The following is a 454,673-nucleotide window of genomic DNA, read 5'->3' as shown; positions in this document are numbered from 1 at the left end:
CGCTGTCCGGCGAGCGCCGTGGACACCGCCGCGTCGACCTTGCCGGACGCGACGTCCTCGGCGGCTCCCGCGTTGGAGGCCGCGGTCACGACCTCGGCGTCGGGCAGGTGGTCCTCGATCCAGCGACGCACCTGCGCCGCGGCCACCGGATAGGCACCGATCGTGCGGACCTGATCGCGGGTGATCCCTTCGCGGGTGACCACCGTGAACGCGATGTCGAGTTCGACCTCGGACACGATCTGCAGGCGCGGCCCGAGAGCGAGGGCGTCCATCGTGGGCGGCACCGAACCCTCGACGGAACTCTCGATGGGGACGACGGCACCGTCGACCTTCCCGTCGCGCAGGAGTTGCAGGGCAGCGGGCGGGCCGGCGGCCGAGACGCGCTCGACGTCGGCGGACTCGTCGCCGAGCACGTCGAGCGCACCGAGGCTCTCGAAGCGGTCGAGGGCCATCTCGGTGAACGTTCCCGAGGGTCCGAAATAGGCGATACGTGGCACGTGTACGAGGTTACGCATCGGTCGTGACGGGAAGGCGGACTCTGCGTGAACCGCACCCGAGCGGTGGCCCGTGTCAGCCGGTGGTGAGGTCGAGCGCCTCGAGCTCCCGGACGACGGCGTCTGTGTCGTCGACCTCGACGACCAGCAGGATCTCCCGCACCGCCGCGGCGGCCTCCGGTACGAGTCGCCGGAGCCGGGCCACGTCGGGAGTCCCGAGGGCTTCGCGGACGTCGAAACCGCTCAGCGCCGCGACGGTGGCGGAGAGTAGGGCGACGACGTCGTCGGTGCCGGTCGCGCGGGCGGCGTAACCGGTGTCGGCGTGAGCGAGGACGGAGAGGAAGTCGGCGACGGCGTCGCCCCCGCGACCTGCGGTCAGGCCGGGGATGTGACCGGCCTCGGTGAGCGCGCGGGCGGCGTCGGCGAGCGCGGCGTCGGGCACGTGCGGGTAGACGACCAGCGGTGCCGGCGCGGTGATCGCGAGAACGTCCTCGAGGTCCTCGACCGTGCAGTCGACCTGATACCGGACCGGACGCCACCCGGCGGGCGAGGGGAGTTCGGCCGAGGCGTCGAGCTCGACGACAAGTTCGCGGGTGGGTGATCCGGTGACGGCAGCGGCCGGGACGATCGGCGGGGCGAGCGTGCGGCCGGTCGCGGCGAGGGCGTCGGTGAGGCTGTCGTGCCGGTGTGTGAGCAGCGCGTCGAGCAGTCCGCGGGGCTCGTCGCGGGACGGCGGCATTCCGAGGGGAAGTGGGATCGGCACCGATCCAGGCTACCGACGGACCACTTGCGACCGCGATCACAATGACTTAGGTTTGCCTCACCTACATCGAGAAGGAGGGTTGGCATGCAGACCACCACATCCGTCATCCCCGCGCCGACCACGGCCGAACGCGTACGCACCGCCCTCATCCGCGCCGACACGACGCAGCTCGCGATCGACGGCTGCGATCCACTCCCCACCTCGGTTCATCATCTCCTCGACGACGGGCAGGTCGCGGTGGTCGTCGCCGAGGACAGCCTCCCCGTCGCACTCGCCTGGCAGTCCGGCAGCGCAGGCATCCCCGCCATGCTCGAGCTCACCGACCACTCCCCGATCGCCCTGCGCAATCCGGTCCGGTCGCTCATCTGGCTCAGCGGCACCCTGCGTCCCGTGGAGCATCCGCGCCGGGTCGCCGCCGAGATCGCGGAGATCCTGCCGCATCCCGAACTCCTCGACGTCGGACACCGCTCCGAACTGCTGTGTCTGACGCTCGACTCCGTCGTCGCCGCCGACACCACCGGGGCCGAGGCCGTCGACGTCGCCGACGTCCTCGACGCCGCTCCCGACCCGTTCGCCGCACTCGAGACCGGGTGGCTCCAGCACCTCGAAGAGGACCACGCCGACATCGTGCGGCAGATCGCGCGACGCATCCCGCCCGCGCACCGCGGCGGACGAATCCGCCCCCTGGGCCTCGACCGCTACGGACTGCGGCTACGCGTCGAGTCCGAAGGCGACGACCACGACGTGCGGATCCCCTTCCACGAACCGGTCGACGATCCCGCCGCCCTGAGCCGCGCGCTGCGCCTGCTCGTCGGCTGCCCCTTCCGCAACGGACTGCCGCCGCGCACCTGAGCGGTACGCGGCGGCAGGGATCATCCGAACGATCAGACCTTCTGCAGGTCGATACCCTTCGTTTCCTTCATGATCAGCGCAGCGATGCCGGTCGCGACGCACAGCACCATGATGTAGACCCCGAAGACCCAGCCGATGTCCCAGCCGGTGAGCAGCTGATTCAGGTAGGGCGCGGTGCCACCGAAGACCGCCACCGAGAAGGAGTAGGCAAAGCCGATGGCCTGGGTACGCAGGCGGGTCGGGAAGCTCTCCGACAGGGTGCACGACAGGATCGCACCAGGGATCGACACGATGAGCAGGGCGAGAGTGGTCGACACGAGCAGCGTCCACCCGGCCGACGTGATCATCGACGTCAGCGGGATCTGCAGCGCGAACATGAGGACCGCGAAGCCGCCGAGCATCGGGCGCCGGCCGATCCGGTCGGAGAGCAGACCCCAGAAGGGCAGCGAGACCAGCGCGATGACCTGGGCGATGACGAGCATCCAGTAGGCGGTGTCGGCGTCCATGCCCTTCTGCGTGATCGCGTACGTCGAGACGTACGAGGTCCACGTGTAGTGCGCCGCCGTGACACCCGAGGTCATGCCGATCATCAGCAGGATCGCACGCACGACCACCTTGCGCGGGATGCGCGGTTCGTCGACCCGGGTCTCCTGCTGGTCGAAGACCTCGCTCTCCTCCATGCTGCGTCGCAGATAGAGGGCGAACAGCGCCAGGAAGAAGCCGAGGAGGAACGGCACGCGCCATCCCCACTCGCCCACGGCGCTCTCGGAGAGCGTCGAGGTGACCGCTCCGCCGATCGTGTACGCCAACACGGAACCACCGAAGATCGCGACGAAGGCGACGCTGCCCCACATGCCGCGGCGATGCGGCGGCGCGATCTCGCTGACGTACGAGTAGGCGGTCGCCGACTCGCCACCGTGCGCGAAGCCCTGCACCACGCGGGCGAGCAGCAGGAGCACCGACGCCCACACGCCGATCGACGAGTAGGTGGGCATGAGCCCGATGACGAGGCTGCCACCGGCCATCATGAGCATGGTCGTGACGAGCACGAACTTGCGGCCGCGCTTGTCGGCGATGCGGCCGAACACGATGCCACCGAGCGGTCGCATCAGGAATCCGACGGCGAAGACCGCGAGTGTGGACAGCAATGCCGAGACCGGATTGTCGCTGTTGAACATCGCTGCGGCGATGAACGGAGCGAACACAGCGTAGGCGCTCCACTCGTACCACTCGAGGATGTTGCCCACGGAGCTGGCGAGAAGAGACTTCTTCTTCGATGCGAGAGTCACCGAAGTTGTTGCAACAGAATTCTTCTCAGGCGTTTCGATGTTCATGTCCCTACTTCCGGGTCGCAGATTCCCCTCGGCCCCAAGGCCCCTATCCGCACCCGAGCGATCGATCGGTCGGGCGATGTGAAGTGTGATGGGTCACATGGACCGCTGTCAAATTGGACACATCACCGCGAACCGGTGGGGCGCCTCTCCGCGGCGAAAGGACCGGCCACGCAGGGTCCGGCACAATCGCTCCGGTGACGACCCTTCGCGACTGGCTGCGGCCCGCATCCCGCAACCCCGAGCCGCCCCTCGACCCCACCGAGCGCCGCGCGCTGTGGATCGAGATCACCATCGTCCTGCTCGTCACCTTCGGCCTGAGCGGGATCTCGTCGATCCTGTCGCTGGCCGAGGCGGCGCTGGCACCAGAACCGCTGTCGGATCAGACCGTCGCCCTCAACACGCCACGCTCGTCGCAGGGGTTCATCGATCTCGCCCGCCAACTCCTCGGCATCGTGCGCCTGCTCGCCTGGGGTGCCCTCGGCCTGTACCTGCTCTGGCGCAGCGGTGTCGGACCGCGACTCGCGGGCCTCGCCCGACCCGGTCTGCGCCGGGACCTGCTGCCCGGCCTGGGGCTGGCCGCCCTGATCGGACTCCCCGGACTGGTGCTGTACCTGGTGGCGCGGGCCGCCGGCCTGAACCTGACGGTCGCGCCGAGCCTGCTCGAGGACTACTGGTGGCGACTGCCCACCGAGGTGCTGTGGGCGATCGCCAACTCCGGGGCGGAGGAGATCCTGGTCGTCGCCTATCTCCTCACCCGCCTGCGGCAGCTCGGCTGGTCGGAGAATTCGTCGTTGCTCGCCTCCGCCCTGCTGCGCGGCAGCTACCACCTCTACCAGGGCGTCGGCGGCGGGTTCGGCAACGTCGTCATGGGCCTGGTCTTCGGGCGCTACTGGCAGCGCACCGGCCGGTTGTGGCCGCTCGTGATCGCCCACGCGCTCATCGACACCATCGCCTTCGTGGGCTACCAAGCACTGAGAGGCCACGTCTCCTGGCTGCCCTGAACGTAGAGTTGTCCGGGTGAACGGCGACCCTCGCGACCCTCGGAACCGGCCGCGGCCTCCGCAGGGACTTCCCCCGCAGGGCCCTCCTGCCCGGCGGGCAGTACCGCCGAACCCGCAGCGCGAGGTGCCACCGCAGCGACGGGGCGCTCCTCCGTCACAGCGACGGGGCGCTCCTCCGTCACAGCGACGGGGCGCTCCTCCGTCACAGCGTCGCGGCGGCCCCCCGCCGTCCCCCGAGGGCACCCAGGTGCTCCGGCGCGACGGACGACCGCAGTCACCGCAGGCGTGGTCGCAGGCACCCGCCCCGAACTACCGGCCCGCTCCGCGGCAGGACCGGCAGCAACCGCCCCCGCAGCAACGACGCGACTGGGCACCGACGCAGCGACCCGAACGGATCGCCGACCCCGCCCCGAACCGTCGCCCGCCCCGCGGGAACACACCACCGCCCGCACCCCCGCGACGCCCTGCGGCACCGCCTTCACGACCGGGCCCGCCCTCACGACCGGCACCACGCCGCCCGCTCGGTGCCCGGCGCATCCTGCGGCGACTCGCGATCGTCCTGGTGGTGCTCGTCGTCGCGATGGGCGCGAGCATGGTCTACCTCGACGGCACACTCGCGCGCGTCGATGCGCTCGCCGATTACGACGGCCGGGTCGGCGACACCCCCGGCACGAACTGGCTGCTCGTCGGCTCCGACAGCCGCGTGGGCCTCACCCCCGAGCAGGAACAGGAACTCGCGACCGGCGGGGAGGTCGGCGCCGACCGCACCGACACGGTGCTGCTCGTCCACATCCCGCCCGGTGGGGGCGCCACGACGATGGTCTCGCTGCCCCGCGATTCCTACGTGAGCGTCCCGGGCTTCGGCCAGGACAAGCTCAACGCGTCGTTCGCGTTGGGCGGACCGCAACTGCTCGTGCAGACGGTCGAGGGCGCCACGGGCGTGCACATCGACCACTACGCCGAGATCGGCTTCGGCGGGTTCGCGTCGATCGTCGACGCGGTCGGCGGGGTCGACATCTGCGTGCCCTATCCGATCGACGACCCCCTCGCCGGACTCAGGCTCGAACCGGGATGCCAGGAGCTCAACGGAGCGCAGGCCCTGGGCTTCGTGCGCACCCGCGCCACCCCGCTCGCCGACCTGGACCGGATGAACAACCAGCGCCTGTTCCTGTCGGCGCTGCTGAGCAAGGCCACCAGTCCCGGCACCTTCCTGAACCCCTTCCGGGCATGGTCGCTGATGTCGGGTGCGGCCGGGTCGCTGCGGGTCGACGACGGCGACCACCTGTGGAACCTCGCACGACTCGCGTGGGCGATGCGCGGCGAGACGGTCACCACGACGGTTCCGGTGGGCGGATTCGACGACGTCTACGGCATCGGCAACGTCTTGCTGTGGGATCGTGAGCGCGCCGTGCCGTTCTTCGGAGCCATCTCGGAGGGCGACCCGATCCCGCCGGAACTGCTCGCTCCGGTCCCCTGACGGACGCCGCGAATCGTCGTCGATCTTGGGGAAGGCTGTCCGAATTTTCCGTAGGGTAGCCGATGCTGCGTTGCCCAAGGGTAGCCAAGGCTTGGATGAAAAGCGTGTTGACCTGCACTAACGTCGTGATCATGACGACGATGGGCGACATGACCAAGACCAAGTTCCACACGCTGCTGCACGACCAGATCCGCCACGAGTTCACGGCGTCGCATCAGTACATCGCCATCGCGGTCTTCTACGACAACACCGATCTCCCGCAGCTGGCGAAGCACTTCTACGCGCAGGCCGTCGAGGAGCGCAACCACGCCATGATGATCGTCCAGTACTTCCTGGACCGCGACATGGCCGTCGACCTCACCGGCGTCGACGCGGTGCAGTCGATGTTCGAGGATGCCCGCGAGCCGATCGCGCTGGCCCTCGCCCAGGAGAAGAAGGTCACCGACCAGATCGTCGAGCTCGCCCGCACCGCGCGCGACGAGGGCGACTATCTCGGCGAGCAGTTCATGCAGTGGTTCCTGCAGGAACAGGTCGAGGAGGTTGCGACGATGACGACCCTGTTGACCGTGGCCGACCGTGCCGGTTCCAACCTCTTCAACCTCGAGGACTTCGTGGCCCGCGAGCTCAACTCGAAGGTGCGCGAGCCGCGCGGCAATGCCCCGCTCGCCGCCGGCGGCGCCATCTGATCGTTCCTCCATCCGGGGACAGCCCACCCGGAACGACGAAGGCCACCTCCCGCAGGAGGTGGCCTTCGTGCTGTCGTGAGCGGGTCAGCGCAGGGTGACCTGGCGGCTGCGCAGGCCGTCGCGCGACCGGCGCTCGGCGGCGGTGAGCGGTTCGTCCACGGCGAGGGCCTCGTCGAGGCGCTGCCCGAACTCGATGGTCGGGGTGACCCATTCGTCGGGGTGCTTCTCGCGGTCGAGGTCGAAGACCGGCACCAGCAGACCGTGGGTGCGGAACGAACCAGCGAACCGCGATCCCTCACCGAGGTGCAGACCGCCCGCCGCGTGCACGCGCGACAGCGCCGCCATCAGCGCGTCCTCGTCCTCGGGGCGCACCCAGCGCAGGTGCGCCTTCTCGCCCGGATCGACCCACCACGCGCCGCGGAGACCGTCGCCTTCGAGACGCGCGGACGGCAGCACGGCTTCGTTCGCGTGCTTGACGGTGTGCGCGATCTCGGCGCTCGGTTCGACACCGGCCGGGATCCACCAGTCGAAGTCGTTGTGGACGGTGATCGCCGGCACGGCTGCCGAGTCGATCAGCTCGGCCAACGGCGGGGTGTCGTCGTCGACGCTCGCGACCTGCAGCGACGAGCCCGGCTCGGCCGTGTGCGCCCAGTGCAGGGCCGCGGCCAGTTCACCCGCCGGGTCCGGGCCGAAGCCGGCGGCGAGCTGCAGGCCGACGTACGCGACCGGCTCACCGTTCTCCTCGCGGACCAGGGCCGCTACCCCGCCGGGGAGGATGGTCGCACCCACGACGCGACGGCCGTCCTCGGCTGCGGGCAGCTCCGCGAGGGCCGACGGCACGAACTCGCGCAGTGCCACGAGATCGCATTCGAAGGCGAGTCCTTCGAAGGGCCGGGACGTCGCGGCGGCCGCTGTTTCCCGCTCGAGTCGGCGCTGCTCGAGCTTCGCGGCGCGGTTGCTGCCGGGCTTGGGTCCGCTGTTTCTCTTGCTCTTCTTGGCCACGGCGTCAAACTACACGGCGACCCGTGTCGCGATGTCGAGGTCGCGGGACCGGGTGGGGGTGCTCACCGATCGAAGGCGGCGTCGAGCTGCAGCTTGGTGCGCCCGGGATGGTTGGTGGCGACCCACTCGACGCCCAGCTCGCGGCACAGTTCGACGTCGGCGGGGTCGTCGACGGTCCAGCAGTAGGTGGCCCGGCCCGACAGCGCAGCCCGGTCGACGAGATCGCGGTGCTCGCGCAGCGTCGCGATCGACGGACCGACAGCGGTCGCGCCGACGGTGGTCGCGGCACTGCCGCGCAGGTAGCGCGAGGTCTCCCCCAGCAACACGGTGGGTAGCAGCGGCGCGGCCCGGCGGATGCGCCAGACGGCCCCCGCCGCGAACGACATCACCACCACCCGGGAGAAATCGGCCGATGCCGGGGTCGCGAGACCGAAGCGGGCCAGTTCGGCGAGCAGTTTGCTCTCCACGAGACCGCCGTAGCGGACGGGATGCTTGGTCTCGACGAAGACCTTCACCGGGACACTCGTGAAGTCCATGACGAGTTCGAGCAGTTGCCGCAGCGTGAGCAGGTCGGCGGGCTCGCCGGGGCGTCCGTAGTCGTACTGCGCGAGCTCGTCGAGGGTCATCTCGCTGACGACACCGGTGCCGTTCGAGGTGCGGTCGATCGTGCGGTCGTGCACGCACACGAGGTGACCGTCGCGGGTGAGCCGCACGTCGCATTCGACGCCGTCGGCACCTTCCTTCAACGCGAGCTCGTAGGCGCCGATCGTGTGTTCCGGGAGGGCGGCGGACGCACCGCGATGCGCGACGACCCGGGGATGCGCGCTGCGGGTCACGGCGCCACCGCCTCAACGCGCTCCTCGTCGTCCGCTCGTTCTCCGGCCGATTCCGGAGCGTCGTCCTGTTCTTCGCGGGCCTGTTCCTGCTCGCGCACGGCGGCGGGGACGATGGGCGCGATCGGCGACGAGGCCGGACCTGCCGCGTGGGTGAAGCGGCGACGGCGCAGCGGCCGTCCCCACAGGTCGGCGTCGTCGAACAGGCGCAGGACGTGCAGGGTCGACAGCGCGACGACCGTCCCGAGCGCCGCGAGGACGGCGGTGAGCAGGACGCCGTCGGCGCGGGCCTGCAGGGTGTCGCGCTGACGCCACGCGAGCAGCGCCACCATGAGCACACCGTTGACCACCCACAGCACCCACCAGGTGCGGATCGCGCGGAGCAACCGCGGGTCGCGGTCGGCGATCTCGGTGAGGAAGACACCGGGCATCGCGAGGTTGAGGCCCGGAACGACCAGCCCCGCGAGGATGGACAGCGGCGACCGCGACTCGGCGAGACCACGCTCGGCGTAGATGCGCCGGCGCAGGTCGATCAACCGCAATCCGGATGCGACCGCCGCGGCCAGCGCCACGACCGGCCCGACCACCTGGGTCGCCCACACCGCGGCATCCGACAACGCGAGCACGAGCGGGTCGACGAGACGGGTGCGGTTGTACAGCAACACTCCGTACCGGACGGCCTCGGCGACCGCCGCGAGACCGAAGACGACGGCGGTACCGACGAGCAGCGTCGGCGCGAGGTCGGCGGCGGTCTCGGCGCGATCGGGTTCGACGTCCTCGTCCGGGAGCGGATCGAGCAGTCCCCAGCGGGGCATCTCACGATAGGACGGGGTCTCGGGAGCCGGACACCCGTGCGCAGGCGACGTCGGTTCGGTCGTCGGAGCACCACCCGCGGGTCGCGCGACCCAGCGGAAGTTACGGCGCGACGGAGGAACCGTCCCGTCGGGGGCGACGGGTGAGAGCAGCACACCGCGGCAGGCCGGGCACCACTGCCGCGGCTGATATGTCACCGGCCAGCGATTCTCACAGCGCACACAGATCTGATAGGCCGACATCAATAGATCTTTGCCGGTTCGTCGCGCTCGGAGACGAGCGGGAGTCCGTGCTTCTGCCACGCCACCATGCCGCCCGCGACCTGGAAGGTCTCGTACCCGATGCGGGCCAGGTACTCGACCGCTCCGAGGGAGCGGCCGCCCTGCCTGCAGATCACGTAGATCTCGGCGTCGGGGTCGAGTTCCTCGATGTGGGCGGGCACGTCGGCGAGCGGAATGTGCAGCGCGCCGGGGGCGTGTCCGAGTTCCCATTCGTCGTCCTCGCGGACGTCGAGGAGGACGACCTCGTCGCCGAGTTCGGGTACCAGGTCGACCGACACGGTGGGCACGTCGGAAAAGCTCACGTCTCAATAGTGGCACGCGGCGTGAACGGATGTGGGTGTGGTCGTACCGATACTGTTCCGCAGGTGGGGCAGGTAGGTCTTCCACAACACTCCCCATCAACCCCATCCGCTGGAGTTATCCACAGTTTCCACAGGTTCATCAACAGGCCTATCCACGCATGGGGAATCACACTCGAGACATCTCACAGTGGACAAGCACCCGCCGATGGCCCGCGCCGGGTCCGTCGCTGAAATGATCGGGTCATGGAATTACGCATCTTCACCGAACCCCAGCAGGGCGCCACCTACGACGACCTCCTCGCCGTCGCACAGACCGCGGAACGACTCGGCTACGGCGCGTTCTTCCGCTCCGACCACTACCTGGCCATGAACGCCGAGGGCCTGCCCGGACCGACGGACGCATGGATCACGCTGGCCGGTCTCGCCCGCGACACGTCGACGATCCGCCTCGGCACGCTCGTCACCTCGGCGACCTTCCGGTACCCCGGCCCGCTCGCAATCTCCGTCGCGCAGGTCGACGCCATGAGCGGCGGACGCGTCGACTTCGGATTCGGAGCCGGCTGGTTCGAGGAGGAGCATCTCGCCTACGGCATCCCCTTCCCCACGCTGAAGGAGCGGTTCGACCGCTTCGAGGAGTCCCTCGCGGTCATCACCGGCCTGTGGGACACCCCCGAGGGCGAGACGTTCTCGTACGAGGGCGAGCACGTGCGGATCGAGAACTCCCCGGCGCTGCCGAAGCCGTACCAGCGTCCCCACCCACCGATCGTCATGGGCGGCGCAGGCAAGAAGCGCACGCCGGCACTGGCGGCGCGCTACGCCGACGAGTTCAACGTGCCGTTCAAGTCGCTGGACGAGACGAAGGTCCTGTTCGAGCGGGTGCGCTCGGCCTGCCGGGATGCCGGACGCGACCCCGAGGAACTGACCTACTCGAACGCACTCGTGCTGTGCTGCGGCCGGGACGAGGACGAGATCGCGCGTCGCGCGGCACGGATCGGCCGTGAGGTCGACGAACTGCGGGAGAACGGACTCGCGGGCACGCCGCAGGAGTTGATCGAAAAGATCCGCACCTTCGCCGAGGCCGGGACGCAGCGCATCTACCTGCAGGTCCTCGATCTCGCCGATCTCGAGCACCTCGAACTGGTGGCGAACGAGGTCATGCCCGCCGTCGCGGATCTCTGACGCGCAGGCGGTGCCTGCAGTCCTAGCCGGGTCAGTGGCTGCTGGTGGAGCCGAGGAACGCTTCGATGTCCCGGCTCCACTCGCGGCTGCGCCGCACCTCGAGACGCCAGTGCGCGAGGGCGAACAGCCCGGCCGCGGCGGCGGCGGAGAACGTCCACAACCACACCCCGGACAGCACGGCGGTGAACTTCGCGGCGGAGGTGGTCAGCGGGGGCTGCGTGTATTCGCCGGTGCTCCCCTCGACCCAGACCTGCACCTCGCTGCCCGCGGTCGCGAGACTGTCCACCTGGACGAGCGCGTGACGCGTCTCGTCGCCCCAACCCCAGGTCGCGGGGGCCGAGGAGATCTTCACGGTCTCGCCCCATCCGGAGGAGTCGCTCAGGGCATCGGCGTCGAGGACGGCCGTGACGCTGACACGTTCGGCATTCTGCTTCTCGGAGAGTTCGAGCTGGGAGCTCCACATGGTGGCGGACACCCACACCGCGACGGGGATCAGGATCGCCATCACGGCGATCATGACGGTGAAGCAGCGCGCCTCGAGCTTGTCGGTGCGACGCACGAGCGGATCCCGCCTGCGCAGACTTCGCCGTGTACGCCGCAGATACCCCGCTCTGGTCGTCATGTCGGCAAGCCGTCCCTTTCCCCCTCTGGAATGATCCCTTCTTCCAGAATGCGTCCGCCTTCGGGGAAGTTCAAGGAACGCCAACGCATCTCACACTCGCACTGCGAGCGGAGATGTGGTGCGCGACACCGTCGCACCCTGAGGCCCGACGCTCTCTCAGGCGCCGAGGCCCACCGGGCAACTCACGCCGGTGGCGTGGACGGGGCAGTAGCCGTTGGGATTCTTCGCGAGGTACTGCTGGTGGTAGTCCTCCGCGTAGTAGAACTGCGTGAGCGGGGCGATCTCCGTGGTGATCTGCCCGTATCCGGCGTCGGCCAGTCGCTTGCCGAACGCTTCGGCCGTGGCCTCGGCGACCTCGATCTGCGTCTCGTCGTGGGTGTAGATCGCCGAGCGGTACTGGGTGCCGTGGTCGTTGCCCTGCCGCATGCCCTGGGTGGGGTCGTGGTTCTCCCAGAACTGCTGCAGGATGTGTTCATAGCCGATCACCTTCGGGTCGAAGACGACGAGCACCACCTCGGTGTGCCCGGTCCGGCCGGAACACACCTCCTCGTAGGTGGGGTTGGGGGTGTAGCCGCCGGAATAGCCGACCGCGGTCGAGTAGACGCCGTCGAGCTGCCAGAACTCCTTCTCGGCGCCCCAGAAGCAACCCATGCCGACGACTGCGGCCTGCAGGCCCTCGGGGAAGGGGGGAACGATGCGGTTGCCGTTGACGTAGTGGGTCTCGGGGACGGGCAGCGGTTCGGCGCGACCGGGGAGCGCGTCCTCGCGCGTCACCATCTGCGACTTCGAACCTGCACGGGCGAGGATCTCGTCGAACCAGGACATGACCCGATGCTACGCGCGGGTCGGAGCGACAGTCCGTTCGTCGGAAGCGACCTGCTTCGGCGCGAGCCAGCGGCTCTTGATCCAACGCGCAGCCGGAACCTCGACGCTGCGGTACAGCACCTCGGCGACGAGACCGCAGCCGATCAGCAGCAGCACGATCGCCGCGGTCGTGCCGACGATGCCCACGGTGTTCTCGTAGATCCGGTACATCACGAGGGTGTGGGTCAGGTAGATGCAGTAGCTGCGGGTCGCGACCCAGGAGACGACGGTCGAGCGCGCGAGGCGCCCGTCGTACCGCGCGACCAGCACGATCGCCGCGAAGACCACCGTCACCGTCCACAGATAGCGGCTGCCCGACCAGTAGACGTTGATGTCCGTGGCCATCACGATCACCGCGATCTGCGCGAACATCGCCGCCAGCAGGGCGCGCAGCGAGATCAGGCCGGCCCAGCCGAAGTACACGATCTGCCCCAGGAACAAGGTCGGCAGCGTCGACGCGATCTTCGACAGGAACGGCACCGTGTACGGCTCGGGCACGTACAGGTTGTAGAGGAGCACCAGCATGCACAGCACGGCGCCGAGCATCGGCACCGCCACCGGCGCCGTCCGCAGCAGCGACCGTCCCGCCACGCACCACAGGTAGAACGAGATCTGTGCGGCGAGCGTCCACACCACGCCGAGCACGATCACCTGTGGTTTCAGGAAGAACGCAGCCAGGAAGAAGGACAGGAACGCCTCGGAGACCGACACCGTGGTGTGGCCGCTGAAGGTGCCGTTGATGCCGAGCCACACGAGCACGACCGCGGCGAGGATCGCCACCCAGAAGGCCGGCAGGAGCCGCGCGGCCCGGGCGATGAGGAACTTCCGGCGGTCCTGCCGGATCGCGGACCGGGTGACGAGCATGCCCGTGAGCATCATGAACGCCGTCACCCCGACGGACGACAGGTGCTGGTTGAGGCCGGCGCCCTTGACGAGTACCTCGTAGGTGAGGTCGATGCCCCACCAGCCCGTCCCGAGGTCGTCGATCAGGTAGAAGGCGATGTGGGAGTAGAGCACGGCCGCGACCGCGACGAACCGGACGACATCGACGCCCGGCAGATCCACACGCGGTGCATCGGCCCCGCGTGTCGGTTCGTTCAGGAAGGGCCGAAACACGCGCCAATGTTAAGGTCCCGTTCACGCAGCCGTTGCCGATGGTCCCGATATCCGACTGTTTGCGCTGGTGAGAGCTATTTTCCGGACGCGTGGGCCGTTCCGGGTGCTCTCCGACACAGTCGCGGTCCGATCGTGTCCGCATTACGGGGAATGTTGCGGACGGTGTAGTTATGGACTTGGGTGGAAACCCGAGAAGGTACGGAATAACTGCACGGGCCGGACGGCCCGGTGAAGAAGGGACCCTTCGTGGCTGAATACACACTTCCGGACTTGCCCTACGACTACGCAGCGCTCGAGCCGCACATCTCGGCGAAGATCATGGAGCTGCACCATTCGAAGCACCACGCCACCTACGTCGCCGGTGCGAACACCGCTCTCGAGAAGCTGGCCGAGGCCCGCGAGAACGGCACCATGGCGGCCCAGGCGACCAAGCTCGAGAAGGACCTCGCCTTCCACCTGGGTGGTCACACCAACCACTCCGTCTTCTGGAACAACCTCTCCCCCGAGGGTGGCGACAAGCCCGAGGGTGAGCTCGCTGCTGCGATCGACGACGCCTTCGGTTCGTTCGACAAGTTCCGCGATCACTTCTCCGCGAACGCGAACTCCATCCAGGGCTCCGGCTGGTCGATCCTCGCGTGGGATTCGATCGGACAGCGTCTGATCATCGTCCAGCTGTACGACCAGCAGGGCAACATCCCGATCGGCCTGACCCCGCTGCTCATGCTCGACATGTGGGAGCACGCCTTCTACCTGCAGTACCAGAACGTCAAGGCCGACTACGTCAAGGCCTTCTGGAACATCGTCAACTGGGCGGACGTGCAGGCTCGCTTCGAGCGCGCTCGCACCGCCACCTCGGGCCTGATCGTCTAGTACGGATCGGGCATACAGGTCGCGAGACCGACAGCGAGGGCGCCGGGACACCGGCGCCCTTCGTCGTCTCCGGGCCTGGTCTTTCCTATCCGCTACAGGAATCGCTATCCGCCGCAGCAATTGCCGAGGCGGATAGCAAGAGGTGTAGCGGCAGTGCTGGCACTCGACACCTCTTGTGTGCCAACGAAGAAAACGGGCATTCTCCCCTTACCGACCGAGAGGGAGGAGTGGGATGAACGCCGAGGAACACAGCCGCATCGAGCTGTCCGCATTCCAGTCCGCCGGGTCGCTTCGAGGTTTCGTCGTCTCGGGCAGATGGCCCGCGACCACCCGCGAATGGGCCCAGGTGCTGGCGATGACGGTGCGGATCGCGTCGCTGCCGGGACTGCTGCCCACCTCGACGGTGTTCGGGGTCAAAGAAGAACTGCCCGACGACCCCGAGCCCGGAACCGTGGGCCTCGTGGTCGCCGAAGGTCCGGTGCTCGGCGAGCGTGCCGTGCAGCCCGGACGGTTCGCCGAGCATCAGCCGCCGGCACTGATCATGCTGCATCCGCCGTCGGAGACGACGCCGTCACTGCCGGAGAACGCCGGCGCCGCCTCGGGCTGCGTGCTGCTCCCCGGGATCCCACATCTCGGGCTCGAGCATCGCGCCGCATGGGTCGAGGCCGAACCGGACGGCACGGTGACGGCACTGGTCAGCAAGGTGGGAGTGGATCCAGGCAACGACCCCGACACCGCGATTCTGGCCATGCTGCTCGCTTCGTGAGGGCGCCCTGAAAACGAGAGTTCGGTTCTCCGAAAGTTAGCATTGCCTTTACAGAATTCGGTTCGCCGGGCTAACGTTGTCGTCGGCGAAGGGGAGTAGCCCCCAATCGCAGGGTCGACATACTGGCGGCGCCCGACAACGGCACTGCCCGGCCCCGCGGACCGGATCATCCTCCGGTGGGCGAGACCTTCGGCCGCTGGTCGCACCGTGCGTCCGGCGTCCGGAGGAAGCCCCGTTTCCTCCATACGAAAGGAGGAAACGCATATGTGGTCCGCGCTCGTCCTGTCCTTCGCAGTCGTCTTCGTCGCCGAACTCGGCGACAAATCCCAGCTCATGGCGATGACCTTCGCCCTGCGGTATCGCTGGTGGGTCGTCCTGTCGGGGATCCTGTTCGCGACCACCGCGGTGCACCTCGTGTCAGTGGCTGTCGGGCACTATCTGGGTGTCGCGATCCCCGCGACCGCCATCTCCATCGTCGGCGGCATCGCCTTCCTGATCTTCGGCGCGTGGACGCTGCGCGGCGACTCCCTCGACGACGACGAGCAATCCAAGGCCGGACGCGTCGCGCGCTCCGCCTTCCTCGCCGTGACCTCGGCGTTCTTCCTCGCCGAACTCGGCGACAAGACGATGCTCGCGACCATCACGCTCGCGACCGACAACAACTGGGCCGGGGTGTGGATCGGGTCCACCGTCGGCATGGTCGCCGCCGACGCGCTGGCCATCGTCATCGGTGCCGTGTTCGGCCGGCATCTTCCTGACAACGCCATTCGCTACGGTGCTTCCGCCCTGTTCTTCGGCTTCGGCGCGTGGATGCTCGGCGACGGCCTGTTCCCGGCGACCGGCGTCGTCGGACCGATCGCCGGCGCGGTGGCCGTGCTGCTGTCCGTCGCCGCGATGGTGGTCGTCCGCCGGCGCGCCCGCCGTGTCACGGAGGACGAGGCCCCGGCGCTCATGCGTCCCTGATCACCGTTCCGAACAGTGTCTTTCCACTCTGCACAGGAGTATGCTTGCCGATAGGCAAATAAATTCGGAGGTGGTTCCATGTCTGAACTCACGGACAGCACCCCTCGATCCGAAACTCCTCCGTTCGACGCGGAAGACGTCCATCGTCTGCGTATCGCGATCGGACGGATCTCCCGCCGCATGGGCATGTTCGCCTCGGAGGAAGGGCTGACGCGTTCGCAGTCGACCCTCCTCACGACCGTCGCCCGCCACGAGACGATCGGAGTCCGCGACCTCGCGGAGATCGAAGGGCTCAACCCCACCATGTGTTCGCGCATGGTGGGCAAACTCGAAGACGCCGGGTTGCTCACCCGGTCCCCCGACACCGACGACAAGCGTGTCGTCCGCGTCCACATCACTCCCGCCGGTGCCGCACTCTCGGCGGAACTGCGCGACCGCCGCACCGCCCTGTTCACCCGTCACCTCACCGAACTGAGCGACCGGCACCTCGAAGCTCTGCACGACGCACTGCCCGCCCTCGAGGCACTCTCGCAGCGCGTCGCCGATTCACCGCGCCCCTCCGCCGAGAGGGGTCGCCCGTGACAATGCTCGCCGACATCAGAGGACAGACCTTCGCCGCCCTGCGCGGCCCCAACTTCCGCCTCTACATCAGCGGTCAGGCCGTCTCGCTCATCGGCACGTGGATGCAGACGGTCGCGCAGTCGTGGCTCGTCCTGCAGCTCACCGGCTCCGCGACCGCCATCGGCATCGTGCTCGCACTGCAGACCGTGCCGATGCTGCTGCTCGGCCCCTACGGCGGCGTGGTCGCCGACCGCTCCGACAAACGCCGGCTCATGATCGGGTTGCAGACCCTCATGGGTGTGCAGGCCCTGATCCTGGGGCTGCTCGTCGTCACCGACACGATCGCCCTGTGGCACGTCTACGTCCTGGCGGTCGCGCTCGGCCTCAACCAGTGCTTCGAGAACCCCGCCCGACAGTCGTTCATGCTCGAACTGGTCGGTCCGGAGGATCTGCGGAACGCCGTGAGCCTGCAGTCGGTCCTCGCCTCGTGCTCCCGCATGATCGGCCCGGCCGTCGCCGGCCTGGTCATCGCCGCGGGCGGACTCGGCGTGTGCTTCCTGCTCAACGCCGCGAGCTTCGTTGCCGTCGTCACCTCCTTGCTGCGACTCGACGTCTCCCGGCTCCAGCGCTCCCCCGCCGCCGCCCGCGCGAAGGGACAGCTGCGTGAGGGTCTCGCCTACGTCCGCAGCACGCCCGACCTGGCCGTCCCGCTGTCGATGATGGCGCTCGTCGGATGTCTGGCCTTCGAGTTCCAGGTGGTTCTGCCGGTCCTGGCCGACCACACCTTCGCTGCCGGTGCCGGGGCCTACGGCTTCCTCACCGCCGCGATGGGCGCCGGATCGGTGGTGGGGGGCCTCGCCGTCGCCACCTGGGGTCGCACCGGAACCCGGCCGCTGATCCTCACCTCCCTCGCGTTCGGCATCGCCATGGCGGTCGCCGCCGCGGCCCCGAACCTGACCACGCTCATCGTGCTCATGGTGATCGTGGGCGCACTGAGCGTGACGTTCACGTCCACCACCAACAGTTCGCTGCAACTCGCCTCCGCGCCGACGATGCGCGGACGGGTGATGGCCCTGTGGTCGGTCGCCTTCCTCGGCTCCACGGCCATCGGCGGTCCCATCGCCGGATGGGTCTGCGAGCAGTGGGGTGGCCGGGCCGGATTGCTGCTCGGTGCCGTCGCGTGTCTCGTCGCCGCGGCGATGGGAGTCGTCGCACTGCGCCGCCGGACCGCGACCCCCGCGGAACCCGCGGCCGTGACCGGTTAGGGTTCGTGACGAACGACACTCACACGCCGTAGGGCTCTGTGAGAGAACCCGACGGAGTCGGACTCGGTGCCAACGAGCCCGAACCCGTCGGGTTCACGCAGCCCTCGGCTCGGGACAGGAGATACGAACAGTGGAGATTCAGGGATCCGCCGCACTGGTGACCGGCGCCGCGTCCGGTCTCGGCGCCGCAACCGCACGCCGTCTCGCCGACGCCGGAGCCACCGTCTTCGGCCTCGACCTGCAGCAGTCCATCGACCGCGTCGGCGATGCCGCACCCGCGGGTGTCACGCTCCTCGCCACCGACGTGACCAGCGGCGACGAGGTGCAGGCCGCCGTCGACCGCATCGTCGAGTCGGGTGTTCCGCTGCGCATCGTCGTCAACTGCGCCGGTGTCGGCTGGGCCGGCCGCATCCTGTCGAAGAACGGCCCGCACGACCTCGAGCTGTTCCGCACGGTCATCACCGTCAACCTGCTCGGCACCTTCAACGTCATGCGCCTCGCGGCCGACGCGATCTCCAAGACCGAGACGGTCGACGAGTCGGGTCAGCGCGGCGTCGTCATCAACACCGCCTCGGTGGCGGCGTTCGAGGGCCAGATCGGTCAGATCGCGTACTCCGCGTCGAAGGGTGGCGTGCACGGCATGACCGTCCCCGCCGCACGCGACCTCGCGCAGTTCGGCATCCGCGTCAACACCATCGCCCCCGGCATCGTCGACACCCCGATGCTCGCCGGTGTCACCGAGGAGTACCGCAAGGGCCTCGAGGCCGGTGTGCCGTTCCCGTCGCGGCTCGCCCAGCCCGCCGAGTACGCGCAGCTCGCGCAGATGATCGTCGAGCACGACTACCTCAACGGTGAGACCATCCGCATGGACGGCGCGCTGCGCATGGCGCCGCGGTAACCCCTCCTCCGGTAACCCCGCCTCTTCCGTGCGCGTTTCCGGCAGTTCCGGCTGCCGGGAACGCGCACATGCGTTAGACCGGACCCATGCGGATCGTTCTCGCCGTGGTGCTCGTCGTCGCGCTCGTCGGCGTCGCCGGGTGGGCGCTGCAACGACGCCTGATCTACCTGCCCGACAGCTCCACTCCCCCGTCCGCCGCGACCGTCCTGCCCGGTGCGGAGGACGTCGTGCTCACCACCTCCGACGGTCTCGCGCTCGACGCCTGGTTCGTGCCCGGTCGCGCTCCCGACGGCCCCGGAGCCGGCTTCACGGTTCTCCTCGCTCCCGGTAACGGCGGCAACCGACTCGGCCGCGTCGACACCGCCGCCGACCTCGCCGCGGCGGGTTTCTCGACGCTCCTGTTCGACTACCGCGGGTACGGCGGCAATCCCGGCGCCCCCACCGAGGAGGGTCTCGCCGCCGACGCCCGCGCGGCCCTCGAGCATCTCCGTTCACGCGACGACGTCGACCCCGCCCGGGTGCTGTACTTCGGGGAGAGCCTCGGCTGCGCCGTGGTCACCGCGCTCGCCGTCGACGAACCTCCCGCCGGGATGCTGCTGCGCTCGCCGTTCACCGATCTCGCCGCCGTGGCCCGGCACCACTATCCCTTCGTGCCCGCCGCACTGCTGAAGGACGAGTTCCCCGTCGCCGAACTCGTCGCCCGCATCGACGTGCCGATCACGGTCGTCTACGGCACCGCCGACAGCATCGTCCCGCCCGCCCAGAGCACGGCGGTTGCCGATGCCGCCCGGCAGTTGCACGAGCGGGTCGAGCTCGACGGTCTCGAACACAACGATCCGCCGATGTTCGGCGCGCCCGTGGTGGACGCCCTGATCCGGCTCAGAGCAGGCCTGTGAGCCTGGCGGAGCCGTCGACGAGGAATCTCACCAGATCGGGATCGGGCTGCACCTTCGCGGCCGACCCGTGCAGGTACAGGCCGCCGACGACGAAGGACGACGAGTCGCGGATCGGGACGGCCAGCGCCGCCCTGCCCAGCCGGGTCTCCTGGCACTCCTTCGCGTAACCGGACGAGATGATGTCGCGCAGCTCCCGCGCCAGCGACTCGCGCTCGCACATCGTGAACTCGGTGAGCCGGCGAAACTCGGCATCCGGACCCACTCCCGGCACGTGTGCCAGCATCAGCTTGCCGATGGCATTGGCGTGCAACGACTTCGACAGCGTAGCGATGGCGACGATCTCGTGGTCCGGATCCTGGTCGACGAAGCGGAGCCGGCTCCCGGCGAAGGACGCGACGTGCAATCCGAAACGCGTGCACCCCCGCAGGTCCTCCATCACGTCGTGGAGCGACTCGGACGGGGTGGATTCCGCTGCGGCCTGGGCGAGTTCGGCGGTGCGACGACCGAGCGCGAAACCCGACAGGTCGGGGACACGCACGAGATAGCCGTCCGCGACGAGCAGGTTCAGCATCCGGTAGGCGGTGGCGGGAGGCACTCCGGCGAACGCGGCGATCTCCTTGGCGGTGGTGCCGGGACCGAGCTGTGCGACGGCCTCGAGCATCCCCAGCGCCTTCTGCACGGCGTGGGGTTGTCGTCCTCCGAAAGTAGTCTCGGAGGACCGGATCGGCACGTGGGCGGTCACATCCGCTCCTCCTGTATGCCCCCCGTGACGATCCGCGGCCGCCCGTGCTCGTCGAGGACCAGTGTCCCCGCACCCGGCAGCAGATCCGAGGTCTCGACGGTGTCGAATGCTCCGATCGTCGCGAGGCTCTGCGGGCGGAGCCGGCGCAGCACCGCGCGCCAGACGGGTCCCGACACCAGGAGCGCGACGAGCGCCACCGGCACGACGAGCAGCGAGTGCGTGACCCCGTCGACGGCCGTGGCCACCAGCAGACCACCACCGAGCAACGCGACGAACACCGCCGCGACCCGCGTCCACGTGGTGTCCTCACCGATGCGGTGCAGGAACCGCAGGGATGCCACCGCGACCAGCGTGTACGCCGCGACCAGCGCGACCTCGACGACACCGTCGAAGACGGACGAATCCGCTTCCGCCACCAGGGTGTACAGGACGGCACCCGCGACACTCACCGCGACGAACGTCGTCACCGCGAGGTAGGGGGTGCGCAGGGTGCCGTGTACGCGGGCCAGAGCGGACGGCAGCACCCGTTCGACACCCATCGAGTACAGGAGCCTCGAGCCTGCCTGTGCGCAGCCGAGTGTCGACGCGAACCACGAGCACGCCATGCCCGTCTTCACGGCGAGCACGACCGCCCACGATGCACCGGAGTCGACACCGTCGAAATACGCTCCGATGATGAGCGATCCACGCCCGGTCAGCGAGGCGACGGCCGTGAAGACGAACAGCGCCCCGACGACGAGAGGGGTGATCAGCACCGTCCGGCTGACCGTGACGAGCGGCCGACGGGCCTCGGGCCCGAAGAACGCCGCGCTCTCGAATCCTGCCATGGACAGGACGGTCATGAGCGCCAGGAAGGGCAGCAGGCTCAGCGGTGAGACCGGCAGTTCGCTTGTCGTCGTTCCGCCCGCCGGCGCGACCAGCATCGTCGCGACGATCAGTACCAGCGAACACGTTTCGACGAGCAGGATCGCGCGGGTCGCGAACCGCACGCCGCGGATCGCGATCAGGGCGACGACCCCACCGAGCACCGCCGCCGTCACCAGCCACGGTCCCGTCCCCGGAAGATTCAGTCCCACAAGCTCACCGAGATCCAATACTGTGCGTGCTCCCTGGGCCAGCACGGAGATCGAGATGCCGAGATATCCGACGATGAGCGCCGTGCCCGTCACGAGCGCCGCGCGCGTACCGAGTCCCTGGAAGACGAAACTGTAGAGCGAACCCGCCGCGGCCAGGCGTCGCGTGAACTGCGTGATGCACCATGCGACCAGCACGACGACGCCGGTCGTCGCGGCGATGGTGAGCACACCCCCGAGTCCCGGAGCGCTCACGGTCATCCACAGGGCGATGAACACCATTCCGGTTGCGGGAGCGATCGTCGACAGCGACTGCCCGATCAGATCGAGCTGGGACAACTGCCGGCGGCCGAGCGCATGCAGGGGTGAGCGCACGTGATCCCCGGTGGGTTCCGCGTCCTGCGCGCGGTCGATCGCCGCCCGGAGTGCTGACGTCACGGCCGTGGTCCTTTCACTGGATTCGTCCGGACGCTAACCCCGTTCTGTTACAGCCGCATTACCTGCGCGAACACGACGTGCCGTCCAAGTGGGAATCCGCTCGCAGAGGCGATGCGAGGTGCATCACGCCACCGCCTTCCGCGCGGACTCGGGCGAACGCAAAACCCCACGTCGCCGAGCCCCGACGTCCCTGAATTCGAAGGCTCGTGTTCTCGTTCAGGGTGTCCCCGTTCGTTTCTCCGGCGTCGCACGCCCGACTCGAGACCACAGCAGGATGTGTCCATCCCCACCTGCGAGGGATCCGCCGGGACCTCGACGAGGTCCCGAAGCGAAACGGAAGGAGTGGTCGCACACATGCTGTGGGTGCTGATCGCATCGATCGTCGGAGGCACGCTGTTGCTCGCCGGCATCCCCAAGACCCGGGACCGCCAGGGTCTGCTGCGCACGGTGCGCGGGTACAAGCTGCTGCCTGCGCCGCTCGAGGACGCGGTGTCGTTCGCGCTGCCGTGGGCCGAGATCGTCCTCGGTGCCGCGCTCATCACCGGCATCGCCGGACGATGGGCGGCCGCAGGCGCCGCACTGCTGTTCCTGTGCTTCTTCGGCGGCCTGACGATCAACCTTCTCCGAGGCCGTCGTGACCTCGACTGCGGCTGTTTCGCATTCGGTTCCCACGACATCCCGCGGATCGGGTGGTTCCACGCGGTGCGGGCCGGTGCGTTCGTGCTCGTCTCCGCAGCCCTGGCCCTCGTTCCCGCCGGCGCACCGTCGCTCGCCGAGCACCTCCTCGCCGTCGCGCTCGCCGCACTGGTGCTGGTCGTGGTCGTCACCGCGGTGCAGTTGCGGTCGATCGTGCATCCGGGCCGACGCCCGGTCGACGACCACCTGACGAAGGCCTCGATCGAACTTCGTGCCGCCTCGCCCCTCTCGCGGTACTGACACATCCGAACGGAGAAATCTGTGAACACCTTCCTGCTGATCGCGGTCATCGTGCTGGCCGTCGCCGTCGCGGCACTGTTCCTCATGCTGCTCGCCCTCGCCCGCGAGATCGGGCGCGTGCAGGTGCGTCTCGGCCCCCTCGGCGCCCGGATGATGGACACCGGCCCGAAGATCGATCAGGTCGCTCCGAGCTTCCGCGGCCTGCAGGACCACCTCGGCCGCGAGGTCGGCGTCGGTGGCCACCGCGACAAGGCGCAGCTGCTGCTGTTCACCGCGCCGTCGTGCTCGACCTGCAAGAGCCTGCTGCCCGGCGTCAAGGCGATGGCGAAGGCGGAGAAGGACCTCGAGGTCGTCATCATCTCCGACGGCACGCCCGAGGAGCACCAGAGTTTCCTTGCCGGTTCGGGTATCGGTGCCGAGCTCAGCTACGTCGACGCCCGCGATGTGGGCATCGCCTACCAGGTGGGCACCACTCCGTACGGCGTGATCCTCGACGAGCACGGCAAGATCCAGGCCAAGGGCCTGTGCAACCACATGGCGCAGGTCGAATCCCTCCTCAACGCACTCGAATCCGGCACGCCCTCGCTGCAGCACCTGCACGAGGCAGCCAAGACTCGCGCCGCAGCCGGTCTGTGATCTGCGAGCGCCGACCGCCCCGTCGGTACGGGCGGAATCTCATCCCCTTCTCGAGATCGGAGTACGTCGTTGGACCTCAGACCCTCATCCGGGGAACCGGAGATGCACGAGAATCGATATCCGGTGGACGAAGCCACCGTCAAGGAACAAGCCGAATGGATGGCCGGCCGCGGCGGATCCTTCATCGGCCGCACCGGCCGCAGGATGTCCGAGCGGGTCTCCCGCCGTTCGGTGATCAGCAAGATCGGCCGGTGGACCATGGGTGTTTCCGGTGTGGCACTGATCAGTTCGCTGCCAGTCACCCGCACTGCGCTGGCGCAGGAGCCGCCGGCTCCGACCCCCGCCGAACCCGAACCGCTCGTTCCGGTCTACGACGGCAAGGACCCCGCCGAGTGCGAGTACTGGCGCTGGTGCAACATGGACGGCACCTCGTGCGCGGCCTGTAACGGCGGCGGTGTCACCACCTGTGCGCCGGGAAGCCGTCCCGGAGCGGAGTTCTGGGTTGGATGCTGCACGCATCCCGACACCGGTAAGACCTACCTGATCGCCTACTACGACTGCTGTGGTGCACCGTCGTGCTCGAACGCCTTCTGCGGTGAGCCCGACATGCAGGCCATCATGTACAACCCGGTCTCGGGCAGCTTCGACCAGGAGATCATCTGGTGCGTGTCCGACGAATCCCAGTCGTACACCTGCACGATGGCACCGATCATCGGTGAGGACTGCCAGACCCGTCCCGCCGCACGACCGAAGGTGGGCGCCGGATCATGAAGCGCACCCAACGGGCGGTCGCCGCGACCGTCCCGCTCGCTCTCGCACTGTCCCTCGCGGCGTGCTCGAGCGACGACGACTCCTCCTCCGCGGCGGGCGAGGTCACCTACCCGACCGTCCCCTACACCACTCCCGGTGAGGGCATCTCCCTCGGTCACGACGATCAGGAGATCGGCGACACCATCCCGGAACCCGTGCATGTCTCGGAGATCCAGCCCGCGAGCGAGAACGACCTGCTTGCGGTCCTCCGGACTCCGGGCGGGCTCGAGATCGGTGTGAACGTCCTCGACCCGGTCACCGGTGTCGCGGGCAGTCGCATCGTCGTGGGTCCCGGCATCTGGGATCCGGTCATCCACGGGTTCGTCGGCGAGAGTTCCTCGGACCCAGCGGTTCTCGCCGCCGAAGTGTGGCGGCCGCGCGGTTCGCGCGGCCAGGCCGACTTCACCGTCACCACCTACTCGGGCGACCTGCTCGAGCCGGACGAGATCGAACTGCCCGACTACGCCCGCGCGCACTCGCGTCCCGGGTCCAGTGCCGTCACCTCGGACGGGAAGTACTTCGTGACGTGGGACGACGGCCTGTACGGCGTCCGCGTCGTCGATCTCGAGGCCGGCAAGGAGAGCGGCGCGCTGCAGATCATCGGGTGCGGTCCGTTCACCTGGCTCGTCGACCACAAGCTCTACAGCGTGTGCGAGGACACCCGTGAGCTGATCCAGATCTCCATCGACGATGCCGGTGTCCCCACCGAGACGGCGCGCACGAAGGTGCTGCCCGACGACTTCGTCAGCAACCGCAAGGTGACCTGGGCCGCGGACGCGAAGAAGGCACTGCTCGTCGGCGCGACCGGCGACGTCTTCGTCTTCGACTTCTCGAACGGTCTGCCGGAGGATCCCGTCGCTCCCATCGGGAACGCCGGACAGGACGGCGGCCGCTTCGCGGAGAACGCCATCAACAACACCGGCGACCGGATCGCGATCGAGTACACCGACAGCGAGATCCATCCGCACTCCGCGCGCGGTGGCGACATCGTCACGATCGAGCTGTTCGACGCGACCGGCCTCGCTCCGATCCGCACCCTCGATCTCGCGGCACTGGGGATGACGGACATCGCGTCCATGGCCTTCTCCGTGGACGGATCGATCCTGTATGTGGTCGGTTCGGGCCCCGAGGTCGACGGCGAGTCGGCCCAGCGCATCGTCGGTGTCTCGGCGAGCGACGGCACCGAGGTCAGTGCCGCCGACGTCACCGGCACCGTCGACGACATCCGTTCGCTCCTGACCCCGCAGGTGATCCGATGACACGACCCGGTTCCGGGCTCGTGCTCGCTCGCCGACGCTTCCTCCGCCTGGGCACCCTCGGTGTCGGGGCGGTGGGGCTCGGCGCGCTCGGGTTCGGTGCCACCGCCTGCAGCTCCGGTACGTCCGGACAGCAGGCGGTGGCCACCGAGCTCGACTACATCCGTCCCACCGATCCCGAGGTGGCCGCGGCCGAGGCGGCCCGCGCCACCTCGGGGGCGACGGCAGCCTTCGCGCTCGCTGCGGGGGTGGGCGCCGTGGACCTCGGTGGGCGGATCGTGAACACGTGGTCCTACGGCGGGGCCGCCGTCGCACCCGAGCTGCGGTTGTCGAAGGGCGACCGGGTGCGGGTGTCGGTGGACAACGGGCTTCCGCAGGAGACCACGCTGCACTGGCACGGCATCCGGATCCGCAACGACATGGACGGTGCGGCTCCGGTCACGCAGGAACCGATCGGCGCCGACGGTGGCCGGTTCGAATACGACTTCGTCGCACCCGATCCGGGCACCTACTGGTACCACTCGCACAGCGGACTGCAGGCCGACCGTGGTCTGTTCGGGGCTATGATCATCGAGGACCCGAACGACGCCACCGGCGCGGACGCCGACGCGGTGCTCGTGCTCGACGACTGGGTCGACGGTCTGGGCACCACCCCCGACGCGGTCCTGGCCGCGCTCAACCCGCAGGTCGCCGGGCACGGTCATGCCGGGCACGGCTCGGGGCCGGCCGAGTACACGGACGCCGATGCCTCGGTGGCGCAACAGATCACGTCGGCGGGCCACGGGGACTCCGTCCCGCTCGGCGGCATGACCCAGCACATCGCGTACCCGCTGCACCTGATCAACGGGCGTCCGCCGAACGATCCCGCCGTGGTGGAAGCCGCTGCGGGGCAACGGTTGCGTCTACGGGTCGTCAACGCGGCCGCGGAGACGCCCTACCGTTTCGCCGTGGCCGGTCACGAACTGACCGTCGTCGCCGTGGACGGCTTCGACGTGCAGCCGACGACCGCCGACACCGTGATCCTCGGCATGGCGCAGCGGGTGGACGTGCTCGTCACGGTGCGTTCCGGTGCGTGGCCGATCGTGGCGAAGGTCGAGGGGCGCGACGGCTACGCGTCGACCGTGCTGCGGTCCCACGACGCGGTGCCGATGTCGAACCCCGATGTGGGAGGAGACATTCCGGAGCTGAACGGGCGACTCGTAGCCGAGAGCGAACTGCGGCCCGCCGAATCGGTGCTGCTCGAGAATCGGGACGTCGACCGCGACTACCGCGTCGAGCTGATCCAGGCCGGCGACCGCTACGTGTGGGGCATGGCCGGCCCCGACGCCGGCCGACTGGTGATGAAGGAGGGTGAACGGATCCGGATCACGATGGTCAACTCGTCGCCGATGTGGCATCCCATGCACACCCACGGCCACACCTTCGCCGTACCGGGTTACGGCGGTCTGCGACGCGACACCGTCAACGTGCTTCCGGGGACCGAACTCGCCATCGAGTTCGACGCGGACAATCCGGGCGAGTGGATGTTCCACTGTCACAACGCCTATCACTTCGAGGCAGGAATGACCGCGAATCTGCGGTACATCCGGTGAGGACGAGATATGAAGAAGTTTCTTTCCGCGGTCGCGGGCACGACACTCGCGATGGGACTGCTGACCGGATGCGGCAGTGCGGACGCCGACGAACCCGCGGTCGTCATCGAGGTCTCCAACATGTCGTACAGCCCCGCATCGGTCACCATCGAGAAGGGCCAGACCGTGCAGTGGCACTTCGACGACTCGGGACTGCCGCACGATGTGGCGGGCGACGGACCGCTCGAAGGTGACCTGAAGAGCGAACTGCTCACCGAGGGCACCTACGAGTACACCTTCGACGAGGCCGGCACGTTCACCTACCACTGCACGCCGCACCCCGCGATGGTCGGCACGATCATCGTCGAATGATGCGGATCCGGTGGGGGGTGGCCGCGTTCGCGATGCTGGCCGCGACCTGGTGTGCCGGCTCCCCCACCGGGCCGGACGCGGAGATCGTCGTGCGCGACGTGCACTTCGCGCCGGTGGACGTGACCGTACCGGTGGGCGGCACCGTCCGGTGGACGTTCGACGACGGCGGGGTCCTGCACCACGTCGGATCGGAGGGCGAGTTCGACAGCGGCATCATCCCCGAGGGGAGCTTCGAGCACACCTTCACGACGCCGGGCGTCTACGAGTACCACTGCTCGGTCCACCGGTACATGACCGGAACCGTCACCGTGACCGGGTGACGGACAACGCCGTCCGCCGTCCGGTCGTATCCGTAAGCACCACAGCAAAGGAGCATCCCGATGACAGAAACACTCGTGCGTGAGCCTCTGGCTCACCCGCCCCTCGGAGTCGACGTACCGGAGATACGCCCGACGCTCGAGAGCGCCGTCGCGAAGAAGACCCGCGGCGGCCTGATCGCCGGTGCCGCGGTGGTCGGCGCCGCCGCCGGTCTCGTCGCGGCCGCCTCGACCCCGACGGCCATGACCGCCGCGGTGATCGCCACCGGCACGGTGACCGCACTGGCCGCCAACTGGTCGACCTGCGGCATGTCGGTGGCCGGCGTGGTCGCCGCACCGAAGCAGCCGGGACGCCGTGGGTCGTCGACCCCGATCCGCCGGCTCGGCTGGCACACCCTCGGATCGCTCGCGACGGGCATCCCCACCGGCGCGCTCTTCGGTGCGCTCGGCGCGCTCGTGACCGGCTCGGTGCCGTGGGCGTGGATGCTCGCGGCCTGGGGGGTGATCGCGCTCGGTTACGGCCTGCACGAGCTGGGCATGATCACCCTGCCGACGCCCATGCGGCGTCAGCAGCTCCCCCGCCACCTGCGGCGCACGATGGCGCCGTGGAAGGTGTCGCTGCTGTTCGGTGCGCTCATCGGCCCCGGCTTCATGATCTTCATCCGGTCCAGCGCGTACTACCTGCTGGTCCTCGGCGTGATCGCCTCGGGTTCGCCGGTGCTCGGCGCCGCGATGTTCGCAACCGTCAGCCTCGGCCGCTGCATGCCGAGCGTACTGGCCATCCTGCACACCCACCGCGGTGGTTCGATGCCCGGCTTCCTGTCGGCGATGTGCGTCGTCGACCGTCGTGTCCAGACCCTCACCGGCGGTGTCCTCATCGCCCTGGCGGCCTTCGCTCTTGCCGCACTGGTCTGATCTCCCGTGCGTGGTTCCGGTGGCCGAGGCCGCCGGAACCACGCACGTGGCATGCTCTGCGCTACAGGTCCTCGACGAACGGGATGTCGAGCACCGCACGATCACTCATCCACTCGCGCAGGACCTTCGTGGCGATCACGTCGTCCTCGTTGTACTCGAGCAACCGCACACGCTGCGCCGGATCGGGCTCGCCCGCCATGCCCACGGCCTCGCGGTACCAGCTCATCGACGCCTCACCCCCGGCCTCGGCGTCGCGCCAGTGATGCCCCGCGATCGGTGCGATCTTCTTCAGCCCCTTGCCGTTCGGACACACGAACTGGTCGGTGACGGCCTGGAAGATGTCGACCCACTCGTCCGAACCGATGAACGCCTTGACCTCCGCGAGCTCCGGCACACCCGGGAAGCCGTGGAACCGCCGCGCCGACGACAGCAACCACTTGTCCTCCGCCGACCGCGAATAGCAGTAGGCCGCAAAAGTCTTCCCGCGACGTTCGGCCGCGCGCCGCTGGTCCGACAGCCAGCGCCAGAACTCGGCGAACGAGCGTGCCTCGTCGTCGGTCGGCACGGGCTCCCACGTCGCGAACGGGATGTACTCGGAGGACGATCTCGAATTGAGCAGCGTGCCCCACAGATAGGCGCCGTGCTCGTGGTAGCTCTCCATGTCGATGTCGACCTCGACGTCGGCGCGGTGGACGTGCACGTGCCGGTAGCGACGCACGAGCGGCGCACCGGCGATCCACGCCCGCGCCGTGACGATCGCGTCCTCGAACGAACCCTGCGGCCACGCTTCCGGTTCCCCGCCCTCCCACCGGGCGAGGCCGTCGATGGTGTGCACCTCGAGCTCGCGCAGCACGGCGGCACGTTGCCCCGGCGCGACGAGCGACACATCCCGGGTGACGGTGAGTTCGGCGCGGCAGCGGTCCCACCACGGGCAGGTCTTGCACTCGCCGATCTGCGACGGCGCCGTCGGAGTGAGACCCCGCGCGATCTCGAGTCGGTCCGCCAGGCGGGCGTCGTAGTCGTCGAGGATCTGGTCGAGATCGTGCACGAGGATGCAGTCGCCGCCGTAGCCGATCGCGCCGGCGACCTTCGCGGGGCTCGCAAGTCCGTGACGTTCGAGCATCCGGTACAGGTGCGCGAGGCGCATCTGGTCGCGCACCTGACTGCGCACCTTGCGGGTCTCGTCGACAGCGGGTGCCCACGCGAACAGATCGGTGGTGAGCGCGCCGTGTCCGGGATCGGTGACCTTGTGGTTGACGACGATCACCGGGATGTAGCCGCCGTGTTCGGCGTCGCGCAGCAGGATCTCCGAGCGGCCGCGGCGTCCGGTGTCGGGTTCGCTCGGCAGCACCGCACCCCAGATGCGGTCGGCGCCCGCGCGGCACGCGTCGAGTGTGCGCTCGGCGCGCTGCGACATCGGTCCTTCGGGGGCGACGAGCACCCACCCGTCCGGGTCGGCGTCGAACAGCGTCTGGCGGATCGCCTCGCGATGCGCAGCCGCCGCCTCCTGGCGTTGCCGCGCACCCGGATTCTCGGGTGCACCTGCGAGTTCGTCGGGGAAGGTGGCGTCGAGATAGACCCGGTGGCGGCACCTCGTCAGCGCAGCGGCCTCGAGGGAGACGGCTGTGCGCTGTGACACTCCGCGTCGGGGCCGCGGTAGTTCTCCGGTTGCGTCCACGACATTCCAGGGTATTCCCTGCACAGGCGACGGCTCGCAGCAGCACCGTCACGTTAGGCTGACGCGGGGCGCCGGAGCGTCGTGTCGTACCGAATGGAGGGTGCTGTTCGATGGGGTTGTTCACACGGAAGCGTCGCGCGACTCGCAGGGCGGAAGCGAAGGCGCTGAGGACCAAGGCGAAGATCGAGGCCAGACTGGTCGCGAAGAATCGGCTCGAGAACGACCGGCGGGCAGCGAAGGCCAAGGCGAAGATCGACAAGAAACTCGCGAAGTCGCAGGTCAAGCTCGACCAGGAACTCGCGAGGTCGCAAGCCAAGGTCGAGAAGGAACAGATCGCGACCCTCAAAGCACAGAAGAAGGCCGCCGAGAACCAGGGGCTCACCGCGGCGAAGGTGCGCCGTTATCTCGGCGTCGCGCGTCTGCTCGCGCCGGTGCTCGTCCCGATCGTCTACCAGGCCGTGACGGCGCTGCGCGGTCAGCTCGACTCGCGTCGCGCGCAGCAGCTCGGGGTGCCGATCGAGGAACTGGGTTCGTTCACCGGTCACGGTGCCCGGCTCAGTGCCCGCATCGCGGGTGCGGAGCAGTCGCTCGCGAAGGTCGAGCAGCGCAACCCCAAGGACGCGGAGACGCAGAAGTTCGCCACCGCGACCCGCGAACGTCTCACCGATCTGACTGCCGCCGTGCAGACGGCCGAGCAGATGCCGGCCGCGCGCCGGAAGTCGGCACACGCGGCGATCTCGTCGGAACTCGACGGCATCGAAGCGGATCTGCTCGCGCGCCTCGGCGTGCGCTGACGCGGCCTGCACATCAGGAACGAGCACGACCGACAGTGACCAGGTATCCGACCGTTCTCGGCACCACCGCGGGCATCGCCACCGCGGTGCTGGCGGTGGCCGCCCACGGCGCCGCCGGCGGTGGTGTGCCGACGGGACCGGTCGCGGTACTGCTGGTCGCGGTCGCGGCGATCGTCGGGATCCTCGGCGCGCACCAGCCGTCGCTGTCCCCGCTCGTGCTCCTCGCCGGTGGGCAGGCGGCCACGCACGTCGCGCTCACCGTGCTGGTGCCCGGTCACGAACATCTGTCGGTGTCCATGCTGGGCGCCCACATGCTCGCCGTCGCCGTGTGCGCGGTGCTGCTCACCGCCGCGGCCCACGTGTACGCGGCGTGCGGCACCGCGCTGCGGGCCGTGCTGCTGCGCGGCCCCCGGGTCGCCGCGCCCGCCGTGCTCGCCCCGACCTCGTCGACCGACCGGCTCGTGTGGGGACGTGCACCCCCGGCCATCTCGCGGAGAGGACCACCGCTCGCCACGGCTGCGCTGTGACGATCGATCCTCCAACCACGAGAAAGACCCATACATGTTCGAGTTCTCCCGTCGCGCCCTCGTGGGCGCGACAGCAACCGCTGCGCTGATGGTCGCGGGCGCCGGCATCGCTTCGGCCCACGTCACCGTCGTCGCACCCGGAGCCGAGCAGGGCGGTTACACCGTCCTGACCTTCCGGGTCCCCACCGAGTCCGAGACCGCCGGCACGACCGCCCTCACCGTCGAGCTTCCGGGGCTGCGCTCGGCGCGCACCGAGCCGCTGCCCGGCTGGACGGCGACCGTCGAGAAGGATCCCGAGTCGCAGCTCGCGACCTCCGTGACGTGGACCGCCGAACCGGACGTGCAGGTCGGGCCGGGACAGTTCCAGCAGTTCGTCCTGTCCGTCGGGCCGCTGCCCGAGGAGGACGAGATCGCCTTCCCCGCGATCCAGACCTACAGCGACGGCGAGGTCGTGGCGTGGGACGAGATCACGACCGGCGACGAGGAACCCGAACGTCCTGCCCCCAGCCTGACCCTCGCGGCGAGCAGCGGCGACGGGCACGGCGGCAGTGGTGACGCGCACGCCACCGAGACCGAGCAGACCGCCGGCGCGTCGGAGGACACCACCGACAGCACCGCGCGGTGGCTCGGCGGTATCGGCCTGGTGCTCGGTGCGCTCGGCGCCGCACTCGGCCTCGGCGCCGTGATCCGGGGGCGGCGGGCATGAAGCGCATCCTCGTTCTCCTCACCGCGTTGATCGCGGCGCTGACCCTGTCCGTCGGTTCCGCAGCCGCCCACTCGGTGGTGCTGTCGAGCTCGCCCGAGGACGGCGAGCAGATCGCCGAGGCACCCGATCGGGTGACCGTGACGTTCAACGAGAACCTGCAGGAGCAGTTCGCGGCTCTGACCGTCGTCGGGCCGGACGGCAACCTGTGGTCGAAGAGCGACCCGATCATCGAGGGTGCGAACGCATCCGTCGAACTAGACGGTCTCGGCCCCGTGGGCGAGTACACGATCGCCTACCGGGTGACCTCCGCCGACGGACATCCCGTCAGCGGAACCCGCACCTTCACGCTCACCCAGGAGGGAACCGGCACGCCCGGTGAAGCGGCGTCCGGTGACACCGCGACCGGCGAGACCGGCGCGGAGTCGGGCGAGAGCGACAGCAGCGGACCTGCCGTGTGGTGGTTCGTCGTCGCAGGTGTCGTCGTGGTCGCCGCAGGTCTCGCCTTCGCGCTGCGCAAGCCGAAGGCCTGACCCGCATGATCCCGGAACGCCGGCAGTGGCTCGTCGTGGCCGCTGCCGGCGTTGCCTTCGGAACCGTCGCGGGCATCGCCGTGGCCGGTTCCCTCGCCCTGCCCGCCCCCTCGAGTTCGGTGCGGGCGATCGGGCTGTGTGTCGGCTCGACCGTGCTCGGACTCGCGGTCCTGGCCGTGATGGTGCAGCGGCAACGCCGTCCCGCGGTTTCCTCCGACACGCTGTGGCGGACGATCGCCACGCTCGGCGGTGTCTGGCTCGTGCTCGCGAGCATCGACCTCGCCTGGGCCGCGTCCACCGCGGCCGATGTTCCCGCCGCGGACCTGGACGTGGGGCGGTTCGGGCAGTTCGTCGGCACCACCACGGGACGCGTGGATGCGGCGGCATGGGTGTGCATCGCCGCGATCGTCGTCGTCGCCGCTGTGGCGTACCGCCGGTCGGCGGCGTGGTCCACCCTGCCGGTGCTCGTCGCCGCGGCGCTCGCGTTGATCGCCCGGCCAGTCACCGGCCACATGGCGCAGCAACCGCTGGGGTCGCTGTTCAACGCCGTGCATGTGCTCGCGGCCGCGGTGTGGTTCGGGGTGCTCGTGGCGCTGGCCGTCACCGTGCGGGGCCGCGGAGCGTGGGCGGAACTGCTGCCGCGCTACTCGCAGCTGGCCCTGCGGTGCGTGGTGGCGTTGGTGATCACGGGCGTGGTCGACGCGGCGGTACGGCTCGGCTCGGTCTCCGCGCTGCTGGGCACCGGCTACGGACGCGTCGTGCTCGCAAAGGCAATCGTGCTGTGCGCCCTGCTGGGGCTCGCGTGGAACTGGCGGCGCAACTGGCTCCCCGCTGCCGCGTCCCACCGTCTCCCGGAGGAGGAGTCGCTGCGCAACGCCGTCCTCGAGGTGTGCGCGATGTCGGTGGCGCTCGGGCTCGCGGCCGGATTGGCGACCACCGGCTGAGCCGTCACAACGTGGCCGCTCGTTCCAGGTCCTGCACGAACGAGCGGAACATGTCGTCGCGCTGCGATTTCGCCCGCAACACCGCCGACGGGTGCACGGTGACGACCACCGCCGGATCGCACGACCCGCACAGCTCCTCGGGCAGGTGCAGGACCTCCCCGCGGTGCTGTGTGAGCTTGAAGTCCTTACCGAGCAGCGACTGCGCGGCCGTGGCTCCGAGGCACACCACCACGTCGGGGCGGACGGCGTCGAGTTCGGCCTCGAGCCACGGCCGGCACGCCGCGACCTGCCCACCCGACGGTTTCTTGTGGATGCGTCTGCGGCCGTTGGCGGACCGGTCGAAGCGGAAATGCTTGACGGCGTTGGTCACGTACACCGTCCCGCGATCGATGCCCGCGCGTTCGAGGGCCTTGTCGAACAGGTGCCCCGCGGGCCCGACGAACGGTTCTCCCGCGAGGTCCTCCTCGTTGCCCGGTTGTTCGCCGACGAAGAGCATGCGTGCGTCGCGCACCCCTGCCCCGAAGACCGTCCGCTCGGCGGCCTTGTAGAGATCGCATCCCCGGCATCCCGCGGACGCGGCGGCGAGTTCGGCGAGGTCGCGGCTGTCGGGTACGTACTCCTGTGCGCCGGGATAGGTCACCATGGCTGTCGCATACCCGGCTTCACCGCGGTTGCACCAGTCGCTCGATCCAGGCGCGGCTGTCGGCGGGGTCGATGACGTCGTCGAGTTCGAAGCTCGTCGCCGCCTGCAGGGCCTTGCCCTGCTGGTAGGCGAGGGCGACGAGCCGGCCGAACAACTCCTCGCGCTCGCGGGGTGTCTCCGCGGCGTCGAGTTCCTTGCGGAATCCGAGACGCACGGCCCCTTCGAGTCCCATTCCGCCGATCTCCCCCGTCGGCCACGCGACGGTGAATTCGGGTGCGTGGAAAGATCCGCCGGCCATCGCCATCGCGCCGAGGCCGTAGCCCTTGCGGAGGATGATCATGCCGAACGGGACCGTCAGGCGTGCGCCGGCGACGAAGAAGCGCCCGAAGCGGCGCACGGTGGCGTCCTTCTCCGATTCCGGTCCGACCATGAATCCCGGTGTGTCGCACAGACTCACCACGGGCAGCCGGTGCGATTCGCACAGTTCCAGGAAGTCCGTGGCCTTGTCGGCGGCCTCGGCATCGATCGCCCCACCGAGGTGGGCGCTGCTGTTGGCGAGCACGCCGTAGGAGGCGCCTTCGACGCGCATCAGAGCGGTGACGATGCCGACGCCGTAGTCCGGGCGCAGTTCGAGCACCGATCCGAGGTCGGCGATCGCGTCGATCGCCGACCGCACGTCGTAGGCGCGGAGACGGTTCTCCGGCACCACATGTCGCGCGAGACGCGGGTCGGGTGCCTGCCGGTCCTCGTGCGGCGCGGTGAAGTACGCGAGATATCGCCGGGCGACGTCCACGGCGTGCGCCTCGTCGCGCGCCGCGACGTGCACGACGCCGTTGCGGCGTTGCACGTCGATCGGCCCGATGTCCTCGGGGCGGTGCACGCCGAGTCCTCCGCCCTCGATCATCGCGGGGCCGCCCATGCCGATGTTGGCGTCGGGGGTCGCGATGAGCACGTCGCACACCCCGGCGAGCGCGGCGTTGCCCGCGAAGCAGCGGCCGGAGACGACCGCGACGGTGGGCACGCGTCCGCGCAGCGACGCCATCGAGCGGAAGGTGGGCAGGTCGAGGCCCGCACCGGAACCGGCGTCGACGTCCCCGGGTCGACCGCCACCACCCTCGGCGAACAGCACGAGCGGCACCCGCCGCCGGGCGGCGAGTTCGAGCAGCCGATCGGTCTTGCGGTGGTTGTTGCGGCCCTGGGTACCTGCGAGGACGGTGTAGTCGTAGGACATCACGACCACCTCGGCCCCGCCGATCCGTGCGGTGCCGCCGACAAGTCCGTCCGCCGGGGTGTTCGCGATCAGGTCCTCCTCGCTGCGGCGGCCGCGCTGGGCGGCGAGGACGAGCGGTCCGTATTCGACGAAGCTACCGTCATCGACGAGGTCGGCGATGTTCTCGCGCGCCGTGCGCCGGCCCCGCCCGTGCCGCTTCGCCACGATCTCGGGCCGCGCCGCATCGGTGGTGACCTCGTGCCTGCGGCGGATCTCGTCGAGGTCGGCACGGTCGGCGTCGAGGTCGGCCGCGGCGATGTCGTCCGTCGCGGTGTCCGTGTCGAGCACGCGGACCACCGCGAGCACGGTGCCCGGCTCGACGGTGCGTCCCGGCTCGACGAGCACACGTTCGACCACGGCACTGCCCGGTGCCCGGATCTCGTGCTGCATCTTCATCGCATCGAGCACGGCGAGCGGCGCACCGGCCGGAACGGTGTCGCCCGCGCGAGCGATCTCCACGACCGTGCCGACCATCTCGGCGTGCACCGCCTGTTCGTCGGCGCGCAGATCCGTGTACTCCACCGGTGCGGTCGGGGCGGTGTCGACGAAATCCGCGAGCCGCTCCCCCAGCCACGTGGTGCGGACATTGCCGGACCGGAACTCCTTGTCGTCCAGTATCTTCTGCAGGAGGTCGCGGTTGGTGCCGACACCGTCGACGATGAACTCGCCGAGTGCCGTCGACGCCTTGCGCAGCACGGCCGCGCGATCGCCGGAACGCACGTACGCGACGACCTTGGCGAGCAGCGAGTCGTAACGTCCGGTCACCTCGAGGCCGGGCCGGCCGTGGGTGTCGACGCGGATGCCCGGTCCGGTGGGTGGCGTGAACGCGGTGAGCGTCCCGGCTGTGGGCAGGGCGATCCCGTCGGGGCGCGGCGTCTCGGCGTTGACGCGCACCTGCACCGCGATGCCCTGCGCCGCCGCAGGACGTCCGCCGATCTTCTTGCCGTCGAAAGTGATGCCTTTCGGGAGACCGAGTTCGTCGAATCCCGTCCCGCGAGCGACCGCGAGCTGGGTCGCCACGAGGTCGACGCCGGTCACCTCCTCGGTGACGGTGTGCTCCACCTGGATCCGGGGGTTGACCTCGAGGAACACGAAACCGTCCTTGTGGACGAGGAATTCGACGGTGGACAGCCCGTGGCACCCGACCTGCCCGATCAGCCGGACCGCCGCGCCGTGCAGCGCCTCCCGCAGGGCGTCGGGCAGGTCGGGCGCGGGTGCGATCTCCACGAGCTTCTGGTGCCGGCGCTGCACGCTGCAGTCGCGGTCGCCCAACGCCACCGCGCGGGTACCCGACCCCGACTCGGCGGCCACGACCTGCACCTCGACGTGGCGGGCACGCTCGACGAGCACCTCGGCGTACAGCCGGTCGTCGTCGAAGGCGGCGTGTGCTTCGGCGGCGGCGAGCCGGAGCGCCTCATCGAGATCGGCGGCATCGCGGACCACGCGCATGCCGCGACCGCCACCACCCGACAGTGCCTTGACGACGATCCCGCCCGGACGGTCGCGCAGGAAGGCCCGCACGGACTCCGGATCCGTCGTCTCGACGGCAGCGGTCACCGGGATGCCGAGTTCCTCCGCCACCGAGCGGGCGGCCCGCTTGTCGCCGAGGACGCGCAGTGCTTCCGGGGACGGCCCGACGAAGGTGAGTCCGGCGTCCGCGCAGGCCTGCGCGAAGGCGGCGTTCTCGCTGAGGAATCCGTAACCGGGATGCACGAGCGTACATCCGGTCGCTCGGGCGACCCCGATGATCGCTCCGGGGTCGAGATAGGCCGAGGGACCGGACTCCGGTAGGGCCTCGGCTCGCGTGGCGGCGCGGACGTGCGGAGCGTCGGCGTCGTCCGCGGCGTGGACGGCGACGGTGTCGAGTCCGAGGTCCCCGGCCGTGCGGACGACACGCAACGCGATCTCACCCCGGTTGGCTACGAGCAACATCGACGATCCTTCCCTCGGCAGCGGTTGTATCAACTCCTACTCCGGTCGGCACCCGCACCGCAGACCGCCGTCTCACGCAACGACCACGGGACGGTAGCGCAGGGCGCGACCGAGACCGAGCGCCATCAGCACGGACGTGATCGACGCCGTCGCCATGATCGCGGCGAGCACGACCACCTGGAACCGTCCGGCCTCCACCGGCGACAACCCGCCGAAGATCGCGCCGACGAACGCCCCGGGCAGCGTCACCAGACCGGTCGTCTTCGTCTGGTCGGTCGACGGAATCATCGCCGCGTGCACGGCGAACCGGGCGGGTGAGAGCGTCGCCTGCCGCATCGTCGCGCCGAGTGCGAGCCAGCCCTCCACCTCGGGCCAATGGTCGTCGACGGTTTCGTGGAAGCGGCGACCGGCGAGGGCCGCGACCGTCATCGTGTTGCCGATGATGATGCCGCCGAGCGCGAGCGCGTAACGCGGGGTGGCCTCCACCGCGCCGGTCGCGAAGACGACACCCGCCGAGACGAGCACGCCGGTCAGCATCGCGGCGGCCGTCACCCCGCGCACGACGGCCTCGCTCCCGATCCGCCGGCAGGCCGTCCACCACGCGACGGTGAACATCACGACGAGCACCACCGCGACCCACCGGGCGTCGGTGATGACGCCGGAGAGCACGACGCTGATGAGCGCGAGTTGCACCGCGCCGCGGGCGATGGCACCGACGGGCGCGAATCGGTGCGGTACCCGGAACGCCCACAGCACCGCCGACGAGATCACGGCGAGGGCGAGGATGCCGATGATCGTGGGGATCAGGACGGTCGGGTCGATCACAGGGTCGACGTTAACGTCCCGGTCGCCGGGTGAGGCCCTATCGTCGCTCGGGCGCGGCGTGCGGCAGATCCGCGGTGGACGCCACGGGCCAGTGCAGCGGATCGGGGCCGAGCGTGCGGAGCTGCTCCACCTGCTCGCGGCACCACACCGACACCTCACGGCGTCCCTCGACGACGTCCTCGGAGAACTCCGTCCAGTCGGCCCATTCGGTGTCGTGCACCTCCGACGGTTCGGGGGTGGGCGCCGGCCCGTCGTAGAGCACGCGGAAGACCGGGCAGATCTCGTTCTCGACGATGCCGTTGTCCATCACCGCCCGGTAGCGGAAGGACGGCAGGACGACCTCGATGTCGTGCACGTCGAGCCCGAGTTCCTGACGCAGCCGGCGGCGCACGGCCTCGATGAGCGGCTCGTCGGGCGCCGGATGACCGCAGCAGCTGTTCGTCAGGACACCGGGGAAGGTCGACTTGTCCAGGGCCCGCCGGGTGAGCAGAACGTTGCCGTGGTGGTCGAAGACGTACGACGAGAAGGCGAGGTGCAGCGGGGTGTCGGTGGTGTGCACCGTGGCCTTCGGCTCGATCCCGACCGCGCGGCCTGCGTCGTCGAGCAGCACGACCTGTTCCATGTGATGTCCTGTTCTGTATTCGGGTCCGAATGCCGGCTCGGCCGGTCGGGCCTCACCGGCCGAGCGGCGCGGTGGGCATCCCCAGTCTCGACCGTGAACGCAGCGTGGTCCAACCGGCCGAGGCCAGCCGCGGTGCCGCCACCGACAACCGCCGGCGCCGCGACACGCGTGCGCGCTGGTGGAGTACCCGGTATCCGCTCTCCTCCACCGCCCGCAGGATGTCGCCGTAGAGGACGAAGGCGGTCCGCATCGCGGGACGCACCTTCGGGTCGAGCAGGTCGATGCCCGGTTCGGCCACACGGTAGATCGAGCGGGTGTGCGCGATCAGGTGCGCGAGGGCGCGTTCGAACCGCACGTCGCGCTGTCCGGTCCGGCGGCAGTGCCACAGCAGGTCCTCGTCCACGTCGAAGGCGGCGAGGATGTCGGCGGGCAGGTAGATGCGGTCGCGGTCGAGGTCCTCACCCATGTCGCGGATGAAGTTGGTGAGCTGGAAGGCCTCACCGAGTGCGGCGGCGGGAGCCTCGGCCTGTTCGCGTTCGCCCTCGATCCCGAGGATGGGCAGCATCTGCAGCCCGATGACGGCGGCCGAGCCGTACATGTACTCCGACAGTTCGTCCATCGTGCGGTACCGCGACCGGAACAGTTCGGTGCCGGGGATGTCCATCCGCATCGACCGCAGGAAGGCGTAGTAGTACTCGTGCGGGATGTCGTACCGCTGCGTGGTGTCGACGAGGGCCCGCAGCACGAGACCGAATTCGTCGTAGGTCGGCGGCCTGCCCCCGAGCGCGTCGGACAGACGGCGTTCGAGCGCGTCGAGAACCGGTGCCGCGTCGACCGGTTTCACGTCGACGATGTCGTCGACCATCCGCGCGAAACCGTAGAGGGCGTGCACCCCGGCCCGTTTGGACGCCGGGAAGATGCGGGTCGCGAGGAAGTAGGTCTTGCCATGGCGCCGGTTGAGCTCACGGCACAGTTGATACGCCTCGTGCAGATCGGGATCGATCCCGTCGAGTTCACCCATGGGCAACCGCACCTGCTTCCATCGGAATCGACATCGTCGTGGGCCCGGCAGTCGCGCCACCGGAGATACGTTCTGCGGCAAGACGTCCGGAGATGATCACGGTCGGGACGCCGACACCCGGCGTGGTACCCGACCCGGCGAGGACGACATTGTCGACGCCGTGCACGAGGTTCGGGCGGCGGAAGGGCCCGGTCTGCCGGAACAGGTGCGCCGCCGAGAAGGGGCTGCCGTCGAGCATGCCCTTGTCGGCCCAGGTCCGCGGGGTGTCGATGTGGTCGACTCGCATCGAACTCGCGAGTCCCCGATAGCCGCGCTGCTCGAGGACCTGCTGGATCTCCCGCATGTACGGCCTGCCGAGTCGGCCCCAATCGAGGGGTGCGGCAGCGAGATTCGGGCACGGAGCCAGCACCGAGACCGGTTCGCACTCGATACCGCCGCGCACGACCCGCAGGGACGGATCGGTCACGGCAGGTCGCGTGATGAGCAGGGACGGATCGGCCATCAACCGGCCGCGGCCGCGCGGGGCGGTGATCCGCGCGAAGGTCTCCGCCCACTCCTCACCGAAATCGATGGTGTGGTGGGACTCCGGCCAGGCCTGTGTCACCTCGGTGGGCACCGTGCCGTGGAAGACGACGGCCGAGGGCGACGCGACGGTGACGCTGCGGGCGCGGCGGCGCGGCGGGACCCCGGCGCGCAGCAGCAGGTCGTCGACCACGGGCAGGTCCACGGTGAGGACGACGGCGTCGGCGGCGAACTCCCGGCCGTCCGCGGAACGCACGCTCTTCGCGCGGCCGCCGTCGACGCGGAGTTCCGACACCTCGACCCCGGTGTGCACGGTGCCGCCGTTGCGGACGAGCGCATCGACCATCGCGGCGGCGATGGTGGACATGCCGCCCTTCGGAAAGTAGACGCCGAGCGAGGTGTCCATGTGGGCGATGGCGCCGTAGACCGCCAGGGCCGTCGACGGTGCGGTGCCCGCGTACAGGGCCTGGAAGGTGAAGATTCGCCGGAGCCGGTCGTCCCGGATGAACGACCCGACGCGCGATCCGAGCCGGCCGAAGCCGCCGAGCCGGACGAGGTTGGCGGTGTCGCGCAGCGCCGCGGGTGTCGACACGAGGTCGAGCGGCGAATCGAAGTTGGAGTCGATGTAGCGGTCGAACTCGGCGTCGAAGATCGACGCGAGCCAGCGGCGCAGCCGCCGATATCCGCCGGCCTCCTCGGAACCGCACACGCGCGCGATCTCGGCGGTCATCTCGTCCGGATCGGAGTACACGTTCAGGGCGGTGCCGTCCGCGAAGCGCGCGTGGTAGCCGGGTGCGAGCGGGGTGAGGTCGAGCGCCGGGATGGTCGAGTCGAAGGATTCCCCGACGGCCGCGAGCGCGTCGGCGATGAGGTTCGGCATCGTCAGCACACTGGCGCCGTTGTCGATGTCGTAGAGATGCCGCCCGTCCTCGAACACCGGGTACGTTCCCACGCGACCACCGACCGTGTTCTCGCGTTCGAGGACGGTGACGCGCCTGCCGGCACCGGTGAGGTGGAGCGCCGCGGACAGTCCCGCGAGGCCCGCACCCACCACGACGACGGACTCGACGGAGCCGCCGACCGACCTCACGCCTTGCCTACCTGCGCGCGCGGGGTCGTCTGCTCGGTGCGCGTGCGCGCTTCCATGAACAGCTGGAGGAAACCTGCGGACGGGTGCGGGTGCCGATTCTCGTTCTGCCGGGCTTCGTAGTTGGGCATGATCGGTCTTCCTCTGGTCGTCGCCTGAGCGGCGTGGGCGTGCGTAGTGGTTCGTGTCGGTCGGTTCGGGTGACGGCCCTCACGCCGTCTCTCCCCGTATTCGGAGCCCGTCGTCGAGCGGATGGGTCGGGTCTGCGGATTCGTCCCGGCCCTGGACGGGCGCGATACGGTCGAGGTATGGCTGCCCGCAAGACCGCTGTGCTCCGACGGCCGTCGGAGACCGACGACTACCTCTACGAACCCGTCGATCGCAGGATCAGAGGTGAGTGGTTCGGCCGGACGGTGGTCGACAGCACCCGGGCCGTGCTGGTGTGGGCACCCGGCAAGCCCGTTCCGTTCTATGCCTTCCCCCGCGAGGACGTCCGGCTCGACCTGATCGCGGCCTCCCTGTCACCGAGCCGCTCCCGGCAGGATGTCTGGCAGTGGTACGACATCGTCGTCCGCGACCATCGGGCCTATTCACCGGTCTGCCAGCTCGACGTCGACGGTCTCGACGACCGTCTCGTCTTCCAGTGGTTCCGGTGGGGCGAGACCGGGCCGGGCGACGACGTCGACGAGGGTGAACGGTGGTTCGAGGAGGAGACCGAAGTGTTCACCCATCCACGCGATCCCTATCACCGCGTCGACGCCCTGCGCAGCTCCCGGCACGTGCGGGTGACCATCGGCGACGTCGTGGTCGCCGAGACCCGCAACCCCGTACTCGTGTTCGAGACCGGCCTCCCGACCCGCTACTACCTCCCTCCCGAGGACGTCGACTTCTCGGTGCTCGAGGAATCCGAGTGGCGGACGAGCTGCCCCTACAAGGGCGTCGCCCGATACTGGTCGTTCTCCGGCACACCGCCTGCCGAGAACGTCGCATGGTCGTATCCCGAGCCGTTCCCCGGCATGGAGCCCATCGAGGGATACGTGTGCTTCTACGACGACGCCGCGGAGATCACGGTCGAGGAGTGAGTGCGTCGGCTGCGGGACGCAGCGCTGCCCCGATCCCCGAGCCGCGGGCCTGGCGCGCACTGGCGGCCCTGTGCGTGGGTCTGTTCATCACCCTGCTCGACCAATCGCTCGTCGCGGTGTCGCTGCCGCGTATCCGCGAGGATCTGGACGCGAGCATCAACCAGGTGGTGTGGGTGTCGGCGGCCTATCTGCTGACCTTCGCGGTGCCGCTGCTGGTCACCGGTCGTCTCGGCGACCGTTTCGGTCAGCGCAACGTCTACCTGGTGGGCATGGCGATCTTCACGGCCGCGGCCTTCGCGTGCTCGATGGCTCCGACGATCGAGTGGCTGATCGCGCTGCGTGCGGTGCAGGGGCTCGGCGGGTCGCTGATCAACCCGCAACCGCTGAGCATCATCCACCGGATCTTCGCGCACGACCGGCGCGGTGCGGCCACCGGTGTGTGGAGCGCGGTGGCCAGCTCGGCGGGTCTGTTCGGGCCCGTCCTCGGTGGGGTGCTCGTCGGTACCGGTGGGTGGCGGTGGGTCTTCTTCGTCTACATCCCGCTGGGCCTGATCTCTCTGGTGATGGTCGCGCGGTACGTGCCGAAACTGCCGACCGGGGCGCGTCGCATCGACGTGCTGAGCGCCGTCGTCTCGCTGGTCGCGGTCACCGGCGTGATCTTCTCCCTGCAGCAGGGTCCCGATGTCGGCTGGACCGTGTGGGTGTGGGTCGTCCTCGGTATCGGGATCGTGGCGTTCGGGGTGTTCGTGCGTCTGCAGCGGACCGCGGTGGCCCGCGGCACCGAGGCGCTGGCCCCGCTCGGGTTGTTCACCCGCCGCAACTTCACCCTCGGGGTGACCGCCGTGGCGACGCTGGGTTTCACGGTCTACGCCGTGAACCTGCCGATCATGCTCTACCTGCAGGTGGGTCAGGGACTGTCCGCGCAGGTCGCAGGTCTGATGCTGGTACCGATGGGCGTGATCTCGGTGATCATGGCGCCCTTGATCGGGCGGGTCACCGATCGGGTCGCGCCGGGCCGGATCTCCCGGATCGGTTTCTCCGCGATGATCGCGGCGATGCTGTCGTTCGGTGTGGCGATGCATCTCGAGGCCACCGTCGGCTGGCTCCTGATCCCGATCGTGCTGCTCGGTTTCGCGAACTCGTTGTGCTGGGCCCCGAACTCGACGATCGCATTGCGCGACCTGCCCGGTGACCTCGTAGGCGCCGGATCGGGTGTGTACAACACCGCCCGGCAGGTCGGTGCGGTACTCGGTGCGGCCGCCCTCGGCGCGGTGATGCAGATGGGTGAGGGGACGCTCGGGTTCGGTGCCGCGATGGGCAATGCGGTGTTGCTCCCGGTGGTCTTCCTCCTGGTGGGACTGGTGGCGGTCTCCCGTTTCCGAGAGAGTTCCACCGTCACCAGCGCAACGGGTGCGTGAGCAACCGTCATCGGCGCAGCAGGTGCGTGACCAGGCGTCCGCCTTCCTCCAGGGACATGTGGGGAAGATAGGCACGACCGACCGCGATCCCGATGGTCGGCAGCGCCGCCGGGTCCGGGAACACCATGTACAGCGGGCGGTAACGGGGCTGGAACTTCGCCTTGAACGCCAGCAGCGAGCGGAATCCGTATACCGGTTCGAGCGTGCGGCCGAGCAGATCGAGCAGGGCGTCGAGGGCTCCTCGGTCGAGTCCGGACCCACCGTCCATACTCGCGAGGGGCGCCCCCGACAAGCTCAGGAATTCGAGGCCCTCGTCGGCGGCGGACCGTGCCGCGGACGCGATGAGGAATTCCATGGCCGGCCGGAAGCCGTCCGAACGTCGCCGCATGAAGTCCAGCGTCAGCCCGACCACCTTCCCGTCCCGGTGGACCGGCATCCACGACGTGATCGCATGGACGTGGTCGTTCGCGTCGACCGCGAGCAGCAACCGGACTTCGGGATCGCGCAGTTCGGCGACTCCTCCGAGCGTGAACCCCATCTCGGGCAGTCCCTTGTCGGCCACCCATTCCTCGGAGATGTCGACGATCTGCTCGGTCACCGACAGCGGCGCGGCGGCGAAGGTCGTCCATCGCGCTTCGATCCCGTCCTTGGCAGCACGGTTGAGGGCGGTGCGGACGTCCTGGAACTTCTTGCCCTTGAAGGCGAGGTCCGCGAGATCGACGACGGTCTCCTCACCCACCTGCAAACAGGTCCAACCGTGGTCCCGGGCGATCGTCGCCGTCTCCTCGCCCACCGAGTACAGGCACGGTGTCCATCCGTTGCCGAGGCAGTACGCCGCGAACTCGTCGATCGTCTCGGTCATCGAGGCGCGCTCACCGATCGGATCCGTCGCCGTCAGGGCGACACCCGAGTGGACCCGATACGCCACGGCGTGCCTGCCGTCGTTGCCGAACCAGTACCGATTCCCCGCCCAGGTGGTCATCCACGACATCGATCCGCCGCCCGGGTCGTGCAGGAGTTCTCGCACCCGCTGTTCGTCGCCGAGGTCGACCCCGGCAGGGGGCACGAGGAAGCTGCGCCACAGGAGCACGCAGAAGGCGACCCAGACGATCACGCCGATCCACTCGAACAACAGGGTGGCGGCGGTGTCGAGGGGCATCACGGGAGGCTCGAAGAGCTGGAGATAGACCGGTGGAAGGAGCCGGCGCGGCGCGTCGCGGAGCAAGGTGCCGATGCCGGGATCACGATCGAACCCGTCCGCCACCAGCGTGCCCACCACCACGCACGTCACGAGCGCGATGCCTGCGGCGGCTGCGGTTCCGGCCCATACCCGGCGATAGGTTCCCTGCGGTGCACGGACATCGAACAGGGTGCGGGTCAGCAGTAACAGGGCGAGCACGGAGACCAGCGCGAGGAGTGGCGCGAGTTCCATGGATACGGAGCTGTGCCGGTGGATTCCGTACAACAGGGAGCGGGTCTCGTCCTGTTCGGTCACGCGGACGATCGTGCTCGCGGCGGCCACGACGATCAGCACGATGTGTCCTCCGACCGAAAGGAACCATGCTGCCCGCCGCCCTCGACGCAGCCCTTCGGCACCGATCAGCAGCAGTACCGACGGCATGAGATTCGCGACGAGCGGACCTGCACCGGAGAGCCGAAGGGCCTGTTGCCCTTTCCGGCACTCGTCGTGCAGCGCGGGATCGGCACACACCTCGACGAGTTCTCGCGGGGTGTAGGGAACCTGCTCGAACAGCTCGCGTAGCGCGGACAGCGGTCCGATCGAGTGTGGGGAGAGCGCCGCGAAGATCGGGCCGAGCACGCTCGCTGCGACCACGAGCGCGACGAGCGTGCGGCGCTCCCGGATGGTGCCGCCGAGCACAGGACGGCGCACACCGCGTCCGAACAGGAGCGGGCCGGCGAGCAACCCGGCCAGCGCGACGGTCACCCTGTTCACGTCCTGCAGGTGTCCGGCGAACAAGGCTGTGGTCACCAGGAAAACCAGCAGGAGTGTCCGGATGCGGCGACGCCACAGGGTGCCCATCGCGGTGGTGGAGGCGAGCAGGACGCCGAGCACCCACGCCAGCGGGTCCTCGGTGAGGTGGGTGTGCAGCTCCCTGCCCCACAGGTTCGGCACCAGGGAGGCGACCTGAGCAACGAGCAATGCGAGTGCCGCGCCCAGGCCCTGTGAGACGAGCGCGGCGAGCGTGAACCTGCGACTGCCGATGCGACGTTCGACCGGCACCGCGACGGCGAGGATCGCAATGCTTCCGAGCACATACTCACCGGGACCGGAGGCGAACAACCCTGAAGTCCACAGTGTCCACAGGTGGCCGTCGGTGATATTCGGGATCCCGAGCGACATCTCGGATGCCGTTGCGTGCGACGGCCCGTTCCTCACAGAACCGGTGACGACCGCCAGGAACCAGGTCAGCACGAGCAGTCCGCACGAGACGGGCGCCCGGAGCACCACCGTCCCGGTGCGGGACATCAGCACCCCCGCCCCTGTGCGGCGCATCAGTTGCCGAGCCCGAGCCGTTGTGCGAGCCATGGCAACTCCTTCTCGAGCCCTGCGGACCACAGGGCGAAGCTGTGTGTGCCCGGCAGTTCGGTGAGGTGGACGTCCATCCCCGCGCTCCGAGCCAACGAAGCGAGTTGTTCCACCCCGGCACGGTATTCGGAATCGTCGAGTCCCACCACGAAAGCACCGGCGGAATCGGGATACCGATTGCGTGCGAGCAGGTCGGCAGGATTGTTGCGCGCGAATGCTTCCGCATCACCACCGAACACGTCCCGGATCGTCGACGCCCGGTCACCGATGGTCGGCTCGGCCTGTCCCGACATGTCCAGAAAGGTCGGGTAGACATCTGGCCGGGTGGTCGCGAGTTGCAGTGCGCACGTTCCGCCGTACGAGAGTCCGCCCACGGCCCGTGCCCGTGGGTCGTCGTCGACCTGCAGGTCGTCCCGTACCCACGCCGGAACGTCGACGGCCAGATAGGTCGCCACGTTGCCGAGATGCGAGTCGGCGCACAACGGGTTGTCGAACTGACCTCCGGTGCCGTCCGCGAGCACGACGACCGGCGCCAGGCCGTGATGCTGCGCGGCATAGGCGTCCATGGTGGACGGGAGATGTCCGCCCACGAGCCAGTCCTCCGGACTGCCGGGCTGTCCGGCGAGCAGTACCAGCACCGGCAGTTCCGGTCGTGGATCCGAGAAGTAGGCCGGCGGGAGGTAGACGCGGGCTTCCCGCGCCCGGAATCCGGAGACTGTTCCGGGAATCGTCACAGAGGTGACCGCACCGGTCGCAGGCAGATCGTCCGACGCCGACCAGTCCTCCACCGGCACGGTCTGCGATGCCCGGAGGGAGGGGTCGTCGAAGGGGACGGTCCGGTAGTCGCTGATTCCGAGAACAGTCCGAACGGTGGGATAGGCGTCGTAGACCGCGTCGATCCGGCCCGCGGCGGAGATCACGACGAGTACCGCAGACACCACGAGTGCCGTCGCGACGAGTGGTCGGGCCCGGTCGCGACGTCGCACGAACCATCGTCCGATCAGTAGGGAGACGGCGAGCAGTGCCGTTGCCGCCCACCCGTACACCGCCCACGGCAGACGATCCGGGAACGGTTTCCACACCTTCTCGATCAGGAGCGCGGCTACCACCGTCGAGCCGAGGGCGGCGGTTACTGCGAGGGGTACTCCGTGTGCGAACCACACCCGGTAGCGGCGGAGGAGCAACACGATCAGACCGATGACCGTGAGGATCGCGAACACCGCCGTCGCCGTGGGGGTGGTGAGCGGTATTCCCAGCACTCCGTTCACCATCCTGGTCGAGGACATGGCGATCAGTATGCGCGGCCTTACACCCACCTGTCCGACATCACCGTCGAGACCATCGCAGAACAAGCGGAGGTTTCTCCACGCACGCGCTGATCGCCGCTACGGCGGCCGGTGCGGTGCTGTTCGTCGCGGTGGAACGACGCGTCGCCGAACCCGCGATCGGCTGGTGCTCCTGTCGACCCTCGGCGCGGACACCCCGATCTGGGTGCTGGGCTGCTGGTTCGCCGTGCTCGGCATCGGATTCGGCACGTCCATGCAGCTTCTCGTGCTGATCGTGCAGAATTCCGGTTCTCGAGGCGTACAACGACGCGCTCGTGCCGATCTACCTGTACATTGCGCCGCTCGTGGTGGTCGCCGGGGTCCTGCTGTGCCTCGTCGTCGAGAAACCCCTCGCGACCACCATCGCATGGAAGAGCGATCCGGCTCCTAGCGACCCGGCAGCCACTGCATCGACTTGACGAAGGGGGCGAGCACCTTCGCCCACACCCGCCGCGGAAGTCCGCGCGGGCCGTCGAGATTGAGCAGGCGCGTCGTCGCGATCGTCTGCGCCTCGGTGTACTTGTACAGGCCCTCCGCGCCGTGGCGGCGTCCCATGCCGGAGATGCCCATACCGCCCATCGGTGCGTCGGTGCTGCCCCATGCCGGGGCGTATCCCTCGTCGACGTTCACCGTGCCGGCACGCACCCGCGCGGCGATGGCCTCGCCCTGCGCCTTCGTCGCGCCCCACACCGATGCGTTGAGCCCGTACTCGGTGTCGTTGGCCTCGCGGATCGCTTCTTCGACATTCTCCACCGGATAGATCGACACCACCGGGCCGAACGTCTCGTTCCGGTAGCACTCGGCGTCCTCGGGCACGTCGGTGAGCACGGTGGGTTCGAAGAACAGCGGTCCGAGGTCGGGCCGCGTCTTCCCGCCGGCGACGACGGTCGCGCCCTTGGCGACGGCGTCCTCGATGTGCCGGGTCACCGTCTTGACCTGGCTCTCGCTGATGAGGCAGCCCATCTCGGTACCGAAGTCGTAGTCGGGACCGAGCGACATCTCGCGCACCCGTGCCCCGAACATCCGGATGAACTCGGGGGCGATCGACTTCTCGACGTAGATCCGCTCGATCGAGATGCACAGCTGCCCGGAGTTCGAGAAGCATGCCCGCACGGCGGCGTCGGTGACCTCGCGCAGGTTCACCCCGGAGGTGACGATCATGGGGTTCTTGCCGCCGAGTTCGGCGGAGAACCCGATCAGGCGCCGGCCGGCCTGCTCGGCGAGCAGACGTCCCGTCTCCGACGAACCCGTGAACATCAGGTAGTCGGCGCTCTCGACGATCGCGGTGCCCACCACGGTGCCGGGACCGGTGACCACGGCGAAGACGTCGCGGGGGACCCCGGCCTCGTAGAGGAGTTCGACGACGGCGAGCGCGCAGTAGGGCGTCTGGCTGTCGGGCTTGAGCACCACGCTGTTGCCGGCGAGCAGGGCGGGGATCGCGTCGGAGACGGCCAGCGTCATCGGGTAGTTCCACGGCGCGATCACGCCGACGACGCCCTTGGGATGGTGCAGGACGGTGGTCTTCGTCAGGACCGGCAGCATGCCCGTGGCCTTGCGGGGGCGCAGGAGCTTCGGTGCGACGCGCGCGTAGAACCGCGCGGTCATCGAGATGTCGAGCACCTCTTCCTGCGCGGAGACACGGGACTTGCCGGTCTCGGCCTGCGCCATGTCCATGAGCTGCTCGCGTCGGGACAGCACGAGCTCGCGGTAGCGGTGCATGATCGCGGCGCGCTTCTCGACGGGCAGCTTCGCCCACGCGACCTGCGCGATGCGGGCCCGGTCGATCGCGGCCTTCGCGTCATCGGCCGTGCCGACCGGCACGGTGGCCAGCTCCCGGCCGGTGAACGCCTCGACGACGGGGCGGGTGGTCCGCTCGGCGGCGTCGGGGATCGCGATGAGGTCGGCAAGACGCTGGAAGGTCGCAGCGCTCGGAGCTGGCATGTTGCACCCCTACCGGTGAGTAGTACTTGCAGTTTCACTAAACCTACTCGGGTGCGTGTGTGCTGTCACACAGGCGTGGCATCGAGGCCCGTCTCCCGATCGTCGCGTCGCTCGGGACCTGCTTCGACGATCCCCTGAGCGACCTCCGCGAGAGGGACGTTGCTGTCCTGCGAGAGCCGGCGCAACAGTTCGAAGGCCGCAACGGCATCGATACCGAAACGCTCCATGATCATGCCCTTGGCCTGCCCGATGATGTCGCGGGTCGCCAGGGCGGACGCGAACTGTCCCCGACTGCGCGCCGCGCTCATCGCCATCGCGGCATGAGCGGCCAGGACCTCGGCGGTCGCCTCCGCCGGAGGACCGAACGCCTCGGCTTTCGCAGAGAACATGTTCAGCGCTCCCATGCTCTCCTGATCGAGATACAGCTGGAACGACAAGGTACTGAGCACACCCGCGTCCACCGCGGCCTTCGCGAAACGCGGCCAGCGGGTCTCCGTCCGCAGGTCTTCGGAGCGCACCACGAGATATTTGAAGCTCGCATCGAGGCACGGACCTTCCCCGAACTGTTCCTGGACGTCGTCGAGATGCTCGGCGAGTTCCGACGTCGCGGCGAGAGAGCGGAAATGCTTCCCTCCGGTCACGATGAGGACGTCGGCGCAGTCGGCCCCCTCCACCAGTTCGACCGCGGCCGCGGTCACGCCGCGCAGGGTCTCGTCGAGATCGGCCGGATGGTAGAAGCCGCGAGCGAGCTGGGCCATACGCCGCCCGAGATCGCCCGCTTCCGACGCACGTGTCATGGGTTCATCCCTTCTCCACCGAGTTCGTAACCCCGCGGATCCGCCGACCGTATTGCCCGATTCAGCGAGCTCTACACCGCCGTCCTCCTCATCGGAACACGACTTCTTCCATTTCTACCCCGATAGTCTGGACTGATGGATCCGCCGGTGACCCGGTATCTACCCCGCGATGGTCACAATCCGGCCTACGGGGTGGCCGGAACCGGCCCCACCGACGTCGTGTGGTTCTTCGAGGTCCAGATGCATCTGGACCTGTTGTGGACCGATCCGTACATGCACTCGCTCTTCGAACGCCTCGCCACCTGTTCGCGCGCCGTCTGTTTCCAGCGCCGCGGTTTCGGGCTCTCCGATCCCGTCGACCACGTGCCCACGATCGAACAGCAGGCCGAGGACGTCCCCGCCGTCATGGACGCCGAGCAGATCCGGCACGCCACCCTCATCGAGGATCGGCCCGATCGCCCAGGAAGCCGGCGTGGGAACCCTGGTGCTCTCGCACATGGTCCCGGGCAATCGGCCCGATTCCACCTGGGAAGGATGCGGCGCCGGATTCGACGGGCGCCTCGTCATCGGCCACGACCTCGACGTGATCGGCGTCGGAGCCCCGGCCTGACCCCGTGCGCCGGAGCCCCGGCCTGACCCCGTGCGTCGGAGACGCAGCGTGAGCCCGTTCTATTCGCCCGTGTAGAACGCACTCGTCCGCTCGGCGGCTGCGCGTGCCTGTTCGGGGTCCTCGCCCGCGGCGATGTCGGCCTCGCACCAGCCTTCGCTGCTGTCGCGGACGAACTGCAGACCTTCCTCGGACATCGACCAGGTCTCGAATTCCTTCGGATCCACCGTTTCTCCCGATTCGATGTGCAGTCCGAGTCCGAGAAGCGCCTGGTCCCAGCCGATACCGACTGCGCCCGGACCGTACTGCTCCCAGTGCTCGTCGGGGTGGGCGATGTGCGTCAGTTCCAGGCGCGCCCGGTCTCCCGGTTCGGGCAGGACCGACACCTCGATCCAGCTCATGCGACCAGCGAATTCCCAGGTGGCCGTGAACGTCCGGGGCGGTTCGCAGGTGAGGACCTCACCGCCGGCGTTGCCCTGGAGCTGGTACCGGCCACCGACCTCGAGGTCGCCCTCGACGGGCAGGAACCAGCGGGGGATGCGCTGCGGGTCGGTGCACGCCTCCCACAGGTCCTCGGCGCTCGTGCGGTAGCTGCGCGAGATCGTGACGACCTTGGCCTCGTGGCCTTCGACGGTGCGACGACCGACCGTGCGGCGACTCGTCTCGTTGCTCGTGATCACGTTCTTCATGAGGATTTCCTTCTCTCGTCGGAAGCAGGGAGCGCGGGCGGGACGGCGTCGCGGCTCCGCCGCTCACGCTTGCCGCGCGCGATCTCGGTCTCCAGGGCGTCCAGCGCCGCGAATACCGGCGTATGCAGACCCGCGAGCCAGTCCTCGAGTTCGACGAGGACCTCGGGATCGAGTTCGTAGTAGCGGCGGGTGCCGTCCTTGCGGACGGCGGCGAACCGCTGGTCGCGCAGGATCTTGAGATGTTGCGAGACCGCCGGCTGGGAGATCGAGAACTCCCGGCCGATCGCCGCGACGATTTCACCGGCCACCTGCGGACCGCCCGCGAGCAGTTCGAGAATGCGGCGGCGAACCGGATCTGCGAGGACCTCGAACCCGTGCATGGACCAACTATATAAGTTCCTACTTATATTCACCAGAAGGACGGTTCCGCTACCTAGACTGCGACATATGACGACAACGACGCGCGTCTCCGAGGAAAAGGTCGACCGAGCGGTCATCGACGAACGGGCCCCCTCGGTCGCCCGCCTGTTGCTCGATCGAGTGGCCGCCACACCCGACGCCGAGGCCTTCCGCTACCCCGACGGGAAGGACGGCTGGACGTCGGTCACCTGGGAACAGACCGGGGATCGGGTACGACTGCTCGCGGCCGGCTTGATCTCCCTGGGTATCGAGGCCGAGGACCGCGTGGCCCTCGCGTCGTCCACCCGCTACGAATGGGTGCTCGGCGACCTCGCCGTCATGTGCGCGGGCGCCGCGACCACCACCGTCTACCCCACCACCCACGCCGACGACGTCGCGTTCATCGTCGCCGACTCCGGCAGCCGGATCGTCATCGCCGAGGACGCCGGGCAGGTCGAGAAGCTCGTGAGCCACCGCAGCGATCTGCCCGAGGTGGCGAAGGTCGTGGTCGTCGAGGGCACCGGCGACGGTGATTGGGTCATCAATTTCGACGAGCTCGCCGACCTGGGCCGCGGCCTGCTCGCCGAGGATTCCGGAGCGGTGCTCAACCGCATCCACAGCATCAGGGCCGAGCACCTGGCCACCCTCATCTACACCTCGGGTACCACCGGCAAACCGAAGGGCGTGCGCCTGCCGCACTCGGCGTGGACCTACGAGGCCGCCGCCATCGACGCGCTGCACATGCTCAGCTCCGACGACCTGCAGTATCTGTGGCTGCCGCTGTCGCACGTCTTCGGCAAGGTGCTGCTCACCCTCCCTCTGCAGATCGGCTTCCCCACCGCGGTGGACGGACGTGTCGACAAGATCGTCGAGAACCTCGCGGTGGTCCGCCCGACCTTCATGGGTGCGGCCCCGCGCATCTTCGAGAAGGCCCACGCGCGCGTCGAGGGAATGATGGAGGAGGAAGGCGGCGCCAAGAAGAAGATCTTCGACTGGGCCGTAGGCGTGGGCCGGAAGGTGTCGAAGGCGAAGCAGGCCGGCAGGTCGCCCGGACTGCTGGACAAACTGCAGCACGGCCTCGCCGACAAGCTGGTCTTCTCCACCATCCGCGAACGCTTCGGCGGTCACCTGCGGTTCTTCATCTCCGGTTCGGCGGCGCTCAACCCCGAGGTCGGCGAATGGTTCGACGCCGTCGGCATCCCCGTCCTCGAGGGTTACGGACTCACCGAGACCTCTGCCGCGACGTTCGTCAACCGTCCCTACGCCAACCGCATCGGCACGGTCGGCTGGCCCGTCCCGGGCACGGAGGTCCGCATCGCGGAGGACGGCGAGGTGCTCGTCCGCGGCCCCGGTGTGATGACCGGCTACCACAACCGGCCCGACGCGACCGCCGAGTCGCTCTCCGACGACGGATGGTTCCACACCGGCGACATCGGCAGCCTCGACGACGAGGGCTACCTGCGCATCACCGACCGCAAGAAGGACATGTTCAAGACGTCGCAGGGCAAGTACGTCGCCCCGTCGTCGCTGGCAGCGACCTTCAAAGGCATGTGCCCGTACGCGTCGGAGATCGTCGTCTACGGCGAGGGCAAGCCCTACTGCGTGGCGCTGGTGGCGCTCGATCCGGAATCCGTCGGCGAGTGGGCGAACAAGAACGGTGTGAGCGGATCGTTCGAGGACATCGCACGGCACGACAAGACCCACGATCTGATCTCCGGATACATCGACGAGCTGAACCTGCAGCTCAACCGGTGGGAGCAGATCAAGAAGTTCACGATCATCGAGCGTGAACTGTCGGTCGAATCGGGTGATCTGACGCCGAGCATGAAGCTGCGCAGGAAGGTCGTCGTCGACAACTTCGCCGACAGGCTGGCAGGCCTCTACGAAGGGTGACGGCCTATCCTGGGTCTCATGATGAGTAGTGCACGACCGAATTTCCTGCAGCGGATCGGCTACATGTTCGGTCGCGCGCTACCGCCCGAGATGCGGGAGTGGGTACGCGACGACGTCCTGGGCCCCGGCGGAACACGCCGCTACCTGCTGCGATGGAACCTGCCGATCATCCCGCTGCTCCTGCTGTTCCTGCTGATCCCGGGGCCGGTGTGGATCCCGATCGCGATGATGCTGTTGCTGCTGCTGCCATGGGTCTACTTCTCGGTGGCGTTGATGCCCATCTGGCAGCGGCACCGCCTCCAGCAGCACGGTCTCGATCCGGAACTGCTCAGCGCGAAGGCACGCGCCCGCGCCGCCCGCGAACGAGAGGACTACGAACGCCGTTTCGGTCGCGCGTCCTGACCGGACCTCCCACGGTGCGGGGCAGCGTGTCCGCTTATCCTCGCACCATGAGTGACACCCCTGCCTTCACAGCCACAGCAGACCTCGCCGACGAGATCGGCCCGGACATCCGCAGCTGCGACACGCAGTTCATCCAGTTCGGCGGCCGCACCGAGTTCGTCGGCCCCATCACCACCATCCGCTGCTTCCAGGACAACCTGCTCGTCAAGCAGACCCTCTCCGAGCCGGGCAACGGCGGCGTGCTCGTCGTCGACGGCGGTGGCAGCATCCACACCGCGCTCGTCGGTGACATCATCGCCGGTCGCGGTGTCGACAACGGCTGGGCCGGGGTCATCGTCAACGGCGCGGTCCGCGACTCCGCCATCCTGCGCACACTCGACATCGGCATCAAGGCCCTCGGCACCAACCCGCGCAAGAGCACCCAGACCGGCTCCGGCGAGAAGAACGTGCCCGTCGAGATCGGCGGCGTGACGTTCAACCCGGGCGAGATCGTCTACAGCGACTCCGACGGCGTCGTCGTCCGCGTCGAGAACTGATCAGCCGAGCGCGCGGGTCGACCCGCTATTCGTGCGCGACCCGCGCGCTCGCCCCGGCGATCTCCACCACGTCGCCCACCTTCAGCTGACGGCCGCGACGCACCTCCACCTCACCGTTGACCGACACCAGGCCGTCGGCGATCACTTCCTTGGCCTCCGCACCCGACTCGATGAGGCTTGCGAGCTTGAGGAACTGACCGAGCCGGATCGACTCGTCACGGATCGGTACATCGAATGCGTCGGACATGGCACCCATTGTCCCCGACACTGGATCCATGGCCCGCCCCAGCATCATCTGGTTCCGTCGTGATCTCCGACTGAACGATCTGCCCACCCTGCTCTCGGCCACCGAGGCCGCCGACGACGTCCTCGCCCTGTTCGTCCTCGACGACGCACTGCTCCGCCCGTCCGGTGCCCGCCGGCGCGACTTCCTCATGGGATGCCTGCAAGCCCTCGACCGGGATCTCGACGGGCGCCTGCTCGTCGTCCAGGGAGACCCGATGATGCTGGTGCCGCAAGTCGCCGCCGAGTTCGATGCGGCCGCGGTCCACATCAGTTCCGACCACGGTCCCTACGGCACGCGACGCGACCGAGCGGTCGCCGAAGCGCTCGGCGACGTCCCGCTGGTGGCCACCGGCTCGCCGTATGCCGTCACGCCGGGCCGCATAACGAAACCCGACGGCACTGCATACAAGGTGTTCTCGGCCTTCCGCCGCGCCTGGAACGACCACGGATGGCACACACCCGCGGCAACCGGACCGGACACCGCCGACTGGGTCGACCCGAGCGGCTGCTCCACACGCGTGCCGATTCCCGAAGCCGGCGACGAACCCACACCTCCCCTCGGAGAGGCGGCCGCACTGGAGCGATGGCGCGAATTCCTCGACGACGGTCTCGAGCGGTACGCCACCGACCGTGACCGGCCGGCCTACGACGGCACGAGCGGCCTGTCGCCCTATCTGAAGTTCGGCTGCATCCATCCGCGGACCCTGCTGCACGACATGAGGAACCGGTCGGACGAGGGGGCCGTCACCTTCCGCAGCGAACTGGCGTGGCGCGACTTCTACGCCGACGTCCTGTTCCAGCGGCCCGAGACCGCCCGGACCAACTACAACAGCGACTTCGACGCCATCACCTACGATTCCGGACCCGACGCCGACGCCCTGTTCGCCGCGTGGTGCGAGGGCCGCACGGGATTCCCGATCGTGGACGCCGGGATGCGGCAGCTCCTCGCAGAGGGCGTCATGCACAACCGGGTGCGGATGATCGTCGCGTCGTTCCTGACGAAGGACCTGCACCTGCCGTGGTGGCGTGGGGCGCGACATTTCATGAAGCATCTGGTGGACGGCGATCTGGCCTCCAACCAACACAATTGGCAGTGGACGGCGGGCAGCGGCACCGACGCCGCTCCCTACTTCCGGGTGTTCAATCCGACCCGGCAGGGCGAGAAGTTCGATCCGACGGGTGAATACGTACGCAGATGGGTACCCGAACTGCGGAGCATCGACGGCGCTCGTGTGCACAGCCTGCCCGACGGCCCTCCGGACGGATACCCGGAACCGGTCGTCGATCACGCACACGAACGCCGCGTCGCTCTGGACAGATACGAGCGGATTCGCTCACCCCGATGAAGAAGACGGCGAAACGACCCATCCGGTCGTGGCGGTGCTCCGAACAACTTCTGGACGGACAACCTGTTCGCCGTACACCCAACGAAAGGACATCGCAGTGCGCGCTCTCGTCGAGGCAGCTTTCATGGCCATCCACAACCCGCTCGTCGATGCATACACCTTTCTGATCAGCGTCCTTCCTGCTTGAGTGGATACGGTGCAGGAGTCCGCCCCGGCGCCGTCACCACCGGGCGCCCCGGCGCCGTCACCACCGGGCGCCCCGGCGCCGTCACCACCGGGTGAGCATCACTGCAAACAGGAGGCAGGGCATGGGCATCGAATTCTCGAGCGTCGTCGACGCACCGCGTGACGAGGTGTTCGACTGGCACTCCCGGCCCGGCGCCATCCTCCGCCTGATCCCGCCCTGGCAGCCGATGAACGTCGTCGCCGAGGCCGACTCCCTCGAATCCGGTACGGCCGTCCTCGGTCTCCCCGGCGGTCTGCGCTGGATCTCCCGGCACAGACCCGAGGATTACGACCCGCCAGCACGTTTCGTGGACGAACTCTCCCACGACGGCCTGTTGTCGCGCCCCGCCACCGTCATCGGCTCGTGGCGCCACGAACACCGCTTCGACGTCGTCGACGAATTCCGCACCCGCGTCACCGATCGCGTCGACACGCCGGTACCGGGCTGTTTCCTCACCCAGACCTTCCGTTACCGGCACCGCCAGCTCGCCGACGATCTCGCGAGCCACCGCTGGTCGCACGCGCAGGGTATCCGACCCGGGACGGTCGCGGTGACCGGATCGAGCGGACTCGTGGGTACTGCCCTGACGGCCTTCCTGTCCACGGGTGGCTACCAGGTAGTCCGCCTGGTGCGCCGGAAACCGCAGCGCACCGACGAACGATGCTGGGACCCTCAGGATCCGGCGCCCGACCTACTCGAAGGCGTCGACGCCGTCGTCCACCTCGCGGGCGCGTCGATCGCGGGACGGTTCACCGACTCCCACAAGGCCGCGATCCGCGACAGCCGCATCGAACCGACACGCCGACTCGCCGAACTCGCCGCGACCACACCCAACGGTCCCGCGACCTTCGTCTCCGCGTCCGCGATCGGCCTCTACGGTTACGACCGAGGAGACACACCGCTCGACGAGAACGCATCACGTGGAACGGGTTTCCTCGCCGACGTCGTCTCCGATTGGGAGGCCGCGGCACATCCCGCGGAGAAGAAGGGCATGCGGGTCGTGCACGTGCGCACCGGCATCGTCCAGACACCCCGCGGCGGAACGCTCCAGTTGATGCGGCCGCTGTTCGCGAGCGGTCTCGGTGGCCGGATCGGCGACGGCCGGCAGTGGTTCTCCTGGATCGACATCGACGACCTCCTCGAGGTCTACCACCGTGCCCTCACCGACCCCGGCCTGACCGGACCGGTGAACGCCGTTGCACCGCAGCCGGTGCGCAACGAGGAGTACACCCGGGTACTGGCGTCGGTGCTGCACCGTCCCGCACTGCTGCCCGTCCCCGGTTTCGGACCCCGGTTGCTGCTCGGCGACGAGGGTGCACGCGAGGTCGCACAGGCCGATCAGTTCGTCGTCCCGAAGGCGCTGATCGACGCCGGGCACCGGTTCCGGCGTCCCGATCTCGAAGCGTCGCTGCGCCACCAACTCGGCCACATCCTGGAGGAACCGTGAGCGGAAAGCGTGTCCTGGTCACCGGAGCGACCGGCTACATCGGTGGCCGGCTCGCTCCGCGCCTGCTCGAGGCGGGTTACCGGGTACGGGTGCTCGCGCGCAGCCCCGACAAATTGCGCGACGTGCCGTGGGCCGACGACGTCGAGATCGTCCGTGGCGACCTCGACGACGCCGAATCGCTGCGCACGGCATGCCGCGACATCGACGTCGTGTACTACCTGGTGCATTCGATGGGTGGTCGCGACGAGTTCGTCGACGCGGAGAAGCGAGCGGCGCAGAACGTCGCCGATGCGGCACGCGACCACGGCGTCTCCCGCATCGTGTACCTCGGTGGGCTGCACCCGGAGTCGGGTGATCTCTCACCGCACCTGTATTCACGGGCCCAGGTCGGACGTATCCTGACGGATTCCGGTGTTCCGACGCTCGTGCTGCAGGCCGGCGTCGTGATCGGTTCGGGTTCGGCGTCGTTCGAGATGATCCGGCATCTGAGCAACCGGCTCCCCGTCATGACGACCCCACGCTGGGTGAACAACCGGATCCAGCCCATCGCGGTGCGCGACGTCCTGCACTATCTGCTCGCTGCCGCAGATGCACCCCTCCCCCGCAGTGGCACCTACGACATCGGTGGGCCCGACGTCCTGCGGTACGGCGAGATGATGCAGCAGTACTCGGAGGTCGCCGGTCTGACGAAACGCCGGATCCTCGTCCTGCCCGTCCTCACACCGAAGCTCGCCGGTTTGTGGATCGGTCTGGTCACGCCGATTCCTCCGCCTCTCGGTCGCGCGCTCCTCGAATCGCTGTCGACCGACGCGGTAATGCGCAACCATGACGTCGACTCGATCATCCCCCCACCGGAATCCGGCCTCACCGGCTACCGCGACGCGGTCCGGCTCGCCCTCGGCCGTATCGAACGGGGAGAGGTCGAGACGACGTGGACGAACGCATCACCGGTCGGTGCACCCGCCGATCCGCTTCCGTCCGACCCGGACTGGGCCGGCGAGGTCGTCTTCACCGACGAGCGGTCACTCGAGTCGGATTCGTCCCAGGAGAAGGTGTTCGCCGTCGTCGAGAGCATCGGCGGCGAGAACGGTTGGTATTCCTTCCCGTTGGCGTGGACCATCCGCGGCTGGCTCGACCGGTTCGTCGGCGGCGTCGGACTCCACCGCGGTCGCCGCGACCCGAAAACCCTGCATACCGGTGACGCCCTGGACTTCTGGCGCGTCGAACGGATCGAACGCCCGACGCTGCTGCGCCTGCGCGCGGAGATGCGGGCACCCGGCGGAGCGTGGCTCGAGTGGCGGGTCGAACCGCTGGAGTCGGGCCGGTCGCGCGTGCACCAGCGGGCGATCTTCTTCCCGCGCGGAGTCGCCGGTCGTCTCTACTGGTACGCGCTGGTTCCCTTCCACGGCATCATCTTCCGCGGCATGCTCGAGAACATCGCGGGCACCGCCGGCCGCTAGAGCGATCCGCTACGTTGTTCGCCATCCGCTGCAGCAATTGCCGTAGCGGATGGCGAATTCGCGAGCGGATGTTCTCGGGGCGACGGATCTGGGTGGTGTGCGGATCTTCCTCGGGATCCGCACACCACCACGATCGACCGAGAGTTACACGGCGCAGAGCGGTTTGATGTCCTGCAGTCCCTCGGTGGTGGGCGAGGTGAGCATCAGGCACGAGTTGTACCCGCTCGCCTCGACGACGTTCCGGATCTCGCGCCACGCGTCGTCGCTGACGACGGGCGAACGCGACAGCACGAATCCGGAGATGCGCGTCGGGTCACCGACGACTGCCCACGAGTAATCGTCCGCGAGGTACGTGACGATGTAGTTGCTCGGTCCGTCGAGCGAATCCTGGAAGGGTACCCCCGGAAAAGACACATGCAGTGCGGCAGTGTCGTTCACGCGGGCGTTCCCGATGATCCCGCGACGATCACCGGTGAACGTGGTGCACGAGTTCTCCACGCGCACGTTGCGTTCGTCGAGCAGCGTGTAGAACGCCGTCGTGTCGCGAGCGCAGTCGATGTTGTAGGGAGCCGGATTGGCGGCGAGCTGATACCACTGCCCCACATACCGGTTCACGTCGAGCTCGGGAACCGGAGTGAGCGGCGCTGCGGCGGCGGGCGTGGCGAACAGGAGCGCGCCTGCGGCGGCGATGAACGCCGCCGCAAGCCCCCGAACGCCGTGTCGGGATCTACGCATGCCTTCTACCTTTCCGTCGTCCGGTATCGGTTACTGCTGGGGCATGAGAACGCCGTCGATCAGGTACACGGTGGCGTTCTCGGTCTCGATGCCACCGCAGATCACGTTGGCGTCGTTGACGGTCCACATCTCACCCTCGCCGGCGACCTCGACGGTGCCGCCCTGGACGGTGGTCTGCGTGCCGGCGATATCGGCCGGGGTCAGCTCACCGGGAACCACGTGGTAGGTGAGGATGTCGGTCAGTAGAGCCGAATCCGTCTGCAGCGTCTGGACGGTCTCCGGCGGCAGGGCGGCGAACGCGTCGTCGACCGGCGCGAAGACGGTGAACTCGCCATCGTTGAGCGTCTCGACCAGGTTGACGTCGGGGTTGAGCTGGCCGGACAGGGCCTGCGTGAGAGTGGTCAGGATCGGCACGTTTCCGGCGGCCTCGGCGACAGGCTGGTTCGCGAGTTCCTCGACGGACGACGGGCCGGTAGGGTTCGCGGCGACATAATCGGCGCAGCCCGGTCCGACGGGGCCGGCAGCGGGGGCTGCGGTACCGGTTGCAGCCGTAGTGGTTTCCTGCATTGTCTCCTGGGTGGTCTCCATCGTGGTGGTGTCGGTGGTGTCCGTGCCCGAATCATCCGAACACGCCGCGACACCCAGCAGGGACATCGCACCGATTCCGACGACGGCCAGGCTCTTGCGCGCAGTGATGTTCATGACTGTGGTTCCCTTCGTAGGCCGTGGCCGGAAACGGCCACGTCGATCAGGTGTGTCACCGGTCATTCGAACCTCGGGTCGGTCCGGATGGGTCGGATCGAGAGATTTTTTCTCGGATCGGTATCCGGTGTTCGACCCATCCGTATTGCGGTCGGCTCCGAATGCACGTCATGGACGACGTCGAGGATCTCCGACCGGCTCACGTATTCGTGTTGCCCGGTGGGCGTCCGGTCGGCACCACAGCCGATTTCCTCACGTGCACACTGTCGGGGAAACCGACCCCGTGCCCCGGAGACGATCATGCATCCTGACCTTCCCCGCGCAGTCGCGATGATCGGCGACGACGTCGAGTTCCCGGGTGGCCGGGAGGCGGTCGTGCCGGCGATCTACCGGACCTTCGTCCGCCACGCGCAGGGCTCGGCCGAGCGTCCCTCGCTCGAGTACCGCGGCTTCAGCTGGGTCATGGATGTCGACGAGTCGATGCCTTCGTCCTGGTGGTTGCGCACGCTGATGCGGTTCGAGCCGTGGGACCACTTCGTCGCGAGTGATTCGGACACCTTCCGCGGGCGGGTCAAGGATCAGCTCGTGGCCGACGGGGTGCGGGTTCCGGTCGGGCGCATCACTGCGCTGCTGAACATCCGGCGCCTCGGTCTCGGATCGGATCCGCTGAACCTGTTCTGGTGCCACGATCCGAGCGGTTCCCTGGCCTGCGTGGTCGCGGAGATCCATTCGCGCCGGAACGGACGGCACTGTTACACGCTGCGCTCGGACGAGATCGACATCATCACCCGGGCCGGCGACACGTTCGCGGTCTCGGTCGCCCTGCGGCGACCCGGCGTCCCGGTGTTCACCGCGACCGTCAGCGGCGAACGGCTGCCGGCCGATCTCACGACTGTTCTACGTGCTCGGATGTGGATGGGGTGACGCTCGTGGTCGACACGGTTGCCTTGAGTGGAGGGAATGTCCAGGCTAGGCTTTCCCTCGATGAGCGGACTGAGCCGATGACCGGCGTCGGAGGCCATACCGATACCCTCGGCGAACTGCTCGGGCGGGTGGCCCGGCAAGACCCTACGGCGTTCGCCGAACTGTACGACGCGACGCGTTCCCGAGTCTTCGGCATGGTGCTGCGGGTCCTGCGGGATCCCGGTTACAGCGAGGAGACCACCCAGGAGGTCTACCTCCAGGTATGGAGGTCGGCCGACAAGTACGACCCGCGTCAGGGTTCCGCTCTGTCGTGGATCATCACGCTCGCCCATCGGCGTGCCGTCGACCGGGTCCGCAGCGAACAGTCCGGAGCCGACCGCGAGTCGCAGTACGGTTCGACGAACGTCGACGCGGCCTTCGACTCGGTGAGCGAGGAGGTAGCGCAGCGCGACGATCGCCGCCGGGTGAACGAGTGCCTGGGTTCGCTCACCGAACTGCAGCGACGCTCGGTTGAGCTCGCCTACTACAGAGGCTTTACGTATACCGAAGTGGCAGAAGAACTTTCGTCCCCGTTGCCGACGGTCAAGTCGCGCATCCGGGACGGCCTGAAACGACTGAAGAATTGTCTGGGGGTGACTGTGGATGGCTGACGAGGCGAACGATTCCTCGCGCGATCTGCTCGACATGGCACCCGTCTTCGCATTGGATGCCGTCACGCCCGACGAACGTCGAGAGCTTGCCGAGCGACTCGCGGAAGCAGACCCGGAGGTGGCCGAACGGTTCGGCGTCGAGGTCCGCGAGGTCCGCGAGACCCTCGCAGCGATGTCGGCCGGTACCGCGACCGAGCCGCCGCCCGAACTCCGGGTGCGACTGCTCGATCTGGTCCACGCCGAACTCACCGCGAAGACGCCCGCCGAGAAGACGCACACGGAACGACCCGGTGACCCGGAGGCGACCGAGGCACCTCGGGCGGAGGACGATCACCCTCCCCCGCCCGTCTCCCTCGACGAGCGCCGCCAGGCCCGACGGCGGAACTTCCTGCTCGCCGCGGCAGCGGCCGTGATCGTCGCGATCGGCGGCGTCGTGGTGGCCGGTCAATGGCAGAACACGTCCGAGCCGGGCACGAGCGAGCGGGTCTTCGCCGCCGAGGACGTACGGACCTCGTCGGGCGAGCTCGACGGTGGCGGCACCGCGACCGTGGTGTTCTCCAAGGAGGAGGACGCCGGCGTGCTGGTGATGAACAACGTCGCCCCGCCGGCCGAGGGCAGCGTCTACCAGATGTGGCTGGTCGGGCCCGAGGGAATGGAGCCCGCAGGCACGATGACCCCCGACGACGTCGCGCCGTCGACGACCGCGGTGCTCGAGGACATCTCGGGTGCCACCGCGCTCGCCTTCAGCGTGGAACCGACGGGCGGGTCGACCCAGCCGACCGCGATCTTCGCTCAGCTGCCGCTCGACTGACATGTTCGCGGCAGCGAGCACGTCATCGGCGGGTGCCGATGACGACGGTCGCGTCGGCCTCCTCGAAACCCCGCGTGTCGGCGTCGAGTCCGGCCCGGGTCATGAGGTCGCGCACGACGGGTGCCTGCGACGCGGCCGACTCGACGAGCAGCGACCCACCGTCGGTGAGCCACCGACCCGCGTCGGCGACGAGCCGACGGTGGACGTCCAGTCCGTCGGGTCCGCCGTCCAGTGCATGTCGCGGCTCGCTGCAGCGCGCCTCCCGCGGCATCGACGCGATCGCCCCCGACGGCACGTAGGGCGCGTTGGCGACGAGCACGTCGACGCGACCGCGCAGCGTGCCCGGCAGGGCGTCGAACAGATCGCCGACGAACACCCGGTGGGGCGGCAGGTTCAGGCGGGCACACGCGGTGGCGACGGGATCGATGTCGGCCGCGTAGACCTCGCAGGCCTCGACGGCGGTGGCGAGCGTGGCACCGACGGCACCGCACCCGCAGCACATGTCGACGATCACGGCGCCGGGCCGCGCGAGTTCGATCGCGCAGTCCACCAGGTACTCGGTGCGGCGACGGGAGACGAACACCCCCTCTCGCACCGCGATGCGCCTGCCGTGGAAGAAGACCTGTCCCAGTACGTGTTCGAGGGGTTCTCCGCCGGCCCGCCGCGCGATGAGCCGCTCCAGATCCGAGGGTGTGGGAGCGGCTTCGACGAGCAGCTGCGCCTCCTCCTCGGCAAACACGCACCCGGCCGCTCGCAGTGCGGAGACAACGTCGGCGTGGGTCCGGTGGGCGGAGACCATGCGGAACCCTACCGCGCGCTCATCCGGCGAATCTCTCCGTTTCCCGGGGCGGGGGGCCAGCTCACACCCCGTGAAGGGGTGGAATCTCCCGATCATGGGTATTCCGCGGGCTGTCACGAGGAGCGCTGTGGGAACGAACGATCTCGAGCAGGAGCCTGCGCAGGGTCGCCGGGTCCGAGACCGCGACCGGAGAGTCGCCACCGGTCGCGTCGTCGCGCTCGAGTTCGATCACACGCCGGTAGGCGTCCACGCCCCCGGGTGGGTCGACAAATCCGTTCACGCCAGGAGGAATCTTGAGCACTGCTACCGCGCCCCCACGGAGAACCGGCCGATGGCGGTGGCTGCTACCCGCCCTGTTGCTCATCGCGTGGCTCGTGGCCGCCGGTGGCGGCGGCCCGTTCGCAGGCAAGCTCAGCGAGGTCGCCTCCAACGACGCGATCACCTTCCTCCCGGCATCGGCCGAATCCACCCGCGCGGACGAGCTGTACGCGCAGTTCGACGAGAGCGAGTTCATCCCCGCGATCGTCGTCGCCGAACGCGACGGTGGGATCACCGACGAGGACCTCGCCTTCCTCGCCACCGAATCGGCCGGACCGCCGCCGATCCCGTCCGAGGACGGCGCAGCGGCGCAGATGATCGTGCCGCTCGACGCCTCCGGGGAGGTCCAGGAGGCCGTCGAGGAACTCCGGACGGCCCTCGAAGGCGCACCGGACGGCCTGACCGTCTACGTCACCGGCCCCGCCGGGCAGGCCGCCGACCTGTCGTCGGCCTTCGGCGGCATCGACGGACTGCTCCTGCTCGTCGCGGGCGGTGTCGTCCTCGTCATCCTCGTGGTGGTCTACCGCAGCCCGATCCTGCCGTTCGTCGTCATCATCTCGGCGCTGTTCGCACTCGCCCTCGCGAGCCTGCTGATCTATGTGCTCGCCGACGCCGGAGCGATCGCGCTCAACGGCCAGAGCCAGGGCATCATGTTCATCCTCGTGTTCGGCGCCGCCACCGACTACGCGCTGCTGCTGGTCTCCCGGTACCGCGAGGAACTGCGACTGCAGCAGGACAAGTACGCCGCGATGCGCAGCGCGCTCCGCGGCTCGATCGAGCCGATCGCGGCGTCGGCCGGCACCGTCATCCTCGGTGTGCTGTGCCTACTGCTGTCGGACCTGAACTCCAACCGCGGTCTCGGCCCGGTGGCCGCCATCGGCATCGCGACGTCGTTCCTCGCGTCGCTCACCTTCCTGCCCGCAGTGCTCGTGCTGCTCGGCCGCGTCGCGTTCTGGCCCACCCGCCCGGTCTACGACCCGAACGCCGACGCCGACGACATGCAGAAGTCCCACAAGGTGTGGGGCCGGGTGGCCGACTTCGTCGGGTCGAAGCCGCGTCCCATCTGGATCGTGTGCAGCCTCGTGCTCGTCGCCTTCGCCCTGCTGGCACCGCAGTTCAAGGCGAGCGGTGTCGCGTCCTCGGATCTGTTCCTCCTGCAAACCGATTCGAAGTCCGGCCAGGAGGTGCTCGGTGAGCACTTCGACGCCGGCACCGGTTCGCCCAGCATCGTCGTCGCCCGCGAAGGCGCGCTCGAGGGTGTCGTCGGCGCCACCGAGGGCGTCGAGGGCGTGACGACCGTCCAGCCCGTCCCCGGCCCCGACGGCGCGCCGCGCGTGGTCGACGGACTGGTCGCGGTGCAGGCGACGCTCTCGGATCCCGCCGACTCCCTCGCCGCCGAGGAGACCGTCGAACGCATCCGCGAGGCGGTGCACGCAGTGCCCGGGGCCGAGGCACTCGTCGGCGGACCCACGGCCGTCGACCTCGACACGAAGGACACCGCGACCCGCGACCGCACCGTCATCATCCCGGTTGTGACGCTCGTGGTGCTGCTGGTGCTCATCGCGTTGCTGCGGGCGGTCGTCGCACCGATCCTGCTGATGCTCACCGTGATCGTCTCGTTCGCGGCGACCCTCGGTATCTCGTCGCTCGTGTTCAACCACCTGTTCGGTTTCCCGGGCGCCGACCCGGTGGTGCCTCTGTTCGGGTTCGTCTTCCTCGTGGCGCTGGGTATCGACTACAACATCTTCCTCATGACCCGCGTCCGCGAGGAGACGAAGAAGGTCGGTACCCGTGCGGGCACCCTGCGGGCGCTGACCGTCACCGGTGGTGTCATCACGTCCGCCGGCGTGGTGCTCGCGGCCACGTTCTCGGCGCTGGCGGTGATCCCACTGCTGTTCCTGGCTCAGCTGGCGTTCATCGTCGCCTTCGGTGTCCTGCTCGACGCGCTGCTCGTGCGGTCGCTGGTGGTGCCGGCCCTGACGATCGACATCGGCAAGAAGATCTGGTGGCCGAGCAAGCTGGCGCGGGCCGAACCGTCCGAGCCGGACGCCACCGAGGACGTCGCGACCGCGGGAGCGCCGCGCTCATGAGCGCGCTGAGCGCGCAGTGCTACTGACAGGCGCATGAGCGGATGAGAGCGGCCGCGGGACCGGGCATGTGATCCGGTCCCGCGGCCGTTCGTCCCACGGCTGCCGCGTTTGCCCGTTACCGTTCTATTCCATGTCTGCGGATTCCGCCGCTCCTGTCGAGCGCCCGCGTCCGGTGGAGGACGCCCGACCGCCCTCCCGGCCGTCGCTGACCGACCGTGTCGGTGGACGTCTGTCCGCCGTACCGCACATCTTCGGCCTGATCCTGGGCATCTACGCGGTCGTGGTCGCATTGTGGTCGATCTCCCCGACCCTGCGTTACTGGATCCACGCCCCGCGCGAATATCTCGACGAGTACTACTTCGACGCCCCCGACACGAGCCTGTCGTTCGCGCTCGTCCTCGGCCTGCTCGCCGGTGCGATCGCCGGCCGAAAACGCATCGCGTGGTGGATCCTGACGATCTACCTCGGCGGATTCTCCATCACCAATCTCGTGATGAGCATCGTCGAGCGCGACCCGAACCACCTCGTCGCGTTGGTCGTCCACCTGCTGATCGTCGCGCTCCTGCTGCTGTCCTATCCCGAGTTCTACACGCGCGTGCGGCGCGGAAACGCCTGGGCCGCACTCGGTGTGCTCGTGGGTGGTCTGGTCGTCGCGACGCTCATCGGCTGGGGCCTGGTGGAACTGTTCCCCGGCACCCTGCCCGCTACCGACCGGTTCCTGTGGGCGCTCAACCGCGTCACCGCGCTGACGTTCATCGACAACGACCAGTTCGGTGGCCGCCCGAACGGGCTGGTCAACACGATCCTCGGCCTCCTCGGCGCCCTCGCCGTGCTCGCGGCGGTCGTGGTGCTGTTCCGTTCACAGCGAGCGAGCAACGCGCTCACCGGCAGTGACGAATCGGCCATCCGCGGTCTGCTCGCCCAGAGCGACGATTCGCTCGGCTACTTCGCGACCCGCCGCGACAAGGCCGTGGTGTTCGCCCCCAGCGGCAAGGCCGCGGTGACCTACCGCGTCGAACTCGGCGTGTGCCTCGCGAGCGGTGATCCGATCGGCAACCCCGAAGCATGGCCGCACGCCATCGACGAATGGCTCGACCTCGCCCGCGCCTATGGGTGGACACCCGCGGTGATGGGGGCGAGCGAGGACGGTGCGACGGCCTACCACCGTGCGGGTCTGAACGCGCTGCAGCTCGGCGACGAGGCCGTCCTGCTCACCCGCGACTTCAGTCTCGCCGGACGCGACATGCGACCGGTGCGGCAGGCCGTCAACCGCGCCCGCAAACACGGTGTGACCGCGCGGATCATGCGTCACCGCGAACTGTCACCCATCGAGCTGTCGGCGGCGATCCAGCGCGCCGAGGCCTGGCGCGACACCGAAAACGAGCGCGGTTTCTCGATGGCCCTCGGCCGGCTCGGCGACCCGCTCGACGGCGACTGCCTGCTCGTCGAAGCGGTCGCGGACGGCAAGGTCGTCGCGATGCTCTCGCTCGTGCCCTGGGGATCGGACGGCGTGTCACTCGACCTCATGCGCCGCGACCCGCAGGCCCCCAACGGCGTCGTCGAACTCATGGTCTCCGAGCTCGCCTCACGCGGTGCCGAATTCGACGTCGACCGGATCTCGTTGAACTTCGCGGTATTCCGGTCGGTCTTCGAGGAGGGCGCGCGGATCGGTGCCGGCCCGATCCTGCGGTTGTGGCGGTCGATCCTGCTGTTCTTCTCACGGTGGTGGCAGCTCGAGGCGTTGTACCGGTCCAACGTCAAGTACCACCCCGAATGGGTGCCCCGCTTCCTGTGTTTCCGCGACAACCGGCTCATCCCGCGCGTCGCGCTCGCGTCGGCGATCGCCGAGGGCTTCCTCACCCTCCCCACCTTCGGTCGCCGGAACACCCAGCAGCACACGGGAACACACTCGGCGTTCCCCGAGGACCAGGTGGCCGCGGCAGAACTGCACGACGACGGCAGCGCACCCGACGTCGAGCTTGCCGACGGCACGCCCGCCGTCTCGCACGGACGTCGCCGCCCCGAACAGGTCCAGGTGCGGATGAACACCCTGCAGCGGATCGTCGAGCACGGTGTCGATCCCTATCCGGTCGCGCATCCCCCGACCCACACGGCCGCCGAGGCCCGGGCCGCGAAGTCCGGCACCCCGGTGACCGTGGCGGGACGCCTGCTGCGCATCCGCAACTTCGGCGGTGTGCTGTTCGCGGTGCTGCGCGACTGGTCGGGCGACATCCAGATCCTCATCGACCGGCAACGGGTGGCCGGACAACGCTTCCTGTTCGACCTCGGTGACCTCGTCGAGGTGTCGGGCGAGGTGGGACGCAGCCGCACCGGCGAGATCTCGGTGCTCGCCGACTCGTGGCGCATCGACGGCAAGTGCCTGCATCCGCTGCCCGACAAGTACCACGGCCTCGTCGACCCGGAAGCCCGCGTGCGGCAACGCTATCTGCATCTCGCGATCGACCGCGGGGCACGCGACCACCTCGCGGCACGCAGCGCGGTGGTGCGGTCGCTACGCGACGAACTGCAGGCGCGCGGCTATCTCGAGGTGGAGACCCCCATCCTGCAGTCGGTGCACGGCGGCGCGAACGCCGCACCGTTCATCACGCACATCAACGCCTACGACGCCGATCTGTACCTGCGGATCGCCCCCGAGCTGTATCTGAAGCGGTTGTGCGTCGCGGGCATGGCGAAGGTCTTCGAGATCGGCCGGGTGTTCCGCAACGAGGGTGCGGATTTCAAGCACAACCCGGAGTTCACGATCCTCGAGGCATACGAGGCGCACAGCGACTACGAGAAGATGCGGGTGGTCGCACGCGAGTTGATCCAGGCAGCGGCCCGCGCGGCACACGGACGCGAGATCATCCTGCGGCCCGGACCCGACGGTATCCCGGTCGAGATCGACATCTCCGGCGAGTGGCCCGTCAAGACCTTCCACGACGCGATCTCCGAGGCGCTCGGGACGTTCGTCGACGCGCAGACCCCCGTCGACGTCCTGCGACGCCTGTGCGACGAGCACGAGATCCCTTACAACCCGGCCTGGGACGCCGGCGCCACCGCGCAGGAGATGTACGAGCACCTCGTCGAATCGAAGACGGAGTTCCCCACCTTCTACACCGACTTCCCGACCTCGGTGTCGCCGTTGACCCGGCCGCACCCCCGCAAGCCGGGTGTCGCGGCGAAGTGGGACCTGGTGGCCTGGGGTGTCGAGCTGGGGACCGCCTACAGCGAGCTCACCGATCCGCTCGACCAGCGTGCTCGCCTCACGGAGCAGTCGCTGCTCGCCGCGGGCGGTGACGAGGAGGCGATGGAACTCGACGAGGAGTTCCTCGAAGCACTCGAATACGCGATGCCTCCCACCGGCGGCCTCGGTATGGGTGTCGACCGGATCGTGATGCTCGTACTCGGAGGGAGCATCCGCGAGTCGCTGGCGTTCCCGTTCACGAAGCCGCGGCGCTCCTGACGGGTGGTTTCACGTGAAACCGCTCCACCTGGCATCGTGAGGTCGTGCAGCTACTCCTGATCCGTCACGCCGAGCCGAACAACGCCCGCGCCGAGACCGGGGGCGCCGACCCGCCGCTCACGGAGGCCGGTCGTCTCCAGGCGTCGCGGTTGCCGGACGCGCTGTCCCCCTACAACATCACCCGCCTGTTCTCGAGCCCGCAGTTGCGGGCCCTGCAGACGGCCGATCCGGTCGCGGAACGACGCGGGCTCGACGTGGAGAAGATGGAGGACATCGCCGAGTACGACTACGGCCACGACCACTACTTCACGATCGACGCCGCGAAGGACGTCGCACCGGCCGCCTACAAGCGCATCCTGGCAGGTCACCTGCCCGATTTCGTGGACGGGGACGCCTTCCGCACGCGGGTGCTGCGAGGGATCGACCACGTGGTGGACACGTGCGACCACGCCGAGACCGTGGCGCTGTTCGCCCACGGTGGGGTCGTGAACATCGTGCTGCAGCACCTGCTCGAGCTGCCCCGGCCGCTGATGTTCCCCATCGAGTACGCGTCGGTGACGCGCATCCTCGTCTCACGCAGCGGCGCGCGCCGCGTCGCGTCGATCAACGAGACCGGGCACGTACGCGACACCCTGCGCGTCTGAGCGCCCCGGGAGCCGGCCGCGGGTGAGCCCCCAGCGCCCACCCGCGAGTCGTGGGTTCAGCGCCGTGCGCTCGCGAGGAGGTCGCGGGCGGCGGTGCTGCCGTCGAGCAACCGCGACGTGCGGCGCACGATCTTCCAGCTGCCGTCGATCCGGGCGAGTTCGAAACGATTGGCGCTCACCCGCCACACCCGGAACGAATCCGAATCGGCGTTGCGGCGCAGCAGCAGGGAGTGGCAGGTCGCGACGGCGGTGTCGCCGTCGACCCGGATGTGCACCGGGTCGAGCAGATGACCGCAGCCCTCCTCGATGTAGTCCTGGTGCGGTCGGGTGCGCACCATCTCCATAATGGCGTCGCGACCCTCCATCAGGCGGATGTCGACGTCGTAGACGGCGTCCTCGGCCCACAGTTCCCCCACCGCCTCGGCGTCACCGGCGTCGACGGCCGGGCCGTAGGCCGTGAGGACCTCGTGGATCGCAGCCTTGTCCTCGAGGAGCTGTACGCGTTCGAGGAGGGAGGCCAGCAGGGCGGAGTCGGTCATCTCGATCCTTCCGGGCGGGGGCGTCGCCACCCGTTCTACCGGGGTCCGGAGTCCTGCCTCCCGGGTCGTCCCGGTGACCGGAAGCAATCGACTGTGCAGCCCCTGACCAGGGCATGACACGGACGCCGACGTGATCTTCCCGTGCAGGATTGATACGGTCACCGCCGGAGGTGCACCGGATGGATGCGGACAGGATCGACGAACTCGTACAGGGCGGGATACGGACACAGGACGAGCTCGAGGCCGTCCTGGGCATTCCGCACCCGGCGATCGTCGACAAGGCGCGACCACACCTGACGCCGCTCATCAGGCATTTCCTGTCGCTGGCGCGGTTCTTCACGATCGCCACCGCCGACGCCGTCGGCAACTGCGACTGCTCGCCGCGCGGCGACATCGAGTCGGCGGTGCTCGTCCTCGACGACCACACGATCGCGCTGCCCGACCGGCCCGGCAATCGCCGCGCCGACTCGTACCGGAACATCCTCGAGAACCCTCACGTCGGGCTGCTGTTCTTCGTCCCCGGCGACGAGGAGGTGCTGCGGATCAACGGCCGCGCCACGCTGTCGACCGACCCCGACCTGCTCGGGAAGCTGTCGCTGCAGAACAAGCCGGCGCAGCTCGCTGTGATCGTGCAGATCGACGAGGTCTTCCTGCACTGCGCGCGGGCGTTGCTCCGCGCCAAGCTGTGGGATCCGTCGACCTATCCCGACCGCGCGGCGGTCCCCTCGATGCGCGACATGCACGCCGAACTCCACTCGATCGAGATCCCGGCCGACGCCGAGCCGGGCAAACGCGAGCTCTACCGCGAGTTCCTGTACTGACCGGACCACACGCGGCGAGTGCGTCACGATGGTGGGGTGACCTCTCGGATCGCCCAGATACGCCGCTGGCGCGCCGGCGCTGCACTGCGCAGCCGCCTGCGCGACCTGACCGGCGCCCTCGTCGTCGTCACCGGTGGTGGTAGCGGGATCGGCCGGGCCTCGGCGATCGCCTTCGCCGCCGAAGGTGCCATCGTCGTCGTGGCAGACAAGGATCTCGACAGCGCCCGCGAGACGGTGGCGCTCGTGAACGTCCCGGCTCCCGGTGCCGGAGGTTCCGAGGCCGTCTTCGGCGGCGCCGCTCACGCCTACGAACTCGACGTCTCCGACGAACAGCAGGTCCAAAAGTTCGCGCAGACCGTTCGCGAACGGCACGGCGTCGCCGACGTGCTCGTCAACAACGCGGGCATCGGTGTCATCGGTGCCTTCGCCGACACTCCGCAGAGCGTCTTCGAGAACGTGATGGACGTGAACTTCTGGGGAGTGGTCTACGGCTGCCGCGCCTTCACGGAGCAGATGATCGAGGCCGGCACGGGCGGGCAGATCGTCAACGTCTCGTCGGCCGCGGCGTACATGCCGCAACGCAACCTCGCCGCCTACACGACGAGCAAGGCCGGGGTGTTCATGCTGTCGGAGTGCCTGCGCGCCGAACTGCTCGAACACGGGATCGGCGTGACCGTCGTGTGTCCCGACCTGGTGGACACCAACCTCACCCGGGCGACGGAGTACGTCGCGCCGAACAAGGAACTACGAGCAGCACGACGCACCCGCACCCTCGCGATGTACCGGCGCCTGCACATCGCGCCGGAGAAGGTGGCCAAGGCGATCGTCGGGGCTGTCCGTCACAACAAGCCTGTGGTGACGGTCGCCCCGGGCGCGAAGGTCCGCAAGTGGCTGATGCGCTTCGCGCCCCGTGTCATGCGTGTGGGCGCACGATTCGACATCGATTGATGGTCAGGTCTTCGAGGCGATCCAGTCGTGCAGCCACCGCGTGGCCGTCGTTCCGCGACCGTCGACCACGTAGTTCGAGTAGTCCTGGTGGATCTGCGACTCGTAGAAGGTTCGGATCTTCTGCTCGCGCAGCTCGTTCGCCTCGGGCGTGAGCTGTAGCTGCAGCATCGGGATGCCCCCGGCGGTCATGATGTCGTTGTAGAGCGCCGTCGCCTCGTCGCGGTAGTTCTCGAGCTGCTCGAACGGGCTGCCCGCCGAGATCGCGAGGAAGCCGGCCAGTCGCGTGACGAAGTCCTCCGGCGGCGTCGAGCAGTAGAGGTCGCCCACCGCGCAGATGGTGCGCACGTTGGGCGTTACGAATCCGAAGCCTCCCGCGCGGGCACCTCCCGCACCGGTGCCGGCGACGGGCGGACCGACGAACGGGTCGAGTTCGGAGCGGCGCGGATCGGACAGCAGACCCACCGCGACGAGGCGGTGCGGACCGATCACTCCCAGCCCGGTGCCGATCTCGGCGGCGAGATCGCCTGCGGCATCGGCACCCTGGCTGTAGCCGACGAGGGCGAAGTTCGTGAGGGGGCACCGCTCGGCAGTGGCCGCGATGATGCCGCGTGCGTTGTCGACGGCGCGATTGCGGGAGGCCGCGTACACGTCGCCCTCCCACGGAAAGGCCGTGGCGGGATACGCGACGTAGTCGACGCGGGCACCCGCGGGAAGATTGGACGTGACCTGGGCGAGCATGCCGTTCCCGCGGCCGGGGTCGGGGGTGTTCGCGGTCTCCCATGTTCCAGGCACAGCGACCACGTTCAGGGTCGGACATCCGGGCGGATCGGCTTGCGCCGCAGGCATTGCAGCGAATACTGCTGCACATGCCGCCACTGCGGCCACCGTTGCCGCCCACACTCTTCTCATAGCCATGTCCCCGCCCCGCTACTGTCCTGGTGCCGCGTCCCTCCCCGGCAGTATCGAGTAGAAGGATGACATATTCGTGAACCGGATGTGATGTATCCGAGTCCGGAACGTTGTCGGGAAACGACGGGGCCGGCGGATCAGCCGCGGACGACGGTCACCTGTCCCCCACCGATGTTCGTCACGAAGACGTTGCCCGTCCCGTAGTCGACCGCCGTTCCCGGAACCGGCCGCTCGACGACGCTCCCTTCGGCGGTCGAGGCGGGTTCCGCGACGACGATGTCGGGCCCGAAAAGGTTTGTCACATAGATGTTTCCGCTGAACGGATCGGTGACCACCGCGCCCGGCGGAGGCGGTGGCGGGGCCGGGAGCTCCGCCGGCGCGACGGCACGGTCGACGACCGTGACACCGCCTGTACCGACATTCGTGACGAAGACGCCGTCGGTTCCCGCGTCGAGGATCAGCTCCGGCATCCCGGGGAGCGGAGCCTGTGCAGGCCCCGCAACGGGCTCGGGCGTGACCTCCGTCCGGTGCACCGTGACCGCGCCGGTACCGACATTGGTGACGGCGACGTTGCCGAGCCCGCCGTCGACCCGCATCTCCACGAGCGCGGTGGACACCTCGGTGCGTCCCGGGACACGCCCCTCGGGATGCGTGACGGTCACGGCGCCGGGACCCACGTTGGTGATGCATGCGTTGCCGACGCCGCCCTGGAGTCCGAGCAGGCGGGGACCGTCGAATCCGAAAACCGGTGGGACGGGCTCGGCGCCGTCGATCGTCACGAGCCCGCCACCGTTGCGGATGCACGCGTCCGCAGGGTCCGCGGTCGCGGTGGGAGCCGCCGCGACGGCAGCCACGACGGCACCCGCACCCATCACGACCGTTGCCAGTGCCCGTCTCGTAGCCGTCATGCGCAGAACCATAACGGGTGCGACGCCCGGCGACACGGAAATATCACAAGCGCAGCGCGTCCGGTGGTCCCTGTCGAGCGGATTTCTGTGGATCCACCCCCGGAAAGCAGGGGCAGCTCCACCGAAACCCGAGGAACGATGACCAAGCAGTGCGCCATTGGCCGGACCGTTTCGGCGATCACGCCGTCGCCGCCTTCCGCATCGCCGTCGGTTTCCTGTTCCTCTGCCACGGCACCACGAGCCTGTGGGCGTGGCCGGCGGAACCCTACGGCGGAACCACCGCACAACTCGGCGCATGGCCCGGCTGGTGGGGTGCGATCATCCAGGTCGTGTGCGGCACCGCCCTGATCGTCGGTCTCGGTACCCGGCTCGCGGCCTTCCTCGGCTCCGGATCGATGGCGTACGCCTACTTCTGGGGTCACCAGGCCGACGGCGCACTGCCCATCCAGAACGACGGTGAATCCGCCGCGCTGTTCTGCTGGGCGATGTTCGTCCTGATCTTCCTCGGCTCCGGATCGTGGGCCGTGGATCGCCTCCTCGCGCGGCGGCGCGAGGAGGCCACACCCGAACCGGCGCCGGCCACCGCAACCGACACCGATCCCGCGTCGCTCGTCGACGCCTGACCCCACCCACGAACGCCGCCCCCCGAACGCCACTGGGCCGCACACCTTCCGGTGTGCGGCCCAGTGGTCGTACCTCGTTCAGCGCTGCGGCATCGTGGTGGTCGCGATCGGCGCCGGCAACGCCGTCTCACCCTCGAGGAAGCGGTCCACCGCAGCGGCGCACGCGCGACCCTCGGCGATCGCCCAGACGATGAGCGACTGTCCGCGACCCATGTCGCCGGCGACGAAGACACCGTCGACGTTGGTGGACCACTCCGACGAACGGGCGACGTTGCCACGCTGGTCGAAGTCGACCCCGAGATCGGTGAGCAGACCCGGCTTCTCGGCACCGGTGAAGCCCATCGCGAGCAGCACCAGATCGGCCTCGAGTTCGAAGTCGCTGCCTTCGACCTTCTCGAAGCGACCGTCGACCATCTGCACCTCGTGCGCCTTCAGCGCGGTGACCTTGCCGTCCTTGCCGATGAATTCCTCGGTGTTGACGGAGAAGACGCGCTCGCCGCCCTCCTCGTGCGCCGACGAGACGCGGTACATGAGGGGGTAGGTCGGCCACGGGGTGGACTCGGCGCGCTGCTCCGGCGGCCGCGGCATGATCTCGAACTGGTGGACGCTCTCCGCACCCTGACGGTGCGAGGTGCCCAGGCAGTCGGCGCCGGTGTCGCCACCGCCGATGATGACGACCTTCTTACCCTCGGCCGTGATGGTCGGGGCCGGCAGATCGCCGAGCTGCACGCGGTTGGCGATCGGCAGGAACTCCATCGCCTGGTGGATGCCGTCGAGCTCGCGTCCGGGGATCTGCAGGTCGCGGGCGACGGTCGCGCCGCCGGCGAGCACCACGGCGTCGAACTGCTCGCGCAGCTCATCGGCGGTGATGTCGACACCCACGTTCACGCCCGGCTTGAAGACGGTGCCCTCGGCCTCCATCTGCGCGAGACGGCGGTCGATGAAGCGCTTCTCCATCTTGAACTCGGGGATGCCGTAACGGAGAAGACCACCGATGCGGTCGGCCCGCTCGAACACCGTCACCGAGTGACCGGCACGCGTGAGCTGCTGTGCCGCAGCGAGACCGGCAGGCCCGGAGCCGACTACCGCGACCTTGTGGCCGGTGAGCTTCGACGGCGGAACCGGCTTGACGCGGCCGTCGTCGAAGGCCTTCTCGACCAGCTCGACCTCGACCTGCTTGATGGTCACCGGGTCCTGGTTGATGCCGAGCACGCACGACGCCTCGCAGGGCGCCGGGCAGAGCCGGCCGGTGAACTCGGGGAAGTTGTTCGTGGCGTGGAGGCGCTCGATCCCGTCCTCCCACTTACCCTTGTAGGCGAGGTCGTTCCACTCGGGGATGAGATTCCCGAGCGGGCAACCGTTGTGGCAAAAGGGGATACCGCAGTCCATGCAACGGCTTGCCTGGGTCCGGAGGGTGTCGAGCGGGAACGGCTCGTAGACCTCCTTCCAGTCGAGGAGTCGCAGCGGGACAGGCCGGCGGACCGGCGTCTCGCGGGAACCGTGCTTGAGGAAACCGGTGGGATCAGCCACGAGCAGCCTCCATGATCGCCTCGTCCACGTTCGCACCACGGATGGTGGCGTCCTTGATAGCCATGAGTACCTTCTTGTAATCGCGAGGCATGACCTTCGCGAAGTGGCTGACCTGTTGTGACCAGTCGGCCAGGATGCGGGCTGCGACCTCGGAGCCCGTTTCGTCACGATGCCGTTCGACGGCGCCCTTGAGCCACGCGAAGTCCTCGCCCTCGAGATCCTCGAGGTCGACCAGCTCGGTGTTCAGGTTGTTCTCGAAGTCCTTGTCCGGGTTGTACACGAACGCGACGCCACCGGACATGCCCGCACCGAAGTTGCGGCCGGTCTTGCCGAGGATGACGACCTTGCCACCCGTCATGTACTCGCAGCCGTGGTCGCCGACGCCTTCGACGACGGCCGTGGCTCCGGAGTTGCGGACCGCGAAGCGCTCACCCGCGATGCCACGGATGAGGACCTCACCCGAGGTGGCACCGAACAGGATGACGTTGCCGGCGATGATGTTGTCCTCGGGCACGAAACCCTCGGCCGCATTGTGCGGCGGGCGCACGATGATGCGACCACCCGACAGGCCCTTGCCGACGAAGTCGTTCGCGTCGCCGTTGAGCCGCATCGTGATGCCGCGCGGGACGAACGCACCGAAGCTGTTGCCGGCCGAACCTGCGAAGGTGATGTCGATCGTGTTGTCCGGCAACCCTTCCGCACCGTACTTCTTGGTGAGCTCGTGGCCAAGCATCGTGCCGACGGTGCGGTTGACGTTGGTGATCGGAGTGTCGAACGAGACCGACGTACCCGACTCGAGAGCGGGCTGCGCTTTCGCGATCAGCTCGTTGTCGAGTGCCTTGTCGAGAGCGTGGTACTGCTCCTTGGTGCAGTGCATGTCCTGCTCCCCGAAGATCGGGGAGGTGACCTTCTCGAGCAGCGGCGACAGGTCGAGCTTCGACGCGCGGTAGTGCTCGACGGCCTTGCGGGTGTCGAGGACGTCCACCTGGCCGATGGCCTCGTCGAGACTGCGGAAACCGAGTTCGGCGAGGTACTCGCGCACCTCTTCGGCGATGTACAGCATGAAGTTCTCGACGAACTCCGGCTTACCGGTGAACCGCTTGCGCAGCACCGGGTTCTGCGTCGCGACACCCACGGGGCAGGTATCGAGGTGGCACACACGCATCATGATGCAGCCCGAGACCACGAGCGGCGCGGTCGCGAAACCGTACTCCTCGGCGCCGAGGAGAGCGGCGACCACGACGTCGCGGCCGGTCTTCATCTGGCCGTCGACCTGCACGACGATGCGGTCGCGCAGACCGTTGAGCATCAGCGTCTGCTGGGTCTCGGCGAGACCGATCTCCCAGGGAGCACCCGCGTGCTTGAGGGAGGTCAGCGGCGACGCGCCGGTACCACCGTCGTGACCCGAGATGAGCACGACGTCGGCGTGTGCCTTCGACACACCCGCGGCGACCGTGCCGACACCGAGCTCGGAGACCAGCTTCACGTGGATGCGGGCCTTCGGGTTGGCGTTCTTCAGGTCGTGGATCAGCTGCGCGAGATCCTCGATCGAGTAGATGTCGTGGTGCGGCGGCGGCGAGATCAGGCCCACGCCGGGCGTCGAGCCACGGACCTCGGCGACCCACGGGTACACCTTGTGCGGCGGCAGCTGGCCGCCCTCACCGGGCTTCGCGCCCTGCGCCATCTTGATCTGGATGTCGGTGCAGTTGCTCAGGTAGTGCGCGGTCACACCGAAGCGACCCGAGGCGACCTGCTTGATCGCCGAGCGCCGCCAGTCGCCGTTCTCGTCCGGGGTGAAACGGCTCGGATGCTCGCCGCCCTCACCGGAGTTCGAGCGGCCACCGAGACGGTTCATCGCGATCGCGAGGGTCTCGTGCGCCTCGGCCGAGATGGAGCCGTAGCTCATCGCACCGGTCGAGAATCGCTTGACGATCTCGCTCGCCGGCTCGACCTCGTCGAGCGGCACCGGCGGGCGCACGCCCTTCTTGAACTCGAACAGACCGCGCAGCGACGCGAGTCGCTCCGACTGGTCGTCGACGAGCTTCGTGTACTCCTTGAAGATCGAGTACTGGCCGGTGCGGGTCGCGTGCTGGAGCTTGAACACCGTGTCCGGGTTGAACAGGTGGTACTCGCCCTCACGACGCCACTGGTACTCGCCACCCACCTCGAGCTCGCGGTGCGCGCGCTCGGACTGGCGGTCGAGGAAGGCCGTGCGGTGACGGGCCGCGACGTCCGCGGCGATCTCGTCGAGACCGACACCGCCGAGCTGCGACTGCAGACCGGTGAAGTACTCGTCGACGAGTTCCTGCGACAGGCCGATGACCTGGAACAGCTGCGCACCGGTGTAGGAGGCGAGCGTGGAGATGCCCATCTTGGACATCACCTTGAGCACGCCCTTCGAGGCCGCCTTGATGTAGTTGGCGATGGCCTTGTCGAGGGTCATGCCCTCGGGCAGGTCGCCGTTCTGCAACAGCTCGTCGATGCTCTCGAACGCCATGTACGGGTTGACCACGGCCGCACCGAAACCGCACAGGGCGGCGATGTGGTGGACCTCGCGGGCGTCGCCGGCCTCGACGAGCAGACCGACCTTGGTGCGGGTCTTCTCGCGGACGAGGTGGTGGTGCACCGCGGAGGTGAGCAGCAGCGACGGGATCGGCGCCAGCTTCTCGTCGGACTCGCGGTCGGACAGCACGATCAGGCGTGCGCCCTTCTCGATGGCCTGCGAGACCTGCTCGCGGATCGAGGCGAGGGCGCGACGCAGACCCTCACCGCCCTCCGCGACCGGGTACAGGCCGCGGATGATGACGCTGTTGAAGCCGGGGAACTGCTTCTCGTCGTTGACGTGGATGAGCTTCTGCAGGTCGTCGTTGTCGATGACCGGCGCACCGATGAGAATCTGCCGGCACGACGCCTCGGTCGGGTTCAGCAGGTCGCCCTCGGGGCCGAGCATGCCGCCCATGCTGGTGACGATCTCCTCACGGATCGCGTCGAGCGGCGGGTTGGTGACCTGGGCGAACAGCTGCGAGAAGAAGTCGAACAGCTGACGCGGACGCGACGACAGCACGGCGATCGGCGTGTCGGTGCCCATCGAGCCGAGCGCCTCGGCTCCGGAGGCCGCCATCGGCTTGACGAGGAGGTCGACCTCTTCGCGGGTGTAGCCGAATACCTGCTGCCGCAGCACGACACGCTCGTGCGACATGTAGGTGTACTTGCTCTCGGGCAGATCCTCGAGACGGGTGACGCCGCCTGCGACCCACTCCTCGTAGGGATGCTCGGCGGCGAGCTCGCGCTTGATCTCCTCGTCCTCGACGATGCGGCCCTTGGCCGTGTCGACGAGGAACATGCGGCCCGGCTGCAGGCGACGCTTGCTGACGATCTTCTCGGTGGGGATGTCGAGCACACCCACCTCGGAGGCCATGACGACGAGGCCGTCGTCGGTGACCCAGGCACGTGAGGGGCGCAGGCCGTTGCGGTCGAGCACGGCGCCGATGACGGTGCCGTCGGTGAAGCACACCGAGGCCGGTCCGTCCCACGGCTCCATGAGGGCCGCGTGGTACTCGTAGAACGCGCGACGGGCCGGATCCATCGAGTCGTGGCGCTCCCACGCCTCAGGGATCATCATGAGCACGGCGTGCGGCAGGCTGCGACCACCGAGGTGCAGCAGTTCGAGCACCTCGTCGAAACGCGCGGTGTCGGACGCACCCGGCGTGCAGACCGGGAAGATCTTCTCGAGCTTGTCGCGACCGCCGAAGACCTCGGTGTCGATGAGTGCCTCACGGGCGCGCATCCAGTTGGCATTGCCCGTGACGGTGTTGATCTCGCCGTTGTGCGCCACGCGGCGGAAGGGATGCGCGAGCGGCCACGACGGGAACGTGTTGGTGGAGAACCGCGAGTGCACGAGACCGAGGGCCGAGTCGACGCGCTCGTCCTGCAGGTCGCGGTAGAAACCCTTCATCTGGGGCGTGGTGAGCATGCCCTTGTAGACGAAGGTCGACGCCGACAGGCTCGGGAAGTAGACGGTCTCGCTGCCGGGACCGTCCTCGCCCGCGCCGTGGTGGCCGAGCTCGTGCTCGGTGCGCTTGCGCACGACGTACGCGCGGCGCTCGAGCTCGAGGCCGGTGAGCGCGCGGGCGCCGGAGGCGATGAAGATCTGCCGGAAGGTGGGCATGGCGTCCTTGGCCATGGAACCCAGCTCGGACTCGTCGATCGGCACCTCGCGCCAGCCGAGGACCTCGAGGCCCTCTTCGGCGACGATGCGGTCGACCTCGGCGGCCGCGGCGTCGGCCTTGGCGGTGTCCTTGGGCAGGAACGCGATACCGGTCGCGTATGCGCCTTCGGCGGGAAGATCGAAGTCGACGACCTCACGGAAGTAGGCGTCGGGGACCTGGATCAGGATGCCGGCGCCGTCGCCGGTGTTCTGTTCCGCTCCCGCTGCACCGCGGTGTTCGAGATTCACCAGGGCGGTGATCGCCTTCTCCACGATGTCGCGACTGCGACGACCGTGCATGTCGACGACGAACGCGACGCCACAGGAGTCGTGCTCGTTCGCCGGGTGGTAGAGCCCTCGAGGCCCGGGGAGATGAGTCATACCTAGCCTTCGTTGATGCGATAGCACCGACGACCAGCAGCGCTGATGGCCATCTACTGCCGTAGACGGGTATCGGCCGGGTGCCCGATACCTTCGACATCGCCAGTATCCGCTCATCCGCGACGGTGCGGGTGCCTTTTCGGCAGCGCGAGCGTGGACCCGGCGACCGGTGGGACGTCGTGGTCCCACCGTCTTCGAAACGAACGATATGCCAGGTGGCGGGGGGTAATGCAAGCAAGCCTGCCCTATTCTTCCGCCCACCTGCGGAAACGCAGCCGTAACGCACCGGAATCGCGGGCGTCACCCTGCCGTGGAAAGCAGCATTCGCACCATTCGGGACACGCCGTCGCGCGGGTCCGGCCCGTCGTCCTGCGAGGTGCAGCGATGCAGGATCAGTCCGTCCAGATAGTCGATGAGAACCCGCGCGGCGGTGGCGGAATCGTCGACGCCGAGGCCCGCGAGCACGGTCCCGATCCATCCGCGCAGTTCGCTGCGGCGGGTTTCGACCCCGGCACGCAGTTCGGGCGTCGCCATCGCCTCGACGAACATCGCGAAGCGTGCGCGGGTCCGCACGAGGTCGTCCCCCGTCACGAACATCACATATCCGTGCGCCAGGTCTTCGAGCTCACGTGCGTCCCCCGGCAACGCGGCGCCGATCGCCTCGAGCTGGACCCGGTCCCGCTTGAGGAGCCTGTCGAGCACCCCTTCGACGAGAGCCTGGCGGGTGCGGAAGTAGTTCGACGTGGAGCCGGCCGGCACACCGGCGATGGCATCCACGCGGCGGTGGGTGAGGGCGCGCAATCCTTCGGTCCCCACGAGTTCGATTGCGGCGTCGAGGACGGTGGCGCGTTTGTCGGTCACGAGAGACATTCTACGAGGATCACTACAGAGGTAGTGACTGTCCACTACATACGTAGTACCGTCATGACATGACCGTGAAGCCAGGCAGTGCGGCGATCCTCGGCGGCGGAATCGGAGGGCTCACCGCCGCGAACACCCTCCTCCGCCACGGATGGCACATCGACGTGTTCGAACGATCTCCGGAGCCTCCGCGCACCGGCACCGCGCTCGGGATGTGGCCTCCTGCCCTGGCCGCACTCGAAGTTGCCGGCGTCGGCGGACGGGTGGAACAACTCGGCGTGCCACAGCGCTCCGCGACGCTCAGACGCTGGGACGGTGTGGTGCTCGCCCACGTCGGGGACCTTCGCCGGGCACCGGTCATGGTTTCCCGGCCCGCCCTCCTCGACATCCTGCTGTCCGGCCTCCCCGACCACATCGTGAAGTTCGACGCCCCCGCGCCACCGCTCACGGCCCTCGCCGGATACGACGTGATGATCGGCGCGGACGGAATCGGCAGTGCGGTACGTGACGAGGTGTTCGGTCCGGCCTACCGGCCCGTGCACACCGGGTACGGAGCGTGGCGCGGCTGGGTCGGCGGCTCCACCACGAACCATGGAGAAACCTGGGGTCCCGGCGCGCTCTTCGGAATCACCGACCGCGACGGCGACCTCACCAACTGGTTCGCCGCCGTCCGCACCACCGAAGGCACCGGCGGCACCCTCGACGACCTGTACGGCCGCTTCCACGACTGGCACCCCGGCGTACGCGACATCCTCGGCCGCCTCGACCCCGACGACGTCATGTACCACGACCTGTACGAATCCCCCCGCCTCCCGTCGTACGTCCGCGGCAACACCGCACTGATCGGCGACGCGGCGCATGCGATGGCACCGAATCTCGGCCGCGGCGCATGCGAAGCAATCGTCGACGCCACGACACTCGCGACGCTGTTGTCCGAGCATCCGGTACCGATCGCTCTGCAGCGCTATGACCGTGCCCGTCGACGCCGCACCCAGCTCCTCGTGCCCACGTCACGGGCGGTCGCCAGGATCGCGACCGCGTCCCGGCTGACATCTCTCCGCGACTCCTCCATCACAGCATTCGGCCGCATCGCCTGAAACGTTCCGAAAATCACCCGGTCGAGGGAACCGATCGTCACGCTGCTGCGTCCAACCCTGATGGAACGTCTGCCGGACAGGAGTTGGTGAGCTGATGTCAACGCTGAAGGTCGACCCGGACTCGTTGAAGAGCCTGGCCCATGCCCTGGAGGGAGAAGCCGAGACCATCTACGCGTTGGAACCGTCCGCGGCGCTCGAGTCGGTAGCGGGCGCGATGCCATCCTCAGCGGTCGGTGGTGTCGCCGGACGCGCGGGAGCACCACTCGACACCGCCTACCGCGCTATGGCCAACTGCCTGCGACGCATGGCCGAGGCCACCGAAGCGGCCGCGCGGAACTACGAGGTGGCCGAGGAGGAATTCGGCCGCCAACTCGCGGCCGTCGGATCCGACTTCGAAGGAACGGCCCCGTAGATGTTGTCTCCTTCCGCGATCCGCTCGCTCGATCCGGCTGCGCTCACCACGGCTGCCGACGCGGTTGAGTCCGCAAACAACACATTCCGGGAGTCGACCCACCGCGTCGACCGGAATGTGGACTCCACATTCGGTGGATGGGACGGTGAAGGCGGGGCGGCCGCCGCGGCACGTGCGTGGAGTGATCGGGTGGCCGGCCAAGGCATCAGCCGCGCTGTCGACGAGCAGGTCGACGCCCTCCGCGACGCCGCAAACACGCTCATTCCCGCCCGCGCCACCGTCGTCGGAATCGTCGACAACGCGGTTGCAGCCGGCTTCACCGTCCACGACGACGCGCGGGTCGAGGCACCCCGAACCCACACGGGCGACGCGCAGACCGACCTCGTCGTGCAAGCGGGTCTCGACGACACCGCCATGAACTTCGAGGTCCAACTGAAATCGGCGGTGCGCACATTCGACGAACTGGATCGAGACGCCGCCGTCCGACTCGAGCAGGTCAGCATCCGGCTCTCCACGTTCGGCGGGGAATTCCGTTCCCAGAACACACATTCCATCGATGCTCCGGACGGTGCTGCCGACGCTGCGCTCCTAGCATCCGGGGCTGCACGCGATACCGATCTCGAACGCATCGGACGCACCCTGTCGCTACCGTCGGGTGCGAGCATCGAGTACCTCGACGCCTTCTACAACAGCCTCGACGAGGACGAACTGGCGAACCTGCACGAGACGTACAAGACATGGGAAGCCGAAGGCAACCCCGACGCGGCGCGCTGGGCCGACGGTCTCGGCAACGGTCTGCTCATCCTTTCGAATCCCGAATACGGCGGGTCGTGGGAGTCGGTGCCGCAGGACATCCGAGACACCATTCGATACGGCTACGAACCCGACCCGAACGCCGAGCACCCCGGTGAACCACTGGACCGGCTGGATCGACTCGGCGCGATACTCGGCGAGGCCAACCCTCAGTATCGACCCGGAACCGAGATGGGCATCGAGATGAGCCGGGTCGCCGGATATATGGCGGGCATCCCCACCTACGCCGATCCCCACATCATTCCCACCCCCGACCCTTCCTATTACGACCACACGGCAAGCACATTCCTCGACCTCGCCACCCGGAACACCGACACGTCGTATCACCTGCTCACCGGCACCGACGTCGACGGCAGCCCTGCGGACTTCAGTAGGGACGAGGTGCTCGTTCCGCTGCTCACCCGCGAATGGGCCGACGACGGAGCAGCTCTGGCCGGCCTGACGGAGTGGATCGCTGCCGACGCGTTGTCCGCCGACCCGGGTGACCCCGCAGCAGTAATCCGAGCCGAACGTGCGGGCGAGGCAGCATTCGGTTTGGCCGAGGTGTTGTCTGCGCCGGAGTCTGAGTGGAACTCCGACAACAACTTCAACCGTTTCCTCCATATGCCGGGTGCCTCCCGGGAAGAAACCGACCTGACCATAGGTGACGTCAATCCTGTTGCTGTCCGTTCCTTCGCGACCGCCCTGTCACCGTTCGTCGGCGACATGGTCGGTTCCGTCGACGACGCCACCGCCACCAGCGGCTTCGGTGAACTCGGCCCGGTCCCGGCGACGCGCGTATTCACCCTCATGAACACCGACCCTGCGGCAGGTGCCCTTCTCAACGGTGCAGCAATCGCGCAGGCCACCGATTTCGACCGCCGGTTCGCTCTCGAACAACTCGACGGTGTGAACAAGTACAGCTACGGAACGTATTCGGGCCGGTTGCAAAGCCTCGTCGAGGTCGGTTTGAGCAGCACCTACGAGAACGAGAAGCTGGTCGAGCAGGCGGCGATCGACAACCGGAACCAGTCCAGAGCAGACGCGTATGCCGTGGCCCAAACCCTCGTCACCGGTGCGGTGACGGCGTTGCCGGGTGGCGTGGTCACGGGTCCGCTCGTGTACTCGACAGGGGTTTTGTTGCAATCCGAAATCGTCGATGCTGAAGGGCAATACGTGGGGCATCCGTCGGGGGTCGAGGGGTTCGATTCCGAAATGTATCTGACGGAGACGGGCGCCGAAAATACTCGGAGATACAACATGCTCAATGCGTTGGTCGACGCCGGAAGAGTGGATCCAGCGGACATGCCCTTCAGCCAGGCAGAGGGTCACACTATCCCTGAACGCACCAAAGCCGATGAACACGTCCTGACGAATCAAGCTGCCAGCATCATTTCGGAAAACGGGATCGATTACGGGTCCCAGGACATGTATCTCGGATCTGCCTCGAACGGAGCGGGCGACCTCCGAAATATCGTCTATGCAGACCAGAGGGACGGCACCGACGGATTTCGCGATGTGCTCGTAAACGATGTTGTTCCGGCCGGAGGAGAAAGGTGGAACTACGGCGCATGACAACAACGTGCCCGCGGGGGAACCGGAAACTCGTTACCACTCTAGTCGTTTTCATGCTTGTCGCATGCACGTCGGAAACCGAGCCGGCACCGCAGCAATCCCCTTCCCTTCCCGTAGACGCGAGCGAATACCAAGCGCCGGAGCAGGTTCGCAACGCGACCTACGTCTGGTCGGCGGAGCCCGGAATTGATCTGCTGGATAACCGTGGAAAATTGATCCGGGCATCGCACGAATCGATGATGATCGCATTCTACGGAGGTATCGAAACAACCTACCCAGGATTCAGCAATGCGATCGATCCCAGGTATGCGCGCAGGATAAATACCATCGCTACGCGCGCGCTAGTGGGCACGATCCGAGCGCACCTTCTTCAGGTGCATCAGACAGAAAAGGGTTTCAACGCGACCGTCTGCATTCAGCCCTCACACTATGCAGTGCGAAGAGACGACGGCCAGTATCACACTGTGCATGGCTCGGCCATCGAAGAGAGAGTCGAGTTCAACCACCCCACCGCTGAGGATCGCGACCTCGCCCGGGTCCGACCCAACGTCCCACCGAGCACCACTCCCCGCCCGCCATCTCCTCCCATCGCCGACGCGACTCACCAATGGTCCGCGCCGACGGAGGACGTCTTCGCGGGCACCGAGTGGTTGATCAGTTTCGGCGCAGATCTCGGCGATGCCAAGAAACGTTGCGAAGAGTGGGGACGCAGCATCGAGCCGGGGGTGCCCGATGACGGGGCCGAGTTTCTCGTCTCCCCCACCCCACCCGAAACCCTGCCCGCCTACCCGGGCTGGTGAGCACATGAACCGAATTATTTGCGCTGCAATAGCATTCCTTGTCGGATCATCCCTACTTGCAAGCTGCACACCCGATCGAGCGCCGGCACCGGTTGCGCCCCAGACCATCATCACCGCCGAGTACGAACCACCCGGACAGGTCCGAAGTTCCACCTTCGTGTGGTCCGCAGAACCGGGAATCGACCTTGCGGATCAACGCAGCATCCTCACCCGAGCCGCGTACGAATCCATGATCATCGCCCACTACGGCGGACTCGATACCACCTATCCCGGGTTCGCCGGAGCACTCGTCCCTTCCTACGCACGCAAAGTCCCAACTGCGCTGGAAACATCCCTCGTCGGAACATTTCAGGCGCACATCCTCCAGGTGCTCGATACGGCGGCTGGGTTCAAAGCAACCGTGTGCACCCAATGGTCGAAGGTGGGCATCAGGGTCCGAGACGGCGACTATCGCATCAACCAATTTTCCGGGCAGGAGGAATTTGTCGAGTTCACCCGTGACACCGAGGAACATCGGCTCGAAGGGCAACTCCACAGGCACGACCCGGAACCACCGACACCAAGCGATCAGTACCTGACTTCTCTCCCCACCACCGAGCACCAATGGTCCGCTCCTACGGAAGATCTGTTCACCGATACCGGACTCAGAATCGACTTCGGGGGCGACTTGGGCGAAACGATGTATCGATGCGAAGCATGGGGTCGCAGCATCGAACCCAGCTTGCCGCCCTACAGAAGTTCCGAAACCATCATCTCCCCCACCCCACCCGAAACCCTCCCCGCCTACCCGGGCTGGTGAGAAAGGAACCGTGTTGACGTATCCAGAAGAACTCTCCATCGCCGTCAGGCGTGTGCAGGACACGATCGAACGGATAGTAGGCAACGGATCGGTCCACGACATCCGTATCAGCGTCACCCCGACCGGCCGCATCGTCGCCCTCGAGATCCCGCCCGAGGCGTACAACTGGTCGCCGGACGTGCTCGCGACTCGCATTACCGCCGCCCACGACCTCGCATCCGCGGACGCCGACGAGCAGGCCCGCTACGCGCGCGTCGAGTTGGCCGACGACCCGCGTATCCGGCGCATCGTCTCTGGGATCGGGCAGCGCTGACCTCGAGGTGAACGGCCCGTAAACAACAACTGGCCGCAGCGATAAGAATCAGCTGCGGCCAGAGGTAACGAAAGAATAACTTGGGGCACCCGAAACCGTAAGCCCGTCTCAGGTGAGGTCTGTCACAAAGTGTCTCGTTGCCACACCCGGTGGGTACCGAGCAGATCGAGCACCTGCGTAACCGCCGTCTGGGGATCGTCCGCGACGACGACACCCGGTGCCGCCAGACCCTCGAGTGCCGCAGCTCCCGGACCCCACGCCGCCAAGGTTTTCTGGTGGCGGAACGTCTCGTCCACGAGGATCTGCACCCTCTTATCTGCGGGTGCAGCGGCCAGAATGACCGCGTCGAACTCGATCGAGCGGGCCGTGAGGAAGGTGCGCGAGATCGGCACGACTCCCCCGAGCATCCCGCCGTGCGGGGCGACGACCAGCGGGACGCAGTCGGCCGCGTCCACGGCCTGCACGGCCGCGAGCACCTGATCGACGTCGGTGGTGTCGTCGGCGACGATGCCGATCAACCGGCCCTGCACGGGCCACGTCTTGCCAACCTGCGCCAGCGCGGGGCTCTGCGGGAGATCGGAGACCTCGACGGTCGGCTTCGGAGCGGGCAGACCGAGACCGGCCGCCACCTTCTCGCACAACCCGGTGTCGATGTTCGCCAGGATCTGCAGCTGCCGCTCCTTGATGGACTGCTCGTAGCACTTGCCCAGCTCGAAGGTGTAGGCGTAGGCCACGTGGTCCTGCTCTATCTCCGACAGGCTCAGGTAGAACTGGCGGACCTGCGTGTAGTGGTCGTCGAACGACCGGGAGACCTCACGCTCCTTCTTCGCCGCCGGTACCTCCACCGGCAGGTCGACGAAGGCACCCTCGGTGACACCGGCCATGAACGGGCATCCCGCGTCGAGCGAGTTCGGCTTGTACGGAGCGACACCGGTGTGGACGGCGTGCTGATGGAAGCCGTCGCGGAACATGTCGTTGACGGGTGCGTGCGGACGGTTGATCGGGATCTGCCCGAAGTTCGGTCCGCCGAGTCGCGTCAGCTGGGTGTCGAGGTACGAGAACAGGCGGCCCTGCAGCAGCGGATCGTCGGTGACGTCGATGCCGGGGACGAGATGGCCCGGGTGGAAGGCGACCTGCTCGGTCTCGGCGAAGAAATTGGTGGGGTTGGCATTGAGGACCATCGTGCCGATGATCTGCACGGGCGCGAGTTCCTCGGGGACGATCTTGGTGGGATCGAGCAGGTCGATGCCTTCGAAGACCTGCTCCGGGGTGTCCGGGAAGACCTGTACGCCGAGATCCCATTCGGGGTAGGCACCGGCCTCGATCGCGTCGGCGAGGTCGCGGCGGTGGAAGTCGGGATCGAAGCCGTTGATGAGCTGGGCTTCCTCCCACACCAGCGAATGCACGCCGAGCCGCGGCTTCCAGTGGAACTTCACCAGCGCGGTATCACCCTCGGCGTTGACCACACGGAAGGTGTGGACGCCGAAGCCCTCCATCATGCGGTAGGAGCGCGGGATGCCGCGGTCGGACATGTTCCACATCGTGTGCGCCGTGGCCTCGGTGTGGAGCGAGACGAAATCCCAGAACGTGTCGTGAGCGCTCTGTGCCTGCGGGATCTCGCGATCCGGGTGCGGTTTGGCCGCGTGGACGACGTCCGGGAACTTGATGGCGTCCTGGATGAAGAACACCGGGATGTTGTTGCCGACGAGGTCGAAAGTGCCTTCCTCGGTGTAGAACTTCGTCGCGAAGCCACGAGTGTCGCGCACCGTGTCGGCCGAGCCACGGGAACCGAGCACCGTCGAGAACCGCACGAACACCGGTGTCTCCACGTCCTTCTGGAGGAACTGGGCACGCGTGATCGAGCTTGCGGCACCCGTCGCGCGGAAGACGCCGTGGGCACCGGCGCCACGGGCGTGCACCACGCGCTCCGGGATGCGTTCGTGGTCGAAGTGGGTGATCTTCTCGCGGAAGTGATGATCCTGCAACAGGATCGGCCCGCGCCGACCGGCCTTGAGCGAGTGGTCGGTATCCGTCAGCCGCGCCCCCTGAGCCGTCGTCAGGTACTCGCCCTGCTGGGCACGGCCGCGCGGCAGATCCGCGGGAGTGCCGGTGGCCGTCCTGACCTCGGGCTCCGCCTGATCGGGCTTGGGCTCGGGCGGAGTCGTGGGCGTCGTGGGTTCCTCCACGGGTGGCACGGTGGACGAGGGAACACCGGGGATCTTCGGGGTGTCGGCGGGCATGGGAACTCCGATTCGTGTTCTGTCGTCGGGGCTGGACACGTCTTTTCCACGGCTACCCGGAAGGACGGCAGCCAAACGCGGCGGCGGGGCCGTCGGGTCAGAAGTCCTCGTCGATGCAGGCGAGCCGGTCGCCGGCCTGTCCGGCCTCACCCGGTGCGGTCTTGGTGTGCTGTGCGTGGAGCACCACCGAGTTGGCTTCGCCGTCGCGGAACTCCCAGTCGACGGTCGTGGACGCCTCGGCGTTGCCCTGCGCGTCGGTGGTGATGTCGAGCCAGATCTCGTTCTGCGGATTGGCGTAGGCGGGATCGGTGGACGGGGAGTCGGGGTTCGCCGCCGGGTCGACCCGGTTCTGGTAGTGCGGCCCCGAATCGGACGGGTTCGGCCCGCACGGCCGGGTGTGGACGTGCGCCCCGAAGTCCCGATCGGGTTGCAGACCCATCACCCTGAGGGTGACGGTGGTCCGGCCGTTCTCCTCTTCGGATTCGACGTCGAAGGTCGCGCCGACCGGCACGGCCGCTTCGTCGTAGGTGAAGGCATTGTCGTCGTCGCCTCCCTCGTTCGGGAGCCCGAAGGCGTCGCCACTCATCCCGGGCAGCGGCGTGGGCATGGAATCGGTGGTGGTGGTCGTGAGCGAAGTGGGTGGGGTCTCGACGGTGGTCTCGGTGTCGGTGGACGAGTCGTCGCTGCTGCACCCGGCAGCCACGAGCGTGGCGACGGAGAAGCCCGCGACGAGACATGCGTGACGTGTGTTCATGACTTCGACGTACCCCGAGGAGGCCGTCGGCGAACCTGGCCGCAGGGGACGTGCCCGCGCGGGGGGCGCGCAGGTCCTGCCCGGTGCTACGACCCGGCCTCGCCGTCCTCGGCCTTCTGTGCCTCGACGATCGCGGCGAGATCCTCCGCGACCTTCTTCTCCACGGCGCTCTTGTTCACGCCGGCCGCCGAGAGCACGCCGTCGCCGTTCTCGAGTTCGAGGAGCGCGAGGAGGATGTGCTCGGTGCCGATGTAGTTGTGCCCGAGTCGCAGGGCTTCGCGGAAGGTCAGCTCGAGGGCCTTGCGGGCACCCGCGTCGTACGGGATGAGTTCGGGGACGTCGCTCGACGGTTCGGGGAGCGTCGCCACGGCGGCCGAGCGCAGCGCCGCGAAGTCGACATCCTGGGCCGCGAGTGCACGGGCGGCGAGCGACTCGGTGTCGACGAGCAGACCGAGGATCAGATGGACGGGCGTGATCTCGGGGCTTCCCGTGGCACGCGCTTCGTTCATCGACGCCATCACGGTGTTCTGCGCGCGCGGGGTGAATCGCGAGAACCCCTGCTCGGGGTCGAGGTCGTTGTCGCTCTTCGAGACGAACCGTTTCTGGGCTGCCTGCTTGGACACGCCCATGCTCTGCCCGATCTCGGACCACGATTTGCCGGACCGTCGGGCCTGGTCGACGAAGTGGCCGATCAGGTGATCGGCGACCTCACCGAGGTGGTCGGCCGCGATGACGGCATCGGAGAGTTGTTCGAGCGGATCGTCGTGGACCTTTTTGATCGCATCGATGAGGTCGTCGAGCCGGATGGGATGGGACGGCCGAATGGGTTCCATGCGTCAACTCTAAGTTGACGCATGGTTTGCGTCAACCTTGGGTTGACGATCAGGTTTGCGCGGTCGTCGTAGCGGAGAGCGAGACCTCGATGCGCGTGCCCTCGCCTCCCACCGCGAGCACGTCACCGAAGCCCTCCACCAGCGACTCGACGAGGACGGGCAGGTCGGGGACCGCGGCGGAGTCTGCGTTGATTCCGATGCAGCAGTGGCTCGTGTGCGACATCAGCGTGATGTTGACGGCCGAGCCGACGGTGGGAGCGAACGGGTAGTACCTCAGCACCTCCGCCCCGGCCATGTACAGCGGGATCGGGGAACCCGGGACGTTCGACGCGAGAAAGTCGATGTGCTCGAGGATCCCACCCAGCACACCGGCCGGGAGCACGTTGAGCACACCCGCGATGGCGGACGAGAGCGGCACGGCCGGTTCGTCCCGCCACGACCGGACGATCCGGTCCACCCGGTGCATCGACGCGACCGGATCGGCGACATCGAGGGGAAGAGCGAACCGCGCCAGGGTGATCCGGTTTCCTCCGATCGCGTCACTCTCGCGCCGGAGACTGATCGGCAGCGTCGCCCTCAGTTCGGCGACCTGCGCGCCGTGCCGGGAATGGTAGTGCTTCAGCCCCAACAGGATTCCGGCCAGGAAAGCGTCGTTGAGCGAGGAGTTCGCTGCCCGTCCGGCCTGCCGCAGAGCGTCGAGCGGCAGATCGAGGGCTGCGACCTCCCGGACGGTGCTGCGGCCGATCATCACCGGGGAGAGCGTCGTGAACACCGGTTGCACGAACCGGGCCGTCGAGCGGGCCGTGTCCACCACGCTGCGCAGCGCCGCGACCGGATTCGTCACCGACCTCAGACCGGAACGCACGAGCCACGGCACACCCCTCTCCACCATCTCGCCGGCCGTCGAGAGGTACCAACCCACGGAATCGGCGAGGGCCGACGCGGGAGCCGAGGTCGGCGGATCCTCGGGCAGTGGCCCGCGGTCGGTACCGTCGCGCTCGAAGTCGACCATCTCGTTCGCGATCTGAATGCCGCCGATGCCGTCGGTGAGCGAGTGGTGCACCTTGAGAACGATCGCGGCGCGACCGTCGGCGAGGCCGTCGACGATCGTCGCCTCCCAGAGGGGACGGTCCTTGTCGAAGGCCGACATCGCCGCGGCGCGCACGAGCGGGAGCACGGCGTCCAGTCCCCCGGGATGCGGGAGCGCGATGCGCCGCAGATGCCAGGACAGGTCGAAGTCGGGGTCGTCCACCCATCGCGGTGGGGTCCGCCCGAACGGGGATTCGACGAGCTTGCGGCGGAAGCTCGGCACCGCACGTGTTCCGCGCTCCATCATCCGGACGAAGCGCTCCTGGTCGGGTGACCGGTCGAGCAGAGCCACCGCGACGATCGTGGACCGCAGGACGGGGTCCTTCTCCATCCGCCACGACATCAGATCCGGCTGCGACATGTGCCGACCGTCCGCACCCATGCGCACCACCTCCCGCCTCCGGTTCTCCTCGCACGGTAACCGCCGCGATGTGCGGATACCGGCGATATCGGCCCGCGAACAGCACCGATGGGCCGGATCGAGGACCTTTCGCTCATGCTGACGCAAACCCTGGTCCCCCGCCGACGGATCGCACAGGATCGGTGACGACTTCGACGCCGTCGAAGTTCGCTCCCCATCGCCAGTACCGTGAGGAAGTCCATGCCCCGTCTACGTCGTGCCGGATCGGCGGCCGTCATCGCGCTCCTTCTGACCGCGGTCGCGGCATGTAGCTCCGGTTCCTCAGGCGATGGCCTCGCTTCCGACAGCGCGCTGCCCACGGAGATCCCGGCGGGCACCAAGCTCGTCATCGCCGACCAGGGTGAGCGACAGCTGTCCCTCCTCACCGGTTCCGGACAACTCGACGCCCTGCCGTTCGAGTACGAGTTCGCGACCTTCCAGGGCGCGCCCGCGATCCTCGAGGCCTTCCGCGCCGACGCGGTCGACGTCGCGTGGGCCGGCGAGATCATGACCGTCCAGTCGCTGGTCGCCGGTGACGACGTGCAGGTCGTCGCGGCCATGCAGACGAACAACAGCCTCAACATGGGCATCGCCCCGAACGCTTCGGACATCACGACGCTCGCGGACCTGAAGGGCAAGCGCATCGGCTACGCCGAGGGCACCTCGCAGCAGGCCTTCGTGCTCCGCGGTCTCGACAAGGCAGGCCTGTCGGTCGACGACGTCGAGCTCGTGTCGATGTCGCTGCCGGATTTCCCGGATGCACTGCGCTCCAACCAGATCGACGCCGCCCCGATGAGCGAGCCGGTCTTCTCCCGGTACATGCAGACCCCGGGTGCGACGTCGCTGCCGCGCCCCGAGATCGAGGACCTCAGCGAAGGCATCTCGTACCTCTACTCGAGCAAGAAGGCCCTGTCCGACCCGGCGACCGCCGCAGCGGTCCGCGCCTACGTCACCGCGTACATCACGTCCGTCGACTGGGCCGACAACAACCGCGACGCGTACATCGACACCTACTTCGTGAAGAGCCAGGGCCTGACGGCCGAGGCCGGCGAGCGCATCCTCGACACCTCCGGGATCACCACCTTCCCGCACCTCGACGAGGAGCTCATCGCGACCCAGCAGCACACCATCGACGTCATCGATGCCGCCGGTGAACTGCCCAAGCCCGTCGACGCCGCCGACGCCTTCGATCTGCGCTTCGACGAGGTCGTCACCGAAGCGGTCGCCGAGACCGGCGCCTCCCACACCCGCAGCTGACCTTCCGAGGGGAATCCGACATGACGAACCGCCAGCTCAACCTCAACGCCTTCATCTACCCGACCGGCCACCACGAGGCCTCGTGGCGCCATTCCGGCAGCGTGCCCGAGCGTCTCTACGACGTCACCTACTTCCAGGAACTCGCCCGCCTCGCGGAGAGCGCGAAACTCGACGCGGTGTTCTTCGCCGACGGTCCGGCTCTGCGCACCGAGGTGAAATACCGTCCGGACTACGGCCTCGAACCGATCACCACGCTCGCCGCGATGGCCACGGTCACCACGCATCTCGGGCTGATCGCCACGGCGTCGACCACCTACTACGAGCCCTACAACCTCGCCCGGTTGTTCTCCTCGCTCGATCACATCTCCGGTGGCCGCGCCGCCTGGAACATCGTCACCACCGCGACCGACGCAGCGGCAGCGAACTTCGGGTACACCGAACACCCCGACGTGCACGAACGATACGCCCGGGCACGCGAATTCGTCGACGCCGCGATCAAGCTGTGGGATTCGTGGGAGGACGACGCACTCGTCCTCGACAAGACCGCCGGCGTCTACGCCGACCCGGACAAGATCCACCGCATCGACGTCGAGGGTGACTACGTCAAGGTGCGCGGCCCGTTCGGTTCGGCCCGCTCGCCGCAAGGGCGCCCGGTGCTCGTGCAGGCCGGATCCTCCAACGACGGCCGCGATTTCGCGTCGACCTACGCCGAGGCGATCTTCACCGCGCACCAGCGCATCGAGGACGCCCAGGCCTTCTACACCGACATCAAGACCCGCGCAGCAGCATTCGGACGCAACCCCGATCACGTGAAGATCCTTCCCGGCCTGAGCCCGTTCATCGGCGCAACCGAGGCCGAAGCGAAGGAACTGCATCGCGAGTTCAACGAACTCACCATCGTCGAATACGGTCTCGGGCAGCTCCAGAAGATGGGCCGCATCGACGTGTCCCGGCTCGAGTTGGACGAGAAGGTGCCGGTCGAATTGTTCGCCGGCGCAGGCGACATCACCGACAACAACAACAGCCGCCGCCTGGTCTTCGCGAAGATCGTCGAGCGCGAACAGCCGACCCTGCGTCAGCTGCTGCACAAGCTCGCCGGCGCACGCGGCCACAACGTCGTCGCGGGCACGCCGGTGCAGATCGCCGACATCATCGAGGAGTGGTTCACCAACGGCGCCGCCGACGGCTTCAACATCATGCCGCCGCAGTACCCGCAGGGCCTCGAGGCGTTCGCTTCCCAGGTGGTGCCGATCCTGCAGGAGCGCAGCCTGTTCCGGACCGAGTACACCGGCACCACCCTGCGCGACCACTACGGCTTGCCGCGTCCGGAGAGCCAGTACGCACACGAACTCGCCCTGTCCGGTGCCACCGGTGATTTCGCACCGGGCGGCGCCACCGGCGACTTCGCACTGTCCGGCGTCTGATCGAACCGACGAAAGGACTGGAGCCATGAGCGTCTCCGTCGAACCCCGGCGTTTCGGCAGTGGCCTGGCCGGTGACGCCGACACCGACCAGAAGCCCGACTCCGGCGCGACGGCCGACCTGTCGCCGCGCACGACCCGCAGCCGCCTCGCTCCCGGCAAGCCGATCAAGTTCGGCCTGGCGATCGGCCCGGCGCTGCTGCTGGTGGCATGGATCGTCACCTCGGCCACCGGGGTACTCGATCCGAAGACCCTCTCGGCGCCGTGGACGGTCGTCACCACCGCATGGGAACTGATCGGCGACGGGCGACTGCAGTCGAACCTGTGGACCTCCGTCCAGCGCGCCCTGATCGGCGGGGTCATCGGCGTCGTCCTCGGACTGGTGCTCGCACTGGCCGCCGGCCTGTCGCGCATCGGTGAGGCGCTGATCGACGGACCGGTGCAGATCAAGCGCTCCATCCCCACCCTGGCGTTGATGCCGCTGGCGATCCTGTGGTTCGGCATCGGCGAGGAGATGAAGATCCTGCTCATCGCCCTGTCGGTCTTCGTCCCCGTCTACATCAACACCTACTCGGCGCTGCGCGGCATCGACGCCCGCTACGTCGAACTGGCCGAGACGCTGGATCTGTCCCGCGCCCAGTTCGTCCGGCGCATCGCCCTGCCGGGGGCGCTGCCCGGTTTCTTCACCGGCCTGCGCCTGGCGGTGACCATCTCGTGGCTGGCCCTGGTGGTCGTCGAGCAGGTCAACGCTTCGAGCGGTATCGGCTACCTGATGTACCAGGCCCGCAATTACGGCATGACCGAGATCATCATCGTCGGACTGGTGGTCTACGCGATCCTCGGATTCGGCAGCGACCTGCTGGTCCGTGCGGCAGAGAGGAAGGCGCTGGCATGGCGCAGGACGATCGGCAACTGACCGTACGCACCCGGGGACTGAGCCGCGGCTTCGACGGACGCGCGGTGCTGAACAACATCGACCTCGAGATCGCCCCCGGCGAGTTCGTGGCACTGCTCGGCCGCAGCGGCTCGGGCAAGAGCACCCTGTTGCGTGCCCTGGCCGAACTCGACCACGGCGTGCCCGGTTCTGGCACCCTCGAGGTGCCGCAGAAGCGGGCGGTGGTCTTCCAGGACTCGCGACTGCTGCCCTGGGCGCGGGTGCTCGACAACGTGATCCTCGGCCTCGACGGCGACGACGCCGCCGAGCGCGGCCGCACGGCCCTGGCGGAGGTCGGGCTCGCCGGACGCGAGAAGGCCTGGCCCACCGAGCTGTCCGGGGGTGAACAGCAGCGGGTGTCGCTGGCGCGGTCGCTCGTGCGCGAACCCGAACTGTTGCTCGCCGACGAACCGTTCGGTGCCCTCGACGCACTGACGAAGATCAGGATGCACGGACTGCTGCAGGAACTGTGCGCCAAGCACCGGCCCGCGGTCCTGCTCGTCACCCACGACGTGGACGAGGCCATCGCTCTCGCCGACCGCGTGCTCGTGCTCGACCACGGCTCGTTCGCCGTCGAACTGACCATCGACCTGCCGCATCCGCGAGCCGATCACGTCGTCGAGATCGCGGAGTACCGCCGCACCCTGCTCGAGGCACTGGGGGTCGAGGTCGCCGTCTGAGCGATCCACGCTGTCTCCGATGGAGCGCCCCCCCGCTCCGTCTCCGTCCGAGCGATCCGCTCCGGAGCGATCGATGAGAGAGAATCGAATCGTCGCTCCGGAGTCGCCGACGGGAGATGCATCGTGTGTGGACGCTATGCCAGCACCAGTACCCGTGGGGATCTGCTCGCGGCCTACGACGCCGTCGAGGCAGTGGGTGAGGAACTGCCCCCGTCGTACAACATCGCCCCCACCCAGCGCGTGAACGTCGTGCTCGAGCGGGCGCCACGCGAGGACCCGGATGCCGAGCCGATCCGCATCGTGTCCTCGCAGATCAAGTGGGGGCTCGTGCCGTTCTGGGCGAAGGACCCGAAGATCGGGTCGCGGATGATCAACGCCCGGTCCGAGACCATCACCCAGAAGCCGGCCTTCAAGGCGGCCGCGGCGAAGCGGCGGTGCGTGCTGCCGGCCGACGGATACTACGAGTGGATGAAGGGTGAGGACGGGAAGAAGATCCCGTTCTTCCTGCACGCGGACGGGCCGATCTCGATGGCCGGGCTCTACGAGCTGTGGCCGGACCCGGAGCTGCCGGAGGACCATCCCGACCGCTGGTTGTGGACGTGCACCGTGCTGACCCGTCCGGCGACCGACGCCGCCGGGCACATCCACGAACGGTCGCCGGTGATCCTGCCCGACACCTTCGTCGATCCGTGGCTCGATCCCGACCTGAAGAACCGCAACGACGTCGACGCCCTGCTGAATTCGATTCCCGAACCGACCCTCGAACCGTACGAGGTGAGCACAGCGGTCAATTCGCCGCGGAACAACAACCCCGACCTGCTTCGTCCTGTCGATTCGTGATATTTCGGCCGTATGGCGTTCCCCACGTCGGACCGGAACGAATATCGGAATTGACTAAAGTTGCCGGGTGCGACAATCACGGCTGACTCCGACCGGTTCGACGACGCCTCCGTTCCTCACCGGATCTCGCGGTACCGCCGTCGCGGTGATCGCGTCGCTCGTCTCCGCGGGTGTGCTCATCGCGATCCTCGTCAGAAGCGAACTCATCGACTTCCTGGTCTACCGGATGGGCGCGCGGGTCCTGCTCGACGGCGCCGACATCTACGGACAGATGCCTCCGGTGACCGATGACTTCGCGTTGCCGTTCACCTACCCGCCGCTGTCGGCGATGCTCTTCGCTCCCCTGGCGCTGATCCCCGTGACGTTCGGCAAGATCGTCTTCACCCTCGTCTCGGTCGCCGCGCTCGTCGTCACCCTACGGGTCGTGCTGGACCGGCTCCGTCCGGACTTCGAGGCGCGGACGGCGTGGATCGTCACCGCGGTCGCGGTCGCCGGAGCACTGTTGCTCGAACCCGTGCGTGAGACGATCTCGTTCGGGCAGATCAACCTCGTCCTGATGGCGCTCGTCGCCCTCGACGTCCTGGTGAAGACCCCGAAGTGGCCGCGCGGAATGCTGATCGGACTGGCCGCCGCCGTCAAGCTCACGCCCATCGCGTTCCTGCTGCTGTTCCTGCTGCGGCGCGACCGGCGGACCAGTGCCATCATCATCGCGTCGACCTTCGGGTTCACCGCCCTCGCATTCGCCGTGATGCCCGCGACCTCCGCGAAGTACTGGCTGGACACCCTGCCCGACACCGGCCGGATCGGCGCGGCGTACTTCGCCACCAACCAGTCCTTCAAGGCCGTGATCTCCCGCTTCGGGCCGCCCGAACTCATGGCTTCCGTGCTGTGGCTGCTGGCCGTCGCGGTGATGCTGCTGGTCGCGGTGGTGGCCATCCGCCGTGCCCTCGAGCAGGGCGATCTCGTGCTCGCCCTGTTCGCGAACGCGACGGCCGTGCTGCTGGCGTCGCCGGTGTCGTGGTCGCACCACTGGGTGTGGGTCGCGCCGGCACTGCTGGCCCTCGCACTAGCGGCGTGGCGCGCAACCGATGCGCAGAGGCTCACCGCGATCGCCGTCGGCGTCGCGCTCGTTTTCCTGATCGGCCCGCACCACCTGTTCCCCACGGGAGGCGATCTCGAACTCGGCTGGGCCGCATGGCAGCACCTGCTCGGCACGCTCTACGTCACGGCCGGATTCGGATTCCTGCTCTGGCTCGCCTTCGGTCGGCGGACCGATCCGGACTCCGCCTCACCGAAACAACTGCCGAACGCGGAGACCGCGAGTTGATCGTGTAGACGGTGCGCCGGTTGACGGGCATCCGGGTTGTTGTTCGCGAAAGGCCGACGAGAACCCGGAAAGAACGTAATAGTGAGAGGATGTCGCCCCCGCACAGGACGGTCGACAACTCGATTACGAGAAAGCCCATCAACTGCATCCGAGGGGAGAACACCGTGACCGATGTTTCGTCGCAGGGCCCGGCCCGGAGAGACGACCGACGTGTGTTGACGAACCGCCAGGGCCATCCCGTATACGACAACCAGAATCAGAGGACGGTGGGCCCACGCGGACCCGCGACGCTGGAGAACTATCAGTTCCTCGAAAAGATCAGCCATTTCGATCGAGAACGCATTCCGGAAAGAGTGGTGCACGCGCGCGGTTTCGTCGCCTACGGATATTTCGAAGCCACCGGGAAATGGGGCGATGAACCCATCACGAACTACACGCGCGCGAAACTCTTCGCCGAGCCGGGGAAGCGGACCGACGTCGCCATCCGGCTCTCCACGGTCATCGGTGGACGCGACTCGTCGGAAACCGCCCGCGATCCGCGAGGTTTCGCGGTCAAGTTCTACACCGAGGACGGTAACTGGGATCTTGTCGGAAACAACCTCGCGGTCTTCTTCATTCGCGACGCGATCAAGTTCCCCGACGTCATCCATTCGCTGAAGCCCGACCCCGTCACTTTCCGGCAGGAACCCGCACGCATCTTCGACTTCATGTCGCAGACCCCCGAAGCAATGCACATGCTGGTGAATCTGTTCAGTCCCCGGGGCATTCCGGCCAACTACCGGACTCAGCAGGGCTTCGGGGTCAACACCTACAAGTGGGTCAACGCCGAGGGCGTGACACACCTCGTGAAATACCATTGGATTCCGAAGATCGGTGTCAAGAGCCTGACCGAGGACGACGCGGCGGCCATTCAGGCGCACGATCTCGGGCATGCCAGCAAGGACATGTACGAGGCCATCGAGCGCGGTGACCATCCCGAATGGGAACTGCGCGTACAGATGATGAGCGACGACGACCATCCGGAGTTGAACTTCGACCCCCTGGACGACACGAAGGTCTGGCCGGAGAACGAATTCCCCGCCATGCCGGTCGGCAGGATGGTGATCGACCGCAACGTCGAGAACCACTTCCTCGAGAACGAACAGATCTCCTTCGGCACCGGCGTCCTCGTCGACGGACTCGACTTTTCCGACGACAAGATGCTCGTAGGACGCACGTTCTCCTATTCCGACACGCAGCGTTACCGGGTGGGTCCCAATTACCTGCAACTTCCGGTCAACTCGGCGAAGAACGCCCACGTGGCCACCAATCAGCAGGGCGGACCGATGGCATACGGCGTCGACGATGTCGGCGACAACCCGCACGTGAACTACGAACCGTCCATCACCGGCGGTCTGCGCGAGGCCGAGTTCCCGACCCACGACGATCAGGGGCCGGAGATCCGGGGTCGTCTCACGCGCAAACGTATTCCGCGTACCAACGACTACGAGCAGGCCGGTCAGCGCTACCAGCTCATGGAGCAGTGGGAGAAGGACGACCTGGTGAAGAACCTCGTCGACGGTATCGGGCAGGCCGTCCGCGACGTGCAGGAGCGGATGGTGTGGCACTTCTTCATGTGCGACGACGAGCTCGGACAACGCGTCGGCGACGGACTCGGTATCAGTGCCGACGACGTACGGGATCTACCTCCGTTGCAGAGCCAGACCCTCGACGAGGACGAACTGCAACGCGCAGCGAATCTCGGCAAGAACGGTCCCCGTGATGTGACCGGATTACAGATGACGCATTGCGTGCCCAACGAGCGCGAGGTCCACGCGTCCTCGTAGCGTCCGTCCGTCTCGGCCCGGTGGGCAGTCACTTGTCGAAGTGGCTGCCCACCGGTCGTTCTCCGGAACCGTTCTCAGGCGGTGACGTCGACGACCACCCGGCCGCGCACCTTGCCCGCGAGGATCTCCTCGGCTAGTCGCGGGACGTCCGAGAGCGGTTCGACCCGCGACAGCGAATCCAGGGTGCTCGCAGGCAGATCGCGGGCGAGACGATCCCATGCCGACCGGCGCAGCGGAGCCGGCGCCATCACCGAGTCGACGCCCAGCAAGGCGACGCCGCGCAGGATGTGCGGCATCACCGTGGCATCGGGCATCGACGGCGACTCCGTGAGACCGCACGCGGCGACGGCACCGCCGTAGCGGATCTGCGACAGCACGTTCACGAGCGTCGAACCGCCCACCGCGTCCACCGCGGCATCCCAGCGTTCCTTGCCCAGGGGCCGGCCCTTGCCCTGCAGTTCGGCGCGGTCGACGAACGACGACGCACCGAGTTCGCTCAGGAAGTCGTGGGTCTCGGGACGGCCGGTCGCGGCGACGACCGTGTGTCCCGCGGCAGCGGCGAGGGCGACGGCGATCGACCCGACGCCACCGGCCGCGCCGGTGACGAGCAGTTCAGCGTCCGATGCGATCCCGTACCGCTCGAGCGCGTCGAGGCACAGGGCGGACGTGTAGCCGGCGGTGCCGATGGCCATGGCGTCGCGGGTGGAGAAGGCGTCGGGGATGCGCACGAGCCATTCGGGCTTCACACGCTGGCGCCGGGTGTACCCGCCCGACTGGGTCTCGGACAGACCCCAGCCGTTGACGACGACGCGGTCGCCCGGCTTCCAGTCGGGATTGCTGCTCTCGAGGACTGTCCCGGCGAGATCGGCTCCGGCGACCAGCGGGGTGCGTCGCGCCATCTTCTGCGGTCCCGCGATCACGAGACCATCCTTGTAGTTCAGCGAGGAGTACTCGACCTCGACGAGGACGTCGTGGTCGGGAAGGTCGGTGTCGGTCAGTTCGCGGAACTGTGCCACCTGGCCGTCGTCGGTGTCGTCGACGACCAGGGCACGGAAGGAGGACTGCTGTGTCATGGATCCGATCCTGACAGGCCGTCCTCCTCGCTGCAGCCGAAAGCGGTCAGGCCGCGTGTGCGCGGAACCGTCGCAGTCGCAGGCTGTTGGAGACCACGAAGACCGACGAGAACGCCATCGCGGCACCGGCGAGCATCGGGTTCAGCAGGCCCGCGGCCGCCAGCGGCAGTGCCGCGACGTTGTATGCGAACGCCCAGAACAGGTTGCCCTTGATCGTCGTCAGCGTCCGGCGCGACAACCGGATGGCGTCGACCGCGACCATGAGGTCGCCGCGGACCAACGTCAGGTCGCTCGCCTCGATCGCGACGTCGGTGCCCGTGCCCATCGCCAGGCCCAGGTCGGCGCGGGCGAGCGCCGCGGCGTCGTTGACACCGTCGCCGACCATCGCGACCACCGCGCCTTCGCGCTGGAGTCGCTCGACCACGTCGACCTTGTCGGTGGGCAGCACGTCGGCGATCACGTCGGCCTCGTCGATGCCGACCTCGGCCGCCACGGTGTGCGCGACGGCGGCGTTGTCGCCGGTGAGCAGGATCGGACGCAGGCCGAGTTCCCGCAGTTCGGCGACGGCCTTCGCGGAGGTCGGCTTGACTGCGTCCGCCACGACGACGATGCCGCGGGCCTTTCCGTTCCAGCCGACGGCGATGGCCGTGCCACCGGACTTCTGGGCCTGCTCGAACGCCTGCTGCAGCTTCTCGGAGAGGTGCTGCGACCAGTCGGCCAGCAGCTTCGGGCGTCCCACCAGCACCGCGCGGCTGGTGTCACCGTCGACGAGCACTCCCTGGACACCGAGACCCTCGACGTTCGTGAAGTCCTCGACCTGGGGCAGGCCGCCGAACCTGTCCGCAGCAGCATCGCTGACGGCACGTGCGATCGGGTGTTCCGACGCCGACTCGAGTGCCCCGGCGTACCGCAGCACCTCGTCGGCGTTCTCACCGTCGTCGGCGACGACCTCGCGCAGGGTCATCCGGCCGGTGGTGACCGTGCCGGTCTTGTCGAGGACCACGGTGTCGACCGAGCGGGTCGATTCGAGGACCTCGGGGCCCTTGATGAGGATGCCGAGCTGAGCGCCGCGACCGGTACCGACCATCAGCGCGGTCGGGGTGGCCAGGCCGAGGGCGCAGGGGCAGGCGATGATCAGCACGGCGACCGCCGCGGTGAAGGCCGCCGCGGGCCCGTTGCCGGTGCCGAGCCAGAAACCGAGGGTGCCGGCCGCGATCAGCAGGACGATCGGCACGAAGATGCCGGAGATCCGGTCGGCCAGACGCTGCACCTGGGCCTTGCCGTTCTGGGCGTCCTCCACCAGCTTCGCCATCTGCGCGAGCTGGGTGTCGGAGCCCACGCGGGTCGCGCGCACCACAAGTCGTCCACCGACGTCGACCGTTCCGCCGACGACACTGTCGCCCACACCGACCTCGACGGGAACCGATTCACCGGTCAGCATCGACGCGTCGACCGCCGACGTGCCCCGTTCGATCACACCGTCGGTGGCGATCTTCTCGCCCGGGCGCACGACGAACAGATCTCCGACTGCCAACTGCTCCAACGGAATTCGGGTCTCGGTGGTCCCGTCCGGTCCGAGGACCGCGACGTCCTTGGCTCCGAGTTCGAGCAGGGCACGCAGGGCGGCGCCGGCACGTCGCTTCGACCGTTGCTCGAAGTAGCGCCCGGCGAGGATGAACGTCGTGACACCGGCCGCGGCCTCGAGATAGATGTTGCCGCTGCCGTCGCCCCGCGCGATGGTGAATTCGAACGGGTGGACCATCCCCGGTTCACCCGCCGTTCCCCAGAACAGGGCGTAGACCGACCACCCTAGGGCGGCAAGGGTTCCCAGCGACACGAGCGTGTCCATGGTGGACGTGCCGTGGCGCAGGTTGATCCACGCCGCCCGGTGGAAGGGCCAGGCACCCCACACCACGACCGGCGCGGCGAGGGTGAGCGAAAGCCACTGCCAGTTGGTGAACTGCAGGGCCGGGATCATCGCCATCGCGATCACCGGCACCGTCAGGATCGCCGAAACGACGAGCCTGTGACGAAGCGGCGCAACGGGATCGGATTCGGGCACGTCACCGGTCCGGCCGGTCGCCTGCGCGGACGGCGGCGGCAGTGCGGCGCCGTAGCCGGCCTGTTCGACGACCGTGACGAGATCCTCGGGTGTCACGTCGTCGGGGTAGCTGACCTTCGCCTTCTCCGTGGCGTAGTTGACGGTCGCGGTGACGCCGTCGAGCTTGTTGAGCTTGCGCTCGATGCGATTGGCGCAGGATGCGCAGGTCATGCCGGTGATGGCGAGCTCGATCGATTCGGCGGCGACCGGCTGACTCTGCGTGGTCATGTGCGTCTCCTCGGAAGAATGGGCCGTCAGCGGCCGGAATGGCTGTGGTCACCGTGTGCGCCGGGCCCCGGCTGCACCTCGCCGGTGCCTCCGGCGGTGAGGGTGAAGGCCGCGGTGCGAACCACTCCGTCGTGCTGGAAGTCGAGATAGAGGTGATAGGTGCCGGCACTCGGGACGGAGGTGTGGAAGACGACCTCGGGACCGGGTCGTGTGGTGCCGTCGCCGGGTGTCCCGTCCGGGTGGACGTGCAGATAGGCGAGGTCGCCGCCGCGCAGTGCCACCAGGTGTCCGTAGGCACCGAGATAGGGCTGCAGGTCGGTGAGCGGCCGTCCGTCCTTGCTCACCGTGAGGGTGAGCATCGCGTCGCTGCCCGACGACAGGTCGCCGTCGAGGGTGACCTCGTAGTCGTCGACGGTTGCGGTGCGGTTGTCGGCCTGCGGTGCGGCAGGAACGAATTCGCCTGCCACCGCGAGGTCGGTGCCCAACGTGAGCGGCTCTTCCCCGGTGGGTGTGAAGTCGGTGAAGACCCGCCACGTGCCGGGCGTGAGGTCGACGTCGACGGACCAGATGCCGGTGTTCTCGTCGAGCACGGGATGGACGTGCTGGAAGCCGGTGAAGTCGCGGCGCACGGCGATCAGGTGCAGCTCTTTGTCGTGGGTGACGTCGAAGTCGGTCACCGGCGCGCCGCCGGGACCGTTGATCGCGAATGTCAGGTTCCTGTCCTCGCCCGACTCGAGGTTCGCCTCGGCGAGTGCGAGGGCATAACCGTTCCGGTACGTCATCAGTCCTCCCGGGATTTCTTCCACAGCAGGTGTTTCCGCGGCGTCGCCGGTGGCGGTGCCATTACCGTGACCGGCGTCGTGGGCGCTCGCGGCAGGATCCTCGGTCTGCTCCTCCACCGGGCCGACGGTCGCGCCGACGAGCAACGCGATACCGAAGACCGCGGCTACGGCGGTGACGAAGCCGGTGAGCTTGGCCGGGGTGTTCATGCGAGGCTGTAGCCGGCCTCCTCGACGGCGGCCGCGACGGCGGCATCGTCGAGGGACTCGGCGCTCGTGACGGTGACGGCACCGGTGGCCAGATCGACCTCGACGTTCTCGACGCCCGGGATCTCCTGGACCTCTTCGGTGACCGACGCGACGCAGTGCTGGCAGGTCATGCCGGTGACGGTGTAGGTGCTGGTCTGGCTCATGGGAACTCCTCGGATACGGGTCGTGAACGGGTCTGGACGATCAGGAACGGACGAGTCGCGCGATGGCGTCGCTGGCTTCCTTCAACTTGAGATCGGCCTCGTCGCCGCCGGCGCGCACGGCACCGGCCACGCAGTGCGCCATGTGCTCGTCGAGCAGACCGAGCGCGACGGCCTCGAGAGCCTTCTTCATCGCCGCGATCTGCGTGAGGATGTCGATGCAGTACTTCTCTTCCTCGACCATCCGCTGCAAGCCGCGGGCCTGCCCCTCGATGCGACGCAGTCGCTTGAGGTAGTCGGCCTTGGTGTTGTTGGCGATGTAGCTGTGCTGATGCGCGTCGTCGTGTGCGACGGCCTCGGTGTGCACGGTTTCGCTCGAGGTATTCGGCATCGGAGTCGTCCTTGTCGGTGCGCTCGGTGGTCGTCCTGACGAATACCATACCCCCCTAGGGTATGTACGACAAGGAGCGACCACCGAGAGACATCACCCCTGGTCGACGGCCGGGGCGATCACCAGACTCGCGAGCCGACCGGCCGCATCGAGACGGAAGCAGTAATCCAGGTCGACGACACCCCCGGGGAAGTTCCCTTCGATTCGGCACCGCACCGACACCCGATCCGAGGCGGCGTCGCCGTCGGCGGAGATCGGGGTTGTGGTGTACGAGAACTCACCCGCGACCCGGTCGAGCCACTCCCTGATCTCGGCCCTGCCACGATGGTCGGTGCCGTCGTCCGTCACGTGCACATCCTCCGCAAAGAGCGGAGTCGCCGCGGTGCGATCCTCGCCTGAAGCAAGAGCCAGGTAGGCGCGCACGGCATCCGGACACCGGTCGACCACGGAATTCGCCATTGCAGTTCCTCTCGATAGTCCTCGAAGTCACTTCTATTTTAGAAGTAACGGTGACTGCTAGAATAGCAGCGACGTCGAGGAGGTGGCATGGCCGGCAGAATTCGTCTCGAGGACCGCGAGTGTCCGCTGTCGACGACATTGGGCCTGGTCGGTGAGTGGTGGACGGTGCTGATACTCCACGACTGCTTCGACGGTTATTCGCGCTTCGACGAGTTCCAGGACAACACCGGGATCTCGTCGAGCATGCTCACGAGCAGATTGAAAGCGCTTGTCGAGGCAGGAATCCTGGAGCGGAAGCCGTATCAGGAACGACCCGTTCGTTACGAATACGTACTCACCGCGCTCGGCCGATCGCTACGGCCCGTGCTGATCGCGCTGGCGGCCTGGCGGAATGCGCAACTGGCCGCGCAGGAGCGGTCCATGATCCTGGTCGACTCACACACCGGCCGCGAAGTCGAGCCGGTGGTCGTCGATGCCGCCACCGGCGAGCGCGTCGACGATCCGCGATACATCTATACCGCCGGCCCGGCGGCGGGACCCGAGATGCGCAAACGCTATGCCCACAGAACCGGCACCGCGTCCGGACGCGCAGACGCAGACGCAGACGCTGGTCACGAGCCCACGGTGTCGTAACGACATTTCGTGCGGATGAGTCGTCGTTTCGGGGCGGGAGCGACATCCACGGCGCCCGGGTCACGCGCCGCACAACGAGCTCCCCGTGAAGCTCAGGGCACGTGCATCATCTTCCCTGCGAGGGTGAACAGACGGCGGGAGAGCCGGATGACGGGAATGCCCAGCGGAATCAGCAGGATCGTCACGCACAACACCGCGCCCAGGAGCATCACCACCGCGGCGACGATCCCCAGGACGGTGCCGAGCAGGGCGGTGAGAAGTCCGAGCACGACATCCAGTAGGCCACTCAGAGCACGCATGACGACCTCCTACCCCCATCCCCCATTATGCGCCGGTCGCAGGCGTTCACTTCCTCCAGAACAGGTGATGCACCACCCCGCTCGCGCTGGGCGCGACCTCGAGGTGGAAACGGTCCCGTAGTTCGTCCGGGGAGTCCCAGAGCTTCAGACCGGTGCCGTACCGCACCGGCGCCACCACGACGTGCATGGTGTCGACCAGATCGGCCTCGAGGAACTCACGGATGGTGGAGACGCCACCTCCGAGTCGGACGTCCTTGCCCTCCGCGGCGGCGCGAGCCTGTTCGAGCACCGCGGCCGGTTCACCGTTCACGAAATGGAAGGTGGTGTCGGAGAGCGTGAAGGACGGACGTTCGTGGTGGGTCAGAACGAACACGGGGGTATGGAACGGCGGCTCGTCACCCCACCAACCCTGCCATTCGTGGTCCTGCCACGAACCCCGCTAAGGACCGAACTTGTTGCGTCCCATGATCTCCGCACCGATATTGCAGGAGAAGTCCCGGATGAAGTAGTCGTCGAGCCCCCGGCTCCCGCCGGGTTCGGTGCGCAGGTGCCAACTCGCCGTGGCGCCGGCCCACTCGAACATCGGACCCGGATCCAGGCCGAAGGGACTCTCGAAGCTCTGGTCCTCTCTCGCGCCGATGCCGTCGCTCGACACCGAAAAGTTCTGTACTCGCAACAACTGGCTCACTCTCTTCTCCTCACATCCCGATCGATCGGTACGAAGAGGAAGACCCCGTGAACTACGCGAAGTCATCGGACGCTGCCCGGATCACGGAGACGGAACCGGCGCCGTTCCCACCCGGGCGAGGAGCGCGAGAGCGACTGCACCGACGGTGGTGACGACCAGGGCCACCGGGGCCAGACGGTCGACACCGGAACCGACGACCACGCCCCCGAGAGCGGCACCGGCGGCCACTCCGAGATTGAAGGTCGCAACCACAACCCCACCGGCGGTCGTGCGGAATCGCGCGGATGCGAGTCGGAGGACCCGGACCTGCATCGCAGGCGGGAACACCCCGGAGACGAGTCCCCATAACACGATCGCGATCACGAACAACACCGGCACCGTCGGCGCGACGGTCACGATGACGAAGGCCGTGAGCAGGGCGAGGACCGTGGCGGGGACGGTTGCTCTCGGCCAACGGTCCGACAACCATCCGGAGGCCGTGACACCGACAGCGCCGGCCGCTCCGAACACCGCCAGGAGAATCGCCAGAGATCCGGATCCGAACCGGGCCGCGTCGGTGACGATCATCGAGATGTAGGTGAACACCACGAAATGTCCCAGGAGCACGAGTGTTCCTGCCAGAGCCGTGCCCGTCGACGCGATCGCACTGCGGTTCCATCCGGAGCCCGAGGCGCGCTCGTCCACCCCGGAACTTCCGCCTCCGGTGGTCCTCCCGGGGTCGGTGAGGATCAGTGCGAGGGCGATCGCGGTGACCGCCAGAATCGCCGACGCCCCTCCGAAGACACCGCGCCAGCCCACGACGTCGACCAGTGCCGCCCCGATCGGAAGACCCACCAGTCCCGCGACCGCCGGACCTGCGAGCACGATCGCCAAGGCCCTCCCGATTCGGTCGGGTGCCACGATCTCGGAGACGTACACGACGATCACTGCCCAGAACACGCCGTGTGCGGCCGCGGAGACGATCCGGCCGGCGAGGGCGATCTCGAAGGTCGGAGCGAGCGACGTCGCCAGCACCGCGGCAGCCACCACCGCGAGCGCGGCCGGGAGCAGCCGAGTGCGGCGGACGTTCCGCGCGACCCGGACGAGCGGCATGCTCGTCACGGCGATCGTGAGCGCCCACGCGGTGACCAGGCCTCCCACCACGGCAGGTTCCACGCCCAGGCCGCCTCCGATCTGCGGTAGGAGGCCGGACGGGAGCATCTCCACGGTCACCGTCGCGAAGGTCGAGAAGGACAGGGCGATCAGCGCGGCCCGGGGAAGTGTGTGATCGGTCGAAGAAGCGTTCGACATCGTCGTCGCCGTGGGAATTCCCGTCGGTTCACGTGCGTCGGTATCGGTCATGGCACCATGCTGAACGTTGACATCAGTGTCAAGGTCAAGCCCGAAACGGGGAGAGTCATGCGAATGAACGCGGGGTCTTCCCAGGTTCGACGACAGCCGTCCGGCCCGCTGACACCGCGCGTGCCTGCTGGTATTTTCGTGTCCAGTGATCAGCACCGTGTATCCGTGAGACAGATGTCCCGCGCCATCCGCGAACCGCGCCTGCAGGCGGCGGTGATTCCGTGTGCCCTGAGAGGGAACCCGCGCCAGGGTTCCCCGATCCCGTCATGCATCGGAATCGACTCTCGGAGTTCACATGCTCACCCCATCACTTCACTCGTCCCCATCACCGACCGTTCACCGATCCGATCTTCGGGGCGACTGCAGCCGCTGCTTCGCACTGTGTTGCACGGCTTTCGGATTCACGAGATCTTCGGACTTCGCCGAGGACAAGCCTGCCGGGTCGCCGTGCCGGCATCTCGATGCGCCCTTCTCGTGCACCATCCATGAGACGCTGTCATCCCGCGGCTTCCGCGGTTGCACGGTCTTCGACTGTTTCGGTGCGGGACAGGTGGTCTCCCAGCAGCTGTTCGCCGGCGTGAGTTGGCGGGACCGACCCGAGACCCGCGACCGGATGTTCTCGGCATTCGCCGTTGTGAAAGAACTGCACGAGATGATGTGGCACCTGCTCGAAGCCCAGCAACGTACCTACGATCCGGATATCGCCGACGACGCGCGGGAGCTCGTCGAATCCCTTGCCTCCCTAACCCGAAGGAGCGTGGACGAACTCGAGTCCCTCGAGATCGGCGGGATACGCGCATCCGTTCGACCGGTCCTGCTGGAGGTCAGTGCGGAGGTGCGCGCTTCGTACTTCGCGGACGACGAGGGGATGGATCCCGATCTCGTCCCGGGCGCCGACCTCGCGGGCACCGATCTGCGTGGCCACCGGTTGTGCGGCGCCGACCTGCGGAACGCACTGCTCATCGGCGCCGACCTCCGAGGATGCGACCTCGCGGGAGCGGACCTGCTCGGCGCGGATCTCCGCGGCGCGCGGGTGGAGGACGCCGATCTGTCCCTCGCGCTGTATCTCACCGGCCCGCAACTCGCCGCCGCGCACGGCAATCGACGGACGGGAGTACCCACGGGCGTGCCGGTACCGCGGAGTTGGTCGAGCGAGTAGCCGATCGGGAAGGGCGCGGCCACCCCGCGCCCTTCCTTTCGCTCAGGGAAACCCGATGCGGCGGCACACCAGCATGTGGTGGGCGCCCTTCTGGAATCGGTAGTCGACCTCCACGACCTCACCGTCGATACCGTGTTCCCGGAGGTCGTCGAGCAGTTCGTCCAGGTAGGGCCAGAGGACCGAGGTTCCGGACTCCACGAGCGGGAAGATGCGCAGTTCGTCCTGGGCGACACGCATCAGTTCCCGGATCGCGTCGAGGTGGAAGGTGCGGTCGAGCCGGCCGGGCAGTCCAGGCACGGTGATGGTTCCTCTCGGATCGAGGCCGGCAACGACAGCGGGATCGGGATCGGGCAAACGAAAACGAGGTCACGATCTCCGAAGAGTTCGTGACCTCGTCCGTCGCAGTTCGTGAAACTGCACACTGTGGGCGAAGGGGGACTTGAACCCCCACGTCCCGAAGGACACTGGCACCTGAAGCCAGCGCGTCTGCCATTCCGCCACTCGCCCGAGCAACGCCGAAAACAGTAACACACACCGGAGCCAAACAACTATTCGCCTGGTCAGAGGGCTGCGAGCGCCGTCGGCCCGATCGCCGAGCACATCCGTCGGAGACGTGCCGAATACCGCAGGGTCGAATCCGAGAAAAAGTGGATACCATGCAGTGACGAGATCTGCATTGCGACACGCTGAGTACGGAAAGGGGGTCGCCATGGGTATCGCCCAGCGCTTCGAGCGCAAACTCCAGGCCGCGATCGGCGACGCTTTCGCCCGCGTGTTCGGCGGCGGCGTCGTGCCCCAGGAAGTCGAGGCGGCGCTGCAGCAGGAGGCAACGGACGGCGTCCAACAGCTCGATCGGGGCCACATGCTCGCCCCCAATCACTACGTCATCACGATCAGCGAAACCGATCACGACGCCCTCGCAGCGGATCGGGACTTGACTGTGAAGGCATTCTCCCGTCACCTTGAGGACTTCATCCGAGAACAGGGATGGCAGACATACGGTGAGATCCAAGTCGTCTTCGAGTCGTCGTCGGCACTGCACACCGGGCAGTTCCGGACTCGCGGCTCGGTAGATCCCGATGCGGGGCGCTCAGCGACGCGTGCTCCGTCACCGCGGAACCCACAGAACCGCCCACCCGTGACCTCTGAACCAGGAGCTGGCCCAATGACGCAGAACCCCGGCTACGACCCCAGCCGTGACCCCGCCGAGGCGGAACCGCAGTACGCACGGAACGGTCACGCGCACGTCGGCCAGGAGCAGCGCTACAACCAGGGCTACGGCAACGCCGGCTACGACCAGGCTCAGGGCGGCTACGACCAGCAGGGTGGTTACGACCAGCAGGCGTACGGCCAGGCCTACAGTGAGCAGGACTACCAGCAGGGCGGCTACGACCAGGGCGGTTACGACCAGCAGGCCTACGGTGCCCAGGGCGCCCAGCCGCAGGCGTACAGCCAGGACTACGGCCACGACTACCCGCAGCAGGGTGGCTACGACCAGCAGGCGTACGGCCAGCAGGGTTACGCCCAGCCCGGCTACGACCAGGGCTACCAGGACCAGGGCTACCAGCAGGGTGGCTACGACCAGCAGGCCTACGGTCAGCAGAGCTACGCACAGCCGGGCTACGACCAGCAGTACGGCGCGCAGCAGGGCGGTTACGACCAGGGCTACGCCGCCGCGGCCCCCGGCTACGACCAGGGTTACCAGCAGGCCGGCTACCAGTCCCCCGCCGCCGGCCGGGTGCTGACCGCGACGCTCCAGCTCGAGGACGGCAGCGGCCGCTACTACCAGCTCCGCGAGGGCAGCAACATCATCGGCCGCGGCCAGGACGCACAGTTCCGCTTGCCCGACACCGGCGTCTCGCGTCGCCACATCGACATCCGCTGGGACGGCCAGGTCGCGATGCTCTCCGATCTCGGGTCGACGAACGGCACGACGGTCAACGGCGCCTCGGTGCAGGACTGGCAGCTCGCCGATGGTGACGTGATTCGCGCCGGGCACTCCGAAATCCTCGTGCGCATCCTCTGATCAGCCGGTATCGAAAGACCTACCGGACCCGTTCATACCGTCCGACGCGTGTGACAGCGCGTCGGACGCTGCATGGAGTCGTCCGGTGTCCGTATTGTGAGTGACCGCACGACCTGGAATACGACCGGTCGACTACCCCGAAGGAGGATGCACCGTGCAGGGGCTGATTCTGCAGCTGACCCGAGCGGGATTCCTCCTCCTGCTGTGGTTGTTCGTATGGGCGGTGTTGCGCACGCTCCGGTCCGACATCTACGCCGGTGCCGCGCGACCGCTCCCGCGTTACTCGCCCAAGCAGTCGGTGCTGCCGACGCTGAGCCGTAACAAGACCGCCAAGTACCTGGTGGTCACGCAGGGCGCGCTGGCCGGCACGAGGATCACGCTCGGCACCCAGCCGGTTCTCATCGGCCGTGCCGACGACTCCACACTCGTGCTGACCGACGACTACGCATCCACGCGCCACGCACGCCTGTCGCCACGAGGTTCCGACTGGTACGTCGAAGACCTGGGGTCGACGAACGGCACGTATCTCGACCGCGCGAAGGTCACCACCGCTGTCCGTGTCCCGCTCGGAACCCCGGTCCGGGTGGGCAAGACCGTGATCGAGCTCCGCCCGTGACCCTCGTACTCCGATATGCCGCCCGCAGCGATCGCGGCCTCGTGCGCTCCAACAACGAGGACTCCGTCTACGCCGGTGCCCGCCTGCTCGCCCTCGCCGACGGCATGGGCGGCCACGCGGCCGGTGAGGTCGCCTCACAGCTGATGATCGCGGCGCTCGCCCACCTCGACGACGACGAGCCGGGCGGCGACCTCCTCGGCAAGCTCGCCGCGGCCGTCCGCGAAGGCAACGCCTCCATCGCCGACCAGGTCGAGGAAGAACCCGAACTCGACGGCATGGGCACGACGCTCACGGCCATCCTCTTCGCAGGCAGCAAACTCGGACTCGCCCACATCGGCGATTCCCGCGCCTATCTGCTGCGCGACGACCAGCTCACCCAGATCACCCGCGACGACACCTTCGTGCAGTCGCTCGTGGACGAGGGCCGCATCACCCCCGAGCAGGCGCACACGCACCCGCAGCGCTCGTTGATCATGCGCGCGCTGACGGGCAGCGAGGTCGAACCGACCCTCACCGTGCGCGAGGCCCGCGCCGGCGACCGCTATCTGGTGTGCTCCGACGGCCTGTCCGACGTCGTCAGCGACGAGACGATCGCCGACACCATGCGGCAGGGCACGCACGACGAGTGCGCCGACCGGCTCATCGAGCTGGCGCTGCGCAGCGGCGGCCCCGACAACGTCACCGTGGTCGTCGCCGACGTGATCGATCTCGACTACGGCCAGTCGCATCCCATCGTCGCCGGAGCGGCATCCGCGGACGACGACGAGGACACTCCCCCGCCGAACACCGCAGCGGGTCGCGCCGCCGCGATGCGGCCACCGCGCGCCACCCCGAAGCGGGTCATCAACAAGGCCCCGGAGCCGGCGCCGAAGAAGAAGCGCAGCCGCCTGTGGTGGCCGGTCGCCGCCGTCGTGATCATCGCGGTGCTGGTCGGTGGTCTGTTCGTCGGCCGCCAGCTGATCCGCAACAACTACTACGTCAGCGCCGACGACGGTCGCGTGACCGTGCTGCGCGGCATCCCCGGCGACGTCTTCGGCTACTCGCTGCAGGAGGCCGCGCGCGTCGGGTGCATCACCGACGAGGGCGACCTCACGCTCGTCGACCCCGCCAGCGCGTCGTGCCGGGTGATGCTCGTCGACGATCTGTGGCCTGCCGCCCGCGAACAGGTCCGTGCCGGTCTTCCGTCGGGGTCGCTCGACGACACCCGCGAGCAGATGCAGCGGCTCGCCGAACTGGACCTGCTGCCGGTGTGCACCCCGGAGGAACCCGAGCCCACTCCCGCACCGGCCCCCGGGCCGGGCGAGCCGGCGCCGGCTCCCGGACCGAACGGCACCCCGCCCACCGAGACACCCACGGTGCAGCCGCCGGCGTCCGGTGAGCCGCAGCCGGGCCAACCGGCACCGGCCTCCCAGCCCGGCGAACTGCTTCCCGGCGAGCCGACTCCCGGCGAACCCGCTCCGAACACGGAGCCGGCTCCCGAGCCCGCGCCCCAGATCCCCGGTCAGAACTGCAGGGTGGGCGCCTGATGTCGGTGTCCCATGGTGTGGGGGACTTCCCGAGCCCTCCGGGAGGTTTCGCCCCGGCGCCCGTCCAGTCGACCCGGCGCAACACCGAACTGGCCCTGATCGTCGCGGCCATCGGTGTCACGACGGTGTCGCTCATGCTCGTCGAGGTCTCGATGGAGCAGGCGCTGACCCTCGACCTGCTCAAGTACGGGGTGACTTTCGCTGCGCTGTTCCTCGCCGCGCACCTCGCGGTCCGGCGCTTCGCGAAGTACGCCGATCCCCTGCTGTTGCCGATCGTCGCGCTGCTCAACGGTCTCGGACTCGTGCTCATCCACCGGCTCGACCTGTCCGATCAGGAGAACGCCCGTTACATGGGCCTGCCGCCGCCGTCGCCCGATGCGACGCAGCAGGTGCTGTGGACGGCGCTCGGCATCGCGCTGTTCATCGTCGTGCTCGTGTTCCTGCACGACTACCGTCTGCTCGCGCGGTTCAGCTACACGCTCGGTCTCATCGGCCTGATCGCACTCGCGATCCCGGCCCTGCTGCCGAGCAGGTTCTCCGAGGTCAACGGCGCCAAGATCTGGATCCGGCTGCCCGGTTTCAGCATCCAGCCCGGCGAGTTCGCGAAGATCCTGCTGATCATCTTCTTCGCATCGGTCCTCGTGGCGAAGCGCGACCTGTTCACCACCGCAGGCAAGCACTTCCTGGGAATGGACTTCCCCCGCGCCCGCGATCTCGGCCCGATCCTGGCGGCCTGGATCATCTCGATCGGTGTGATGGTCTTCGAGAAGGACCTCGGCACGTCGCTGCTGCTGTTCACCACCGTGCTGGTGATGCTCTACATCGCGACCGAACGTGTCGGCTGGCTGATCATCGGATTCTCGTTGCTCGCCGTCGGCTTCTACGCGGCGTACCAGATGTTCGGTCACGTGCGGGTGCGCGTGGAGACCTGGCTCGATCCGCTCGCCGACTACAACAACACCGGCTACCAGATCTCCCAGTCGCTGTTCGGTCTCGCGACCGGCGGGGTCGCCGGCACCGGTCTGGGCAGCGGGCGGCCGGGGCAGGTGCCGTTCGCGAAGACCGACTTCATCGTCGCCGCGATCGGTGAGGAACTCGGCCTGATCGGCCTGGCCGCCATCCTGCTGTTGTTCCTGATCCTCGTCGTCCGCGGCATGCGCACGGCGCTGGCGGTGCGCGACAGCTTCGGCAAGCTGCTCGCCGCCGGCCTGTCGTTCACCCTCGCCGTCCAGCTGTTCGTGGTGGTCGGCGGTGTCACGAAGTTGATCCCCCTGACCGGCCTGACCACACCGTTCGTGTCCTACGGTGGTTCGTCGCTGCTCGCAAACTATCTGCTCCTGGCTCTGTTGATGAAGATCTCGCACGCTGCCCGCCAACCCGCGATCCCCCGTAAGAAGGCGCCCACGCCGATCGCCGAGGCCAAGACGGAAATGATGGGGCGCGAATGAACGGTCCGCTCCGCAAGGTCGCGATGGCCGTGATGTTCATGGTCGTCGCGCTGCTCGCAAACGCCACCTACGTGCAGGTCATCAAGGCCGACGATCTCCGTACCGATCCGCGCAACTCGCGTGTGCTGATCGACGAGTACTCCCGTCAGCGCGGACAGATCGTCGCGGCCGGTCAGGCTCTCGCGGTGTCGGTGCCCACCGACAGCCGCTACAAGTACCTGCGCGAATACCCGGCGCCGCCGACCCAGCCGATGAGCCCGCTGGCCTACGCGTCGGTGACCGGCTTCTACTCGATGCAATACGGCAGCACCGGACTCGAACGGTCCGAGGACTCGCTGCTCAACGGTTCCGACAACCTGCTGTTCGGACGTCGACTGTTCGACCTGGTGTCGGGCCGCAACCCACGCGGCGGAAACGTCGTGTCCACGATCGATCCGGTCGTTCAGCAGGTGGCCTACGACGAGCTGACCTCGAAGGGTTACACGGGCTCGGTGGTCGCGATCGAACCGAGCACCGGCAGGATCCTCGGGATGGTGAGCACGCCGAGTTACGACCCCAACCGGTTGTCGGGACACCACGGCGCCGCGACCTCGCAGGCCTGGGACGAGCTCAACGCCGATCCCGAGAAGCCGATGCTCAACCGCGCGATCTCCCAGACCTACCCTCCGGGCTCGACCTTCAAGGTCGTCGTGACGGCGGCCGCGCTCGAGAACGGCGTCACCCCCGACACGCAGTTCACCGCAGCGCCGCAGATCACCCTGCCCGACACCGCGACGACCCTCGAGAACTACGGCGGGGCCGCGTGCGGCGACGCATCGACGGTGACGCTGCGGGAGGCGTTCGCGCGGTCGTGCAACACGGCCTTCGTCGAGATGGGCATCGACGACGGACGCGAGGCCCTGGTCTCGCAGGCGGAGAAGCTCGGCATCGGCGAGACCCTCGACGTCCCGCTGCCCGTCGCGGCGAGCACCGTCGGCCCCATCCCGGACGGCGCGGCACTCGGCCAGTCGAGCATCGGCCAGCGGGATGTGGCCCTCACTCCGTTGCAGAACGCGTCGATCGCCGCGACCATCGCCAACGGCGGGGTGCGCATGAAGCCGTATCTCGTCGACCGTCGGCAGGGGCCCGACCTGACGGTGCTCGAGGAGACCAAGCCCGAATCGCTGGGCCAGGCGATCTCGCCGGAGGTCTCGGCGACCCTCACCGACCTGATGATCGGTGCCGAGAACAACGCCGGCGGTGGCGGTGCCATCCAGGGTGTGCAGATCGCGTCGAAGACGGGCACCGCGGAACACGGCAACGATCCGCGGAACACCCCGCCGCACACCTGGTACATCGCATTCGCACCTGCACAACAACCCCGCATCGCCGTCGCGGTGATCGTGGAGGACGGCGGCGACCGAGCACTCGCCGCGACCGGCGGTTCGGTGGCCGCCCCGATCGGACGGGCCGTCATCTCGGCCGGATTACAGGGAGGCTGACATGGCTCTGAGCAGCGGCGCCATGATCGCCGACCGTTACCGTCTCCAGCGACTCATCGCGACCGGCGGAATGGGTCAGGTGTGGGAAGGACTCGACACCCGACTCGACCGGCGGGTCGCGGTGAAGGTCCTCAAGGCCGAGTTGTCCGGCGACGAGGACTTCCTCGCCCGGTTCCGTTTCGAGGCCCGCACCACCGCCCAGCTCAACCATCCCGGCATCGCCGGGGTGTTCGACTACGGCGAGACCACCGACGCCGAGGGCCAGTCCATCGCCTATCTCGTGATGGAACTCGTACACGGCGAACCGCTCAACGCCGTCCTGTCGCGGCTCGGACGCCTGTCGCTGCCGCACGCGCTCGACATGCTCGAGCAGACCGGACGCGCCCTGCAGGCGGCCCACAACGCCGGCGTGGTGCACCGCGACGTCAAGCCCGGCAACATCCTCATCACCCCGACGGGCCAGGTGAAGATCACCGACTTCGGTATCGCGAAGGCAGTCGACGCCTCCCCGGTCACCCGCACCGGCATGGTGATGGGCACCGCACAGTACATCGCTCCCGAGCAGGCACTGGGTCAGGAGGCGACGTCCGCGAGCGATGTGTACTCGCTGGCCGTCGTCGGCTACGAGGTGCTGTCGGGACGCCGTCCGTTCCTCGGCGACAGCGTCGTGACCGTCGCGATGAAGCATGTCCAGGAGACCCCGGCGCCGCTGCCGACGGATCTTCCGCCCGAGGTGCGCGAACTCATCGAGATCGCGATGTCGAAGGACCCGGCCTACCGCTATTCGAACGGTGGCGAATTCGCCAACGCCGTCGCTGCGGTGCGGTCCGGACGGCCCGTGCCCCCGCCCGGCAACGTGCCGCCGGTGACCAGCGCCAACCGCGTGCTTCCGCCCGGCGTGCCCGGGACGACGGCCCACACTTCTTCGACCCGTGCCCTGCACCCGACGCAGTACGACCAGACGGCCTATTCGTCGGTTCCCCGCTCGGCTCAGCCGCCGACCGCCGGCCGTCCGCCGGTGGCAGGTCCGCCGACTACGGGAGTGCCCGCCGACGATGACGGACGACGGTCCCCGAGTCCCACAGCGCTGGCCTGGGCCGCAGGTGCGGCAGTGGTGCTCGCCCTCGTGACGCTGGGAATCGTACTGTTGGGTGGCGACGACGAGGAGACCCCGCGCGCTCCGTCTCCGACGACGCAACTCACCACGACCCGCGCGACCACCACGACGACCCGTCCGCCGCTGACCACCACGACGACGTTCGTGCCGCTGCCGCCGCCCGTCGAGACGGAGACCTTCACGCCTCCTCCGACCACGACGACGACGCAGCCGCCGACGACCACGGTGGAGCCGACGACCGAGCCGACCACGACGCAACCGCCCACCACCACGACCGCCCCGACCACGACGACGACCACCACCACAGCGGAGGACACGGGTGGCGGCGACGGCGGCACGGGCGGCGCGGAGGGTAACGGCGACGACGAGACCGACCCCGAGGCCGCCGGTGGAGGGGACGACAATTCATCCGAAACCAGCAACGGTACGAACAACCAAGGAACGTCATGACCACACCCCGCAAGCTCTCCTCCCGCTACGAGCTGGGTGAGATCCTCGGCTTCGGCGGTATGTCCGAGGTGCACCTCGCGCGGGATCTGCGGCTCGGCCGGGATGTGGCCATCAAGGTGTTGCGCGCCGACCTCGCACGCGACCCCACGTTCTACCTGCGCTTTCGGCGCGAAGCGCAGAATGCCGCTGCGCTGAACCATCCGGCGATCGTCGCCGTCTACGACACCGGTGAGGCCGAGACCGAGGCCGGGCCGCTCCCGTACATCGTCATGGAGTACGTCGAGGGCGACACGCTGCGCGACATCGTGCGCGCCGACGGGCCGATGACCCCCAAGCGGGCGATGGAGATCATCGCCGACGTGTGCGCGGCCCTGGACTTCAGCCACCGCAACATGATCGTGCACCGCGACGTGAAGCCGGCCAACGTCATGATCAACAAGGCCGGCGCGGTGAAGGTCATGGACTTCGGCATCGCCCGGGCCATCTCCGACGCCGCGAGCCCGATGACGCAGACCGCCGCGGTGATCGGCACCGCACAGTACCTCTCCCCGGAGCAGGCGCGCGGTGAACAGGTCGACGCCCGGTCCGACGTGTACTCGGTGGGCTGCGTCCTGTTCGAGATCCTTACCGGCGAGCCCCCCTTCAAAGGCGACTCGCCCGTCGCGGTGGCCTACCAGCACGTGCGGGAGGATCCGCCGCTGCCGTCATCGGTGAATTCGTCGGTGCCGCCCGAGCTCGACTCGGTGATCCTCAAGGCGATGGCGAAGAACCCCGCGAACCGCTACCAGTCGGCTGCGGAGATGCGCAGCGACCTGATCCGCGTGCTGAGCGGGCAGCGTCCGAGTGCGCCGATGGTGATGACCGACGAGGACCGCACGACGCTGATCGACTCCGTCGACAACAACACGGGGCGGCACGGCCGCGTCGCGGCCGCCGGTGCCGCCGGGGCACCCGCCGAGGATTCCGGCGGCGGCTCAGTTCTCAAAAAGGTGCTGCTCGGCATCGCTGCGCTCGCCGTGGTCGGTATCGTCGGCGTCTTCCTGTGGTCGCTCGGACCCGGTTCGACGGCCGCCCAGGTCACGGTGCCCGACGTCCGCAACGTCTCCGCCGAGCTCGCCGAGAGCCAGCTGCAGAACGCCGGCTTCCGGGTCTCGATCCAGCAGAAGAGCGATCCGGTCGTCGCGAACGGCAACGTCATCAACACCCGTCCCGTGCCCGGGAGCCAGGCAGAGGAGGGTTCGACCGTCACCCTCGAGGTCTCGACAGGACCGGAACAGGTGCAGATCCCGCGGCTCGAAGGCATGACGCAGGAACGCGCAGCCCAGGAGCTGTCCGCCGCCGGTCTCCGGCTCGACCCGAACGTCGGACGTGCTCCGTCGAATGCCGACGACGAGGACCTCGTCGTCGACCAGAGCCCCGGTGCGGGAGCCAGCGTCGACCGCGACAGCCCCATCACCATCACTTTGGGATCCGGCCCCGAACTGGTGCGCGTCCCCAACGTCGTGGGCCAGACCGTCGAGGTGGCGAGCGACAACATCGAGGGTGCCGGTTTCGAGGTCGTCGTCGAGAACATCGACTCCAGCGAGACCGAGGGCACCGTCGTCTCGACGAGTCCGGCCGGTGGCGCCTCCACCGAACAGGGGTCGACGGTGACGGTGCGGGTGTCCAACGGCGACCGCATCGAGATGCCCGTCGTCACCAACCGGTCGGTGTCGGATGCACTCGCCGCTCTGCGCGGCGCCGGCTGGACGGGCAACGCCTCTCAGCTCCAGCAGACGCGTGAGGCCACACTCGATGTCGATCTCGTCGGCACCGTGATCACGCAGGCCCAGCCGCCGGGTTCGGAGATCTCGAAAAACCAGCCCCTCACCGTGGGCGTCGGTGTGCTCGGCATCCGCTGAACGAGCTTTCGACGAAAGGCGCCGATCCTCGAAGGACCGGCGCCTTTCTCGTCGGAAATGGGGTGCATCAGGCGGCTCCGCCGTCGAGCGCGCGTGCCATCTGCGCCTCGAGGCGCGCGACGAGCGTCTCGTCCGGTGCCTCGCCGCAGGCCGCGAGCCAGTTCGCGAGCATGCGGTGACCGCCCTGGGTGAGCACCGATTCGGGGTGGAACTGCACACCGTGGATCGGCAGCTCGGCGTGACGCAGGGCCATGACGATGCCGGTCTCCGTGTGGCCGGTGGGCTCGAGTTCGGCGGGCATCGTCTCGGGCAGCACGGTCAGCGAGTGGTAGCGGGTCGCGGTGAACGGATCGGGCAGGCCCGCGAGCACACCGGCACCGTTGTGACGAACCAGGCTGGTCTTGCCGTGCAGCAGCTCGGGGGCGCGATCGACGGTCGCGCCGAACGCGACACCGATGGACTGGTGGCCGAGGCACACACCGAGCAGCGGAGTGCTGCTGTCGGCACATGCCTTGACCAGATCGATGCTCGCCCCGGCGCGTTCGGGTGTGCCCGGCCCTGGGCTGAGGAGGATGCCGTCGTACTCCTTCGCGACCCGCGCGAGAGCACCCGGTGCGGTGAGCCGCTCGTCATCGTTGCGCCACACGTCGGCCGTCGTTCCGAGCTGCCCCAGATACTGGACCAGGTTGAAGACGAAGCTGTCGTAGTTGTCGACGACGAGAATGCGCATGAGACGAGGGTACTCAGTGGCCGGTAGAGGGCGACCCGCCCGGTGGCCGGTAGAGGGCGACCCGCCCGGTGGCCCGATTCGGACAGTGCTCCCGGGCACCGCTCAGCGCGCGGACGAACTACCGGTGTAGGCGGGGACCGACAGATCCTCCGACGCCTGCTGCGTGTAGCCGAGTTGATAGCGGGCCGCGTACTGCTTGTAGATGCGGATACCGGGCTCGGCGTCGAGCGCGGCCTGCAGCCGTGCCGGGTCGCCGAGCGCTGTGACGACATAGGGCGGTGAGTAGGTGCGTCCGTGCAGCAGCAGCGTGTTGCCGATGCAGCGTGGCGCCGACGTCGCGACGATCCGCTGATCCTGCATGGCCACGGCCTCGGCACCGCCGGCCCACATCGCGTTGAGCACGCTCTGCACGTCCTGCTGGTGCACGACGAGATCGTCGGGTGAGGCACCGGACGGATAGCGCCCGTTGGCGTCGCGGGGTGCGTCGGTGAGAGTGACGGTCACGCCCGGACCGCGGCGGGCCACGAGTCCGGCCGGGTCCTCGATCGCGGACAGGTCGTCGAGCACCGCGGCGACGTCCTCGTCGTTCACCGCGGCACGGTCCTGGAGTTCGTCGATGCGGGTAGTGAGATCGTCTCGGGTGGCGGCCAGTTCGTCGGCCTTCTCCTGTGCGGCCCGGACCAGATCGGACAGTCGCGGGGAGTCGCCGGCGCGCAGTTCGTCGCCTTCGGACACTCCGCGGGTGGTACCCACGAGCAGACCGGCCACGAGGCAGACGACGAGGGTCGCGACACCCCACACGGGCGCGCGCAGTCGTCGTTCCGACACGTCGTACCTCCGATCCTGGCCTTACGTTAGCGTGATCTCAACAGGTAGTTGACCGACCACTCCATCCGTGTACGACGGGTGGAGACGTGAGAACGAGGACACCATGCCCAAGTCGAAGGTTCGCAAGAAGGACGTCTCCGCGACCCGGACGGTGAGCCGCACACCGGTGAAGGTCAAGGGCACGCCGTCGAGCACGTTGTACGTGACGGTGATGCTCGCCCTGATGGTCATCGGGTTGCTGTGGCTGATCGTCTACTACCTCGCGGCCGAGCAGATCACGTGGATGAACGATCTCGGTGCCTGGAACTTCCTGATCGGTTTCGGGTTCATGGTGGTCGGTCTGATCATGACGATGAACTGGCGCTGACCTCCACCCCGCTCGGGTTACACCGATGTTATTCATCCCCACCTGGGGATAACACTGTGCACAACCCGGTGAGAGGTCCCCGGGGAACGGATCGGAAGAGGACGCAGATGCCCGACGAGACACCGCTGCGGTGGGCGACGCCGCCCGCCGCGATAGCGGCGTTGTCGGCCGCCGGTATCGCCTTGGCCCTGACCGCCGCGGTTGCGGTTCCCGACGCGGCCGGTCGCGTACTGGTGGGTTTCGCGGCGGTGCTCGTCCTCGTGATGGTCGCGCTCGCGCTGCGGCAGCGTCCGCGTCTCGAAGTGCTCCCCGGAGGAACGGGGATCGCGACGATGCGGTTGACGGGTCGTCGCGAGTTCCCGCGCGCGGCCCTGCACCGCGTGCGGATCGTCGAGTACCCGCGCTTCGGGCGGCGCGTGCCGATGCTCGAGATCGACACGATCGACCCCGCGACCGGCACGGAGAACCTGATGATCTTCGGCCGGTGGGATCTGGGCACCGACCCGCGGAACGTGCACGCCGCGCTGGCGATGCGCGATCTCGCGCCCGATCAGACACCCAGTTGATCGCGTAGCCGCACGACGGCGAGCACGATCGCGACCAGCGTCACCGCGACGACCGCGACCAGCGCGATCCATCCGGTGCGCACGATGCGGTCCCGGTCGGTGCCGGCACCGAGATACTGCGGGGCGTAGAGCAGGGCCGCTGTCGCGGCGGCACCGGCGACGAGACCGCCCAGGTGACCCCACAGGGAGATGCCCGGGACGGTGATGCTGATGATCACGTTGAGGCCGACGATGGCCAGCACGGGTGCCGGGCTGCGACGCAGGCGCAGCAGGATGACGGCCTGCGCGCCGAGCAGACCGAAGACCGCTCCCGACGCTCCGGCGGTGACCGCTCCGGTCTCCATGAACATCACTGCGGCGGACCCGCCGAGGATCGACACGAGGTAGACCGAGAGGTACCGGGCGCGTCCGAGCACGAGTTCGGTGTCGCGTCCGATCACCCACAGGGCGAACATGTTGACGGCCAGATGGAGCAGGCCGAAGTGCAGGAATCCGCTGCCGAGGATCCGGATGTACTCGCCGTGCGCGGCGATGATGGGCGGCCACAACGCCCAGTCGAGGAACAGCGCCGAGCCCTGCTCGTTGGTCATCACGCTGCCCGACTGCGCGGCGGTGATGCCGAAGACGAGCACATTCAGCGCGATGAGCACGTACGTCACGATCGGCGAGGGCCGGTCGGAACGGACGGGTGCGCCGGCGATGGTGCGGGCCTGCGGTGTCGACCGTTCGGCCGCGGCGACGCAGTCGACGCAGTGCTGACCGACCGAGGCGGGACGCAGGCACTCGGGGCACGCGGGCCGGCCGCATCGGGAGCAAGCGAGAAGGGTCGGGCGGTCGGGATGGCGAACGCACCGCGGCTGGGGTTGCGGGCCACCACCCTCGGCCGCGGAGCCCCAGCCGGGGTTCGTCATGGGAACTCTCTCAGGAGATGGTGATGCTGTTGATCACGACGTCGTCGACCGGGCGATCGGCGCGGTCGGTGGCGGTGGTCGCGATCGCGTCGACGACCTTCTTCGACTCGGCGTCGACGACCTCACCGAAGATGGTGTGGCGACGGTTGAGGTGCGGGGTCGGGCCGACGGTGATGAAGAACTGCGAGCCGTTGGTGCCCGGGCCGGCGTTCGCCATCGCGAGCAGGTAGCCGCGGTCGAACTGCAGCTCGGGGTGGAACTCGTCGGCGAACTGGTAGCCCGGGCCGCCGCGGCCGGTGCCGGTGGGGTCGCCACCCTGGATCATGAAGCCGTCGATGACGCGGTGGAAGACCGCGCCGTCGTAGAACGGACCGCTGGTCTCGCCCTTGGCGTTCTGGGTCTTGTACTCCTTGGTGCCCTGGGCCAGGCCGACGAAGTTCTCGACGGTCTTCGGCGCGTGGTTGCCGAAAAGCGCAATCGCGATGTCGCCGCGGTTCGTGTGGAGCGTGGCCGTTGCTGTCTGATGCGGTGAAGTCACCCCACCATGGTGCCATTGCCCGCTTCCCGGGCAGGACAGGCGGCGCGGGACACGCTCTCCGGTCACGACCACAGGTCCGGGCGGTATGGAAGAGTGGACGCATGAGCAAGCTGATTCATGCCGAGACCGACGACGTGTGGCTTCCGGCATTCGTGCGACGCCACGACGAATCCGGCAATCTCGCGGGTGCTCTCCGCGTGGCCGGCGAGGGCGCGGTAGCTCTCGCGCAGGGCTCGAGTGCGGCCGGACTGTTCGCAGCACGCAAGGGTCTGGACGTCGCGGGCGAACTGCTCTCGGTGGCCCGGCGGGCCGCGGCCGAGCGGTGTGCCGCGAAGTCGTCCTCTCGTCCGGAGCGCACGGGCAGGCGGTTCGGTCTCGTCGTCGCCGGCGCGGTTGCCGTCGTGGCCGCAGGCGGGGTCGTGTTCTACCGGCGACGACGGCCGGATCACCCTCCGATCGCTCCGGAACCGCCGCGCGTGCGGCCCGCGGAGTCCGCGGCGACGACGACCGACGAGGCCGCCTCGACGCCGGTCTCCCCCGAGTCCACCGACACCTCGGAGGCCTGATCGCCGTCCGCGGTGCCGAATTCTCGTTCCGCCGATCGGATCTCGCGGTCGACGATGAGGCACGCCGCGAAGTAGAGCGCGCCGAGGAAAGTGAGCAGGACGGGGACGAAGGCCAGGAATTCCATGGCCACCTCCGTTCCGATCCGCGATGGGGATCGGCGAGTGACGGGCGGGGCACGTCGTCGGTGACGATTCGAGCGTAGGCGCGTCCGGGAGTACCCGCACGTCCCCGACGACTTCCGCGGTAGTGATCTAGTTCACATCCGACTGCTTCATGATCGACTCGCCCGAACCTGTGATAAGAGACACATCCGGGTGCATACTCACCAGTAGGCACGCGACCCGGAGGCAGTCATGGCAGAGAGCGCCGATGTCCGAATCCCACAGGTCACCGAGCGGCAGGCTCGTGAAGTAGCGGAGCAGGCGCGCGAATCCGAGTGGAACAAGCCGTCCTTCGCGAAGGAACTGTTCCTCGGACGGCTCACCCTCGACCTCGTCCACCCCTTCCCGCGACCGACACCCGACGAGGACTCCCGTACCGAGGAGTTCCTCGCACGCCTGCGCGCCGCGTGCAGTTCGATGGACGGCGGCCGCATCGAACGCGACGCGCGGATACCCGACGAATACGTCCGCGAGCTGGCCGAACTCGGCTGCTTCGGCATGAAGATCCCGCAGGAGTACGGCGGCCTCGGGCTGTCGCAGGTCGCCTACAACCGGGCCCTGACGGTCGTCGCCTGCGTGCATCCCAGCATCGGCGCGCTGCTGTCGGCCCATCAGTCGATCGGTGTGCCGGAACCGCTCAAGCTCGCCGGCACCCCTGAGCAGAAGCAGCGCTTCCTGCCGCGATGCGCGCGCGGCGCCATCTCGGCTTTCCTGCTCACCGAACCCGACGTCGGGTCCGACCCCGCCCGACTCGCGTCCACCGCCATCCCGGTCGAGGACGGCAGCGCCTACGAACTCGAGGGCGTCAAGCTGTGGACGACCAACGGGGTGGTCGCCGAACTGCTCGTCGTCATGGCCCGCGTACCGAAGAGCGAGGGCCATCGCGGCGGGATCTCCGCCTTCGTCGTGGAAGCGGATTCACCCGGCATCACCGTCGAACGCCGCAACTCCTTCATGGGCCTGCGCGGCATCGAGAACGGCGTGACCCGGCTGCACAAGGTGCGGGTTCCGAAGGAGAACCTCATCGGACGTGAGGGCGACGGGCTGAAGATCGCGTTGACGACGCTCAACGCCGGTCGCCTCGCCATCCCCGCGATGTGCTCGGGTGCCGGCAAGTGGGCGCTGAAGATCGCCCGCGAATGGTCGTCGGAGCGGGTGCAGTGGGGCAAGCCGGTCGGTGAGCACGAGGCCGTCGCCGCGAAGATCTCGTTCATCGCCGCGACCACCTACGCACTCGAGTCCGTCGTCGAACTGTCGGGCCAGATGAACGACGAACAGCGCAACGACATCCGCATCGAGGCGGCACTGGCGAAGTTGTGGGCGAGCGAGATGGGATGCCTCATCGCCGACGAACTCGTGCAGATCCGCGGCGGACGCGGCTACGAGACCGCCGAGTCGCTGGCGGCGCGCGGCGAACGGGCCGTTCCCGCAGAGCAACTCGTCCGCGACCTGCGGATCAACCGCATCTTCGAGGGGTCGAGCGAGATCATGCGTCTCCTCGTCGCCCGCGAGGCGGTCGACGCCCACCTGCGCGCAGCCGGCGAACTCGCCGACCCCGATTCGACGGGCAAGGAGAAGGCGCAGGCCGCGGTACGGGCGAGCGGGTTCTACGCCCGATGGCTCCCGAAACTCGTCACCGGCAAGGGACAGCTACCGCGGACCTACAACGAATTCGGTTTTCTGGCAACACATCTGAGGTACATCGAACGCAGCTCGCGCAAGCTCGCCCGCTCGACCTTCTACGGGATGGCCCGCTGGCAGGCCGGACTCGAGAAGCGGGAGAACTTCCTCGGACGGATCGTCGACATCGGAGCCGAGCTGTTCGCCGCGACCGCCGTGTGCGTGCGCGCCGAACGGCAACGCGTCGACGGGCACCCGGGAGCCGACGCGGCCTTCGAACTGGCCGACGCGTTCTGCAAGCAGTCGCGGCTGCGCGTGGAGAAGTTGTTCGACGCCCTGTGGACGAACACCGACGCCGAGGATCGTCGCACCGCGGCCGGCGTTCTCGAGGGCAGATACGAGTGGCTCGAGCGCGGTGTGCTCGATCCGAGCGAGGGCACCGGTCCGTGGATCTCCCGCTGGGAACCGGGCCCGTCGACCGAGACGAACGTCGCGCGCCGGATCATCGACACCCGTCACTCGGTGTAGACCCTGCACACGAATCCGGCCCGCACCCCCGGAAGGGAGTGCGGGCCGGATCGATTGCGGATTCGAAGGAGCGTCAGAAGGCTCCACAGTTCGACGGTGCGGGCTCACCGCGCAGTCGCGCTTCGATGTACGCGACGGAGTCGGGCAGTCCGCCGATCATGGGCACCGCATGGTTGATGATGAAGCCGGGCAGGATCGGCGGCGTCGTGTTGGGCAGGAACTGCACCGTCGCGCCCTGATCGCACCAGTCCAGCGCCAGCTGACGGCCCTGACCGTAGGGGACCGTGTCGTCCTGCGTGCCGTGCTGGAGGAGGACGGGCACGGCAGGCGTGCGGTTGCCGATGCGCTGCTCCGCGAGGATCTTCTGGACCTGGGGCAGGCGGTCGAGCACGACATCGAGGGGCTCACCCGTGCGGGTGTAGTCGCCGGTGCGCTGGAATGCGAAATTCGCCACCGTCTCCGGGACGCACTGGTTCGCCACGGCCGCGAGCATCTCGCGGCCGCGATCACTGATCTCGGCGTCGATCTCGTCGCGGATCTCCGGGTAGGCGTCGGCGAGGCCGTTGATCGTGTACCCGATGGCACCGGTGAGCAGCGTGCCGTCGATCTGCTTCAACGTGGCCACGAGGTCGGCGGGCGGAGCACCCACGTAGGCGCCGACGAGGTTCAGTTCGGGGGCGTACTCGGGTGCGAGTTCGGCCGCAGCGCCCGACGCGCCGCCGCCCTGCGAGTAACCGAAGAGGCCGACCGGGCTGTTCTCGGTCACCGACGCGTTCTCGAGCTTCAGCGCCGCGCGCACCGAGTCGAGCACCGCGTGGGCTTCGGCGGCGCGGTTCACGTAGGTGTGGTGCCCCGGCGTACCGAGACCGTCGTAGTCGGTGACGACCACGGCGATGCCGCGCAGCAGCAGCGCGTTGATCGACAGCACCTCGTACTCGGTGAAGAAGTCGAGGGGCGGATTATAGTTGACGAGCGCGCCGAGATTGCGGGACGGCGCGCACTGGTCACCCTGACCGTGGGTACCGACGGCCAGCGCGACGAGCGGCCGGTCGCCGGGACCGTTCCACGGCGTCGACGGCTCGATGTAGGTGCCGCTCACCGCGTCGGGTGCGCCCTTGGCGTCGTTGCTGCGGTACAGCAGCTTGGTGCCCTGACCCGGGAAGATGCCGTCGGCGACCGGTGCGCGCAATGCCAGATCGGACGGTGCCGTGCGCAGGACGTCGCCGGGAGCACCCGTCGGCAGCGGGTCGGGCGGGAGATAGAAGTCCGTCTCGGCTCCCGCTGTCGCCGCGGTTCCGAGAATTCCGCCAGCAAGGACGGTCGTCGTCACCGCCGCGGCCATCCACTTCCGAGCGCGCCCCACCATGTTGTTCCTCCACCTGGATCCACCGGAACCGTGTGTCCCTCGTCACGGCGGTACGGACTGTAACACGTACTTACCGGAAAGTAAGGTCGGCACTTCCCTCCCTGTCTGCCACAATCGTTCTTCGCGCCCGAAGCGGTGCATTTGTCCGGCGCACCCGGAGCGAGTCGGGTCCTCGGCAGCACGACGGACGAGCAGCCTCTCGAGGAAGGGAAGACATGGCAATCGGTGTCGGCCTCCGGATCGGGCGAGTCGTGTCCACGGCGGTCATCGCATCCAACGAACCCGGCACTCCCGACCCTGTCGTCCTCGCCCGCGACTCCGTCCTGCACGTCGACCACGACGGCAACACGTCGCTCGGCAGCGTGGCGCACGGGGACGAAGCACGCACGATCGCGGGCTTCCTCACGCGGGTCGGCGACGCCTCGGGCATCACCGCGAGCGACGGTCGCATGTACCGCGCCGAGGACGCGATGGCCACCGCCATCCACTGCCTGTTGCGGGAGTGCCACCCGTTGCCGACCTTCGGCGGCATGGACCGGGACAGCGATCCCGGCTACGCCGCCACCTACCCGTCGCACTGGGATCCGGACACCATCGCGACCTTACGTGCCGCCCTGGACTACGCGGATCTGCGGCACGTGGATCTCGTGTCCGACGCGCAGGCGGCCGCCGCCTGGTACGCCTCCGAGATCTCCGAGACCCCTGGCCAACTCGTGGGGGTCTTCCATCTCGACGACGGCGGCTCGACCGTCACCCTCGTACGCTCGGGCGTGCCCGCCGGCAAGGCCTACCGCACCCCCGCTCAGGGCGCTCCGTCCCCGGCGGCCCAACTCGCCACGGCCCTCGGATCGTTCGGCTGGATACCGGACAATCTCGAGGCCGTCGTCGTCATGGGCGACGGTCTCGTCGCACGAGATCGCACCCACATCCAGGAGATCGCGAACAGCCTCGCCACGAAGCTCACGGTGCGCAGCCTCGTCGGGCCGGGCCCGGAACAGACGGCGGCGCTCGGCGCCGCGATCCTCGCGGCCGGATTCACGCCGGCACGCGAGACCAACAAGACCCGGATCGGACTTCCGCCTTCCTACGACGAAACCGACGTGCTCACCGGCGGTTTCGCTCGGCTGCGCGAACTCGAGGAGAGACGTCTCGGGGCCGAGAGCACCGCCGAGGACCGCGGAGCCGCGAGGAAGGAGGCCGCACCCGTTCCGGTGCTCACCACGGGCACCGCAGACGAGAACACCGGCAACACGAGAACGGTCGTCATCGGGGTGGTCGCCGTTCTCGTGCTGATCGCGATCCTCGCCGGCATGCTGCTCTGATCGATCTCCTGCCTCCGATCGACCCTGCTCAGTCCGCCGGGGTGCGGTCGGGGGCCGGAACCGCAGCGAGCGCGGCGGCGTCCTCGTCCCCGAAACGGTCCTCGAGCACGGCGGGAGCGAAATCGAGATCGATCTCCTCCAGCGGGCGTCCGCGCGCGGATTCTATTGCGCCGAGCCGTCTCTGTGCCCGGTCGGCCGCATAGGAGATGAACTCGTCGTTGTCGAGACCGTAGGGCTGTTCGTCGAACTGCTCGTTCTGCCACTGGATCATTCCGGTCGCGAGGGGAAGCAACTCCTCCATCCGCTGCAACACGACGTTCCAGTTCGAGTCGTCCGCTGCCACATGCCGTCGGCAGGTGAACGTTCCCCAGGCCATGTGCCGGCGCTCGTCGGAGCCGATCCGCCGGATGATCTCCTGCATGCCCGGCAGGATCCCGTACTTGGTGCACACCTTCTGCCACGCGTAGTAGCCCGTCAGCGCGAGACTGCCCTCGATGACGTGGTTGTAGGTGACACTCGCGCGGACCTGATTGGCCGGGGACGGATCTCGATCGAGCACGCGCAGACTGTGCGGCAGTTCCTCGTAGAACAGCCGCCGGTAGTAGGGATTCTCGGCAACGAACGGGTGCAGGTCGGATGTCAGTCCCACGGTGTCCATCCAGCGACGGAACACCTGCACGTGCTTGGCCTCCTCGTAGCAGAACTGGGTCAGGTACATCTCGTCACCCAACCGGCCCTCCGCTTCCATGGCGCGGAGGAACGGAAGGATGTCCTGCGTGACGGCCTCCTCGCCGGCGACGAACAACGCGACCAGATAGGTCGAACTGCGGCGTTGTTCCGAGTTGAGCGACGCCCAGTCCTCGGCGTCGTGGGAGAAGTCGATGTCCATCGGATCCCAGTGCGCTGCGTTGCCCTTCGCGAAGAGCCGGAGCGGGAAGGCGTCCCAGTTCAGGCCGCCTTCCCGCAGCGACGCGAAACCCTGACGTATCTGTGTAATCTCGGTCACACCCTCGAGGCTAGACCTCGATTCCACATACGTCGCGGTCTTGTCTCAGTCACCCAGCAAGGTGTCGCCGGGATACCCCTTCGGACCGAATCCCGGAGGGACGAGAAAGACCGCCGACCCGATCGGCGTGATCCACGGATTCAGCGCGTCGTGCTCGGCGAGGCGCTGCTGCACCGGGACGAACTGACGGTCCACGTCCACCTGGTAGGTGGCGAACAGCAATCCGGCGCCGTCCTGGTCGTCGTAGTTGTAACCCCGTCGCAGGAACTGCTCGTCGCCGGTGCGGGGACGTGCCCGCGCGACGTGCGATTCCGGCGGGATCACCGGGATACCGAACCGGTCGGTGGCCTCGAAGTCGGCGTCGTCGTGTTCCTCCGAACCCGTCAGCGGAGCACCGTTCGACAGTCGCCGGCCGACGGCGAGTTCCCGAGCGGGACGGTCCAGCTCGTCCCAGGTGTCGAGTTCCATGCGGATCCGGCGTAACACGAGCGAGGTGCCACCGGCCATCCACGGCGGGTCACCCGGATTCCACACCTGCCGGTCGAAGTCCGGGCTGTGCGGGGCAGGATTGACGGTGCCGTCTACCTGCCCCATGAGGTTGCGCATGGTCGTCCCGTCGGGTCGCGTGCCGGCCGCACGCCGGAACCCTCGCTGGATCCAGCGGACCGTCGCCACCGATCGCACACTCCTGGTGAGTGTGCGGACCGCGTGCGAGACGGTCACCGGGTCGTCGGCGCAGACCTGCAACAGCAGGTCGCCGCCGGACCATCGTTCCTCGAGCCGGTCGATCGGGAAGGCCGGCAGCGGCTTCAGCCACGCGGGTCGCCGGTCGGTCAGACCCGCGGCGTCGAAGACCGCGGGACCGTAGCCGACGGTGACCGTCAGCCGGGCCGGGTCGACGGCGAGTTCGGGTTCGGTGTCGCCCAGCGCCGGCGTCCCGGTGGTGAGCCGCCGGGCGTCCTCGGCCCACACCCGCATGATCCCGACGAGCCCGTCACGATCGACACCCTCGGCGAGGTCCAGTGCCACGAACGACGCGAACGACTGCGCGAGGGTGTCGATACCGGCCTGATGGGTGCCGTGGATCTCCACGGTCCGCGCGCCGATCGGTTCGGGGATGCGGGACGCGACCGCCGTCCCACCTCCGACCGCGCCGAGTCCTGCTGCACCCAGCGCGGCGACACCGCCCCCGAGCAGGGTGCGTCGAGTGAACCTAGCCATCGTGGGCTGCCCCGTCGTGGGACGGCACGTACTCCTCCTGTGCCCCGGCGAAGTCGCGGACCTGGGCCGTGAACTCCTCGGTCGATCCGTCCGCGAACTCGAGTGTGAAGGTCACCGTGCTCCCGGGTCGCAGAGGCTCCACGAGGTCCATGAGCATGAGGTGGTCGCCGCCGGGCGCGAGGCTGTGCACGGTGTCCGCGGGGATGACGAGCCCGTCCCCCATCTCCTGCATCACCATCGAGGCGCCGCCGGACGACACCATCTCGTGCAGTTCCGTGGTGGCGGATGCAGGACTGGACGCGCCGACGATGTGCACGTCACTGCTGCCGGTGTTCTCGATCTCGGCGAAGGCACCGGTCATCCCGGTGTCGGATGCCTTGACCCAGGCTTCGGACACGACGACGGCCTCGGCCGAGTCGGTGGTGCCGGTGTCGGAACCGCAGGCGGCGGCGAGCAGGGCCGTTGCGGCGATCGCAGTGCCGAACATGGTCTTCTTCATGATTCTCCGTAAGTGTCGGTGCCTCTGCGGGCACACGGAACGAGCGGTCGCCGGCGGCGGCGACCGAGAAGGTTGACCTAGCGGAGAACAACGGGAGGTGCGCGGCTGCCGGTTCCGCCGACGAGTAGTACGCCGGGACCGATATCGGGGCGGTGGATCGTCGGGACAGGTTCGGCGACGGCCACGGGCAGCGTGCGGTACGTCTCGGGAACGATCCGGCGCAGCGCTGCGAGTGCTGCTTCGCAGCCCTTCTCGGCACCCCGTACCAATACTGCGGCGAGGAGGACGGCAACCGCGTGGGCGGACATCATTCCGGATCCCGGTGTGTGCAGGTGACCGTCGTGGAGTCCCAGCACGAGGTGGCCGGCGACCTGCCCGAGGACGAGGACGAGCGGCACCGGAAGCCTGGTTTCGCCGGTGAGGACTCCGACAGCGAAGGCAAGCCCGAGGAGGAACACCAGGGCGTCCTGGTGGGGAATCGCTCCGCCGGCGAAGGCGTGCGCGGCGATGCTCAGTGCGGCCGAGATTCCGCTCACGAAGACCGCGCGCATGCGCATCACGGTGTTCACCTCGGCCATGAAGTCAGAATACTTCCCTCACCTGCGATTACTACCCCATGTAGTAACCATCACCGAGTATAACGACAGCGCGTCGGTAAGATACCGACGTGCCGTCGAGAAGATTGGGCACATATCCGGTCCAGCCCACGAAGGACTCCACATGTTTCTTGCCATGCGCGAACTATGGTTCGCGCGCACCCGCTTCCTGTTGATGGGCGCCGTCGTCGCGCTCATCTCGATCCTCATGGTGATCCTGTCCGGTCTGTCGTCCGGTCTCGTCGTCGACGGCGTCTCCGCACTGCAGCGCACACCGGTGCAGGCATTCGCCTTCGCCGAAGGAACCAAGGCCGACTCCGCATTCTCCCGATCCGTGGTCACGGAAGACCAGGCCGACACCTGGCGTGCCCGCCCGGACGTCGCTCGCGCCGAACTGTTCGGCAACACCATCGTCAACGCGAAAACCGAGAGCGGGGTCCCCGTGGACCTAACACTCTTCGGCATCCGGCCGGACTCGTTCCTCGAACCCTCGGTCTCCGAGGGGGCACCGCTCGGTGGTGACACCGATGTCGTCCTCAGCGACAGCGCCCGCGCCACCGGCGTCGAACTCGGCGACACGATCGTCGTCGATCGTCTCGGTACCCGGTTGGACGTCGTCGGGTTCACCTCCGACAAGCGCACCTTCGGTCACGTCGACGTCGCCTACCTTCCCCTGAGCACCTGGCAGGAGATCCACGCCGGTGTCCGGCTCGGTGAGCAGGTCCCTCCGAGCGCGTACACCGAAGCCAGTGTGGTCGCGATCGAGGGTGTGGACGGAGCACTGCCCGATCTCACCGCGGGTGATGCAGCAGCCGGTACGACAGCGAAGATCCTGGAGGAATCGTTCGATTCCTCCCCCGGCTACAGCGCCGAGATGATGACGATGTCGATGATCACCGCCTTCCTCTACGCGATCTCAGCCCTCGTCGTAGGAGCGTTCTTCACGATCTGGACCGTGCAGCGCAGCCGTGAGATCGCCGTCCTCCGCGCGATGGGCGCTTCCACCGGATTCCTCCTGCGTGACGCCCTCCTGCAGGCCGTGATCGTGCTCGTCGGCTCCGTGGTCGTCGGCGTGCTCGTCGGTCTCGGACTCGGGTCGGGCCTCGAGGGCAGCGGCATGCCGTTCGTCCTCGAATCCGGCCCCGTCGCTCGAGGTGCCGTTCTGCTCGTCGTCCTCGGCCTGCTCGGCGCCGCCCTCGCCGTGGTCCGCATCGTCCGTGTCGATCCGCTCGCTGCCCTGGGAGAGAACAGATGACCGTCACCACCTCCACCGGCCTCGCACTGTCCGACGTCTGCCTGTCCTTCGGCGACGGCGACAGCACGGTCCACGCCCTCGATCACGTCGACCTCGGCGTCGAGCCGGGTGAGCTGGTCGCCGTCGTCGGGCCGTCCGGTACCGGCAAATCGAGTCTGCTGGCGGTCGCCGGTGGCCTCAGCCGACCCACTTCCGGCACCGTGAGTGTCGACGGTATCGAGGTGACCGCACTCGACCCGCGGGCGACCGCGAAGCTGCGCCGAGAGCGGGTCGGCTTCGTATTCCAGTCCGGCAATCTCCTCCCCGCCCTGACCGCGCGCGATCAACTGCTCCTCGTCGAGAAGATCGCCGGACGCCCCGGACGGAACCCTGACGAGCTGCTCGCCTCGGTAGGTATGGAGCACCGCGCCCATCGGCGACCCGGGCAGCTCTCGGGCGGTGAGCGTCAACGTGTCGGCATCGCGCGGGCCCTGATGGCCGAACCGTCGTTGTTGCTCGTCGACGAACCCACCGCCGCCCTCGATCGAAAACGCAGCCACGAGGTCGTCGAACTGCTGGCACGGGAAACCCACACCAGTGGAGTGGCTACGATCATGGTCACCCACGACCACGAAATCCTGCGGCACTGCGACCGCGTGCTCGAGATGGTCGACGGAAGACTTCGACCACACGACTGAACGGTCGACAGCCGAACGAGGAGGGCCGGCGGTGCCGAAAATTTCCGCAGCGACGGTCGCGGAGCACCGCGCAGCGCAGCGCCGTGCCCTCCTCGACGCAGCGCTCGAACTCCTCGCCGAGAAACCGGAACAGGCACCCTCGCTCGGCGACGTGGCGCGTCGTGCGGGTCTGGCCCGGTCGAGCGTCTACAACTACTTCGATTCGCGCGACGACCTGCTGCACGCGGTCGTCGTCGACATGTTCCCGCGCTGGAACACGCGCGTGGTCGAGGCGATGGAGAAGGTGTCCGATCCGACGGAGCGGGTGCTGACGTACATCGACGTCAATCTGCAGCTGGTCGCCGAGGGAGAGCACGCGATCGTCGGTGCTCTCGCCGCTTTCACCCCTCAGGCGTTCAGTGACGAGAGCATGCACGCCATGCATCAGGACCTCGTCCTCCCCCTCGTCGAGTCGCTGCGGGCCCTCGGAGTCGCGGATCCCGAACTCGATGCCGAGCTCGTCACCGCGCTCGTGCACAAGGGAACGGAATTGATCGAATCCGGACGCAAGCTCGACGAGGTGCGCTCCTCGATCCGCAGGGTTCTCACCACCGCGCTCTCCTGATGTTTCACGTGAAACGGACCGTCGATTCGGGACCGTTCACGATCACCTCGGGGTGACAAGCTCCCGGAGCGGGTCACCACCGTCGACGAACAGGCGCGCATCCGGCCGTGTCGCCGCCGCGATCCGCTCCAGAGCGACCCTGCCGGCTTCGGGTGCCGACCGTCGAGTGCACCGACCCTGATCCAGCACACGTAGGTGCGGCTCCAGCGGCAGCACGGCGACGATCTCGGCGAGTCGCGGAGAGAGGCGGGGCGTCACCCTTCGAGTGTGGAATGTGGGCAGACGGGCCGAAGCAGCAACAGAGAAAGGGCGCTTCCGAAAGATCGGAAGCGCCTTTTACCTGCATTCATGTGATTGTGGAGCCTAGGAGATTCGAACTCCTGACATCTGCCTTGCAAAGGCAGCGCTCTACCAACTGAGCTAAGGCCCCGTCCGCCGCGTCAGCGACTGGGAACCGCGTGCCATTCGTCTTCGCTCCGAAGCATGCGAGCGATTCCGAGAACGATCAGAATCCCGGTTCCCACGAGTGCGAGAACCCTCATTCCGATCACCCTTTCGGCACGGGAGTGGGCCTAGGAGGACTTGAACCTCCGACCTCTTCGTTATCAGCGAAGCGCTCTAACCGCCTGAGCTATAGGCCCTCGAACCGAGATGGAACACTACCCCACCGGGGTCGCCGGAAACAAATCGCCTCGGCGGGGCAGCGTTCCGGCAGGTCAATCCGGGTCGGCGAGGGTGGCCTGAACGCCGCCTACGAGATCGGTGCAGAGGTTGTAGATGAACGCACCGAGGGTCGCGAGAGCCGTCAGCAACACGGTGTTGGCGATGCCGATGATCGTCGCGTAGCCGAACACCTGGCCGGCCGAGACGAGCGCACCGCTACCGGCGTCGGAGACGATGTCGGTGAACGCACTGTTGAGGCGTTCCCATACCCCCATGCCGGCCAGCACGCCGTAGAGTAGGCCGACCGCGATCATCCACACGAAGAACAACGACACCGAGATCACCGACGAGATCTTCAGCATCGACCAGGGGTCGATACGGCGGATCTGCACGGTGGCCCGCAGCGGTCCGGCGGCGGGGATCGCCGTGGGCACCGCGGTGGTGGCGGGGGCGCTCACCTGCGGGGTCTCCCCCGTGCTCGGCGAACCGGTCGACGGATGCTTCACTGCGGACAGATCCGGCAGGTCCTTGGCGAGATCCTTGCGTTCGATGTGCCGTGTCGGGCCGTCGATTACCGCGGACTTCGCCTTCGCTGCAGCAGCCCGGTCGCGCGTCCCGCGCGCGGCGTCTCCGCCCGCGGCCGGGCCAGCTCCTCCGGCGGCATTGGGAGCCGCTGTGCCGGTCACGACGGGACGCGTCGACGGCTCCGGGCTTCCGGCCGCAGAGCCCTTGGCCGAGGCCCCAGCGGGGCGCTGAGGCGCTCCACCCTGCTTGGACAGACCCTGACCCACACCCGGAACGTTCGTCTGCGGAGCGTTCTGCGGGGAGCCCGACTGCGCCGACGCCGCTCCCCGCTGCCAGGGAGGGGTCGGGCCGCCGGAGCGGGGCATCTGGGCGGTGCGTTGCTGACCTGTGGCCGGCTGATCGGCCGCAGCCGATCCGTTCTTACCGTCCGCTGAGGCACCACCGGACTTCTGGGAGCCGCCCTGAGCAGGCGTGTCCTGCGCCGCCTTCGCCGTCGGCTCGGCGGCCTTCCGGCCTGCTGCCGGCTGCTGGTCGGCCGGACCCTGCACGGGTGCCGGGTCCGCTGCTCCCGCTGCGGGAGCGGACGAAACCTCCGCCGGTGCCCCAGGAGCCTGCGAAGGCTGGGCCGGTGACGACTGCGACGGCCGGTTCTCCGGCGCCGGTTTCTGCTCCGAGGCCGGGCTCTGCTGCGTGCCCTTGTTCTCGGGCTTCACCTCGTTCTCTGTACGGTCCTCCGGCTTCCGACCGGTTTGCCCGCGATCGGCCCCGTTCGGTCCCTGGGGAGTGCTCACTTACGACTCCTTAGCTCCGGCTGCGTCGGCTTCGTCCGGCTCGTCGGCGTTGCGCGCGATCGCGAGCAATGTATCGCCCTCGGCCAGGTTCATGAGCCGCACGCCCTTGGTCTGACGGCCTGCCTTGCGCACCTGCTTCGCCGCAGTGCGGATGACACCGCCGCTCGAGGTGATGGCGTACAACTCGTCGTCGTCCTCGACGATGCGCGCCCCGACCAGGTTGCCACGCTTGCGGTCGTACTGGATGGTCAGAACACCCTTACCGCCGCGACCTTGGACCGGGTAGTCCTCCATCGGGGTGCGCTTGGCGTAACCACCCGAGGTCGCGACCAGCAGGTACGTGCCCTCCTTGACGACGTTGAGCGAGAGCAGCTTGTCCTCGCCGTTGAACCGCATGCCCTGCACACCGGAGGTCGCGCGTCCCATCGGACGCAGCGCCTCGTCGGTGGCCGAGAAACGGATCGACTGGCCCTGCTGCGAGACGAGCAGCAGATCGTCCTCGGCGGAGCACAACACCGCGCCGACGAGCTCGTCGTCGCCGCGCAGGTTGATCGCGACGATGCCGCCCGAACGGTTGGAGTCGAAGTCCGACAGGCGCGACTTCTTGACCAGGCCGTTGCGGGTCGCGAGCACCAGGTACGGCGCATCCTCGTAGGTTTTGAGGCGGATGACGCCCTGGATGCGCTCGTCGGGCTGGAAGGCCAGGAGGTTCGCGACGTGCTGACCACGCGCCGTGCGATTCGCCTCGGGCAGCTCGTACGCCTTCGCGCGGTAGACGCGGCCCTTCGTCGTGAAGAACAGCAGCCAGTCGTGCGTGGACGTCACGAAGAAGTGCTTGACGATGTCGTCCTGCTTGAGCTCGGCACCCTTGACGCCCTTGCCGCCGCGCTTCTGCGAGCGGTACAGGTCGGTGCGCGTGCGCTTGGCGTAACCGGTCTCGGTGATGGTGACGACGACGTCCTCACGTGCGATGAGGTCCTCGTCGTTGACATCGCCGTCGGCCGCGACAAGCCGCGTGCGGCGCTCGTCGCCGTACTTGTCGACGATCTCCTTCAGCTCGTCGCGGACGATGGCGCGCTGCCGCTCCGGACGGGCCAGGATGTCCTTGTAGTCCTCGATCTCGCGCTCGATCTCGGCGAGGTCGTCGACGATCTTCTGACGCTCGAGAGCAGCCAGGCGACGCAGCTGCATCGCCAGGATGGCGTCGGCCTGGATCTCGTCGACCGTGAGCAGATCGATCAGGCCGGCGCGCGCGATGTCGACGGTCTGCGACGCGCGGATAAGCGCGATGACCTCGTCGAGCGCGTCGAGGGCCTTGACCAGGCCGCGCAAAATGTGGGCGCGTTCCTCGGCCTTGCGCAGCAGGTACCGCGTACGCCGGACGATGACCTCGATCTGGTGGTTGACGTACAACCGGATCATCTGGTCGAGGCGCAGCGTGCGCGGCACCCCGTCGACGATCGACAGCATGTTGCAGCCGAAACTCGTCTGCAGCTGCGTGTGCTTGTAGAGGTTGTTGAGAACCACCTTGGCCACCGCGTCGCGGCGGACAGTGACGACGATGCGCATGCCCACGCGGTCGGACGACTCGTCGTGGATGTCGGAGATGCCCGCGATCTTGCCGTCGCGGACCTGTTCGGCGATCGACGTGATGAGGTTGTCCGGGTTGACCATGTACGGCAGCTCGGTGATGACGATGCTGGTGCGGCCCTTGGAGTCCTCTTCGATCTCCACGACGCCGCGCATCTTCACCGATCCGCGACCGGTCGTGTAGGCATCGTGGATGCCCTGCGTGCCCGTGATCAGGCCGGCGGTCGGGAAGTCCGGTCCCTTGATCCGCTCCATGACCGCGGCGAGGGTGGTCTCCTCGTCGGCCTCGAAGTTGTCGAGCGCCCAGTAGATGGCCTCCGCAACCTCCCCGAGATTGTGCGGCGGGATGTTGGTGGCCATACCGACCGCGATACCGCCCGAACCGTTGATCAACAGGTTGGGGATACGGCTGGGGAGAACCGTCGGTTCCTGCGTGCGGCCGTCGTAGTTCGGCTGGAAATCGACCGTCTCGTGGTCGATCTCCCGCAGCATCTCCATCGCGAGCGGCGTGAGCCGGCACTCGGTGTACCGCATGGCGGCGGCGCCGTCGTTGCCGCGGGAACCGAAGTTGCCCTGGCCGTCGACGAGCGGATAGCGCATCGACCATGGCTGCGCCAGACGCACGAGCGTGTCGTAGATCGACGCGTCGCCGTGCGGGTGGTAGTTGCCCATGGTCTCGGCGACCGCGCGCGCCGACTTCACGTACCCGCGGTCGGGGCGGAAGCCGTTGTCGAACATCGCATAGAGCACGCGACGGTGCACCGGTTTGAGACCGTCACGCACGTCGGGCAGAGCACGGCCCACGATCACGCTCATCGCATAATCGATGTAACTGCTCTGCATCTCCTGCTGGATGTCGACGGGCTCGATGCGGTCGTGCCCCGGCCCCTCCGGAGGCAACGTGGTGTCGGTCATGAGCTCCTTCTTCTACTCGGCTCGCACGCCCGGCTCCGGCCTTCGGCCCGACGGACGTCTCGCAACCACACGAGTCTATAGGTGCAGGTCAGCCGATGCCGAGAAGGACAGGCACTTCACAGCCCGAGATCTGTCCGGAACCGAGTTCTCACATGTGGGATCCGGTGACCGGGTCGCGGTCCACCTGCCGTTCCGCCTCCGACGCCCACTGCCCGAGCCGGGCGTCGCGCACGGCGTCCTCCGGGTCGGAGGCGAGCAGCAGCGCGGTGATCGGCACGGCCAGGACGATGATGCCGAGGACGAACGCAGGGAACAGCAGCGACATCACGGTCATGCCTTCGGGCGCGGGCAGGCTCGGATCGAGGGTGACCCGCACGCCGGCCATGCCGGTGTAGTGCAGCGCCACGACCGCGCATCCCATGACGAAGGCCGCGACGACGCGGATCTCGAGACGACGCGTGCGGCGGGCCAGTGCGAGCGCGGCCGTGGAGGCGACGACACCGATGATCACCGAGGCGATCACGTACCCCGTCTCGTGTTCGATCGCGCCCCGGATGCGGATGGCGTACATGCCGCTGTAGTGCATCATGCTGACGGCGGCGCCCATGAGCAGACCGCCGATGAGCAACCGCACCGATTCGGGAATGCGGTGCTTGCTGACGTCGTGCACGTCGGCGATCCGCAGACCCACGAGGGTCGCGACGACGGCGAGCACGACAGAGAAGACCGTCGGTGCCAGTTCGTATCGGATGGTCGTACCCGGCACGGAGAAGCCCATCATGCCGATGAAATGCATGAGCCAGATGCCCACGCCGCCGATGGACAACGACGCCATGAGGAGCCACCAGTTACCGCTGCGCCGCGGCTCTTCGAGCGACCGCCGGACACAGGACAATCCGACGAAGGAACCCATCACAGCGGTGGCGTAGGAGAGGAGGAAAACCCACATCCCCATGGAGAAGTGGTGTACGTCGTGCGACACGTGAGGTCCTCACAGCGGCGCGCTGTCACCACCGCGCTCGGAGGGCACGCGCCACGACCTACCCGATGCGGGATGCACCCCGACTTTCCAGCAGCGTAAGCGAGCTTATCGCGCTGTGGGTGTTCACATCACATCACCGTTTCACATGTCGCCCGTAAGGACGGGAGACCGTCTCGGGGCCGTCCCCACCGAGCCAGATCGCCATCTCCCGCTCCTGCTCGAGGTCCTGTGTGCTCGCCGATGCCATCAGAGCTACGACCGGCACCGCGAGCAGCGCGACACCGATGATGAATCCAGGGAACAGCAGGGTCATGATGGTCATCCCCTCCGGATTCGGAGCGGACGGATCGACGGCCACCGCGATCCCGGCCATGCCCGTGTAGTGCAGTGCCACCACGGCGCATCCCATGACGGCGGCGGCCGGGATCCGCACAGCCGGCCGTTCCGCAACCCGCGACAGCCACAACGCGACGATCGACGCGACGACACCGATCGCGACGGACGCCGCGACGTACGACCGTCCCTGCTCGAGTTCGCCCTGGATCCGCACCGCGGCCATGCCGCTGTAGTGCATGCCGGCGACCGCGAAGCCCATGATCACGCCGCCGACGAGAAGCCGGACATCCGACGGCAACCCACGGATCCACTGCACGTCGGTGTCGAGGATCCGCAATCCGACCAGCGTGGCCGTCACGGCGAGCGCGACCGACAGCAGCGTCAGTCCGAGGTCGTAACGGATCGCGGAACCGGGTACGTCGAAGCCCATCATCCCGATGAAGTGCATCAACCAGATTCCGACGCCCCCGATGGACAGGGCTGCCATGAGTGTCCATCGGGTCCGGGCGACCGACGTCCATGCGTTCGCAGCCTTGCGCGCGCAGGACAGACCGGCATAGCACCCCACTGCGGACGTGATGTAGGCGAGTGCGAAAAGCCAACCGCCCATGGAAAAATGGTGAACCTCGTGCGACATGTTGCCCCCCAGGAAGCGGCACGCACGGCACATCGATCCGTGTCGTGCCGAGTAGACCGACAGCGACCCCCGACGCTGCACAGAAGACTACTCCACTTCCGGGATTTCAACCAGATATGTTGACTTACAACATGTTCGGACGATATTCAGAGGGTCCGACCGTCGACGGGATCTACCGGGCCGTCGGCCGCCCACCGCTCGGATTCCTCTTCCAGTTCCGCCGCAAGACGATCCGGGGCCTGGAGCACCAGGACGATCGGAACGGCCAGCAGCAACAGGCCTACGACGAAGAGCGGGAAGAGAATGGAGAAGACCTCGATCCCACCGGAAACCACCACGGCGGGGTCGATCTCCACACGGACCGACGCGGCGGCGAGGAAGTGCACCGCGATCACGGCGACGCCGGCCAACGCGCTGCTCAGCAGGCGCTTGGGCCACGTGTCCGCCGTCTTCACCTGGGCCAGGAAGCCCACGGCCGTCGCGATCGCCAGCCCCACCGCTGCGGCGACCCAGAGCGGATCGAAGGTCAGCGATCCCTGGATCCGCACCGCTGCGAGGACCGAGAACGGCGCGCCCGCAAGGCCGGCGCCCAGCACGAGAGCACCCGTGACCGTCCGGGCGAGGGTGGCGGGAGCGTTGTCCGGGATCGCGACGAGCAGCGCCACGTACACCGACACCAGCGCGACGAGCATCGAGAACACGATGGTGACGGTGTCGAACCGCACCACACTGTCCTCGACGTTGAAGCCCGCCATCGGAAGGAACATAGCGAGCCAGACACCGACGCCACCGCTCACCAGGGCAGCGAGAATCATCCAGTACGAACGCAATCGGTCGCTGGAGGTGGTACGGACCCGTCGAGCACCGGTGACCCCGATGAACACCCCGATCGCCGAGGTCAGATAGGCAAGGACCGTGACCCACGAGCCCATCGTGAAGAGTTCGAGGCCCTCCCCCATTACTGGGTCACCGGCTGGTGCAGCTTCCGCAGAGCGTATTCGGTGACGGTGACCAGGGCCTGCTTCGCCGACTCACGTGCTCGCGCATCGATCGACACGATCGGCACATCCGCCGAGATCGCCATCGCCTGACGGATGTCCTCGAGCGGGTACCGGGGAGCATCGTCGAATTCGTTGATGGCGACGATGAACGGGAGATTGCGCGCCTCGAAGAAGTCGACGGCGGCGAAGCTCTCATCCAGGCGACGCGTATCGATCAGCACAATCGCCCCGATGGCGCCGCGGATCAGGTCGTCCCACATGAACCAGAAGCGGTGCTGTCCGGGCGTGCCGAACAGGTAGAGGACGAGGTCGTCGGCCAGACTGATACGACCGAAGTCCATGGCGACCGTGGTGGTCGCCTTCTGCGGTGTCGCAGAGAGGTTGTCGACGCCGTCGCTGGCGTTCGTCACGAGCGCCTCGGTACGAAGCGGCACGATTTCCGACACCGTCCCGACCAGAGTCGTCTTACCGACGCCGAAGCCTCCGGCGATCACGATCTTGGTCGAGGTCACGCGCTTCGTGGCGTTAGAGTTCGCGAAGTCCACTGAGGACCCTTTCAATCAGCTCACGACGCTCCGCGTCGCTCGAATCGTCTTTCAGCGTGGCCAGGATCTGTACGTGTCCGGCTTCGACGAGATCGGCGACGAGCACGCGTGCCACGCCGATCGGCACCCCCACGCGCGCGGCGATCTCCGCGACGGAGGGTGATTCCTTGCACAGCTCCAGGATCGTGGCATTGATGTTGTCCAGATCCCGGGACCGATCGTCGGTTCCCGGAATGGCCTGGATGAGCGCCTCCAACGCCAGTTCAACCGCAGGACTCGTACGTCCCGAAGTCAGGGAGTAGGGCCGGACCAGACTGGGCTGATCCGGCACGAACTCCGGCTTCCGCGATTCCATGGCCACCTCGACGTCAGGACCCTAGACCGACCCGCGGGGTGGCTTCGACCGAAGCACCCACTCGATCGACCAAGAGCGCCATCTCGTAACCGACCTGTCCGATGTCGCACTCGGAGGCGGTCAGAGCCGCCAGGTGCGAGCCGTCGCCGACGCTCATCAGCAGCAAGTAGCCGTGCTGCATCTCCACGACGGACTGCAGCACACCCCCACCGTCGAACAGCTGCGACACACCGTTGGACAGGCTGGCCAGGCCCGAGGTCACCGCAGCGAGCTGCTCGGCACGATCCACCGGGAGGTGGGCGCTGGCGGCCATGAGCAGACCGTCGGCGGACACGAGCACGGCATGCGAGACACCCGGGACTTCGCGCGCGAAGTTGGAAACCAACCAGTCCAATGGACGAGCTGCGTCGGATCCATGATCAATATTCATCGAACTCCCTGTTCGTCGTTCTCGCGATTGCTGGAATTCGCCGAGGCGCGTCCGTTGCGGACACCCTGCTGATGGCGGCTCAAGTTGGCCCGGATGGCTTCCGGGTCTCGACGTCGAATGGTCCTCGGCAGCTCACCCGTTGCCGGTGCCCGAACAGCACCCGGCACCAGACGCTCGCCGGGAGCGCGCCGCGGAAGACCCGCGGTGGTGTGCTCCTCCACGGGGGACTCGGTAGCACGCTGTGCGGCTTCCCAACCCGCGTCCGCCGCGGAGCGCCACTCCCGCTTCCTGCGGTCCTCCGGAAGGCTCGTCGGGTCGACGAGCCAGTCCGACATCATCGTGGTGAAGATCGGGGTGTTCGCCGGCTGCGGACGGGCCGACGCGAGGTCGGACCGCGGTTGGAAGAACGATGCGGTCTTCGCCGAGTTGGTCCGGTAGCGATGGCGGGCCGCCTGCTGCGCGTCGCTGTGCGGCGAGACGGAGCCACCGTCGGCGATGCTCGGGCCGGAGACCGCTGCGGCCGAATCGGGTTCGGAAGCGTTGGTCGACGCAGCGGGTTGCTGCGGAAGCCCCGGCGTGCTGCCCGGCTGACGACGCGGCAGACCGGGCGTGCTTCCCGGACGACGCTGCGGGAAACCCGTCGAGGGTTCCTGCTGCCGACGGTCCGCATCCTGCTCGGGGGCGCGCTGTGCGTCCGGCGCGGGGGCGCGCTGTGCGTCCGGCGCGGGGGCGCGCTGTGCGTCCGGCGCGGGGGCGCGCTGTGGCAGGTCGGGACGGTTCGGTGTGTCCGAGCGACCCGCGGCGTCGCCACCTGCGAGCGGTCCCGCCGACGGCTGTTGCTGCGGCCGGTTCTGCGGGACGGACGGGGACGATCCGGAAGCCCGTCCCGGCAGGCCGGGAGTCGCGCCCGGCCGACGCTGCGGAAGACCGGGGGACGCGGGTCGCTGCTGCGGGGCGGGTGCACGATGCGCCGAACCCTGCTGGGGCTCACGGACCGGCAAGGACTGCGACTGCGACTGCTGGGAGTCCGTTGGCGACAGGCCCGGTGTGGCACCGGGACGACGCTGCGGAAGACCCGAAAGCCCTTCCCGGCGAGACCGATCGGCGTCGGGGCGTGGCCCGGCACCGTTGCGGCCGTCGCCGTTGCGGCCGTCGAGCGGGTGACCGTTGGTCTCGTCCGGCCCGCGACGAGGACCGCGCGGAGGCAGCGACGACGCGAAGGCTGCTGCGGCGTCCGGCTCGATCCGGCGCGGCTGCGGCGACCGGGGTGGAGTCGGGAGACCAGGCGTCTCGCCCGGCTGACGCGTGGGCAGACCCGGAGTTCCACCCGGGCGACGCTGCGGAAGACCCGACGGGCCGAACTCGCGGGATGCCGGCGGTGCCTGATTGTCGCGCTGCGGCTCGTCGCGTCGCTCGTCGTCGTAGGACGGCTCCGCATCCCATGCGGCGGAAGCGCTCTCGTCGACATCGGCGGCGTAACCATTGTTCGCGTAGCCGTTGTCGTAGGCATCGTCGGACTCGTCCGCACGGACATCGTCGGCGGAGTCGAGCGACTGCGAGGACGCGTACTCGTGCCGGTCGTCGGCCGCGGGCAGACCCTGCGGGGCGACGGGCGCCGAGAGCGCCTGCCGTGCCGAGTACTCCTCCGCTTCGATCTCGATGCGCGGCTGGGGACCGGTGTGCGACAACGCCAACGGGGAGACCAGCAGGACGTCCGGGATGTGGACGCTCGCGGTGATACCCGGGTTGCGCGCGGTGTCGAAGGTCGGGCGCAGGCGCACGGTGAGACCGTGCCGCTCGGCCAGTCGCGAGACCACGAACAGACCCATGTGGCGTGCGGTGTCGGGACCGACCTCGCCGCCCTTGGCGAGACGCTGGTTGATGGACTCGAGTTCGTCGGCCGGGATACCGATACCGCGGTCGGCGATCTCGACGAGCAGGCCACCGTCGACGGCTCGCGCGAAGCTGAAGGTGACGTTGCTGTCGGGCGGCGACGCGCGCAGCGAGTTGTCGACCAGCTCGGCGAGCAGATGCACGATGTCGGTCGCGACCGCGCCGCTGAGGGCACCGTCGGGAGTCGAACCGATCTGCACGCGCTGGTAGTCTTCGACCTCCGACATCGCGGCGCGCAGGATGTCGCCGAGCTGCACGGGCGCGGAGTGACCGCGGCGCGTGCGGGTACCGGAGAGAATCAGCAGGTTGTCGCCGTTCCGGCGCATACGCGCGGCGAGGTGGTCGAGGCGGAACAGGCTCTCGAGTCGGGCCGGATCCTTCTCCTCGTACTCGAGTCGTTCGATGAGGCCGAGCTGCTGCTCGACGAGCGACTTGGAGCGACGTGCGAGTGTCTCGAACATGTCGCTGATCTGCAGGCGGAGGTGTGCCTGCTCGCCGGCGAGACGCAGTGCCTGCCCGTGCATGTCGTCGACGGCGCGGGCGAGCTGACCGATCTCCTCGGTGGTGTGCACCGGGACTCGGGTGAACTCGATATCCTCGATGTTGTCGCCGACCTTGATGCGGTCGATGGCCTCGGGCAGCTCCTGCCGCGCGACCTTCAGCGTGCCGTAACGCAGGCGGCGGATCGGGCCGACCAGTGAGCGGGACACGAGCAATGCGAGCACGAGGGCTGCGAGCAGGGCTGCGAGCACGATCGCGGTGTCGCGGAGAGCGGCCGAGCGGGTTTCCGCGGCGCGGTCCTGAATCGTGGTGCTGACCTGCGACGACGCTTCGTCGATGATGGTGCCGTAGATGTCGACACTGTCGAGCAGCGACGCGCGGATGTCGAGGATCGGGAGCGGACCGGAACCGGCCGCGTCGACCATGTCGGCACGTTCCTGGACGCCGGCCCGCAGTGCGGCGATCTGCTGATCGGCCATCAGGTAGGAGCGGGCGAGCAGGTCGAGCATCGCGAGCTCGGCGCCGGAGGCGGACACCAGCGCGGTGCCCGGCTGGGTCGGGTCGTCCATCAGCTGGAGCAGACCGAGAACCTGACCGAAGAGGTAGCGCTGCGAGTACCACGCGTTGATCAGCTGGTCGCCGTAGCCGATGATCTCGCGATCGTCGACCTCGCCGAGGATGGCCTCGACGACACGGTTGAGGCTGTCGCGCACCTCGTTGGTGACGGCACCGATCTCCTCGATCGGCACCGGACCCGCCTGAATCTTCGTGTAGAGCGACTGGGCCGTGGCGGCGGTGCGGCTGAGGTCGGCGGTCACGGCGGGATCGAGCTCGGGGTTCTCCGTGATCGCGGCGATCGTGCCGAAAGCGTCACCGAGAGCCGCCATTTCCTCGGGGGTCGCCGTTCCGACCGCGGCATCCGCGGTGGCGGTGGCGAACGCCGTCGAGAAATCCACGATGTCCGGCACGGCTGCGACCTGATCGGCTGCGGACGAGAAGTGGACGGCGTTGCTGAGCTCGTTCTCGACCCGAAGACCACCGAGGACCATTGCCACAGTCACGGGGACAGCGAGAACGGCGGTGACCTTCCTGCGAAGACCCCACCCCTCGATGTTCCACCACCGCTGCTGGGGCGGCGACTTGTCACTCATGGATCACAGCTCTCCTTCCACCCCGTCCGCGCCGGGCGACGAACACCAGTCGGCACTGCACTCCGTTGAGCGCGTTTTCGATCGAGTGCAGTCGAACGAGACGTTTCGGGTGAGGGCACCATATCGGGACATACAGCGGATACGGAAGAGTGAGTTCTTCCCGTACCCCGCGCTGCCCCAGCCCCCTCGTCGGCAGCCACACGTACAGATGGCCGATAGAAGTGTACTCACGAGTAACGAAGAAGGCTAACGGCCCTGCCCACTTCCGAGCGCACGACATGCGAATCCCCGCCGTGATGTACGACACAGCGGGGATTCGCATGCAGTTCTCCGGCGCTGCCGGCCGTGATCAGACGTCGAGGAAGCGGACATCCTTCGCGTTACGGGTGATGAAGCTCCGTCGTGCCGCGACGTCCTCACCCATCAGAACGCTGAACAGCTCGTCGGCGGCAGCGGCGTCGTCAAGGGTCACCTGACGCAGGACGCGGACGCTCGGATCCATGGTGGTCTCCCACAGCTCTTTGGCATTCATTTCACCGAGGCCCTTGTAGCGCTGGATGCCGTCGTCCTTGTTGATCCTCTTGCCTGCCTTCAGACCCGCCTCGAGCAGGGCGTCGCGCTCGCGGTCGGAGTACGCGAACTCCGGCTCGCTGCGCTGCCACTTGAGCTTGTACAGCGGCGGCTGTGCCAGGAAGACGTGGCCTTCCTCGACCAGCGGCCGCATGAAGCGGAAGAGCAGCGTGAGCAGCAGCGTCGCGATGTGCTGACCGTCGACGTCGGCGTCGGCCATCAGGACGATCTTGTGATACCGCAGCTTCGAGATGTCGAATTCCTCGTGGATGCCGGTACCGAACGCCGTGATGATCGACTGGACCTCGGCGTTCTTGAGGACCTTGTCGATCCGGGCCTTCTCGACGTTGATGATCTTGCCGCGCAGCGGAAGGATCGCCTGGTACATCGAGTCGCGACCCGACTTGGCGGAGCCACCCGCGGAGTCGCCCTCCACGATGTAGATCTCACACTTGCTCGGGTCCTTCGACCGGCAATCGGCGAGCTTGCCGGGCAGACCGCCGATGTCGGTCGCGCTCTTGCGGCGGACGAGCTCGCGCGCCTTACGAGCGGCGACACGCGCGTGCGCCGACGACACGGCCTTGGTGACGATCGTCTTCGCGTCGGCCGGGTTGGCCTCGAACCAGTGCGAGATGTGCTCGTTGCACGCCTTCTGCACGAAGGACTTCACCTCGGTGTTGCCGAGCTTGGTCTTCGTCTGGCCCTCGAACTGCGGCTCAGCGACCTTGACGGAGATGATCGCCGCGAGACCCTCACGGATGTCGTCACCCGTGAGGTTCGGGTCCTTGTCCTTGAGGAGTTTCTTGTCCTTCGCGTAGCGGTTGACGACCGTGGTCAGCGCCGCACGGAAGCCTTCCTCGTGCGTACCGCCCTCGTGGGTGTTGATGGTGTTGGCGAAGGTGTGGACGGACTCGGAGTAACCCGAGTTCCACTGCATCGCGACCTCGAGTTCGTGGCCGGTGCCCTTGGCGGTGAACCCGACGACGGAGTTGTGGATCGGCGACTTCGTGCGGTTGATGTGGCGCACGTAGTCCTCGAGACCACCCGGGTAGTGGTAGGTGCGGACCTTGAGCTTGTGCACCTCGGGCTCGGTTGCCTCGACGGCCTGGTCCTCGGCGGTCTTCGGCGCCTCGGCGGTCTCCGGGACGTCCTCGTCGGTGACCTCTTCGGGAGCGACCCGCTCGTCGGTGAGAGTGATGGTCAGTCCCTTGTTGAGGAACGCCATCTCCTGCAGGCGACGCGCGACGGTCTCGAAGTTGAACGTCGTGGTCTCGAAGATCTCCGGGTCCGGCCAGAAGCGGACGGTGGTACCGGTCTGCTTGGTGGCCTCACCGCGGACGAGCTCGCCCGGCTTCGAGGCGGTGTACGTCTGCTCCCAGTGGTAGCCGTCGTTGTCGATCTCGACCTCGAGGGTTGTGGACAGGGCGTTCACCACGGAGATACCGACACCGTGCAGACCGCCGGAGACGGCGTAGGCATCGGAGTCGAACTTGCCACCCGCGTGGAGCTGGGTGAGGACGACCTCGACGGTGGGCACACCGGAGGCGTGCATACCGACGGGGATACCGCGACCGTCGTCGACGACCTGGACACCGCCGTCGGCGAGGAGGGTGACCTCCACCTTCGACGCGTAACCGGCCATGGCCTCGTCGACGGAGTTGTCGACGACCTCCCAGATCAGGTGGTGCAGGCCACGCTCTCCGGTGGAACCGATGTACATACCGGGGCGCTTGCGCACCGCCTCGAGACCCTCGAGGACGGTGATGGACGACGCACCGTACTCACTCTTGTTGTTGTTCGACTTCTGGGCAGCCACGGGTGGGTAGCTCTCCTTCTCCGATCGGCCCCGCGCACGCGCGCGACGCATTCCTGTCCATCCTACGTGCCCGTGAGCCTTGCGCCGGGGCGGACACGAAAGCGGGCGTTCCGTACCGCTGACGTCCCCGTAGCGGCCTCTTCGCGACCCGGACAACGTGATTTCCTACGCGCTCCGATTTTCGCCCCTCGTACGGGCCGGGAGCGAGCCCGGGATCACCCGTAGGTGTCGCGCGGTCCGCGGCCGCGGATGTGGCGTTCGCCTTTCCGCCAGCTCGGAGCCGTCGGGCCGGTGATCCGCAGTTCCTTGACCACCCCGTGCCCCACGGCCGCGGCGATCTTGGCGAGAATCTGCGATTGCATCATCCGCAGCTGGGTCGCCCAGGCGGTCGACTCGGCCGAGACGTGCAGGATCCCGTCGCGCAGTGTGGTCGGCTGGGCATGGCTCGCGATGTCGTCGCCGACGACCCGCGCCCAGCTTCCCATGACGGTGCCCTCGGACACGTGCGCCGACCAGCCCCGCTGTTTGGACAGCGACTGCGCGAGCGAACCGAGGGTCTGGGGATCGCGGTCGTCCGGCCCGGGCCCCGACCAGCCACGACGTCGGCGTTTCGGGCGCAGCGGCCCGCGCGACGCGCGTCCCTGGCCGACGGCCTTACCGCTCGCCTTGGCGGCAGCTCGAGCCTCCTCGAGCGCGCGGCGGGCCAGATCGATGCCCTTCGGCTCCGGCTCGTCCGCGCTGCGCTCCGGCCCGGCACCGCGTTCGGGACCTGCTTGTTCGTCGTTCATCCGACCTCCCCGGTGAGCGGGTCCGTCTCCCGTTGCACCGATCCCAGCACAGAGATACGACCTTCTTCGGTGTCCTCGGCATGCACGGGGTATCGGGCGCCGTTCAGTTCGGCCGGCACGTCCTCCGGCACGGCCGCCGTGATCAGCACCTGTTCGGCCGTCGCGGCGACCTCGGCGAGGGCGGAGCGGCGCCGTCGATCGAGTTCGGCGAAGACGTCGTCGAGCATGAGAACGGGATCGGTGCCGTCGGTGCGGAGCAGGGCGAATGCCCCGAGCCGCAGTGCGAGCGCGAACGACCACGATTCACCGTGGCTCGCATAGCCTTTCGCGGGTTCGGCACCGAGCGTCAGGTCGAGATCGTCGCGGTGGGGTCCGACGAGGCAGACGCCGCGTTCGATCTCCTTCGACCGCACCTCCGCGAGGCGGTGGAGGAAGACGGTCTCGAGAAACTCCCGGTCGTCGAGCGCGGGCGTGCGGGCCGGGTCGGAGAACTCAGGCGGCAGCGCGTCGGCCAGGCTGCTGCGATAACGCAGGCTCGCCGGACGCGACTCGGGTGCGATCGACCGGTACGCCTCGGACACGTGCGGGGCCAGTTCGTGCAGCAACGCGATGCGCGCGGCGAGCAGCTCGGCTCCGTGGGCCGCGAGATGACCGTCCCACACGTCGAGGGTCGCCAGAGCGCCCGCCCCGTCGCTCGAGCGACTCCCTCGCCGCAGTGCTCCCCCCGCGGTCTTGAGCAGGGCGGATCGCTGGCGCAGCACCTTGTCGTAGTCGGCCCGAACCCCGCTCATCCGCGGGAAACGCGTGCTGAGCAGTTCGTCGAGGAACCGCCGGCGATCACCCGGGTCGCCGCGCACGAGCGACAGATCCTCCGGGGCGAAGAGCACCGTGCGGAGGATGCCGAGGATCTCTCGAGGACGCCGGGCGGGCGACTGATTGATCCGCGCCCGGTTCTGCTTGCCCTCGTTGATCTCGATGTCGATACCGAGCTCACGACCGTTGTTGACGACCAGCGCCCCGGCGAACGCCCGCGACGTGCCGGCCCGCAGCAACGGGCCGTCGGAGGACACCCGGTGCGACGACAGCGTCGACAGATATCCGAGGGCCTCGAGCAGATTGGTCTTCCCGTGTCCGTTGCGCCCGACGAAGACCGTCGCCCCCGGAGTGAGGTCGACGGAAACCGTTCTCCACGAACGGAAGTCGCGCAGCGAGAAGGTGCGAACGTACACGGGGGTCCAGTCTCGGGGCCGGTCAGCCCGGCAGGCGCACCGGCATCAGAAGATAGGTGTAATCGCTGTCCGGAGCGGCGAACGTACCCGAGGAATCCGGCACGGGTTCCTCGTCGAGCGCCGGCCGCAGCACGGCCGGACGACTCGAAGTGGTGAACCCGAACGAGACCTTGTCGGTGTGCAGCGACGTCAGACCGTCGAGCAGGTAGCCGGGGTTGAACGCGATGATCAGCGGCTCACCGAAGAACTCCGCGGGATGCGATTCCTCGGCGCGGCCGGCGTCGTCGCCACCGGCGGACAGCATCACGCTGCCCTCGGTGAACTCGAGTCGGACCTGCGCACCGCGCTCGGCGACCAGCGCGACACGCTTGATCGCGTCGACCAACGGTGCGATTTCGACGGTCGCCATCGCGGTGTGCTCGTTGGGGAGCAACTGGCGGAACTTGGGGAATTCGGCGTCGAGCAGGCGCGTGGTGGTGCGGCGACCTTCGGCGACGATGCCGAGCAGGCCCTCGGCGCCCACCGACGACCCGCTGCCGAGCGCGAGCTGGACCGGGGAGTTGGACGACCCGCCAACAGTTTTCGCGGCCTCGGAGAGGGTCTTTGCGGGCACGAGCACGGCCGAGCTGGTGGACTCCGCGGTGGGCATCCACTCGAGCTTGCGCACTGCGAGACGGAAACGGTCGGTGGCAGCGAGCACCATGTCGGTGCCCTCGATCTCGACTCGGATGCCCGTGAGCATGGGAAGCGTGTCGTCCTTGCCGGCGGCGACGGCGACCTGGCTGATGGCCTCGGCGAACAGATCGCCGGAGAGTGCACCGGTCTGCTGCGGGAGCGCGGGCAGCTGCGGGTAGTCCTCCACAGGCATGGTGGGGAGCGAGAACTTGGCGCTACCGCACGTGATGAGCACACGGGTGCCGTCGAGCACGACATCCACAGGCTTGTGGGGCAACGCGCGGGTGATGTCGGCGAGCAGCTTGCCGGACACCAGCACCTGACCGGGGGTGATGACCTCGGCCGAGACGTGGACCTGCGCGGATACCTCGTAATCGAAGCCCGAGACCGTCAGCCCGCGTTCGTCCGCTCCGAGCAGGACACCGCCCAGGACGGGAACGGGGGGTCGCGACGGAAGGCTTCGGGCAACCCATGCAACGGAATCAGCGAAGTCCTCGCGAGGCACACGAAACTTCATACTTCCCAGCTCCATCGCCCGGTGGATCCCTTCGATCGTGGTCTCGACAAGTCTACGAAGTCTGTCACAGAACCCCGACACCGATGAGAGCGGAGCCGGGGGATGCGGGTCCACGTTATGCCTTCCCTCGCTGCTTGGAAAGCCGGGAGGCTCGAGGCGTGAGCCTCACTCGAGGGCCTGTGGACCGACGCTCTCCACACACCTGTTTTGAAAGAAGATTTCTGAAGAGAACTCACAGAAGTAGTAATAGGGCCTGTGGAATCTGTGGACGAACGACCGTCTAGGCTGGTGGGGCAACGTTCTCGAGGGCGTCGAACTCGAGGATGAACTCGAGGAGTTCTCGAGGATGAATGTGGATTCCTCGAGACTGTTCATTCTTTGTCCACCGTTCGTCCACAAAGATCCCACGTTCTGCACACCCTTGTCCACAGGTGTGGGGACCGGAAATTTCTCGAGATACGGGACAGGGAGCGCCCTGTGGACGCTCCCTGTGGATGGAAACTCGAGGCTCGAGGAATCAGCGCTTGGACCGCTGTTTGATACGCGCGGTGAGCTCCTGCACCTGGTCGTAGACCTTGCGACGCTCGGTCATCTCCTTGCGAATCTTCTTGTCCGCGTACATGACTGTGGTGTGGTCGCGACCGAAGGTCTGCCCGATCTTCGGCAGCGACAGGTCGGTGAGCTCGCGGCACAGATACATCGCGATCTGGCGGGCCTGCGCCAGCGGCCGTGCCTTTCCGGGGCCGCACAGGTCGTCTATCGACGTCCCGAAGTACTCCGCGGTCACAGCCATGATCGTGGCGGCATTGATCTCGAGAGCCGAGGAATCCGGCATCAGATCCCGCAGCACGACCTCGGCGAGGGTGAGATCGAGCGGCTGCCTGTTGAGCGACGCGAAGGCCGTCACACGGATCAGGGCACCCTCGAGTTCGCGGATATTGCGTTCGATCCGGCTCGCGATCAGCTCGAGCACGTCGTGCGGCACGTTCAGACCGTCCATGCGCGCCTTCTTCGACAGGATCGCGATGCGCGTCTCGAGTTCGGGAGGCTGGACGTCGGTGATCAGGCCCCACTCGAACCGGGTCCGCAGTCGTTCCTCGAGCGTCGCGAGCTGCTTGGGCGGCCGGTCGGACGAGACGACGATCTGCTTGTTGGCGTTGTGGAGGGTGTTGAAAGTGTGGAAGAACTCCTCCTGGATGCCTTCCTTGCCCTCGATGAACTGGATGTCGTCGACGAGGAGGATGTCGGTCTCGCGGTAGCGCCGCTTGAACGCGACCTTGCGGTCGTCGCGGAGGCTGTTGATGAAGTCGTTCGTGAACTCCTCGGTGGAGACGTACTTCACCCGCATGCCCGGGAAGAGGCGCTGTGCATAGTGGCCGGCGGCGTGCAGCAGATGGGTCTTCCCCAGGCCCGAGGCGCCCCAGATGAACAGGGGGTTGTAGGCGCGCGCCGGTGCCTCGGCGATGGCCACCGCCGCGGCGTGCGCGAACCGGTTCGACGCACCGATCACGAAGGTGTCGAAGGTGTACTTCGCGTTGAGGCTGCTGCTGCCGATGGGCGGCGTCTCGGGCGGCGGGGGCTGGGTGAAATAGGACGGCCACGACTCGCGGACGGCGGTCATCGCCTCCCGGTCGTCGTCGACCTCCTCGAGTTCGCCGTGGTCGGCCTCGAGCATGTCGTGCTCGCGCGAGGAGATCAGGCGTCGCCGATAGGCCGCACCCTCACCGGGAAGCATGCCGTCCCGGGTGAATCCCCCGTCCATCGGCCCGACGCCGTCCCTGGCCACAGCCCCGTCCCGCGCGCCGGCGACATCCCGGGGCATCGGAGGGTCGCGACGCAGATCACGGCTGCGGGGCTCTGCCGTGCGCGGGTCACGGCTGCGGGGCTCTGCCGTGCGCGGGTCACGGCTGCGGGGCTCTGCCGTGCGCGGATTCACAGGCTGTGCATCTTCCGGCAGACCCTCGAGGGGCAGCGTGTCGCGGGGTTCGGCGTAGGGATCCTCGGCGGGGTCGTCCATGCGTTCCCGCGGTTCGACACGCACACCGAGACCCTCGACCCGGTGACCGAGGTGCCGGTTGAGGGTGCGGAGGATGGGTTCGCGCAGATCGCGTTCGATCGATTGCTGGGCGAGGGTGGACGGCACCGAGAGCAGCGCGAATCCCTGTGCGAGCGTGATCGGTTTTACCAGCGCGAGCCATGCCTTCTGGCTCTTCGTCAGCATTCCGTCGTCGATGGTCAGCTCGGATACGACGTCCGTCCACACATCGGCCAGCGCGTTCGGCTCGTCGCTCACGCAGCTTCCCTCCCTTTGGTCACCGGTTTTCCACACGATTATCCACAGGTGTGGACAACCGGGGGAATCACCCGGTGGATGTGTGGATGGGAGGTGTGTATTCGCTCAGCGGGGCTCGTGGGCCCGGGCGGTCTGCGGGGATCAGTGTGACACACGGTGCGACGCGGTCCGACTCCGTGTTCGGTGAACGCGCCCGGAGAAGCTGCGCGACGACGCCCGAAGAGGCGCGGGGCAGCAGGCCGTCACCGGCCGGCACATCGTCGTCGAACGGAGCGAGACGCGGGACTGCACAGGTAGTCGCGATGCGCCGTCGAAGACATGGCCCAAAGCGTACCCGAGCTGTGCTCCGGATCACATATCTTCTCGGCGAGTAGTTTTCGCCGAACAGGTCCGGCGTGTCGCGTTGATCGGCGCTGTTCGTCGCGGTTTGATTTCGCGCCCGCGTCCGAGTAGCCTCGAACAGTCACTCATACCGAGGTGACGGGTTCGTCCGGCTCGAGTCGAGCAATACGAATCCTGCGAATTCACGTACACGTTGGACGACGGTGCTTGCCGCGCCGTCGCAGAATTATCGAGGAGTGTCGACCGTGGCCAAGGGCAAGCGGACGTTCCAGCCGAACAACCGACGCCGCGCGCGCGTTCACGGCTTCCGTCTCCGGATGCGCACCCGTGCGGGTCGCGCGATCGTTTCGGCGCGTCGCCGTAAGGGCCGCGCTTCTCTCACCGCCTGATTCCCTAACGGGAGCTCGGGGTGCTACCTGAGCCGTATCGACTGCGGCGCCACTCGGATTTCTCGGATACCGTCCGCCGAGGGCGTCGTCAGGGGCGGCGGGATCTGGTCGTTCACGTTCTCGAACGCGATCGCACCGAGTCCTTGGTGAGTGTCGGCGGTCCGCGTTTCGGACTGGTCGTGAGCAAGGCTGTCGGGCCGGCGGTGATTCGACATCGAGTCGCACGCCGGCTTCGTCATATCTGTGCAGGTCTCGTCGAGGCTCTGCCCTCCGAGACCGACATCGTGCTGCGCGCACTACCCGGCGCTGCCATCGCGGATTCCCGTGAGCTCGACAAACAGGTGCGGTCGGGTCTCACCCGCCTCGGACTGCTCGACGCCGGTGCTTCCGCCTCGCATGGGAGTGCTCGCGCATGACCGAGCCCGAGCGGGGGTCGTGGTGGCGGTCCCTGCGGTCCGCCCCGGCCCGGGCATTGATCTTCTGTATCGAGCTCTATCGCACCTATGTGTCGCCCACACGGATGCCGACCTGTCGATTCACCCCGACTTGTAGCGAGTACGCCGTGGAGGCGCTGCGCACGCGGGGTGTCGTCGTCGGTGCGGTCCTGGCATCGGTGAGACTGCTCAAGTGTGGCCCCTGGCACCCTGGTGGGTGGGATCCGGTACCCGAACGGAAACATCGGTCGTCCCCAGTGGGTACCTGACCGGAGCCGAGACCCGAGACCGACGCCTCTTCGTGGCGATCATGGACGACCAGAGGAGTACATAGAGCCGTGCTCGACTTCATCTACTATCCCGTGTCCTGGATCCTCTGGGTCTGGCACAAAGTCTTCGCCGCGATCCCGTTCCTAGGACCGGACAGCGGTTGGACCTGGGCGCTGTCGGTGGTGTTCCTCGTGTTCACCCTGCGCGCGATTCTCTACAAGCCCTTCGTCAAGCAGGTTCGCACGACCCGCCAGATGCAGGAGCTGCAGCCGCAGATCAAGGCACTTCAGAAGAAGTACGCCAAGGACCGGCAGCGCCAGGCACTCGAGATGCAGAAGCTCCAGAAGGAGCACGGCTTCAATCCGTTGATGGGCTGTCTGCCCGTTCTGCTGCAGGTCCCGGTCTTCATCGGCTTGTTCCACGTGCTGCGCTCGTTCAACCGCACGGGTACCGGCTTCGGCCAGCTCGGGCTGACTCCGGAGGAGAACGCGCAGATCGGCAACTATGCGTTCAGCCCGGAGGACGTCCAGTCGTTCCTGAGCGCCCGCCTGTTCGGTGCTCCGATTTCGTCGTGGATCACGCAGCCGATGGCGTCGCTCGAGGCGTTCGAGCCTTTCGGCGGCATTCCGACGCGCTGGCAGATTGCCGCCGTCGCGGTGCCGCTCATGATCGTCGCCGGCGTCGCCACGCACTTCAACGCTCGTGCCTCGGTCTCCCGCCAGAGCGCGCAGGCCGCCGCGAACCCGCAGGCCGCGATCATGAACAAGCTGGCCCTGTACGTCTTCCCACTCGGTGTGCTCGTCGGTGGTCCGTTCCTGCCGATCGCCGTCATCATCTACTGGGTCAGCAACAACATCTGGACCTACGGACAGCAGCACCTCGTCTTCCGCCGTATCGACAAGGAGGAAGAGGAGAAGAAGGCTGCGGCTCTGGCCCGCCGGAACGAGAACGCACCGAAGCCGGGTGCTCGCCCCGACAAGTCCAAGAAGAAGGGCTCGGCCGCAGCGTCCGACGCCGTCGATGCCACGGTCGACGAGACCGGCGAGGTGTCGCTGCAGAAGGACGCCGCGGCCGGCGACGGCTCCCCTGCGGCTTCGAAGTCCGGTGCGTCCGCTCCCAAGCCGGGTAGCCGACCCAAGAACTCCAAGCGCAAGCGGCGCTGACCGAAGTAGAAGAGAGCTGAATATGGCCAGTGACCTGGACAAGGTGGAAGAGGACCTCGCGGTGGCACCCGAGGAGCGCGACACTGCGGCGGACGCCGATCTCGATGACGACTACCTCATCGAAGAAGGCGAGATCGCCGGCGACTACCTGGAGCAGTTGCTCGACGTTCTCGATTTCGACGGTGACATCGACCTCGACGTCGAGGGCGACCGCGCGGTCGTGAGCATCGACGGCGGTAAGGATCTGACCAAGCTGGTGGGTCGTAACGGTGAGGTTCTCGACGCTCTGCAGGAGCTCACCCGTCTCGCCGTGCAGCAGGCGACCGGCGAGCGCAGCAAGCTCATGCTCGACATCGCCGGGTGGCGTGCAGGCAAGCGTGCCGAGCTCTCCTCGCTCGGCGCGTCGGCCGCGAAGCGCGTGCTCGAGACCAGCAAGCGCGAAGAGCTCGAGCCGATGACGCCGTTCGAGCGCAAGATCGTGCACGACGCCGTCGCGAAGATCGACGGTGTGTCCAGCGAGAGCGAGGGTGCGGAACCGCACCGCCGTGTGGTGATCGTCAAGGATTGAGTCGGCCGTGCCGACCGAAGAGGGACTCTGCGTCGTCAGGGTCCCTCTTCGCCTTTTCGTAACTGATGCTGTGGGTCCCGATGTTGTTTCGGGTGAGCCGACAGGAAAGGATGTTTCACGTGGAACAGCACGAGGCGGAACTGTCGGCGGTCGCGCAGCGGGTCTTCGGGGATCGGACCGAACTTGCCGAGCGGTACCACCATTCGTTGTCGACGGCAGGTGTCGAGCGGGGGCTCATCGGGCCGCGTGAGGTGCCGCGCCTGTGGGAACGACACATTCTCAACTGCGCCGTGGTGGGCGAACTCATCCAGGAGGGTGAGACAGTCGTCGACGTGGGCAGCGGTGCCGGTCTGCCGGGTATTCCTCTCGCACTTGCCCGTCCCGACCTCCAGGTCACGCTCGTCGAGCCGCTTCTGCGCCGCACCGTCTATCTGGCGGAGTTCGTCGAATCCCACGGGATCGAGAACATTCTCGTGGTCCGTGGCCGTGCTGAGCAGCCGAGCGTCCTCCAGGAGGCGGGCGGCGCAGACGTCGTGACTTCCCGTGCCGTCGCACCTCTCGCCAAGCTCGCCAAGTGGTCGCTCCCCCTTGTCCACGAGGGAGGCCGGATGCTGGCGTTGAAGGGTTCGTCCGCTCGAGAAGAGATCGACCGCGATCACGACGAACTCGCTCGCCTCGGTGCCGGCAATCTCGAGGTGCTCGAGTGCGGAGGCAATCTCCTTCCGACACCCACGATCGTCGTGAAGGCCGAGCGGATTCCGCGGCCGGCGCGGCGTCGCAAGAAGCGCTGAGCGAATCGCCTGGCGCGACGATCGCCCCGACACCCTCCCCTCCCCTACCGGGTCGGGAGGGTGCTGCCGTTTCCGAGACATTCTTTCCGACTCGAGGAATCTACTCGAGTACATTACCGGTGCAAAACGGTTGTTTCGGACGTTGTCACACCAGACCCGATCACCCCATGAAGTTTCGTCACTGTGATGTTTCAGATTCCCTGAAATGTGTTTATCAAACGAATTATCTTCCTGTGCACTACGATTGGAACTTACTAATGTGAATAGCATTGCGGACCAGAGCATTTCAGTCTGGGTGTTCGCGGTTCTCGAGCCCACTCGTATGGGTCGGGATTGTTTCACGTGAAACCACCGAGCCGCTCCTCCGCCTGTTTCACGTGAAACAACTCCGCTCCCCGTTTCACGTGAAACGTCACCCGGCCATGTCGCCGACGGAACCTAGAATGCGGATGGGATACTGAACCAACTGAGAATGCGTGCGCGTGGTCGGAAGGGCGGGGACAGCTCCGGGCCCGGGACTCGCATTCTCCCTTCGGCGCCTCGACCCGGTCTTCGAAGTCGCGACCGGGAAGCGACGAGGATGTAGCGTGCGAACCGAGCGGATCTACGTGTAAGGAGTGTTCTATGACGGGTGGATCTGAATCCGCTGTTTCACGTGAAACCGGAGGCGCCGAGGACGACTTCTCCCCCGTGCCCTTCGACGGTTTCTCCACCGTCGACACCCCGATCGGCGCGGCTGCTCATCGCGCCACCCAGGTCCTGCATCCGAGCGACGCCAACGCACTGCCCAAGCCGCGCGAGCGTCGCGTCTTCACGATCGCCAATCAGAAGGGCGGGGTCGGTAAGACCACCACGGCGGTGAACATCGCCTCCGCGCTCGCCGTGCAAGGATTGTCGGTCCTCGTGGTCGACCTCGATCCGCAGGGCAACGCGAGCACCGCCCTGGGCGTGCCGCACTATTCCGGTGTGCCCTCGAGCTACGAGATCCTCCTCGGCGAGATCAATGCCGCCGAGGCCGTGCAGCAGAGCCCGCACAACGAACGCCTCTTCTGTATCCCCGCCACGATCGATCTCGCCGGTGCCGAGATCGAACTCGTCTCGATGGTCGCGCGCGAGAACCGCCTCCGGAACGCCCTTACCAAGGAGGCGCTAGGCGACCGCGAGTTCGACTACGTGATCATCGACTGCCCGCCGTCGCTCGGTCTGCTCACGGTCAACGCGCTCGTCGCGGCGAAGGAAGTTCTCATACCCATCCAATGCGAGTACTACGCACTCGAAGGTGTCGGGCAGCTCCTGCGCAACATCGAGCTCGTCCAGTCGCACCTCAACCCCGAACTGCACGTCTCCACCGTCCTCCTGACGATGTACGACGGTCGCACCAAGCTGGCCGATCAGGTCGCCGCAGAGGTGCGTGCGCACTTCGGCAGCGCGGTGCTGCGTTCGGTCATTCCCCGCAGCGTGAAGGTTTCCGAAGCTCCCGGTTACGGGATGACCGTTCTCGACTACGATCCTGGATCGCGCGGCGCGATGAGCTACCTCGACGCCGGGCGCGAGTTGGCGGCACGCGGGGTACACGAGAATCAGGGGAACGGATGAGCGCGACACGTAAAGGCGGGCTCGGTCGAGGTCTGGCAGCGCTCATCCCCACCGGTCCCCCGGTGGATGCAGAGCAGAAGCCCACGGCCGCCCCGAGTTCCACTGCCGCCGCTCCCACGGCCACCGCTCCCACCAATACCGCGGCTCCGGCCGTTCCTGCGCCGGCCAAGTCCGCACCGGCCGCGGGTGAACCGTCGAAGCCTGCTTCGGGCGGACAGTCCAAGTCGGCTGCGTCGCGTCGCCCCGGCTCGTCGGTCCTGAACCTCCCGTCCTCGGGTCTGGGCATGGCAGCCGCCGATCTCATCATCGGCGACGGCAGGACGCCGGCGCCCGCGTCCCCGGCGGAGCCTGTCGAGGACGACGCGGCACGGGCGTCCGGAGCGGCATCCGAAAGCGAACCCCTCCCCTCCCCCACCGGAGCGGTGTACCTCGAGATCCCGATCGACCGGATCGAGCCCAACCCGAAGCAGCCGCGGCAGGTCTTCGACGAGGAAGCGCTCGCCGAGCTCGTCCACTCCGTCCGCGAGTTCGGGCTCATGCAGCCGGTCGTGGTCCGCCGTCTCGAAGGCGACCGATTCCAGCTCGTGATGGGTGAGCGTCGCTGGCGTGCCGTCCAGGAGGCAGGCCTCGGCACGATCCCCGCGATCGTCCGCGACACCGAGGACGAATCGCTGTTGCGCGACGCGCTGCTCGAGAACATCCACCGGGTGCAGCTCAACCCCCTCGAAGAGGCCGCGGCCTATCAGCAGTTGCTCGAGGAGTTCGAGGTCACCCACGAGGAACTCGCGAGTCGGCTCGGACGGTCGCGGCCGGTCATCACGAACATGATCCGGCTGCTCAAATTGCCGGTCGCGGTGCAACGACGCGTGGCGGCCGGAGTGCTGTCGGCCGGGCACGCGCGTGCCTTGTTGGCGCTCGAGGCCGGTGCCGACGCTCAGGAGGCACTCGCCGCACGCATCGTCGCCGAGGGCCTGTCCGTGCGGGCGACGGAAGAAGCCGTCGTGCTCGCCAACCGCAACGAGACCCCCGACGCTCCGCAGCAGAAGCGTCGGAAGCCCATCCAGATGCCGGGGCTGCAGGACGTCGCGGAGCGCCTGTCGAACTCCTTCGACACGCGCGTGACCGTGAGCCTCGGCAAGCGCAAGGGCAAGATCGTGGTGGAGTTCGGTTCGGTCGACGACCTCGAACGCATCGTGAAGATGATGGAGTCTCAGACCGACCTTTCTTGACTCCTCGTCGGAGCAAGACAACAGTCTGTAGACGAAAGACGTGGAGGCGAGCTATCCCGTGTCGACCCGAGTATCACCGCTCACGTTGAGTGGGATCGAGCAGTTGCCTGCTCATGCGCGACGGTGCGTTTTCTGGGAGCTGGATCCCACCTCATCGCCCGACGTTCAGCAATTCGCCGACCCCGAATTCGAGAAGGAAGCATGGCTGTCCATGGTCCTTCTCGAATGGGGGTCGTGCGGCCAGATCGCGACGATCGGCGACAAGGCCGCCGGGTGCGCGCTCTACGCTCCGCCGGGCATGGTTCCCCGCGCGCAGGCCTTCCCTACCGCGCCCGTCAGCGCCGACGCGATCCTGCTGACATCCATGCGGACCGAACCGCACGCGGACGAGCCGGATGTCGGAGCCGACCTCATCCGCGGTGTCGTCGCCGATCTCGTCCGTCGTAACGTCCGTGCCATCGAGGCCTTCGGGATCCGACGTACCGCCGACGTAGAAGCGAGCGATGTGCCGCACGCGACGGCCGCACTCGGGTGCTCCGACACGGAGTGCATGATCGACGCAGACTTCCTCGAGGACATGGGCTTCGAGGTCGTCGCCCCGCACTACCGCTACCCGCGGCTGCGTCTCGAGCTCGACCGCGACCACGAGTGGAAGTTCGCCGTGGAGGCCGCCCTCGATCGGCTCCTCGAGGAGTCCTCTCTCACCGTCGCGGATCTGACCGCAGGTTCGGCCGTCGGCGCCCACTGACGTACACCGGACACCGACGAAAAAGGACCGCCCCGCAGACTCTGCGGGGCGGTCCTTTTCTCGTCTACGGGCCGGCTAGCGACTGTCGGAGATGGACAACTCTTCGGCAAGCAACTCGGCGAAGGTGTACGTGCCGGTCGGCTGGTCGTCCTGGCCGAGCAGGTACAGCCGCTTCACCGCGATGAGGATCGCCTCGGCGATGATGTCGCGGCTGCGCGGATCGGCGAGCAGCGCGGCGTCCTGCTCGTTGGTGAGGTAACCGAGATCGATCTGCACCGTCGGCATGTTCGTCAGGCGCAGCAGATCCCAGGTGCGGCCGTGGCTGCGGCAGTCCTGCAGGCTCGTGCGGGCGACGATCTCGCGCTGGATGTAACCGGAGAGCACCTGTCCGATCATCGACTCGGACCCGTGCGAGTTGCCGTAGTGGAAGCTCGCGATGCCGTTCGCGGCGGGGCTGTGGCTCGCGTCGCACCGCAGCGAGATCATGAGGTCGGCACCGAACGCGTTGGACGTGCCCGCGCGTTCGACGTCGGTCGGATTCACGTGGTACGGCCGCGACAGGAAGGTCTCCATGCCCGTCGCCGCCATCCGGCCCTCGAGCCGACGCGCGAGATCCCACAGGATGTCGGCCTCGGAGATCGGGCCGTGGGGGCTCGGCACGATGATGCCGTGGGTGTTGCCGCCGAGACCCGGGTCGATGACGATGCGCTTGCCGCTGAGCTGCGGACCGGAGCGGCGCACGATCTCCTCCTCGGAGATCGCGTGGGGCGACCCGCCCGACACGCGCGTGCCGAGCAGTTCGAGCGAGCGCAGTGTCTCGGCACCGCAGATGCCGTCGGAGGCGAGTCCGATCTCGCGCTGGAAGGAGCACAGACCCTCGTGGGTCTTCGGACCGAAGTAGCCGTCCACACGGTCGACGTAGAAGCCGAGATCCTGCAGACGGGTCTGCAGGGCCGCGACGTCGTCGCCGTAGAGCGGAGCGGAGAGCTGATACATCAGGGTGCGCGCACCGAGCTTGTACGACGCTTCCTTCAAGGAACGGTAGGTCGCGGGGCCTACGGTCCCGTCGACGAGCAGACCGCGCTGCTGCTGGAACGCGCGCACGGCTCCGTCGAGTTCACGATCGAAGGGGACGTCCGATCCCATCCAGTCGCCCGACTCCTCGGGCTCGTTGTGCAGGAAGCCCAGGCCGGCCAAGGTGCTCCGGATCTCGGCGACCGCCGGACCGTGGTCGCCGTGACGAAGAGGGCGCATGTATCGGGCCTTTCCGTGCTGACAGGATCGGTGCCCGGCGTGAGGGCTGGGCAGCATCGAACGGGGGTTGGATGAAGGATGTGCCCGTGAAGACGGGCTCACGGGCACATCCGAGAGGTTGATCCTGGGACGGTACTACAGGACGTCCGCGAGATCCCGAAGCAACGCCGCCTTGCCCTTGGCCCCCACGATCGTCTTCGTCGGCTTGCCACCGGAGAAGAGGATCATCGTAGGAATCGACATGACCTGGTAGTCGCGTGCGGCCGACGGATTGGCGTCGATGTCGAGCTTGGCGACGGTCAGCTTGTCGCCGTGTTCGGCCGCGATCTCCTCGAGAACCGGAGCGACCATCTTGCACGGACCGCACCAGGTGGCCCAGAAGTCGACGAGGACGGGCTTCTCGGACTGCAGTACGTCCTCGACGAACGACGAGTCGGTGATGGTGACGGTGTTCTTGTCGGCCACGGATGTCTCCTGAATCTCGGGGTGGAATGTGGAACGGGGTGGTGGATCAGGCCTCGGCGAGCGTCGGCGCCTCGACCTCGCGGTTCGCGACGAGCCACCGCTCCGCGTCGATGGACGCCGAGCATCCGGTGCCGGCGGCGGTGATCGCCTGGCGGTAGGTGTGGTCGACGAGGTCGCCCGCGGCGAAGACACCCGGCACGGAGGTCGCGGTGGACGGCGCCGAGACCTTCACGTAGCCCTCGTCGTCGAGGTCGACCTGACCCTTGACGAGCGAGCTGCGCGGGTCGTGGCCGACGGCGACGAACAAGCCGGTGACCGGCAGGTCGCTGCGCTCGCCGGTGACGGTGTCCTCGAGGACGAGGTTGGTGACGCTGTTCTCGCCCTGCACCTCGGCGACCTTCGCGTTGGTGACGAAGCGGATCTTCTCGTTGGCGCGGGCGCGCTCGAGCATGATCTTCGAGGCGCGGAACTCCTCGCGGCGGTGGATGAGGGTGACGCTGCGCGCGAAGCGCGTCAGGAAGGTCGCCTCCTCCATCGCGGAGTCGCCACCGCCGACGACGGCGATGTCCTGGTCGCGGAAGAAGAAGCCGTCGCAGGTCGCGCAGGCGGAAACGCCGCGGCCGAGCAGCTGCGACTCCCCGGGCACACCGAGGTAACGCGGCTCGGCGCCCATCGCGAGGATGACGGCGTGGCTGCGGTAGGTCTCGCCATTGGCGACGACCGTCTTGACCGGGCCCATGAGGTCCATCTCGTCGACGTCCTCGGTGCGCAGATCGGCGCCGAAACGCAGTGCCTGCTCGCGCATCTGGTCCATGAGCGCCGGGCCCATGATCCCGTCCTTGAAGCCCGGGAAGTTCTCGACCTCGGTGGTGGTCATGAGCTCGCCACCGAACTGCGTTCCCTCGAAGACGAGCGGGGTGAGTTCGGCGCGGGCCGCGTAGATGGCGGCGGTGTATCCGGCCGGTCCCGAACCGACGATGATGAGGTCGTGAATCGTGGGCGAGGTCGTCATGCGGCGGAGCCTTCCGGTTGGGTGAACGGGGGCGCGAGGACTGCGGGCGATCCGGTCGGAACCGGACGGCAGCCTACAGATACTGTCAACACCAGGGTAAACGGTGTTGTTCCCCTTCCGCCGTGCGTCCCGCCACAGACGCCCCGTACGGACCGGCCGGTGGCCCGACCGGCCCGCCCTCGATGCGAACCGGTACGGTCTCAGGCCGCGCCGGGCACGTCCCGCAGCGTCTCGCGGATCACGCAACGCGTGCCCGTATAGATGGTCGGCATGCACTTGTTGCAGTGGATACACAGACCTTCGTGTGCCGTCTTCTCCTCGAACTTGCGGACGAGATACGGATCACGCAGCAGCGCGCGGCCCATGGCGACGAACTCGAAGCCTTCGTCGAGCGCCGTCTCGATAGTGTCGAGCCGGTTGATGCCGCCGAGCAGGATCAGCGGGATCTTCAGTTCCTCGCGGAACTGCCGGGCCATGGGCAGGAAGAATGCCTCCTCGAACGGGAGCTTCGGGAAGATCTTCGGCCCGTAGACCTTCAGTCCCCAGCCGACGACCTTCGGCTGCGACGCCTGGAACTCCTTCATGGGGACGTCGCCGCGGAAGAAGTACATCCCGTTCAACAGCGAGCTCCCGCCGGTGAGCTGCATGGCATGGATGGTGCCGTCGGACTCGATGAGCTTGGCCATGGGCAGGGACTCGTCGAGCCACAGACCCTGGGGCACGCCGTCGGTCATGTTGAACTTCGCGATGACGGCCACCCCCTCCCCCACTGCCGTGCGGACGGCCTCGAGCACGCGACGCGGGAAGGCGGTACGGCCCTCGATGCTGCCGCCGTACTTGTCGGAGCGCTTGTTGAGATTCGGGCTCATGAAGGAGCTGAGCAGGTAGTTGTGCCCGAGGTGGACCTCGACGGCGTCGAATCCGGCCTCGACGGCGAAGCGCGCGGCGCGTGCGTAGTCCTCGACCACCCGATCGAGCTGCTCGAGTGTCGCGCCGCGGACGAGCCCCATGGCGGGGGCGCTGATGCGCGTGGACGGCGCGAGCGTCTTCATCTTGTTGGAGATCTGGTTGGCGACGAGTCCGGCGTGGCCGATCTGCGCGGAGGCCAGACCCCCGGCGGCGTGCACGGCGTCGGTGAGCCGGGTCAGGCCGGGGACGGAGTCGGGGTCGAGCACGAGGGTGTCGCGGTGGACGCGGCCGTCGTGGGAGACCGAGCAGTAGGCGACGGTCGTGAGGGCGGTGCCGCCGCGGGCGACCTCGGCGTGGAATTCGACGAGTTCGTCGCTGACGGCTCCTCGAGGCATGACCCCTTCGAAGGTTGCCGCCTTGACGATGCGGTTGCGGAGGGTGAGCGGCCCGAGTCGGGCCGGTTCGAACACGGTGGGTCGCGGCGAAGACATGCCCCTACTTTCGATGCCAGTGGTATCGTAATTGCGCTTCGACTATAACGCTCGTCACACTCCGCGCCAGATCGATTCCCACTCGGTCCCGACATCACGGATCCCATGCCCAGCACCGCTCCGGGGCGCCCCCGCGACCCCCGAATAGACAACGACGTCCTCACCGCCACCCGCGAGATGCTCCGCTCCCACGGCTGGGACGGGCTGAGCCTGCGGGCGGTCGCCGCCCGCGCCGGCGTCGGCCGCGCCGCACTCACGCGTCGGTGGCCGACCAAGGCCCACCTGGTGCTCGACGCACTGCTCGGTTCCGCACCCGATCTGACGCCCTACGACGGCATCGATCGCAAGGGCTGGATCGAATGGGTGGTCACCGGGAGCATCGAATTGTTCTCCCGGCCGGAGGTCCGCGCTGCGCTCCCGGGGCTTCTCGCGGCACTGCGGGACCACGACGATCTCCGCAACACGCTCTGGCGCACGTTCAGCGGCCCCAGCACCGCCCTGTTCGCCGACGGCGACGGCTCGGACGTCGAGATCGACGCCAAGGCCGTGCTCGTGATGGCAGCGGGGTCGGCGTTGTTCGCCGGCCTCATCGCCGCGGAGGACGACACACCCGCGCTGCGCGCGCGGATCCTGGAACTGTTGTCGACCGTGGCGTAGCGCCGGACCCGAGCGCCGGACCCGAGCGCCGAAAGGTCAGCCGATCGTCTTGCGGACCAATATCGCGGGATCATCTGCGTCGCAGTCGGTTCCGACCACCAGAGCGGTGAGCGCCGGTGCGTCCGGTCCGCTCAACAGGACGAGGACGGCATCGTCGCCGGCGTACCGCACCGCGCGTGAACCGATCGGTGACCGGCCTTCGAAACCGTTCGCGTCCAAGCATTCTCGGAGACGATCGGCTCCACCGAGGAGACCGGGATCGGTGTCGCCGATCATCGCCCGCAGGGTGGAGGGTTCGAACAGGGCCTCGTCTTCCGCTGCCGCGACGGGAACACCGGTCGGGTCGTCGCTACCGAAAGCCGTTTCGCGCACGACCACCACGAGCAACACCGCCCCTGCAGCCGCGACCGCGGCACCGGCCACCGCCCACCGGCGACGCCGTGCGATGCGGGACGGTGTGGACCGGACATCGGACCGGTCGTCGGATCGATCCTCCGCGAGCGCGGCACCGATACGCGCGGCGATCTCGGGCGGAATCGATTCCTTCGGTGGAGCGCCGCGCAGGGCCGACAACCGCGCCTGCGTCGCGTCGAGCCGCGCCAGATACACGACGGCCCCGGGATCGCGGCGCACGCGCGGCCACAACCGGGCGGCGAGCTCCTCGTCGAGCACCCCGGCATGCAGATCGGCGAGCAACTCCGCGGAGTACGGCGGGCGCATCTCGGCGGAGTTCGACGGACGCATCTCGTCCTCGTTCATGCGCGACTCTCCTCCGCGGTTCGGCATCCCTCACCAGAGTAAGACGGAGGAGGATCACGATCGGTTCCCCTCGGAGCGAAGGTCGTCGAGAAGAACTGCGAGCCGGCTCCGCGCGCGGGCACAGCGGCTCTTGACCGTTCCCTCCGGAACACCGAGACGTTGCGCCGCCTCCCGGACGGAGAAACCTTCCACATCCACCGCGACGACGGCTGCCCGCTGGTCGGGTGGCAGTGCGAACAGGGCGGATTCGATGTCGAGTGCGATCTCGGTGTCGTGGATGGGATCGCGCGGGGTACGCAGGTCGTGCGAATCGTCCTCGAACAGTGGGACGGTCACGCGGACACGATTGCGGCGGATGCGATCGAGGCACGCGTTGACGACGATCGAGTGCAACCAGCTGCGGACCGCGGCGTCCTCCCGGAAACCCGAAGCCCTCCGGTGCGCCGAGAGCAGTGCCTCCTGAAGCGCGTCGGCCGCGTCCTCGTTCGAGTAACTCGTCCGCCGCGCGACCTGCCACAGATGGTCGTGATGTCGTGCCAGCAAGGCGGAGAAGGCATGCCGATCGCCTGCGACGTGTGCTGCGAGCAGCTCGGCATCCGACACTGCTCCATCGGACGCCACCCCGTCCGACACGCTTCCGCCGTCGTCGACACCCCCGTCGGGCACGGCGATTTTTGCGATCCCCCCGAAAATTCGCACGCGCGGATGGTAGCCGATCCGGACGATTCCGCCCGGCTGTCCGCGGTCAGCGTGCGGCTTCGAATTCCACTTCGGAGAGGGAACTCTTGTTGCTTCCGCCGCTCGAGCTCAGATCGGTGATCCACACCAGCACGTGCGAAGTCTGGCCGTCCGCCTCGACCGGGATCGTGGTCTCACCGGAAGCCAGTGTGCCCGAACCGATCACCTGCGTCTGATCGAGCGACGTCGACTCGGACGGTGCGCTGCGCACCTCGACGACCGTGCCCGGCGTGTCGGTGGTGACCTTCACCGCGGACAGTTCCGACGCGTCGGCGAGCGTGAACAGAAGTCCGACACCGTTCTTCAGCGACGGGAACGGATCGAAGTAGGCATCGGTGCTCCACGAGGTGGACGGATCACCGTCGATCACCTGCGACGCGGTGGCGGGCGAATCGGGTGTGCCCTGAGGCGAGAACACCGACACGGAGGTCGCGGAGACCGGAGCGCTCGCCGCCGGTCGCGGCGGCGCGGCCTCGACCTGCTCGTCGCCCGCCCCCTCCTCGGCGGGTGCCTCGGCAGTGGGAGTCAGACCGAACTCCTGACTCGTCAGCGGAGCATCGTTGGCATCGCCGGCGAGCAGGTTCGCGATCCACCATCCGATGAGCGCGAGCAACAGCACCGTCGTGGCACCGAGCGCGGCCAGGGCGATGAGCATCCGCTGCGAATGTTTCTTCTTCTGTTCCAGCGCTTCGGGATCCGCGAGTGCATGCGTCTCCGCGGCGGCAGCGCGCTGCCCGATCCGCAGTGCCGGGATCATCTCGGTCTTCTGATCGACGACCGACGCCTGGTCGAGGATGTGCTGCACGGTCGCGGCGGTCCGGATACCGCCGTCCTCGGACAGGGCACGCACCGCGACCGCCGAGATCTCGAACGGCACATCGGGACGCAGGACGCGCGGCTCCACCGGCACACCGTCCTTGCGGTCGGGCTCCGGCATTCCGCCGACGGTGGCACCGCTGTGGTGCGGGACGGGAACGCCGCCCGGAGCCGATGGCTCACCGAGCGGCCACCGTCCGGTGATGAGTCCGTACAGGCTCGCGCCGAGACCGCGCACGTCGGACATCGCGTCGGAATCGGAGAAGGTCGCGGGGAAGGCCAGCACGGCGTCACCCGCCACGCTGATGCGGATGCGATCCGGGTGGTCGATCGACAGGGCACTGCCCGCACGGTGCGACGCCTCGGCGGCGGCCGCGAGCGCGCGGATCGCGCGTGCCGCACCGATCGGCGACGGCTCGGTGGTGGACATCTCCTTCAGCGACCGGCCGGGAGTCCACTCCGAGACGACGATGCCGCCCGAGCTGCCGCGCACCACGTCGAGGACGCGGGCGAGTCCGGGCGAATTGATACGACCGAGGCGCAGGGTGCGCGAGAGCACGGCCTGCGGCGAGTCGGGGCCGGTGCCGTCGGCCGCGCGCTGTTCCGCGTCGACGAAGGTCAGCGCGACCTCGCGATCGAGCTTGACGTCGAGTGCCTGCCAGAAACGCAGACCGCGCGCGCCTCCGTGCGGGGCGAGCAGACGGTAGCGACCACCGGCGACCGAGGCACCGGCGATGAGATCGGGGCCGCGCATCGGACGGCGCGGCTGGGAGGCCGGGCCCGCGACACGCACCGGCGGGAGCTGCGGGGATCCGACGGGGATGACACCCGTGTCGAGGTTCGGATCGCGCGGCGGGCGCTTGCCGTCCTTGTCGGCAGACTTCTGCCGTGCGGCGGCATCGATGGTGGACTTGCCGGCAGCGTGGTCGTCGCTCACCCTCACTCCTTCGTTGTCGACTCGTCCACTTCCGGTGTGCAGACGCGGGTCGCCGCTGGGGGCCGCGAAGAACCGTGGTCGACGGCTCCCGGACCGTACCTGCTGCTGATCAGGGTACGGGAGTTGTCCGTGCGCATTGCTGCGACCGGGTACGTCCCTGATGGCGGGCATGACCTCTGTGATGGCGTCATAAGGTCCGACGCCGTACTCGCCGTAGTCGATACGCGGCAGGATGACGGTCTTCTCGGCATCCGATTCGGCGTAGCGCGGACGCGGGACGGGGGCGGGAGCCGGTGCCTCGTCGGAGGTGGTTCCGGTCTCGGGTCCGGAGGGGGCCTCCTCGACCGGGGCGGTGCCGCGCAGTGCCGCGACCTTCCGTCGCACGGCCGCTTCGATCGCGAGGATCTCGGGCACCTTGAGCAGGTACATCCCGACCAGCGCGACGAGCACCATGAGCACACCGTTGAGCCCGACCCGCACGAGCGAGCCGATGCCCCCGAAGCGGTCGGCAAGGACGTCGAGTTGCAGGAGACGGTCGGTGACGAGCACGACAATCGCCGCGGCGAGCGACGCGAGCACGACGTGCCAGACGGTGCGTCCGACGTTCGCCATCTGCAGGTCGCCGAGTGTGCGGTGCAGCAGATAGCCGCCGATGAACGCTCCGACGGTGAACGCGACGCCCGTGGCCGCGCCGAGGAGCAGCACCACCTGCTCGTCGTTCGCCGCGACGACGGGCGCCAGCGCGGACAGGCCGATCTTGACGGCGGTGATGCCGAGGATGATCCAGGTGGGGGTCCAGGCCTGTTCCCTGGCATAGAACACGCGCAGGTGGATGAGCACCAGCGCGTACGGGATGAGCGTGAACGCCGACCAGCTCACCGCCTGGCCGAGGCGTTCGGCGTTGCTGCCGCCGAAGTTGCCGTAGCCGTACAGCGCGGCGCCGACCTGCGAACCCGCGATCGTCAGGAAGGTGACGATCGGGATGAGCGAGATCATGGTGAGGCGGGTCGCGACGGACAGGTCGTCGACGACGGCCGGGGTGTCGTCCGCGGCGGCGTTGCGACTCAGGCGCGGCATGATCGCGGTGAGCACGGTGACACCGAGGACGCCGTAGGGCAGCTGCAGCAGCAGCCACGCGTTGTTGTAGATCGCGGGACCTGCCTCGTCGGCGCCTGACGACACACGCGTGGCGAAGACCATCCCGGCCTGGCTGATCAGCACGTACAGCACGATCGCGGCGGCCATGCCACCGAACTGCCGGAGCCGGTCGTCGAGACCCCACAACGGCCTGAGATTGATGCCTTCGCGGCGCAGCGCGGGTACCAGGCACATCGCCTGCGTGATGACGCCGAGCAGCACGCCGATGCCGAGGACGAGCAGTTTCGGGTCGCTCATCCGCACCGGATCGAGCGTGATCTCGCCCGGCATCAGGTAGTAGATCACCAGCACGGTGAGCACCACGAGGTTGTTGCACACCGGGGCCCAGGCGCCCGGCTTGAACACCTGCCGGGTGTTGAGGATGCCCGTGAACAGGCCCGACAACCCGTAGAACATGATCGCGGGCAGGAGCAGGTACGACAGCGCTGTGGTCAGCGACGTCGAGACCTTGCCGGACTCGTCGAGGAAGACGTGGGTGGTCAGGACCGGGGCTGCGGCCACCGCGAGAACGGTCGCCGTGCCGAGCAGCACCAGCGCCGCGGTGAACAGTCGCCGGACGAAGGCCTCACCGCCGTCGGGGTCCTCCCGCTCGGCCCGCACCAGCACCGGCACGACGATCGAGGTCAGGACGGCGCCGAGCACCAGCTCGGAGATCATGTTGGGGATCTGGTGCGCCACGGTGAAGGACGACGCGACGCTCGCACCGAGCAGGGTCAGGATGAGCAGCTGCTTGAGGAAGCCGGTGATGCGGCTGACCAGGGTCGCCACGGCGATGGAGCCGGTCGCCGCGAGCAGGCTCTGCGGCCTGCGGCGACCCGCACCGGCACCCGTGACGTCCGGTGAGGTGGTGGGAGAGTCCGACGGTCCCGGGTTCGGGTGTGTCTCCACGTCGTCCCGTGTGGAGTTCCCGGTCATTTCTCATACCCTTCGTCGGCTGGATCCGGCTCTCCCCGGAACCGGTGCAGAAGTCGCCTGCCCGCCAGGAACAGCAGGAGGGCTCCCGCACATCCCGTGACGACGGCGAGGATCTGGCCGTACGCATTGGAACGTACCGTCACCGTCGTCGAGCTGCCGAGAGGCAGGCCGGAGTCGGTGGTGAGTGCGAACTCCAACCGGAGGTTCCGCGAGTCGCTGATCTGAGCCGGCACCGTGAGGGTGCGGCTGCCGCGCGGCGGGAGCTGGGTCGGCCCGATATCGGTGATGTCCACCGTGTCGGGCGCGTCCACCTGCAGCCGCACGGTGATGCCCACGGGCAGGTCGTTGCGCGCGGTGAGCAGCAGCGGACTCTGTTCGGACGTCAGGGTGTAGACACCGCCGGTCGAGATGACCGTCACGGCGTCGTAGATGTCGTCGACGGCCTCCCGCACCTCGGAGGCGCGGTGCTCGCCGGTCGCGTAGGCACCGTCGGCGTCGGCACCGCGACGACCGGCCAGGCTCATCGCGCGCAGCAGGTCCTCGCGCAGCGGGGCGGTGAACTGCTGCGGGGTGAGCTGGGCCTGCGGGTCCTCGACCAGCGCCGTCTGGATCGCGTCGAGGCGGCCGATCTGTTCCTCGGCCTCGGACACGACCGCCGCGGAGGCGCCGTCGGTGATCGCCTGCTCGGGATAGACCAGCATCGAGGCCGTCGGGTCGTTCGCGGTGTTCGCGGCCGCGTCGACGAGCGCGGCGAGCGGTCGCGGCGTGGTCAGGCCCGAGCGGACGAGCGTGGAGAGCATCGACAGCACGGAGGCGGCGTCGTCGGGCGATGCCGACCAGTTCTGCGGCGGCGCGAACAGCACCGATCGGCCCGCGGCCGGCAGTGCCGCCCCGGTGACCTCGCTGACCGTCGGCACCATGGCCGGCCAGGCCAGCGCGCCGAGGGCGTCCTGCAGGCGGGCCGTCGAGGAATCGCGGGAGAGGTCGTAGCGCGCCGAGGAGGGGACGAAGGACGGCGTCTGCGGGTCGGTGCCCATCCCGGCCAGTGCCGCGGACGCGGACGAGTCGAACAGGGCGGCGGTGAGGCCGGAGACACCGGAGATCCGGAAGCCGTTGCCGCCCGGCGCGGTGGACGGCGTCGACGACGTGCCCGCGAGCAGGGCGCGTCCGCCCTCGACGGCGTTGTCGGACACCAGAGCGGTCACCGGGCCGTCGGCGGCGAGCATCGATCCGGTCTTCTCGGTGAGTACGCCGGAGTCGGGCCACATCACGCCCGGGGTGGAGGTGACGCCGAGGATGGAGTCGACGATGGCCGCCGGTGATTCGAGCGCGGAGTCGGTCAGGGACGAGTCGGCGAGGTCGCCGAGCGCGGTCAGGTCGACCTGTGCGAACGGCACGGCCAACGTGCAGGTCGTCGCCGCGAGGGCACGCAACCGCTCGAGCCAGGCGACCGCGGCATCCGTGCCCGAGCCCGGACGCGCATCGCCGGTCGGTTCGTTCGGATCCTCGACGACGAGATAATCGCGCGTCATGTTCGCGACGGTCACGAGCAGGTCCGGGTCCACGGCCAGGCACAGTCCCTCGAGGACGCGGGGTTCGGTGCGGGCGGTGTCCTCGACGGCGCGCAGCAGACCGTCGAGCCTCCCGCCCTCGGTGAGCGAGGCCGCGAGGTCGTCGTCGACCAGGCGTACCGGCTCGGTGCCGGAACCGGCCACGCCGGCGGCGAGCCTCGGCCGATCGGCCAGTGGCCACAGCATCGTGACCGCGGCGGGGCGGGACACGTCGGGCGGTACGGCGGGGAACGCCTTCTCCTCGCGGTCGAGCCGGCCGTCGTCGGACGAGCGGGTCGTGCCCCGCGACCCGCCGTTCCCGGTTTCGGTCTCCTCGGTGACCTCGTCGCTCGCGGGAACCGCGAGCACGGGCAGCAGGAAGCGTGCGTCGTCGAGCCGGGCCGCCCCGCCGTATTCGGGGACCCCGTTGACGTTCACCAGCAGCGGGTAGACGCCGGGAGTGTCGATGTCGAGCGACGGCACGAGATCGGAGCGCAGCGGCAGTTCGAGTTCGAAGTCGGCACGTTCGCCCTGCCCCAGCCGGTCGGCGACCTCCTCGAACTCACCGACCGTGTCGAATCCGGCCTGGTCGAGGGACAGCGAGGTGCGCAGCGCTGCGGAGTCGGAGACCACCGGTGCGCGCTGCAGCCGCACCCAGACGTCCTCGACGTCCCGGTCGCCGATGTTCGCCACCGTGCCGCGGACCGTGACGACGGACTCGCTCGTGAGAGTCACCGTCTGCGGCGTCACCTCGTCGATACTCAACTCGAGGAAGCGCGGCTCGTCGGGGTCGGTCTGGGCTGCGGCCGGGTTCGCCGTGGCCGTCGGGAGAAGAGTCGTCGGCAGAAGAGGCGTCACGCCTGCCGTTGTGAGGACGAGTACGAGCACGGCGAGCACCGCGGCGCCCGCCCGGGACACCACCACCGTCATCCGCGTGGGGCCCCCGGTTCGTCGGCATCGGGGAGTCGTGTGTGGTCCATCTCGGCGATGAGCTGATCGGCGATGTCGGCGAGCTTGCGTTCGTCGGCGTACGCCAGGCGGGTCCGCAGTTCGCGCAGCGGCACCCACGCCACCTCGGTGACCTCGACGTCCGCGTCGGAGAGTTCTCCGCCGAGATAACGCAGCAGATAGTGGTGCACGGTCTTGTGGACCCGGCGGCCCTCGGTGACGAACCAGTAGTCGATGCTGCCCAGCTCGGCGAGCACCGAACTGCGCACGCCGGTCTCCTCGCGGACCTCGCGCATCGCGGTTTCCTCGGCGGTCTCACCCTGCTCGATGTGGCCCTTCGGCAACGACCACAGCAGGCGTCCCCGCCGGTCGGTGCGGCCGATCAGGGCTGCGCAGAGTTTCTCGGGCGGACCACCGAGTCCGTCGACCACCAGACCTCCCGCGGAAGTCTCGCGGACGGTCCGCATGCGAGGTCCGGGCGAAGCGGACGATCCGGGCGAAGCACCGTGTGCGGTCTTCTTTGCGCCCGCGCCACGCCGCCGCGAGCTGCGGCGGTTACGGTTGGCACGTTCGGCGGGCGACACCTCATAGATAGTAGATGGACCGACGTCGGTCCCGGCTCAACCACACGAACGCGCTGCTCGGTAAGGTGCAAAGACGTGAACTCCCCCACCGCAGACACCGACCGTCGTACCCGGCTGCTCGCCGGAGCCGAGGCCACTCTGCGCGATCTGTCCGACATCCTCGCCCCGCTGGGGGCACGATTCGCCGAAGCCGGACACGAGCTGTATCTCGTCGGGGGCAGCGTGCGCGACGCGGTGCTCGGTCGCCTCGGCACCGACCTCGACTTCACCACCGATGCGCGTCCGGAGGTCGTGCAGGAGCTGCTGCGCGGATTCGTCGACCACCAGTGGGACACGGGTATCGACTTCGGGACCATCAGTGCGGTGAAGGGACTCGAGCAACTCGAGATCACCACCTTCCGCAGCGACGCCTACGACCGTGTCACGCGTCACCCCATCGTGAAGTACGGCACGAGTCTCGAGGACGATCTCGTGCGCCGCGACTTCACCGTCAACGCGATGGCCGTGCGGATCGGACCGGACGGTGCGGGTGAGTTCGTCGACCCGCTCGGCGGCATGGACTCCCTGCTCGCCGGCGTGCTCGACACCCCGGCGAAGCCCGAGGACTCCTTCCACGACGATCCGCTGCGCATGCTGCGCGCGGCGCGGTTCGTCTCCCAGCTCGGCTTCGCCCTCACCGAGCGCGTGCACACCGCGATCGTCTCGATGGCCGACGAGATCCTGCGGATCAGCGCCGAGCGGGTGCAGGCCGAGCTCGACAAGCTGATCCTCGGCGACTATCCGATCGAGGGCATCGACACGATGGTCGAGACCGGTCTGGCGCAGCGGGTGATCCCCGAGATCCCCGCGATGAAGCTCGAGATCGACGAGCACCACCAGCACAAGGACGTGTACTGGCACTCGCTGACCGTCCTGAAGCAGGCCATCGACCTCGAGGACGGCGATCCCGATCTCGTCCTGCGGTGGGCCGCGCTGCTGCACGACATCGGCAAGCCCGACACCAAACGCAACGAGCCGCAGGGCGGCGTCAGCTTCCACCACCACGAGGTGGTCGGAGCGAAGCTCGTGCGCAAGCGCATGCGCGCCCTCAAGTACTCGAAGCAGATGATCGAGGACGTCAGCCGTCTGGTCTTCCTGCACCTGCGCTTCCACGGCTACGGCAGGGGACAGTGGACGGATTCGGCCGTGCGCCGTTACGTGCACGACGCCGGGCCGCTGCTGCCGAAGCTCCACAAGCTGGTGCGCGCCGATTGCACGACCCGCAACAAGCGTCGGGCCGCCGCGCTGCAGGCCACCTACGACGGTCTCGAGGAACGGATCGAGCGCATCGCCGCCGAGGAGGATCTCGCCAAGGTCCGGCCCGACCTCGACGGCAACGCGATCATGGAACTGCTGGGTATCTCCGCAGGTCCGACGGTCGGCAAGGCGTGGAACTTCCTCAAGGAACTGCGGCTCGACCGCGGCCCGCTCGAGCGCGACGAGGCCGAGGCCGCGCTGCTCGAGTGGTGGGCACAGCAGCAGGAGGCCTGACTCCGAACGTCTGATCTCACATCGTCGTGACGGCGGCGTGAGCCAGATGTCACCGCGTGCTCACCGCGGGTGACGCCACCGCAACACCGCTTCTCCAGCATGGACACCGGCGTAGTCGAGACGGTGTCGAGGAGTTGCGGGATGCAGGACGAGATCACCACGGTGAAATCCACCTGCTCCTACTGCGGTGTGGGATGCGGGATGCTCCTCGACGTCGCCGTCGACCCGGAGACGGGTGACCGACGCGTGGTGAGGGCATACGGAGACAAGGATCACCCGACCAACAGGGGTCGGTTGTGCACGAAGGGCGCGACCAGCGCGGAGATGCTCGCGGCCGGGGGCCGGCTCGATACGGCATGGATGCGTTCCGAGCGGGCGGCCGAGGTCGCCCCGCTCCCCTTCGACGATGCGATCGCCGAGACCGCGCGGCGCCTGAACGACATCGTCTCGGCCCACGGCTCCGACGCGGTGGCTCTCTACGTCTCGGGACAGATGTCGCTCGAGGCCCAGTATCTCGCGACGAAGCTCGCGAAGGGATACCTGCGCACCTCGCACATGGAATCGAACTCGAGACTGTGCATGGCCGGCGCCGCGACCGGGTACAAGCAGTCGCTCGGATCCGACGGCCCGCCCGGCTCGTACGAGGACTTCGACCGCGCCGACGTCTTCTTCGTGTCGGGTTCCAATATGGCCGACTGCCATCCCATTCTGTTCCTGCGCATGATGGATCGGGTCAAGGCGGGAGCGCGACTGATCGTCGTCGATCCGCGGCGCAGCGCGACCGCCGACAAGGCCGACCTGTTTCTGCAGATCGCGCCGGGCACCGACCTGGCGCTTCTCAACGGTCTGCTGCACCTGATCGTCGAGAACGGACACGTCGACCGCGACTTCGTCGAGAAGCACACCGACGGCTGGGACGCGATGGAGTCCTTACTCGCCGACTACCCACCGCACGTCGTCGCCGAAGTCACCGGTCTGGCCGAGGCCGACATCCGCACCGCGGCGCAGTGGATCGGCGAGGCCGGGGAGTGGATGAGTTGCTGGACGATGGGTCTGAACCAGAGCACCCACGGCACGTGGAACACCAACGCGATCTGCAATCTGCACCTCGCGACCGGGGCGATCTCCCGCACCGGCAGCGGGCCGTTCTCCCTCACCGGCCAGCCCAACGCGATGGGCGGCCGCGAGATGGGATACATGGGACCGGGTCTGCCCGGTCAGCGCAGTGTCCTCTCCGACGACGACCGCGCGTTCGTCGAAGATCGCTGGTCGCTGCCGCGCGGCACGCTGCGCACCGAGGGCGGCGCCGGCACCGTCGACATGTTCGAGCGCATGGCCGCCGGAGAGATCAAGGCGTGCTGGATCATCTGCACCAATCCCGTGGCGTCGATCGCGAATCGGAGCACCGTTCTCGAGGCACTCGGGAAGGCCGAGCTGGTGATCGTGCAGGACGTCTATCGCGAGACCGAAACCGCTTCGTACGCAGACGTTCTCCTACCGGCAGCTCTGTGGGCCGAATCCGAGTATGTCACCGTCGGATCCGACCGTACCGTCAATCTTCTACAGCAGGCCGTCGAACCCGTCGGTGAGTCGCTGCCCGACTGGGAGATCATCGCGCGGGTCGCTCAGGAGATGGGTTTCGGCGACGCCTTCGACTATTCGAGTGCCGAGGAAATCTTCGAGGAGATCACCGGATTCGCGAATCCGCAGACCGGCTACGACCTGCGCGGCATGACCTACGATCGACTGCGGGAAGGGCCCGTGCAATGGCCGTGCCCGCCGGAGTCGGCCGCGACACGGCACCCCGTCCGCTATCTCAACGACGGGACGAGCCGGACCCCGGTGGTGCGCGAGGACGGTTCCCGTCCGCGACTGGCGTTCGCGACCCCCGACGGCCGCGCTCGTTTCTTCCCTCGCCCGCACATGCCCGCCGCGGAAATGCCGGACGACGACCACCCCTTCGTCCTGAACACCGGACGCGTCCCGCACCAGTGGCACACCCTCACCAAGACCGGGAAGGTCGAGAAACTCACCAAACTGAATCCCGGACCGTTCGTCGAGATCAATCCCGATGATGCACAGCGACTGTCGATCGTCGACGGCGACCGGGTCGAGATCGCATCGCGGCGCGGCCGGGCCGTGCTGCCGGCCGTCGTCACCGACCGGGTGCTGCCCGGGAACTGCTTCGCCCCCTTCCACTGGAACGACCTCTTCGGCGACGATCTCGCCATCAACGCCGTGACGAACGACGCCGTCGACCCGGCATCCCTGCAGCCCGAATTCAAGGTCTGCGCCGTGTCGGTGGAGAAGGTCGCGGGTGCGGTCGAACCGGTGCTCGAGAGCGGTTCGGTGCTCGACCGTCTCGAGTCTGCGCTGGGACTCGGGACGATTCCCGCACCCACCTTCGACGACGCCGAACGAGGTTATCTCGCAGGTCTTCTCGCCGGACTCAGGACGGCGGAGATCACTGCCGCGCCGACCCTTCCGCCGACCGCGCCGTTCCCTGCCGACAAGCGGGTATGGGTCGACGGACTGCTCGCCGGGATGTACGCGCACTCGGCCCCGGTTCCCGACGCGACGCCCACCGAGGCGGTGCCGGACGGGCCGGTCGTCGTGGTGGCCTGGGCGTCGCAGACGGGCAACGCCGAATCCTTCGCGGCGAGTTGCGCACAACGGCTCCGCGATGCCGGTCGGGCCGTGCGGCTGAGGGGGCTGAACGAACTCGACGTCGCCGCGCTGGCCGACATCGACGACCTCGTGGTCGTCACGAGCACCTTCGGCGACGGCGACCCACCCGACAACGGCGGGTCGTTCTGGCGGTCGCTCGCGGCGGACACCGCGCCCGAACTGAGCGGAACACGTTACGCAGTAATGGCTTTCGGAGATTCGAGCTATGACGATTTCTGCGGCTTCGGGCGCCGTGTCGATGACCGTCTGAGCACTCTCGGCGCGACCCGCCTGGCCGAGCGCGTCGACTGCGAACCCGGAGAGGACGAGCGCGCGCAGAACTGGCTCGACGCCCTCGTACCGCTGCTGGGAGGCTCGACGACCCCGGTCGCATCGGCTGCTCCCGCAGCCCCTGCCTATACCCGCAACTCGCCGCTCGTCACCCGGATCACCCGCAACATTGCACTGAGCGGTGCGGGTTCGGCGAAGGACGTGCGTCAGTTCGGATTCGAGATCTTCGATCCAGCATTCGAATACGAGGCCGGCGACGCACTCGGGGTGATGCCGACGAACGGCCCGGAGGCCGTCGACGAATGGCTGCAGGTCACCGCCCTCGACCCGGAGACCGCCGTCGAACTCGGCGACCGTCCTACCGTGCCGCTGCGCGAGGCCGCGACCCGTCACCTCGACATCACCCGGGTGACACCGGAACTGCTCCGGTTCGTGCAGAAGCAGAGCGGCAGTGCCGAACTCGCGAAACTCCTGCGACCGGGCAACAAGATCGAGCTGCAGCAGTGGCTGTACGGGAGGCAGGCGATGGACGTCATCGCCGAGTACCCGTTCAAGGCGCCCTGGGACGAATGGAAGGACCTCCTCGGCCGTCTGCGTCCGCGCCTGTACTCGATCTCGTCGAGCCCGAAGACGAACCCGCGCGAGGTACAACTGACGGTGTCGGTGGTGCGCTACGAATTCGAGGGTCGATCCCGGGCGGGCGTGTGCTCGTCGTTCCTCGCGGATCACAGCAAGGGTGTGGACATCCCGATCTTCGTGCAGCGCAACGAGCACTTCCGGCCACCGGCACCCGAGACCGACATGATCATGGTCGGTCCCGGTACGGGCATCGCACCGTTCCGCGGTTTCCTCCACGACCGTCGCGAGGCCGGGCACACGGGCCGCAACTGGTTGTTCTTCGGCGACCAGCGATCCGAGACCGACTATCTCTACCGCGACGAGATCGAGTCGATGCACGCCGACGGTTTCCTCACCGAGCTGGGACTGTCCTTCTCCCGCGACCAGCGGCAGAAGATCTACGTGCAGGACCGGATGCGCGAGCATGGTGCGCAGGTGTGGAAGTGGCTGCAGAACGGTGCCCACTTCTATGTGTGCGGCGACGCCGGACGTATGGCGAAGGACGTCGACGCGGCCCTGCGCGAGGTGGTGCAGGCACACGGACGGCTCGACCGCGACGCCGCCGCGGCGTACGTCGAGCAGATGGCCGCCGACAAGCGGTACGTCCGCGATGTCTACTGATCTGCTTGCCGGTCCGCAGATGCGGATATAACGTAGCGTTCATGACGCATCTGCGGAGAAACGCGTGACCTCCCTCCGGATCCGCGACGCCGCGTCGTTGCTGGGGGTCAGCGACGACACGGTCCGTCGCTGGATCGACCAGGGGCTGCTGCGCGCCGGCAAGGATTCCGCCGGACGCAAGACAGTCGACGGTCGCGAGCTGGCGGAGTTCGCCCGCGCTCAGGCCGATGCCGGTCCCGATCCGCTCGGGGTGGGCAGCTCCGCTCGCAATCGCTTCGTCGGGCTGGTTACGCGCGTCGTCTCCGACACCGTCATGTCGCAGGTGGAGATGCAGTGCGGTCCGCACCGCATCGTCTCGCTCATGAGCACCGAGGCCGTGAACGAACTCGGTCTCGAGCCGGGCAGCATCGGGGTGGCCGTCGTCAAGGCGACCACTGTCATCGTCGAGACACCCGGAGGGGACGGATGAGGCGCCGGGCGCTCGCCGCGTTCGCTGCCGGTCTCATCGCTGCGGCACTGACGTCGTGCGGCACCGGCGGTGGCTCGGATGTCCTCACCGTTTATGCGGCGGCCTCGCTCCGGGCGCCGTTCACCGAGATCGCCGAACGATTCGAGGAGGCGAACCCCGGAGTGTCGGTGGAATTCTCGTTCGCCGGCTCGTCCGATCTCGAGACCCAACTCGAGCAGGGGGCACCCGCCGACGTCTTCGCCTCCGCCGACACCCGGACGATGGACGCCGCCGTCGCGGCCGGACTCGTTGCCGGTGAGCCGATCCCGTTCGCGACCAACATGCTCACGATCGTCACCGAACCGGGGAACCCGAAGAACGTCACCTCGTTCGACGATCTCACCGGCGACGGTCTCTCGGTGGTCGTGTGTGCGCCCCAGGTGCCGTGCGGGGCGGCGACCGAGCGACTCGAGGAGACCGGCGGTGTCGAGCTCGCGCCGGTGTCCGAGGAATCGTCGGTGACCGACGTGCTCGGCAAGGTCACTTCCGGTCAGGCCGACGCCGGTCTGGTCTACGTCACGGACGCGAGGGGGGCTGCCGAGAAGGTCACCGTTGTCCCCGTCCCGGAAGCTGCGGAGATCGTCAACATCTATCCCGTTGCACCACTGTCGAATTCCCGAAATCCCGGTCGCGCCGACGCCTTCGTGCGCTTCGTCACCGGCACGGGCGGTCGTGCCGTCCTGGCCGACGCAGGATTCGGTGCACCGTGACCGCGACGGGACTGCCCCGGTGGTTGTTCGTTCCCGCGGCACTCGGGTTGCTGTTCGTCGTCGTGCCCCTGGTGTCGATGCTGCTCACCGTCGACTGGACGACCTTCCCCTCGCTGGTGACATCCCCGGCGTCCCTCGGCGCGCTCGTCCTGAGCCTGCGCACCTCCGCGGCGGCCACGATCCTGTGCATCCTGCTCGGCGTGCCTCTCGCAACGGTGCTGGCGCGCAGTAGCTTCCGGTGGATATCGGTGATCCGCGGGTTCGTCCTGCTGCCGCTCGTGCTGCCCCCGGTCGTGGGCGGTATCGCCCTGCTCTACACCTTCGGTCGTCGCGGACTGATCGGTGAGCACCTCGATGCGCTCGGGATCCACATCGCCTTCACCACCACCGCGGTCGTGCTCGCGCAGACCTTCGTCGCACTGCCCTTCCTCGTCACGAGTCTCGAAGGTGCGCTGCGCAGTGCGGGTTCACGCTACGAGGACGTGGCGGCGACACTCGGTGCGCGTCCCACGACGGTCTTCCGGCGCATCACCCTGCCCCTCGTGCTGCCCGGCCTGGTCTCCGGTTCGGTACTCGCATTCGCCCGCGCACTGGGCGAATTCGGCGCGACCCTCACCTTCGCCGGCAGCCTCCAGGGTGTGACGCGCACGCTGCCGCTCGAGATCTATCTGCAGCGGGAAACCGATCCCGATGCCGCCGTCGCGCTGTCGCTCGTGTTGATCCTGGTGGCCGTCGTGATCGTCGTGGCCGTGTACTCGCGGCGGAAGGACCGCCCGCTGTGAGCCTGACGGTGCGGGCCCGGGTCGCCGCACGCGATGTCGACGTCGACCTCGAGGTCGCGCAGGGTGAGATCGTCGCGGTGCTCGGCCCCAACGGAGCCGGCAAGTCGACGCTGCTGGGAGTGGTCTCCGGTCTGCTGCGTCCCGATGCGGGTCGCGTGGAACTCGACGGTCGCGTCCTCACCGATACCGCGACCGGCGTCGCCGTCGCTCCGCACGACCGGTCGGTGGTGCTGCTCGCCCAGCAGGCGCTGCTCTTCCCGCACCTGACGGTCGCGGACAACGTCGAGTTCGCACCGCGCAGTGCGGGTGCGGGTCGGCGTGAGGCCCGTGTGCGCGCCGAGAGGTGGCTGCAGGAGGTCGATGCCGCAGCACTCGCCGATCGTCGTCCGCACGAGTTATCGGGTGGGCAGGCGCAACGGGTCGCACTCGCACGTGCCCTCGCGGCCGAACCGCACCTGCTGTTGCTCGACGAGCCGATGGCCGCGCTCGACGTCACCGCGACACCGGTGTTGCGGTCGTTGCTGCGACGCGTCCTGCGCGACAGTGGACGCACGGGCCTGCTCGTCACCCACGACCCGCTCGACGTGCTCGCCCTCGCCGATCGGGTGATCGTGATCGAGGCCGGGCGGATCGTCGAGGACGGGCCGGTGCGCCGGGTGCTGACCCGGCCGCGCAGTGCCTTCGCCGCCCGCATCGCGGGGAGCAATCTCGTCACCGGCATCGTGCGAGCTGAGGCGCTGGAATCCGCGGACGGTCTCGTCCACGGCCGCGTCCACGACGACTGCGTCCCGGGTACGGCCGCCGTCGCCGTCTTCGCGCCGTCGGCGGTCGCCGTCTACACCGAGGCCCCGCACGGGAGCCCGCGCAACGCCCTGAGGGTGAGGATCGCGGAACTCGAGGCGCAGGGTTCGTCGGTGCTCGTGCGATCGGATACGGGTATCGCGGCGGAGATCACGACGGCGGCACTCGCCGACCTCGACGTCCATCCGGGCGACTCCGTATGGTTCGTCGTCAAGGCCACGGAGGTGGGGATCCATCCGGCCGCGCTGAGCGCGTGATCGCTACTGCCGCGTGCGGCGCACGACGAACACGGCGACGAGCCCGATCAGGTAGACGACCCCACCTGCAACGGCCAGCTCGGGTGTGCGCCCGTCGGGGTCGATGACGAAGGCCGCCACGACGATCGCGCCGAGGAAGGCGATGTTGAAGACGGTGTCCTGCAGCGCGAAGACTTGACCTCGGCGCGCGTCGTCGATATCGATCTGCATCGCGGCGTCGCCGGTGAGTTTGATGGTCTGACCGGCGAGGCCGAGCAGAAAGGCCGCGACGAGCAACGGTCCGGCCGACACGGTGGTGACGAACGCGAACTGCACGATCGCGGCGGCGATCAACCCGACTGTGACGGTGCGCGGCCGGCCCAGCCGCGGGATCAGGATCGGTGCGAGCACCGCTGCGAGGAGCATGCCGGTGGCGGTGCAGGCGACCGCGACACCGAATCCGGAGAATCCCACGAGCAGGTCGGAGCCATTCTCCTCGGCACGCAGGACGAGCACCATGATGAGCGTGTCGACGCCGAACACGATGCGGTGCGCGCCGATTCCGAGCATCGCGATCGTCACGCCAGGAGCTTCGAGGACGGCTCCTGCACCGGTCCGCAGACCCGACAGGACGGTGCGGATCACGGTCCGGGGACGTATTCCCTCGGGGCCGAGGGCATTCGCGGCGAATCCCGCTGCGGCGACCGCACCGACGAGCGAACCGCTCACTCCGAGGAGGACGGCCGTCCCGGAGCCAGTGTCGCCCGCGCCCACGAATCCTATGGTCGCGACCGCCGTGGCGGCCCCGACCGCCGAGACACCCGAACCGACCGTCGCCAGAACGGAATTGACCGGGACGAGCCACGACTGGGCGACCACGTGTGGGAGCGAGGCCGAGACGCCCGCCAGGACGAATCTGCTCACACCGATGGCGGCGAGCGCGAGCAGCATGAGTGGGGTCTGCGGTCCCCCGAGGAGCAACACGGCCGCCGCTGCCGCGATGAACACTCCGCGGAGCAGGTTGGCCCAGACGAGGACGAGGCGCCGGTCCCACCGGTCGAGCAGGGCGCCGGCGAACGGACCGATCACCGAGTACGGCAACAGCAGCACCGCGAAGCCTGCCGCGATCGTCACCGGGTCGGTGTGACGTTCGGGGTTGAACAGGATCGCCCCGCCGAGTGCGGCCTGGAACAGTCCGTCACCGAACTGGCTCGCGAACCGCACTCCGGTCAGTCGTACGAGACCCGGCGAGTTCCGCAGGGCGGTTGCGGTCGATCGCCACGCCCGCTGCCTGGACTGCTGCCCGGAGTCTCGCACAAGCACGACACTATCGGCTCCGCCACCATTCGACGGTGCGGGCGGCCGCCTCGTCGAGCGGGGTGGGCGACAGGCCGAGTACCTGTTCGGTGCGGGTCGAGTCCATGACGAACGGGCCATCGAACTGGTAGAGCATCTCGGCGAGTTCCTTCATGTCCCGGTTCACGTGGCCGCCGGCCCGCACCAGCCAGGACGGGATCGTCCCCACCGCGGGCGCGGGCAGGCCGGCCGTCCGCGTGAAGGCGGTGGCGATCTCGCGCTGTGCCACGGCCGGTCCGGTGGGTGCGTGGATCACGGTGTTCCACACGGTCGGCTCCCCCGCTGCCGCGATCATCGCCGCGGCCAGGTCGGGAACGTAGGTGAACGAATGCGGGACGTCGGCCGAGCCGAGCACCCGCACCTTCTTCCCGGCGAGCACGGTGGGCACCATGCGTTCGCCGGCCATCGCGTTCAGTACCCGCGGACCGAAGAAGTCCGACGCGACCACGCTCACCGTCGGTGCGCGATGCGCTGCCCGGGCGGCGAGGAGTTGCCGTCGGACACCGCGCTTGCCGGTGTCGGCCTCGCGGGGCGAGTCCTCGGTCATGACCCGGTCGGGTTCGCTGTACGAGTAGAGGCTCTCTGGGAAGACGACGACCGTCTTCTCCGACAGGTTCGCGGCGGCGTCGAGAACGACCCGCTCGGCGACGGGGAGTTCGCGTGCCCACACGTCGGCGCGGTAGGCCGACCCGTGGACGCACATGTACACCGCGTCGGCAACAAGTCCGTCTTCGTCGACGAGTGCTGCGGCCACGGCCTCGGGATCCGTGACGTCGACACGCAGGCGTTCGATGCCCGCGCCTTCCGGTCCACTGCCCGATCGGGTGAGAACGCGCACGCGATGTCCTTGTGCGGCAATCTGTTCGGCGACGGTCCAGCCGACGGGTCCGGCTCCTGCGACCACCTGGAGATGCGACATGATTCCTCGCTTCGGAAAAGTGTGAGCACTGCTCTCTGATGACGTCGACGATCCTCTGTACAGCCGTGCTTGTCAAGAGCAGTGCTCTCATTTGTTGACGGTGCTCTCTGTTCGACGGCAGAATGGTCCGGTGACGACACCACGGGCGCGCGCACGCGCACAGACGATGGCCGACATCCTCCGGATCGGCCGCGAGCATCTCGGCACCCACGGAGCGGCGGCGCTGTCGCTGCGTGCCGTCGCCCGAGACCTGGGCGTCGTCTCCTCCGCCGTCTACCGCTACGTCTCGAGCCGCGACGAGCTGCTCACCCTGCTCGTCGTCGACGCCTACGACGAACTCGGCGACAGTGTCGACCGTGCCGTCGACGCAGTCGACCCCTCCGATCACCGAGAACGGTTTCTCACCCTCGGCCGGGCGGTGCGCTCGTGGGCGCTGGCCGAACCGGCCCGCTACGGGTTGCTGTTCGGCAGTCCGGTGCCCGGTTACGCTGCCCCGGCCGAGCGCACCACCGCACCCGGTATCCGCGTGGTCCTGCGACTGGCCCGGATCGTGGACGAGGCCCACGCCGCGGGTGTATTGGACGACACGGCCGCTGCCCCACCTCCGGAGAGCCTGGGGGAACCGCTGGGCCGGATCCGGGACGAGTTCTCCCTCACGGCCCCGGATTCCGTACTGGCACGCGGTCTCTGGGTGTGGCCGTCGTTGTTCGGGTCCGTGAGCTTCGAGGTCTTCGGGCAGTACGGCCCCGACACTTTTCCGGACCGCGAGGTCCTGTTCGAACATCATCTCGCCCTGTTGGCACAGACCGTCGGGTTCCACCCCACGCGCCGGTGACGGCGGTGACAGAATGGCTGACGTGGCGCAGCATCAGGACGAACCCGAGGACCGCACCGCACCCTCGACACCCAGGGTGCGGGCCGGAAGCCTGCTCGTCTCCGCCACCGATCTCACCGAGCCGACCTTCCGCCGCACCGTCGTCTACATCATCGAGCACACCGATGCCGGCAGCTTCGGTGTCGTCCTGAACCGCATCAGCGACACCTCCGTCGACGCCATGCTGCCGCAATGGTCGTGGCTCGCCGCCGAACCGAAGACCCTGTTCGTAGGCGGTCCCGTCCACCGCAGTTCGGCGCTGTGCCTCGGCACGCTGCGGGTGGGGGCCGACATCACCGACGTCCCCGGCATCCGCCACGTCGACGGCCGAGTGGTGATGATCGACCTCGATGTCGATCCCGGGCACATCGCCCACTACGTCGAGGGTGTGCGGATCTTCGCGGGATACGCGGGGTGGAGCGCAGGTCAGCTCGACGGCGAACTACGCAACGACGACTGGATGGTGGTCTCGGCACTGCCCACCGATGTGCTCGCCCCCGCGCACCTCGACGTGTGGGCGAGGGTGCTGCGCCGGCAGCCGCTGCCGATGGCGTTGCTCGCGACGCACCCCATCGAGGTCGAGCGCAACTGAGCCCCCCTCGGGCGACCGGGACCGGTCAGCGGGCGTCGGCGAGAGTGTTGAGCGCGCCGGCCATCTCCTCGGCCCTCGTTGCGGTCACGGTGAATTCGTGTCCCGAGGCCGTGGTCACCACGACGGCAGGTCCGGTGCGCGTGACCAGGCCGTACCGCTTGCCGCCCTTGGCCCGCAGGCCCCAGCCGCCCCAGTCCTGGAACGGGCGGGTCTCGGTGACCTTCGCCCCGACGATCTCGTCGAGGTCGTATCCGAGCGCGTCGGTGGCCAGATTCGACACCCGGATCCCGTCCGCGTCGACCACCACGGTGTAGCGGAGCAGACCCAGCACGAGCAGAGCGACGGGCGCGATCAAACCCAGCGGCCACCAGCTCTGCGTCGCACCGCACACGACGAGCGCGGGGATCAGGACGAGCAGCGACAGTCCCGCCGTCGTGCCCACACCGGTGCCCACCTGCTCGACGATCGGCAGTTCGGCACGACCGCGCGGCAGCGCCGGATCCGGAGCGGCGGTCGCCGCCTTCCGCTCCCGACCGTCGCGCAGTAGCCGTCCCCCGAACCAGCCCACCGCGATACCCACCCACATGCCGAGCACCGCCGGCCAGCCCTCCAACGCGGCCTGCGTGGCGTCGGTCGTGTCGAGCTGCCCCGCGAGACCGGCCAGGAACAGTGCGGTGATCGTGCCGGTGACCCCGAGACCGATCGCGAGCATGTAGCGACGCATGAGCAGTTGCGCCTGCGCGATCGCGGCGATCGCGCAGCACCCTCCCCCGACGAGCACGATCAGCAGGGCGGCGGTCCACGCCGAGGTCATCGGTGACCCGAACGAATCGGGTGTCGTGCCCGACCAGTGCGTGGCGATCTCCTCGGGCAATCGTGGGATCCACGAGCGGGTGAGCACGAGTACGGCCACGGCACACAGCAACGGAACGGCCAGTCCGAGCAGCGCACCGACGGGGTCGACCTGACGCGTCGTCATGGGGGTCAGCCTAGGGTGCGGGCCTCCACCGGCGCCGTCCTCGTTCCGCTCTCGTCGAACCATCCGTCGGGTCGCAGGTCGCCACCGAACCGGGGCATGTACTCGGTACACGCGAGTCGCGAGACGAGGCTGCGCCGGCTGTTCACACCGGTCTTGGTGAAGATGTTCTTCAGGTGGTCCTGCACGGTGTACGGGCTGATGAACAACCGACTCGCGATCTCGTTGCGAGACCGTCCGGCGAGCACTTCGACGAGTACTTCCGATTCGCGTGGCGTCAGACCGTAGGCGGCGGTGACCAGGGCGACGATCTCGGGCAGGCGTGCCCGCTCGAAGGTCATGACGACGCGGCCGGTCTCGTCGAAGATCGCGGCGCGCAGTACGAGCCATTCGCCATCGAGGGTGCGGACACGCACATCCGCGGGCACGGGTCGTGTTCTACGGACCTGACGGGCGATCACATGCGCCGGTCCGGGGCGCCCCCGAGCGGGACTCTCCCAGCCGAGGCGTTCGAAGAAGATCATCGCTGCGGCAGTGACGGAATCGAATTCGTCGTCCGCCCCGATTACCACCACGGCCGGACCCGAGCATTCGCAGGCGGTGCCCTCGACGACCGTGTTCCGTGTTCGTGCGGATGCGTGCCGGATCAACGTGGTGCGGAATCCGTTCGCGATGTCGTCGAGAACGTCGTCGAGCATCGTGAGTTCGGCGTCGGAGAAACCTCGGCCCGACGCGCGGAGCAGATCACCGACACCCCAGCACCGACGGTCTCCGTCCCGGAAGACCAGCTGCACTTCGTGTCCCATGCCCAGATGCGACACGAGTTCGAGATACCGCCTGTTGCCGTATCCCGGTCCGCGGCCGGAGGGTTCTTCGAGCCGCCGCACTCCGGACCGGTGCTGCATGAGCGCGTAGAGGCTGTCCGGATCGAGGTCCGGACCGTACTCGAACTCGATCGACAATCGGAGTACTTCGGCTGGGTCGTCGAGGCCGCGGGTGGTGAAGCCGGTGGGAACCCCGACGGCCGGGTCCACGGGTGCGACACAACCACCGTCGTACGGAATGAAAGCGCCGAGCACATCCATCACGAACTCGCGAAACTGCGCCCCGTCCGCAGCCGCGGATGCTGCGTCGTGGATGCCTGCCCTCAACCGCTGTGCAGAGCGCATATCCCGAAGTATCCCCCTCGAATGTGGGATTGAGAACACCTCACGCGGCGACGAGGCTCCATGGACACGGGGACATTCATACGGAAGTCGAGGTACCCGCCATGACCACCACTCACGCCACGCCGTTGTCCGCCGAGGATCTGGAGGTCGTGCATCTGATCCACTCCGCTCTACGCCGGGACACCGAACGTCTCGCCGACTTCGCGCAGAAGTGGCGGACCGCCGATCCCGGCACGCACGATGCGCTGCTCCTCGGCTGGCACGGATTCAGCACCGAACTGCACACGCACCACTCCGTCGAGGACGTCTACGTCTGGCCGTTCATGCGGCCACGCCTCGCACACGATGCGGGGGCGATGGAGGTGCTCGATGCGATGGAGGCCGAACATTCCGTGATCGACCCGGCGTTGGCGGAGATCGAGGCTGTGCTCGACGACCGGGAGACGGCGACCGAGCGGCTCGGCGGTCTGCTCGACGGTCTCGTCACGTCGCTGGGTGCTCACCTCGCGCACGAGGAACGGGACGCCTTCCCGCTGATCGAACAATCCATCACCAAGGAGGAATGGCACGACATCTCGATGCGGGCGTTCGCGCAACTGGACAAGCGCGAGGTCTCCGAAATGCTGCCCTACCTCTTCGAGGGAGCACCGAAGGACCGCGTGGCCGTCGTGCTGAAGAGTCTCCCGGTACCGGTGCGGGTGCTCAACCGGTTCTGGTGGACACCGCGCTACGCACGGGAGCGCCGCTGGGCGTGAGGACTGCCGGTGGGAGGACCGTCAGGCGGTCGGCTCGCACGCCCCGCGCAGGCTGCACGCCCCGCACGAGGTACCGCAGCCGGCTGTCTCCTCCGGCTTCGTCGCCGCAGCGACCCGCGCTGCGACGGATCCGCCGGCTCCGGCGGTGATCAGGGCGGCCATCACGGTGACGACGACTGCGATGATCCCGGCGACGGTGGGCAGCGTCAGCGACGCGACACCACCGAGGGCGAGGAGCACCGCGGACCCGAGCATGCTGGGTGCGGCAACCTTGTTGGCCAGGGCGAACGCCTCGTCGTCACGCAGCGCGTCGGGGGTGCGCACACCGGCCCAGCGGTTGCGCGGGAGCTTGCCGGTCAGTGCCGCGACACCCACCGCGCCGACGACGAGAGCGAGCACGAAGAGCAGGACAGCGACGATGAGCACCCGACCAGGATACGCGGCCGGTGGTGCCACCGGTCTGTGCGGGTGCGGGCACGTTCTACCCTGGTGGGAGCACTCACACGCCCGGCCGAGTAGATAGTGATCACCGTGACCCGTCCCGAACAGACCTCCCAGCACGAACCCGGCAGCACTCCGCAGCATCGGTACACCGCCGAGCTCGCGGGGCGGATCGAGCAGCGCTGGCAGGAGCTCTGGCGCGAGCGCGGCACCTTCCACGCCCCCAATCCGGTGGGCGATCTCGCCGGCGAGGTGCCCTCCGACAAGCTGTTCGTGCAGGACATGTTCCCGTACCCCTCGGGCTCGGGCCTGCACGTGGGGCACCCGCTCGGGTACATCGCCACCGACGTGTATGCGCGCTTCAACCGCATGCAGGGCCGCAACGTGCTGCACACCCTCGGTTACGACGCCTTCGGTCTGCCGGCCGAGCAGTACGCCGTGCAGACGGGCACGCACCCGCGCACGACCACCGAGGCCAACATCGGGAACATGAAGCGGCAGCTCTCCCGGCTCGGTCTCGGGCACGACGAGCGTCGCTCGGTCGCGACGACCGACGTCGACTTCTACCGCTGGACGCAGTGGATCTTCCTGACGATCTACAACGCCTGGTACGACCGCGAGGCCGGCCGGGCGCGTCGCATCTCCGAACTCGAGGCCGAATTCGCCGACGGCACGCGTCGTCTCGAGGACGGACGCGACTGGGCGTCGCTGTCGGAGGGTGAGCGCGCCGACGTCATCGACTCGTACCGCTTGGTCTACCGGTCGGATTCGCTCGTCAACTGGTGCCCGGGTCTGGGCACGGTGCTCGCCAACGAGGAGGTCACGGCCGACGGCCGCTCCGAGCGCGGCAACTTCCCGGTCTTCCGGAAGAACCTGCGCCAGTGGATGATGCGGATCACCGCCTACTCCGACCGCCTGATCGACGATCTCGAGCATCTGGACTGGACCGACAAGGTCAAGTCCATGCAGCGCAACTGGATCGGGCGCTCGCACGGCGCCCAGGTGAAGTTCGCCGTCGCCGACCACGATTCGGCGATCGAGGTGTTCACCACCCGGCCCGACACCCTGTTCGGTGCCAGCTACGTGACCCTCGCTCCCGAGCACGAACTCGTCGACCGGATCGTCGCCGCGTCCTGGCCCGAGGGCGTCGACCAGCGCTGGACCGGTGGCGCCGCCGATCCGGCTGCCGCGGTCGCGGCCTACCGCGCGTCGATCGCCGCGAAGTCCGATCTCGAGCGGCAGGAGTCGAAGGAGAAGACCGGTGTATTCCTCGGCGCCTACGCCGTGAACCCGGTCAACGGCGAGCGACTGCCGATCTTCATCGCCGACTACGTCCTCACCGGCTACGGTACCGGCGCGATCATGGCCGTTCCCGGCCACGACCAGCGCGACTGGGAGTTCGCGACCGCCTTCGGTCTGCCCATCCGCGAGGTCATCTCCGGCGGCGACGTCACCGCCGAGGCGTACACCGGCGACGGTGTGCTGGTGAACTCCGGCCTGCTCGACGGTCTCGACGTCGCCGAGGCGAAGAAGACGATCGTCGCGAAGCTCGAGGCGGACGGCGCCGGACGCGGCACCATCCAGTACAAGCTGCGCGACTGGCTGTTCGCGCGGCAGCGGTACTGGGGCGAGCCCTTCCCGATCGTCTACGACGAGCAGGGACGCGCCCATGCTCTGCCCGAATCCGCTCTGCCCGTGGAACTTCCCGAGGTGGAGGATTACGCGCCGGTCTCCTTCGATCCGGACGACGCCGATTCCGAACCGTCCCCGCCGCTCGCGAAGGCGGTGGATTGGATGAACGTCGAGCTCGATCTCGGCGACGGCCTGAAGCGCTACACGCGCGACACCAACGTGATGCCGCAGTGGGCCGGCAGCTCGTGGTACCAGCTGCGCTACATCGACCCCACCAACTCGGAAGCCTTCTGTGACAAGGAGAACGAGGCGTACTGGACCGGCCCGCGGCCGGAACTGCACGGCCCGAACGACCCGGGTGGCGTCGATCTCTACGTCGGCGGTGTCGAGCACGCGGTGCTGCACCTGCTGTACGCGCGGTTCTGGCACAAGGTGCTCTTCGACCTCGGGTACGTCACCTCCTCGGAGCCGTACCGTCGCCTGTTCAACCAGGGTTACATCCAGGCCTACGCCTACACCGACTCGCGCGGCGTGTACGTGCCGGCCGAGGAGGTCGTCGAGCGCGACGGCACGTTCTACTGGACCGGCCCGGACGGTGAGCAGGAGGTCGCTCGCGAGTACGGGAAGATGGGCAAGTCGCTCAAGAACTCCGTCAGCCCCGACCAGATCTTCGACGAGTACGGCGCCGACACCCTGCGCGTCTACGAGATGTCGATGGGCCCGCTCGACCAGTCGCGTCCGTGGGCGACCAAGGACGTCGTCGGCGCGCACCGCTTCCTGCAGCGCGTGTGGCGTCTCGTCGTCGAGGAGGAGGGTGGCGCGCTGCGCGTCACCGACGACACCCCCGGCAACGACACGCTGCGGGCGCTCAACAAGACGGTCGCGGGTGTGTCGGACGACTTCACCCACCTGCGCGACAACACGGCGATCGCCAAGCTCATCGAGTACACGAACCACCTGACGAAGCAGTACCCGTCGGGTGCGCCGCGCAGCGCCGTCGAACCGCTCGTGCTCATGCTCGGCCCGGTCGCCCCGCACCTCGCCGAGGAGATGTGGTCGCGTCTCGGACACACCGAATCGCTTGCGCACGGCCCGTTCCCGGTCGCCGACGAGAAGTGGCTCGTCGAGGACAGCGTCGAGTACCCGATCCAGGTCAACGGCAAGGTGCGCAGCCGCATCACCGTCCCGGCCGACGCCGCACCCCACGCGATCGAGGCCGCCGCGCTCGTGGACGAGAAGATCGCCGACCTGCTCGGCGGTGCCGCACCGCGCAAGGTGATCGTGGTTCCCGGCAAGATGGTCAATGTCGTGAAGTAGCAACCGCTTACGACGGACGAGACCCCGGTGCACAGGATGCACCGGGGTCTCGTCGACTACAACCGGGATCAGGGGTGCTTGTGTTCGATCTTCTCGAACTCGGCGACCTCGCCCGCATCGTGCGCGCGCTCCTCCGCTTCCTTCGCCTCGAGCTGCTTGGCGACGGCATCCTTGAGGGAGACCTTGGCGGGCTCGGCGGCCTCCTGCTCGGCCTTGCGGATGCGCTCCTCGTCCTTCTTCTTCGCGGTCTCGGCGGCCTGGCGCTTCGCGGCGGCCTCCTGGTCGGCCTTCGCGATCTCGGCGGCCTTCTTCTGCTTGGCCTCCTTCTCCGCCTGCTTCGCGCGTTCCTGCGCACGCTCCCGGGCCTGCTCGACTTCGTTCTCGCGGTCGCGTCGCGCGGCTTCCTGCTGGGCAGCGGCACGTTCACGCGTTCGACGGAGTTCGGCGTCTGCCGCGCGCTTCTCGGCCGCGGCCTGCGCGTCGAGTTTCTCCGCGCGCTTCACCGCCTCGGCGCGTTCGGTGGCGAGCGCCCCGCGGGTGGCGATCTCCTGGTCGTCGAGCACGCTGCCGACGATGCCGTCCAGCATGCCCAGCCCCCGCTCGTACATCAGGCGCGGCGGGGCGTCGGTGGGCAGGAACCGCAACTGCTGCTCGATCAATCCCAGCGGGAAGCGGGCGATCTTGTACTGCAGTCGCAGAACGCTCTTGGGCAGAGTGGCGAGGTTCATGGGCGCATCTCCAACTTCGATGGGGGTACAGCTCCGGTAGGGAATGTCGGTGGTGTTCGTCAGCGATCCGGCTCGTCGGTCAGCGTGCGTTCGAGGGCTTCGGCCTTGCGGCGTTCCTCCTCGGCCTGGAGGCGTGCACGTTCGGCGTCGTGGGAGGCTCGTCGGTGGTCCTCGTCGGCGGCCGCGACCTCTGCGGCGGCATCCGTGACCTGCTCGTTCTCCTCGCGACGTGCCTGTTGTTCGGCGGCTGTGGCCTCACGGGCGGCGTCGGATCGCCCTCGGACGATGTTCTCCTGATGTTCGAGGTCGGCGGCCTGTTTGCGGACCCGTGCCTCCCGCTCGGCCTGCGACTCGACGGCGTCGGTCCGCTGCTGCACGGCCTCGCGTTCCTGCTGTCCGGCCTCGCGGACGGCGTCGAGCTGTTCGACCGCCTCGTCGCTCTCGGCCTCGGCCATGTGCGAGAGGGTGTCGGCCTTCCTGGTCTGCCGGGCCTGCTCCTGCTCGAGACGGCCTTCGGTGGTGAGGGAGTCGTTGCCGGTCAGAGCGCCGGCGACCTCCTTCGCCTTACCGACCACGGTCTGCTTCAACCCGAGGCGTGCCTTGTCGGCCGGACCAGGGCGAGCCCTGTCGGATGTGTTGTCTTCGACCACGGTCATCTCCTTCCGTACGGGACACGAAGGGGACGGCCCCATGGCTTGGGGTAGCCAGACGCGGTCGGCTTCAATCCTCGAGAGCCTCGAGAGGGTGGATGTGCGCGCCGACGAAGTCGACGACATCGCCCAGGACCTCGTCCCGATTCGTCTCGTTGAAGATCTCGTGCCGCGCTTCGGGATAGGTCTTCGACGACGCCCCGCGACCTGCCAGCGACGACCATCCGGTGGCGGTGCCGTCGAGGGGAACCAGTCGATCGTCCTCGCCGTGCAACCACAGCACGGGCACGTCGTCGACGGCACCGGCGGCGGTGATCGTGTCGATGCAGGTCTTCAGCGCCTGCACGGTGGTGCGCTTGAACGGGCCGTGCCAGACGAGCGGGTCGGCCACGTAGGCGCGACCCACCTCGGGATCACGGGAGAGGGTGGACGGATCGATGGGGGTATCGGGGATCTCCTCGGCCGTGAGCAGGGCGTCGACGGCCGCCCACCTGCCGAGGACCGGGCCGGACAGGACGACCGCGGCCAGTTCCGAGCCGTATCGCTGCGCGTACCGGGCGGCGATCATGCCACCCATCGAGTGTCCGACGAGCACGACCGGCAGGTCGGGATGCTCGCGTCGCGCCGTGAGATCGAGCAGACGGAAATCGTCGACCACCTTCTCGAAGTCGTCGATCAGGACGCGTTCGCCGTCGCTGAGACCGTGACCGATGTGGTCCACCGCGTAGACGGCGGCGCCGTCGGCGACGAGACACGCGGCCACATACTCGTAGCGTCCGCAGTGCTCGCCGTAACCGTGGCACAACAACGCCACGTAGCGCGGGGCCTCGCCGACCCACGTGCGGGCTGCGAGAGCACCGGCGTGTCCGTCGAGGGTGAAGGCGACAGCGTCGATCATCGGGTCTCCGATCGTTCCGGGTGATGGCGATGTCATCGTCCTCCGGCGCGGGGTCTTCCGAGTGGGAATCGCGAGTGCATCCGCGGATCCGGCCCACTACCGTCGAATTGAAACGTGTTCCCGATTCGAACGAAGGAGACCCCATGGCACCGAGTCGGGACGCGATCCGCACCACCGTCGAGAACTACGTGAAGTCCGTGGCCTCCGGCACCGTCGACGATGTCCTCGCGCTGTACGCACCGGGCGCGACGGTCGAGGATCCGGTCGGCACGCCGGTCCGCGCCACCGAGGCCGAGATCCGCGAGTTCTACGGAGTGGTCGAACCGCTCGCACAGACCGGTGAGGTGATAACCCTCAAGGTCGCGGAGAACAACGCCGCTTTCGTGTTCCGCCTGGTCACGCACCTGGGTGAGCAGGATCTGGTCATGGAGGTCGTCGACGTGATGACCTTCGACGACGACGCGAGGATCACGAGCATGAGGGCGTTCTGGAGCCAGGAGGACATGCAGACCGTCCCCGCCTCCTGATGGACAGTCTCATCGTCGAGGTCGATGGTTTCACGTGGAACATCGACGATCGGGGCGACGGACCCGCGGTCGTCATGTGCCACGGCTTCCCCGGCCTGGGGTATAGCTACCGGCACCAGTTCGCGCCGCTCGTCGACGCCGGATACCGTGCCGTCGCCCCCGACATGCCCGGCTACGGCCGAACCGACCGGCCCCGGGAGGCCGAGGAGTACACGAACGTCGCGATTTCCAATCGCCTCGTCCGACTGCTCGACGTCCTCGGGACGATGTCAGGGTCGTCGGCGCTCGAACGGATGAGTGCCTTCGTCCCCGATCTGCGCGGTGTCCACCTGCTCGAGGGCACGGGGCATTTCGTACAGATGGAACGCCGCAACGAGGTGAACGACCTCCTCCTGCGTTTCCTCTCCGGGATCCGGATACCGACGAGAACCGCCGAACAGCACTTTCACCGGCGATCATCGACCTAGCATGACGGCGTGGCCAGCGACACGGTTCGTGGATTCGGTCTGGCACTCGCCCTGACGGCACTGGCGGCGGGTGCCTGCTCGTCGGGCGGTTCGGTCGAGACGACCACGCCCGTGCAACTGCATGTCGCCACCGCGCAGGACGACCCGTGGACGCCGCGTCTCGTGCCGCCGCAGGTGCCGGTCGCGGTGCCGCCAGCTCCCCCCGAAGTCGTCGAGGAAGGCGGTGATCCGGTCACCGCGACCGCCGGGACCCCGGCCGTTTCCGGTGATCGGCCGGCGCTCTACGGGGGCAGTCTCGACCGGCCCCTGTGCGACCGCGAAGGGCTCATCCTTCATCTGGAGGAGGATCCCGCCAAGGCCGAAGCGTGGCGCGGTGTCCTCGGCGTGCCCGACATCCGCGGCTACACCGCAACCCTCACGGCGGTCCTGTTGCGCGCCGACACCCGGGTGACCATGCACGAGTACCGCGACGGTGCGGCGCGGCCCGTGCAGTCGCTGCTCGAACGCGGCACGATCGTCCTCGTCGACGAACTCGGTGTTCCGCGCGTGCGGTGCGTGCGCGGCAATCCGCTGTCCGCGCCGGTGCTCACCGGAAACGACGAACTCGAAGGTCCGAAATGGCCCGGACTGAACGCCGAGCGGATGTTCGTCGTCCAGCCCGCCGCGACTGCCGTGCGGGAGTTGGAGGTCATCGACATCACGACCGGCGCGATGGTCCCCGTGCCGGTCGGTGAGGCCCTGCCGAAAACCATGGCTCCGGACGCACCGGAGACCACGGAGGAAACCCGCCCGGAGACCGAGGCGCTGCAGGTACCCGTTCCTGCACCGCGGCGCGATCCGGTGCCGGAAGCCGCGGCACCACCACCGCCTCCTCCCCCGGAACCGTCGCCTCCGCCTCCCCCCGCTCCGGAACCGCCGCCACCGCCACCGCCACCGCCGCCGGCTCCGGAACCCGCTCCGGCACCGGCACCCCCGCCGGCGCCGCGGGCTCCCGCGCCGCCGCCTCCGCAGATCCAGATCCAGATTCCGGGCGCTCCCCCGGTCGTTATCCCCCTGCCGTTCTGAGCCGCCTGCCGTTCTGAGCCGCCTGCCGTTCTGAGCCGCCAGCTCTTTCGAGTCGTCAGCGAGGACGCAGAACGACCTCGGTGGGGTGGGCGTCGACCGGCGCCTCGACGACCTGCCGCACCGCACGCGCCACCGTGCCGGGGCTGAGGAACTGCGACGGGTCGTACTCGCGGCCCTCCGACGCGACGATCGCGCGCTGCATGTCCGTGTCGATCCGGCCCGGGTGGATCGAGGTGACCCGCAGCGCGGGTTCCTCCTCGCGCAGCGCGTCGCCGAACGCCCGCAGTGCGAACTTGCTCGCGGCGTAGGCACCCCACCCGGGGCGAACGCGCAGACCCGCCCCCGAGTTGATGAGCACCACGTGGCCGTTCGCGGTCCGCAGGGCCGGTAGCAACACCTGCGTCAGGGCGACGACGGCGACGACGTTCGCCTCGAACGTCTCGCGCCACTGCCGGGGCTCGCTGTCGGCGATCGTGCCCAGTTCGGCGACGCCCGCGTTGTGGACGAGCACGTCGAGCCGATCGATGTCGGCGGCGGCCGCGGCGACGGCGACGTGATCGAGCAGGTCCACGGGCCACGGCGTGGCGTCGGGCAGTTCCTCGAGGATCGCATCGAGCGACTCGCGACGTCGTCCGCCGAGGAGCAGATCGTGGGTGGGAGCGAGTTCCTGGGCGATCGCGGCGCCGAGACCGCGACCCCCTCCGGTGACGAGAGCTGTGGGGCGCATGATCACGAGCCTAGGAAGCAAACGGTGGGGCGGCCACCGCACCGTGCTCGAGACCGGCCAGGATCTCGGCGAGCCGGTCGTCCGGAGGGGTCTCCACCGCCGGGTCGCGCGGGAACCGGAGTTCGAGGAACGCCTTGGGTCGCGACAGCACGTACTCGCGCGCCAGATTCCTCAGCCGCGTGCGCAGTCGCACGTCGTTCGCGGCGCGGACTCCGGCGATGTCGATGCCCGCCCGCCGGCACAACGCCACTGCACGCGGAAGGTGGAAGGCCTGGGTCGTGATCAGCGCCTGCCGCACGCCGTAGGTGGCCACCGCACGCCGGGCGGTGTCGTAGGTGTCGAGACCGTACGGGTCGGCGACGATCCGTTCCCGGTTCACACCCTGCTCGACGAGATACGCGATCATCGCCTCGATCTCGTCGCCCGAGGTTCCGGCCCCGTCGCCCGAGACGAGCACGGCTTGCACCCGTCCCCGTGCCATCAACGCGACCGCGACGTCGAGGCGGCTGCGGAGCACCCGCATCGGACGGCCCTCGTGCACCCGCGCGCCCGGCACGATCACCACCGGGGCGGGCGGCGCGCCGTCCACCTCGTACATGAGGTCCTTCGCTTCGGACGCCACGCGGGCGGAGACGAGTGTCAGCGCGGACACCGCACCGACGACCAGTGCGGAGACCGCACCGAGGGGGGACGACGACCGGACGGATTCGAGCATGCGTCCCAGATTACGGACGCCCGGCGGCCACAATGGAGGGGTGGACCCCGTCGACGCACTCCGCGAAGTCGCCTTCTGGCTCGAACGCGAACACGCCGACACCTACCGTGTGCAGGCCTATCGGCGCGCGGCGGAGGTGCTCGCCGAGGTGAGCGACCACAAGCGGGAGGTTCTGCGGAAGACCGACTCGTGGACCGATCTGCCGGGCGTCGGGAAGAAGACCGCGACGGTCGTCCGGGAGTCGTTCGACAAAGTGCCCGCCTATCTCGAGCAGTTACGCGAGGAGGCCGACCCGATCGGGCGCGGCGGCCGCGACCTGCTCGAGTCCCTGCGCGGCGACCTGCACACCCACTCGAACTGGTCCGACGGCGGCAGCCCGATCGACGAGATGCACCGCGTCGCGTCGACGATGATCGGGCACGAGTACTTTGCCCTCACCGACCACTCCCCTCGCCTGAAGGTCGCGAACGGGCTCACCGCGGAGCGGTTGCGCTCGCAGCTCGCCGTCGTCGCGGAGATCAACGAGAACGGCAGTGGTGCAAGGATTCTCACGGGTATCGAGGTCGACATCCTCGACGACGGGTCGCTCGACCAGGACGAGGGGCTGCTCGCCGAACTCGACGTCGTCGTCGCGAGCGTGCACTCGAACTTGCGGGCCGACCGGTCGGCGATGACGAAACGCATGCTGCGTGCGGCGGCGAATCCCCACGTCGACGTCCTCGGGCACTGCACCGGCCGGCTCGTCGCCGGGGGGCGCGGAAACCGTCCCGAGTCGAAGTTCGACGCCGAGAAGGTCTTCGCCGCATGTCGCGACCACGACACCGCCGTCGAGATCAACTGCCGGCCCGAACGCCGCGACCCGCCGTCGCGTCTCATCGACCTCGCGCTCGAGACGGGCTGCCTGTTCTCCATCGACACCGATGCGCACGCACCCGGGCAGCTCGACTGGCTCGGGTACGGTTGCGAACGTGCCGTCGAGCGGGGTGTCGAACCCGAACAGGTGATCAACACCTGGGAGATCGACGACCTGCTGGCGTGGGCCGACAGGTAGGAGATGCGCGTGGAACACGTCGACGTACTGATCGTGGGAGCCGGATTGTCCGGCATCGATGCCGGTTACCGGTTGCAGACACAGTGCCCGGATCTCGGGTACGCCATCCTCGAGAGTCGCGACGCGATCGGTGGTACGTGGGATCTGTTCCGCTATCCGGGGATCCGATCGGACAGCGACATGTACACGCTCGGCTTCCCGTTCCGCCCGTGGCGGGGCGAGAAGTCCATCGCCGACGGCCCCGACATCCTGCAGTACATCCGCGACACCGCCGCCGAATTCGGCATCGACCGACGGATCCGGTTCGGCCACAGGGTGATCGATGCATCCTGGTCGTCGGAGGACGCCCGGTGGACGGTGCGTGCCTCGACCGGGCAGGGAACCGTCGAGATGTCCTGTTCCTTCCTCTATCTCTGCAGCGGCTACTACAGCTACGAGTCGGGTTACCTCCCCGAGATCCCCGGTCTGCAGGACTTCGCGGGCACGGTCGTGCATCCGCAGTTCTGGCCCGAGAACCTCGAATACGAGGGGAAGAGGATCGTGGTGATCGGCAGTGGCGCCACGGCCGTCACGCTCGTGCCCGCCCTGGCGGAGAAGGCCGAGCACGTGACGATGCTGCAGCGCTCCCCCACCTACGTGATGTCGCTGCCCGCGCGCGACCCGATCGCGACGCGGATTCGACGCCTGTTGCCGGACAGGGTGGCCCACCGCGCAGTGCGGACGAAGAACGTCGTAGCCAATCTCGGCTTCTACCAGTTCTGCCAGCGGTTCCCCTCGGCCGCGAAACGCATGTTGCGCACCCTCACCGAACGGCGCCTACGCGGCAGGATCCCGGTCGATCCCCACTTCTCACCGCGCTACGACCCGTGGGATCAGCGACTGTGCGTGGTCCCCGACTCCGACCTGTTCCGCACCCTGCGCGCCGGGAAGGCCGAGATCGTCACCGACCGGATCGACACCGTCACCGAGAAGAGTGTCCGCCTCGAGTCCGGCCGCGAACTCGAGGCCGAGATCCTGATCCCCGCGACGGGTCTGCAACTGGTGCCTGCGGGCGGAATCGAGTTCGTCGTCGACGGGGAGAAGATCGAGCTCTCGGCCCGGTTCATCTACCGTGGCATGATGCTCGACGGCCTGCCCAATGCCGCGATGTGTCTCGGCTACACCAACGCGTCGTGGACCCTGCGTGCCGATCTCGCGTCCCTCTACGTGTGCCGGTTGCTGCGGTACATGCGACGCAACGGTTACCGTTCGGCGGTTCCGAGGTATTCGGGCGACGGGCGTACCCGCCCGCTTCTCGGTCTCGACGCCGGGTACATCCACCGCGCGGAAGGTGCTCTGCCCAAACAGGGTGCGCGCAGCCCGTGGTTGATGCGGCAGAACTATCTCCTCGACCTGCCCACCATGCGGCTCGGGCGTGTCGACGAATCGATGCAGTTCACGCCCTGACCCGTCAGCGCCGCCGCGCCGCCAGGTGGACGTCGGGGAAGCGATGATCGGTGTCGGGGCGGCCGACCGTCCGCCACACCTCGTCGAATCCGGCGTCGGACAGGGCCGCGGCGAGACGATCCGGGTGCCACCGCCACGCCGGCGCCACCGCGTGATCGAACTCCACCACTTCGCCGGGGGTGTCGGTGGTCTGGCCCGCGATGAGCACCACGCCGCCGGACGGAACCCGCTCCGACCACGCGTCGAGGATCCTGGGGATCTCGGACGGCGGAACATGGATGAGGCTGCACCGTGCGATGATCGCGCTCGGAACCACTCCGCGGAGTTCGTCGGACCCGAGTCGCGCGTCGTCCCGCACGAATCGCAGCGCGGGGTAGGCGCCCCGCGCGATGCGCAGCATCTCGGTGCTGGGATCGAGGCCGATCACGTCGAGTCCGCGGTCGGCGAGATCCGCGGCCACGTATCCGGGCCCGCAGCCCACGTCCAGCACGACACCCTGCACCTGGCTCTGGCACACCATCTCGGCGAAGGCGGCGACGGTGTGGCGTTCGAGCGGAGTCAGGTACGGATCGGGAAACAGCTCGACGTACAGATCCGCGAGGGCATCGTATCCGGGCTGGGTCACCCCGGCATGCTATCGCCGGGCGTGCAGATCCTGCCGGAAATCGACAGGATCTGCGCACGCCGTCAGCGTTGCTCGAGCTTCTCGTCGGGATACCGCGCGAACCGGCCGGCGTCACGTTCGTGCACGGGACCGTCGCTGTCCCAGGGCCATCCGCCGAATCCGGTGCGGCGGTAGTCCTCGAACGCCTGGCGGACACCCGCCTCGTCGTTGAGCACGAACGGGCCGTACGAGACGACGGGTTCGCCGATCGGGCGACCCTGCAGCATCAGGATCTGCGTGCCCTCGTCGCCGCCGGTGAGGTGCACCGGCACCGACGCGTCGACGACGACCCCGTGCCTGGACTCGATCGTCCGATCACCGATCCGCACGGGGGAACCGTTGTACACGTACAGGACCCGTTGCGTCTGCTCACCGCGCGCGGCCGGCAGTTCCCAGCGCGCACCGGACGACAGGTCGATGTTCCAGATCGCCACGTCGGTGCCGGGTCGGGACGCCCACGAATTCGGCGGGGGCGGCGGCGGAGTCACGTCGTCGAGCTCACCGGCGATGACGCGGACGGAGACGGTGCGTCCGTCCTCGTCCGAGACGGTCACGGTGGGGGTGTCCTCGTTCCACAGCATCGAGAAGTGCGGATCGACGGTCTTCGACTCGGCGGGCAGGTTCAGCCAGATCTGGAACAACTCGAGCGGATTGTCCGAATCCTTGTTCAGCAGAGGGAACATCTCGCTGTGGACGACCCCGTTGCCGGCGGTGAGCCACTGCGTGTCGCCCTCACCGAAACGCGCCGCCGCGCCCACCGAATCGGAGTGGTCGACGAAACCCGAGCGCACGAAGGTCACCGTCTCGAAGCCGCGGTGCGGGTGGCCGGGGAATCCTGGGACGGTGGTGCCGTGGTACATGCTCCAGCCCGCCGGGTTGCCGAAGTCCTGGCCGATCGGGCGGCCGTCGAGCGACGCGTCGGGTCCGAGCTCGTCGTTGCCCGCCGGATACGCGTCGACGTGGTGTGCGACGAACAGGAAGGGATCGATCGTCTGCCAGGGCATACCGAGCCGGAAGACCTGGAGTACCGGAGTAGGGGCTGCTGACGTCATGACCCGTGCAACTACGTGCCCGTGCTCTTTGTTCCGGGCGGTGTGGTGGCCTCGCTGTCGTCGAGCACGCGCGCCCCGGCGGCGAACTTCTCGACCTGGTCACCCAGCCGGATCTGCGCGGGGACGGCTCCGCCGAGCAGGTCGCGGGCCAGGGCCGGGGAGTCACCGAGCGGCAGGTCGCTGCCGGCGATGACGACGTTGCCGTAGCGGCGTCCCTTGAACATCGCGGGGTCGGCGACGATCACGGTGTGCTCGAAGACCTCACCGATCGTCGCGGCCTCACGTTTCGCGACGGTCAGGTCGCGGAAGTCGCCGCAGTTGACGACGTAGACACCGCCGGCCGCGAGCACGCGTCGGGCGTGCTGTGTGAACTGGAGGGTGGTGAGTGCGACGGGAGTGCGGTTGTAGGCGAAGACATCCCGCACGATCACGTCGCGGCTCGCGTCGGAGAGCGAGGTGAGGACCTGACGGGCCTCCCCCACCCGGATACGCAGCAACGGAGCGCGGGGCAGATCGAACCAGTGGCGGACGAGTTCGGCGAGGCGACCGTCGATCTCGACGACGACCTGCCGAGCGTCGGGGTAGACCGCGGCGAAGTAGCGCGCCATCGTGCACGCACCCCCACCGAGGTGCAGCACGCGCAATCTCGAGTCGTGTTCGAACCTGCTCTCGACGAGCATCGCGATCCACCGCATGTACTCGAACTCGAGCAGGGCCGGGTCGCTCAGGTCGATGTGCGAGCTGGGCACCCCGTTGATCTCGAGGACCCATCCGTCGGCGAGATAGCGGTCCTTGACGAGCTCGCACGTACCCGTGTCGATGTCGTACAACCCCTCGGCCGGGCCGCCCGGTGCACCCGTCTTCTCCTTGCGCGGCGACGATGCGGCGCGGCCACCTCGTTGCCTGCTCATACGACGAGCCTAGTACCGGCTCGTTTGAGAGGCATCGTGCCGACGAACGAACTCTGGTCGGGGAAGAACAGCTGGTTGAACACCAGGCTCGCAGCCGTCGCGTAGAGGAAGAAGTCGTACCACTTCACCGTGGTGCCGAGCAGGCTCGCCGCGACCACGGTGCGTAGTCTCCTGCGACGATCGAGATCGGACTCGGGTGCGGAACTGGGCTGTGACAGCGTGGTCACGGACTCGATTCCCGGTGGTGGACAGCGTGCAACCCGGCGACGCCAACCACGTCCGACACATTCACACACGGGCGGGCAACGGCCCGGTCGACTTCAAGGCCGAATACATCCAGGTCGAGAACGCCCAGCTCCAGCGCATCCCCGATCCGGTGCCGCCGCTCTTCTTCGGCGGGTCCTCTCCCGCCGCCGGCACCGTCGCATCGCAGTTCTGCGACACCTATCTCACGTGGGGTGAGCCGCCGGCCGCCGTCGCCGACAAGATCGCGTGGATCCGCGGCCTTGTCGACATCCAGGGACGCACCCTCGACTACGGCATCCGCCTGCACGTCATCAGCCGGGACACCTCCGACGAGGCCTGGGCCGAGGCCGACCGCCTGCTCTCCGCGCTCGACCCCGCGACCATCGAGAAGGCCCAGCAGAGCCTGGCCCGCTCCGGTTCCGAGGGGCAGCGCCGGATGGTCGAGCTGCACGGCGGCGGCAGCGCTTACGCCGCGAGCAAGGACGCCCGCAGCCTCGAGGTCTCCCCCAACCTGTGGGCGGGCGTCGGACTCGTCCGTGGTGGCGCGGGCACCGCGCTCGTGGGTTCCCACGAGGAGGTCGCCGACCGCATCGCCGAGTACGCCGAGATCGGACTCGACCACTTCGTGCTGTCGGGCTACCCGCATCTCGAGGAGGCCTACCGCTTCGGTGAGGGCGTGCGTCCGATCCTCGAGCGTCGCGGCCTGCTCGCCCCGGCCTCCCACCGCCCGGGCGACCTGTCGGGCTCGACGGCCTTCCTGCCCTCCGCGCACTGACCATCCCCTGACACATCGATACAGCACAGCTCGACACAGCGCCGGCGCGAAATGTGTCGGCGCTGTTACAGCTGCGGCCCTCGTCGTGCGGATCCGTCCGCAGCACAGAGAATGGGGGCCATGCCGGACCGAGGATTCACCTCCACACAGCTCGCCGCACGCGCGGCGTACCTGCTGCGTGGGAACGACCTGGGCGCCATGACGAGTGCCGCTCCCAAGCTTTATCCACACATGTGGAGTTGGGATGCGGCGTTCGTCGCCGTGGGGCTCGCGCCGCTCAGTGTCGAACGGGCGGTGGTCGAACTCGACACCCTGCTCTCGGCGCAGTGGAAGAACGGGATGATCCCACACATCGTCTTCGCCAACGGTGTCGACGGCTACTTCCCGGGCCCAGCGCGCTGGGCGGTCTCCGAACTGGCCGCGCACGCACCGGCGCAGGTGCAGACCTCGGGTATCACACAGCCTCCCGTGCACGCCATCGCCGTACAGCGCATCCTCGAGCATTCACGACGGCACGGCCGCTCGACACGTGCTGTCGCCGAGGAGTTCCTGGATCGCCGGTGGGCGGATCTCGTGCGGTGGCACCGCTGGCTCGCGCACGCACGCGATCTCGACGGCAACGGCCGCATCGCGCTGTACCACGGGTGGGAGTCGGGCATGGACAACTCCCCGCGCTGGGATACGGCGTACGCCAACGTTATCGCCGGTCCGGTGCCGCCCTTCCATCGCGAGGATCTCGAGCACGTCGCCGACGCCACCCAGCGACCCACCGACCGTGAATACGCGCGTTATCTGTGGTTGCTCGAGGAGATGAAGACGGCGCGTTACGAGGACAGCGTGCTCGCGAGGGCCATGAGCTTCGCGGTCGAGGACGTCTTCGTCAGCGCGGTGTTCTCGCTGTCGTGCGAGGTGCTTGCAACCATCGGTGAGGAGCATTCCCGTCCCAACGCGGATGTGCGCGAGCTGTATCAGTGGGCCGAGCGGTTCCGGAAGGGCGTGATCACCACGACCGACTCCCGCACGGGCGCGGCGAAGGATTTCGATCTACGCAGCGGGAAGTGGGTCGCCACCGACACTCTCGCGATGTTCGCGCCACTGCTGTGCGGCGGTCTCGACCGGCAGGCCGAGAGGGCGCTGCTGCGCACCTTCGAAGGGCCGAAGTTCTGCGGGCATCCGGATCTTCGCTATGCGGTACCGCCGTCGACGTCCCCCGTCTCGGGCGACTTCCGTCCCCGCGAGTACTGGCGCGGACCGGTGTGGCCCGTGATGACGTGGTTGTTCTCGTGGGCGTTCGCCCGTCGTGGTTGGGCCGAACGGGCCAACGTGCTTCGCGCGGAAGGACTCCGGCAGGCGAGCGACGGCACCTTCGCCGAGTACTACGAACCGTTCACCGGCGACCCGCTCGGCAGCATGCAGCAGTCGTGGACCGCCGCAGCGGTATTGGACTGGCTCGGATGACCCGTGCGTGGTTCCGGGAGCGAGCGCGACCGGAACCACGCACGAGGTGTCAGACCCCGATACGTCCGCCGTCGGACTTCCACGCCGCGACCACGGCGGGACGCGGCTGGGAGTCGCCTCCGTCGGGCCAGTGCGAGGCCGGCGACACCCACGACGCGTCGTCGGTCTCCCCGGGATGCTGGACGCACACCACGACCCGGCCGTCCTGCACGATCGGCCCGCACGTCTCGGCGCCGATCGGCACGGTGAGGAACTGCTTCGTCTCACCGCGACGCGGACCGTCGAGGACGACGCTGAACAATCCGTCGTTGGAGCCGAGTGCGTTGCCGTCGGTCGAGATCCACAGGTTGCCGTACGAATCGAAGGCCAGGTTGTCGGGGCACGAGATCGGACTGACCTGCGACTTGTCGAAGCCGCCGAAGTAAGTGTCGGCCTCGTTCGGGTCGCCGCACACGAGCAGCAGCGTCCACGTGAAGGACGTACCCGCGTGGTCGTCGTCGATCTCGAGGACCTGACCGTTCTTGTTGTTCTCGCGCGGATTCGCCTCGTCGGCCGGCGCGGCGCCGTCGACGCCGCGCTTGGTGTTGTTGGTGAGTGCGACGTAGACCTTGCCGGTGACCGGATTCGGTTCGAAGTCCTCGGGGCGATCCATCTTCGTCGCGCCCACCCGGTCGCCGGCGAGGCGGGTGAACACCGCGACCTCTTCGGCGCTCATGCCGTCGACCAGCGACTCGGCGCTGCCGTCCTCGTTCGCGCGCAGCAGCGGGATCCACTCGCCGCTGCCGCGGAACTCGCCGGCCTCGGGAAGTGTTCCGGATCCGTCGATCTCGTCCGGATGGTCACCGCTGAGCTTCGCGACGTAGAGCGTGCCGGCGTCGAGCAGGGTCATGTTGTGCCGCATCGCAGCTCGCGAGTTTCCGGGCTGCATCTTCCGCGACGAGACGAACTTGTACATGTAGTCGAAGCGTTCGTCGTCACCGCTGTACGACACGACGGTGCCGTCGTCGGTGATGTGGACGGTGGCCGCCTCGTGCTTGAACCGTCCCAGTGCGGTGTGCTTGACGGGCACCGAATTCGGATCCCACGGATCGATCTCGACGATCCACCCGAACCGGTTGACCTCGTTGGGTTCCGCGGCGATGTCGAAGCGCCGGTCGAATCGTTCCCACTTCCGTTCGGTTTCCGCGCCCTCGAGTCCGTACCGGGCGAGACGTTCGGCAACGACCGGGTCGGTGACGCTCTCGGCGTTGGCGAAGTACTGGTTGAAGTTCTCCTCGCCCGACAGCACGGTGCCCCACGGGGTGAGCCCGCCGGCGCAGTTGTTGAACGTCCCCGCGACCCGCGTGCCCGTCGGGTCGGCGGTGGTCTTCAGCAGGCCGCTGCCCGCGGCCGGTCCGGTGAGAAGGAACTCGGTTGTTCCGGTGATACGACGGTTGTATTCGCCGAATTCCGGTGTCAGGCGCCCGGTCCCGGGCTCGCCCTTCACCTGGACGACGGACAGCCCGTGACCGGCGATGCCGATGCGTACCTGTTCCTCGGTCGGGTCGTCCGCGTCGTAGTCGGCGAACATGAAGGGCTCGGTGGTGTATTCGTGATTGACGACGAGCAGGTAGGTGTCGGGTCGGCCGTCCACCGGGAGCAGACCGGCGAAGTCGTTGTTGAACCCGAACTGCTTCTCCTGCGCGGTCGCCGTCTGGTTGCCGATGTCGAAGGCCGGTGCATCGGGCAGCACCGGATCCCCCCACCGGATGACGACGTCGTTCTCGTATCCTTCCGGAACCGTCACCGCGTCATCGGTGTTCGGTGCGACCGCCGTGAAGTTCGTGCCGTCGGGCACCGGCCCGAGATCGCCTGCCGCCCCAGCGTCACTACCGGCGGCGGCAGTGGAATCGTCCGCACAGGCCGTCAGAACGCCACCGGCGCCGACGGCGAGCACGGCCATGGCCCCGCCCCGCAGGACCCCGCGACGCGAGACGGCCGCGCGCACGATGTCGCCGAAGTATTCACTGCGGGAGGTGTTCGGGACGGCGTGCGAACAGGCATCCCCGCACTTGTACTTGCACGTGATGTTCGAGCGCGACGATATGCCGTCGTGCGTGACGAACAAGGGCAGGACTCTACGGGCCACAACGTTCTCCTCGTAAATCGGTTCGACGCCGGAACCGTAGGAGCGTCAGGCGAGTCGGACGGAACGAGAAGGTGAACACCCGATGAGCATTCGGCGGCCGTGAGACGGCGGTCACAGAACGGGCCGAGGTCCGCCCGGGGCGATGCGGTCGGGATCCACGATCGGCCGGACACCGGGACGGTCGTCATCGAAGAACGCGCCATCCGGCGACTCCTCCTCGTCGTCCTCGACCTCGCCGGGCCTGCCGTCGACGAAGGGCACCACCCGGTTCGTGATCGCGGTGTTGTATTCCGCGGGAGCCTGGATCGGATTGGCGTGTCCGGTGCGGTCGAGTTTCGACACCAGCAGCGTGCCGTCGACACCGCCGGACTGGTCGATCAGGATCCGGTGACTGTACTCGACGTCGACGACGTTGTCGTTCACGGCGTTCCGTGGCCGGAGGAACGCTATGGCGGGACGGATCTTGTCGTCGCGTTCGTCGGCGAGTGCCCTCAGGTTGTCGATTGCACCGGAGGCGACGATCGCCCGGAACTGCGATTCGATCAGTCCGTTGCTCGCGGCGTCGGTCGAGAAGATCTTGTCGTGGAGCACCTCGACCGCGACGTCGTGCAACTCTTCGGTGTCGATACGGCGGTACCACCGGTCCGAGGGGAGCACGAAACGGTCCATGCGGGCGACGACTTCGACGAGCATGCGCATGCTGCGGCTCTCCCGTGCGCCGGGCAGCCAGCCGATCCAGCGCAACAGGTCCTCACCGGCGTCGCGCGCGTCGGCCCGCACGGCGTGCAGGTCGAGCGGCGTGCAGTCCAGGATCACGCCGGTCACCTCGAGATCGGTGTCCTGATACAGGTGCTGGGCGACCTCGAGGGCGATGATCCCACCCATGCTGTGCCCGGTGAGCACGATGTTCTCGATCCCGGACCACGCGGCACGCTCGTGGATCAGGCGGCTGACGACGGCGGTGTCGAGACCGCTGTTGTCGTACTCGACCGCCCACACCTGCCCGAGTTCGCTCAGTGCGGGCAGTGCCGTGGCGGTCTCGGTCGCGTCGAGGTTGCCCAGGCCCACCAGGTCGACGACCGCCGTGTCGCGGTCCTCCCGCGTCGCCGCGTCGTGGATCGGATGTAGCTGTGGCTGCGTGAGAGCGAGTCGCTCACGGACCGGCGCGACGTCCCATGCCCAGTACTGGGTGAACAGGGCGACGAGCGGGAGCGCCGCGACGGCGGTGCGCGCGAGGGCTCGTCGAAGCCGGCCGAACCGTACCCAGTGATGACCGGCGCGGGTATCGCGGAGACGTCGCCGCCGCCGACCGTCGTCCCAGTCGTCGGCGGTGCAGGGCGGTAGCCATGGTGCGTTCGACATGCATTACCGATGCTACCGACGTACTGTGCTCGGCTCAGGGCCCGTCGGCACGGGCCGGGATCAGCTCAGCCCCGTCAGCGGGGGTGCGGAGTTGTCGTCTCGCCACGCGATGGCTTCGCGCAGTTCGGTGAGGTCGTAGTCGGGACCACCGACACCCACCGTGAACTGCGTGATCCCGAGCTCCACATAGGACGGGGCCGCGTCGGCGCCGGGCCACGAGGTGGACCGTTCGATGTCCTCGGGTCGACGACCGGCCTCGGCGCAGCGCTGCGCGAGGATCTCGGATTTCTCGGCGTGGGTCTCCATCTCGCCGAAGCTGTGCCAGATGTCCGCGTACTTCGCGACCATCGGAAGCGTCTTCTTCGGGCCGCCGCCACCGATGAGGATGGGAATGTGCCGGGTGGGCTGCGGGTTCAGCTTGCCGAGGCGATTCACGATGCGGGGCATGTACTCGGCGAGCAGGTCGAGGCGGGAGCCCTTGGTGCCGAACTCGTAGCCGTACTCGTCGTAATCTCGTTCGAACCAGCCCGAGCCGATGCCGAGGATGAGACGACCGCCGCTGATGTGGTCGACGGTGCGGGCCATGTCGGCGAGCAGGTCGGGGTTGCGGTAGCCGCCACCGGTGACCAGTGCGCCGATCTCCACGCGCTCGGTCTGCTCCGCCCAGGCGCCGAGCATCGTCCAGCACTCGAAGTGGGCGCCGTCGGGGTTGCCGTAGAGCGGGTAGAAGTGGTCCCAGTTGAACACGATGTCGGCGCCTGCGTCCTCGGCGCGGAGCACGGTGTCGCGGATGACGCCGTAATCGGGTTGCTGCTGGGGCTGTAGTTGGAGTCCGATGCGAATGGGGCGCGTCATGGAGTCCAGGTTAAGAGAGTGTGTCTCATGTGGACGGCTTCTTGAAGCAAGTGAGTGCAGCACCGAGATGGAGGAACCCGACGAAATGTTCCCCGCAGGGCTCGATAGCGATCGGCGGACGAGGGGAACGCGCACGACGATGACCTCCAGCTCGGGCGCAGCCGGACGGCGGGCCGGGTCCGGGGCCATGTCGGCAGTTTCCCGCGCGTCCTTCTCCAGAGTCGCTACGGTCTCGGCGAACTGGTCGAGGGCGGGATTCACGCCGACGAGTGTGAATCGCGTCCGATCACGGTGACGTCGCCACCCCACAGGTCGCCGAGGATTCGGACGAGGAACGCGGTGCTGTGATCCCAGCCGTCGCGCGGGGCGCCGGCGCCGTAAGAGCCGCCGCGGGTGATGAGTAGAACGACGGGCTTACCGTCGAGGAATCGATCGCAGGCGGCGCCACCGGCAATGACAAGGTCGATCAGAGGTACTGCAGTCGGGACCGGCGGGGGATGTCGCCGAATTTACCGGCGTGAAGTCCCCGAATGCACTGGTGATCTCCACCTTGGTGTTCATGACGAACGGTCCGCCGAGCACCACGGGTTCGCCGATCGGCGGTCCGCTGAAGGTAAGGATTCGTGCGGGGGTGTCGCCGTCGGTGGTGTCGATGTCGATGGTGGACGAGCCAGCGTGCGTGCACCCGGAGCGCAGCGCCGGCAGATGGACGAGCAGAGGGAACGAAAGCCGCACCTCGCACCTTTTGGTACCGAATGCCGTACCGAAGTGGTACCGTTTAATGTACCGGTTCAAGAGCTGGGCCGAGAGACTTCGGGGAAGGAGTACCTATGGCTGCCATCACTGCTACCGAAGCGAGAAAAAACTTCTTTCCGCTGCTCGAACAGGTCAACAAGGACCACACCCCTGTGGAAATCGTATCCAAGCGGGGCAATGCCGTCCTGATGTCGAAGGATGACTACGACGCCATGCTCGAGACCTCGTACCTGATGCAGTCTCCGGCCAACGCCCGACGACTGCTCGCCAGCATGCAGAGAGCTCGCGGAGGTGAATACACCGAAAGGGAACTCATCGAGTGAACATCACCTTCACCGACGAAGCCTGGGACGACTACCAGTTCTGGATCTCGACCGACAGAAAACAGCTCAAGCGTGTCAACGAGCTGATCAGGGATTGCCAACGAGACCCGTACTCGGGGATCGGCAAACCCGAACGGCTCAGACATGCCCTGTCAGGACTGTGGTCTCGACGTATCGACAAAGAACACCGCCTGGTCTACGAGGTCATCGACGGTGCCCTGGTCATCATCGCCGCCCGCTACCACTACTGACCCGATCCACGGTCCGACGACCGAATCCGGGCAGGATTATCACTTCTGACTGAGCAACCGCAGACACATCCTTGCCGATGGTCGGGGGGTTGCTTGCAGGTCAGCGACAGTCGACATGCACCGAGACATACACCCGGCCACTGTGCTCGCCGCTCCACTGGTCCGGACCTTCGACGGCCGCGGCGATGTCGAACTGGTCGGGTTCGGACCAGTCCACCGGCTCGGGTGCCGCGATCAATGCGGTGGTGTCGAGCTCGGCGGACGGGAACTGCTGGTCGGTGTTGCCCACCGTCAGTACCGGCGAGCCGCACGCAGCGCGGAGCAGATGGTCGATGGCCGATGTGCGCCACGCGGTCGCCGAGAACCGGATCGTGTCCTGAGCGAGTAAGTCCACTGCCTGCCCGACACCGACGACGTGCGCCGCGGCCATCTCCACCCCGGTGCTTATGCCGCTGTCGAGCAGCCACGCATGGAATATGGGTATGAGCCGCTGGTACTCGTCGACCGCGGTTCGGCGAGAGCGATCTGCGAGCGAGACCATCGTCCCCTGGTTCTTCTGCGCTCGCTTCTTGGCTTTCGCGGCGCGCTTCTGCCCGGCCGAACCTCTGCTCTTGTCGGACATGTGGCAGGACCTTTCATCGACGACCGGTTTCTGTCGCGCCCACCCGATGCATTCCTGCCTCGCACACGCGTGTCCGGCAGGCTTGTCGGCGGGCGATCGGTATCGGACACTGCTCGGTATGTATCGCCGAGCGAAAGGCCGCCGAACTTCGTGGACATGGTGATCGCCCGCAACCCGGACCCGGAATCACGGCTGCCGTTCCTGCTGCGCCTGCCCCTGTCGGACGGACTGGTGTTTCGCACCTCCGACACCTGGCCGCGTACCAAAGCCCTGTTCTGCTATCCCGTTCCGGCCGACGAGTGGCCTGAGGACCCCGAGATCGTCGAGCAGGTTCGGTTGCGTTCGTGTGTGCGTCGCGGCGCCGCGATCGACGTGGTCCTGGACCGGGGACGGGAGAACCGGTCGCAGATCGTGTTCACCCAAGCTCGGGGGCGCGATGCCGTGTTCTGGCAATCCCCGCGCACTCGGAAGCAGGCACGTCCGAATGTGCGCACCCCCACCGCCCGAGCCGCCGGCATCGCCGAACTGACGATCGTCGTCGATTCCCACGAGCGTTACCCCTACAAATTCCCCGGGCAGCAGGTCGACACCGTCCGCCGTGCGCTGGCGTGCGGAGACTACGGTCTGCTCGTCGACGACCGGTTGGTCGCCTCGGTCGAACGCAAGTCGTTGGCCGACCTGGTAGGCAGCCTGACCAGCGGGAGGCTGCGTTTCGCGATGGCGGAGCTCGCTGCCCTGCCCCGCGCCGCAGTGGTGGTCGAAGACCGTTACTCGGCGGTGTTCAAGTTCGAACGGGTCCGGCCGGCGATGATCGCGGACGGTCTCGCCGAGCTGCAGGTCCGCTACCCCGGTGTGCCGATCGTGTTCTGCGAGACTCGTCAGCTCGCCGAGGAGTGGACCTACCGCTATCTCGCCGCCGCGCACGAGTGGACCGGCGTCGAGGACACGGCGTGTGACCGCATCACACCGCAGCACAAGGACGCTCCCACCGCGGAACCGTCCACCGCCGACGTACGCGCGTGGGCCCGCGGCGAGGGCATGAAGGTCCCCGATCGTGGCCGGCTCCGTCCCCAGGTGTGGGCGGCCTGGCGCAACGCTCACGCCTCGGGGTGAGGCTGAACGCCGCAGCAGCCGATGCCACGTCCTGCCGTTTCGTGCGGAAGGCGCGGCGACTGCCACGCGCGCTCGATAGACCGCGCCCCATCCAGCGGTTCGACGCCACGCCGTGCTGAGCACGGCGATCACGTCATCGTCGAGCATGATTACTGAATCGTCCCTGATTTCATCGAGGGTGAGCCAGGCATCCCGGAAGGATCACCCCAGACTCATCATGGCGAAATACAAATACCCTCAGGAACTGGCGTGAGCGAGCGACCCGACTCGCCGTCGAAGCCCGCCGTGACCCCGACACCCGCACCGGCGCGCCATCAACCGGATCGCCGAGCAGACCGGCGTCCACAAGGAAGCCCTGCGGACCTGGGTGCGCAAAGCCGAAGACGACGAGCTCCCGACCGAGCCGGTCGATGCCGAAGCGCGCATCCGCCGTCCGGAGAAAAAGAACCGCGAACTACGGCAGTTGATGGAGATATTTCGCTCTGCTACAGTGTTTTTCGCGAAGGTGGAGTTCGTCCCCCGCAAGTGGGAGGTGGCCCCACGCCGACTGAAGTAATCGCCTGTGTTCATCGACGAACACAAACACCGCTGGGGGATCGAACCGATCTGTCGCGTTCTGTCGGAGAACACCGGCCGGGAAGACGTCGAAGCGGCCACCGTGCAATGGGTGCATTGGTTCGATACCGAACGGGTCCACGGCATACTCGACTACCGCACCCCGACCGAGATCGAGACCGCCTGCTACGCACAACCACCGGCCGCACCTGCGGCCTGAGGACTGAACACACGCTCAGCCTCAACAAGACTCGGGACTTGACGATCCAGTGGAACAACCCGACCCGAGTGGTCGGACGATCAGCCATGCCAGCAGAGCGATCGTTACCGCACAACCATATTCACAGCAACGCGCTCAGCTGATCGGTGCATTCGGGCTAAGGAAACATCTCGTATCGTCGCCCGAGTTCCCGCAGGAAGGACTCGAGAACGAGGTCGAAGCTCTCGGCATCGATCTCGGCGGCGTACTCGCGAAGCCGATGCGCCTGCGACAGATGCGGATACCGCTCGTTGTAGGTGTCGATGTGATCGTCGAATCCGCCCGCGAACGAGGTGATCGCGGAACCGATGACGATGTACTTGATCGAGGCTCCGATCATCGTTGCGAAGCGGGGCGGCCAGCCGGCGCGGGTGAGGCCGCCGTGGATGGCGTCGGACGCCTGGAGGGAGACGGGCCGGGTGCCGGGACTCGAGGCGAGGAAGGGCACCATATTCGGGTGCGCGGCGAGCGCGTCGCGGTAGGTGCGAGCCCAGCGTCGGAGCGCTTCCTGCCAGTCGTCCTCGGCGAACCCGCTGACGTCGACCGATTCACCGATGGCGTCGGCGATGTCGTCGAGCAGTTCTTCCTTGGTGGCGTAGTGGCTGTACAGCGACGGGGCGCGAACACCCAGTTCGGCGGCGATCCGACGCATCGAGACGGCGTCGAGGCCGTGCTCGTCGACGAGTCGTAGCGTGACGTCGCGGATGAGCTCACGGCTGAGCAGAGGCGTGCGCGGGCGCGCCATCCATCGTCCTCCTTCCGGCCCGGCCTGGACGAGCTAACAATGTAAGGTTAGTTTGGAATCGCGAGAAGCGCTACGGCGCCGGCATCCCTGGAAGGTCCCTCCATGAACCTGAAGCTCACCGAGGAGGAGCGTGCGTTCCGCGACGAACTGCGCACCTTCTTCACCACCGAGATCCCCGCCGAAGTGCGTGCGAAGACCGCCTCCGGCACTCCGCTGGGCAAGGACGACTACGTCGCCGTCCAGCGCATCCTGCATTCGCGCGGCCTCGCCGTTCCCAACTGGCCCGTCGAATGGGGCGGTCAGGACTGGACGCCGATGCAGCGCAACATCTGGCTCAGCGAGCTGCAGCTCGCGTCGGTGCCCGACCCGCTGCCGTTCAACGCGTCCATGATCGGGCCGGTCATCGCGCAGTTCGGCTCGCAGGAGATGAAGGAACGCTTCCTCCCCGCCACCGCCAACCTCGACATCTGGTGGTGCCAGGGCTTCTCCGAGCCCGAGGCCGGCTCCGACCTCGCGTCCCTCAAGACCCGCGCCGTCCGCGACGGTGACGACTACATCGTCAACGGTCAGAAGACGTGGACGACGCTCGCGCAGCACGCCGACTGGATCTTCTGCCTCGTCCGCACCGATCCGAACGCGAAGAAGCAGGCCGGCATCTCGATGCTGCTCTTCCCGATGGACACCCCGGGCGTCACCCTCCGTCCGATCAAACTGATCGACGGCGGCTACGAGGTCAACGAGGTGTTCTTCGAAGACGTGCGCGTTCCCGCCGAGAACCTCGTCGGCGAGGAGAACACCGGCTGGACGCAGGCGAAGTTCCTGCTCGGCAACGAGCGCACCGGCATCGCCCGGGTCGGCGCCACCAAGGTCAAGCTCGCGCGGGCGAAGTCCCTCGCGGCCGAGACCCGCTACGGCAGCGGCTCGCTGCTCGACGACCCGATCTTCGCGGCACGCCTCGCCGAACTCGAGAACGAGCTGCTCGCTCTCGAGCTCACCCAGCTACGCGTCGTCGCGGGCTCGGCCGACGGCAAGCCCAACCCGGCGTCGTCGCTGCTCAAGATGCGCGGCTCCGAGCTGCAGCAGGCCGCGACCGAACTGCTCGTCGACATCGCCGGCCCCGATTCGCTGCCCGCCGGCGAGGCCGGTATCGACTCGCCCGACTGGGCGCAGCTGACGATGCCGACCTACCTCAACAACCGCAAGGTCACCATCTACGGCGGGTCGAACGAGGTTCAGCGTTCGATCATCGCTTCCTCGATTCTCGGACTGTGAGGCCCCGGACATGAACTTCGAACTCGACACCGAACAGGACATGCTCCGCGCGACCGTCCGCGACCTGCTCTCCGGCGCGTACGACGTCGAGTCGCGCAACCGGGTGGCCGAAGGTGACCTGGGCTGGAACCGCGACGTATGGAAGCAACTCGGCGAACTCGGCGTGCTCGGCCTGCCCTTCGCGGAGGAGCACGGCGGCATGGGAGCCGGACCGGTGGAGGTCATGGCCGCCATGACCGAGATCGGCCGCGCGCTCGCACCCGAGCCCGTGCTCGACTGCGTCTACCTGCCCGGCCGGCTCGTCGCCGAGGTCGGCACCGACGCGCAGCGCTCCGACATCCTGCCGCGACTGTCCGAGGGCACCGTGCTCCTCGCGTTCGCGCACGACGAGCCGGGCAGCCGCTGGCCGCACACCGAGGTGGCCACCACCGCGGCGCGCGACGGCGACTCCTGGACCGTCTCCGGACGCAAGAATCCTGTGCTGCACGGTGATTGCGCCGACACCTTTATCGTCTCCGCGAAGCTCCCGGAGGGTGGCGTCGGACTGTTCGTCGTCGACGCATCGGCCGACGGTCTGGTCCGCACGCCGTACCGCACCCACGACGAGCGTCGCGGTGCGCAACTCGTGCTCGACGATGTTGCGGCGACCCCGCTCGGTGAGGCGGCCGACGCGTCCGCCGCCATCACCGCGGCGCAGGTGCACGCGCAGGCGGCACTGTGCGCCGAGGCGGTCGGTGCCCTCGACTCCTCGGTGCAGCTGACCACGAGCTACCTCAAGCAGCGCAAGCAGTTCGGTGTGCCGCTGTCGATGTTCCAGGCGCTCACCCACCGTGCGGCCGACATGTACGTGCTGTACGAGCTGGCGTCGAGCATGAGCCTGTACGCGACCATGGCCCTCGCCGACGGCATCGTCGACCCGACCATCGCCTCGCGCGCCAAGCTGCAGGTCGGCCGGTCCGCTCGGAAGATCGGCCAGGAGTCCGTGCAGATGCACGGCGGCATCGGTGTCACGGCCGAGCACTCCATCGGCCACTACCTGAGCCGCCTGACCGCGATCGAGCACACCCTCGGCACCATGGACGATCACCTGCGGGTGCTCGCCGGCGGTGTGAAGGACTACGAGCTCGTGGAGATCGCCGGAATGTGACCGATCGGGCTCACTCCCGGGGCAGCAGTGTCCCCAGCGGACCGAGATCGATGTTGAGATCCTCGGGGGTGAGCCCGAAATGGTCGCGCAGTTCGCCCATGCGCTGCTCGAGCAGCATCAGTGTCGTGCCGAGCCGTTCGATCTGCTCGTCGCTGAGATCCCCTGCATCCATGCGGTGCAGGGCCTGACGCTCCATCAGCTGCCGGAGCAGTTCGACGAGCGTGAGCACCAGCGTCACCAGGCCCCGCTCCACGGATTCGGGATCGGCGTCGATACGCGACGGGAAGTTCACCGGCTCGCTCACGAACCCTCCCGGGCCTCACGGGGAACGGGGACGTCGACCCCGGGCAGCGACAGGGTACTGATCGACGAGATCAACGCGCGTAGCGAGATCCGCACCAGATCGATCTCCGCGATCGACAGCGTGATGTCGCCGGTGATGACCACGCCGCCCGACAGCACCCGATCCAGCAGATCGATCAGAGCGATCCGCCGTTCCTCGTCCACCGATCCGTCGGCGTATCTCACGGCGAGATCCGTTCTGCTCCGGCGAACGAGTAGGGCGGCCACGGGCCGCTCGTCTCGAGCCTGATCCCCGGATTCAGGGACCCGAGTTCCTCCACCTCGGAATAGAATTCGTCCGCCCTGTCGTCGTCGACGAGATATGTCCCGTTGAGCAGCATCCACTCCTGGCTGCCGCTCAGTGCCGGATCGGTCGGCGCGCTCCGGCGACCCGCGGCCGACACACGCAGCAACCGATCGTGGATATCGGCGGCGCGTTCGGCCGCATCGCGTTCGATGCTCTCCTGCGCCGCCAGTTGCGCGCGGCGACGCAGCAGATAGGCCGTGCCCCTGCCGGAACCCGCACCCTCCGCATGCGCTTCCGCGGCGGCCGCGGTCAGCGCCTTGCGATCGGCGAACGCCTTGACCCCCCATTCGGTACGACCGGTCACGAGGGCGAGCGCAGACGCGAACTGCTCCCGGTGCTCGGTGAGCAGGGCCCGGACCCGTTCGTCGTCGAGGCAGACGGTCGCGAGTCGAAGGGGTACCACGGAGACGTGCCGTGCCAATCCGGCGACGACCGAATCATGGGCGCGGGCCACTCTTTCCAGCCAGTCCAGGTCCTCGAGATTGCGAGCCAGTGCGGCCTCGCCGAAATCGTCCAGGGGCACCGTTCCGACGACGGCGGTCAGTCCGCCCTCCTGCACCGTGCGGACCTGCTCGCCGGCGACGCCGGAGGCGCCCTCGGTCTCGTGGCCGACGAGCGTCCCGTCGGTCACGGCGTACATCCAGGTCCCGGTCGTGTCAGTCACGGTTCTCCTCGTCCACGATCTCCGCCGGTTCCGGCTCCAGTTCCTCCGCTCGGGCCTCGAGTGCGGCCAACCGTTCGCGAAGCTGCCGGTTCTCCAATTCGAGTTCCACCCGGCTCGAATCGACCTCGGGTGAGCGAGCCTTGCTCGTCAACCACGGATCGCTCTCCCACCAGTCGATCCCGACGGCCTTGGCCGTCTCGAGCGATGCGATGACGAGGCGGAGCTTGATCGTGAGCAGTTCGATGTCGAGCAGATTCACCTGGATGTCGCCGGCGATGACCAACCCCTTGTCCAGGACACGTTCGAGGATGTCGCCGAGATTGGTCGACCGCCCTCCACCCCCGTAGGGCTGCGGCGACGACATGCCGCCTCCCCCACCGACCACCGTCATGACCCGGTCCTTGCGCCGATGTCGCTGCTGCCGCGTCCGTAACGCCGGGTCCGCCGGTACGCGAGCAGATCACCGTCCAGATCGACCTCCACCTCGTAGAGCGCGAGCATGTCGGCCGACGACGGAATCCGCCTGTCTTCCACGACCTCCACCTCGACGACCCATCCGTCCTCGGTGGGTTCGACGGAGGTGACCCCCTGAGCTTCCTTCGAGGTCAGTTTCTTCAGATGTGTGAGGGCCGCCGATGCGGCCTCGGCCGCCGAGATCGCGGGCGGGCCGGTGTCCTGCGCCACGGGATCACTCCTTTCCCCCGGCGGGGCCGGAGCCGCCCCGGGAGATCATGCGGTTCAGCACGGCCTGCTGCGCCTCGTCCTTCTCCTCGGGGGTCAGCTCACCCGCCTCCGCCGCTTCCTCGATCTGCTCGAGTTCGCGCCGCACGTTGGCGGGATCGTGCAGTTGCTGTTCGACCTGCTCCTGGATGATCTCTCCGAGCCACATCACTCCCCTGACGGGAGCGAGGGGCAGCGTGAGCAGGGAGGTCAGCAGACCCATCGTCAACCTCCTTCGCCGGGGTCGGATTTCGCCACGAAGTCGTAGGCCGCCATCGGGCCGAGCAACGAGATCTCGACCCGGTCCTCCCATTCCCGACCCAGTTCCTGCAGGGCCTGTTCGAGTTCGTCCTGCCGCTCGAGTTCGACGAGGACGGCGATGTGCACGGCATCCTGCTCGTGCGTGGGTTGCCGCTCGTTGACCATCGGGTCGAGCGACGACAGGGCCTCGATCGTGCGGCGCGTGTCCTCGTTCCGTTTGGCCTCGATCGTCGCGTTGATGATTTCCCCGAGCGCCATTCGCGCCTCGCGGGTCGCGTCCTCGGACTGCCCACGGATCTGCTCCCGCAACTGCGCCGCCTCGGAGTTCTCCTCGAGGATCTCCTGCAGGATCGCCCTCTCGTCGTACCGTCCCTTCACGACGAACTGTGCGAGACCGTCGAGTTGGTCGAGGGCCGAGGCGAGTTCGTCCTCGTTCCCCTCGAGCAATTCCGCGGCCACCGCGTCCCGGTCGGTGAGGACGGCACCGAATCTCAGCGGGAGCACGGGGGCGACCGTCACGGTCCCGTCGAGCAACGCGGCGTGCGCCTGGAGATCGTCCGGTGTGCCGAGAGCGCGATCGGTCGGGATCTCGCTCACCAGTGCAGCGATGCGACCGGACTTGACCACCGACACCTCGGCCGGCGGATTGCCCACCCCTTCCGCATGCTCCTCCGGTTCCACATCCGACGGGACGATGCCGTAGACGTAGACCGCAGTGGTCGTGGCGGTTTCGTCGCTGTCGCCCTGCTCGGGTCGTTCGGTCTGTTCGGTGGACATCAGTCCTCACCCCTGCGTGATCGTCGAGCGGGCTGCCGCTGCTCCTGGACGTCCCCGAGGAACTCGCTGACTTTCTCCCCCGCAGCCTCGAGCGCGCCTTTCGTCTTGTGCTTGGAACCGCCGGAGGTGATGTCGCCGACGAGATCCGGAAGGCCCTTCGGCTCGTTGTCGGAGATCTCGAGCCGGTTCACCGCTTCCGCGAAACGCAGATAGGTGTCGACACTGGCCACGACGACGCGGGCGTCGATGGTGAGCAGTTCGATACCGACGAGCGAGACACGCACGAACGCGTCGATGACGAGGCCTTTGTCGAGGATGGTGTCGATGACGTCGGCGAGGCCGGACGAGTTGGGACGGGCCATACCGCCCCCGCCGCCTCCACCGCCGCCCCCTGCAGGTTGGATGGTCATGACCGGGATCCTCTCGAGCGGGACGAGCGCGTACCGGTGCTCTTCGTCGCCCGGGTCCGCTTGGCGGGCGCACGTTTCCGAGGCGGTTCGGGCTCTTCCTCTTCGTCGTCGGGTTCTTCGTCGGAGGACTCGTCCTCCTCGGGATACTCGTCCTCGAGATCCTCCTCATCCTCGGCCGACTCCTCGTCGCCTTCGTCCTCGGACGGCTCACTCTCCTCGAAATCCTCGTCCTCGTCGCGGATCTCGTCCTCGTCACCGGAGGCGTCGGTCTCCCACTCCTCGCCGTTCTCGCCGGTGTCCTCCTGCTCCTGCTCCTCTTCCTCCCGGCGCGCGGTCTCGTCGTCCTTGACGACCTCGCTGTCGCGGATCTCGCCGTGCCAGCCGACGACGTCGTCGGGATGCAACACGGCTTCGGTCATGACGTGGCGCCGGAAGTGCTTCAGTTCCAGGCGTGACCGGCGACCCACCGCCCGCCACAGATTCGCGGTGCGCTCGAACAGGCCCCGGGGGTGGTACTCGAGCACCAGGAGTATCCGGGTGAGATCCGGCGTGAGTTCATGGAAGGTCACCGCGCCGTCGATGTAACCTTTTCCTCCCTTGGAACGCCACACGATCCGTTCGAACGGCACCTGTTCGAGGATCGTGGACTCCCAGTTCCGACGCGACCAGAGAACCTTGCCCGTCCAATGGAGTTTCTCGTCCTGGACCTGCTCGACCTGTTCGACCTTCTTCATGAACTTCGGCCAGTCGGCGAATTGCGTCCACAGGTCGTAGGCCAGATCGACCGGCACCCCCACGTCGATGCTCTCGACGATGTTGGTGAGCTTGATCTTCTTGTTGCCGCCGCCGCCCCCCTTGCCCCCGCCGGTGACGGCCTCCTTGACGTCCTCGAACTTGTCCTTCGCGGTGTTCTTCAGATTCTCGAACCCCGAGCTCGCCGCCGCCTTCAGCGGCGACTCGCCCTGAGCGAGCTTGTCGACGCCGGTGAGCGCACTGGCCAGATTTCCGCCTTTGCCCTCGGAGTAATCCTGTAATCGTCCCGCCGTGCCGGTGACCCTGTCCGACAGGCTCGACAACGCATTCTGCGCGACGGTTCCTGCGAGGCCCTGCAACGACTGCTGCAGACCGCCGGTCAGTCCGCCCGTGGCCTTCCCCGCCGTGTCCGAGGCGGTGCGGCCCGCCTTACCGGCGGTATCGGTCGCGGTCTTCCCGGCCTTGCCCACCGCGTCGGCGACTCCGCCCGATACATCGCTCAACCTGGCCATCGCTCTCACCGCTTCGTTCGACGTACGGGCGCACGACCGGAGGAGGAGGACGACGCAGTGCTACGCGCTGCGCGCTTGCGCGGCTTCGGAGGTGCCTCCTCCGAGTCGTCCGGATCTTCGCTGTCGGCCGTCTTCTTGCTGCGGGACGTCCTCGGACGGGATGTGGCGCGGGCTGCACGGCGCCGCGGTGCGGGACGCTCGGGTTCCGGCTCCTCTTCGTCGCCCGAATCCTCCTCGCCCGAATCCTCTTCGTCGGCACCCTCTTCGTCCGTCTCGTCGTAATCCGGCTCCTCGTCCCGATTCCGGCTGCCGCGACGCCTGCTGCCGCGACTTTCCTCCTCGTCGCGTGATTCGTCGTATTCGTCCTCGTATTCGGCGTCCTCGGGTTCCTCCGATCGCCCGCCACCGCTCGCACGGGACTGCAGACGTTCGTTGAGGGCGTCGATCCGGTTGCTGGCCGCGGTCACGGCAGCGGCACGAGCCGCATGCATGAGTTCTCCGCGAACGGATTCGGTGATCTTGTTGATCTCGGGAGACGAGCCGAGCATCGAGGCGCTGCGCTGCAGGAGTTCCTGCGGATTGCTGGGCAGTTTGCCGGTCATTCCGGCGCCGGCGAGCATCATCGCCACCCGCATCTTCTTGGTACGGCCGAGGAAATATCCGATGCCCACACCGAGGGCGACTCGTGCTCCGGGTTTCATCACCGTTCTCCTTCGTATGCCGCGCGTCGTGTGGCGTGCTCGGAAGGGGCCGGGGAGGTCTCGGTACGGTACGCAGCCGATGCGCGTCTTTGTGTGATGCAAACCACAGTACGTCACTCGAGGCCTTGATTCGCGTGCTTCGTCGGCATGCGGATTCCGGAGTGAACGACGGGCTCGAAAAGTACCAATCAGTATGTTGTGCAGCAGGATACGAGGCTTGCTACAGATCTCGACCGGCCGTCCGCGGGCATGCCAAAGAAAGGTTCTCGAGCCGGTAAGGATTCCGGAAACCGGAGGCTATCGCCGCGGATGCACCGGGGTGGCGATCCCTGTCGCCTGCAAAGCGAATGCTGCTTCCGGACCGATGATTTCGCCGACGAGTGCGAGGAAGCGGTCGACGAAGGCCGGCCCGTGGGCCCCCTCGGTGGCGTCGTCGGGATCCTGCGGATCGAGATGGTGCGCGAGTTCGTGCAACACCACCATCTCGCGGAACGCCCACGCGGTGTTCACCCGGTGCTCGGGAAGAGCGATCGTCGCGCAGTCGCGTTCGTAGTGTGCGGCCGCGTTGCCCGCACGGGCCCGCACGCGCACCGGCACGGCGGCGCGCTCCCACCGGGTGCGTACCCAGTCGAGGGCGAGCACGGCGTCGATGTAGTCCTGGACCGAGGCGATGGAGGCGAACCGTCTCTCCACCGGGAGCGTGACGTGGGAACCGGCGACCTCGACGGTCCGCAGACCGCGCTCGTCGGCGCGGTCGAGCATCTTCCGTACGATGGACTCCGCTTCGTACACAGCGGTTCTGCGGGTGTCGCGCACCTTGGTCACCGTTCCAGCCTCCTCGGAGCCGACGGCAGTTCGGGTGCCGTTCCCAGCCGGGCCGCGCGTCCGGCGCGGTCGCCCGCGCGCCGGGCATCGGCCGAGCGCGCCGACGGGGCCCGGTTTCCCCGCCAACTGCCCCGTGCCTGCGACGTACTGCGGTAGAAGTCCTGCAGTTCCAGACTCTTCCCACGCAACACCAACGCCGTACCGGGCGCGGATGTTTCCACCTCGCGTTCGATCTCCTGCTTCGCCTCGGCCAGTCGGGCGCCGATGCGGGCGGCGAACGCCGACTGGAAGTTCAGCCGGGCCGTCACCGCGGCAACGGGCTTGCGCACGCGTGTGCGCACACGGCGGCCACCGCGTTCCTCGACGACGGTGCGCACCGTGGTCTCGTTCCGGTAGGTGCCCTCGCGCAGATATGCGTCGGACGCCCGCACCATCTGCACGAGCAGGGAGGAGTACAGCGCCTCGCACACGTCGATGTCGTCGGCGAAGCCGTAGGCGTAGATGACGGTGGAGTTCGCGGTGATGTCGCACTGCACGTCGTTGGCCCCGGCGATCGCGATGAACAACTGGGCGTAGGTGCGCAGTCCCTTCTTGCCCGTCTCGCCGATGGTGATCAGTCGCTGCACGGGAGTCGCGCGGCGTTCCTTCGCCGCCGTGTGACTGCGCGCGACCGCCAGATCGATCGAGGAGGACGTCGCGAGCCGCTGCGCCGCGGCGAGGAAGGCGTCGGCCTCGTGAGGGTTGTCGGTGGACTCCGCCTGGCGGAGCAACCCGCCGATACGACTCAACATCTTGTCCGAACTCACCCAGCGAGCGTAGAGCTTGGCACCGACTCCGCCCACGAGACCGGGAACACGCACGAAGTTCCTGCGAAACCACCCGCGACCCACCAAGATCGTGCAGATGGACACTGCGGTCGATTTCGTCACCGATATCAACGACACGTTCTGGTATGCGGTGATCGCACTGCTCATCGGTTCGGGCCTGTACTACACGATCCGGTCCCGGTTCATCCAGATCCGGCTCCTGCCCGACATGCTGCGTTCCATCGTGGAGAAACCCGAGAGACAACCCAACGGAGAACCCGGCCTGTCCGCCTTCCGGGCCTTCTCCGTCTCGGCGGCCTCCCGCGTGGGAACGGGCAACGTCGCCGGTGTCGCGATCGCGATCAGCCTCGGTGGTCCCGGCGCGGTGTTCTGGATGTGGGCGATGGCCCTGGTCGGTGCAGCGACCGCTTTCCTCGAGTCCACGCTCGCCCAGCTGTACAAGGTCCGCGACGAGGACGGCAGCTTCCGCGGTGGCCCCGCCTACTACATGCAGTACGGGCTGCGGAAACGCTGGATGGGCATGATCTTCGCGGTCATCATCACGATCACCTACGGATTCGTGTTCAACGCGGTGCAGACCAACTCGATCGTCGACGCCGTCTCGAGTTCCGTCGGCGAGAAGACCATGGCACTCCAGGTGATCGTGGGGCTGGCCGTCGCCCTCATCGTCGGCGCGGTGATCTTCGGCGGAATCCGCCGCATCTCCGGCGTCTCCCAGATCGTCGTGCCGGTCCTGGCGTTCGTCTACCTGGTCATCGGCATCATCGTCGTGGTCCTCAACATCGGCGAGGTTCCGACCATGTTCCGCCTCATCGTCGAGAACGCCTTCGGTCTCGAGGAGGTCATCGGTGGTGGCTTCGGCGCTGCCTTCATGAACGGCATCCGCCGAGGTCTCTTCTCGAACGAGGCCGGCATGGGCTCGGCGCCCAACGCCGGCGCCGCCGCCGCGGTTTCCCACCCGGTCAAGCAGGGCCTGGTCCAGAGCCTCGGCGTCTACTTCGACACCCTGCTGGTCTGCTCGATCACGGCTTTCATCATCCTGCTGTCGGAACCCGAATTCGGCAGCGGTCTCGAGGGCGCCGCTCTGACGCAGAACGCGCTCGCGCTGCAACTCGGTGACTGGACGGTGCACTTCCTCGCCGTGCTGATCTTCTTCCTCGCGTTCACCTCGGTGATCGGCAACTACTACTACAGTGAATCCAACATGGAGTTCCTCACCGGATCGCGCCGCATTCTGCCCTACCTGCGCTCGGCGGTCGTGCTGTGCGTCTTCCTCGGGGCCATCGGCTCGCTGCCGCTGGTGTGGGCGCTGGCCGACCTCGCCATGGGAATCATGGCCACCGTCAACCTCATCGCCCTGATCCCGCTGTCGGGTATCGCCTACGCGTTGTTCCATCACTACAGCGCGCAACGCAAGCAGGGTCGCGACCCCGTCTTCCGCGCCGGTGACGTCCCGGGCGTCCGCGGAATCCAGGTGTGGAACGACGACGACGTCACGCCGGTCGAGAGCCGATCGAGCGACGCACGGTAGATTCCCCTACCGCACGAGCGTGTACCGCTTCGGAAAGGACCTTCGAGATGGCGTCGGTGACCTTCGACAAGGCCACGTGCCTGTTCCCCGGCTCGAGTACGCCTGCGGTCGACGCGCTCGACCTCGAGATCGAGGACGGCGAGTTCCTCGTCCTGGTCGGACCGTCGGGCTGCGGCAAGTCGACCTCGCTGCGCATGCTCGCAGGTCTCGAGGAGGTGCACAGCGGACGCATCCTCATCGGCGACCAGGACGTCACCGGGCAGGATCCGAAGGAACGCGACATCGCGATGGTGTTCCAGAACTACGCCCTCTACCCGCACATGTCGGTCGCGGAGAACATGGGCTTCGCGCTGAAACTGGCCAAGACACCCAAGAACGAGATCCGCGAACGGGTCGTCGAGGTCGCGAAGATGCTCGACCTCGAGCAGTTCCTCGACCGCAAGCCCAAGGCGCTGTCCGGCGGTCAGCGTCAGCGCGTCGCGATGGGGCGCGCCATCGTCCGCCAGCCGCAGGTCTTCCTCATGGACGAGCCGCTGTCGAACCTCGACGCCAAACTCCGCGTGCAGACCCGCACGCAGATCGCACAGCTGCAGCGCCGCCTCGGCACCACCACCGTCTACGTCACCCACGACCAGGTCGAGGCCATGACGATGGGCGACCGCGTCGCTGTGCTCGAGAAGGGCATCCTGCAGCAGTGCGCGTCGCCGCGCGTGCTCTACAACAAGCCCGCGAACGTCTTCGTCGCCGGGTTCATGGGCTCGCCCGCGATGAACCTGTTCCGCCTCCCGGTCTTCGACCGCGGCGCGATGATCGGCGACACCCACGTACCGGTGCCGCGCGACGTGGTCGGCCAGGTCACCGAGAAGGAGGTCGTGCTCGGGATCCGGCCCGAACACCTCGAGATCTCGAACGAGGGTCTGGCCATGGATGTCGACGTGGTCGAGGAGCTCGGCTCGGAGGCCTACGTCTACGGCCGGGCCGACGTCGGCGGGATCGGCCAGCAGATCGTCGCCCGCAGCGACTGGCGCAACCCTCCGCAGAAGGGCGACCGGCTGTACCTGCGCTTCGACCCCGAGCACGTGCACGTCTTCGGAACGTCGGACGGGAAGCGGATCGGCTGATCACCGCTCCGGGATCGGTCTGCGGAGTCGACACTCGACCGATTCAGGATGGGCGGAATGCCGACTTTTACCGGTGCTGCGTGCCACAGTAGTGGCCGGTGTCGGTGCAGCTGGGTCACCGACGTGTGTTCTACGACCTCGAAATGGGGAGTTGTTGATGGTTCTGAATACGAAGGCGATGCGGAGGGCTGCGATCGCCGCTACGGCCGCGACCGCGCTCGTTCTCGCGGGCTGCTCGTCGGACAACGGTGGCGAAGACACCTCGACCGGCGGCGAGGATACCGCTGCTTCCGGTGAGGGCCGCGGCCCGATCACGATCGTCGAGGGGCAGGATCCCCTGAACGCGGCGCTCGAGAGCATCATCGCCGACTGGAACGCCGAGCATCCCGACGAGCAGGTGACGTTCAAGCCGCTGGCCAAGGAGGCCAACGACCAGTACGACGACATCGCCCAGCGGATGCAGGCCCGCAGCGACGAATACGACCTCATCGCCGTGGACGTCACCAACACGGCGGAGTTCGCCGCGAACGGCTGGCTGCTCCCCCTCGAGGACGACCTGGCGATCGACACCGAGGGCCTGCTGCCCGCGACCGTCGAGTCGGGTACCTACAACGGCACCCTGTACGCCGCCCCGAAGAACACCAACGGCGCGTTCCTCTACTACCGCACCGACCTCGTCGACGAGGCCCCCGCGACCTGGGACGACCTGAAGGCCGAGTGCCCGAAGGCCGAGGAGGCGGGTATCGCCTGCTACATCGGTCAGTTCAAGAACTACGAGGGCCTGACGGTCAACGTCACCGAGATCGTCAACGCCTTCGGTGGCTCCTTCGTCGCCGAGGACGGCCTGACCCCGGCCGTCGACGACAAGACGGCCGAGGGCCTGCAGTTCATCGTCGACAACTTCGAGGACGGCATCATCCCGGCCGCCGCGCAGACCTACACCGAGGGCGAGTCGCAGACCGCCTTCGGCAACGGCGAGGCACTGTTCCTGCGCACGTGGCCCGGCTTCTACACCGACGGTGAGACCTCATCGGTCGCCGGCAACTACGGCATCGCCGTCCTGCCCGGCGTCGACGGCCCCGGCGTCTCGACGCTCGGCGGTTACAACGTCGGCATCAGCGCGTTCTCGGATGCTCCCGCCACCGCGCGCGACTTCCTCGAGTTCATGCAGACCCGCCAGGCGCAGATGTACTACGCGGAAGCGGGCGGCGCCCCGGTTCTCGCCGAGGTCTACGACGACGCCTCGATCCTCGAGCAGTACCCCTACTTCTCGACGCTGAAGGAGGCCCTCGAGGCCGCCAAGCCGCGTCCGGCGTCGCCGTACTACTCGGCCGTGTCGAAGGCGATCGCCGACAACGCCTACGCTGCGATCCGTGGCGAGAAGACCGTCCAGCAGGCGCTGGACGACACCCGGGCCGGCATCGAGACCGCCGGCAACTGATGCTCTAGGAGCAGTACATGGCTGACCCGCAGGTCGACACTCCCGCGGATCCGCCACACGCCCCCGCGGTCGGGACCGTCCCCGGTCCCGACCGCGGACGTGTCGGCGGACGTCACCGCGTGCCCGCACCTCCCGTCACGGCGGTGAAGAAGCGGCGCAAGATCCCGGTGTGGATGTTCGTCGCCCCGTCGATGCTCGTCCTGGCCGTGATCATCCTGTACCCGCTCGGACGAGCGGTGTGGATGTCGCTGCACGGTGACTCGAAGCGACTCGACCCCGAGACGGGCCGATTCGTCACCGGGGGTTTCGTGGGGATCGAGAACTACACGCGCTGGATCACCCAGACCTGCAACACCGCCACCGGTTCGATCCCGTGCCCTCCGGGCACCCTCGGCTCCCAGTTCTGGCAGTCGATCTTCAACACCTTCTTCTTCACCGTCGTCACGGTCTCGCTCGAGACGGTGATCGGTTTCGCGATGGCGATCGTGATGGCCAAGTCGTTCCGGGGTCGCGGCCTGCTGCGCGCCTCGGTGCTGGTGCCGTGGGCGATCCCCACCGCCGTCACCGCCAAGCTGTGGTTCTTCATCTTCGCCAACGACGGTGCCGCCAACAAACTGCTCGGCACCGACTACCTGTGGACCGCCGATCCGTGGCCCGCGCGCTTCGCGATCATCGTCGCCGACGTGTGGAAGACGGCACCGTTCATGGCGCTGCTCATCCTCGCCGGCCTGCAGATGATCCCGCAGGACGTCTACGAGGCCGCGAAGGTCGACGGCGCGAACGCCTGGCAGCGGTTCAAGATGATCACGCTGCCGCTGGTCAAGCCCGCCCTCATGGTGGCGATCCTGTTCCGCACCATGGACGCGCTGCGCATGTACGACCTGCCCGCGATCATGATGGGGTCCAATCCGGCGACGTCCACGATCTCGGTGCTCGTCGTCGACCAGATGCGTCAGGGTTCGAACTCCGCGTCCGCCCTGTCGACGATCACCTTCCTGCTCATCTTCGCCGTCGCCTTCGTGCTGGTGCGGTTCCTCGGCGCCAACGCGGTGAGTACGCAGGAGAAGCAGCGTAAGGGGGAGGTCGTATGACCGTCACCACCGAGATTCCTCGGAGCCGGCCGGAGCCGGAGCCCACGCCGGTGCAGACCCGCAAGGTGCCGTTCAAGCGCAGGATGAGCACCGTCGGCACCTATCTGGGTGTCGCGCTGATCGTCATGTGGGGCCTGGCCCCCTGCTACTGGATGATCGTCACGGCCCTGCGCGACCCGTCGGAGACGTTCAGCACGACCCTGTGGCCGTCGAACCCGACACTGCAGAACTTCGCCGACGCGCTCGACCCCGACGCCAAGGTCAACTTCTCGCGGGCGCTGCTCAACAGCGTCATCATCGCCGGCGCCACCACGGCGGTCGCGCTGCTGCTCGGCGTGTTCACCGCCTACGCCCTGTCGCGGTTCGAGTTCCGCGGTAAGTACTTCGTCACCGGCATCATCCTCGGCGCGTCGATGTTTCCGGTCGTCGCGCTCGTGACGCCGCTGTTCCAGCTGTTCACCGACATCGGCTGGATCGGCAAGTACCAGGCGCTGATCATCCCGAACATCTCGTTCGTGCTGCCGCTGACCGTCTACACGCTCACCTCGTTCTTCTCCGAACTGCCGTGGGAGCTCGAGGAGGCCGCCCGCATGGACGGCGCGACGCGCGGGCAGGCGTTCCGCCTGGTCATGCTGCCGCTCGCGGCACCTGCGCTGTTCACCACGGCGATCCTCGCCTTCATCGCGACCGTCAACGAGTACCTGCTGATGTCGCAGCTGTCGAGCGAGAGCACGGCCCCGGTGACGGTGGCGATGGCACGGTTCACCGGCACCGACCCGTACGTCACCCCGTACGCGTCGATCATGGCCGGCGGCACGCTCGTCATGGTGCCGCTCGTGGTGATGGTGCTGCTCTTCCAGCGACGCATCATCTCGGGTCTGACCGCGGGTGGCGTCAAGTCGTGAGGAAGGTTCCGCGCCGGAACCGACTCGAGATGCTGCTCGGCCTGCTCACGGTGTTCACGGTGATGGCCGTGATCTCCGCGGTCGCCGAGCTGACGTCGCCGCAACCCGGCATCGTGCCGTCCCTCGTGCTGCTCGCATTCGTCGTGATGTGGGGGTTCGCGTTCCGCGCGTGGCGCCGATCGGGCTGATTCTGTCGTGACGATGGCCCCGCCGTGACGTGAGAAGGAGCACCGTACCGGTGTTCCGGAGGCGTCTCGTGGTCGTTTCCGTACCATACGGTGGGCGGGAGACCCTCCCGTCCGGATTTTCGGTACCGAGAAAGTGGAACGAGTGACGAGCCCGACAAGGTCGACATCCTCGCGCGCCGCCGCGGCCGCAGCGAAGAAGCGCAGGGGACGCATCGTTCGCTACGCCGTACTCGTCGCGTTCGTTCTCGCCGTGCTCGTCCCGCTCGGGATCTTCGCCACCGCCTACTACTCGGCGGAGGTGCCGACCCCGGCGGACATGAAGACGAACCAGCTCGCGCGGGTCTACGCATCCGACGACGCCACCGAGATCACCCGGGTGGTCCCGCCGGAGGGCAACCGTGTCGAGGTCGGGATCGCGCAGATCCCCGAGCACGTCCGCAACGCCGTGCTGTCGGCGGAGGACCGCAACTTCTACAGCAACCCGGGCTTCTCGATCACCGGTTTCGCACGCGCAGCCCGCGACAACGTCATGGGCAAGGACACCGCCGGCGGCGGTTCCACGATCACGCAGCAGTACGTCAAGAACGTGCTCGTCGGCTCCGATCGCACGCTCGAACGCAAGATGCGCGAACTCGTCATCTCCACCAAGATGGCGCGGCAGTGGTCGAAGGACGAGATCCTCGAGGCGTACCTCAACACCATCTACTTCGGTCGCGGCGCCTACGGCATCGGCGCGGCGTCCCAGGCGTACTTCGGCAAGCCCGTCGAGGAACTGTCGGTCTCCGAGGGCGCCGTCCTGGCCGGGGTGATCCAGACACCGTCGTCGCTCGACCCCGAGTACAACCTGCCTGCCATCGAGGAGCGCTGGAACTACGTGCTCGACGGCATGGTCGAGATGAAGGTCCTCGACCCGGCCGAGCGGCCGGACCAGGTGTTCCCCCCGACGGTGCCGTCGGACACCCTCGTGCTGGCCACCGAGGCGACCGGACCGGAAGGTCACATCCGTACCCAGGTGCTGCGTGAGCTGTCCGCGGCGGGGATCAGCGAACAGGCCCTCAACACCGAAGGTCTGCGCATCACTACCACCATCGACCTGAAGGCCCAGCAGGCGGCGATCGACGCCGCTCGGTCCACGCTGTCCGGCGAACCCGGGGAACTGCGCACCGCCGTGGTCTCGATCGATCCCCGCTCCGGTGCCGTGCGCGCCTACTACGGCGGTGAGGACGGTGCCGGTTTCGACTTCGCACAGGCCCCCGTCCAGACGGGTTCGGCGTTCAAGGTGTTCGGCCTGCTCGCCGCGCTCGACGACGGGATCGGCCTCAACGCGCGTTTCGACAGCTCCCCGCTCACGGTGGGCAATATCCGCATCGGCAACGTCGAGGGTGAGTCGTGCGGACGTTGCACGATCGCCGAGGCGCTCAAGCGGTCGCTGAACACGAGCTTCTACCGGCTCATGATGTCCATGTCGAACGGCCCGCAGAAGATCGCCGACGCCGCGCATGCGGCGGGGATCCCGCTGACGATCCCCGGGGTCGAGGGGCAGACGCTGAGCGAGAACGGCGGTCCGCCGGAGGGCGGCATCGTCCTCGGCCAGTACCAGGCACGGGTCATCGACATGGCTTCCGCCTACGCGACGATCGCCGCGTCCGGTGTCTTCCACGAGCCGTACTTCGTGCAGAAGGTCGTCACGGCCGACGGTGTCGTGCTCCTCGATCGTCCGCCGTCACCCGGCGAGCAGCGCTTCGACGCCGCGGTCGCCGACAACGCAACCCAGGCCATGATGCCGATCGCCGCATACTCGCGCGGGCACGCGCTCGCCGGTGGCCGGCCGTCGGCGTCGAAGACCGGCACCACGCAGCTCGGCGACACCGGGTTGAACAAGGACGCCTGGATGGTCGGGTACACGCCGTCGCTGTCGACGGCCGTGTGGATGGGCACCCCCGACGCCGGGGCGATCACCAACAGCTGGGGCGGGTCGATCTACGGTTCCGGACTGCCGTCGGACATCTGGAAGAGAACGATGGACGGCGCCCTCGAAGGCACGCCAGTCGAGAGCTTCCCGTGGCCGGCGTCGATCGGTGGTCAGGCGGGTGTCCCGAAGGACGCCGGCATCGAGGCCACCACCGCTCCCCCGGCGCCGACCTTCCAGCTGCCCGACCTGTCGAACCTGCCGCCGATCACGATTCCCGCGCCCCCGGTCGATCTGCCTGTCCCCGTGCCTTCGCAGATCGAGGTGTTCCCCGGCGTGACGATCCAGATCCCCGGCTTGTAGATCCGCACTCCACCCATCGAGGGGAGGTCGTGTGCGTGTTCCCGTCCGGGAACGCACACAACCTCCCCTTCGTCGTCGAGGCGGTTCGGGTCTACGGCCCGGCCAGCACCGTCGGCAGCAGCGCGGCCGAACAGTCGACGACCTCGTCGACGCTCGGTGTGCCTTCGCGGAACCGGTCGATGGCCAGCGACTCCACGAACGCCCACCACGCCCGCAGCCGCATGCGGGTGACGGGGGTGTCATCGCAGCCCAGCGCCGCAACGACCCGCTCGACCATGGTGTCGCGCATCGAGTCGTGGATGTCGCGGATCTGAGGGTCGGAGCCGACGCCGCTGTGGAAGAACGTCTGGTAGTTGTCGCCGTGGCGGTCGATGAACGACACGAACGGGTGCAGCACCGCCCGGAGGGGATCCTGCTCGTCCGGATCGGGATCCGCCGCGCGGAGCAACCGGCGTGATGCGGCGCCGACGACGGCGACGTAGAAGTCCTGCTTCGTGGGGAAGTAGCGGAACAGCAGGCCGCGGGAGATGCCGGCGATCTCGGCGACGCGATCGATCGACAGGGCGTGGATCGGGCGCGTCGACAGCTCCTGCAGCCCGATCGCCACGAGTTGCCGTCGACGTTCCTCGGGTGGCAGGCGACGCCGTCCTTTGGACGCCTCTTGTCGCGGGGTGCTCACACCGATAGCCTAACTGAGCATCGCTCAGTTACGACCGCCCGACCGGGCAGATTCCCGGTCGAACTCGACGGAAGGCACCCGATGGATTTCGCACAGTCCGAGCGCAGTCGCGACTATCTCGAACGCCTCCGAGCGTTCATCGTCGCCGAGGTCACGCCCGTCGAACAGCGACTGCGGGCCGAGCGACGCACCCCGGGCGAGGGACGACGCGACATCGACGCCGCCGAGAGGTGGGCCGTCTCCCCCGAATTCCGCGAGCTGCAGCGCAAGGCCCGCGCCGAGGGCCTGTGGAACCTCTTCCTGCCCGACGCCGAACTCGGTGCCGGACTGTCGAACATCGAATACGCCCCGCTCGCCGAGGAGATGGGCCGCTCGCAGTTCGCCTCCGCGGTGTTCAACTGCGACGCCCCCGACACCGGCAACATGGAGGTCCTCTACCACTACGGCAGCGAGGCGCAGAAGGAACAGTGGCTGCGCCCGCTCCTCGACGGTGAGATCCGTTCGGCCTTCTGCATGACCGAACCCGAGGTCGCGTCGTCGGACGCGACGAACATGGCCGCGACCGCCGTGGTCGAGGGCGACGAGATCGTGCTCAACGGCCGTAAGTGGTGGAGCACCGGCGTCGGCCATCCCGACTGCAAGGTGCTCATCTTCATGGGCCTGACCGATCCGGAAGCCCACAAGTACCAGCGACATTCGATGGTCCTCGTGCCCTTCGACACCCCCGGCGTGAAGGTCGAACGCATGCTCCCGACGATGGGCTTCTTCGACGAGCCCGGCGGCCACGGCGAGGTGTCGTTCACCGACGTGCGACTGCCGCTCGATGCCGTCATCGCCGGTCCCGGAAGAGGATTCGAGATCGCCCAGGGCCGGCTCGGTCCCGGCCGCATCCACCACTGCATGCGCCTCGTCGGGCTGGCCGAGCACACCCTCGAACTCGCGTGTCGCCGCGGCCTCGAGCGCACCGCCTTCGGCAAGCCGATCATCAACCTCGGTGGCAACCGCGAACGCATCGCCGACGCCCGTATCGCGATCAACCAACTGCGGCTGCTCGTCCTGCACGCGGCCTGGCTGCTCGACACGCAGGGACTCGCCGGAGCGCGCTCGGCGGTCTCGGAGATCAAGGTCGTCGCACCGCGCGTCACCCAGCAGATCGTCGACTTCGCCATCCAGATCCACGGTGGTGGCGGCCTTTCCGACGACTTCCCCCTCGCCGGTGCGTGGACGGTGGCGCGAGCACTGCGTCTCGCCGACGGACCCGACGAGGTGCACCAGGGGCTCGTCGCCCGGTTCGAACTCGGCAAGTACGCGTGAGAGGGAGATTTCGACGATGACCACACTTCCCGACAACGCCCGCACCGTTCGCGAGGAAGACGCCTTCGACGTCGACGCGGTCGCGGCCTGGCTCGCCGAGCACGCCGGCATCACCGGAGTGCCGGAGGTCCGCCAGTTCTCCGGCGGCGCATCCAACCTGACCTACCTGCTGCGCTATCCGGATCGCGATCTCGTGCTGCGCCGGCCGCCGGCCGGGGCGAAGCCGTCGTCCGGTCACGACATGGCACGCGAGTACCGCATCCAGTCGATGCTCGCACCGGTCTACCCCTACGTGCCCACCATGATCGGCCTGTGCACCGATCACAGCGTGCTCGGCAGCGACTTCTACGTCATGGACCGCGTTCCCGGAAACATTCTGCGGACGAATCCGCCCACGCAACTCGACCTCTCCGAAGCGGATACCCGCACCCTGTGCCTGCGCATCGTCGATCTGCTCGTCGAACTGCACGGCATCGATCCGGAGTCCGCAGGACTGTCCGAACTGGGTCGCGGATCCGGTTACGTCGCACGGCAGGTCGCGGGCTGGACGTCGCGCTACGCCAAGGCCCGCACCGACAACGTCCCCGACTTCGCCCGTGTCACCGAGTGGTTGGCGGCTCGGCAGCCGCAGGACGTCGCGCAGACCGTGATCCACGGCGACTTCCGGCTCGACAACATCGTCCTCGACGAGAACGATCCGCTGAATCCGGTCGCGGTCCTCGACTGGGAGCTGGCCACCATCGGCGACCCCTTGATGGACCTCGGCTCGTCGCTCGCCTACTGGGTCCAGACGGACGACGACGACATGCTGCTGCTGACGAAGCGACAGCCGTCCGATCTCCCCGGCATGCTCACTCGTCAGGAGATCGTCGAATACTATTCCGAGCGAACCGGACTGCCGGTGGACGGTTGGGGATTCTACGAGGTGTTCGGACTGTTCCGCCTCGCCGTGATCGCCCAGCAGATCTACTACCGCTATCACCACGGCCACACCTCCAATCCTGCCTTCAAGGACTTCTGGATCGTGGTCGGCTATCTCGAATCCCGTTGCAGTGCATTGATCGATCGATACGAGAAGGAGAGCCGATGAGCCGCCCGCAGCGACGGAACATCCTCATCACCGGTGCGAGTTCCGGCCTCGGTGCCGGAATGGCGCGTGAATTCGCCGCGCGAGGAAGGAATCTCGCGCTCGCCGCTCGGCGCGTCGAACGGCTCGAGGAGCTGCGGGACGAACTGCTCGCCGCGTACCCGGGCATCACCGTGAGCGTGCGCGCTCTCGATGTGAACAAGCACGACGACGTGTTCACCGTCTTCCGCGAGTTCGACGAGGAGCTCGGTGGTCTCGACCGGGTGATCGTCAACGCCGGCCTCGGCAAGGGACAACCGCTCGGTACCGGCTACTTCCGCGCGAACGCCCAGACGGCGAACACCAACTTCCTCGGTGCACTGGCGCAGAGCGAAGCGGCCCTCGAGCTCATGCGGCCCCGTGGGCGCGGGCACGTCGTCCTCATCTCGTCCATGAGCGCGGTGCGGGGCATGCCGCGCAACCTGACGACCTACGCCGCGTCGAAGGCCGCCGTCGCCTCGCTCGGTGAGGGGATGCGGGCCGACCTCGCCGACACCGACATCTCGGTGAGCACGATCTTCCCGGGATACATCCGGTCGGAGATCAACGAGAAGGTGAAGAAGGTCCCGTTCATCGTCGACACCGAAACAGGTTGTCGCGCACTGGCGGCTGCGATCGAGAAGGAACCGGCCAAGGCGTACGTGCCGGGCTGGCCGTGGATTCCGCTCGGCTACGCGATGAAGGTGCTGCCGCTGTCGGTGATCCGGAAGATGGCGTAGGCGGGTCCGGAACCCACAGCGGCAACGGCGAAGGCCGCATCCCACGTGAGGGATGCGGCCTTCGCCGGAAATACTGCGGGAGAACGACTTACGCGTCGGCTCCGATGATGAACGCCTCGAGCTGGGCACGAGCGGAATCGTCGGCCATCTGGACCGGCGGGGACTTCATCAGGTATGCCGAAGCCGGGAGGATCGGGCCGCCGATGCCGCGGTCCTTGGCGATCTTCGCCGCGCGGATGGCGTCGATGATGATGCCGGCCGAGTTCGGGGAGTCCCAGACCTCGAGCTTGTACTCGAGGTTCAGCGGGGCGTCACCGAAGGCGCGACCCTCCAGGCGGACGTATGCCCACTTGCGGTCGTCGAGCCACTGCACGTAGTCGGAGGGGCCGATGTGCACGTCGCGGTCGTGGACCTTGCCGGCGAGGGGGCCGTTGAGGTTCGACGTGACGGCCTGGGTCTTGGAGACCTTCTTCGACTCCAGACGCTCGCGCTCGAGCATGTTCTTGAAGTCCATGTTGCCGCCGACGTTGAGCTGGTACGTGCGGTCGAGCACGACACCGCGGTCCTCGAACAGCTTTGCCATCACGCGGTGGGTGATGGTGGCGCCGACCTGCGATTTGATGTCGTCGCCGACGATCGGGACACCGGCGTCGGTGAACTTCTGCGCCCACTCGGGGTCGGAGGCGATGAACACGGGGAGAGCGTTGACGAAGGCGACGCCCGCGTCGATGGCGCACTGCGCGTAGAACTTGTCGGCCTCTTCGGAACCCACGGGGAGGTAGGAGACGAGAACGTCGACCTGGGCGTCCTTGAGCGCCTGAACCACGTCGACGGGCTCGGTGTCGGACAGCTCGATGGTCTCGGCGTAGTACTTGCCGATGCCGTCGAGCGTGTGGCCGCGCTGCACGGGCACGCCGAGCGGCGGCACATCGGCGATCTTGATGGTGTTGTTCTCGCTCGCGAGGATCGCCTCGGACAGGTCGAAGCCGACCTTCTTGGCATCCACGTCGAACGCGGCGACGAACTGGACGTCGCGCACGTGGTAGGGACCGAATTCGACGTGCATCAGGCCGGGGACGGTGGTCTCGGCGTCCGCATCCTTGTAGTACTCGACGCCCTGGACCAGGGAAGAGGCACAGTTCCCCACGCCCACAATGGCCACGCGCACCGCGGTGCTGTTCTCACCCATGGTCGGGTTCTCCTTCTTTGTTGCGTGCTGCTGACGACTGCTCGGCGGCGATGAGTTCGTTGAGCCAGCGCACCTCGCGCTCGCTGGACTCGAGGCCGAGCTGATGGAGCTGACGGGTGTAACGATCGAGTGTGCCGCTGGCCCGTCCGATCGCATCGCGGAGCGCTTCTCTGCGCTCCTCGACCTGGCGGCGCCTGCCTTCGAGAATTCGCATCCGCGCTTCGGCGGGAGTGCGACCGAAGAAGGCGAGGTGCACGCCGAATCCGTCATCGGTGTAGTTCTGCGGTCCCGTGTCGGCGACCAGCTCGGTGAAGCGTTCTCGACCCTTCGGGGTGAGCTGATAGACGCGGCGGGCACGTCGTTTCACGGGACCGGGAATTCCCGGATCCTCTTCGATGAGGCCGTCCGCCTGCATCCTCCGCAGAGTCGGATAGAGCGACCCGTAGGAGAAGGCGCGGAAGGCTCCGAGGAGCCCGGTCAGACGCTTGCGCAGCTCGTAGCCGTGCATGGGCGATTCGAGGAGGAGCCCGAGTATCGCCAGTTCCAGCACGGGTCACCTCCTGTTTCCGTTCGAACCAACCGATTGATACGACACGGAACTATATCGCGCCGATATATACAACGATACGCCCCATACGGTTCGTGTCACGTCCGGTTGCGGGCGGGCACCCTTCTCCGGACCCGATCGGACATGCGTCGGTGCCACCTCGACCACCCGTCTTCGATGTCCGGTGGGCCACTCCCCGCCCCTCGCCGCATCGCCCGCACGTACTCTGGAAGCCGTGCGAATTCAGCGGCAGGTGGTGGACTACGCGTTGCAGCGGCGCTCGCTGCTCGCAGAGGTCTACTCGGGGCGACGCGGAGTCAGCGAGGTCTGCGACGCGAGCCCCTATCTGCTGCGGGCGGCGAAATTTCACGGCCGGGGCAGCGATGTGATGTGCCCCATCTGCCGTAAGGAGCAGTTGACCCTTGTCTCGTGGGTCTTCGGCGACAAACTCGGTCCGGTGTCCGGGTCGGCGCGCACCCCCGAAGAGTTGGTGCGTCTGGCCGCCAGCCAGGAGGAATTCTCGGTTCACGTGGTCGAGGTGTGCCGCACCTGCAGCTGGAATCACCTGGTGCAGTCGTACGTCCTGGGATCGCAACCAGCACCCAAGAGCCCGCGTCGCCGGTCGACGGGATCGAGCCGTCGTACCGCCAGCGAGTGAAGGGGTACCGGCAACGTGCCCGTACGCTTTCTCGTGGAGTTCGCTCCTGGGTCCGACCCGCACGACCTGATCGTCGCGTCGTCCGCTGCGCACATCGTCGATCGACTGCCGTCCGTCGGCATCGCCGATCGGCTCTTCGTGGAGCAGTGTCGAGGCCGCGGCGTGATGCGTCGCGAGAACAGTTGGAGATGAGTACGTGAGTTCCCCCGACAACGAACCCGAGGACAACAAGGCCGTCCCGCCCCAGCGCAGCGGTCCCGCCGGACCGCAACCCGGGCAGCAACGTCCCGGTCCTCCTGCCGGTGCCGGTCAGGGACAGCCGGGTCCGGGACAGCCCGCTCCGGGACAGCAGCGCCCTGCCCAGGGCCCGGTGCAGGGTCGTCCGTTGCCGCCGCAACCGCGCCCGCAGGGTCAGCCGGGAGCACAGGGCCAGCCGGGCCGACCGGGCGGACAGCCCGGTGGCCCCGCAGGTCAGCAACCGCCGCGCCCCGGCAGCCGGCCGCCGTACCCGCCCCAGGCTCCCGGTCCGGGGCAGCGTCCTCAAGCCCCCGTCCAGGGACAGCGCCCTCAGTCCCCCGGCCAGGGACAGCGTCCTCCGGCTCCCGGTCAGGGGCAGGGGCCGGGCCCCCAGCAGGGCCGACCGGGACAGCCGTACCCACCGCGCGGACCGGTGCCCGCCCCGGGCGCCAACCAGCCGCGTAACCCCAACCAGTCGATGCCGCCGCGGCCCGGCACGTTGCCGCCCGGCGCGGTGCCTCCCGTCCAGCGCACGCCGCAGGCCGATCCGACCGTCGCCATGCGTCCCGGAGCGGACGCGGCAGGTGCGCAGCGTCCCGGAGCGGACGCGGCAGGTGCGCAGCGTCCCGGAGCGGATGCCCCGACGCAGCGGGTCTCCGCGGCGAGCGCTGCAGTCGGTGCGAGTGCTGCAAAGAGTGCGAGTGCTGCGGACGATGCACCCACGACGCGCGTTGCCGGTGGCCCGCCCGCAGGCGGACCTCCCACGGTTCCGCCCGGTGGCGGTTCGGGTGGCGGCGCCGGGGGTGGAAAGGGCGACGGCAAGAGCAACCGCTGGCGCACGATCCGCCGGATCGGTTACGGCGTGGTCGCCGCCGGCATCCTCGTCCCGATCCTCATGTTCATGCTGGCGTACATCGTCCAGGACGTGCCGCGCCCCGGTGAGCTGCAGACGAACCAGGCCGCGACCATCTTCAACTCCGACGGTCAGGGTGTCATCACGAAGGTGATCCCACCGGAGGGCAACCGCACCGAGGTCGAACTCGACGCGATCCCCGTGCACGTCCGCAACGCCGTGCTCGCCGCCGAGGACCGCGATTTCTACAGCAATCCCGGCTTCTCGGTCACCGGCTTCGCGCGTGCCGCCCGCGACAACGTGCTCGGCCGCGACAGCGCCGGTGGTGGTTCGACCATCACCCAGCAGTACGTGAAGGTCGCCGTCGTCGGTTCCGAGCGGACGTTGACGCGAAAGCTCAAGGAGCTGGTGCTGTCGACGAAGATGGCGAACCAGTGGGCCAAGGACGACATCCTCGCGGCCTACCTCAACACCATCTACTTCGGTCGCGGTGCCTACGGCATCGCAGCGGCGTCGAACGCGTACTTCGGCAAGCCCGTCGGTGAGCTCACCGTCGAGGAGGGCGCCGTGCTCGCGTCGTCGATCCAGTTGCCGTCGCTGCTCGATCCCGAGCAGAACCCCGAGGGTGCGGAGGCGCGCTGGAACTACGTGCTCGACGGCATGGTCGCCGCCGGCACGCTCGATGCCGCCGAACGGTCGGGTATGAAGTACCCGGCCTACGTGCCGATCGCTGAGCTCGACAACGGCGACCAGTCGTCCGGCCCCGAAGGTCTGATCAAGAACCAGGTGCTCGCCGAGTTGTCCCGCGAGGGCATCGACGAGAATCTCCTCAATACGGCCGGTCTCCAGATCACCACGACGATCGACCCCCAGGCCCAGCAGTCGGCGGTCGAGGCGGCGCAGAGCAATCTCGAGGGCGAACCCGAGGAGTTGCGTACCGCGGTGGTGTCGGTCGATCCCCGGTCCGGGGCGATCCGCGCCTACTACGGCGGGGAGAGCGGTGTCGGTTACGACTTCGCCCAGTCCGGTCTGCAGACGGGGTCGTCGTTCAAGGTGTTCGGCCTGGCCGCCAACCTCGACCAGGGCGTGCCGTTGTCGCAGACCTACGACAGCGGTCCGCTGACGGTCAACGGCATCAAGATCGGCAACGTCGAGGGCGAGTCGTGCGGGCAGTGCACCATCGCCGAAGCGCTCAAGCGGTCGCTGAACACGAGCTTCTACCGGATGATGCTCGAGATGGACAACGGCCCGCAGGCCATCGCCGACATGGCGCACAAGCTGGGTGTCGCGAAGGAACTGCCGGGCATCGGTGAGACACTCACCGAGCCGGAGGGCGTCGGCCCCAACTACGGCATCGTGCTGGGCCAGTACCAGTCGCGCGTGCTCGACATGGCCTCGGCGTACGCCACGCTCGCGGCGTCCGGCCGTCATCACGAGCCGTACTTCGTGCAGAAGGTCGTGACGTCCGACGGCGAGGTGCTCCTCGACCGTGGCACCCCTGCCGGTGAGCAGGTCGTCGACGCGGCGGTGGCCGACAACACCACTTCCGCGATGACCCCGATCGCCGCGTACTCGAACGGCCACGCCCTGGCCGGCGGCCGTCCGTCCGCGTCGAAGACCGGTACCGCTCAGCTCGGCGACACCGGCTCCAACAAGGACGCGTGGATGGTCGGTTACACCCCGTCGCTGTCGACCGCGGTGTGGGTCGGCACCGAGGAGGGCCTGCCCCTCGAGAACAGCTGGGGCGGCATGATCTACGGCTCGGGTATCCCGTCGGACATCTGGAAGGACACGATGGACGGCGCTCTCGAGGGCACCGAGGTCGAGTCGTTCCCGAAGCCGGAACCGATCGCCGGTGTCTCCGGCGTGCCGGCGTGGACCGCGTCGACGACAGCTCCGGCCACCCGTGAGCAGACCACCACCTCGCGTGTCGTGCCGAGTCTTCCCGAGGTTCCGGAGATCACCACGCAGAACGTGGAGATCTTCCCCGGCGTCACCATCCCCGTTCCGGGTGTCGCCCCGCAGACGACCACCCAGAACGCGCCCTCCCGTCCCGGCAACGGCGGTCAGGAGGAGGAGAGCGAGGATACCGGCGGCGGAACCGGCGGTGGTACCGGCGACGACTCCGACGAGGGTGGATCGCCTCCGCAGAACCGCATCCCGGGACTCGAGAGCCCCGCGATCCCGGGCGCGCAGGGAGGCGGATTCCAGGGCGCGCAGGGCGGTAGTCCCCAGGGCGCGTTCGAATACGCTCCGGCCGGGTAGCCTCGCCGCGTGAGCGACGACCGGGGATCCGACGCCCGGCCGGTGGTGTCCGCTGCACCACCGGCCGAGGATCGTCGTTCCCTGGACTGGCGCGACACCCCCGGGCGTACCGACCCGACGGTGTCGCGCCTGACCGCCGTCATCGGCGGTCCGGTGGGCCGGCACGCCGTGCTCGGGCGCACCCGCTTCTTCACTCCCCTGCGGGCGATGTTGCTGCTCGCGGTCGTCTTCCTCGCCTTCGGCTGGTTCACGAAGGCGGCCTGCGTCCAGCAGGGACCCGTCGGTCCCGACGGCGCGCTCGGCCTGGACTGGAGCGGCAACCGGCAGTACGTGGCGATGTGTTATTCCGACATCGTTCCGCTCTACGGTGCCGAACGGCTCGCCGAGGGCGCCTTCCCGTACCGGACGTCGTGGGAGGAACCCGGCCCGGACGGGCAGATGCAGACCCGGTACATGGAGTATCCGGTGCTCGCGGGGCTCTACCAGTACGGCTCGATGCGCATCGCGAAGGCGTGGGACGCCACACCGTGGCTCCCCGATGCACTGCAGGTCGCGATCTACTTCGCCGTCGTCGCGGTCGGTCTCGCGCTCGCCTGGCTCGTCACGGTGTGGGCCACCGCGATGTCGGCGGGCCGCAGGATCTGGGACGCCGCGCTCGTCGCGGCGTCACCACTGGTCGTGGTGCACGCCTTCACGAACTTCGATGCCCTGGCCACGGCCTTCGCCGCGGGTGGTCTGCTGGCGTGGGCCCGCCGTCGACCGGTTCTCGCCGGCGTCCTGCTCGGCCTCGGTGCGGCGACGAAGTTGTATCCCTTGCTGTTGCTCGGTCCGCTGCTGGTGCTGTGCCTGCGGACCGGCCACCTGCGGTCGTTTGCCCGCACCGCGGGAGCGGCCGCCGCGGCGTGGCTAGTGGTGAACCTGCCGATCATGGTGCTGTACCCGAGCGGGTGGGCGGAGTTCTTCCGACTCAACTCCGATCGCGGAGCGGATCCGGATTCGATCTACAACGTGCTGCACTCGTTCGTGGGCTGGCCGGCCTGGTCGGCCTCGACCTTCAATGGGGTCTCGCTCGTGTTGTTCGCCGCGGCCTGCGCCGCGATCGGGTGGATCGGGCTCACCGCGCCGCGCCGTCCCCGCCTCGCGCAGCTGTGTTTCCTTCTCGTCGCGGCCTTCCTGCTCACGAACAAGGTGTGGAGTCCGCAGTATTCGCTGTGGCTCGTGCCGCTCGCCGTGCTGGCCGTACCCCACCGGCGCGCACTGGTCGCCTGGATGACGATCGATGCGCTGGTGTGGGTTCCGCGCATGTACTACTACCTCGGTCCCGATCGGAAGGGGCTGCCGGAGCAGTGGTTCACCGCCACGGTCTTCCTGCGCGACGTCGCCGTCGTGGCACTGTGCGCGGTTGTGCTGTGGCAGATCCGGCGTCCGGTGCGGGATCCCGTGCGGTACGGCTTCGTCGACGATCCCGTCGGTGGTGTGCTCGACCAGGCTCCCGACCGTCCGCCACGATGGCTGCCCGCCAGGTTGCGACCTGCTCACCATCGGGTCACAAGAGAAGAATCATCCGAACGAGGGATGTCGGAGACTTCGTCGGTCCCCTAGGCTCGGGAACGAGCACGAGGGGGGACAATGGCGAGCGGCGGACGGGGATTCGGAGCGGGGACGGATGTCACCGCCTCACAGTTCACGACGTGTGAGTTGGCGTGGACGGTCGCGAGCGGCGACGCCACCGCGATCCCACGACTTCTGCGCGACCTGCATCCGCTCGTGATCGCCTACTTCCGGGCCCGTGCGAAAGCCGCCGGAGGTACCTTCGCCGACGCCGATCGTCTCGCCCTGGCCGCCTGCCGTGCGATTCTCGCCGAGCTCACCGCGCCGTCCGGAGCCGACCGGCCTTTCCTGCGGTTGGCCTACACGCTGGTCGCCGACGCGGCCGATGCCGAGTTCGCGAGCCCGCGGGCCTTCCCTCTGACCCGACTCCAGCAGGAGATCCTCATCCTGCGCACCATCGTGGGTCTCGACTCGTGGCAGACCGCGGTGGCGCTCGCCGTGGCGCCGGGACGGGTCGGTGTCGAGCAGCACGCGGCGCTGAGTTCCCTGCGCGCGGCCTGAACCGGGTGGACAGAGTCCACATCCACGGGTGCGAGATGAACAGCCGCCTCGCCGCTTCGGTCTTCGAGTCCGCTGCCAGTCAGGTGAGCAGAACTTCCTTCTCGCGGGCGGGGTAAGTCCCGGGGAGTGGTGGGAATCTGGTGAGGACATCCGGACAGGTCCACGGCGTGTCGACCCTCACCGGGGGGTGGGCCATTGCGTAGTGATCAACGAGTTACCTACCACAGTGACTCACAGAAAGCAGCTACGCGATGACCCACGATCATCCTGCCCTGCCCTGCCCTGCTCGCTCAGCTCGACGCACTCACCGGCGCCGACAGCGCCAGCGTGTTCGCCGAACTGATCCGCACCGGCCTGCAGGCATGCAGGCGCTGATCGAAGCCGAGGCCACCGACAAACTCGGTGCCGGCCGGTATGAGCGCACCGCCACCCGCACCACGCAGGCGTTGAGTTTGGCCAGGGTTCGTTTTGCCGAGATTCGCAGTACGAACTACCAGCCAGAGATAGGCGGCCGCACCGACGCGCACCACAGGCATCGGATCGGACCAGCTGCCGAACCACATTCGTCGGGCGTACCCGCACCTGCACGCGGGTACTCGCCCGGCCATGGCCACCGATCGCACCCACGCAGATCCGTCGCTGCGACTGTCCGTCGGCCGGGAGCAGGTCGTGATCGACAACCGGTACGAGACAGCCTCGATCGTCAACGACGTCCTGATCGCGGTGTTCTTCACCGTCGGCAGCGTGTTGTTCTTCTTCGACTCCACCCAGACCGCCGGCACCTGGCTGTTCTTGCTCGGCTCGCTCGATTTTCTCGCCCGGCCTGTGATCCGCCTGAGCCGGCGCACTCATCTGCGACGGTTGGGACATCACTCCGGCGCCACCGGCGGTGACTACTGACTACTGACCGTCCGAATCTGGGCCCGCGATCCGGCACGAGCCCCCTCGTCGGGCCGTGCAGGATTGCCAGGGGTCGATCCGGGAATGCGACGGTCATGCACATCGATGTCGTTCTCGCCGTGGTCGGCGCGCTCGGCGTGGTCGTGGCAGCGATTTCCTCGACGATGCGCCGACTGCCGTTGTCCGAACCCCTACTCGGTCTGCTTGCCGGGGTACTGCTCGGTCCCCAACTGCTCGATGCGTTGCCGATCGCACCGGTGACGGTCGAACACGGTCTGTTCCACGAGCTCGCCAGGGTTCTCTTGGCCGTGTCCGTGATGGCGGTTGCCTTGCGTTACCCCATCGCCGCGGTGCGTCGCCACCGCCGCGCACTGGCCGTGTTGCTGTTGATCGTCATGCCCGCGATGGCGGCGATCTCGACCGGACTCGGATGGGCGGTGGCCGGATTACCGCTGGCCGCGGCTCTGTTGTTCGGCACCGCGATCTGTCCCACCGATCCGGTGCTGGCCTCGAGTGTGGTCACCGGAGATCTCGCCGAACGGGACCTACCCGCCCGGGACCGACAGCTGCTCTCGCTCGAATCCGGCGCGAACGACGGCCTGGCGCTGCCACTGGTGGTCGCCGCGATCGCGGTCGCCGGTCCACTCAGCGCCGGTGCGGCGATCACCGAATCACTGTGGCAGGTCCTCGGCGCCCTGATCGCCGGCGCACTCCTCGGCGCCGTAGGCGGTGCAGCACTGCGACTGGGTGACAAGCACGGCGCCACCGCACACGGCCCGGCCCTGTTGTTCACCGTTGTGCTGGCACTGGGAATCCTCGGCGTGGCCGGTCTGCTGCAGGTCGACGGGGTGCTCGCCGTATTCGTCGGCGGCCTGGCCTTCAACGCCGTCGGCACCGGCGCCGAACGGACTTCCGAAGTCGAGATCGACGAGGCCGTCAACAGGTTCGCAGTCCTGCCGTTGTTCTTCCTGCTCGGCGCCGCCCTACCGTGGCAGCAGTGGGCCGAGCTGGGCTGGAAGGCGCCCGCCCTGGTGGTCGCTGTCCTGCTTCTGCGGCGGATCCCGGTCGTACTGTTGTTGCGACGGCCACTGCATCTACCGCTGCCCGACGCGATGTATCTCGGCTGGTTCGGGCCGGTGGGGGTATCCGCATTGTTCTATCTGACGATGGAAGCCGAACGTCTCGGCGTCGACGACGCCGTGCTCGGCGCCGGCACGCTCGTGCTGACCGCGAGCACGGTCGCGTTCGGTCTCACCGGCGCGGCGGGACGCAAACTCTACATCCGGGCCGGAGCAGGACAAGGCGATCGCGTGCAACCGGCCCCTGATAGGGACCGGAGGTAGACGGCAATGACGTGGTTACTCAGTGCGCTCGGCGCAGGGGGAACCCCCCGGCACTCATCGCAGGGGCGTTGCGGGACATCTATGCAACGTTGTGGCATAGCAAGCCTTGCAGTTCCTGCACCGCCACGGGGCCTGTACAGAGATGCGCTCCGCCCGGATCTGGTCCTGCTCGATTTGAATCTCCCCAGCCGCGATGGCCGTGAGGTGCTGGCTGACCTCCTCCGCAGCCGAAGAAGACTTGCTACGCAGTTACCGGCTGCACGCCAACGTCTGCATCACCAAACCCGTCGACTTCGATCAGTTCGCCGACGTGATCCGCAAGATCGACAACTCTTTCTTGCATGTGGTGCGGCTACCCGGCCACCCTCCCACACCCAGCACGCTCTGAGTCCGAGCGGCCGGCGCAGAGTTGAGATCACCGCAACGCTCGCCTTCCGGCTCGTCGAACGTGGCGGCGGACGGGACGAGGCGAACCAGGCCGCTGCCTGGGCTGAGGTCACCGCGATCGCCGCTACGCGCACACCCTTTCTGCCCGCGGCCTCGAGGAGCGTGACCGGTAGCCCTGTCGTGAGAGGGACGGATCATTCCGGGCACGAATTGACCCGGACCGCACCGAGTGATTGCAATCGCATAACCATCAACCCACATCCTCCCTCCTGCCTTGGCACGCCTCCACCGCGTTACTAGGGTGGACCGTAGAAACGAAAGCGCAAGATCCACCGCCGATTTCACGATGCACCATAGATCGCAACAGTTGCTTCGCCGCAACGAACAGCGTATCGGAGGGCGCACCCGCCGGGTAACGCCGATCGGATCGAGCACCCAGTCCCGCACACAGCACACATCGGGTTGGGACGGCGGACCGAGCACCGTGCGCGATGCCGCCGCTTTCGTGGACAGGAGCACACGATGCGAACCAGAAGCCGTCTATCCGGCCTGCTCAGCCTCCTGATACTGATCTGGTTGATCATCGGCGCCGTCGCCGCAGGACAACGCGGATACTACGGTGACGCCTCGACCAACTGCGCCAGCGTCGGCACCATCGCCGTAACCATCGTGGCCGGACCCCTGAACTACATGGGAATCAACCCGACCGTGGACTGCGAGTATCCGCAACCCACCAGCTGAGCAGGATCATGAACTCGCACTTCTTTCTCCCCCGGACCGTGGCCACCGAATGGATCAAGCTGCACCTGGACCGCATGTACGCGCCGACCTCAGCAGACCGGCCCGAGCGCGACACCACGGTCGGCGACACACGGCCGAACACCTCCACCGAACCGCACTGAACTGGCCTCGGACAGCGCGTGGCGCCCATGTCGAGCACCCCTCGAGATCTCGACCCCTCACACTGCCTCGCAGCAGTGATGTCACATCGCCCCGTGCGGCCCATGTAAAGCATGCTGAGGAACATCGATGAATCCCTACTATCCCCTCGCTGTCGCCATCTACCTCCTCGTGGCCGTGTGGCAGGGCACCCTCGGCACATTCTGACCACCCACGGGATCGCCCTGGTGCCTGCTTCGGACCGATGAAGAGAGAAACCGATCATGCGTACCCACAACTCACACCCCGCCTGGCGTTCCGGTGACGCCGACCCAACCCCCACCGGGTCCGCAGACCACACCGCACCCGCAGCTGGAGCGGTCGAACCGACCCGCACCGGCCGGATGCTGGTGGCACTGACAGTAGGAGCTGTGGTCACCGTCGCGCTGCTGGTGTTCATCCTGCAGAACACCGAACGCACCGCCATTGCCTTCTTCGGCTGGAATTTCACCCTCCCGCTGGGCGTGGCGCTACTGTTCGCAGCTCTGGCGGGACTGCTGATCGCCGCGGTGATCGGCGGCGCCCGGATCTGGCAGCTGCGCCACGCCTACCGCAAAGCGCAGTGATCCGGCGAACGTCCGAACCGACGCCCGGTCGATCACAACGAAAAGGAGACCCTGTGGAACCCCCTGCACGACATCGCCTACACACCCACCGCATCTCGGCCGCGCGTCGCCGCGCCTGGTCGCTCCTCGTTCTCGCGTTGACGGCGCCCCTGCTCGTCGCATGTGGGGCAGGGCAGATCACCCAAACCGATACCCAGCAGGCCGCCATCAACGGCACCAACGCCGAACTCGGCGACCTGCTGCTGCGCAATGTGTACTTCGAGGCCGAACCCACCGATCCAGCCGTCCCCCGATACGGACAGGTCACACTCTCCTTCACCGTCATCAACCAGTCCTCCACCCCCGACCGGCTCGTCTCGATCGACTCCCCCGCCGGAGAGTTGACACTCGATGCCTCCGATCAGGCACGCGAACTTCTGCCCGGCAGTTCCCTGGCCGCCGGAGAACCCATCGAACAACTCCGACCGACCACGGCACCGGATCGTCCCCTGACGGTGCGCGGCCGATTCCCCGCCGAAGCGATCCGCCCCGGCCTGACCCACCCGGTGACCTTCACCTTCGAACGAGCCGGCACGGTCACCTTCGAGGTGCCCTTCGACGCCTGGACCCCGAACGAACCGCTGCCCACCGAGCGGCCGCTCCCGCCCCAGCCGGCGAGCCCTTGATATCTCGACGTCTCTGCACGACAGGAATTCTCAACCATTCTCACACCGATGCGGTCCTGCCCTTCGCGGTGTACGCCCTCGATGACCCGGTCCGTGTGGTCATCGACGTCGCCCCCTGATTCAGGAACGCACCCAGGAATCCCGGCACAGCGACAACTGCCTCGACCCACCGGCACGACCCACCCCGGCATCGGCCGAGCGGAGTTCTCAGCCCGAGCACCGACCATCGGGTTCGTAGGCGAACATGAACATGCACATCCGGGCCACGCCCGTTGTCGGCGGGCGGCCCAGGAAGCCCGCACCCGGGCCGTAGTCGACGGGGACGCCGCGCCGAAGTCCACACGGTTTGTGACAGTCACCGCGAAGGGCCGGCGGCTGGACACTGCCTCGCTCGAACGCGCCAGGATGCTCGTCGTCCTGAAAGGTTACGTCACCAACCTTCCTGTCTCCCTGGTGGATCCGAGCGAGATCATCGGCAAGTATCACGAGTTGTGGCATGTCGAACAGTCGTTCCGGATGTCGAAGACGGATCTGCGGGCCCGGCCGATCTTCCACCGCACCCGCGATGCGATCGAGGCGCACCTGACGGTGGTGTTCGCGGCATTGGCGGTCTCCCGGGTGGTGCAGGAACGCAGCGGTCTCGCGATCGTCAAGGTCGTCAAACTGCTGCGTCCGCTGCGGTCGGCGACCATCGCGATCAACGGCACCTGACACATCTTCCCACCGCAGGTCGACGCCGACCTACAAGGACTGCTCGACCGGATTTCGGGGTCCTCACTCACGCACTAACGAAAGGAGCCAACCCGGGCGGCGGAGGACGGTCGAATGGTTTGCCGCTGTGGGACATCGCCGATACCGGTGCGGCGGTGGAACTGCCGTCTCTGAGCCCATCCGTCGAGGATCGGTTCAGCGGTGCCGCGGCACTGTCGAAGACCGGATCACTCGCTGCAGCAGGAACATCCGGCGGGTCCGTGCACCTGTGGATCTGGCGGACCCTGCAGCGCCGCAGTTCGCCGGGACAACCGAGGGCGTCGTCACGGTGTCGTCGGAGTGGTCGAGTTCGCTCCCGACCGACCCGTCGTGGCGGTAACGGCGACGGGGGACGCGAAAGTCGCGATCGTCGGCGCCTCCGATCTCGCTGCTCCGCGTGTCGTCGGCACCTTCGAAGCCGACAACTATCCGTACATGCTGTCGTGGCATCCCACTGCCGACATCGTGGCTGTAGCGAGTGCCGGCGGTCTCGTCGGACTGTGGGATCTTTCCGATCCCACCGACCCGACTCGGATCTCCGAGTCGTCCGGATTCGAGAGTCAGGCGCAGACGGTCGCGTTCGGTGGCGACGGAACGATCCTGGCCGCGGCGAGCACCGACCGCAGTGTGCGCCTGTGGGATGTCGCGGACCCTGCCGTCCCACGCGAACTGGCGTGGATCACCGGGCGGGCGGACGCGGTGTACTCGCTGCACTTCTCCCCCGGCGGGGATCGTCTCACGGCCGGCGTCGGCGACGGGGCGGCGTGGATCTGGGACGTCACCCGACCGGACTCCCACACCACCCACGCGGTGCTCACCGCCTGCGAAAGCCGGGTCTGCGACGCCACCTTCGCGCACGACGGAGCGGTGCTCGTCGGAGGTGGTCCCGACCGTTCCGTGCGACTGTGGCAACTCGACCCCGAGCCCGTCGCGGCGACACTGTGTTCCACCGTCGGCACTCCGGTGACCGAGGACGAATGGGAACGGCGCCTGCCGGGTGTTCCCTTCCGGCCGCCGTGCGGCGACACGGCGTGAATCGGAATGGCCGGAAGATGTTCCGACCGAGACAGATTCATCCGATTGCAGGATACGCACAGGCCTCGCGGTGTGGGAACGTCCTGGTGGGGGATTCAACGCATCGATCATCGGAGGAAGCATGTCTCGTATTCGCAGTTCGGGTCTGCGCGCGGTTCTGACGGCGGTCACGGTGGCGGCGGTCGCATTCGGTGCGCCCGTTGCCGCTTCGGCCGCTCCCACCGGCAGCGCCGGCAGCAACGACCTGACCGGCAGCGTGTCCGAACTGCCCGGCAGCGTGGTGGATCTGGGTGGACGGGCGATCGATCTGGGCAGTGCGATTCTGGGCAACGGATCATCGCTGCCGACGACCCAGCAGTGCAACCAGTCGCGGCAGTCGGGAGGGGAAGGTGTCACCGGCACCTACCACGAGTTGGGTCGCAGTGGTCCCACGTCGTTCCTGCTCGAATGGGAGACCTACGACGTTCCTGACCGGATCCAGGTGTTCTACGGGGGTTCCCAGATCTACGACACCGGCCGTATCGGTGACAGCATCAACGAAGGCACCGGATCGGCAGTGGTGAATGTGCCGGCAGGTAGCGCATCCTCGATTCTCGTCCGAGTGACCGGGGATCCCGGGACGGACTGGGACTACCTGGTCAACTGCCCGATCCTCTGACGGTCAGATCCGTAGGGCGGTGAACGGCGCGACCGGGATGTTGCGCACGACGAACCACATCGCCGTCAGGATCAGCACGAGGTGCGGGGGCCACCGGTATCGCGTCCACCGCGGCATCGGTGTGCCCCGCGCCCTGCTCCACGTCCACAGACCGAAGGACACGGTGAGCACGGCCAGCGCGACGAGACCGAGGGCGTTGTAGTGCAATGCTGCCGGCACGTCGAGATGGACGAGCGAGTACAGCATCCGCGACGAACCGCAGCCGGGACACAGGATTCCGAACAGTGAGTAGGTGGGGCACGGCGGAATGACCCCGCCCGGCGTGGTCGGGTCGGCCCACGCCACCGCGGCGCACACCGCGACCGCACCCACGGCGATCGCCATGGGGGCTGCGAGCGCGCGCCTCGTCCTCATCGCACCGTGCGCTCCTCGAGCCGGGCGCGTACCCCGGGCCACTCGTCGTCGGTGAGGGAGAACAGCGCGGTGGTCCGCCAGCTGCCGTCGCGGCGCCTGCGGTGCTTGCGGAGCAGGCCCTCCTCGGTGGCGCCGAGCCGGCGCAGGGCGTCGCGCGAACGGGTGTTGCGTTCGTCGGCGTGCCAGGTCACGCGCACGGCCCCGAGGTCGTCGAAGGCGCGCTGCAGCAGAAGCAGTTTCGACTCGCTGTTCACGTGGGTCCGCTGCACCCGGGTCGACAGCCAGGTGTAGCCGATCACCAGTGTGCGGTGGGCCGGTTCGAGGAGGTAGTAGGACGTCGACCCCAGCACCTCGCCGGTCGCCCTGTCGACGATTGCGTAGGGCAGCCGGGACGGATCGGCCACGGCCTCGCGCACGAACGTGCGCGCGTCGTCGAGGTCGCGGATCACAAGGTGTGCCCAGGCGAAGATCGTGTCGGGATCGTCGGCGGCCTTCAGCAGACCTTCGACGTGCGCGTCGGCGAGGGGCTCGAGTCGGATACGAGGGCCCTCGAGGACGGGATGTTCCATCCAGTTGTCGTTCATTACGCTCTCCCGGTCGTCGTCGGACGGCGAGCGTAGCCCGTCCGTTCCGTCTGCTGCCACGGAGTTCTGGGCGGGACGCGCAGGAAGACGAAGAACAGCACGACCAGCAGGACCGCGCGTCCCCACACTCCGATGTGGACGAGCGTGAGCGGCAGGGCCATGTCCGTTTCGCCGGCGGTCGCGGCGAACCACCGGAAGATGCCGATGCCGATGGCGAGATCGGCGAGCAGATAGGCGGCGACGAGACCCCATGGCACGCGCAGCAGAATCAACATCGGCAGCAGCCACAGCGTGTACTGCGGTGAGTGCACTTTGTGGAAGAGCATGAACCCGCACAGCATCGCGGCCCCGGTACCGAGCCACGGATAGACGCCGTCGCGGAGGTATCGGCGCCATCCGAGCCACAGGGCGAGCGCGAACGACAGCGCGATCAGCGTCGGCGACAACTGGGCCACCAACTCGTTGTACTGGGGGGTGTTCTCGTATTCCTGGTAGCCGCCCATCAGCGGCCGCAGACCCCAGTACCAGATGGAGTTGCTGGTCCCGTCCGCTTCCCGGTTCTGCTGGAAGGCGAACGACGCCCGCCAGCCCTCGTAGCCGAGGATCGCGAAGGGCAGGTTGATCGCGGCGACCGTCGCTGCCGCCGTGCCCGCGACGGCGAGGGCGCCGGGGACGTCCCGCTTCCGATCGGGTGAGCTCCCGCCGGTGAGAACATAGGCCATGAGCGGCAGAACGAAGATGCCCGGATAGAGCTTGAGACAGAAGCCCACGCCCAGCAGCACTGCCGCGACCACTCCGCGAGTCCGCAGCGACCAGCGTTCGATCGTCAGCACCGCGGCGGCGGTGACGGTGACCGCCACGACCGGCAGGTCCCAGTTGAGGAAGGCGTAGAGCACGAGCGGCGGCGTGAGCGACCACAACAGCGCGGCCCATCCGGCCATCCGGGCGAGCAACCACGCGGTGACCAGCCCGAAGGGGGCGAGCAACAACGCCGACTGCAGGAGGAACTCCGCATCGGTGTGGGCACCGATGGCCCCGATCCACATGAGCACCCCGCTGAGCACGGGGTACTCGACGGTGCCCCCGGTCAACGCTCCCGACGAGGTGATGCCCCCGTCGACGAAGGGGAAGACGTGGAGGTTGATGCCGCGGCCGATCCACAACTGCTGGATGTCGGAATAGCAGACGTCGGCGTCCTTGATGTCCTCGAACCGCAGCGTGCGGCCCTCCGCGTCGAAGGTGGGGCCGGCGCACCGGGCCTTGTTCAGGTAGCCGAACCACATCATCACCGCGCACGTCAGGACGGCGACGAGCGAGACGGTCCCGGAGCTCGTGCGCATGTTCTCACCCTAGGACAAATCCCCCGCCCCCGACGGTCGGCGATTTCGCTGGTCGCCGGGCCGTCGTGTACCCTTCATGGGTTGCTGACGCAACGACCCTCCTGTCACGGAACGTCCGTGACCGTTCACAGTCCATAGGAGGTGATGAGGTCTTATGCGTCATTACGAATTGATGATCATCCTGGACCCCAGCCTGGACGAGCGCACTGTCGCTCCCTCGCTGGAGACGTTCCTCAACGTCATTCGCCAGGAAGGCGGCAAGGTCGACAAGGTCGACGTGTGGGGTAAGCGCCGTCTCGCCTACGAGATCGCCAAGAACAGCGAAGGCATCTACGCGGTGATCGACATCAGCGCGACGCCTGCTGCCGTTGCAGAGCTGGATCGCCAGCTCGGCCTGAACGAGTCGGTGCTCCGCACCAAGGTTCTGCGCCACGGCAAGTGAGCCTGTCGGCGCCGGGCCGTAGGCTCTGGCGCATCAGGACTCCCCACACTGCAGGAGGAACCACATGGCAGGCGACACCGTCATCACCGTGGTCGGCAATCTGACCGCCGACCCCGAACTGCGTTTCACCCCCGCGGGTGCTGCGGTTGCGAACTTCACCGTTGCATCCACGCCCCGCGTGTTCGACCGTCAGTCCAACGAATGGAAGGACGGCGAGGCTCTGTTCCTGCGCTGCAACATCTGGCGTGAGGCAGCGGAGAACGTGGCCGAGAGCTTGACTCGCGGCTCGCGTGTGATCGTGCAGGGCCGGCTCAAGCAGCGCAGCTACGAGACGCGTGAAGGCGAGAAGCGCACTGTCGTGGAGCTCGAGGTCGACGAGATCGGCCCCTCGCTCCGTTACGCCACGGCCAAGGTCACCAAGGCCGGTCGCGGTGGCGGTGGCGGAGGCTTCGGTGGTTCCTCCGGTGGATCGGGCGGTGGCCGTCCCGCTCAGAACACGAACGTCGGCGGAGACGACCCGTGGGGCGACGCCCCGCAGTCGGGTTCCTTCGGTGGTTCCGGGGACGACGAGCCTCCGTTCTGATCCGACCTCGATCGGAACATCCAAAATTACGGAGAACGACCATGCCTAAGTCGCCCGCGCGCGAGAAGGTTTTGAAGAAGAAGGTCTGCACCTTCTGCAAGGAAAAGAACGTGCAGATCGATTACAAGGACACGACGCTGCTGCGCAAGTACGTCAGCGATCGCGGCAAGATCCGCGCTCGCCGCGTCACCGGCAACTGCGTGCAGCACCAGCGCGACGTCGCTGTTGCTGTCAAGAACTCTCGTGAGGTGGCTCTGCTCCCTTACGTCTCGACGACTCGCTGAGGAAAGGGAGGGACACGATGAAGCTCATCCTTACTGCTGACGTGGACAACCTCGGTGCGCCTGGCGACACCGTTGAGGTCAAGGACGGCTACGGCCGCAACTACCTGCTGCCCCGCGGCCTGGCGATCGTCGCCACCCGTGGTGCCCAGAAGCAGGTCGAGGGCATCCGCCGTGCCCAGGAGGCTCGCGCCGTGCGCGGCCTCGAGCACGCTCAGGAGCTCAAGGCCGCCATCGAGGGCCTCGAGGACGTTTCGCTGAGCGTCAAGACCTCGAGCGACTCGGGCAAGCTGTTCGGCTCGGTCACCGCTGCCGATGTCGCCGGTGCTCTCAAGGCTGCCGGTGGCCCGGTTGTCGACAAGCGCATCATCGAGCTGCCCAAGGCCCACATCAAGGCGACCGGCAAGCACCAGATCGTCGTGAAGCTGCACCCGGATGTCACCGCGAAGTTCACGCTGAACGTCGTGGCTGCCTGATTCCGGCCCCTCGAGGAGCCCCGCGCCTGGTCGGCGTGGGGCTCCTCGTCGTCTGTGCACAGCCTGTGGATAAACCGGGGGGTAAACCACACCGTTGTGACTCCTCGGAATGTCGTTCGGGGAACGAATGGGTGAACACGCCCGGCCCTTCCGACACGCCGAAATTCTTCTTCTCCACACGTGTGAACAGACATTTTTCTGCTCCTACCTGCAGTTATGAGAGATGTGAGATGTGTTGTCCCCAGGTTGTGCACATCCGGTACACAAGGCTGTCCTCCTCTTTCCACAATTCATCCCCAACTGTGTGCACAACCCGAGTTGTGGAGGGTCATCCGGATCCCTAACGTCGGGCGCACGACTCCACACACAGGATGTCGGTAGGGGCGAGTAGAACCGGACACGAAACCCCGGGTACCGACACCGGGAGTGCGTGCAGGTATCCGCCGGAGCACAGCGCGCCGGACGGGGACATGTGGAGGAAGGCAGGCACTGCAGTGGCCGTCGTTGACGATCGTGGAAATCCCGAATATTCGGGACCTCCCGAGGAACCGAGTGGAGACTTCGGTCGACAGCCCCCTCAGGATCTCGTGGCCGAGCAGTCCGTGCTCGGTGGCATGCTGCTGAGCAAGGACGCCATCGCCGACGTCCTCGAAGTGCTGAGACCCGGCGACTTCTACCGTCCGGCCCACCAGGCCGTGTACGACGCGATCCTCGATCTCTACAGCCGTGGCGAACCCGCCGACCCGGTCACCGTGTCGGCCGAGCTCGACCGGCGCGGCGAACTCAAGCGTCTCGGCGGAGCCGCCTATCTCGTCACGCTCACCCAGACCGTCCCCACCGCGGCCAATGCCGGCTACTACGCCGAGATCGTCGCCGAGAAGGCCGTCCTGCGTCGTCTCGTCGAGGCGGGCACGCGGATCGTCCAGTACGGCTACGCCGGCGCCGACGGCCAGGACGTCGCCGAGATCGTCGACCGCGCGCAGGCGGAGGTCTTCGAGGTCGCCGAACGACGCACCACCGAAGACTTCGTGCCGCTCGAAGAACTCCTGCAGCCCACGATGGACGAGATCGACTCCATCGCCAGCCGTGGCGGTATCTCCCTCGGCGTGCCCACCGGCTTCGCCGAACTCGACGAGCTCACCAACGGGCTGCACGCCGGCCAGATGATCATCGTCGCCGCGCGTCCCGGTGTGGGTAAGGCCCTCGCGCTCGACACTCCCCTGCCCACCCCCACCGGCTGGACCACGATGGGCGAGGTCGGTGTGGGCGACGAACTCCTCGGCGCCGACGGCCGCCCCACCCGCGTCCTCGCCGCCACCGAGGTCATGCACGGCCGGCCGTGCTTCGACGTCGTGTTCTCCGACGGCACCGTGATCGTCGCCGACGAGCAGCACCAGTGGCGCACCGGCGACGGCGCGATCCGCACCACGGGCGAACTCGCCGCCACCGCCGACGCCGGGCACACCGTCGCGAACACCGAGGCACTGTCGTTCCCGGCAACCGAGCTGCCCGTCTCCCCCTTCACGCTCGGTGCGTGGCTCGGCGGCCCGTCGTCCGATCCCGAACTGCACATGCGTATCGACGGCGAAGGTGGTTTCACGAGCGCCCTCGTCGCGCTCGGCGCCCACATCCCCGCCGAATACCAGCGGGCATCCGAACCGCAGCGTCGCGAACTCCTCGCGGGTCTGCTCGACGCCGGTGGAGAGATCGACGACGACGGCACCATCCGGTTCGTCGGCTCGTCCGAGCGTCTGGTGCAGGGCGTCGCCGAACTCCTGTCGGGCCTCGGTTACGCGCCGGTGCTCGACGGCACCGATATCTCCTTCGCCACCGCCGACGACGTCTTCGTCCTGCCCAGCAAGGCCGTGCGGCACAAGGAATGCCGCGCCACCGTGCCGCGCGAGCGCCGCATCGTCGCCGTCCGCCCGGTTTCCTCGGTCCCGGTGCGGTGCGTCGAGGTCGACGGCGACCACATGTACCTCGCGGGTCGCGCGATGGTGCCCACACACAACTCCACGCTGAGCATGGACTTCATGCGGTCGTGCTCTATCAAGCACGGCATGGCGTCGGTCATCTTCTCGCTCGAGATGGGCAAGACCGAGATCGTCATGCGCCTGCTGTCCGCGGAGGCGAAGATCAAACTCGGCGACATGCGATCCGGACGCATGACCGACGACGACTGGACGCGTCTCGCCCGCCGCATGAGCGAGATCAGCGAAGCGCCGTTGTTCATCGACGACTCACCGAACCTCACGATGATGGAGATCCGCGCAAAAGCGCGGCGGCTCAAGCAGAAACACGACATCCGTCTCATCGTCATCGACTACCTGCAGCTCATGTCGTCCGGCAAGAAGGTCGAGTCGCGTCAGCAGGAGGTCTCCGAGTTCTCGCGTAGCCTCAAGCTTCTCGCGAAGGAACTCGAGGTTCCGGTCGTCGCGGTGTGTCAGCTCAACCGTGGTCCCGAGCAGCGCACCGACAAGCGGCCGCAGGTCTCCGACCTCCGTGAGTCGGGCTGCCTGCCGGCGTCCACACGCATCATGCGCGCCGACACCGGTGCCGAAGTCACGCTCGGCGAGTTGCTCGAGTCGGGCGAACAGCCCCTCGTGTGGTCGCTCGATGAACGCATGCGGATGGTCGTCCGGCCGATGGTGAAGGTCTTCCCCAGCGGCCGTAAGGAAGTCTTCCGGTTGGAGCTGGCCTCGGGACGTCGTGTCGAAGCCACCGCGAACCATCCCTTCCTCACCATCGACGGCTGGATGCCGTTGGGCGAGTTGGTCGCCGGTGAGCGTGTCGCAGTGCCGCGTGCGGTGCCCGCACCCCTCGACGTGATACCCGCATCCGACGACGAGGTGGCCGCTCTCGCGGACACTGCCGTGGCCGGCCGACTGATCCCCACCCGCGCGTTCTCACTCCCCAAGGAGCAGGTCGCCGAGCTCGTCTGCCACATCTGGGAAGACAGCGGTGAGGTCGCATGGGACGCAGGCGCTGCCCGCGCCGTCGTCCGCTACCGGTCGGTGGAGCGTCGCCTGGCCGACGACCTCGCGCGCCTGCTCCTGCGCATCGGTGTGTTCGCGCGGATCACCGATACCGGCGAGGGCTGGGACCTCACGGTCACCGGGGCGGAGAACCAGGCGGTCTTCCTCCACGACGTGGGCAAGCACGGAACCGCGGCGCAGTGGGTCCTGGCGCAGCTCGGACCGAAGCTCGTCAAGCACAGCCCCGACACCGTCACCCCCGAGATCGAAGCCGAGCTCGGCGAATTGCTCGCCGTCGAACAGCTCGCTCCGATCGGACCGGTCGCGTCCGCCACCCCGCGCACCACCGAGGGTGCACGCTCGCGCCTCGCCCGGGTCGCCGATGTCCTCGACACGGCCGACATCGACATGGTCGCCACCAACAATGTGTTCTGGGACGAGATCGTCTCCGTCACGAGTCTCGGCGAGCAGGACGTCTACGACGGAACGGTGCCCGGCACACACAATTTCGTCGCCGACGGCATCGCGGTGCACAACAGCCTCGAGCAGGACGCCGACATGGTCATCCTGTTGCATCGCCCCGACGCCTTCGAGCGCGACGACCCGCGTGGTGGCGAGGCCGACCTCATCGTCGGCAAGCACCGTAACGGCCCGACCGCGACCATCACCGTTGCCCACCAGCTGCACCTGTCGCGGTTCGTGGACATGGCGCGAGGCTGATACGAGTCGTCGCCCCGCCCGGCGGCGAGGCGACAGATCTCGTTCCGGTTCCGTGATATTCGTAGCGAAAGGCGGTCAGCAGCAGGAGGTTACGCCGGTTTTCGGCGTGGAGTTGTCGTCCTGCTGCTCGTCCGGGGCACCGGTCGTGCAGCATGTTCCGCCGCTGGCTTCCTGCGTGCCGTCGAGATGCTGCGGGCTCGACCCGAAGGTGGCCGAATCCGCCAGGACGGTGTACACCTCCCACTTCTCCCCTGCCGGACCCGTCACCCACGCCTTGTCTTGCGTGGCGTAGCAACAGGTCGTGCCCATCTCCTCGTCGGCGAACAGGCCCGCCTCGGTCAATCGGGCGATCTCGGTGTGCACCTTCTCGGACGAGTCGACCTCGACCCCGAGATGGTTGATCGTGCCGCCCTTGCCCGGGTTCTCGAACAGCACCAGCTTCAACGGCGGATCGGCGATCGCGAAGTTGGCGTAGCCCGGTTCGAGCTTGGCCGGTTCGGTGCCGAACAGTGTCGAGTAGAAGGCGACCGCTTCGGGCAGGTCGTCGACGTCGAGGGCGAACTGGATGCGTGACATGACTGCCTCCACCTGTGTGACATATATCGAATTACCGCCCACAGGATGCTCCTGTATTTCGACATATGTCAAGAAGGTGGTTAGGCTCGAATCATGCCGAAAGCGCTGCCCGTGATCGATGTCCGCGCCCCGATCTGCTGCGCGCCGGTATCGGCTGCGCCGATGCGCGACGACGCCGCCCTCGAGGTCGCGTTGCGGTTGAAGGCCCTGGCCGATCCGGTGCGCATCAAACTCGTGTCGATCCTGCTCACCGCCGACGAAGGTGCGGTGTGCACGTGCGATCTTGCCGCCGGTGTGGATCTGGCGGAATCCACGGTGAGTCATCACCTCGGACAACTACGCAAGGCGGGCATGGTCGAATCCGAGCGACGCGGGATGAACGTCTATCACCGTGCCCGCGCCGAGTCCCTCGAGGCGCTCAGGGTCGTCCTGGATCCGAACTGCTGCCGCTGACGGTCGCACACATATCCTCGAGATGGAGAAGCGGCGAGGAAGGTAGTGATGACGTTCATCAAGATGTGCGGACTGCAGGACGAGGCGACCGTCGATCTCGCCGTCGAACTGGGCGTCGACGCGGTCGGTTTCGTCCTCGTGAAGAGCCCTCGTCGCATCTCCCCGGATCGGGCCGCGACGCTCCGCACCCGCGTGCCGGCGGGAACACTCGCCGTCGGCGTCTATGTGAATGCGTCCCTCGACGAGATCGTCACGACGGCCCGAGCCGCGAATCTCGATCACGTCCAGGTGCACGACCTGCGGTCGGCCGACGACGTGCGCGTGCTGCACGACGCGGGATTCACGGTGATCCGCGCGATCAACACCGGAGGAGCCGAGGCGCTGTCCGAGGACTTCGGCGCCGACCTGTTGCTCGTCGACGGTGCCGTCGCCGGTGCCGGGAAGACGTGGGACTGGCAGGACCGCAGTGCCCTGCCGTCCGGCCGGTGGGTCCTCGCGGGCGGGCTGAACCCCGACAATGTCGAGAGGGCGCTTGCCACGTCCGGGGCGTGGGGTGTCGACGTCTCCAGCGGCATCGAGGCCGAACGCGGCATCAAGGATCCCGGTCTCATGCGGGCGTTCGCGCAGGCGGTCCGGAGAAACGCCCCCGAGTGACCCGTCCGGGGGATCCGGCGGCGTCAGTGCGCGGCGTCGGCCTTCTTCCGCCGCGGGATCAGGTGCATGAGCAGCACGACGATCGCACCCACGATCAGGCCCACCAGAGCGGATGTCACGGTCCCCGCGGTCCACGACAGCACGCCGCCGAATCCGCCGTGCACGAGCTCGCCGAACCAGTGCTCGAGGTCGTGCAGACGATCGGCAGGCCAATGGAATCCGGCCTCGCCGACATTGACGAGCAGGATGTGCCCACCGACCCACAGCATGGCGGCGATCCCGACCACGGTGAGAACGGTCATCAGCTTCGGCATCGCCTTCACGAGACCGCGACCGACGCGCTGAGCGAAAGTGGACTTCCGTTTCGCGAGCGCCAGGCCGACGTCGTCCATCTTCACGATCAGGGCGACCACGCCGTACACCAGGACGGTGATGAGGACGGCGACGACGATGAGGACGAGCAGGCGAGTCAGGAAGGGTTCCTCCTCGACCGAGGCCAGCGAGATCACCATGATCTCGGCGGACAGGATCAGGTCGGTGCGGATCGCGCCGCCGATCATGGCCTTCTCGAACTCGGGGCCCTTCTCCGCTGCGGTGGCCTCTTCTTCGTGGTGGCCGCCGGTGAGCGCTTCGTAGACCTTCTCGGCGCCCTCGTAGCAGAGGAACAGACCGCCGGCGATGAGCAGATACGGCAGGGCCTGCGGGAGGAACTGACTCAGGATCATCGCGACCGGCAGGATGATCAGAAGCTTGTTGCGGATCGACCCGATCGCGATCTTGCGGATGATCGGCAGTTCGCGATCGGGGGTGAACCCGTGCACGTAGCGGGGGGTGACGGCCGTGTCGTCGACGACCACGCCCGCTGCCTTGACGCTCGCCCTGCCGGCTGCGGCGCCGATGTCGTCTATGGATGCCGCGGCTGCCTTCGCAAGTACCGCGACGTCGTCCAGAAGGGCGACGAGACCACCAGCCACGGGAACCTCCCACAGTTCGGCTGCACCGAGCCGATCGACCGACACGCGATTACGAGTCGTCTCAGAACGCTACCGGACCTGCGATGACGTGCAACGCGGTGTCCGGAGCAGGTCGGGGACGACGTGCGTCCACACCGAGTGCCCTACATGGGCGCCCAGCGTGACAGACCTGTGGGTACCCGGTGGATGCGGTTACCGAACTCGATCATGTCGGCGATGTCAGTTCGGCGATCAATGCCTCGACCTTCGCCCGGATCTCGTCACGGATCGGACGCACGGCGTCGAGCCCTCGTCCGGCCGGGTCGTCGAGCACCCAGTCCCGGTAGGACGTACCGGGGAATACCGGGCAGGTGTCGCCGCACCCCATCGTGATCACGACGTCGGAGGTCTGCACGGCGTCGGCGGTGAGGATCTTCGGGTTCTCGCCGGAGATGTCGATTCCGACCTCGGCCATCGCCGCGACCGCAGCAGGGTTCACCTCCTCGGCGGGTGCGGACCCGGCGGAACGGACTGTGATGCGATCCCCTGCGAGGCGACTCAGGAACCCGGCGGCCATCTGGGACCGGCCGGCATTGTGCACGCACACGAACAACACGGACGGAACGGCGGTCACGACGCACCTCCGGCACGGGCGACGAAACGTGTGCGCAGGGCCAGAGCGACGTACACGAGTGCGACGAGGACGGGCACTTCGATGAGGGGGCCGACGACTCCCGCCAGTGCCTGCCCGGACGCGACCCCGAACGTGCCGATCGCGACGGCGATGGCGAGTTCGAAGTTGTTGCCCGCGGCGGTGAAGGCGAGTGTGGTGGTGCGTTCGTAGCCGAGTCCTACTGCAGCGCCGAAGAGATACCCGCTCCCCCACATGATCGCGAAGTACGCCAGCAGGGGCAGCGCGATGCGTACGACGTCGAGTGGTCGCGAGGTGATCTGTTCACCCTGCAGCGCGAACAGGACCACGATGGTGAACAGCAGTCCGTACAGCGCCCACGGTCCGATGCGCGGCAGGAAGGTCTGCTCGTACCAGCTGCGGCCCTTCGCCTTCTCGCCGAATCGACGAGTGAGGAAACCGGCGACGAGCGGGATCCCGAGGAAGATCAGCACGGACTTCGCGATCTCCCACGGGGAGACGTCGAGACCGGTCTGCTCGAGGCCGAGCCATCCGGGCAGCACCGACAGGTAGAACCAGCCGAGAGCGGCGAACATGATCACCTGGAAGACCGAGTTGATCGCGACCAGCACGGCTGCGGCTTCCCGGTCGCCGCACGCGAGGTCGTTCCAGATGATCACCATCGCGATGCAGCGCGCGAGGCCGACGATGATCAGACCGGTGCGGTATTCGGGCAGATCCGGCAACATCAGCCACGCGAGCGCGAACATCAGTGCGGGACCGACGATCCAGTTGAGGATCAGCGACGAGATCAACAGGGTGCGGTCGCCGGTGACCGTGTCGAGACGGTCGTAGCGCACCTTCGCCAGCACCGGGTACATCATGATCAGCAAGCCGAGGGCGATCGGCAGCGAGATCCCGTCGATCTCGATGAAACCCAGGGCTTCTCCGAGTCCGGGAATCATGCGGCCGAGCAGCAGGCCGACGACGATGGCGGTGCCGATCCACACGGGAAGGAAGCGGTCGAGTGTCGACATCCTGCCCATCACGGGAGTGTCCACCGCAGTTCGCTCACTCATGCGGGTACCTCGGTCGGCTCGATCCCGAGTACATCGGAGAGTTGCCGTAGTGCAGCCGGAACCACCCAGTAGTACACCCAGGTGCCGCGACGCTCGCACTCGAGCAGGGCTGCCTCGCGCAGAACTCTGAGGTGGTGCGAGATCGTCGGTTGGGACAGATCGAACGATCCCGAGATGTCGCATACGCACGCCTCACCGCCGGCATGGCTCGCGATGAGCGACAGCAACCGCAGACGCACCGGATCGCCGAGGGCCTTGAACATCCGGGCGAGGTCGACGGCGCGATCGCCCGTCAGGGGTTGGCGCACGAGCGGAGAGCAGCAGGCGTCGTCACCCGCGAGATCTTGATTCGACACACGTCTATATTGACAGATGTCGAATCTACGGACGGATCCGGATGGTGAAGCTGCCCGGATCGGACACGGAACAATGGCGGCATGGCCAACTCGCCGTCCGGTGACTCGATGCTCGACCGCGTCGTCCGCATCCTCGAGTCGTTCGACGACACCCAACCCCGCCTGACGGTCGGGAGTCTCGCCCGCAGGTCCGGCATCCCGCAGGCCACGACCTACCGGCTCGTCGGCGAGCTGGTGCAACACGGTCTGCTCACCCGGGACGACGACGGCCGGGTACGGCTCGGTCTGCGCCTGTGGGAACTCGTCGCGCGCAGTGCACCCGCGCGCGATCTGCGGGAGTCGGCGCTGCCCTTTCTGCAGGACGTGCAGTCGGTGGTGCACCAGCACACCCAGCTCGCGGTCCTGCAGGACGACGAGGTCCTCGTCCTCGAACGGCTGTCGGCGTCCGATTCGGTGGTCAACCAGGCCTCGGTCGCCCGTCGGCTCCCCGTCCACGACACGTCGCTGGGCATGTCGATGCTCGCGTTCTCACCTGCGGAGGTGCAGGAAACCTATCGGCGACGACATCCCGAGGTGGAGAAGCGTTTCGCTGCGACGACGAGAGATTTCCGTCGCGCGCTCGCGGAGGTCCGCCGGCGGGGTTATGCGCGCTTCGACGGTGTGCTCGACGAGGGCACCACGGGCATCGCGGTGCCCGTCCTCGCGCGGTCGGGTCATGCCCTGGCGGCGCTCGGCGTGGTGGTGCCCACCGGTGCGTCCCGGCAACAGGCCGTCGTGCCCGTCCTCATGGCCGCTGCCCGCGGCATCGCGCGCGGAGTCGGCGAGCGTCCCCCGGACTGACCAGGTCGTTTTCTCATTGAACGAGAAGTCGACGTGTGCGGTGGGAGAGGCGCACGACACTCGACGGGACGCGAATCGGATATGCGCAGCGAAGGACGAACACATGAACGCAACCCGCACGGTCGTCACCACCGAAGTCGGCATCGTCGGCGGCGGCCCGGCAGGTCTCATGCTCTCCCATCTCCTCGCGAAGGCGGGGATCGACAACATCGTCGTCGAGAAGCGTGATCACGAGACCATCCGGACCACCCACCGTGCGGGGATCCTCGAGCACGGCTCGGTGTCGCTGCTCACCGAGAGCGGAGTCGACACCCGTGTCCTGAACGAAGGGCACCGCCACGACGGCATCGATCTGCGCTTCGGAGGTGAGAGCCACCGCATCGATTTCCGGGACCTCGTGGGTGAGTCGGTGTGGTTGTATCCGCAGAACGAGGTCTTCGTCGACCTGGCCGCCTCGCGCGAACGCGACGGTGGCGATGTGCGCTACAGCGTCTGCGACACAGAGGTTCTCGACATCACCACCGACACACCGAAGATCCGGTTCACCGAATCCGACGGCACGCCGGTCGAGATCCGGTGCCGCATCCTCGTCGGAGCCGACGGATCACAGAGCATCTGCCGCAAGGCGATTCCCGGCGACGTCCGCACCGACCACTTCATCGAGTACCCCTTCGCATGGTTCGGGATCCTTACCGAGGCTCCACCGAGTGCACCCGAATTGATCTATGCGCGTTCTGATCACGGATTCGCCCTCATCAGTCAACGCAACGAGTCGGTGCAGCGGATGTACTTCCAGTGCGATCCGTCCGAGGACGCGTCGACGTGGAGCGAGGACCGGATCTGGGACGAGCTTCAGAGGCGTGTCGACGGCCCCGACGGTTTCGAACTGAAGCGCGGCCCCATCTTCGAACAGATGGTCCTGCCGTTCCGCTCGTACGTGTGCGAACCGATGCGGCACGGAAACCTCTTCCTGGCAGGCGATGCCGGCCACACCGTTCCGCCGACCGGTGCCAAGGGACTCAACCTCGCCCTGGCCGACGTCCGGGTGCTCTTCCGCGCGCTCGACTCGTTCTTCTCCACCGGCTCGTCCGACCTGCTCGACGCCTACAGCGACACGGCGCTGCAGCGCGTGTGGAAGGCGCAGAACTTCTCGTACTGGATGACCTCGATGCTCCACACCCGTGAGGACGCAACGTCGTTCGAGAACAAGCGGGCACTGGGCGAACTCGCCGCGGTCGTCGGCTCCCGGTACGGACAGCAGTATCTCGCGGAGGCGTACACGGGCCGGCCCGACCGCTGATCGTCAGGGCGTGCGGGCCAGGAGCTCGTCGAGCCGATCGAGAACCCGCCTGTTGAGGAGGGTGCGGTTGCCCATCTCGCAATGCCCACCCGCACCCTCGGCCTCGGTGAACGGGATGAGAGTCACCGTGTCGCCGAGCCGATCTCCGAATGTTCCCGCACCGCGTGCGAGGGCATCGCTCTCGGCGGCGGTCACCACGACAGGGCACGAGATACGCTCGCCTACCTCGTCGAGTGTGTACTCGTTCATCTCCGCGAACAGTTCCCGGATGTCCGAGGCGCCGTTGACCCAGAATCCGCGGGCGACGATCTTCCAGCGTAGTGACGGATCCGACTGCACCGCAGCCATGATCGTGTCGGCGTCCTGTGCGCTCATCGAGAGAGGATCGTCGAGGACCTCGGGGGAGAGGCCGAATGCTGCCCCGAGGGCCCGGGTGCCGGCCGCGACGCTCCACTGACCGGGATCGGCGACCACCGCGGCCAGACGATGCTCACCGGATGCTGCGCGCGGCGCGAGATACCCACCGAGACTCCATCCGCTCAGGACGATGCGTTCGGGGTCGACGATGGGGGAGGCCGTCGCATGATCGATCACCGCGCGCACGACCACTTCCCAGTCCGGACGCATCGGCATCTTCTGCTTGTAGAGCATCTCGCCCTGGCCCGGTCCGTCGAACAGGAGACAGTGGTAGCCGCGTCGCAGCGCTGCCACGGCCGATGCGAAGTACATGTCGGTGATCGTGGCGTCGTATCCGTTGGTGAAGACGATGAGCGGCCGCACGCTGTTCTCGTGGCCGGGTGCGGGAATCAGGTAGCCCGGAAGCGTGGTGTCCTCGAATGGAATCCTGGCAGCCTTGACGGGTGTGTCCCCGATCGCCAGCCCGGCATCGAAGGCCGCGACCTGCTTGTCGAAGGCGGCGATCAGACGTGGGTCGACGGGAGGTCCGTACAGCGGGTGGTAGGCGGTCGCGTAGTAGGCGCTCGCCCGCAGGAACAGTTCGCGTGCCGAGTCGTCGTGCCCGGCGGTCGCGCAGGACTCCGCTTCGGCGACGAGACGGTCCCCGGTCTCGACCCATGCCCGATAGAAGTCCCCGTCGTCACCGTCGCCCACCTGCCGGGCCACTGCGGCGATCTCGCCGAAGTCGGCGCCGCCGTAGGGGATGTAGGCCAGCGACCAGGTTCCGAACTCGTCGTGCAGATGATCGTGGAACAGCAGACCCATGTCGGTGCTCCTTCGAGCCGAGGTTCGCGAATCGGGGTTCTCCCTGCACGGTGACGGCACGATGACGTCACCGCTACCGGAATCAGCGGATTTCACCCTCGATTTCGTCTAACAGGAGCTTCGGCTTCGCTCTCCTATACGGCTACGAGCCCATCCGGTGCCTTCTTCGCCAACCGCCCGGCGAGAGCCGCACACACCAGGAGCTGCATCTGGTGGAACAGCATGAGCGGCAGCACGATCAGGCCGATGGGCTGGCCGGGGAACAGCACGATCGCCATGGGCAGACCGGTGGCGAGGGACTTCGTGGAGCCGCAGAAGAGGATCGCGACACGGTCCTGATATTCGAAACCGAGTCCGCGCGACGAGTACCAGGTGAGCGCGAGCACGATCGCGAGCAGCACCGCGCACACACCGACGAGGGCGAGCAGGCGGCCGACCGAGATCATCGACCAGATACCCTCGTTCATGCCGCGGCTGAACGCCACGTACACGACCAGCATGATCGATCCGCGGTCGACGAGTTTGAGCGGCTTGCCGTGGGCCTTCACCCAGCCGCCGATCCAGCGCCGCAGGAGCTGACCTGCGACGAACGGCACGAGCAACATCAGCACGATGTCGAGCACGGCCGACCCGCTGAAGGTGACGCCCTGGGTGGACATCGTCAGCGCGACCAGCAGTGGAGTCGCGAAGATTCCGATGAGACTCGAGGCGCTGGCCGAGACGATCGAGCCGGGGATGTTGCCGCGCGCCACCGAGACGAGCGCGATGGCGGACTGCACCGTGGACGGCAGCAGGCACAGGTACAGGACGCCGAGATAGAGCGGGTCGCTCAGGATCGACGGCACGAGCACCTTGGCGGCCAGACCGAGCAGCGGGAAGACGACGAAGGTCGTGGCGAGGATCGTCAGGTGCAGACGCCAGTGCTCGAGACCCTCGATGGTCTCCTCCGTGGACAAGCGCGCGCCGTACAGGAAGAACAGCAGCCCGATGGCGATCTTGGCGGCCCAGTTCACGCCGTCGAGTACGACCCCGTCGGCGGGCAGCAGAGCAGCGACGGCGACGGTGGCGAGGATGGCGAGCAGGAACGGGTCGAGCCGTCCGAGCACGGGGATCTTGGAGAGCACGAATCGACGGTACGGCAGCCGGATGTCATTACAGAAGACGGTCGCCACGTTTTCTGTAATCGCGATTCGTGATGAAATGGGGTGGTGTTCGATCCGGTGCACCTACGGAGCTTCCTGGCCGTCGAGCGGGAGCGCAGCTTCACCGCGGCCGCCCAGCGGCTCGGCCTGCGGCAGTCGACGGTCAGTCAGCACGTCGCGCGACTCGAGAAGGAGATCGGGCGCCGCCTGTTCGTACGCGACACGCACAACGTCGAGCTCACGGCGGACGGCGCCGACATGGTCGCCTTCGCCCGCGAGATCCTCGATCGCCACGATGCCGCCCGCAGGCACTTCTCGGAGTCGCCGCTCAGCGGCCGGCTGCGTTTCGGGGTCTCCGAGGACCTGGTGCTCTACGAGCTGCCGTCGATCCTCGCCGAGTTCCGGCGTAGTCATCCCCGGATCGATCTCGAACTCACGGTGGATCTGAGCGAGGATCTGCAGCGCCGTCTCGACGACAACGAGCTCGATCTGGTCTTCGGCAAGCGTCGACCGGGCAGCCGCCACGGTGAAATGATCTTCAGCGAGCGTCTCGTCTTCCTGTCCGCCCCCGATTACGTCCTCGATCCGGACGAGCCGACACCGCTGGTGTCCTATCCGTCGCCGGCCCTGACCCGCGACATCGCGCTCGAGGTCCTCCAGCGCAGTGGGCGCGGTGTCCGCGTTGCGTGCACGACCGACAGTCTCAACGGTCTGCGCGCTGCAGCGCTCGCGGGACTGGGCGTGGTGCTGCACGCCGAGCGGCTTCCACCACCCGGTCTCGTCCCGGTGCGCGATCCCCAACGATTGCTTCCCGGTGCGGGTGAGATCGAGTTCGTGCTCATGGCGCGTCGTTCCGTACTCAACGGCCCGGAGGCGGCACTGCGGGCGGCCATCCTCGCGAATGCGGATCGTGTGCGCGTGTGACGGTGTCGCGGACGGGTATTCCTGTGCCACGCCCGCTGGGGGCGGCAATGTTCACGCCGCAGGAGGAACCGTGTCCACAGACGCGATCGTGTTGCTGAAGGAAGACCACAAGGAGATCAAGAAACTCTTCCGCGACTTCCGGAAGGCCGAGGGGGAGAAGGAGAAGGGCAAGATCGTCGACAAGATCATCGAAGCCCTCACCGTGCACACCTATCTCGAGAACGAGTGCATGTACCCCGAGGTGCGTTCCCTGCTCCCCGATCTCGAGGACGACATTCTCGAATCGTACGAGGAGCACCACGTCGCCGACGTGCTCGTCATCGAACTGGCCGGGATGAAGCCCGACGCAGAGCGTTTCGACGCGAAGACGACGGTCCTCATCGAGAACGTCGAGCATCACATCGACGAGGAGGAGGACGAGTGGTTCCCCAAGGTGCGCGAGGCGCTCGGCCGTAAACAGTTGCAGGACATCGGTGCCCGCATGCTCGAGATGAAGGAGGGCGCCCCGCGGTCACCGGCGCAGCCGTCCGCGCTGAAGAAGACGATCGACGCGGTGATCAGCTGACGGTGTGCTGCGGCCGGGCGAGGAAGGCGCCTCGTCCGGCCCGGCTCGCCCGGTAGGCGTCGCGCCGCGTCTCGACGAGCCATCCCGGCCACGGATCGACGGATCCGGGGCAGTGGACGGTCGGATCGAATGACGGCTGCTCCGAATCCTTCTCGGGCAGGTGGCGAGTCAGCGTCAGACGTCCCGCCGCTTCCAGAGGCCCGCGGGCGGAACCCACCAGGAGAGAGAACTCGAGCGGTATCTCGAGTGCCTGCACGGAGGTCGTCGAGGACGGTTGTCGTCCGCGCGGAACGGCGGTGATCCACCGCGGCGCGGGGTCGCTGTCGGTCCGATAGGCCATGAGCGTGCTGTAGCGGGCACTCGACCACGAACGGGCCGGCAGCAGCGCCACCCGGGCCGGCAGATGAGCCGATGCGAGCAGGACGTCCCACGGGCCGGTCTTCGTGGCGAAGCGCACCGCGAGACCGAGCACGTCCGGCATGCCGTCCGGTGTGCCGATGGCCCGCGACACCCGGGCGACGACAGGAGTAGGGCGGGGAATCTGCCGCGGCCACCAGGACGACTCGAGTTCGGCAACCCCTTCGAAGGTCGCACCGCGCGGGTGGAACACGCGCGCTCCGCGCAGCGCGGATCCCACTCGGAACGGCACGGACAGCGCCGACGACAGAGCAGTCATGGGGATGGCATACCCGCGATCCGCCGGTTCAATCGCCTTCGTCACTCCTCACCCCGGCAGCGTCCGATTCGGTCACGATGAATACATGCGTTCACCGTTGCCGGATTATCTGACCGAAGTGCTCCGAGGATGCGCCGACAGTTCGGGCGCCCTCGCCGACTACATCCCGGAACTGGCGAGGGCCGACCCGGACCGGTTCGCCCTCACCCTCGTGACCGCCGAAGGTGCGGTGTACTCCGTGGGCGACGACCACACCGAGTTCACGATCCAGTCGATCTCGAAGCCCTTCGTCTACGGTCTTGCGCTGCAACAGAGAGGCTTCGACGCCGTGCTCGACGTGATCGATGTCGAACCCTCCGGGGAGGCGTTCAACGAGGTCTCGCTCGAACGCAACACGGGCCGTCCGCTCAACCCGATGATCAATGCCGGTGCGCTCGCCGCACACGCCCTGGTGCTCGACGGACGGCAACCCGAGGCCTCGGTGGAGGACATCCGTTCTCTGCTGTCGTCCCTGGCCGGTCGCGAGCTGACGATCGACGAGAAGGTCGCGTCGTCGGAGCTCGAGAACTCCTACCGCAATGTCGCCATCGCCAATCTCCTTCGGGGGTACGAGGTTTTCGAGGACGATCCGGACGAGATCGTCGAGGGGTACATCCGGCAGTGTTCGGTGACGGTGACGACCAAGGATCTCGCGATGATGGCCGCGACGCTCGCGGCGGGCGGTGTGCAACCCGTGACGTGCGAGGAGATCTTCTCGCGGGACGTGGTGCGTCAGGTGCTGTCGGTGATGGCGACCTGTGGGATGTACGACGCGGCGGGGGACTGGCTCTCCACCGTCGGTATCCCCGCCAAGAGCGGCGTGTCCGGAGGAATCATAGGAATCCTACCGGGACAGTTGGGTATTGCCGCATACTCGCCGCGCCTCGACGACCACGGCACCAGCGTCCAGGGGGTCGCCGCCTTCGGTCGTCTCTCCCGCGACATGAACTTGCATCTGATGGACGCGCCGATGGTCGCACACTCGGTGTTACGCAGAAGACATGTCATCGGCGAGGGTGACGAGTCTCTCACCCTCCTCGAGTTGCAGGGCGACCTCCAGTTCACCAGTTCCGAGGGTCTCGTGACGGCCGTGGTCGACGAGCCTGTGGAGACGAAACGCCTGGTCTTCGACCTGTCCCTCGTCCGTACCATCCTGCCGGTCGGCCGAAGGATGTTGCTGGAGATGATCGGTCGGCTCCACCGGGACGGCGTGGAGGTCGTCGTGATCGACCCCGAAGGGCATCTGCCCGAACCCGACACCGGCTACGGCTTCCGACCGCAGGTTCACACCTCGTGGGAGGACCTGGAGGCGCAGGGGTGAAAGGGCATTCGGCACGAAAGTGACGTGAGGGACGGTTGTGAAGTTTTCCGGAACCACGGGTGGCGTCCACACCGAGCACTGGGCTACGGTGTCGTGCGGTGTGCCCGAGGTTGGTCGGCGAAAGACGCTCGTACCCCACGAAAGAAGATCCATTCATGCCGTTCCGTGAATCCCTCGTCGTCCCCGGAATCGTCCGGGTAGGAGGATGATGGCGTTGCTGACACGTTCGCCCTACCGCTGCCCCGGAGACGGCAGCGTGATCCACCACGCGTGCGCAGGACTGCTGACCTACTGGGAGCGTCCCGTCGAGGAGCACGTCGCCCGCACCTCGCTGGGTGACACCTACGTGCTCACCACGGGTCCTGCGACCGCACCGCCGATCGTGGTGCTCGCGGGTGGCGATCTCCCGGCGGCGGGGCTGCGTCTGCTCGCCGAGCAGTTCGGCGAGCGCCACCGGGTGGTGCTCGTGGATGTCCCGGGCCTTCCCGGTGCGAGCGCGGGCAGCCGGCCCGACAGCCGGATCCACAGCGTCTACGGCCACTGGCTCGTCGAGGTGCTCGATGCACTCGGCGTCGAGCGGATCCCCGTGATCGGTCTCGGCTGGTCGGCCTCCGTGGCCGCTGCGGTGGAGGATCTTGACCGGATCGAGAAGCTGGTGATCGCGGCGCCGCTGGGTCTCGTCCCGCGCGTCCGGTGGAACCGCGCCCTCATCCCCGGCCTGCAGTGGCGCAACGAGCCCAACTTCGAGAACACCGAGCGGTACCTTCGAGCACTCGCGGGATACGACTACCGGCCCGACGAACAGACCCTGCGGTGGTCCTGCCGCGTCGGTGCGTATTGCACGTCGCTGACGAACATGCCCCGCATCGATCGGGCCGTGCTGCGCCGCTGGCGCGGGCGTCCGGTCGAGGTCGTCGTGGGAAGCAAGGACCCCCTCGTACAGGTGGACGCGCTGAACAAGCTGGCCGACGACATGGGTGCTCATTTCGTGGCGCTTCCCGAGGTGGGTCATCTCCTCGCGGTCGAGGCGCCGGCCGCTCTGGCGGCGACGGCCGCAGCCGCAGCGGTAACGGAGAACTGAGAACCGGGACTCGGAAGAATCCGGTCCCGGAGAGTGTGGGTCGAAAGTGGCGGTGCCGGGCTGCCCCCGACGGGCGTAGCTGTCAGTCCGGCATCGCCACTTCCGGTCACCCTCCCAGTGGAACCCGAAGGCTCGAGTACCCACACCAGGGCTGCGATAATCCCCGAATTATTACGTTTTGGTCACGGGGACGCCTACGACCGTACCACCTGAATGCTGTGTCGTTGCAGATGTGTGTATCGGCGCGTCACACATCCGCGATTACGGGGACGCGATCACATCACGCCACGGCTCTGTCGGATCACGCCACAGCGGGGCTCCAGTCGACCACCACCGACCGTGCTCCGATGTATTCCAGCAGGTCGCGGACCGGTCCGCCGAAGCGGAGCTGACGGGCGACCTCCAGTTCGTCGAGGTCGTCGTTCTCCGTGCCGACGAGGATCCCATCGATCATGCTGCGGGCCGCGGACACGACGAGCGTCTCTTCCTCGGCCACCCGGACCGGTACATCGTTCTCGCCCGCCACCGCGCCGACCGCCACGGCCACGTAGTCCCTGTCCTCGTCCGCGTCGTGATACGCGACCAGACGGCCATGCAGCACGGACTCGGGCAGGATGCGGTCGAGCGTTACGCCCGAGGGAACGCGCTCGTCCTCGGGACGAATGCTCGGGCCGGATGCGGCCGGTGTGGCCGGGGATGCCGTGGGCTGCGCGGCTGCGTACAGGGGTACGCGCCGAGACGTCCAGCCGAAGTAGGTTTCGCGTTGCGCATACATCGCACCTGCGCCTCCTCGATAGGACTTCGTCTCTACCTCCAGTGTGCTCCGGGCCACCGACACGTTTGTCGGTTCCGAAGGGAGGGGTCGTAGGAGCTAGTCGCGCGAGGCCCGGACGCCGGGTGAGACGAGCAGTCGGCCGAGGACCGCGAAGAGCGCGAGGATCACCAGCGAGCAGATCCCGGCGAGGGCGGCACCGCCCACGACCAGGGCGTAGTCGCTGCGCGCGAGACCGTCCACGATGGGCCTTCCCACCCCGCCGAAGCTCACTGCCGCGGCGATCGTGGCGGTCGCGACGATCTGCACGGCGGCGGTGCGCAGGCCGACGAGGATCAGCGGCAAGGCCACCGGCAGCTGGGCCCGCAGCAGGATCTGGGACGAGGTCATCCCCATCCCGCGGGCGGCGTCGGTCAGCGCCGGGTCGATCCCGCGGATCCCTTCGTAGGAGTTCAACAGGATGGGTGGGATCGCGAGTGCCACCAGCGGCACCATCACCGGAACGAGCCCGATCCCGTACAGCACGACCAGCAACACGAGCAGGCCGTAGGTGGGGAGGGCGCGTGCGGCGTTCGCTGTGAGCGACACGAGCACACCGCCGCGGCCCGTGTGCCCGGTCCACAGGCCGAGCGGCAACGCGAGGAGCACGGAGATCACGAACGCGAGCAGGGTATAGCCGAAGTGCTGGGCCAGTCGCGTCGGGATCCCGGACGCGCCCGACCAGTTCGCGGAGTCGCCGAAGTATTCGGCCAGATAGTTCAGCAGCGTCGTCATCGGCGCACCTTCGAGGTGCGGTGCATCCACGGCGTGGCGAGACGCTGGACGAGCACGAGCACCGCGTCGACGACCAGTGCCATCACGACGGTCGCGATGATGCCGATGATCGCCAGATCGAGTCGGTCGAGCTGCACCGAGGCGGTGAACAACGCGCCGAAGGCACCCATGCCGATCAGCGCTCCGACGCTCACCATGCTGATGTTCGCGACCGTCGCGACCCGCAGCCCCGCGATGACCGCGGGGATCGCCAGCGGCAGGTCGACGGTGAGCAACCGGCGCGGCGTCGAGAATCCCATCGCCACCGCCGACTGGCGGACACTGTCGGGCACAGCACGCAATCCGTCGACGACGTTCGGGACGAGGCCCGCCAGCGCGTAGACGGCCAGCGGAAGGATCACGGTGGTCCGGCTGATCCCGGTGAACGCGATGAGCAGGACGAAGAAGGCAAGCGACGGAATCGAATACAGGACACTGCAGACCGCGAGCACCGGGGCGTACACCCGCGGCCACCGCACGCACGCGAGGCCCAGCGGCAGAGCGAGGACGAGGCCGAGCAGCGACGCGCCGAGGGCCATGACGAGATGATCGCCGAGCAGTTCCCAGAACGTCCCGAGATAACCGGGAATCCGCAGGCTCACCGCAACTTCCGCATCGCGAGCGGAGACGGGGTGCCGGCCTCCCTGTGGTTGTGCGCCGCGCGGACCGCCGCGGTCACCTCTTCGCCACTGATCACCCCGAGCGCACGTCCGTCGTCGTCCACCGCCACGGCATGGCCCGACGGTGAGAGCACAGCCGCGTCGAGCACGACGCGCAGCGGATCCCGCCCGGGAACGAACGGCTTTCCGGCCGGCAGGAATTCCGCATCGGCACTGCCGTCTCGCCACCCCGTCGGGCGTCCGTCGTCGTCGACGACGAGAAGCCAGCCGTCGCCGACGGCGAGTTCGGCGGCATCGCGGGTGACGATCGGATCGGTGCGCAACGGCAGGTCGGCGGACGAGAAGAACGACATGAGTCGCACACCGCGGTCGACGCCGAGGAATCCGGCGACGAAATCGTCGGCGGGGGAGGTGAGAAGCTCCTCCGGAGTCGCGTACTGGGCGAGCACCCCGCCCGGCCGCAGGACGGCCACGCGGTCGCCGAGCTTGATCGCCTCGTCGATGTCGTGGGTGACGAGCACGATCGTCTTGGCCAGCACCGATTGCAGGCGCAGGAGTTCGTCCTGCAGATCCTTGCGGACCACGGGATCGACCGCGGAGAACGGCTCGTCCATCAACAGGATCGGAGGATCGGCCGCCAGCGCGCGTGCCACACCGACACGCTGCTGCTGCCCGCCGGACAGCTGAGCAGGATAGCGTTGCGCCAGTTCTTTTCCGAGGCCGACTCGGGTGAGCACGTCCATCGCGGTCGCGCGGGCCTCCTTACGGCTCGCGCCGAGCAACCGGGGCACGGTGGCGACGTTGTCGATCACTGTGCGATGGGGGAACAGCCCGGCGTGCTGGATGACGTATCCGATGCCGCGGCGCAGGATCCGGGGATCCTCGTCCCGGACGTCGCGGCCCCCGACGAGCACACGCCCGCTCGAGGGCTCGACCATCCGGTTGATCATGCGCAACGAGGTGGTCTTCCCACACCCCGACGGCCCGACGAACACCGTCAGGGTGCCCGTCGGGACTTCCAGCGAGAGTCCGTCGACGGCGACGGTCCCGTCGGGATAACGCTTCCCGACGTTGTCGAATGTGATCACGCGGCACCGACTTCCGTCAGTTCAGATCGTTCTGCTGCAGCCACTCCTCGGCGACGACGTCGATGTCGCGACCGTCGGTGACCACCTGTCCGACCAGGACGACGAGGGTGTCGGTGGTGAGCTTGTCGGACACGGCGTCGATCTTCGCGACGTGGTCGTCGTCGAGATCGGCGCGATGCACCAGCGGGGTGACGTTCTGGGCTCCGAAGACCGATTCCGGGTCCTCCAGCGCAACAAACGGTTCGGTGCTCAGCGACGGATCGGTGGTGAAGATGTTCGCGGCCTGCACGGTGCCGTCCGAGAGCGCGCGGATGGTGATGGGGCCACCGGTGTCGGTGGGGACGAATTCGCGGAACTCGACCCCGTACACCTCGCGCAGACCCACGACACCTTGCTGACGCGTCTCGAACTCGGGCGGTCCGCCGAGGACGAGTTCGCCGGCGACCGGCGCGAGATCGGCGATGCTCACCAGGTTGTAGCGCTGCGCGGTCTCCTCGGTGACGACGAGGGCGTCCTTGTTCTCACCGGGGGCGGAGGCCAGGATCTCGAGCCCGTCCGGAAGGGCTTCGGACAGGGCCGCATTGACGTCCTCCGTCGTCGAGGCGGTGCTGTCGGGGTCGACCCGCGCGAGCAGTGCGCCGTTGTACTCCGGGACGAGCGTGATGGCACCCGAGGCGACCTGGTCGTAGTAGATCTCGCGGCTGCCGATGTTGAACTGGCGGGTGACCTCGGCCCCCGTGCTCTCGAGCGCCTGCGAGTAGATCTCCGCGAGCAGGACGTTCTCCGGGAAGTTCGCCGAACCGACGACGATCGCGCCTCCGTCCGCTGTGTCTCCGGCGAGGGGATCCTCGTCTCCGCCGCCGGAACAGGCGGCCAGGGCGAATACGGACACGGCGAGAAGCGCGGTGGTGCGTGCGAAGCGTTTCACGGGTTGCTCCCTCGGATGCGGCACGGTCGGTTTTCGACTCTATCCCGGCGGATACCCACTGTGCCGGATTTGTCACGAGTGGATCACCAGTCGTCGCCGGCACGCTCCGAGATCGTGAGGGCGAGGATGCCGCTCTCGAGACGGTATCGGCTCATCGAGTCCAGCGCGGGGGTATAGGCGTGCACGGTCACCGCCGGGACGGGACCGTCGTTGACGACCTCGTGCACGTGCCGACCGTCGAATCGACGCGCGGCACCCGTCGACAGATGGGTGCGGGAGAGCGTCACGCGTTGCCCGGGAAGATCTTCCGACCACGGCTGGTCGACGGTGTCCTCCCGGACCTGTCCCTGCGCGACGGCGAACGCGCCGGCACTCCCACCGTGATCGTGGATCCCGGTGCGCTGCCCGGGAAGCCAGCTCAGCAACCACACCTCGTAGTCGTCGGCGACGGCGAGCCGGGTGTACCAGCGTTCGGTCTCGTCGAAGCGGACGAGCGGACGCCAGCGGGAGACGTCCGCGGCGATGTCACGGACGATCTCGGCGAGATCGACGCGCACGGAGGGGGACAGAAGAGCAGCAGCCATCGTGGTTCCTCGAAACGGGAGCCGGACGGGATCGTAGGGTCGTCCGGGCAGGGGAAGTGGGTCGGGCCGGGATCAACGACAGGCGCGACAACCACAGAAACCACCGGCGATGCGGACGTAGTCCACATGAAGCCTGCGATGCCGCAGGGTCGCCGGAAGACGCATGTCGCTCACTTCAGCGGCCGGATGCGGCACTGTCAAGATTTTCACTCGTGTGACGTTCGGAACAACCGGGCCGGATTGCGTCGCCGTACGGGCTCGTCGCGCGCGTCGCCGAACAGCAACGGTGCTGCGTACGGGCGGTCCGAACCGAGCACGACGCGGTCGGGGCCGAGTCCGGACGCCACGGCCTCGACGATCTCGGGACCGTACGACGAGGTGTCGACGAACACTCCGGCCGACGGGACCGTCGCCGGTCCGCCGCGCGCGGCCATCCGGTCGGCGTGCAGCGGCGCGAGCCCGGCGAGCATCGCGAACCCCACGCGCAGTCCGGGGAGGCGAGGGGCCCCGTACTCGTGCCAGGCGAACCACGCGGTGTGCATCTGCGCCACGTACGACACCATCGCCGGCCACCACGGCGGAGCCGACGGATCGGCCGCGGCGGGCCCGGGATGCACGAACAGGGGAGCACCGACGCGGTCGAGTTCGTCGAGGAGCGGGGCGCACCGCGCGTAGCCGTCGGCATCCGCCAACGCGGTGGCGGGAAGCTGGAGACCGACGCATCCCGCCCCGAGCACCTCGCGCAGCGCCGCGGGATCGGGATCGTCGACCGACGCTGCCGCCCACGCCCCGAACGGGTGCGGCAGCGCGAGCACTCCCTCGTGGTAGGCGTCGAGCAGGCCGGCCCCGTCGGCTGCGGGAAGCGTTTCGATCCCCAGCGGGCTCGACAACGACACCAGCGCCAAGTCGATGCCGTCCTGCGCCGCGAGCTCGGCCCGCCGGGCGACCGAGTGATCCTCCGGTCGCACCTCGTACGGGGGTTCACCGCCGAGGTACAGCGTCCATCCGACGAGCCGCGGCGCACGGGTGCGTGCCCGTAACGCAGCGACGAGTGGTGCCGGCCAGACGTGCTGGTGGACGTCGACGCGGGGAACGGTCATGCCGTCAGGATGGCAGACCGCCCGCCCGCTGTCCGTTGTCCGCGTCGCCTACTGTCCCGCGTCGCGGGGAACCCATCGTTCGTGCAGCTGTCCGCGCCGGATACCCGGACTCGTCCCGGGCGTCGCGAGAGCGGGGGTGGGTGCCGAGTGACGGCTTCCGACCACCGGCTGCGATCCGGATGCCGGGTCGGCGTGGAACTGCTCGCCGTACTCCGACGGGGGATCGGGCAGGCGGCGCGGCCGATCGATCCGGTACGGATCGTCGTGGTTCCTGCCGGTTCCCTTGAGCAGGCTGGTCGGCAGGTAGATGCTCGCAGTGATGCCGGCATTGGTGGACGAGTCGAAGGTCGGACGCAGACGCACCGTGATGTCGTGACGATCGGCGAGGCGCGCGACCACGAACAGACCCATTCGCCGTGCGGCGCCGGATCCGGCTTCGCCGTCCGAACCCAGCCGCATGTTGATGTCGGCGAGTTCATCTGCGGGAATACTGATTCCACGGTCGGCGATCTCGAGGAGGAGGCCGCCGTCGACGGCGCGGGAGAACGCGAACGCCACGGTGCTCTCGGGCGGTGAGGCGCGCAGTGCGTTGTCGAGGAGCTCGGCGATCATGTGGACGACGTCGGTGACGGCGCTGCCGACCAGATTGCCGTCCGGCGCATTTCCGATGTTCACGCGCTGGTAGTTCTCGACCTGCGAGAGGGATGCGCGCAGGACGTCGACGAGCGGTGTGTCGGGGACGCGGCCGAGGCGCTGGCGGGTACCGGCGAGGACGAGCAGCGAGTCGCCCGTGCGCCGCATGCGGGCGGCGAGGTGGTCGAGCGCGAACAGGTTCTGCAGACGCGTCGGGTCGCGCTCTTCGTGTTCGAGCGAATCGATCAGCGCCAGTTGCTGTTCCACGAGCGTCTTGTTGCGGCGGGCGAGCGTTTCGAGCATCTCGTTGACCTGCCGGCGCAGCTGGGCCTGCTCGCCGGCCAGACGTAGGGCGCCTTCGTTCATGCTGTCGACGGCGCGCGCCACCTCGCCGATCTCCTCGCGGGTGTAGACGCGGATCGGATCCAGTGTGACGGATTCGATCTCGGCGCCGTCCTTGATCGCAGCGAGTGCGGCGGGCAGATCCTGTTCGGCGGTGCGCAGGGTGTCGTCGCGCAGTCTGCGCAACGGCCGGACGAGCGACATCGCGATCACGATCGCCAGGGCGAGGGCGAGGGCGAGGATGATCGCGACACCGATGGCGTTCTTGAGGGCTTCGGTGCGTGCTTCGGCCGCGAGGTCGTCGAGGGCGGCCACGGCTCGGGTCGCGGAACCGGCGACCTCTTCCTGGTAGATCATGAGGCTCTCGAAGAGCGACCCGCGCAGAGCGGCGACGTTGCCCGCTTCGTTGTCGAGGTTGGCCGTGAGGCTGCGGCGATTCTCGAGCTGGGTCATCAGACCGTCGACCCGGGAGGAGTCGGCGGTCTCGTTCTCGACGAAGGTGTCACGGAGGACGGCCAGTCGCGCGGACTCGACACCGAGGGCGTTGTTCCACATGAGCAGGGCACCGTCGGTTCCGGCGCTCAGCGCGGAGTATGCGAGGACCTGGTCGAGCAGGGACCACTGGGTGTCCCACAGGTCGAGAAGTGTCGCGCTCTCGCGCTGGACGGTGGGGTCGTCCGTGGTGGTGGTGATGGCGCGGTAGGCAGCCTGGGCGCGGCTGACGAATCCTTCGGCGCGCTCGCTGGCCACGGTCGGCGCCAGGGTTCCCGACGACGCGCTGTCGAGCAGGCTCTCGCCCTCGGCGAGCATGCGGTTGATCATCGCCGCGATCTGCGGATCGAGATCCTTCGCGTCGATGTGGTCGCGCAGCGTCGCGGCGGATTCGCGGGCGACCTGGGCGCCGTTGTCGACGGGCAGTGACAGGATCGTCGCTGCCGCGGCGCCGGTGACACTGGTGGCGTAGTCGGCGAGGGTCGGCAGGATGGAGACGTTCTCGGCGGCGGCGCTGTAGGCGTCGTTCTCCTGGTAGAGGTCGTAGACGCGGAGCGAGCCGTACAGGGTCGCTGCGACGATGGGGACGGCGACGACCGCGGTCATCCTGCGCCACAGACGCCAGTTGTCCGGCGTGTACTGCCGGAATTTCCTCATGACACTCACAACGTTTCGCCCCCCGAACCTCTCTACGTGCCTGAGTCGGCGGCCGGCCGAAACTGGACTTCGGCAAGTAAAGAACTTCGCCTTGGAAATTCGGGCCAGGGCGAATCACGGTTCGCTGCCGTCAGGACGTGGGTCAGAGTAGGTAGTACTTCGCTGCGCTCACAAGATCGCCGTCCAAGTCCGATAGCTGGTATTCGATCTTGTGTATACATCACGGTCGTGCGCTACGATGCCGCCGGAATTTCCCGTTCCGCCGGGTTTCGATGTCAGGGGGGCGCATGGATCTGCGACGGGTCGATCTCAACCTGCTCGTCGTCCTCGAAGTCCTGCTCTCCGAACGCAATGTCACGCGCGCGGCGCGGCGACTGAACATGTCGCAACCGGCGACGAGTACGGCTCTCGCCCGGTTGCGCAAGCAATTCGACGATCCGCTTCTCGTGAAGAGCGGCCGCACACTGCGTCCCACCGTGCGCGCCCAGGCGATCGTCGAACCGCTCCGCGAGGTGCTGCGGACCCTCGAGCGCTCGGTACTGGCTGCGCCCGGCTTCGATCCCGCGACGGATTCACGCACCTTCACCATCATGACCGGCGACTACGCCGCGATCACCCTCCTGCGTCTGCTGGTCCGGGGGAGCACCCCGGCCGGCATCCGTTTCGATCTGCTGCCGTTCAACGGTGCCGGTCTCGATGCCTTCCGCCGGTTCGAGATCGATCTCGCGGTGCTACCGGAACACGTGCTCGAATCCCCGGAGTTCGAGAGCTGCCGGAGGCAGGTCGTGCTGACCGACAGACTCGTCGGGGCGGTCTGGTCCGGGCACCCGTACACCGGCACCAAGCTCACCCGCGAAGTGCTCGGCCGCTACCCGCTGCTGTCCTACGCGCAGTATTCCGACGACACCAACCTCGGCCGCGCTCTGCTGCGTGCGGGGGCGGTGGCCCAGGTCGGCGCGACCAGCGGCAACCTCGCGGTGCTTCCGTACGCCCTGGAGAACACCTGCATGGTCACGTTCCTGCCCGAGCGCTTGGCCCGGCACCTCGCCGAGATGGCGTTCCTGCGCATCCTGGAACCGACCTTCCAGTTGCCGCCCCTGCGCGAATTCGCGGTCTGGCACGCCGAGCGCGATGCGGATCCCGCGCACGCCTGGCTCCGTGCGCAGCTCGACCCGATCGGGCGTCGCCGCGTCGCAGCACAGGCAGGCTGACGACGACGAACGCTGCGGACCGGCCCGTTCGACGGGGTCCGATCCGCAGCGTTCGAGTGGATCCGACGAGGTCAGCGTCCCGATCGACGCTGGAGGATCACCGCGATGACCACGACGAGAATCGCGACCACTCCGACCGGCGCGACCCGCGTCGCGACCGATCCCTTCGCGTACTGCATGAGGTCGAGCGGTTCGGCCTCGGGCTGCGGGGGCGCGGCCGGGGAGGGAGTCGTCGATGGCGTGGGAGGCGTCGAGGTCATCGCCGGTGCCGGTGAGGCGCTCACCGGGCTGGGTGGAACCGACTCGTTCGGCCGCGTCTGCGCGGAGTCGTCATCCCCGGCACCGGACCCGACGAATGCTCCACCGGCAGGCTCGTCGCCCGAACCCGAGGCGGTGAGCGGTGGGCTCGCCGGCACGGACTCGTTGGGCTGCGACTCGGCTGCCTCAGTGGCCGCCGCGGAGGAGGACACAGAGGAGGACACAGAAGAGGCCGTCGCTTCGGGTCCGAGCTTCTTCGACAGGCAGTCCGCGAACTGCTCGAGGATCTTCCCACCGACATCCGAGATCATCCCCCGCCCGAACTGGGCGGGCTTGCCGGTGATCTTCATGTCGGTGCTCACGATGCCGTCGGTGCGGTCGCCGTCGCCGGTGAGGGTGACGGTGATGGTCGCGGCCACGGTGCCGTTGCCTCGGGTGTCCTTCGCATTGGCCTCGATGACCGCCCGGCGGGCGGTCTCGTCCTTTTCGACGTACACGCCGGTGCCCTTGAACGTGAGCGCCACCGGTCCGAGCTTCACCTTGACGGTCCCGGTGAACGTGTCGCCGTCGACCCCGGTGAGCGTCGCACCCGGCATGCACGGCGCGACCTTCTCCGGATTCAGCAGGGCGGTCCACACCTCGTCGACCGGGGCGGGAACGGACAGTGTGTGTTCGAGTTGCATGGGGTCCTCAAGTTCGTAGGTGGTCCGGGATCTCGGTGTTCGGCGTGCAAAACGCCTAGACCCCGGAGGCAGTGGTGACCGCTCGTCGGGTGAGTACCCGGGCGAGGTGGCTCCGATACTCGGCGTCGGCATTCCCGTCGGTCATGGGAGCCGTGCCGTCGGTGGCGAGCTCGGCGGCCTCCCGGATCGTCTCGGCCGTCGCGGGCTTACCGATCAGCGATTCCTCGACGCCGCGTGCCCGGACCGGGACGGCTGCCATGTTAGTAAGCGCGATCCTCGCCCGTTCGATGGTGTCGCCGGACGCCTGTAGGGTCGCAGCGACCCCGACGATGGACCACTGCTGGGCCGCGCGATGGAACTTCTCGTAGCGCGCAGACCAGCCCGTGTGCTTGGGAATCCGGACCTCGACGAGGATCTCTCCGGGCTCGACCGCGGTCGTGAAGAAGTCCTGGAAGAAGTCGTCCGTCGCGATGGTGCGACGCCCGGACGGACCGGCCACGGTGAAGGTCGCCTCGAGCGCCACGGCAGGCGCCGCGAGATCCCCGGCCGGGTCGGCGTGCACGAGCGACCCGCCGAACGTGCCGCGGTGCCGGATCTGGGGATCGGCGACGGTCGCCGTCGCCTCGGCCAGCAACCGTGCGTGCTCCGCGACGAGCGGGTCGTGCAGCACATCGTGGTGGGTGGTGGTCGCGCCGATCACCAGGGCGTCGCCGTCGTCGCGGATGCCCCGCAGTTCGGGGATCCTGCCGAGGTCGACGAGCACGGTCGGTGCCGCCATCCGCAGGCGCAGGACGGGCATGAGGCTCTGCCCACCGGCGATGACCTTCGCGTCCTCACCGGCCTCGGTCAACGCGGCGACCGCTTCGTCGACGCTCGACGGGGCGACGTAGTCGAACGGGGCCGGTATCATTTCGTGCCTCCTCGGGCGTCGCGGAGCGCGTGCCAGATCCGCATCGGTGTACAGGGCATCTCGACGTCGGTGACGCCGAACGGCCGGACCGCGTCGAGTACGGCGTTGACGACGGCCGGGGTGGAGGCGATGGTTCCTGCCTCGCCGACACCCTTGACACCCAGCGGATTACCGGGTGCCGGAGTGTCGGTGCGATCGGTGACGAAGGGCGGCAGATCCACCGCGGTGGGTAGCAGATACTCGGCGAACGACGAACTCAGCAACGTGCCCGACTCGTCGTGCACCGCTTCCTCGTAGAGGGCCTGGGCGATACCCTGGGCGAGTCCGCCGTGCACCTGACCCTCGACGATGAGCGGATTCACGACGTGCCCGACGTCGTCGACGCACACGTACTTGCGGATCCGCGCGTGCCCCGTCTCGGTGTCGACCTCGATGGCGCACAGGTGGGTGCCGTGCGGGAACGAGAAGTTGTCGGGATCGTAGGTCGCCTCGGAGTCGAGGTTCGGTTCGACACCGTCGGGCAGGTCGTGCGCGGCGAACACCGCGAGCGCGACGTCGGTGAGCCCGACGGACTTCGAGGTGCCCTTGACGCGGAACTGTCCTGCCTCGAAATCCAGATCGTCCTCGGAACATTCGAGCAGGTGTGCGGCGATCGGCCGGGCCTTGGCGACCACCTTCTCGGCGGCCTTCACGACCGCGATGCCGCCGACGGCGAGCGAGCGGGAGCCGTAGGTGTCGAGACCGCGCGGTGAACTCTGCGTATCGCCGTGCAGGATCTCGATGTCCTCGAACGGGATTCCGAGCCGGTCGGCGACGATCTGGCTCCACGCCGTCTCGTGGCCCTGACCGTGGGCGGACGAACCGGTGACGACCTCCACCTTGCCGGTGGGGAGCATGCGGATCGCGGCGTGCTCCCAGCCGCCGGCGCCGTAGGAGAGTGAACCGAGCACCCGCGACGGGGCCAGGCCGCACATCTCCGTGAACGTGGAGACACCGAGACCGAGCTGCACCGGGTCGTTGCGCTCGCGTCGTTCGGTCTGCTCGCGCCGTAATGCGTCGTAGTCGAACAACTCTCGGGCCTTGGCGGTCGCGGCCTCGTAGTTGCCCGAGTCGTAGGTCAGGCCCGCGACGGTGTCGAACGGGAACTCCTCGTGCTTGATCCAGTTCTTCTCGCGGAGCTCGAGGGGATCCATGGACAGTTCGACGGCGAGCTCGTCCATGATGCGTTCGATCGCGAAGGTGGCCTCGGGGCGTCCGGCGCCGCGGTAGGCGTCGGTGGGCACCTTGTTGGTGAACACGTTGGTGCAGGCGAACCGGTACGAGTCGAACTTGTAGATGCCGTTGAACATGAACGCGCCGAGGATCGGCACACCCGGGGTGACGAGACGCAGGTAGGCGCCCATATCGGCGAGCAGTTCCACCTTCAGGCCCGTGACGGTGCCGTCGCGGCGCGCGGCGAGGGTCAGCTTCTGGACCTGGTCGCGGCCGTGGTGCGCGGCGAGCATCGACTCGCTGCGCGTCTCGGTGTACTTGACGGGCTTGTGTAGGCGACGCGCGATGAGGAGCGTGAGCACCTCCTCCGGCGTGACCTGCAGCTTGCCGCCGAAACCACCGCCCACATCGGGGGCGATGACGCGCAGTTTGTGCTCGGGGAGACCGAGGGTCATCGCGAGCATCAGCTTCAGCACGTGCGGGACCTGGGTCGCCGACCACATGGTGATCTGCGAGGCGGTGGGGTCGACGACGACCGATCGCGGTTCCATGAAGGCCGGGATGAGCCGCTGCTGCCGGAAGGTCCGTTCGACGACCACCTCCGCGTCGCGGATCGCGTCCTCGACGTTGCCGCCGCTGCCGGCCTCGGCGGAGTCGAACACCCATGTCGCGCTGACGTTGGTGCCGAGATCGGGGTGGACGAGGTCGCCGTCCTGCGCCGCGCTCTCGAGATCGAGCACGACCGGCAGGTCCTCGTAGTCGACGTCGATCGCGTCGAGGGCATCGTGGGCCTCGTATGCGCTGCGGGCCACCACGACTGCGACGGCCTCACCCGCGAACCGCACGGTGTCGACGGCCAGGGCCGGGGCGTTCGGGGTCTTCATGTCCTCGGTGATCGGCCACGCGCACGGCAGGCTGCCCTGCTCCTCGGCGAGGTCGGCGCCCGTGTAGACGGCGACGACCCCCGGCTTGCCCCGGGCCTCGGAGACGTCGAGTCCGGTGATGCGGGCGTGCGCGATCGGGCTGCGCAGGATCGCGGCGTGCAGCATCCCAGGGAGCACGATGTTGTCGGTCCAGCGCGTGCGGCCGGTGATGAGGTGCTCGTCCTCCTTGCGGCGGCGTGCCCGGCCGAGTTCGGATTCGCCGGTGCCCTCGTCGGTGGTGGGATCCACGGTGCTCGTCATCGTCATACCTCCTGCGTGGCGGCCGGGTTCTCGCGCAGTCGCTGAGCGGCGTCACGCGCAGCGGCCACGATGTTCTGGTATCCGGTGCAGCGGCACAGATTTCCTTCGAGACCGTGCCGTACGTCCTCGTCGCTCGGATCGGAGTTCTCGGAGAGCAGGTCGATGGTCGCCATGATCATCCCGGGCGTACAGAAGCCGCACTGCAGGGCGTGCTTCTCGCGGAACGCCTCCTGGACCGGATGCAGGCTGCCGTTCGTGGTGAGCCCTTCGACGGTGGTGACCGAGTGTCCGTCGGCCTGTACCGCGAGCATCGAGCACGACTTGACGCTGCGGTCGTCGAGCAACACGGTGCAGGCGCCGCAGTTGCTCGTGTCGCAGCCGACCACCGTGCCCACCTTCCCGAGTCGATCTCTGAGGTAGTGGACGAGAAGCAGTCGCGGTTCCACGTCGTCCGTGTACTGCGTTCCGTCTACGGTGACAGTGATGCGCATCGATCCTCCAAGTGCCTCGCGTAGCGCAGTGATACAGATCACTGACACTCTGCTGCATATCGCGCGTCGAAAGGACCCGAATCGCCGAAATCGCCTTTGGGCTCGCGTCGATCGGAGGCGGGATCGTCACGAGACACGCCGGCTGGTCGAGGCGGAGGGCGCCAAGGAACATCTGGTGCACTACACGACCAGCAAGCACGCCCTCGTCGGGATGGCGCGGGCCTTCGCCGCCGAACTCGGACAGCACGACATCCGGGTCGACAGCATCCACCCGGGCGCGGTGAACACCCCGATGGGATCCGGTTCGATGCGCGACCGCATCGCCCAGACCGCCGAGAGCAACCCCCGGCTCGGCGGCATGACCATGCTCTTCCTGAACAAGTACATGGCCGAGGCGGACGAGATCGCGAACATGGTCGCCTCGCGTCCGACGAGTCCGTCTTCGTCACCGCCCAGAGCTTCGCGATCGACGGTGGTGCTCAGTACTTCTGAGCGCCGATGTGCTCCTCGTGGCCGTGGATCGGTCCGCGTGTCTCCGCGAGGCGGCCGCCGCCCCCGCCCCAGCGCAGCGCGATGATCTCCGCGGCGATCGACACCGCGGTCTCCTCCGGGGTGCGGGCCCCGAGATCCAGACCGATCGGCGACGACAGGCGCGCCAGTTCCTCCTCGGTCAGTCCCGTCTCCCGCAGACGCTCCATCCGGTCGTCGTGTGTGCGGCGCGACCCCATCGCCCCGACGTAGGCCACGTCGAGCCGTAGGGCGACTTCGAGGAGTGGCACGTCGAACTTCGGGTCGTGGGTGAGTACCGTGATGACGGTGCGGGCGTCCACACGTCCGGCCTCGGCCTCGGCCGCGAGATAGCGGTGCGGCCAGTCGACGATCACCTCGTGGGCGCCGGGGAAGCGGGCCTCGGTGGCGAACACCCCCCGCGCGTCGCACACCGTCACCGTGTAGCCCAGGAACGAGCCGAGCCGGGCCATCGCCGACGCGAAGTCGATCGCCCCGAACACGATCAGCCGCGGCGGGGGCTGGAAGACGTTGACGAACACCGACATCCCCTCGCCGCGACGCTCACCGTCGGTGCCGTAGTGAAGGGTGCCCGAGCGTCCCACCTCGAGCAGGCCGCGCGCGTCGTCGACGACGGCGTCGTACATGCGGGACGAGGCGAGCTGTCCGTCGGCGCGGTCGCGCCACACGACCATCCGTCGTCCCCGTAACGCCGGGTCGGGATGGGCGGTGACGGTCGCGAGCGCGACGGGTTCGCCCGCGCGGACGGAGTCGAGCAGGTCGGTGAAGGCGGGGAAGGACGCGGCGTCGATCCGTTCGACGAAGACGTCGATGATGCCGCCACAGGTCAGGCCGACGGAGAACGCGTCGTCGTCGGAGACCCCGTAGCGTTGCAGCACCGGCTGCCCGCTGTCGATGACCGACCGGCCGAGTTCGTAGACGTCGCCTTCGACGCACCCGCCCGAGACGCTGCCGGTGACGGTGCCGTCCTGCGCGACCAGCATCGATGCACCCGGCCCCCGGGGCGCCGAACGGAAAGTCGAGACCACGGTGCCTACCGCGACGGCCTCCCCGTCCCGGTACCGCCGGTCGAGCTCGTCCAGAATTTCACGCACGCCGAACCTCCTCGAGAAGTTCTTCCAGTGTCGCAAGGCTGTGTCCCGCGAGCAGACGATCGATGTGCGGCAGGGCCGCGGAGATACCCGACTGGATCGGTTCGTATCCGGCGCCGCCGGCGTGCGGGTTCACCCACAGCACGCGGTGCGCGAGGCGATGCAGCTGCGCCATGCGTTCCCCGAGCTGCGAGGTGTCGCCGCGCTCCCAGCCGTCGGAGAAGATCACCACCACCGCGCCGCGCGCGAAACCTCTGCGCCCCCAGCGGTCCAGGAACGCGCCGAGCGTGTCGCCGAGACGTGTCCCGCCCGCCCAGTCCGGTACCGCACGCGAGGCCCCGGCGAGCGCGATCTGCGGGTCGCGGGCACGCAGCGCACGCGACAGGCGGGTCAGCCGCGTGCCGAGGGAGAACACCTCGGTGGACGACGGCGCGGCACGCGTGACGACGTGCGCGAACCGCAGGAGCGCGTCGGCGTAGGGACTCATCGAGCCGGACACGTCGATCAGCAACACCACCCGGCGCGGTCTCGTCGCTCGTGCCCGGTGCCGCGGCCGGACGGGTTCGCCTCCGCCCGCCAGCATGTCGCGCAGGGTGTGCCGCGGGTCCACCGGCCCGCGGCGGGAGGGCTTCGACCGCAATCCCCGACGCGTCGGGGGTCGGGGCTGCAACCGCGCGAGCAGTTCGGCGAGGTGAGCGCGTTCGGCGGTCGTCAATTCGGCCACGTCGCGGTGCCGGAGGACGTCGGTGTCGTCCGCCGCGACCTGCAGGCGTGGCGCGTCGTCACCGGAATCGCCCTCGGCACCCTCGCTGCGGGACAGCGCGGCGATCCGTGCGGTGCGGGTGCGTTGCCCGTGGGTACGCGAGCCGGTGGGGACGGTGTCGCCGAACCAGTGGACGAAGACCACGTCGTAGCGGGCCGTGTCGTCCGGTGTGCGGCACAGCGTGGCGCGGCCTGCCCAATAGACCTGCACGGGATCCCCGACGTCGACGTGTGCGAGGGCGTCGAGATAGGTGGCGGTGGCGTCGAGGGCGACGGGCAGACCGGCGGCGGCGAGGGCGCGGCAGAAGCCGGCCAACCCGGCGACCGGTCCGGGGGCGGTCGTCATCCGGCCCTCGAGAGGTCGAGTCCGGCGCGGGTGACCCGGTCGATGTCCTCGCGGTACTTCAGTACGGCACCGAGTGTCGCCGCAGCGGTCGCTGCGTCGAGGACGTCGCGGTCGAGGGCGACCAGTGCGCGCGCCCAGTCGAGGGATTCGGCGATCCCCGGTGGCTTCAGGAGGTCCTGTTCGCGGAACGAGCGCACCGCGCGGGCGATCTGCTCGGCGAGCGGGTGCCCCAGACCGGGCAGCCGCCGCTGCAGGATCGCGACCTCGCGTTCGAGATCGGGATGCTCCACCCAGTGGTACAGACAGCGGCGCTTGAGTGCGTCGTGCACCTCGCGGGTCCGATTGGAGGTGAGCACCACCAGCGGTGGGACCTCCGCCCGGATCTCGCCCAATTCGGGGATCGTCACCGCGTTCTCGTCGAGCAACTGGAGTAGGAAGGCCTCGAACTCGTCGTCGGCGCGGTCGATTTCGTCGACGAGCAGCACGCACGGTGAGTCGGTGAGCGCCTGCAGCAACGGGCGGACGAGGAGATAGCGCTCCGTGTAGAGGGAACGCTCGGCGGTGTCCGCATCGAGCACACCGTCGCTCGCCGCTTCGAGCGAGCGCAGATGGAGCAACTGCCGGGGAAAATCCCAGTCGTAGAGGGCCTGCGAGGCGTCGATGCCCTCGTGGCACTGCAACCGGACCATCGGCAGATCCAGGGCCTGAGCGAGAGCCGCTGCGAGCGAAGTCTTCCCGGTTCCGGGTTCGCCTTCGCAGAAGAGCGGCCGGCCCATACGCATCGCAAGGAAGACGACGGTCGCCAGTCCGTCGTCGGCGAGATATCCCGTGGTCTCGAGAGCAGCCGAGAGTTTCTCGGGTGAATCGATACGTGTTGCGTCGCCGGTCATGAAGCGAGCCTAGATGCTCACCCGCCTCCCGACCGGCGACTGCGACAACTATCGGATCAACCGTCGGCGTGCGCGAGCGGCGCGAACTCGCCGGTGAACAGTGTTGCGCATCCGGGGCACAACGTCGTCGGATGGATGGCCCAGCCGTTCATCTGGGCATAGAGCTCTGCCTGCAGCTTGCTCTGTGCGGCAGTGCGGTAGCAGTGATCGCAATGGTCGCAACGGAAGACCCACCGGCCACCGGAGATCGGGTCGCGGTGCGGCGTCATGTCCACCTCGATATCAACAACTCGGTATCCGCGAATCGATGTCATGGAATGGTCGGATCGTGCCGGTTCCTCTCAGGGAACCGACTTGCCCATGACGCGGGCCCACCATCCGTCCAGCGGGCTCGGATCGGGCCAGCGGATCGTGTCGTCTGCGATGTGATTGGGCCGGGATGCCATGTCCTGCTGTCCCTGTCCGGTATTCGGTGAATCGTGCTGTGCATTGCGCACTGAGGTCACCCCTTATTGCTATCGGTGCGTCATTGGCGGACGCACTCCTACGCACCTCTGAGGCGTTCTTGAATCTTAGCCCGGTTCTACTGAACCGGCCCGGTCTTTCTGCTGTTTGCGCAGGTAGAGGAGGTCTAGGAAGTATGCGGCGGGGGAGGGGGTCTGCTGTCCAGGGTGGAGCGCAGACGGTCGTTGTCCTCCTTGAGGGCCGCGTTGTTCGCCTCGAGTTCGAGGATCCGGGCGATTCCGGCGATATTGATTCCGGAGCCCACCAGTTCGACGATCCGTTGGACGATCTCGAGATCGTTGTCGCTGTAGCGGCGCGTCCCACCCGCTGTGCGTGCGGGGCTCAGCAACCCTCGGCGTTCGTACAGGCGCAAGGTCTGCGGGTCGAGTCCCGACAGTTCGGCGGCCACCGAGATGCCGTAGACCCCGCGCCGGGCGCGTAACGGATCTGGCGTCATCGTTTCCTCCGGAGTCGGTCTTCTCGGGTCGCGCTGCGGTCACCCGCGACTTGACCGAACCTTACCACAGGTCCATAATAAATCTGTGTCCACGGGCACAGGTAATCGACAAAGTGTGGCCGCCACGAACGGCCGGACAGTCGGAGGTGACAGACCGATGTTGATGCGCACCGACCCCTTCCGCGATATCGATCGCTTCACGCAGCAGGTGCTCGGCACCATGGCACGGCCCGCGGTGATGCCGCTCGATGCATGGCGAGAAGGCGACCGTTTCGTCGCCGAGTTCGATCTCCCGGGCGTCGACGCCGACTCGATCGACCTCGATGTCGAACGCAACGTGCTCACCGTGCGCGCGGAACGTCCGGAAGTCGACCGGGACAAGGAATTCGTCTCGACCGAGAGGCCGCGAGGCATCTTCACTCGTAGGCTGTTCCTCGGTGACACCCTCGACACCGATCGGATCGAAGCGCAGTACCGCGGTGGTGTTCTACGCGTGACGATTCCGGTCGCAGAGAAGGCGAAGCCCCGCAAGATCTCGGTGATCGACGCGGAGACGAACGGCCAGGCCGCGATCGAGAAGTGAACCGCTACGGCGAACCGGGCCCGGGATGATTCCCGGGCCCGGTTCGGCTGCGTCCACTACGGTTTCAGGCAGATCTTGATGGCGCCGTCCTGCTTCTTCTGGAAGATCTCGTACGCGTGCGGTGCGTCGTCGAGCGGGAGGCGGTGGGTCGCGAAGTCGTCGACCCCCAGCGGATCCTCGTCGGTCAGCAGCGGCAGGATCTCCGGGACCCAGTTCAACACGTTGGCCTGACCCATGTGGAGACGGATCTGCTTGTCGAACAGGGTGAGCATCGGCATCGGATCCGCCGCCCCGCCGTACACACCGCTCAACGAGATCGCGCCACCACGCCGCACGACGTCGATCGCGGTGTACAGCGCGTGGAGACGGTCCACTCCGGCCTTCTCCATGAACGGCTCGGCGATCGCCGACGGCAGGAAGCCGGCGGCACTCTGGGCGAGCTTCGCGACGGGCGAGCCGTGCGCCTCCATACCCACGGCGTCGATCACCGAATCGGTGCCGCGCCCGTTCGTCATGTCACGGATCATGTCGCCGGGATTGTTGTCGACCTCGCGCAGATCGACGACCTCGATGCCGCGGGAGGCCGCGCGGGCCAGTCGCTCGGGGACCATGTCCACGCCGATCACGCGGGCACCCTTGTGCACCGCGATGCGGGCGGCCATCTCTCCGATGGGGCCGAGGCCGAGCACCGTGACACTTCCGCCGTCGGGGATCTCCGCGTACTCGACGGCCTGCCACGCGGTGGGCAGCACGTCGGAAAGGTAGACGAAACGGTCGTCGGCCGGCCCTTCCGGGACCTTGATGTGGGTGGCGTCGGCATGGGGGACGCGCAGATATTCGGCCTGCCCGCCGGGCACGCTGCCGTAGAGCTTCGAGTAGCCGAACAGTGCGGCGCCGGTGCCCTCCTCACGGACCTGCGTGGTCTCGCACTGCGAATGCAGGCCGTGGGAACACATGAAGCACTGGCCGCAACACACCTGGAAGGGGATCACCACCCGGTCGCCGGGCTTCAGCTTCGTGACGCCGGAGCCGACCTCCTCGACGATGCCCATCGGTTCGTGACCGAGGATGTCGCCGGGAGTCATGAAGGCTCCCAACACCTCGTACAGGTGCAGGTCGGAGCCGCAGATGTTGGTGGTGGTGACGCGGATGACGGCGTCACCGGCCTCCTGGATCGTCGGATCGGGCACCGTATCGACGCTCACGTTGCGGCGCCCTTGCCATGTCACTGCCTTCATGTCGCTCCTCGGTTCCTCGGGTGCAGGAATGTCGGGCCGTGCCCGGCACGTGTCCCTCGATGCCTACCCCCGCTCGGCGCGGGCAAACGCTGCCCGCGAGCGGGTCCCTGCCGCGCCGCACATGTTTGCGCGTGCCGGAGGAGAGGTATGTCGCCACAGAACCGAATCACCGCGACACATGTCTGTGGCCGCTCTTGCGGGAGCGCAGCCGCACAGAAGGAGGTCAGGTGACCACTTCGGACCCCGAACACCACGGAAGCCAGGATCCCGAACCTTCGCGCACCCCGGATCTCGAGCCCGGTGGCGGCGTGGCGCCCGGATCGACGCCCCCGGACTCGGGGACGACGTCCGGGCTGTCCGCTCCGGAACCGGACACGAGAAAGCGATTCCCCATCAGCGGGTGGCTCACGCTGCTCGCCGTCGCGGTGATCGTGATCATCTTCGTGGTCGCGATCTTCGGCATCCTGTCCTGACGGTTCGGCCCGAGCCGCCCCGCGGAGCTTCTCGTCAGCGTCCGCGACGCGGTAGCCGCACGACCTGCACGAAGAATTCGTCGATCTGCTTCACGGCACCGATGAACTGGTCGAGATCGACCGGCTTGGTGACGTACGCATTGGCGTGCAGCTTGTAGCTGCGGAGAATGTCCTCCTCGGCCGACGAGGTCGTGAGCACCACGATCGGGATGTCGGACAGTTCCGGATCGGACTTGATCTTCGTCAGCACCTGCCGACCATCGTACTTCGGCAGGTTCAGGTCGAGCAGGATCAGATCCGGGCGCGGCGCACCCTCGTGGTCGCCCCGGCGGTACAGGAAGTCGAGTGCTTCCGCCCCGTCGCGGACGACGTGTAGGGCGTTGCCGATCTTGTTGTCCTCGAATGCTTCACGGGTCATCAGCTCGTCGCCGGGATCGTCCTCGACCAACAGGACGTCCACCGGTCGGGCAGCGGGATAGGTCACGATCGTGCTCCTCATGACGTTGTCCCCTGCTTCTGCTCGACGGGGCGTGATGCGGTTCCGAGGGTGAAGCAGATTCGAGTGCCCTCGGTATGAGTATCGCCGTACTCGGTGTCGATCCAGATTCTTCCCGCGTGATACTCGACGATTTTCTTGCTCAGCGCCAGTCCGATACCGGTGCCCTGGTAATCGTCGCGAGGATGCAGCCGCTGGAAGATGACGAACACCTTCTCGGCGTACTCGCTGTCGATCCCGATGCCGTTGTCGGTGACGCAGAAGTGCCACCGCGGACCGTCCGACTCGTCCTCGGCCTTTTCGCACTCGATCCTGATCACCGGGGTGCGATCGGGATGGCGGAACTTGATGGCGTTGCCGACCAGGTTCTGCCACAGCATCGTCAGCAGAGTGGGGTCGCCGGTGAGCTCGGGGAGGTCGTCGGGGCGTTCGATCTGCGCCTGTGACTCCTCGATGGAGGCGGAGAGGTTGAACAACGCCTTCTCGAGCGGTCGGCCGAGGTCGACCCGGACGTAGGCGTCGTGGACGCGTCCGACCCGGGAGAAGGCGAGCAGATCGCTGATCAGCACCTGCATCCGTTTCGCGCCGTCCACGGCGTATTCGACGTACTGCCGTCCGCGATCGTCGAGGACATCGCCGTACCGCTTCTCGAGCAGCTGGCAGAAGGACGCGACCTTCCGCAGCGGTTCCTGCAGGTCGTGCGATGCGACGTAGGCGAACTGCTCGAGTTCGGTGTTCGAGCGGCGGAGTTCCTCGGCCTGGGAATCGAGATCCTCGGTCTGTTTCGCGAGCAGGGTCTGCTGCTTCCGGGAGTCCGCCAACGCGTCCGCGATACGACCGCGCATCGTCTCGACGTCGAGGGCGAGTGCCCGGATGTCCTTCGGTCCCTGGGGGTATATGTGCTGGTAGAAGTTCTCCTCCAGCGCGACCCGGCGACTGGCGTTGCGGAGTTTGTTGAGCGGCACGGCGACGAGATTGTGGACGAGGGCCACCATCGCGAGGCCGGTGAGGATGAACGTGATCACCATGGCGATCAGGACCGAGTTGCGGATCGTCCGGGACTGCACGAGATCGTCGAGGTTCTCTTCGAGCACACGGGAGAGCGCGCTGTTCTCCTGGACGAACATCGACCGGATCTCACCGAAGGTCAGCCGGTCCTCCTCTGCCAGGTTCGCATCGACGGGGCGCGGCTGCCCGGGCACGACTGTGGCGATGATCGGCTCTGCATATTGCGTCCGCCACTGCCGGGCGGTGGCGTCGATGGAGTCGATGTCGGCGAGGAGCTCGGGATGGTCGGCGAGGAGTTCACGGAGGCGATCGAGGGCGACCTGCTGATCGGCTCGGCCGGCGCGATACGGCCCGAGGAAGATCGGGTCGGTCGTGAGCGCATACCCGCGGACCGCGGTCTGCTGATCGAGCAATGAGCTCTGCAGCCGGTAGGACTCCGTCATCGCGGGCTGGATCCGCCCGGTCACCTCGTCGGTGATCTGCACGGTGCGCTGGATGAAGATTCCGCCCACGATCGAGCCGAGGACGGCGAAGACCGCGAGGACCGCGAACGCGACCTGGAACCAGCTCTGCACGACCAGCCGCGACGAGAACCGCTCGATGCGCGGTTCGGGAACCGAAGGATCCCTCATCGCCGCACCGTCGCTCCGACCTCGGCGGAACGCACGATACCGATCACATCCACCCCAGCTTCCCGGCCCGTGCCCGATTCGCGCCTACGGGCGACGAATCCCGACGGCGGTGCGGTCCCGAACCTGTCGGTCTGCGAACACACGTATGGACGGGCTGTCTGTTGAACCCGAATGCGAACTGTAGCCGACCGGTGGAGCCGTTCCGATCCGGCCACGGGCCGAACCGGCTGCACCGAGTGCCGGAACGCGACTAGGGTCGGTCGCATGACACGACGAGTGAGTGTGTGGGGTGGCGCGTTCTGGCTCAGTCGGAAGGTTCGCGAGCAGGCGCTCGATGCAGCCCGCGAACTGGAGGAGCTCGGGTACTCCCGGTTGTGGACGTCCGGCGGATTCAAGGACGGCTTCCCCTCCGTCTACGGTGAACTGCTCGCGGCGACGACGACGCTCGAGCTGGCGAGCGGCATCATCAGCATCTGGCACGCCGACCCGGAGACCACGGCGGCTGCGGTCGCCGATCTGGAGTCGCGGTATCCCGGTCGTTTCCTGCTGGGCGTCGGAACGAGTCACGCTCCCGTCGTCGACGCGCGGGAGAACACCAGCTACACCAAGCCCTACAGCCGGATGGTCGAGTACCTCGACGGCCTCGATGTGGCGTCGACGCCGGTGCCCACCGATCGCAGGGTCCTCGCGGCGCTCGGCCCGCGCATGCTGAAGCTGTCCGCCGAGCGCGCGGCAGGAGCCCATCCGTACTTCGTTCCGCCCGCGCACACGGCGGTTGCGCGTGAGGCCCTCGGCTCGGAGCCGTTGCTCGCGCCCGAGGTGGCCGTCGTCCTCGAAACCGACGAGACCGTTGCGCGTTACATCGCCCGCGAGTACATGCGCGGTTATCTCGCGCTGCCGAACTACTCGAACAACCTGCGTCGTCTCGGGTATACCGACGAGGACCTCGCCGACGGTGGCAGCGACGGCCTGATGGACGTGCTCATCCCGTGGGGCGATCTCGACAGCGTCGTCGCCGGCATCGAGAAGCACTACGCCGCCGGTGCCGACGAGGTCGCCATCCAGGTGCTCACCGCGGATCCGTTCACCTTCCCGAGCGAGGGCTACCGGCAGCTCGCGTCCGCGCTGCTGAGCTGAGGTCACCGAACCCCGAGGTCACCGGATCGGTGTGGCCGCTCAGATCGGCCGCACCGTGAGGATCTGGGACATCGTGCCGATCGGTCCGGTCGCATCGTGCAGCACCGTGCTCGTCAGGCCGACGCCGTCGGCGCCGAACGAGACCGACGTATCGAAGCCGACCCATTCACCGCGGGGTTCGGCGAACAGGTGCGCGGTCAGGTCGACGTTGGGGAAGGCGACCGTTCTCGGATCGGCACGCACCGCCATGCCGTTGGCGATGTCGAACAGGCCGGCCGTGGCGGCGAGATCGCTGACCTTCTCGCCCTCCACGAGCGGGAGACCGGTGCGCACCCAGAACGAGGCCCGTCCGGGTGCGGTCGAGACGCGGCGCACCTCCACCGAGTCGATGAATCCTCCCGGCCACAGCGTCGTCGGGTCCCAGGGTTCGCAGTCCTCGGGCGTCGGAATCGGCTGCAGCGTGGTGCCGGCGATCTCCGCGGTGGGACGGGTCTGCATCAGCCACGCGCGCGCACGCACGATCGCGCGCCCGTCGTAGGCGAGGGTCGCTTCCACGAGTTCGATGGTGCGTCCGGGCCGCAGGACCTCGACCGTCGTGACGACGGGACCGACGGGCACGGTGCCGAGGATGTCGTACGACAGGCGTCCGATCGTGAGGTCGTCGTCGCGCCGCGCGTCGCGGTCGCATTCGACGACGTGGGCGATCAGCCCGAGAGCGGGAGCGATGTGCTGCTCCGCCTCGTTCCACGCCCCACCGACATGTTCGGTGGCGCGGAAGGAGGTCGGGCCGAGTCGTTCGAAGTAGCTCATGCGGTCTCCGTTCGTGACGGCTCTGCCGCGAGAGCCGAGGGGGTCGCGGCGAGAGCTGCCAGTGCCATGCGTCGCAGCACCGCGCGGGTGCCTTCGGGGGAACGCGGGTCGGCGCTGTGCGGTGTCGAGTTGATGAGTCCGAAGGTCGCGTGCGCCATCGTGCGCGCATCGGATTCGGGCAGTGCGGGGTCGATGCGGCGCAGGGCGTCGACCCAGATCTCGACGTAGCGACGCTGGGTCACCCTCACCTCCCGCTGCCCCTCGTCGGGGAGGGACGTGAACTCGCGGTCCTGCACGCGGATGAGATCGGGCTCGCCCAGCGCGAAGTCGAGATGGAAGTCGACCAGGCCCTCGAGGGCGTCGCGCGGGTCGGGCGTCGTCTCGGCGACCTGCGTGCCACCTGCGAGGAGGCGGCGGCTGATCTCGACGAGGATCTCGACGAGCAGGGCGTCCTTGTTGGGGAAGTGCCGGTACACGGCGGGACCGCTGATCCCCACGGCCGCACCGAGATCCTCGAGGCGGACCCCGGGGAATCCGCGTTCGGCGATCAGGTGCGCCGCGGCACGCAGGAGGTCCCGTCGGCGTTCCGCCTTGGCGAGGCTACGCCGCGTCGGGCGTCCCGAGGCGGTCGAGACGTCGATCGCGGACTCGGTCATGAAAATCTCCGCTCGGTGTGGTCTGGACAACTCGGTTAATCATAACTAACCTAGATTTCAGTTAATGGCGATTAGTCGATCTACCGAGGATGGTGTCCGTGACAACCGCTGAGACGGCCTCGACAACCAGCCGCGACCAGCACGAACAGCTGGTCGGAGAGCTCCGAGACAAGCTCGCTGCCGCAGCCCTGGGTGGCAGCGAGAAAGCCCGGGAGCGGCATGTCGCCCGCGGCAAGCTGCTTCCCCGCGACCGCGTGGACGAACTGCTCGACACGGGCAGCCCGTTCCTCGAACTGTCGCCCCTCGCCGCCGACGGCATGTACGACGACGAGTGCCCCGGCGCCGGCATGATCGCCGGCATCGGCCGCGTCGCCGGCCGCGAGTGCGTGATCGTCGCGAACGACGCCACCGTCAAGGGGGGCACCTACTATCCGATCACGGTCAAGAAGCATCTGCGGGCGCAGGAAGTCGCGCTGCAGAACAACCTGCCGTGCCTGTACCTCGTCGACTCCGGTGGCGCCTTCCTGCCGCGGCAGGACGAGGTCTTCCCCGACCGCGAGCACTTCGGCCGCATCTTCTACAACCAGGCCACCATGAGCGCCAAGGGGATTCCGCAGATCGCCGCGGTCATGGGCTCGTGCACCGCCGGCGGCGCCTACGTCCCCGCCATGAGCGACGAGGCCGTCATCGTCCGCAACCAGGGCACCATCTTCCTCGGTGGCCCGCCGCTGGTGAAGGCCGCGACCGGCGAGGTCGTCACCGCCGAAGAGCTCGGCGGCGGCGACCTGCACTCGAAGGTCTCCGGCGTCACCGACCACCTGGCCGAGGACGACCGCGACGCGCTGCGCATCGTGCGAGACATCGTCTCCACCTTCGGTCCGCGCAACCCGCGTCCGTGGGACGTCGAACCCACCGTCGAACCCGAGGCCGACCCCACCGAGCTGTACGACGTGGTGCCCACCGACTCGCGCATCCCCTACGACGTGCACGAGGTCATCGACCGTGTGGTCGACGGCGCCGGCGGTGACGGCCATGGATCCAGCAGCTTCCACGAGTTCAAGGCCGAATACGGCAAGACTCTCGTCACCGGCTTCGCACGCATCCACGGCCACCCGGTCGGCATCATCGCGAACAACGGCGTTCTCTTCGGCGAATCCGCCGTCAAGGGAGCGCATTTCATCGAACTGTGCGACAAGCGCTCGATCCCGCTGGTGTTCCTGCAGAACATCTCCGGCTTCATGGTCGGCCGCGACTACGAGGCCGGCGGCATCGCCAAGCACGGCGCGAAGATGGTCACCGCGGTCGCGTGCGCGCGGGTGCCGAAGCTGACCGTCGTCATCGGCGGCTCGTACGGCGCCGGCAACTACTCGATGTGCGGTCGCGCGTATTCGCCTCGCTTCCTGTGGATGTGGCCCAACGCCCGCATCTCCGTCATGGGCGGCGAGCAGGCCGCCTCGGTGCTGGCCACGGTGCGCTCCGACCAGCTCGATGCCTCGGGCAAGCCCTGGACGGCCGAGCAGGAGGAGGAGTTCAAGGCTCCGATCCGCGCCCAGTACGAGGAACAGGGCAATCCCTACTACTCGACCGCGCGCCTGTGGGACGACGGCATCATCGATCCCGCAGACACCAGAAAAGTTCTCGGACTGGCACTGTCGGTGTGCGCCAACGCCCCGCTCGAGCCGGTCTCCTACGGCGTCTTCCGGATGTGAGTGCACCCATGACTGATACGACTCGGATCGACACGGTGTTGGTCGCCAACCGCGGTGAGATCGCGGTGCGCGTCATCCGCACCCTCAAGGCGATGGGCATCCGCTCGGTCGCCGTGTTCAGCGAGGCCGACCGCGACGCCCGGCACGTGCAGGAGGCCGACACCGCGGTGCTGCTCGGACCCGCCGCGGCGCGCGAGAGCTATCTGGTGATCGACAAGGTCATCGACGCGGCGCTCGCCACCGGTGCACAGGGCATCCATCCCGGCTACGGATTCCTTTCGGAGAATTCGGCTTTCGCCGCCGCGTGCGCCACTGCCGGTATCGCCTTCCTCGGCCCGTCCGCCCACGCCATCGAGACCATGGGCGACAAGATCACCGCCAAGGCCGCGGTGTCGGAGTTCGGCGTTCCCGTCGTGCCCGGCATCTCCCGGCCCGGACTGAGCGACGACGAACTGATCGCGGGCGCCGAGGAAGTCGGCTATCCCGTGCTCGTCAAGCCGTCCGCCGGCGGTGGCGGCAAGGGCATGCGCCTCGTCGAGGACCCGAAGGATCTGCCCGCCGCGCTCGAATCCGCCCGCCGCGAAGCAGCGTCGGCGTTCGGTGACGACACCCTCTTCCTCGAACGGTTCGTGCAGCGCCCCCGGCACATCGAGGTCCAGATCCTCGCCGACGCGCACGGCAACGTCGTCCACCTCGGCGAGCGCGAGTGCAGTCTCCAGCGGCGGCACCAGAAGGTCATCGAGGAAGCGCCCTCCCCGCTGCTCGACGAGGCCACCCGCGCCCGCATCGGTGAGGCCGCGTGCAACACCGCGCGCAGCGTCGACTACACCGGCGCCGGCACCGTCGAGTTCATCGTCTCCGCCGACAAGCCGGACGAGTTCTTCTTCATGGAGATGAACACCCGACTGCAGGTCGAGCATCCGGTCACCGAGATGGTCACCGGCCTCGACCTCGTCGAGTGGCAGGTGCGCATCGCCGCGGGCGAGCCGCTCGGGTTCACCCAGGACGACATCACCCTCACCGGCCACGCGATCGAGGCCCGCGTCTACGCCGAGGATCCGGCTCGCGGCTTCCTCCCGACCGGCGGTGAGATCGTCGATGTCGTCGAGCCTTTCGGGGCGAGCGCAGCGACGGGGAACGTCACCGGTCCCCGCGTGCGCGTCGACTCCGGCATCCGCGCCGGCACCGTGGTCGGCAGCGACTACGACCCGATGCTCGCCAAGGTCATCGCCCACGCCGACGACCGCGCCGGAGCGCTGCGCCGCCTCGACCGGGCGCTCGCACAGACCGCCGTGCTCGGCGTCGTCACCAACGTCGACTTCGTACGCTTCCTGCTCGCCGACGACGACGTCGTGGCAGGTGCGCTCGACACCGGACTCCTCGACCGCCGGGTCGGCGACTACACCGCCCCCACGACCGCCGATTCCACGCTCGTCGCCGCGGCGATCCTGCGGTGGCTCGACCGCTGGGCGGGCGAGATCACCGATCCGTGGGCGGTGCCCGACGGATGGCGCGTCGGTGCCCACCGGCCCGTCACGTCGCGGCTCACCTCCGGCGACCGCACCGCACATGTGCGCCTGACCGGAACTCCGGCGGTCGGTGTCGCCGAGGTCGAGGACGGCGAGACCTACCGGTTCAGCGCCGTGCTGCACGGCTCCGCTCTGGCGGTCGTGCTCGACGGCCGGCGTCACAGCTACCGCGTCGGCGAATCCGACGGTGCGGTCTGGCTTTCCGACGGCCACGGCAGCGTCGCCGTCCGCGAGGTGCGCGAGGCATCGGTGCGCGGCGGCGACGCCCACGCCGGCGACGCCGACATCACGAGCCCGATGCCCGGCGCCGTCATCGCGGTGTCCGTCGCCCCCGGCGACACCGTCACGGCCGGGCAGACGCTCGTCGTCGTCGAGGCCATGAAGATGGAACATTCGCTCACCGCCCCCATCGACGGCACCGTCGAACTGTTCGCGGCAGCCGGTGAGCAGGTCAAGGTCGATCAACTTCTCGTGCGAATCACCCCGCACGCCGACACGGAAGAGACAAAGTGATGACGGAATACCTGGCCACGGGCCAACTTCCCGACGAGTACGAGCAGCTGCGCAAGACGGTCGCCGACTTCGCCCGCACGGTGGTCGCGCCGGTCGCCGCCAAGCACGACGCCGAGCACTCGTTCCCCTACGAGGTCGTGCAGGGCATGGCCGAGATGGGCCTGTTCGGCCTGCCGTTCCCCGAGGAGTACGGCGGCATGGGCGGCGACTACTTCGCGCTGTGCCTCGCGCTCGAGGAACTCGGCAAGGTCGACCAGTCCGTCGCCATCACCCTCGAGGCCGGTGTCTCACTCGGCGCGATGCCGATCTACCGCTTCGGCAACGAGAAGCAGAAGCAGGAGTGGCTGCCGCAGCTCGCGAGCGGCCGCAACCTCGCGGCCTTCGGGCTCACCGAACCGGGTGCGGGCAGCGACGCCGGAGGCACCAAGACCACCGCCAAGCTCGAGAACGGCGAGTGGATCATCAACGGCAACAAGCAGTTCATCACCAACTCCGGCACCGACATCACCTCGCTCGTGACCGTCACCGCCGTCACCGATGTGCGGGAGAACGGCAAGAAGGAGATCTCCACGATCCTCGTGCCGACCTCCACGCCGGGCTTCACCGCCGAACCCGCCTACAACAAGGTCGGCTGGAACGCCTCCGACACGCATCCGCTCACCTTCGCCGACGTGCGGGTGCCCGAGGAGAACCTCCTCGGCGAGCGGGGCCGCGGCTACGCCAACTTCCTGCGCATCCTCGACGAGGGCCGCATCGCCATCGCCGCGCTGTCGACCGGCGCCGCGCAGGGCTGCGTCGACGAATCGGTGAAGTACGCCAAGGAGCGCGAGGCGTTCGGCAGCCCGATCGGCAACAACCAGGCCATCGCCTTCAAGATCGCCCGCATGGAGGCACGTGCGCACGCCGCACGCACCGCCTACTACGACGCCGCCGCCGCGATGCTCGCCGGCAAGCCGTTCAAGAAGCAGGCCGCCGTCGCCAAGCTCGTCGCGTCCGAGGCCGCGATGGACAACGCGCGCGACGCGACGCAGATCCACGGTGGCTACGGCTTCATGAACGAGTACGCCGTGGCGCGCCACTACCGCGACAGCAAGATCCTCGAGATCGGTGAGGGCACCACCGAGGTGCAGCTCATGCTCATCGGACGGGAGCTGGGACTGTGAGCGAGACCGACACCACCGTGGAGAAGCGGATCGTCCAGCGTGGTTTGTGGTTCGAGGAGTTCGAACTCGGCGCGATCTACGAGCACCGCCCCGGCCGGACGATCACCGAGGCCGACAACACGCTGTTCACGACGCAGACGATGAACACGCAGGCGCTACACCTCGACGCCGCATACGCTGCCGAGACGAGTTTCGGTGAGCGTCTGGTCAATTCGATGTTCACGCTCTCGACGCTCGTGGGACTGTCGGTCGCCCAGCTCACGCAGGGCACGATCGTCGCGAATCTCGGGTTCTCCGAGATCTCCTTCCCCAAGCCGTTGTTCCACGGCGACACGCTCTACGCCGAGACGAAGATCGTCGACAAGCGCGAGTCGAAGAGCCGGCCGGGGGAGGGCATCGTCACCCTCGAACACACCGGTCGCAACCAGCACGGCGATGTCGTCGCCGTCGCCGTGCGCAAGACCCTGGTCCAGAAGAGGCCCACGACATGACCTGGGAACTCCCCGGCCCCGCATGGCTTTTCTGTCCCGCCGATCGTCCGGAGCGCTACGCCAAGGCCGCCGAACGTTCCGACGTGGTGATCATCGACCTCGAGGATGCCGTCGCGCCGGCCGACAAGCCGGCGGCCCGTGAGGCGCTGATCGCCACTCCGCTCGACCCCGAACGCACCGTGGTGCGGGTCAACCCGGTGGGCACGGCCGACCACGAGGCCGATCTCGAGGCACTGCGCCGCACGTCGTACACGCGGGTCATGCTGCCCAAGTGCGAGAGCGGCGACGAGGTGCGCTCGCTCGCACCGCTCGAGGTGGTCGCGCTCATCGAGTCGCCCCTCGGGGTGCTCGCGGTGGAGGACATCGCCGTCGCCGAGAACACCCTCGGAATGATGTGGGGTGCCGAGGATCTCGTCGCCGGACTCGGTGGCAACGCGAGCCGTCACGCCGACGGGACGTACCGCGCGGTCGCGCAACACGCCCGGTCGGTGACCCTGCTCGCCGCGAAGGGTCACGCCCGCTGGGCGCTCGACTCGGTGTACCTGAACATCAAGGACACCGACGGCCTGTACGAGGAGGCGCTCGACGCCGTGGCGGTCGGATTCGACATCAAGGTGTCGATCCATCCGAGCCAGGTCGACGTCGTCCGCCGGGCGTACGCGCCCACCCCCGAGGAGGAGGCGTGGGCGCGGCGCGTTCTCGAGGCCGCCGAATCGGAACGCGGCGTCTTCGATTTCGAAGGGAAGATGGTCGACGCCCCGGTGCTGCGCCACGCCGAACGCGTGCTGCAGCGCGCGTCGGCCGCCGCCTCGGCATGACCGCGTGTCACCGGGGACGGTGACGCAACAACTGAGTGAGACGGTGGGCGCTGTCGAGCAGCGCCTCACCGAGTTCGGGCACACGATCGGGCCGGAACCGGCTCTCCACGCCGGTCAGACTCAACGCCCAGGTCGGGGCGCCGCGGTGATCGAACACCGCGGCGCCCATTCCCCAACTGCCCTCGACGATCAGTGCCGGATTGACGGCGTAGCCGGTCAGCCGTGTCGTCTCGATCCGTTTCTCCAGTGCGGGTCGCGCGTGGTCCGGTCCCCAATCCTGCGTGAGATCCACCCGCGACAGATGCGCCTCGATCTCCTGATCGGGCATGTGCGCGAGGATCGCCAGCCCCGCCGACGCCACCCCGAGCGGGAACCGGATCCCGATGTGGAGCACGTGCGAACGCAGCGGGAAGCTGCCCTCTTCCATCGCCAGACAGACCGTCTCGTCGCCCCGCCGCGCGGAGAGGAATGCGCTCTCGCCGGTCGCGCGCGCCAGATCGCGCAGCACGTCGCCCGCGAGATCGGTGATGTCGTAGCGCACGGAGGCGAGCGATCCCAGCAGGTAGAGCTCGGGTCCGAGGGCCCAGCGTCCCGACGCCGGATCCCGGTCGACGAGCCCCTCGTCGGCGAGCGAGCTGAGCAGCCGGTGCACCGTGGGCCGGGCGAGATCGGTGGTGCGGGCGACCTCCGAGGTCGTCACCCCTTCCGGTTCGTGCGACGAGACGGTGCGCAGCAGGGCGGCGATCCGCGCGACCAGTTGACCCCGTGCATCGGACGACATGCCTCGATTCTACGTCCACTCAGTGAACGCATATAGCGTCTCTGTTCGATGAACGATCAATTTCAGAGAGATTCAGGCAGGTACTTGTGTTCGCCACCTGCAGACTCTTTAGTAGAAACCAAGCATGCGACTGCGTTCATCCAGTGGACGTGATTCGTCCAGCGGAGCCCGACGGCTCCCCCGGAAACCCGAGAGGTGAGAGTTGGCAACGAAAGTGTTCGAGACGGCGGCGGAGGCCGTCGCCGACATCCGTGACGGTGCGACGCTCGCGGTGGGCGGATTCGGACTGTGCGGTATCCCCGACATCCTGATCCAGGCCATCGCCGACGCCGGGGCCACCGACCTCGAGGTGTTCTCCAACAACTGCGGCGTCGACGGCCACGGTCTCGGAATCCTGCTGGGCAGCAAGCGCATCCGCCGGGTCACCGCGTCGTATGTCGGGGAGAACAAGGAATTCGCCCGGCAGTACCTCTCGGGTGAGCTCGAGGTCGAGCTGACCCCGCAGGGCACCCTCGCCGAGAAGCTCCGCACCGGTGGCGCAGGCATCCCCGCCTTCTTCACCCCCGCCGGCGTCGGCACCCCCATCTCACAGGGCGGACTGCCGTGGAAGTACCACGCCGACGGATCGGTCGCCGTGGCGTCGCCGGCGAAGGAGATCCGCGAGTTCCGCGGCAAGCGGTACGTGCTCGAGGAGTCCATCACCGCCGACTTCTCGCTCGTGCACGCCCTCAAAGGCGACACCGAGGGCAACCTCGTGTTCAACAAGGCCGCGATGAACTTCAACCCGCTCGCCGCGATGGCCGGCCGCGTGTGCATCGCCCAGGTCGAGGAACTCGTCGAGCCGGGCGAGATCGATCCGGGCGAGGTGCACCTGCCGGGAATCTTCGTGAACCGGCTCGTGCACACCGGTGTCCAGGACAAGCAGATCGAAAAGCGCACCGTCAGCGCCGCGAAGGGAGCGTAGAACATGACCACAGCTGTCGAGACACTCGGCTGGACGCGCACACAGATGGCCGCGCGCGCCGCGCAGGAACTCGCGCCGGGGGAGTACGTCAACCTCGGTATCGGCCTGCCGACCCTGATCCCCAACTACCTGCCCGAGGGTGTGCACGTCACCTTGCACAGTGAGAACGGCATCCTCGGCACCGGGCCGTACCCCACCGAGGACTCGGTCGATCCCGACCTGATCAACGCCGGCAAGGAGACCGTGACGGTCAACCCCGGCGCTGCCTTCTTCGACTCGGCGCTGAGCTTCGGCATGATCCGCGGCGGCCACATCGACACCGCCGTGCTCGGCGGCATGGAGGTCTCGGCCACCGGCGATCTGGCCAACTGGATGGTGCCCGGAAAGATGGTCAAGGGCATGGGCGGGGCGATGGACCTCGTCCACGGCGCCCGCACGGTCATCGTGCTCATGGAGCACACGGACAAGCAGGGCAACCCGAAAATCGTCTCGGAGTGCTCGCTGCCGCTCACCGGTGAGGGCGTGGTCCAGCGCATCATCACCAACCTCGCGGTGATCGACGTGGCCGCCGACGGCCTCGTCCTGACCGAGTGCGCCCCCGGCGTCACCGAGGAGCAGGTGCGCGCCGCGACCGGAGCACCGCTCACCCTTCCCTGACGACCGGCCGGTTCCGCCTGCGGAACCACCGGAAGATCCACCCCCTGCGCACGGCCCCGGCCTCGGACTCCGTTTCGAGCCGGGGTCGCGTCGAGTTCAGAGCCGTGCGGGCCTCCTCACGACGACGCGCCCGCTCGACGGTCCACACCTCCACCATCTCCTCGGCGTCGACCTTGTGGATCGGCACGGGCAGTCCGCTCGGGAACCGCAGGCAGTCGGCGATCCGCCGGTTGAGATCGGAGACGATCTCGCGCACCACCTTCTCGCTGGGAGCCGACCCGACCGTGCCGGGCAGCCGCTCGATCTCGCGCCGCAACTGCAATTCGGGCGGCAGCAGAGCCTCCGTTGAAAGACCTTCGCGCGCCAGATAACTCTTCACCCACCACAGCTCGTCGTCGCCGTGGTCGGGGATGGGTTTGCCGTAACCGGGCAGATCGTCGAAATCGCCCCGGTCCTGCGCCACGCGGATCTGCCGTTCGATCCACGTCTCGAACGTCAGATCCCACCGCTTGCGCTCGGTCACACATCCAGGATGCCAGGGGCGGGCACCGGGTCCGGGCGGCTGTGGGTCCCGACCGCCACACGGTGCTGGTGTCCTAACCTGAGCCACGTGGAAGGACAGCGCGAGTCGCCGGTGCATGCCCGCCCGCCGGGCGACGGGGTGGACACCAACACGGTGCTCGGCAAGGTCGTCACCGTGCTGTGGGCGTTCACCGCCGACGACCACGTCCTCACCCTCGCCGAACTGGGTCGACGCACCGGTCTGCCGAAGGGGACGCTGCACCGCGTCGTCGGCGACCTCGTCGCCGTCCGGTTGCTCGACAAGGACCCGGCCGGTTACCGCCTGAGCGGGCAGCTCTTCGAACTTGGCCTGCGCGCCTCCCTCGAGCGGGGCCTGGTCGAGGTCGCCATCCCGTTCATGGAGGACCTCTACGAGCGCACCCACGAGACCGTGCACCTCGGCGTCCCCGAGGGTGTCGAGGTCGTCTATGTCTCGAAGATCGGCGGACATCGCCCCGCGTCCACGCCGTCCCGGATCGGTGGGCGAATGCCCATGTACTGCACCGGGATCGGCAAGGCTCTTCTCGCGTTCTCCCCACCGGAGCTGCTGGCCGAGGTGGTCGAGGCCGGATTGGCGCGCAAGACTCCCCGCACCATCACGACCCCCGGGCGGCTCGGGGCGAATCTCGCGACCGTGCTCGAGCGCGGGGTGGCCTTCGAGTTCGAGGAGTCCGCGGTCGGCCTGGCCTGTGTCGCCGCCCCGATCCTCGACGCGGACGAGCGTCCCATCGCGGCGGTGAGCGTCACCGGTCCCGTCACCCGGTTCCGTCCGGAGAAGCACGAGGGAGCGGTGAAGGCCGCCGCCGCGGGTATCGCCGCCACCCACGCCCGCCGCGAGGCCATTCGCAACCTCTGAGCGCGCACGTTCCACTCACCGGAACGACCCCCTGTACGGGGGCGGACCTCGCCGCCACGATGGTCGTAATCCATCGAACGACGAGGACGTGATGACTACCAGCTCCAACACCACATCAGCGGCGGATCGCACCCGCATCGCCGGTGCGGCGGCCGACCGTCTCATCGAGGCCACACGCAGCTCCACACCGTGCGGTCCGGTCCGCGACCTGCTCGGGGAGACCGACATCGACCTGGCGTATGCGGTGCAGCAGCAGCTCACCGACCGCCGACTCGCCGAAGGTGCCCGCATCGTCGGACGCAAGATCGGCCTGACCTCCCCGGCGGTGCAGCAGCAGCTCGGTGTCGACCGCCCCGACTTCGGTGTCCTCTTCGAGGACATGGATGTCACCGCTCTCGACGAGGTGCCCAGTGAGCGCCTGCTGCAGCCGAAGGCCGAGGCCGAGATCGCCTTCGTCCTCTCCGCCGACCTCGACTCGGACGATCTCGATCTCGCGACCGTCCGCGCCGCCGTCGGCCACGCGGTTGCCGCTCTCGAGATCGTCGACAGCCGCGTCGCCGGCTGGGACATCAAGATCACGGATACGGTCGCGGACAACGCATCCAGCGGCCTGTACGTGCTCGGTTCGCAGACGCTCACCCTCGACGAGTTCGAGCCGATCGACGCCACCATGCGGATGTACGTCGACGACGAGCTCGTCTCCGAGGGCAACGGCGCAGCCTGCCTCGGCGATCCGCTGAACGCCCTGCTGTGGCTCGCGCGCACGGCACGCGAGTTCGGGCAGCCCCTGCGCGCAGGGCAGGTCGTGCTGTCGGGGGCACTCGGCCCGATGGTTCCGGCGCCGCCCGGCGTCACGGTCCGCGCCGAGATCTCCTCGCTCGGCACCGTCACCGCGCGTTTCTCTTCCGAAAGCTCCACCGCACAGGAGAACTCATGACCACCAAGGTTGCCGTCATCGGGTCGGGCAACATCGGCACCGACCTGCTCATCAAGATCAAGCGACTGGCCGACGCCGAACTCGAAACCGTCGCCCTCGTCGGCATCGACCCCGAATCCGACGGCCTCGCACGGGCGAAGCGCCTCGGCATCGACGCCATCTCGACCGGTGTCGAAGGACTCGTCGAGCACCCGCGCTTCGACGAGATCGAGATCGTCTTCGACGCAACCTCGGCGAAGGCCCACGAGTACAACGAGAAGGTCCTGCGCCCGCACGGGAAGATGCTCATCGACCTGACGCCGGCCGCGATCGGCCCGTACACGGTGCCGCCGGTGAACCTCACCGAGCACCTCGACGCCCCGAACGTCAATATGGTCACCTGCGGTGGTCAGGCCACCATCCCGATCGTCGCGGCCATCTCGCAGGTCACCAAGGTGCACTGGGCCGAGATCGTCGCCTCGATCTCCTCGAAGTCGGCCGGCCCCGGTACCCGCGCCAACATCGACGAGTTCACCGAGACCACCTCGCAGGCCATCGAGAAGATCGGTGGCGCCACGCGCGGCAAGGCGATCATCATCCTCAATCCGGCCGAGCCGCCGATGATCATGCGCGACACCGTGCTTGCTCTCGTCGGTGAGGACCGCAAGGACGAGATCGTCGCGTCCGTCGAGGCGATGGTCACGAAGGTCCAGGAATATGTGCCCGGTTACACCCTCAAGCAGGAGGTGCAGTTCACCGAGGTCACCGAGCCCATGGAGACGCTCACCGACCACACCGGCCCTCTGTGGAAGGTCGCAGTGTTCCTCGAGGTCAAGGGCGCAGCGCACTACCTGCCCGAGTACGCGGGCAATCTCGACATCATGACCTCCGCGGCGCTGCAGGTCGCACGCGCCGTGGCGGCACGCACTAAGGATCAGGTGACGGCATGACCGCGGCAACGACGACGACTCGCGAATTCGCAGGCGACGGAACGGCTCTGTACATCCAGGACGTGACCCTGCGCGACGGCATGCACGCCATCCGCCACCGCATCACGCCACAGGACGTCGCGAAGATCGCCGGTGCGCTCGACCGTGCTGGTGTGGATGCCATCGAGGTCTCCCACGGCGACGGTCTCGCCGGTCACTCGCTGACCTACGGTCCCGGCAGCAACACCGACTGGGAGTGGCTCGAAGCCGCTGCCGGAGCGATCAATTCGGCCACGCTCACCACGCTGCTCCTGCCCGGTATCGGAACCGTCCACGAGCTGAAGCGTGCCTACGAGATCGGCGTGCGGTCGGTGCGCATCGCGACGCACTGCACCGAGGCCGACGTCTCCGCGCAGCACATCGCCGCGGCGAAGGAACTGGGCATGGACGTGTCCGGCTTCCTGATGATGTCGCACATGGCCCCGTCCGAGGAGCTCGCCCGCCAGGCGAAGCTCATGGAGTCCTACGGCGCCGACTGTGTCTACGTCACCGACTCCGGCGGACGCCTCACGATGGACGGTGTTCGCGAGCGTGTGCGTGCCTACCGTGAGGTCCTGAACGAGACCACGCAGATCGGCATCCACGCGCACCAGAACCTGTCGCTGTCGGTCGCCAACTCCGTGTGTGCCGTCGAGGAAGGCGTCATCCGCGTCGACGCGTCGCTGGCCGGACACGGTGCCGGTGCCGGCAACTGCCCGATCGAGCCCTTCGTCGCCGTCGCCGACCTGCTCGGCTGGAAGCACTCGTGCGATCTGTTCGGGCTGCAGGACGCCGCCGACGATCTCGTGCGCCCGCTGCAGGACCGTCCGGTGCAGGTCGACCGCGAGACCCTCACCCTCGGCTACGCCGGCGTGTACTCGAGCTTCCTGCGTCACGCCGAGACCGCCGCGAGCATCTACGGTCTCGACACCCGCGACATCCTCGTCGAGATCGGCCGTCGCGGCCTCGTCGGTGGGCAGGAGGACATGATCACCGACGTCGCACTCGACCTGCGCAACCGCGCGGGGAACTGACCAGCGCCCGCGTGCATGTCTAGTCGGTCAGATCCCGGTAGTCCGGGTGCTTCTCGATGAACTTGTCGACGTACGAGCAGATCGCGACGATGCGCTTGCCGCGTTCGCGGACGTCGTCGAGGGCGAAACCGACGAGCTTGCCTCCGAGTCCCTGACCGGAGTAACCCTTGTCGATCTCGGTGTGGTCGAAGACGAGGCGGCCGTCGTCGTCGGGGTGGTACTGGGTGTATCCGACGACGGCGTCGTCCCGGACTTCGTACCTCTGTTTCTCGGCGTTGTGCACCACGGTTACGGACGAATCGCTCATGGTCTTCCTCTCACCGTCGACAAGCTGGTGTGTCCCACAGCCAAGCTGGTGTGTCCACAGCATAGAGAACGGGCCGCGGCGCAATGCCGCGGCCCGTTCTGCTGTGCCGGGTTATTCCGGCGGAGAGATGTGCTGGGCGAGGTACAGCGGTTCGCCGAGCTGCTCGATCAGATCGAGCTGGGTTTCGAGATAGTCGATGTGTTCTTCCTCGTCGGCGAGGATCTCCTCGAAGATGTTGGCCGAGGTGATGTCGCTGACCGAGCGCATGTACTCGGCTCCCTTCCGGAGCCGGTCGCGGGCCTCGATCTCCACCTGCAGGTCGGCCTCGAGCATCTCCTTGACGGTCTGACCCAGACGCAACGCCCCGAGGCGCTGGTAGTTGGGGAGTCCGTCGAGATAGAGGATCCGATCGGTGAGTCTCTCGGCGTGACGCATCTCGTCGAACGACTCGTCACGAGTGTGCTTCGCGAGTTTCGCCCATCCGCGGTTGTCCTGCATCTTCGAATGCAGGAAGTACTGATTGATCGCGGTGAGCTCGGCGGTGAGTTGTTCGTTGAGCAACTCGATGACCTTCTTGTCGCCCTTCATGGCACCTCCCGGGGTGAACCATCAGGTTTACCGCCGGGTAGGGGCTGGCTACACGGCGGTCTCGAGTTCGATGGTCTCATTCCGCTCGCGAGCCTGCCGGATGATCGCGGAGATGTTCCGGACGCAGCTGCCACAATCGGTGCCGGCGCGGCACTTGGCGCTCACCTCGCGGGTACAGCGTGCTCCCGCAGCCACCTCTGCCTCGATGTGGTGGTGGGTAAGAGCGTGGCAACTGCAGACGATCATCAGAGCCACCTTTCTGCGACTGAGGGAACACTCACTTAGGTTGTCCAAACCTTACATCGGCTTAGGCTAGCCTAGCTTGTGATCGTAGTCACAAGAAGAGGGGGTCGGATCCGTGTTATGCCCAGGTCCGTCCCAGGGTGTGATACTGCAGCTACTGCTGTTGCAAGTGTTGCGAGACCACCTGGTTGATCCGGTGCAGACCGGGCGAGGTGAGGCCTGGGATCTGGTTCTCGATCGTGCGCACCAGCGACGAATCGTCGAGGACCTTCTCGCTCGACTGGATCAGGACGGTGCCGGCACCGGTGAAATCGAACTGCCGTTCCTCACCGGACTGCACACCGAAACGCCGCGCCCCGGCCGAGACGAATCCGGTGATCCACGATTCGTCGTAGTGATGGCTGGGGGACGGACAGTCGGCCCACCCGACGAGCGCCTCCGGGTCGACCCGCAGCGGCGGCTCGGCGAACATCACCGGCCCGTTCGACGACGCGAGGAAACGGCCCGTACCGATGAGGGTGAGGAAACCCGGGACGATCGACTGGTTGAGCGACAGGCCCGGTTCGAAGGCCAGCAGATTGGCCTGCCGGATCGTGAGGTTGCCGTCGTCGAGGTCGTACGAGTTGATGTCGTATCCGCGGTCGCCGATGATCAGCTTCCCGAAGCCTTCGGCCACGACGTAGTCGCCGAGATAGAGCGGAGCGGAGAACTGCTGGGCCACCATGTGCAGCAGGTGTCCTTGCAGCCCGTGGGTGAGTGCCGAGAACTGCACCTGACCGTAGTACGCGATCATCGCGCCCTTCGACAGGAACCAGGGCGTCTGCAGGTCGATGCAGTAGGCGTAGGGGTTGCCCGGCACGTTGTCGCTGCCGCCGAAGCTCGACGGGTTCAGAACGGTACTCACAGCTTCTCCTCCGATGCCTGCACGTAGACGATGCCCTGTCCGCTGCATTCGAGTTGCATGGCCTCCCCACCGGTGCGACCGACGTTCCGCCAACTCATCGACGACTTCAGTTCGGTGCGGACCGGGCCGTAGGACGCCACGAACGCCTGCGGGTCGACGACCACGGGCGTCGGACCACCCACCTGAAGCTCGAACACGCCGCCGTGGGCGAGCAGCACCGCCGCGCCCTGGCCGATCAGCTGGGTGGTGAACATGCCGGTGCCGGTCATCGCTCCGGTGGCGGCGCCGCGCAGCGCCCCGAGCAAACCCCCGCCGCCACCGCCCCCACCGGAGGCGGCGGCCACCGAGACGACCGTGGACTGCAGACCGGTGGTGTGGGCGAGCAGGCGCGACGCTTCCGCCCGCAGCTCACCGCCCGCGGACATGTCGACGATGTGCGTCTCGAGACCGCGGAAGCCGTAGTGCACGACACCGTCGCCCTGCGCGAGCATCGTGGCCTCGTGCTCACCCTGCAGCATGCGTCCCGCCATACCGGCGAGACCACCGAGACCCGGAGCGCCCCCGACGCCACCGGGAACACCGTGGGGGGAGAACCGGACGTTGCCGGTGTAGAACAGCATCGCGCCGCGGCGGGCCACGACGGGACCGGACTGCCGCAGGTCGACGCGCACGACCTTGCCGTTGATCTTCGTGAAGCTCATCTGTTCCTACCGTTCCGCCGGCTGGATGGAGACCACGCCCACGCCGACCCACTCGAGGGAGAACGCCTCGCCGCTGCCCTGACCGATGGCCGAGCGCCACGACACGTCGGTGACGAACGACTGCGTGAGCTGCCCCTTCGCGCACACGAAGGCGTCGGGATCGACGACGAGGGGATACTGCGGCGACACCTCGAGATGGATGAGCGGGCCCCCGGCGGAGAGCAGCGCGACCTGCCCGGTCCCCGTCACCGTCGTGGTGAACAGACCCTGGCCGCTCATGCCGCCGCGCAGACCCGCGAACGTCACGTTCGTGTTCAGATTCCCGCTCAGCGCCAGCAGCTGCTCGGACTCGACCTGCAGCGTCTCGTTGTTCAGCTCCAGCACCGTGACGTCCTGCGCCTGGTGCGCGAAGTAGACGACGCCCGTGCCGCTGCACTCCATGAGCGAGAGCCCCTCACCCGTCGCGCGCTGCCGCAGCCCGGAGAGAACACCCTCGCCACCACCGAAACCGGCGGACTTGAAACCGACCTGGCCCTCGTACGCCACCATCGACCCCGACAGGGCCCGGACGGACGAATTGTTCAGGTGGGCTTCGATCACCCTCTTGGTCTTCACGACTAGCCGCATGGCGGGAAACGATAGTCGGAAACGACTTCGGTGGAGTGAACCCCCGGTAGCGGGGCCCACTCCACCGAAGAACTACAGAAGACCTACAGTCCCAGATCCTTGGCGATGATCGTCTTCATGACCTCGTTGGTGCCGCCGTAGATGCGGGTCACGCGGGTGTCGGCGTAGAGGCGGGCGATGGGGTACTCGGTGATGTAGCCGTAGCCGCCGTGCAGCTGCAGGCACTTGTCGATGATGCGGCCGGCGGCCTCCGTCGCGAACAGCTTCGCGCGGGCGGCGTCGGGCACCGTCAGTTCGTCGCGGTCGTTGAGCTCGATCGCGTTGTCGACCATGATCTGCATGGCCTGCAGTTCGGTCGAGCACTCGGCGAGCACGAACTTGGTGTTCTGGAAGGACGCGACCGGCTTGCCGAAGACCTTGCGGTCCTTGGTGTATGCGATGGCGTGCTGGATCGCCGCGGCCGCGGTGGCGGCAGCACCGAACGCGATGGTGAGACGCTCCTGCGCGAGGTTCTGCGTCAGGTACGAGAACGCCTCGCCCTCCTTGCCGAGCAGATCGGCGACCGGCACCTTCACGTCGTCGAACGACAGCTCGGCGGTGTCCGAGGTCTTGAGACCGATCTTGTGGAGCTTCCGTCCGACCGCGAAGCCCTCGCTCTTGGTGTCCACCACCAGGATCGACAGGCCACCGCGACGGTCCTCGGGGTTGTACGGCGAGGTGCGGCCCACGACGAGAATGCGGTCGGCGAGAGCACCGCCGGTGATGAACGTCTTCGCGCCGTTGAGGACGTAGTGGCTGCCGTCCTCCGAGAGCTTCGCGGTGGTCGCGATGTTGGCGAGGTCGGAACCGGTGCCCGGCTCGGTCATCGCGATGGCGAACATCAGCTCACCCGAGGCGAACCCGGGGAGCCAGCGCTGCTTCTGCTCCTCGGTGGCGTTCTGCATGATGTACGGCAGGATCAGGTTCGAGTGCACCGACGACGAACCGAACGACACACCGGCCGCCGACGCCTCCTCGGCGAGGATCACGTTGAACTTCAGCGACGTCTCGCCGCCTCCGCCGTACTCCTCGGGAACCTGGATGCCGAGGAGCCCGAGTTCGCCCATGCGGCTGTAGAACTCGCGCGGAGGATGGCCGGTCTCTTCCCACTCGGGGTAGACGGGCACGACCTCCTTCGCGATGAAGTCGCGGACGGTCTGCCGGAACGCCTCGTGATCCTCGTTGTACAGCGTGCGCTTCACGCGTTGTCCTTCCAGGGATGGATGTGATTGTGGGGGAGCACCTTACAGTGCGTAGCTGCGCAGCACGCCCTTGCTGATGATCGTCTTCTGGATCTCACTGGTACCCTCGCCGATGAGCAGGAAGGGAGCTTCGCGCATGAGGCGCTCGATCTCGTACTCCTTCGAGTAGCCGTAGCCGCCGTGGATGCGAAAGCCGGCCTGGGTGACCTCGGAGCAGTACTCGCTGGTGAGGTACTTGGCCATACCGGCGGCGACGTCGTTGCGCTCACCCGAGTCCTTCAGACGCGCGGCGTTGACCATCATCAGGTGGGCGGCCTCGACCTTGGTGGCCATCTCCGCGAGGGAGAACGAGATCGCCTGGTGCTGGGCGATGGGCTTGCCGAAGGTGGTGCGCTGCTGGGCGTAGCGGGCGGCGAGCTCGAAGGCGCGGATCGCGACACCGCACGCGCGGGCCGAGACGTTGACACGGCCGACCTCGACACCGTCCATCATCTGGAAGAAGCCCTTGCCGGGCTCCCCACCGAGGATCGAATCGGCCGAGGCCTTGTAGTTGTCGAAGACGAGCTCGGTGGTGTCGATGCCCTTGTACCCCATCTTGTCGATCTTGCCGGGGATGGTGACACCCGGGACGACCTCACCGAAGCCGGCAGGCTTCTCGACCAGGAAGGTGGTCAGGTTCTTGTGGGGCTTGTCGGAGCCTTCCTCGGTCTTGACCAGGACGGCGACGAGAGTGGAGCTACCACCGTTGGTCAGCCACATCTTCTGGCCGTTGATGACGTAGTTGCCGTCGGCGTCGCGCTTGGCCTTGGTTCGGATGGCGGCGACGTCGGAGCCGAGTTCGGGCTCGGACATCGAGAACGCGCCGCGGACCTCACCGGTGGCCATGCGGGGCAGGTAGTACTGCTTCTGCTCTTCGGTGCCGTGCTGGCGGATCATGTACGCGACGATGAAGTGCGTGTTGATGACGCCGGAGACGCTCATCCAGCCGCGGGCGAGTTCCTCGACGCACAGCGCGTAGGTCAGCAGCGACTCGCCGAGCCCGCCGTACTCCTCGGGGATCATCAGCCCGAACAGGCCCATCTCGCGCATCTGGTCGACGATGGCCTGCGGGTAGGTGTCCGAGTGCTCGAGTTCCTGAGCGTTCGGGATGATCTCGCGATCGACGAAGGCGCGGACCGTGTCGAGGATCTCGGACTGGAATTCCGTCAGACCGAGGGTCTGGGCGAGGCGGGTCATGCGTGCTCTTTCTGGGAGATGCGGATGGTGCCGGATGCTGCGAGCGCGTCGATCTCGTCGTCGGTCAGCCCGAGATGTTCGGTGAGCACCTCGGCGGTGTCGTCGCCGTTGGCCGGCGCGGGGCGGACCTCGGGGTACCGGCCGTCGAAGGACATCGGGGTGCTCGGGGCGTGGTAGCTGCCGATGCGCGGCTGGTCGAGCTTGTGGAACATCGGGTTGTCGGTCACGCGCGGGTCGGCGGCGAGTTCGGCGAACGTGCGGTAGCGCTCGTGCAGGACCGAGGTGCCGCCCAGCGCCGTCTCGACCTCGTCGGCGGTGTGGCGCGAGAACCAGGCGCCGAACAGGCTGTTGAGCACGTGGCGGTGCTCGAACCGGGTGCCCTCGTCGCGGAAGTCGACGTCCAGGGCGGATTCGAGTGCGGCCACGGCCTCGGCGGTGCCGGTGAGCTCGGTGAGATCGCGGAAGTGGCGCGGCGTGAGCGCGACGAGCATGAAGCGTGCGCCGTCGCTGGTGGCGAAGTCGGCGCCGTAGGTGCCGTAGACGGAGTTGCCGACCTTCTCCCGGACGGGGCGGCCGAGCTGGGCCTCGGCGATGTAGCCGAGATTGCCGACGGTCGCGAACGCGACGTCCTCGAGCGGGAGAACGACTCTCGTTCCGGCGCCGGTGATCTCGCGACGGTAGACGGCCGAGGCAACCGACAGGGCCGCGTACAGGCCGCACGAGACGTCCCAGGCGGGCAGCACGTGGTTGACCGGAGTCGAGACGTTCTCGGCACCGGTGACCTGCGGGAAACCGGCGGCGGCGTTGACGGTGTAGTCGACGGCGCCGGTGCCGTCGGCGCGACCGAGGACCTGCACGTGGATCAGGTCGGGGCGGATCGCGGCGAGTTCGTCGTAGTCGAGCCACGAGCGACCGGCGGCGTTGGTGACCAGCACGCCGGCATCGATGATCAGGTCGCGGATCAGGTTCTGTGCCTCCGGGCTACGGAAATCCGCTGCGAGCGATCGCTTGCCCTTGTTCAGGCCGGCCCAGTAGATCGACTCGTTGCCGTCGGTGACCGGCCAGCGGCGGTAGTCGGCAGCGCCGCCGATCGGGTCGACCCGGATCACGTCGGCGCCGAGCGCGGCCAGGGTCATGCCGCACAGGGGTGCGGCCACGAAGCTGGACACCTCGACCACGCGCACTCCCGCGAGGGGTGCAGTGGACGAGGGCAGCTCGTCGGTGGAAGCGGTGGAGTTCATGCTGGGCTCGCTCGTCCTCGTCGCAGATTGTTTCGGGCACAGTCAGCATGCCCAGGTTTTGCCGCCCGGAACAGCACCGATCGGCTATCGCTCGGTTAGCGCAGACCAATACTCGATGCGGCCTGAATCCGCCGTGTGATGAGTCATAGGTTTCAGTGATCGATTCGTTCGCCTCCCGCTCTTTGCTTCAGGTGACATGGCTCACGTTCAATACATGCAGACGCCAGGCGTGACGTTCTTCCGACAGCGACATACCGATCGTTCGTAAGTCGGCCATCCCGCTCGAGTTCTGAAGGGACTCCCAGTGACCACAGGCGAAATCGCGCACGACAAGTCGGCAGCCGCCGGCGGGCCCGGTCGGCCGACGACCGGCTCGACACCTCTCGTGACCCCCGGCCGCGCGTGGAGCATGACCGGCCTGGTCATCTTCCTCTACGTCGTCAACTACGCCGACAAGGCCGTCCTCGGCATCATCGCCCAGCCTCTGGCGCGTGAGCTCGGCATGAGCTCCTCCCAGATCGGCCTGGTCGGGTCGCTGTTCTTCGTCACATTCACCGTCGGCGGTTTCTTCGCCGGGCCGTTGAACAAGTACATGACCCTCCGCTGGGCCCTGCTGGCCCTCGGCCTGACCTGGTCGCTCGTCATGCTGCCGCTGGTCGTCAGTGCGAGTTTCGCGATGCTGGTCGTCACCCGCATGCTGCTCGGTCTCGCCGAAGGACCGAGCTCGGCGCTCATGCACACCGCCGCGTACTCGTGGCACCCGCCGGCCAAGCGTGGCCTGCCCGGCGCCTTCCTGGCCGGTTCCGCCTCGGTCGCCAAGATCGCCCTCGCTCCCGTCCTGACCTTCATCACCGTCGAATGGGGATGGCGTGCCGCGCTGATCTCGCTGTCGATCCTCGGTGCGATCTGGATGGGCTGCTGGCTCCTCGGCTGGAAGGAAGGCCCCTACACGACCCGGGCCGTCAAGGGCGCCGAGACCGCCGCTTCCGCCGCGCAGACCGAACCGTCCGTGCCGTGGCGCAAGATCTTCCTCACTCGCACCTTCATCAGCTGCGCGATCCTGATCATGGTCGTCTACGCGCTCACCACCGTCGTCCTGACCTGGCTGCCGTCCTACTTCGAGGTCGGTCTCGGCTACAGCGCTCTGCAGGCCGGCTCGATGTTCGCCCTGCCGTCCATCATCGGTCTGTTCCTCATGATCAGCTCGGGCACGGTCACCGACCGCCTCAGCGCCAAGGGTTACCGCTCGCGGGTCGTCCGCATCATCGTGCCCGCCGTCGGTGTGCTCATCTGCGGTGCCATCCTGGTCTTCCTCCCGTCCATCGGTACGCCGGCTCTGGCCGTCGCGGTCGTCTCCATCGGCTACGGTTTCGGCGCCATCGCGTTCCCGCTGATCAACGCCGCGATCTCCGAGTTGTGCCCGCCGCAGCAGACCGCCGGCACGATGGGCGTCTTCCTCGCGCTGATGGCGGTCGGCGGTCTCGTTGCCCCCTACGGCACGGGTGTCCTCGTCGACAACGCCGCCACCGCGGCGGAGGGCTATGCAACGGCCTTCCAGGTCATCGGTGCACTCGGTGCGCTCGCCGCGATCCTGGTGCTCTTCCTGGCCGACCCGGAGCGCGACCGCAAGATCATCCGGGCAGCCGCCTGACCTGTTCGGCATAGCTTCCGCCTAACGGAAGCTTCCGCCGAAAGACTTACCCCTACCGGCCGGGTGCATGGTCTCCTCGAATGCGAGGACCACCACCCGGCCGGTCGTCTTTTCCCACCACGGTTGCCCGGCAACCGTGTCCCGCAACAGCAAAGGACCGATTCGCATGCGCGATGCCGTGATCGTCGACGCCGTCCGTTCCCCCATCGGACGTCGCGGTGGTGCACTGTCCGAGATCCACCCCGTCAACCTGTCCGCCCACGTGCTGACCGCACTGGCGGAGCGGACCGGCCTCGATCCTGCCACGATCGACGACGTCCAGTGGGGTTGTGTGAGCCAGGTCGGCGACCAGGCCGGAATCGTCTCGCGCAGCGCCGTGTTCGCGGCCGGATGGCCGGTCACCGTACCCGCCACCACCATCAACCGGGCGTGCGGATCGAGCCAGCAGGCCGTGTCCTTCGCCGCCGCGACCGTCATCTCCGGCCAGAACGACGTCGTGATCGCCGGTGGTGTCGAGTCCATGAGCCGTGTGCCGATGGGCAGCGCCGGCAAGGACGGTCAGCACTTCCCGCAGAACGTGCTCGACCGCTTCGAGGTCGGCGGCTTCAGCCAGGGCATCGGCGCCGAGATGATCGCCGAGAAGTGGGGTTTCTCCCGCACGCAGCTCGACGAATTCTCGCTGCGCTCGCACGAACTGTCCGCAGCCGCCACCGACGCGGGCGCCTTCACCGGCCAGATCGCCGTGGTCGGCGAGTTCGCCACCGACGAGGGCATCCGCCGCGGCGGCACCGTCGAGTCGCTTGCCAAGCTCGAGACCGTCTTCAAGGAGGACGGCGTGATCCACGCCGGCAACTCCTCGCAGATCTCCGACGGTGCCGGCGCCCTGCTCATCACCACCAGCGAATACGCCGCGGCGCAGGGCTGGACCCCGCTCGCACGCATCCACACCGCCGTCGTCGCCGCCGACGACCCGGTCGTCATGCTCACCGGCCCCATCCCCGCCACCGAGAAGGCCATCGAGCGTTCCGGTCTGTCCATCGACGACATCGGCGCCTTCGAGATCAACGAGGCCTTCGCGCCGGTGCCGCTCGCATGGCAGGTCGAGACCGGCGCGAAGCCCGACCGCCTCAACCCGCTCGGCGGCGCGATCGGTGTCGGCCATCCCCTCGGCGGCTCCGGCGCGATTCTCATGACCCGCCTCGTGCACCACATGCGCGACAACGGCATCCGCTACGGCCTGCAGTCGATGTGCGAGGCCGGCGGCATGGCCAACGCCACCATCCTCGAACTGCTCTGATCTCACGTCACCCAGCTGCTACGAATCCGAAGGAAACACTATGGAACTCAAGGGTCTGTCCGTTGCCGTCACCGGCGGAGCGTCCGGTCTCGGTCTCGCCACGGCACGTCGCGTCCTGGCCGCCGGCGGCAACGTCACCCTCATCGACCTCCCCGGCTCGAACGGTGAGGAGATCGCCAAGGAGCTCGGCGACGGCGCTGTCTTCGCCCCCGGCGACGTGACCGATTCGGAGCAGTTCGCTGCGGCTCTCGACGTCGCGCACGAGCGCGGCGGCCTGCGCGGTGTCGTGCACTGCGCCGGCGCCGGACGCAAGATGCGCATCCTCGACAAGGAGGGCAAGGCCGGTTCGCTCGAGGACTTCGAGTTCGTGATCCGCCTCAACCTCATCGGCTCGTTCAACGCGCTGCGCCTCGGCGCCGAGCGCATGGCCGAACTCGACCTCATCGAGGACGAGCGTGGCGCCGTCGTCATGACGGCCTCCGTCGCGGCCTTCGAGGGCCAGATCGGCCAGATCAACTACTCGGCGTCCAAGGCCGGCATCGTCGGCATGACGATCGTCGCCGCACGCGACCTCGCCAGCAAGGGCATCCGCGTCAACACCATCGCCCCCGGCATCATGGACACCCCGCTGCTCGCCCGCCTGCGCGAGGACGTCCGCAAGTCGCTCGAAGCGACCGTGCCCAACCCGTCGCGTCTGGGCCGGCCCGACGAGTTCGGGCAGCTGGCCACGAACATCCTCGAGAACGGCTACATCAACGGCGAGACCATTCGCCTCGACGGCGCCATCCGTATGGCACCGCGGTGAACCGGGCGTCGACCATGACCTCGGCTTCCGACCTCGCACAGCGCAGGCTGTCGTACCCGGCGACGACGATGGCGGTGTGGGCACCGAGCCTCGCCGCCGTCTACGGCGACCGTCCCGCGGTGATCGACGGCGACCGGGTGCTCACCTACAACGACCTCGACGCACGCTCGGCGCAGTTCGCCGGCGTGCTGCACGAGGCCGGGGTGCGGGCCCGCGACGTGGTGCTCCTGCACCTCGGTAACTGCGTCGAGTTCCACATCGCCTACTACGGTGCGCTCCGCGTCGGAGCGGCGGTCACGCTCGTGAATCCGCTGCAGCCCGAACCGGGTCTGCGCCGGCAGATCGAGGAGACTTCCGCAGCCGCGGCGGTCACCGGTTCCGCACAGGCCGACACCCTGTTCCGGGCTGCGTCCGGAACGAGTATCCGGTTGATCGCGGTCGTCTCCGACGAAGCGGTCACCGCGCCGGGTGCCGTGCGCTTCGGCGATGCGCTCGAAGGACGTCCGCAGACCTTCGAACCGGTCGTCACCAGTCCGGACGATATCGCGCACATCGCGTACACCGGTGGCACGACCGGCATTTCGAAGGGCGTGCGCGTCCTGCACCGCAACGTCGTCGGCAACGTCACGCAGATGTGTGCGTGGCGCGCCGGGCACCAGCTGGTCGCCGATGTCGACGGGCGCATCTCGCTCGAACCGATCGGCGACCTGAAAATCGCCGGTGCGGTCCCGGGTCAGGGTTCGACGATCGTGGTGTCGCCGCTGTTCCACGCGCACGCGCTGATCAACACGTCGTTCCTTCTCGCGTGCGGCCTGACCCAGGTCCTCGCGGGTCGCTTCGATCCGGCCCGGATGCTCGAGCTGATCGAACGGTACGAGGCCGGCTACATCACCGGTAGCCCGGCGATGTGGCACGCCCTCGCTACGCATCCCGACGTCGAGACCCGCGACCTGTCCACCGTGCGGGTCGTGTCGTCCGGTGCCGCTCCGATCGACCACGTGACCCTCGGGAACCTCGAGCGTGCGTTCCCCAACGCACGTATCGCGGAGGGTTACGGGCTCACCGAGGGCACCTGCGTCGTCACGGCGATGCCGCTCGTCGTCGACTCGGAGTACCGCCTCGGAAGCGTCGGCCTCCCGGTCTTCGACACCGAACTCGAGATCCGCTCGCAGATCGATCCGACCGTCGTCCTCCCCGACGGAGAGCTCGGCGAACTGTGGATCCGCGGACCGCAGGTCACCGACGGATATCTCGGACACCCCGAGATCACCGCGGAACAGTACGTCGACGGCTGGCTCGCCACCGGCGACATCGCCTACCGCGATGCCGACGGATTCGTGTACATCGCCGACCGGGCGAAGGACATGTTGATCTACAAGGGCTACAACGTGTATCCGCGTGAGCTCGAAGAGATCCTGGTGACCCACCCGAAGGTGTCCACTGCGGCGGTCGTCGGGCGGGAGGCAGGCGCGATCGGTCAGGAGCCGGTAGCCTTCGTCGTCCCCGTCGACGGCGAGGAGCCCGCCGCGGAGGAGCTGAAGGCGTACGTCGCCGAACAGGTCCTGCCGTACAAGAAGATCCGTGAAGTGGTGGTGGTCGACGCATTGCCGACCTCCGCCGCGGGCAAGATTCTCAAGACCGATCTGCGATCGCGACTGACGGTCTCCTGACCCCGCACACGAGAAACCCCCGGCATCCGATGCCGGGGGTTTCTTCGTATGCGGTGGAAGGTGATTCGCAAGAATCGGTTCGGGCGCGGTTCCGGACGTACCTGTTCCGGAACCGCGCCCCGAAGGTCAGGAGTTCTTCTGTTGCTCCTGCTTGACGAGTCCGCCGCCGATGATCAGACGCTGGATCTCGCTGGTGCCCTCGTACAGGCGCAGCAGACGCACGTCGCGGTAGATCCGCTCGACCGGCACCTCGCGCATATAGCCGGTGCCACCGTGGATCTGGACGGCGAGATCGGCGACCTTGCCGACCATCTCGGTGCAGAACAGCTTCGCGACCGACGGTGCGATGCGGCGGTCGGTCTCCTCGACCCACGCCTTCGCGGCGTCGCGGACGAGGGCGCGGCCGGCCATCACACCGGTCTGCTGGTCGGCGATCATCGCCTGAACGAGCTGGAAGTTTCCGATGGGGTTGCCGCCCTGCGTGGCGGTCGCGGCGTAGGCGACAGACTCGTCGAGTGCGCGCTGGGCCTGGCCGACCGACAGTGCGGCGATGTGCACGCGACCGCGGGCGAGCGAGACCATGGCGGCCTTGTAGCCGACGTCCTCGCTGCCGCCGACGAGCGCGGAGTTCGGCACACGCACGTCGTCGAAGTGCACGTCGGCGGTCCAGGCGCCCTCCTGGCCCATCTTGGCGTCCTTGTTGCCCACCGTCAGGCCGGGGGTGTCGGCGGGGACGAGGAAGACCGCGATTCCGGTGCCGTTCCCGTCTGCCGGACGGGTGCGGGCGAACACGACGAACAGGTTCGCCAGCGGCGCGTTGGTGATGAAGCGCTTCTCGCCGGTGATCACCCAGTCGTCACCGGCGCGCACGGCCTTGGTGCGCAGACCCGACGGGTTCGAGCCGGCGCCCGGCTCGGTGAGGGCGAAGGATGCGACGACCTCGCCGGAGGCGATGCCCTCGAGCCACTGCTGCTTCTGCTCGTCGGTGCCGAAGTTGACGAGCACCTGGCCGGCGATGCCGTTGTTGGTGCCGAACATCGAGCGCAGCGACAGGGTCGTGTAACCCAGCTCCATCGCGAGTTCCGCGTCCTGCTGCAGATTCAGGCCGAGGCCGCCCCACTCCTGCGGGATGGCGTATCCGAACAGGCCCATGTCCTTCGCGGCCTGGCGGATGTCCTCGGGAATCGCATTGGTCTCGGCGATCTCCTGCTCGCGCGGCACGACCACGTTGCGCACGAACGCGCGGGTCTGCGCGAGGATCTCGCGGAAGTCGTCCTCGTCGACCTCGGGGGCCGGGATGGAGAGTGTCATGTCTACAACCTTCGTGCGGCCGCGGGGAGGTGTCCAATACGAATGGCGCCATTCCCGTATAGGCATTGTCGATGGATGAGAGCCGTTCTACCGGCCGGTTCGCCGTTATATTCGGAGCATCGACTTGTCTGGGGGCCGTCCCGAGTCCCGCCGAAAGGAATCGTAGATGTCTCTGTTGGAGAACCGCACTGCCGTGATCACCGGTGGCGCTCAGGGAATCGGCTTCGCCATCGCGCAGGAGTTCGTCGACGCCGGCGCCCGCGTCGTGATCGGCGACCTCGATCTCGATGCCGCCACCGCCGCCGCCGAGAAGCTCGGAGGGCGCGACGTGGCCCGGGCCGTGCGCGCCAACGTCGTCGAGTCCGCCGACTGGGACACCCTTCTCGCCGAGGCCGTCGACGGTTTCGGTTCGCTCGACGTGGTGGTCAACAACGCCGGTATCACCCGCGACGCGACGATGCGCACGATGACCGAAGAGGACTTCGACCTCGTCATCTCGGTGCACCTCAAGGGCACCTGGCACGGCACCCGCAAGGCCGCCGCGATCATGCGTGAGGCCAAGCGCGGCGCGATCGTCAACATCTCGTCGCTGTCCGGCAAGGTCGGCATGGTCGGCCAGACCAACTACTCCGCCGCCAAGGCGGGCATCGTCGGCCTCACCAAGGCCGCCGCCAAGGAGATGGCGCACCACGGCGTCCGCGTCAACGCGATCCAGCCCGGCCTGATCCGTTCGGCGATGACCGAGGCCATGCCGCAGAAGGCATGGGACCGGAAGATGGCCGAGATCCCCATGGGCCGCGCCGGCGAGGTCGACGAGATCGCCTCCGTCGCACTGTTCCTCGCGTCCGACATGTCCTCCTACATGACCGGCACCGTCCTCGAGGTCACCGGCGGCCGCTTCATGTGACGGTCCATCCGTCACCTCCCTCTCTTCCCGAAAGGTCATCATGCGTGAAGTTGTCATCTGCGAGCCGGTCCGTACCCCGATCGGCCGCTACGGCGGAATGTTCAAGTCCCTCACCGCAGTCGATCTCGGTGTCGCGGCACTGAAGGGTCTGCTCGAGCGCACCGGTGTTGCGCCCGAACAGGTTCAGGACGTCATCCTCGGCCACTGCAACGGCAACAGCGAAGCCCCGGCCATCGGTCGCGTCGTCGCCCTCGACGCCGGTCTGCCGATCACGGTGCCCGGCATGCACATCGACCGCCGCTGCGGTTCGGGCCTGCAGGCCGTCATCCAGGCCGCCTTCCAGGTCGGTAACGGCGACCACGATCTCGTCGTCGCCGGTGGCACCGAGTCGATGAGCAACGCGGCGTTCTACTCCACCGACATCCGCTGGGGCGGCGCCCGCACCGGCGTGCAGATGCACGACGGTCTGGTCCGCGCCCGCTCGACCGCCGGTGGCCGCTTCTACCCGGTGCCCGGCGGCATGATCGAGACGGCGGAGAACCTGCGTCGCGAGTACTCGATCTCCCGCGACGAGCAGGACGAGCTCGCCCTGAACTCGCACCTGCGTGCCGTCCACGCCCAGAAGAACGGAATCCTCGCCGAGGAGATCATCCCCGTCACGGTGAGCAGCCGTAAGGGCGACGAGGTCATCGACACCGACGAGCACCCGCGTCCCGACATCAGCCTGGAGACCCTCGCCAAGCTGAAGCCGATCATGGGCAAGCAGGACCCCGAGGCCACCGTCACCGCCGGCAACGCCAGCGGCCAGAACGACGCCGCCTCCATGGCGATCGTCACCACCCCGGAGAAGGCCGCCGAGCTGGGCCTGACCCCGCTGGTGCGGTTCGTCTCGTGGGGCGTTGCGGGCGTCCAGCCCAAGATCATGGGCATCGGCCCCGTGCCGGCCACCGAGGTCGCCCTCGCCAAGGCGGGCATCACCCTCGCCGACGTCGACCTCATCGAGCTCAACGAGGCGTTCGCCGCGCAGGCCCTCGCCGTGACCCGCGAGTGGAAGTTCGGCAAGGCCGACTTCGAGCGCACCAACGTCCACGGCTCGGGCATCTCGCTCGGCCACCCGGTCGGCGCGACCGGCGGACGAATGCTCGCCACCCTCGCCCGCGAGCTGTACCGTCGCGAGGCCCGCTACGGCCTCGAGACCATGTGCATCGGCGGCGGCCAGGGCTTGGCAGCGATCTTCGAGCGCGTCGCGTAAGCAGACAGCTCCCGGTTCGGGGAGGTTGTGTCCGGTTTTCTCGAGAAAACCGAACATAACCTCCCCGAACTTCTTTCGTCGCAGGTGACCGGGCTGGGGATGACGCCGGGTTGTCCACAACCGGGCCTCGACGCGGCGTCAGGAGGCGCGTCGCGCCCGGCATGCTCGGCGCGTGATCGACTTCGACGAACCGTTCTCGGGACGCGCGGCACTCGCTGCCGGCGTCGTCACGCGGCATCGGCTCGCACGCGACTTCGTCCACCTCCACCGCGACGTCTACATCCGACGAGGGATCCCGGCCACCCCGCTGCTGCGTGCGAAGGCGGCATGGTTGTGGTCGCAGGGCCGCGGCGTCCTCGCGGGAGTGTCCGCCGCTGCCGTGCACGGCACTCGATGGCTCGGCCCGGATGCGGCGGCCGAACTCGTCCGCTCCGATCACGTCCGGTCGGCGCCGGGCATCTCGGTCCGACGCGCCCCGAAGCTCGACACCTGCGTGGTCGACGGGATGTTCGCGACCACACCGGCGCAGACGGCCTTCGATCTCGCCCGACGAATGCCGTTCGATCGGGCCGTCGAAACGATCGACGCGCTCTGCAACGCGACCGGCCTGAAGGTGCCTGAGATCGAGGAACTCGCGACGAGGAGCAAAGGCGCACACGGTATCGGTGCCGTGCCGCGGGTGCTCGCCCTCGTCGACGGTGGGGCTGCGTCACCGCCCGAGACCCACACGCGTCTGCTCCTCGTCCGTGCCGGTCTCCCACCGCCGGAGACCCAGATCGAGATCTTCGACGGCGAGGTGTTCGTGGCGCGAGCCGACATGGGATGGAAGCAGTGGCGGGTGCTCGTGGAGTACGACGGCGTGCAGCACTGGACCGACCCCACTCAGCGCACCCGCGACATCGATCGGTACGCGGTGCTGCCCGAACTGGGGTGGACGGTCATCCGGGTCGGCGCCGACCTCCTCTACCGGCGGCCCGAAGTCTTCGTCGAACGGGTGCGGCGTGCTCTGGGAGCGGCCGGTGCGCCCGTCTGAGCAGAACTTCGGGGAGGTTGTGTGCGTGTTTTTCGAGAAACCCGAACACAACCTCCCCGAATTTTCGACGGGCCACGCTATTCGGTGCGGAGGAGGTAGAAGCGGAAGAAGCCGAAGTCCTCGATGGGGAGCACGTCGACCTCGGTGAAACCGGCATCGAGGGCATAGCGGCGCAGGGTCGCGGGACGCATGACGGTGCCCGTCGCGGCGCTCGGGGTGTGGCTCATACCGTCAGGGAGGCAGATGGTGAGGCTGTAGCCGTACATGAGCCGTTCGACGTCGTCGCCGGGCGCGGTGAAGGTGTCGGCGACCGCTTCGTCCATGACGATCATGAACCCGCCGGGTGCGAGCGACCGCCGTACGGCAGCCAACACTTCGACCGGTCGGGGCATGTCGTGGACGCACTCGAATGCGAAGGCCGCCTGGAAGTTTCCATCGGGCAGTTCGGACGCGTCGCACTGCGTGAACGTGACGCGTTGCGCCACATCGGCATTCTCCGCGAGGTTCGACCGGGCCATCTCCACCGACGGGGCGTCGATGTCGAAGCCGTGAACCTTCGCATCCGGATAGGTGCGCGCGATCGTGATCGTCGACCATCCCCCGCCGCAGCCGATGTCGGCGATCCGCGCGCCCGGCTGCCCGAGCACCCGGTCGACCTCCGGTACCGACCGCAGAGCATCGGGCAGCGCCTTCTCGAACAGCGGCCTGTTCGCGTCGGCCTGCGACTCGCACACGTCGCGGCCGAACTGGCTCCAACTCACGCCGCCACCGTTGCGGTACGCCTCGAGCAGACCGGGAAGCTGCATCGTCGCGCCGACGATCATCCGGGCAAGCGGCGCCATGTACGCCAGGCTGTGCGGATCGGTGAGTACCTCGCGACCGACCGCAGACAGCGTGAAGCGTGGGGGATCGCCGTCGTCGACGTCGAGCAGACCGGTCAGGGCCTGCTGCTCGAGCCACTCGCGGGTGTACCGCGGGTGGGTTCCGGTGCGTTCGGCCAGTTCGCCGGCCGTCGCAGGTCCGTCGTCAGCGAGGCTTCGGTACCAGCCGAGACGGTCGCCGATCAGGATCGTGAGGGTGTCCATGGTGCCGAGGACGGAATCGAGGACGCGCTGCGCGTACGCGTCGACGGAATCGGGGTGGACGGAGGAAGTCGTCGAGGTGGACATACGGATCATCTCCCGAGGAGAAGTGGATGTCGTCCCCACCATCGTCGCCCCCGGATCCCCGGATGTCACCGTTCCGTCGGGAGTTGCTCCTCCGCGCCGGACTCCTCGGACGACCGCACGAAGTCGACGAAGGCGCGACCGGCCTTCGACAGCGAGGCCGGGTCGAACACCAGTCCGTACGACTGCGCGAAGGTCGGCTCGCACGGACGGACCACCGCGACGTCCTGCGCCGACTCGGCGAGCGACCGTTCGACGAACGACCCACCCAGACCGGCGAGCACCATCGGCAGGCGGGCCTCGCGATGATCGGTGAGCACGGAGATGGGACGGCGCACCTCGGCCTGCCGCATTGCGTAGTCGATCGCGTCGCTCACGGAGCCACCACCGCGCGGCACGAACACCATCGGGATGTCGGGGAACTCGGCCAAGGACAGCGGCCCGGGTGGCAGGTCGGTGCCGGGGGGATAGGCGAGCCAGTACTCGGTCTGTCCGAGCTCGATGATCTCGAGACCCACCTCGTCCTCGACGGGCAGATGGGTGACGACGAACTCGCAGTAGCCGTCGTGGATGACCGACGCGGTGAACTCCTCCGCACGCAGATCACCGAGGCGCGCGGTGACTTTGGGATGGAGACGGCGGAACTCGGAGACCAGGTCGACGATCGGGCCGGTTGCGAGAGCGGGGAAGACCATCAGATCCAGTCGGCCCGTCACCTCGGTCGTCGACACGGTGAGCAGCTCCTCGACCGCGTTCACATCGCGGAGGATCTGCCGGCTCGGGCCGATCAGTGCCTTGCCCGCCGCGGTGAGCACCATGCCGCGCCCGATGCGGTGGAACAGCTGCACCCCCAGCTCGCGCTCGAGGCTGCGCAGTGCCTGGGAGACGGTGGGCTGGGCGACGCCGAGCTCGGCGGCCGCGCCGTTGATGCCGTCGTTCTCCACGACGGCGAGGAAGTATTCGACCTGACGGAACTCCATGTCGTCACGCTTCCCAGGGGGTGCCGGTGGTGGTCGCCACGAATGCGGCGGCAGCGGGGGACAGATCGCCGGGTCGCATCACCAATCCGACGGGACGCCGGAACGGTGGGTCCAGGGGCCGGACGACCGCACCGGGGATCTGTTTCTCGGCGACGCGACGCGGCACGATCGTCCCGGCGGTGCCACGCTCGACGAACTGCCACAGGGCTGCCTGGTTGGCGCAGTCGACGACGACGTTCTGATCGCCGAGCAGTTCACCGGTGCGCGCGGCGCTCGCGCGGGAGCCGAGGTCGAGGACCAGCGGGAAGTCGCGGACCTGGGCCCGGGTGACGGGGTCGGGCACGTCGGCGGCGAGGTCGGGGTGCACGGCGAGCACCATCTCCTGCTCGAGGACCGGAACGGTGATCATGCCGGCGTGATCGACGGACAGGTCGGTGATGCCGATCTCCGCCTCGCCGCGGCGCAGCGCCGCGTGGACTCCGGGAGGGCCTTCGGCGTCGTTCACCCGCACGGTCAGGTTGGGGTAGCGCCGACGGAAGCGCTGGACGAACTCGATGACGGGGTGGATCGAGAACGTCGCGAAGGTGACGATCTCGACACGACCGGCCTGGAGATCGCGCACCGCCGCGACCTTCTGTTTCGCCCGCTCGACGTCGGCCAGGATGCGGCGTGCGGCGCCCTCGAGGACACGACCGTCCTCGGTGAGGGTGAGCCGTCGGCCGGTGCGGTCGAACAGGGTCGTGTCGAGGCGGCGTTCGAGGGTGCGGATGGCCTGCGACAACGACGGCTGCGAAATGTAAAGTGCCTGAGCAGCTTTCGTGATCCCGCCGTGGTCGACGACCGCCACGAAATAGGTCACGAGGTGCAAGTCCACCCGATTATCGTAGGTGACGCTCAGAACCGTCCCGGACGCAACCGTCAGGAAGGGGTGTCTATCGGGCGCGGTACCCGCCATCCGCCGGTGAACGACGGCTCGCGTTTGTCGACGAATGCACGCATCGCATCGGGGGCGTCGGTGGCGTGGTTGATCGCCTGCGAGCGGGCCTCGTTCTCGAGTGCTTCGCGGAGCGTGAGCGACGAACCCTGCTCGAGCATCCGCGCCGACATGCTCACCGCGACCGGCGGGGCGGCGGCCAGCCGCGCGGCCAGTTCGGCGGCGCGACCGGCGAGGGCGTCGGGCTCGACGAGCTCGGTCACCAGGCCCAGGTCGTATGCTTCCTCGGCGCACACGATGTCGGCGAGCATGACCAGACGCTTCGCCTGGTGCAGTCCCACGAGGCGCGGCAGGATCCACGACCCGCCGAAGTCGATCGACAGTCCGCGCCGCGCGAAGATCTGACCGAACTTCGCGGTGCGGGAGGCGACGACCACGTCGCACAGCAACGCCATGTTCCATCCCGCGCCCACCGCATACCCCTCGACCTGCGAGATCAACGGCTTCGAGAACTCCGCGACGGCGAGCGCCGTCTCGTTGATCTCCCGCATACGGTCGAGGGGATGGGTGGAGTCGCGCCGCTCCATGTCGGCACCGGTGCAGAAGTCACCACCGGCGCCGGTGAGGATCACGGCGCGGACGGAATCGTCGTGCTGGAGCGCACCGAACGTCTCACGCAACGACCGCCACGCCTCGACCGTCATCGCGTTCTTGCGCTCCGGTCGACTCAGCGTGATCGTGGCGACCGAGCCGTCCTGCGCGACCAGAACATCCGACATTCCTACTCGCCCTTCCAGACCGGTGCGCGCTTCTCGGCGAATGCCCGGGCGCCTTCCTTGGCGTCGGCCGACGCGAAGACCGGGTCGATGAACTTGCGCTGCGCGACGAAGGCGTCGGGGTCGGTGTAGTTGGCGGCCATCGCGACGACCTGCTTGGTGGCCTTGACGGCGAGGGGGCCGTTCGCCGCGACGCGGGCGGCGAGTTCCTTTGCCACGGTGAGTGCTTCACCGGGCTCGGTGACGCGGTTGACCAGGCCGTGCTGGTGGGCGACCTCGGCGGTGAGTGGGTCACCGGTGATGGCCAGTTCCATCGCGAGCGGGTAGGGGAGGATCTTCGGCAGGCGCAGCAGGCCGCCGGCCGCCGCCGCGAGTCCGCGCTTGACCTCGGGGATACCGAACTTCGCTTCGCGCGACGCGACGATCAGGTCGGCGGACAGGGCGAGCTCGCATCCACCGGCCAGGGCCCAGCCCTCGACGGCGGCGATGAGCGGCTTGCTCGGCGGTGCCTCGGTGAGGCCACCGAAACCGCGGCCGGGGATCGACGGGCGCTCCCCGCGTGCGAACGCCTTCAGATCCATTCCGGCGCAGAACGTTCCGCCGGCACCGGTGAGGATGCCGATGGTCAGGTCGGGGCGTGCCTCGAACTCGTCGATGGCCGCGGCCAACGCCTCCGAGACCTCCAGGTTCACGGCGTTCTTGGCCTCGGGGCGGTTGAGGGTGAACACCGCGACGCCGTCGGCGAATTCGGTGAGGACAACGCTCATGTCAGTTTTCCTTCGTATGGGTCGGAGTGGAGAGAGTCCAGTGGGCGGGAGTTCCACCGTCGGAACGGATGTCGCCTCTATCGGCGAGAACGAGCAGATGGGCCTGGGTTTCGCGGACGGCGAGTCGCTGCAGCCGGGGATCCATCACATCGATAGGACGCGACCACGTGACGCGGGTCGTGATCTCCCACGCCGTCGACTCGGGCCTGGACGCGACGGCATCGCGGATCTCGTCGAGACGGACCTCGTGGTGGTCCATGAGTTGGCGTGCGCGTTCGGTGACTCCGCGGAACCGGTACTCGTGGGCGGGCAGCACCTCGCAGTCCGGCAGAGCCGTCGTCGCATGCAGCGACAGCAGGTAGCGGTGCAACGGGTCGCCCAGTTCGCCGGGGCCGGAGGAGATGTTGGGGCTGATGCGCGGGAGCATGTGGTCGCCGCTGAACAGCAAGTCGCGGTCGCGGTCGACGAAGGCGAGGTGACCGGGCGTGTGGCCGGGCGTCCACACCGTTTCGATGTTCCACCCGGGCAGATCGAGTCGATCACCATGAGAGAGAACGACATCCGCGCTCTCGCCTCGGGGGAAGCGGACGAGTTCGAAGCGGGCGGCCTCGACGACCTCGGGCGGTGCGCCGAGTCCGGTGAGGTCTACGCGCCATGCTTCCTTGTCGGCGGCGGCGTCCTCCGGGGTGAAGTGCCCGAGGGCGGCGGCGTCGGCGGCGTGCATCGCGATCACAGCGCCGGTCGTTTCCTTCAATCGGGGTGCCAGACCGAAATGGTCGGGATGCAGGTGAGTGATCGCCGCGTAGCGCACCTCGGTGATGTGATGGCCGGTCGCGGCGACACCGGCCACGAGGGTGTCCCACGACTCCTCGGTGTCCATGCCGAGGTCGATCAGGGCGAGGCCGTCGTCGAAGGCGAGCGCATAGGACAGCACGTACCGCAGCGGGTTCTTCGGCATCGGAACCGGAATCGACCACAGTCCTGGCCGCACCTCTTCGACCGGTGGCAGTACGTCGGCCGCCCACGCTTCACGCTGGACGGTACCGAGATCCTCGGTGACGATCATGACGTCGTTCCTTCCCGTGCAGGAGCGAACTCGTCGCGCAGTGTGCGCTTCAGGATCTTGCCGCTGGCGTTGCGAGGCAACTCGTCGACGAAGTGGATGTGCCGGGGCTTCTTGTAGGAAGCCAGACGTTCGACGGTGAACTCGAGGAGTTCGGCCTCGGTCGGTGTCTCGGCTCCGGGCGCGACCCGCACGACGGCGGTCACGGCCTCGCCCCACCGGTCGTCCGGAACTCCCACCACTGCGACCTCGGCGACGGAAGGATGTTCGGAGATGACCGATTCGACCTCGATCGGGTAGACGTTCTCACCCCCGGAGATGATCATGTCCTTCACGCGGTCGGTGACGAACAGGTAGCCGTCCTCGTCGATGTGTCCGGCATCGCCGGTGCGCAGAAAACCGTCCTCGGTGAACAGGGCGGCGTTCTCGGCCTCGCGTCGCCAGTAACCCTGTGTGTTGTTGCGCGACCGGCTCACGATCTCACCGGTTTCGCCGCGGGGGAGCGGTTCGCCGGTGGCGAGGTCACGGATCTGGACCTCGATCCCCGGCAGCCCGGTGCCGGCCGAACGTAGGAGGTAGGAGCGCGGACCGTGCGGGTCGTGGTCCTCGGCACGTAGCGCTGTGAGGGCGCCCATCGTCTCGGTCATCCCGTAACGCTGCACGAAGCGGCAGCCGAGGGTGTCCATGGCGCGGGCGAGTTGCGTGGGCGTGATGGGAGAGGCGCCGTAGGCGACCAGACGCAGCGCCGACAGGTCGTAGTCCGACAGGTCGGGCATCTCCACGAGCATGTTGATCACCGACGGCACGAGGAATGCGTGGGTGATGCCGTGCTCGGAGATGGCGGCCGCCACCAGGTTCGGGCGCATCTCACCGATCAACACCAGGTGCAATCCCGCCGACAGGGTCGTGCTCATCCAGCCGGCGCCGGCGATGTGGAACAGGGGCAGCGCGTCGAGGGACACCGAGTCCTCGGTGAACTCGTACAGCGCGAAGTTCTGCGGTTCGTTGAACAGGTTGTGATGCGTCGCCACAACACCTTTGGGTCGACCCGTGGTGCCCGAGGTGTAGAGCTGCAGCACCTCGGTCCGCGGGTCGTCGCCGAAGCCGGGGTCGATGTCGTCACCGGAGGCGACGAAGTCGTCCCACGACCGTGCACCGGGAACGGTGGAGGCGTCGCCGACCACGACGATCTGTACGGCGGGCAGGACTGTGGCGGCAGCGCGGGCCGATGCGGCGAACTCGTCCTCGACGATCAGGACGTCGAGCTGCGCGTCGTCGGCGATGTCGGCGATCTCGCCCGGGTTCAGGCGCCAGTTGAGCGGGGTGAAGACCAGTCCGGCCTTGGCGCAGCCGACGAACGAGGACGCGCCGGGTAGGCCCATGCGCAGCAGTGCGCCCATGCGCTCGGACGTCGCCGGAACGGTCGCGAGCGCCGAGGCGACCCGGTTGGTGAGCGCGTCGAACTCGGAGTAGGTGAGTGTGGTTCCGCCGGAGCTGACCGCCGCACGATCCGGATGTTCGACTGCCAGCTGCCGGATTCGGTTGGGAAGGTGCAACTCGCTCACATCACGCTCCTGATCGACACGGCCGACGCGCGGACATGCCGTCCACGCCGTTCCAGTCGATCACGATCGTGACTGCTGCCACAAAGACCTGCAGCCGTACGCAACGTTAGGGCAAACCTATGGGCGCGTATCGAGACCGACGTCGTGTGCGAAATCCCCGACGGGTCTCGCACACGACGTCGGTCTCGAGGCGATCGATCAGTCGATCTGCAGTTCACCCATCCGGCCCCACTCGGTGCCCGGAATCTCCGTGTTGAGGATGCGCGGGGTCTCGACCAGCGCCGGCCGCATTGCGTCGAGTCCCCTGCGGAAGTGATCGGACTTCACGTGCTCGGATCCGGCGTCCCCGTCGCGGAACGCCTCGACGAGAACGAACTCGGACGGATCGTCCACGCTGCGGGACCAGTCGAACCACAGGTTCCCGGGTTCGCTGCGAGTCGCCTCGGTGAACTCCGCGGTGGTCTCGAGCCAGCTGTCCTGGTACTCGGGCTTCACCTTGAAACGGACCACGATGAAGATCATCTTGCCTCCGGTCGGTAGATGTTGGAGGGACGGATCGTCCCTTCGTCGAACATATCGCCGTACTCACCGGTGAGGGCGTCGAATCCGTGACCGAGCGGCAGACCCCCACGAGGCAGCCCGACACGTCAGCGACGTTCCGTCAGCCGCTCGTAGGACACCCGCCACACCCATTCGACCGGTCCCTGGCGGAATCGGCCGAGCCACCAACGGGATCCGACGACCATCACCGCTCCCACCGCGATGTACACCGCGATCGTGAACGGGACCCGCATGGCGGGGTCCACGGTCTTCGCCAGACCGAATCCCCAGTCGTAACAGAGCACCGACGCGACGATGTTCTGCAGGATGTAGCAACTCAGCGCGGTCCGCCCGATGCGTTCACAGGCGGTGCCGACCGTGCCGGTGGTGGACCTGCCGATGTAGAAGTGGGCGATCCACGCCAGCAGGCCGAGCGCGACGAACGGGGCGATGCCGTAGCGCGCCGCGAATACACCTGCGGCACCGCCGAACAGACCCACGGCGAGGTCGAGCGGTGCTGCGATCGCCCCGACCACCATCAGCCGCCGGCGCAGCACCGCACCTCTGCTGTCGAACAGCCCGGAGGAATACAGTGCGGCGCCGGTCAGGAACAGCGCGACCGTCATCGGGATCACGAAGATCACCTCGGCGCGGAACGCAGCGGCGTTGTCCACGCGGAAGACGATCATGTCCCACCAGGTGGCGGTGGTCAGCTCGGGGGTCTCCGCATTCGGCGGTGAACTGGCGAGCGCCACGACGACCGCGGTCACGGCCAGCGCGTGAACAGCGACGGCCGTACCCGCGACCCACAGCCGCACACGACGGGAGGAGATCACGAGCCCGCACACGAGCATGGACGTCAGCGCATACCCCATGAGGATGTCGAACTCGGCGACGAGCAGGTAGTGCACCACCCCGTCGACGAAGAGCAGGGCGGCGCGTACCCGGTAACCGCCGGGCCACGGCCGCCCCGCTCGCTGAGCGGACGCCGCCTGCACGGCCAGGCCGATCCCGAACATCAGTGTGAGCAACCCGAGGAACTTTCCCTGCGCGAGTTGCATGAGGATGCGTTGCGGCCACGGATCGGTGCCGATCGAGGCGAGATATCCGACGATCCCGGCGGGGTCGGTGAAGATCCAGACATTGGCGGCGAAGGTGCCGAGGATGGCGATCCCCCGGGCCACGTCGAGGGCGAGGATACGTTGCTGTCGCGTCGTCGAACCGGTGACCGTCATGATCCTCACCATGCGATGCGGCGGGGTCGGCGCGCGTCGGCCGACCGGGGGATGACGGGTCCTCCATGCGGGTGACCCGCGTTCGGTGATCTCCCCGAGAGCAGACATCGGCGAGGAGAACAGAGCAGGAACTGTCGGGTCCCGTGAGCCTCGGTGATGTGAACATGGAGCCATGCACGAAACCCCCACCGAGCTCGCCGACCTCCAGGTGCTCCTCGACACGTCGCTGTCCCGGTCCACATCCCACCTGAGGTCGATCGTCGACGAGTCGCGGACCCTCACGGCCGAGCAGCTCGTCGAGGTGCTCACGGGCATGTGCGTCCTCTCGCTGGCGACGGTCACCGCCGGCGGGGAACCGCGCATCAGTGCTGTGGACGGACATTTCCTGCACGGCAAGTGGTACTTCGGCACCGCCCACACTGCAGCCAAGGCCCGGCATCTCGCCGCGCGTCCCGCGGCCAGCGCGGCGCACATGCGCGGGGAGGACCTCGGCGTGTTCACACACGGCCACGTGGAGATTCTCAACCCGCGCGGCGGTGAGCCGGCCGACGACTGGCCCGAACTGCTCGCCTACCTTCAGTCGTTCTACGGCGGGGACGCGTTCGACTGGAGCGAGGAGGTGGTCTACTACCGCCTGAACCCGCACTGGATGACCGTGTACGCGCCCGATGTCACGACACTCGTCGATCGGCGCTGATCCCTCTGTGCGAGGGGACGATCAGTCCGGAAGCGAACTACCACCCAGCGCGCCGCGCAGATGCTCGGTCTCGGTGGGCAGGCTGTCGGGAACGAACGTCCATCGGCCTCCCGTCCACGGATCGGCCAGCTCCCCGTCGACGGGAAGCTTCTGCGCCTCGTCCCACAGGATCTCCGCGACCCGATCGTCCGGGGGATCACCCGCGAGGACGACCGAGACCCGGCCGGCACTGCCGGTACGCGCGATCCGGACGATCTCGAGCAGGTCGTCGTGGTCGTAGCCGTAGGGGAACCCGGCGAGGACCAGCAACACGGGTGAGGCGGTCTCCGCGTCGACCTGCCGGGCGAGCGCGTCGAGGTCCGCCGCGTCGGCCAGCCCCCGGAGTCTGGCGGGGACCCGCGACCGGTCGTGGACGGGCGGTCCGGCAAGTCGGGCTGCGGTGAGGGGTTCGAGTGCGGGCAGCGTCCGCCCGGGATCGACGAGGTGCAGCAGGGTGTCGGGCCGGGCCGTGAGCAGTCGCACGACCACGGACGACACGACGGGACCGAGGTCGGCGGGGTCGCCGTCGATCCACAACGGTCGCGTGAGCGGTGCCGGCAGGCACAGGGGGATGCGCAGCGGACCCAGATCGGGCGCCGTCACCTCACCCACCCGCACGCCGTCGCTCGGCAGGTGCACGTGCATCCAGGCCGGGGAGATCCAGGATGCGAGTGCGGGCGGCAACGTCGCGTCGACGGTGAGCAGTTCGGCGGCGAGCACCGCGCTGTCGTCGCGGTAGCGGGCCTCGGCGACACCGACGAGCTCGTCGTAGCGCTGCTGCGCACGCGCCCGGGCACCGTCGGCCTCGGGCTCCATGCGCCGGGCGGGATCGGCCACAGCTGTCGAGAGTTCGTCGTCGAAACGGTGCTGGGCGAACTCCGCACTCGACGTGTACGCGGCGGCCGATCGGGCGGCGTCCTCGAAGATCTGCCACAGCACCTCGAGAGGTGAGAGGCCGATGACCGGGCCGGGCCCGGGAGCGGCCACCTTCTCCGCGTCGGAGGGTGACTCGACCTCCACCCCGTGCGCGGTGAACATCTCGGCGAGTCCACCGGCGTATCCCTGGCCGAGGGCGCGGATCTTCCATTCGTCGTGACGACGGTAGATCTCCCAGCACAGCAGCGCCGTCTCGGTACCGACCGCCGGTTCCACGTGAAACGACGCGAGGACGGTGCCCGCCGCGTCGCACAGCGAGGTCGACACCGCTGCGGGTCGCTCGCAGCCGACCGCACACAGCACGCGTGCGCCGGGACGGACCGCGTCGACGTCGACGACGATCACCTTGCCCTCGAGCCGAACGCCCGCCGTCGTCGGTTGGTTGTAGAACACGACGTCGTCGGAGGACGCCACCTGCAGGCCGTCGTCCACGACGAACGCGCACACGTCCAGAGGGACGGATGCGGTCGCCGCGAAACGGACCGTGCGGGTCGGCAGCGGGGCGTTGCGCCCCGCTGTGAAGAGTTCGCCCACCGGTCAGACGGCCAGGAACCGGCCCAGTTGCGGCGCGGCCTCACCGGGATGCTTCGCCTGCATGCCCTCGCCGATGGCCTGCAGCTTCCATTCGCTGCCCTGGCGGTAGACCTTCGCCATGACCATGCCCGTGAACGGCATGCCACCCTGCAGCGTGTAGCGGGCCAGCTCGGTGTCGATCGTGCCGTCGACGAGACGGCAGAACGCGTTCTGCACCTGCTCGAAGGTGTGGCCCTTGTAGGAGGTCACGATGAACATCACCGTCGTGACATGGGCGGGGACCCGCGTGAGGTCGACGAGCATCACCTCGTCGTCGCCCTCACCGGCACCGGTGAGGTTGTCGCCCTGGTGCTGGACCGAGCCGTCCTTCGACTGCAGCTGGCCGTAGTACACGACGTCGGCGATCTGGTTGTCGGCGAACATCACGGCCGAGGCGTCGAGGTCGATGTCGGCGGAACGGTTGCCGAACAGGCCACGCTTCTCCACTGGATCCCAGCCGAGCCCCATGCGCAGGAAGGTCAGCGCGACGCCGCCGTCCTTGCGGAGGGTGACCTTCTGCCCCTTCACCAGGCTCACCGGGCGGTTCTTCGTGAGGCTGACCTCCGCAGGCTGTGCCGGAGGTGCCAGCTGTGCCGGAGGCGGTGTCTGCTGCACGGGCGGTGTCTGCTGCACGGGCGGAGCCGGAGCCGGCGTGGGAGCGACGGGCTGAGGTGCGGCAGCAGGCTGGGCGGGTGCGTCGTCGACGCTGACCCCGTGATCGGTCACCAACGCCGCGAAACCGCCCGCATATCCCTGGCCCACGGCGCGGACCTTCCACGCGCCCTGGCGCCGGTACAACTCCAGCGCGATCACGATGGACTCGGTGCTCAGTCCGTCGATCCGGTACTCGTACAACACCGTTCCCGCACTGTCGGACACGCGCGCGGTGGGCGGTGCGAACCGGCCGAAGCTACTCGACGCGTCGTCGAGGGTGATCACGGCGCGCACCTGATCGATGTCGGCGGGAACCTGCGCGAGCGACACGGCGAGCGAGGCCGCCTGCCCGGGCGCGCCGGATACGAGACGCACACCCGGCCCGGTGGGCTGGTTGAAGAACACGAAGTCGGCGTCGGAGCGCACCTTGCCGTCGGCCTTGACGAGCAGTGCGGACAGATCGGCGGGCGTGGTCAGCTCGAGCGAGACGACGACGTCGGACGCGGTGAGCGGTCCGTTCTGACCCTTGGAGAGCGGAGTCGGCAAGAGATGTGTCCTCACTGTGTCGGTGACCGGGCACCTTCTACTCTACGAAGCGACCGGAAGACGAGCGGATCGGGCGAACCAGGCGAGGATCTCCTCCCCGGCGGTGACGCCCGCGGCGTCGGTCACCGAGACGGTCGGGTGGCGCCAGTCCATCAGTTCGAGTTCGCCGTGGCGAGGCCGGATCGCGGCGTCGGCGGCCTTCAGCATCTCCGCATCGAGCGCACCGTCACCCGCGGCGAAGACCGGGGCGTCGTCGGTAAGCACCCCGCGGTCTCGGAGCCGGCGGTGCACCTCTGCCACCGCGCGGCTCTTGCACACGCTGTTCGGCATCGTGTAGATCTTCCGGCCCTGCTGCGACGCGTTCCAGCCGCGCGTCGAACACCACTCGTGCCAGTCGTCGAGAAATCCCGCCGGTTGCGCTGCGACGTCGACGACGAGGTAGCAGAACAACTCGTCGGCGATGCGGAACTTCGACACCCAGTCCTCGGAGATTCGGCGGCGCAATTCGGTCGTCATCTCGTCGAGGCTCGCACCCCCCGCGCGTACCGCTGCTTCCACGGTCCTGCGCCAGTGCGGGTCGAGATGCCCGTCCTCGAGGATCGACCCACCGTTGCTCGCGATTGCATAACGCCACGGACCGCCGGGGAGGTCGATGCGGCGGAACTGTTCGGGTGTGCGCGTGGTCGTCGGCACCATCGCGACCTCGCCGGCGAGCGTCCGAAGCTGTTGCGCAGCAATGTCGGTGACGTACGACAGCGGTGCGCTCTCGTAGTACTCGACACAGAGTAGATCCTGCGTGTCGAACTGGTCGCCGGTCATCGCGGCGCGCGAATAGATGAGGGTGCGGTCGAGATCGGTGGCGACCAGTGCGGTCGTAGTGCTGGTCACGGCAGGTCCTTGATCAGTCCCATGCAGGAGTAGGCCAGATCGGGAACCTCCTCGACGGGAACGTCGCGAGCGGCCGCGAGCATCCGGATATGGGCGTGCTCGTCGGCGGTGATGTCGCGCACCAGAACCTTCCAGGGAACGCGACGCAACAGCACGCGGGTGGTCTCTCCGACACCGGGTTTGACGAAGTTGACGCTCGAGATGCCGTACTGCGCCCGCACCCGCTCGACGGACTCCCAGCCGGCCCAGGTGGGGGTGCGGTCGGATTCGAGCACTGCCTGCGCGGCCGATGCGACGTCGCCGCACGTGTCGAACTCCGCGGCGACGGCGTCCAGCAGATGATTCGACACGTCGTCCGCGGCCAACTCGGCGTAGAACTTGGCGCCGTGGAACTCCCCGGGGCCGATCAGGCTGTCGTTGAGGACCGTTCGTGAGACCAGTCCGGAGACGGTGGAGTTCAGGCAGGCGGAGGCGATGAGAAAGTCGTCGCGCGTGCCGTAGGTGCGGACGCAGTGGCCGGGGTCGGCGAGTACCGCGAGATCGTCGGACAGGACGGGACCGCCTCGCGCGGTGTATTCGGCGAGCGCAGCGGACAGTTCACGCGCGATCGCGCCTTTGCCCGTCCAGCCGTCGACGAAGACGACCGACGCGGGAGCGTGCCGCGCGGTGATGTGGTCGAGAGCGGCGGAGTCGATGCCGCGACCCCGGACGATCGACACGGCGTAGTGCGGCAGCGTCAGACCGTGGTGGTGCAGCGCCCATCGACGGATCAGGATGCCGATCGGGGTGCCCGCCCGCGCGAGCGACACGAGGGTCAGGTCGGTTCCGCGTTCGGAGAGAAGCAGTTCGGTGACCGTGCCCACCGCGTGCGCCAACCGGCCCGCAGTGCCGGCCAGTGCCTTGTCGAACAGTTCGCGGTAGGCGGCGTCGGGTTGGTACTCGATCGGCAGGGACTCCGCGTAGTGCGCGAGACCCGCCTGGATCCGCGCCTCCCGTTCGGCGATGTCGCCCTCGAGGTCGGCGTGGGAGAGATCCTTGAGCAGCCACGTCACCTCGTCGGGCGCGTAGGAGCCGAACTCGGGTCCGGTCAGTGGCACGGTCATACGGTCTCCCTGTGGGTGCGCAGCACCGTCGGATCGGTGGCGGGCACGATCACGACGAGGACGTCCTCACCGGCAGCAGTGAGCACGTCGAGAACACCTCCCGGTGCGCGCAGGCGGTCGGTGTCGGCGGGCGAATCGATGACGAGGATCAGCTCGGCGCGGACCTCGGTGGACGTAGGCCACTGCGCGTTGTAGAGGAAGCGCGGCACCTCGTTCTCGAACTCGCTGTCGATGTGTTCGGGTGCGGTGAAACGGAATCCGCGGCGCAGCGGATATCCGTCGACGTCCATCACGTGGACGGGGGAGCGGGTCGTGGTCTGGAACAGGGCGGGAGTGCCGCGGTCGACGAGTGCCTCGGCGAGTCGCAGCGGCAGATACATCAATTCCTCGTGTCCGACGACGACGGCGGGTCGCCGGGCGTCGCGTACGTCCGCGATCGTGTCGGCGAGCGTCGACAGAGCCGCGTCGAAGGCCGCCGCGTCGGTGCGCAACATCCCGTGCCGCCCGCCGTCGGGCACATGGGACGGCCACGCCGCGTGGAGGAACCGGACGTCGCCGCGTTGCTCCCCCACCGGATTGAGGAGAGGGTCGGGTAACGCCGCGACCCGCGCGACGAGATCGTCGGGGACGACGGATCGTCCGGCGGCCAGGCTCACGTGCTCGATGCTCGTGCCGAGTTCCGCGGCGACCTCTGCCGTCCGGCGGCGATCCTGTTCCGACCGCATGTCGACGAGGGAGGCGAGGACGTAACGATCACGCGGATGATCGCGGTGCAGCGCGCGGATGGCGTCGAGGGCCGTTGCTCCCGTGGAGATCTCGTCGTCGACGAGCACGAGCGGCGCGGCGTTGGCGAACAGTGCGCCGGAGGTCGGCTGCAGCAGGTGGAAGGTCGCGTGCGAGTGCCCCTCCTCGAATCCGGTGAGCACCTCCGCTCCGGGAACCTGGCGTCGCGTCGAATGCAGACAGCATGCGGCGTCGAGGGCGTCGGCCACGCAGTGACCGAGACCCGTTGCGGTCTCGGCGAATCCCATGACGACGGCGTCGGATGCCGCATCGCCGAGGAGGTCGGTGACGAGCCGGCCGAGCCGGTGACCGGCGCCGCGCACCGCGGCCGGTTCGGTGGGGATGTGCTTGCCGAGAACCGTGGAGACGAGCAGGTGCGCACGCCGTGGATTGCGTCGCAGCCCGGGCCTGACGAGCTCGGGAACCGTGTAGCCACATGACGACTCCGCATGTTCGAGAGCGAAACCGAGCTCTGCGGTGGCCCAGGGGATGTCGAGAATATCGGTCATCGGTCCACCAACGCCGTCAGCAGGTCGACGAAGGTGATCCCCTTGCGGGTGACACCGAACACCGACGCGCGCAACAGGGTCTGCTCGGCCCACGTACGGTGGGGTCGTCGTTCGTTCATCTTGTTCCCGTATCCCGAGGCCTGCACACCACCGGTGTCGCGATCGAGGATGTCGGTCGCATCGTGGAACTCCTCGTGGGTCACGGCCGACAGGGCATGCACCGCAGCGACATGCGACGGATGGATGACGGTCTTGCCCTGGATGCCGTTGGCGCGGTCGAGGGCGATCTCGCGCAGCAGACCGTCGAGGTCGCGGCTGACGAGCTGCTGACGGAACAGCACGGCATCCTGTTCCTCGAAGGGTGTCGAGCGCAGCATCGGTCGGAACATGCGTTCGTGGTCGGCAAAGTACTCCCAGACGGGCCCGGTGATGACGAAACCCGTTCCGTCGGTTCGCCCGAGGTGGTTGACGATGTCGGCGATCACGTCGACGACGACCCGGACGTCGTAGATCGTCAGGTCGCGGTCGCGCCGGATACCGAAGGTCGCGCACATGTCGGTCGCGCCGATCCGGACGGCGAGGATGCGGTGGCGATGTTCGGCGAGGATGCTCGAGATCGCACGCAATTCGCCGTCGCGGGTCTCGCGGTGGACGACCTCGGCCGACTCGATGACGGGCATCGCGTAGAGGTGACGGCCGAGGAGGTCCGACGCCGCGGCCACCGCCTCGAGGAAGACGGGGCCGGTGTGTGCGGTGAACTTGGGCACCACGAATCCGGTCAGCACGGCCTTGCCGGCGCCGAGCATCGACGCGATCCGCCCGACACCGTCGGCGGTGCGGACACGGACGAACAACATCATCGGCGTCGGTCCGCGTTCGGCGAGCGCATCGAGTGTCGCGACGGCGTTCTGCAGGCCCTGCTCGACCTCGTCGTCGGCGACGGCGTCCTCGAGGTCGAGCACCATCGACGTCACACCCTCGGCCGCACGTTTCGAGATGGTCGTGACGAGATCTCCGCGCGTCGCGGGTACGTAGAGCGTGGCGCCGAGAGCGGTCGCCAGGCGGTCGCGATCGTCGCTGTGCCCGAACGGCTCGGGACGGTGCAGGAACAACTCCTCCATCGTCGCGCCGTCGAGATGCCGAAAGTGCTGCATGGCGCGCACTTCGGTAAGCGTGGCCCCCCTCATGCGTTCTCGGTCCGTCCTCTCATCCGATCGACCACTCCTGCGATGAAGGTAGACACCGCATCCAAATCTCTGACGTAGGCCCAGTAGTCGGGGTGCACACCGGTGAGTGCGTCGACGGCCCTGTCGATCCGGCTCAACTGCGAGTCGAGAACGGAACCCCATTCTGCGGTGAGACCGCGTTGCACGGCCAGGTGTTGTGCGTCACGGAGGCGGAACCGTACCTCGTCGACCTTGGCCCCCGGATTCTGCCGGACGGAACGCAGCGTGGCGAGTCGTGCGGTCACGGCGTCGACGAGTTCCTCGGCGCGTGACAGCTCGGCGCGGATCGCCGCGACCAGCTCGAGCGCTTCCTCGGGGCGGCCGTCCTTCGCCGCCGCCCGTGCGCGTCCGAGCTGGTCCTCGGCGCGAGCGAGCAGTTCGGCGGCCTGTTTCTCGTTCCCGGACAGGTCGGCGGAGCTGGCCGCATTGAACTCGCGCAACAGCGCGGAGAAGGCCGGGGCGAGACCTTCCGCACGGGTCCGGACCGCTCCGATCCTGGTGGTGACCGAGGCGAGGGTGCGAACGGCCTCGTCGCGGCGCCCCGGTGCTGCGGCGAGGGCGTCGAGCAGAGCAGTGGTCGCCTCTTCGACTCGGAGGGCCGCTGTGCGGGTCGCGCCCACGCTGTGCGCTGCATCGAGGCTGTTCAGGGCCTTCTCGAGCGCTTCGGTGGCAGATCGGACCGACGGATAGTTCGCAAAGGAAACAAAATCCGGGGTCTGCGTCGCGGCGAGGGTGTTGCGCGCTTCGGTACGCATCCGGTGTGCCAGCTCGGGCACCGTGTTCGCCACGGTCGTCATGTGCTCGAGGTGTCCCCGGTTGTTTCCGAAGAATTCATCAAGTGTTCGTGTTGCTTCGGTTATCTGCCGCAGTGCCTGCTCGTAGGCCGGAGCAGGTGCGAGCGGTTGTTCCGGATCCGTCACTGCCAGTTGAAGATACGTCTCACCGGCGCGATAACACGCCTGACGGATGGGATCCCACTGACGGAGCAGGTGCCGTTCGGGTTCGAGCTCGTAGGACGCGGCCACACCGGCCTCGATGACGGACTGGCGCTTGTCCATGTCGAGGAACGCCGCGACCATCGCATCGTGTGCACGACGAGCCGCGGGATCTTCCGTGTTTCCCCCGCCGAACAGGCGGCGCGTCCATCGGCTCGCCACAGAACCGAATGGTACTGGGCGCACGTCCACCGGGCCGATCCGTCACCTTTCCGCCGGTCGGAACTGTGGTTCGTGCGGGTCACGAAGTGAGGCGCGGGACCGGGCATAGTGGATATGGGCGTACCCCACGGCAACAACTAGTGTGGGGAGAAACGCACACCGGGCGTGCCCTATACCGGTACGTCGACCGTTGGAACGATCGAAAGGACCCCGCATGGGCGTCAGCTTGACCAAGGGCGGAAACGTCTCCCTCACCAAGGAAGCTCCGAACCTGACGGCAGTGGCCGTCGGCCTGGGCTGGGACGTTCGCACCACCACCGGCACCGACTTCGACCTCGATGCCAGCGCCATCGCTACCGGGGCCGACAAGAAGGTCGTCTCCGACCAGCACTTCGTCTTCTTCAACAACCTCAAGTCGCCCGACGGTGCCATCGAGCACGCCGGTGACAACCGCACGGGTGAGGGCGAAGGCGACGACGAGGTCATCAACGTCGACCTCGCCGCCACCCCGGCGAACATCGAGAGCATCTTCTTCCCGGTCTCGATCTACGATGCCGATTCCCGCAGCCAGTCGTTCGGCCAGGTCCGCAACGCGTACATCCGCGTCGTCGACCGCGCGAACGGCAACGAACTCGCTCGTTACGACCTGTCCGAGGACGCCTCGACCGAGACCGCCATGGTCTTCGGCGAGCTGTACCGCAACGGTGCGGAGTGGAAGTTCCGCGCCATCGGCCAGGGCTACGCGTCCGGTCTCGCGGGTATCGCCCGCGACTACGGCGTCAACGTCTAGTTCGTTTCTTCCGGGTTCCGGCTTCGGTCGCAGTACCGAAGCCGGAGCCGACGTGCAGTAACCACCCTGCAACGCCCTGATTCCGATTAGAAAGGCCACGCTTCGTGGTTCTGCGAATATTCGGTGCATCCTTCGCGGTCACCGTCGTCTCCCTCGTGGTCGCCTTCCTCTACGGCGGCCCGCAGGCTCTGTTCCTCTGCGTGATCCTCGGCATCCTCGAGGTCTCGCTGTCGTTCGACAACGCGGTCATCAACGCGACCGTGCTGCGGCGGATGAGCGAGTTCTGGCAGAAGATCTTCCTCACCGTCGGCATCCTCATCGCCGTCTTCGGTATGCGTCTGGTGTTCCCCCTCGCGATCGTGTGGGTGGCGTCCGGACTCGGCCCCATCGCGGCACTCGACCTCGCGTTGAATCCGCCGCCGGACGGAGCCGCCTACTTCCCGGACGGCAGCCCCAGCTACGAGACCCTGATCACCGATGCGCATCCGCAGATCGCGGCGTTCGGCGGCATGTTCCTGCTGATGCTCTTCCTGCACTTCATCCTGGAAGATCGCGAGATCAAGTGGCTCGAATGGCTCGAGCGTCCCCTCGCGAAGGCCGGGAAGCTCGAGCAGCTCGAGGTCGTCGTCGCCACCGCGCTGCTGCTCATCACGGCCACCGTGATCGCACCCGAGGACAAGGTCTCGACCGTCATGATCGCCGGCGCGCTCGGCATGATCACCTACATCGCGGTCAACGGACTCGGCGAGATGTTCCACATTCCAGAGGAAGGCGAAGAGCCCAGCGGCGGACCGAGCGGCCTCGCGAAGGCCACCGGTAAGGCCGGCTTCTTCCTGTTCCTCTACCTCGAGGTGCTCGACGCGTCGTTCTCGTTCGACGGTGTCATCGGAGCCTTCGCCATCACGTCCGACCCGATCATCATCGCCCTGGGCCTCGGCTTCATCGGCGCGATGTTCGTCCGCTCGATCACCATCTTCCTGGTGCGCAAGGGCACGCTGTCCGACTACGTGTACCTCGAGCACGGTGCTCACTGGGCCATCGGTGCGCTGGCACTGATCCTGCTGTACTCGATCGGCACCCACGTGCCGGAGGTCATCACCGGCCTCGTCGGTGTCGCCCTGATCGGTGCGGCATTCACCTCGAGCATCTACCGCAACCGCAAGATCGCGGCGAGGGAAGGCGAAGATGCTGTGAAGACCAGCATCCCCTGATCCTCGACAGTTCGAACCACATGCCGATGGGAGCCCTCGATCCGACATCTCGGATCGGGGGCTCCCATCGCTTTTCCGTACCCCGTGCGCATCCGCGCAGCACTCCGACGAAAGGCTCGACATGGCCATCGACTACAACAAGAAGCCCGAACAGAACGCAGGCGGCGTCAACCTGAGCAAGATCAACCTCACCAAGGAATCCCCGACCGTGAGCCTGTCGAAGGCCGGGTCCGGGCAGGGCGTCACGCGGGTGAACCTCAACTGGTCGCGCGGTGAGCAGAAGAAGGGCTTCCTCGCGAAGCTCACGGGCGCGAGCGGCGGCGTGGACCTCGACCTCGGCTGCCTGTTCGAACTCGCCGATGGTTCCAAGGGAGTCATTCAGGCGCTCGGGAACAGCTTCGGCGCGCTGAACACCCCGCCGTACATCCACCTCGACGGCGACGACCGCACCGGCTCGAACACCGGTGGCGAGAACATGCACGTCAACCTCGAGCGCCCCGAGCTGTTCAAGCGTGTGCTGATCTTCGCGATGATCTACGAAGGAGCGCCGAACTGGGCTGCCGTGGACGGCGTCGTGACGCTGACCCCGCCGTCGGGTCCGCAGATCGAGGTGCGCCTGGACTCGCCGAACAACGGCGCGCGCATCTGCGCGATCGCGATGCTGCAGAACACCGGGCAGGGCATCACCGTCGAGCGTCTCGTGCAGTACATCGACGGCAGCCAGTCCGACCTCGACCGCGCGTTCGGGTGGGGCATGCAGTGGCAGGCGGGGCGTAAGTAGCCCCTAGTGCGAATTTCTTTCCGGCCTGGTGGCCGGTCACGGGAGATCCCGCCGGCGCATGTCGGCGGGATCTCGGTGGTTCCAGGGGTGCAAGCAGGTCAGCGTCGTCGGAGAGCGAGGACCGGAATGGTGCGTTTCCCGCGCGTCTTCTCCTCGACCTCTGCTCGACCGGTCTTGCAGCCACGATGATGCACGAGCGCCATGGGCGCACCCTCGAAGTTGCCGCCGACCCGGCCTCCGTTGGCCCGGAACTCGGCGATCACCTGCGCATTCCAGTCGTCGGACGAACTCATGGGAGAAATCCTCCTGGCTACTGCAGTCGGCTACGAACCACCGTAATCATGTAGAGGACCACGGGGTCCGGAACGAGGAATCACGAGCGGTCGGTGGTCGCCGCCAAGGATCCCAATAGCCGAAGTTTGTCGTCACTGGGCGAGCCGGCAGAGGCCCGGTACACGATCAACTGATGTCCAGGTGCGCTGCGAACGTCGAATGCGTTGTATTCGAGGACGAGATCGCCGACGGCAGGATGCCGGAACTCCTTGGCCTCGTGTGTTTTGCCCCGCACATCGTGCCGATTCCACAGTTCGCGGAACTCCGCGCTCGCATCGTGCACCTCGAGAACGAGGGCACGAACGTCGTCGACCGAGCCGGTGTGGCCCAGAGCGAGCCGGAGATTCGCGACGCACGACGTCGTGGCGCGCTCCCAATCGGTGAAGAAGCGGCGCCCGAAGGGATCGAGGAAGGTCATGCGCACGAGATTGTCGATGCGCTCGAAGCCGCTGTAGAGCGCACCGGCGAGCTCGTTGTATGCGAGAACATCCAACCGGCGGTCGATGATGAGCGCGGGTGTGTGCGACCAGGATGAGAGAAGCTCCCGCAGTGAATCGTCCACGGTCTTCCGCACCGGAGTGGGCGGTGTCGGAGCCAGTCCGGCGAGACGGAACAGGTGCTCGCGCAGGTCGGTGTCGAGAGCCAGCGCGCCGGCGAGGGCGTTGAGAACCGCCGGAGACGGGTTCCGTTCGCGACCCTGTTCGAGTCGCGTGTAGTAGTCGACGCTGACACCGGCGAGCATGGCAACTTCCTCGCGACGCAGACCGGAGACCCGCCGCCCCGACTGCGCCGTGATGCCGACATCCGACGGCTGCACGTGCCCGCGTCGCGCCTTGAGGAAGGTTCCGAGTTCGGTGGAGACCATGAGACGACGCTAGCTCCCCGGATGCGGTACAGACAGGCCCTCGTGCACCCAGGCACACACCGGCCTGTTCCGGCCGCCCATCCGCCCCGACAGTGGAACTCGCCGGATCTCCCGGCACCCCGATCCTCATCTGGAGTACACATGACCATCCCCTTCACTCCCGAATTGTTCGAACTCATCCGCGAGAACGCCGGCGGGCATCGTCCGCTCCTGTTCGGCAATGCCCGGATCATCACCGGCGACGCCCTGATCGGCGATTTCGACCGCGGCGACGTCCTGCTCGGTGGCGCTCGTGTGGTCGGTATCGGCCCCGGCCTGTTGACCGCTGCCGACGACGACGGTGCCATCGTCATCGATTGCGCCGGGTACGTCATCGTGCCCGCAATCGTCGACGTCATCCGGCTCCGTGGATTGCGTCCGACTTCCTTCCGGTCACCATCCGCGCTTGCACCCGGCAATCCGGCAACCTTCGCAATCCTGCCCGTTTCTCGCGACGACTCGGAAACAGATGTGCTGCAACGATTCATCGATGATGCCGACGCCGCGCACACGGTCGTCGTCGACGGTGAGATAGCCCTCTGGGGCGGTCGATCGGTCCACGCCGACGACCCGACGGAGACCCCGACCGCCACGGACGTGGCATCGGACCGTCATCTCGGAACTTGGATCGACGAAACGGATTTCGTGCACCAGCACCTGACCGCGGACGGTCGCTACGACGAGACCCGCGGTGGACGCCCGCATGCATATCAGGGCTCCTATCGGATCACCGGCGACCGCATCGACTACCGCGACGACCTCGGATTCTGGGCATTCGGCGAATTCGTCGACGGCACCCTGCAGCACGCCGGTTACACCTTCCACCGCGCCTGACACTCATCGGAAAGCCACCACAATGAAGACAACTCTCGCCGATTTCACCGCGGCCCACGACAGCAACCGTCCGATCCTGCTGACCGGCGGCGCCGTCGTCACCATGGACCCCTCGATCCCGGACCTCGATGCCGGCGACGTCCTGCTCGTCGGCTCGCAGATCATCGCGATCGGCGCCGACCTACGCTCCGATCCCGGGCACGGTGCCGCAGCAGCCTCGGCACTCGTGGTCGACACCCGCGGTGCGATCGTCGGCCCCGGTTTCGTCGACACCCACCGTCACGCCTGGGAAGCGCAACTGCGCCGGAGCATTCCCGACGTTTCCGACCTCGGCGAATATGTCATGTCGACCCTGGCCGGCGTCGCCCCGAACTACGCACCGGAGGACATGTACATCGGTACCCGTCTCGCCGCGCTGACCGCGCTCGACTCGGGCATCACCACCATGCTCGACTTCTCGCACAACTCCCGCACTTCCGCGCACTCCGATGCTGCACTGAATGCGCTCATCGACACCGGAATTCGGGGCGTGCATGCCTCGATGGGTCCTCACTTCGGTGAGTGGGATCGTCAATGGCCCAAGGATATGAACCGGTTGGTGAGCGACTTCCACGGCGCCGCAGACGGTCTCGTCACGGTGCGGCTGGCCGCCCTGGCGACCGACGAGATCGCCGGACCTGCGATCGCCTACGGGCCCGAACTCGCTGCTTTCGCACGTGATCTCGGTGTGTGGACGAGCATCGACGCGGTTTTCGGGATACCGTCGTCGGAGGCGATCCTGCGCTGGGCACGGATGGGGATCCTCGATCCGACCCTCACCTTGATCCATGCGACCGGCATGACCCCCGAGGCGTGGACGGCGATGGGGGATGCCGGTGTCACGGTTTCCCTCGCCCCGACCTCCGACGCCCAGATCGGCCTCGAATCGGCGGTGCCCGCTGTGGACGAGGCTCTCGCCGTCGGGATCCGGCCGGGTCTGAGCATCGACGTGGAGGTCGCGCTCGCGAGCGACATGTTCACCCAGATGCGGACCCTGCATGCCATCCAACGCATGCGCGCCACCAATGCTGCATACGGAACGGAGGAGACCCGCAACCGGATCACCACCCGCGACGTCCTCGACTTCGCCACCCTGCAAGGCGCGCATGCCAACGCGCTCGGGCACGTCACCGGTTCGCTGACACCGGGCAAGGAGGCCGACCTGCTCATCGTCCGCGCCGACGACATCAACAACATGCCGCTCAACGACGCCGTCGGCACCCTCGTGCTCGGCTCCGACGCACGCAACATCGACACCGTCCTCGTCGCCGGCAACCCGCGCAAGTGGGCGGGTTCGCTGGTCGGCGAGGACATCGACGCCCTGCGCGAGGCCGTGATCCGTTCCCGCAACGCCATCATCGGGCGGGTGGCAGCGACACTGTGACGACCTCCAGGGAAGTGAAGGACATGAAACAAGCCGGGCACCCGTTCGTCGGACTGTGGGTGACCGCCGACGGTAACATCCGCCAGCGTCTCCTGCCGGAGGGGCGATACGTCGAGGCCCGCGGCAGCCGGGAAGCTGCCTACACCGGTGACTACCGGATCGAAGGAACGATGATCTACTACCGTGACGACACCGGCTTTTCCGCCGACGGTGAGTTCCGCGACGACGTGCTGTACCACGCGGGAATGGTCATGTATCGGCACCTGAGAGCGCGGCAATAGGAGTGCCGATCCGGACGATGGTCATGCGGGCCGTTCGGTCGCAGTCAGGAGCTCGTGCAGCACGCCTTCCTGAAAAGTCCGTGCTTGCCGACCTGAAGGCGGAAGCTCACCGGAGCGTGCTGCGATGGACTGTTCGATCGCCTCGACCGGCTGGTAGCCGGTCCCGAGTAACCGTCGGCCGGCATCGATTTTGGACAGCCACTTCCCGTAGCGATGTCGAACCAGCGCGCGACAGGCTCCGAGGACCGCGTCGTCGGCTCCGGGTGCGGGCCGGTCATCGGCTGGGCCGGGCAGCGCCATCCACCAGCGCAGCGAGTCGACCAATAGGCTCTGTAGTTCCTCCGGTGCCAGCTCGGCGAATGTCTCCGGGGCCGGCGGTCCCGCCAACACCCGGCCGCTCTGGTGCAGGATGCTGCGGTCCAGTCCGTACCAGAACGTCCCGTCGGCTGCCGGGCGGTCTGTGGGCTGAAGTGTCTGCCGGAAGGCCATGCCCGGCCCGTCGTTCAACTCGAGCTCGAAGCCCGGTTCTCCGGTGCCCGACTGCGCCGTAGCCATGGTGTAGACCACCAGTTCCAGGCCTCGGGCCGGACATGGCAGGGCGCTGTGCCGCAGCCGAGCGATCAACTCCCGCTTCATCGTTTCGCTCAGGGGGTCGCGGCAGAGCAGGGCGATGTCGATGTCGCTGCGGCCGGGATGGAAGGCGTTCAGGGCGAGCGACCCGGCCGCGTACGCCCCGACGAACTCCGCACCGAGCACCTCCCGGGCAGTGTCCACGACGGCTTCGAGGTATGGCTCTACATCGATACTCGGCACCACCCCATCATGCGCGGCACACCGTGCCGTGCACACGATGCATGCCTCTACGTAGTGAGGCGCAGGATGCAGGCCGATAGAGCCCCGTGGGGTGGTGGGCTTTGAGGTCGAATCCTCGGTGCCTACTCGCCGCGGTTGAGCGCGGCGATGGTTTCAGTATCGCTGCTGGGGACCAGCAACGCCATCGACCCTTCGGAGAGATAGCGGCGCTCGCCGGACTGCCACTCGTCGCGCATGTCGGCCAGGACCGCTCCGACGAGCCGGATCACCGCTGCTCCATTCGGGAATATGCCCACGACGCGGGCTCTGCGCTCGATCTCCTTGTTCACCCTCTCCAGCGGATTGGTCGACCAGATCTTCGACCGATGCGCCCGCGGAAAGACACTGAACGCCAGGACCTCTGCCTTGGCCTGGTCCATCAACGGACCGATCTTGGGGAACCGGCCGGCCAGCTCGTCGCGGACCTCGTCCCACGTCGAGGCGACGGTGGCGGGATCGGGCTGGGCGAAGATCGTGCGAAACGCCGCGGCGACCATGTCGGAGTGCGACGTGGGCACGTGCGCCAGCAGGTTTCGCGCGAAATGCACCCGGCATCACCGGTGCCCGGCCCCCTGGAACGAGCGGCGCAGTGCGGCGACCAGGCCGGCATGTTGATCACTGATGACCAGCCGGACACCGGACAGACCGCGTCGTTTGAGCGAAGCGAGGAAACCGCGCCAGAACACCTCGTCCTCGCTGTCCCCGACATCGAGGCTCAGCAGCTCAGCACTTCCCGGGCACCCTCGGCGGTGACCCGGTGGCGACCACGACCGCCATCGAGGTCACCTGTGAGGACGAGTTACGTACGTGCAGATAGGTCGCATTGAGATAGACGTACGGAAACGCGATGTGATCGAGCGGGCGGGTGCGGAACGCGCCGACCACCTCGTCGAGGCCGGCGCAGATCCGTGACACCTCGGACTTGGAAATGCCCGACTCGATTCCCAGAGCCGCGACGAGGTCGTCCACGCTGCGGGTGGAGACGCCGGGTCGGAGGTCGAGGCGCCACACCGAGGTCGGCCAGTGGCATACGAAACTTGGGGTGGCCGCAGCGATCCGGGCGGTAAGCGGCTGTCGTGTTGTTCGTCTTACCCTCACTGCACGGTGTTGTCCGTCGGTGGGCTGTCGCGTGTCTCGGCGGCGATCCGACGGGGATCGTCGTGGGCGAGTGCTTCGATGAGAATCCGCCGCGGGTGTGCGGCGGTCCCGGTGATCAGATACTTCTGGCCGAAACGCACGTGCCGGGCCTGATCGATCATCTCGTCGGTGACGATGGTGGCCGGTGTGGCCGTCGGCGAGGGCGGGACTGCAGTGGCGTCGTGCAGCGCGTCGCTCACGATACGGCGCGGGTCGTACCGACGTAGATCCAGCGATTCCCACTCGTGGGGGTGCAATGAGATCCCCATGTCGCGTTCGGCGTCGCTGCGAGTCTTGTCGATGAAGTCGCGCAGCGATCGGACGGTCCCGGCGAGGTGGTGGGCGTAGACAGCCAGGCGTTGCGGGCCGATCACGATCCCGGCGAGGACAGCGATGAGGAACAGTTTTTCGAGGGTCAGGCCGAACATGGTGGGGACTCCTCAGTTACGAGGTCGAGGGCAGCTCGGGGTGATCCGAGTCGAGGGTGCGCCGGGCTGCTCTGCGGTCGTGCAGACCGGTAATCAGGAGAGCGGCGCCGAACAACGCCGACATCGGTACTGCGACCAAGAACATCGACAACACGTCGGCGGCCGGTGTCACCAGGGCGCTGAACAGCGTGATGGCGACGACGATGAGGCGCCAGCTGCGGCGCAGGGCGTGTGCGGAGACGATCCCGAGACAGTTGAGCATCACCAGCACGGCCGGCAGGACGAATGCGACCCCGGTGGCCAGCACGATCTTCATCACGAAGTCCACGTAGTACGAGGCGTTGAGAAGGGTGCTGTCCTGGTCGGAGGAGAAGCCGGTGAGCACGCTCACCATGCGGGGGAAGAGCAGGAAACCGAAGGTGCATCCCGCAGCGAACAGTGGCGCGGCGGCCGCGGAGAATCCGATGGCGTATGTCTTTTCGCGACGGGTCAGTCCGGGGGTGATGTAGGCGAACAGTTCGCGCAGCCAGACGGGACTGGAGACGATGATCCCGCTGAACAGCGCGATCTTCAGTTCGACGTCGAACGCTCCGGTGACCGTGTCGTAGTTCAGGCTTGCCTGGCGGGATCGGGCCAGTTCCTCGATGGGTGCGCGCAGGACGTCGAGGATCTGATCGGCGAAGACAAAGCCGGCGATCACGCCGACCAGCAGCGCCACCGCCGCGCGAAGTCCGCGCCGTCGTGCCTCGTTCAGGTGGTCGGCGAGCGGCATCGTGCCGCGCGCGGCGGTGCCGGCGGTCATGAGGCGTGTCGGTAGGGAACCGGGCTCATGGTGCCGGTGGAGGTTTCCGTGTCCCGTTCGTCGACGGTGACAGGGGCGTTGTCGCCCGTGGTGACGATGGGTTGCTCACGTACCTCGTCTTTGAGGATGCGCAGGGATTGTCCGACGCCCTTGGCGAGGGCGGGGAGTTTGGCGGCACCGAAGACGAGCAGCAGGATCGCCAGGACGATCAGGGCGTGCCAGCCGGTGAGGTTGTGCAGCATGAGGTTCTCCTCGAGGGTGGGAAGCGATCGTGGTCAGTTCGTGGTTGCCGGGGTGGTTCCTGGCGCTGTGCCGTTGGGCGGTGCGCCGGCCGGGGGAGTCCCGGCGCCGGCCGGGGGTTGACCTGCTCCGGGTCCACCCGGACCAGCGCCGGGTGCGCCTGCGCCGTGGCTGAGGGTGGGTTCGGTGGTGGTGTCGACGGCGACGGCGAGTGTCCCGACGTAGCCGGTGGCGGGGTCACCGGTGAACGTGCCCATCTGCAGGTCGTACCCGTCGCCGAAGATGTTGTCGTTGTCGAGGCTGCCCACCTGGGCGAGGTTGCGGGCAGACTCGGGATAGGTGCTGAGTTGGTAGACCGCGTCGAGCATGTCCTGCGGGAAGGCGACCTGCGAGGTCGCGATGGCGTTGTCGGCATCGGTTGCGGAGTCGGCGTCGGGATAGATCTCGAAATGGATGTGGGTCCAGCGGCCGGTGTAGCAGCCGGGAACGATGGTCTCGAATGTTGCCGTGCCGTCGGCGTCGGTGATCTGGATTCCACGGAGATAGGTTTGGTCCTCGACTCCTTCGGAGTACATCGAGTACCGGCCCTGAGCGTCGCACTGCCAGGCGTACACGGCCACCGCGTCGAACGGGACGCCGCCGTTCGCCGTGTCGGTGACAGTGAAGGTCAGCGAGAGCGGGACACCGTCGGCGGTGCTCCCGCCGTCGAGGCTTGACGTGATGTCCCTGCGGACGATTCCTGATTCCTCGAGCACGTTGATTCCGTTCGTGCCGTCGGCTGGGTAGGGCCCGTTGGTTTCTTCGGGTATCTCGCCTGCAGGGGTCACCGACGCAGTCGCTGAGGCCGTGGTGGTTGTGCTTGCGGTGCCTGTGGAGCAGGCAGCCAGGGCCAGGGCGCCGGCTCCGGCGCCGACGACGCCGAGCACCCGACGCCGGGTGACCAGGGTCGTGATGTCGAAACCTGCGCCCTGGTCGACGACGTCCTCGGTGGGGCGATCGAGCAGGCGTCCTTCGTAAATGGGTCCTGCCGGGGTGGAAATGGGCTCGGGGACACGGGTCATGTCGATGTCTCCTTCGACGGTTCGTTCGGTGGTTCGGTATCCGAGTGTTGCCGTCGATCCGGTGGAAACCCTGGCTCTCGGCTGGGAGTTTCCTGGCAGCCGGTCCGGGAAGGTCTACTCGGTGTCGAATGGTCGAACCCGCAGATGGGCGAAGGCGGAATCGTTCACTGCATGTTCGTCGTGATAGCGCTTCATCCCGGAAAGCGTTCACCCACAGACATTTTCGGTCTTTACCCTATATGTCATTTGAGGTATAGGGCAGAGAGCGGCGGTCGGTATCGGGTATGTCCGGCACCGCCACTATGTATCGTCGATCGGACACGTCGAGATGAGCGAGACGAAGAAGGTACCGTCGCAGTCCATCTGGTTCATGACGGATTCGGGAGATTACGGCGGGCCGCCTACCATTCTCCGTCCAATTCCTGGATACGACGGTGTACCGATCGGAAACACCGAACCGCTGCCGGGAAGGATGCTCCGAACGATCCGGGAGTTGCAAGATGCCGGAGTCCTGGAGACCGGTAATTCCCTTCTAGGATCAGGAATACCGCAAGCTGTCGAACGTCTTTCGGACATCTTCTTTCTACCTGAAGAAGAGCGGGCCGCGCTCTTCGAACAGAGCAACGTTCAGGATCCCACGGCAGAATTACCGCGGCCGGAAGATCACCTCTTCAAGTTTGGCTTTGCTGTCGAGTGAAGCCGATTGGCGACTGTCGACGATAGCCACTTCTTGCTGGCATCCGACTCCTCGCCAGTTGACGTAAGAGCGCCTATCGGCAGGAGGCAGGCGCATGCACGCATTGCGTGCCGTGCAATCACTGAGTGCATTGTTGGGCATGCCCTCGTATCACGTCACGGGGGCGCGGCCTATCCGTGGAGGGAGAACGAGCTGCCCGAACCCGGCAAGCTCGCCGCGCAGCTGACCGGTGCCTACGTCGGTGCCGGCGGTGACGACACCGTCGTCCCGGACTTCTACACCCACTACGGAGTCGAGCACGGCAAACCGGTGGCGCTCGTCGAGACCGGGGCGTTGTACAACACCACCGCCGGGGCGGGCCGCCGAGTTCGACCTCGAGCAGGCCTGGTGGCAGCAGGCGTTCGACCCGACCGTGCCGCAGCGTTTTCCGCAGTTGAAGATGATCAACTGGTTCGAGTGGGACAAATCCGAACCCGAGGTCGACGCGCGAGTGGACTGGACCGTCACCGACGACCCGCACCTGCGGACGGCGTTCACCGCGGCACTGCCGGACTGGTTGCGCTACGGCCCGGATCGGCCCTGCACACCGAACCAGCCCCGGATCATGACTACAGCTCCGATGGGACCGGCACGTCTGTCGCAGCAACAACGGTCACGTGCCGACGCGAGCGGCCGGCTTTCTCGTCCACCCATCATCGGGTCCGATGTTCGGCCGGGTCGATGGGGGACTCGGCGATCTCCCGGAATCGGCGCACGTCGTCGGGATGCAGTCCGGGCTGGGCTTTGACCGCATCGATGAGCATGTCCAGTTGGTGGTGCAGGGCCGGGACGTGCTCGGTGTGGCCGGTGCTGCGTACGTGATCGAGCAGCATGCGCAGTACCCGGGCCAGCGCCGTGGCGACATGCAGTTGCGGTGGGCTGGCGTGGCGGATCTGTTCGAAGGCGTGCTCGATGTACTCGGTCGGGGACAGATTCCATGGTCGCAGCAGTACCCGATCGTCGGCGCCGCGTACCGACAGCGGTGGGGTGTCGGTGGTCAACAGCACCCGCAGCAGACTGCCGAGTCGCAGCACCACTTCGGTGGCGGTGGTGGGATCGTTGATCGCCGCGCTCAACGCCCGCAGCGCGATGTCGACCAGCTGCCGCAGCGCGAAATCGATGTCCTCCTGCATGGTGCGGGTATCGGAGATCTCGACCGTCGCCGTCAGACGTTGCCGCACCTTGTCCGGATCGGAAGGTGCCGGCCACACGCGCATCAGCACCTCCCTGCGGTGGATATAGGCCCCGGATCGTGTTTCCAGGCGCACCACCGTCGACGGGGGCAGCGCGGCGAGAATGTGTTCGGACGGTGATTGGGTCACCCACCCGTCGCGGCCGGCGGGCACGACGACGATGCTCTCATCGTCGGCCGGTTCCAGAGCGATGTCGGGGCCGGGTTCCTCACGCTGCGCTGCTGTCGCGGAGGCATTGATGACCTCGTACGCCTCGTCGGCGATCGAACGCACCACCTGCCCGACCTGCAGTCCGTGGGCCAGGCGGTTGAGATAGGCGACGATGAACACCACGGTGGTGACCGTCAACACGAGTGCGGCGGTCATCGACAGGCTCGGGGCCAGAGCGGTCGCTTCGCCGCTGATGTGCCGCAGGACCAGCACACAGTAGACGAACGTGGCCACCAGCATCCCGATGACCGTTTGGCTGAAGCGATCGCGGATGAACGAGCGCATCACCCGGGGGAGAACTGGCTGCTGGCCAACTGCAGACTGACCACCGTCAAGGAGAACACCACCCCGGCGGTGGTGATGGTGGCGCCGGCAACGGTGCTCAGCAGCCAGGTCGCGCCGTTGCTGTTCATCTGCACCCCCAGCCGGCGGTGGCGCCCGGGTTGATGGTGCGGTCGAGGTAGGCACTGACTTCGGCAAGGATCACCCCGACGGCGACGATGGCCGCCGGTAAGGCGAACAGGCTTTCGCGGAAACGGTATGCCGCAGCGGCTGCGCGCAGGCGCAGCAACTGCGGTTGATGGGGGCTCATGCACTCGAAGTTATCGCCGCGGCCCTACCGGTACGTCGCTATCGATTACGGGAACCCGCTGGCGGTAAACGACGTCGACACCGGCGCGACGCTGCTGCTCGGGATCGACCCGGAGCAGTGCTTCGGAGGTGCCGATCAGAGGCGGCGTACCCGGCGGGCGTGGCGCCCATTTGGGGGCTGGCAGCGCTGCTCGAGACTCCGGCATGTTGTGCTCACCGGGAATGAACCCGTGCCTCTTCAGCCCTGATCCACCGTCGTTGATCTGCGCCTGATCTCCGATCGCTTTCACACATTGCTCCGGTTTCGGGCATGGGGGCCTCGCCGGTCTGCCCGGCGTTTCCACTGGTGTCCTCGCTCGTGACCCGTTCGGGGTCGGTGGTCAGGTGGCGGCTGCAGGTGGGCTGGTTGCGATGCGAAACAGGTTGGACCAAGCCTGTTTCCACGCCCAGTCGGTGGGCAGATGCAGGGTCATCCGACGAGCGGAAGAGGCGATCCGGGCCGGAACGTTGATCAGGTGAGTACGCAACGTCGCCCATCGAGCGCGGGCGTGCCGGACCGAGGCAGCGACCCCGGCGGCACGAGCAAGGTTGAACGCGATCACCGCGTGCGCCAACCACGCGGCATTCGCCGCGTATTTGCCCGATGGCAGATGCGCGAGCGGACCGTCCTTCAACTCGGCGATGACCTGCTCGACGATCGCGTGGTCACGGTGCCGGGCATCGGCCTCGACCGTGGTCAACGCCGAGTTGGTGACAAACGCGTGATGGCGGTGGGGGGGTGAACAACTCGCCCTGCCCGGCGTCCGCCGTCGGATTCAACCGCTTGACCCGCCGCACCACCAACCAGGCTCCGGCCCGCTGCGCGGCGGCCACGAACGCGTGGCAGAAGTACGCCGAGTCCGCCCGCGCGAGAATCTGACCGCTCGCCCCGGCGGAGCGGGCGCAGCCGATGGCCTGGGTGAGCAGCCGCCCGCACCCGGTGCGCGACGCGACATTGCCGCGGCGGAGCCGGGCGCGGGCGATCACCGGTGCCGCGGACGGCGTCGACAGCACCGCGACCTGGGCGTTCAGTCCCCGGACCCTGGAGTATCCGAACGCTGCGGCCTGTTTACCGTAGCCGTGGACCTGACCGATGGTGTCGTCGACGTCCAGGAACGCGATCTCGTCGCCGCCCGCGATCAGACCCGGAATGTGGGCGGCCAGCCCGTCCAGCAGGCGAGTGGCGACCGCGTCGGAGCTGCTGAACATACCCATGGGTGAACGAGCGCAGGTAGGTACCGAGCGTCGATGGTGCCCGCACCCCGCCGAACACCCGGTTCATCGCCCCGTGGCGGAGAACATCGAGGTCGCCGATGCTGTCGGCGCCGGCGAGCATCCCCGCGACGATGCTCGCTGACTTGACCGCCGGGTTCGGTGAATCGACGCTCAGATGCCGGCCGAACAGCTCGTGCAGACCGGTGGTCTCTGCCAGCCGCATCACCGGAACCAGCCCTGCGGCCGACACGAGGTTCGGATCATCGAAAACGGGCGTGACGGTGTGAGGTGCTTTCACCTGCGAGATGCCTCTGTTCTGGTACCGGAATCTTTGTGTGGTAACTCAGATTCTCCTGCCTGGCAGGGGCTCTCGCGTTCTACGACACGCTCACACCGTCACATTCGCGGTGGATCCAGGCTCAAGCGTTCCGGGGCCGGACAGGTCGTAGCGGGCCACGGTCACCGTCGGATAGCCGTGGACTGTGGCGACCGCGGTGTCGATGTCGATGCTGCGACCGGCGATCACCAACACCGTGGCCCCAGCCTCGCCGGTGGTGCAGTTCATGGCTTCTGCTGCCCGGCCGGGTCCGGGTCGGTGTCGTCGCTGCTTCTCGGATCGGTGCGTGGAGTCGCAGCGGACGTGCCTGCATTCGTCGCAGCGGCGATTTCCGTCGGGTCCGGCCGGCTCGAGGTGCGGATCGTGCGAGCAAGTGCCCGCAGCTGCTGAAGCGAGCGGATTCCGTCCGGGACGCTGCCGTCGGCGGGTGGCCGTGCACCTCGGGAGCAGGCTCGGAAGTCCTGGGTGCCGGTCTCGTTCATCGCGTCTTTGAGGTCTTGTGCTGCGGCGATGTACTCGGCGCGGTCGGGTTCGGTGAGCGAGCCGAGGTAGCTGTCCAACTTCCCGATCTGCGCCTGGGCGTGGGTGTGCGCTGCTGCGTCGGCCTTCGTCTGCGCGGGTGTGCCGGCCCGGTGTGATTCGGTGGTCGGCGCGTGGGCTGGGGTCGATCGTGTGCGGAATCGGCCGCGTAGTGCGGTGAACATCGTTGTCCTCGGTGCGTGTCGGTGGCCTCTCACCATGCACGCCATCTGAGGACTCGACCACGCACCGGCTTGGACGGATGCGATCACGCCGGGCCCGGGCTCAGGTGGGCAGACGAAACCGAGGCCTTCTACGGACGTCGCGGCCCTGGTCGGCGATGAGTGAGTGCCCCACGGCAGAAAGCATCCCCGCCGCAAGGGGTACGGCGGGGATGGCCGGATCGAAGTATGCCGGGTCGACCCCTTTTCGAACCTCGAGGTCCGCAGCTGCGGCAGCCGGCAGTACAGGGAGCCGGCCGGGGGTTCAGGGGCAAGCCGAGGGCTTGCACAGGTTCTGGGGGGTGCCCGGGATCGGAGGTTCTTCCGCTCTCGACGCCGATTTTCCTGGGGAAACGATGTGGCGGGCCGATGCTTCCCGAAGTCCGCTCTCGCGTCCCTCCATCGACCTGCCGCCCACTGACTGTAACCCTCGATTCGAACACGTGTGCTAAAATTGGTTGTGTGGTGTCCTACGAGCGCACCGAAACGGTGCCTGAGCGGGCACCGTGCGTGGACGCTCGAGGATCTCGCGGCCTGCCGCGGTGCGCCCCGATCGCTCGAGGGCGCGGTCAGGATCGTCACCACCTTGTTCGCGGAGATGAGATTCGATCCCGAACTCGAGGCTTCGAAAGAGGACGTACGTATCCATTTGCATGCCTGCCCCTTCGAATCGGTCGCCCGGCAGAACCCGCCCGTCGTGTGCGCGCTGCATCTCGGACTGATGCGCGGCGTCCTGGCTCGACTCGGCGCACCGGACACCGACAATCGACTCGTTCCATGGGAAACCCCTCGGACCTGTGTGGCTCATCTGATGCGGTAGCCCCCCGGCGGACGACTTTCCGCACCGACGGTCGTTGCTATAACTGTGGTATGTCACGTTCTGCTCCAGAGGAAGATCCGGAGAACACTCCTCCGTCGATGGTGAACTCCGCGCTGCTCCGCGACCTTCCCACCACCGAACGCGGACTGCGCACTCGGTCGTCGCTGATCGCGGCCGCCCGCACGGTGTTCGAGCACCTTGGCTACCTAGATGCCCGGCTGATCGATATAACCACCGAGGCCAAGTGCTCGGCCGGCACCTTCTATACGTACTTCTCCAGTAAGGAGGAGATCTTCACTGCAGTTCTCGAGAATGCGCAGGAGGACATGATGCATCCCGGTATGCCGCACGTGGCCGCCGCGGACGACCCCGCGGCGATCATCGAGGCGAGCAACCGGGCGTACTTCGAGGCGTATCGGCGTAATGCGAAGCTCATGGGATTGCTTGAGCAGGTCGCCAATATCGATCCCGAGTTCCGTAAGCTGCGCCAGAAGCGGGCCGATGCCTTCATCCAGCGCAATGCCCGCAGCATCGCGTCCCTACAAGATCGCGGTATGGCCGAGGCCGAGATCGATCCTCTCCTGGCATCTCGGGCTCTGTCCGGAATGATCAGTCGACTCGCCTTCGGCTATTTCGTCAGCGGTGAGTTCGACGACAGTACGGATGCGGACGAACTGGTCCGCACCGCGACCCGACTGTGGGTCAATGCGCTCCGCATCCCCCGCCCGTCCTGACCGTTCTTCGCCGTTCCCCAGTCTCCCATCGGGAACTGAACCAACATTGACTTCATCTTCAACTTAGGGTCCACTGGAGGCCACGGCGAGCAGGGCGAAACGCAGATGACATCGAGTGTGGAGACCGGTCGGACTGCGGTGCTGATCGACTTCGGGGGAGTGGTGACCACAAGTGTTCTCTCCGCATTCCGGTCGATCGGTGCCGAGGTCGGCGATGCGGAACTGCCACTGACGCTGCTCTCTCGGGACGAAGCCTCGCGCACTCTCCTGTCCGACTACGAATGCGGCCGCATTTGCACAGACGCCTTCGAGGAATGCTTCGCTCGGCGCCGCCGCGTACACGGAGCGCAGGTCGAGGCCGACGGTCTGGCCGCTCGAATGCAGGCGAATCTCGCACGCGACGAGGAGACCATCGAGCTACTCGACGGACTGCGGTCCGCTGGAGTCCCGGTCGCCTTGGTGTCCAACGCTTTCGGACGGGATACCTATGCAGGCTTCGACCTCGGGGCCTTGGCCGACGTAGTGATCATCTCGTCAGAGGTCGGTATCCGTAAGCCCTCCCGCCGGATCTACCGGATCGCTTGTGACCGCCTCGGTATCGAGCCCGAGAGTGCGGTGATGGTCGACGATCTCCAGCAGAATCTCGACGGTGCAGCCCGGCTCGGCATCGCTGGCGTCCTTCACAGCGACGGTGCCGGCACAGCGCGGGAACTGCACGATCGATTCGGACTCCCGGCGTTGAGACGCTGATCGTCAATGCTCTCGACGTCGGCGTCGACGTCGAGAGCCCGGAACGAATCGTTCACGCCTTCGCGGCCCGCAGCTCGCCACGGTGGATGTCCCGCTGATGAGGACGGCCATCATGACCGACGCTTGCTCGACTACGTGGCAATGCGATCGCTGGCGAAGACGTAGGAACGCCGCGGTACTTCTGGAAAACCTCAGCCCTATCGCGTCATTTCTTCGTATCTCACAAGATCCTTCCGGAGGTTGCCATGAGAAGCTCATGGTGCACGTCACATCGCGGGGGTGGGTATCCGACAAAGGAGATGTCAGTGAGCACGGTGGCACAGGAACTCTTTCCGGGATTCGAGCCCTTCGATTCGATGACCGGTGACGGCATTACCATCCATGGGATGAGGGCCGGCACGGGTATGCCGATTCTTCTTCTGCACGGGTTTCCGCAGTCACATGTGATGTGGCATCGGGTCGCTCCGGTTTTGGCCGAACGCTTCACTGTCGTGGTGACGGATCTACGCGGGTACGGTGATTCCACCCTTCCCGACGTCGATTCCACGCACTCGCCACATTCCTTTCGTGCCATGGCAGCAGACCAGGCGGCGGTGATGCAGCGACTCGGATTCGACAGATTCGTCGTTGTCGGGCACGACCGCGGTGCCCGCGCCGCACATCGTATGGCCCTGGACTTCAGCGACGCGGTTTCCGGGATCGTTCTGTTGGACATCATGCCGACGGAATGGGTCTACGCGAACGTTGATGCCGAACTCGCCCTTGCCTATTACCACTGGTTCATGTTTCCCCAGCCCGATGGGCTGCCGGAGAAGTTCCTCGAAGCCGATCCGATCGGCTACCTGCATTCGGTGCTGGGTGTCGGCGGCCACAGTGCCGTCGGGGCCAAAGGCGACGCTTACCATCCGTCCGCGTTGGCCGAATACGAACGATTGTTCGCTGATCCGATGCGTCGTCTGGCAACGATCGAGGACTACCGTGCGGCGGCCACGATCGACTTGCAACACGATGCGCAGAGTCGAGAGGCTGGACGGCTCATCGACTGCCCCTGCCACGTTGCTTGGGGAGCGAACGGAATGATTGCGCGTGCCGGTCATTCTCCGGTGGACGTCTGGCGCGAACTCTCCCGTCGACCAGAGTTGGTGACCGGTGGTGAGGTTGCCGGTGCCGGTCACTTCCTTGTAGACGAGTTTCCCGACGAGATCGGGCAACTGATCGCGGACTTCGCAGCTTCCGCGACGCCGGTGTTCCGGCGCGGTTGAACCTTCACATGACACAGAGCCGGACAAAATAAACATAACAGAAACCCGGATCGGGGATTGCACCAGCATGTTCGGTGCCCTCGCGTCGATGATCGGGTCAGTTCGTCAGACGTACTCGTCACGGCTTCAACGCAATCCACACAACAGGAGGGTGGGTAGTGGCCCATCACATCGACACCGACCAGAGCGATGCAATCGAGAAGGTAACCATCGGGCGTATCACTCGACGTCTGCTTCCGTTCTTGGTACTACTCTACTTCCTCAACTTTCTCGATCGAGTCAACGTCAGCTTCGCTGCCCTGCAAATGAACGCGGATCTGGGTATGAGTCAGGCCGCATACGGCTTCGGCGCCGGCCTGTTCTTCATCGGATACTTCATATTCGAAGTGCCCAGCAACATGATCCTGCACAAGGTCGGAGCGCGAATCTGGATCGCCCGTATCGCAGTGTCATGGGGAGTGGTGTCGGCAGCGACGGCATTCGTCCAGACGGAAGTGCAGTTCTTCATCGCACGATTCATGCTCGGCTTCGCTGAGGCCGGGCTGCTGCCCGGTCTCATCCTGTACCTGACCTACTGGTACCCGGAACGTCACAGGGCGCGCATCGTCGCGTTGCTGTACATAGCGGTCCCGCTGTCGTCGGTGCTCGGTGGACCTCTCTCGACCGCGATCATGCAGCACGCCGACGGTTTCCTCGGCCTTGCGGGTTGGCGGGCGATGTTCCTGATCGAGGGGTTACCGACTGTCATCGTCGGTGTCGTCACGTTCTTCTACCTGACCAGTCGTCCTGCAGAAGCAAAATGGCTCACCGGTGAGCAACGACGCTGGCTGGAGCGTTCACTGGATGCTGAGGCTCAGGCAACTGTCAGCCGGCAGGGAACGGCAAACGGACCTCGCGGGGTGTTCAGCGCACTCAAGGACATTCGGGTCGTAAGCCTGAGTGTGGTGCTCTTCGGCATCTTCTACGGCTTCTATGGCGTGTCCTTCTTCCTCCCGCAGATGATCAGCGGGATGTCTGCGGACTGGGGCGTCGAATTCTCGCTTGTCCAAGTCGGGCTCATCACCGCGGTGCCGTTCGCTATAGGAACCGTCGCGATGATTCTCGTGAGTCGGCATTCCGATCGGAAGAGCGAACGTATCTGGCACACAGCGGTTTCCATGCTGGTCTCCGCAGCCGGAATTACGATCGCCGTCCTCGGCAATTCGTCGCCGTATGTCATGCTCTTGGGCATCGCGCTGCTGCTGTCGGGTGTGCTGAGCGCGACGTCCACCTTCTGGGCTATCCCGCCGCGCATTCTCACGGGAATGGCGTTGGCTGCGGGCATCGGGTTGATGAACTCTTTCGCGAACCTGAGCGGGTTCATCGGACCGTACGTTGCCGGATACATGAAGGATCTGACGGGGACCTTCGACGCCCCGATGTACATCATCGGTGCGGTGCTGGTCGTGGCCACGCTCGTCCTGCTCGGGATGCGCCGGGGGCTCGACGATGCGTCTGTGACGACGGAGACATCGGTTCCGGACGAAGTGGCACCGGGACGATGAGTCCGGCTTCCGCGCACTCGTCAACCTTCGAGGCAGCGCAGCGACGCCACGAGGCCTTCGACGTTATGCACATCCCATCCGGTCAGGTCGCGCCAGCGATCGAGTCGGTACTTCACCGTGTTCGGGTGGATCCGTAGCTCCCGCGCACAGACCGAGAGGGAGAAACCGCTGTTGGCGAACGCCCGCAACGTGTCGGCAAGTCGATTGTTGCGGGCGGCCACGTCGATGCCGTGTCGAAGGAGAGGGTCCAGACGAGCGGCCGAATCATCGAGGACTGCCATGAGCCAATCGTCGGCCAGCATGATGCTGCGGCCGAGTCGGCAGGCTCGGTCCAGTGCCAGTCGGGCATCCTTCAAGCTCTCCGTCGCCCCCGACATTCCGGTCCGGGCGTGGCCGATTCCCGCGATCGCGGAGGACGCGAGCGCGTGCATGCTTTCCAGAAAGTCCGACGCCGGGTGGTTCTGCAGAACTACCACCGTGCTTTCGTCGTCGTACAGTACCGCCCCGCCGTTGTCGGCGAGTTCCTCGTCGAGACGCGCGATCAGGTGCCGGGGAAGACCCTCCAGGCAGGCGACTTGGAAGGACGCGTCCGGATCGAACCCGAGGCCGGTTGCGAGCGCCGGGTGCTGTGGGGCACTGCCTGCCACCAAAGCGTCGAGAAACTCTCGCTGGATCACCGCTCGCGTCGTGGAAGTCGTACGAAGTTCGTCGGAATGCCCCTCTGCGACGGCCGCGCTCAACCGATGGAACCAGTTCCACAGCGACGCCACGGCAGCGAGGAGCGGTTCGCTTCTGTCCGCATTCTCGGTTCGCGACAACGCCAACAGTTCGTTCCAGATCTCACGGTAGGCAACGTGATATGCCTCGATCACGTCGCGAAGAGCAATGCCTTGCGTGGCGCGCTCTCGGCCCAGATTCCGCGCGTTCGAAATATGGGAGGCACTCGGCGTCCTGTGCTCCCGGAGTCCGGCGAGGATGCCGACAACTTGGTGCTCCACCGCTTCGTGATGAGACGGCAAGGGAATTGCCGAGTAGTGCGGCACTTCAGACCGGATGCGGCTCACGACGAGGTTGGACAGCTGGGAGGCGTTGTCGGTGATCTGTTCGAGCAAAGCAGCAAGGTGCAACTGGTTCTTCTGTGCATTGCACAAATCTGAGCTCTCCTTTTGCGCAATTCAGTCATGGAGTTCCGGGTCGGACCATCTTAACTTCGTGTTTACGACCAGCTGTAGGAGTACTGAAACGATGTCGCTGATGCCTGACGCCGAGGCTCTGCCTCGCCAACTCGATCTTGCGGACCGATTCGCCGCCGTCAACGGACCGATACTGCTCACCGGGGTGCAGGCCGTGTGCCGTGTGCCGCTCGACATGCGCCGAGTCGACGCGCGGAAAGATCTGACCACCCGTGCGTTCGTCAGCGGTTACCAGGGATCACCACTGGGGACGTTGGACTTTACGATGCGACCGATCTCGGGACTGCTGTCAGAGCATGGCGTCGATTTCACTCCCGGTATGAACGAGTTCCTGGCTGCCACTGCGGTGCAGGGCACCCAATCGGTCGGACAGTTGGGCTCGCCGTATGCAGGGGTTACCGCCTACTGGTATGGCAAGGCACCGGGTGTCGACCAGGCGCTCGACGCGATCCGGCACGGGAACCTGATGGGTACGAGCGCAAACGGCGGTGTCCTGGCGTTCTGCGGTGACGATGCGACCGCGAAATCATCGACCGTACCGTGTGGTTCGGAAACGGTGCTCCGGTCGGCTCTGGTTCCGACGTTGATGCCGGCCGATGCGCAGGAGGTGTTGCGCTGGGGCCTGCACGGGGTGTCGATGTCGCGGGCGAGCGGAGTCTGGGTTGCCATGAAAGTTGCCACGCACGTGGCGGATTCGCTGGCACTGGTCGAAGCGGACACGGACGGATTCGATCCGATTTTCCCGCTCGTCGACGGTCGCCGCTACGAGCATGAGGTGATGACGAAACCGGTTGCGGCGGCGGCGGTGGCCGCGGAGCGCAACCTGTTGGAGGTGCGTCTACCGCTGGCCCTCGAATACGCGCGCCTGAACGGACTGAATCAGATCGTGGCGTCGGGACCCGATGACGTACTGGGTATCGTGGTCGCGGGGCAGCCCTACCTTGAGGTTCGGCAGGCGTTGTCCGACATGGGTTTTTGTGACGACGGCGATGTGGCCGCGGCCGGAATTCGGATTCTCAAGATCGGCATGGTTTGGCCTCTGGACGAGCAGATCGTGCAACAGTTCGCGCACGGGCTGACCAAGGTGCTCGTGGTGGAGGACAAAGGACCGTTCCTTGAAACCCTCGTCAAGGAAGCGCTTTACGGGCTCGAGAACAGACCCGGTGTGGTCGGCAAGACCGACGAACAGGGGCGGACGCTGCTGCCGAGCCACGGCGGTGTCGACGCGGACGCGATTACCAAGGTTCTCGCTCCCATGATCCTTGCGAGCAGAGATATTACTTCGGTGCGTGATCGGGTTCGCCGGTTGGCTACGCCGTCGACCCTTCGTCTTCCGCTGACGATTGCCTCCCGCACCCCGTACTTCTGCTCCGGATGCCCTCACAACAGTTCGACGAAGGCTCCCGAAGGTTCGCTGATGGGCGCCGGTATCGGTTGCCACGGTATGACCACATTCATGGATTCCGGGCAGGTCGGCGATGTCACCGGCCTCACCCAGATGGGCGGTGAGGGTGCCCAGTGGATCGGGCAGCAGGCGTATGTCCATGCCGATCACATCTTCCAGAATCTCGGTGACGGGACGCTGTCGCATTCGGGGTTGATGGCGATCAGGGCCTCGATCGCCGCCAGAACCAACATCACCTACAAGGTGCTGTACAACTCGACGGTCGCGATGACTGGTGGTCAGGACGCCGTCGGTGAGTACACGGTGCCGACGCTCGCCCGGACGTTGGTGTCGGAAGGTGTCGAGCGGATATGCATCACGACCGATCATCCCGAGAACTACAAGGGCGTGCGGCTACCGGACAGAACCACGGTCCACGACCGAAGTGAACTGCTGTCCCTGCAAGAAAAGCTGCGGGCGATCCCCGGCACCACCGCGTTGATCCACGACCAACCTTGTGCGGCCGAACTGCGCCGGGACCGCAAGCGTGGCAAGGCTCCGCAACCGGCGATGCGGGTGGTGATCAACGAGCGCATCTGTGAAGGTTGCGGTGACTGTGGTCGCAAATCGAACTGTCTGTCTGTTGTCCCGGTCGATACCGAGTTCGGCCGCAAGACGCAGATCCACCAGGCGTCGTGTAACTCCGACTTCACGTGCATGACCGGTGACTGCCCTTCGTTCATGGAGATCATTCCCGACGGCGCCTATGCGGGGCCGCAACGGCTGGTTGCCGCGCCGCTGAGCCGTGACGTGCTTCCCGATCCGGCCGGCTCCACCGTCGCGCCGGACGAGTTCAATATCCGCATCACGGGGATCGGCGGCACCGGCATCGTGACTGTGGCGCAGACCCTGGCTGTTGCCGGATACATGGACAGGTTGACACCACGCAGTCTGGACCAGGTAGGCCTGTCGCAGAAGGCGGGGCCGGTGGTAAGCGACGTGAAGTTCACCCGGGCTACGCGGTCGCTCTCACCCAAGGTCTCGGCGGCGACCTGCGACCTGTATCTGGGGTGCGACGTGCTGGTTGCGGGCAACCTGGACAACTTGGTGGTCGCGGATCCGGAGCGCACCGTCGCGGTGGTGTCCACGGCTGACGTCCCCAGCGGCGCGATGATCCGTGAACCCGAAACAGCGTTCATCGATCACGGCTCCCTCGCCGAAGGGATCGACGCCCGCACGCGTGCGGACCGCAACACGTACATCGACGTTCAACAGCTGTCACTGGACCTGTTCGGCAGCGACCAGTACGCGAACATGATGCTCGTCGGCGTGGCCTACCAGTCGGGTGTGTTGCCACTGTCGGCTGCGTCGATCGAACGGGCGATCGAGATCAACGGCGTCGCGGTGGAGACGAACCTGCAGGCGTTCCGTCGGGGGCGGCAATCGGTCTGCGATCCGGCAGGGCTCGATGACGTTCTCGCGCAGCTGGATCCGGTGAACGAGCAGCGGAAGGCCCCGAGCGCTACCGCGGTGAAGTTGGTGGATTCGACCGGCGTGGCACGCGACACCGAACTGTGGCACACGATTGCTCGCTTCACTGACGACCTGATCGATTACCAGAACGTCGCGTATGCGCGTCGTTATGTCGAGGTGGTAACCCGGGCACATACCGCCGAACGCGACGCCACTCCCGGTGACGACTTCACCACGGCTGTCGCAGAAAACCTGTATCGACTGATGGCCTACAAGGACGAGTACGAGGTGGCCCGCCTTGCGCTCGATGCCACCGAACGCAGCAGGATCGCCGCTGCATACGGCCCCAAGGTGAAAGTCACCTGGAAGCTGCATCCGCCGATCCTGCGGGCACTGGGAATGAAGAAGAAGATCTCGCTCGGGCCGTGGTTCGCGCCCGCGTATGCAGCTCTGCGCGCGGCGAGAAAAGTGCGCGGCACACGCCTCGACGTGTTCGGCTACACCCAGATGCGCCGGCTGGAGCGGGAGCTGGTCGACCAATACATCGGTGTGGTCGACGAGATCGGCGCCGCGATCTGTACCGACAACCATGCGGTGGCCGTGGAAATCGCCTCGGCACCGGACATGGTGCGCGGCTACGAACATGTCAAGCTGGCCAACGTCGACGAGTACCACACCCGGCTCGCCTCCCTGCGGCACCGGTTCTTCGAAGGAGTTGCATCGTGACACGGGATGCGGGATCGGTCCGGATCCTCCTGGTGGAGCCGTTTCCGGCAGAAGCCGCGGCCGTGTTGTCCGCACGGTTCGACGTGGCGGTACTGTCCGACGGCGCCGCGTCCATCGAAGACACCGACATTGTGGTGTGCTCGTCGCTCGGCACGGTCGATGCGGCACTGATGGACCGGCTGCCGCGGTTGACGGCCGTGGTGAACCTCGGTGTGGGAGTCGACAAGATCGATACCCGCCACGCCCGGCGCTGCGGCATCGGTGTGAGCAACACTCCGGGTGTGTTGGATGAATGCGTCGCCGACACCGCGGTGGGACTGCTGATCGACACCGTGCGCCAGTTCTCGGCGGCGGACCGGTTCGTCCGGGCAGGGAGGTGGCCGGAAGGCCCGTTCCCGATGACCCGCAATGTCAGCGGGATGCGCATCGGCATCGTGGGACTCGGCCGGATCGGTCGCGCCGTCGCAACACGACTGTCGGCGTTCGGATGTCTCATCGCGTACCACAATCGCCGGCCCGTGCCCGACGTGGTATATCCGTACGTGGACAGTCTGATCGGGTTGGCGTCGCGATCCGATGCGCTGATCGTTGCCGCGTCCGGCGGACCGGACAATACCGGGATGATCGACCGCGACGTGCTGCAGGCTCTGGGCGCGAACGGTTATCTGGTCAACATCGCCCGTGGACGCCTCGTGGACGAGCAGGCACTCGTCGAACTGCTCAGCACCGGCGGGTTGGCGGGCGCAGGCCTCGACGTGTACGTCGACGAGCCGAACGTGCCGGAAGCGCTGCGCAGTCTCGACAACACCGTGTTGTTGCCGCACGTCGGAAGCGCCACGGAGGAGACGCGCGCCGCGATGGGTGAGCTGTTCTTCGACAATCTTCGACAGTTCGTGGCGGACGGTACGTTGGTCACCCCGGTCGTCGTGCCCCGCGATGGTGCGACCATGCAGCCCGAACCGTCGTCGACCGGTACGTGAGCGATGGATGCACACGTGTCGTATCACCTCTTTGTCACCAGATAGGAATGCCATGTCTGATTACAGGTCTCGGATCGTCACCCAAGGTGTGGAGCGGGCGCTGCACCGCTACCAACTGCGGTCGACCGGCCTCGACGACCAGGCGATCGAGCAGCCGTTCGTCGGTGTCGCTCATACGCTGGGCGAGGTCAGCCCCTGCTCGCAGTCGCTGAAGTCACAGGTCGACGCCGCGAAGCTCGGTATCGAGGTCGGCGGCGGCACAGCGCGGGAGTTCTCCACGATCTCGGTGTCCGACGTCCTCACCCAGAACCACGAGGGCATGCGGTACTCGCTCATGTCGCGGGAGGCCATCGCGGATTCAGTGGAGATCGTGATGCGCGCTCAGCAGTACGATGCCCTCGTCGGCGTGGGGGCGTGCGACAAGACGATCCCGGGCATGCTCATGGCGATGGTGCGGCTGAACGTGCCGAGTCTGTTCCTGCACGGCGGAACGATGCTGCTCGGGTTCGTCGGTGGCAAGCCCACCAACCCCTTAGCGGTCCTCGAAGGCGTCGGAAAGGTCCAGGCGGGTCTGATGAGTGCCGACGAGTTGGAAAACATGGCGCGCGAGATCCAGTCGACCGTCGGCTCCTGTCCCGGCCAGTTCTCGTCCGGCACCGGCGGTGCCTATGCGGAGGTCCTGGGGCTGGCCCCGCTGGGGACCACCACCATCCCCGCCGCGTACACCGAGCGCCAGGCAGTGGCGCGCCGCGCCGGTGAGCAGTTGATGGAGAATCTGCGACGAGGTGGCCCGTTGCCGCGCGAGGTGGTGACCCGACGCAGTCTCGAGAACGCGGCTGCAGTGGTGGCCGCCACCGGCGGCACGACGAACGCGGCACTGCACCTGCCCGCCATTGCCCACGAAGCCGGAATCGACTTCCGGATGAAAGATCTGGCAGAGGTCTTCCACCGCACGCCGCACATCGCCGCGCTTACTCCCGGCGGCCCGTACGTGCCGCACGACCTGCACCAGGTGGGGGGAGTTCCCGTGGTACTCAAGGCGTTGCTGGACGGCGGCTACCTCCACGGTGACGCATTGGCGTTCGACGGGCGGACGCTCGCCGCCGCACTTGCTGAGGTGGCAGAACCCGATGGTGATGTGGTGCGCCGCACCGACGACCCGATCCGTGCGTCCGGCGGATTGGTCGTCCTGACCGGAAGTCTCGCCCCGGACGGCGCGGTGATCAAGGTGTCGGCGGCCCCCAGCCTGTCGTTCGAGGGCACTGCCCGGGTCTTCGAGCACGAGCAGGACGCATATCGCGCGGTCCGGCGGCGCGAGTACTCCGAGGGTGATGTCCTCGTTATCCGTAACGAGGGCCCCAAGGGCGGTCCGGGCATGCGGGAGATGTTGAGCGTGACGTCGGCGATTGTCGGTCAGGGGATGGCGGAGAAGACGGCGCTGGTAACCGACGGGCGGTTCTCCGGGGGAACCCGCGGGCTGTGTGTCGGTCACGTGTGCCCGGAGGCCGCCGACGGTGGTCCGATCGCGCTAGTCGAGAACGGCGATCGCATTCGTATCGACGCGGTGGCCGGCACGATCGACCTCCTTGTCGACGACGAAGAACTGGAGCGTCGTCGACGCGAGCTGACTCCGCGGGTCCGCGAAACGGCCTTGGCCGGAGTATCCGAGAAGTACGCGCGGTTGGTGGGCTCCGCGGACAGGGGAGCGGTTACTCACAGCGGCAACCTGCATTGGGCGGTCGAAACGCCTGCGGACGAGTGATGCATCGCAGCTTGATCTTCTTGGACAACTGGATTGGAAAGAAGGCACCTTCCGACATGGTGACGAAAATGCGCACTGCCCTGAAAAATGTTCCTTACCTGTGGAGCATGTTGGATCTGCGCATCCCGCCTGCCGACCCCATCGAACGAGTCCTCAACAAGTGCGTGACGATCGAGGACCTCAGGGACGCGGCGCGGGTGCGTGCTCCCCGCCCGGTCTTCGACTTCGTCGACGGGGCCGCCGGCACCGAACGTAGTTCGGCGCGGGCACTCGAGGCGTTCGATCGGGTGTACAACCACCCTGGACCCGTCGGCGCCACCGCCGGCATCGATGTCGATCTGTCGGTCGAGGTCTTCGGCAAGCGCCAGGCGATGCCACTCGTCCTCGGCCCTACCGGGTTTACGCGGCTTTCGCACTCAACTGGTGAGCTGGCAGTGGCGAGGGCTGCCGGTGCTGCCGGAATTCCCTACACGTTGTCCACACCGGCCACATATTCCATAGAGGATGTCGCCGGAATCGACCCGCGGCCCGATTTGTGGTTTCAACTGTATGTATTGCGTGACCGTGCACTGACGCTCGACTTGTTGCACCGGGCCGAAATAGCGGGGTACCGCGTTCTGGTGCTCACGGTGGATACACCTGTCGCTGGGGACCGACGTCGTGACAGCCGGAACGGATTCACCATCCCCGCGAAGGTTCGATTCGGGAACATGCTTCGAATGGCGCGACACCCCGGATGGATCAAAGGGGTGGCGACATCGGAGCCGCTCGACCTGGCGTCCTTTCCGTTGACCGGGCAAGGCGATATATGGTCGCGCATGAAAGCGGTCACGGACTCGAATTTCGGGTTCGACGAGATCTCGTGGGTTCGGGAGGTGTGGGACGGGCCTCTCGTCGTCAAGGGGCTACTCGATCCACAGCTCGCGCGCCGGGCGGTTGACCTCGGCGCCGACGGTGTTGTCGTCTCGAACCACGGGGGCCGCCAGCTCGACCGGACCGTCGCACCTCTCGACGCGCTCGGGCCAGTGCTTGACGCCGTCGGTGCGGACGCGTCGGTATTTCTCGACGGTGGGGTACGTGAGGGCGCCGATATCGCTGCCGCCGTTGCCTTCGGTGCCACCGCTGTCCTGGTCGGCCGCTCGTACCTGTACGGCCTCATGGCGGCCGGGGAGCGTGGGGTTCAGCACGCGATCGACATTTTCCGTACCGGTCTCGACCACCACCTTCGGCTCCTCGGCGTCGATGCAGTGATGAAGTTGGACCAACGCCACGCCTCCTTGGCACCGAGCCCCCTCGGAGACGCGGTATGGTCTCGCTTCGACCCGGCCCCACTCCGGGTTGTCCCGCAGACCCCGTAGACGCAGTAGTTCGGCGATCCCCTGATCTCACAGGATCTCCGACGCTGAAGTCGCCGAAACCACCTACACCGCTCCGGGCTCCCGGCGTTGAGGCGCTGACTTCCCGCTGTCGACGTCAACGTCGAGAGTCCGGTACGACTCGTCTATGCGTTTGCGGCCCGCAACTCATCGCGGTCGATGTTGCGCTTGAGGATCTTGCCCGTCGAGCCCTTGGGAAGTTGCTCGACGAACCGGACGATGCGCGGAACCTTGTATGCGGACAGCTTCTTCCGGGACCACTCGGTGACCTCGGACTCGGTGAGGTCGGAACCGGGCTTGCGGGTGATGACGGCGGCGACCTCCTCGCCGTAATGATCGTCGGGGACACCGACCACAGCCGCCTCGACGATGTCGGGATGCTGGTAGAGCACCTCTTCGACCTCGCCCGGGTAGACGTTGTACCCGCCGCGGATGATCAGATCCTTGAGACGGTCCACGATGCGCAGGTCGCCCTCGTCGTCGAACTCACCGAGGTCGCCGGTGCGGAACCAACCGTCCTCGGTCGATACCGCGGCGGTCGCGTCGGGCCGGTTCCAGTAGCCCTTCATGACGGTGTCGCCCTTGATGTAGATCTCTCCGACGGTGCCCGCAGGACAGGGTGCGCCCTCGGGATCGCGGACCTCGACCTGCAGTCGCGGCACGGCACTGCCGGTATAACCGATCTTGCCGCCGCGTTCGATGTCGTTGAATGTGCCCAGTGCGGTGGTCTCGGTCAGGCCATAACCTTCGAGAATGGTGCAGCCGAAACGGGCTTCGAATGCGCGCGCGATCTCGCCCGGTAGTGAAGCACCACCGGACACCGCGACGCGGAGATGGGCGAAGTCGGCGGCGTCGGCGTCCCCCGCGGAGTGCAGCATGGCATTCCACATCGTCGGCACTCCGCACATGACGGTCAGTTCGTCCCGGCGCATCATGTCGATCATGCCGTCGGGAGTGAATCTGCTCAGCAGCGACAGCGAACCGCCGCTGGTGAACGCGGCCATCATGACCGACGCCTGCCCGAACACATGGAACAGGGGGAGGCCGGTGCCGACGCGGTCGATGGAGGTACTACCTGCGGCGGCTGCGCCGATCTCTCCCGCTGCCAGCAGGTTACCGACGGAAAGTTGTGCACCCTTGGGTTTTCCGGTAGTTCCGGAGGTGTAGAGGATGGCTGCAGTAGCGTCGGGTTCGAGGTCCGCGACATCCGCGATCGGCTCGGCGGTGCAGTCCCCGCCGGGCTCGAGAGCCCGATACGCGATACCGACGGTCGTGGCGGCATCGGCGGCGGCAGGTCCCAGCTCGTGTCGGCCGACGACAAGTGCAGCCCCCGAATCGGTAATGTAGTACTCGATCTCCTCGGCAGTGGACATGGTGTTCACAGGAACCACCACGGCGCCTATCGCCTGAATTCCCATATATGCCACGACGAATTCGGGTGACGACGGAGCCAGAAGGAGGACCCGGTCGCCCGCGGAAATACCACCGTTGCGCAGCATGCCGGCATATCGGAGGCACTTCTGTTCCAGCGCAGTATAAGTCCACGGACCGGTCTCGGTTCGTAGGGCGACGGCATCGTCGGCTCGTGCGGCATGACGGGTAATCGGATCGAGCAGGTTGGGCATCTGGTGTCCGCCTTCCGGGTACGAGGGGATGTGTGACGGGGATCTCACTCGATCACAACTTGAATCCGACGTCAATATGCCGATCCGGATGTCGGTGGGTTCCCCGGACTTCGGGGGTGATGTCGGCCGCATGCCGCGTAGCGACGTGGCCGTTGTGCGTTGCACCGTGAACGAGCGGTAAAAGGTACGTGCTGAAAGACTTTGCGCGGTCGAGGTTCTCCCGCCTGCAGGGAGCCGGCCGGATCAATCTCCGGCGACGACGCGCGCGATCGACTCGGCGACCATGACCGGCTTGTCGGAACCTTCCCGCTCGATGATCTGTGTGGTCGTGACCTGGACGTCACCGGCGACCTCGTTCACGGAGGCAACCGTGACGCGCATACGGATCCGAGAGCCGACCGGAACCGGAGCGGGGAAACGGACCTTGTTGTAGCCGTAGTTCAGACCGTGCGCGAAACCGTCGAATGCAAGCAATCGGCCGGACAGGTATGGACCCAGCGAAAGGCTGAACAACCCGTGCGCGATGGTGCTACCCAACGGGCTCGCCGCGGCTCTCTCGGGGTCGATATGGATCCACTGATGGTCGCCGGTCGCGTCGGCAAAAGCGTTCACGCGCTCCTGGGTGATCTCGTACCACTCGGTCGGTCCGAGTTCTTTTCCGATGAGCGCAGCGAGATCGGCAGCCGTACTCGGGCGGACGGGAAGGGTGGTCGTGTCCATGTTTCTCCCTGACGCAGGTCGACAGTGTGCAGATCGCGGGGATGGCGCCAGAATTCGACGAGAACGCACAGGGTTGAACTTGACGCCGGATTCAACTATACATGAGGGAAGAGAGATGCATCACATCCGGATGCTCCGAAGGCCCAGCGGGTCGGCCAGGGCCGACCCGCTGGGCGTAGCCGGTGCGGGACCGGCACGAGAATCCATCGACACGAAAGCGGGCCGGGAGTGCAGGTTGCAGGCAAAGTAGCTGTCGTCACCGGGGGCGGCGGGGGGATCGGGGGCGCGATCGCACGGGCGCTCGTCGACGAGGGTGCGCGGGTCGTCGTCGCCGACCTCGATGCCGCAGCCGCTGGGACCGTTGTCGACAAGATCGTCGCCGATCATCCGGGTGCCGCGGTCGCCGCCGACGGTGACGTCTCGAAGACCGAGATCATCACCGATCTGATCACGCTGGCGGAGAAGGAATTCGGTCCGGTCGACCTCTACTTCGCAAACGCCGGCATCACGGGGACGCCGGGACTCGGAGCCGACGACGCCGCATGGGACCTGTCGCTCGATGTGAACCTGCGCGCCCACATCCGCGCCGCGCAACTACTGGTACCGGGATGGGTCGAGCGCGGCGAGGGTTATTTCGTCAGCACTGCTTCCGCTGCCGGACTACTCACGCAGGTCGGTTCGGCCACCTACTCAGTGACCAAGCATGCAGCAGTCGGTTTCGCCGAATGGCTCAGCGTCACCTACGGCGACCGAGGCGTGAAAGTCAGCTGCCTGTGCCCGCAGGGCGTCAACACCAAGCTTCTGTTCCCGGACGACAGTGCACCGGACGGCCTGGCGGATATCGGGGCGAAGGCAGTCACCACTGCCGGGGAAATCCTCGAACCTGCCCAAGTCGCTGCGGACGTCCTCGCCGCGATCGACGACGAGCGTTTCCTCGTCCTGCCGCATCCCCAGGTCCTCGACATGTACCGCCGTAAGGGCGCCGACTACGACCGATGGTTGCGCGGCATGCGCCGCTACCAGGCGTCCCTCCAGGAGGGCTGACATCGGGCCGGCCCTTCCCGAACGAGCTTGTTCACCGAATCCCATGCCACCATCAGGAGCGTCACATGTCCCTGTTCGACCTTTCGGAGCACGCCCAGCGGTTGCAGAAGGAACTGCTGGATTTCATGGACATGCATGTGTATCCGGCCGAGGCCGTGTACGACGAACAGATGCGCGCGTCCGGTGATCCACACTTCCAGCCGCCGATTCTCGAAGAGCTCAAGGCCGAGGCGAAAAGGCGGGGTCTGTGGAACCTCTTCCACCCCCATCCCGGCACCGGCGGTGGCCTGACGAACCTCGAGTACGCTCCACTGGCAGAGATCATGGGTCGCAGCCACATCGCGTCCGAGGCATGCAACTGCAACGCCCCCGACACCGGCAACATGGAGGTGCTCGAACTCTTCGGCACCGAGGAGCATCGGGAGAAGTACCTGAAGCCGCTGCTCGACGGCACGATGGCTTCCGCATTCGCCATGACCGAGCCGGCCGTCGCCAGCTCCGACGCGACCAACGTCGAGCTGTCGATGGTCAAGGACGGCGACGATTACATCCTCAACGGACGGAAATGGTTCGCCTCCAACGCTCTTCACAAGAACTGCAAAGTGATGATCGTGATGGGCAAAACGGATCCGTCTGCGCCGCCCCACCGGCAGCAATCGATGATGGTGGTGCCGATCGACGCGCCGGGAGTCACCGTGATGCGCGGACTGCCGGTATTCGGTTACCAGGACCGCGAGGGACATGCGGAGATCGACTTCAAGGACGTCCGGGTGCCTTCGAAGGACCTGCTGAAAGGGGAAGGTGAGGGCTTCGCGATCAGCCAGGCCCGTCTCGGGCCGGGACGTATCCACCACTGCATGCGTTCCATCGGAATGGCCGAGCGTGCATTGGCCCTGATGTGCGCACGCGCCCAGTCGCGCGTGACCTTCGGTAAGCCGGTCGCCGACAACGCCAACATCCAGGACTGGATCGCGGAGGCACGCATCGAGATCGAGATGATCCGTCTGCTCACCCTCAAGGCCGCCTACCTCATGGACACGGTCGGCAACAAGGAGACACAGACCGAGATCGCTGCGATCAAGGTTGCGGCTCCGACGATCGCACTGAAGATCGTCGACCGAGCCATCCAGGTACACGGCGGCGGGGGAGTCACCGACGACTTCCCGCTCGCGATGGCCTACGCCCATCTGCGTACCCTGCGTCTGGCCGACGGCCCCGACGAGGTGCATAAACGCGCCATCGCCCGACGCGAGCTGCGGCAGTACCGTGACCTGCGACCGGAAGGCCACTGAACATGATCACCGTCGACCTGACCGGCAGGACCGCCATCGTCACCGGCGCGTCCCGGGGCATCGGGATGGCCGCGGCGCAGGCCCTGGCGACCGCGGGCGCCGCCGTGGTGCTCACCTCCCGCAAGCAGGACGCCGCCGACGCCGCCGCCGCGCAGATCACCGGCAACGCGATCGGTGTCGGCGCACACGCCGTGGGGGAGGACCAAGCACGCCGCTGCATCGATATCACACTCGAAAAGTTCGGTAGCGTCGACATTCTCGTCAACAACGCGGGAACCAACCCGGCCTACGGACCGATGATCGCGCAGGATCACGGCCGGTTCGCGAAGACGATGGACGTGAACCTGTGGGCGCCGCTGCTGTGGACGAGGCTGGCCACCGAAGCGTGGATGGGCGAACACGGTGGGTCCGTGATCAACACCGCCTCGATCGGCGGTCTCGGTCACGAGGCCGACATCGGCTTGTACAACGTGTCGAAGGCAGCGTTGATCTACCTGACCAAGCAGCTCGCTCTGGAGTTGTCACCTGCGATCCGCGTCAACGCTGTCGCGCCCGGTGTCGTGCGGACCAAACTCGCCGAAGCGCTGTGGAAAGAACACGAGAACGAGGTATCGGGGGCGACGGCCCTGGCTCGGATCGGTGAACCCGAGGACATCGCCTCGGCAATTGCCTTCCTCGCCTCCGACGCAGCCGCGTGGATCACCGGTGAAACGATGGTCATCGACGGTGGCCAGCGGCTCGGCGATGCCCGTGCCTACCGGAAGGGAGCGTCGCTCGGTGTCTGAGGCAGTGCGGCGGGAGATCCTCGGGGTGGATCCGGCCGCGGTCACCCGCTGGTTCGGCGAGTTGGGCATCGACATCACCGGCGAACTGTCGTTCGACCGCATCGGCCTCGGTCAGTCCAATCTCACGTATCTGGTGCGCGACGACGGCGGCCGACGGTGGGTGCTGCGTCGCCCGCCGCTCGGCCACCTACTGGCCTCTGCGCACGACGTCGCCCGCGAGGCACGGATCATGTCGGCGCTCGAACACACGGACGTGCCTGTGCCGCGGATCTTCGGTGTCGCCCAGGACGCTGCGATATCGGACGTGCCACTGGTGCTGATGGAGTTCATCGACGGCATGGTCGTGGACACGATGGAAGTCGCAGAGTCGCTGACGCCGCAGCGGCGCCGCGAGATCGCGGTGGCACTACCCCGCACGCTCGTCGAGATCCACGCGGTGGACCTGGCGCATGTAGGGCTGGACGATCTGGCCAGTCACAAACCCTATGCGGCGCGGCAGCTCAAGCGCTGGTCCGGTCAATGGGAGCAGTCGAAGACCCGGGAACTACCGGAGCTCGACGACCTCACCCGGAGACTGATCGCCGCGATACCCGAACAGACCGAGATCTCGCTCGTACACGGCGACTTCCACTTGCGCAACGTGATCGTCTCCCGCGACACCGGCGACGTGATCGGCGCGCTGGACTGGGAGCTGTCGACTCTCGGCGACCCGTTGGCGGATATGGGATCGTTGCTCGCCTACTGGCCGCAGCCCGGTGAGACCACCGGGGGTGATTTCCCGGCCTCGACGCTCGAGGGATTCCCGAACCGTGACGAACTCGCCCGGATCTACCTCGACGCAAGCGGGCGGGACCCGCAGGCGTTGAAGTTCTGGCACGTCCTCGGATTGTGGAAGGTGGCGATCATCGCCGAGGGCGTGATGCGCCGGGCCATGGACACGCCGGCCAACAGGGCAGCCGCGGGCACCCCCACCGTGGAACGGATCGACGCACTCGTGCACAAGGCACGTGAGATAGCGGCCGCAGCCGGCATCTGATGCCGTAGCGGCGCGCTCGGACATCACGAAGACGTCGAGAACTCGTGACGGACGAGACGGCCATTGCCGCTTCCGGCACCGCAGGACAACAGGCACCCCGCGATCACTGCGACGCGCAGCCGCCCCGTAGGCGGCCCGGACCGGGCACCACCATCCATCGGCACCAGTTGAGGAGAACAGATGAAGGCTTGGCGTGTGAGCCAACTCGGAGAGCCCCGCGCTGTCCTGAAACTCGAGGACGTCGCAGAACCCACCGCCGGTGACGGCCAGGTACTGGTGAAGGTGCTGGCCGTGCCGGCGAACTTCCCCGATGTCCTGCTGTGCAGGGGCAAGTACCAGATCACGCCGCCGCTGCCGTTCACACCGGGTGTCGAACTGTGCGGTGAAGTCGTTGCAGTGGGAGAAGGTGTCACTCGCGCCGCGCTCGGTGATCGGGTCGTCGGAACGCCGGTACTGCCGCACGGCGGATTCGCGGAGTACGCAGTAATGGAGCAAGCCAACGTGTTTCCCGCGCCCGAAGCGCTGGACGACGCTGCGAACGCCGCGCTGACCATCGGATATCAGACAGCCTGGTTCGCATTGCACCGCCGCACGCAGATCGCCGCGGGCGACTATCTGCTCGTGCATGCGGCTGCCGGTGGAGTCGGCAGCGCGGCCGTGCAGCTCGGTAAGGCCGCGGGTGCGACCGTCATCGGTGTCGTCGGCGGGCAGGAGAAGGCCGCCTATGCCAAGGAGCTCGGTGCCGATCTCGTGATCGACCGGCACACCGAGGATTTCGTGCCGATCGTGAAGGATTTCACCGGTGGGCACGGTGCGGACATCGTGTTCGATCCGGTCGGCGGGGACGCGTACGCCGGCTCGGCCAAGTGCATCGCTTTCGAGGGCCGCATCGTCGTCATCGGTTTCGCGGGTGGCACCATCCCCCAACCGGCGCTCAACCACGCGCTGATCAAGAACTACTCGATCGTCGGCCTGCACTGGGGTCTCTATCAATCGAAGAACCCGGCCGTGACCGACGTGTGCCACGCCGAACTGACCCGGCTCGCCGACGAGGGGTTGCTCGTCCCGCTGATCGGCGAACACCTCTCTCTGGGTGATGTGTCGGACGGGGTGGGTCGACTCGGCGACGGTACGACAGTGGGCCGTCTCGTCTTCCAACCCTGATCCGACCGGGAAGTCGGGCCGATACGGCCGGAAACCGTTGAGCGCCCTCGTTTGCCGAGATCTCCGAGCGGGGAAAGCGCATCGGTGACGCGACGGCCCGACCGCGTCCCGACATGTTCACGGCAGCAGGAAAACGCATGCTCACACGCTTGACATGAACGTCAATGTAAAGCAGCCTGTGTGCGGTATCACATCGAGAACTGGAGATGATTCATGACACGAACAATTCCGGCGGACAAGGCCTCGGAACGACAGAGTCGCCGGTCTCATCGCAAGCTTCTGGGCGCCGGGCTGATCGGCAGCTCGATCGAGTGGTACGACTTCTTCATCTACGGCACCGCAGCGGCGCTGGTGTTTCCGAAGATCTTCTTCCCGGACACGTCGGCCATGGTGGGTACTCTGCTGGCATTCAGCACCTTCGCGGTCGGTTTCGTCGCCCGCCCTCTGGGCGGGATTATCGCCGGCCACTACGGAGACAAGATCGGCCGCAAGCCGATGGTGCTCATCTGCTTGATCACGATGGGTATCGCAACTTTCGCGATCGGCTGCCTGCCGTCGGCGAGCGTGATGGGTATCGCCGCGCCGATACTGCTGGTGACCCTACGATTCGTCCAAGGTCTGGCCTGCGGCGGCCAATGGGGCGGAATCGTCCTGCTGCTCACCGAATCGACCGGCCCGAAGAAGCGTGGTTTTGCCGGTACGTTCGGCCAGATGGGCGTTCCCCTCGGCCTGGCCCTGGGCAACCTCGCGATGATCCTCGCCAATTCGGTCATGTCGGATGCGGCATTCCTCAGCTGGGGTTGGCGGATCCCGTTCTGGGCCAGCGCGCTGCTCTTCCCGGTCGTGCTCTACATCCACACTCGTGTGGAGGACTCCGCGGAGTTCCGCCAGCTGCAGGCCGAAGTCGAAAGCAAGCGCAACACGGAGGAGCACATCGCGCAGGCTCCGCTCGCGGAGGCCGTTCGTGTGCACTGGCGGATGATCCTGCTGGGGGCAGGCCTGCTGGCCGCCACCAATTCGGCGTTCTACGTCTCGATCGCCGGATTCCTCAGCTACGGCACCCAGCCGGCTGCGCAGGGAGGCCTGGGGATGAGCCGGAATGTGATCCTGGTGTGCATTCTGTCCACCTCGGTGCTCATGCCGATCGTGATCATGCTGGCAGGCAAATTCTCCGATTCCGTCGGCCGCCGACCGTTGATCCTCGTCGGCGCCGCTCTTCTGATGGCGTGGGCCTTCCCCTTCTTCTGGCTCGCGAATTCGGCCTCGGGTCCGTTGTTGTTCATCGCCATGGTCGTCAGCAGCGTCGGGCAGGCACTCACCTACGGGCCTCTCGCTGCCTTCATGGGTGAGTTGTTCGAGCCGCGGGTGCGCTACTCGGGTGCATCCCTGGCCTACCAACTCGCGGCCGTGGCGGTTTCCGGAGTCGCGCCGCTGGTGATGACCTGGATCGTGGCCGAAACCGCGTCGACGGTAGGTGTGTCGATCTACATCGGGGCGATGGCGGCGGTCACTCTGGTGTGCGCCTGGCTTCTCCCGGAGACCAACCACAGGGTCGTGCGAGAAGATCCGGATGCCGTCCCCGGCATTCGTGTCGCCGCGTGATCCCTGCCGACGTCCTTGAAGGCGAGCCCGTGCCCCAGCAGACTCTGTGCGTGAGCAACGTACAGGATCATGCCCGTGCCAGGCGTAAGGATGCCGGAGGCGAACGCCGCAACCAGCTTCTCTCCGCTGCCGCCGAATGCTTCGACGAGGTGGGGGTCGGGGCCGTCACCGTGGAGATGATCGCCGCCCGTGCACACACGTCACGCCCGACGTTCTATGCCTACTTCCGCTCCAAGGAGGAGATCTTCCTGGCGGTGGTCGAGAAGATCGCCGATGAACTGACGGAGGCGCAGTTCCTCGAAGGTATCGAGACGGCTGCACCGGCCGAAGTGCTCGCCGCCACCACACGGGCGTATGCCGAGGTCATCTTCACCCACGGAGGGCTGGTCGGGCTCATCGATGTCGCCGCTTCGGTGAACCCGGAGGTCGAGGCCATCTGGGGCAGCGTGCGCCGCCGCACCATGCGGCGATTCGCCAACTACCTCAATGGTCTCGACTCCGACCTGATCGACCCGGCAGTCGCACCCGAGCGACTGGTACTGATGATCGCCGACTCGATCCACTATGGCGCGAAGCGATTGGTACACAGCTCGCCGGAGGAGAAGCAGCAGTTCATCGCCGATCAAATCCTCCTCACCGAACGGCTGGTCGGTATCGGCGCCCGCCCCGCTCGGGACACACACTCCGAAGAAAGGTGACCATGTCCGACCGTATCGAGTCCGCGCTGGCCCAGATTCGCGCCCTACAGGAGAAGAACTGGCCGGCGCAGGTACCGCGTGAATTCACCTATCCGGCGGGCACACCGGCGCTCGCCGAGCACCTGCGACATTGGGCGCGCGAGCGTCCGGACACCGTCGCCATCTCTTTCTACGGTCGCGACATCACCTACGCCGCCTACGACGAGATGTCCGACAGATTCGCCGGGTGGCTCACGTCCATCGGCGTGCAGCCCGGGCAACGCGTCGGAGTGCACCTGGGCAACTGCCCGCAGTTCCACATCGCGATGCTCGGGATCCTCAAGGTCGGCGCCGTACATGTTCCGATCAATCCGCTGTTCAAGGGACACGAACTGCGCCACGAACTCGACGATGCCGGCGTCAGGACGCTGCTCACGCAGACGGACCTGCGCGAGCTGGTCGAGACGGTGCGTGCCGACACGCCGGTGCAGACCGTCGTGACAACGGCACTGGGAGATCTCCTTGAGGCTGCACCGACAGTTCCGGTTCCGTTCGACCCCGACGACCGGGAAGGGTCGGATTGGGCCGACCTGATGGCGGCGCCTCGCCACGTCGGCGGACCGAGCGACCCCGATGCGCTCGCCGCGCTGAACTACACCGGCGGAACCACGGGGATGCCCAAAGGCTGCGAGCACACACAGCGTCACATGGCCTACACCGCTGCAACTGTCACGATGTCCGGTGGGCGGATCCCCGGGGATCCCGACTGTGTGAGCCTGAACTTCCTGCCCGTCTTCTGGATCGCGGGGGAGGACTTCGGCATCCTCAAACCGCTGATCAACGGCCAAACCGTGGTGCTGATGACGCGGTGGGATCCGACGGCTGCAGCGGCATTGATCGCCGAGCACAAGGTCACCGACACCGTCGCAACCGTCGACAGTTACCTCGAGATGATGAACCGGCCCGATTTCGACGGCGCCGACTTCACGTCTTTGCACAATCCCCTCGCCGTCTCCTTCGTCACCAAGCTCTCGCCGGAGATCCGGCGCCTGTGGCGGGAGGCTACGGGTGGTGTGCTGCGCGAAGCGTCGTACGGCATGACCGAAACACACACCGGTGACACCTTCACGCTGGGTTTTCAGGACGAGGACCACGACCTGCACGCCGAACCCGTGTTCTGCGGATTTCCGGTGCCGGGTACCGACATTCTCATCGTCGACGAGCAGGGCGTGTCGGTGCCTGTTGGGGAAAGTGGCGAGATCATCGTGCGCAGCCCCTCGATTCTCACGGCCTATTACGGACGTCCCGACGCGACAGCCGAGTCGATTCGTGATGGCTGGTTGTACACCGGCGACATCGGTCGTATCGACGAGCGCGGAGCGCTGCACTACCTCGCGCGCACGAAGGAAATGATCAAGATCAACGGAATGAGCGTGTTTCCCACCGAGGTCGAGTCGTTGCTGATGTTGCACGCCGGAGTCGAGTCGGTGTCGGTGGTCCCGCGTCCGGACCCCGAGCGAGGACAGGTTCCGGTGGCGTTCGTCGTACCGGCCGACGACAGCGTGACCGAAGAAGCGCTCACGGCCTGGGCCCGCGAGAACATGGCCCGCTACAAGGTGCCGGACATCCTGCTCGTCGCCGAGATGCCGATGACGGCCACCGGCAAGATCCGCAAGGGCGTGCTGCTCGAGCGCGCCGCAGAACTGAAGCCCGGAACGGAGTCCTGACCGATGAAGCTGCTGATCGCCAACCGTGGTGAGATTGCACTGCGCGTCATCCGTACCGCCCGGGAGATGGGAATCGCCACCATCGCGGTGTACGCCGACGACGACGCCGGGACACCGCACGTCGGTGCGGCAGACCACGCTGTGCGGCTGCCCGGGTCCGGACCGGCCGCCTACCTGGACATCGACGCGGTCCTCGCCGCCGCCGACGAGTGCGGAGCGGACGCGATCCATCCCGGTTACGGGTTCCTTGCCGAGAACGCGGATTTCGCTCGCGCCTGTGACCGGGCGGGGATCGCCTTCGTCGGCCCCGCCGCCGACGTGCTGGACACCTTCGGTGACAAGTCCTCGGCACGCGCTGCGGCACAGCAGGCCGGGGTACCGGTGTTGCCCGCGACCGGCCGGGGCGTGGATGTGGAGGCGGTGCGCGCCTTCGCCGCCGGACAACCCGGAGGCGTGATAATCAAGGCCGTCGCCGGCGGCGGAGGGCGCGGTATGCGCGCCGTTCCGCCCGGCGCCGACATCGATGCCGCCTACCGCGCTTGTGTCGCGGAAGCCGAACTGGGCTTCGGCGACGGACGGGTTTTCGCCGAAGCACTGTTCGGCGGCGCCCGTCACATCGAGGTGCAGGTGATCGGGGACGGCACCACCGCACTGGCGCTCGGCGACCGGGACTGCAGCGTGCAACGCCGTCACCAGAAGCTCGTCGAGATCGCACCGGCGCCCGGCTTGTCCGAGGATCTGCGGGTGCGGTTGCAGTCCGCCGCGAGTGCACTGTGTGCCTCGGTCGGCTACCGGGGTCTGGCCACGGTCGAATTCCTGCTCCGCGACTCCGATTTCGTCTTTCTCGAAGTCAACCCACGTATCCAGGTCGAGCACACCGTCACCGAAGAGGTGACCGGAGTCGACCTGGTGGCCACACAACTCCAACTTGCCGAGGGCAGACCGCTGTCCAGCTGTGGGCTACCTCCCGGAATCATCTGCACCGACGGCGAGGTGACCGGCACGCCGACTGCCGCACAGGGCGTTGCCGTGCAGGCACGGGTGAACCTGGAGACGATGTCTGCGGACGGGTCCGCCGTACCCAGCGCCGGAACCCTGTCCGTCTTCACTCCGCCGACCGGCCCGGGCGTACGGGTCGACACCTTCGGCGTGCCGGGTCTGGTCACCAGTGCACGTTACGACTCGCTGCTGGCGAAAGTCGTCGTGCGGTCGTCGACCACCCTGTCGGCCTTCGCCAAGGCATACGGTGCGCTGGGCGAGTTCGTCATCGAGGGCCCCGCGACCAACATCGCCTTCCTGCGGAACCTGCTCAGCGACGACGAGTTCCGCTCCGGTCCTGTCGACATCGACTTCCTGCGCCGCCGCCTGGGCGACCTCGTACCCGAGTCGGAGGAGCGATCCACGACGGCGGTCGCCGAGGTCGATCTGCTTCCCGGACGAGAGGTGGTGCGGGCACAGATGGCCGGCACCGTGGTCACCGTCGTCGAATCGGGAGCACGGGTGGCCGCCGGTTCGGCGCTGGTGGTGCTCGAGGCGATGAAGATGGAGCACGAGATCCTGACCGACGCCTCGACGACAGCTGTCCGAGTGCTCGTCTCGCCGGGACAGACCGTCGGCATCGGCGACCCCCTCGTGGTGCACGAGCCGCAGGAAGGCGCTCGGGCCGGGGTGTCCGAGACCGAGACGCTCGACCTTGATCGCCACCGCACCGATCTGGACGAGGTGAACGAACGTCACCGCCTCACCCGCGACGAGGCGCGCCCGGACGCGGTGGCCAAGCGCCGGAGCATCGGCCGCCGGACCGCACGGGAGAACATCGAGGATCTGGTCGACCCGTCGAGTTTCGTCGAATACGGGCCGCTCGTCCTGCCGGCACAGCGCAGACGGCGCAGTGAGGAAGACCTGATCGTCAACGGACCGGCCGACGGACTGGTCGGTGGGATCGCCACGATCGGGGCCGATCGCTTCGGTGCCGACCGGGCAGAGACAGTCGTGATGTCGTACGACTACACCGTCATGGCGGGCACACAGGGCTGGCGCAATCATGACAAGACGGATCGACTGCTCGAAGTCGCTACACGCCGGAAGCTCCCCGTGGTGCTCTTCGCCGAAGGAGGCGGTGGACGACCGGGTGAAACCGACCACGACATCGTTGCAGGTCTGGATGTGCCGACCTTCCGCACCCTGGGCGCACTGCGCGGAGTGGTGCCGCTGATCGCGGTCGTCTCGGGCCGGTGCTTCGCGGGCAACGCAGCGCTGGCAGGCGTATGCGATGTGCTGATCGCGACACCGGATGCCAACATAGGAATGGGCGGGCCGGCCATGATCTCCGGCGGCGGACTCGGCGAGTATCCACCCGAGGCGATCGGACCGATCGACGTACAGCGCCGGAACGGTGTCGTGCACCTCGTGGCCGACGACGAAGCGCATGCGGTGGAGTTGGCTCGACGGTATCTGAGCTACTTCCAGGGACCGTTGTCCGAATGGGCCGCACCCGACACCCGGCTGGCTCGCCACGTGATCCCGGAGAACCGACTGCGTGCCTACGACGTACACGCGGCGATCGAATCGATCGTCGACGTCGACTCCGTGCTCGAACTGCGTCCCGATTACGCACCGGGAATCGTGACAGCCCTGGTGCGGGTGGAAGGGCGACCGTTCGGCTTGATCGCCAACAGCAGCCGCCATCTCGGCGGAGCCATCGATGCCGAAGGCGCCGACAAGCTCGCCGACTTCCTCGAACTGTGCGAGGAACACCGACTTCCCATGATATCGCTCTGCGACACACCGGGTTTCATGGTGGGTCCCGCCGCAGAGGAGGAAGCCACCGTGCGCCGATTCGCGCGTCTGTTCGTGCTGGGGGCCCGGCTGACCGTGCCGTTCGGAGCAGTGGTGCTGCGCAAGGGCTACGGGCTGGGTGCCATGGCGATGACCGGCGGTAGCTACCGCGCGCCACTGTTCACCGTCGCGTGGCCCACCGGCGAGATCGGAGGCATGGGACTCGAAGGCAGTGTCCGCCTGGGCTACAGCAAGGAGCTGGCAGCTGCACCGACGGACGAAGCCCGTACCGAACTCTACGACCGGTTGGTGACCGACGCCTACAGTCGCGGACGCGCTCTGAGCGCGGCAACCACCTTCGAACTCGACGACGTGATCGATCCGGCGGCGACACGCGACTGGATCCGTACTCTGCACAACTGATTCGACAAGCTTCGAGGCCGGGCCGTACGGCAGGCCGGGGAAGGACGAAAGATATGGACAGGTTTGCCGGGCAGGTCGCGATCGTCACGGGTGCCGGGGGTGGCCTGGGGCGTGCACATGCCCTCGCGCTTGCGGAACGCGGCGTCAGGGTGGTCGTGAACGACATCGGCGACGGGGCCGCCGGGGTGGCGGCCGAGATCGTCGATGCGGGCGGTCACGCGGTCCCATCCGACACCGATATCACCGATGTTGCTGCGGTCCGGACGCTGGTCGACGGTGCCGTCGAGCGGTGGGGCCGTATCGACATCCTGATCAACAACGCCGGGATCCTGCGCGACAAGACTTTCGCCAAGATGGAGCTGGCCGACTTCCGCAAGGTGATCGATGTGCACCTGATGGGATCGGTGCACTGCACCAAGGCTGCGTGGCCGCACATGCTGGCACAGGGTTACGGTCGGATCCTGATGACCACCTCGGCGTCCGGAATATACGGGAACTTCGGACAATCCAACTACGGCGCAGCAAAATCCGCGTTGGTCGGCCTGACGAATGTGCTCGCGATCGAGGGGGACCGCAAGGGAATCCGGGTCAATGCTCTGGCCCCGACCGCCGCTACGCAGATGACCGAGGGTCTGCTCCCCGACGACGCTGCCGCTAGACTGGGTCCGGAAACCATCGCGCCCGGGGCGGTCTTCCTGGTCTCCCCGGATGCCCCGAACGGTGTCATCCTCGGCGCCGGCGCCGGCGTATTCGCCGTCTCGCGCATGCTGGAAGCCCGGCCAGTCTTCATTCCCGAGGCCGAGCGCACCGCCGAGACGATCGCCGAGCGTTGGGACGAGATCGCCGATATGACCGACGCGCGCCCTGTGGGCTCGGCCTTCGATCAAACCGACCTGTACGTCGAACTGGCAAAGCGCGCGAACGCCGATTCTTCCTCTTGATTGGTCATGGAGCGTCCGGTCTGCCGACGTCGTGGGGAGTCGACGACCGAGGAACATGCACGAACATGCTCGCCTTGGCCGGCAATGTTCTCGCGACGAGACTCGTTCGCGCCCAGATAACTTCGTCGCGCGGCAGAGGACAACGCTTACCTTGTAATTCGGCACAGGCAATCCCCGTGCAGATTGTGACAGAGCCTCTGTTATTGGCATTGTCGGTCGAGCAAGGTGGGTGGTGTCATCGGAAGCACCTCCGGCGAACGCCGATCGGAGACGGGAACGACGAACATCACGACTCCGGTCAGGGTTACTCCGTACGGGTGGCGCCTCCACTGCATCCCGCCGCGACGAGTCTCGCGGTTCGACCAGCAAGGACTTGCCTGAAGTGACCTCCTCGACCACTACCGAACCCCGCTCGAACGGGCTGCGGAATCCCATTACGGACGTTGCGGCGGCCGGCGCCGGTGTCTTCGACTTGGGGATCCGGGCTTAGTACTGCAACGACAGTTTGTGACCGAGGTTGTGTCTATGGTACTTGATCTTGGTGCAGTCGGAGGTGTTGGAATGGTCAGCCGGGTTCACAGCGTTCTGCAGTCGGTTCGCGCACCGGTTCTCGCGGGTGGAGTCACGGCGGCGGATGGCGGCGTATGTCCGGGGATTGCTCGCGGAGGTCGAACGGAAGAACGGCTGGACACTGGCCGAGGCCGCCGGGGACACCGGCCCGGAAGGTATGCAACGACTGCTGAACTTCTACGCCTGGGACGGCGACGGGCTGCGCGATGACGTGCGAGACGTGGTGGTCGAAGCGATCGGCGACGAGACCGCCGGGGTGTTGATCGTCGACGAGACCGGTTTTCTGAAGAAGGGCAACAGATCCGCCGGAGTGGCTCGGCAGTATTCCGGAACCGCCGGGCGGATCGAGAACAGTCAGGTCGGGGTGTTCCTGGCCTACGCCTGAAGACCGTGGTCGGGCATTGATCGACCGAGAGTTGTATCTACCGAGAGCCTGGACCGAGGACCGCGATCGGTGTCGCGATGCCGGCATCGACGACGACGTCGAGTTCGCGACCAAACCCGAACTGGCCCAGACGATGCTCGCACGCGCACTCGATGCCGGGATTCCGTTCGGGTGGGTTACTGCCGACGAGGCCTACGGGCAGGTCGGCCGGCTGCGGATGTGGCTCGAATCGCGCGGAATGGCGCACGTGCTGGCGGTGCCGAAAACGCAGATGGTGGTGTCGATGCAGTTGCGGCAGCGCCGCGCCCACACCGTGATCGCCGAGCTCGACGCATCGGCCTGGCAACGGCTGTCGTGCGGCGATGGTGCGCACGGACCGCGGGTCTACGACTGGGCCGCCGCCCCGATCCGGCCCATCCGTGAACCGGGCCGCGGTCATTGGTTGCTGGCCCGTCGGTCGCTCACTGAACCGTCTCGGGTTTGATGCCGCCTCCTTTCTTGAGGAGGATGCACATCATGTCCGAGCGTTACCCCGCCGAGCAGCGTGAACGAGCGGTGAAGATGGTCCTCGACCACCTCGACGAATATTCTTCGCCGTTCGCGGCGTGCAAAGCCATCGCCCCGAAGCTCGGCGTCGGTGTCGAGTCGCTGCGCACCTGGACCCGCCAGGCTCTGATCGATGCCGACAAGACACCCGGCGTGACCACCGCTGAACAGCAACGAATCAAAGAGCTCGAACGCGAAGTCCGAGCCCTCCGTGAGGCCAACGAGATCTTGAAATCGGCCTCGATTTTCTTCCCGAGGGAGCTCGACCCTCGCCGCCGCTGATCTGCCAGTTCATCGACCAGATGCGTGCACAAGGACACCGGGTCGAGTCGATCTGCGCCGTGCTCACCGAGCGTGGCGTCAAGGTCGCCCCACGCACGTATCGGAACCGGAAAACTGCTTCTCCATCCCGCCGGACCGTCGCCGATGCACATCTGACGAACGCTCTGCGTGAGACCGTCGGCACCGCCGAAGGTCTCTACGGTCGCCGGAAGATGACCGTGCACCTGTGTAGACACGGCCACGACGTCGCGGCATGCACCGTCGACCGGTTGATGCGTGATGAAGGGCTGTCCGGAGCGGTCCGGGGCCGTCGGCACCGCACCACCGTGCCCGGCGGCTCGCACAGTCGACGCGCCCCTGACCTGGTCGATCGTGGTTTCACCGCCGAGGTTCCGAATCGGAAGTGGGTCACCGACTTCACCTATTGCCGCACCTGGGCGGGGTTCGTCTATGTCGCGTTCGTGATCGACTGCTTCTCGCGGGCGATCGTCGGCTGGCATGCCGCCACCGTCAAGGACACCGCGATGGTCACCACCGCCTTGAAGATGGCATTGTGGCGACGTGACCACACGGGCCATCCGGTCGGCTCGGGGTTGATCCACCATAGCGATGCCGGCAGTCAGTACACTTCCATTGCTTTCGCGGAAACCCTTGTGCTGGAGGGTATTGCCGCGTCGATTGGCAGTGTCGGAGACGCGTACGACAACGCTCTGGCCGAGAGCACGATCGGGTTGTTCAAGACCGAAGTGATCGCCAGGGGAAACCCGTTCCATCCGGGTCCCTACAAGTCCGTCGAGGACGTCGAGTACGCCACGATGGAGTGGGTCGACTGGTTCAATCGCAGTCGCCTGCACAGCCGTCTCGGATACGTCCCGCCGGATGAATTCGAGGCGGCGTACTACGCTCACCTGTCGACTCCGCAACCGGAGCCGTCACCGATATAGGAGCGGCAAGAAACCCGAGACGGTTCACTATCGCATAGCTGGTTGGTTGTCGCTGGTGTTGGCGTGCGTCTCTTGCGTTCCCTGGACGGGGGTCAAGGCCCCATCGAGGCCCGCCGCTGGGGGGTGCCGCCAGCGTGAATTCTCCGGTGGTCCCATTGACAGAAGTGGTCAAGGCGTATGAGTTCCACGACGTTGGTGATCGTATTAATGGTGGTGGTTGTGCCCATGGACGGCACCCATTTGGTGCAGTAATGAGTGTGCGGGGTCGTCACTGAGTTGATAACGGACGATTCGGCCCACACGGGTGTAGGAGACCAGGCCACGTTGGCGAAGTAGTCGCAGTGCCTGCGATACAGCGGTGGGTGACATCCCGACGGCAGCGGCGAGGTCACTGACGCACAGCCCGGGTATGTGGTGCAAGCAATGCAGAATGCGCAGGCGGTTGGGTTCGGACAGCATTTCGAAGCGGGCTGCCCAACCTTCGATATCCGGGCCCTTGAGGGCAGCAGCGGCTTTCGCGGCCTCACTGGGATTGAGCGCAGAACGGTCACTCATGCACTCTCCTCGAAACACAAACTATGTGCGTATCCACCGCGGTATCGATCCGTATGGCACGCTTCCACGTACGTTCTTGATGCCGCTCCTGGTGTAGGTGCGAACATCACTCGGTCCTCGATGTCCTTGTCTTCGACCTGTTGTCAGATTGCCATCGCCGCACGGACGGTGGAGGCGGCGTCGACACCACCGTCACCCGTCGAGGTGATGCGCCCGGATTCGAGGACGTAGTAGTGCAGGGCGTTGTCGAGGGCGAAACCGATGTGCTGTTCGACGAGCAGCACCCCGAGGTCGCCGCTGCGGCCGAGTTCGACGATGGTGTTCTCGATCTCGGTGACCACCGATGGCTGGATGCCTTCGGTGGGCTCGTCGAGGATGAGCATGCGCGGCTCGGTGATCAGCGCGCGGGCGATGGCGAGTTGCTGGCGCTGACCGCCGGAGAGCAGGCCGGCGCGGCGGTCGAGTAGCGGGACGAGGGCGGGGAACAGGTCGAGCATGTCGGTGACCAACTGCCGGCCGTTGCGGCGCGTGTCGGCGACGACCTGCAGGTTTTCCCGGCAGGTGAGCTGACCGAAGGACTGTTGCCCCTGCGGGACGTAGGCCAGGCCGCGGGCGACGCGGGCAGATGGTCGCAGCGAGGTGATGTCGTCACCGTCGAAGAGGATCTTTCCCTTGGTGACGGGCAGCAGGCCGACGGCGGCGCGCAGCAGTGTGGTCTTGCCGGCACCGTTGTGGCCCATGACCGCGACGGTCTTGCCGGTCGGCACGGTCAGGGAGATGCCGTGCAGGATCTCGGTGCGACCGTAACCGGCGCGGACGTCGACGAGTTCGAGCATCATGCCTCCTGAGCAGCGGTGGCGGTCCCGAGGTAGACCTGCTGGACCTGCGGGTCGTTCTGGACCTGGTCGACGGTGCCGTCGGCGATGACTTTGCCGCGGGCGAGGACGGTGACGGAGGTGGCGAAGGCGCGCATGAAGTCCATGTCGTGCTCGACGACGACCACCGTGCGCTGCGCGCCGATGCGGCGCAGCAGCTGCCCGGTCTCCTCGCGTTCGTCGCCGCTCATTCCGGCGACGGGTTCGTCGAGGAGCAGCACGTCGGCGTTCTGCACGAGCAGCATGCCGATCTCGAGCCATTGCTTCTGCCCGTGGGCGAGGATGCCCGCGGGGGTGTCGCGGTGGGCGGTCAGGCCGATCGTCTCGAGTGTTTCCTCGATCTCGGGCAGAACGTTGTTGCGGCGGCGCAGCAACTGCCACGGGGAGCGGCTCGCGCCGGCGGCGATGTCGAGGTTCTGCAGAACGGACAGTTCCTCGAAGACCGAGGCGGTCTGGAAGGTGCGGCCGACACCGAGGCGCGCGATCTTGTGGGTCTTCTTGCCGAGCAGTTCGACGCCGGATTTGGTGATCGAGCCGGTCGCTGGGACCAGGCCGGTGACGGCGTCGACGAGGGTGGTCTTGCCGGCGCCGTTGGGGCCGATGAGGAACCGCAGGTCGCCTTGGAGGAGGGTGAGGTCGACGCCGTCGACGGCGGTGAAGCCGTCGAAGGTGACACGCAGGTCGCGGATCTCGAGGTAGTCGCTGCTCATTCCGGCGTTGCCGCCGTAGACGGGTTTGCTCATCGCACGGGCTCCATCTCGGGAAGGTCGGCGGGCTCGGGTTCGGTCGGGGGTGTGGGTTCGGTCGGGGTGGTGCGGCGGCGCCGGCGGAGCAGGGTGATGACTCCGGCGAGGCCGGCGGGGAAGAAGCCGACGACGACGATGAACAGCAGGCCCTGCGCGTAGGTCCAGGCCGACGGGAAGTTCTCCGACAGGGTGGTCTGTGCCCACGCCACGCCCACCGCGCCGAGGACCGGGCCGAGCAGGGTGGTGCGTCCGCCGATGGCGACACCGATGAGGAACGCAATCGACGGGACGATGCCGACGTCGGCGGGGGAGATGATGCCGACGATGGGCACGAACATCGCCCCGGCGATGCCGGCGAAGAAGGCCGCGACGGTGTAGGCGGCCACCTTGATCAGGGCGGGGTCGTAGCCCAGGAAGCGGACCCGCTCCTCCTGGTCGCGCACGGCGACGAGCAGTTCGCCGTAGCGGGACTGCATGAGCTGGCGGGTCGCGGCGACGACGAGCAGCAGGATCGCGGCGACGATGAAGAACAGCATCCGCTTGTTGACCGGATCGGACAGGTCGTAGCCGAAGAAGGTGCGGAAACGGTTGAGGCCGTTGGATCCTCCGGTGGACTGCTGGCCGATGAGCAGGATCGCGAAGGCGGCGGCCAGTGCCTGGGAGAGGATGGCGAAGTAGGCGCCCTTGACGCGGCGGGCGAACACACCGAAGCCGAGCAGGGCGGCGAGCAGGGCCGGCACGATCAGGATCGCCAGCAGCGTGACGGCGGGGGAGGCGAACGGGGTCCAGTAGGCGGGTAGTTCCTGGATGCCCGCGATCTGCATGAAGTCCGGGACGGTGTCGCCGCGGAGCTGCGCGTCGGAGATCTTCAAGTGCATGGCCATGATGTAGGCGCCGAGGCCGAAGAAGACACCCTGGCCGAGGGTGAGCATGCCACCGCGGCCCCAGGCCAGGCCGATGCCGGCGGCGACGATCGCGAAGCACAGGAACTTGCCGAGCAGGCCGAGACGGAAATCGGAGAGGACGGCGGGGGCGAGACCGAACAGGACGATCGCGGCGATCGCGAATCCGCCTGCTGTGCGTACGGGTCCGGGTCGGGTGAAGGTGCGGGTCGAGAAGGTCGCGGGCATCAGACCAGGCTCCTCGTCTGGACGGCGAACAGGCCCTGCGGACGGACCTGCAGGAAGATCACGATGAGCACGAACACGATGACCTTCGCGATCGACGCGGTCGTGGAGTACTCGATGAACGAATTGAGCAGGCCCAGTGCGACGGCCGCGAGCACGGCGCCCTCGATGCGGCCGAGACCGCCGATGACGACCACGAGGAAGGCGTCGATGAGGTACGACTGGCCGATGGTCGGGCTGGTCGAGCCGATGAGTGTCAGGGCCACACCGGCGAGGCCGGCCAGGCCCGAGCCGAGGAAGAAGGTCGTGATGTCGGTGCGGCGCGACGAGATGCCCACCGTCTCGGCGAGATCGCGGTTCTGCACCACGGCCCGGATCCGTCGTCCCATCGGGGTGTACTTCATCGACGCGATCAGGGCGACCACGCAGACCACGGCGAGGGCGAGGATGAACAGGCGGGTCTTCGGGACCACCGCCCCGAAGATCTCCACACCACCGGAGAGCCAGGACGGTGCGACGACGTTGACGGCGGGGGCGCCGAAGATGTCGCGGGCGGCCTGCTGCAGCAGCAGGCCCACACCGAAGGTCACCAGCAGGGTGTCGAGCGGGCGGTGGTACATGCGGCGGATGAGGGTGACCTCGAGGATCACACCCATCACGCCGCCCACCAGGAAGCCGACGAGCAGGGAGACGAACAGGGACATCCCGGCCGAGGAGATCACCTGCTGCACGACGAAGGCGGTGTAGCTGCCGGCCATGATGAATTCGCCGTGGGCCATGTTGATCACGCCCATCTGGCCGAACGTCAGCGACAGCCCCAGTGCTGCCAGCAACAGGATCGATCCGATACTCAATCCTGTGAAGAGCTGTCCTACAAGGACATCCATGTCGTCTCCCTCTTCGGCTTCCGTGCTCAGTTACCGGACAGGCCCGACGCCCAGTCGTAGGACTCGAGGTACGGGTCGGGCTCGATGGCGCCGTCGGACTCCCAGACGGTGTAGATCAGGCCGTCGCCGCGGATCTCACCGATGCGAGCGGTCTTGGTGATGTGGTGGTTGTCGCCATCGATCGTGACGGTGCCCTCGGGGGCGTCGAAGGTCACGCCGTCGGCTGCGTCTTGAACTGCACCGACGTCGAAGGATCCGGCTTTTTCGACCATTGCTTTCCAGAGGTAGACGCCGGTGTAGGCGGACTCCATCGGATCGGAGGTCACTCGGGTGTCGCCGAAACGGGATTTGAATTCAGAAACGAAGTTGCTGTTTTCGGGGCTTTCGATCGTCTGGTAGTAGTTCCAGGAGGCCAGGTGGCCTTCGAGGTTCTGGGCACCGATGCTGCGAACTTCTTCTTCTCCTACGCACATGGAGATAACTGGCATATCGGCGCTGGTGAGGCCCACATTGGCGAATTCGCGGAAGAACGCGACCAGTGAGTCGCCGACCACCACATTGAAGACTGCGTCGGCGTCGGCGGTGCGAATCTTGTTGACGATGGTGGAGAAGTCGGTGGAACCGAGCGGGGTGTAGTCCTCACCCTTGATCTCGATGCCGTTGGCCTCGGCGTATTCCTTGACGATGCGGTTGGCGGTCTGCGGGAAGACGTAGTCGCTACCGACGAGGTAGAGCGACTTGACGCCCTGTTCCTTCAGGTAGTCCAGGGCCGGCACGATCTGCTGGTTGGTGGTCGCGCCGGTGTAGAAGATATTCGACGACGACTCGAGGCCTTCGTACTGCTGGCCGTAATAGAGCAGGGCGTTGTTGTCCTCGAAGACCGGCAGCATGGCCTTGCGGCTTGCGGAGGTGTAGCCACCGAAGACAGCTGCGACACAGTCGGATCCGATGAGCTTTTCGGCCTTCTCGGCGAACACCGTCGGCTCGGATGCGCCGTCCTCGGCGATGAGCTGGAGCTGCTTGCCGAGCACTCCGCCGTCCGTGTTGATTTGTTCGACCGCGAGGGTGATGGCATCTCGGATGACGGTTTCGTTGATGGCGGTGGCGCCGGACAGTGAATTGATGGCGCCGACCTTGACGGTGTCGCCGGAGGTGTCGACGCACGATGCTGAGGCACTGGTGCCGGAGTCGTTGGCCTTGCTTCCGCAGGCTGTCATAAGCACGGCCATGGTGATGGCGGTAGCTGACGCAAGAAGTGGACGCTTGAATGTTGACATGAGGGGACCTTTCGGGCGCGTCACAACAATTGGATCTGGTCCGCGTCATTGAGGCCGGATCGTGGAAAAAGGGGAGGGGAGGCTAGGTGCTGAACAACCGTGCCGTGGCGGTTTCGTGTCGCATCGCGGCGATATCCAGTTCCGGTACGAACGAGGTCACCGTCGCGAGCGGTGCGCATTCGGCTGTTCGCGTGAGATCTGCAATCCATGAGGTGTCGTCGAAGATGAGCTGTTGCGCGTGCATCGGGCCGATGCGACCGAGGCGTACCGCGGCGGAGAGCAGACCTGCATAGCTCGAGCGGATGGCGCCGGCGATTGCGCGGCTGCGTTCGATGCCGAGTGCTTGTTGTACGACGCCCTCGACGACGGCTTGGTTTCCGGGTGTGTGCCCTGCGAGCACGACTTCGAGGTACTCGATGTCGGTGGCCACGGTGAGTGTTCGCCGGGCAACTGTGGCGAGTTGTCGCCCACAGGATTCGGATGAGGTACGTGCTGCGTGGGTGATCTTGTAGGCCCGGTGTAGGTGGTCGAGTTCGCACAGGGTCTCTGTGGAGTCGGCGGCCCACGCATGGCCTAGGACGACCGCATCGAGAGTCGCCACACTCCCGCTGATGTAGGCACGGACCACAGCACGTATCTGTGTTTCCTCGGCGTCTGGATGAGCCGCTAACCATCCCTCGAGGCCATTGGAATGGACGAAGCGACCTGAGGGGAATGCGCTGTCGTGGAGTTGCAGCCAGGCCAACTCAGCGACCAGCGGTTCAGTGACCATGGCCGTGCCCGTGTGAGTGACTCGTGCCGTGGGTGTGGTGGTGGTCGGCTGAGGTATTGGTCCAGCCGTGTGCGGCCAGGGCGACTTCGTCGACTCGGGCGTTCAGGTGCAAATCGCGCAGCATCTGCTCGGCAGCGTGCGCGCTGGTCATGAGAGGGGTGCGGAGCTGGTCGGCAGAGACTTCCAGTGGGGCGTGCTGGTTGCCCAGGATGTAGCCGAAGACCAATGCTCTCCGTACCGCGTCGGCGCCGACATTGTCCGCGAAATCCATGACGACGGCGTCCTCTGGTGGGCGAGTGACGACGACGATGGTTGTTCCGTCGTCGGCGATCACTGCACCTTCGGACAGGAAGGTGCCTCGTGGGAGATTGACGGTCAATTCGTGTCCGGCGAGGGTTGTCAGCACTTGGCGGTGTTTACGTGCGTCACCCCATGGAATGTGGACGGTGTCGATCTGTCGATGTGCGTACTGGGGGTCGGTGGCGTCTCCGAGGATCGTTGTCGCTTCCATGTCACATCCTTGGAGTGAGAGGTCCGAGTTGGAGAACAGCGCGTCGGACGGTGGTCCAGAGTTCCTGGTGAATTTGGTGCAGGAGGGGAGCGCGATCGGTCAGCAGTCGGATGGATATTCCGAGTTCGTCGGGAAGCGCGCTTGCTGCACCGGCGAGGTGTGGAGTCGTATCCAGGGTGGCGTGAACGTCCCCGGCAAGGTCGGAAAGATCATGGCCGGGTGCGACGACGAGTATCGACGCCACATAGTCGTGTCCACCGAGTACTCCGGGTGCTTGCGGATCGGTCTCAGGGGGAGCGAGGTGAATGGTGTCCCGTGCCTTGAGTCGACCGCGGTGGTAGATGTCGGTCTGGGCACTGAGTTTGCGGTAAGAGAATCGTTCGCCATGACCGATGCGGCCAGAAGCGAACGCTTCCCAGCCGATGTACACGGAGGTGTCGGAAACACTGATGACGTTGTGCTGTCGATACTCCGAACCGCCGTGAGGAATAACTGTTTTCGAGACATGTTCGACGACGGACCCGGTGCCGATGTCCAGTACCGTCGTTTGCGACGCTCCCGTTTGGCCGGCGAAGACTTGTGTGGCCGACTGGTAGGTGAGATAGAGCCATGTGTTGTCGCCGGTGGCGAATCGCGTAACGAGGTTGTCCCCGGGGAAGATCCCTCCGGTGGGGTTCTGAATGCAGACGAACGCCGCTGATGTGTTGTTCGGGTCCGCGTACATCGGCACGGTGATGCGCTGCGGGAACTGCTGACGCAGCGAGGCTATCTGGGTTCTCCCCGTACGGCCCCGCACGAGTGTGCATTCGAGCAGGCTTTCCGTGCCGGCCTCGGTCGTCAGGGCGCTCATGGCGCCGATGCCATGTTTTCCAGCATCGCGCCTCGCACGATGAGTTCGAACAGCTCATCGAGGCCCGTGCCGGAGCCGAGGTCGGTGAAGACGGAGGGCTTACCAGGGCGAGCGTGCGCGACGTCCGATCGCATCCGGTCGAGATCAGCGCCGACGAGCGGGGCGAGGTCGATCTTGTTGATCACCAGAAGGTCCGCCTGGAGCATTCCGATGCCCTTCTTGCGCGGGATGTCATCGCCGGCGGCGGTGTCGATGACGAAGATCCAGTAGTCGACGAGATCGGAGGTGAAGGTTGCGGCCAAATTGTCCCCACCTGATTCGATCAGGACGACCTGGAGTCCGGGGAACGAGTGCTCGAGGCGTGCGACCGCTGTGAGGTTCGCCGACGGATCCTCCCTGATTGCCGTGTGCGGGCAGGCGCCGGTTTCAACTGCGAGAACGCGCTGGGGATCGATCAGTCCGCTGCGGCGCACACGCTGCGCGTCCTCGTCGGTCATGAGGTCGTTGGTGATGACTGCGATGTCGATGCCTGCAGCCTGGAACATCGGTAGGAGCCGCTCGAGAAGCCGGGTCTTGCCCGAGCCGACGGGTCCGCCGATACCGATACGGATTGCTTCGGTCATGTCCGTCTCCTACTTGATCGTGTATCTGCGTCCGAGTGGAACGGACGTCATGGGTGTGCTGGTGCAGAGTTCGCCGTCCACTTCGACCCGGTAGGTGTCCGGGTCGATCCGGATGTCGGGGCAGTAATCGTTGTGAAGAAGGTCGCACTTGGTTCTCGACCGGGCGTCTATGCACGGGATGAGGGGTGTTGCCAACTCGAGGCAGTCCGCGAGTCCTCCCTCGATGGCGGCGCCGGCAACGAAGTTGACGGACACATCGGATGGGGTCTTGCCGAATGCTGCCCATTGAGGTCGGTACTTGAGGGGTTCGCAGGTCATGAGTGAGGCGTTCGCTTCTCCCATGACAGACCAGGTGGGGAACCCGCCCTTGAAGACGACCTCGGGGCGTATGCCGAAGAACTTGGGTTCCCACAGCACGAAATCGGCGAGTTTGCCTGGTTCGAGTGATCCCACTTCGTGGTCGATTCCGAACATGCGGGCCGGATTGATGGTGAGTTTGGCGAGGTAGCGGAGGATGCGGTGGTTGTCTGCACCGGTTCCCGCGTCCTCGGGAAGCGCTCCGCGGGTGGCGCGCATATGGGATGCGAGTTGCCAGGTGCGGGCGATTGTTTCCCCGATGCGACCCATACCCTGCGAGTCCGATCCCATGGCTGAAATTGCACCGAGATCGTGGAGGACGTCCTCGGCTGCGATGGTTTCGCGCCGGATGCGGGATTCCGCGAACGCGACGTCCTCAGGGATCCGGGGATTGAGGTGGTGGCAGACCATCACCATGTCGAGATGTTCATCGAAAGTGTTGATCGTGTAGGGGTTTGTCGGGTTCGTCGAGGAAGGGAGGCAGTAGGATTCGCCGACTACTTGCATGATGTCGGGGGCGTGTCCGCCGCCGGCGCCTTCGGCGTGGTAGGTGTGGATGTTTCGACCGGCGATGGCACGCATGGTGTCTTCGAAGAATCCGGCTTCGTTGAGGGTGTCGGAGTGAATCTGTACCTGCAGACCCAGTTCGTCGCCCGCATCGAGTGAGGCTCGGATAGCGGCCGGTGTTGCACCCCAGTCCTCATGGATCTTGTATCCGATGGCGCCCGCGAGGCCTTGTTCGATCAGTGGGGCGACGTGGGCGGCGCTGCCGTTGGCGAGGAATCCGAAGTTCAGGGGGAATTGTTCTACGGCTCTGAGCATTCGAGCCAAGTTTGTAGGGCCGGAACTGGTGATGCCGACGGTGACGGGTCCCAGGCCGCCGCCGATCATGGTGGTGATTCCGCTGGAGATGGCTTCTTCGATCAAGCCGACGCTGTCGAAGTGGACGTGCACGTCGATTGCGCCGGGGGTGACGATCATTCCTTCGCCCGAGCGGACATCGGTGCCCGCACCGATGATGAGGTCGGGGTGGACGCCGTCCATCAGTCGTGGGTTGCCGGACTTGCCGATCGCGGCGATGCGCCCGTTCTTGACGCCGATGTCCGTCTTGCGGATGCCTAGGACCGGGTCGATGAGCAATGCGTTGGTGATGACGAAGTCGAGGGCGCCGTCGGCGTTGGTGATGGAGTTGTGGACCGCCATCCCTTCGCGCATGGTTTTGCCGCCGCCGAAGACGGATTCGTCGCCGTAGACGGTGTCGTCTGCTTCGACGCGGGCGAGGAGTTCGGTGTCGGCGAGTCTGACTCGGTCTCCGGTGGTGGGACCGAAAAGTTCTGCGTAGTGGCGTCGCGATACGCGAATAGACACTGGCTTTTCCCTTCGCGTGGTTGTCAGGCGGGAGTGGACCGACGGAAGCCGGCGCGGTCCAGAGCGTCCAGGAGTTCTCGGGACGGTTGTTCACGCAGTGTTTCGTTGGTCATGTCGTTGAGCCCGTACAGTTCTCGCGTCCCACCGAAGGTGGTCAGCTGGATTGACCGTTCCTCGCCGGGCTCGAATCGGACTGCTGTGCCCGACGCGATGTCGAGGTGCATTCCGTAGGCTGTGCGCCGATCGAACAGCAGAGCGCGGTTGACCTCGAAGAAGTGGAAGTGTGAACCCACCTGGACGGGGCGATCACCGGTGTTGACCACGGTCAGCGTCGTGCTTCGCCGGTTGCGGTTCAGTTCGATGTCACCGTCTTCGACGAGTATCTCGCCGGGGTTCACCTCGGGTTCGGTGGAGGTGGTGTTGTTTCCCGGGCGTATGGGGTCGTGGATGGTAACGAGTTTCTGTCCGTCATCGAAGAATCCTTCTACCTGGACGGTGCCTACGAGGGTGGCGACGCCGGGGAGAAGGTCGTCTTCGGTGAGCAAGTGGGCACCTACGTGGGCTGCTTCGGCGACGGTGGCGCCGGCGCGGGCGGCTTCGACGACCTCGTCGGCGATCAGTGCTCGGGCTTCGGGGTAGCTGAGTTTGAGGCCCTTGTCCTTGTGGCGTCGTGCCAGCTCCGCGGCGAGGAAAAGGAGAAGCCGGTCCTCTTCCTTGGGGGTCAAGTGCACAGCACAGCTCCTCTGCTACGGGGATGACGAAGACCAACACCAGATCGGTGTTGCATGCCAGTGATCATTGTCTCCCGAAGGTGAATGAAGCAAGTTCAGATGCCCCTATCGTTCAGAAGTAAGCAGATCGAAACAATGACGAAACATACTGATCCGGGCAGCTTTTCGCATCCGAGTTTCTGCTATCTTGACCGCATCCGGCAACGATGAAGAATGTGGCCGTTCGCTTCGTCCCGCTTCTCAACGCAGGCGAGGGTTTTCGTCCCTCGAATCACGTTCTCGCCCGTCGACCCGACACACGATGGACGCGAGCACACCCTGCAGATTCACCTGCGCACCTGTGCAGATGAACAGTTGCGAGCAAGCAGATATCGGATTCGTGAAGAAGCCAGAACCTAGTTTGAGCAAGCTTCGATGCCGTTCAGGTGCCGCACGACGGCGCCCCGACAGGAAGGACCGCATGTGCGCCCACGTCCCCGGAGCCGGCTGGTAGCCGCTGTCCTGACGATCGTCGCCACGGCGACGGCCTGTGCCTCGACACCCGGCTCGCCTCCACCCCGCGTGGGCGCAGTGATTCTCGCGGACGGCTACGAACTCGGGGGCTACAACCCGGTCGCCGGTCACGGTGAGGCGGGGGAGTCGAAGATCTACGACGGGCTGCTGCGGTTGATCGGGGGAGAGGCCATGCCTGGTTTCGAGCCGGCACTGGCTGCGGAGATGCCGACGGTGAGCGACGACGGGCTGGTGTGGACGGTGACGGTGCGGCAGGGAGTCACCTTCACCGACGGCACCGCGTTCGACGCGACCGATATAGCGGCGACCTATGGGGCGATCCTCGACCCCGCATCGGCATCGCCGTTGGCGACGTCGATGGACATGATCGAAGCTGTCACCGCGGAGGACCCGCACCGGGTCCGCTTCGACCTGAAGTACCCCTACGCCGCGTTCCCGACGAAGCTGCTGCTTGGTATCGCACCGGCCGAGCGACTGTCCGGCGGCCCAGCGGTGGAGTCGCCGTTGAACACCGATCCGGTGGGCACCGGCCCCTACACGTTGGTATCGCTGCGCCCGGACCAGGCGGTGTTCGAGGCGAACGAGGACTACTGGGACGGTGCACCGCAGATCGAGCACCTGACGGTGGTGCACGTCCCGGACGACAATGCGCGCGCCCAACGGCTGGTCGCGGGGGAGGTCGACGGCGCGAACCTGCCGCCTCGGCTGGCCGCGACATTCACCGAGCGGCCGGGGTTCGAGGTGGCGTCGAACACCTCCGCCGACTGGCGCGGGGTGAGTCTGCCCGCCGGCAATCCGGTCACCGCGGACCCGGCGATCCGCGCCGCGCTGAACCGGGCGGTGGACCGGCAGGCGATCGTCGACCACGTGCTGGCCGGTTACGGGCGTCCCGCGTCGACGCCGCTGCCCGAGGTGTACGGCGCGGCGTACGAGCCGACCGCGGCATTCGAGTTCGACCCCGCCGCCGCCGAGCAGATCCTCGACGCCGCCGGCTGGATCCGATCCGCCGACGGAGTGCGTGAGAAGGCCGGGGTCCGTGCGGAGTTCACGGTCATGTACTTCCCCGAGGACACCTTGCGCCGCGACCTGGCGCAGGCGTTCGCCACCGATGCCGACCGCATCGGGGTGCGGGTGAGCGTGCAGCCGGTCGACCGCGCGAGCCTGCCCGATCGGCTGCCGGTCGAGGCGGGTCTGCTCGGGGGCGGTGACCTGCCCTACGACCCGGATCCGCAGATCTACAGCACGCTGCACTCGAGCTACGCCCGGCCCGGTGTCGGCTCGCCCTACGACAACGCCTCCGGTTATGTGAACCCGGTCGTGGACGCCGCTCTCGATGCGGCGCGCCGTACCACCGACCCCGACGAGCGCGCCGCGCAGTACCGCAGCGTCCAGTCGGCGTATGTCGCCGATCCCGGCTATGTGATGCTCGTGTTCCTCGACCACACCTATGTCTCCAGGGACACCGAGTACACAGGTAGCACCCCGATTCTGGAGCCGCACAGTCACGGTGCCTCGTGGGGGCCGTGGTGGAACCTGCGCGAATGGACGCGGCCATGACCACCACCGTCACCCGGCCGGTATCAGCCGCCCCAGAGTCCACGACACCCTGCGTTCGTCGTCGCCGTGGCCGGGGGATTGTTCGGATGAGCATCCGGCGTGCGCTGTTCGCGATCCCGCTGACCGCAGCGGTCTCGCTCGTGCTGTTCGCCCTGGCTGCAGGCTCTCCGTTCGATCCGCTCGTCGGCTATCTCGGGGACCGTTATCTGACGATGTCGACGGCCGACAAACAGCGTGTGGCAACCGAACTCGGACTCGACGCCTCGTGGTGGCAGCAGTGGGCGAGCTGGATCGGCCATGCTGTCACCGGCGACCTCGGGTCCTCGCGCAGCTACGCCCAACCGGTCACCACCGTGCTGGCCGAGCGCGGCCCGTGGACACTGCTGCTGTCCGGCACCGCACTTGCTGCCGCCATCGTGATCGCGCTGGTCGCAGGGATGTGGGCGGGCCTGCGCCCCCAAAGCCGGCTCGACCGCGCCATCGCGGCCACCACGACGGTGGTGCAGGCCGTGCCCCCGTTCGTGCTGTCCCTCGGCGCGGTGACCGTCTTCGCGGTATCCCTGCGGTGGTTGCCGGTGGCAGGGCTGACCGATCCCGGCGCCGACCCCACCGCCGCGCAGGTCGCCCGGCATCTGGTCCTGCCGGTGGCGGGGCTGACCCTGTCGCTGCTGCCGTGGCTGGTGCACTCGTTGCGTCAATCCGTGCGCAGCGCTGCCGAATCCGACGCCGTCCTCGGCGCTCGCGCCCGCGGCCTGCCCGAACGGGTCGTGGTCGGCCGTCATCTGCTGCCCGCCGCGCTCGGGCCGTTCACCACCGTCATCGGGCTGCGGTTGCCCGAGCTGCTCGTCGGAGCGGCGATCGTCGAGGAGATCTTTTCCTGGCCCGGGCTCGCCGGCAGTCTCGTCACCGCCGCCCGCGAACTGGACTTCCCGCTGCTCGCGGCACTGACGATCGGCACCACGTGGTTGGTGCTGGCCGGGTCGCTGCTCGCCGACCTCGCACACGCGTTTCTCGACCCGCAGGTGGCCGACGATGCGTAGCCTCCTGCGCCGCCCCCACAGCCTGATCGGGGCGATCGTTGTTCTCACCGTGATCGCGGTGTACGCGCTGGTCGTCCCGATGCTGACCGGGACAAACCCAGGATTGACCGACTTCGCAGCCGCCTACCAACCGCCTTCCGGCTCGCACTGGTTCGGCACCGACCTTGCCGGCCGGGACCTGTTCGTCCGCACCGCCGCCGGGCTGCGGGTGTCCCTGGTGATCGCCGCGGTCTGCGCGGTCGCCTCCGCAGTCTTGGGGGTGGCGGTCGGTGTCGCCGCCGGCGCACTCGGCGGCTGGGTCGACCGGATCGTGATGCGGCTGGTCGACGGGATCAACGCGCTGCCGCACCTGCTCCTCGGGATCGTTGTCGTCGCGCTCTATCCCGGCAATCTGGTCGCGATCGTCGCGTCGATCGCGCTCACCCACTGGACGCAGGTCGCGCGCATCGCCCGCGCCGAGGTCCGCGCCGCGCGTTCGGCCACCTACCTCGAGGCCGCGCGCTTGTCCGGCGCGACCCGCACCCGGATCGCCATTACCCATCTCGTCCCGGCCGCCGCGGGGCAGGGGATCGTCGCGGTGATTCTGCTGCTCCCGCACGCGATCTGGCACGAGTCCACGCTCTCGTTCCTCGGCCTCGGGTTGCCTCCGGACCAGGCGTCGCTCGGGACGCTGCTGCAGGACGCCCGCGCCGCCGTGCTGACCGGTGCCTGGTGGACCCTTCTGTTCCCCGCGGCCGCACTGGTCGTCACCACTCTCGCCGTCGCGGTCGTCGGCGCCGCCGTGCGTGACCGCATCACCCCGCCACTGCCGGAAAGGGCTATCCGATGACCACCCCCGCGCTGACCCTCGACGGGCTCACCGTCCGTATCCCGACCGCCGCCGGAACCGTGCACGCCGCCACCGATGTCGACCTCACCCTGACCGCCGGGCAGGTGCACGCCCTGGTCGGCGAATCCGGCTGCGGAAAATCCGTCGTCGGTGCCGCGATCTGCGGGCTGCTGCCGAGGGCAGCGACCGTCCACGGCGGCATCACCCTCTACCATCCTGGCAGCGTCGACGTCCACCTGGAGGGAGCCGGGGCGCGCACCTGGCGGAAGGTCCGCGGCCGCCGGATCGCGTGGATCCCGCAGTCCGCCGCTACCTACCTCACCCCGGTCCGCAGCGTCGGCGACCAGCTCGCGGAAACGTGCCGGCACCTACGCTCGACGCACACCCCCGTCGCGCTGTTGACCCGGGTCGGCCTCGAGCCCGCGGTCGCCGGCCTCTACCCGCACGAACTATCGGGAGGCATGGCCCAACGCGCTGCGATCGCCTTCGCCCTCGCGGGTGACCCGCAGGTGATCGTCGCCGACGAACCCACCTCGAATCTCGATCCGGACCTGACCGAGCACACCCTGCAGCTCCTCCGGGCGGCCGCAGACGCCGGGGCCGCGGTCCTGCTCATCAGTCACGACCTCGATACCCTCCCGGCCCACACCGACCGCATCGCCGTCATGTACGCCTCCCGCATCGTCGAAACCGGCCCCACCGCAGCGGTGTTCGTCGATCCCTGGCACCCCTGCACCCGCGACCTGCTCGCCGCGCTACCGAGCGGCGGACTGCACCCGATCCCCGGCATGCCCCCGACCCTGACCGACCTGCCGAACGAGTGCGTCTACCACCGACGCCGACCCGCACCCGGATTCTCCGGCGGCCCCACCTACATCGCACAACATGGTGACCGGTCCGTGCGTCGCCTGATCGGGGCCGTCTCGTGAGTCTGCAGGCCCACCGCATCACCGCCGGTCATCACGGGGGCGAGCCTGTGCTCACCAACGTCAGCCTGACCATTCCCGCCGGCAGCATCACAGGACTCATCGGAGCATCCGGCAGCGGCAAAACCACCCTCGCGCGCGTCCTGGCCGGACTGCACACCCCGCAACACGGCCACATCACCCTCGACGACAAGCCGCTGTCCGTAGCTGTACCTGGCACGGTCGCGATGCTGTTCCAGTCACCCCGACAGGCCGTCACCGCACGGTGGACCCTATGCCGGATCATCGCCGAACCACTCCGCACCCGCCGCGGTCGCGCCGACACCGTCCACGCTGCTGCACAGCGAGTCGGGCTGACCGGCGATCTCCTCGACCGTCGTCCCCATGAGGTGTCCGACGGGCAACTCCAACGCGCCTGCCTTGCGCGCGCTCTCGTCCAGCGGCCGCGCTACCTGATCTGCGACGAGATGACCGCGATGCTCGACCCGGCCACCACCGCGGCGCTGACCACGGTCATCACCGAGGAAACCCGCAGTGGCCTCGGCGTTCTCGCCATCAGCCACCACCATGGTCTTCTCGAGGTCTGGGCTGATCACGTGATCGCCTGGGCGTGACCACACCGATCACGGGCGTGATTGCCGTTTGCCCAGGCTGGGAAGGCCGTTCGGCGCAGCATGTACGGATGTCGACGGAGTTCTATCTGCCTTGTCTCGCTTCTCCGCCTCGAGCCACGCCGTGCGGCGCTGACGCTGCATCCGACGCTGACGCTGAATCCCGGCTGCGATGGGATGAGCGGTCGGGTGCGGCGGTTGGTCGGGAGGTCGCTGCGTCGCCTCCTCCGCAATACGCTCACAGCGCCCACACACGCTCGTTCGATGCGCACGGATGTCGTCCATCACCTTGGTCGAGGTGGATGGGACGCACTGAGCCGGAAGGGACTCTCCGCATAGTCCGGCGGCTCCGCCAGCATCGACTTGACACCAGCGTGAGGTGAGGAACCATCGCTTGGGGCTGGTCGTCATGAGAGCAGGCTATCGAGCAGACGAACGGCCGATCCTGAGCAACCACCCTGGGGCGCCTTGACGAAGCGCCCGCCGATCCGAGCTGACGGTTGAGCCCGACAACGATCGCCTATTCGATAGTATGTTCGAATGACTGAGGTGGTGGACCACGATGCGACGATCGCTGACCTGCGTCGCCGCATCGCCGCCGTCAACCCCCGCGGCACCCGAGAAGCCGTCCAACTCACACCGGCGCACCCGCAGCGCTCCGCACGCCTCCCACCCCCCGACGCCACCGCCGCACCGGCTCCCACCCGTTCCGGTCTTGCCCTACCCGAACACCTTCGCCCCGCCTTTCCCCGCGCCGGGCTACCTCGGGGAAGCACCGTTGAACTGACCGGCGCTCGCGGCCCAGCGGTATCGATCGTCGCCGCAGTCACCGCAGCCGGAGGCCACGTCGCCGTCGTCGACACGCCCACCTTCGGGCTACTCGCTGCCCATGAGCAAGGCGCTGACCTCTCGCACGTCGCCGTGATCGGAAACGCCGGCAACGACCCGATCGCCGTCCTGTCCGTCCTCGCCGACGGTATGGACGTGATCGTCTGGACCCCTGGTGCCACCGTGTTCACGCCGAGCATCGAACGTGGCCTTGCTGCGCGCCTGCGCACCAAGGAAACCACCCTGATCACCCTCGGTGCAGGACTACGCCGCCCCGACTACCGCCTCGATGCCCAGATCATCGACTACCATGGCATCACCGAGGGCTCCGGCCTGCTGTCCGCCGTCGACACCGTCCTCACCAGCAGCGGCCGCAATCTTCATCCGACCCGCACCGGGATCCGTCTCGAACGCGTCCACAGAACCGTGCACGCGTCGCTGCTACCCGACGAGCTCCGGCCACGGCCTGCCACCGACATCCGTACCGGGACCTGAACGCAGCCGGGGCGCACCAGGTGATCGGATACGGTCCATCTGAGCATCGACGGAAGGGTGGAGGCGGGGATGGCAGGAGTCGGTGACAGGCGGCTGTTGATCCGCGATACCAGCACCGGCGGCAGTTGGTCGTCGCCGGAGATGACGGCGTACACGAACGAAGACCACCTGCAGGCCATCATCGCCGGCGCCCCCGAGCACGTTCCCGGGGTCCCCGAAAGCGCTCTGGCGCTGCGGGAGCTGGCCACTGTCGCCGGCCCGGCCGATGTGTGCATCGTCGACCCGGCCGGGGAGATCACCGTAGTCGAATGCAAGCTGGCATCGAACTCCGAACGCCGCCGCATGGTCATCGGTCAGGTCCTCGACTACGCCGCCGCGATCTGGCAGTCCGGCCCCGAGGCCTTCCACCGGCAGTGGTCCCGCCAGGGCGGCCCGGATCTGTCCGAGCTCGATGACACCGCCCGCGACCGGCTCGACCGCAACCTCGAGGACGGCCGGATCCACCTGTGCCTGGCGGTCGATCTGATCGACGCTGACCTGCGTCGCCTGGTCGAGTACCTCAACCGCATCACCCGCGACGACGTCCGCGTCACCGCACTGCAGCTGGCCTACGCCCGGCACGGCAGTATCGAGATCCTGGTCCCGTCCACCTACGGCGGGGAGATCGCCCACGCCAAGTCCCAAGCGGCACACCAGAAGGACAGCTGGACCAAGGAGTCCTTCCTGGACGCGATCGCCTCCCCACCCGAACGGGCCATCGCCGAGCGGTTGTTCGCACTGCTCGACGGACTCGACGAGCGACTGGGCTCCCACGAGGACCTGTGGTTCGGCACCTTCGGGCAAGGCGGGGTGTTCCTGCACCCCTACGGGTTACGGTTCGCCCCGATCCAGTTGTGGGTCAACAAGGCCGGCCAGCTGATGGCCTACGGCAACTGGCGCCAGTACACCGCGGTGCGAGCCCATCCGGGCTTCGCCGAACTCGCCCGCTTCGTCGGCCAGGACCACCAGGGCGCTATGCGGGGTTTTCCCCTCGCGGAGGTCGACATCGACGCGCTCTGGCAGATCGTGGTGCGCTGCGCTCGCCTGATCAACGAGCCCGCACGGAGCGTGTGAGCACGTCGAGCGCTACGGCAACGCTCGTCGGCCTCGCTGACCCGGTTGTCCCAGGGGGTGACGGTCAGCTGGTCCAACCGAGTTCGGTCAGGAACGTCGTGCCGGTCTCGACGGAGTTCATCCGGAAGGTGGCGTTCAGGCCGGTGGAGCGGTCGATGACGGTGTAGCGGACAGAGGTGTTAACCGAGTCGTCGTAGTTCACCAGACGCCTGCTGTCACCGGAGACCGTCGTGGTGGTGCCGTCGGTGGTGTCGCGCAGCCGGATGAAGTTCAATCGGGCGTACTGGTCGTCGCGCCACGCGGTGACGCTGACGTACTCGTAGCGCTGCATCCCGATGGCCTTGCCGAGAGTGGAGTCGGCGTTGAGGTTGCACTGCAGCTGCAGCGCGCCTTCGCTCGAGAACCCGCTCTTGTCGCAGGAGGACGACGAGGTGAGCAGGGTGGTCGGCAGCAGGGATGTCACGTCGTCGGTGGTGGTGCTGAGATGGTGCGACTCGGCGGTCGCCGCGGGCAGCTGTCCGTCGGCGGGCGCAGCGGTCTCGGCGACGGCCGCGGCCGTGGCGGGAAGGCCGGTGTCGCGATCGACCGCGATGAACACGGCCGCCCCGGCGGCGACCGCGGCCAGGGCGGCCCCGGCGAACAGTCGGAGGCGGGACGAGCGCAAGCGGAGTAGCCCGGTCGCCGGTAGCGAATTATGCTGGGCTGCACGGGTGTCCGGTCGGGGAGCGCCGGGTCGGGGTGCTGCGGGGCGGGGAGTGTCCGGTCGCAGCACCTCGGTGTCGAGGTCCGCGGCGGGTTCGGTGGTGCGTCCGCCGGCGACGAACCCGGCCGCGCCCTTGGCCACGACGGTCTTCGGGTCGTCGAGGGTGGCGATGGATCCGAGTTCGGACAGCCGCCGATGCACGTACGGGATCCGGGAGGAGCCGCCGGTCAGATACAGCGCCTGCAGACCCGACCGGTCCACCCCGGCATCGCGCAGCACCTGGGCGGCGAGCTGCACGCCACGGGTGATCTGCGGTTCGATGAGCTGCTCGAACTCGTCGCGGGTGATGGTGAAGGTCAGATCCGCGCCGTTGCCGGTGACCCGGATCGTCGCCGAGGGATGCTCGGAGAGCAGTTCCTTGGCGCGGCGGATCTGATCGTCGAGGGTGCGTCGGGCATCGAGCCCGTCCGGGGTGCGCAACCACGCCGCCAGATCCGCGTCGTCGTCACGCAGGCGGTCGTCGACCCACCGGGCGACGGTGGCGTCGAGGTTCTTGCCGCCGAGGGTGTTGTCGCCGCCGGCCCGGATGACCTCGAAGGTCCACTCGCTCGTCGCGGTGAGCACGGCGATGTCGAGGGTGCCGCCGCCGAAGTCGAACACCGCGATCGTCGAGCCCTTGACGATCTTCGCGTCGTGCTGACGTGAATAGTAGAACGCGGCGGCGCGGGGTTCGGAGATCAGCGAGACGCTGCCGCCGAGACCGGCCAGGGACGCGGCGTGGCGCAGCACGTCGAGTTCGCGCTGGGACCAGGCCTCGGGGTGGGTGAGCACGACCTCCGCCGGCGGAAGGTCGTTGTGCCGGGGTAGCGCCTGGTTGTAGACGGTGCGCAGCACCGAGGCGATGGTGTGGGCGACGGGAACGTCCTGGCCGCGGACCATCACCGACCCGACGGCCACGTGGGTCTTGGGGTAGGCGACGAAGCCGGCCGGATCCACGCCGGCCTGGTTGATGGCCACGTCGCCGGTGGTGATCGCCCCGGTGTGGTCGACGTACACCGAGGACGGCATGAGGTTGGAGGTGTGGGTCAGCGGCAGTGATTCGACCCGGTCCGGGCCGGTCCGGTGCGCCGCCGACGTGTTGGACGTGCCGAAATCGACCGCCAGAACCCACTCCATTGCGGCGCGTACCCCCCTTGTGACTCAACCCCCGTGGCCGCGGCGGAGCCTATGGCCTGCCGCGCCTGGGGGAGTCGGTGGGGTGGAGCGGGGATTGAGGAACGGCCCTGCGCCGTGGTCGTCGGAGACGCCGGTGACGGCGATGTAGGGTGCCGAGATGACCGGTGTCGATGCGGCGCATCACTCGTCATCCACCATCGACCTCGATGGCAGGGTGTTCGCCGAGACCAGCAACTCGTTCACCGGACAGGTCCGTGGCGCCACACGTGTTCGGTACCACCAGGACAACGCTGTCCTCTGGGCCGATTACGACCGGCACACCCGCCGTTGATCCCCATCTGTCAGGAGGCCCTGTGATCGTGACCGTCGTGCTGATGCTCGGGGCGTTGGTGCTGCTGGCCGGATTCGTGTGGACCCGCACCGTCACCGAACCCGCCGTGAAGCTCGCCGCGCTCGCCGTGCAAGCCTGCGGCGCGTTGATGCTCGGCGCGGCCGCGCTCGCTTCCGCTTCGTCGTGGACGGCGAAACTGCCGATCCTGCTGAGCTCGGCGATCCTGCTGGCTGCCTGCACCTATGCTTACCGGCGTGCCCGCCAGTACAGCCAGAATTCCGACTGACCCGCTCGGCGGCCCCGAACACATGCCGTGAGCTGTGCAGATGACACGTCCGCGCACCGCGCCCGCGGTGCGCGGACGTGGGTACGGGGCTACACCCAGCCGGGGCCGTCCTCATCCCACGGGTTCGGGCTCTCCGACCGCCAGATGAGGTCGATGGACCCGCGGCCCCGCGTCGTGTTCTCGCCGGTCAGCAGCGGAATGCCGGCCACCACGGCGTCGAGGTCGATATCCGGCAGTGGCATCGCCTTCAGCACCTCGGTGCGCAACTGGTCTTCGATGACACTTCGCGGCATGGCTCGGTTCTCCTTCACAGGGTGGGCTTGCTCGGTCGCGGGCGGTGCCGGTGCGGTGGTGTGGCTACGCCACCTGTAGCCGCACGCGCACGCTGTGCGTTCCTCGCGACGGTAGACAACGGCACCGACACAGGCAGGTGTGAGAGCGCCAGTGGCGGTGGCTCAGTCGAGCTCGTAGCCCGCCTCGCGGGCGATGATGGCCGCGACTTCACCGACGGTGATCACCCCGCGGATCAGATCGACGAGCAGGTCCTTGTCCCGATCGCTCATCTGCCGGCCTTCGATGGCCATGATCGGTTCCATCTGCGCGACAGCGGCGCGGGCCTCGGCCTCGGTCTTGCGGGGTGCTGGCATGGCCACCAGCACAGCACATCCCACCGACCCACTCGCCACGATTGCACGACGTGCGTGCCGTGGTCATACCCGGTCGAGGTCAGCATCGTCTGGCAGATGGATCGGGCGGATCGCCGGCACGAGGACTGACGCCCGAGCGCTGCCCAGATCGAGAGATACATGCTGTCTCACCGCGCAGGCGGCACGTCCCCTGCCCCAGCGGCGATCGCCGGACGCCATGCTGCGTCGGCCGATCCCGGACGCCGGGTCAGAGGAACAGGCCGGCGCCGTAGTCGTCGGAGACACCGGTGACATCGATGTAGTCGTCGGGGTTGCCGTCCCCGTCGGAATCGACGGCACCGGTGTGCAGGTCGATGACGGTGTCGATGTGCCCGTCGCCGTCCTCGTCGACCACAGCGGTGTCGAACACACCGTCGTGGTCGACGTCGACGGTGGTGGCGTCGAGGTGTCCGTCGCCGTCGCTGTCGAACTGGGCGATGTCGATCGCGCCGTCCCCATCGGTGTCGGCACGCAGCATGTCGATCGTGCCGTCCCCACCGAGATCGACGACGGTCATGTCGGCGTCGTTGTCGCCGTCGAGATCCACATCGGCCATGTAGGTGCCGTCGGCGAGGGTGCCCTCATCGAGCACCACCGCCTCGCTCACCCCGGCGCTGTCCGGCGCCGACACCGACGTCGTCGACTGGACACTGTCCGTCGCAGCGCGATCCGCGCGGTCCGAGGACGACGAGGCCGAGCCGTACGAGGCGGCCGAACCCGAGCTGCCGGTCGACCCGTAGGTGGCGTCCGAACTTGACGAGCCGGAGCTGTCGTACCGCTCGTAGCGTTCGTAGGACTCGTAGCTCGTCGACCCCTCCTGCGCGGCCGAGGACGACCCGTACGCGGAGTCACCCTCGTAGGTGGACTGCGCACCGGAGGACGACTGCGTCTGATCACTGGCCGTGGACTCGACGGTCGAACGGTCGCTGATACGCGAGGAGAGGGTGCCGGGAAAGGATTCGCTGGTCATGACGGGTGCTCGCTCTCGACGTCTGGGGCAGGGACACAGATAGGAGTGCGCTCGCGCCGAAAAGGTTCCCACCCAACTCCATCACGTTGTGCCGCCGCCGCACTACGGACGCGGCACATACCCGTAGTCGGCTCCCGTGCAGCTGTCCGCGTCGATGCGCAGACCGGGGAAACCTCCGATACCGGGCACCCCGTGCCGGGCGCCGGAGACCGGGTGGGTACGGTCACTGCCGTCCACGTACCGGGGGGAGGGTGGCCGACCGGCACCGTCATGCCCCCGAGCGACCAGGGGGAACATTGACCAGCCGTCACCGCGCCCGCGTCCGCACCGGCGCCGCACTGCTCGCCGCCGCCGTCACCGTGACCGGATGCACCTCGACCGCGAACGGGGACACCGCCGAAGCGGCCGCGGACACCACCACTGTCGAGCGCACCGCCGCGCTGATTCCCGCCGCCCCGGGCGAACCCGATCCCGGGGAGTTCTCCACCCGCCCCAGCGACTACCCGGCCACCGCCGGTGACGCGGAGATCGGCAACATCATCGAGTCGCAGCGCATGGCGGAGTTCGTCGTGCTGCCGGCCGAGGTCGACCCGGCGCTGACCGAGGAATACCTCGACCTGACCCGCCCGATCTTCGGACCCGTCCCCCTGGCCTACCTGCTCGCCGACACCGACTCGCGCATCGAGCAGATCGGCGCCGACACCGGCATGCTCGCCGGCTTCTCCACCGCCCGCTTCACCAAGGACAACCGGGCGCGAATGGTGCACGCCGCCCTGCGATTCCGGGACGACGCCGCGGCCGGTGAGGCCGCGACGCGGTTGCACGAGCACCTGCTCGACCCGGCAGTGTCCGGGCCGACGGCCGCACCGTATGCGCTAGCGACGATGCCCGACAGTCTGGTCCACACCATCGCCACCGAGTACTCCCGGTCGGTGGCCGCGCTGACCCAGCACGGGCACTACCTGATCTACACCTTCGTCGACAGCCCCACCGACCGGGTGAGCTGGGCCGACGGGGCGCTCGAACATGCGCTGGAGTTGCAGCGGCCGATGCTCGATCGCTTCCCTGTCACTGCGCCGGATGAGCTGGCGGATCTGCCGGTGGACATCGACGACATGCTGCGCCGCACGCTGCGTTATCCCGAGGGCGCCGACGGCGCGCAGGTCCCCGCCGTCTACGGTCCGCGGGGGGCGGCGCATCTGATCGCGCAGTTGGACACGCTCGACATGTTCGCCGACACCGCCGCCACCCACATGGCCCGGGACGCGACGTTCGTCTACCGCACCGATGCCACCGACCGGGCGCAGGCCCTGTTCGATCGGGTCGTCGCGCAGATGCGCAACAAGAACGACGACATCTCCGTCGTCGGCGCCGCCGGCCCGCCCGGGGTGCCCGACGCCCGCTGCTTCGAGGTCATCACGCCGTACTCGGAGGCGGCGACCTGCGCGTTGCTCTACGACACCTACGTCGCCGAGATCCGCACCAAGACCGTGGCCGGGGCGCACGAGGCGACCGCGGCGCAGTACCTGATCTTCCAGGCCGCCGACACCGACTGACCCTTCGGGAGAACAGGATCGCCCCGACCATGCCTCGCCCTGACCCGGACGTGTCCGTCCCGCACGAGGTGGACTTCCAGCACATCCCCACCGGGGGCTTCTTCGCCGAATGCACCCAGCCGAACCGTGCTGCGGCCGAAGCGTTCGCCCTCGACAAGCTCGTCGAGCTCGGCGAAGACCCCGACGAGGCCGCGCCCGCGGTCGCCCTGGCCGGCTACACCGCCGCCGACGCCCGCACCTATGCGGTCCGGATCTATCCCACCACCCCGCCGCGCCGCACTACTCCGGGGGACGGACACGACAGCACACGGGAAACCTGAGGCAACACGAAAGTCCTCCGCCGCAAGTTCATTCCGAGGGCACGTCCGGGGACAGAGCACGGTCGAAGATGTGGCGCGGTGGGAGAACGCGTGGAGGCAGGGGAACTCGGCCGGATCGAACAGGTCGTCCTGGCCGACGACGAACACCGGCATCCGAGGCACACTCGTTCACCGCTGACTACCCGAGCACATCTCACGGCACAACCTCGGCGGTGCGCTTGTCCCTAGCTCGATGGGTGTGAGCACCCACTGCGGTGGGCATACTGGGCTCATGCGAATGCCGGATCGCACCGCTCCCTACGCGCGTCGAGCACCCCAACCCACCGTCGCCTTGTCGCCGGCGGTGCGTCGCTACCGAGAGCATGCGAACACCACCGACCCGGAGCCGCATCTCGTGGCCGAAGACGGATTTCATCTCGGACGCTGGGCGGACCGGCACCGCATCGCCCGTGTCCTCGGCATCCTTCCTGCCGATCGTGAGGCCGAACTCGACGCGATCGGATTCGACTGGAAAGCCCCTCGCCCCGCGGGTTTCGACAGCAAGCATCGCCGGATGCTGCTCGAGATCGCCGCTTACCGCGAAAAGCACGGGACCGGCGAGATTCCGAGCACCTACCTCTCCGACGACGGTGAACCCGTAGGGGAGTGGCTCTACCGCAAGGTCCGCAAGTGGCGAGACGGTCACCTCTCGGCCGACGAGCAAGCTGTCCTCGAACTTCTCGGCATCTCACCGACTCCCCGGCCGCGCGGACCACGCACCGCCCGACGAAGACCATCGACACGGCAATCCGCAGCCTTGGCGCACTGAACACTCGACTATCGACCGCTTGGCTCCGGGGCCGGTTGGCTATCCGTCCGGACGATCGTCTTCCGACGGCGGGCGCTCGGTCGGATCGGCAGCGTGCTCCCGATCGGGCTCGGACACGGCCAGATACTCATCGAGAACCCGGTCGACCGTCGTCGTGGGGATGCGAAGGCCCGGCTCGGAATCGGCGAGAAAACGCCGTACACCAGCGAGCATCGACAACTCACGTTCGAGACGATCCCGGTCCTCAGCAGCAGACGCCATCACGCCCCCACCGCCGGGCTATCAGCCGCATCCCCAACAGTTCGCGTCGTCTCGTCCACGCGCCGAGAGTAGTCACTGTGTCATCCGCTGCAAGCAGTAGCCCACCGGTCGCAAAGACGACGGTCCCCGGCGGGGGGCGCCGGGGACCGTCCTTCGACCCGTCAGGGAATCACTCACCTGCCGGGGAACTCGTGATCGCAGCGGCCACCGTAGCGGATGGTCGCATCAGCGCCAAACGGGTGAAGCCGATGCGTCGATCAGGAAACGGGAGTCTGGTTCGAGGCGTCACCGCTGACGGTGTGAGGAACCGCGTTACCGCGCGGGACCGGAGTGTTCTTTCCCCAGTTCGACCACAGCATCCGACCGAGCCCGACGATGCCAACAGCGAGTGCTCCGATCACGATCCACGTTTCGATGCTCATGGCGGCGACGCTACCGAACTGATGAGAACGTACCCCCCGATCAGCGCACTTGCTGTGCCGGAGCCCACGGGGATGCACTGCCGGGCTGCCGGATTGGTGATGCACCCCACTGTCACCAGCGACGAGAAGTTCCCAACGCTCGGGCCTGTACCGCCCCAATCGCTTACTTCGAGCACCGCGTCGGTCGAGGAAACACCCGGGGTTAGTCCTCGACGGGGACGAGGTCGGTCAGACGGGCTGGCCACGGGTACGTGAGGGGGCTGTCGGCGTTGACCTCGATCATCGCCATGCCGGTGCCCTTATCGATGTCCTTGACGGTGAACACGAACTTGCCGCGTGCACTGACTTTCACCTGATCGCCAGGCTTCATGGTGGTGCTTTCTCCGATCGACACGACAGAAGGGGACGTGTCGTTTTTCCCAGTCCAACCCTGGATTTTAGCGAAGCTAATTTTCTGGGTCCCAGTGGGTCGCAGACTCCGCGAGTCGACCGGTTCCCTCGCGCCGCGGAGTCAAGGGTTCTGCGGCGTCACGTCACTGCCCCGTCTCGTTCTTCTCGATCAGTCGATAGACCGGGTTCGTGGCCGAGGCGACGCGGGTTTCCTTGCCAGCGCCTTGGGTGTAGCGCTGGGTGGTGGTCATCGACTCGTGTCCGAGCAGCCGCATCAGGGTGTAGACGTTGACATCACTGTCGGCCAGTGAGGTCGCGAAGGTGTGGCGGAGTTGGTGGACCAGAGCGCCTTTCGCGCGCTGTCCGTTGATGCCGGCGCGGCGATAGGCGCGCTCGACGCGGTACTGGATGGTGGGTGCGGTGATGCGTTCCCCATCGGCACCGAGGAAGAGCGGATCGGTGGCCCGTAGGCGCCGCCAGGGTGAGGCCGTGGGGGAGGTGCGGGCCTTGCCGCTGCCGGGGAATCGCTGCAGGCGCGAGTCGAGATAGGACGTGATCACGTCGACAAGTGCGGGCTCGGCGGTGAGGACGCGTTGCTTGTTTCCTTTGCCGTGCACGGTGATGGCCTTGACGCGGCCGGTGTCGTCGAGGTCGCGGAAGTCCCCGATGTTGAGGGTGACCAGCTCGGACAGGCGGCATCCGGTGAGCAGTGCGGTGAGGACGATGGCCAGGTCGCGTTCTCCCCAGGCGTGTGCGTGGTCGTCCTCGTCTGTGGTCAGCGCGGTGATCAGTTTCTCGACCGCGTCCTGGTCGAAGGCCTTCGGCACGGTCTTGGCGACCTTGGGGCGCAGGACCGCATCCATCGGGTTCGCGACGATCAGATCCGAGGTGAACAGGTAGCCGCACAGGGCGTTCCAGGTCGACCAGCAGCGTCGGATCGAGGCGGGGGAGTGCGTGTCGGCGTAGGCCGCAAACGCCGCGCGTATCCGGTCCTTGTCGACCACATTGCAGGCCAGGTCGTCGGCCGGAACACCGGTGTGGGTGGCGAGAAGTTCGGCGATCGCGGTGAAGTCCTGCCGGTAGGCCTTGAGGGTGGCCTCCGATGGCTTGCTTGTGCTGCGGTAGACGAGGAACTCCTCGAACTTCGAACTCAGATCGCCACTCATACTGTGTCACTATCCGACGTTGGCCGAATCGCTCTCGCAGGCAACTCACGAAAACCTTTAGTGGGGCTGAGTGTCCACGCGTACCTGGTGCCGCCGATTGGTCCGTTGCCACTGATTCCGGAGCTCCGATCGTAGTCCTCAGCTTCTTGGGCGAGTCTGTCGAAGTGACGGTCCAGGCGTGAAAGAACTTCGTCCAGGTGCTCGATGAGGTTGCTTTCTGGGGCAATGAGACAAGAGGCGGCACCGTCACCTGAGCTTTGGAAGTTCCTGTCAGGTTGGACGATGTACCTGGGTTCTTCGCCCCATTCGCGGATGCAGCACTGGTGGCCATCAGCTGAGTTGATCGCTACGGCGACCACACTCAGCTCAGTGTGGCCGCAGTTGTTACTGACATACTCGTCAAGATCGTTGGGGAACTGTGCGTCCGAGCTGTCGATGTTCGCTGGATCATTCGCCTTGTCTCGTTCGACTGCGCACTGATCGCAGTCATACCACCGCTCGAACACCGGCATCCACATGTGATCGACAAGTTCTGAGAGGGAGGTGATAGCTGGCGCGGGTGTCACAGTGAGCCCCGATTGAAGTACCGAAATCGCAGTGTCGTTAGTGTCGCAATTAGGTTTGCGGAACTCGGCCCGTCCGTAGGTCATGGCGATCGCTGCAAAGTCGCCTGGTTTCCAAGACGTATGGTCCGTCGGAAACGTCAGATACTTTGTCGTATCGGGATTCTTGACGACACGCTTACCTCCCGACGCCCGACTTGTGGTCCAACTGTCGGACAGCGTGAGCCAAGTACCATCGGTGCGTCCGTAGATGTGCAGAGTCACGGGGAGCAGTTCCTGTCGTCCGAGTGCTGATCGTTGTTTGCTAGATAATATAGGTTATCTAGCAAGAACCGTCACGAGTTGCGCGGCACGCGAACCCGTGACGTCCACATGGCGGGACGCGACAGCCTCTCCGTGTCGACCGACTCACGCAGGCGCTGAGCTGCGGGTTCCCCACCCGTCTGCCGCGCTCCGCCTCCTCGCCGAATCCGGATGTCACATGCTCGCACGAGGGCATATCACCCGGTCAGTGGATCCTCCCCACCCTTCTGACCTGGCGACCTTGACCCGCATTCGCATTATGTGCGAATATTTCGCGCACAATGCGAGGGGGTTTCCATGGGTCGTTCGGATCGCCGTGGACCTGGGGATGCGTCGCTGCACCTTGCCGACGGTGTGGCACTGCTCCGACCCGAAGAGCAGGTCTTTCAGGCCATGCTCGACGGATGGCGAAACCAGCAACTCAGTCGCAATCTGGGCTTCGGTACCGTCAACGCACGAGAGGCGATCGTCCGCCGCTTTCACGCCTTTGCAGGCAGTGAGCCGTGGGAATGGTCCGCTGCCGATGTCGACGAATTCTTCATGCAGCGTCGGGCGATCCACGGCTTGGCGCAGAGCACACTTTTGGGCTATCAACTGGCACTGCGGGCGTTCTTGGCGTATCTCGTCGATCCTGCATATGGATGGTCCGAAGCATGCGAGGAACGATTCGGAACTCACCCCACCCAGGTCTGCCACGAATGGAACACCGCCCGCCACACCCAGGACGCGATCGCTCGACCGAAGAAACGAGCCCTGACCTGGGAGGAAGTTCAGGACCTTTTCGACCACGCCGACAATCGTGTCGAACGCATCCTGACCCAAGGAAGGAAAGGAGCCATCCCAGCGTTTCGGGACGCGGTGCTGCTCAAGGTGGCGTACGCCTGGGGACTTCGCAGAAACGAACTTCGTATGCTCGACACGATCGACTTCGGATTCAATCCGAAAGCTCCCTCGTTCGGCCGATACGGCGTTCTGTACGTGCGGTACGGGAAGGCGATGAAAGGCTCCCCACCGAAGCGTCGAAGTGTCCTGACCGTTCCCGAGATGGACTGGGCGGTCGAGAGTCTGGTCCAATGGATCGAGGATATTCGACCCCGAGTATCACACGAGGACAACCCTGCCCTGTGGTGCACGGAACGCAGCAGCCGTATCGCACTGGGCTCGGTATCCAACACGTTCAACCAATTCCGCAAGGAGCTCGGTCTCGCCTCGGGCATCGACTTTCATTCGCTCCGCCGATCCTACGTCAGCCATCTCATCGAATACGGTTATGAGGCCCGGTTCGTGCAGGAGCAAGTCGGGCACGAACACGCAAGCACCACATCGATCTACACGCACGTATCATCCGACTACCGCACACGTGTTGTCCAGAACGCCTTCGAGCGCATTGCGGGACGAGCGGTCCGACAGGGCTCGCACGAAAGGAGGAACCGTGAATCGACGAGTTGAATATTCGTGGCGCCTCCGGGAAATTATGGCAGCGCGGGGTTTGAACAATATCTCGGAACTCATACCGCTGTTGGTCGAGCGCGGAATCGACCTCTCCCCGTCTCAGCTGTATCGAATGCTCGGCCATCGACCGGATCGAATGTCTCTGGCCCTGCTGGGCGCACTATGCGATGCGCTCGACTGCTCGGTGGAAGATCTGTGCCAGTTCCGCATCGAGGCGACCCCGAGCCGCAGAGCCACGGCAGCCGGCGGCGGTGGTGGTGGCGGCGTAGTGGATTTGAACAGCACGATCAGACCGAAGCGGGCACGGATCCGTCCGGCGGAGTAGACATGTCAGCTACTCCATGCGCCCGGTGCGATCGTCATGTTCGGGTCTACTGGCGGTGGCCGGAGGGCGTGGTGTGCAGCCGGTGTTACCACCGTGCAATCGGGAAACGTGGAATGTGCCCGGGATGCTCCCGTGAACGACTCCTGCCGGGCCTGGACCCGGATAATCGGCCGATCTGTTCGGATTGCGCAGAGATACCTCGAAGCTTCTACTGCACTCGATGTGGGAACGAGGACCATCTGTTTCGTCACCAGATGTGTGTCCGCTGTTGTGTGACAGATGATTTGTCGATTCTCCTGGACGACGGGTCCGGAAGCCTGTGCCAGGAGCTCACTCCCTTCTACGAGGCGGTCATCGCGCAGCCGCGACCCATGAGCGCGATGATCTGGCTCCGTAACGGGCATGTGCGGCAGGTTCTCCGCAGTCTGGCTCACGGCGAGTCGCCGATCGAGCATGAGACATTCGAGAGCTACGGCGAATACGCGAAGGTCAAGCACCTGCATCAACTCTTGACGAAATTAGGCGTCCTCGAATACAGGGATCCGAACCTGCAACTTTATACTCGGTGGCTCGAGCGCACGATGGACGCGTGCGATCTCAACGACGAGCACACCACAGTGGTTCGGCAGTACGCACGGTGGCATCACCTGAGAAGGCTGCGGGAACTCTCCGGCAAGAAAAGCTTGAGGGAGGGCCATGTCAGAACCTCGAAACAGGACACAACCGTAGCGATCAATTTCCTGAACTGGCTCGAGAAGAGGTCGCTTTCGCTGAGTCGATGCCGCCAGGCCCATATCGACGAATGGTTCGCTACAGGAAATACAACACGGACGCGTGTGAAAAGCTTCATGAAATGGTCGCTCCGCAACGGCTATGTTTCCCGAATCGATCTCCCAGGGAGCACCGTATTTCGATCACCTGATATCGATCAGGACAAGCGATTGAACCTCATGGCAGAGTTGCTCGACAACACGGAAATTCCGCTGCCCTGTCGCACTGCCGCCATTCTTTTCCTTCTTTACGGTCAACCCGTCACTCGGTTGGTTCGCCTCACCCTCAACGACATTACGGTGAAAGAAGATGTGATCGAGATTCTTTTCGGCGATCATCCCGTGCAGGTCCCCCACCCGTTCGACGAAATACTACGACTTTATGTGCAGTCCAGGCCTAACATCAACACTGCAGGCAACGCTGACTCGTCCTACTTATTCGCCGGAATCTGCCCTGACCAGCCGCTCAGTGCCAACTATCTGATGAAACAGATGAGGAAGCATGGAGTTGAGTTGCGTGCGATGAAGGCGGCGGCCATACGCGATCTGGTCCGGGAGATGCCGGCGGTTGTTGCGGCTCGAACGCTCGGATTCAAGCCGGCTTCGTTGGAGGCGCATGCTGCTCGAGCCGGCATGACATGGGCTTCCTATCCTGCGCTTCACCGTTCTGGGCGGGAGAACTCATGATCGTCGAACACGTGATCACACCGGTAAAGCCGATTCCGCAGGACTCGTAACGATCGCCGCGGTGAATCGTCATCGCAGTTGCCCTCGCCGAGGTGCACCGCGACCGCCGTAGTTGGCGGCGGCGTCACCGTAGTTGGCAAAAGGTCATAGTCGACGCATGCGAAACCTTGCGCCGGAGTTCCGTTCGCGTGTGTTTGCCCTTCGCCAACCTGACGACGAGTACCGGACCGGCCGGTGAGTGTTTCATTGTCAGACAGCAGGGTGTCCCGGCTCCCCCAGATACTGGCCCGTGTCTCTTGCCCGTCTTGGAGGAATCATGGACAAAGCTGACAGGCATCTCGTTGAACACGTTCTGGTGTGGGATCCGTACGGTTGGCCACCCGCTGACCGGACCTTCGTGAAGTTCGGTATGACGCCCCAGCGACTCTTTGAGCGCTGTCTGCAGATCGTGAGTGCCGCACGCTACAACCGGGGACTCAGCCCGCAGGAAGTTGCTCAGGTCGGCCAACTGGCACGAGCTGTCGCGCGCCATCGTCCGATGAAGTCCCGCAGCGCTCGAAGGGGTGCGGCCTCGGCCGCCACAGCAGGTCAGTCGGTTTCCTGACATTCAGTGAAGTATTGCCCTCGGCGCCTGTAGCGAGGGCAATAAGCGGCGGCTTTGCACTGCGGTCCCATGCGTCTCAGCAGGAGGGAGCGCAGGTCCGGGACGCCCAGTTGCCTCGCCCCGTCACCGAGCTCGTCAGCCGGCTCGCGGATAGCCAATGGGGATGACCGACGCCCCAGTGCAGATCTAGTCAGTTGCCCGGCCGCCTGTGTCCGAATGCGCTACATCACAGTCCTCGCGATGCGCTGAATGCTGTAGGTCACAGAGCAAGCCTGTCGTTCGGACATGTGGATCAGGAGAAATCATGGGTAACCCTCGCGCAACCGTCGAGTTCGGGGCCTTCCTCGCACCGTGGCACAAGGTCGAGACGGATGCGAACACCGCAATTCACCAGGATCTGGCGCTCGTCGAGCACATGGACAAGCTCGGATTCGCGGAGTTCTGGATCGGCGAACACCATTCTGGCGGTGTCGAGATCGTGTCCTCTCCGGAGATGTTCCTCGCCGCCGCCGCGCAGCGGACTTCTCGAATCAAACTCGGGCTCGGTGTCGTCTCGCTGCCGTATCACCACCCGTTCATGATCGCCGATCGGCTGGTGCTGCTGGACCACCTCAGCCGCGGCCGTGTCATCTTCGGTGCCGGTCCCGGTCAGCTCGCAGATGATGCACACATGATCGGCATCGACCCGGTCGAGAACCGCCGGAAGATGGAGCAGGCCTTCGATGTCATTCACCGTCTGCTCGAAGGCGAGACGGTCACCGAGGAGACCGACTGGTACAAAATTCAGGACGCATACCTGCATGTCGCCCCGTACTCCAACATCGAGAAGGCAGTCACGGCGACGGTCTCGCCGACCGGGCCGAAGCTCGCCGGCAAGTACGGAGCCGGGATCCTTTCGCTCGCAGCCACAAACCCGATGGGCGTCGAGTTGCTCGCTGGGCACTGGGACATCGCCGAGCAGATCGCAGCAGAGAACGGCCAGACCGTCTCCCGCGACCAGTGGCGCCTGACCGGTCTGATGCACGTCGCCGAGACCGAGGAGCAGGCCCGAGCAGATTGCCGTCACGGCCTGCTGGACCTGATGAACTACCTCTCCCATGTCACCCCCGGATTCGAGAAGGCGCCGGACGTCGACACCCTGATCGATGGAATCAATGACAGCGGGCTCGCTGTCATCGGGACCCCGGGGATGGCCATCGCGCAGGTTGAGCGACTGCAGGAGAAGTCCGGGGGATTCGGTAAGTTCCTTGTCCTGCATGGCGAGTGGGCGCCCCAGCCTGCTGCGCTGCGCAGCTTCGAACTGATCGCGGAGCGCGTCGCACCCGAGTTCAGCGGTTCGCGGAAACCGCGCCAGCGTGGCTACGACCAGGTGGTGGCCAGCGACAAGGCCGCCGCGGATGCCACGGCCGCCGGTCAGGAGGCAGCACGCAAGCAGTTCGAGGCCGAGCGCAGCGTCGCCGTGGGCTGACGGCCCCTCAATGACGGGCGGAGTCCGGTGTACGAGCCGAACTCCGCCCGTCATCTGTTCTCTGCGCCGACCTGAAGGTGTAGCGAAGTGGAACATTGTGTGACCCGCAGCACACCTACCGTTCGTAGCGATCAGAAGGTCGGCATAGAAAGGATCGCGAATATGGGAACACTCGACGGCAAGGTCGCGTTGGTCACCGGCGGTGCACGTGGCCAGGGCCTGGCACACGCACATGCACTTGCGAAAGAAGGCGCGGACGTCGTCCTGATCGACATCTGCGATCAGATCGCATCGGTCCAATACGGGCTTGCTACCGAGGAAGACCTCACCTTGGCAGCGAAGTCTGTTGGCGCGCTGGGGGTGCGGGTTGCCGCACACAAAGTGGACGCGAGATCATCGGCCGCGCTCGATGCCGCGGTGGCTGAGACTGTGGCCGCGTTCGGGAGCATCGACATCGTGGTGATCAACCACGGCATCTGGACGCGCGGGGCGTTGTGGGATCTGACAGAGGACGACTGGATCGACACCATCGACGTCAATCTCAATGGCGTGTGGCGAACCCTGAAAGCTGTTTCCCCACAGTTGCTTAGCCAGCGATCCGGATCGGTGATCATCACCGCGTCGGTCAACGGCGTAGAGGCACAGGCCGGCGCTGCTCACTACACTGCCGCCAAGCACGGCGCGCTCGGGCTGATGAAGTCGGCAGCGCTCGAGTTCGCCCCCTACGATGTCCGCGTCAACGCCATTCTGCCCGGTTTCGTCGACACGGCGATGACGAACTGGCAAGGCTGCTACGACATGACCGGCGGCAAGCCGGGTTCAACCCGCGCCGACCACGAAGCAGCGGCTCGCCACTGGCACGCGTTCGGCGGACTCATCGAACCCGACGAGATCAGCGGAGCTGTCGTCTTCTTGGCATCGGATGCCGCCCGTCGGATCACCGGGGTCGAACTCCCGGTCGATAGTGGCCACCTCGTCCTGTCCACCTTCAACCCCAACCCGAGCTGAAATGACCGAACCGCGAAGCATGCGCCGACTGCTGGCGTCGGCACTGAGCGCCAGCACACTCGAGTGGTACGACTTCTTCATCTACGGAACCGCGGCGGCGCTCGTGTTCAACAAGGTGTTCTTCCCCGATGTCAGTCCGATCATCGGCACCATCGCCGCGTTCGCGACATTCGGTGTGGGGTTCCTGTTCCGTCCTCTCGGCGGGATCATCTTCGGCCACTATGGCGATCGCCTCGGCCGCAAGACCATGCTGGTCATAGCCATGTTGGTGATGGGCGTGGCAACATTCCTGATCGGCTTGATTCCGAGCTACGCCCAGATCGGGATCGCCGCCCCGGTGATCCTGCTGCTGCTGCGCGCGATCCAAGGCATCGCGGTGGGAGGACAGTACGGCGGCGCGATGCTCCTGGTCACCGAGAGCGCTCCCCCCAATCGCAGGGGGTTCTTCGGGAGTTTCGCGCAGGTCGGACCGTCGCTCGCCGTGATCTTGTCCAATATCGTGTTTCTCGTCGTGGTGGCCTCGATGAGCACGGAGGCCCTGCAGTCGTGGGGATGGCGAATCCCGTTCCTGCTCAGCGCGATCGTAGTGGCACTCGGTCTCTACATTCAGCTCACCATCGAGGACTCGGACGAGTTCAAGAAGATGCAGTCCGAAGCCGCGTCGCGGTCGACGACGGCTGATGTGACCCGGCCGCGCTCCCCGATCGTCACTGCACTACGCGAGCACCCGCGGCAGGTTCTGCAGGCAGGCGGGATGATCCTGGTCATCCAGGTCTACTACTACATCGTCACGGTCTTTCTGGTCTCGTTCGCAACCGAAGAGGGTGTGTCGAAGTCAGCGGCGTTGTGGGTCGTGCTCGTGTCGAGTGCCGTCACGGTCGTTTCGATTCCACTGTTTGCACTCCTGTCTGACCATGTCGGGCGCAAACGGGTACTGATGGTCGCCGCCGTCGCGACGACGGTGTCGGCCTTCCCGTTTGTGCTTCTACTCGGGACAGGAAACATCTGGTTGATGATGGTCGCCGGCCTGCTGCCGGGTGTCACCCTCGGCGCACTCTACGGTCCGATGGCGGCGTTTTACTACGAGATGTTCCCTGCTGAGGTCCGCTACTCGGGGGCCTCTCTCGGATACCAGCTCGGTGCGGTGCTCGGTGGTGGGTTCGCGCCGCTGATCGCGACGAGCCTGTTCGCCTGGACGGGCACGGTGCTCTCGGTCGGTGCCTACGTCACCGTTGCTGGTGTCCTCAGTATCTGGGCGATCGCCGCGGCTCATGAAACCTACCGTCCGGTCACCCCCTCCGGCCGAACGGAGAAGGCAACGGTGGACGTGTCGTCGATCTGATCGTGAATCGACCGCGATGAGATCGCGCCCGGCACGTCAACTGTTGGAAGAAGCTTCGGGGTCACTGAGTGGTGTGACCCCGAAGCTTTTTCGCTACCAGACCGATTCGATGTCCGAGACACCGATTGCCGCGGCCCCAGGACGAGTAGGCGTGCGGGACAGCCGAGGAGCAGCGGCAGGCTGTAGCACGCCGTCCCGGTGTTCGAGCGCCTGCCGATGACTGACCTGCGGATGTCCGGCGACTTCACCGAACGCCAGAACCGGGGTCACACATGCGTCGAGCCCGTCGAAGATCGATTCCCACTCGGCACGAGTGTGCGTGGCGAAGGCGTCGGCGAACTGGGCTCGAAGGTGAGGCCACTGGGACGGGTCATCGCGGTCGGCAACAGTGTCGTCGAGGCCGAGGCCGGTGAGCAGCGCCTGATAGAACTGTGGCTCGATTGCGCCGACCGCCATGTAGCCCCCGTCGGAGGTGCGGTAGCAGTCATAGTAGGGCGCTCCCCCGTCGAGCACATTCGCACCCCGGTCGTCGGTCCAGTCCCCCGCTGCGCGCATAGCCCACACAGAATGGGCCAACGTCAAAGTCCCGTCGAGCATGGCTGCGTCGACAACCTGGCCGCGTCCGGATCGTGCCCGTTCGACGAGCGCGGCGAGCAGACCGGTGATCAGGAACATCGATCCGCCGCCGAAGTCACCGACGAGGTTCAACGGCGGCAGCGGCCCGCGATCGGCAGGACCGATGGCATTGAGCACACCCGTAGCCGCGATGAAGTTGATGTCGTGGCCGGGGCGGTTGGCCCACGGCCCGTCCTGGCCCCAGCCAGTCATCCGCCCGTAGATCAGCCCTGGATTGGCAATGGTGAAGGTGTCCGGCCCCAGGCCGAGGCGTTCTGCGACTCCCGGCCGGAACCCCTCGACGAGGATGTCTGCTTTGCACGCGAGTGCGCGGACACGTTCGAGATCCTCCGGCTCCTTCAGGTTCGCCGTGACGATCCGGCGGCCGCGTAGCGTCGGATCCGGATCTAGTGCGCCACTCGGACCCGGACGTTGGATGCGAACGACATCGGCGCCCAGGTCGGCGAGCATCAGGGCAGCATGCGGGGCGGGCCCCAGGCCGGCGAGTTCGAGAACTCGGATGCCGGCGAGGGGCCCGTAAACAGCGTCGGTCACTTGATCAGGCATCCCGCATCGACAGGGAGTGTGGCGCCGGTGATGTACCGGGCTTCCTCCGATACGAGGAACAGCAGAGCGTTGCTGACGTCGCGGGGCTCCACCCACGGAACCGGCAAGGCGTTCGTCGATGCCGACGCCGGCTCGAAATCCTCGCGGGTGGGGGCCTCGAGGTCCGGGCGGAAGATCCGGTATGTGCCTTCGTTCTGGATCATCGGGGTGTCCACCTGCGTGGGGTGGATGCTGTTCACCCGGATTCCGTACTGAGCGAGCTCATTGGCGAGGCTGCGCATCAGACCGACGACCCCGTGCTTGGCGGACACATAGTGGGCGATGTGAGCGTAGCCCTTCAGCCCCGCGGCCGAGCTCGTGAGGACGATCGCGCCTCCCTCTCCGCCTTCGATCAGGTGTGGGATAGCAGCCTTGGTCGTGTGCCAGACACCGGTGAGGTTGATGTCGAGCATCTGCTGCCACGTCGCTTCGGGAATCTCGTGCGCGAGGTGTGGATTGCTCGCGATGCCCGCATTGGCGGAGACGATGTCGAGCCGACCCAGTTCGGTCACGGCCCCGTTCACCCCGTTCGTCAGCGCTTCGGCGTCGCGGACGTCGACCTCGAGCGTCACGACGCGGCGGCCGGCCTTCTCAACCAAGCGAGCGGTTTCTGCGAGCTCGTCAGCGGTCCCGGTGTCGTACGCGATGTCGATGATTTCGCGCGGAACGTCGACCGCGATGATGTCCGCCCCTTCTTCGGCGAGGCGAATCGCGTGCTCGCGTCCCTGGCCACGTGCCGCTCCGGTGATCAGAGCGACTTTTCCTTGTACTCGACCCACGACTACTCCTCTACTCATACTCGACATGTGTCGTACGACACATTGTCGGCGTGGAGATGGGGTGGAGGTTGTCGCGTTTCGGGACAGTGTCACGGGTGTACGTGATTGCGACATCGTGGAGTGTCGTGTCTGCGATCTACTTGTCTGCCACAGGCTGTTTCGGCGACATCTGCCGAGTGAGCCGGACCATCAGTTCTGACGAAGGATGCACGTGAACCTTTCCAACGTCCTCGTCCGCGTCGCAGGTCGACGACCCGACGCGGTCGCAGTCCGATTCGGTGGTGACGAGCTGACGTTTGATCAGCTCGTCACCATTTCGAGGCAGTTCTCGGCGTTTCTCGACTCGGTCGGCATCGAGCCCGGCGACAGAGTCGGCATCTACGCCTCCAACCGACTCGAATCACTCCCCCTCCTCGTCGGGACATGGATGGCTGGCGCGATCGCCGTGCCGTACAACCTGTCCGTTCCACGGGGACCTCTGCGGCACGCGGTCGAGGATTCCGATCCTGCCTTGATCGTCGTAGCGGACACGGAGGTCGAGCTCATCCAGGATGTGTGCGACGGACTTCGCGGCGCGGATCGGATCCTGGCTGTGGGCCCGAGCGCTGCCACCGCCGGCGCGAACTGGACGTGGCACGACGTGACGACCATGCCTGAACGTGAGGAAGTCGTTCCTCGTCTCGACGACGACGAAGCGTTGCTGATGTACACCAGCGGATCGACCGGGACCCCGAAGGGTGTTCGGCAGACCCACAGGACGTCGGGAGCGGCGATCGAGGCCACGATCGACACATTCGGACTGACGGCCGACGACAGCGCGCTCGTGTGCACTCCCCTGTTCCATGTCGGTGGCCTGCAACTGATTTCGCTTCCGGTCCTGCTCGCCGGGGGATCCGTGACGTTGATGGCGAAGTGGGATCCGATCTCGTGGGTCGACCTGGCTCGGCGCTGGACACCGACGTACGTGGCCTTGGTTCCGACGATGGCCATTGATGTGGCCAACCGTATGAGCGGGACAGATCCGGCGCTTCTGAGCAGTGTGCGAATTTGCGCAGTGGGCGGGTCTGGCCTACCGGAAGGTCCACTACGACGTTTCCGGGATGCAACGGGAATCGGTTCTGTGATCAACATTTACGGCCAGACCGAGCAGAACGGGTTGGCCGCGTGTGAACGGCTCGGGGAGAACCCGTTGCCGGTGTGCCTGGGGCGACCTCTCGAGCAGGTGGTGCAGTGGCGGCTCGTCGACCCCACAACCCAAGAGCGAGTGCCCGACGGCAGCGAAGAGATCGGCGAGTATCAGGTTCGCGGTGACGCGGTGACGCCGGGGTACTGGCGACGGCCCGACGCCAATGCGGAGCGGTTCGTCGACGGCTGGTTCCGCACCGGTGATCTGATGCGGGTCCGGCCGGACGGGCAACTCGAGTACGTAGAGCGGATCGACGACATGATCATCAGCGGCGGAGAGAACGTGTATCCGCAGATGGTCGAGAACTACCTGGCCTCATCCCCCGACGTCGCCGAGGTGGCGGTGATCGGGACGCCCCATGAGCGGTGGGTCGAGCAGGTGACCGCGATCATTGTCGCGTCCCACGACGGTGTGACGGTGGCTGACATCGCTTCGTTCTGTCAGCAGCATCCCGATCTGCGAGGGCTCTCGCGACCCAGGCGGATCGAGATGGTTCCGTCGTTGCCTCGGACCGGGAACAACAAGATCAACAAGCCCGAACTCAAGCGGATGTTCCGCTGACGATCGGAGGTCGCTGATCGATGATGGAGGGGTGGTGCACCTGGTGCACCACCCCTCCATCATCGTCGGCCAGCAGGCGACTCAGTTTTCGGGAATCGCGACGATGACCGTGCCGTCGATGACACGTGTGCCGTCCTGACGGTCGACCCAGACGTCGCACAGTGCTTGCCGGGTCGCGCCGCCTCCCATCACCTCGAGCACGGTTCCGCCGGCGGTGACCGTGTCGCCCGCGCGCACGTTATCGCGGAATCGGCACTTAATGCGCTGCAGGGCCGACCGTGTGCCGGTCCATGCGGTGATCATGTCGATGATGTAGGCCATCGTCGAGCCACCCTGATTGACCTCGCGGTCGCCCATGCCCGCGGCGGCCACGGCACCGAGGTCGAAATGAATGGGGTTGGGGTCGTCGAGGATCAGTGCGACCTGGAGGATGTGTTCCCGGTTGACCGGGTCGATGACGAACGACGGGATGGGATGGCCCGGCGCGATCTCTTTGGTGGACATCAGTTCTGCCCTCTCTTGAACAGGTAGACACTCGTGACGGCGCCGACTGCCTCGTCCGGTCCTGCGGTGTCGAACAGTGTGACCGTCACGGTGAGGCTGTCGAGGATCGATCCGTCTCGGATGGTTCGTCGGTCGATGTGGTCGATCGAGGCGGTTGTCCGGTATGTGTGGCCGACTGCCAGCGGCTCGATCTGGTCGATGCCGCAGGTGCCGAACAGCAGGGTGTCGGTGTCGCGCTTGTCTGCCAGTGCGCACAGTTCGTCGACACTGATGCCCATGCCTCGCAGCGCGATGATGAGGAACCAGATCGAGTGGGCGTGCGCGGCGGCGTCCGGATCGGATGCGGCGTGTAGGGCATTGTCGGTGATCGCGGACTGGTGCCGCGTGATGGTGGTGAGGTCTCCGGGGAGCTGGCGGCCGACCAGGCGGGGGTCCAGCTCCTTGACTGCGGTGGTCATCGGGGCAGCAATGCCTTTCACGATCAGTAGGAGCGGGGCAGCCCGAGAGTGTGCTGGGCGATGTGGTTGAGGACCATCTCCGAGGACACCGGCGCGATCTGCTGTAGACGCACGATCGACCACAAGTCGGCGAGCCCGTACTCGAGTGCCAATCCGTTGCCGCCGTGAACCTGGATCGCGGTGTCGAGGGCGTGATGCCCAGCCTTGGACGCGAGATACTTGGCCATGTTCGCGGCTTCACCCGCTGGCAGGCCGGCGTCGTAGAGAGCCGCAGCCTTCCACGTCATGCCACGGGCGGCCTCCAGTTCGATCTTGGCGGCGGCGAGAGGGTGTTGGACCGCCTGGTAGCTGCCGATCGGGGTCGTGCCCCACACAGTGCGTTCCTTGACGTAGCGGCATGCCTTGTCGATCGCGTACCGAGCGATGCCGGTGCAGATCACTGCGCTCAGAACCCGTTCGGGGTTCAGCCCGTCGAACAAGGGCACCAGGCCCTTGTTGACCTCACCGACAACCCGATCCGTGGGGATTCGTACGTTGTCGAAGAAGAGCGTGAACTGCCGTTCCGGGGCGGACAGTGCCGTGGGGATGAGTTCGCGGGTCAGTCCCTCGACGTCCGGGTCCACGACGAACAGTGTCAGCAGGCCTCGGCCGGTCTTCTCGTCTGTTCCGGTTCGGGCTACGAGAAGGAAGTTGTCGCAGTGATCAACACCCGAAATGTAGTACTTGGTGCCCTTGACGATGTAGTCGTCGCCGTCACGGGTGGCAGTGGTGGAAACGTTGTGTGAATTCGATCCGGCATCGGGCTCGGTCAGAGCGAACACGAACTTCTTTTCACCACTGGCGATCCCGGGAAGGTACTGCTTCTTCTGCTCGTCGGTTCCGTGGCGGCCGAAGACGCTGCCCGCGATGCCCTGCGAGAGCACCATCGCCAGTTCCGGGCAACCACCTGCGGCGAGCTCTTCGCTCACGATGGCCTGCTGGGTCAGGCCGGCACCGCTTCCGCCGTATTCTTCGGCGATGTTGAGGCCGAGGTAACCGTTGCGGCCGAGTTCGTCCCACAGGGCCTGCATCGGTTCGCCGGTCGCCGAGCACTTCTGGTAGTACTCGTGGCCGTACTTGGCGACGATACGGGCGACCGTCTCGCGCAGGAGGGTTTCCTCCTCGTCGGCGATGAGCGGCAGGGTCGCGTCGTGTTGAGTTTCTGTCGAATGAGACACCATGGGTTGAGTGTGTGCCGCGCGGCAGGGCTGTGGATGTCGCAACCTGCACCACCGCCTCTGCCGGCCGCGGTCAGAAGTTGGCGGAGTCGATGTCGATGCCCAGCGACCGGACCTTTCGGTACAGGGTCGACCGTGCGATGCCCAGCCGGTCAGCGGCGAGTCGTTTGTTGCCGCCGGCGTCGCGCAGCGCGTTCATGATTGCTTTCGCTTCGACCTGTTCGAGCCCCTGCAGTTGCCGGCGGGACGCTTGGACGCGGTGCTCGATCGGTAGGTCTTGCGCGCCGATGTATCGACGGTTTCGTCCCGCTACGAGCTCGCGCACGAGAGCGTCGAGTCCGGCCACATTGCGGTCCCAATCTATTCGGCCGAGGGCCTGGACCGCGTCGGGCATCCAGTGGACCTTCTCCCCGGACGGGCTGTAGCGCCTGCTGACCGCGTCGAGCAGCAGCGGGAGGTCCCCGGCCCGGTCGGCGAGCGACGGAACCTCCACGGTGCGATCGAACCACTCGACCAACTGCGGGAAATTAGCGGCCGTGGCATTGGTCGTGGCCACCACACGGATCTGGCGGGCCCTGGCGCGGGCTACTGCGTTTGCTGTCGCGCGGAGGTCGTCGGGATCGAGCGCCTCGACGTGCCTCAAGATCAGCAGGCCCGGGTCCCGATCGACAGCGTCGGTGACGCGGGTGCCCCAATCTGTCTCCGTCGACCGTGTCAGGGCATCGACTATGGCGGTCTCGGACTCGTCGGCCAGTGCACGGGCCACAGCAAACTTGCCGACTCCGGGTTCGCCTGTCAGCAACAGTGCCTGGGGGTTCGAGTCGGCCACGGCGTGGCACAGTGCGCGCCAGGCCGGAGAGTTGCCGACGAGGTCACCGAGCTTCGGCGCAGGCTCCTGGGATCGGCCGCTGCGGGATGGATGGCTGGCCAATTTGAGGCGAAGCAGGGCGCCGACGGTGGTGGGACCGTCGGTTACCGGGAGAACGTCGACTCCGACGGCCGCTCCGTCGGCGAGCGAGACCGTCTTCTCAACTACCGCACCAGCACCGGATTGCAGCGATCGCGCGGCGTGCTCCCACAGGATCGCCTGATCAGATGGACCGAGGATCCGGGCAGCCGCGGCGTTGCTGATGATGGTCTGTTCGTCGAGACAGATCACGGCATGCCTGCTGTCGCGGTTGTCGGCCAGGAAGGCCTCGAACAGCAGTTGTTCGCGTCGGGTGGCCGAGGTCGCGAGTGCCTGTTCGATCTGGGTGGCGACCTCACACACCCAGGACAACATGATCGGGTTGGTGTCGCTGTAGCGGCAGGTCAGGTTGAGCGTTCCGATAAGCCGCTTGGTGACGGGATGGAGAATCGGCGCGCCGGCGCATGTCAGTTGGAGGGACTCTTCGAAGAAGTGCTCGGGACCGGCGACAAGTGACGGGCGGCCGGTCTCGAGGACCATCCCGCCGCTGTTGGTGCCCACAGTGGTCTCGGCGAACGAATATCCGGGAAGGACATCGTGCCGGTCCAGGCGACGGGAGAAGCGACTGTCCTCCACCCATCGCGCGACGACCCATCCGTTCGCGTCGGTGACGGTCAGGCTGCTCGACGAGTCGACGAGTGCGCCGCGCTTGGATTCGATCACCGGGACCGCCACGGAGAGCAGTTGCTCGGCGGTCTGCGGCTCCGAGCGGAAGGTGGGGCGCGATCGTTCGGGCTCGAGTCCGTACATGAGCGAGCGCTTCCACGACTGTGCGATCTCTTTGCGCACGATGCCGCGGCCCGCCGGGTCCACGCCCTCGAGAAAGAGCTCACGTTCACGCAGCAAGGCACGGGTGCGGTCGTCGAGTGACACAGCGGGTGTCCTTTCGTCACGGCTTGGGATTGGAACCCCAGCGCATGTATTCGAGGCGTCGCCGACCACAGGAGATCCTGACTGTGAGGTGCGACACCCACATAATGACAAGCTACTGACATGGCGTCAACAGTGCGCTGGCAGATCCAACCAAATCCAGATGTCGCGATACGCGCCGTCGCCGTTGCCCGGCGAGCATCCCCCTGTCCCGATCTGCGACAACTCCGCCGACCTGCGCTCCATACAGTGACCTCAGTCACCACCTGCACTACGAATCGAGGCCCCCATGACCGCCGACATCACGGCCGAACCCCCCACCTTCCGCGCGGCGATGGCGCGATTCCCCAGCGGCGTCACCATCGTCACCACCGTGGATGAGCAGGGCCGACAGAGGGGCTTCACCGCCAGTTCGTTCTGCTCGGTGTCCATGGATCCTCAACTGGTCCTCGTCTGCCTCGCCACCAGCGCCGAATGCCACGAGAGCTTCGAACGAGCCGACACCTGGCTGGTCCACATCGCAGGCATGGAGCACGAATCGATCGCACGGCGGTTCGCCACCCGCGGCGCCGACAAGTTCGCCGGCGACGACTTCACCCCGCACCCGTCCGGCCTGCCCCATCTCGCGGATGCACCCGTCGTGCTCGAATGCCGTGCGCACGCCCGCTATCCCGGTGGCGACCACACGATCCTCGTCGGTGAGGTCGTCTCGGTCGGGCTCGGGGAACCGGCCCCGGTCGTCTACTACGACCGAACCTTCACACCCGCTCCCAGCTCCGACCGGAACTGACCCAGTCCAGTTTGCTCCCTCGCCCGAAAAGGAGATCACGGTGACGACATCGACGATCGAGATGGCACTGTCGGACCTTCGTTCCGGCAAGTTGGTGGTGGTGGTCGACGACCCCGGCCGCGAGAACGAAGGTGATCTCATCGGTTGCGCAGCAACCGTCACCACAGACCAGGTCGCGTTCATGGTCCGTCACAGCACCGGGATTCTCTGCGCACCGATGTCGGCAGCCCGCGCCGACCGACTCACGCTGCCTCAAATGGTCGGCGAGAACACCGACTCGCACAGCACCGCCTTCACAGTCACCGTCGACCACGTGGACACCACTACCGGTGTGTCGGCAGCAGATCGGGCCCAGACACTGCGCGCCCTCGCCGAACCTGGATGCCACGCCGGGGACCTGCGCCGGCCCGGCCACGTTTTCCCCCTCGTCGCGCGGGCCGGTGGTGTCCTCGAACGCCCCGGGCACACAGAGGCGGCCGTCGACCTGCTGACCCTGGCGGGATTGCCGACGGTCGGGGTGATCGGAGAGATCGTCGAGGATTCCGGAGCGATGCGCGCCGGCCGGTCTCTCGACGATTTCGTCGCCGAGCACAGCCTCACCAAGGTCACCATCACCGATCTGATCCAGTACAGGCGCGAACGTGAGTCGTCCGTCATCGCCACCGGCAACGCAGAACTGCCCACGGAGTTCGGCCACTTTCGAGCCCACGCGTACCGCGCCACCGGCGACGGGACCGAGCACCTCGCGCTGACGATCGGCGACCTGTCGTCGTACACGAGCAATCCGGCCGGTGTACTTGTCCGGGTCCACAGCGAATGTCTCACCGGTGATCTCGCCGGATCGCTGCGTTGCGACTGTGGCGTCCAGTTCCGGGAGTCGATGCGGCGCATCGCCGCGGAGGGGGTCGGAGTCCTGGTCTATCTGCGCGGCCATGAGGGCCGCGGGATCGGGCTCGGCCACAAGCTCCGCGCCTACACGCTGCAGGAGAACGGCGCCGACACTGTGGAAGCCAACGAGGCGCTCGGGCTCCCTGTCGACAGCCGCGACTATCGCATCGGTGCAGAGATCCTCGTCGACCTCGGCGTTCGCCGAATGCGACTGATCACCAACAATCCCGAGAAGTACACCGGGCTCGACGGCTATGGTCTCGAGATCGCCGAGCGGGTCCAGCTTCCGGTGCACACGACACCGGAGAACGTTGCCTATCTGCGCACCAAGCGCGACCGGATGGGCCACCTGCTCGACATACCCCCGGCGGTCGGGGACTGACAGACCCACCGTCCGCGCCGACTCCGAGGCCGACGCGGGCGGAAGCAGAGTGGGGGTGGTGTGAGCGTCTCGCTCGCACCACCCCCACTTCTTCACCGCGTGACCGGCGGTCGGCTACATCGACACACCACCATCGACCGGCAGGACCACACCGGTGATGTAACTCGCTTCGTCCGACGCCAGGAACGCAACCGCAGCGGCCATCTCGGACGGGTCGGCGAAACGTCCCAATGGCACAGTGGCCGTCATCTCGGCGAGGCGTTCGGCCGGGATCGATGCCACCATCGCAGTAGCCGCGTTCGGCGAGATCGCGTTGGCCGTGATGCCGAATCGCGCGGTCTCTTTCGCGACGGTCTTGGTGAACGCGATGATGCCGCCCTTGGCCGCCGCGTAGTTGGCCTGTCCGACGTTGCCGTGCATTCCGGTGTAGGAGGTGACGTTGACGATGCGGCCGAACCCGGCGGTGCGCATGTGCGGCACCACCGCGCGGGTGACGTTGAAGGTTCCGCCGAGGTGAACGTCGAGAACGGCCTTCCACTGATCGTCGGTGAGCTTCCACACCACCGAGTCACGGGCGATACCGGCATTGTTGACGGCCACATCCACCCTGCCCCAGGTATCGACGATGATGCCGACGCCTGATGCCACCGACACAGGATCGGCCACGTCCATGGCGACGGGCAGGACGGAATCCGACGGCGCACCCCATGCATTTTCCAGTTCGGTGGCGTCGCGGTCGGCAGCCGCCACACGCGCTCCGGCGGCGAGGAAGTACTCGGCGATCGCCTTGCCGATACCTTGAGCGGCGCCGGTCACGAGCACGGTTCTAGACGAGAAGTCACAGGTCAGATTCATTCGATGGCTCCTTGTGCCGATGTTTAGAAGATGGTGTAGCCGCCGTCAACGACGACTTCGTTTCCGGTGTGGAAAGTGAGGGAAGGGTCGGCGAGAAATGCTGCTACGGAGTGGAACTCGTCCGGCGTTGCCCAGCGCCGCACCGGCGTGCGTTTCGTCGTCGCCTCGACGAAACGTTCGTTCTCGCGCAAGTACTCGTTCATCGGTGTTGCGACCCAGCCGGGAATGAGGATGTTGCAGCGGATCCGGTGGCGTGCGAATTCCACGGCCAGGGTGCGGCCGATCGCGCTGGTGCCGGACTTGCTGGCCGCATAGGCGGCCTGGCCGGCTCCGCCGTATCGAGTGATGGTGGACGAGACGATCACCATGGCCCCGCCTTCGCCCCGGTCGACGAGGTAGCGGCCGACTTCTCGGGTGGTGAGGAACGTGCCGTCCAGGTTGGTTCGAATCACCCGCTGCCAGTCTGCCAACGAGGTGTCGAGGTATGCCTTTTCGTCGGCGATGCCGGCGTTGGCCATGAGGATGTCGATCTGGCCGAGCCGCTCGACGGTGTCAGAAACGGCGCGCTGGACGTCGTCCTCGCTGCCGATGTCGCAGGCGATTGCTTCCGCGCGGACGCCGCGGCGGCGCAGTGTCTCGACGGCGGTGGCGCTGCGTTCGGTGTTGCGGGCCCAGATGGCGATGTCGGCGCCGGCGGCGGCGAGGCCTTCTGCCAGGCCGAGGCCGATACCGCCGTTGCCGCCTGTCACCACTGCGACGCGGCCGGTCAAGTCGGTCATCAGATGGTCTCCAGGGTGGGGAGGGGAAGTTCGATCAGGCTCGCGAGATGGGTCCGGTGAACATCGGGACCGCCGAACAGCAGCATCGAGCTCTTCGCTCGCTTGAGGTACAGGTGTGCCGGGTGCTCCCAGGTGAATCCGATACCACCGTGGAGCTGGACGTACTCTTCGGCAGCGTGCACCGCGACCTCCGAGCACCACGCATGGGCGACGGCGGCAGCGACGGCGAGATCGTCACTGTCCGAGGCGAGGCAGTCCGCTGCGTATCGGGCCGCTGCGCGGGCTTGGTTGATCTGCACCCACAAGTCGGCCAGGCGGTGCTTGAGAGCCTGGTAGGAGCCGAGGACGCGACCGAACTGGCGCCGGACACCGAGGTACTCGACTGTGGCCGCGAGGCAGTGTTCAGCGAGGCCGAGCTGCTCGGACGCAAGCAGCGCTGTGCCTGCGCGCAGGGCTACGGCGGTCGCGGCGCCGGCGGGGCGGGTTCCGTCGAGACGTCGGGCCGGTGCCGCGTCGAACGTGATGTCGACCAACGGGCGAGTCTCGTCGAGGGACACCACCGTGGTGAGGTGGACACCTGCCGCTGAGGTGTCGACGAGGTAGGTGTCGTCACCGACGGGGACGAGCAAGGTGTCCGCCGCGGCAGCGTCCGCGACGGACGTTACCGTTCCGGTGAGGGTGGAGCTGGAGACGGTGACCGTGTGCGCCGGCGGACGGAACCACGGGGCGCCTGCGGAGACGGCGAGCGCGGCGACGGTGTCACCGGAGGCGAGGTCGGCGAGCACGTCGTCGGCGCCGATACTCTGCGCGTAGACGGTCGCAACGACCGCGCTACCCAGATAGGGCACCGGCGCGACAGCACGCCCGAGTTCCTCAAGGACCACTGCGCTCTCACGCCACGATGCACCGGCTCCGCCGATCTTCTCGGGAAGCGCGAGCGCGGCTCCGCCGACTTCGGAGGCCAGTGTGTGCCACAGTTCGCGGTCGATGGTGCTCTCAGACTCAGTCAGTGCGAGGACAGAAGTCCATTCACAGCCCTTGCTCAGCACGTCCTGGATGGTCTCGCGGAGGAAGTCTTCCTGCTCGGAGTAGAGCAGGTCCATCGTGGGGCGTTCGATTCTGTCGGTCATCGGGGCAGCTCGTTCCAAGGTGTGGTGGTGTCGGTGCGGATTTCTCCGGGCAGCCCGAGGATTCGTTCGGCGATGATGTTGCGCATGATCTCGGAGGTGCCTCCCTCGATCGAGTTGCCCTTGGTGCGCAGGAAGCGGTAGCCGGCGGGGCGGCCACTCTCTTCGTCGAGGTTGGGGCGGCGGAAGCTCCAGTCGTCGAACCGCAGTCCCCGTTCGCCGAGGATGTCGAGCTCGAGGCTCGAGACTCGTTGTGCAAGTTGTGAGTAGGCAAGCTTGGACCCTGACCCTTCGGGGCCCGGGGTTCCGGCCACGGCCTGCTGGCGTAGGCGTTCGGTGGTCAGCCGCATCGTCTCGGCCTCGACCCAGAGCTGCATCAGGCTTTTGAAGGATCCGATCGTGCGCGAGGTTGCGTCCTGTCGCCACAGGTCCGCAAGGAACCTGATCGGGCCGCCCTCGCGGGGCGCCGCTCCGGCGCCGATGGCGACGCGCTCGTTCATCAGTGTCGACTGGGTGACCTTCCACCCGGAGCCGACCGCACCGAGTCTGTTGATATCCGGAACGCGCACGTTGTCGAGGAAGACCTCGTTGAACTCGGCTTCACCGGTGAGTTGGCGCAGTGCGCGGACGTCGACTCCAGGCGAGCGCATGTCGCAGACGAAGTACGTCAGGCCCCGGTGCTTGGGCACGGTGGGGTCGGTGCGGGCGATCAGCAGCGCCCAGCTCGCCTCGTGTGCCAGGGACGTCCAGACCTTCTGTCCGTTGACGACCCACTCGTCTCCGTCGCGAACCGCTTTCGTGCCGAGCGATGCGAGGTCCGAACCTGCCGCCGGCTCGCTGAAGAGCTGGCACCAGATCTCTTCGCCGGTCCACAAGGGCCGCAGCCACTGGCGCTGCTGCTGCGCGGTGCCGTGGGCGAGGATCGTCGGGGCGGCCATGCCCAGTCCGATCACGTTGCGGTGGGGCGCATTGTCCGGGGCGCCGGCCTCTGCCAGGGCGGCCTCGACGATGGCCTGTGCGGCGACGTCGAGGCCGAGGCCGCCGCAACCGACCGGGTACTGGACCCACGCCAGCCCAGCATCGAAGCGGGCGCGAAGGAACTCGAGCCGGGGGGTGGTAGCCGGATCGTGTGTGGACAGGAAATCCGCCACGTAGCTGGGCAGACTGTCCTCGGTGACGGGTGTGCCGGTGGACGCTGCGGCGCCGGTGGTCATGTCAGTCATTCGGATCGAATCCTTTTGTCAGCGATGTCGGGCTGACTCTCACACGGATCGGCACCGGTCGGATGTCGCGCTCTGACACACGTCGTGGTGACGCAGACTGCGACATCCGGTGCCGCTCTCGCTGACTACCGTCGTCGGGCGAGACAACGATCGGAGACCAAGAAAAATGACTACACCACCGGTGGTGTTCGCTACCCCGAGCGATCTGGTGAGCGCGGTGGGAACCACACTGCCCTCGACGGAGTGGATGGTCGTCGACCAGCAGTGCATCGACACATTCGCCGACGCCACGGGCGATCATCAGTGGATTCACGTCGATGCCGATCGTGCGGCAGCCGGCCCGTATGGCAGCACCATCGCGCACGGATACCTGACTCTGTCGCTGATCGGACCGCTGGTCGCCGACGCACTGTCGGTGCCCGGCGCGTCCTCGGTCGTCAATTACGGCCTGGAGAAGGTTCGTTTCCCCACGCCGGTGCCGGTGAACTCTCGGATCAGGTTGTCCGCCTCCATCGCCTCGGCAACCGAGGTTGCCGGTGGCGTCCAGGTCGCGATCGAGGCAGTGGTCGAGCGCGAGGGTGCCACGAAGCCGGTCTGTGTGGCGATCGTGGTCTATCGGTTCCTCGACTGATCGGTTCACAACCTCTTACTCATTCACTCGGAAGGATCGACTACCCATGACAGTGACCGGATCAGAGGGTGGGCGCGCGGCACCAGTGGCCGTTGTGGGCCTGGCCTCGACGCCGTTCCTCCCTGAGCACGATGCCGTCCTTGACGAACTCGTCTACGACGTCGTCTCCCGAGCGCTCAGCGAGGCGGCCTTGCGCAAGCAGGACATCGGGCTTTCGGTGACCGCGTCGATGGACATCTTCGACGGGCGCAGCATCTCGGCAGGGATGACCAACTCCGCCTCCGGCGGATACCTGTCCGACTCGTACCGACTCGAATCCGATTCGGGAACAGCGATTCTCGCGGCGGCTGAGGCGATCGCTGCCGGCGAAGTGGAAGTGGCTGTCGCTGTCGGTGTGTACAACCCGGAGACCGCGGCGCACGGCGCCGAACGCCGTGCCTTCGTCGAGCAGATCTCGAACCTGGCGTTCGACCCGCATTTCGCCCGTCCGGTGGGTCTGACCGCCGAGGCGACCTACGCGCTGCACACGGCGTGGGCGCTGGAGAACGACCGCACCCTCGCGGAGTTGGCGGATCTGACCGCGGCGGAGATCAACAAGTCGGTCGGGCACGCCCGGTCGGCCCGTCAGGAGCAGGTCACCGGAGCCGCTGTCCTTGCTGCGCCGCGCGCGAACGGTGCCCTCACCGAACTGATGCTGCCTGCCCACAGCGCTGGCGCCGTGGCCGTCGTCCTCGCCTCGCCCGCCCGAGCGGCACGCTTGCCCGGGCGCAATGCCCTGATCACCGGGTTCGGGCGCGGGACCGGCGGCTACCTGAGCGGGACGCAGTGGTTGACCGACGTCGGCGCCTCCACCCGCCATGCAGCTCACACGGCATACCGCACTGCGGGCGTCACCGTCGCCCGCGAGCAGATCGACCTCGTCGAATTCACTGCACCAACCGCCAGCATGTACCACCCCCTCCTGGAGGCACTGGATCTGGACGGGCTGGCTCCCGACCGGATCAACGCCTGGGGATCCGCAGCCGGTGTGTATCCCGGCCTGGCCAACGGCGCCGCGCGGCTCGTGGACGCCGTCGACCGTCTCGGCGAGTCGTCCACCGGTACGACCGCGGTGGTGCATTCGGTCGACACCGTCACCGGTGCTGTCGCACTCGACAGCACCGTTCTCGTCGTACAGGGAGTGTGAGATGGCTCGACACGCAGTGGTCGCCGGCGTCGGAATCACCGAGGCCACGTCCCCACGCAAACAACAGTTCTCGTACATCGAGCTGTGCCAGCAGGCTGCATGGCGGACGCTTGAGCACTCCGGTGCAACACCGCAGAGCATCGATGCCATCGTGGTCGGCAACATCGACGGGTTCGAGGGCACTGTGCTCGGCGGCAAGCACCGCTCGAAGTTCCTCGGCCTCGGCGCGAACATCCCTCTGACCGTGGTCAACACCGGCGGCACTACCGGCGGAAACCTGATGCAGGTCGCGGCGCGCATGGTCGCCGCCGGCACCCACGAGCGGGTTCTCGTCCTCGGCGGCCCGACGTTCTATGGTGTGCAGGATCTGCAGTCCGCGATCAACACCAACTCCCCCATGGTCGTCGAGCAGCCCCTGGGAATGGGCGGGTTTCACATGGGGGCGTTCGCCGCGAGCGCTTACCAGGCGCGGCACGAGATCAGCACCGCCGACCTGGCCGCCGTCGCGGTCGCAGATCACGAGAAGGCGTCGCGTAACCCGTACGCGCACCTGCGCTACACCCTGACGGTCGACGATGTCGTCGGCGGTACGCCGCTGTCGTCTCCCCTCACCCAGCCGATGGTGTGCCCTGTGTCGACCTCGGCGTGCGCGATGCTGGTGACGTCCGCGGAATCCGCGCGCTCCCTCAAGACCACCCCCGCGGTGATCCGCGCGATGGGCACCTCCGGTGACCCGTACCTCGGCGGCGGCAAGGGCGACTTCGCCGTGATGGAGAACCTGGCGATGCTCGCGAGGCGGGTGTACGCGAAGGCCGGAATCCGCGATCCCTACCGCGAGTTCGATGTGGTCGAGGTGTTCGCTCCCTATGCGCACATGCAGCCGATGCAGCTCGAGGCCCTGCAGTTGTGCCCTGCCGGCCAGGGCGTCGAGCTGATCAAGTCACCGCAGAGCCGCCAGGGTGGAAGCCTGCCGATCAACCTGTCCGGTGGCCCCAAGTGCACCAACGCCGGAGTCGCGGGCGAACTCGCGCCGTACGTCTACGTGGCCTGGCAGGTAATGGGTGATGCACCCGAGGAGATCCGCGTCGACGGTGCCCGGACCGGACTGGCACACGGTACCGGCGGAACCTTCTTCCAATTCGAGAACTTGGCAGTATTTGAACGAACCGAGGAGCGCGCATCATGAGCGAGACCACCAGCACCATCGACCAGGCCGTGACCACCACCCCCGTGCATTGGGATCTCGACTACGACATCCACCTCGGGCAGACCTGGGGCCGGTTCATGCAGGGGCTTCGGGAGAAGAAGATCCTCGCCAACACCGGCGCGAAGTCGACGAAGGTGTACGTCCCCCCGCAGGCCTATTGCGAGGACTCCTTCGAGCGCAACGACGAGTGGGTCGAGCTCAGCGGCGAGGGCGACCTCGTTGTCTACACCGTGGTGTGGCAGGGATTCCGGGGCGGGCCGAAGGCCCCGTACGCCATCGGGGGAATCCGTCTCGACGGCGCCGACACCCTGCTGATGCACTACATCGTCGGTCTGGACTTCTCCGATCCCGCGGGCATCCGAGCGCAGCTGCCGTCCGGCTCCCGCGTGCGGGCAGTGTGGGCAGAGGAGCGCACCGGGC

Annotated in this window: 440 protein-coding genes, 3 tRNA genes and 11 pseudogenes (2 of these 454 cut by a window edge); 223 read left to right on the top strand and 231 right to left on the bottom strand. The window is 67.3% G+C overall.

The window, feature by feature from the left end; translation table 11 throughout:
* A protein-coding gene (pheA, locus tag RBB84_RS21895) for a prephenate dehydratase (protein ID WP_350246833.1) crosses the window boundary here: on the bottom strand, positions 1-497 show its 5' portion. Its footprint begins 430 nt before the window's first position; only the first 497 of its 927 coding nucleotides appear in the window; its start codon is at positions 495-497; its stop codon lies beyond the left edge, outside the window.
* A gap of 73 nt (positions 498-570) precedes the next feature.
* A complete protein-coding gene (locus RBB84_RS21890; RefSeq protein ID WP_350247709.1) occupies positions 571-1,233 on the bottom strand; it encodes a hypothetical protein in 663 nt (220 codons plus the stop codon).
* Positions 1,234-1,341: 108 nt separating this feature from the next.
* Here RBB84_RS21890 and RBB84_RS21885 point away from each other — a divergent pair, with 108 nt between their 5' ends.
* The gene (locus RBB84_RS21885) at positions 1,342-2,109 is read left to right on the top strand and encodes a DUF2470 domain-containing protein (RefSeq protein WP_024102653.1); all 768 of its coding nucleotides are present in this window, start codon (positions 1,342-1,344) and stop codon (positions 2,107-2,109) included.
* 32 nt (positions 2,110-2,141) lie between these two features.
* On the opposite strand, the gene RBB84_RS21880 is transcribed toward RBB84_RS21885, so the two are convergent.
* Positions 2,142-3,443, bottom strand: coding sequence for an MFS transporter (locus RBB84_RS21880; protein WP_033097859.1), 1,302 nt, complete (start codon positions 3,441-3,443; stop codon positions 2,142-2,144).
* A 194-nt stretch (positions 3,444-3,637) separates the two neighbouring features.
* On the opposite strand from RBB84_RS21880, the gene RBB84_RS21875 reads away from it, so the two are divergent.
* The 3 genes from RBB84_RS21875 (at position 3,638) to RBB84_RS21865 (ending at position 6,607) form a co-directional block, all read left to right on the top strand.
* Positions 3,638-4,444 (top strand): CPBP family intramembrane glutamic endopeptidase, encoded by an 807-nt coding sequence (locus tag RBB84_RS21875; protein WP_006553406.1) that lies wholly within the window; start codon positions 3,638-3,640, stop codon positions 4,442-4,444.
* Between the two features lie 247 nt (positions 4,445-4,691).
* Positions 4,692-5,921 (top strand): LCP family protein, encoded by a 1,230-nt coding sequence (locus RBB84_RS21870; protein WP_024102651.1) that lies wholly within the window; start codon positions 4,692-4,694, stop codon positions 5,919-5,921.
* 131 nt (positions 5,922-6,052) lie between these two features.
* The gene (locus RBB84_RS21865) at positions 6,053-6,607 is read left to right on the top strand and encodes a ferritin (protein ID WP_024102650.1); all 555 of its coding nucleotides are present in this window, start codon (positions 6,053-6,055) and stop codon (positions 6,605-6,607) included.
* Between the two features lie 84 nt (positions 6,608-6,691).
* Here the strand turns inward: RBB84_RS21865 and RBB84_RS21860 are convergent, their stop codons facing one another.
* The 4 genes from RBB84_RS21860 to RBB84_RS21845 all read right to left on the bottom strand — a co-directional run bounded on the left by RBB84_RS21860 (position 6,692) and on the right by RBB84_RS21845 (position 9,823).
* On the bottom strand, positions 6,692-7,609 hold the full coding sequence (locus RBB84_RS21860) for a DUF5926 family protein (RefSeq protein WP_350246831.1): 918 nt from the start codon (positions 7,607-7,609) through the stop codon (positions 6,692-6,694).
* A 62-nt stretch (positions 7,610-7,671) separates the two neighbouring features.
* Complete coding sequence (locus RBB84_RS21855; protein ID WP_016694581.1) at positions 7,672-8,445, bottom strand: glycerophosphodiester phosphodiesterase; 774 nt, start codon at positions 8,443-8,445, stop codon at positions 7,672-7,674.
* Positions 8,442-9,497, bottom strand: a complete 1,056-nt coding sequence (locus RBB84_RS21850) for a DUF4328 domain-containing protein (protein WP_193902927.1) — start codon at positions 9,495-9,497, stop codon at positions 8,442-8,444. Before RBB84_RS21850 ends, RBB84_RS21855 begins: the two co-directional genes overlap by 4 nt.
* On the bottom strand, positions 9,497-9,823 hold the full coding sequence (locus tag RBB84_RS21845) for a rhodanese-like domain-containing protein (protein WP_006553400.1): 327 nt from the start codon (positions 9,821-9,823) through the stop codon (positions 9,497-9,499). The genes RBB84_RS21850 and RBB84_RS21845 overlap by 1 nt, the downstream gene beginning before the upstream one ends.
* A 258-nt stretch (positions 9,824-10,081) precedes the next feature.
* On the opposite strand from RBB84_RS21845, the gene RBB84_RS21840 reads away from it, so the two are divergent.
* Positions 10,082-11,017, top strand: a complete 936-nt coding sequence (locus tag RBB84_RS21840) for an LLM class F420-dependent oxidoreductase (RefSeq protein ID WP_006553399.1) — start codon at positions 10,082-10,084, stop codon at positions 11,015-11,017.
* A gap of 31 nt (positions 11,018-11,048) precedes the next feature.
* On the opposite strand, the gene RBB84_RS21835 is transcribed toward RBB84_RS21840, so the two are convergent.
* The 3 genes from RBB84_RS21835 to RBB84_RS21825 all read right to left on the bottom strand — a co-directional run bounded on the left by RBB84_RS21835 (position 11,049) and on the right by RBB84_RS21825 (position 13,568).
* A complete protein-coding gene (locus RBB84_RS21835) occupies positions 11,049-11,576 on the bottom strand; it encodes a hypothetical protein (protein ID WP_350246830.1) in 528 nt (175 codons plus the stop codon).
* A gap of 219 nt (positions 11,577-11,795) precedes the next feature.
* Positions 11,796-12,464, bottom strand: a complete 669-nt coding sequence (msrA, locus tag RBB84_RS21830) for a peptide-methionine (S)-S-oxide reductase MsrA (RefSeq protein WP_006553397.1) — start codon at positions 12,462-12,464, stop codon at positions 11,796-11,798.
* Between the two features lie 9 nt (positions 12,465-12,473).
* Positions 12,474-13,568 (bottom strand): acyltransferase, encoded by a 1,095-nt coding sequence (locus tag RBB84_RS21825; RefSeq protein ID WP_350247707.1) that lies wholly within the window; start codon positions 13,566-13,568, stop codon positions 12,474-12,476.
* Positions 13,569-13,865: 297 nt separating this feature from the next.
* Here RBB84_RS21825 and RBB84_RS21820 point away from each other — a divergent pair, with 297 nt between their 5' ends.
* The 7 genes from RBB84_RS21820 (at position 13,866) to RBB84_RS21790 (ending at position 19,838) form a co-directional block, all read left to right on the top strand.
* A complete protein-coding gene (locus RBB84_RS21820) occupies positions 13,866-14,489 on the top strand; it encodes a superoxide dismutase (RefSeq protein WP_006553395.1) in 624 nt (207 codons plus the stop codon).
* Positions 14,490-14,721: 232 nt separating this feature from the next.
* Positions 14,722-15,255 (top strand): hypothetical protein, encoded by a 534-nt coding sequence (locus RBB84_RS21815; RefSeq protein ID WP_024102643.1) that lies wholly within the window; start codon positions 14,722-14,724, stop codon positions 15,253-15,255.
* Positions 15,256-15,519: 264 nt separating this feature from the next.
* On the top strand, positions 15,520-16,218 hold the full coding sequence (locus tag RBB84_RS21810) for a TMEM165/GDT1 family protein (RefSeq protein ID WP_350246828.1): 699 nt from the start codon (positions 15,520-15,522) through the stop codon (positions 16,216-16,218).
* A 78-nt stretch (positions 16,219-16,296) separates the two neighbouring features.
* Positions 16,297-16,800, top strand: a complete 504-nt coding sequence (locus RBB84_RS21805) for a MarR family transcriptional regulator (protein ID WP_219129782.1) — start codon at positions 16,297-16,299, stop codon at positions 16,798-16,800.
* A complete protein-coding gene (locus RBB84_RS21800) occupies positions 16,797-18,044 on the top strand; it encodes an MFS transporter (protein ID WP_350246826.1) in 1,248 nt (415 codons plus the stop codon). The genes RBB84_RS21805 and RBB84_RS21800 overlap by 4 nt, the downstream gene beginning before the upstream one ends.
* A 130-nt stretch (positions 18,045-18,174) precedes the next feature.
* A complete protein-coding gene (locus RBB84_RS21795) occupies positions 18,175-18,942 on the top strand; it encodes an SDR family NAD(P)-dependent oxidoreductase (RefSeq protein WP_006553390.1) in 768 nt (255 codons plus the stop codon).
* Between the two features lie 86 nt (positions 18,943-19,028).
* The gene (locus RBB84_RS21790; protein WP_350246824.1) at positions 19,029-19,838 is read left to right on the top strand and encodes an alpha/beta hydrolase; all 810 of its coding nucleotides are present in this window, start codon (positions 19,029-19,031) and stop codon (positions 19,836-19,838) included.
* Here RBB84_RS21790 and RBB84_RS21785 read toward each other — a convergent pair.
* Together RBB84_RS21785 and RBB84_RS21780 are read right to left on the bottom strand one after the other, a co-directional pair.
* Positions 19,822-20,580: a helix-turn-helix domain-containing protein gene (locus RBB84_RS21785; protein WP_064256874.1), complete on the bottom strand. Its 759-nt coding sequence runs from the start codon at positions 20,578-20,580 to the stop codon at positions 19,822-19,824. The two genes, RBB84_RS21790 and RBB84_RS21785, sit on opposite strands and share 17 nt — an antisense overlap.
* Entirely contained in the window at positions 20,577-22,091 is a 1,515-nt protein-coding gene (locus RBB84_RS21780) for an APC family permease (protein ID WP_024102638.1), read from the bottom strand. The genes RBB84_RS21785 and RBB84_RS21780 overlap by 4 nt, the downstream gene beginning before the upstream one ends.
* A gap of 354 nt (positions 22,092-22,445) precedes the next feature.
* Between RBB84_RS21780 and RBB84_RS21775 the strand changes: the two genes are divergently transcribed.
* From RBB84_RS21775 to RBB84_RS21740, 8 genes are all read left to right on the top strand, one after another.
* Positions 22,446-23,027 carry a MauE/DoxX family redox-associated membrane protein gene (locus RBB84_RS21775; protein WP_039583653.1) on the top strand — a complete coding sequence of 194 codons (582 nt, stop codon included), beginning with the start codon at positions 22,446-22,448 and terminating at the stop codon, positions 23,025-23,027.
* A gap of 21 nt (positions 23,028-23,048) precedes the next feature.
* Complete coding sequence (locus RBB84_RS21770) at positions 23,049-23,663, top strand: redoxin domain-containing protein (RefSeq protein ID WP_006553384.1); 615 nt, start codon at positions 23,049-23,051, stop codon at positions 23,661-23,663.
* 102 nt (positions 23,664-23,765) lie between these two features.
* Complete coding sequence (locus tag RBB84_RS21765) at positions 23,766-24,434, top strand: methylamine dehydrogenase light chain (protein ID WP_033097867.1); 669 nt, start codon at positions 23,766-23,768, stop codon at positions 24,432-24,434.
* Positions 24,431-25,732: a hypothetical protein gene (locus RBB84_RS21760; RefSeq protein WP_350246822.1), complete on the top strand. Its 1,302-nt coding sequence runs from the start codon at positions 24,431-24,433 to the stop codon at positions 25,730-25,732. The genes RBB84_RS21765 and RBB84_RS21760 overlap by 4 nt, the downstream gene beginning before the upstream one ends.
* A complete protein-coding gene (locus tag RBB84_RS21755; protein WP_350246821.1) occupies positions 25,729-27,321 on the top strand; it encodes a multicopper oxidase family protein in 1,593 nt (530 codons plus the stop codon). Before RBB84_RS21760 ends, RBB84_RS21755 begins: the two co-directional genes overlap by 4 nt.
* Before the next feature lie 9 nt (positions 27,322-27,330).
* On the top strand, positions 27,331-27,672 hold the full coding sequence (locus RBB84_RS21750; protein WP_006553380.1) for a plastocyanin/azurin family copper-binding protein: 342 nt from the start codon (positions 27,331-27,333) through the stop codon (positions 27,670-27,672).
* A gap of 32 nt (positions 27,673-27,704) precedes the next feature.
* Positions 27,705-27,992, top strand: coding sequence for a cupredoxin domain-containing protein (locus RBB84_RS21745; protein ID WP_231913250.1), 288 nt, complete (start codon positions 27,705-27,707; stop codon positions 27,990-27,992).
* Positions 27,993-28,052: 60 nt separating this feature from the next.
* Positions 28,053-28,904, top strand: coding sequence for a methylamine utilization protein (locus RBB84_RS21740; protein WP_350246819.1), 852 nt, complete (start codon positions 28,053-28,055; stop codon positions 28,902-28,904).
* 61 nt (positions 28,905-28,965) lie between these two features.
* On the opposite strand, the gene RBB84_RS21735 is transcribed toward RBB84_RS21740, so the two are convergent.
* Positions 28,966-30,543 carry a TM0106 family RecB-like putative nuclease gene (locus tag RBB84_RS21735; protein ID WP_138845359.1) on the bottom strand — a complete coding sequence of 526 codons (1,578 nt, stop codon included), beginning with the start codon at positions 30,541-30,543 and terminating at the stop codon, positions 28,966-28,968.
* 149 nt (positions 30,544-30,692) lie between these two features.
* Here RBB84_RS21735 and RBB84_RS21730 point away from each other — a divergent pair, with 149 nt between their 5' ends.
* The 5 genes from RBB84_RS21730 to RBB84_RS21710 are packed head-to-tail and all read left to right on the top strand — an operon-like array spanning position 30,693 to position 34,083.
* Positions 30,693-31,376: a DUF6474 family protein gene (locus RBB84_RS21730; RefSeq protein WP_024102631.1), complete on the top strand. Its 684-nt coding sequence runs from the start codon at positions 30,693-30,695 to the stop codon at positions 31,374-31,376.
* Positions 31,377-31,411: 35 nt separating this feature from the next.
* A complete protein-coding gene (locus RBB84_RS21725) occupies positions 31,412-31,903 on the top strand; it encodes a hypothetical protein (RefSeq protein WP_252173517.1) in 492 nt (163 codons plus the stop codon).
* A gap of 34 nt (positions 31,904-31,937) precedes the next feature.
* Entirely contained in the window at positions 31,938-32,609 is a 672-nt protein-coding gene (locus RBB84_RS21720; RefSeq protein WP_006553374.1) for a YcnI family protein, read from the top strand.
* A complete protein-coding gene (locus tag RBB84_RS21715) occupies positions 32,606-33,139 on the top strand; it encodes a copper resistance CopC family protein (RefSeq protein ID WP_006553373.1) in 534 nt (177 codons plus the stop codon). The genes RBB84_RS21720 and RBB84_RS21715 overlap by 4 nt, the downstream gene beginning before the upstream one ends.
* 5 nt (positions 33,140-33,144) lie before the next feature.
* On the top strand, positions 33,145-34,083 hold the full coding sequence (locus tag RBB84_RS21710) for a CopD family protein (RefSeq protein WP_064060569.1): 939 nt from the start codon (positions 33,145-33,147) through the stop codon (positions 34,081-34,083).
* Positions 34,084-34,087: 4 nt separating this feature from the next.
* Here the strand turns inward: RBB84_RS21710 and RBB84_RS21705 are convergent, their stop codons facing one another.
* The 7 genes from RBB84_RS21705 to RBB84_RS21675 all read right to left on the bottom strand — a co-directional run bounded on the left by RBB84_RS21705 (position 34,088) and on the right by RBB84_RS21675 (position 42,136).
* Positions 34,088-34,726 carry a UdgX family uracil-DNA binding protein gene (locus RBB84_RS21705; RefSeq protein WP_006553371.1) on the bottom strand — a complete coding sequence of 213 codons (639 nt, stop codon included), beginning with the start codon at positions 34,724-34,726 and terminating at the stop codon, positions 34,088-34,090.
* Between the two features lie 19 nt (positions 34,727-34,745).
* The gene (locus RBB84_RS21700; RefSeq protein WP_350246817.1) at positions 34,746-37,928 is read right to left on the bottom strand and encodes a carboxyl transferase domain-containing protein; all 3,183 of its coding nucleotides are present in this window, start codon (positions 37,926-37,928) and stop codon (positions 34,746-34,748) included.
* 72 nt (positions 37,929-38,000) lie between these two features.
* On the bottom strand, positions 38,001-38,753 hold the full coding sequence (locus tag RBB84_RS21695) for an ABC transporter permease (RefSeq protein ID WP_024102624.1): 753 nt from the start codon (positions 38,751-38,753) through the stop codon (positions 38,001-38,003).
* Between the two features lie 37 nt (positions 38,754-38,790).
* The gene (idi, locus tag RBB84_RS21690) at positions 38,791-39,375 is read right to left on the bottom strand and encodes an isopentenyl-diphosphate Delta-isomerase (protein WP_064256886.1); all 585 of its coding nucleotides are present in this window, start codon (positions 39,373-39,375) and stop codon (positions 38,791-38,793) included.
* Positions 39,376-39,427: 52 nt separating this feature from the next.
* The gene (locus tag RBB84_RS21685) at positions 39,428-40,396 is read right to left on the bottom strand and encodes a phytoene/squalene synthase family protein (protein WP_006553367.1); all 969 of its coding nucleotides are present in this window, start codon (positions 40,394-40,396) and stop codon (positions 39,428-39,430) included.
* Entirely contained in the window at positions 40,389-42,008 is a 1,620-nt protein-coding gene (crtI, locus tag RBB84_RS21680) for a phytoene desaturase family protein (protein ID WP_350246815.1), read from the bottom strand. Before crtI ends, RBB84_RS21685 begins: the two co-directional genes overlap by 8 nt.
* Positions 42,005-42,136, bottom strand: a complete 132-nt coding sequence (locus tag RBB84_RS21675; RefSeq protein WP_257605954.1) for a hypothetical protein — start codon at positions 42,134-42,136, stop codon at positions 42,005-42,007. Before RBB84_RS21675 ends, crtI begins: the two co-directional genes overlap by 4 nt.
* A gap of 177 nt (positions 42,137-42,313) precedes the next feature.
* On the opposite strand from RBB84_RS21675, the gene RBB84_RS21670 reads away from it, so the two are divergent.
* Both RBB84_RS21670 and RBB84_RS21665 read left to right on the top strand, forming a co-directional pair.
* Positions 42,314-43,087 carry a DUF427 domain-containing protein gene (locus tag RBB84_RS21670; RefSeq protein ID WP_019290393.1) on the top strand — a complete coding sequence of 258 codons (774 nt, stop codon included), beginning with the start codon at positions 42,314-42,316 and terminating at the stop codon, positions 43,085-43,087.
* Positions 43,084-44,505, top strand: coding sequence for a DHA2 family efflux MFS transporter permease subunit (locus RBB84_RS21665; protein ID WP_006553364.1), 1,422 nt, complete (start codon positions 43,084-43,086; stop codon positions 44,503-44,505). The genes RBB84_RS21670 and RBB84_RS21665 overlap by 4 nt, the downstream gene beginning before the upstream one ends.
* Positions 44,506-44,512: 7 nt before the next feature.
* On the opposite strand, the gene RBB84_RS21660 is transcribed toward RBB84_RS21665, so the two are convergent.
* The 5 genes from RBB84_RS21660 to RBB84_RS21640 form a co-directional block, all read right to left on the bottom strand.
* Complete coding sequence (locus tag RBB84_RS21660; RefSeq protein ID WP_350246812.1) at positions 44,513-47,053, bottom strand: DUF2156 domain-containing protein; 2,541 nt, start codon at positions 47,051-47,053, stop codon at positions 44,513-44,515.
* The gene (locus tag RBB84_RS21655; protein ID WP_033097879.1) at positions 47,020-48,339 is read right to left on the bottom strand and encodes an alpha/beta hydrolase-fold protein; all 1,320 of its coding nucleotides are present in this window, start codon (positions 48,337-48,339) and stop codon (positions 47,020-47,022) included. The genes RBB84_RS21660 and RBB84_RS21655 overlap by 34 nt, the downstream gene beginning before the upstream one ends.
* Positions 48,340-48,765: 426 nt before the next feature.
* Positions 48,766-50,319 carry a succinic semialdehyde dehydrogenase gene (locus RBB84_RS21650; protein ID WP_350246810.1) on the bottom strand — a complete coding sequence of 518 codons (1,554 nt, stop codon included), beginning with the start codon at positions 50,317-50,319 and terminating at the stop codon, positions 48,766-48,768.
* Between the two features lie 65 nt (positions 50,320-50,384).
* A complete protein-coding gene (locus tag RBB84_RS21645) occupies positions 50,385-51,116 on the bottom strand; it encodes a GAF and ANTAR domain-containing protein (protein ID WP_024102615.1) in 732 nt (243 codons plus the stop codon).
* 159 nt (positions 51,117-51,275) lie between these two features.
* The gene (locus RBB84_RS21640) at positions 51,276-51,545 is read right to left on the bottom strand and encodes a hypothetical protein (RefSeq protein WP_024102614.1); all 270 of its coding nucleotides are present in this window, start codon (positions 51,543-51,545) and stop codon (positions 51,276-51,278) included.
* 43 nt (positions 51,546-51,588) lie between these two features.
* Between RBB84_RS21640 and RBB84_RS21635 the strand changes: the two genes are divergently transcribed.
* Positions 51,589-51,726, top strand: coding sequence for a hypothetical protein (locus tag RBB84_RS21635; protein ID WP_019290400.1), 138 nt, complete (start codon positions 51,589-51,591; stop codon positions 51,724-51,726).
* Positions 51,727-51,785: 59 nt separating this feature from the next.
* Here RBB84_RS21635 and RBB84_RS21630 read toward each other — a convergent pair whose 3' ends face one another.
* Entirely contained in the window at positions 51,786-52,412 is a 627-nt protein-coding gene (locus tag RBB84_RS21630) for an SRPBCC family protein (RefSeq protein WP_350246808.1), read from the bottom strand.
* The gene (locus tag RBB84_RS21625; RefSeq protein ID WP_350246806.1) at positions 52,409-52,792 is read right to left on the bottom strand and encodes a metalloregulator ArsR/SmtB family transcription factor; all 384 of its coding nucleotides are present in this window, start codon (positions 52,790-52,792) and stop codon (positions 52,409-52,411) included. The genes RBB84_RS21630 and RBB84_RS21625 overlap by 4 nt, the downstream gene beginning before the upstream one ends.
* A 67-nt stretch (positions 52,793-52,859) precedes the next feature.
* Here RBB84_RS21625 and RBB84_RS21620 point away from each other — a divergent pair, with 67 nt between their 5' ends.
* Genes RBB84_RS21620 through rraA form a run of 3 tightly spaced genes read left to right on the top strand, consistent with a single transcriptional unit; the run spans position 52,860 to position 55,642 of the window.
* A complete protein-coding gene (locus RBB84_RS21620; protein WP_019290401.1) occupies positions 52,860-54,704 on the top strand; it encodes a long-chain fatty acid--CoA ligase in 1,845 nt (614 codons plus the stop codon).
* 18 nt (positions 54,705-54,722) lie between these two features.
* A complete protein-coding gene (locus RBB84_RS21615) occupies positions 54,723-55,106 on the top strand; it encodes a DUF5313 family protein (RefSeq protein WP_006553356.1) in 384 nt (127 codons plus the stop codon).
* A 47-nt stretch (positions 55,107-55,153) separates the two neighbouring features.
* Positions 55,154-55,642: a ribonuclease E activity regulator RraA gene (rraA, locus tag RBB84_RS21610; RefSeq protein ID WP_006553355.1), complete on the top strand. Its 489-nt coding sequence runs from the start codon at positions 55,154-55,156 to the stop codon at positions 55,640-55,642.
* Between the two features lie 25 nt (positions 55,643-55,667).
* On the opposite strand, the gene RBB84_RS21605 is transcribed toward rraA, so the two are convergent.
* A complete protein-coding gene (locus RBB84_RS21605) occupies positions 55,668-55,889 on the bottom strand; it encodes an RNA-binding S4 domain-containing protein (RefSeq protein ID WP_006553353.1) in 222 nt (73 codons plus the stop codon).
* Between the two features lie 28 nt (positions 55,890-55,917).
* Between RBB84_RS21605 and RBB84_RS21600 the strand changes: the two genes are divergently transcribed.
* From RBB84_RS21600 to RBB84_RS21590, 3 genes are all read left to right on the top strand, one after another.
* Positions 55,918-57,273: a deoxyribodipyrimidine photo-lyase gene (locus RBB84_RS21600; RefSeq protein ID WP_350246803.1), complete on the top strand. Its 1,356-nt coding sequence runs from the start codon at positions 55,918-55,920 to the stop codon at positions 57,271-57,273.
* Between the two features lie 308 nt (positions 57,274-57,581).
* Positions 57,582-58,946, top strand: a complete 1,365-nt coding sequence (locus RBB84_RS21595; RefSeq protein WP_006553351.1) for a TIGR01777 family oxidoreductase — start codon at positions 57,582-57,584, stop codon at positions 58,944-58,946.
* Positions 58,943-60,406: an SDR family oxidoreductase gene (locus tag RBB84_RS21590; RefSeq protein WP_350246801.1), complete on the top strand. Its 1,464-nt coding sequence runs from the start codon at positions 58,943-58,945 to the stop codon at positions 60,404-60,406. Before RBB84_RS21595 ends, RBB84_RS21590 begins: the two co-directional genes overlap by 4 nt.
* A gap of 144 nt (positions 60,407-60,550) precedes the next feature.
* Here the strand turns inward: RBB84_RS21590 and RBB84_RS21585 are convergent, their stop codons facing one another.
* Together RBB84_RS21585 and RBB84_RS21580 are read right to left on the bottom strand one after the other, a co-directional pair.
* Entirely contained in the window at positions 60,551-61,141 is a 591-nt protein-coding gene (locus RBB84_RS21585) for a lipocalin family protein (RefSeq protein ID WP_024102605.1), read from the bottom strand.
* A 30-nt stretch (positions 61,142-61,171) separates the two neighbouring features.
* Positions 61,172-61,843: a fasciclin domain-containing protein gene (locus tag RBB84_RS21580; protein WP_064061457.1), complete on the bottom strand. Its 672-nt coding sequence runs from the start codon at positions 61,841-61,843 to the stop codon at positions 61,172-61,174.
* Positions 61,844-62,143: 300 nt separating this feature from the next.
* On the opposite strand from RBB84_RS21580, the gene RBB84_RS21575 reads away from it, so the two are divergent.
* The 3 genes from RBB84_RS21575 (at position 62,144) to RBB84_RS21565 (ending at position 64,228) form a co-directional block, all read left to right on the top strand.
* A complete protein-coding gene (locus RBB84_RS21575) occupies positions 62,144-62,767 on the top strand; it encodes a DUF1365 family protein (protein WP_350246799.1) in 624 nt (207 codons plus the stop codon).
* A 77-nt stretch (positions 62,768-62,844) separates the two neighbouring features.
* The gene (locus RBB84_RS21570) at positions 62,845-63,417 is read left to right on the top strand and encodes a sigma-70 family RNA polymerase sigma factor (RefSeq protein ID WP_024102602.1); all 573 of its coding nucleotides are present in this window, start codon (positions 62,845-62,847) and stop codon (positions 63,415-63,417) included.
* The gene (locus RBB84_RS21565; RefSeq protein WP_254583538.1) at positions 63,410-64,228 is read left to right on the top strand and encodes an anti-sigma factor; all 819 of its coding nucleotides are present in this window, start codon (positions 63,410-63,412) and stop codon (positions 64,226-64,228) included. Before RBB84_RS21570 ends, RBB84_RS21565 begins: the two co-directional genes overlap by 8 nt.
* 22 nt (positions 64,229-64,250) lie before the next feature.
* On the opposite strand, the gene RBB84_RS21560 is transcribed toward RBB84_RS21565, so the two are convergent.
* Positions 64,251-65,027, bottom strand: coding sequence for a putative protein N(5)-glutamine methyltransferase (locus RBB84_RS21560; RefSeq protein ID WP_019290411.1), 777 nt, complete (start codon positions 65,025-65,027; stop codon positions 64,251-64,253).
* 293 nt (positions 65,028-65,320) lie between these two features.
* Between RBB84_RS21560 and RBB84_RS21555 the strand changes: the two genes are divergently transcribed.
* The 3 genes from RBB84_RS21555 (at position 65,321) to RBB84_RS21545 (ending at position 71,542) form a co-directional block, all read left to right on the top strand.
* Complete coding sequence (locus RBB84_RS21555; protein ID WP_350246797.1) at positions 65,321-67,435, top strand: MMPL family transporter; 2,115 nt, start codon at positions 65,321-65,323, stop codon at positions 67,433-67,435.
* Between the two features lie 172 nt (positions 67,436-67,607).
* Positions 67,608-70,898: a bifunctional lysylphosphatidylglycerol synthetase/lysine--tRNA ligase LysX gene (gene lysX / locus RBB84_RS21550; RefSeq protein WP_350247705.1), complete on the top strand. Its 3,291-nt coding sequence runs from the start codon at positions 67,608-67,610 to the stop codon at positions 70,896-70,898.
* 44 nt (positions 70,899-70,942) lie between these two features.
* Positions 70,943-71,542, top strand: coding sequence for a histidine phosphatase family protein (locus RBB84_RS21545; protein WP_350246796.1), 600 nt, complete (start codon positions 70,943-70,945; stop codon positions 71,540-71,542).
* Positions 71,543-71,598: 56 nt separating this feature from the next.
* On the opposite strand, the gene RBB84_RS21540 is transcribed toward RBB84_RS21545, so the two are convergent.
* The gene (locus RBB84_RS21540; protein WP_006553338.1) at positions 71,599-72,081 is read right to left on the bottom strand and encodes a nuclear transport factor 2 family protein; all 483 of its coding nucleotides are present in this window, start codon (positions 72,079-72,081) and stop codon (positions 71,599-71,601) included.
* 179 nt (positions 72,082-72,260) lie between these two features.
* On the opposite strand from RBB84_RS21540, the gene RBB84_RS21535 reads away from it, so the two are divergent.
* Positions 72,261-72,902: an MSMEG_1061 family FMN-dependent PPOX-type flavoprotein gene (locus RBB84_RS21535; RefSeq protein ID WP_006553337.1), complete on the top strand. Its 642-nt coding sequence runs from the start codon at positions 72,261-72,263 to the stop codon at positions 72,900-72,902.
* 36 nt (positions 72,903-72,938) lie between these two features.
* Entirely contained in the window at positions 72,939-73,850 is a 912-nt protein-coding gene (locus RBB84_RS21530; RefSeq protein ID WP_350246793.1) for an SDR family NAD(P)-dependent oxidoreductase, read from the top strand.
* 3 nt (positions 73,851-73,853) lie between these two features.
* Here the strand turns inward: RBB84_RS21530 and RBB84_RS21525 are convergent, their stop codons facing one another.
* Together RBB84_RS21525 and RBB84_RS21520 are read right to left on the bottom strand one after the other, a co-directional pair.
* Complete coding sequence (locus RBB84_RS21525; RefSeq protein WP_350246791.1) at positions 73,854-74,642, bottom strand: cutinase family protein; 789 nt, start codon at positions 74,640-74,642, stop codon at positions 73,854-73,856.
* Between the two features lie 254 nt (positions 74,643-74,896).
* Positions 74,897-75,667, bottom strand: coding sequence for a hypothetical protein (locus tag RBB84_RS21520; protein WP_350246789.1), 771 nt, complete (start codon positions 75,665-75,667; stop codon positions 74,897-74,899).
* A gap of 149 nt (positions 75,668-75,816) precedes the next feature.
* Here RBB84_RS21520 and RBB84_RS21515 point away from each other — a divergent pair, with 149 nt between their 5' ends.
* Complete coding sequence (locus RBB84_RS21515; RefSeq protein WP_006553333.1) at positions 75,817-76,290, top strand: DoxX family protein; 474 nt, start codon at positions 75,817-75,819, stop codon at positions 76,288-76,290.
* 78 nt (positions 76,291-76,368) lie between these two features.
* Here the strand turns inward: RBB84_RS21515 and RBB84_RS21510 are convergent, their stop codons facing one another.
* The 3 genes from RBB84_RS21510 to RBB84_RS21500 all read right to left on the bottom strand — a co-directional run bounded on the left by RBB84_RS21510 (position 76,369) and on the right by RBB84_RS21500 (position 83,278).
* On the bottom strand, positions 76,369-77,820 hold the full coding sequence (locus tag RBB84_RS21510) for a glutamate synthase subunit beta (RefSeq protein ID WP_024102591.1): 1,452 nt from the start codon (positions 77,818-77,820) through the stop codon (positions 76,369-76,371).
* A complete protein-coding gene (gltB, locus tag RBB84_RS21505) occupies positions 77,813-82,408 on the bottom strand; it encodes a glutamate synthase large subunit (protein WP_350246787.1) in 4,596 nt (1,531 codons plus the stop codon). Before gltB ends, RBB84_RS21510 begins: the two co-directional genes overlap by 8 nt.
* A 300-nt stretch (positions 82,409-82,708) precedes the next feature.
* Positions 82,709-83,278, bottom strand: coding sequence for a TetR family transcriptional regulator (locus tag RBB84_RS21500; protein WP_350246785.1), 570 nt, complete (start codon positions 83,276-83,278; stop codon positions 82,709-82,711).
* 59 nt (positions 83,279-83,337) lie between these two features.
* On the opposite strand from RBB84_RS21500, the gene RBB84_RS21495 reads away from it, so the two are divergent.
* The 6 genes from RBB84_RS21495 to RBB84_RS21470 all read left to right on the top strand — a co-directional run bounded on the left by RBB84_RS21495 (position 83,338) and on the right by RBB84_RS21470 (position 89,057).
* Positions 83,338-84,366, top strand: a complete 1,029-nt coding sequence (locus tag RBB84_RS21495) for an FAD-dependent monooxygenase (protein WP_350246784.1) — start codon at positions 83,338-83,340, stop codon at positions 84,364-84,366.
* Between the two features lie 94 nt (positions 84,367-84,460).
* A complete protein-coding gene (locus tag RBB84_RS21490; protein WP_350246782.1) occupies positions 84,461-84,778 on the top strand; it encodes a type VII secretion target in 318 nt (105 codons plus the stop codon).
* Positions 84,779-87,145 (top strand): hypothetical protein, encoded by a 2,367-nt coding sequence (locus tag RBB84_RS21485; protein WP_350246781.1) that lies wholly within the window; start codon positions 84,779-84,781, stop codon positions 87,143-87,145.
* A 53-nt stretch (positions 87,146-87,198) separates the two neighbouring features.
* Entirely contained in the window at positions 87,199-87,945 is a 747-nt protein-coding gene (locus tag RBB84_RS21480; protein ID WP_024102586.1) for a hypothetical protein, read from the top strand.
* A gap of 157 nt (positions 87,946-88,102) precedes the next feature.
* The gene (locus RBB84_RS21475) at positions 88,103-88,744 is read left to right on the top strand and encodes a hypothetical protein (RefSeq protein WP_024102585.1); all 642 of its coding nucleotides are present in this window, start codon (positions 88,103-88,105) and stop codon (positions 88,742-88,744) included.
* A 13-nt stretch (positions 88,745-88,757) separates the two neighbouring features.
* Positions 88,758-89,057 (top strand): YbaB/EbfC family nucleoid-associated protein, encoded by a 300-nt coding sequence (locus tag RBB84_RS21470; protein WP_350246778.1) that lies wholly within the window; start codon positions 88,758-88,760, stop codon positions 89,055-89,057.
* Positions 89,058-89,179: 122 nt separating this feature from the next.
* Here RBB84_RS21470 and RBB84_RS21465 read toward each other — a convergent pair whose 3' ends face one another.
* The 4 genes from RBB84_RS21465 to RBB84_RS21450 all read right to left on the bottom strand — a co-directional run bounded on the left by RBB84_RS21465 (position 89,180) and on the right by RBB84_RS21450 (position 94,355).
* A complete protein-coding gene (locus RBB84_RS21465; RefSeq protein WP_019290428.1) occupies positions 89,180-91,297 on the bottom strand; it encodes a catalase in 2,118 nt (705 codons plus the stop codon).
* Between the two features lie 97 nt (positions 91,298-91,394).
* Entirely contained in the window at positions 91,395-92,051 is a 657-nt protein-coding gene (locus RBB84_RS21460; RefSeq protein ID WP_033098111.1) for a superoxide dismutase family protein, read from the bottom strand.
* Positions 92,052-92,137: 86 nt separating this feature from the next.
* Positions 92,138-92,884, bottom strand: coding sequence for a Clp protease N-terminal domain-containing protein (locus tag RBB84_RS21455; RefSeq protein WP_220666333.1), 747 nt, complete (start codon positions 92,882-92,884; stop codon positions 92,138-92,140).
* 49 nt (positions 92,885-92,933) lie between these two features.
* On the bottom strand, positions 92,934-94,355 hold the full coding sequence (locus RBB84_RS21450) for a wax ester/triacylglycerol synthase domain-containing protein (protein ID WP_264720895.1): 1,422 nt from the start codon (positions 94,353-94,355) through the stop codon (positions 92,934-92,936).
* Between the two features lie 219 nt (positions 94,356-94,574).
* Between RBB84_RS21450 and RBB84_RS21445 the strand changes: the two genes are divergently transcribed.
* The 7 genes from RBB84_RS21445 to RBB84_RS21415 all read left to right on the top strand — a co-directional run bounded on the left by RBB84_RS21445 (position 94,575) and on the right by RBB84_RS21415 (position 102,658).
* A complete protein-coding gene (locus tag RBB84_RS21445; protein WP_350246775.1) occupies positions 94,575-95,630 on the top strand; it encodes an ABC transporter substrate-binding protein in 1,056 nt (351 codons plus the stop codon).
* A 20-nt stretch (positions 95,631-95,650) separates the two neighbouring features.
* Complete coding sequence (locus tag RBB84_RS21440) at positions 95,651-97,054, top strand: LLM class flavin-dependent oxidoreductase (protein ID WP_006553318.1); 1,404 nt, start codon at positions 95,651-95,653, stop codon at positions 97,052-97,054.
* Between the two features lie 25 nt (positions 97,055-97,079).
* Positions 97,080-97,967 (top strand): ABC transporter permease, encoded by an 888-nt coding sequence (locus tag RBB84_RS21435; protein WP_024102578.1) that lies wholly within the window; start codon positions 97,080-97,082, stop codon positions 97,965-97,967.
* A complete protein-coding gene (locus RBB84_RS21430) occupies positions 97,943-98,665 on the top strand; it encodes an ABC transporter ATP-binding protein (protein WP_019290435.1) in 723 nt (240 codons plus the stop codon). Before RBB84_RS21435 ends, RBB84_RS21430 begins: the two co-directional genes overlap by 25 nt.
* Positions 98,666-98,788: 123 nt before the next feature.
* Positions 98,789-99,505, top strand: a complete 717-nt coding sequence (locus RBB84_RS21425) for an SOS response-associated peptidase (protein WP_350246774.1) — start codon at positions 98,789-98,791, stop codon at positions 99,503-99,505.
* Positions 99,506-99,572: 67 nt separating this feature from the next.
* Positions 99,573-100,832: a glycosyltransferase 87 family protein gene (locus RBB84_RS21420; RefSeq protein WP_350246772.1), complete on the top strand. Its 1,260-nt coding sequence runs from the start codon at positions 99,573-99,575 to the stop codon at positions 100,830-100,832.
* Positions 100,833-101,098: 266 nt separating this feature from the next.
* Entirely contained in the window at positions 101,099-102,658 is a 1,560-nt protein-coding gene (locus tag RBB84_RS21415; protein WP_269456331.1) for a catalase, read from the top strand.
* Between the two features lie 74 nt (positions 102,659-102,732).
* Here the strand turns inward: RBB84_RS21415 and RBB84_RS21410 are convergent, their stop codons facing one another.
* The 6 genes from RBB84_RS21410 to RBB84_RS21385 all read right to left on the bottom strand — a co-directional run bounded on the left by RBB84_RS21410 (position 102,733) and on the right by RBB84_RS21385 (position 108,099).
* On the bottom strand, positions 102,733-103,731 hold the full coding sequence (locus RBB84_RS21410; RefSeq protein ID WP_024102576.1) for an MDR family oxidoreductase: 999 nt from the start codon (positions 103,729-103,731) through the stop codon (positions 102,733-102,735).
* A 46-nt stretch (positions 103,732-103,777) separates the two neighbouring features.
* Positions 103,778-106,060 (bottom strand): heavy metal translocating P-type ATPase, encoded by a 2,283-nt coding sequence (locus tag RBB84_RS21405; RefSeq protein WP_350246769.1) that lies wholly within the window; start codon positions 106,058-106,060, stop codon positions 103,778-103,780.
* A 26-nt stretch (positions 106,061-106,086) separates the two neighbouring features.
* Complete coding sequence (locus RBB84_RS21400; RefSeq protein ID WP_350246768.1) at positions 106,087-107,049, bottom strand: hypothetical protein; 963 nt, start codon at positions 107,047-107,049, stop codon at positions 106,087-106,089.
* A complete protein-coding gene (locus RBB84_RS21395; RefSeq protein ID WP_016691112.1) occupies positions 107,046-107,252 on the bottom strand; it encodes a cation transporter in 207 nt (68 codons plus the stop codon). The genes RBB84_RS21400 and RBB84_RS21395 overlap by 4 nt, the downstream gene beginning before the upstream one ends.
* A 40-nt stretch (positions 107,253-107,292) precedes the next feature.
* Entirely contained in the window at positions 107,293-107,640 is a 348-nt protein-coding gene (locus RBB84_RS21390; protein WP_350246767.1) for a metal-sensitive transcriptional regulator, read from the bottom strand.
* A gap of 93 nt (positions 107,641-107,733) precedes the next feature.
* Positions 107,734-108,099: a nuclear transport factor 2 family protein gene (locus RBB84_RS21385; protein ID WP_350246766.1), complete on the bottom strand. Its 366-nt coding sequence runs from the start codon at positions 108,097-108,099 to the stop codon at positions 107,734-107,736.
* Between the two features lie 87 nt (positions 108,100-108,186).
* On the opposite strand from RBB84_RS21385, the gene RBB84_RS21380 reads away from it, so the two are divergent.
* Positions 108,187-108,732 (top strand): helix-turn-helix domain-containing protein, encoded by a 546-nt coding sequence (locus RBB84_RS21380; protein ID WP_350246765.1) that lies wholly within the window; start codon positions 108,187-108,189, stop codon positions 108,730-108,732.
* Between the two features lie 92 nt (positions 108,733-108,824).
* On the opposite strand, the gene RBB84_RS21375 is transcribed toward RBB84_RS21380, so the two are convergent.
* From RBB84_RS21375 to RBB84_RS21365, 3 genes and pseudogenes are all read right to left on the bottom strand, one after another.
* Positions 108,825-109,031 carry a hypothetical protein gene (locus RBB84_RS21375; protein ID WP_006553307.1) on the bottom strand — a complete coding sequence of 69 codons (207 nt, stop codon included), beginning with the start codon at positions 109,029-109,031 and terminating at the stop codon, positions 108,825-108,827.
* A 46-nt stretch (positions 109,032-109,077) separates the two neighbouring features.
* Positions 109,078-109,719: pseudogene (locus tag RBB84_RS21370) on the bottom strand (dihydrofolate reductase family protein).
* 81 nt (positions 109,720-109,800) lie between these two features.
* Complete coding sequence (locus RBB84_RS21365) at positions 109,801-111,060, bottom strand: MFS transporter (protein ID WP_024102571.1); 1,260 nt, start codon at positions 111,058-111,060, stop codon at positions 109,801-109,803.
* Between the two features lie 550 nt (positions 111,061-111,610).
* Between RBB84_RS21365 and RBB84_RS21360 the strand changes: the two genes are divergently transcribed.
* Complete coding sequence (locus tag RBB84_RS21360; RefSeq protein WP_041803503.1) at positions 111,611-112,219, top strand: pentapeptide repeat-containing protein; 609 nt, start codon at positions 111,611-111,613, stop codon at positions 112,217-112,219.
* A gap of 42 nt (positions 112,220-112,261) precedes the next feature.
* On the opposite strand, the gene RBB84_RS21355 is transcribed toward RBB84_RS21360, so the two are convergent.
* Together RBB84_RS21355 and RBB84_RS21350 are read right to left on the bottom strand one after the other, a co-directional pair.
* Positions 112,262-112,516 carry a hypothetical protein gene (locus RBB84_RS21355; protein ID WP_350246764.1) on the bottom strand — a complete coding sequence of 85 codons (255 nt, stop codon included), beginning with the start codon at positions 112,514-112,516 and terminating at the stop codon, positions 112,262-112,264.
* A gap of 127 nt (positions 112,517-112,643) precedes the next feature.
* Positions 112,644-112,726 (bottom strand) — tRNA-Leu (locus RBB84_RS21350).
* 202 nt (positions 112,727-112,928) lie between these two features.
* Here RBB84_RS21350 and RBB84_RS21345 point away from each other — a divergent pair.
* The 7 genes from RBB84_RS21345 (at position 112,929) to pknB (ending at position 122,784) form a co-directional block, all read left to right on the top strand.
* Positions 112,929-114,245, top strand: coding sequence for a DUF3662 and FHA domain-containing protein (locus RBB84_RS21345; protein ID WP_016691106.1), 1,317 nt, complete (start codon positions 112,929-112,931; stop codon positions 114,243-114,245).
* A 154-nt stretch (positions 114,246-114,399) separates the two neighbouring features.
* A complete protein-coding gene (locus tag RBB84_RS21340) occupies positions 114,400-114,861 on the top strand; it encodes an FHA domain-containing protein (protein WP_006550946.1) in 462 nt (153 codons plus the stop codon).
* Positions 114,858-116,387 (top strand): PP2C family serine/threonine-protein phosphatase, encoded by a 1,530-nt coding sequence (locus tag RBB84_RS21335; RefSeq protein WP_064852647.1) that lies wholly within the window; start codon positions 114,858-114,860, stop codon positions 116,385-116,387. The genes RBB84_RS21340 and RBB84_RS21335 overlap by 4 nt, the downstream gene beginning before the upstream one ends.
* On the top strand, positions 116,387-117,835 hold the full coding sequence (locus RBB84_RS21330) for an FtsW/RodA/SpoVE family cell cycle protein (protein ID WP_006550944.1): 1,449 nt from the start codon (positions 116,387-116,389) through the stop codon (positions 117,833-117,835). Before RBB84_RS21335 ends, RBB84_RS21330 begins: the two co-directional genes overlap by 1 nt.
* Positions 117,832-119,316: a penicillin-binding protein 2 gene (locus tag RBB84_RS21325; RefSeq protein ID WP_350246763.1), complete on the top strand. Its 1,485-nt coding sequence runs from the start codon at positions 117,832-117,834 to the stop codon at positions 119,314-119,316. Before RBB84_RS21330 ends, RBB84_RS21325 begins: the two co-directional genes overlap by 4 nt.
* Before the next feature lies 1 nt (position 119,317).
* Complete coding sequence (locus RBB84_RS21320; RefSeq protein WP_024102565.1) at positions 119,318-120,883, top strand: serine/threonine-protein kinase; 1,566 nt, start codon at positions 119,318-119,320, stop codon at positions 120,881-120,883.
* Positions 120,880-122,784 (top strand): Stk1 family PASTA domain-containing Ser/Thr kinase, encoded by a 1,905-nt coding sequence (gene pknB / locus RBB84_RS21315; protein WP_006550941.1) that lies wholly within the window; start codon positions 120,880-120,882, stop codon positions 122,782-122,784. The genes RBB84_RS21320 and pknB overlap by 4 nt, the downstream gene beginning before the upstream one ends.
* Positions 122,785-122,851: 67 nt before the next feature.
* Here the strand turns inward: pknB and RBB84_RS21310 are convergent, their stop codons facing one another.
* Together RBB84_RS21310 and RBB84_RS21305 are read right to left on the bottom strand one after the other, a co-directional pair.
* The gene (locus RBB84_RS21310; protein WP_006550940.1) at positions 122,852-123,514 is read right to left on the bottom strand and encodes an aminodeoxychorismate/anthranilate synthase component II; all 663 of its coding nucleotides are present in this window, start codon (positions 123,512-123,514) and stop codon (positions 122,852-122,854) included.
* A 102-nt stretch (positions 123,515-123,616) separates the two neighbouring features.
* Entirely contained in the window at positions 123,617-124,342 is a 726-nt protein-coding gene (locus tag RBB84_RS21305; protein ID WP_024102564.1) for a DUF881 domain-containing protein, read from the bottom strand.
* 103 nt (positions 124,343-124,445) lie between these two features.
* Here RBB84_RS21305 and crgA point away from each other — a divergent pair, with 103 nt between their 5' ends.
* Together crgA and RBB84_RS21295 are read left to right on the top strand one after the other, a co-directional pair.
* A complete protein-coding gene (crgA, locus tag RBB84_RS21300) occupies positions 124,446-124,709 on the top strand; it encodes a cell division protein CrgA (RefSeq protein ID WP_006550938.1) in 264 nt (87 codons plus the stop codon).
* A 107-nt stretch (positions 124,710-124,816) separates the two neighbouring features.
* Positions 124,817-125,275: a PH domain-containing protein gene (locus RBB84_RS21295; protein ID WP_350246762.1), complete on the top strand. Its 459-nt coding sequence runs from the start codon at positions 124,817-124,819 to the stop codon at positions 125,273-125,275.
* Here the strand turns inward: RBB84_RS21295 and RBB84_RS21290 are convergent.
* Complete coding sequence (locus RBB84_RS21290; protein ID WP_024102563.1) at positions 125,260-126,186, bottom strand: rhomboid family intramembrane serine protease; 927 nt, start codon at positions 126,184-126,186, stop codon at positions 125,260-125,262. The genes RBB84_RS21295 and RBB84_RS21290 overlap by 16 nt on opposite strands.
* 10 nt (positions 126,187-126,196) lie before the next feature.
* Positions 126,197-126,724: a peptidylprolyl isomerase gene (locus RBB84_RS21285; RefSeq protein WP_024102562.1), complete on the bottom strand. Its 528-nt coding sequence runs from the start codon at positions 126,722-126,724 to the stop codon at positions 126,197-126,199.
* A gap of 101 nt (positions 126,725-126,825) precedes the next feature.
* On the opposite strand from RBB84_RS21285, the gene RBB84_RS21280 reads away from it, so the two are divergent.
* Both RBB84_RS21280 and RBB84_RS21275 read left to right on the top strand, forming a co-directional pair.
* A complete protein-coding gene (locus RBB84_RS21280) occupies positions 126,826-127,290 on the top strand; it encodes a hypothetical protein (protein ID WP_006550934.1) in 465 nt (154 codons plus the stop codon).
* 354 nt (positions 127,291-127,644) lie between these two features.
* Positions 127,645-129,600 carry an acyl-CoA dehydrogenase family protein gene (locus tag RBB84_RS21275; RefSeq protein ID WP_350246761.1) on the top strand — a complete coding sequence of 652 codons (1,956 nt, stop codon included), beginning with the start codon at positions 127,645-127,647 and terminating at the stop codon, positions 129,598-129,600.
* Between the two features lie 73 nt (positions 129,601-129,673).
* Here RBB84_RS21275 and RBB84_RS21270 read toward each other — a convergent pair whose 3' ends face one another.
* The gene (locus RBB84_RS21270; RefSeq protein WP_064256034.1) at positions 129,674-130,966 is read right to left on the bottom strand and encodes a lipase family protein; all 1,293 of its coding nucleotides are present in this window, start codon (positions 130,964-130,966) and stop codon (positions 129,674-129,676) included.
* 215 nt (positions 130,967-131,181) lie between these two features.
* Between RBB84_RS21270 and RBB84_RS21265 the strand changes: the two genes are divergently transcribed.
* Positions 131,182-132,288 carry a hypothetical protein gene (locus RBB84_RS21265; protein WP_350246759.1) on the top strand — a complete coding sequence of 369 codons (1,107 nt, stop codon included), beginning with the start codon at positions 131,182-131,184 and terminating at the stop codon, positions 132,286-132,288.
* 28 nt (positions 132,289-132,316) lie between these two features.
* Here the strand turns inward: RBB84_RS21265 and RBB84_RS21260 are convergent, their stop codons facing one another.
* The 4 genes from RBB84_RS21260 to RBB84_RS21245 all read right to left on the bottom strand — a co-directional run bounded on the left by RBB84_RS21260 (position 132,317) and on the right by RBB84_RS21245 (position 135,592).
* The gene (locus RBB84_RS21260; RefSeq protein ID WP_016931505.1) at positions 132,317-133,294 is read right to left on the bottom strand and encodes a R2-like ligand-binding oxidase; all 978 of its coding nucleotides are present in this window, start codon (positions 133,292-133,294) and stop codon (positions 132,317-132,319) included.
* A gap of 45 nt (positions 133,295-133,339) precedes the next feature.
* Positions 133,340-134,515, bottom strand: coding sequence for a Dyp-type peroxidase (locus tag RBB84_RS21255; protein ID WP_350246757.1), 1,176 nt, complete (start codon positions 134,513-134,515; stop codon positions 133,340-133,342).
* A complete protein-coding gene (locus RBB84_RS21250; protein WP_024102556.1) occupies positions 134,508-135,014 on the bottom strand; it encodes a copper chaperone PCu(A)C in 507 nt (168 codons plus the stop codon). The genes RBB84_RS21255 and RBB84_RS21250 overlap by 8 nt, the downstream gene beginning before the upstream one ends.
* A 77-nt stretch (positions 135,015-135,091) precedes the next feature.
* Positions 135,092-135,592 (bottom strand): hypothetical protein, encoded by a 501-nt coding sequence (locus RBB84_RS21245; protein ID WP_019290459.1) that lies wholly within the window; start codon positions 135,590-135,592, stop codon positions 135,092-135,094.
* A 142-nt stretch (positions 135,593-135,734) separates the two neighbouring features.
* Between RBB84_RS21245 and RBB84_RS21240 the strand changes: the two genes are divergently transcribed.
* The 3 genes from RBB84_RS21240 to RBB84_RS21230 are packed head-to-tail and all read left to right on the top strand — an operon-like array spanning position 135,735 to position 138,146.
* Positions 135,735-136,865, top strand: a complete 1,131-nt coding sequence (locus tag RBB84_RS21240; protein WP_350246755.1) for an ABC transporter permease — start codon at positions 135,735-135,737, stop codon at positions 136,863-136,865.
* Positions 136,862-137,542 carry an ABC transporter ATP-binding protein gene (locus RBB84_RS21235; protein WP_350246753.1) on the top strand — a complete coding sequence of 227 codons (681 nt, stop codon included), beginning with the start codon at positions 136,862-136,864 and terminating at the stop codon, positions 137,540-137,542. Before RBB84_RS21240 ends, RBB84_RS21235 begins: the two co-directional genes overlap by 4 nt.
* A 31-nt stretch (positions 137,543-137,573) precedes the next feature.
* Positions 137,574-138,146, top strand: a complete 573-nt coding sequence (locus tag RBB84_RS21230) for a TetR/AcrR family transcriptional regulator (RefSeq protein ID WP_019290462.1) — start codon at positions 137,574-137,576, stop codon at positions 138,144-138,146.
* Positions 138,147-138,188: 42 nt separating this feature from the next.
* Here RBB84_RS21230 and RBB84_RS21225 read toward each other — a convergent pair whose 3' ends face one another.
* The 17 genes from RBB84_RS21225 to dnaA form a co-directional block, all read right to left on the bottom strand.
* Positions 138,189-138,404 carry a hypothetical protein gene (locus RBB84_RS21225; protein ID WP_228044802.1) on the bottom strand — a complete coding sequence of 72 codons (216 nt, stop codon included), beginning with the start codon at positions 138,402-138,404 and terminating at the stop codon, positions 138,189-138,191.
* A gap of 99 nt (positions 138,405-138,503) precedes the next feature.
* Positions 138,504-138,576: transfer RNA gene (locus RBB84_RS21220), tRNA-Ala, on the bottom strand.
* A 137-nt stretch (positions 138,577-138,713) separates the two neighbouring features.
* A tRNA-Ile gene (locus RBB84_RS21215) sits at positions 138,714-138,787 on the bottom strand.
* 75 nt (positions 138,788-138,862) lie between these two features.
* Positions 138,863-140,047 (bottom strand): DUF3566 domain-containing protein, encoded by a 1,185-nt coding sequence (locus tag RBB84_RS21210; RefSeq protein WP_350246751.1) that lies wholly within the window; start codon positions 140,045-140,047, stop codon positions 138,863-138,865.
* Positions 140,048-140,125: 78 nt separating this feature from the next.
* On the bottom strand, positions 140,126-142,630 hold the full coding sequence (gene gyrA / locus RBB84_RS21205) for a DNA gyrase subunit A (RefSeq protein WP_024102549.1): 2,505 nt from the start codon (positions 142,628-142,630) through the stop codon (positions 140,126-140,128).
* Between the two features lie 148 nt (positions 142,631-142,778).
* Positions 142,779-143,612 carry an MHYT domain-containing protein gene (locus RBB84_RS21200; RefSeq protein WP_231913205.1) on the bottom strand — a complete coding sequence of 278 codons (834 nt, stop codon included), beginning with the start codon at positions 143,610-143,612 and terminating at the stop codon, positions 142,779-142,781.
* A 133-nt stretch (positions 143,613-143,745) separates the two neighbouring features.
* Entirely contained in the window at positions 143,746-144,585 is an 840-nt protein-coding gene (locus RBB84_RS21195) for an MHYT domain-containing protein (protein ID WP_350246749.1), read from the bottom strand.
* Positions 144,586-144,731: 146 nt separating this feature from the next.
* Entirely contained in the window at positions 144,732-145,544 is an 813-nt protein-coding gene (locus tag RBB84_RS21190; RefSeq protein WP_252173468.1) for an MHYT domain-containing protein, read from the bottom strand.
* Positions 145,544-146,098 (bottom strand): ATP/GTP-binding protein, encoded by a 555-nt coding sequence (locus tag RBB84_RS21185; protein ID WP_024102547.1) that lies wholly within the window; start codon positions 146,096-146,098, stop codon positions 145,544-145,546. The genes RBB84_RS21190 and RBB84_RS21185 overlap by 1 nt, the downstream gene beginning before the upstream one ends.
* A 13-nt stretch (positions 146,099-146,111) precedes the next feature.
* The gene (locus tag RBB84_RS21180) at positions 146,112-146,486 is read right to left on the bottom strand and encodes a DUF742 domain-containing protein (protein WP_350246747.1); all 375 of its coding nucleotides are present in this window, start codon (positions 146,484-146,486) and stop codon (positions 146,112-146,114) included.
* Positions 146,487-146,499: 13 nt separating this feature from the next.
* Positions 146,500-146,916, bottom strand: coding sequence for a roadblock/LC7 domain-containing protein (locus RBB84_RS21175; protein ID WP_006550917.1), 417 nt, complete (start codon positions 146,914-146,916; stop codon positions 146,500-146,502).
* Positions 146,913-150,461: an ATP-binding protein gene (locus RBB84_RS21170; protein WP_350246745.1), complete on the bottom strand. Its 3,549-nt coding sequence runs from the start codon at positions 150,459-150,461 to the stop codon at positions 146,913-146,915. The genes RBB84_RS21175 and RBB84_RS21170 overlap by 4 nt, the downstream gene beginning before the upstream one ends.
* 349 nt (positions 150,462-150,810) lie before the next feature.
* Positions 150,811-152,847 (bottom strand): DNA topoisomerase (ATP-hydrolyzing) subunit B, encoded by a 2,037-nt coding sequence (gene gyrB, locus RBB84_RS21165; protein WP_024102545.1) that lies wholly within the window; start codon positions 152,845-152,847, stop codon positions 150,811-150,813.
* Between the two features lie 215 nt (positions 152,848-153,062).
* Complete coding sequence (locus tag RBB84_RS21160; protein WP_019290471.1) at positions 153,063-153,635, bottom strand: DUF721 family protein; 573 nt, start codon at positions 153,633-153,635, stop codon at positions 153,063-153,065.
* Entirely contained in the window at positions 153,632-154,864 is a 1,233-nt protein-coding gene (gene recF, locus RBB84_RS21155; RefSeq protein ID WP_350246743.1) for a DNA replication/repair protein RecF, read from the bottom strand. The genes RBB84_RS21160 and recF overlap by 4 nt, the downstream gene beginning before the upstream one ends.
* Before the next feature lie 22 nt (positions 154,865-154,886).
* Positions 154,887-156,071, bottom strand: a complete 1,185-nt coding sequence (gene dnaN / locus RBB84_RS21150) for a DNA polymerase III subunit beta (RefSeq protein WP_024102543.1) — start codon at positions 156,069-156,071, stop codon at positions 154,887-154,889.
* Between the two features lie 502 nt (positions 156,072-156,573).
* Complete coding sequence (gene dnaA / locus RBB84_RS21145; protein WP_006550911.1) at positions 156,574-158,349, bottom strand: chromosomal replication initiator protein DnaA; 1,776 nt, start codon at positions 158,347-158,349, stop codon at positions 156,574-156,576.
* 587 nt (positions 158,350-158,936) lie between these two features.
* Here dnaA and rpmH point away from each other — a divergent pair.
* From rpmH to RBB84_RS21100, 9 genes are all read left to right on the top strand, one after another.
* Complete coding sequence (rpmH, locus tag RBB84_RS21140) at positions 158,937-159,080, top strand: 50S ribosomal protein L34 (protein WP_006550910.1); 144 nt, start codon at positions 158,937-158,939, stop codon at positions 159,078-159,080.
* A 20-nt stretch (positions 159,081-159,100) separates the two neighbouring features.
* A complete protein-coding gene (gene rnpA, locus RBB84_RS21135) occupies positions 159,101-159,496 on the top strand; it encodes a ribonuclease P protein component (RefSeq protein ID WP_024102541.1) in 396 nt (131 codons plus the stop codon).
* Positions 159,493-159,783: a membrane protein insertion efficiency factor YidD gene (yidD, locus tag RBB84_RS21130; RefSeq protein WP_350246741.1), complete on the top strand. Its 291-nt coding sequence runs from the start codon at positions 159,493-159,495 to the stop codon at positions 159,781-159,783. The genes rnpA and yidD overlap by 4 nt, the downstream gene beginning before the upstream one ends.
* A gap of 69 nt (positions 159,784-159,852) precedes the next feature.
* Positions 159,853-160,947: a membrane protein insertase YidC gene (gene yidC, locus RBB84_RS21125; RefSeq protein WP_006550907.1), complete on the top strand. Its 1,095-nt coding sequence runs from the start codon at positions 159,853-159,855 to the stop codon at positions 160,945-160,947.
* Positions 160,948-160,969: 22 nt separating this feature from the next.
* On the top strand, positions 160,970-161,515 hold the full coding sequence (locus RBB84_RS21120) for a R3H domain-containing nucleic acid-binding protein (protein ID WP_006550906.1): 546 nt from the start codon (positions 160,970-160,972) through the stop codon (positions 161,513-161,515).
* Between the two features lie 110 nt (positions 161,516-161,625).
* Entirely contained in the window at positions 161,626-162,306 is a 681-nt protein-coding gene (gene rsmG, locus RBB84_RS21115; RefSeq protein WP_033098073.1) for a 16S rRNA (guanine(527)-N(7))-methyltransferase RsmG, read from the top strand.
* 624 nt (positions 162,307-162,930) lie between these two features.
* A complete protein-coding gene (locus RBB84_RS21110) occupies positions 162,931-163,902 on the top strand; it encodes a ParA family protein (protein WP_006550904.1) in 972 nt (323 codons plus the stop codon).
* Positions 163,899-165,131 carry a ParB/RepB/Spo0J family partition protein gene (locus RBB84_RS21105; protein WP_024102539.1) on the top strand — a complete coding sequence of 411 codons (1,233 nt, stop codon included), beginning with the start codon at positions 163,899-163,901 and terminating at the stop codon, positions 165,129-165,131. Before RBB84_RS21110 ends, RBB84_RS21105 begins: the two co-directional genes overlap by 4 nt.
* 58 nt (positions 165,132-165,189) lie before the next feature.
* Positions 165,190-165,879, top strand: a complete 690-nt coding sequence (locus RBB84_RS21100) for a hypothetical protein (RefSeq protein ID WP_033098129.1) — start codon at positions 165,190-165,192, stop codon at positions 165,877-165,879.
* Between the two features lie 75 nt (positions 165,880-165,954).
* Here the strand turns inward: RBB84_RS21100 and RBB84_RS21095 are convergent, their stop codons facing one another.
* The 4 genes from RBB84_RS21095 to RBB84_RS21080 form a co-directional block, all read right to left on the bottom strand.
* A complete protein-coding gene (locus RBB84_RS21095) occupies positions 165,955-167,133 on the bottom strand; it encodes an N-acetylmuramoyl-L-alanine amidase (protein ID WP_024102537.1) in 1,179 nt (392 codons plus the stop codon).
* Between the two features lie 135 nt (positions 167,134-167,268).
* Positions 167,269-167,598, bottom strand: a complete 330-nt coding sequence (gene trxA, locus RBB84_RS21090) for a thioredoxin (RefSeq protein WP_006550900.1) — start codon at positions 167,596-167,598, stop codon at positions 167,269-167,271.
* Between the two features lie 46 nt (positions 167,599-167,644).
* Entirely contained in the window at positions 167,645-168,610 is a 966-nt protein-coding gene (gene trxB / locus RBB84_RS21085; RefSeq protein ID WP_350246737.1) for a thioredoxin-disulfide reductase, read from the bottom strand.
* 200 nt (positions 168,611-168,810) lie between these two features.
* Positions 168,811-170,010, bottom strand: a complete 1,200-nt coding sequence (locus RBB84_RS21080) for an NADH:flavin oxidoreductase (protein WP_024102536.1) — start codon at positions 170,008-170,010, stop codon at positions 168,811-168,813.
* Positions 170,011-170,115: 105 nt separating this feature from the next.
* On the opposite strand from RBB84_RS21080, the gene RBB84_RS21075 reads away from it, so the two are divergent.
* On the top strand, positions 170,116-170,667 hold the full coding sequence (locus tag RBB84_RS21075) for a TetR family transcriptional regulator (protein ID WP_006550897.1): 552 nt from the start codon (positions 170,116-170,118) through the stop codon (positions 170,665-170,667).
* Positions 170,668-170,703: 36 nt separating this feature from the next.
* Here RBB84_RS21075 and RBB84_RS21070 read toward each other — a convergent pair whose 3' ends face one another.
* From RBB84_RS21070 to RBB84_RS21050, 5 genes are all read right to left on the bottom strand, one after another.
* Positions 170,704-171,426, bottom strand: a complete 723-nt coding sequence (locus RBB84_RS21070; protein ID WP_350246734.1) for a hypothetical protein — start codon at positions 171,424-171,426, stop codon at positions 170,704-170,706.
* Positions 171,427-171,480: 54 nt separating this feature from the next.
* On the bottom strand, positions 171,481-172,029 hold the full coding sequence (gene sigM / locus RBB84_RS21065) for an RNA polymerase sigma factor SigM (RefSeq protein WP_060652478.1): 549 nt from the start codon (positions 172,027-172,029) through the stop codon (positions 171,481-171,483).
* Positions 172,030-172,171: 142 nt separating this feature from the next.
* Positions 172,172-175,990 (bottom strand): murein biosynthesis integral membrane protein MurJ, encoded by a 3,819-nt coding sequence (gene murJ, locus RBB84_RS21060; protein WP_350246733.1) that lies wholly within the window; start codon positions 175,988-175,990, stop codon positions 172,172-172,174.
* Positions 175,987-178,470 (bottom strand): glycoprotein, encoded by a 2,484-nt coding sequence (locus tag RBB84_RS21055; RefSeq protein ID WP_350246731.1) that lies wholly within the window; start codon positions 178,468-178,470, stop codon positions 175,987-175,989. Before RBB84_RS21055 ends, murJ begins: the two co-directional genes overlap by 4 nt.
* Positions 178,467-179,072 (bottom strand): NUDIX hydrolase, encoded by a 606-nt coding sequence (locus tag RBB84_RS21050; RefSeq protein WP_033098068.1) that lies wholly within the window; start codon positions 179,070-179,072, stop codon positions 178,467-178,469. Before RBB84_RS21050 ends, RBB84_RS21055 begins: the two co-directional genes overlap by 4 nt.
* Before the next feature lie 75 nt (positions 179,073-179,147).
* Here RBB84_RS21050 and RBB84_RS21045 point away from each other — a divergent pair, with 75 nt between their 5' ends.
* From RBB84_RS21045 to RBB84_RS21020, 6 genes are all read left to right on the top strand, one after another.
* Positions 179,148-180,602 (top strand): CCA tRNA nucleotidyltransferase, encoded by a 1,455-nt coding sequence (locus tag RBB84_RS21045; protein ID WP_006550891.1) that lies wholly within the window; start codon positions 179,148-179,150, stop codon positions 180,600-180,602.
* A gap of 141 nt (positions 180,603-180,743) precedes the next feature.
* Positions 180,744-184,799, top strand: a complete 4,056-nt coding sequence (locus tag RBB84_RS21040; protein WP_350246729.1) for a bifunctional nitrate reductase/sulfite reductase flavoprotein subunit alpha — start codon at positions 180,744-180,746, stop codon at positions 184,797-184,799.
* 64 nt (positions 184,800-184,863) lie between these two features.
* Complete coding sequence (locus tag RBB84_RS21035) at positions 184,864-185,268, top strand: TOBE domain-containing protein (RefSeq protein WP_019290487.1); 405 nt, start codon at positions 184,864-184,866, stop codon at positions 185,266-185,268.
* Positions 185,265-186,017, top strand: coding sequence for a molybdate ABC transporter substrate-binding protein (gene modA, locus RBB84_RS21030; RefSeq protein WP_350246727.1), 753 nt, complete (start codon positions 185,265-185,267; stop codon positions 186,015-186,017). The genes RBB84_RS21035 and modA overlap by 4 nt, the downstream gene beginning before the upstream one ends.
* On the top strand, positions 186,014-186,799 hold the full coding sequence (locus tag RBB84_RS21025; protein WP_350246726.1) for an ABC transporter permease: 786 nt from the start codon (positions 186,014-186,016) through the stop codon (positions 186,797-186,799). The genes modA and RBB84_RS21025 overlap by 4 nt, the downstream gene beginning before the upstream one ends.
* Positions 186,796-187,857 (top strand): ATP-binding cassette domain-containing protein, encoded by a 1,062-nt coding sequence (locus RBB84_RS21020; RefSeq protein WP_006550885.1) that lies wholly within the window; start codon positions 186,796-186,798, stop codon positions 187,855-187,857. The genes RBB84_RS21025 and RBB84_RS21020 overlap by 4 nt, the downstream gene beginning before the upstream one ends.
* Positions 187,858-187,860: 3 nt before the next feature.
* On the opposite strand, the gene RBB84_RS21015 is transcribed toward RBB84_RS21020, so the two are convergent.
* Together RBB84_RS21015 and RBB84_RS21010 are read right to left on the bottom strand one after the other, a co-directional pair.
* Entirely contained in the window at positions 187,861-189,153 is a 1,293-nt protein-coding gene (locus RBB84_RS21015) for an MFS transporter (protein ID WP_350247703.1), read from the bottom strand.
* A 10-nt stretch (positions 189,154-189,163) separates the two neighbouring features.
* Positions 189,164-190,111: an NAD-dependent epimerase/dehydratase family protein gene (locus RBB84_RS21010; protein ID WP_350246724.1), complete on the bottom strand. Its 948-nt coding sequence runs from the start codon at positions 190,109-190,111 to the stop codon at positions 189,164-189,166.
* A 166-nt stretch (positions 190,112-190,277) separates the two neighbouring features.
* Between RBB84_RS21010 and RBB84_RS21005 the strand changes: the two genes are divergently transcribed.
* The gene (locus tag RBB84_RS21005; protein WP_019290493.1) at positions 190,278-190,946 is read left to right on the top strand and encodes a TetR/AcrR family transcriptional regulator; all 669 of its coding nucleotides are present in this window, start codon (positions 190,278-190,280) and stop codon (positions 190,944-190,946) included.
* A 13-nt stretch (positions 190,947-190,959) separates the two neighbouring features.
* Complete coding sequence (locus tag RBB84_RS21000) at positions 190,960-191,577, top strand: YqgE/AlgH family protein (protein ID WP_019290494.1); 618 nt, start codon at positions 190,960-190,962, stop codon at positions 191,575-191,577.
* Between the two features lie 25 nt (positions 191,578-191,602).
* Here RBB84_RS21000 and RBB84_RS20995 read toward each other — a convergent pair whose 3' ends face one another.
* Both RBB84_RS20995 and RBB84_RS20990 read right to left on the bottom strand, forming a co-directional pair.
* Positions 191,603-192,556, bottom strand: a complete 954-nt coding sequence (locus RBB84_RS20995) for a DUF1648 domain-containing protein (RefSeq protein WP_230810687.1) — start codon at positions 192,554-192,556, stop codon at positions 191,603-191,605.
* A gap of 5 nt (positions 192,557-192,561) precedes the next feature.
* Positions 192,562-193,722, bottom strand: coding sequence for a LuxR family transcriptional regulator (locus RBB84_RS20990; RefSeq protein ID WP_138845221.1), 1,161 nt, complete (start codon positions 193,720-193,722; stop codon positions 192,562-192,564).
* Between the two features lie 101 nt (positions 193,723-193,823).
* Here RBB84_RS20990 and RBB84_RS20985 point away from each other — a divergent pair, with 101 nt between their 5' ends.
* Positions 193,824-194,477, top strand: coding sequence for a hemerythrin domain-containing protein (locus tag RBB84_RS20985; protein WP_006550878.1), 654 nt, complete (start codon positions 193,824-193,826; stop codon positions 194,475-194,477).
* Positions 194,478-194,498: 21 nt separating this feature from the next.
* Here the strand turns inward: RBB84_RS20985 and RBB84_RS20980 are convergent, their stop codons facing one another.
* Positions 194,499-194,903 carry an SdpI family protein gene (locus tag RBB84_RS20980; protein ID WP_254583483.1) on the bottom strand — a complete coding sequence of 135 codons (405 nt, stop codon included), beginning with the start codon at positions 194,901-194,903 and terminating at the stop codon, positions 194,499-194,501.
* Between the two features lie 96 nt (positions 194,904-194,999).
* Between RBB84_RS20980 and leuS the strand changes: the two genes are divergently transcribed.
* Complete coding sequence (gene leuS / locus RBB84_RS20975; protein ID WP_350246721.1) at positions 195,000-197,867, top strand: leucine--tRNA ligase; 2,868 nt, start codon at positions 195,000-195,002, stop codon at positions 197,865-197,867.
* 68 nt (positions 197,868-197,935) lie between these two features.
* Here leuS and RBB84_RS20970 read toward each other — a convergent pair whose 3' ends face one another.
* From RBB84_RS20970 to RBB84_RS20960, 3 genes are all read right to left on the bottom strand, one after another.
* Positions 197,936-198,595: an IF2 family translation initiation factor gene (locus tag RBB84_RS20970; RefSeq protein ID WP_350246719.1), complete on the bottom strand. Its 660-nt coding sequence runs from the start codon at positions 198,593-198,595 to the stop codon at positions 197,936-197,938.
* A gap of 59 nt (positions 198,596-198,654) precedes the next feature.
* Positions 198,655-199,251, bottom strand: coding sequence for a CsbD family protein (locus RBB84_RS20965; RefSeq protein WP_231412504.1), 597 nt, complete (start codon positions 199,249-199,251; stop codon positions 198,655-198,657).
* A gap of 64 nt (positions 199,252-199,315) precedes the next feature.
* The gene (locus tag RBB84_RS20960) at positions 199,316-200,143 is read right to left on the bottom strand and encodes a lysophospholipase (protein WP_350246717.1); all 828 of its coding nucleotides are present in this window, start codon (positions 200,141-200,143) and stop codon (positions 199,316-199,318) included.
* Positions 200,144-200,286: 143 nt separating this feature from the next.
* Here RBB84_RS20960 and RBB84_RS20955 point away from each other — a divergent pair, with 143 nt between their 5' ends.
* The 3 genes from RBB84_RS20955 to RBB84_RS20945 are packed head-to-tail and all read left to right on the top strand — an operon-like array spanning position 200,287 to position 202,202.
* The gene (locus RBB84_RS20955) at positions 200,287-200,670 is read left to right on the top strand and encodes a nuclear transport factor 2 family protein (protein ID WP_024102517.1); all 384 of its coding nucleotides are present in this window, start codon (positions 200,287-200,289) and stop codon (positions 200,668-200,670) included.
* Entirely contained in the window at positions 200,670-201,137 is a 468-nt protein-coding gene (locus RBB84_RS20950; RefSeq protein ID WP_350246715.1) for an alpha/beta fold hydrolase, read from the top strand. The genes RBB84_RS20955 and RBB84_RS20950 overlap by 1 nt, the downstream gene beginning before the upstream one ends.
* Positions 201,138-201,146: 9 nt before the next feature.
* Positions 201,147-202,202: a DUF6777 domain-containing protein gene (locus tag RBB84_RS20945; RefSeq protein ID WP_350246714.1), complete on the top strand. Its 1,056-nt coding sequence runs from the start codon at positions 201,147-201,149 to the stop codon at positions 202,200-202,202.
* 55 nt (positions 202,203-202,257) lie between these two features.
* Here the strand turns inward: RBB84_RS20945 and RBB84_RS20940 are convergent, their stop codons facing one another.
* A complete protein-coding gene (locus RBB84_RS20940; RefSeq protein ID WP_037217432.1) occupies positions 202,258-202,929 on the bottom strand; it encodes an SDR family oxidoreductase in 672 nt (223 codons plus the stop codon).
* A 10-nt stretch (positions 202,930-202,939) separates the two neighbouring features.
* A complete protein-coding gene (locus tag RBB84_RS20935) occupies positions 202,940-203,644 on the bottom strand; it encodes a YdcF family protein (protein WP_350246712.1) in 705 nt (234 codons plus the stop codon).
* Between the two features lie 40 nt (positions 203,645-203,684).
* Here RBB84_RS20935 and RBB84_RS20930 point away from each other — a divergent pair, with 40 nt between their 5' ends.
* Both RBB84_RS20930 and RBB84_RS20925 read left to right on the top strand, forming a co-directional pair.
* Positions 203,685-204,695 carry a PHP domain-containing protein gene (locus RBB84_RS20930; RefSeq protein ID WP_024102512.1) on the top strand — a complete coding sequence of 337 codons (1,011 nt, stop codon included), beginning with the start codon at positions 203,685-203,687 and terminating at the stop codon, positions 204,693-204,695.
* Between the two features lie 3 nt (positions 204,696-204,698).
* Positions 204,699-206,141, top strand: a complete 1,443-nt coding sequence (locus RBB84_RS20925) for an NAD(P)/FAD-dependent oxidoreductase (protein ID WP_350246710.1) — start codon at positions 204,699-204,701, stop codon at positions 206,139-206,141.
* A gap of 4 nt (positions 206,142-206,145) precedes the next feature.
* On the opposite strand, the gene RBB84_RS20920 is transcribed toward RBB84_RS20925, so the two are convergent.
* The 4 genes and pseudogenes from RBB84_RS20920 to RBB84_RS20905 form a co-directional block, all read right to left on the bottom strand.
* Positions 206,146-206,766: a class I SAM-dependent methyltransferase gene (locus RBB84_RS20920; protein WP_193902864.1), complete on the bottom strand. Its 621-nt coding sequence runs from the start codon at positions 206,764-206,766 to the stop codon at positions 206,146-206,148.
* 62 nt (positions 206,767-206,828) lie between these two features.
* Entirely contained in the window at positions 206,829-207,809 is a 981-nt protein-coding gene (locus tag RBB84_RS20915; RefSeq protein ID WP_350247701.1) for a pirin family protein, read from the bottom strand.
* A gap of 59 nt (positions 207,810-207,868) precedes the next feature.
* Positions 207,869-208,768: a fused MFS/spermidine synthase gene (locus RBB84_RS20910; protein WP_350246708.1), complete on the bottom strand. Its 900-nt coding sequence runs from the start codon at positions 208,766-208,768 to the stop codon at positions 207,869-207,871.
* Positions 208,769-208,800: 32 nt separating this feature from the next.
* Positions 208,801-208,995 (bottom strand): annotated as a pseudogene (locus RBB84_RS20905) (MFS transporter); the annotation flags it as partial.
* Positions 208,996-209,066: 71 nt separating this feature from the next.
* On the opposite strand from RBB84_RS20905, the pseudogene RBB84_RS20900 reads away from it, so the two are divergent.
* Together RBB84_RS20900 and RBB84_RS20895 are read left to right on the top strand one after the other, a co-directional pair.
* Positions 209,067-209,789: pseudogene (locus RBB84_RS20900) on the top strand (LLM class flavin-dependent oxidoreductase); the annotation flags it as partial.
* A gap of 120 nt (positions 209,790-209,909) precedes the next feature.
* Positions 209,910-211,247, top strand: coding sequence for a glycogen debranching protein (locus tag RBB84_RS20895; protein ID WP_350246707.1), 1,338 nt, complete (start codon positions 209,910-209,912; stop codon positions 211,245-211,247).
* 49 nt (positions 211,248-211,296) lie between these two features.
* Here RBB84_RS20895 and RBB84_RS20890 read toward each other — a convergent pair whose 3' ends face one another.
* The 4 genes from RBB84_RS20890 to RBB84_RS20875 form a co-directional block, all read right to left on the bottom strand.
* The gene (locus tag RBB84_RS20890; protein ID WP_350246706.1) at positions 211,297-213,375 is read right to left on the bottom strand and encodes a PhoX family phosphatase; all 2,079 of its coding nucleotides are present in this window, start codon (positions 213,373-213,375) and stop codon (positions 211,297-211,299) included.
* Positions 213,376-213,486: 111 nt separating this feature from the next.
* Positions 213,487-214,737: an alpha/beta fold hydrolase gene (locus RBB84_RS20885; RefSeq protein WP_138845195.1), complete on the bottom strand. Its 1,251-nt coding sequence runs from the start codon at positions 214,735-214,737 to the stop codon at positions 213,487-213,489.
* 60 nt (positions 214,738-214,797) lie between these two features.
* Positions 214,798-215,592 carry an LLM class F420-dependent oxidoreductase gene (locus RBB84_RS20880; RefSeq protein ID WP_006550857.1) on the bottom strand — a complete coding sequence of 265 codons (795 nt, stop codon included), beginning with the start codon at positions 215,590-215,592 and terminating at the stop codon, positions 214,798-214,800.
* Positions 215,593-216,006: 414 nt separating this feature from the next.
* Positions 216,007-216,327, bottom strand: coding sequence for a pirin-like C-terminal cupin domain-containing protein (locus RBB84_RS20875; RefSeq protein WP_350246705.1), 321 nt, complete (start codon positions 216,325-216,327; stop codon positions 216,007-216,009).
* A gap of 95 nt (positions 216,328-216,422) precedes the next feature.
* Between RBB84_RS20875 and RBB84_RS20870 the strand changes: the two genes are divergently transcribed.
* Both RBB84_RS20870 and RBB84_RS20865 read left to right on the top strand, forming a co-directional pair.
* Positions 216,423-216,671, top strand: a complete 249-nt coding sequence (locus RBB84_RS20870) for a type II toxin-antitoxin system prevent-host-death family antitoxin (protein WP_006550855.1) — start codon at positions 216,423-216,425, stop codon at positions 216,669-216,671.
* Complete coding sequence (locus tag RBB84_RS20865; RefSeq protein ID WP_024102500.1) at positions 216,668-216,922, top strand: Txe/YoeB family addiction module toxin; 255 nt, start codon at positions 216,668-216,670, stop codon at positions 216,920-216,922. The genes RBB84_RS20870 and RBB84_RS20865 overlap by 4 nt, the downstream gene beginning before the upstream one ends.
* A 100-nt stretch (positions 216,923-217,022) precedes the next feature.
* Here the strand turns inward: RBB84_RS20865 and RBB84_RS20860 are convergent, their stop codons facing one another.
* Complete coding sequence (locus tag RBB84_RS20860) at positions 217,023-217,544, bottom strand: hypothetical protein (protein WP_248689237.1); 522 nt, start codon at positions 217,542-217,544, stop codon at positions 217,023-217,025.
* A 156-nt stretch (positions 217,545-217,700) separates the two neighbouring features.
* Here RBB84_RS20860 and RBB84_RS20855 point away from each other — a divergent pair, with 156 nt between their 5' ends.
* The 3 genes from RBB84_RS20855 (at position 217,701) to RBB84_RS20845 (ending at position 219,432) form a co-directional block, all read left to right on the top strand.
* Positions 217,701-218,657 carry an ERCC4 domain-containing protein gene (locus RBB84_RS20855; protein WP_350247700.1) on the top strand — a complete coding sequence of 319 codons (957 nt, stop codon included), beginning with the start codon at positions 217,701-217,703 and terminating at the stop codon, positions 218,655-218,657.
* Between the two features lie 367 nt (positions 218,658-219,024).
* A complete protein-coding gene (locus tag RBB84_RS20850) occupies positions 219,025-219,213 on the top strand; it encodes a hypothetical protein (RefSeq protein ID WP_350246702.1) in 189 nt (62 codons plus the stop codon).
* 6 nt (positions 219,214-219,219) lie between these two features.
* Positions 219,220-219,432 carry a transposase gene (locus tag RBB84_RS20845; protein WP_024102496.1) on the top strand — a complete coding sequence of 71 codons (213 nt, stop codon included), beginning with the start codon at positions 219,220-219,222 and terminating at the stop codon, positions 219,430-219,432.
* Positions 219,433-219,589: 157 nt separating this feature from the next.
* Here RBB84_RS20845 and RBB84_RS20840 read toward each other — a convergent pair whose 3' ends face one another.
* On the bottom strand, positions 219,590-220,216 hold the full coding sequence (locus RBB84_RS20840; RefSeq protein WP_006550849.1) for a TetR family transcriptional regulator: 627 nt from the start codon (positions 220,214-220,216) through the stop codon (positions 219,590-219,592).
* A gap of 102 nt (positions 220,217-220,318) precedes the next feature.
* Between RBB84_RS20840 and RBB84_RS20835 the strand changes: the two genes are divergently transcribed.
* Both RBB84_RS20835 and RBB84_RS20830 read left to right on the top strand, forming a co-directional pair.
* Positions 220,319-221,488: an acyl-CoA dehydrogenase family protein gene (locus RBB84_RS20835; RefSeq protein WP_019290521.1), complete on the top strand. Its 1,170-nt coding sequence runs from the start codon at positions 220,319-220,321 to the stop codon at positions 221,486-221,488.
* A gap of 10 nt (positions 221,489-221,498) precedes the next feature.
* Positions 221,499-222,635: an acyl-CoA dehydrogenase family protein gene (locus RBB84_RS20830; protein ID WP_350246700.1), complete on the top strand. Its 1,137-nt coding sequence runs from the start codon at positions 221,499-221,501 to the stop codon at positions 222,633-222,635.
* 10 nt (positions 222,636-222,645) lie between these two features.
* On the opposite strand, the gene RBB84_RS20825 is transcribed toward RBB84_RS20830, so the two are convergent.
* The 12 genes from RBB84_RS20825 to RBB84_RS20770 all read right to left on the bottom strand — a co-directional run bounded on the left by RBB84_RS20825 (position 222,646) and on the right by RBB84_RS20770 (position 229,713).
* Positions 222,646-222,939, bottom strand: a complete 294-nt coding sequence (locus RBB84_RS20825) for a gas vesicle protein K (protein WP_016693994.1) — start codon at positions 222,937-222,939, stop codon at positions 222,646-222,648.
* Positions 222,936-223,163, bottom strand: a complete 228-nt coding sequence (locus RBB84_RS20820; RefSeq protein WP_024102487.1) for a gas vesicle protein — start codon at positions 223,161-223,163, stop codon at positions 222,936-222,938. Before RBB84_RS20820 ends, RBB84_RS20825 begins: the two co-directional genes overlap by 4 nt.
* The gene (locus RBB84_RS20815; protein WP_006550844.1) at positions 223,160-223,948 is read right to left on the bottom strand and encodes a GvpL/GvpF family gas vesicle protein; all 789 of its coding nucleotides are present in this window, start codon (positions 223,946-223,948) and stop codon (positions 223,160-223,162) included. Before RBB84_RS20815 ends, RBB84_RS20820 begins: the two co-directional genes overlap by 4 nt.
* Complete coding sequence (gene gvpJ, locus RBB84_RS20810) at positions 223,941-224,339, bottom strand: gas vesicle protein GvpJ (RefSeq protein ID WP_024102486.1); 399 nt, start codon at positions 224,337-224,339, stop codon at positions 223,941-223,943. Before gvpJ (RBB84_RS20810) ends, RBB84_RS20815 begins: the two co-directional genes overlap by 8 nt.
* Positions 224,336-224,632, bottom strand: coding sequence for a gas vesicle protein GvpO (gene gvpO / locus RBB84_RS20805; protein ID WP_350246699.1), 297 nt, complete (start codon positions 224,630-224,632; stop codon positions 224,336-224,338). Before gvpO ends, gvpJ (RBB84_RS20810) begins: the two co-directional genes overlap by 4 nt.
* 4 nt (positions 224,633-224,636) lie before the next feature.
* Complete coding sequence (locus RBB84_RS20800) at positions 224,637-224,891, bottom strand: gas vesicle protein GvpG (protein WP_019290525.1); 255 nt, start codon at positions 224,889-224,891, stop codon at positions 224,637-224,639.
* 2 nt (positions 224,892-224,893) lie between these two features.
* A complete protein-coding gene (locus RBB84_RS20795; RefSeq protein WP_350246698.1) occupies positions 224,894-225,706 on the bottom strand; it encodes a GvpL/GvpF family gas vesicle protein in 813 nt (270 codons plus the stop codon).
* The gene (gene gvpJ / locus RBB84_RS20790) at positions 225,706-226,116 is read right to left on the bottom strand and encodes a gas vesicle protein GvpJ (protein WP_024102484.1); all 411 of its coding nucleotides are present in this window, start codon (positions 226,114-226,116) and stop codon (positions 225,706-225,708) included. The genes RBB84_RS20795 and gvpJ (RBB84_RS20790) overlap by 1 nt, the downstream gene beginning before the upstream one ends.
* On the bottom strand, positions 226,113-227,381 hold the full coding sequence (locus tag RBB84_RS20785) for an SRPBCC family protein (RefSeq protein WP_350246697.1): 1,269 nt from the start codon (positions 227,379-227,381) through the stop codon (positions 226,113-226,115). Before RBB84_RS20785 ends, gvpJ (RBB84_RS20790) begins: the two co-directional genes overlap by 4 nt.
* Before the next feature lie 5 nt (positions 227,382-227,386).
* Complete coding sequence (locus RBB84_RS20780; RefSeq protein WP_254583475.1) at positions 227,387-228,082, bottom strand: hypothetical protein; 696 nt, start codon at positions 228,080-228,082, stop codon at positions 227,387-227,389.
* 297 nt (positions 228,083-228,379) lie between these two features.
* Positions 228,380-228,907: a TIGR04338 family metallohydrolase gene (locus tag RBB84_RS20775; protein ID WP_019290529.1), complete on the bottom strand. Its 528-nt coding sequence runs from the start codon at positions 228,905-228,907 to the stop codon at positions 228,380-228,382.
* Entirely contained in the window at positions 228,904-229,713 is an 810-nt protein-coding gene (locus tag RBB84_RS20770) for a DUF2786 domain-containing protein (protein WP_033098495.1), read from the bottom strand. The genes RBB84_RS20775 and RBB84_RS20770 overlap by 4 nt, the downstream gene beginning before the upstream one ends.
* A 97-nt stretch (positions 229,714-229,810) precedes the next feature.
* Here RBB84_RS20770 and RBB84_RS20765 point away from each other — a divergent pair, with 97 nt between their 5' ends.
* The 7 genes from RBB84_RS20765 (at position 229,811) to RBB84_RS20735 (ending at position 238,283) form a co-directional block, all read left to right on the top strand.
* Positions 229,811-231,265, top strand: a complete 1,455-nt coding sequence (locus tag RBB84_RS20765; RefSeq protein ID WP_024102480.1) for an alanine/glycine:cation symporter family protein — start codon at positions 229,811-229,813, stop codon at positions 231,263-231,265.
* A gap of 47 nt (positions 231,266-231,312) precedes the next feature.
* Positions 231,313-232,386, top strand: a complete 1,074-nt coding sequence (gene ugpC, locus RBB84_RS20760; RefSeq protein WP_006550833.1) for a sn-glycerol-3-phosphate ABC transporter ATP-binding protein UgpC — start codon at positions 231,313-231,315, stop codon at positions 232,384-232,386.
* Between the two features lie 157 nt (positions 232,387-232,543).
* Positions 232,544-233,827, top strand: a complete 1,284-nt coding sequence (locus RBB84_RS20755) for an ABC transporter substrate-binding protein (protein WP_138845174.1) — start codon at positions 232,544-232,546, stop codon at positions 233,825-233,827.
* A gap of 17 nt (positions 233,828-233,844) precedes the next feature.
* Complete coding sequence (locus tag RBB84_RS20750) at positions 233,845-234,918, top strand: sugar ABC transporter permease (protein WP_019290533.1); 1,074 nt, start codon at positions 233,845-233,847, stop codon at positions 234,916-234,918.
* A gap of 83 nt (positions 234,919-235,001) precedes the next feature.
* Positions 235,002-235,823: a carbohydrate ABC transporter permease gene (locus RBB84_RS20745; RefSeq protein WP_064256104.1), complete on the top strand. Its 822-nt coding sequence runs from the start codon at positions 235,002-235,004 to the stop codon at positions 235,821-235,823.
* On the top strand, positions 235,820-236,011 hold the full coding sequence (locus RBB84_RS20740) for a hypothetical protein (RefSeq protein ID WP_006550829.1): 192 nt from the start codon (positions 235,820-235,822) through the stop codon (positions 236,009-236,011). The genes RBB84_RS20745 and RBB84_RS20740 overlap by 4 nt, the downstream gene beginning before the upstream one ends.
* 142 nt (positions 236,012-236,153) lie before the next feature.
* Positions 236,154-238,283, top strand: coding sequence for a transglycosylase domain-containing protein (locus RBB84_RS20735; RefSeq protein WP_024102479.1), 2,130 nt, complete (start codon positions 236,154-236,156; stop codon positions 238,281-238,283).
* Positions 238,284-238,374: 91 nt separating this feature from the next.
* Here RBB84_RS20735 and RBB84_RS20730 read toward each other — a convergent pair whose 3' ends face one another.
* Entirely contained in the window at positions 238,375-238,962 is a 588-nt protein-coding gene (locus RBB84_RS20730; RefSeq protein ID WP_024102478.1) for a TetR/AcrR family transcriptional regulator, read from the bottom strand.
* 81 nt (positions 238,963-239,043) lie between these two features.
* Here RBB84_RS20730 and RBB84_RS20725 point away from each other — a divergent pair, with 81 nt between their 5' ends.
* Genes RBB84_RS20725 through RBB84_RS20715 form a run of 3 tightly spaced genes read left to right on the top strand, consistent with a single transcriptional unit; the run spans position 239,044 to position 242,121 of the window.
* Positions 239,044-240,276 (top strand): acyl-CoA dehydrogenase family protein, encoded by a 1,233-nt coding sequence (locus tag RBB84_RS20725; protein WP_350246694.1) that lies wholly within the window; start codon positions 239,044-239,046, stop codon positions 240,274-240,276.
* 16 nt (positions 240,277-240,292) lie between these two features.
* A complete protein-coding gene (locus RBB84_RS20720; RefSeq protein WP_350246692.1) occupies positions 240,293-241,366 on the top strand; it encodes a phosphotransferase family protein in 1,074 nt (357 codons plus the stop codon).
* Positions 241,363-242,121, top strand: coding sequence for an SDR family oxidoreductase (locus tag RBB84_RS20715; protein ID WP_006550823.1), 759 nt, complete (start codon positions 241,363-241,365; stop codon positions 242,119-242,121). The genes RBB84_RS20720 and RBB84_RS20715 overlap by 4 nt, the downstream gene beginning before the upstream one ends.
* Before the next feature lie 88 nt (positions 242,122-242,209).
* Here RBB84_RS20715 and RBB84_RS20710 read toward each other — a convergent pair whose 3' ends face one another.
* Entirely contained in the window at positions 242,210-243,310 is a 1,101-nt protein-coding gene (locus RBB84_RS20710) for an inositol-3-phosphate synthase (protein WP_006550822.1), read from the bottom strand.
* Positions 243,303-243,860 (bottom strand): PadR family transcriptional regulator, encoded by a 558-nt coding sequence (locus tag RBB84_RS20705; RefSeq protein WP_006550821.1) that lies wholly within the window; start codon positions 243,858-243,860, stop codon positions 243,303-243,305. The genes RBB84_RS20710 and RBB84_RS20705 overlap by 8 nt, the downstream gene beginning before the upstream one ends.
* Before the next feature lie 253 nt (positions 243,861-244,113).
* Here RBB84_RS20705 and RBB84_RS20700 point away from each other — a divergent pair, with 253 nt between their 5' ends.
* The 16 genes and pseudogenes from RBB84_RS20700 (at position 244,114) to RBB84_RS20625 (ending at position 257,225) form a co-directional block, all read left to right on the top strand.
* Entirely contained in the window at positions 244,114-244,515 is a 402-nt protein-coding gene (locus RBB84_RS20700) for a DUF5318 family protein (RefSeq protein WP_006550820.1), read from the top strand.
* A gap of 15 nt (positions 244,516-244,530) precedes the next feature.
* On the top strand, positions 244,531-244,707 hold the full coding sequence (locus RBB84_RS20695) for a hypothetical protein (protein ID WP_153811623.1): 177 nt from the start codon (positions 244,531-244,533) through the stop codon (positions 244,705-244,707).
* A gap of 523 nt (positions 244,708-245,230) precedes the next feature.
* Complete coding sequence (locus RBB84_RS20690; RefSeq protein WP_350247699.1) at positions 245,231-247,870, top strand: transglycosylase domain-containing protein; 2,640 nt, start codon at positions 245,231-245,233, stop codon at positions 247,868-247,870.
* A 9-nt stretch (positions 247,871-247,879) separates the two neighbouring features.
* Complete coding sequence (locus tag RBB84_RS20685; protein ID WP_006550818.1) at positions 247,880-249,472, top strand: glycosyltransferase family 87 protein; 1,593 nt, start codon at positions 247,880-247,882, stop codon at positions 249,470-249,472.
* Between the two features lie 27 nt (positions 249,473-249,499).
* The gene (locus RBB84_RS20680; protein WP_024102475.1) at positions 249,500-249,982 is read left to right on the top strand and encodes a hypothetical protein; all 483 of its coding nucleotides are present in this window, start codon (positions 249,500-249,502) and stop codon (positions 249,980-249,982) included.
* A 251-nt stretch (positions 249,983-250,233) separates the two neighbouring features.
* Positions 250,234-250,422, top strand: a pseudogene (locus tag RBB84_RS20675) (IS256 family transposase); the annotation flags it as partial.
* Positions 250,423-250,588: 166 nt separating this feature from the next.
* Complete coding sequence (locus RBB84_RS20670; protein WP_350246690.1) at positions 250,589-250,882, top strand: YrhK family protein; 294 nt, start codon at positions 250,589-250,591, stop codon at positions 250,880-250,882.
* A 95-nt stretch (positions 250,883-250,977) separates the two neighbouring features.
* A complete protein-coding gene (locus RBB84_RS20665; RefSeq protein ID WP_024102473.1) occupies positions 250,978-252,225 on the top strand; it encodes a cation:proton antiporter in 1,248 nt (415 codons plus the stop codon).
* Between the two features lie 100 nt (positions 252,226-252,325).
* Positions 252,326-252,613: pseudogene (locus RBB84_RS20660) on the top strand (response regulator); the annotation flags it as partial.
* A 521-nt stretch (positions 252,614-253,134) separates the two neighbouring features.
* A complete protein-coding gene (locus tag RBB84_RS20655; RefSeq protein ID WP_006550812.1) occupies positions 253,135-253,353 on the top strand; it encodes a hypothetical protein in 219 nt (72 codons plus the stop codon).
* 8 nt (positions 253,354-253,361) lie between these two features.
* Complete coding sequence (locus tag RBB84_RS20650) at positions 253,362-253,514, top strand: hypothetical protein (protein WP_019290544.1); 153 nt, start codon at positions 253,362-253,364, stop codon at positions 253,512-253,514.
* Positions 253,515-253,775: 261 nt separating this feature from the next.
* A complete protein-coding gene (locus tag RBB84_RS20645) occupies positions 253,776-254,117 on the top strand; it encodes a lipopolysaccharide assembly protein LapA domain-containing protein (protein ID WP_242411666.1) in 342 nt (113 codons plus the stop codon).
* A gap of 53 nt (positions 254,118-254,170) precedes the next feature.
* Positions 254,171-254,782, top strand: coding sequence for a hypothetical protein (locus RBB84_RS20640; protein ID WP_024102470.1), 612 nt, complete (start codon positions 254,171-254,173; stop codon positions 254,780-254,782).
* A gap of 282 nt (positions 254,783-255,064) precedes the next feature.
* A pseudogene (locus RBB84_RS20635) lies at positions 255,065-255,487 on the top strand (transposase); the annotation flags it as partial.
* 345 nt (positions 255,488-255,832) lie between these two features.
* Positions 255,833-256,567: a hypothetical protein gene (locus RBB84_RS20630; protein WP_024102468.1), complete on the top strand. Its 735-nt coding sequence runs from the start codon at positions 255,833-255,835 to the stop codon at positions 256,565-256,567.
* Positions 256,568-256,688: 121 nt separating this feature from the next.
* On the top strand, positions 256,689-257,225 hold the full coding sequence (locus tag RBB84_RS20625; protein WP_350246687.1) for a hypothetical protein: 537 nt from the start codon (positions 256,689-256,691) through the stop codon (positions 257,223-257,225).
* A 3-nt stretch (positions 257,226-257,228) separates the two neighbouring features.
* Here the strand turns inward: RBB84_RS20625 and RBB84_RS20620 are convergent, their stop codons facing one another.
* Genes RBB84_RS20620 through RBB84_RS20610 form a run of 3 tightly spaced genes read right to left on the bottom strand, consistent with a single transcriptional unit; the run spans position 257,229 to position 259,563 of the window.
* Positions 257,229-257,609, bottom strand: a complete 381-nt coding sequence (locus RBB84_RS20620) for a DUF2752 domain-containing protein (protein WP_006550806.1) — start codon at positions 257,607-257,609, stop codon at positions 257,229-257,231.
* 26 nt (positions 257,610-257,635) lie between these two features.
* Entirely contained in the window at positions 257,636-258,223 is a 588-nt protein-coding gene (locus RBB84_RS20615; protein ID WP_019290550.1) for a GNAT family protein, read from the bottom strand.
* A complete protein-coding gene (locus tag RBB84_RS20610; protein ID WP_350246685.1) occupies positions 258,223-259,563 on the bottom strand; it encodes a glycosyltransferase 87 family protein in 1,341 nt (446 codons plus the stop codon). The genes RBB84_RS20615 and RBB84_RS20610 overlap by 1 nt, the downstream gene beginning before the upstream one ends.
* 154 nt (positions 259,564-259,717) lie before the next feature.
* Between RBB84_RS20610 and rpsF the strand changes: the two genes are divergently transcribed.
* The 5 genes from rpsF to dnaB all read left to right on the top strand — a co-directional run bounded on the left by rpsF (position 259,718) and on the right by dnaB (position 265,040).
* Entirely contained in the window at positions 259,718-260,005 is a 288-nt protein-coding gene (gene rpsF / locus RBB84_RS20605; protein WP_006550802.1) for a 30S ribosomal protein S6, read from the top strand.
* Between the two features lie 64 nt (positions 260,006-260,069).
* A complete protein-coding gene (locus RBB84_RS20600) occupies positions 260,070-260,588 on the top strand; it encodes a single-stranded DNA-binding protein (RefSeq protein WP_006550801.1) in 519 nt (172 codons plus the stop codon).
* 41 nt (positions 260,589-260,629) lie between these two features.
* On the top strand, positions 260,630-260,872 hold the full coding sequence (gene rpsR / locus RBB84_RS20595) for a 30S ribosomal protein S18 (protein ID WP_006550800.1): 243 nt from the start codon (positions 260,630-260,632) through the stop codon (positions 260,870-260,872).
* Positions 260,873-260,889: 17 nt separating this feature from the next.
* Positions 260,890-261,345, top strand: coding sequence for a 50S ribosomal protein L9 (gene rplI, locus RBB84_RS20590; RefSeq protein ID WP_006550799.1), 456 nt, complete (start codon positions 260,890-260,892; stop codon positions 261,343-261,345).
* Between the two features lie 614 nt (positions 261,346-261,959).
* Positions 261,960-265,040, top strand: a complete 3,081-nt coding sequence (dnaB, locus tag RBB84_RS20585; protein WP_242411756.1) for a replicative DNA helicase — start codon at positions 261,960-261,962, stop codon at positions 265,038-265,040.
* Positions 265,041-265,115: 75 nt separating this feature from the next.
* Here the strand turns inward: dnaB and RBB84_RS20580 are convergent, their stop codons facing one another.
* Entirely contained in the window at positions 265,116-265,616 is a 501-nt protein-coding gene (locus RBB84_RS20580) for an ArsI/CadI family heavy metal resistance metalloenzyme (RefSeq protein WP_006550796.1), read from the bottom strand.
* A 93-nt stretch (positions 265,617-265,709) separates the two neighbouring features.
* On the opposite strand from RBB84_RS20580, the gene RBB84_RS20575 reads away from it, so the two are divergent.
* Together RBB84_RS20575 and RBB84_RS20570 are read left to right on the top strand one after the other, a co-directional pair.
* The gene (locus tag RBB84_RS20575) at positions 265,710-266,069 is read left to right on the top strand and encodes an Rv2640c family ArsR-like transcriptional regulator (RefSeq protein ID WP_006550795.1); all 360 of its coding nucleotides are present in this window, start codon (positions 265,710-265,712) and stop codon (positions 266,067-266,069) included.
* A 48-nt stretch (positions 266,070-266,117) separates the two neighbouring features.
* Positions 266,118-266,723, top strand: coding sequence for a phosphoribosylanthranilate isomerase (locus tag RBB84_RS20570; RefSeq protein ID WP_064256095.1), 606 nt, complete (start codon positions 266,118-266,120; stop codon positions 266,721-266,723).
* Between the two features lie 23 nt (positions 266,724-266,746).
* Here RBB84_RS20570 and RBB84_RS20565 read toward each other — a convergent pair whose 3' ends face one another.
* The 4 genes from RBB84_RS20565 to RBB84_RS20550 form a co-directional block, all read right to left on the bottom strand.
* Complete coding sequence (locus RBB84_RS20565) at positions 266,747-267,697, bottom strand: DUF808 domain-containing protein (protein ID WP_350247697.1); 951 nt, start codon at positions 267,695-267,697, stop codon at positions 266,747-266,749.
* Positions 267,698-267,902: 205 nt separating this feature from the next.
* Complete coding sequence (locus RBB84_RS20560) at positions 267,903-268,310, bottom strand: arsenate reductase ArsC (RefSeq protein WP_024102460.1); 408 nt, start codon at positions 268,308-268,310, stop codon at positions 267,903-267,905.
* Positions 268,307-269,386 (bottom strand): ACR3 family arsenite efflux transporter, encoded by a 1,080-nt coding sequence (arsB, locus tag RBB84_RS20555; protein ID WP_024102459.1) that lies wholly within the window; start codon positions 269,384-269,386, stop codon positions 268,307-268,309. The genes RBB84_RS20560 and arsB overlap by 4 nt, the downstream gene beginning before the upstream one ends.
* Complete coding sequence (locus tag RBB84_RS20550) at positions 269,383-269,742, bottom strand: metalloregulator ArsR/SmtB family transcription factor (RefSeq protein ID WP_350246681.1); 360 nt, start codon at positions 269,740-269,742, stop codon at positions 269,383-269,385. Before RBB84_RS20550 ends, arsB begins: the two co-directional genes overlap by 4 nt.
* Positions 269,743-269,823: 81 nt before the next feature.
* Between RBB84_RS20550 and RBB84_RS20545 the strand changes: the two genes are divergently transcribed.
* Both RBB84_RS20545 and RBB84_RS20540 read left to right on the top strand, forming a co-directional pair.
* Positions 269,824-270,582, top strand: coding sequence for an IclR family transcriptional regulator (locus RBB84_RS20545; protein WP_033098463.1), 759 nt, complete (start codon positions 269,824-269,826; stop codon positions 270,580-270,582).
* Positions 270,583-270,685: 103 nt separating this feature from the next.
* The gene (locus RBB84_RS20540) at positions 270,686-271,882 is read left to right on the top strand and encodes a 4-hydroxybenzoate 3-monooxygenase (RefSeq protein WP_350246679.1); all 1,197 of its coding nucleotides are present in this window, start codon (positions 270,686-270,688) and stop codon (positions 271,880-271,882) included.
* A 3-nt stretch (positions 271,883-271,885) separates the two neighbouring features.
* On the opposite strand, the gene RBB84_RS20535 is transcribed toward RBB84_RS20540, so the two are convergent.
* Positions 271,886-273,103 (bottom strand): alpha/beta fold hydrolase, encoded by a 1,218-nt coding sequence (locus RBB84_RS20535; RefSeq protein WP_350246677.1) that lies wholly within the window; start codon positions 273,101-273,103, stop codon positions 271,886-271,888.
* 134 nt (positions 273,104-273,237) lie between these two features.
* Positions 273,238-274,227 carry a bile acid:sodium symporter family protein gene (locus RBB84_RS20530; RefSeq protein ID WP_350246676.1) on the bottom strand — a complete coding sequence of 330 codons (990 nt, stop codon included), beginning with the start codon at positions 274,225-274,227 and terminating at the stop codon, positions 273,238-273,240.
* 84 nt (positions 274,228-274,311) lie between these two features.
* On the opposite strand from RBB84_RS20530, the gene RBB84_RS20525 reads away from it, so the two are divergent.
* Positions 274,312-275,169 (top strand): LysR substrate-binding domain-containing protein, encoded by an 858-nt coding sequence (locus RBB84_RS20525; RefSeq protein ID WP_024102452.1) that lies wholly within the window; start codon positions 274,312-274,314, stop codon positions 275,167-275,169.
* A gap of 70 nt (positions 275,170-275,239) precedes the next feature.
* Entirely contained in the window at positions 275,240-275,734 is a 495-nt protein-coding gene (locus RBB84_RS20520; RefSeq protein ID WP_006550785.1) for a hemerythrin domain-containing protein, read from the top strand.
* On the opposite strand, the gene RBB84_RS20515 is transcribed toward RBB84_RS20520, so the two are convergent.
* Entirely contained in the window at positions 275,727-276,410 is a 684-nt protein-coding gene (locus RBB84_RS20515; RefSeq protein ID WP_024102451.1) for a hypothetical protein, read from the bottom strand. The two genes, RBB84_RS20520 and RBB84_RS20515, sit on opposite strands and share 8 nt — an antisense overlap.
* A gap of 85 nt (positions 276,411-276,495) precedes the next feature.
* Between RBB84_RS20515 and RBB84_RS20510 the strand changes: the two genes are divergently transcribed.
* Both RBB84_RS20510 and RBB84_RS20505 read left to right on the top strand, forming a co-directional pair.
* Positions 276,496-277,770 (top strand): glutaminase, encoded by a 1,275-nt coding sequence (locus RBB84_RS20510; protein ID WP_024102450.1) that lies wholly within the window; start codon positions 276,496-276,498, stop codon positions 277,768-277,770.
* Positions 277,771-277,978: 208 nt separating this feature from the next.
* Positions 277,979-278,851, top strand: a complete 873-nt coding sequence (locus RBB84_RS20505; RefSeq protein ID WP_041803497.1) for an alpha/beta hydrolase — start codon at positions 277,979-277,981, stop codon at positions 278,849-278,851.
* A 301-nt stretch (positions 278,852-279,152) separates the two neighbouring features.
* Here the strand turns inward: RBB84_RS20505 and RBB84_RS20500 are convergent, their stop codons facing one another.
* The 8 genes from RBB84_RS20500 to RBB84_RS20465 form a co-directional block, all read right to left on the bottom strand.
* Positions 279,153-279,626: a hypothetical protein gene (locus tag RBB84_RS20500; RefSeq protein WP_019290568.1), complete on the bottom strand. Its 474-nt coding sequence runs from the start codon at positions 279,624-279,626 to the stop codon at positions 279,153-279,155.
* Between the two features lie 96 nt (positions 279,627-279,722).
* A complete protein-coding gene (locus RBB84_RS20495; protein WP_006550780.1) occupies positions 279,723-280,397 on the bottom strand; it encodes an ABC transporter permease in 675 nt (224 codons plus the stop codon).
* Positions 280,394-281,038, bottom strand: a complete 645-nt coding sequence (locus tag RBB84_RS20490; protein ID WP_006550779.1) for an ABC transporter permease — start codon at positions 281,036-281,038, stop codon at positions 280,394-280,396. The genes RBB84_RS20495 and RBB84_RS20490 overlap by 4 nt, the downstream gene beginning before the upstream one ends.
* Positions 281,035-282,144: an ABC transporter ATP-binding protein gene (locus RBB84_RS20485; protein ID WP_024102447.1), complete on the bottom strand. Its 1,110-nt coding sequence runs from the start codon at positions 282,142-282,144 to the stop codon at positions 281,035-281,037. The genes RBB84_RS20490 and RBB84_RS20485 overlap by 4 nt, the downstream gene beginning before the upstream one ends.
* Before the next feature lie 16 nt (positions 282,145-282,160).
* Positions 282,161-283,072, bottom strand: a complete 912-nt coding sequence (locus tag RBB84_RS20480) for an ABC transporter substrate-binding protein (RefSeq protein WP_024102446.1) — start codon at positions 283,070-283,072, stop codon at positions 282,161-282,163.
* 83 nt (positions 283,073-283,155) lie between these two features.
* Positions 283,156-283,656, bottom strand: a complete 501-nt coding sequence (locus RBB84_RS20475) for a cysteine dioxygenase family protein (RefSeq protein ID WP_350246673.1) — start codon at positions 283,654-283,656, stop codon at positions 283,156-283,158.
* 206 nt (positions 283,657-283,862) lie between these two features.
* Entirely contained in the window at positions 283,863-284,756 is an 894-nt protein-coding gene (locus RBB84_RS20470) for an amidohydrolase (protein ID WP_350246671.1), read from the bottom strand.
* A 48-nt stretch (positions 284,757-284,804) separates the two neighbouring features.
* Positions 284,805-286,880 (bottom strand): ATP-binding protein, encoded by a 2,076-nt coding sequence (locus RBB84_RS20465; protein ID WP_193902834.1) that lies wholly within the window; start codon positions 286,878-286,880, stop codon positions 284,805-284,807.
* Between the two features lie 287 nt (positions 286,881-287,167).
* Between RBB84_RS20465 and RBB84_RS20460 the strand changes: the two genes are divergently transcribed.
* Positions 287,168-288,091 carry a LysR family transcriptional regulator gene (locus RBB84_RS20460; protein WP_193902833.1) on the top strand — a complete coding sequence of 308 codons (924 nt, stop codon included), beginning with the start codon at positions 287,168-287,170 and terminating at the stop codon, positions 288,089-288,091.
* 71 nt (positions 288,092-288,162) lie between these two features.
* Here RBB84_RS20460 and RBB84_RS20455 read toward each other — a convergent pair whose 3' ends face one another.
* The 4 genes from RBB84_RS20455 to RBB84_RS20440 are packed head-to-tail and all read right to left on the bottom strand — an operon-like array spanning position 288,163 to position 292,829.
* Positions 288,163-289,032 carry an SRPBCC family protein gene (locus RBB84_RS20455; protein WP_138845115.1) on the bottom strand — a complete coding sequence of 290 codons (870 nt, stop codon included), beginning with the start codon at positions 289,030-289,032 and terminating at the stop codon, positions 288,163-288,165.
* Positions 289,033-289,087: 55 nt separating this feature from the next.
* On the bottom strand, positions 289,088-289,942 hold the full coding sequence (locus RBB84_RS20450; protein ID WP_019290574.1) for a xanthine dehydrogenase family protein subunit M: 855 nt from the start codon (positions 289,940-289,942) through the stop codon (positions 289,088-289,090).
* Complete coding sequence (locus tag RBB84_RS20445) at positions 289,939-292,338, bottom strand: xanthine dehydrogenase family protein molybdopterin-binding subunit (protein ID WP_024102442.1); 2,400 nt, start codon at positions 292,336-292,338, stop codon at positions 289,939-289,941. The genes RBB84_RS20450 and RBB84_RS20445 overlap by 4 nt, the downstream gene beginning before the upstream one ends.
* Before the next feature lie 2 nt (positions 292,339-292,340).
* Positions 292,341-292,829, bottom strand: coding sequence for a (2Fe-2S)-binding protein (locus RBB84_RS20440; RefSeq protein ID WP_006550769.1), 489 nt, complete (start codon positions 292,827-292,829; stop codon positions 292,341-292,343).
* A 172-nt stretch (positions 292,830-293,001) separates the two neighbouring features.
* Between RBB84_RS20440 and RBB84_RS20435 the strand changes: the two are divergent.
* Positions 293,002-293,321 (top strand): annotated as a pseudogene (locus RBB84_RS20435) (SDR family oxidoreductase); the annotation flags it as partial.
* Here the strand turns inward: RBB84_RS20435 and RBB84_RS20430 are convergent.
* The 6 genes from RBB84_RS20430 to RBB84_RS20405 all read right to left on the bottom strand — a co-directional run bounded on the left by RBB84_RS20430 (position 293,309) and on the right by RBB84_RS20405 (position 297,407).
* Entirely contained in the window at positions 293,309-294,451 is a 1,143-nt protein-coding gene (locus tag RBB84_RS20430; protein WP_024102440.1) for an XdhC/CoxI family protein, read from the bottom strand. The pseudogene RBB84_RS20435 and the gene RBB84_RS20430 overlap by 13 nt on opposite strands.
* Positions 294,444-295,556 carry a VWA domain-containing protein gene (locus tag RBB84_RS20425; RefSeq protein WP_006550766.1) on the bottom strand — a complete coding sequence of 371 codons (1,113 nt, stop codon included), beginning with the start codon at positions 295,554-295,556 and terminating at the stop codon, positions 294,444-294,446. Before RBB84_RS20425 ends, RBB84_RS20430 begins: the two co-directional genes overlap by 8 nt.
* Positions 295,553-296,446, bottom strand: a complete 894-nt coding sequence (locus RBB84_RS20420) for a MoxR family ATPase (RefSeq protein WP_006550765.1) — start codon at positions 296,444-296,446, stop codon at positions 295,553-295,555. Before RBB84_RS20420 ends, RBB84_RS20425 begins: the two co-directional genes overlap by 4 nt.
* Positions 296,447-296,502: 56 nt before the next feature.
* Entirely contained in the window at positions 296,503-296,715 is a 213-nt protein-coding gene (locus RBB84_RS20415; protein ID WP_019290577.1) for a hypothetical protein, read from the bottom strand.
* A gap of 72 nt (positions 296,716-296,787) precedes the next feature.
* Positions 296,788-296,952 carry a hypothetical protein gene (locus tag RBB84_RS20410; protein WP_153811622.1) on the bottom strand — a complete coding sequence of 55 codons (165 nt, stop codon included), beginning with the start codon at positions 296,950-296,952 and terminating at the stop codon, positions 296,788-296,790.
* A 125-nt stretch (positions 296,953-297,077) separates the two neighbouring features.
* On the bottom strand, positions 297,078-297,407 hold the full coding sequence (locus RBB84_RS20405) for a helix-turn-helix transcriptional regulator (protein ID WP_350246668.1): 330 nt from the start codon (positions 297,405-297,407) through the stop codon (positions 297,078-297,080).
* Positions 297,408-297,564: 157 nt separating this feature from the next.
* On the opposite strand from RBB84_RS20405, the gene RBB84_RS20400 reads away from it, so the two are divergent.
* Positions 297,565-297,990, top strand: coding sequence for an Hsp20 family protein (locus RBB84_RS20400; RefSeq protein WP_019290579.1), 426 nt, complete (start codon positions 297,565-297,567; stop codon positions 297,988-297,990).
* Between the two features lie 56 nt (positions 297,991-298,046).
* Here RBB84_RS20400 and RBB84_RS20395 read toward each other — a convergent pair whose 3' ends face one another.
* The gene (locus tag RBB84_RS20395; protein ID WP_019290580.1) at positions 298,047-299,228 is read right to left on the bottom strand and encodes a zinc-dependent alcohol dehydrogenase; all 1,182 of its coding nucleotides are present in this window, start codon (positions 299,226-299,228) and stop codon (positions 298,047-298,049) included.
* A 227-nt stretch (positions 299,229-299,455) separates the two neighbouring features.
* Here RBB84_RS20395 and RBB84_RS20390 point away from each other — a divergent pair, with 227 nt between their 5' ends.
* Entirely contained in the window at positions 299,456-299,701 is a 246-nt protein-coding gene (locus RBB84_RS20390) for a DUF6480 family protein (RefSeq protein WP_006550761.1), read from the top strand.
* Positions 299,702-299,735: 34 nt separating this feature from the next.
* Here the strand turns inward: RBB84_RS20390 and RBB84_RS20385 are convergent, their stop codons facing one another.
* Positions 299,736-300,200, bottom strand: a complete 465-nt coding sequence (locus RBB84_RS20385; protein ID WP_006550760.1) for a response regulator — start codon at positions 300,198-300,200, stop codon at positions 299,736-299,738.
* Positions 300,197-301,837, bottom strand: coding sequence for a sensor histidine kinase (locus tag RBB84_RS20380; protein WP_252173420.1), 1,641 nt, complete (start codon positions 301,835-301,837; stop codon positions 300,197-300,199). Before RBB84_RS20380 ends, RBB84_RS20385 begins: the two co-directional genes overlap by 4 nt.
* 264 nt (positions 301,838-302,101) lie before the next feature.
* Here RBB84_RS20380 and RBB84_RS20375 point away from each other — a divergent pair, with 264 nt between their 5' ends.
* Complete coding sequence (locus RBB84_RS20375) at positions 302,102-302,974, top strand: LLM class F420-dependent oxidoreductase (protein WP_198387744.1); 873 nt, start codon at positions 302,102-302,104, stop codon at positions 302,972-302,974.
* A gap of 39 nt (positions 302,975-303,013) precedes the next feature.
* Here the strand turns inward: RBB84_RS20375 and RBB84_RS20370 are convergent, their stop codons facing one another.
* Entirely contained in the window at positions 303,014-303,784 is a 771-nt protein-coding gene (locus tag RBB84_RS20370; protein WP_006550757.1) for a thioesterase family protein, read from the bottom strand.
* The gene (locus tag RBB84_RS20365; protein ID WP_006550756.1) at positions 303,781-304,440 is read right to left on the bottom strand and encodes a TetR/AcrR family transcriptional regulator; all 660 of its coding nucleotides are present in this window, start codon (positions 304,438-304,440) and stop codon (positions 303,781-303,783) included. The genes RBB84_RS20370 and RBB84_RS20365 overlap by 4 nt, the downstream gene beginning before the upstream one ends.
* Before the next feature lie 89 nt (positions 304,441-304,529).
* Between RBB84_RS20365 and RBB84_RS20360 the strand changes: the two genes are divergently transcribed.
* The 5 genes from RBB84_RS20360 to RBB84_RS20340 are packed head-to-tail and all read left to right on the top strand — an operon-like array spanning position 304,530 to position 310,663.
* Complete coding sequence (locus RBB84_RS20360) at positions 304,530-306,149, top strand: carboxyl transferase domain-containing protein (RefSeq protein ID WP_064256805.1); 1,620 nt, start codon at positions 304,530-304,532, stop codon at positions 306,147-306,149.
* Positions 306,150-306,157: 8 nt separating this feature from the next.
* Positions 306,158-308,191, top strand: coding sequence for an acetyl/propionyl/methylcrotonyl-CoA carboxylase subunit alpha (locus tag RBB84_RS20355; RefSeq protein WP_350246664.1), 2,034 nt, complete (start codon positions 306,158-306,160; stop codon positions 308,189-308,191).
* Entirely contained in the window at positions 308,191-309,354 is a 1,164-nt protein-coding gene (locus RBB84_RS20350; RefSeq protein WP_024102433.1) for an acyl-CoA dehydrogenase family protein, read from the top strand. Before RBB84_RS20355 ends, RBB84_RS20350 begins: the two co-directional genes overlap by 1 nt.
* Positions 309,351-309,845, top strand: a complete 495-nt coding sequence (locus tag RBB84_RS20345) for a MaoC family dehydratase (RefSeq protein ID WP_019290589.1) — start codon at positions 309,351-309,353, stop codon at positions 309,843-309,845. Before RBB84_RS20350 ends, RBB84_RS20345 begins: the two co-directional genes overlap by 4 nt.
* Positions 309,842-310,663, top strand: coding sequence for a CoA ester lyase (locus RBB84_RS20340; protein WP_064060045.1), 822 nt, complete (start codon positions 309,842-309,844; stop codon positions 310,661-310,663). The genes RBB84_RS20345 and RBB84_RS20340 overlap by 4 nt, the downstream gene beginning before the upstream one ends.
* A 7-nt stretch (positions 310,664-310,670) precedes the next feature.
* Here the strand turns inward: RBB84_RS20340 and RBB84_RS20335 are convergent, their stop codons facing one another.
* Complete coding sequence (locus RBB84_RS20335; protein WP_019290591.1) at positions 310,671-311,444, bottom strand: IclR family transcriptional regulator; 774 nt, start codon at positions 311,442-311,444, stop codon at positions 310,671-310,673.
* A gap of 202 nt (positions 311,445-311,646) precedes the next feature.
* On the opposite strand from RBB84_RS20335, the gene RBB84_RS20330 reads away from it, so the two are divergent.
* Positions 311,647-312,408, top strand: coding sequence for a CoA transferase subunit A (locus RBB84_RS20330; RefSeq protein ID WP_350246662.1), 762 nt, complete (start codon positions 311,647-311,649; stop codon positions 312,406-312,408).
* Positions 312,409-312,411: 3 nt separating this feature from the next.
* Positions 312,412-313,065 carry a CoA transferase subunit B gene (locus RBB84_RS20325; protein WP_024102429.1) on the top strand — a complete coding sequence of 218 codons (654 nt, stop codon included), beginning with the start codon at positions 312,412-312,414 and terminating at the stop codon, positions 313,063-313,065.
* On the opposite strand, the gene RBB84_RS20320 is transcribed toward RBB84_RS20325, so the two are convergent.
* Positions 313,052-313,588 (bottom strand): DUF1992 domain-containing protein, encoded by a 537-nt coding sequence (locus RBB84_RS20320; RefSeq protein ID WP_024102428.1) that lies wholly within the window; start codon positions 313,586-313,588, stop codon positions 313,052-313,054. The two genes, RBB84_RS20325 and RBB84_RS20320, sit on opposite strands and share 14 nt — an antisense overlap.
* A 138-nt stretch (positions 313,589-313,726) precedes the next feature.
* On the opposite strand from RBB84_RS20320, the gene RBB84_RS20315 reads away from it, so the two are divergent.
* The 4 genes from RBB84_RS20315 (at position 313,727) to dmpG (ending at position 317,400) form a co-directional block, all read left to right on the top strand.
* Complete coding sequence (locus RBB84_RS20315) at positions 313,727-314,482, top strand: IclR family transcriptional regulator (protein ID WP_033097576.1); 756 nt, start codon at positions 313,727-313,729, stop codon at positions 314,480-314,482.
* Positions 314,483-314,573: 91 nt separating this feature from the next.
* Entirely contained in the window at positions 314,574-315,419 is an 846-nt protein-coding gene (locus tag RBB84_RS20310) for a fumarylacetoacetate hydrolase family protein (protein ID WP_033097531.1), read from the top strand.
* The gene (locus tag RBB84_RS20305; protein WP_350246659.1) at positions 315,416-316,348 is read left to right on the top strand and encodes an acetaldehyde dehydrogenase (acetylating); all 933 of its coding nucleotides are present in this window, start codon (positions 315,416-315,418) and stop codon (positions 316,346-316,348) included. Before RBB84_RS20310 ends, RBB84_RS20305 begins: the two co-directional genes overlap by 4 nt.
* The gene (gene dmpG, locus RBB84_RS20300) at positions 316,345-317,400 is read left to right on the top strand and encodes a 4-hydroxy-2-oxovalerate aldolase (protein WP_252173415.1); all 1,056 of its coding nucleotides are present in this window, start codon (positions 316,345-316,347) and stop codon (positions 317,398-317,400) included. The genes RBB84_RS20305 and dmpG overlap by 4 nt, the downstream gene beginning before the upstream one ends.
* Positions 317,401-317,419: 19 nt before the next feature.
* Here the strand turns inward: dmpG and RBB84_RS20295 are convergent, their stop codons facing one another.
* The 9 genes from RBB84_RS20295 to RBB84_RS20255 all read right to left on the bottom strand — a co-directional run bounded on the left by RBB84_RS20295 (position 317,420) and on the right by RBB84_RS20255 (position 324,488).
* Complete coding sequence (locus RBB84_RS20295; RefSeq protein WP_350246657.1) at positions 317,420-317,707, bottom strand: GNAT family N-acetyltransferase; 288 nt, start codon at positions 317,705-317,707, stop codon at positions 317,420-317,422.
* Positions 317,708-317,818: 111 nt separating this feature from the next.
* Positions 317,819-318,295 (bottom strand): bacterioferritin, encoded by a 477-nt coding sequence (gene bfr / locus RBB84_RS20290; protein ID WP_016693088.1) that lies wholly within the window; start codon positions 318,293-318,295, stop codon positions 317,819-317,821.
* A gap of 48 nt (positions 318,296-318,343) precedes the next feature.
* Complete coding sequence (locus RBB84_RS20285) at positions 318,344-318,541, bottom strand: (2Fe-2S)-binding protein (RefSeq protein ID WP_019290600.1); 198 nt, start codon at positions 318,539-318,541, stop codon at positions 318,344-318,346.
* Positions 318,542-318,692: 151 nt separating this feature from the next.
* The gene (locus tag RBB84_RS20280) at positions 318,693-319,442 is read right to left on the bottom strand and encodes an AIM24 family protein (RefSeq protein ID WP_016693090.1); all 750 of its coding nucleotides are present in this window, start codon (positions 319,440-319,442) and stop codon (positions 318,693-318,695) included.
* Positions 319,439-320,143, bottom strand: coding sequence for an AIM24 family protein (locus RBB84_RS20275; RefSeq protein WP_019290601.1), 705 nt, complete (start codon positions 320,141-320,143; stop codon positions 319,439-319,441). The genes RBB84_RS20280 and RBB84_RS20275 overlap by 4 nt, the downstream gene beginning before the upstream one ends.
* A gap of 6 nt (positions 320,144-320,149) precedes the next feature.
* Positions 320,150-320,770, bottom strand: coding sequence for an AIM24 family protein (locus tag RBB84_RS20270; protein WP_033097527.1), 621 nt, complete (start codon positions 320,768-320,770; stop codon positions 320,150-320,152).
* A gap of 83 nt (positions 320,771-320,853) precedes the next feature.
* Positions 320,854-322,011: an acyl-CoA dehydrogenase family protein gene (locus RBB84_RS20265; protein ID WP_019290603.1), complete on the bottom strand. Its 1,158-nt coding sequence runs from the start codon at positions 322,009-322,011 to the stop codon at positions 320,854-320,856.
* A gap of 42 nt (positions 322,012-322,053) precedes the next feature.
* Positions 322,054-323,247: an acyl-CoA dehydrogenase family protein gene (locus RBB84_RS20260; RefSeq protein ID WP_024102420.1), complete on the bottom strand. Its 1,194-nt coding sequence runs from the start codon at positions 323,245-323,247 to the stop codon at positions 322,054-322,056.
* Positions 323,244-324,488 carry a CoA transferase gene (locus tag RBB84_RS20255; protein ID WP_193902826.1) on the bottom strand — a complete coding sequence of 415 codons (1,245 nt, stop codon included), beginning with the start codon at positions 324,486-324,488 and terminating at the stop codon, positions 323,244-323,246. The genes RBB84_RS20260 and RBB84_RS20255 overlap by 4 nt, the downstream gene beginning before the upstream one ends.
* A gap of 304 nt (positions 324,489-324,792) precedes the next feature.
* On the opposite strand from RBB84_RS20255, the gene RBB84_RS20250 reads away from it, so the two are divergent.
* From RBB84_RS20250 to RBB84_RS20235, 4 genes are all read left to right on the top strand, one after another.
* Positions 324,793-326,139 carry an MFS transporter gene (locus tag RBB84_RS20250; protein ID WP_006550734.1) on the top strand — a complete coding sequence of 449 codons (1,347 nt, stop codon included), beginning with the start codon at positions 324,793-324,795 and terminating at the stop codon, positions 326,137-326,139.
* 166 nt (positions 326,140-326,305) lie between these two features.
* Positions 326,306-327,436: a thiolase family protein gene (locus tag RBB84_RS20245; RefSeq protein WP_006550733.1), complete on the top strand. Its 1,131-nt coding sequence runs from the start codon at positions 326,306-326,308 to the stop codon at positions 327,434-327,436.
* Positions 327,437-327,476: 40 nt separating this feature from the next.
* Entirely contained in the window at positions 327,477-328,241 is a 765-nt protein-coding gene (locus RBB84_RS20240) for an SDR family NAD(P)-dependent oxidoreductase (RefSeq protein WP_024102416.1), read from the top strand.
* Positions 328,242-328,255: 14 nt separating this feature from the next.
* The gene (locus RBB84_RS20235; RefSeq protein WP_064060055.1) at positions 328,256-329,911 is read left to right on the top strand and encodes an AMP-binding protein; all 1,656 of its coding nucleotides are present in this window, start codon (positions 328,256-328,258) and stop codon (positions 329,909-329,911) included.
* Between the two features lie 126 nt (positions 329,912-330,037).
* Here the strand turns inward: RBB84_RS20235 and RBB84_RS20230 are convergent, their stop codons facing one another.
* On the bottom strand, positions 330,038-331,222 hold the full coding sequence (locus RBB84_RS20230) for an acyl-CoA dehydrogenase family protein (protein WP_019290607.1): 1,185 nt from the start codon (positions 331,220-331,222) through the stop codon (positions 330,038-330,040).
* Between the two features lie 166 nt (positions 331,223-331,388).
* Here RBB84_RS20230 and fabG point away from each other — a divergent pair, with 166 nt between their 5' ends.
* From fabG to RBB84_RS20215, 3 genes are all read left to right on the top strand, one after another.
* The gene (fabG, locus tag RBB84_RS20225) at positions 331,389-332,129 is read left to right on the top strand and encodes a 3-oxoacyl-ACP reductase FabG (protein ID WP_024102414.1); all 741 of its coding nucleotides are present in this window, start codon (positions 331,389-331,391) and stop codon (positions 332,127-332,129) included.
* Between the two features lie 40 nt (positions 332,130-332,169).
* Positions 332,170-333,381, top strand: a complete 1,212-nt coding sequence (locus RBB84_RS20220; RefSeq protein ID WP_252173413.1) for an acetyl-CoA C-acetyltransferase — start codon at positions 332,170-332,172, stop codon at positions 333,379-333,381.
* 172 nt (positions 333,382-333,553) lie between these two features.
* Positions 333,554-334,414 (top strand): DUF559 domain-containing protein, encoded by an 861-nt coding sequence (locus RBB84_RS20215; protein ID WP_252173412.1) that lies wholly within the window; start codon positions 333,554-333,556, stop codon positions 334,412-334,414.
* 77 nt (positions 334,415-334,491) lie between these two features.
* Here RBB84_RS20215 and RBB84_RS20210 read toward each other — a convergent pair whose 3' ends face one another.
* From RBB84_RS20210 to RBB84_RS20170, 9 genes are all read right to left on the bottom strand, one after another.
* Positions 334,492-335,592 carry a class I SAM-dependent methyltransferase gene (locus RBB84_RS20210; protein WP_260783013.1) on the bottom strand — a complete coding sequence of 367 codons (1,101 nt, stop codon included), beginning with the start codon at positions 335,590-335,592 and terminating at the stop codon, positions 334,492-334,494.
* A 56-nt stretch (positions 335,593-335,648) separates the two neighbouring features.
* Positions 335,649-336,560: a LysR family transcriptional regulator gene (locus tag RBB84_RS20205; protein ID WP_252173410.1), complete on the bottom strand. Its 912-nt coding sequence runs from the start codon at positions 336,558-336,560 to the stop codon at positions 335,649-335,651.
* Between the two features lie 4 nt (positions 336,561-336,564).
* Positions 336,565-337,434, bottom strand: a complete 870-nt coding sequence (locus tag RBB84_RS20200; RefSeq protein ID WP_006550724.1) for a LysR family transcriptional regulator — start codon at positions 337,432-337,434, stop codon at positions 336,565-336,567.
* A gap of 44 nt (positions 337,435-337,478) precedes the next feature.
* Complete coding sequence (locus RBB84_RS20195) at positions 337,479-338,273, bottom strand: enoyl-CoA hydratase-related protein (RefSeq protein WP_350246652.1); 795 nt, start codon at positions 338,271-338,273, stop codon at positions 337,479-337,481.
* 2 nt (positions 338,274-338,275) lie between these two features.
* A complete protein-coding gene (locus tag RBB84_RS20190) occupies positions 338,276-339,037 on the bottom strand; it encodes a crotonase/enoyl-CoA hydratase family protein (RefSeq protein ID WP_006550723.1) in 762 nt (253 codons plus the stop codon).
* Between the two features lies 1 nt (position 339,038).
* Positions 339,039-340,103 (bottom strand): MBL fold metallo-hydrolase, encoded by a 1,065-nt coding sequence (locus RBB84_RS20185; RefSeq protein WP_350246650.1) that lies wholly within the window; start codon positions 340,101-340,103, stop codon positions 339,039-339,041.
* Positions 340,100-341,665: a long-chain-fatty-acid--CoA ligase gene (locus RBB84_RS20180; protein WP_350246648.1), complete on the bottom strand. Its 1,566-nt coding sequence runs from the start codon at positions 341,663-341,665 to the stop codon at positions 340,100-340,102. Before RBB84_RS20180 ends, RBB84_RS20185 begins: the two co-directional genes overlap by 4 nt.
* 198 nt (positions 341,666-341,863) lie before the next feature.
* Entirely contained in the window at positions 341,864-342,187 is a 324-nt protein-coding gene (locus RBB84_RS20175) for a putative quinol monooxygenase (RefSeq protein ID WP_006550720.1), read from the bottom strand.
* Positions 342,188-342,312: 125 nt separating this feature from the next.
* On the bottom strand, positions 342,313-343,452 hold the full coding sequence (locus RBB84_RS20170) for a DUF418 domain-containing protein (protein WP_350247695.1): 1,140 nt from the start codon (positions 343,450-343,452) through the stop codon (positions 342,313-342,315).
* 160 nt (positions 343,453-343,612) lie between these two features.
* Between RBB84_RS20170 and RBB84_RS20165 the strand changes: the two genes are divergently transcribed.
* A complete protein-coding gene (locus RBB84_RS20165; protein ID WP_254583444.1) occupies positions 343,613-344,137 on the top strand; it encodes a pyridoxamine 5'-phosphate oxidase family protein in 525 nt (174 codons plus the stop codon).
* 21 nt (positions 344,138-344,158) lie between these two features.
* On the opposite strand, the gene RBB84_RS20160 is transcribed toward RBB84_RS20165, so the two are convergent.
* The 7 genes from RBB84_RS20160 to RBB84_RS20130 form a co-directional block, all read right to left on the bottom strand.
* Complete coding sequence (locus RBB84_RS20160; protein ID WP_350246646.1) at positions 344,159-345,646, bottom strand: TerD family protein; 1,488 nt, start codon at positions 345,644-345,646, stop codon at positions 344,159-344,161.
* A gap of 3 nt (positions 345,647-345,649) precedes the next feature.
* Positions 345,650-346,885: a TerD family protein gene (locus RBB84_RS20155; RefSeq protein ID WP_350246644.1), complete on the bottom strand. Its 1,236-nt coding sequence runs from the start codon at positions 346,883-346,885 to the stop codon at positions 345,650-345,652.
* Between the two features lie 42 nt (positions 346,886-346,927).
* Positions 346,928-347,704: a hypothetical protein gene (locus RBB84_RS20150; RefSeq protein ID WP_052227205.1), complete on the bottom strand. Its 777-nt coding sequence runs from the start codon at positions 347,702-347,704 to the stop codon at positions 346,928-346,930.
* 65 nt (positions 347,705-347,769) lie between these two features.
* Complete coding sequence (locus tag RBB84_RS20145; protein WP_006550714.1) at positions 347,770-348,876, bottom strand: cysteine protease StiP family protein; 1,107 nt, start codon at positions 348,874-348,876, stop codon at positions 347,770-347,772.
* On the bottom strand, positions 348,873-350,168 hold the full coding sequence (locus tag RBB84_RS20140) for a phosphoribosyltransferase family protein (RefSeq protein ID WP_193902818.1): 1,296 nt from the start codon (positions 350,166-350,168) through the stop codon (positions 348,873-348,875). Before RBB84_RS20140 ends, RBB84_RS20145 begins: the two co-directional genes overlap by 4 nt.
* On the bottom strand, positions 350,165-351,322 hold the full coding sequence (locus tag RBB84_RS20135) for an HpcH/HpaI aldolase/citrate lyase family protein (protein ID WP_006550712.1): 1,158 nt from the start codon (positions 351,320-351,322) through the stop codon (positions 350,165-350,167). The genes RBB84_RS20140 and RBB84_RS20135 overlap by 4 nt, the downstream gene beginning before the upstream one ends.
* A 29-nt stretch (positions 351,323-351,351) precedes the next feature.
* Positions 351,352-352,473, bottom strand: coding sequence for a hypothetical protein (locus tag RBB84_RS20130; RefSeq protein ID WP_138845833.1), 1,122 nt, complete (start codon positions 352,471-352,473; stop codon positions 351,352-351,354).
* Positions 352,474-352,765: 292 nt separating this feature from the next.
* On the opposite strand from RBB84_RS20130, the gene RBB84_RS20125 reads away from it, so the two are divergent.
* The 3 genes from RBB84_RS20125 to RBB84_RS20115 all read left to right on the top strand — a co-directional run bounded on the left by RBB84_RS20125 (position 352,766) and on the right by RBB84_RS20115 (position 355,333).
* Positions 352,766-353,341, top strand: coding sequence for a TerD family protein (locus RBB84_RS20125; RefSeq protein ID WP_006550710.1), 576 nt, complete (start codon positions 352,766-352,768; stop codon positions 353,339-353,341).
* 104 nt (positions 353,342-353,445) lie between these two features.
* Positions 353,446-354,552 (top strand): DUF475 domain-containing protein, encoded by a 1,107-nt coding sequence (locus RBB84_RS20120; protein ID WP_254583441.1) that lies wholly within the window; start codon positions 353,446-353,448, stop codon positions 354,550-354,552.
* 121 nt (positions 354,553-354,673) lie between these two features.
* Positions 354,674-355,333: a hypothetical protein gene (locus tag RBB84_RS20115; RefSeq protein WP_006550708.1), complete on the top strand. Its 660-nt coding sequence runs from the start codon at positions 354,674-354,676 to the stop codon at positions 355,331-355,333.
* A 98-nt stretch (positions 355,334-355,431) separates the two neighbouring features.
* Here the strand turns inward: RBB84_RS20115 and RBB84_RS20110 are convergent, their stop codons facing one another.
* Positions 355,432-355,626 carry a hypothetical protein gene (locus RBB84_RS20110; protein WP_350247727.1) on the bottom strand — a complete coding sequence of 65 codons (195 nt, stop codon included), beginning with the start codon at positions 355,624-355,626 and terminating at the stop codon, positions 355,432-355,434.
* A gap of 80 nt (positions 355,627-355,706) precedes the next feature.
* Positions 355,707-356,531 carry a helix-turn-helix transcriptional regulator gene (locus RBB84_RS20105; protein ID WP_138845069.1) on the bottom strand — a complete coding sequence of 275 codons (825 nt, stop codon included), beginning with the start codon at positions 356,529-356,531 and terminating at the stop codon, positions 355,707-355,709.
* A gap of 141 nt (positions 356,532-356,672) precedes the next feature.
* Here RBB84_RS20105 and RBB84_RS20100 point away from each other — a divergent pair, with 141 nt between their 5' ends.
* The 3 genes from RBB84_RS20100 to RBB84_RS20090 are packed head-to-tail and all read left to right on the top strand — an operon-like array spanning position 356,673 to position 359,108.
* Positions 356,673-357,404, top strand: coding sequence for an Atu4866 domain-containing protein (locus tag RBB84_RS20100; RefSeq protein ID WP_350246642.1), 732 nt, complete (start codon positions 356,673-356,675; stop codon positions 357,402-357,404).
* 22 nt (positions 357,405-357,426) lie between these two features.
* Positions 357,427-358,827: an amidohydrolase family protein gene (locus tag RBB84_RS20095; RefSeq protein WP_350246640.1), complete on the top strand. Its 1,401-nt coding sequence runs from the start codon at positions 357,427-357,429 to the stop codon at positions 358,825-358,827.
* Between the two features lie 23 nt (positions 358,828-358,850).
* Positions 358,851-359,108, top strand: a complete 258-nt coding sequence (locus RBB84_RS20090) for an Atu4866 domain-containing protein (protein WP_006550703.1) — start codon at positions 358,851-358,853, stop codon at positions 359,106-359,108.
* Positions 359,109-359,129: 21 nt separating this feature from the next.
* On the opposite strand, the gene RBB84_RS20085 is transcribed toward RBB84_RS20090, so the two are convergent.
* From RBB84_RS20085 to RBB84_RS20060, 6 genes and pseudogenes are all read right to left on the bottom strand, one after another.
* Positions 359,130-359,921, bottom strand: coding sequence for a nucleotidyltransferase domain-containing protein (locus RBB84_RS20085; RefSeq protein WP_350246639.1), 792 nt, complete (start codon positions 359,919-359,921; stop codon positions 359,130-359,132).
* Between the two features lie 122 nt (positions 359,922-360,043).
* Positions 360,044-360,947: pseudogene (locus RBB84_RS20080) on the bottom strand (IS256 family transposase); the annotation flags it as partial.
* Positions 360,948-361,054: 107 nt separating this feature from the next.
* Positions 361,055-361,525 (bottom strand): preprotein translocase, encoded by a 471-nt coding sequence (locus tag RBB84_RS20075; protein ID WP_260783021.1) that lies wholly within the window; start codon positions 361,523-361,525, stop codon positions 361,055-361,057.
* Positions 361,526-361,541: 16 nt separating this feature from the next.
* Positions 361,542-362,327 carry a twin-arginine translocase subunit TatC gene (tatC, locus tag RBB84_RS20070; RefSeq protein ID WP_350246638.1) on the bottom strand — a complete coding sequence of 262 codons (786 nt, stop codon included), beginning with the start codon at positions 362,325-362,327 and terminating at the stop codon, positions 361,542-361,544.
* The gene (locus RBB84_RS20065; RefSeq protein WP_085470995.1) at positions 362,324-362,569 is read right to left on the bottom strand and encodes a twin-arginine translocase TatA/TatE family subunit; all 246 of its coding nucleotides are present in this window, start codon (positions 362,567-362,569) and stop codon (positions 362,324-362,326) included. The genes tatC and RBB84_RS20065 overlap by 4 nt, the downstream gene beginning before the upstream one ends.
* 33 nt (positions 362,570-362,602) lie before the next feature.
* Positions 362,603-363,628, bottom strand: coding sequence for an intradiol ring-cleavage dioxygenase (locus tag RBB84_RS20060; RefSeq protein WP_254583432.1), 1,026 nt, complete (start codon positions 363,626-363,628; stop codon positions 362,603-362,605).
* Positions 363,629-363,956: 328 nt separating this feature from the next.
* Between RBB84_RS20060 and RBB84_RS20055 the strand changes: the two genes are divergently transcribed.
* Positions 363,957-364,325 carry a hypothetical protein gene (locus RBB84_RS20055; protein WP_145709443.1) on the top strand — a complete coding sequence of 123 codons (369 nt, stop codon included), beginning with the start codon at positions 363,957-363,959 and terminating at the stop codon, positions 364,323-364,325.
* Positions 364,326-365,017: 692 nt separating this feature from the next.
* On the opposite strand, the pseudogene RBB84_RS20050 reads toward RBB84_RS20055, so the two are convergent.
* The 5 genes and pseudogenes from RBB84_RS20050 to RBB84_RS20030 all read right to left on the bottom strand — a co-directional run bounded on the left by RBB84_RS20050 (position 365,018) and on the right by RBB84_RS20030 (position 368,653).
* Positions 365,018-366,180: pseudogene (locus RBB84_RS20050) on the bottom strand (DUF2254 domain-containing protein).
* Complete coding sequence (locus tag RBB84_RS20045; RefSeq protein WP_350246636.1) at positions 366,177-366,359, bottom strand: hypothetical protein; 183 nt, start codon at positions 366,357-366,359, stop codon at positions 366,177-366,179. Before RBB84_RS20045 ends, RBB84_RS20050 begins: the two are co-directional and overlap by 4 nt.
* 379 nt (positions 366,360-366,738) lie before the next feature.
* Positions 366,739-367,835: pseudogene (locus RBB84_RS20040) on the bottom strand (transposase).
* Positions 367,836-368,000: 165 nt separating this feature from the next.
* Positions 368,001-368,177 (bottom strand): hypothetical protein, encoded by a 177-nt coding sequence (locus RBB84_RS20035; protein WP_350246635.1) that lies wholly within the window; start codon positions 368,175-368,177, stop codon positions 368,001-368,003.
* Positions 368,174-368,653, bottom strand: coding sequence for a hypothetical protein (locus RBB84_RS20030; RefSeq protein ID WP_350246634.1), 480 nt, complete (start codon positions 368,651-368,653; stop codon positions 368,174-368,176). Before RBB84_RS20030 ends, RBB84_RS20035 begins: the two co-directional genes overlap by 4 nt.
* A gap of 954 nt (positions 368,654-369,607) precedes the next feature.
* Between RBB84_RS20030 and RBB84_RS20025 the strand changes: the two genes are divergently transcribed.
* From RBB84_RS20025 to RBB84_RS20010, 4 genes are all read left to right on the top strand, one after another.
* The gene (locus tag RBB84_RS20025) at positions 369,608-370,243 is read left to right on the top strand and encodes a TetR/AcrR family transcriptional regulator (RefSeq protein ID WP_019290640.1); all 636 of its coding nucleotides are present in this window, start codon (positions 369,608-369,610) and stop codon (positions 370,241-370,243) included.
* 105 nt (positions 370,244-370,348) lie between these two features.
* Positions 370,349-370,993 (top strand): HAD family phosphatase, encoded by a 645-nt coding sequence (locus RBB84_RS20020; RefSeq protein WP_252173358.1) that lies wholly within the window; start codon positions 370,349-370,351, stop codon positions 370,991-370,993.
* A gap of 305 nt (positions 370,994-371,298) precedes the next feature.
* Positions 371,299-372,255, top strand: coding sequence for an alpha/beta hydrolase (locus RBB84_RS20015; RefSeq protein ID WP_016931662.1), 957 nt, complete (start codon positions 371,299-371,301; stop codon positions 372,253-372,255).
* Positions 372,256-372,413: 158 nt separating this feature from the next.
* Positions 372,414-373,799: an MFS transporter gene (locus tag RBB84_RS20010; protein ID WP_260783026.1), complete on the top strand. Its 1,386-nt coding sequence runs from the start codon at positions 372,414-372,416 to the stop codon at positions 373,797-373,799.
* A gap of 20 nt (positions 373,800-373,819) precedes the next feature.
* Here the strand turns inward: RBB84_RS20010 and RBB84_RS20005 are convergent, their stop codons facing one another.
* On the bottom strand, positions 373,820-374,950 hold the full coding sequence (locus RBB84_RS20005; RefSeq protein ID WP_260783027.1) for a helix-turn-helix domain-containing protein: 1,131 nt from the start codon (positions 374,948-374,950) through the stop codon (positions 373,820-373,822).
* Positions 374,951-375,044: 94 nt separating this feature from the next.
* Between RBB84_RS20005 and RBB84_RS20000 the strand changes: the two genes are divergently transcribed.
* Genes RBB84_RS20000 through RBB84_RS19985 form a run of 4 tightly spaced genes read left to right on the top strand, consistent with a single transcriptional unit; the run spans position 375,045 to position 382,675 of the window.
* Positions 375,045-378,575 carry an indolepyruvate ferredoxin oxidoreductase family protein gene (locus tag RBB84_RS20000; protein WP_350246632.1) on the top strand — a complete coding sequence of 1,177 codons (3,531 nt, stop codon included), beginning with the start codon at positions 375,045-375,047 and terminating at the stop codon, positions 378,573-378,575.
* A complete protein-coding gene (locus RBB84_RS19995; protein ID WP_350246630.1) occupies positions 378,572-379,555 on the top strand; it encodes a 2-hydroxyacid dehydrogenase in 984 nt (327 codons plus the stop codon). The genes RBB84_RS20000 and RBB84_RS19995 overlap by 4 nt, the downstream gene beginning before the upstream one ends.
* A gap of 52 nt (positions 379,556-379,607) precedes the next feature.
* Positions 379,608-381,317: a dihydroxy-acid dehydratase gene (locus RBB84_RS19990; RefSeq protein WP_247848149.1), complete on the top strand. Its 1,710-nt coding sequence runs from the start codon at positions 379,608-379,610 to the stop codon at positions 381,315-381,317.
* On the top strand, positions 381,317-382,675 hold the full coding sequence (locus RBB84_RS19985; protein WP_019290711.1) for an alpha-hydroxy acid oxidase: 1,359 nt from the start codon (positions 381,317-381,319) through the stop codon (positions 382,673-382,675). Before RBB84_RS19990 ends, RBB84_RS19985 begins: the two co-directional genes overlap by 1 nt.
* Positions 382,676-382,818: 143 nt before the next feature.
* On the opposite strand, the gene RBB84_RS19980 is transcribed toward RBB84_RS19985, so the two are convergent.
* Positions 382,819-384,318 carry an AMP-binding protein gene (locus tag RBB84_RS19980; protein WP_033097498.1) on the bottom strand — a complete coding sequence of 500 codons (1,500 nt, stop codon included), beginning with the start codon at positions 384,316-384,318 and terminating at the stop codon, positions 382,819-382,821.
* 243 nt (positions 384,319-384,561) lie between these two features.
* The gene (locus tag RBB84_RS19975; protein WP_033097497.1) at positions 384,562-385,038 is read right to left on the bottom strand and encodes a MaoC family dehydratase; all 477 of its coding nucleotides are present in this window, start codon (positions 385,036-385,038) and stop codon (positions 384,562-384,564) included.
* Between the two features lie 228 nt (positions 385,039-385,266).
* On the opposite strand from RBB84_RS19975, the gene RBB84_RS19970 reads away from it, so the two are divergent.
* The 12 genes and pseudogenes from RBB84_RS19970 (at position 385,267) to RBB84_RS19915 (ending at position 401,234) form a co-directional block, all read left to right on the top strand.
* Positions 385,267-386,082, top strand: coding sequence for an SDR family oxidoreductase (locus tag RBB84_RS19970; protein ID WP_230824881.1), 816 nt, complete (start codon positions 385,267-385,269; stop codon positions 386,080-386,082).
* Between the two features lie 65 nt (positions 386,083-386,147).
* Entirely contained in the window at positions 386,148-387,374 is a 1,227-nt protein-coding gene (locus tag RBB84_RS19965) for an acyl-CoA dehydrogenase family protein (protein ID WP_019290707.1), read from the top strand.
* Positions 387,375-387,376: 2 nt separating this feature from the next.
* A complete protein-coding gene (locus tag RBB84_RS19960; RefSeq protein ID WP_033097495.1) occupies positions 387,377-388,159 on the top strand; it encodes an SDR family oxidoreductase in 783 nt (260 codons plus the stop codon).
* Positions 388,152-389,195, top strand: coding sequence for a phosphotransferase family protein (locus RBB84_RS19955; RefSeq protein ID WP_350246627.1), 1,044 nt, complete (start codon positions 388,152-388,154; stop codon positions 389,193-389,195). Before RBB84_RS19960 ends, RBB84_RS19955 begins: the two co-directional genes overlap by 8 nt.
* 180 nt (positions 389,196-389,375) lie before the next feature.
* Entirely contained in the window at positions 389,376-390,359 is a 984-nt protein-coding gene (locus RBB84_RS19950; protein WP_019290704.1) for an NADPH:quinone oxidoreductase family protein, read from the top strand.
* 213 nt (positions 390,360-390,572) lie between these two features.
* Positions 390,573-391,961 carry an MFS transporter gene (locus RBB84_RS19945; RefSeq protein ID WP_019290703.1) on the top strand — a complete coding sequence of 463 codons (1,389 nt, stop codon included), beginning with the start codon at positions 390,573-390,575 and terminating at the stop codon, positions 391,959-391,961.
* Between the two features lie 50 nt (positions 391,962-392,011).
* On the top strand, positions 392,012-392,659 hold the full coding sequence (locus RBB84_RS19940; protein ID WP_254583425.1) for a TetR/AcrR family transcriptional regulator: 648 nt from the start codon (positions 392,012-392,014) through the stop codon (positions 392,657-392,659).
* Positions 392,660-392,661: 2 nt separating this feature from the next.
* Positions 392,662-394,365: an AMP-binding protein gene (locus RBB84_RS19935; protein WP_252173352.1), complete on the top strand. Its 1,704-nt coding sequence runs from the start codon at positions 392,662-392,664 to the stop codon at positions 394,363-394,365.
* A 3-nt stretch (positions 394,366-394,368) separates the two neighbouring features.
* Positions 394,369-397,566 carry a carboxyl transferase domain-containing protein gene (locus RBB84_RS19930; RefSeq protein ID WP_350246626.1) on the top strand — a complete coding sequence of 1,066 codons (3,198 nt, stop codon included), beginning with the start codon at positions 394,369-394,371 and terminating at the stop codon, positions 397,564-397,566.
* Positions 397,567-397,619: 53 nt separating this feature from the next.
* Positions 397,620-398,507, top strand: coding sequence for an SDR family NAD(P)-dependent oxidoreductase (locus RBB84_RS19925; protein WP_252173350.1), 888 nt, complete (start codon positions 397,620-397,622; stop codon positions 398,505-398,507).
* A gap of 541 nt (positions 398,508-399,048) precedes the next feature.
* A pseudogene (locus RBB84_RS19920) lies at positions 399,049-399,934 on the top strand (IS701 family transposase); the annotation flags it as partial.
* 44 nt (positions 399,935-399,978) lie between these two features.
* A protein-coding gene (locus RBB84_RS19915; protein WP_350246624.1) for an IS3 family transposase occupies positions 399,979-401,234 on the top strand; the annotation gives its coding sequence in 2 pieces (ribosomal slippage) (positions 399,979-400,252 and positions 400,252-401,234; 1,257 coding nt in all).
* Positions 401,235-401,438: 204 nt separating this feature from the next.
* Here the strand turns inward: RBB84_RS19915 and RBB84_RS19910 are convergent.
* The 12 genes from RBB84_RS19910 to RBB84_RS19855 form a co-directional block, all read right to left on the bottom strand.
* A complete protein-coding gene (locus tag RBB84_RS19910; protein ID WP_350246622.1) occupies positions 401,439-401,789 on the bottom strand; it encodes a metalloregulator ArsR/SmtB family transcription factor in 351 nt (116 codons plus the stop codon).
* Positions 401,790-401,932: 143 nt separating this feature from the next.
* Positions 401,933-402,625, bottom strand: a complete 693-nt coding sequence (gene urtE, locus RBB84_RS19905) for an urea ABC transporter ATP-binding subunit UrtE (RefSeq protein ID WP_064852239.1) — start codon at positions 402,623-402,625, stop codon at positions 401,933-401,935.
* Positions 402,625-403,407 carry an urea ABC transporter ATP-binding protein UrtD gene (gene urtD / locus RBB84_RS19900; RefSeq protein WP_024101775.1) on the bottom strand — a complete coding sequence of 261 codons (783 nt, stop codon included), beginning with the start codon at positions 403,405-403,407 and terminating at the stop codon, positions 402,625-402,627. The genes urtE and urtD overlap by 1 nt, the downstream gene beginning before the upstream one ends.
* Complete coding sequence (gene urtC / locus RBB84_RS19895; protein WP_350246621.1) at positions 403,404-404,540, bottom strand: urea ABC transporter permease subunit UrtC; 1,137 nt, start codon at positions 404,538-404,540, stop codon at positions 403,404-403,406. Before urtC ends, urtD begins: the two co-directional genes overlap by 4 nt.
* Complete coding sequence (gene urtB / locus RBB84_RS19890) at positions 404,540-405,424, bottom strand: urea ABC transporter permease subunit UrtB (RefSeq protein WP_252173046.1); 885 nt, start codon at positions 405,422-405,424, stop codon at positions 404,540-404,542. Before urtB ends, urtC begins: the two co-directional genes overlap by 1 nt.
* A gap of 26 nt (positions 405,425-405,450) precedes the next feature.
* The gene (gene urtA / locus RBB84_RS19885) at positions 405,451-406,701 is read right to left on the bottom strand and encodes an urea ABC transporter substrate-binding protein (protein WP_350246620.1); all 1,251 of its coding nucleotides are present in this window, start codon (positions 406,699-406,701) and stop codon (positions 405,451-405,453) included.
* 82 nt (positions 406,702-406,783) lie between these two features.
* Entirely contained in the window at positions 406,784-407,473 is a 690-nt protein-coding gene (locus tag RBB84_RS19880; RefSeq protein ID WP_350246619.1) for an urease accessory UreF family protein, read from the bottom strand.
* The gene (locus RBB84_RS19875; RefSeq protein WP_350246617.1) at positions 407,463-407,984 is read right to left on the bottom strand and encodes an urease accessory protein UreE; all 522 of its coding nucleotides are present in this window, start codon (positions 407,982-407,984) and stop codon (positions 407,463-407,465) included. The genes RBB84_RS19880 and RBB84_RS19875 overlap by 11 nt, the downstream gene beginning before the upstream one ends.
* Before the next feature lies 1 nt (position 407,985).
* The gene (locus RBB84_RS19870; protein WP_350246615.1) at positions 407,986-408,834 is read right to left on the bottom strand and encodes an urease accessory protein UreD; all 849 of its coding nucleotides are present in this window, start codon (positions 408,832-408,834) and stop codon (positions 407,986-407,988) included.
* Entirely contained in the window at positions 408,831-409,457 is a 627-nt protein-coding gene (gene ureG / locus RBB84_RS19865; protein ID WP_350246614.1) for an urease accessory protein UreG, read from the bottom strand. The genes RBB84_RS19870 and ureG overlap by 4 nt, the downstream gene beginning before the upstream one ends.
* 9 nt (positions 409,458-409,466) lie before the next feature.
* Entirely contained in the window at positions 409,467-411,182 is a 1,716-nt protein-coding gene (gene ureC, locus RBB84_RS19860; RefSeq protein ID WP_254583416.1) for an urease subunit alpha, read from the bottom strand.
* Positions 411,183-411,205: 23 nt separating this feature from the next.
* Entirely contained in the window at positions 411,206-411,913 is a 708-nt protein-coding gene (locus tag RBB84_RS19855) for an urease subunit beta (protein ID WP_024102405.1), read from the bottom strand.
* Between the two features lie 507 nt (positions 411,914-412,420).
* Here RBB84_RS19855 and RBB84_RS19850 point away from each other — a divergent pair.
* The 7 genes from RBB84_RS19850 (at position 412,421) to RBB84_RS19820 (ending at position 419,825) form a co-directional block, all read left to right on the top strand.
* The gene (locus RBB84_RS19850; RefSeq protein WP_350247693.1) at positions 412,421-413,983 is read left to right on the top strand and encodes an ABC transporter substrate-binding protein; all 1,563 of its coding nucleotides are present in this window, start codon (positions 412,421-412,423) and stop codon (positions 413,981-413,983) included.
* Positions 413,984-414,069: 86 nt separating this feature from the next.
* Positions 414,070-415,023, top strand: a complete 954-nt coding sequence (locus RBB84_RS19845) for an ABC transporter permease (protein WP_024102403.1) — start codon at positions 414,070-414,072, stop codon at positions 415,021-415,023.
* A complete protein-coding gene (locus RBB84_RS19840) occupies positions 415,016-415,852 on the top strand; it encodes an ABC transporter permease (RefSeq protein WP_024102402.1) in 837 nt (278 codons plus the stop codon). Before RBB84_RS19845 ends, RBB84_RS19840 begins: the two co-directional genes overlap by 8 nt.
* Entirely contained in the window at positions 415,849-416,781 is a 933-nt protein-coding gene (locus tag RBB84_RS19835; RefSeq protein WP_024102401.1) for an ABC transporter ATP-binding protein, read from the top strand. The genes RBB84_RS19840 and RBB84_RS19835 overlap by 4 nt, the downstream gene beginning before the upstream one ends.
* Positions 416,778-417,392 carry an ATP-binding cassette domain-containing protein gene (locus tag RBB84_RS19830; RefSeq protein WP_041803492.1) on the top strand — a complete coding sequence of 205 codons (615 nt, stop codon included), beginning with the start codon at positions 416,778-416,780 and terminating at the stop codon, positions 417,390-417,392. Before RBB84_RS19835 ends, RBB84_RS19830 begins: the two co-directional genes overlap by 4 nt.
* Before the next feature lie 537 nt (positions 417,393-417,929).
* A complete protein-coding gene (locus RBB84_RS19825) occupies positions 417,930-418,712 on the top strand; it encodes a hypothetical protein (RefSeq protein ID WP_350246612.1) in 783 nt (260 codons plus the stop codon).
* A gap of 69 nt (positions 418,713-418,781) precedes the next feature.
* Positions 418,782-419,825 carry a hypothetical protein gene (locus RBB84_RS19820; protein ID WP_350246611.1) on the top strand — a complete coding sequence of 348 codons (1,044 nt, stop codon included), beginning with the start codon at positions 418,782-418,784 and terminating at the stop codon, positions 419,823-419,825.
* A gap of 64 nt (positions 419,826-419,889) precedes the next feature.
* Here the strand turns inward: RBB84_RS19820 and RBB84_RS19815 are convergent, their stop codons facing one another.
* Positions 419,890-421,704 (bottom strand): Hsp70 family protein, encoded by a 1,815-nt coding sequence (locus RBB84_RS19815; RefSeq protein ID WP_350246609.1) that lies wholly within the window; start codon positions 421,702-421,704, stop codon positions 419,890-419,892.
* Positions 421,705-421,861: 157 nt separating this feature from the next.
* On the opposite strand from RBB84_RS19815, the gene RBB84_RS19810 reads away from it, so the two are divergent.
* Both RBB84_RS19810 and RBB84_RS19805 read left to right on the top strand, forming a co-directional pair.
* Positions 421,862-422,035 carry a hypothetical protein gene (locus tag RBB84_RS19810; protein ID WP_326603534.1) on the top strand — a complete coding sequence of 58 codons (174 nt, stop codon included), beginning with the start codon at positions 421,862-421,864 and terminating at the stop codon, positions 422,033-422,035.
* 28 nt (positions 422,036-422,063) lie between these two features.
* Positions 422,064-422,321 (top strand): hypothetical protein, encoded by a 258-nt coding sequence (locus tag RBB84_RS19805; RefSeq protein WP_350246607.1) that lies wholly within the window; start codon positions 422,064-422,066, stop codon positions 422,319-422,321.
* Positions 422,322-422,410: 89 nt separating this feature from the next.
* Here the strand turns inward: RBB84_RS19805 and RBB84_RS19800 are convergent, their stop codons facing one another.
* From RBB84_RS19800 to RBB84_RS19790, 3 genes are all read right to left on the bottom strand, one after another.
* On the bottom strand, positions 422,411-422,614 hold the full coding sequence (locus tag RBB84_RS19800; protein WP_326603538.1) for a hypothetical protein: 204 nt from the start codon (positions 422,612-422,614) through the stop codon (positions 422,411-422,413).
* Positions 422,615-422,776: 162 nt separating this feature from the next.
* A complete protein-coding gene (locus tag RBB84_RS19795; protein ID WP_326603539.1) occupies positions 422,777-422,968 on the bottom strand; it encodes a hypothetical protein in 192 nt (63 codons plus the stop codon).
* A gap of 247 nt (positions 422,969-423,215) precedes the next feature.
* Entirely contained in the window at positions 423,216-423,977 is a 762-nt protein-coding gene (locus RBB84_RS19790; RefSeq protein WP_326603541.1) for a hypothetical protein, read from the bottom strand.
* A 296-nt stretch (positions 423,978-424,273) separates the two neighbouring features.
* Here RBB84_RS19790 and RBB84_RS19785 point away from each other — a divergent pair, with 296 nt between their 5' ends.
* The 3 genes from RBB84_RS19785 to RBB84_RS19775 all read left to right on the top strand — a co-directional run bounded on the left by RBB84_RS19785 (position 424,274) and on the right by RBB84_RS19775 (position 426,661).
* Positions 424,274-425,533, top strand: coding sequence for a hypothetical protein (locus RBB84_RS19785; RefSeq protein WP_326603543.1), 1,260 nt, complete (start codon positions 424,274-424,276; stop codon positions 425,531-425,533).
* A gap of 29 nt (positions 425,534-425,562) precedes the next feature.
* Complete coding sequence (locus RBB84_RS19780; RefSeq protein ID WP_326603545.1) at positions 425,563-425,853, top strand: hypothetical protein; 291 nt, start codon at positions 425,563-425,565, stop codon at positions 425,851-425,853.
* Between the two features lie 271 nt (positions 425,854-426,124).
* Entirely contained in the window at positions 426,125-426,661 is a 537-nt protein-coding gene (locus tag RBB84_RS19775) for a helicase associated domain-containing protein (RefSeq protein ID WP_326603547.1), read from the top strand.
* 39 nt (positions 426,662-426,700) lie between these two features.
* On the opposite strand, the gene RBB84_RS19770 is transcribed toward RBB84_RS19775, so the two are convergent.
* The 5 genes from RBB84_RS19770 to RBB84_RS19750 all read right to left on the bottom strand — a co-directional run bounded on the left by RBB84_RS19770 (position 426,701) and on the right by RBB84_RS19750 (position 429,727).
* Complete coding sequence (locus tag RBB84_RS19770) at positions 426,701-426,922, bottom strand: hypothetical protein (protein ID WP_169690308.1); 222 nt, start codon at positions 426,920-426,922, stop codon at positions 426,701-426,703.
* A gap of 257 nt (positions 426,923-427,179) precedes the next feature.
* Positions 427,180-427,344 carry a hypothetical protein gene (locus RBB84_RS19765; RefSeq protein ID WP_169690470.1) on the bottom strand — a complete coding sequence of 55 codons (165 nt, stop codon included), beginning with the start codon at positions 427,342-427,344 and terminating at the stop codon, positions 427,180-427,182.
* A 202-nt stretch (positions 427,345-427,546) separates the two neighbouring features.
* Positions 427,547-427,714 carry a hypothetical protein gene (locus RBB84_RS19760; RefSeq protein WP_350246604.1) on the bottom strand — a complete coding sequence of 56 codons (168 nt, stop codon included), beginning with the start codon at positions 427,712-427,714 and terminating at the stop codon, positions 427,547-427,549.
* A gap of 163 nt (positions 427,715-427,877) precedes the next feature.
* Positions 427,878-428,900 carry a tyrosine-type recombinase/integrase gene (locus RBB84_RS19755; protein WP_350246602.1) on the bottom strand — a complete coding sequence of 341 codons (1,023 nt, stop codon included), beginning with the start codon at positions 428,898-428,900 and terminating at the stop codon, positions 427,878-427,880.
* The gene (locus RBB84_RS19750; RefSeq protein ID WP_350246600.1) at positions 428,897-429,727 is read right to left on the bottom strand and encodes a hypothetical protein; all 831 of its coding nucleotides are present in this window, start codon (positions 429,725-429,727) and stop codon (positions 428,897-428,899) included. The genes RBB84_RS19755 and RBB84_RS19750 overlap by 4 nt, the downstream gene beginning before the upstream one ends.
* Before the next feature lie 336 nt (positions 429,728-430,063).
* On the opposite strand from RBB84_RS19750, the gene RBB84_RS19745 reads away from it, so the two are divergent.
* The 7 genes from RBB84_RS19745 to RBB84_RS19715 all read left to right on the top strand — a co-directional run bounded on the left by RBB84_RS19745 (position 430,064) and on the right by RBB84_RS19715 (position 437,422).
* Positions 430,064-431,215, top strand: coding sequence for a tyrosine-type recombinase/integrase (locus RBB84_RS19745; protein ID WP_037217518.1), 1,152 nt, complete (start codon positions 430,064-430,066; stop codon positions 431,213-431,215).
* Positions 431,199-431,543, top strand: coding sequence for a helix-turn-helix transcriptional regulator (locus RBB84_RS19740; RefSeq protein WP_039583914.1), 345 nt, complete (start codon positions 431,199-431,201; stop codon positions 431,541-431,543). The genes RBB84_RS19745 and RBB84_RS19740 overlap by 17 nt, the downstream gene beginning before the upstream one ends.
* A 371-nt stretch (positions 431,544-431,914) precedes the next feature.
* The gene (locus RBB84_RS19735) at positions 431,915-433,000 is read left to right on the top strand and encodes a hypothetical protein (protein ID WP_268966357.1); all 1,086 of its coding nucleotides are present in this window, start codon (positions 431,915-431,917) and stop codon (positions 432,998-433,000) included.
* Positions 433,001-433,316: 316 nt separating this feature from the next.
* Complete coding sequence (locus RBB84_RS19730; protein WP_350246598.1) at positions 433,317-433,604, top strand: hypothetical protein; 288 nt, start codon at positions 433,317-433,319, stop codon at positions 433,602-433,604.
* Positions 433,605-433,908: 304 nt separating this feature from the next.
* Positions 433,909-435,072: an LLM class flavin-dependent oxidoreductase gene (locus RBB84_RS19725; RefSeq protein WP_350246597.1), complete on the top strand. Its 1,164-nt coding sequence runs from the start codon at positions 433,909-433,911 to the stop codon at positions 435,070-435,072.
* A gap of 99 nt (positions 435,073-435,171) precedes the next feature.
* Positions 435,172-436,080 carry a mycofactocin-coupled SDR family oxidoreductase gene (locus tag RBB84_RS19720; RefSeq protein WP_350246596.1) on the top strand — a complete coding sequence of 303 codons (909 nt, stop codon included), beginning with the start codon at positions 435,172-435,174 and terminating at the stop codon, positions 436,078-436,080.
* A complete protein-coding gene (locus tag RBB84_RS19715; protein WP_350246594.1) occupies positions 436,037-437,422 on the top strand; it encodes an MFS transporter in 1,386 nt (461 codons plus the stop codon). The genes RBB84_RS19720 and RBB84_RS19715 overlap by 44 nt, the downstream gene beginning before the upstream one ends.
* A gap of 93 nt (positions 437,423-437,515) precedes the next feature.
* Here RBB84_RS19715 and RBB84_RS19710 read toward each other — a convergent pair whose 3' ends face one another.
* Both RBB84_RS19710 and RBB84_RS19705 read right to left on the bottom strand, forming a co-directional pair.
* Complete coding sequence (locus RBB84_RS19710) at positions 437,516-438,604, bottom strand: CaiB/BaiF CoA-transferase family protein (protein ID WP_350246592.1); 1,089 nt, start codon at positions 438,602-438,604, stop codon at positions 437,516-437,518.
* A complete protein-coding gene (locus RBB84_RS19705; RefSeq protein WP_350246590.1) occupies positions 438,589-439,449 on the bottom strand; it encodes a mycofactocin-coupled SDR family oxidoreductase in 861 nt (286 codons plus the stop codon). The genes RBB84_RS19710 and RBB84_RS19705 overlap by 16 nt, the downstream gene beginning before the upstream one ends.
* Before the next feature lie 178 nt (positions 439,450-439,627).
* Here RBB84_RS19705 and RBB84_RS19700 point away from each other — a divergent pair, with 178 nt between their 5' ends.
* Entirely contained in the window at positions 439,628-441,169 is a 1,542-nt protein-coding gene (locus tag RBB84_RS19700) for a class I adenylate-forming enzyme family protein (RefSeq protein WP_350246588.1), read from the top strand.
* Positions 441,170-441,250: 81 nt separating this feature from the next.
* Here RBB84_RS19700 and RBB84_RS19695 read toward each other — a convergent pair whose 3' ends face one another.
* The 4 genes from RBB84_RS19695 to RBB84_RS19680 form a co-directional block, all read right to left on the bottom strand.
* Complete coding sequence (locus tag RBB84_RS19695; RefSeq protein ID WP_350246586.1) at positions 441,251-441,673, bottom strand: MaoC family dehydratase; 423 nt, start codon at positions 441,671-441,673, stop codon at positions 441,251-441,253.
* A complete protein-coding gene (locus RBB84_RS19690) occupies positions 441,673-442,131 on the bottom strand; it encodes a hypothetical protein (protein ID WP_350246585.1) in 459 nt (152 codons plus the stop codon). The genes RBB84_RS19695 and RBB84_RS19690 overlap by 1 nt, the downstream gene beginning before the upstream one ends.
* A 23-nt stretch (positions 442,132-442,154) precedes the next feature.
* Positions 442,155-443,351: an acyl-CoA dehydrogenase family protein gene (locus tag RBB84_RS19685; RefSeq protein ID WP_350246584.1), complete on the bottom strand. Its 1,197-nt coding sequence runs from the start codon at positions 443,349-443,351 to the stop codon at positions 442,155-442,157.
* A gap of 70 nt (positions 443,352-443,421) precedes the next feature.
* On the bottom strand, positions 443,422-445,188 hold the full coding sequence (locus tag RBB84_RS19680; protein ID WP_350246583.1) for a helix-turn-helix domain-containing protein: 1,767 nt from the start codon (positions 445,186-445,188) through the stop codon (positions 443,422-443,424).
* A 286-nt stretch (positions 445,189-445,474) separates the two neighbouring features.
* Between RBB84_RS19680 and RBB84_RS19675 the strand changes: the two genes are divergently transcribed.
* Both RBB84_RS19675 and RBB84_RS19670 read left to right on the top strand, forming a co-directional pair.
* Complete coding sequence (locus RBB84_RS19675) at positions 445,475-445,975, top strand: flavin reductase family protein (protein ID WP_350246582.1); 501 nt, start codon at positions 445,475-445,477, stop codon at positions 445,973-445,975.
* A 61-nt stretch (positions 445,976-446,036) separates the two neighbouring features.
* The gene (locus tag RBB84_RS19670) at positions 446,037-447,245 is read left to right on the top strand and encodes a bifunctional 3,4-dihydroxy-2-butanone-4-phosphate synthase/GTP cyclohydrolase II (protein ID WP_350247691.1); all 1,209 of its coding nucleotides are present in this window, start codon (positions 446,037-446,039) and stop codon (positions 447,243-447,245) included.
* A gap of 114 nt (positions 447,246-447,359) precedes the next feature.
* On the opposite strand, the gene RBB84_RS19665 is transcribed toward RBB84_RS19670, so the two are convergent.
* Genes RBB84_RS19665 through RBB84_RS19650 form a run of 4 tightly spaced genes read right to left on the bottom strand, consistent with a single transcriptional unit; the run spans position 447,360 to position 451,229 of the window.
* Entirely contained in the window at positions 447,360-448,100 is a 741-nt protein-coding gene (locus RBB84_RS19665) for an SDR family NAD(P)-dependent oxidoreductase (RefSeq protein ID WP_350246580.1), read from the bottom strand.
* Positions 448,101-448,123: 23 nt separating this feature from the next.
* A complete protein-coding gene (locus RBB84_RS19660; protein WP_350246578.1) occupies positions 448,124-448,879 on the bottom strand; it encodes an SDR family oxidoreductase in 756 nt (251 codons plus the stop codon).
* Positions 448,879-450,009, bottom strand: coding sequence for an acyl-CoA dehydrogenase family protein (locus tag RBB84_RS19655; protein ID WP_350246576.1), 1,131 nt, complete (start codon positions 450,007-450,009; stop codon positions 448,879-448,881). The genes RBB84_RS19660 and RBB84_RS19655 overlap by 1 nt, the downstream gene beginning before the upstream one ends.
* Complete coding sequence (locus RBB84_RS19650; RefSeq protein ID WP_350246574.1) at positions 450,006-451,229, bottom strand: acyl-CoA dehydrogenase family protein; 1,224 nt, start codon at positions 451,227-451,229, stop codon at positions 450,006-450,008. The genes RBB84_RS19655 and RBB84_RS19650 overlap by 4 nt, the downstream gene beginning before the upstream one ends.
* Before the next feature lie 166 nt (positions 451,230-451,395).
* Here RBB84_RS19650 and RBB84_RS19645 point away from each other — a divergent pair, with 166 nt between their 5' ends.
* The 4 genes in view from RBB84_RS19645 to RBB84_RS19630 are tightly spaced (at most 46 nt apart) and all read left to right on the top strand, a layout consistent with a single transcriptional unit that may run on beyond the window.
* Positions 451,396-451,860, top strand: a complete 465-nt coding sequence (locus tag RBB84_RS19645; RefSeq protein ID WP_350246573.1) for a MaoC family dehydratase — start codon at positions 451,396-451,398, stop codon at positions 451,858-451,860.
* A 46-nt stretch (positions 451,861-451,906) separates the two neighbouring features.
* Positions 451,907-453,046: a hypothetical protein gene (locus RBB84_RS19640; protein WP_350246571.1), complete on the top strand. Its 1,140-nt coding sequence runs from the start codon at positions 451,907-451,909 to the stop codon at positions 453,044-453,046.
* Position 453,047: 1 nt separating this feature from the next.
* Positions 453,048-454,232 carry a thiolase family protein gene (locus RBB84_RS19635; protein WP_350246569.1) on the top strand — a complete coding sequence of 395 codons (1,185 nt, stop codon included), beginning with the start codon at positions 453,048-453,050 and terminating at the stop codon, positions 454,230-454,232.
* Positions 454,229-454,673, top strand: partial view of a Zn-ribbon domain-containing OB-fold protein gene (locus RBB84_RS19630; protein WP_350246568.1) — the 5' portion only. 38 nt of this gene lie beyond the right edge of the window; only the first 445 of its 483 coding nucleotides appear in the window; it begins with the start codon at positions 454,229-454,231; its stop codon lies beyond the right edge, outside the window. Before RBB84_RS19635 ends, RBB84_RS19630 begins: the two co-directional genes overlap by 4 nt.

Source organism: Rhodococcus sp. D-6 (assembly GCF_040256695.1).
Classification (GTDB): domain Bacteria; phylum Actinomycetota; class Actinomycetes; order Mycobacteriales; family Mycobacteriaceae; genus Rhodococcus; species Rhodococcus pyridinivorans.
Note: the sequence above shows the minus strand (reverse complement) of the source record. Positions and strands in the feature narration are given on the sequence as shown.

Excerpts from the sequence above, each read along its gene's own strand:
- RBB84_RS20545 (WP_033098463.1), top strand. The coding sequence starts at position 269,824 with ATGGCCAACTCGCCGTCCGGTGACTCGATGCTCGACCGCGTCGTCCGC.
- RBB84_RS20405 (WP_350246668.1), bottom strand. The coding sequence starts at position 297,407 with ATGACGCCAGATCCGTTACGCGCCCGGCGCGGGGTCTACGGCATCTCG.
- RBB84_RS20925 (WP_350246710.1), top strand. The coding sequence starts at position 204,699 with ATGCGCGTGGAACACGTCGACGTACTGATCGTGGGAGCCGGATTGTCC.
- RBB84_RS20130 (WP_138845833.1), bottom strand. The coding sequence starts at position 352,473 with ATGGTCGCGGCGTTCCTCGACATGGACAAGCGCCAGTCCGTCATCGAG.
- RBB84_RS21255 (WP_350246757.1), bottom strand. The coding sequence starts at position 134,515 with ATGGCTAGGTTCACTCGACGCACCCTGCTCGGGGGCGGTGTCGCCGCG.
- RBB84_RS19930 (WP_350246626.1), top strand. The coding sequence starts at position 394,369 with ATGAAGCTGCTGATCGCCAACCGTGGTGAGATTGCACTGCGCGTCATC.
- RBB84_RS21365 (WP_024102571.1), bottom strand. The coding sequence starts at position 111,060 with ATGACCGATACCGACGCACGTGAACCGACGGGAATTCCCACGGCGACG.
- RBB84_RS20985 (WP_006550878.1), top strand. The coding sequence starts at position 193,824 with ATGACCACCACTCACGCCACGCCGTTGTCCGCCGAGGATCTGGAGGTC.
- RBB84_RS19965 (WP_019290707.1), top strand. The coding sequence starts at position 386,148 with ATGTCCCTGTTCGACCTTTCGGAGCACGCCCAGCGGTTGCAGAAGGAA.
- RBB84_RS20195 (WP_350246652.1), bottom strand. The coding sequence starts at position 338,273 with ATGTCGGATGTTCTGGTCGCGCAGGACGGCTCGGTCGCCACGATCACG.
- RBB84_RS20350 (WP_024102433.1), top strand. The coding sequence starts at position 308,191 with ATGACGGAATACCTGGCCACGGGCCAACTTCCCGACGAGTACGAGCAG.
- RBB84_RS20415 (WP_019290577.1), bottom strand. The coding sequence starts at position 296,715 with ATGACGCCGCACCGCGACCCGATCTCCGGTGGCCGGTGGGTCTTCCGT.
- RBB84_RS20710 (WP_006550822.1), bottom strand. The coding sequence starts at position 243,310 with ATGGGTGAGAACAGCACCGCGGTGCGCGTGGCCATTGTGGGCGTGGGG.
- RBB84_RS20100 (WP_350246642.1), top strand. The coding sequence starts at position 356,673 with ATGACCATCCCCTTCACTCCCGAATTGTTCGAACTCATCCGCGAGAAC.
- RBB84_RS21745 (WP_231913250.1), top strand. The coding sequence starts at position 27,705 with ATGCTGGCCGCGACCTGGTGTGCCGGCTCCCCCACCGGGCCGGACGCG.
- RBB84_RS20055 (WP_145709443.1), top strand. The coding sequence starts at position 363,957 with ATGAGCGAGACGAAGAAGGTACCGTCGCAGTCCATCTGGTTCATGACG.
- RBB84_RS21245 (WP_019290459.1), bottom strand. The coding sequence starts at position 135,592 with ATGGCCGAGGTGAACACCGTGATGCGCATGCGCGCGGTCTTCGTGAGC.
- RBB84_RS21010 (WP_350246724.1), bottom strand. The coding sequence starts at position 190,111 with ATGTCGCATCTCCAGGTGGTCGCAGGAGCCGGACCCGTCGGCTGGACC.
- RBB84_RS21265 (WP_350246759.1), top strand. The coding sequence starts at position 131,182 with ATGGCAATCGGTGTCGGCCTCCGGATCGGGCGAGTCGTGTCCACGGCG.
- RBB84_RS21385 (WP_350246766.1), bottom strand. The coding sequence starts at position 108,099 with ATGGCGAATTCCGTGGTCGACCGGTGTCCGGATGCCGTGCGCGCCTAC.
- RBB84_RS19985 (WP_019290711.1), top strand. The coding sequence starts at position 381,317 with ATGCATCGCAGCTTGATCTTCTTGGACAACTGGATTGGAAAGAAGGCA.
- RBB84_RS20090 (WP_006550703.1), top strand. The coding sequence starts at position 358,851 with ATGAAACAAGCCGGGCACCCGTTCGTCGGACTGTGGGTGACCGCCGAC.
- RBB84_RS19665 (WP_350246580.1), bottom strand. The coding sequence starts at position 448,100 with ATGAATCTGACCTGTGACTTCTCGTCTAGAACCGTGCTCGTGACCGGC.
- RBB84_RS20365 (WP_006550756.1), bottom strand. The coding sequence starts at position 304,440 with ATGACCGAGTCCGCGATCGACGTCTCGACCGCCTCGGGACGCCCGACG.
- RBB84_RS19695 (WP_350246586.1), bottom strand. The coding sequence starts at position 441,673 with ATGTCCACCAAAGAGATCGCGCCGGGCCATCCCATCCCGTCGTTCGTC.
- RBB84_RS21455 (WP_220666333.1), bottom strand. The coding sequence starts at position 92,884 with ATGGAACCCATTCGGCCGTCCCATCCCATCCGGCTCGACGACCTCATC.
- RBB84_RS21485 (WP_350246781.1), top strand. The coding sequence starts at position 84,779 with ATGTTGTCTCCTTCCGCGATCCGCTCGCTCGATCCGGCTGCGCTCACC.
- RBB84_RS21790 (WP_350246824.1), top strand. The coding sequence starts at position 19,029 with ATGCGGATCGTTCTCGCCGTGGTGCTCGTCGTCGCGCTCGTCGGCGTC.
- RBB84_RS20260 (WP_024102420.1), bottom strand. The coding sequence starts at position 323,247 with ATGACCCGCCTCGCCCAGACCCTCGGTCTGACGGAATTCCAGTCCGAG.
- dmpG (WP_252173415.1), top strand. The coding sequence starts at position 316,345 with ATGACCGCGGCAACGACGACGACTCGCGAATTCGCAGGCGACGGAACG.
- RBB84_RS20835 (WP_019290521.1), top strand. The coding sequence starts at position 220,319 with ATGAACCTGAAGCTCACCGAGGAGGAGCGTGCGTTCCGCGACGAACTG.
- RBB84_RS19770 (WP_169690308.1), bottom strand. The coding sequence starts at position 426,922 with ATGGCGTCTGCTGCTGAGGACCGGGATCGTCTCGAACGTGAGTTGTCG.
- RBB84_RS21890 (WP_350247709.1), bottom strand. The coding sequence starts at position 1,233 with ATGCCGCCGTCCCGCGACGAGCCCCGCGGACTGCTCGACGCGCTGCTC.
- RBB84_RS20285 (WP_019290600.1), bottom strand. The coding sequence starts at position 318,541 with ATGATCGTCTGCAGTTGCCACGCTCTTACCCACCACCACATCGAGGCA.
- RBB84_RS20465 (WP_193902834.1), bottom strand. The coding sequence starts at position 286,880 with ATGAGGAAATTCCGGCAGTACACGCCGGACAACTGGCGTCTGTGGCGC.
- RBB84_RS20505 (WP_041803497.1), top strand. The coding sequence starts at position 277,979 with ATGGCGTTGCTGACACGTTCGCCCTACCGCTGCCCCGGAGACGGCAGC.
- modA (WP_350246727.1), top strand. The coding sequence starts at position 185,265 with ATGAGGCGCCGGGCGCTCGCCGCGTTCGCTGCCGGTCTCATCGCTGCG.
- RBB84_RS20615 (WP_019290550.1), bottom strand. The coding sequence starts at position 258,223 with ATGAACGACAACTGGATGGAACATCCCGTCCTCGAGGGCCCTCGTATC.
- msrA (WP_006553397.1), bottom strand. The coding sequence starts at position 12,464 with ATGTCCTGGTTCGACGAGATCCTCGCCCGTGCAGGTTCGAAGTCGCAG.
- RBB84_RS21495 (WP_350246784.1), top strand. The coding sequence starts at position 83,338 with ATGACCGTGAAGCCAGGCAGTGCGGCGATCCTCGGCGGCGGAATCGGA.
- RBB84_RS21615 (WP_006553356.1), top strand. The coding sequence starts at position 54,723 with ATGATGAGTAGTGCACGACCGAATTTCCTGCAGCGGATCGGCTACATG.
- RBB84_RS20580 (WP_006550796.1), bottom strand. The coding sequence starts at position 265,616 with ATGTCACGCATCCAGTTCGCCCTCGACGTCGACGACCTGCCCGAAGCG.
- RBB84_RS21650 (WP_350246810.1), bottom strand. The coding sequence starts at position 50,319 with ATGCCAGCTCCGAGCGCTGCGACCTTCCAGCGTCTTGCCGACCTCATC.
- RBB84_RS21430 (WP_019290435.1), top strand. The coding sequence starts at position 97,943 with ATGGCGCAGGACGATCGGCAACTGACCGTACGCACCCGGGGACTGAGC.
- RBB84_RS21850 (WP_193902927.1), bottom strand. The coding sequence starts at position 9,497 with ATGTCGGCCTATCAGATCTGTGTGCGCTGTGAGAATCGCTGGCCGGTG.
- idi (WP_064256886.1), bottom strand. The coding sequence starts at position 39,375 with ATGGAACAGGTCGTGCTGCTCGACGACGCAGGCCGCGCGGTCGGGATC.
- RBB84_RS20395 (WP_019290580.1), bottom strand. The coding sequence starts at position 299,228 with ATGAAGGCAGTGACATGGCAAGGGCGCCGCAACGTGAGCGTCGATACG.
- RBB84_RS20275 (WP_019290601.1), bottom strand. The coding sequence starts at position 320,143 with ATGAGCTTCACGAAGATCAACGGCAAGGTCGTGCGCGTCGACCTGCGG.
- RBB84_RS20460 (WP_193902833.1), top strand. The coding sequence starts at position 287,168 with ATGGATCTGCGACGGGTCGATCTCAACCTGCTCGTCGTCCTCGAAGTC.
- RBB84_RS20095 (WP_350246640.1), top strand. The coding sequence starts at position 357,427 with ATGAAGACAACTCTCGCCGATTTCACCGCGGCCCACGACAGCAACCGT.
- RBB84_RS20715 (WP_006550823.1), top strand. The coding sequence starts at position 241,363 with ATGAGCCGCCCGCAGCGACGGAACATCCTCATCACCGGTGCGAGTTCC.
- RBB84_RS21520 (WP_350246789.1), bottom strand. The coding sequence starts at position 75,667 with ATGACGGCTACGAGACGGGCACTGGCAACGGTCGTGATGGGTGCGGGT.
- RBB84_RS21240 (WP_350246755.1), top strand. The coding sequence starts at position 135,735 with ATGTTTCTTGCCATGCGCGAACTATGGTTCGCGCGCACCCGCTTCCTG.
- ureG (WP_350246614.1), bottom strand. The coding sequence starts at position 409,457 with ATGACCGAAGCAATCCGTATCGGTATCGGCGGACCCGTCGGCTCGGGC.
- RBB84_RS20795 (WP_350246698.1), bottom strand. The coding sequence starts at position 225,706 with ATGTCCACCGAACAGACCGAACGACCCGAGCAGGGCGACAGCGACGAA.
- RBB84_RS20145 (WP_006550714.1), bottom strand. The coding sequence starts at position 348,876 with ATGACCGTGCCACTGACCGGACCCGAGTTCGGCTCCTACGCGCCCGAC.
- RBB84_RS20420 (WP_006550765.1), bottom strand. The coding sequence starts at position 296,446 with ATGACCGGCGACGCAACACGTATCGATTCACCCGAGAAACTCTCGGCT.
- RBB84_RS21675 (WP_257605954.1), bottom strand. The coding sequence starts at position 42,136 with ATGCCCAACTACGAAGCCCGGCAGAACGAGAATCGGCACCCGCACCCG.
- RBB84_RS19960 (WP_033097495.1), top strand. The coding sequence starts at position 387,377 with ATGATCACCGTCGACCTGACCGGCAGGACCGCCATCGTCACCGGCGCG.
- RBB84_RS20190 (WP_006550723.1), bottom strand. The coding sequence starts at position 339,037 with ATGAGCGTTGTCCTCACCGAATTCGCCGACGGCGTCGCGGTGTTCACC.
- RBB84_RS20830 (WP_350246700.1), top strand. The coding sequence starts at position 221,499 with ATGAACTTCGAACTCGACACCGAACAGGACATGCTCCGCGCGACCGTC.
- RBB84_RS20885 (WP_138845195.1), bottom strand. The coding sequence starts at position 214,737 with ATGTCGAACGCACCATGGCTACCGCCCTGCACCGCCGACGACTGGGAC.
- RBB84_RS21755 (WP_350246821.1), top strand. The coding sequence starts at position 25,729 with ATGACACGACCCGGTTCCGGGCTCGTGCTCGCTCGCCGACGCTTCCTC.
- RBB84_RS21380 (WP_350246765.1), top strand. The coding sequence starts at position 108,187 with ATGGCCGGCAGAATTCGTCTCGAGGACCGCGAGTGTCCGCTGTCGACG.
- RBB84_RS21605 (WP_006553353.1), bottom strand. The coding sequence starts at position 55,889 with ATGTCCGACGCATTCGATGTACCGATCCGTGACGAGTCGATCCGGCTC.
- RBB84_RS19655 (WP_350246576.1), bottom strand. The coding sequence starts at position 450,009 with ATGACCGACAGAATCGAACGCCCCACGATGGACCTGCTCTACTCCGAG.
- RBB84_RS20185 (WP_350246650.1), bottom strand. The coding sequence starts at position 340,103 with ATGATCGTCACCGAGGATCTCGGTACCGTCCAGCGTGAAGCGTGGGCG.
- RBB84_RS20855 (WP_350247700.1), top strand. The coding sequence starts at position 217,701 with ATGGTGATCGCCCGCAACCCGGACCCGGAATCACGGCTGCCGTTCCTG.
- RBB84_RS20455 (WP_138845115.1), bottom strand. The coding sequence starts at position 289,032 with ATGCAACTCGAACACACACTGTCCGTTCCCGCCCCGGTCGACGAGGTG.
- RBB84_RS20955 (WP_024102517.1), top strand. The coding sequence starts at position 200,287 with ATGGCACCGAGTCGGGACGCGATCCGCACCACCGTCGAGAACTACGTG.
- RBB84_RS21095 (WP_024102537.1), bottom strand. The coding sequence starts at position 167,133 with ATGCGCCCTCTTCGTCACGGCGACCACGGTCCGGCGGTCGCCGAGATC.
- RBB84_RS19875 (WP_350246617.1), bottom strand. The coding sequence starts at position 407,984 with ATGGAAGCGACAACGATCCTCGGAGACGCCACCGACCCCCAGTACGCA.
- RBB84_RS20935 (WP_350246712.1), bottom strand. The coding sequence starts at position 203,644 with ATGCTCGAATCCGTCCGGTCGTCGTCCCCCCTCGGTGCGGTCTCCGCA.
- fabG (WP_024102414.1), top strand. The coding sequence starts at position 331,389 with ATGTCTCTGTTGGAGAACCGCACTGCCGTGATCACCGGTGGCGCTCAG.
- RBB84_RS21320 (WP_024102565.1), top strand. The coding sequence starts at position 119,318 with ATGGCTCTGAGCAGCGGCGCCATGATCGCCGACCGTTACCGTCTCCAG.
- RBB84_RS19675 (WP_350246582.1), top strand. The coding sequence starts at position 445,475 with ATGACCGCCGACATCACGGCCGAACCCCCCACCTTCCGCGCGGCGATG.
- RBB84_RS20325 (WP_024102429.1), top strand. The coding sequence starts at position 312,412 with ATGACCACAGCTGTCGAGACACTCGGCTGGACGCGCACACAGATGGCC.
- RBB84_RS20305 (WP_350246659.1), top strand. The coding sequence starts at position 315,416 with ATGACCACCAAGGTTGCCGTCATCGGGTCGGGCAACATCGGCACCGAC.
- RBB84_RS20220 (WP_252173413.1), top strand. The coding sequence starts at position 332,170 with ATGCGTGAAGTTGTCATCTGCGAGCCGGTCCGTACCCCGATCGGCCGC.
- RBB84_RS20540 (WP_350246679.1), top strand. The coding sequence starts at position 270,686 with ATGAACGCAACCCGCACGGTCGTCACCACCGAAGTCGGCATCGTCGGC.
- tatC (WP_350246638.1), bottom strand. The coding sequence starts at position 362,327 with ATGACCGCCGGCACCGCCGCGCGCGGCACGATGCCGCTCGCCGACCAC.
- RBB84_RS20940 (WP_037217432.1), bottom strand. The coding sequence starts at position 202,929 with ATGCGCCCCACAGCTCTCGTCACCGGAGGGGGTCGCGGTCTCGGCGCC.
- RBB84_RS21170 (WP_350246745.1), bottom strand. The coding sequence starts at position 150,461 with ATGAGTGACAAGTCGCCGCCCCAGCAGCGGTGGTGGAACATCGAGGGG.
- RBB84_RS20800 (WP_019290525.1), bottom strand. The coding sequence starts at position 224,891 with ATGGGTCTGCTGACCTCCCTGCTCACGCTGCCCCTCGCTCCCGTCAGG.
- RBB84_RS20575 (WP_006550795.1), top strand. The coding sequence starts at position 265,710 with ATGCCGAAAGCGCTGCCCGTGATCGATGTCCGCGCCCCGATCTGCTGC.
- dnaB (WP_242411756.1), top strand. The coding sequence starts at position 261,960 with ATGCTGCTGAGCAAGGACGCCATCGCCGACGTCCTCGAAGTGCTGAGA.
- RBB84_RS19935 (WP_252173352.1), top strand. The coding sequence starts at position 392,662 with ATGTCCGACCGTATCGAGTCCGCGCTGGCCCAGATTCGCGCCCTACAG.
- RBB84_RS20725 (WP_350246694.1), top strand. The coding sequence starts at position 239,044 with ATGGATTTCGCACAGTCCGAGCGCAGTCGCGACTATCTCGAACGCCTC.
- RBB84_RS21570 (WP_024102602.1), top strand. The coding sequence starts at position 62,845 with ATGACCGGCGTCGGAGGCCATACCGATACCCTCGGCGAACTGCTCGGG.
- urtC (WP_350246621.1), bottom strand. The coding sequence starts at position 404,540 with ATGCCCGCGACCTTCTCGACCCGCACCTTCACCCGACCCGGACCCGTA.
- RBB84_RS21865 (WP_024102650.1), top strand. The coding sequence starts at position 6,053 with ATGACGACGATGGGCGACATGACCAAGACCAAGTTCCACACGCTGCTG.
- RBB84_RS21700 (WP_350246817.1), bottom strand. The coding sequence starts at position 37,928 with ATGTTGCTCGTAGCCAACCGGGGTGAGATCGCGTTGCGTGTCGTCCGC.
- RBB84_RS19925 (WP_252173350.1), top strand. The coding sequence starts at position 397,620 with ATGGACAGGTTTGCCGGGCAGGTCGCGATCGTCACGGGTGCCGGGGGT.
- RBB84_RS21720 (WP_006553374.1), top strand. The coding sequence starts at position 31,938 with ATGTTCGAGTTCTCCCGTCGCGCCCTCGTGGGCGCGACAGCAACCGCT.
- RBB84_RS20915 (WP_350247701.1), bottom strand. The coding sequence starts at position 207,809 with ATGCCCTGGCAGACGATCGATCCCTTCCTGTTCGTCGCACACCACGTC.
- RBB84_RS20025 (WP_019290640.1), top strand. The coding sequence starts at position 369,608 with ATGGTGAACTCCGCGCTGCTCCGCGACCTTCCCACCACCGAACGCGGA.
- RBB84_RS20105 (WP_138845069.1), bottom strand. The coding sequence starts at position 356,531 with ATGGTCTCCACCGAACTCGGAACCTTCCTCAAGGCGCGACGCGGGCAC.
- RBB84_RS21810 (WP_350246828.1), top strand. The coding sequence starts at position 15,520 with ATGTGGTCCGCGCTCGTCCTGTCCTTCGCAGTCGTCTTCGTCGCCGAA.
- RBB84_RS21645 (WP_024102615.1), bottom strand. The coding sequence starts at position 51,116 with ATGACACGTGCGTCGGAAGCGGGCGATCTCGGGCGGCGTATGGCCCAG.
- RBB84_RS21620 (WP_019290401.1), top strand. The coding sequence starts at position 52,860 with ATGACGACAACGACGCGCGTCTCCGAGGAAAAGGTCGACCGAGCGGTC.
- RBB84_RS20030 (WP_350246634.1), bottom strand. The coding sequence starts at position 368,653 with ATGTTCACCGCACTACGCGGCCGATTCCGCACACGATCGACCCCAGCC.
- RBB84_RS19730 (WP_350246598.1), top strand. The coding sequence starts at position 433,317 with ATGGACAAAGCTGACAGGCATCTCGTTGAACACGTTCTGGTGTGGGAT.
- RBB84_RS19825 (WP_350246612.1), top strand. The coding sequence starts at position 417,930 with ATGACTGAGGTGGTGGACCACGATGCGACGATCGCTGACCTGCGTCGC.
- RBB84_RS19820 (WP_350246611.1), top strand. The coding sequence starts at position 418,782 with ATGGCAGGAGTCGGTGACAGGCGGCTGTTGATCCGCGATACCAGCACC.
- RBB84_RS21410 (WP_024102576.1), bottom strand. The coding sequence starts at position 103,731 with ATGACACAGCAGTCCTCCTTCCGTGCCCTGGTCGTCGACGACACCGAC.
- RBB84_RS20340 (WP_064060045.1), top strand. The coding sequence starts at position 309,842 with ATGACCTGGGAACTCCCCGGCCCCGCATGGCTTTTCTGTCCCGCCGAT.
- RBB84_RS20960 (WP_350246717.1), bottom strand. The coding sequence starts at position 200,143 with ATGATCGACGCTGTCGCCTTCACCCTCGACGGACACGCCGGTGCTCTC.
- RBB84_RS20375 (WP_198387744.1), top strand. The coding sequence starts at position 302,102 with ATGACACGACGAGTGAGTGTGTGGGGTGGCGCGTTCTGGCTCAGTCGG.
- RBB84_RS20045 (WP_350246636.1), bottom strand. The coding sequence starts at position 366,359 with ATGAGCCCCCATCAACCGCAGTTGCTGCGCCTGCGCGCAGCCGCTGCG.
- RBB84_RS21575 (WP_350246799.1), top strand. The coding sequence starts at position 62,144 with ATGCATCCTGACCTTCCCCGCGCAGTCGCGATGATCGGCGACGACGTC.
- RBB84_RS21535 (WP_006553337.1), top strand. The coding sequence starts at position 72,261 with ATGGATGCGGACAGGATCGACGAACTCGTACAGGGCGGGATACGGACA.
- RBB84_RS21560 (WP_019290411.1), bottom strand. The coding sequence starts at position 65,027 with ATGGTCTCCGCCCACCGGACCCACGCCGACGTTGTCTCCGCACTGCGA.
- trxB (WP_350246737.1), bottom strand. The coding sequence starts at position 168,610 with ATGACGACCTCGCCCACGATTCACGACCTCATCATCGTCGGTTCGGGA.
- gltB (WP_350246787.1), bottom strand. The coding sequence starts at position 82,408 with ATGACTCATCTCCCCGGGCCTCGAGGGCTCTACCACCCGGCGAACGAG.
- RBB84_RS21540 (WP_006553338.1), bottom strand. The coding sequence starts at position 72,081 with ATGACCGACTCCGCCCTGCTGGCCTCCCTCCTCGAACGCGTACAGCTC.
- RBB84_RS21760 (WP_350246822.1), top strand. The coding sequence starts at position 24,431 with ATGAAGCGCACCCAACGGGCGGTCGCCGCGACCGTCCCGCTCGCTCTC.
- RBB84_RS21585 (WP_024102605.1), bottom strand. The coding sequence starts at position 61,141 with ATGCGTAGATCCCGACACGGCGTTCGGGGGCTTGCGGCGGCGTTCATC.
- RBB84_RS21445 (WP_350246775.1), top strand. The coding sequence starts at position 94,575 with ATGCCCCGTCTACGTCGTGCCGGATCGGCGGCCGTCATCGCGCTCCTT.
- RBB84_RS20125 (WP_006550710.1), top strand. The coding sequence starts at position 352,766 with ATGGGCGTCAGCTTGACCAAGGGCGGAAACGTCTCCCTCACCAAGGAA.
- RBB84_RS21275 (WP_350246761.1), top strand. The coding sequence starts at position 127,645 with ATGGCAGAGAGCGCCGATGTCCGAATCCCACAGGTCACCGAGCGGCAG.
- RBB84_RS21595 (WP_006553351.1), top strand. The coding sequence starts at position 57,582 with ATGGGCATCGAATTCTCGAGCGTCGTCGACGCACCGCGTGACGAGGTG.
- RBB84_RS21815 (WP_024102643.1), top strand. The coding sequence starts at position 14,722 with ATGAACGCCGAGGAACACAGCCGCATCGAGCTGTCCGCATTCCAGTCC.
- RBB84_RS20075 (WP_260783021.1), bottom strand. The coding sequence starts at position 361,525 with ATGTTCGGCCTGACCCTCGAAAAACTGTTCCTCATCGCTGTCCTCGCC.
- RBB84_RS21670 (WP_019290393.1), top strand. The coding sequence starts at position 42,314 with ATGGCTGCCCGCAAGACCGCTGTGCTCCGACGGCCGTCGGAGACCGAC.
- RBB84_RS21885 (WP_024102653.1), top strand. The coding sequence starts at position 1,342 with ATGCAGACCACCACATCCGTCATCCCCGCGCCGACCACGGCCGAACGC.
- RBB84_RS21705 (WP_006553371.1), bottom strand. The coding sequence starts at position 34,726 with ATGGTGACCTATCCCGGCGCACAGGAGTACGTACCCGACAGCCGCGAC.
- RBB84_RS20170 (WP_350247695.1), bottom strand. The coding sequence starts at position 343,452 with ATGGTGAGGATCATGACGGTCACCGGTTCGACGACGCGACAGCAACGT.
- RBB84_RS20335 (WP_019290591.1), bottom strand. The coding sequence starts at position 311,444 with ATGTCGTCCGATGCACGGGGTCAACTGGTCGCGCGGATCGCCGCCCTG.
- RBB84_RS19775 (WP_326603547.1), top strand. The coding sequence starts at position 426,125 with ATGCGAATGCCGGATCGCACCGCTCCCTACGCGCGTCGAGCACCCCAA.
- RBB84_RS21805 (WP_219129782.1), top strand. The coding sequence starts at position 16,297 with ATGTCTGAACTCACGGACAGCACCCCTCGATCCGAAACTCCTCCGTTC.
- RBB84_RS19795 (WP_326603539.1), bottom strand. The coding sequence starts at position 422,968 with ATGCCAGCACCCCGCAAGACCGAGGCCGAGGCCCGCGCCGCTGTCGCG.
- RBB84_RS21460 (WP_033098111.1), bottom strand. The coding sequence starts at position 92,051 with ATGAACACACGTCACGCATGTCTCGTCGCGGGCTTCTCCGTCGCCACG.
- RBB84_RS20295 (WP_350246657.1), bottom strand. The coding sequence starts at position 317,707 with ATGAGCGATTCGTCCGTAACCGTGGTGCACAACGCCGAGAAACAGAGG.
- RBB84_RS20425 (WP_006550766.1), bottom strand. The coding sequence starts at position 295,556 with ATGACGACCGCCCCCGGACCGGTCGCCGGGTTGGCCGGCTTCTGCCGC.
- RBB84_RS20135 (WP_006550712.1), bottom strand. The coding sequence starts at position 351,322 with ATGCAGCACTTTCGGCATCTCGACGGCGCGACGATGGAGGAGTTGTTC.
- RBB84_RS19910 (WP_350246622.1), bottom strand. The coding sequence starts at position 401,789 with ATGAGTGACCGTTCTGCGCTCAATCCCAGTGAGGCCGCGAAAGCCGCT.
- RBB84_RS21080 (WP_024102536.1), bottom strand. The coding sequence starts at position 170,010 with ATGTCTTCGCCGCGACCCACCGTGTTCGAACCGGCCCGACTCGGGCCG.
- RBB84_RS19835 (WP_024102401.1), top strand. The coding sequence starts at position 415,849 with ATGACCACCCCCGCGCTGACCCTCGACGGGCTCACCGTCCGTATCCCG.
- RBB84_RS20780 (WP_254583475.1), bottom strand. The coding sequence starts at position 228,082 with ATGAAACCCGGAGCACGAGTCGCCCTCGGTGTGGGCATCGGATATTTC.
- RBB84_RS20600 (WP_006550801.1), top strand. The coding sequence starts at position 260,070 with ATGGCAGGCGACACCGTCATCACCGTGGTCGGCAATCTGACCGCCGAC.
- dnaN (WP_024102543.1), bottom strand. The coding sequence starts at position 156,071 with ATGGAGCTGGGAAGTATGAAGTTTCGTGTGCCTCGCGAGGACTTCGCT.
- RBB84_RS20950 (WP_350246715.1), top strand. The coding sequence starts at position 200,670 with ATGGACAGTCTCATCGTCGAGGTCGATGGTTTCACGTGGAACATCGAC.
- RBB84_RS21070 (WP_350246734.1), bottom strand. The coding sequence starts at position 171,426 with ATGAACGAGGACGAGATGCGTCCGTCGAACTCCGCCGAGATGCGCCCG.
- RBB84_RS19880 (WP_350246619.1), bottom strand. The coding sequence starts at position 407,473 with ATGGTCACTGAACCGCTGGTCGCTGAGTTGGCCTGGCTGCAACTCCAC.
- RBB84_RS21235 (WP_350246753.1), top strand. The coding sequence starts at position 136,862 with ATGACCGTCACCACCTCCACCGGCCTCGCACTGTCCGACGTCTGCCTG.
- RBB84_RS21625 (WP_350246806.1), bottom strand. The coding sequence starts at position 52,792 with ATGCACGGGTTCGAGGTCCTCGCAGATCCGGTTCGCCGCCGCATTCTC.
- RBB84_RS19650 (WP_350246574.1), bottom strand. The coding sequence starts at position 451,229 with ATGACTGACATGACCACCGGCGCCGCAGCGTCCACCGGCACACCCGTC.
- RBB84_RS21600 (WP_350246803.1), top strand. The coding sequence starts at position 55,918 with ATGGCCCGCCCCAGCATCATCTGGTTCCGTCGTGATCTCCGACTGAAC.
- RBB84_RS21450 (WP_264720895.1), bottom strand. The coding sequence starts at position 94,355 with ATGGGTGCGGACGGTCGGCACATGTCGCAGCCGGATCTGATGTCGTGG.
- RBB84_RS21710 (WP_064060569.1), top strand. The coding sequence starts at position 33,145 with ATGATCCCGGAACGCCGGCAGTGGCTCGTCGTGGCCGCTGCCGGCGTT.
- gvpJ (WP_024102486.1), bottom strand. The coding sequence starts at position 224,339 with ATGACGGTGGTCGGTGGGGGAGGCGGCATGTCGTCGCCGCAGCCCTAC.
- RBB84_RS19765 (WP_169690470.1), bottom strand. The coding sequence starts at position 427,344 with ATGAGCATCGAAACGTGGATCGTGATCGGAGCACTCGCTGTTGGCATC.
- RBB84_RS20385 (WP_006550760.1), bottom strand. The coding sequence starts at position 300,200 with ATGAGGAGCACGATCGTGACCTATCCCGCTGCCCGACCGGTGGACGTC.
- RBB84_RS19990 (WP_247848149.1), top strand. The coding sequence starts at position 379,608 with ATGTCTGATTACAGGTCTCGGATCGTCACCCAAGGTGTGGAGCGGGCG.
- RBB84_RS20310 (WP_033097531.1), top strand. The coding sequence starts at position 314,574 with ATGACTACCAGCTCCAACACCACATCAGCGGCGGATCGCACCCGCATC.
- RBB84_RS19735 (WP_268966357.1), top strand. The coding sequence starts at position 431,915 with ATGAGCGCGATGATCTGGCTCCGTAACGGGCATGTGCGGCAGGTTCTC.
- RBB84_RS19815 (WP_350246609.1), bottom strand. The coding sequence starts at position 421,704 with ATGGAGTGGGTTCTGGCGGTCGATTTCGGCACGTCCAACACGTCGGCG.
- RBB84_RS21290 (WP_024102563.1), bottom strand. The coding sequence starts at position 126,186 with ATGACGAACCCCGGCTGGGGCTCCGCGGCCGAGGGTGGTGGCCCGCAA.
- RBB84_RS20380 (WP_252173420.1), bottom strand. The coding sequence starts at position 301,837 with ATGAGGGATCCTTCGGTTCCCGAACCGCGCATCGAGCGGTTCTCGTCG.
- RBB84_RS19690 (WP_350246585.1), bottom strand. The coding sequence starts at position 442,131 with ATGACCACCGCAGTCAAGGAGCTGGACCCCCGCCTGGTCGGCCGCCAG.
- RBB84_RS20650 (WP_019290544.1), top strand. The coding sequence starts at position 253,362 with ATGAACTCGCACTTCTTTCTCCCCCGGACCGTGGCCACCGAATGGATC.
- RBB84_RS20205 (WP_252173410.1), bottom strand. The coding sequence starts at position 336,560 with ATGGAGTTCCGTCAGGTCGAATACTTCCTCGCCGTCGTGGAGAACGAC.
- RBB84_RS21330 (WP_006550944.1), top strand. The coding sequence starts at position 116,387 with ATGTCGGTGTCCCATGGTGTGGGGGACTTCCCGAGCCCTCCGGGAGGT.
- RBB84_RS19640 (WP_350246571.1), top strand. The coding sequence starts at position 451,907 with ATGACAGTGACCGGATCAGAGGGTGGGCGCGCGGCACCAGTGGCCGTT.
- RBB84_RS20720 (WP_350246692.1), top strand. The coding sequence starts at position 240,293 with ATGACCACACTTCCCGACAACGCCCGCACCGTTCGCGAGGAAGACGCC.
- RBB84_RS21730 (WP_024102631.1), top strand. The coding sequence starts at position 30,693 with ATGGGGTTGTTCACACGGAAGCGTCGCGCGACTCGCAGGGCGGAAGCG.
- RBB84_RS20270 (WP_033097527.1), bottom strand. The coding sequence starts at position 320,770 with ATGCGGCTAGTCGTGAAGACCAAGAGGGTGATCGAAGCCCACCTGAAC.
- RBB84_RS20570 (WP_064256095.1), top strand. The coding sequence starts at position 266,118 with ATGACGTTCATCAAGATGTGCGGACTGCAGGACGAGGCGACCGTCGAT.
- pknB (WP_006550941.1), top strand. The coding sequence starts at position 120,880 with ATGACCACACCCCGCAAGCTCTCCTCCCGCTACGAGCTGGGTGAGATC.
- RBB84_RS19745 (WP_037217518.1), top strand. The coding sequence starts at position 430,064 with ATGGGTCGTTCGGATCGCCGTGGACCTGGGGATGCGTCGCTGCACCTT.
- RBB84_RS21465 (WP_019290428.1), bottom strand. The coding sequence starts at position 91,297 with ATGCCCGCCGACACCCCGAAGATCCCCGGTGTTCCCTCGTCCACCGTG.
- urtA (WP_350246620.1), bottom strand. The coding sequence starts at position 406,701 with ATGTCAACATTCAAGCGTCCACTTCTTGCGTCAGCTACCGCCATCACC.
- RBB84_RS20965 (WP_231412504.1), bottom strand. The coding sequence starts at position 199,251 with ATGACCGTGGTCGAAGACAACACATCCGACAGGGCTCGCCCTGGTCCG.
- RBB84_RS20840 (WP_006550849.1), bottom strand. The coding sequence starts at position 220,216 with ATGGCGCGCCCGCGCACGCCTCTGCTCAGCCGTGAGCTCATCCGCGAC.
- RBB84_RS20360 (WP_064256805.1), top strand. The coding sequence starts at position 304,530 with ATGGTGTCCGTGACAACCGCTGAGACGGCCTCGACAACCAGCCGCGAC.
- RBB84_RS20440 (WP_006550769.1), bottom strand. The coding sequence starts at position 292,829 with ATGCGCATCACTGTCACCGTAGACGGAACGCAGTACACGGACGACGTG.
- RBB84_RS20210 (WP_260783013.1), bottom strand. The coding sequence starts at position 335,592 with ATGATCCGTATGTCCACCTCGACGACTTCCTCCGTCCACCCCGATTCC.
- RBB84_RS20645 (WP_242411666.1), top strand. The coding sequence starts at position 253,776 with ATGCGTACCCACAACTCACACCCCGCCTGGCGTTCCGGTGACGCCGAC.
- RBB84_RS21840 (WP_006553399.1), top strand. The coding sequence starts at position 10,082 with ATGGAATTACGCATCTTCACCGAACCCCAGCAGGGCGCCACCTACGAC.
- RBB84_RS20535 (WP_350246677.1), bottom strand. The coding sequence starts at position 273,103 with ATGGGTCTGCTGTTCCACGATCATCTGCACGACGAGTTCGGAACCTGG.
- RBB84_RS21105 (WP_024102539.1), top strand. The coding sequence starts at position 163,899 with ATGAGCGCGACACGTAAAGGCGGGCTCGGTCGAGGTCTGGCAGCGCTC.
- RBB84_RS20110 (WP_350247727.1), bottom strand. The coding sequence starts at position 355,626 with ATGAGTTCGTCCGACGACTGGAATGCGCAGGTGATCGCCGAGTTCCGG.
- RBB84_RS19790 (WP_326603541.1), bottom strand. The coding sequence starts at position 423,977 with ATGACCAGCGAATCCTTTCCCGGCACCCTCTCCTCGCGTATCAGCGAC.
- RBB84_RS21765 (WP_033097867.1), top strand. The coding sequence starts at position 23,766 with ATGCACGAGAATCGATATCCGGTGGACGAAGCCACCGTCAAGGAACAA.
- RBB84_RS20370 (WP_006550757.1), bottom strand. The coding sequence starts at position 303,784 with ATGAGCTACTTCGAACGACTCGGCCCGACCTCCTTCCGCGCCACCGAA.
- RBB84_RS21295 (WP_350246762.1), top strand. The coding sequence starts at position 124,817 with ATGCCCGACGAGACACCGCTGCGGTGGGCGACGCCGCCCGCCGCGATA.
- RBB84_RS21685 (WP_006553367.1), bottom strand. The coding sequence starts at position 40,396 with ATGGGTGAACTCGACGGGATCGATCCCGATCTGCACGAGGCGTATCAA.
- RBB84_RS19975 (WP_033097497.1), bottom strand. The coding sequence starts at position 385,038 with ATGGACACGACCACCCTTCCCGTCCGCCCGAGTACGGCTGCCGATCTC.
- RBB84_RS19635 (WP_350246569.1), top strand. The coding sequence starts at position 453,048 with ATGGCTCGACACGCAGTGGTCGCCGGCGTCGGAATCACCGAGGCCACG.
- RBB84_RS20165 (WP_254583444.1), top strand. The coding sequence starts at position 343,613 with ATGCACGAAACCCCCACCGAGCTCGCCGACCTCCAGGTGCTCCTCGAC.
- RBB84_RS20060 (WP_254583432.1), bottom strand. The coding sequence starts at position 363,628 with ATGACCCGTGTCCCCGAGCCCATTTCCACCCCGGCAGGACCCATTTAC.
- RBB84_RS20240 (WP_024102416.1), top strand. The coding sequence starts at position 327,477 with ATGGAACTCAAGGGTCTGTCCGTTGCCGTCACCGGCGGAGCGTCCGGT.
- RBB84_RS21345 (WP_016691106.1), top strand. The coding sequence starts at position 112,929 with ATGGGTATCGCCCAGCGCTTCGAGCGCAAACTCCAGGCCGCGATCGGC.
- RBB84_RS21160 (WP_019290471.1), bottom strand. The coding sequence starts at position 153,635 with ATGAACGACGAACAAGCAGGTCCCGAACGCGGTGCCGGGCCGGAGCGC.
- RBB84_RS19725 (WP_350246597.1), top strand. The coding sequence starts at position 433,909 with ATGGGTAACCCTCGCGCAACCGTCGAGTTCGGGGCCTTCCTCGCACCG.
- RBB84_RS20230 (WP_019290607.1), bottom strand. The coding sequence starts at position 331,222 with ATGACACTCTCCATCCCGGCCCCCGAGGTCGACGAGGACGACTTCCGC.
- RBB84_RS20785 (WP_350246697.1), bottom strand. The coding sequence starts at position 227,381 with ATGGCCAGGTTGAGCGATGTATCGGGCGGAGTCGCCGACGCGGTGGGC.
- RBB84_RS20655 (WP_006550812.1), top strand. The coding sequence starts at position 253,135 with ATGCGAACCAGAAGCCGTCTATCCGGCCTGCTCAGCCTCCTGATACTG.
- RBB84_RS21325 (WP_350246763.1), top strand. The coding sequence starts at position 117,832 with ATGAACGGTCCGCTCCGCAAGGTCGCGATGGCCGTGATGTTCATGGTC.
- arsB (WP_024102459.1), bottom strand. The coding sequence starts at position 269,386 with ATGAGTGAGCGAACTGCGGTGGACACTCCCGTGATGGGCAGGATGTCG.
- RBB84_RS21040 (WP_350246729.1), top strand. The coding sequence starts at position 180,744 with ATGCAGGACGAGATCACCACGGTGAAATCCACCTGCTCCTACTGCGGT.
- gyrA (WP_024102549.1), bottom strand. The coding sequence starts at position 142,630 with ATGACCGACACCACGTTGCCTCCGGAGGGGCCGGGGCACGACCGCATC.
- RBB84_RS20755 (WP_138845174.1), top strand. The coding sequence starts at position 232,544 with ATGGTTCTGAATACGAAGGCGATGCGGAGGGCTGCGATCGCCGCTACG.
- RBB84_RS20445 (WP_024102442.1), bottom strand. The coding sequence starts at position 292,338 with ATGACGAGCACCGTGGATCCCACCACCGACGAGGGCACCGGCGAATCC.
- RBB84_RS20500 (WP_019290568.1), bottom strand. The coding sequence starts at position 279,626 with ATGTATGCGCAACGCGAAACCTACTTCGGCTGGACGTCTCGGCGCGTA.
- RBB84_RS20450 (WP_019290574.1), bottom strand. The coding sequence starts at position 289,942 with ATGATACCGGCCCCGTTCGACTACGTCGCCCCGTCGAGCGTCGACGAA.
- RBB84_RS20990 (WP_138845221.1), bottom strand. The coding sequence starts at position 193,722 with ATGCGCTCTGCACAGCGGTTGAGGGCAGGCATCCACGACGCAGCATCC.
- RBB84_RS20910 (WP_350246708.1), bottom strand. The coding sequence starts at position 208,768 with ATGAGCAGGCAACGAGGTGGCCGCGCCGCATCGTCGCCGCGCAAGGAG.
- RBB84_RS19755 (WP_350246602.1), bottom strand. The coding sequence starts at position 428,900 with ATGAGTGGCGATCTGAGTTCGAAGTTCGAGGAGTTCCTCGTCTACCGC.
- RBB84_RS19705 (WP_350246590.1), bottom strand. The coding sequence starts at position 439,449 with ATGTCGAGTATGAGTAGAGGAGTAGTCGTGGGTCGAGTACAAGGAAAA.
- RBB84_RS19870 (WP_350246615.1), bottom strand. The coding sequence starts at position 408,834 with ATGAGCGCCCTGACGACCGAGGCCGGCACGGAAAGCCTGCTCGAATGC.
- rraA (WP_006553355.1), top strand. The coding sequence starts at position 55,154 with ATGAGTGACACCCCTGCCTTCACAGCCACAGCAGACCTCGCCGACGAG.
- gvpJ (WP_024102484.1), bottom strand. The coding sequence starts at position 226,116 with ATGACCATCCAACCTGCAGGGGGCGGCGGTGGAGGCGGCGGGGGCGGT.
- RBB84_RS20765 (WP_024102480.1), top strand. The coding sequence starts at position 229,811 with ATGGACACTGCGGTCGATTTCGTCACCGATATCAACGACACGTTCTGG.
- RBB84_RS21110 (WP_006550904.1), top strand. The coding sequence starts at position 162,931 with ATGACGGGTGGATCTGAATCCGCTGTTTCACGTGAAACCGGAGGCGCC.
- RBB84_RS20895 (WP_350246707.1), top strand. The coding sequence starts at position 209,910 with ATGCCGGACCGAGGATTCACCTCCACACAGCTCGCCGCACGCGCGGCG.
- urtB (WP_252173046.1), bottom strand. The coding sequence starts at position 405,424 with ATGGATGTCCTTGTAGGACAGCTCTTCACAGGATTGAGTATCGGATCG.
- RBB84_RS21280 (WP_006550934.1), top strand. The coding sequence starts at position 126,826 with ATGAGCAAGCTGATTCATGCCGAGACCGACGACGTGTGGCTTCCGGCA.
- RBB84_RS21180 (WP_350246747.1), bottom strand. The coding sequence starts at position 146,486 with ATGGAATCGCGGAAGCCGGAGTTCGTGCCGGATCAGCCCAGTCTGGTC.
- RBB84_RS20150 (WP_052227205.1), bottom strand. The coding sequence starts at position 347,704 with ATGACCGGCGACCAGTTCGACACGCAGGATCTACTCTGTGTCGAGTAC.
- RBB84_RS21120 (WP_006550906.1), top strand. The coding sequence starts at position 160,970 with ATGGCCAGTGACCTGGACAAGGTGGAAGAGGACCTCGCGGTGGCACCC.
- RBB84_RS20880 (WP_006550857.1), bottom strand. The coding sequence starts at position 215,592 with ATGACGCGCCCCATTCGCATCGGACTCCAACTACAGCCCCAGCAGCAA.
- RBB84_RS21715 (WP_006553373.1), top strand. The coding sequence starts at position 32,606 with ATGAAGCGCATCCTCGTTCTCCTCACCGCGTTGATCGCGGCGCTGACC.
- RBB84_RS21750 (WP_006553380.1), top strand. The coding sequence starts at position 27,331 with ATGAAGAAGTTTCTTTCCGCGGTCGCGGGCACGACACTCGCGATGGGA.
- RBB84_RS19800 (WP_326603538.1), bottom strand. The coding sequence starts at position 422,614 with ATGCCGCGAAGTGTCATCGAAGACCAGTTGCGCACCGAGGTGCTGAAG.
- RBB84_RS20140 (WP_193902818.1), bottom strand. The coding sequence starts at position 350,168 with ATGACCGATATTCTCGACATCCCCTGGGCCACCGCAGAGCTCGGTTTC.
- RBB84_RS20035 (WP_350246635.1), bottom strand. The coding sequence starts at position 368,177 with ATGAACTGCACCACCGGCGAGGCTGGGGCCACGGTGTTGGTGATCGCC.
- rplI (WP_006550799.1), top strand. The coding sequence starts at position 260,890 with ATGAAGCTCATCCTTACTGCTGACGTGGACAACCTCGGTGCGCCTGGC.
- RBB84_RS20255 (WP_193902826.1), bottom strand. The coding sequence starts at position 324,488 with ATGAACTCCACCGCTTCCACCGACGAGCTGCCCTCGTCCACTGCACCC.
- RBB84_RS19980 (WP_033097498.1), bottom strand. The coding sequence starts at position 384,318 with ATGCCCAACCTGCTCGATCCGATTACCCGTCATGCCGCACGAGCCGAC.
- RBB84_RS21270 (WP_064256034.1), bottom strand. The coding sequence starts at position 130,966 with ATGGTGGGGCGCGCTCGGAAGTGGATGGCCGCGGCGGTGACGACGACC.
- RBB84_RS19810 (WP_326603534.1), top strand. The coding sequence starts at position 421,862 with ATGACCGGTGTCGATGCGGCGCATCACTCGTCATCCACCATCGACCTC.
- RBB84_RS19710 (WP_350246592.1), bottom strand. The coding sequence starts at position 438,604 with ATGCCTGATCAAGTGACCGACGCTGTTTACGGGCCCCTCGCCGGCATC.
- RBB84_RS20245 (WP_006550733.1), top strand. The coding sequence starts at position 326,306 with ATGCGCGATGCCGTGATCGTCGACGCCGTCCGTTCCCCCATCGGACGT.
- RBB84_RS21395 (WP_016691112.1), bottom strand. The coding sequence starts at position 107,252 with ATGAGCCAGACCAGCACCTACACCGTCACCGGCATGACCTGCCAGCAC.
- RBB84_RS20750 (WP_019290533.1), top strand. The coding sequence starts at position 233,845 with ATGGCTGACCCGCAGGTCGACACTCCCGCGGATCCGCCACACGCCCCC.
- RBB84_RS21580 (WP_064061457.1), bottom strand. The coding sequence starts at position 61,843 with ATGAACATCACTGCGCGCAAGAGCCTGGCCGTCGTCGGAATCGGTGCG.
- RBB84_RS21440 (WP_006553318.1), top strand. The coding sequence starts at position 95,651 with ATGACGAACCGCCAGCTCAACCTCAACGCCTTCATCTACCCGACCGGC.
- RBB84_RS19660 (WP_350246578.1), bottom strand. The coding sequence starts at position 448,879 with ATGACCGACTTGACCGGCCGCGTCGCAGTGGTGACAGGCGGCAACGGC.
- rpsF (WP_006550802.1), top strand. The coding sequence starts at position 259,718 with ATGCGTCATTACGAATTGATGATCATCCTGGACCCCAGCCTGGACGAG.
- RBB84_RS21435 (WP_024102578.1), top strand. The coding sequence starts at position 97,080 with ATGAGCGTCTCCGTCGAACCCCGGCGTTTCGGCAGTGGCCTGGCCGGT.
- RBB84_RS19945 (WP_019290703.1), top strand. The coding sequence starts at position 390,573 with ATGACACGAACAATTCCGGCGGACAAGGCCTCGGAACGACAGAGTCGC.
- RBB84_RS19645 (WP_350246573.1), top strand. The coding sequence starts at position 451,396 with ATGACTACACCACCGGTGGTGTTCGCTACCCCGAGCGATCTGGTGAGC.
- RBB84_RS20620 (WP_006550806.1), bottom strand. The coding sequence starts at position 257,609 with ATGGCGATCGCCGTGGGTGCGGTCGCGGTGTGCGCCGCGGTGGCGTGG.
- RBB84_RS20860 (WP_248689237.1), bottom strand. The coding sequence starts at position 217,544 with ATGTCCGACAAGAGCAGAGGTTCGGCCGGGCAGAAGCGCGCCGCGAAA.
- RBB84_RS21775 (WP_039583653.1), top strand. The coding sequence starts at position 22,446 with ATGCTGTGGGTGCTGATCGCATCGATCGTCGGAGGCACGCTGTTGCTC.
- RBB84_RS20625 (WP_350246687.1), top strand. The coding sequence starts at position 256,689 with ATGTCTCGTATTCGCAGTTCGGGTCTGCGCGCGGTTCTGACGGCGGTC.
- rpsR (WP_006550800.1), top strand. The coding sequence starts at position 260,630 with ATGCCTAAGTCGCCCGCGCGCGAGAAGGTTTTGAAGAAGAAGGTCTGC.
- RBB84_RS20745 (WP_064256104.1), top strand. The coding sequence starts at position 235,002 with ATGAGCACCGTCGGCACCTATCTGGGTGTCGCGCTGATCGTCATGTGG.
- RBB84_RS21740 (WP_350246819.1), top strand. The coding sequence starts at position 28,053 with ATGACAGAAACACTCGTGCGTGAGCCTCTGGCTCACCCGCCCCTCGGA.
- RBB84_RS21250 (WP_024102556.1), bottom strand. The coding sequence starts at position 135,014 with ATGAAGAAGACCATGTTCGGCACTGCGATCGCCGCAACGGCCCTGCTC.
- RBB84_RS20495 (WP_006550780.1), bottom strand. The coding sequence starts at position 280,397 with ATGACGACGCTGCTGAACTATCTGGCCGAATACTTCGGCGACTCCGCG.
- RBB84_RS20470 (WP_350246671.1), bottom strand. The coding sequence starts at position 284,756 with ATGACCGTTCCCCGCGTCGACGTCCACCAGCACGTCTGGCCGGCACCA.
- RBB84_RS21400 (WP_350246768.1), bottom strand. The coding sequence starts at position 107,049 with ATGAACACCCCGGCCAAGCTCACCGGCTTCGTCACCGCCGTAGCCGCG.
- RBB84_RS21195 (WP_350246749.1), bottom strand. The coding sequence starts at position 144,585 with ATGTCGCACGAGGTTCACCATTTTTCCATGGGCGGTTGGCTTTTCGCA.
- RBB84_RS19760 (WP_350246604.1), bottom strand. The coding sequence starts at position 427,714 with ATGAAGCCTGGCGATCAGGTGAAAGTCAGTGCACGCGGCAAGTTCGTG.
- RBB84_RS20020 (WP_252173358.1), top strand. The coding sequence starts at position 370,349 with ATGACATCGAGTGTGGAGACCGGTCGGACTGCGGTGCTGATCGACTTC.
- RBB84_RS20065 (WP_085470995.1), bottom strand. The coding sequence starts at position 362,569 with ATGCTGCACAACCTCACCGGCTGGCACGCCCTGATCGTCCTGGCGATC.
- RBB84_RS20515 (WP_024102451.1), bottom strand. The coding sequence starts at position 276,410 with ATGACTGCTCTGTCGTCGGCGCTGTCCGTGCCGTTCCGAGTGGGATCC.
- RBB84_RS21005 (WP_019290493.1), top strand. The coding sequence starts at position 190,278 with ATGGCCGACATCCTCCGGATCGGCCGCGAGCATCTCGGCACCCACGGA.
- RBB84_RS21480 (WP_024102586.1), top strand. The coding sequence starts at position 87,199 with ATGCTTGTCGCATGCACGTCGGAAACCGAGCCGGCACCGCAGCAATCC.
- RBB84_RS21405 (WP_350246769.1), bottom strand. The coding sequence starts at position 106,060 with ATGACCACGCAGAGTCAGCCGGTCGCCGCCGAATCGATCGAGCTCGCC.
- RBB84_RS21055 (WP_350246731.1), bottom strand. The coding sequence starts at position 178,470 with ATGACGGTGGTGGTGTCCCGGGCGGGCGCCGCGGTGCTCGCCGTGCTC.
- RBB84_RS19780 (WP_326603545.1), top strand. The coding sequence starts at position 425,563 with ATGCCTCGCCCTGACCCGGACGTGTCCGTCCCGCACGAGGTGGACTTC.
- RBB84_RS20665 (WP_024102473.1), top strand. The coding sequence starts at position 250,978 with ATGCACATCGATGTCGTTCTCGCCGTGGTCGGCGCGCTCGGCGTGGTC.
- RBB84_RS21880 (WP_033097859.1), bottom strand. The coding sequence starts at position 3,443 with ATGAACATCGAAACGCCTGAGAAGAATTCTGTTGCAACAACTTCGGTG.
- RBB84_RS19685 (WP_350246584.1), bottom strand. The coding sequence starts at position 443,351 with ATGGTGTCTCATTCGACAGAAACTCAACACGACGCGACCCTGCCGCTC.
- RBB84_RS21175 (WP_006550917.1), bottom strand. The coding sequence starts at position 146,916 with ATGAATATTGATCATGGATCCGACGCAGCTCGTCCATTGGACTGGTTG.
- RBB84_RS20175 (WP_006550720.1), bottom strand. The coding sequence starts at position 342,187 with ATGATCTTCATCGTGGTCCGTTTCAAGGTGAAGCCCGAGTACCAGGAC.
- RBB84_RS20670 (WP_350246690.1), top strand. The coding sequence starts at position 250,589 with ATGGCCACCGATCGCACCCACGCAGATCCGTCGCTGCGACTGTCCGTC.
- rsmG (WP_033098073.1), top strand. The coding sequence starts at position 161,626 with ATGTTTCACGTGGAACAGCACGAGGCGGAACTGTCGGCGGTCGCGCAG.
- yidD (WP_350246741.1), top strand. The coding sequence starts at position 159,493 with ATGACCGAGCCCGAGCGGGGGTCGTGGTGGCGGTCCCTGCGGTCCGCC.
- RBB84_RS21075 (WP_006550897.1), top strand. The coding sequence starts at position 170,116 with ATGCCCAGCACCGCTCCGGGGCGCCCCCGCGACCCCCGAATAGACAAC.
- RBB84_RS21000 (WP_019290494.1), top strand. The coding sequence starts at position 190,960 with ATGGCTGACGTGGCGCAGCATCAGGACGAACCCGAGGACCGCACCGCA.
- RBB84_RS21375 (WP_006553307.1), bottom strand. The coding sequence starts at position 109,031 with ATGCGTGCTCTGAGTGGCCTACTGGATGTCGTGCTCGGACTTCTCACC.
- RBB84_RS21630 (WP_350246808.1), bottom strand. The coding sequence starts at position 52,412 with ATGAAGAACGTGATCACGAGCAACGAGACGAGTCGCCGCACGGTCGGT.
- RBB84_RS21390 (WP_350246767.1), bottom strand. The coding sequence starts at position 107,640 with ATGCCGAATACCTCGAGCGAAACCGTGCACACCGAGGCCGTCGCACAC.
- urtD (WP_024101775.1), bottom strand. The coding sequence starts at position 403,407 with ATGAGCAAACCCGTCTACGGCGGCAACGCCGGAATGAGCAGCGACTAC.
- bfr (WP_016693088.1), bottom strand. The coding sequence starts at position 318,295 with ATGAAGGGCGACAAGAAGGTCATCGAGTTGCTCAACGAACAACTCACC.
- RBB84_RS21660 (WP_350246812.1), bottom strand. The coding sequence starts at position 47,053 with ATGGCTCGCACAACGGCTCGGGCTCGGCAACTGATGCGCCGCACAGGG.
- crgA (WP_006550938.1), top strand. The coding sequence starts at position 124,446 with ATGCCCAAGTCGAAGGTTCGCAAGAAGGACGTCTCCGCGACCCGGACG.
- RBB84_RS21190 (WP_252173468.1), bottom strand. The coding sequence starts at position 145,544 with ATGGGGGAGGGCCTCGAACTCTTCACGATGGGCTCGTGGGTCACGGTC.
- RBB84_RS20970 (WP_350246719.1), bottom strand. The coding sequence starts at position 198,595 with ATGAACCTCGCCACTCTGCCCAAGAGCGTTCTGCGACTGCAGTACAAG.
- RBB84_RS20115 (WP_006550708.1), top strand. The coding sequence starts at position 354,674 with ATGGCCATCGACTACAACAAGAAGCCCGAACAGAACGCAGGCGGCGTC.
- RBB84_RS21310 (WP_006550940.1), bottom strand. The coding sequence starts at position 123,514 with ATGCGCATTCTCGTCGTCGACAACTACGACAGCTTCGTCTTCAACCTG.
- RBB84_RS20475 (WP_350246673.1), bottom strand. The coding sequence starts at position 283,656 with ATGGCTGCTGCTCTTCTGTCCCCCTCCGTGCGCGTCGATCTCGCCGAG.
- RBB84_RS21565 (WP_254583538.1), top strand. The coding sequence starts at position 63,410 with ATGGCTGACGAGGCGAACGATTCCTCGCGCGATCTGCTCGACATGGCA.
- RBB84_RS20510 (WP_024102450.1), top strand. The coding sequence starts at position 276,496 with ATGCGTTCACCGTTGCCGGATTATCTGACCGAAGTGCTCCGAGGATGC.
- RBB84_RS20000 (WP_350246632.1), top strand. The coding sequence starts at position 375,045 with ATGTCGCTGATGCCTGACGCCGAGGCTCTGCCTCGCCAACTCGATCTT.
- ugpC (WP_006550833.1), top strand. The coding sequence starts at position 231,313 with ATGGCGTCGGTGACCTTCGACAAGGCCACGTGCCTGTTCCCCGGCTCG.
- RBB84_RS19700 (WP_350246588.1), top strand. The coding sequence starts at position 439,628 with ATGCACGTGAACCTTTCCAACGTCCTCGTCCGCGTCGCAGGTCGACGA.
- RBB84_RS20995 (WP_230810687.1), bottom strand. The coding sequence starts at position 192,556 with ATGACGACGCGTCAGGTCGACCCCGTCGGTGCGCTGCTCGGACTGGCC.
- RBB84_RS20400 (WP_019290579.1), top strand. The coding sequence starts at position 297,565 with ATGTTGATGCGCACCGACCCCTTCCGCGATATCGATCGCTTCACGCAG.
- urtE (WP_064852239.1), bottom strand. The coding sequence starts at position 402,625 with ATGCTCGAACTCGTCGACGTCCGCGCCGGTTACGGTCGCACCGAGATC.
- RBB84_RS19845 (WP_024102403.1), top strand. The coding sequence starts at position 414,070 with ATGAGCATCCGGCGTGCGCTGTTCGCGATCCCGCTGACCGCAGCGGTC.
- RBB84_RS19670 (WP_350247691.1), top strand. The coding sequence starts at position 446,037 with ATGGCACTGTCGGACCTTCGTTCCGGCAAGTTGGTGGTGGTGGTCGAC.
- murJ (WP_350246733.1), bottom strand. The coding sequence starts at position 175,990 with ATGACCGGGAACTCCACACGGGACGACGTGGAGACACACCCGAACCCG.
- RBB84_RS21655 (WP_033097879.1), bottom strand. The coding sequence starts at position 48,339 with ATGTCCTCGACCAGGATGGTGAACGGAGTGCTGGGAATACCGCTCACC.
- RBB84_RS19840 (WP_024102402.1), top strand. The coding sequence starts at position 415,016 with ATGCGTAGCCTCCTGCGCCGCCCCCACAGCCTGATCGGGGCGATCGTT.
- RBB84_RS20610 (WP_350246685.1), bottom strand. The coding sequence starts at position 259,563 with ATGCGCACGAGCTCCGGGACCGTCTCGCTCGTCGCCGTCCTGACGTGC.
- RBB84_RS20680 (WP_024102475.1), top strand. The coding sequence starts at position 249,500 with ATGGCGAGCGGCGGACGGGGATTCGGAGCGGGGACGGATGTCACCGCC.
- RBB84_RS21490 (WP_350246782.1), top strand. The coding sequence starts at position 84,461 with ATGTCAACGCTGAAGGTCGACCCGGACTCGTTGAAGAGCCTGGCCCAT.
- RBB84_RS20690 (WP_350247699.1), top strand. The coding sequence starts at position 245,231 with ATGCCGCCGCGGCCCGGCACGTTGCCGCCCGGCGCGGTGCCTCCCGTC.
- RBB84_RS20235 (WP_064060055.1), top strand. The coding sequence starts at position 328,256 with ATGACCTCGGCTTCCGACCTCGCACAGCGCAGGCTGTCGTACCCGGCG.
- RBB84_RS21500 (WP_350246785.1), bottom strand. The coding sequence starts at position 83,278 with ATGTCTCTCGTGACCGACAAACGCGCCACCGTCCTCGACGCCGCAATC.
- RBB84_RS20355 (WP_350246664.1), top strand. The coding sequence starts at position 306,158 with ATGACTGATACGACTCGGATCGACACGGTGTTGGTCGCCAACCGCGGT.
- RBB84_RS19950 (WP_019290704.1), top strand. The coding sequence starts at position 389,376 with ATGAAGGCTTGGCGTGTGAGCCAACTCGGAGAGCCCCGCGCTGTCCTG.
- RBB84_RS20870 (WP_006550855.1), top strand. The coding sequence starts at position 216,423 with ATGGCTGCCATCACTGCTACCGAAGCGAGAAAAAACTTCTTTCCGCTG.